Consider the following 459987-nt stretch of genomic DNA (forward strand, 5'->3'; position numbering starts at 1 on the left):
ACGAATTGAATCAGCGACTCATCAGTCGATCAAGGAAGAGTTTTTCAACGGAATAGGCTCGGAGCAGACGTTCACAGAATTTTTACTAATGACCCCTCTGCGGACGAAGCGGCCAATCGTATTGGATGCGGTAAAGAACCCTAAGCAGACCTTGACGGTGCGTTGTCGATGTTGAGGTCCAGCCGGCTGCTGGGGGCGCCATTGCATCGCACATCTTCGCAATTCGACACGCCCAATCCATGCTGTTCTAACACTTGCCAAAATAGTGCCCAGCACTGATCCGGAGCCAACTCGCCTGCGTAGTACCTAGAGATTGAAGCGATGCAGGAGTTTCTAATGTTCGAAGCAGATAAGTTCCGGCTGGACGGCCAAGTGGCCCTTGTGACCGGTGCCGGCGCGGGAATTGGCCGGGGCGTGGCCCGACTATTTGCCGGGGCTGGGGCCTCGGTGGTGGTGAGCGACCTGAAGGCGGAGACCGCGCAGGCGGTGGCCGACGAGATCACGAACGCGGGCGGCAAGGCCGTTGCACTGGCCTGCAACGTGACGGTCGAAGATGATCTGAAAGCGTCGGTGGACTTGGCCGTATCGGAGTTCGGCGGATTATCGATCCTTGTCAATAATGCGGGCGGGGGCGGGCCAAAGCCGTTTGACATGCCGATGGACGATTTCCGCTGGGCCTATGAATTGAACGTCTTCTCGCTGTTTCGCCTCACTCAACTGGCGGCGCCTCACATGGAAGCGGCAGGCGGCGGCGCGGTTCTAAACATATCTTCCATGGCGGGCGAGAACAAAAATCAGCGCATGGCATCTTACGGGTCATCCAAGGCTGCTGTGAATCACCTGACACGCAATGTCGCCTTCGACCTAGGTGCGATGGGTGTGCGGGTGAACGCCATTGCGCCAGGCGCCATCAAGACCGACGCGCTGGCATCGGTGCTGAACGACGACATCGAAAAGGCAATGCTGAAGCACACGCCGCTCGGACGGCTGGGCGAGCCAGACGACATTGCCTATGCCGCGCTGTTCCTCTGCGCGCCAGCGTCCGCGTGGATAAGCGGTCAGGTGCTCACTGTGTCCGGCGGCGGTGTGCAGGAACTCGATTGATATCCCAATACTTCAGACAGGAACAAACTGATGAGCTTTGACGCTTTTGCAGAATTTCGCATGGACGGTCACAACGTTCTGATCACCGGCGGCGCACAGAATATCGGCGCGGGAATTGCCAAGACGCTCTCGGGGGCGGGAGCAAAGGTGATGATTGCCGACCTGAACAGTGACATGGCTGCCGAAACCGCTGCCGCGATCGCCCGGGAAACCGGAAATGACTGTCGTGGCATGGCCTGCGACGTGACCGATCTGGATCAGATCAATGCGGTTGTATCCGCGACTGCCGACGCGTTTGGTGGCATCTCGACCTTGGTGAACAATGTCGGTTGGGGCGGTCGCCAGCCGGACCCTTCGGCAATTCCTGAAGAGGAGTTCATCAATTCTTACAAACTCAACACAATCAGTGCCTACCGTATGAGCATGGCCTGCTTGCCGTATCTGGAGAAGGCGGAGAACGGCTCGATCACCAACTCGGGCTCGTTTTCATCAGCCGTTCCGGCTTACGACATCCTGCCCTATGGCACGGCGAAGGCAGCCCTGAACCAGATGATGGTGTCGCTGGCTCACATGCTGAACAAACGGGTGCGGGTAAACTCCATCCTGATCGGAACGGTCATGACCGCCGGTTACGGCGACGCGGGCATTTCGCCCGAGATGCAGGAAAAACTCGCCCATCCCGACAATCTGACCGGGCGGCCCGGCCGCCCCGAAGATATCGCCAACGCGATGCTGTACCTGTGCTCGCCGGCAGCCGGTTGGGTCAGCGGCCAGACCATCAATGTTCATGGCGGCGGTGGCGTCGTGCGCTTGTTCGGAAGCTGAGGATCGGGCCGTGAAGCTACCCTTCTTGCGCGCCGTGCGCGCGTCAGCAATAGCGACATCGCTTGTGCTAGCTTCCTCCTGGGTTTCGGCGCAGGAGGCGGCACAGCTGGACACAGGCGCCCCTGTAACCAACGATCAGATTTTCATGATGATATTCGCGGACCAAGGCCGTTCGGTCGGGTTTCAGAGCATGATAATGGCTATCCAACTGGAAACGCTTAAGGCGCAGGTGGACCGGGATGCAGCCATCTTGGCCCGAAATCTGGAACTGTTTGACCGCAGCGCCATTTCCGAGCTTGAGTTGGAGATTTCGCAGCTTAAGGATGCTTGGAATCGGCTGCAGATGGTCGTGGCCGAGAAGAACCTGACCACGGTAGCGGCGCAGGTGGCGGCGTTGCAGTTGATTGGGGACCATTTCGCGGGCAAGTCGGTGCCGCTCGACGACCTCTATGCCGCCTATCTCAAAGGCTGGAACGCAGGCTGTGACAAGGGACCGGCAGAGGTGCGCGCGAACGAGGCCTGGATGGCGTATGCGGAAAAGGCGCTAATGCGGGCGCGCGAATTAAACAGCCGCGGAAACCTGTCTGATGCCACAGTGCTCCAGCGCGAGGCTGACCTGCGCATTGCCCGTTCCAACTATGAAAACCGGGACAGCCGCCTCGATCGCTGTCGCGAGATATTTTTCCCAAGCATTGAAGAGGTTGCGCGGCAGGGCCAGTGAGTCTGCCGGGTTTCGAACCTGCACAAACAAAGGAGCGGTGCAAGATGACCATGTCCAGCGAGATGCCGATGACGTCGGATCAAATTATGCGCGGGGCACTCCTGTCCGGGGTGATCAATGCGATAATCAACGGCTTTATTCAGTACTTTTTGCTGCGTGGGACGGCACCAATTCCACTCACGCTGGATTCGATCAGTGGCGGCAGTCATTCGGTTCTGGGCGGCGCGGTGTTGCTGGCAGTATCGATGGCGATGATCCTGACGGCCGTCACTCATTTCACGGTGAAAGGACCGAAGAAGCCATTTGTCCCGACCACCCTGAAGCTGGTGATAAAACATGGGCTTGTAACTTTCGGCACTGTGGTCGCAGTCGCAGTTTTGTGGCAATGGGTCTTCGGGACAGTGGAGGTCGGGCTGGCGTTTGCCGTGATCCTGCTAGGGTTTATCGCGGGTGTGGTCGCAGCGTCTGTGAACTACCTGACGATTGCCGAGATCACGGACAGCGGCTGTTCATGACGTAGTTTTCTAGAGCCCTTGCGGATGGACTGTAGTGCAAGTCGGGTGCCTTGCCGATTGTTCAAATCACGTACTTGACGGAGTTTTCAGGTAGTACCGAGAGCACGTTCAAGACGTGGTTTGGTATCGGCATCTAGCCGTCGCAGCGAAGGTCCGGTTTTCGCCCATCGCTCCAAATGATGCGGCATCAACCAAAGTCGAGCATGGGCTCTTCTGGACCTTCCGCCGCGTGCAGCACGAAGGACGCTTATCGGGAAGAACCGGCAATTCATCGGTTGGTAGTGTTGGTTGGTTGACGTTGTGTCGACGCAGGGAGCGGGAGGGACGGATGGAGGACGATCAATGTCCAATATTCTACTTCCCGCTATCAAACCGAAACGCACACCATGGAACAAAGGGCGCCTGATCGGTCAGAAACGCCCGCTTCTTGCCAAACAGGTCTGGGCCATCCGCGCCCGGCTGGAACTTGCGGGAAATCTCAGGGATCTGGCACTGTTCAATCTTGCAATCGACAGCAAGCTGCGAGGTTGTGACCTCGTTCGGTTGAAAGTCAACGATCTTGTAATTGGTGACCGGGTTCGTGAACGCGTGACAGTGATCCAGAGCAAGACTAGGCGACCCGTCCGGTTCGAGGTGTCGGAGAACTCCCGTGATTCTATCTGGAATTGGGTGTGTCGCCCGGAGATGCTGGGCTGCGGGTTCTTGTTTCCCAGCCGCTTCCACGACAGGCCGCATGTATCGACCCGGCAATATGCACGTCTGGTCCGGGACTGGGTGACCGCGATTGGTCTTGATCCGAGCGGTTATGGCACGCACTCGCTACGGCGCACCAAGGCGGCGCTGATCTACCGAAAGACGGGGAACCTGCGCGCTGTTCAGCTCCTGCTTGGCCATACCAAGGTGGACAGCACGGTGCGATACCTTGGTGTTGAGTTGGAAGACGCACTGAGAATTGCGGAACGGATCGATATATGAGGCTCACGCGGGCGGCAACCGCCGCTCGCCATTCCGTGCCTTCGATTGTCGTTTGTTTGACGATCTTCCACTGGACTTCCGGGCAAGAGTAAGCGTCACTGACGTCGACAAATAAATTTGAGTCTCCCGCCCGGAACGCCGGGCTTTGGTCAGTACGGGGCGCGCGAATGCCCGCAACCAAGAGGAGACCCGGATGACCTTTCAACCCATCGAAAACCTTACCTCCGATCCGGCCAAACACAAAGCGGCGAGACCGATTGCCAAGCCCAAGACTGAGACGCTGCGCAAACTCCCGGCGCGCAGCACCGGAGCAACAGTCGTGCAGATCCAAAAGCAGTTGGACTGGCAGCTGCATACGATACGCGCGGTAATCTCGTGGCTGCGGTCGTCAGGCGTACCTGTCGAAATTGACCGGTCGGGCAGGGTAGCCCGCTACCTTACCGTGCCCGGGGAAGGACGATGACGTTGACCGTGACCGCCCCCGATATCTGCCGACTGGCAGACGCCGACGCCGCAACGCTGCGCCGGCTCTGGCAGGAGACCAAGGGCACCGCGCCGCCCAAAACCTTTACCGCGCGCCTGATGCGGTTGTCGCTGGCATGGGACGCACAAGCTGTTTCGGCGGGAGGCGGGAGCGCCTTTGCACGCCGTGCCTGGAAGCGGGTCATTCAGGCCCGGACTGGCTCGCGTTTCCAAAAGAGCTGCAGGAGCGCCGTACCGGCAAGGGTCAACGACGGCACCCGCATCCTGAAGGCCTGGGGCGGGGACACTCATGAAGTGATGATCACAGCGGACGGTGGTGCGATCTGGAACGGCCAGAATTATTCCTCGCTGTCGGCGGTGGCGCGGGCGATGACCGGGACCAACCGCAACGGACCCAGGTTCTTCGGGTTGCGAGAGGTCGCAAAGCCGTGATCCGCCAACGCTGCGCCATCTACACCCGCAAGTCGACCGAAGAGGGCCTGGAGCAGGACTTCAACTCGCTGGATGCGCAACGTGAGGCCTGTGCCGCCTATATACTCAGCCAGAAGCACGAGGGCTGGGCAGAGCTCTCCGATCTCTATGACGATGGCGGGTTCTCCGGCGGATCTATGGACCGACCCGGATTCACAAAATTGCTCAACGATGTCGAGGCAGGCCGCATCGACGTCATCGTTGTCTACAAGGTTGACCGCCTGACCCGGTCGCTGGCGGACTTTGCTAAGATGGTCGATCTCTTTGACGAGGCAGGGGTGTCGTTCGTGTCGGTCACCCAAGCCTTCAATACAACCTCGTCTATGGGTCGCCTGACCCTTAACGTCCTATTGTCATTCGCCCAGTTCGAGCGTGAGGTGACGGCTGAGCGTATCCGGGACAAGGTTGCAGCTTCCAAACGTAAGGGAATGTGGATGGGGGGTGCGGTGCCAATGGGGTACGACGTCAACGATAAAGCGTTGATTGTTAATCCGGTTGAGGCCGAAGCGATCCGCACCATATTTGCTGAGTATTTGGCGGTTGGATCGGTACGCGAACTATCCGATAGGCTTGGCGCGCTTGGTATCGTAAGCAAACGCCGGACCGACCGGTACGGTCGGACTACTGGAGGTAAGTCCTTCTCTCGTGGCGCGCTCTACAACATCCTGCGCAACCCCGTCTACATCGGCAAGACTCGTCACAAGGATGAGCTCCATGATGGCTTACATGACGCCATCATAGACGATGCCGCCTGGCAGCAGGTGCAGGACCAACTTGCAGACCACGGTGGCAAGAAGATCAGAGCGTCCCGACGGTCGGCGAAGCGCCTGTTGGATGGGCTTCTCTACGATTCAAAAGGCCGCCCGATGCGCACGACCTACGCCATCAAGTCGAAGCGCTCGGGAGGAACAGAACAATCGCAGCGGTACTGGTATTACACATCCAAGCCAACCAGTTCAGACGACCAATGCCGTATTGAACGTTTTCCGGCCGGAGAAGTCGAGCGGCTGGTTCTGAGGGGGCTCAAGACCCGCCTGGACGATCAGTCATGGCTGACCCGGCAGATCAGATCGGCTGTCGATTTGGATCCTTCATCGATCACGGACATCCTTCGGTCAGCGGATGCTCTGAGCAACCAGATTGCCGATGAGAGTGAACACACTGATGCACATCACCTAAGCGGCTTGGTTGATCGTATTGATTTATCAAAGGAACAGTTTTGTGTTCGGTTGGATTTAGGTGCGATACAGCCAACTGAGAAAGCTGAACTAACAATCCATGTGGACTTCGAGATCCCGTTCCAAAAGCGACAGGCCGGACAGGCAAGGCCGATCATAATTGCGCCGCCGGATGCACCGCGGCCAGACCGAGACCTCATCAACCTCGTCGCTGATGCGATACGGTGGTCAGCTGAACTTCTTGACGGCACGTCCGGCACCATCCGCCAGATCGAAAACCGCGAAGGGCTCCGAAGTGGATCGGTCAGTCGCGCCCTGCCACTGGCCTGGCTAGCACCGGATATCTCAACTGCCATTCTCGAAGGCCGTCAGCCAGAACATCTCACAGCAAAGAAATTGCGTAGTCTTCCGGAGCTACCGCTTGACTGGTATGAACAGCGGAGGATTCTGGGCTTTCCGCATCAATAGAGCATCTGGGCTTGCCCCAAGACCTCAAGCGCGAATGCCCCACTGAGACTTCTGTCGAAATCGAGCCAAAATGGACCGGATCAGAGGCAATAAGTGAGGACTCGATCGTCACCGTCCATCGTAACTCACGGAAATATAGACACTATCCGGGAGGCGCGCGTATGCTAAGGTTTTGTGGAGACTAAGTGGTGGGCGACCCTGGAATCGAACCAGGCGTGCGTCTCCGCGAGGGAGTTACAGTCCCCTGCCACACCTTGCGGCCTGTCGCCCACTGTCAGGCGTTGCACCTGACGTGGAGGCGTGATTACAAGCGCGTCTAAGGAGCGTCAACAGGAAAATACGACCTTGGCGCAGAAACGTATTCCACGGCCCGGAGGCCCATGAAATGAAGAAACCCAAGTGGGTTGTCGCAAAGGAACAGGCGCGCAAGGCTGCCGCCTCGGAAACGGTTTGGCTGTTTGGCCTTCATGCGGTCCGTGACGCGCTGATGAACCCAAAACGGCACAAAGTCCGACTGATCGTGACCCTCAACGCAAAAGATAAGTTGGACGAAGCCATTGCGACAGCCGGGATCGAGGCGGAAATCGTTGATCCGCGAAAGTTCAACGCGCCACTTGATCCAAGCTCTGTGCACCAGGGTGCTGCGCTTGAAGTCAAACCTCTGGAATGGGGAGGTCTGGCGGAAAACTGCATTGGTCAGGAAAGACCGCGTGTGTTGATGCTGGACCGCGTCACCGACCCGCATAACGTGGGTGCAATTCTGCGTTCAGCCGAAGTGTTGGGCGCCAGTGCTGTGATAGGCACACGCCACCACTCGGCCCCAGAAACCGGCGCATTGGCAAAGACCGCCAGCGGTGCGTTGGAGCGGCAACCCTATCTCCGCGTTCGAAATCTTGCGGACGCCATTGTCGAGTTACAAAACATGGGCTTTGTGGTTCTTGGACTCGATGGCGAGGCGGAGGAGACAATTGAAACCGCCCTGCAAGGCCGGCTGGACAGACCGGTTGCACTGGTTCTGGGGGCCGAGGGGCCAGGGCTGCGGCAGAAAACCAAAGAAACGGTGGATCAATTGGTGAAAATTGATGCTGCAGGTGGGTTTGGATCGCTCAACGTCTCAAATGCTGCCGCAATTGCCCTATATGCATCACAACAAAGATGACAGGAGGCTAACATTTCAATTCCATCCAAAATTGCCACCTGCTGCTATTGCGGGACGCGCGCCGCATTGGTGCTGAAGGGCAAAGAGCAGCATGAACTCAGCTGTTCCAGTTGTGGCGCGCCCTTGCACAATCTCAAGATGGTGCCGAAAGAAAAGCTGAAGAAAAAACCCGAGAAGTTACAGAAATACGGTGGAAATCCGAACGTGAAGCGCAAGAAAAAGAAGAAAAGCATGTTTTCACGGTTCATCGATGAGGCCTGGGATATCGTCGAGGACGTGTTTGACTGACAGCCGGAAACATTGGTTCACATCCCTGTCAACAGGGTTTCTAATGGTGATATAAACATGCATGTTTAGGCCCTCAAACCGAAACACTGCTGAATCGCCCATGTTGACACGACGTTCATTTCTGACCGGCCTCTCTTGTTCTGTCTTCGTGACAGCTGCGCAAGCACGCACTGCGCCGTTGTATTTCTCCGCAGATGGTGCAGCCCTGACCGGGTATGACGCCGTGTCCTATTTCCAATTGGGCAGGCCGCAAATCGGCCGTGAGGACATTTCACTGAGGTGGAAAGAGGCAACCTGGCGTTTTGCATCGGTTGAAAACCGCGACCGTTTTGAGCGTAACCCACGCGCGTTTGCCCCGGCATTTGGCGGTTACTGCGCCTATGCCATGGTCACCGGTCAGCTAAGCGCCACAGACCCTCTGGCATGGCAGATCGTGGATGGAAGCCTGTATCTGACAAGCAGCCTTGAGATTGAAAAAGTCTGGCGGCAGAACACCAAGGTGAACATTATCAGAGCAGAGCGTTACTGGCCCAAGGTGCTCTACGGATAACCGTCCGATTCCACGTTTTTGTGAGCTGTCATCATAAAAAAGAGCGCCGCCTCTTTTTTTTTGAAAATCCATGCCTAAATGTCACAGTGACCGCGGAACGGAACTGCCGCGGGTCATTTCACTGTCCCTCGTTCCAACAACTGGCGCTCAGGTAAGACCTGGGCGCTTTTTTCTTTTGCAGACTATGACTAGGGTGCTGGCATGACAAACTACACCGACACGTACCTGAAAAGCATCCTGCAGCGGACCAAGACAGTTGCCGTCGTCGGCGTATCAATGAACCCGGTCCGGCCCGGCTATTACGTCGCGCGGTATTTGTCGCTGAAAGGCTATACGGTGATACCGGTCAACCCGGGCCATGCTGGCAAGGATCTGTTTGGCCAGACAGTGCGGGGCGCATTGGACGAGATTTCCGAGCCGGTGGACATGGTCGACATCTTCCGCAGGTCAGAAGCCGTGCCACCGATTGTCGATGCAGCGTTAGCGGCCTTTCCGGATCTGGCCACGATCTGGATGCAAATCGGCGTGGAACATGCCCAAGCTGCGGCCAAAGCCGAAGCCCAAGGTTTAGACGTGGTGATGAACCGCTGTCCCAAGATCGAATATCAACGCTTGTTCGGAGAACTGCGCATGGGCGGTTTTTCAACCGGGATCGTATCTTCTAAGCTTTAGTTGCCTCTAGTCGATAGCCTAGCAGCTTGATCTTGTCGGCGCTCTTCCAGCACGATCTCGCGCGGCACCCAGTCATAGCGCGTGTCGTTTTGCAAAGGGGCCCAAAACAAAACGCCGCCATAGCGCCAGGGATCCAGAACCACACCGTCTTGCATCGGTGCGCCGCGTCGGCTGATGATTGCTGTGCTGTGGTCAATCCTGAACCGGTTATCAGCGTTTGCGATGGCACGGTGCAGGTCCAGAGTTTGGAAGTTTTCCTGTGCCAGTCGACGTTCAATATCTTCAGCCCAGTGCCAGCACAGTCCGCGCGGACGCAGGCCCGCGTTGACCTTGGCGTTGTGGATCAAGGGCGGGTCTGTGATCTGATAGTCCTGCACCAGTTGCGCAGTATAGGAATAGGTAACCTGAGCGGCGCGTTGTGCCTCTTCCGGGTCGATATCGGGGCCGAGGCTTTGGATTTGGGTTGCAAGGCGCTGAACCTCATCGCCTGTCTGCGGTGGTGCCGAGGCGCAGGCGGCCAAAACGCCCAACGCAGCTGCAAACAGCAATGCTCTGATCATGCAGGTGTCCCAAATCCGAAGTCCAATAGCTTTGGAGTATATCGGGCTGGGCGCTTGGGTGGAAGTCAGGCTTACCCTTTGGGTCGCGCGGCCTTTTCCGCGATGCCGCTGGTGCCCTGACGGCGGGCCAACTCGGTCAGCACATCCTCGAGCGCCACATCACGCGCGGCCAGCATGACCAGCAGGTGATAGAGCACATCTGCCGCTTCAGCCGTCAACCTGGGTTTGTCGCCTTTGACAGCTTCGATGATTGCTTCAACAGCCTCTTCGCCAAATTTCTCGGCACATTTTTCGGGGCCTTTTGCCAACAGCTTGGCTGTCCAGCTGCTGTCGGGATCAGCGCTTTTGCGCGCTTCGATCGTTGCGGCGAGGTCTTGCAGAATGTTCATGTCAACCTCATCGGTATGCCGGCAGCGGCCATGTGCTCTTTGGCCTCGCGGATGGTGTATTCGCCGAAATGAAAGATCGAGGCCGCCAGCACGGCGCTGGCAGCGCCCTTGGTCACGCCTTCGACCAGGTGATCCAGATTTCCGACCCCTCCGCTGGCGATCACCGGCACGTCTACCGCGTCGCTGATCGCGCGGGTCAGGGGCAGGTTGAAGCCCGCTTTGGTGCCGTCACGATCCATCGAGGTCAACAGGATCTCACCGACGCCTTTGGCAACGACGGTTTTGGCGAAGTCCACCGCATCAATCCCGGTCGGTTTGCGCCCGCCATGAGTAAAAATCTCCCATTTGCCAGGGCTCACGGTTTTGGCGTCTATGGCACAAACGATGCATTGGCTGCCGAACTGATCTGCTGCGTCGGAGATCACGTCCGGGTTGGCCACTGCGGCAGAGTTGAAACTGACCTTGTCTGCCCCCGCCAACAGCAAGGCGCGCACGTCATCCTTGGTGCGAACACCGCCACCTACGGTCAGGGGGACAAAGCACTGTTCAGCCGTGCGCTGAACCACATCGAACATGGTGCCGCGATTTTCATGGGTGGCGTGAATGTCCAGGAAGCAGATCTCATCCGCCCCTGCTGCATCATAGGCCTTGGCCGATTCCACCGGGTCACCCGCATCTCGCAGGCCAACGAAGTTTACCCCTTTGACCACACGGCCATCAGCGACGTCCAGACAGGGTATGATACGGGTTTTCAGCATAGACTTTCCTTTGTTGCCCGCACCTCTACCGGCAAAGCCCTGCCGATGCCAGACTTGTGATTGTCACGCCTCTCAAACCTGTGAAAACTGGTCTTAAATTCAAAAGGAGATCAATGTTATGCGAAACTTCATTCTCACCACCACATTCCTATTGGCAGGAGCAGGGGCTGCAATGGCAGACGACATCATCAAAGTGGAAACAAACAAATCGGTGGCTGAAGCGTTGGACGCGCTCGAAGCCGCTGTGGGCAATGCGGGCGCGACCGTCTTTGCCCGCGTCGATCACGCCGCAGGGGCCGAGAAGGTTGGAACATCCATCCCGCCCAATCAGGTTTTGATCTTCGGCAACCCCGCTCTGGGTACACCGGCGATGCAGATCGACGCGCGGGCCGGTCTGTTCCTGCCGCTGAAGGTGCAGGCGTATGAGGACGCGAACGGGCAGGTCTGGTTGGCCTATGAAGACCCCAAGGAAACGATGGACGATCTTGACGATGTTGAAAACGCGCCGGTCATCGAAAAAATGCGCGGCGCTTTGGCAAAACTGACCGCCGCGGCTGCGCAATAACTCAACTCAGGGCGCGAATGGCCTCTGCCAGGTCAATCGCGCCGTCATAAAGGGCCCGACCAGAGATGGCGCCGTTCAAGGACACCCCGCAATCGCGCAATGCGATAAGGTCGTCCAGTGAACTGACGCCGCCCGAGGCAATCACCGGGATCGACACAGCACGGGCCAGATCTGCCGTCGCCTCGATATTCGGCCCCTGCATCGCACCATCGCGGTTGATGTCGGTATAGATGATGGCGGCCACACCGGCATCTTCGAAGCTGCGTGCCAGATCGGTGACCTGAACGTCAGTCTCTTCGGCCCAGCCCTTTGTCGCAACCATGCCGTTGCGCGCGTCGATGCCGACGGCGACCTTGCCGGGGAAAGCTTTGGCCGCTTCGCGCACCAGATCCGGGTTTTCGACGGCGACAGTGCCCAGAATCACGCGCGCGAGACCCTTTTCGACCCATGTTTCGATGGTGGCCATGTCTCGGATGCCACCGCCAAGCTGGGCCGGTACCTTGCATTCGCGCAGAATCGCCTCGACCGGGGCGGCATTCACAGGCTCGCCCGCAAAAGCTCCGTTCAAATCGACCAGATGCAACCACGCACAGCCTGCTTCGACAAAAGCACGGGCCTGTGCGGCAGGATCCTCATTGAAAACGGTGGCCTTGTCCATTTCACCGCGCAGCAGGCGAACGGCGTTACCGTCTTTCAGATCAATGGCGGGGTAGAGGATCATGTCGAGAGGCCCTATATCACTGTTACACGCGGGGCGTATGGCACAGGCAGGGCAGGGGATCAACGCGACGCTAAGTCAATCTTGCCGGATGGATCATCACCGGTAAGACTCGGGCACAAATAGGGAGAAAAAGATGAGAAAAGCAATTTTGACGGCAGGTTTTGCGGTGTTTGCAACGTCAGCACTTGCTGAGGATTCGGTTGACGGCCTTTGGAAGACTGAGCCAGGCGAAACCGGCGGATACTTGCACGTTTCGATTTCGGAATGTGGCAGTGCGATTTGTGGGACGATCGACAGCGCCTTCAGCGCCGACGGTAACCAGAATTTGGAATATGCGAACCTCGGCAAGCAAATCATCTGGGATATGGTGCCCGAAGGCGACGGCAGCTACGACAGCGGCAAGATCTGGGATCCGGAAAGTGACAAGACCTATAAGTCGAAAATGTCGCTGGACGGCCAGAATGAGCTGACCGTCAAAGGATGCGTTGCAGGCGGGCTTGTGTGTCGCGGCCAGACCTGGACCCGTATCGAGTAAGCCTCAGGGTGCCCAGGTCAGAAAATTTCCGATCATGCGCAGCCCGACATCCTGACTTTTCTCAGGGTGAAACTGCATCCCAACCATAGTGTCGCGGCCAATCACGGCCGTGACCTCCTGCCCGTAGTCCACATAGGCCAGACGTTGTGCCGGATCGGCCACCCGAAAGTGGTAGGAATGCACGAAATAGGCGTGATCGCCCGCGCTGACCCCGTCAAAGACCGGGTGGTCGCTTTCCAGAACCAGATCGTTCCACCCCATATGCGGCACTTTCAAAGCGCCGTCTGAAGGTTCGATCTTGACAACATCACCCGCAACCCATCCCAAACCTTCCGTGTCGGTGTATTCGTGGCCTGTGGTCGCCATCAGCTGCATCCCCACACAGATACCCAGGAAGGGGCGGCCTTTCTGCTCAACCGCTTCAACCATGGCCTGATAGATGCCCTTATGCCCGCGCAGCTCTGCCGCGCAGGCAGGGAAGGCACCGTCGCCGGGTAATACCAACCTGTCGGCGCGCGCGACAACATCCGCGTCCGAGGTCACAACAACTTCACCCGCATCCACCTCACGCGCCATGCGCTGAAACGCCTTTTCCGCCGAGTGCAGATTGCCCGATTCATAATCAATGATCGCAGTCAGCATAGCGCAGTTCCACTCTTCTTCTTGTTCCAAATACGGCGGGGTGAATTGGCCGAAGGCCAAGAGGGGTAGCGCCCCTCACACCGGTTGCCTATAGCGCGCCTTTGGTGGACGGAATCGCATCCGCCTTACGCGGGTCCGTCTCAACCGCCTGCCGCAGTGCGCGCGCGACCGCCTTAAAGGCGGCCTCGGCAATGTGGTGGCCGTTGAACCCGTGTATCTGATCGATATGCAGCGTGATGCCGCCATGGGTGCTGAACGCCTGAAAGAATTCGCGCACCAACTCGGTATCGAAAGTGCCGATCTTTGGTGTCGGCAGATCCACATTCCAGATCAGAAAGGGGCGGGCTGACAGATCCAGTGCGCAGCGCACCTGTGCGTCATCCATGGGCAGATGACACTCGCCATACCGACGGATGCCTTTCTTGTCGCCCAGAGCCTGCGTCAATGCCTGACCCAGCGCAATGCCGGTATCCTCGACCGTGTGATGGTCGTCGATGTGATAATCGCCCTTCGCCCGAACGGTCATGTCGATCAGCGAATGGCGCGCCAGTTGATCCAGCATATGATCGAAGAACCCGACACCTGTCTGGTTGTCATACTGGCCTGTCCCGTCAAGATTGACCTCAACCGAGATCTCGGTCTCGGCGGTCTGACGGCTGATCTGAGCGCTGCGCATGGGCGACTTCCTTTTGCTACAGGGCGCTTATAGACGCGGTCCCCCGGGTATATCCAGAGGTCTTGGTGCCTTCGACGCAAACTGTTGCAGGGGATTGCACCCCGGCGCGACCCGTGCCAGCGTGCAGGCAATTCAAACCGACGGGGTCAGATCATGTCCACCTGCGTTTTCATCCAGATCCGCTGCAAACCCGGCACCACCTATCAGGTCGCCGAAGATATCGCGCTGCGCGAAATACACTCCGAGCTGTTTTCCACGAGCGGAGAGTATGATTTGCTGCTCAAGCTCTACATTCCGCAAGATCAGGATGTGGGTCACTTCATCAATGAAAACCTGCTGGATATTCCGTATATCGAGCGGTCGCTGACCACCATGACCTTCAAGGCGTTCTAGCCCAGCTCGAACGTTGTCACACCGAAGATACGGCTCAGATCGATGTCCGGCTCATGATCGGAATACATCCGTGCCGTTTCAAACACCTTGTCCAGCCCCAGTTTGTCGGCCAGAGCAAAGGCCGATTCATTCGGCTGCGGCATGTCCACAAAGATCTCATGTGCATTGTGGTCCTCTGGGACCGAGATCAAAAGTGCTGCCAGCAACGCTTCGGCGATGTCGGGCGTATCTGCAAATAGCGGCCCCACCTTATATCCGGTCCGGCAGGGTCGCAGGGTAGCGTATCCTCTTATCTCGCCGTCTTGGACATAGGCTTTGGACACATGGTGCTGCGCGCTCAGCCAACTGTTCAAGAACAGATCACGCGGTGCCGGGAACAGGTCGCGATCATAGTCTTTCAAAGCGTCCGAGGCCTGCGTCAGGTCAACAATGGCGGCGTTTGAACCGGCGTCCAACTTGCCCAGCATTCTACTTTTCGTTCCTGCAAAACGGTAATTATTGTAGGCAAAGGTAAAGCCGGATTTGCGATAGTTGTCCTGCTGTTCAACCACGCCATCCAGCCCCTTATTGCGCCCCTTGCAATGGGCCAGCGCGTGTTGGGCAATCTCAAGCCCATGGCCATGATGCCGGAACTCGGGTTTCACGATGTAAAAGCCCAGAAAGGCGAATCTGTCATCGTAATTCACGGCCGAGACCGAGGCGATCATCTCGCCATCCAGAAACCCGCCCAAAAACCCATCGGGGTCGGTTGGGCGAAAGCACTCTGCATCATGAACACCCGGGTTCCACCCCTCGCGCCCCGCCCAATCCACAGCATGTTGCACTTCATCGGCGGTAAGGGAGCGGATCTCATAATCAGACATTAGGAACGGTCCTGCGTTTTGGAATGCGGCCAGAATGGCGCATCGCTTGCGAAAGGACCAGCATGTTCGAAAGGCTTGGTATCTGGAGCGGGCGAGGCGATTCGAACGCCCGACCCTAACCTTGGCAAGGTTATGCTCTACCCCTGAGCTACGCCCGCATCAGATACATATGTGGTCCAAAGACCTCTCAATGGAGCGGGCGAGGCGATTCGAACGCCCGACCCTAACCTTGGCAAGGTTATGCTCTACCCCTGAGCTACGCCCGCGCCGTTGAGTGAGGAGGGATGTATAAAGTCCCACGCAAGCCTGCAAGCGGAAAAGCACAAAAAAATGCAAAAATCTTTCGACGGAAAGATGCTCTGTGCCCGTTGAAGACAGGATGCAGCAACGTGACAAGACTGTGGAGGGGGACCTTATTGTGCGCATGCAAGACCTGAAACTGATTTTGCTGGCGGCAATGATCTCGTTGGCCGTCGCGGTGGCATGGCTTGAAGAGCGGTCTCAGGCATTGGCGCAGCCGGATCTGCTGTCTGCCCCACACATTTTCCCATCACCTTCGCAAATCCGAGACGTCGAACGGGCTTAAAGATTTTGCCAGATTGTCGCTTAACCGCAGAACAATTCGAAGAAAGCGGGCTGTATTGTCGACCTATTACCCCTTTGTTTACGGGTTTTTTGCCCAAGTTTTGCCCTTTTGACAAGATATCTATGCATTAACCTGAATTCGTCTGCTCAACCTGGTGCCCTCTGCCGCTCCAGTGACAAAAGGAAGACAAAAAATGAAACGTTATTCCCGCATTCTCGCCACATCATTGATGCTTGCCGGCACAGTCGGTTTTGTCGCTGTTCTGGCCGCCCCGGATGTCGCCATCGCCAAAAACGGCAACGGCGGCGGTAATGGCAACGGCGGCGGTAACGGTGGAGGAAACGGCGGCGACGGTGGCAAAGGCGGCGGAAAAGGCAACGGGAATAACGGTGATAAGTCCGGTGGTTCCAAGGCGAGTGGCAACAGCGGTGCCGACAAGAAATCTGCCTCGAAGGGGCGCGGGCTTTTCGGAAATCTGGGGAAAAAGAAAGCCGAGAAAAAGAACACCACCACGACCGTCAATTCAGGCAAGAAGAAGCCTGGCTTGATTGCGTCGCTCGAAAACCTGGTAAACGGTAAGAAGAAATCGAAAAAAGTTGCAGCGACAGCAGTGGTTGCACCCGCAATTGTCGAGGAAGAGCCGGTACATCCCAACAAGCACGGAAAGATCTCGTCCGAGTTGAAAGGGCTGAACGCGGCCCATGCCAACCCGAATGCTTTGAAAAACGCATCTCCGAACAGTATGCCGGGCAAGCTTTACTCGTACCAGCAGAGCATCCTGGATTACTCTGAAGCTTCAATAGATCTGAAAGACAAAGAGCGGGAATTGTCAGATCTCATGGGACTGACGGATGAGGAAATCGAAGACACGTTTGCGCCGACTGAGGAAGAGCTTGCCGAAGACCCGGATCTGACAGCACAAGACAAGTATGATGCTGCGCTGAAAGATGCCGAAGAGGCGGTGACCGAAGCGGAAATGGCGCTGGATGAATCCAACCCCGAAGAAGCGCTGGACACTCTGACCGGTGGGCGTGACCTGTCTGAAGACGCTCTGAACGAACTGCACGATCTTCTGGATTTGCCTGCACCCAAAGATTACGAGGCGTCCATTGATGACAGCGTCGAACCCTTGGACGAAGACGAGACAGAAGAGCTTGCCGAGGATGAAGATGGTACGCCTGTCGAGGAAGAACTGGAGGAGCTTGCCGAAGGGTAAGCCTCATCCAGGGCCCGACACCTCAGATCGCCAGTATCAAATTCGCGATTGCGGCCAGAATTATGGCCGCGAAAGTAAGTAACATACCGATCTGACGCAGTATGACGATTTGGGGTGTGCGACCAAAGCCATAAGCATGTGATAGCCGTCCCGCGAGCAACGCCAATCCCAACAGGTTCACAAGCAGCCCCCCGGCGTCCTGCAGTTCGACCATAGCGATCAACAACAGCCCGAAAGGCGCATATTCGGCGCAGTTCGAATGGGTGCGCATGGCCTTTCGCACCGCTTTGTTGTCGCCATCGCCGACCGAGACTTTCTCAGCCCGTCGACACTTGATCACATTGATGCTGAGCCAGACATAGAGCAATGCAATCAGCGCGGCGTAGATCGGTGTGATGGTAAGCATTTGAACCTCTGGCAAAAAGGAAGGGCCAAATGCTTTCGCACCCGGCCCCTCGAAGTCTAATCAGATTTGGTTGCTATTCCAACTCGACCAGCAGGTCCTTGGCGTCGATCTGCCCGCCCGGTTGCACGTGAACGGCTTTGACAACTGCGTCGCGCTCGGCATGGATGCCGGTTTCCATCTTCATCGCTTCGATGGTCAGAAGCAGATCGCCTTCTTTGACCTCTTGCCCGACTGTAACCGCGACCGTGGCCACAACACCAGGCATCGGCGCTCCGATATGGTTGGGATTGCCCACCTCGGCTTTGGGGCGCTGTGCGGTGGCAGCGGTCACCATGCGGTTCGGAACACGGATCACACGCGGTTGACCGTTGAGTTCGAAGAAGACTTTGACCTCACCCTTTTCGTCGGTCTCACCGATGGCCTGACAGCGGATTTCCAGCGTCTTGCCCGGATCGATCTCGGCGGTGATCTCTTCGCCCGGTTCCATCCCGTAAAAGAACGTGCGTGTCGGCAGGGTGCGGACAGGGCCATAGAGGCGGTGGCGGCCCATGTAATCCAGGAACACCTTGGGATACATCAGATATCCGTTCAGGTCCTCGTCATCGACCTCCATCCCTTCCAGTTGTGCGGACAGTTCGGCACGCGTGGCCTCGAGGTCGACGGCTGGAACGTCCTTGCCCGGACGCTCGGTGTTGGGGGTTTCATCCTTCAACACTTTATGAACGATAGTATCGGGGAACCCGCCCGGAGGCTGGCCCAGATTGCCGCGCATCATGTCGATGACCGAATCCGGGAAGGCGACCTCGGTTGACGGGTTTTCAACATCATCGCGTGTCAGGCCCTGGCTGACCATCATCAGCGCCATATCGCCCACCACTTTGGACGAGGGCGTTACTTTGACGATATCGCCAAACATCTGGTTCACATCCGCATACATCTGCGCCACTTCGTGCCAACGCTCCTCAAGCCCCAGACTGCGTGCCTGTGCCTTGAGGTTGGTGAACTGACCGCCGGGCATTTCATGCAGATAGACCTCGGATGCCGGGGCCTGGAGGCTGGATTCAAAGGCGGCATACTGGCCGCGCACTGCCTCGAAATAGTCGCTGATCTCACGGATGGCCTTGATATCGAGCCCAGTGTCACGCTCGGTATGGCGCAGGGCTTCGACCACGGTGCCCAGCGTCGCTTGCGAGGTGTTGCCCGAGAAGCTGTCCATCGCGCAATCCACGGCGTCGACGCCTGCTTCAGCGGCCGCCAGAATGGTGGCGCTTGCGATACCGGCAGTGTCGTGCGTGTGGAAGTGGATCGGCAGGCCGACCTCTTCTTTCAGTGCGCGGATCAGGATCTTGGCCGAGGCTGGTTTCAACAGGCCCGCCATGTCTTTGAGGCCCAGAATATGCGCACCGGCATCGCGCAGTTCTTTCGCCATGCCGACGTAGTATTTCAGGTCATATTTGGCACGATCCGGGTCAAGGATGTCACCGGTGTAGCAAACCGTGCCTTCACAGATCTTGCCGCTTTCGACCACGGCATCCATCGCAACGCGCATGTTCTCGACCCAGTTGAGCGAGTCGAACACGCGGAACACATCGATATTCTGCGCGGCCTGGCGCACGAATTCCTGCACCACGTTGTCAGGATAGTTGGTATAGCCAACCCCGTTTGCGCCGCGCAGCAGCATTTGGGTCATCAGGTTCGGCATCGCCTCGCGCAGGTCACGCAAACGCTGCCACGGGCATTCCTGCAAGAACCGATAAGCCACGTCAAAAGTGGCGCCGCCCCAGCATTCGACGCTGAAGAGTTGCGGCAGGTTGGCCGCATAGGTGGGTGCCACCTTGATCATGTCGATCGACCGCATCCTTGTGGCCAGCAGCGACTGATGCCCGTCGCGCATGGTGGTGTCGGTGATCAACAGCTGGCGCTGGGCCTTCATCCAGTCGGCAACGGCCTGCGGGCCTTTCTGCTCCAACAAGTTGCGCGTGCCCATTTGCGGCTCGGCCTTCAGCGCGGGCGGGCGGGCTTCTTTCAGATCGGGTCTTGGCGTCGGGCGGTCTTTGGTTTCGGGATGCCCGTTCACAGTGATGTCGGCGATATAGTTCAGAACCTTGGTGCCCCGGTCGCGGCGCTTTTTGAAATGGAACAGATCCGGAGTCTCGTCGATGAACTTGGTGGTGTATTCGTTCGACAGGAAGGTCGGGTGTTTCAGCAGGTTTTCGACAAAGGCAATATTGGTCGAAACACCGCGCACGCGGAATTCGCGCAAGGCCCGATCCATCCGCGCGATCGCCTTTTCCGGTGTGGGCGCCCAGGCCGTGACCTTGGTCAGCAGTGAGTCGTAGTAGCGTGTGATTACGCCGCCCGCATAGGCGGTGCCGCCATCCAGACGAATGCCCATGCCGGTGGCCGAGCGATAGGCGGTGATCCGGCCATAATCGGGGATGAAGTTGTTCAGCGGATCTTCGGTTGTCACGCGGGTTTGCAGCGCATGACCGTTCAAACGGATCTCATCCTGGTTGGCTTTGCCCGTGGCTTCGGCCAGGGTTTTGCCCTCGGCAATCAGGATCTGGGCCTGCACGATGTCGATGCCAGTGACTTCCTCAGTCACCGTATGTTCGACCTGCACCCGCGGGTTCACTTCGATGAAGTAGAACTTGCTGGTGTTCATATCCATCAGGAATTCAACGGTGCCCGCGCATTCATAATTCACATGCGTGCAGATGCGGCGACCCAATTCGCACAGCTCGGCGCGCTGGTCTTCGGTCAGGTAAGGGGCCGGTGCGCGCTCGACCACTTTCTGGTTGCGGCGCTGGACCGAACAATCGCGTTCATAGAGGTGATAGATCTCGCCATGCTTATCGCCCAGAATCTGCACCTCTACATGGCGGGCGCGTGTGATCATCTTTTCAAGATAACCCTCACCATTGCCGAAAGCCGCTTCGGCTTCGCGGCGGCCTTCCAGCACTTTTTCTTCCAGCTCAACTTCGGACAGGATCGGACGCATGCCGCGCCCGCCACCGCCCCAGCTTGCCTTGAGCATGAGCGGGTAACCGATTTCGGCCGCCTCCGCCTTGATCGCGGTCATGTCATCGCCCAGCACTTCGGTTGCAGGGATGACTGGCACATCGGCGGCAATGGCCACCTTTCGTGCGCTGGCCTTGTCGCCCAGGGAGCGCATGGTCTCGGCCTTGGGGCCAATGAAGGTGATACCATTCTGCACGCAGGCATCGACAAAATCCGGGTTCTCGGACAGAAGACCATAGCCGGGGTGGATCGCATCAGCGCCGCATTCTTTGGCCACGCGGATGATTTCGTCGATCGACAAATAGGCCGCAACCGGACCCAAGCCTTCACCTATGCGATAGGCTTCATCGGCCTTGAACCGGTGCAAGCCCAGCTTGTCCTCCTCGGCAAAGACCGCAACGGTGCGCTTGCCCATTTCGTTGGCGGCACGCATGACGCGGATGGCAATCTCGCCGCGATTGGCGATCAGAATTTTCTTGAAGTCGGTCATGTCTGGTCCCGGTCTTTTTTACGTTTGGCCGTTGCTCTAGCGCGTGAATACGCGCTGACATATCCGTTCTTTTGGGTAGAACCGGCATGTTAACGCTCGCAAACGCCAAGTGTTGGTGTCGACCTTTTACCCATGCGGCGGTGCAGCATCAACGTTTTGTAACGTTTTATTCCTATTTTTATGATTATTCCGGGCAATTGCCGATTGAAGCCGTCGAAAACTCGGGACCTTGGCGGTTATTTGACTGCGCAGCACCGTTTTCTTTGGCGTGCCATGCGATGTTGACGGGTGCAAATACTGTTGAACAGCAAAGGCGCCAAGCCCGAGATTGCGTATCAAACCTTTCCCCGGCTCCGGATCATGCCGCAGATGCCGCGGGCGGCGATTTGATCTGTTTTGGGTTCTTGTCCTTTTGAGATGTCTCTTGTGAGCCAGCGACCTGAACCTGATTCCGCCCCTTATCCTTGGCCTGATAGAGCGCGTCATCCGCTGCGCGCATTAGATCTTGCGGCATGGTTCCGTGCGCAGGGTAATGGGAAACACCGACCGAGATCGTGATGCGCGGCAACGCCTTTTCACCATAGCGGACGGTCACCGCCTCGACCGCTTGGCGCAGCTGTTCGGCGCGCGATACTGCATCTTCAGGGCTGTTGTCCGGCAGGATCAGCATGAACTCTTCTCCAACGATCCGGCAGGCGACCTCATCCCGTTCGCAGCCTTGCTCCAAAGCGGCGCCGACGGCCCGCAGAACCATGTCACCGGCATCATGGCCATGGGTGTCGTTGAACTTTTTGAAATGGTCCACATCGACTGCGATCAGGCTGAGATATGCGCCGGTTTGCTGGCTGCGGCTGATCGATTTACGCAGCGTTTCGGTCATGTGGCGGCGGTTGAACAAGCCAGTCAGAGGATCCGGCACCGATTGGTCATGCAATTGGTCGCGCATCCGTACATTGGCGATGGCCATGCTGATCTGTTCGGCGCAAAGTTGCGCCAGTTTGCGGCTGTCACGAAAACCTTCTTTCTGCCCCTCGATGGCACGCAAATGCAGCAGGCCGACCGTTTCGCCATGAGCCAAAATGGGAAAGCAGAAATAAGGTCGCCCGTCATGCGGTTCTGCATGTTCACAGACAAATTCAATCTCTTAGGTACCAAATTGATAAGTGCGTCCGCGGCGCAGGCCCCAGCAGCCTTCGGGGTGAATATGCGCCTTATGTGCCCCACCGTTCCAACTGGCACAGCCATCCAGCACGTCGCGCGAATTGGAATAGACATAAACGCCGCCTTCTGCCTGCGGCAGAATATGGGTCATGAACCGGCCAACCATATCGAACAGTTCATCCAGGCTGCGGCTCGATTGCAGCCATTCGTTCAACTCGCCCAAAAACTGCACTTCTCGCGCTAGCTTAAGCTGATCGTCCAGTAGCTTGCGTTCAGCCCGAGACCGGTTGCGCATCGCGCGCAGTTGTAGCCGGTTTCCGCGATACGACATGAAGAACACGATCGAAACTGCCGAAACCACAAGCGAGCCGATCAGCGCAAGCAGAGGCCGGACCTGCACCATGAAAGCGCGCCTGAGTTCCGTAACATCCGTGAAGAACTCCAAAGCGCCCAAATAGGCACCTCCGTTGGTCACCGCGCTAACCACTTCGGCCACATCGCGCATCTGGTCGGACGCGTTGAGGTTCTCTGTCTCGCGATAGAGCACTTCAAGTGCAGATCTTTGCGACAAGGCATAATACATATCACCCAAAACAGTCGCATTGCGCCGCTCGGGCATAAGTGGGGCGGCGTGACTGTGCGGCCCCGCCGATGACCAGATCATCTTGCCAGTCGCGTCATATATCTGAAGGCGGTAGATTTCGGACGCGCCCAGCACACGGCGTAACAACGCCGCGTCGGGTTGCGCGATTTGGCCTTCGCCGAAAGCTGTTTGAAGGTCAGGAATGAACGTCATGATCTGTTCGCTCCAGGCCTCAGATCGATGCCGGACATCGGCTTCGACCATGCGGTTCACGATCGGGATGGCGCCATACATGGCGATCCAGCCAGCAAGGCCGATGGCACAAATAAGGCTGATGATAATCGCAGTCTGCGCCAGCAGGCCTCCTTTTCGGCCTGCAGTATGCTCGTGCTCCATCTTTGCCTCCTGCACTTCGACAAGGGCAGTTTTCAACTCAGCGACTTGACAGAGGGTTAACGCCCGTGCGGCGTGTTGGAAGAATAAACGTCAAATTTTTTCGGATTGGGCGTGAACAAGCCGTGAACAAACCCTTTACCCTTGGCGCGTATCCAGCGTAGTTTGGGGCCATGAGCAGTTTTGACGATATGGACGCCTTTGAAGGCGCATCTTTGTCTGCACAGGCGATGGCCGTGCGCCCTACACCATACCTGGACGAACTGAACCCGGCGCAACGGGAGGCGGTTGAACGGCTGGACGGCCCGGTGCTGATGCTGGCAGGCGCGGGCACGGGCAAGACCAAGGCGTTGACGGCAAGGATCGCGCATTTGCTGACCACGGGCAGGGCACGCCCAAACGAGATTTTGGCGGTGACCTTTACCAACAAGGCCGCACGCGAAATGAAAGACCGAGTTGGCCGATCATTGGGCCAGCCTGCTGAGGGCATGCCGTGGTTGGGCACGTTCCACGCCATCTGTGTCAAGCTGTTGCGTCGTCATGCGGAACTGGTGGACCTGAAGTCAAACTTCACCATCCTGGACAGCGATGACCAGTTGCGTTTGCTCAAACAATTGGTGCAGGCGGCTAATATCGATGACAAGCGCTGGCCCGCTCGGATGCTGGCCGGAATAATCGACGACTGGAAAAACCGGGCACTGACACCCGACAAAGTGCCTGCCGCTGACGCGGGTGCGTACAATCACAAAGGTATTGAGCTTTACGCGCAATACCAGACCCGTCTGCGCGAGCTGAATGCTGTGGATTTTGGTGACCTGCTGCTGCATATGGTCACGATTTTCCAGACCCAAGCGGACGTGTTGGAGCAATATCAGCGCTGGTTCCGCTACATCCTCGTGGACGAGTATCAAGATACCAACGTCGCCCAGTATCTCTGGCTGCGTCTGCTGGCGGGCGGGCACAAGAATATCTGCTGTGTCGGCGATGACGACCAGTCGATCTATGGCTGGCGCGGAGCCGAAGTGGGAAACATCCTGCGCTTTGAGAAGGATTTCCCCGGTGCTTTTGTGGTGCGGTTGGAGCAGAACTATCGCTCGACCCCGCATATTCTGGCCGCTGCGTCGAATGTGATCCGGAGCAATGAGAACCGATTGGGCAAAGAGCTTTGGACAGACGCCGAAGAGGGGCACAAAGTTCGGCTGATCGGCCATTGGGATGGCGAGGAAGAGGCGCGCTGGATCGGTGAAGAGATCGACGCGATGCAGGGCGGCACGCGCGGCATTCGTCCGATGAACCTGGATGAAATGGCCATCCTTGTGCGCGCATCACACCAGATGCGGGCCTTTGAGGATCGGTTCCTGACCATCGGGTTGCCCTATAAGGTGATCGGTGGCCCTCGGTTCTATGAGCGGATGGAGATTCGCGACGCCATGGCCTATTTCCGGCTGGTGGTCAGCCCCGAGGATGATCTGGCCTTTGAGCGGATCGTGAACACACCCAAACGGGGCCTTGGAGACAAGGCGCAGCAGACGATTCAGGTGGTGGCGCGCGAAAACGGTGTTTCTTTGGTCGAAGGCGCGCGGATTACGGTCGAAAACGGGTTGATCAAGGGCAAGGGCGGCAAGGCCCTGCGCGAGCTGATCGACGGGTTGGCGCGGTGGAATGCGATGACACGCGGGCCTCGGATCGAGGTTGAAGATGATACGGTCATTGACGATGGGCTATCCCCCATCCGCTATGGCGCGCCGGAACATACCCATATCGAGTTGGCGCAGATTGTCCTGGACGAATCCGGCTATACCGCCCATTGGCAAAACGACAAAACCCCCGAAGCGCCCGGACGGCTGGAAAACCTCAAGGAATTGGTCAACCAGTTGGACAATTTCGAGAACCTGCAAGGGTTTCTGGAACATGTCAGCCTGGTCATGGATAACGAACAGGAGGGCGACGGGGCGAAGGTTTCGATCATGACCTTGCACGCGGCCAAGGGGCTGGAGTTTCCGGTGGTCTTTCTACCCGGCTGGGAGGATGGGCTGTTCCCGTCGCAACGCTCGATGGATGAAAGCGGGATCAAGGGGCTCGAGGAAGAGCGGCGTCTGGCTTATGTGGGGATTACGCGGGCCGAGGAGGTCTGCACCATCTCGTTTGCCGGTAATCGGCGGGTGTTCGGGCAGTGGCAGAATTCCATGCCGTCACGGTTCATTGACGAGTTGCCCGAAGAGCATGTGGAGATTCTGACACCTCCGGGGCTTTATGGGGGTGGCCAGCAAAGTGCCGGGATCGAAACCCGCGCGGCAGAAGCCAATGTGTATAACTCTCCGGGCTGGAAACGGATGCAGGCGCGGCAAGGGCAATATGGCATGTCGCAGCCGCGCGAAAGCCGCAATACGGTGATTGATGCAACCGCTGTGGCCAGCTTTACGCTGGGTGAGCGCGTGTTTCACCAGAAATTTGGCTATGGCGGTGTGATTGGGATTGAAGGCGACAAGGTCGAGGTCGATTTTGACAAGGCCGGTGTCAAAAAGGTGGTCTCTCGCTTTCTGACCAATAAGGACGATGTTCCGTTCTGACGCTTACAGTCCTTCGACCAGTACCAGATTGGCAGTCGCTGTTTCCTGCCTGATTTTGGCGAGCTCAACATAGTCTGGATCATCTTTCCACGCCCGGGCCGAGGCGATGTCGGGGAACTCCATCAACACGATGCCGTCTTCAGCCCAGCTGCCTTCTATGACTTCGACTGGTTTTGAAGAAACCGTCAGCAGGCGCCCACCATGCCGGTCGAAGATTGGCATGAAGCCTTCAAGATAACTCTGGTACCCATCGGGGTCGTGAATGGAAATCTGGGCGATGAAATAGGCGGCCATGAGGTACTCCTGAAACGCGTTCACGACCCCAACGTACATCATGCTGTGACAAAACAAAAACGGCGGTTCCCAGGGAGGAGGAAGGGAACCGCCGTTCTTTTCAACTCCGAGGCAGGGAGGAGGAGAGCCCCGAAGTATCCTTTTCCGGGTTTGAGCCCGGTACGTGACAGACGCGGTGACGTCAGGGAGGAGGTAGACGTCACCGCGCACTTTCAACATCGAGACAGGGAGGAGGAGAGTCCCGATGTATCAGTTTCCGACATCTGAGGCCGGTATATGGTGCGACAACGTCAGGGAGGAGGAGAGACGTTGCCGCTTAAGTACAGGCCCAAGGGAGGAGGATGGACCTGATCTCGTAATTCTCTGTGCGCTTACTTCGCGCAGTATTCTTCCGCGGCCTGCAGCGCCAAACGCCGGATCATGCTGCGGTTCAGACCCAGATCCGCCAGTTCGCGGTTCGACAGCGCGGCCAGAGCGTTATATGTCTGGCGGAAAGTCCGGTACCGGTTGAAACGCAGTTTCAGCCCGCCCAGAACAGTGTTCAGCCCGCTCGAAGATGCGCTTTTCAGCGCTGTAGGATGTGTTGCGATTGCCATTTTGGTTACCCGCTTTTTCCGTATGACCGGAACTGTCCGGCCCTTGCTTGAGATTGAAGATAGGCAAATGCTGCGTTTGCACAATAGGGCGCAGGGGCAATGCTGCTATGCAGCAAGTGCATAGATTAAATGAAGATTTCCTGAAACGAAGAAAAGCGCCTTTAAAATATGGGTTTTTCGAGGCCGGGCTTTGCGGTACGATTTTTTAGGCGCTAACATCAGCTGTGAAACTGCCGCCTGATTGATCGGATTTGGCTGAAATTTGTGCGGAAAGAAATCGCGTGACCGCGATTCACCGCGCGAACGCACCTGCATGGGAAACCATGGGCGAGATGCGTTTTCACCCGGATCTGGCGCTGAACTGTGGGTGTTTGATTCGATCCATCCGGGCCAGTTCGGTGAGATTCAGTGCCATTTTTTACATTTAAAGAGAAAAAAATGGGAAATCGTGGGAAGCGCTGCCTTGCTGCGTTGGCACTATATGTAGTGGCATCTTTGCTTTGTGTGTCAATTTGAGGTGTGTTTCGCGCGCGTTCGTCGTTGCTGTCCTGCTGCAAACGGTAGTTGGGGCCATGTCGTGGTGTAATTTCCTATTGATTTCCATGAAATCCCGTGGCATCCCTTATTCATCCGATGAGGACGAGGCACATGGGGCGCTAAACGACCCCGAACCAAGAATACAAAATTAGGTTTCATACAGGCATCTCGCTTTCATCAGTCAACAGATCCGGCGCGCGAGCGAGCAGACATCCCCCCAGGTGGCGCGCGCAGCTGGACATCCCGCACAGCGGGTCAATGCGGCGGGTTGATCAGTGGCAGCAGATCAACCCGCCGTTTTTCTTGAAGGGGGGAGCGTTTTTGAAGTGAGGCGCAAGCGAAAGGGACAGTCGTCTTGGCGCGCAGGTTTAGAGGTGAAAGCCACCATAAGGTGGACACGAAGGGCAGGGTCTCGATCCCGGCCCTGTTTCGCCGTGTGCTTGAGGCCTCTGATCCCAACTGGCAACCTGGCGGCAGCCCCGAGCTTGTGATTGTCTACGGCGGCCCCAACCGCAAATTCCTTGAATGCTACTCGATGGAGGCGATTGACGAGGTCGACGCCAAGATCGATGCATTGCCGCGCGGCTCGACCCAGCGAAAGATGTTGCAACGCATGTTCCATGGTCAGTCTTTCCCGACAACCGTGGATGAAACCGGGCGATTGGTTTTGCCGGCAAAGCTGCGCGACAAGATCGGGCTTGAGAAAGAGGCATTCTTTATCGCGGCAGGCGATACCTTCCAGATTTGGAAGCCTGAAGTCTATGAGGCAGAGGCTGAATCTGATGCGGAAGAGTGGGTCGAAGAATACTCGGAAGACTTCGATCCGATGCAATTCCTGGACGGCCCCGGAGCCTGACGGAATGGCTGCTGCGGAAACTCAAGTCGAAAAACCTCATATCCCCGTTCTGCTGCGCCCCCTGTTGGAGGCAGTCGCACCAGTTACGGGTGTCTGGCTGGATGGCACTTTTGGAGCGGGGGGCTACACACGCGGATTGCTGGAGGCCGGAGCCTGCAAAGTCATCGGCGTGGATCGTGATCCTTTGGCCTTTGAGATGGCCAAAGGCTGGGTCGCGCAATTTGGCGACAGGCTGGTTCTGCAGCAGGGTGTGTTTTCGCGCATGGATGAATATGCCTCGGGTCTGGACGGTGTTGTTCTGGACCTTGGGGTGTCATCGATGCAGCTGGATCAGGCTGAGCGCGGGTTTTCCTTCATGAAGGACGGTCCGTTGGATATGCGGATGAGTCAGGACGGACCAAGTGCTGCGGATCTGGTCAATGAAGCAAGCGAGGCCGAATTGGCAGATATCCTTTTCCACTACGGAGAGGAACGGGCCAGTCGCCGGATCGCGAAGGCTGTCATCAAGGCGCGGGCCGAAGCTCCGATCACAACCACGCTTGCCTTGGCCGAGATCATCGAATCCTGTCTGCCGCGCCCCAAACCGGGCCAGTCCCATCCCGCGACGCGCAGCTTTCAGGCGCTGCGGATTGCCGTGAACGCAGAATATGACGAGCTGTTTCAGGGGCTTATGGCGGCGGAACGTGCCTTGAAGCCCGGTGGTCAATTGGCGGTGGTGACGTTCCATTCGATCGAAGATCGCATGGTCAAAAGGTTCTTTCAGGCGCGGGCAGGCAAGACCGGGCGGGCAAACCGCTATGCGCCCGAACTTGAGCAAGAGCAGCCGCAATTCACGCTTAAGACGCGCAAGGCCGTTGGGCCGGATGCGCAGGAACTGCAGGATAATCCACGCGCGCGATCTGCAAAGCTGCGTGTGGCAATCAGAACTGAGGCTCCGGCGGGCGAAATTGATGCGCGCGCAATCGGCATGCCACAACTGGGGGGACGGGGAAAATGAAGAGCATTCTGTATGTATTGACCGCGTTGTCGGTGTTCGGCCTGGCGCTTTGGGCCTATCAAGAGAACTATCGTACGCAGCAAGTGGTCAAGGAGACCCAGGCGCTGCAGCGGCAGATCGGGATGGCGCAGGCGCGGTTGGCGGTTTTGAACGCGGAATGGGCTTACCTGAACCGCCCCGACCGGCTGCGGGAACTGGCGGACCTGAATTTCGAACGTTTGGGACTGTTGCCTTTACGGGCCGAGCAATTCGGGCGTGCAGACAAGATCGCCTATGGTGAGGACCCTGATTTGCCTGTGGCGACCCCGGAAGAGCTGGAGGCCATCACGCGGACACAGGCGTTAGTCGAGGTGCAAGTGCCATGACACGTACTCCGCTGCGCCCTCTGGCCCGCATTCTGGAAGCCCGTGCCAAGGGCGAAAATCCAAAGGCCATCGAGCGCGAGAATATTCTTCAACGCCACGAAGACATGAAAGACCGCGCTCGCGCTCGGGCCGAGGGGCGTTTGCTGGTATTGGGGCTCTTTTTCTTTTGTGCTTTCAGTGTGGTTGGCGTGCGCATGGGCATGTTGGCCACGTCCGAGGCGCAAGAGCCTTTGGCCAGTGCTCAAGGGGCGTCGATTGCGATGCAGCGGGCCAATATAGTCGACCGGGATGGGCGTATTCTGGCGACCAATCTGGAAACCTATTCGGTTTACGCGCAGCCGCCTTTGATGATTGATCCGGTGGCCGCAGCGGATCAGCTGGTCGCAATCTTCCCGGATCTGGAAAAAGAGCGTCTGGTCAAAGACTTCACCGGTGATCGTAAATTCCTTTGGATCAAAAAGCGGATCTCGCCCGAGCAAAAGCAGGCGGTGCATGACATCGGTGATCCCGGCATTCTGTTTGGCCCGCGCGAAATGCGGCTTTATCCCAACGGGCAATTGGCGGCGCATATTCTAGGCGGGTCCGGGTTTGGACGCGAAGGCGTCAGCGCGGCTGAGCTGATTGGCGTTGCGGGTGTAGAAAAACAGTTCGACGACTATCTGCGCGACCCGGCCAACGGCAACAAGCCGCTTCAGCTGTCGCTGGACCTGACCATTCAGGCTGCGGTCGAGCAGGTGCTCTATGGCGGCATGAAGATCATGAATGCCAAAGGCGCATCGGCCGTCCTGATGAATGCGCATACGGGCGAGGTCGTCTCGGCGGCCTCTTTGCCCTCGTTTGATCCCAACGACCGCCCGCGCCCACCGACCTCGGGCTATGATCCGTCAGACAGCCCTCTGTTCAATCGCTACGTGCAGGGCGTTTATGAGCTGGGATCGGTGTTCAAGATCTTTACCGCCGCTCAGGCGGTTGAACTGGGTCTGGTACATTCCGAAACCATCATCGATACCTCTGGCCCGATGAAGATCGGGCGCTTTCCAATTGGAGAGTTCAACGGCAAAAACTATGGCGAGATCAGCGTTGCGGATGTAATTGTCCACAGCTCGAACCGGGGAACCGGGCGGCTGGCTTTGATGATCGGGGCCAAGCGGCAGCAGAGCTTTCTGGAAACGCTTGGGATGTTTGAGCCGACACCGTTCGAGATTGTCGAAGCCAAGGGTGGAGCACCTTTGAAGCCCAAAAAATGGGGTGAGCTGAGCACCGTAACGATTTCCTATGGCCACGGGCTTTCGACCAGCCCCATGCATCTGGCGGCGGGTTATGCGGCGATTGCCAACGGGGGGCATTACGTCAGCCCGACGATCCTGCGCAAAAACGGCCCGCAATACGGCCCGCGGGTGATGTCGGCCAATGCAGCGCGGCAGTCGCAGAAGATGTTGCGCAAGGTGGTCACCGATGGCACCGCCAGTTTCGGCGATGTGCCGGGCTATGCGGTGGCGGGCAAAACCGGAACAGCGGACAAACCCAAGCCGCGCGGCGGGTACTATGATGACAAGGTGATCGCAACTTTCGCGACCTTCTTCCCGGCATATGATCCGCAATATGTACTGGTCGTCACGTTGGACGAACCGTCGATTGTGGCGCATGGTGAAAAGCGACGCACGGCGGGTTGGACGGCGGTGCCAGTGGCCTCGGAACTGATCGGGCGCATAGCGCCACTTTTGGGGCTGCGTCCCCGGCTTGAGCCTGAGGCGGGCGCTGCTATAACGCTGACCTCAAATTAGGCTGTCTGACACGAGGTGGGCATGGGCAAACAGTCAAAGAAACTCAGCCAACTGGCCCTGACCGCACGCGCAGGGGCGAACCCGCAGATCACCGGTCTGGCCGTTGACAGCCGCGATGTGCAAGACGGCTTTTTGTTTGCGGCATTGCCTGGAACCCGCGTGCATGGCGGGGAGTTCATCCAATACGCCTTGCGCATGGGGGCTGCGGCGATTCTGACCGATGCGGAAGGGGCCGAAATCGCCGCTGCCGAGCTGGCCGGATCGGAGGCTGCGCTTGTTGTTGTCGAGGATCCTCGACAAGCTTTGGCGGGTGCGGCGGCCCTTTGGTTTGGGGCGCAACCGCAAACGATTGTGGCCGTGACCGGCACCAACGGAAAAACATCGGTGGCCAGTTTCGTGCGCCAGATCTGGGCCGAGCTGGACCACAAGGCCGTCAATCTGGGCACCACTGGTGTTGAAGGTGCATGGACCGCACCTTTGGCCCACACGACGCCCGAGCCTATTACGCTGCATCGTTGCCTGGCTGAAGCCGCCCAAAACGGTGTCACCCATGCTGCGATGGAGGCATCTTCGCACGGGTTGGAACAGCGACGGTTGGACGGTGTGCATCTGACAGCCGCAGGGTTTTCGAACTTTACGCAGGATCATTTGGACTATCACGAAACGTTTGAGGCGTATTTCCAGGCCAAGGTGGGCCTGTTTGATCGGGTTCTGCCGCAAGATGGTACCGCTGTGATCAACATGAGCGACCCGAAGGGCGCCCAAGTCCGTCGCATTGCCGAAGCGCGAGGTCAGCAGGTGTTGACGGTCGGGCTGGGTGAAGCGGACCTGTGTCTGCTCAATCAGCGCTTTGATGCAACCGGGCAAGATCTGAGGTTTTCCTGGCAGGGTAAGGTGTTTCAGACCCGTCTGAACCTGATCGGCGGGTTTCAGGCTGAAAACGTGCTGCTGGCCTGTGGACTGGTGATTGCCAGCGGTGATGAGCCTCAGCATGTCTTTGACACGCTCCCGCATCTGAAAACCGTGCGCGGTCGGATGCAGCTTGCCGCCACGCGGGAAAATGGCGCGGCAGTTTTTGTCGATTATGCCCATACGCCTGACGCGGTTGCCACTGCATTGCGCGCCATGCGTCCGCATGTGATGGGCCGGTTGATTGCGATTGTGGGCGCGGGCGGCGACCGCGATGCCACCAAGCGGCCTTTGATGGGGCAGGCGGCTGCGGCGAATGCGGATGTGGTTTTTGTCACCGACGACAACCCACGCAGCGAAGATCCCGCAGCAATCCGCTCAGCAGTGATGTTGGGCGCGCCTGAAGCAACCGAAGTGGGCGACCGGGCCGAGGCGATCCTGCGCGGCGTGGACGCGCTGCAACCCGGTGACGCATTACTTATTGCGGGCAAAGGCCATGAAACCGGGCAGATTGTTGGCGATCAGGTTCTGCCCTTTGATGATGTCGAACAGGCCAGCATCGCCGTTGCGGCGCTGGACGGGAGGGTGGCATGACGCTTTGGACAGCGGCAGAGGCCGCCTCGGCAACCGGTGGGCGCGCTACCGGCAACTGGGTCGCCAACGGCGTGTCGATCGATACGCGCACATTGCAACCCGGAGATATTTTTGTGGCGCTCAAGGCGGCCCGTGACGGGCATGATTTCGTGGCACAAGCGCTTGAGAAGGGCGCGGGTGCGGCCTTGGTTTCATATGTTCCCGACGGTGTTGATGAGACCGCGCCATTGCTGATCGTTGAGGATGTGCAAGCCGGGCTGGAGGCTTTGGGCCAAGCCGCGCGCGCGCGCTGTTCGGCACGCGTGGTCGGCGTGACTGGCAGCGTTGGCAAGACCTCGACCAAGGAGATGCTGGCCACCATTTTGGAAACGCAAGGCGCGACACATGCCAGCGTGGCCAGTTACAACAACCATTGGGGTGTGCCGCTGACACTGGCGCGGATGCCGCGCGAGACCGAATTTGCCGTGATCGAGATCGGCATGAACCACCCCGGGGAAATCGCACCCCTCGCCAAACAGGCGCGCCCGCATGTGGCTTTGGTCACGACGGTGGCGGCGGTTCATCTTGAGGCGTTCGACTCGGTGGCCGGTATTGCCCGCGAAAAGGCTGCCATCTTTGATGGGTTGGTCGCAGGCGGATCGGCCATTGTTAACGCAGATATCGAGCATGCCGGTATCGTGCGCGACCATGCCCTCGGTTGCGGCGTGAAGGTCGTGGAATTTGGGCGTAGTGCGGCTGACTATACGTTGCTGGACGTCGCGCAATCCGACACCGCTGTCGCTGCGCAGGCCAGAGTAGGTGACACAGAGATCACCTTTGAAGTTCAGTCTGCGGGCACGCATTTCGCTATGAACGCCCTAGGCGCGCTGGCCGCCTGTGTCGAACTGGGCGTAGATCTGGAGCAGGCCATAGAAGGTCTGCGGGCATGGGCTCCGGTCAAAGGGCGCGGCGTGCGCGAGGTTGTTTCGCTTTCAAACGGTGGATCCCTTGAGCTGTTGGATGACAGCTACAATGCCAACCCAACGTCGATGGCTGCAGCGTTGGATGTGCTGGCTGCGGCGAAAGGTGCGCGCAGGATTGCTTTCATTGGCGACATGAAAGAGCTCGGGCCGGATGAAATGCAAATGCACGCGGCCTTGGCCGATATTGATGCCATCGCGAGTGTCGATCAGGTGCATTGCATCGGCCCGTTGATGCAGGCGCTGCATCAGGCTTTGCCGGAAGACAAGCGCGGGAAGTGGTCTGAAACCAGCCAGGACATGGCTTGCCACCTTCCCGAACTGATCCGGGACGGCGATGTTGTGCTGGCCAAGGGCTCGCTCAGCATGGCGCTGGCGCATATTGTTGACGGTCTTCGGAAATTGGGGCAAGGGAGCGCGCCTGAGGCGTAGGCGCTTTGTGAGAGAGGTTTTGTAATGCTGTATTGGTTGACCGCCCTGTCGGACGGGGGCGATTTCTGGAACCTCTTTCGCTATATCACCTTCCGCGCTGGCGGAGCATTTCTGACGGCGCTGGTGTTTGGATTTATCTTTGGAAAACCTCTGATCAATGTGCTGCGCCGCAAACAGGGCAAAGGCCAGCCGATCCGGGATGACGGGCCAGAGGGCCATTTCTCCAAGGCTGGTACACCTACCATGGGCGGTTTGCTGATCGTCGGCGCGTTGGTCACGTCCACGCTTGTCTGGGCGCGATGGGATAACCCTTATGTCTGGATGGTTCTTTTCGTAACTCTGGCCTATGCGGGTATCGGTTTTGCCGATGACTATGCCAAAGTGTCGAAGCAAAACACCAAAGGTGTGTCCAGCCGGATGCGCCTGGCGCTGGGGGTCGTAATCGCGGTCTTGGCCTCGCTTTGGGCGACGTTTCATCACCCCGATGCGTTGCAGAACCAGTTGGCTGTGCCTGTGTTCAAGGACACGCTGCTCAATCTGGGGCTGTTCTATATCCCGTTTGCGATTGTTGTCATTGTGGGCGCCGCAAACGCGGTGAATCTAACCGACGGCTTGGATGGGTTGGCCATAATGCCTGCGATGATTGCGGCCTCAACGCTCGGGGTCATCGCCTATGCGGTGGGACGCGTGGACTTTACCGAATACCTGGACGTCCATTATGTGCCGGGAACGGGAGAGATTTTCATCTTTACCTCGGCGCTGTTCGGGGCCGGTTTGGGCTTTTTGTGGTATAACGCCCCACCGGCGGCAGTGTTCATGGGCGATACCGGATCCCTGGCTTTGGGCGGTGCGCTGGGCGCAATCGCTGTGGCCACGAAGCACGAGTTGGTTCTGGCCGTTGTCGGGGGGCTGTTTGTGGTGGAGGCGCTGAGTGTGATCATCCAGGTGCTCTACTTCAAGCGTACGGGCAAGCGCGTGTTCTTGATGGCACCGATCCACCACCATTATGAAAAGAAGGGCTGGGCAGAGCCGACGATCGTCATCCGGTTCTGGATCATTTCGCTGATCCTGGCGATGATCGGGCTGGCCACGCTGAAAGTGCGGTAGCGCTCCCGCCAGGTTCGGCGAACCTTCGGTTCACCTGCCACCTGTTGGGCCCGGCTCGCGCAGATGCGCGAGCCTTTTTGTGCCTCTTGCCATTGGGGAATTCCTGAGTGCAGTGTGGCGCAACATCAAAGAAACGATCGGGGTGAAGCAGAATGATCCCAGTGAAAGGGTATTCCGGACAGAAGGTTGCTGTACTGGGGTTGGGCCGTTCGGGCCTAGCGGCTGCGCGCGCGCTGCGGGCAGGCGGGGCAGAGCCCGTCTGTTGGGATGACAACCCTGCGGCCCGTGAAGCTGCGGAAGAGGATGGGCTGCTTTGTGTTGATCTGCGGCGCGCGGGCGCATTTGACGATGTCTCTGCTTTGATCGTGTCTCCTGGCATTCCGCATCTTTACCCGCAGCCCAATCCAATTGTCGCCGCAGCCCTTGAGGCCGGGGTGCCAGTGGATAATGATATCGGGTTGTTTTTCCGGTCCTTCGCAGGCCCGGAGTGGCATCAGTTCGATACACCCCCTCGGGTGATCGCGGTTACCGGCTCGAACGGGAAATCCACCACGGCGGCATTGATCCACCATATCCTGAACGAGGCTGGGCGTCCGGTCCAGTTGGCCGGCAATATCGGGCGCGGGGTGCTGGATATTGAGCCGGGTGAGGACGGGTCGGTCGTGGTGCTGGAACTGAGCAGTTACCAAACCGAGCTAGCGCGCGCCCTGACCCCGGATGTGGCGGTGTTCACCAACCTGTCGCCGGATCATCTGGATCGCCACGGCGGTATGGGTGGCTATTTCGCGGCCAAGAGGCGTTTGTTCGCCGAAGGTGGGCCGGACCGGGCCATCATAGGCGTCGATGAAAACGAAGGCGCATTTCTAGCCGGTCAACTGGCGGAGGGCCCTTCCGATGATCGGGTTATCCGTCTGTCAGTGACACGAAAGCTGACCGGTCCCGGGTGGCAGGTCTTTGCCCGTAAAGGGTTCTTGTCGGAATACCGCAAGGGGCGGCAGACCGGTGCGATTGACCTGCGCGAAATAAAGAGCCTGCCGGGCAGCCATAACCACCAGAATGCCTGCGCCGCCTATGCGGCCTGCCGCGCGCTTGGATTGGCACCGCGCGTGATCGAAGATGCGCTGCACAGTTATCCCGGCCTGCCGCATCGCAGCCAGATCATCGCCGAAGCTGGCGGTGTTACCTATGTCAACGACTCCAAAGCCACCAATGTGGACAGCGCGGTCAAAGCGTTGAGCGCGTTCAAGAAGATCCGCTGGATTTGCGGTGGGTTGGAGAAAGAAGGTGGGCTTGATGCTCTGCAAGACGCGACGGGCGCGGTCATCAAGGCCTATGTGATCGGCCGTGAAGCCGCAGGATTTGCTATGCAGCTGGGCGTTGAGAGCGCTGTTTGCACGACGATGGAGGCCGCTGTCGCACAAGCCATGGCCGATGCAGAACCGGGTGATGTTGTGCTGTTGGCCCCGGCGGCGGCAAGTTTTGACCAATATGACAACTTTGAGCAGCGCGGCGATGATTTCGTCTCGCGAGTGCAAGAGGGCCTGGAATAACGGGCAGGTTGCATTTGGTCACTGGTTCGGCAAGTCTGTAGACCAGATTGCTTGATGTCGTGCAGGCAGACATTACATACTTTTGGCTGAAGAAAGAGGTTCTGAAAATGCTTACCCGTAAATCTGCTTTGATCCTCCCGGTCTTGCTGACGGCTGCGGCCTGCACAAATGTGGGCGCCAATTATCAGCCGATTGTCGACGGCCCAGTTGGTCCGAACTACAACGCGGATCTCGCTCAATGTCAGGCGCTGGCACGGACGCAGCCCACCGTGGACGGCAATACCGCCGGAGCGGCGGCGATAGGTGCAGCAGGCGCTGCGGGAACCAAGGCCATCATTGACGACAGCGCAAGCGATCTTGGGCGTGCTGCTGTGGCCGGTGCATTGGTGGGTGCCGGAGCCAGCGCTCTGCAAAATACCCAAAACCAGGAAGTCATCGTGCGCAATTGCATGCGCGGTCGCGGTTATAACGTCGTCGGTTGACGGGCAGCAATTGCAGTTCCAGCGGCATAACCCGACGACCAAGCCCACTGGAAGTTGTAGCCTCCGAGCCAACCGGTAACATCCACCGCTTCGCCAATCGCATAGAGGCCAGGGACTTCCTTGGCCTCCATTGTTTTGGACGACAGCCCATCGGTATCGATCCCGCCAAGCGTTACCTCGGCCGTGCGGTAGCCTTCGGTGCCAGAGGGCGTTAGCTGCCAATTCGACAACGTATCAGCAAGCGACCACAGGGCAGCGTCCGATTGATCAGCGAGATTGCCTTGCATATTGATGCTTCGGCTGAGGTGTTCGACCAGACGCGCTGGTAGGTGTTTTGCCAATTCGGTGGTCAGCGCCTTGCGGCCCGAGGCCTGCCTGTCCCGACGTAGAATATCAACCAACGGAAGGTCGGCCAGCAGGTTGACGCATATGGGCTCGCCTTCCCGCCAATAGGACGAAAGCTGCAGCACGGCAGGGCCGCTGAGCCCGCGATGAGTAAAAAGCAATGCTTCGTCAAAGCTGGAGCGTTGATTGGATAAGCGGACGGGCAGGGACACACCAGACAACTCTTTGAACCGACCGTCAGTGAAGGTAAACGGCACCAATGCCGCGCGTGTGTCCGTCACGTTTAAGCCAAACTGGCGCGCAATGTCATAAGCCAAACCGCTGGCGCCCATTTTCGGGATGGATTTGCCCCCGGTCGCCAGCACCAGGTTCCTGCAAATCAGGCTATGGGATTGGCCATCTTTTTCGACGTCGAGCGCAAACCCCGTTTCGAGTTTGCGCAATCCACGCACCGAAGTTTGTAGCCAGAGTAGAGCGCCTGCGCGCTCCATCTCGGCCAAAAGCATCGACATGATCTGTTTCGATGAGCCGTCACAGAACAACTGTCCCAGCGTCTTCTCATGCCATGCGATACCATGCTGATCGACCAGATCGATGAAATCCCATTGCGTATATCGCGCCAGTGCTGATTTGCAGAAATGCGGGTTCTTCGACAGAAAATTCGATGGCCCCGCGTAAAGGTTGGTGAAATTGCACCGCCCGCCTCCAGAAATACGGATCTTTTCACCTGGTGCTTTTGCGTGGTCGATCACCAGCGTGCGTCCACCGCAATGTGCGCTGCACATTAGGCCGGCAGCACCGGCGCCAAGTATGATTGTGTCGAACATCATAAAAAGGCCCATGGCGCGGAATGACGCCGATGACAAGGGGTAGAACCTGCGCAAATACGCTTAGTCAGGATCCGGGCCATCTTGGCGACAGATCGAATACAGGCATCCATACGACAGTCATTGCAAAAATCTGACGCCGTGCTTGACCTCGCACCTGAAGGCCAGCAAGTTGCAGCCCACGCTTGGGTGATATGCGCCAGAGTAAGAGGGTTTTCAGTTATGCCAACGCCTGTCTTCGGAGCTTTTCGCAGCGACACGACATTGTCCAACGCAGGCGCGTCGACAGCTGTGGTCGGGTCGACCTTCGAAATCTCGGCCTACAGCCAGATTGATATCGACACTGGTGTGGACCCGACGATTTTTGCCGGTGACAGCGTTTCGAACGAAACCGCCAACGACCCGACGCAGACTTACCTTGGCGAAACCATTTTCTGGGACTTCACCGTTACCGTGACGGATGGAACCAATACGTACGAGATCGGCTTTTTTGACTACGATATCGACGGGGACGGAAATTCGATCGGCGTAGATGCCGAAGACGCGTTCTTCATGGGTTTCATTGGTGGAACGGTGCCGCCGTTGAACACGACGCTGACGATCACGGCGATTATCGACAATGGCCCGAGCATCGACATCGATACCGTTGTCCCCTGTTTTACGGCGGGCACGCTGATCGAGACGGCAGAGGGTCCCAAACCGGTCGAAACGCTTTGCCCTGGTGACGCAGTCATGACGCTGGACAACGGCCCGCAAGTGATCCGCTGGATCGGGTCGCGGCAGTTGGACAGCATCGACCTGCACGCCAAGCCGAAGCTACGGCCTATTTGCATCGCACAGGGCGCGTTGGGCGGCGGTTTTCCCAAACGGGATCTTCGGGTTTCGCCTCAGCACCGGATGCTGGTGCGTTCACCGATTGCGGTCAGAATGTTTGCGAAATCCGAAGTGCTGATCCCTGCGATCAAACTGGTCGACATCCCCGGCGTCTCGATTGATGAACAGACCTCTGCAGTCAGCTATTTTCACATCCTGTTTGACCACCACGAGATCATCTTTGCCGAAGGTGCCCCTTGCGAAAGCTTGTATCTGGGCAGCGAGGCCCGCAAAGCAGTCGGGGATGCGTCAATCTCGGAAATTGCGGAATTGTTCCCCGAGCTTTTGGCTGAAGATTTTTCACCTGAAACCGCGCGACTGGTCCCTCATAAGGGGCGCGAGATGCGTGCGTTGGTCAACCGTCACGTGAAGAACAGCAAACCTATCCTCTCTTAGGGTCGAGGCCATGCGCTGAACGCGATAGAGCACCGCGTCGACCGGCGGAAATCCCCCCCGATGCCCCTTATTCTACTGGCCTGAACAAGATTTTCGCGATACACTTTCGGTCAGACCCCGAAAACGGGGCGTGAACGAGGCAGAAAGTGGCGGTATCTCATGACTGAGATGGTGTATGGCGCGGTCCAGAACCAGCGCGGCGAACCGATTCTACCAAAATGGTGGCGTACAATTGATCGCTGGACGATGACATGCGTCCTGATCCTGTTTGCCATCGGGCTGCTCTTGGGTCTGGCCTCATCTCCGCCGCTGGCAGGTCGCAACGGGTTTGATCCTTTCCACTATGTCGAGCGGCAGGCCTTCTTTGGCATTCTGGCTTTGATCGCGATGCTGTTGACCTCGATGATGTCGCCCACTTTGGTGCGGCGCCTGGCTGTGCTGGGCTTTCTCGCAGCCTTTGTTGCTTTGGCCTTTTTGCCCATTTTCGGGACGGATTTTGGCAAAGGCGCGGTGCGTTGGTATTCGCTGGGCTTTGCATCGTTGCAACCGTCTGAGTTTCTGAAACCGGGGTTCATTGTTGTTGCGGCGTGGCTTTTGGCTGCCTCGCAGGAAATCAACGGTCCACCGGGACGGTTGTGGTCGTTTGCGCTGTGTATGGCGATTGTCGGGATGCTGGTCATGCAACCGGATTTCGGGCAAGCCTGCCTGATCCTCTTTGGTTGGGGCGTGATGTATTTCGTTGCCGGGGCACCAATGCTGTTGCTGGTGGGCATGGCGGGTATCGTGGTTTTGGCCGGGATGTTCGCCTATTCCAACTCGGAACACTTCGCCCGCCGCATCGACGGCTTTCTGAACCAGGAGGTCGATCCGACCACCCAGCTGGGATATGCCACCAACGCAATTCGTGAGGGCGGGCTGTTCGGTGTGGGTGTGGGCGAGGGGCAGGTGAAATGGTCGCTGCCTGACGCGCATACCGATTTCATCATCGCCGTTGCCGCCGAGGAATACGGTTTGATCCTCGTGCTGATTATCATCGCGCTTTATTCGATCATCGTGGTGCGCTCCTTGCTGCGCCTGATGCGTGAACGCGACATGTTCATCCGTCTGGCCGGGACCGGTCTGGCGTGTATGTTCGGCGTTCAGGCGATGATCAATATGGGGGTTGCCGTGCGCTTGTTGCCGGCCAAGGGTATGACGCTGCCCTTTGTCAGCTATGGCGGGTCCTCGTTGATTGCGGGTGGGATCGCGGTGGGCATGTTGCTGGCGTTTACTCGTATCCGCCCGCAGGGCGAGCTGGGTGACATTTTGCGCGGACGAGGGTGATGGCGGCACCGTACCTTTTGATCGCAGCCGGAGGCACAGGCGGGCATATGTTCCCGGCCCAAGCGCTGGCCGAGGCGATGTTGCAAAAGGGATGGCGCGTGCGCCTGTCAACCGACGAGCGCGGCGCGCGCTATACTGGTGCGTTCCCGCCAGAGACCGAGATCGTCGAGGCATCCTCAGCCACATTCGCCCGTGGCGGAGTGGTGGCCAAGCTGATGGTAGGACCCAAGATCGCCGCCGGGGCCAGTGGGATGGTCGCGCAGATGATGCGGGACAAGCCGGATGTGGTTGTGGGCTTTGGCGGCTATCCGTCCATTCCCGCTCTGGCCGCCGCGACTTTGCTCAAGATCCCGCGCATGATCCACGAACAGAACGGTGTTCTGGGTCGGGTCAATCAACTGTTCGCGTCACGTGTTGCCCAAGTGGCCTGTGGTGTCTGGCCCACCGATCTGCCCGACGGGGCCAAAGGCGTTCACACTGGCAACCCGGTGCGTGGCGCTGTTCTGGAACGCGCCGAGGCGGGCTATATCCCGCCCGGTGACTATCCGATGTCGGTTCTGGTCATGGGCGGTTCGCAAGGCGCGCGCATCCTCAGCGATATTGTGCCCGGCGCGATTGCAGCCCTGCCCGAAGGCTTGCGCAGCCACATTCGTGTTGCCCATCAGGCGCGTGACGAAGACGGTGCCCGGGTGACAGCTTTCTACAACGACCACAACATTCGAGCTGAGGTGAAGCCATTCTTTGACGATGTGCCCCGGCGCATGTCGGACGCGCAGCTTGTGATCTCGCGCGCGGGCGCGTCGAGTGTGGCCGATATCTCTGTCATCGGGCGGCCCTCGATTTTGATTCCGTTTGCCGCTGCCGCAGGCGATCACCAAACCGCGAACGCGCGCGGGTTGGTTCAGGCAGGGGCTGCGATCATGATCCCTGAAAATGCACTTGACGTTCCCGCGTTGACCGCGCAAATCGCGCTGGTTCTGAATAACCCCAAAGCCGCGCAAAAAATGGCCCATGCTGCCCTGTCGGTTGGGGCGCTTGACGCAACCGAGCGTCTGGTCGCTCTTGTCGAACAGCTGGCGCAGAAGGAGAGCACATGAATCCTGCAACCAAACTGCCGCAAGATGTGGGGCCGATCCATTTTGTCGGGATCGGCGGGATCGGGATGTCCGGCATCGCCGAGGTTCTTCTCAACCTGGGCTATCAGGTCAGGGGCTCGGATCTAAAGGCGTCCAAGATTACAGACAGGCTTGCTGGTTTGGGGGCCGAGATATTCGTCGGTCAAACGGCCGAGAATCTGGAAGGCGCAGCCGTCGTTGTCGTGTCGACCGCGATCAAGCCGGGAAACCCGGAATTGGACGAGGCGCGCAGGCAAGGCCTGCCGGTGGTGCGCCGCGCCGATATGCTGGCCGAACTGATGCGTTTGAAATCGAATATCGCGATTGCGGGGACACACGGCAAAACCACCACCACCACCATGATGGCCGAGCTCATGGTCGCCGGAGACTTTGACCCTACTGTCATCAATGGCGGCATCATCCACGCTTATGGCTCGAACGCGCGCATGGGGCAGGGTGAATGGATGGTTGTCGAAGCCGATGAGAGCGACGGCTCGTTCAATCGCCTGCCCGCGACCATCGCCATTGTCACCAATATCGACCCCGAACATATGGAGCATTGGGGCGATTTCGATAGGCTGCGCGACGGGTTTCACGAGTTTGTCTCGAACCTTCCATTCTATGGCCTGGCTGTCTGTTGCACGGATCATGCCGAAGTTCAGACGCTGGTGGGCCGGATCACCGACCGCCGCGTGCGCACCTATGGGTTCAACGCGCAGGCTGATGTGCGTGCCGAAAACCTGACCTATAAGGGGGGCGTCGCGCATTTCGACATCCACCTGCAATACGAAGACAAGGTGATCGAAGGTTGCACCCTGCCGATGCCAGGGGATCACAACGTCTCGAACGCGCTGTCAGCTGTGGCCGTGGCTCGTCATCTGGGGATGAAAACGGCCGAAATCCGCGACGCGCTTGCCAATTTCGGGGGCGTCAACCGACGCTTTACCAAAGTCGGCGAGGTCGAGGGTGTCACCATCATCGACGATTACGGCCACCACCCGGTTGAGATTGCAGCGGTGCTGAAAGCCGCCCGTCAAGCGACCGAGGGTCGTGTGATCGCCGTGCATCAACCTCATCGATATTCGCGCCTGTCCAACCTGTTTGATGATTTCTGCACCTGTTTCAACGACGCCGATGTGGTCGCCATAGCCGAGGTTTTTGCCGCGGGCGAAGACCCAATCGACGGCGCCAGCCGGGACGGTCTGGTTCAGGGTCTAATTCGCCACGGCCACCGCCATGCGCGGGCCTTGCTGGACGAAAACGATCTGGAACGTTTGGTGCGCGAACAAGCACGTCCGGGCGACATGGTCGTGTGTCTGGGTGCTGGTACGATCAGCGCTTGGGCCAACGCTCTGCCTGATCGTTTGCTGCGTAAAGAGGCGGTCTGATCTGACCCGAATGTAGCGCAACTGCTTGAATTGTGTTAGTTTGCCGAAAAAATAACCTCTTAGTGGGGGATCGTATGGAATACTCGGTGGTTTTTGCCGCGCTTTGGGTGATCAGCGCGACGGTAGTGGCCTTGCTGCCGATGCGTATGCAGTTCCCTCCAGGGGTGCTATTGCTGATTTGTGCGCCGGTGCTGATCGTGTGGCTTGGATACGATTATGGTGTGATCGTTGGGCTGCTGGCTTTGGCAGGCTTTTTGTCGATGTTCCGATATCCACTGCGCTATTATTGGCTGAAATGGACAGGGCACGAGGTGTCGGAATGAACACTTCGCTTCTGTTGGCCTGTCTTTGGGGGCTGGCTGCAAATGTGCTGGCGATGATTCCCAGCAAAGACAATCATTGGACCCGAGCCTATTTCCTGATTGCCATAGGGATTCCCATTCTGGGCTATGTCACCTATCAGAACGGCCCGTGGATCGGGCTGATCGTTCTGGCCGCAGGCATGTCGGTTCTGCGTTGGCCTGTGATCTATCTGGGACGTTGGCTGCGCAAGCGGATCTGAGAAAACGCCTTGCCTTGCCGGGCCAAATCTCCGATCTAGCGGGCATGACCAATCTCCCGACTCCTCGTGGCAAGCTCACTGAAAATCGTCCGCTGAACGATCTGACCTGGCTACGCGTGGGCGGCCCGGCCGACTATCTGTTCCAACCTGCCGATCTTGAGGATTTGCGAAGCTTTCTACGCACCCTGACTGCGGATGTTCCAGTCTTCCCGATGGGCGTAGGTTCGAACCTGATTGTTCGGGACGGTGGCTTGCGTGCGGTGGTGATCCGGTTGGGGCGCGGGTTCAACAGCATCGAGATCGACGGCAACACCGTCACCTCGGGGGCCGCTGCGTTGGATGCGCATGTAGCGCGCAGGGCGGCGGATGCGGGTGTTGATCTGACGTTCCTGCGCACGATCCCCGGCTCGGTTGGCGGCGCGGTACGAATGAATGCGGGGTGTTATGGCAGTTACACCGCAGATGTGCTGCGCAAGGCAACCATTGTGACGCGCGCGGGCGAGCTGTTGGACCTGAGCGCGGAAGACCTGAACTTTCGCTATCGCCAGTCTGACCTGCCAGATGGCGCCGTGCTGGTCTCGGCGGTTTTTGAAGGCCCCTTGGGCACGCCAGAAGAGTTACACGCCCGGATGGAGTCGCAACTGAAAAAGCGCGACGAAACTCAACCCACCAAAGACCGCAGCGCCGGGTCGACGTTTCGAAATCCGGCAGGGTTTTCGTCAACGGGGCAGGCGGACGACGTGCATGATCTGAAAGCCTGGAAGGTGATTGATGACGCCGGTATGCGCGGGGCCTCACGGGGCGGGGCGCAGATGAGCCGAAAGCATTCGAATTTCCTGATCAATACCGGCAGCGCCACGGCGGCAGACCTTGAAGGACTGGGCGAAGAAGTTCGAAAAAAGGTTTACGAAACAAGCGGCATCACGCTAGAGTGGGAAATCATGCGGGTCGGCGACCCGGTGACAGAATAAAGCCCCATCCGTCAGACCGTTCTCAGGCAAATTCAGGCGACGGATCAAAGGCATAAACGCAGTACGGGCCACCAGATAAGGTCCGGGGACATTGAGGCGCTAAGTGGGTAGGTCGAGCAGGACAACCCCGAAAGTGGCGGTATTGATGGGCGGCCCCTCGGCGGAACGCGAGGTGTCACTCAGCAGCGGGCGCGAATGCGCAGCCGCCCTCAGGGGAGAAGGCTTTGAAGTGGTCGAACTGGACGCAGGTCCCGACCTTTACGCGCGTCTTCTGGACATCAAACCGGATGTGGTATTCAACGGGCTGCATGGTCGTTGGGGCGAAGACGGTTGCGTGCAGGGCCTGTTGGAATGGATGCGTATTCCCTACACCCATTCCGGCGTGCTGGCCTCGGCGCTTGCGATGGACAAGCAGCGCAGCAAAGAGGTCTATCATGCCGAAGGGCTGCCCATCGTTCCAAGCATCATTGTACCCAAAATCGAAGTTGTCGAAGCGCATGTGATGCAGCCACCCTATGTGGCCAAGCCCAACAATGAGGGCTCCAGCGTTGGTATCTATATCGTGCACGAAAGCGCGAATGGGCCCCCGCAACTGGACGAGACGATGCCCGACCATGTGATGGTCGAGAAATATGTTGCGGGTCGCGAGTTGACTGTGACGGTGATGGGCGACCGCCCGCTGACCGTGACCGAGATCATGACCGATGGCGGTTGGTACGATTATGATGCCAAATACAAACCCGGCGGCTCATGGCATGTGCTGCCGGCGGACATCCCGCAGCACATTTTTGACCGCTGTATGGAATATGCCGTTACGGCGCATAATGCGCTTGGGTGCAGGGGGGTAACGCGTACCGATTACCGCTGGGATGACAGCCAGGGGGCGGACGGGTTGTTCCTGCTCGAAACCAACACGCAGCCTGGCATGACACCGACCTCGCTTGTGCCCGAACAAGCCGTCCATTGCGGCATGACATTCGGTGAACTTTGCGCCTGGATGGTGGAGGACGCGTCATGCGACCGCTGAAAGCCACACGCAGTCTGACGATTCATCGGTCCAAACCTTTGGTGGGCCCCGATGCAGATTTTGCCTCGGGTGACGCCAGTGAAACGGACCGCCAGCCGGTTCTGCATTTGCGCGGGGTCAAGCTGTTTGGTCGCGCAACACAGGGAGGCGATCCGGCCCCATCACGGCTGAGCTATCGCTTGCAACGCTGGCTTTTGACGCGCGGTGTGCGTCGTGGCCTGAAAATTGGGCTGCCCATTGTGATTGTGGCCGCAGGAATTGGTGGTTTCTTTGCCTCTGAAGACAGGCGCGCCGAGGTGGTCAGCTATTTCGCGGATATCAAGACCTCGATCCAGGAGCGACCAGAATTCATGGTCAATCTGATGGCCATCGACGGGGCTGGTACCGGGTTGTCACAAGATATTCGTGAGGTTGTACCGCTGGATTTCCCAATCAGTTCCTGGGATCTGGATGTCGAGCATATCCGCGATACGATTACCGGATTGGACCCGGTTAAATCTGCCACCGTGCGTATTCGGCCCGGGGGAATTCTTCAGGTCGATGTGATCGAACGCCAGCCCGTGATCCTGTGGCGCACGCGGCAGGGGATCGAATTGCTGGACGAAACCGGCGCTCATGTCGAAATGATTGCGACCCGCGCTGATCACCCCGATCTGCCTGTGATCGCGGGCAAAGGCGCGGATCGGCATGTCAGTGAAGCGCTTGAGATTTTGCGTACCGCCAGCAGCCTGGGCAGCCGGGTGCGCGGGCTGGCGCGGGTCGGTGAACGCCGCTGGGATCTGGTTCTGGACCGCGACCAGCGCATCATGCTGCCGACCGAACGCCCGGTTCGTGCTCTGGAACGGGTGCTGGCGGTGAACGAGGTTCAGGATCTGCTCGAGCGCGATGTGGCTGCCGTGGATATGCGTCTGGGGCAGCGCCCGACCATTCGAATGAACCAGGTCGCGAGTGACCTGTGGTGGAATACTAAAGTGGCAGTGAGTGACGAGCAATAACGTGATGATGACCGACCTTTATCAGTCCCAACGGGCAATGCGGCAGATGCGCCGTCAGGCGATGCAGCGCGGTGTGATTGCGATCCTGGATGTCGGAAGCTCGAAGATTTCGTGTCTTGTCTTGCGGTTTGACGGTACCGCGCCGCAAAGCGAGGACAACACAATCGGCTCGATGGCCGGTCAGACCGGGTTTCGCGTCATCGGAGCAGCGACAACGCGGTCGCGCGGCGTGCGCTTTGGTGAAATCACCGAAATGCAAGAAACCGAGCGCGCCATTCGGACCGCCCTGCAAGCGGCGCAGAAGATGGCCGATATCCGGGTGGATCACGTGATTGCCTGTTTCTCGGGGGCAAATCCACGCTCTTACGGTCTGGACGCGCAGGTGGATATCGAAGGCCAATTGGTCACCGAGGCCGAAGTGGGACGGGTTCTGAATGCCTGCGATGTGCCCGATTACGGCGCAGGGCGCGAAGTGCTGCATGCGCAGCCGGTGAACTTTGCGCTCGACAATCGCTCGGGCCTGATTGATCCGCGCGGGCAGTTGGGGCAATCACTTGCGGTGGATATGCACATGCTGACCGTTGATGCAGTCGCAATCCAGAATCTGGTGCGGTGCATCAAACGCTGTGACCTGGAATTGGCGGGCATTGCGAATTCGGCCTATGTCTCGGGCATATCGGCCCTGGTCGAGGACGAGCAGGAACTGGGCGCGGCCTGTATCGACATGGGTGGCGGCACCACCAGCGTTTCGATCTTTATGAAGAAACACATGATCTATGCTGACAGCGTCCGGATGGGCGGCGATCATGTGACCTCCGATATCTCGATGGGCTTGGGTGTGCCCGCCAGCGTGGCCGAGCGGATCAAGACCTTCAACGGTGGCGTTCATGCCACCGGCGCGGATGACCGCGACATGATCGATATCGGAGGCGACACCGGCGATTGGGAGCATGACCGCCGCACCGTCAGTCGGGCCGAACTGATCGGCATCATGCGCCCGCGCGTGGAAGAGATTCTGGAAGAGGTGCGCCTCTGTCTGGATGCCGCAGGCTTTGACCATCTGCCAAGCCAGCAGATCGTGCTCACGGGCGGCGGCAGTCAGATCATGGGTCTGGACGGATTGGCCAGCCGGATCCTTGGCCAGCGTGTGCGTCTCGGTCGACCGCTGCGCGTGCACGGATTGCCGCAATCGGCTACTGGGCCGGGCTTTTCCTCTGCCGTGGGGCTCAGCCTGTTTGCAGCGCATCCGCAAGACGAATGGTGGGATTTCGAAATCCCGGTCGATACCTACTCGGCCCGACCCTTCAAGCGCGCCGTGCGCTGGTTCCGTGACAATTGGTAAGCGCCTTCAAGCGACAGCTTGCACCATCGCGGCCAGCTTGCCTTCGCTGGCCGCAGCGCAAACGATAATCTCTCCCGAGGCGTTTCTGGAGGCCGTTGTTGGTAAGACGATCCAGTTTTACGAGATACGGTCAGGGATTCTTGTCGGCACCGAAGAATTTCTAAACCCTTCGCTGTCCGTCTGGCGGGCGGAGGGCAGAGGCTGTGTTTATGGGCGTATCACCACCCCGAACGGGCAGCTGTGTTTCCTCTACGATGATGATGAAGACGGTTTGCCCGTGTGCTGGTGGCCCTTTCTGCACGAAGATCGTCTGATGGTACGTCTGGTCGAATTTCCACGCAGCGAGATACAAGAAGTGCGCAGCATCACCGAAGACAGTCTGGACTGCCCAGCCACTCCGATAGGTTGAAGAAAGTGGTTGCGGACGGGGGTTTTATCCCCCAAAATATCCACAGGGTCCGACAGAGGCCCAGCGGCAGAGCTTTGAGCAGTGATCCGCACAGATAGGTGAATCAGTTTGCATGGCGCATGGCCCTTACGGCGATGTGCACGTCATGGTTGTTGTGGTGCGCTTGCTATCGACCCCAACATATGATGCATGGCGCGAAATGTCGCCGGTCACTGCCATAATTCCTCCATATTTTGTAGGAATCAGCGATTTTTGGCGTGACCTTTGCGGATTCGAAAGTTAAAATCCATGCAGGATAGGTCAGAAAAACACCGCATTTTGCGGAAAACTTATAGACAGGCGGACAGAGCATGACATTGAATCTTTCGATGCCCGGGCACGACGAATTGAAGCCACGGATTACGGTTTTTGGCGTTGGTGGTGCGGGTGGCAACGCTGTTAACAACATGATTGAGAAGCAGCTGGACGGTGTCGACTTTGTCGTTGCCAATACGGATGCTCAAGCTCTGCAGCAAAGCCAGTCCTCTGCCCGTGTTCAACTGGGTGTCAAAGTGACTGAAGGCCTGGGGGCGGGTGCTCGTCCCGCTGTTGGCGCTGCTGCGGCTGAGGAAAGCATCGAGCAGATCGTCGATCATCTGGCCGGCGCGCATATGTGCTTTATCACCGCGGGCATGGGTGGCGGCACCGGCACTGGGGCCGCGCCGATCATCGCACAGGCCGCGCGTGAGCTGGGTGTTCTGACCGTCGGCGTTGTCACCAAGCCGTTCCAATTCGAAGGCGCCAAACGGATGCGTCAGGCCGAAGACGGTGTCGACTCGCTGCAAAAGGTGGTCGACACGCTGATCATCATCCCCAACCAGAACCTGTTCCGTCTGGCCAATGAAAAAACCACCTTCACCGAAGCATTCTCGATGGCCGATGACGTTCTCTATCAGGGTGTCAAAGGTGTAACTGACCTGATGGTGCGTCCGGGTCTGATCAACCTCGACTTTGCAGATGTCCGCGCCGTGATGGATGAGATGGGCAAGGCCATGATGGGCACCGGCGAAGCGACCGGCGAGGATCGCGCCATTCAGGCGGCTGAAAAAGCCATTGCCAACCCGCTGCTGGACGAAATCAGCCTGCGCGGTGCCAAGGGTGTGCTGATCAACATCACCGGGTCCGACGATCTGACCCTGTTCGAACTGGACGAAGCAGCCAACCGTATTCGCGAGGAAGTGGACCCCGAAGCCAACATCATCGTCGGCTCAACCCTCGACACCGCGATGGAAGGTGGAATGCGGGTATCGGTTGTTGCAACCGGGATCGACGCAGCCGAAGACCAAGGCGAAACTCCGGTCGCGCGGCGTTCCATGTCCGAGCCCTTGACGCGAACGGTCGCTGCCGAAGCTCCGGCGGCCGAGACGCAGGTCGCTGAGCTGGAACAGGCACCTGCTGCGGAAACCACGGTGGCCCCGACGCTCTTTGAATCGATGGAGAATTCCGACGCACAGGACAACTGGCGTGAGGAACCTGCTGCGCGGCAAACAGAGGATGATGGTTTGCCTCCACCGGCCTATCAGCCGCAAGTCGCCGCATTCGAACCGCAGCCGGAAATGGTTGAACCAGAGCCCTATGCCGCACCCGCTGCTGCTGTCCCGGGAACCCCTTCGCCTGAGGCGCTTGAGCGACTGCAGAAAGCCGTACAAAACGTACCGGGCGGACAACGTCGTTTCGCAGCCGAGCGGCCGCAAGCACCGGTCGAGCGGGCCCCGGTCGAAGCCGAAGATCGCCCCCGCTTTGGCTTCAACCGGTTGATTGATCGCATGACCGGTCATGCCGGTGACACTCCGGCCCAAGCACCGCGTCATCAGCCAAGTTTGCGCCAAGCTGACGCTACGGCACCTGTCGCAGAAGAGGCGGATCCAGACCAGGATCGCATCGAAATTCCGGCCTTCCTACGCCGTCAAGCGAACTAAGGCTGGTCACAAAATCCTTGGAAAGAGCCGCCGCCGGGCGGCTCTTTTTATTTTAAAAACAACCTACTAACCTTCGGTAAGCAGGGTTTCGCTTATCTGTCACATTCATGTTTCAATCGGTTGCAAAGAGTGAGTTGAGCCTAGACGCCCTGTTCCTTAGGTGAGGATGCGTTAACTCCGCTTCGGCGGGACACCACTCTCGGGGGCACAATTTGCAACATACGCTCAAATCTCCGGTCACGTTCACTGGTTACGGTTTGCATGGCGGCAAGCCCGCGAAAATGATTCTGAAACCGGCAGCTGTCGGCCACGGTATCTGGTTCAAACGAACCGATATTGAGGTCGGCGATACGATGGTTCCAGCCGCCTATGACATGACCGAGCATGTGCCCTTGTGTACGCGTCTGGTGAATGCCAGCGGTGTTTCGGTTTCGACGGTCGAGCATATCATGGCGGCGCTTGCTGGATGTGGATTGCACAACGTTCTGATCGAAATAGATGGCCCCGAAGTTCCTGTGATGGACGGCTCGTCCGTTGCTTTTGTTCGCACCATCATGGCGGCGGGTTTGCGCCGCCAGGCGGCTCCGGTTTTGGCCTATGAGATTCTAAAGCCAGTCAGCGTAGAGCACAATGGCGGCACAGCCAGCTTGGTCCCCTCTGAGAATTTTGAGATCGAGTTTACAATCGATTTTGAAGACAAGATCATCGGACGCCAAAGCGCTTTTCTGAACATGTCCAACGGAGCTTTCGCGCGCGAGCTGTCTGATAGCCGTACTTTCTGCCGTAAGTCCGATGTCGATATGATGCGCGAGAACGGACTGGCGCAGGGTGGTACGCTTGACAATGCGGTCGTTGTTGACGGCGAAACCGTCCTGACACCGGGTGGTTTGCGGCATGAGGACGAAGCAGTTCGTCACAAGATGCTTGATGCGTTTGGCGATCTCTATCTGGCAGGTGGTCCGATTTTGGGTCGCTATATGGGTGAACGGTCCGGCCATACCGCAACCAACAAATTGTTGCGCAAACTGTTCGAGACCCCGGATGCGGTGCGCCCGGTACTGTGCACGCCTGAACAAGCCGCGCGTTTGCCCGGCCAAGGGCTAGTCGCGAGTGAAATTCCGCAGGTCGCCTGAGAAAGATCAGCTCTGGCAACAATTGCGTCAGAGACCCTATAAGGCGTTTTGCACCGGAATTTTATGTGCTAGACCGTTTCCGATCAGGGGCGTGCCCCGATAAGCAAGACGACAAGGATGGGCGGAATGGTTGGCACCAAAGCGGCAGTCAGGTTCGCGGTTGCGATTCTTCTGACAGCAACTTTGACGGCATGCGGAAGCGGCGGCCTTTTCAAAAGCCGGGGTGCGGACCGCAGCCAGAACCTTGAAGGGTTCACGCCGGAACAAATCTATACCCGAGGCGAGTACGAGCTTTCGCAGAATCGCTCGGATGACGCGGCGTGGTATTTCTCGGAAGTCGAACGCCTCTATCCTTATTCCGATTGGGCCAAACGCGCGCTGATCATGCAGGCGTTTTCGTTCCATTCCGATCAGAACTATGCAGAAAGCCGCGCAGCCGCACAGCGCTATATCGATTTCTATCCTACCGACGAAGATGCTGCCTACGCGCAATACCTGCTTGCGCTCAGTTATTATGACCAAATCGACGAAGTTGGTCGCGATCAGGGGCTGACATTCCAGGCCCTACAATCCTTGCGCACCGTGATCGAGGTTTATCCCGACAGCGAATATGCAACCTCGGCTGTTTTGAAATTTGATCTGGCATTTGACCATCTGGCTGGCAAAGAGATGGAGATCGGTCGCTATTACCTGCGTCAGGATCACTATACCGCTGCGATCAACCGGTTCCGTGTTGTGGTCGAAGATTTCCAGACCACCTCACATACGGCCGAGGCGCTGTATCGTTTGGTTGAAGCTTACCTGTCTCTGGGTCTGGTCGATGAAGCTCAGACCGCTGGCGCGATCCTTGGGTTCAACTACCAGTCGTCCGAATGGTATGATGACGCTTATACCCTGCTGACCTCTCGCGGCCTGGATCTGAAGAGCCGGGGCAACAACTGGCTTGCCACGATCTACCGTCAGACCATCAAGGGTGAGTGGTTGTAATCGCTATGGCTTTTGGCTTGGGAAGCTAAAGACCCGATGCTTCGCGCCTTGGATATTCGCGACATGCTTATCATCGACCGGTTGGAGCTGAGTTTCCAACCGGGCTTGAACGCGTTGACTGGCGAAACGGGTGCGGGGAAATCGATCCTGCTGGATTCGCTTGGCTTTGTTCTGGGCTGGCGCGGGCGTGCGGAATTGGTGCGCCAAGGCGCGGCCCAGGGGGAGGTTGTGGCCGAATTTGATCTACCCGCCAATCACCCTGCTCATTCTATTCTTGAAGAGGCTGGTTTGCCCGACGGAGACGAGTTGATTTTGCGCCGCATCAACACGGCTGAGGGGCGCAAGACTGCTTGGGTCAATGATCGCCGTTGCTCGGGCGAGGTGCTGCGGGCGTTGTCGGAGACGCTGATTGAATTACATGGCCAGCACGATGATCGCGGCCTGCTGAACCCATGGGGCCATCGGGCGATGCTGGATGCCTATGCGGCTGCTGGGGACGAACTGGCGGCTGTCCGCGCGGCGTGGTCCGAAATGTCGCGGGTGCGCAAGGCGCTGGAGCAGACCGAAACGGCGTTGAACGCGATGCGTGCCGAAGAAGAGTTTTTGCGCCATTCGGTTGCCGAGTTGGATCAGCTTGACCCGCGGCCCGGCGAAGATGCCGAGCTGGATGCGCGCCGCCGCATGATGCAGGGGGCCGAGCGGATCCGCGATGACGTGGCCCGCGCGTTCTCATTGTTGGGTGGTGACGGTGCAGAAGCTGCGATAGCCGATGCTGTGCGTTGGCTGGAGGGTGTTTCAGACAGTGCCGGTGGGCAGCTGGAAGAGCCGATCGCCGCACTGGGGCGCGCCCTGATCGAATTGGGAGAGGCGCAAGATGGTGTTAACGCCTGCCTGCAAGCGCTTGATTTCAACCCGGCCGAGCTGGAGCAAACAGAAGAACGTCTTTTTGCCATCCGTGCATTGGCCCGCAAGCATGATGTGGCCCCGGATGATTTGGGCGCGTATGCGGAAACGCTGCGCGACAGGCTGGGGCGGTTGGATGCAGGTGACGCGGATCTTTCGGAAAAACGCGCGGCTGTTGAAGCCGCGCAAGTCGCTTATGACAACGCAGCAGCTGCGCTGAGCACGAAGCGGCAAGAGGCAGCCACCGCCTTGGACGATGCGGTGATGGCGGAACTCACCCCGCTGAAGATGGAGCGCGCGGTTTTCCGGACGGAAATCACCACAAGCGATGCAGGGCCAGAAGGGATCGACGCTGTGGCCTTTACTGTGGCCACTAACCCCGGTGCGCCCTCTGGACCGCTGAACAAGATTGCATCGGGCGGGGAACTCAGCCGATTTCTTCTGGCGCTCAAGGTCTGCCTGACCGGGGACGACAGCGCCCGCACGATGATCTTTGATGAGATCGACCGGGGCGTCGGTGGTGCCACAGCCGACGCGGTGGGGCGCCGCCTGGCCGCTTTGGCGCAGGGTGGTCAGGTGTTGGTGGTGACCCACTCACCCCAAGTCGCCGCCCGCGCAGCGCATCACTGGCGGGTGCAGAAACATGTGACAGGTGATCAGACCCTCTCGACCGTGATCCCGCTGGATGATCCTGACCGGGTGGACGAAATTGCTCGCATGGTCGCAGGCGACACAATCACCGACGAGGCGCGCGCTGCTGCCCGTGCTTTGTTGGACGCATGATGGCCAATTCAGCGCCCTAGCGTCTTCCCACGGTCAGGCACGTCGCCTAGTAAGGGTTAAGGACCACCTTCCGAGGATCAATGACCCAGTCAACCCGCACCGTGCTGCGCAATCAGCTCAATCAGGCGCTTTCCGCGTTGCGAGACGCCTGGCGCGTCCTGCGCCATCGCGGTCCCAGTCAGGTTCAATTCTGGTTCATTGCTTTGGCCATCGGGATCGCCGCTGGCTTTATGGCGCTTGGGTTTCGGATGGCGATCACCTGGCTGCAGGCATTCCTCTACCAAACCGACAACATTCTATTCCTGCACAGCCATGCTGAAAGGCTTTCGTGGCTGTGGATCCTGCTGTTGCCCGTATTCGGTGGGCTGGTTGTTGGGATAATCCTGCACAAGTTCACCGATGACGGACGTGTGCGGTCGGTCGCGGATGTCATCGAAGGGGCGGCGATTACAGATGGTCGTGTCGAGACGAAGGCTGGCATCGCCTCTTTCTTTGCATCGCTGATCACGCTCAGTTCGGGTGGTTCAAGCGGTCGGGAAGGACCAGTGGTTCACATGGCCGGGGTGATTTCCACCTGGGTGAGTGATCGAATTCACGCGGATGGCATCACCGGGCGCGACCTGCTGGGTTGCGCCGTCGCGGCTGCGGTTTCAGCCAGTTTCAACGCGCCCATCGCGGGAGCCCTGTTTGCGTTGGAAGTGGTGCTGCGCCATTTCGCCGTCCATGCGTTCGCACCGATTGTCATTGCCTCGGTCGCGGGCACGGTGATCAACCGGTTGGCCTATGGCGATGTTACGGAATTCACGCTCAATACACCGGGATCTTTGCAGTTCTACGTAGAGCTACCTGCTTTTCTGATCCTGGGACTGATCTGCGGGTTGGTGGCCTTGCTCCTGATGCGGTCGATCTTTTTTGCCGAGGACATTGGCACCCATATCCAGAACCGGCTGTCCCTGCCACGCTGGCTGCGCCCGGCGGTGTCGGGGGCGATGCTGGGTCTGCTGGCGATCTGGTTTCCGCATATCATTGGTGTGGGGTATGAGACCACGATCCGCGCCTTGACCGGGGATCTGGTTCTGACAACAGCCATCCTTTTTGCGGTGATCAAGACAGTGGCTTTGGCGATCACCATGGGCGGTCGTATGGGGGGCGGGGTGTTCTCTCCGGCCTTGATGATTGGCGCGCTGACAGGGCTGGCCTTTGGCCTGATTGCTACCGGTTTGCTGCCGGATGTGTCGGGAACCCATACGCTTTACGCCTTCGCGGGCATGGGGGCGGTGGCGGCGGCTGTTTTAGGCGCGCCAATTTCAACAACATTGATTGTGTTTGAACTGACAGGTGATTGGCAGATCGGCCTGGCCGTTATGGTTTCGGTCTCGATGTCCACAGCCTTGGCCTCGCGCCTGGTGGATCGGTCGTTCTTCCTGACACAGCTGGAACGGCGGAACGTGCATCTGGCGGCAGGCCCGCAGGCTTATTTGCTGGCGATGCTGCGGGCGGGAACGGTGATGCGCCCAATCGGAGATCCGCGCGCGATCTCCGAGGACGAGGCCAAGGCTCTGATCGCGCAAGGGCTGTGTGTCAGCGCCAGCGCTACGCTTGAGGCCGCGATGCCCTATTTCGACCGCGCTGACATACCGTGTATCCCCGTTGTCGTTCAGGATGATACGGGGCAAGAGAACCCGGTCGGGACTCTCTATCATGTGGACGCCCTAAAGGCTTATAACCGCGCGCTTGCGGCCACGGCTGCGGAAGAACATTCCTGATCAGCCGCCATAGACGCTGGCCGCATCGCCAAGGTAATTGTCCCAGGCAAACCAATACGAGATATGGCCCGCTACGCGCGGCAATTCCGTGCCATCGGGGCTGATCAAAGCCTCTTCGGTAACGCGCCAGCGTACGCCCTTGGCATCTTGCAAAGTGCCATCCACAGTCTTGAACCTATGCGACTTGCGTTCATAGGCCCGCACACTGCGTTTCTTGGGATCGCCCATCAGAACAACGGGCCTGTCAGCGATGGCGTCGTTGATAACGGGTTTGCCCTGGAACGCATCCAGTGGCCAGGCCCGCGCAGCCCCGAACTGGCGGATGGCAAACACATAGTCCTTTTGGCGGTGCTGCGATTGATCCACCAGTGCGGGGAACATCAACTCGGGCGATGCAAAATATTCCTGATAGACAACGCCCGACCCATAGTTGCGGCGATGTCCGGTGCTGAGCGAAAGAACCTTGCTGTCGGGATGCGAGGCTTTCCAGCTGTCCCAGCGGGTTATCACGACCGGGCGCTGCTTCAGCTCGATCCCGCTGTCGACCAAAGGTCCAACCACAGGTTTGCCGGTATATTGGTTCCACAGTGAATGGGTGGTGCGGTCGAACATCAGTTTATTGGACCGATAGAGAAAACCGGATGAGCCGAAAACCAGCGGTTTGCGCTGTCCGGGAACCTGCGTTTCAAACAGGATACCCGATCCGCACAAGGTGCAATAGGCCAGAGCGACGGGCACACCTCCGATCACCTCGTTGAACATCTCGTGCCAGCCCATTATGCGCAGCGGATAGGCACGCACATCGCCATTGATTGAAACACCAAAGACCAGATCGTCGTCTTTGAGGTATGAGGCTCCTTTGGCCGAAATCAGCGTTGGATTGTCCAGCGACGGGATACCGTCTTTCTTGACCCCGCCCCAGGTGATTTCTTCAAGGCGGATTTTCATCTTGTCGCGCTGCAAATACTCGGGGCGCAGGAAGACGTCAAAATTCTCGTCGATACCCAGCAGTACTTCACGTTTGAATGGGATCAGCGAGGGGTGGGGTACGATCTGCGGATTACGCTCTTGCCAGAGCATCCATTCGAACCAATCGGTTCCAAGATCCTGCCCGCTTAACTCGGCCATGACGGCGGCGATTTCGTCACGACGTCTGCCGGAATAGCGTAGTCCGGTCAACAGGGCGGCAACAACGTCGGGGTCGCCGCGTTCGCGCAAAAAATCCATCCCATACTGAAATTCCGAGGTGATCCCGAACAAGGTGGACCGCACGGCGTCGAGCACGGGATCTTCCTGGGCCCATCCGATATTGGGCAGCATCGCGCCGGCCCCAAGCAGGCTGGCAAAATGGCGGCGAGTTATCATCATGGCTCTCTCTCCAATCGCATCTGGACAGAGTGTGCCCGCAAACGCGCTCACATTCACGCAACAGGCGCGTGATCGCGCCGCGATTGAAACGAAAGGACCTAGGCCTTGGGGGTTGGATCAGACTCGTCGGCCTTGGGGGGGCTGTCTTCGGCCCTCAAGGTCAAGGGTGGGTCGTTGGTTTCCGCGGCAATCGGGGCAGGGGCTGAAACTTTTGGTTCTGGGTCTGGAACCGATTCTTCGGGCCCCGGAACGGGCACCGCGCGAGGCGTTCCATCGTCTTCGATCGCGGATGCGGGCTCTACCAACGGTTGGGGCACGGCTTCTTCGACGCGCCGGCGAAACACCAGAAGATTGCGCCAGTTGGTGGACGATCCGGTCAGGCCAGACCGGTCCTCACTGGGCAGAAGTTCCGCGCGCTGATATTCCCAACCGTCCCGACCCATCTGGTTCAGGATCTGTTCGACCGAAACGGCAAAGCGCCCTTCCGGGGTCTTCACACCTTTGGCCTTGGTGCCTTTCTGCGGGGCGGGAACAACTTTGTATTCGTAACGCGACATCACTTGGTCCTGATCTTTTACCGGCGCAAATTAACATGCCATCACGCAGGTGAAAGCACTCTCGGCATATTCTGCAATTTCACTTTGAACTGTTGCGCGAACCCTGCGCTGCTTTCTCGACCAGGGTCAGGCAAACCTCAGTCGCCAGCGCCATATCCTGCACTGATATCCATTCAAGCGGGCCATGGATGCACTGCATGCCCGTAAAGATATTCGGTGTGGGCGTGCCGAACTCTGTCAGGCGCGAGCCATCGGTGCCGCCACGGATTGGAACCGAGATCGGTTCGATCCCATGGGCGCGGCAGGCCTCACGGGCCAAATCCACCGGTGTCATATCGTTTTCCAGCCAATAGCGCATGTTGCGGTATTGGTGACTGATGTCGCAGCTGATCTGGGCGCGCGGCTCGGTCGCCTGAACGGCTGCGCAGACCTGACGGACAATGTCGCGCTGTGCTTCCAGCCCTTCCATTTCAAAGTCACGCAGGATCAGTTTGATCTCCATCTCGGATGAGCCGCCATTCATGTCGGTGACATGAATAAAGCCCTCGCGCCCATCGGTGACTTCGGGCGTCATGGTCGCCTGTGGTAGAGTTTGAACGATTTTGGCTGCCAGATGCGCCGCGTTGACCATCTTGTCCTTGGCCAGCCCGGGGTGGATCGACACTCCGGTGATCTTGATCACGGCGCGGTCAGCCGAGAAGCTTTCATATTCGATCTCCCCCACTTCCTGCCCGTCCAGGGTGTAGGCAAAATCCGCTTTCAGATCCTTGGGCAATTGTTCCGTCACCCCGCGCCCGATTTCTTCGTCTGGTGTAAATGCGATGCGGATCGGGCCGTGCGCGATGTCAGGGTTTTCGATCAGATGCCGGGCGATTGTCATCAGGATCGATACGCCCGCCTTGTCATCACCTCCCAGCAGGGTGGTTCCTGACGCGGTGATAAGGTCATGACCGATCTTCGTCGCTAGATAGGGGTGATCGTCGGGGGACAGCACCAGTTCGGCATCATCGGGAAAGGTGATATCACCGCCGTTATACCCTTTGATCACGCGCGGTTTGACGCCGGTTGCGTTGAATTGCGGCGCGGTGTCTACATGGGCCAGAAAACCGACGGTCGGCCCCTCAGCCGTGCCCGGAATCGTCGCCACAACGACGCTGTCACCGGTCATTTCGACATCCTGCGCACCAATCTCTTTCAATTCGTCACGCAGCAGGTTCAGCATATTGAACTGAATGTCGGTGCTGGGGGTCGAGGCCGAGGTCTCGTCGCTTTGGCTGTCGATGGCCGCGTAGCGCACCAGCCGGGTTTCGAGTTCCTGATCAAATCTGCTTTTCATGGCACCTACCTCTCTGGTGCCGAAGAAAGAGCGCAAACGAAAACGGAGTCAAGCAGATGGCCTGACTCCGCTCAGAACTGGATTGGTTGTTTAGGACCCGAGCTTTTTGCCGACCAACTCGTTGACCGCCTTGGGGTTGGCCTTGCCACCGGTGGCCTTCATCACCTGACCAACAAACCAGCCAGCCAGTTTCGGGTTCACCTTGGCCTTTTCGACCTGCGCCGGGTTGGCAGCGATGATCTCATCCAGTGCGGCCTCGATCGCGCCGGTATCCGTCACCTGCTTCATCCCGCGCTCTTCGACGATCAGCGCCGGGTCGCCGCCTTCGGTATAGACGATCTCGAACAGATCCTTGGCGATCTTGCCCGAGATGGCGTCCGAGGCGATCAGGTCGATGATCCCGCCCAGCTGCGCCGGAGACACGGGCGAGTCGGTGATGTCATGGTCTTCTTTCTTCAAGCGACCAAACAGTTCGTTGATGACCCAGTTTGCGGCCAGCTTGCCATTGCGGCCTTGTGCCACCTCTTCGAAATAGGCGGCGGATTCCACCTCGGCTGTCAGCACCGAGGCGTCATAATCGGTGAGGCCAAACGCGCTGATGAACCGCGCCTTCTTGTCGTCAGGCAATTCGGGCAGCTTGTCGGCGATATCGTCCACCCAGGCCTGCTCGATCTCAAGCGGCAGCAGATCGGGGTCGGGGAAATAGCGGTAATCATGCGCTTCTTCCTTCGATCGCATCGAGCGGGTCTCGCCCTTGTCCGGATCGTACAGGCGCGTTTCTTGCTCGACCTCGCCACCGGCCTCGACAATGGCGATCTGACGGCGGGCCTCGACCTCAATCGCTTGCTGGATAAAGCGCATCGAGTTCATGTTCTTGATCTCACATCGCGTGCCCAGATGCGAAAAATCCTGCGTTTCCTGATATTTCTCATAGGCACCGGGCAGGCAGATCGAGACGTTCACGTCGGCCCGCAAGTTGCCGTTTTGCATGTTGCCGTCACAGGTGCCCAGATACCGCATGATCTGGCGCAGCTTGGCGATATAGGCGGCGGCCTCTTCGGGGCCGCGGATATCGGGGCGGCTGACGATCTCCATCAGGCAAACGCCAGTGCGGTTCAGATCAACGAAAGACATGTTAGGGTCCATGTCGTGGATCGATTTGCCCGCGTCCTGCTCCATGTGGATACGCTCGATCCGAACCATGCGCGCGGTGCCATCGCCCAGTTCAACCAGCACTTCGCCTTCACCCACGATGGGGTGGTATAGCTGAGAGATCTGATAGCCTTGCGGCAGGTCCGGGTAGAAATAATTCTTGCGATCAAAGGCCGATTTCAGGTTGATATCCGCTTTCAGGCCCAGCCCGGTCCGCACGGCTTGTTCAACGCAGTACTCATTGATAACCGGCAGCATGCCAGGCATCGCCGCATCCACGAAAGCCACGTTCGAGTTCGGCTCGGCCCCGAATTCGGTCGATGCGCCCGAAAACAGCTTGGCATTGGACGAGACCTGCGCATGCACCTCCATCCCGATCACCAGTTCCCAATCGTGCTTGGCCCCGGCAATGGTCTTGGGTTTGGGCATTTCGTATGTCAGGTCGAGCATGGCGCGCCTCATATCCGCAATCTTCTAGGCCAGCGTATTAGGCCCGGTGCGGCAAAGGAGCAAGGGGGAATGGGGGCAATTCAGCGAAATCACCCCCGCAGGATCAGTTCCCCGAAAACTGAAGGCCCGAAGGCGTGAAAGTCACGCTTTGACCGCTTCGCAGTTCTTCGCGGAACAGGTCCGAAATGGCGCGCAGCGCGTCAGTGTGGCCACGAGCGGCAAAACGTTCGGGCGAATTGATCCGCAGGCTGTTGTTGAACCCGTCTGCGGCGTGGGCCCAGATCATCGGGTGCAGCTCGGTCATGTGATCACGGATCAGCCATTGCGCGGCTTCGCAGATCTGTTCACGCGCTTCATCAGCCTTGGGGTTGGTCCCCGCGCGTTTCTGCAAGGTGATGGCGCAATAAGCGGCCAGCAGGTTGATCATCTGCTGATCCGGGCGACGATGAACGATGTCGCACAACCCTTCCAGGAAGTACTCAACATCCACCTGTGCAAGCGCGTCGTCATCCAGCGCAATCGCGTCAAACTGAACCCAGGTGTAACCACCTGCGCCCCAGACCGAATGGGTCTGAGCTGCAATGCGCAGCGCCTGAACTTCGAGTTCTTGGTGGCTGCCGAACCAGCGCGGCAACAGATGCGTACCCATGGCGCGCATGTGACGTTGGTTCTGCGGATCCAGCGCGATCAGCGCCTCGTATTTCTGTGCAACCCGCGCCTGTGCCTGTGGCTGAGAGGCCAGCAGCGCGCATTCGGCTGCGGCCAAAGCCGGGCTGTCAGCCAATCTGGACTGGCACAAAGGCAGAACCGCTGCCGCTCGGTCGAAATGCGCGGCGCACCGGGCGCTGTGGAGCGGGGGCAACGTCGCGTCGGTCGCCGTTCCGCGCCATGCCCAGGCCATGTCGATGTGGGTCAAGGCAACCACCAGGCCGATCATCGGATCGCCCGAATGTAGGCGGTATTCATTCTCAAGCTCTGAGATCCCGCACAACAGGTCGTATTCCTGAATGGCTTTCCCATCTGACAGCGCGTGTTCGACAGCCAGAACCACGTCGGAACGCGCGCCAAAGGCCAAAAGATCCACCACGGGTTGGCCGCACGGTGTCACTTTTCGCGCCGCGTCGGCGGCGTGCATTTCTTGCGACAGCTCGTCCCAAAGGTCCTGACGCGCTAGGTGTCTTCCGCGTTCGATCAGCTTGTGACCGACTACATCTTCAGGTTGCATCTGGGCAATTGGAATATTCAGTTGTCCCGACGCCAAAAGCTGGGCGGGCACATCAGCAGTAGCCGAGAGCGTTTCGGGATTGGATTGGTCTAAACGACCGGGTTTTCGGGCGAACATTGCCCCAAGAGACCGTAACATAGTGAACTCGTATATAACTGAACATTCGTAACGTATTCAGTTTGACGAGTATTTGTTTTTAATTCAAGAAATCCGCCCGAAAACCTCTGAATCCGAAACCAATATCGTAAGATTCCAGTGAATCGTTTCTAGAAAACGCGGAAATGATGCCGCTCAACGTCGAATCCGGCGCTTTGCAGAACGATCTCGAGTTGTTTGTGGGGTGGCAAAGATTCATCTGGCAAACGTATTCTCTTGTCGGTCTTCAAGATGGCCGAAACCCTGACGGAAAAGTCCCAACGGGTGTCGAACCGGAACTTTTTTACCTCGGCCAAAGCAAGCGACCCCTCTCTTTTTCCACTGTACCAACTCAGCTTGTCGTCGGTTATGGACATTCCGGCACGGGTATCCATGGCGACGTCCCAAAGGGCGGGGAGGGTCGCCAGGGCCAAAAGGCCCATCAACCACCAGGCTGCATCCAGAACGATAATCAGCCCGACCAGAACCGCATAAATGCAGATCAACACCGTAACGGTGCGCTGGTTACGGTTCTGCCGGGTGAATTCGAACACTGGCTTGGTCATGCATTGAGAATCCGCGAGATCATTTCGGTGGTGTCGCGTGACAGATCCGGCGTGTTTGCGATGCGCTGCAACTGCGTCTTGATCAGTGCTTGTCGGTCGGCATCATAGCGTTTCCAGGTCTGGAACGCACTGCACATGCGCGCTGTGGTCTGTGGGTTGACCGGATCAAGCCGGACCAGCCAGTCAGCCAACAGCGCATAGCCCGCTCCACCTGCCGCATGGAACCCCGCGTGATTCATCGCCAAAGCACCCATCACAGCGCGGAACCGGTTGGGGTTCTTCCAGTTGAAATCGGCATGTTCGGTTAGGGTCCGCGCGGTCTGCGCTGCCGCATCAGGCGCCGCCAACGAGACCTGAAGCCCAAACCACTTGTCCATCACCAGCCTGTCATGTCGCCACTGATCGTAGAAGGCCGACAATTCCTCTTTACCTTTGCCCGCGCGCAGCAGGCACGACAGCGCTCCGAGCTGTTGGGTCATGTTGTCGGCCCGTGTATAAGCCTGAGCCGCCATGGCCCCACCATCCAGACGCGTAGTCAGCGCCAGAGCTGCTCCTCCCAGGGCGCGCTTGCCCGATTGCTGAGCATCCGGGGCATAAGGCTCGTCCACCACCGTTTCGCTGTGCAGGCGCGGCAGCAGGTCTTGCACATGTTGGGCGGTTGTTTGTCGCAGAGTCTCAATCGCAGTCCAGATTGCCATCGGATCGGGCGTGTGGCCCTGTTCGTGCAGCGCGGCGGCCAGTTCGGATTGGGTTGGCAAGCCCAACATCAAAGCCCGGTAGGCCGCATCGAGATCCGCATCCAGCAGAACGGCCAACAACCCATCCAGATAATCCGCGCCAGGTGTTGCATCCTGCGTGATCATGCGCAGCAGCGTATCCTGAACCAGCGACCGCCCCGCTTGCCAACGATTGAACGGGTCGGTGTCATGGGCCAGCAAAAAGGCGCGCTCGGCGTCGCTGTGGTCTTGTTCAAGGATCACTGGGGCCGAAAACCCGCGCAGGATCGAGGCCATCGGCTTGGCCGGAAGACCGGAAAAGACAAAGCTCTGCTCCGCCTCTGTCAGCTCAAGAATTTCCGTTTCGCGCAGCTCATCTCCGTTGGGGCCAAGCAAGCCAACGGCGACCGGGATGACTTGGGGTAGCTTCTCATCCTGACCGGGCGTGGGCTCGGTCCGCTGGCGCAGGGTCAGGGTATAGGTGCCGTCGGCCCAGTCTTCGCTGACGCCGAGACGTGGCGTACCCGACTGGCTGTACCAGCGCTTGAACTGGCTCAGATCGCGGCCGGTGGCATCCTCAAAGACCTGCAACCAATCTTCGATTGTGCAGGCCTGACCGTCGTGACGTTCGAAATAAAGATCAAGCGCCTTGGCATAGCTGTCGTCACCCACAAGCGTCTTGAGCATCCCAATGATCTCGGCGCCTTTTTCATAGATGGTTGATGTGTAGAAGTTGTTGATCTCTTGAAAGCTTTCGGGCCGAACCGGATGGGACAAGGGGCCATTGTCTTCGGGGAACTGCCGTGCGCGCAGGTCGATGGCATCGTGAATGCGCTTGACCGGGGCCGAGCGCATGTCGGATGTGAACTGTGCGTCACGAAAGACCGTCAGACCCTCTTTGAGACACAGCTGGAACCAGTCGCGGCAGGTGATGCGGTTGCCGGTCCAATTGTGGAAATACTCATGCGCGATGATCGCCTCGATCCGTTCGAAATTCATATCGGTCGAGGTTTCGGGACTGGCCAGCACGGCGGAGGAGTTAAAGATATTCAACCCCTTGTTCTCCATCGCGCCCATGTTGAAATCATCGACGGCCACGATGTTGAACACATCCAGATCATATTCGCGGCCATAGACGTCCTCGTCCCACTTCATCGACTTTTTGAGCGCCTCCATCCCAAAGGCACACTTGCCTTCATCGCCGGGGCGGACCCAGAGATTCAGGACAACATCGCGACCCGACATCGTGGTGAAGTGGTCAGAGTGTGCGACGAGCTCGCCCGCAACCAGCGCAAACAGATAGGCCGGTTTGGGCCAGGGATCGACCCATTCCGCCCAGCCTTCTCCCTGGTCTGACGGGTTGCCATTGGACAGCAGCACCGGCAGGTCGCCTTTGATGCGCACGGTAAACGTGGACATCACATCAGGTCGGTCGGGATAGAAGGTGATCTTTCGAAACCCTTCTGCCTCACATTGGGTGCAATACATGCCGCTTGACATATAAAGCCCCTCAAGCGCGGTGTTGTTGCCCGGATCAATCTCGACCACGGCCTCCCATATGAAAGGCGCAGTGGGGACATCGGCGGTCAGGCCTTTGTCAGTCACTTCGGGCGAGATAGTCGCGCCGTCGATAGAGGCGCGGATCAGTTTCAGCTCTTCACCATGCAGAAAGAACTGGTGATCACTGGCGTCGGGATTGGGTCTGAACGCGATGCGGGACGTGACCCGCGTGGCATGTGCTGCCAAGTCAAAGGTCAGGTGTACAGAGTCGACCAGAAATCCAAAGGGTGTGTAGTCTTTGAGGTAGATTGTGGTCGGAGCAGCGTCGCGCATCAGGGCCTCGTATCAGTTGGGTCGGCGCAGACGTTAGGGGCATCGCAAGATGGCTGCAAGCCGCCGTGATCTTGCCATTTGAAACTGCTTCTTGATATTTTGGTAAATTATTTTTACCAAAATTTACGCGTTTTTGTTGCCTATCGGAAATTTTCCCCCTAACTGAGGTCGAGAGGAAACTTCGGCACAGTCGGAAAGGGATCGATATGAGTGACAGAGTAAACCGAAACGGGCTGCAAATTGATCCGGTGCTTGTAGATTTTGTCGAGACACAGGCGCTGCCGGGCACGGGTATCGCGGCCTCTGATTTCTGGGCGGGTCTTGCGCGGCTGGTCAATGAACTGGGACCAAAGAACCGCGACCTACTGGCCAAACGGTCCGATATTCAAAGCCGTATTGATGGCTGGCATGCCGCACGCAAGGGGCAGGAGATTGACGCCGCCGAATACCACGGTTTTCTGCGAGAGATTGGGTATCTGGTCGAAGAGGGTGACGCTTTTCAGATCGAAACAGCAAATGTCGATCCCGAAATCGCGAAAACTCCGGGCCCGCAGTTGGTTGTGCCCATCACCAACGCGCGCTTTGCATTGAACGCGGCCAATGCTCGTTGGGGCAGCCTTTACGATGCGCTTTATGGTACCGACGCAATGGGTGATCTGCCCTCAGGCGGCGGATATGACACCGTGCGCGGTGCGCGGGTGATTGCCTGGGCAAAGGCGTTTCTGGATGAGGCCGTACCTTTGGCGTCCGGATCTTGGACAGATGCGTCCGCTCTGAGCGTTGCAGATGGTGCTTTGACCCCCACACTGGCAGATCCGACACAGTTTGTGGGCTTTGGCGGTGGCGCAGAAGCCCCCGAGTTTATTCTGCTCAAGAATAACGGGCTGCACATTCAGATCGTGGTTGATGCCGCCAGCACAATCGGGGCAAGCGACCCGGCTGGCATTTCGGATGTGCGGTTGGAATCGGCGCTCTCCACGATCATGGATTGCGAAGACTCGGTGGCCTGCGTGGACGCGGCCGACAAGGTCGTGGCCTATGGTAATTGGTTGGGCCTGATGAAGGGCGATTTGACTGAGGAAGTCAGCAAGGGTGGCAAAACCTTTACGCGCAAGCTGGCCGATGATGTTGCCTATACGGGCGCCAGCGGCGAAGCGGCCACGTTGAAAGGCAGGTCGCTCATGCTGGTACGTAATGTCGGGCATTTGATGACCAACCCTGCCGTTCTGGATGCCGAAGGGCGCGAGATTGGCGAGGGGTTGTTGGATGCGCTCTGTACCACGTTGATCGCAATGCACGACCTGAGCCGCGATGGCGGCAACTCGGTCGAAGGCTCGGTCTATGTCGTCAAGCCCAAGATGCACGGGCCGGAAGAGGTGGCTTTTGCGGTCGAGATCTTTGACATGGTCGAGGACATCCTTGGCTTGCCGCGCAACACCGTAAAACTGGGCATAATGGATGAGGAACGTCGCACCTCGGCCAACCTTCGGGAATGTATCCGGGCCGCTAAATCGCGTGTCGCCTTTATCAACACCGGTTTCCTGGATCGGACCGGGGATGAGATCCACACATCGATGGAAGCCGGTCCGATGTTGCCCAAGGGTGACATCAAGAACACGCCCTGGATCGCCTCGTATGAGGATCGCAACGTCGATATCGGGTTGGCCTGCGGGCTGAAAGGCAAGGCGCAGATCGGCAAGGGCATGTGGGCGATGCCCGACCGGATGGGCGATATGCTTGAGGCCAAGATCGGTCACCCGATGTCCGGCGCGACCTGCGCCTGGGTGCCGTCGCCGACAGCTGCAACCTTGCATGCCACGCATTATCACAAGGTCGATGTACTGGCCCGACAGGACGAGATCGCGGCAGGTGGCGCGCGCGGCACGCTTGAGGATCTGCTGACCATCCCGTTGTTGGGCGGGCGCAACCTGAGCGATGAAGAGATCACGTGTGAGATCGAAAACAATGCGCAAGGCATTCTGGGCTATGTGGTGCGTTGGGTTGATCAGGGCGTGGGCTGTTCCAAGGTTCCCGACATCAATGATATCGGCTTGATGGAAGACCGCGCGACGTGCCGAATTTCCAGTCAGGCCTTGGCCAATTGGCTGCACAACGAGCTGATCAGCCAAGAGCAGGTTATGGCTGCGATGCAGAAGATGGCCGCTGTGGTGGACCGTCAGAATGCAGGTGATCCGTCTTATCAGCCGATGGCGCCTGGGTTCGACGGGATCGCCTTTCAAGCCGCTTGCGATTTGGTGTTCAAAGGGCGTGTCCAGCCTTCGGGCTATACCGAGCCGGTTTTGCATGCCCGTCGGTTAGAGCTCAAGGCCAGCCTCGGCTAAGAGACAGGTATTGGGAACGAGTAGTCTGTCTGCCTCCTCGTGCTCCTCAGAAGATAGTATTGGTCAAATGAAAGGGATCAGGCATGGCAGTTTCCTTGCGCAAGGCGCGCACGATTATTCGCAAGGCTCTGGAAAAAGGGCGTGAACTAGAGTTAAAGCCGCTGTCGGTTGTGGTTCTGGATTCAGGCGGTCATGTCATCGCGTTCGAGCGCGAAGATGGCGCGGCACCCGGACGGTTCGCGATTGCGCAGGGCAAGGCCTATGGGTCGGTCATGCTGGGCATGGCGGGCACCGCGCAGATGCAGCGGGCCGAGGCGCAGGCCTATTTCATGGCGGCTGTGAACGGCGTTTACGGTGGTCAGGTGGTGCCGGTGCCAGGTGGCGTCTTGCTGCGGGATCGCAAGGGGGCTGTCATCGGCGCGGTTGGCGTGACCGGCGATACCTCGGACAATGACGCAGTGGCGGCGATGGCCGGGATCGAAGCGGCTGGCCTGATCGGCGAGATCTAAGCGTCCCCGTCAGAAACAGCTCGGGGCGGCGCAGTGCGTGTCGAACCACGAAACGCTTGCGTGATTTTAACAGAGATACCGTGGTCGACATCTTGCCTGGGTCAATTGTTGGTCTTCGTGACGAAAATACACGCATTTGAAGCGCATATTTGTCGCTTTGATGCGGTTGTTGAGAAATTCACAGACGAAGCTGCGCCCATGCACTTTGAAACCTGCAACGGATTTGGCATTAAGGCACAAGCCGTCTTGGAGCATGGAGAAAACTGAATGGCGCGTCCGGTTGTCGGAATTATCGGAAACTCGTATCTGCTGAACGATGAGTACCCGACCCATACAGGCGGCACGATGAATTCTGATGCTGTGGCGAATGTTTCGGACTGTATCCCATTGCTGATCCCTTCGGACCCGCGGTTTGTCTCTGTCGCAGAACTGCTTGAGGTCTGTGACGGGTTTTTGCTGACCGGTGGTCGCCCAAATGTGCATCCCGAGGAATATGGCGAGTCTGCAACCGAGGCGCATGGCGAGTTTGACCGCGCGCGGGATGCGATCACGTTGCCTCTGGTCCGGGCTTGCGTTGAGCGTGGTCAGCCTTTTCTGGGCATTTGCCGCGGGTTTCAAGAAGTCAATGTGGCCATGGGCGGCACCCTATATCCCGAGATCCGCGATCTGCCCGGGCGTCAGAACCACCGGATGCCGCCGGATGGGACGCTGGAAGAGAAATTTGCGCTGCGCCATGTGGTGACGCTCAGCGAAGGAGGCGTGTTCCACCGGCTGTTCGGGGCGCAAGAGGTGATGACCAACACGCTGCACGGGCAGGGCATCAAGAGCGTCGGGCAGAATGTCGTCATCGACGGCCACGCGCCGGATGGTACACCCGAAGCGATTTACGTTGATGGCGCGCCCGGCTTTACCCTGTCGGTTCAGTGGCACCCGGAATGGGATGCGGCCAACGATCCGGTGTCGCGGCCTTTGTTTCAGGCCTTTGGAGAGGCCGCTCGGTCTTGGGCCGGATGCAAGCGGTCCACACCGCTGCAACGCATGGCCTAGCGTCGAAGGGGAACCGGCCCCAAGGGCCGGCCCCGCATTTCAGATCAGATCAGCAGATCGAACTGCCGGTTCAGCGGCAGCGTGCGTGCGCGCTCGCCGGTCAGATCAAAAAGCGCATTACCAAGCGCGGGCATTGAGGGCGGTGTGCCGGGCTCTCCGGCGCCACCCATATGTTTGTTGGTCTCAAGGATGCGTACCTCGGTGAGCGGAGTGTTATGCATCCGCAACGCGTCATAGTCGGGGAAGTTGTATTGCTCGACCTCGCCATCGGCAAAGGTGATCTCGCCCTGAACCGCGGCGGAAAGGCCATAGATCATGCCCCCGATCATCTGTGCCTCGACCGTCGCCGGATCCAGTGCCAGACCCATATCGCAGGCAATCCAGGCCTTGCTGATGCGGATGCTGCCGTCTTCGTCGACCACCTCGATCACCTGCGCGACCGGAGTGCCAAAGCTGTAGGTCAGAGCCACGCCGCGCCCTACGCCATCGGGTGTTTGCCCGGTCCAGCCAGACATCTCTTTGACCGCAGCCAGACATCCGGCCGAAGGCGCGTGTTCCGACTTGGCCAGAGCCAGACGGAATTCCAAAGGATCCTGACCTACGGCATGGGCCAATTCGTCCATGAAGGTCTCGTGGAAGAAGCCGTTATGGCTGTTGCCGACAGATCGCCAGAACCCCACAGGAATGTCTAGCGGTGCGATATGGCCGCTCATCCGGTAGTTCGGTATTGCATAAGGCTGGTTGAAGAACCCTTCGACCAGAACCTTGTCGGGGCCGCCGCCGGGAAAACCGGTATAGCGCTCCATCGCTTGCTGTGTGCTGGACTGTGCGGCCACCTTGCCGTCGATCAGCACAGCCTGACCGTCTTTGACAGCGCCGCGCATCCGGGCCATCGCGCCAGGGCGATAGAAATCATGGCGCATGTCTTCTTCGCGGCTCCATGTGGTCTGGACCGGTACGCCCGGCATGGCCATCGCGACCTTGGTGGCGATCTCACCAAAGTCCAACTCACCGCGGCGGCCAAATCCACCACCCAGATAGGTGGTGTGGATCTCGACCGCCTCAGTGTCCAGATTGGCCACATTCGCCACGCGCATCTGGATCAGGGTCGGGGCCTGATTGCCGCACCACAGATCCAGCTTGCTGCCGGTAAACAGCGCGGTGGCGTTCATCGGCTCCATAGTGGCATGGGCCAGATAGGGTACAGTGTATTCTGCCGTGATCTCGGTCGCGCCTTCGGGCAGCACCGACACATCGCCATCATCGCGCATGGTCGAGTTCGGCTCGGCGTCGAGAGCCTTGGCGATTTCGGCGAAAATGCCCTCGGTTTCAGGCGGGTATGGAGCATCGCCCCAATCCACGTCGATAGCCTCGACCGCCTGAATGGCTAGCCAGGTGTTGGATGCAATCACCGCAACTCCGGTCCCCAGATCAACGATCTTTTCCACGCCGGGCATGGCTTCGGCGGCACTGGCGTCAAACCCTTTCATGTCGCCACCCAGTTTTGGGTTCATCCGCACGCTGGCGAATTTCAGACCTTCGGGCCGGACATCGATGCCAAACTCGGCTGTCCCAGTGGACTTGCCTGCCATATCCAGACGCGGCTGCGACTGTCCCAGTAGCCGCCACTTAGACGGGTCGCGCAGAGGGGCTTCAATCGCTTCGATCTGGCCTGCGGCGGCGGCAAGTTCGGTATAAGGGATCTGTGTGCCATCGGGTGCGATGACTGCGCCTTTTGCCGTTTTCAACTGCTCGCGATCCACGCCCAATTGGTCGGCTGCCGCCTGTTTCAGCGTCTCGCGCGCTGACGCTCCGGCCAGACGCATCCGTTCGAAACCGTCTTTCATCGAGGTTGATCCACCGGTGATCTGCAGGCTGAGCGTTCGGCCCAGAACGCCCAGGGCTTCGCCCAGATTGTGCTGGAAGTCGGTGACGTCATAGCCTTTGTTCGGCAGGCCCTCACCCACAAGGGCCGAGTTGTAATAGGCCGCCGCAGCGGGCCCGTGCAGCACGCGAATGTCGTCCAGCTCAACGTCCAGCTCTTCGGCGATCAAAGCGGCCCATGTTGTCATCACACCCTGGCCCATTTCCGCGCGCGGGGCGAACAGGGTGATCCCCTCTTGGTCGATCATCACAAAGGGGCTGAGCGCGGTTTCACCGTCCTGGGGTTTCAGCGGGTTGGCCGCAGGGCGGGTGACGTAATAGGCCCCAAAGGCGACACCACCCACAACAGCGGCAGATCCAATCAGGAAGGTGCGGCGCAGGATTTTTCCGATGCTTGCCATGGATCAGGCCTCCTTCAGCTTAGCGGCGGCATCGTGTATGGCCGCACGGATCCGGGGGTATGTCCCACAGCGACACAGGTTGCCCTGCATCGCGTCGTCAATGTCGGTGTCTGTTGGCACCGGGTTCTCGGCCAGCAAGGCGGCGGCCTGCATGATCTGACCGGACTGGCAATAGCCACATTGCGCCACCTGATTGTCAACCCAGGCTTGCTGGATCGCGGCCATCGCGTCGGGTGTGCCCAAGCCTTCGATCGTGGTCACATCGCCCCAGACATCCGACAGGGCCACCTGACAGGATCGTACGGCCTCGCCGTCGATGTGAACGGTGCAAGCGCCGCATGAGGCCACACCGCAGCCGAATTTGGTGCCGGTCAGGCCGACCTCATCGCGCAGTACCCACAAAAGGGGAACGTCATCAGGCAGATCTACCTGATGGGTCTTTCCGTTGATCTTCAGAGCGGTCGCCATGGCGCACCTCTTTCGGTTGGAATTGGTTTCTGACATAATTGTCGAAAAGTGTCAGGGTGTCAATTGACAAAATAAACAAAAACTGTCAAAGGGTTTGTTATGGAAAAAACGATTGACGATCCGAAGCTTGCGGCAATCCTGAATTCGGCGTTTCAGGCCTTTGCCTCTTACGGGTTTCGAAAAACCTCGATGGATGACATCGCCAAGGGGGCGGGGATGTCGCGCCCAGCGGTCTATCTGCATTTCAAGAACAAAGAGGCGATCGTCCGCCATCTGACCGAGTTCTACTACGGTGAGAAGATCACCGAAGTCGGGCAAGCCTTGGCGCAAGAGGGGACTATTCCTGACGTTTTGGCCGCTGCGATCAATGCGCAATCGGACGGGATGGCGGCGATCCTGGCCTCACCCCACGGGCTTGAGATGTTGGATGCTACCAAGTCCATGGCAACTGATATCGTCGAAACGGGCGAGGCCGAGTTGACCCGTCTTTATGCCAACTGGCTGCAGCGCGAGGCCGCTGCTGGCCGGGTCAATCTGACCACAGAGGCCTATGAGACTGCAAAGACGATGACCGCCGCCTTGAAGGGTATCAAAATGACGGCCTCTGGCGCGGATGAGTTCGAACAGAGGGTCGCCCAGTTGGCGGCGCTGTTTGGTGCAGCGCTTGAGGTCAGGTAACGCGCTGACGAATCTTGTATTCAGGGCGATCCCATAATCTATTGCCAATGATATCTGCCAGAATATCCACAGCGCGTTCGACGTCTGTTTCGTCGATGTAAAGCGGTGTGAAACCAAAGCGCATCACGTCGGGTGCGCGGAAATCTCCGATCACCCCTCGCGCGATCAGCGCCTGCATCGCGGCATAACCTTCGTCAAACCGGAATGAAACCTGACTGCCGCGCAACGCCGGATCACGGGGGCTGGCCAGGGTCAGGCCCGGGCAGGTTGCTTCGACCTGCGTGATAAACAGCTCGGTCAGTTCGATTGACTTCGCCCGAACCTGGGCCATGTCGGCCATATCCCAGATATCCATGGCGGCGGAGAGCGCAGACATCTGGATGATCGGCGGTGTGCCCACGCGCATCCGTTCAATCCCCGCGCCGGGGCGATAGTCGAGATCGAAGGCAAAGGGCGAGGCATGGCCCAGCCAGCCCGACAGGGCGGGGCGCACCTTGTCTGACAGGCGCGGTGCCACATAGATAAAGGCCGGAGCGCCGGGGCCGCCATTGAGATACTTATATGTGCACCCGACGGCAAAATCGGCCTTGCACCCGGCCAGATCCACTTCGATGGCTCCGGCTGAATGCGCCAGATCCCAAACCGTGATCACACCATTTGCATGGGCCAACTCGGTCAGAGCTTTCATGTCGTGCCTGCGTCCTGTGCGGTAATCCACCTCGGTCAACATCAGAACCGCCACGTCCTCGGTAATCTGCGCGGCCACGTCTTCGGGGTCGACAACCCGCAGCTCGTATTCAGGCCCAAGCGAGCGCAGCAATCCTTCGGCCATATAGAGGTCAGACGGGAAATTGCCGTTGTCTGACAGGATCACCCGGCGCTGTGGTACCAGTTCCAGCGCTGACGCGACGGCCTGATAGACTTTGATCGACAAGGTGTCGCCGACAACGACGCTGCCCGGCTCTGCTCCGATCAGCCGGCCAATCCGGTCGCCCAGTGCCAGGGGCAAAGCCATCCACCCGGCTTTGTTCCAACCGGTGATCAGCATCTCACCCCACTCGTCTTCAACCATTTCGGTGACGCGCGCCGAGGCGGCATTGGGCAGGGGGCCAAGGGAATTACCATCGAGATAGATGATGCCTTCCGGTAGGTGGAATTTGGTTTTGGTCGCTGCAAAATCGGTCATCTGAGCCCTTGCGAGTTGGGTGGTGCATTCGGCGTATCTGATAGTGGTGCAACTGTCTATCGTGCTGAAACGCAAGGCTCAGCGGCTGCCTGTTGCCAAATCCCTGATCTGCGTCAACCTGAGCTTTTGCCTTCGGGGACGGAAAGCGGTAGGACAACGGTCAAAAGCGACACTTTACCCTAGGGAATATACTTGCGTCGAATCGACATTCCACCCGTTTGGCTGATCGCGTTTGCAGCGCTGGCATGGCTGCAGGCGCGCAACCTGTCGTTGGGATTGTCGCTTGAGGGTGCGGTGACCGATTTGCTCAGTGGCCTATTGATCGGAGCCGGGATCGTGATTGCCATTTTGGCTGTGGTCGAGTTCCGGCGCCACCGAACAACGGTTTTGCCTCATGAAACACCCAGCGCCATGGTGCAGGCCGGGATCTATAAACGCAGTCGCAATCCGATCTATCTGGGGGATGTGCTGATCCTGACCGGTCTGATCTTGCGCTTTGACGCGGTGCTGTCTCTGGTTCTGGTTCCGATCTTTGTCTGGGTGCTGGAACGCCGTTTCATCTTGCCCGAAGAAGACCGGTTGCGCCGCAAGTTCCGAGCCGATTTTGCCCGGTATGAACGCCAAACCCGACGCTGGATCTAAGCCTGTGATGAATGTGACACAACGGAATGGATGCTGCGCTTGCGAAATAATCTTTCGCGAGTTAGACCAAGCGTTGACGAAGAATACCTGCCAATCGCGCGAACAGTTCGAAAATTAGGGGGAACACCGTTGAAGATAGGAACACCAAAAGAAGTATTTGACGGTGAGAACCGGGTGGCGATGACCCCGGACTCGGCTCGTCAGTTGCAAAAGCTGGGCTATGAATGCCTGATCGAAAAAGGCGCTGGTGCTGCGGCGGGGTTTTCGGACGCAGCCTATAAAGAAGCCGGTGTCGAGGTGATGAAAACCGCGGCCTCGCTGTGGAAAGCGGCCGATATCGTGGCCAAGGTGCGCCAGCCGAATGAGACCGAGCTGAAACGCCTGACCAAAGGCAAGACCCTGATTTCCTTCTTCAATCCTGCCGGGAATGAAGAAGGGATGGAGGCCGCCAAATCCAAAGGCGCCAACGTCATCGCGATGGAAATGGTGCCACGCATCAGTCGTGCGCAGAAGATGGACGCGCTGTCCTCGATGGCCAATATCGCAGGCTACCGAGCGGTGATCGAAGCGGGCAACAATTTTGGCCGGTTCTTCACAGGGCAGGTGACCGCAGCCGGTAAGGTGCCGCCTGCAAAGGTGCTGATCGTGGGTGCCGGTGTCGCCGGTTTGGCGGCCATCGGTACTTCGACCTCGCTGGGCGCGATCACCTATGCCTTCGACGTGCGCCCCGAAGTGGCTGAGCAGGTCGAATCCATGGGGGCCGAGTTTGTCTATCTGGATTTCGAGGAAGAACAGCAGGACGGTGCGGCCACAGGTGGTTATGCCAGCGTGCAGTCGGAAGAATTCCGCGAAGCACAGTTGGCCAAATTCCGTGAGCTTGCCCCGGAAATGGACATCGTCATCACCACCGCGTTGATCCCAAACCGCGAAGCGCCAGAGCTGTGGACCAAGGATATGGTTGAGGCTATGAAGCCGGGCTCGGTCATTGTTGACCTCGCAGCGGAAAAGGGCGGCAACTGCAAGCTGACGGTGGCGGATGAGAAGATCGTGACGGATAATGGCGTGACCATTATCGGCTATACCGATTTCCCAAGCCGGATGGCGGCGCAGTCTTCGTCGCTCTATGCCACTAACATTCGTCATATGATGACCGACCTGACGCCTGAGAAGGACGGTCAGATCAATCATGACATGGAAGATGACGTGATCCGTGGCGCGACCGTGACCTTTGAAGGTGATATCACCTTCCCGCCGCCGCCGCCCAAGGTGCAAGCGATTGCGGCGCAGAAAAAGCCCGAGGTCAAGGAGCTGACCCCGGAAGAGAAAAAGGCGCAAGAGATTGCGGCCTTCAAGGCGCAGACCAAACAGCAATTCACCCTTTTGGGTGTAGGCGGCGCGCTGATGCTGCTGGTGGGGCTGGTTGCTCCGGCCAGCTTCATGCAGCATTTCATCGTCTTTGTGCTGGCGATCTTTGTGGGCTTCCAGGTGATCTGGAATGTGTCGCATTCGCTGCACACACCGCTGATGGCGATCACCAACGCGATCTCGTCGATCATCATCGTTGGGGCCTTGATGCAGATCGGTTCGGGATCGTTCCTGGTCATTCTGCTGGCGGCGCTCTCAGTCTTCATGGCCGGGATCAACATCTTCGGCGGCTTCCTCGTAACCCGGCGCATGCTTGCCATGTTCCAGAAATCTTAAGGAGGCCGGGCACATGGAATTTGGCTTCACCACTGCCGCTTATGTTGTTGCGGCTGTTCTGTTCATCCTTTCCCTCGGCGGTCTGTCGAACCAGGAAAGCGCCAAGCGCGCGGTCTGGTACGGCATCGTCGGTATGGCGCTGGCGGTCTTTGCGACGCTGGTTGGCCCTGGCTCGGGCCTGTGGCTGTTGTCGCTGCTGTTGATCATTGGCGGTGGCCTGATCGGTCAATATGTGGCGCAGCGTGTGCAGATGACCGAGATGCCGCAACTGGTGGCCGCGATGCACTCGCTGGTTGGTCTGGCGGCGGTTTTCGTGGGCTTCAACGCGCATTTTGAGATCGGCAATGTCGCGCAGGTCATGGCGATTGCCGACAGTGCCAGTCAGGCGGACCTGTCCGATCTGGGCGCCTTTGCCAAGCTTATTGCTAAAAAGACGTCGGCGGAACTGGCCATCCTGCATGTGGAACTGTTCCTGGGCATCTTCATCGGGGCGATCACCTTTACCGGTTCGGTCGTGGCCTATGGCAAGCTTGCGGGCAAGGTGACCTCGGCGGCGACCAAGCTGCCCGGTGGTCATGCGCTGAACGCGGCTGCTGCTGGCCTCTCGTTCATCTGTCTGATCTGGTACACCAGTTCGGGTGGATTCTTCCCTCTGTTCCTGATGACGCTGGCGGCGCTTTTCATCGGCTATCACCTGATCATGGGCATCGGCGGTGCTGACATGCCGGTGGTTGTGTCGATGCTGAACAGCTACTCGGGCTGGGCGGCTGCGGCGATCGGCTTCAGCCTCGGGAATGACCTGTTGATCGTGGTCGGCGCGCTTGTGGGCTCGTCGGGTGCGATCCTGTCTTATATCATGTGCAAGGCGATGAACCGCCATTTCGTCAGCGTGATCCTGGGCGGCTTTGGTGGCACCTCGGGTCCGCAGATGGAGGTCGAGGGTGAGCAGATTGCCATCGAAGCGGATGGCGTTGCAGCCGCGCTGAATGACGCGGACAGTGTGATCATCATCCCAGGCTATGGCATGGCGGTGGCGCAGGCGCAGCAATCAGTGTCTGAACTGGTGCGCAAGCTGCGCGCCAAAGGCAAGAACGTCCGCTTTGCGATCCACCCGGTTGCGGGACGCTTGCCGGGCCATATGAACGTTCTGCTGGCCGAGGCAAAGGTACCCTACGATATCGTTCTGGAAATGGACGAGATCAACGAGGACTTCCCCGACACAGATGTGGCCATCGTCATCGGCTCGAATGACATCGTGAACCCTGCGGCGCAGGAGGATCCCAACAGCCCCATCGCCGGGATGCCGGTATTGGAGTGCTGGAAGGCCAAGCAGGTATTTGTTTCGAAACGTGGTCAGGGTACTGGCTATTCGGGCATCGAAAATCCACTGTTCTTCAAGGAAAACACGCGCATGTTCTATGGCGATGCCAAGGCGAGCCTGGACAAGCTGTTGCCCATGATCGACTGAACTTTGGATTGAGCAAATTGCAAAGGGCGCCTGCGGGCGCCCTTTTCTATTTTGGTTTGCAGGAAGCTTTGCCTTCTGACCTTCAAGGTATTTTTGAACAGAAGAAGCTGGGGGCGTGGTATACTGATCAAAAATCGAAGCTGCGGGAGATCTGTCTTGGAGAAAGTGAATGGTATCGGCGGGGTGTTCTTTCGGGCACGTGATCCGCAAGCGCTGAGTGCCTGGTATGAAACACATCTTGGGGTCAATCACTTTGACCCGATGCCCTGGAAACAGAGCGAAGGCTATACAGTGTTTGCACCCTTTGCTGAGGACACCGACTATTTTGGTCGCGCCGAACAGCAATGGATGATCAATTTTCGTGTCGATGATTTGGCGGCTTTGACTGCGCAGCTTGAAGCGGCGGGAATCGTGGTCGAGACCAACCCGGACTGGGACAGTGAGGTCGGAAAATTTGCGCGCATTCATGACCCAGAGGGCAATCCGATCGAGCTCTGGGAGCCAAATCAATGAGATAGTGGGGATGTATACCGTAGTATTCTCGTAACTATATGAAATAAAAAGATAATTGATCAAATCCGCGTCTGGCGTATAGTGCGTGCACCGAAGTGGAGCCCGCAATGACCCCGATAGACGACCACCCTTTGCGCTATGCTGTCGCCAATGAGTTGCACGCGCGGCCATTTCCGGTGGCAAACGCGCCGTGCACGGTGATCTTTCTTGCCATCAAGAACCCAGAAGCCGCGGTTGGGCGAGACAAGGGGCAAGACATCGCCCATCTGACCGATTTGTTGGACCGCCACGGAGCCCCACATCCGCAGCCGGGCGCGACGCATTTCGCGGGTCAAATTGGCCGCCATTGGTTGAAATGGGAGCAACATACGGAGTTTGTCACATATACCGCGATCGCCCAGAATGTCAGCGAGCGGGCCTTTGATCCGGCGGATTTCGAGGTTTTTCCAGAAGATTGGTTGATGTCCAGCACCGGGCAGCGGATCACGTCGATCCTGATGCGTGTCGTTCCGCGACCCGAGAACGAAGATGCGATCAAAGGTGCATTGAACGATTGGTTCGAACCGGAAAGCCTGGCGGCCTCGCGGGTTCTGGATGACTCGGCCATTTGTGGCAGTGACTTCCGGATCGATCCATCGGGGCATATGCGCTTTGCCGTGTTTGTTGGCGAAGGAACGGGCGAGCGCCGCATCGGACGCATTATCCAGCGCATGTGCGAGATCGAAACCTATAAAGCGATGTCGATGCTGGGTTTTGCCCGCGTCAAACAATTGTCCCCCCGTATCGGAGAGTTGGATGGCAAGCTGACCGATTTGATGGTGGAAATGACAGATGATACCGCGCCGCCTGACAAGTTGTTGCCTCAGTTGCTGAGCACCTCGACCGAGCTTGAGACGATAGCGGCCCGGTGTTCCTTCCGGTTCGGCGCGACCGGTGCGTATGAGGCGTTGGTGACCCAGCGGATCGCCGTTCTGCGCGAACAGCGGTTCAATGGCAGACAGACCTTTTCTGATTTCATGATGCGTCGTTATGATCCCGCGATGCGGACGGTGAAATCCACGGAACGGCGACTCAAGGCGCTGTCGGACAGGGCTATTCGCGCCGGTGAATTGCTGCGGACTCGTGTGGATGTGGAACGCAGTGCGCAGAACCAGGCCTTGCTGGAAAGCATGGATCGCCGCGCCGATCTTGCCCTGCGATTGCAGCATACTGTCGAAGGGCTTTCGGTGGTTGCCATCAGCTATTACGCGGTGTCGCTGGTCAGCTATCTTTTGTACCCGCTGACACAGATGGGTCTGAGCAAAGGAGCGCTGACGGCAGCAGTGACGATTCCCGTTGTATTGGCAGTATGGTTCGGCGTAAGGACGGTGCGTAAAAGGCTGGAGTGACCCTTTTTGGCGCTTTGCCGTTTCGGTGTCTGACGTTGCCTTGCTGGTTTCTGACAAGAGGTTTTCCTTGATCAGCGTGTATTCCGCTTGGCGTGCTGTGACGGCAGCCTTTGTCTTGAACGGAGCTTTGTTGGGCATCTGGGCGTCTCGGATTCCGGCGGTACGCGATGCGCTGGATCTGAGCCATGAAGATCTGGGGCTGGGTTTGTTGTTTGTCGCTGTAGGAGCGGTCTGCTCATTTCCGGTCACCGGACGATTGACGGATCGGTTTGGAGCGTTTCGCGTGACGCGTATCATTTCGGTTTTGTATCCGGCCTCGCTTGTTCTGCTGGCGTTGGCGGGGGATTTCGCATCCCTGGCGGCGTTTCTGTTCATTTTTGGTGTTTTTCACGGGTCGATGGATGTGGCGATGAATGCCTGGGCGGCCGAGGTTGAGCAGGTCTATGACAAACCCTTGATGCCCTCGTTTCACGCCATGTGGAGCTTTGGAGCCGGGCTTGGGGCGGCGAGTGGGTTCTTCGCCATCGGCTATGGTGTTTCGGTCTTTGATCACTTTCTCTGGGCGGGTCTTGCGGTTGCGGTTTTGACCCTGGCCATGTCGCATGTCCCTTGGGTGTCGAAACGCTCAGCGTCGTCCGATGCGCCTGCTTTTGCGCTGCCATCGGGCATACTGATCCTGGTTGGTTTGGCTGCTTTGTGCGGCACTTTGGGCGAAGGGGCCATCACGGATTGGAGCGCGATCTATTTGCGCGACGAGCTGGGCGCGGCAGAGAACATCGCGACCTTGGGGTTCACCACCTTCTCGATCACTATGGTTTTGTGCAGGTTGTCGGGCGGCTTTGTCATAGCGCAACTGGGACCTGTGCTGGCGGCACGGCTCAGCGGTGTCTGCGCGGCAATAGGTGTGCTGTGCGTGGTGACCGGTCAGGTTTTGGGGCTTGTCCTGTTTGGATTTGCCATGATGGGTGTGGGCTATGCGCTTCTGGTGCCAATTGCTTTTACGCGCGCAGCGAATGACCCGAAGGTCCCACCGGGACGTGCGATCGCGAGCGTTGCGACATTGGGTTATGGTGGGTTCCTGATCGGTCCGCCTCTGATCGGGTTTCTGGCAGATCTTCTGACGTTGCGGCTGGCCTTTGCGGTGCTGTTGCCGCTGGCGATCTTGTCAATTCTGGTGGCCGGCGCGCTGAAGCGCGCCGACTGATCTTGTTTAGCGACCGCGAATGCGGGGATCCAGCGCGTCACGCAGACCGTCGCCCAGATAGTTCACGCTGAGCACTGTCAGCGAGATGGCCAGGCCCGGCCAGAATACGCGTTCGGGGTATTGCTGAAGGTAGTCCACACCGTCAAACAGCAACCGCCCCCAGGTTGGGAAATCCGGCGGAAAGCCCAGACCCAGGAAAGACAGCGCGCTTTCGGTGATGATCGCTGTTGCAATTCCCAGCGTGGCCGACACCATGATCGGAGACAGCACGTTGGGCAGGATATGCCGTGTGATGATCTGGCTGTTGCTGGTGCCAATGGACCGCGCGGCCAGCACGAACTCGCGTTCCTTGATGGCCAGCACATCGCCGCGTACGATCCGGGCCGTGGGCATCCATGAGGTGATGCCAATGGCGCAGACGATCAGGATGAAGATCCCGCGCTCCAGCCCGAAGGCCGCCGACAATGGCTCGCGGAACAACAGCATCATGACCAGCAGCAATGGCAGCAGGGGCAGGGCCAGAAACAGGTCTGTCAGGCGCATCAGCGGTCCGTCCAGACGTTTGAAGAACCCAGCCAGAACACCGATCAAAGAACCCAGGAACAGCGCCAGAAGCATCGCGGTAATCCCGACCGAGACCGAGGTCTGACCGCCCGACATCATCCGCGCCAGAATATCCCGGCCCAGCTGATCGGTGCCGAACGGATGCGCCCAGCTTGGGCCCTGATTGCGCGAGCGGATGTCGATCTGTGTTGGATCGATGCTCCACAGGTAGGGGCCCAGATAGACACCAGCGACGATGAAAATGAACAGGATCGCCCCGATCATCGCACCTTTGTGTGTCTTGAACTGGTCCCAGACGTCGCGCCACTGGCTACGGGGTGGGGTGGTCAGTTCTTCGGCAACCCCGGCGCCGGGAACGGCGGTTGAAACCGGGGCCAGGCCTTCGTCAGGGATCAGCGTGTCTGATTTGTCGACATCAGTCATAGCGAATCCTCGGGTCCAGAATGCCGTAAAGCACGTCCGCGATCAGGTTGAACAACACGATCAGTACGGCAAAGATGAAGGTCAGAGTTTGCACCATCGGCAGGTCGTTGGCCTGAATGGCCCCGATCAGAAGCTGGCCGATGCCGTTCACCTTGAACACCTGTTCGGTGATGATGGCACCGCCAAAGATAGCGGGAATACCCAGCGCGATCACCGTGACCACCGGGATCATCGAGTTGCGCAGAACATGCACCATGACCACGGTGTATTCGCTCAGGCCCTTGGCGCGCGCGGTGCGGACGTAATCCTGATTGAGGTTGTCCAGCATCGAGGCGCGCATGAACCGGCTGAGCTGTGCGGTGATCTGAAGGGCCAGAACCATGACGGGCATGATCATTTGCTTCAGTTGCACGACAAAGCTGTCCCAGCTGTTCACTACATGGGTGGTGTCATAGATCGATGGGAACCAGCCCAGTTGGACCGAAAAGATCACGATCACCAAGACGCCCGAGAAGAAGGGCGGAACCGAGAAACCGACCATCGACACGAATGTGCCCATCTGGTCGAACCACGAGTACTGGCGGTACGCGGAATAGATACCGATGGGCAAAGCGATCAGGATGGCGACCACATAGGCGGTGCCAACAACCCACAGGGTCTGCGGGATACGCTGAACGACGATGTCCATAACGGGCGAGCGGGTCTGCCACGAAATCACACGCAGGTCACCTTCGGAAAAGGTGGTGCCAAACATGTGGTCGATCAGAACCTGCGGTTCGATCCAGAAAAACTGCACGATCCATTTCCAGAACCGGATATGCATCGGCTGGCCAAGACCCAGCGCTTCGCGCATTTTTTCTTTGACTTCGGGCGGAACAGTAAGCGGAACCTGCGCCATCGGGTCGCCGGGGGCGAGCTCGAGCAGCAGGAAAATGACGAGGCTGATGAAGAGTAGCGTGGGTACCGCCAGCACCAGTCGTCTAACAGTAAAGTTGAGCATTCAAAGGCGCCTTTGTTGATGCGTCTTCTTGTAGGGGTGATGCAAACGACCGCGCCCCGATCAATGTCGGGGCGCGGCTTTGCAAGGTTAACGCTTAGGAACCGGTTTTGCGGTACCAGTCCGCAATGTTCCACAGCTCGCTGTCCCAAACGTTCAGGACAACACCACCCAGTGTGTTTGCGTGGGCCGACAGACGACCACGGTGTACCAGCGGGATCATGCCGCCATTTTCAACCATGATGTCATTCAGCTTTTTCGCGATTTCAGCGCGCGCTTCCAGACCAGCGGTTTCGGCCAGTTGGCCGTGCAGCTTGTCAAACTCTTCGTTACAGAAGCGGCTGATGTTTTCACCCTGCCACTGCGTGTCAGGACGCGGAGCCTTGTCGCACAGGCCGTTGCCCAGGTAGGACTGCGGGTCGGTGCCGTTGAAGGTGTTGGCGTACATTTCAACGTCAGCATAGAACTTCTGGAACGTGTCAGGCGAACCCGGGTCACCGCCAAAGAAGACCGATGCGTTGATGTTGCGCAGTTCGGTTTCGATGCCGATCTGGCTCCACCACTCTTTGATCAGCGCCTGGAAGTCCTGACGGACAGCGTTGGTCGACGTCTGATAAACCACTTTCAGCGGAACACCGTCTTTTTCACGAATGCCGTCGCCATCAGTGTCTACGATGCCAGCGTCATCCAGCAGTTTCTTTGCGCCTTCAATGTCCTGCGTGTCGCAGGTCATCGAGGTTGAGTTGAACGCCGCAGGTGCCGGAACCCAGTTACAGGTCACTTTACCAGCCTGGCCGTATCCGATCTCAACCAGCAGCGGACGGTCGATGGCCAAAGACATGGCTTTGTAAACCGCTGGATCCTGCAGGAACGGATGCGGATGCTTGGCGGTCGAACGCTCACCTTCCGGCAGGTCGGGGGACGGGTTGGTCTGGTTCAGCATGATACGCTCGACCAGCGGGCCAAAGCCTGCAACCGGTGTGCCCTTGCCGCCTTCCTGCATCTGCGCGATCACTTCGGGCGCCAGCTGAAGGTTCCAGGCATAGTCGAACTCGCCGGTTTCCATCACGGCACGGCCAGCAGCTGTCGCGTCACCGCCGCCCTTGAATGTCACGGTCGCAAAGGCAGGCTTTGCCGGATCGCGATAGTTGTCATTGGCTTTGAATGTGATCACGTCATTCGGTTTGAATTCAGTGACAACAAACGGGCCGGTGCCAATGGGGTTAAAGTTCTGTTCGGTGCACTCAGGTGCTTTCGCGCCCAGGCAATCGGCGAACTGAGCGGCCTGGATGATCGGGCTTTCGCCACCGACAAACGGACCGTAAGGGAAGGGGGTCGGGGCGTCGAATGTGACCTTAACGGTCAGATCGTCCAGCGCTTCGACATTTGTCACGCCTTCAAATTTGGTCACCTGCGCACAACCACCTTCTGGGTCCATGCAGTAGTTCGCGGTGAAGACAACATCAGCCGAAGTGAACGGTGTGCCATCTGACCATTTGATTCCCGGTGCAATCTTCCAGGTGATCGAGGTGAGATCTTCGCTGACGCCACCGTTTTCAACCGTCGGGATCTCGGAGGCCAGGAACGGCACCATGTTGCCGTCTTGGTCGTAGCGGGCCAGGGGTTCGATCACCAACGAGGCGGATTCAACGTCCTTTGTACCACCGGACAGGAAAGGGTTCAGAATGGACGGAGCTTGCCAATAAATGATGCTGACGTTTCCGTCCGATCCACGCTCGGCAAAGGCCATTGGGGCCATTGCCGTGCTTGCAATCGCACCGAGCAAAAGGGTTTTGATCTTCATAATTAACTCCCTAGAAGGGCACGTTCGTGCCTCGATTATTTCCGCAATGCCTGCGGACTTGGCGTTGCCGCTTAGGGGTAAGCTTTTGTCAAGAAACGAAAATTCAAGCGAAGTGCCGTTTTTTTGACCGTCTCCCCAGGCGGTTACGAAGGGTATCGAAACAGAACTTGAGAAAAAAGCAAGTGGTGCCGTTGCGAAATCGTGCAATAGGTTTGACTTTTCTACTGACACCGCCTTAGCGTTTGGCATTCAGAAGAAAAATCAACGCCAAGGGGAGCGTACGCGTGCTGGATCAGCCTATTGCCCAGATCAAAAAACTGCGGGTGGAGTTTCAGACCAAGGATGGTCCGGTTGTCGGGGTCGAGGATGTTTCGTTCGAAGTGAATCCCGGCGAAACCGTTTGTATCGTTGGCGAATCCGGGTCGGGTAAATCGGTCTCGTCTTTGTCTTTGATGCGCCTGGTCGAGTTTGGCGGAGGCGAAATTGCAGGCGGTGAATTGCTGTTTGATCGCCGCGACGGCGATGAGATGGATCTGTCGAAGGCCGATCAGGATCTGATGAAACAGATTCGCGGCAATGAGATCGGAATGATCTTTCAAGAGCCGATGACGGCTCTGAATCCTGTGTTCACGGTGGGCCGCCAACTGACCGAAGGTCTGCGCATTCACAAAGACATGTCCAAATCGCAGGCCGAAGCGCGCGCGCTGGAACTGTTGCGGCAAGTGCGGATCCCCGAGCCTGAACGGCGGTTGAAACAGTATCCGCACGAACTGTCCGGCGGGATGCGGCAGCGCGTGGTCATCGCCATGGCCATGGCCTGCGAACCGCGTCTGCTGATTGCCGATGAACCGACCACCGCTTTGGACGTGACAATTCAGGCGGAAATTCTGGCGCTGATGGACCGTCTCAAGCGCGAAACCGGCACGGCGGTGATGTTCATCACGCATGACATGGCGGTTGTTGCTCAGATGGCGGATCGTGTGGTCGTCATGTTCCGGGGCAACAAGGTCGAAGAAGGTACGGTCACCGAAATCTTTGAGAACCCGCAGCACGATTATACCAAAGCGCTGCTGGCAGCCGTGCCGAAGCTTGGCGAGATGCAGGGCAAATCCGCGCCCGAACCGATGAAGCTGCTGGGTGTTGAAGGCCAGAATATCGCTCCTATTCCGGGCACCGAAGAGGTGTTGCTGTCGGTCAAGAATCTGACCACACGTTTTCCGGTCAAGGGCGGGTTGCTGCGCCGGACAATCTCGAATGTGCATGCGGTCGAAGATGTGTCTTTCACGTTGAACAAGGGGCAGACCCTCAGCCTTGTGGGCGAATCGGGCTGCGGAAAATCTTCGGCCGGGCGGTCGATCCTGCGACTGGTCGAGCCCTTGCGGGGTGAGATCAACTTGGACGGCGTTGACATCATGAAGCTGGATCAGAGCGGTCTGCGCAAAGCGCGGCTGGACATGCAGATGATCTTTCAGGACCCGTTCGCCTCGCTCAATCCGCAGATGCAACTGGTGGATCAAGTGGCCGAACCGATGCGCAATTACGGCGTTGCTTCTGGATCGGAATTGCAAGACCGCGTGGCGCAGCTGTTTGACAAGGTGCAACTGCCGCGCAGCTTCATGCGCCGTTTCCCGCACGAGATGTCGGGCGGACAGCGGCAACGGATCGCGATCGCACGTGCGTTGGCCCTGAACCCCAAGCTTATCATCGCGGATGAGGCGGTCTCGGCTTTGGATGTATCCGTGCAGGCGCAAGTGTTGAACCTGATGATGGAACTGCAATCCGAACTTGGATTGTCATATCTGTTTATCAGCCATGACATGGCTGTCGTGGAACGGGTCAGTCACTATGTAGGCGTGATGTATCTGGGCCGGATTGTCGAGCTGGGCCCGCGCGCGCGGGTCTTTGAAAACCCGCAACACCCCTACACGCAGGCGCTGATGAAGGCGGTTCCGATTGCAGATCCGAACAAGCGCAAGTCGGAAAAAGATTTGAATTTCAAGCCGATCCCATCGCCAATTCATCCGATTGACTACCAGCCGGAACCGTCAGAGTACAAAGAAGTTGAACCGGGGCATTTCATTCTGACGACCGACAGCGGGTACTGATCTGCATGGCACAGCGTCTGACGCCGCTTGAGATCATGACCAAGCTGATCTCATTCCCCACCGTTAGTCGAGACACCAACTTGCCGCTGGTGGACTGGGTCGAAGGCTATCTGGAAGACCATGGGATCGTATCGCACCGCTGGCCCGACCCGGAACAGCCGCACAAAGCTGCTCTGTTCGCGCATGTAGGGCCCGACCAAGAAGGCGCTGTCGTCCTGTCCGGGCATACAGACGTCGTACCGGTGGATGGGCAGCCTTGGGATACAGACCCATTCGTTGTCACCGAAAGAGACGGCAAGTTTTTCGGTCGTGGCACCTGCGACATGAAAGGCTTTGACGCGCTTGCGATCTGGGCGCTGGTCGAGGCGCAATACGCGGATATCAAACGTCCGGTGCAATTGGCCCTGAGCTTCGATGAAGAGGTCGGCTGTACCGGAGCGCCACCGATGATCAAGGCGATGCAAAAGGTTCTACCCAAAGGCTCGGCCGTCATTGTTGGCGAACCGTCGATGATGCAGGCGGTGACCGGCCACAAGGGGGGCTTTGGTTTCAGCACGCATGTCGTCGGGTTCGAGGTTCACAGCTCGATCATGCATACGGGTGTGAATGCCATCATGTCCGCCGCACCCCTGATTGATTGGGCCAATGCGCGCAATGCCGAAAACATGGCTGCCCTGCCGAGCGATCTGGCCTCGGTCTTTGATCCGCCCTGGACCACCTGTCATGTCGGCATGATCAACGGGGGGACGGCCCACAACATCACGGCCAAGGATTGCCGGTTCATGATGGATTTTCGTGTTGTTCCGGGCGAGCAGATCAGCAGATGGCGCGATGCCTATCTGGATCAGGTCCGCGCGGTCGAGGCCAAGATGCAAGCCGTGCACCCTGAGGCACGCATAGATGTTACCGAAACTTTCGGGGTTCCGGCGTTGACCCCAGAGACGGATGGTGAGGCCGAAACGCTTGTGCGTGCGTTAACTGGGGATAACGCGTCACATGTGGTAAGCTATGGTACCGAGGCCGGTCAGTTCCAAGAGGCCGGCTATTCCGCTGTGATCTGCGGACCGGGGGATATTGCTCAGGCTCACCAGCCAAATGAATTTATTGATGTAAAACAATTTGATCAGGGCCACCAGTTCATGGAACGACTGGTTCAGCGTTTGTCGCAAGACGCCCGGTAAAGGAGTTTTCTAATGCCTGTCAAAAACCGGTTGGCGGAAATGCAGGACGAAATATCCAAATGGCGCCGCCATCTGCACGCCCATCCCGAACTGATGTATGACGTGCATGAAACCGCGGCCTTTGTCGTCGAGCGGCTCAAAGAGTTCGGCGTGGATGAGATTACGCCGGGTATCGGTAAAACTGGCGTTGTTGCCGTGATCAAGGGGCGCACAGATACCAAAGGTCGGGTGATCGGATTGCGGGCCGATATGGATGCGCTGCCCATCGAAGAGGCAACCGGGCTTGATTATGCCTCGACCGTTCCGGGCAAGATGCATGCGTGCGGGCATGATGGTCATACCTCGATGCTCTTGGGGGCTGCGCAATATCTGGCTGAGACACGGAATTTCGATGGCTCGGTCGTGTTGATCTTTCAACCCGCCGAGGAAGGCGGGGCCGGGGGGCTGGCGATGTGCCAGGACGGGATGATGGACCGCTGGGGCATTCAGGAGGTTTATGGCATGCACAATATGCCGGGCCTGCCGGTGGGCGAGTTTGCGATCAGACCGGGGGCCTTATTGGCGTCGTCTGACGAGTTCGAGATCGTTGTCACCGGCCGTGGCGGCCATGCCGCTGCGCCACATGATGCGGTTGATACAACGCTTGTTGCCTCGCATATCGTGGTGGCTCTGCAATCGGTCGTTGCGCGCACTGTGGATCCGATCAAGCGTGTGGTTCTGACCGTTGGAACCTTTGAGACGGACAGCGTGGCCTCGAACGTCATTGCCCACACGGTACGCTTGCGGGGTACGGTGCGCACGCTGGACTCTGAGTATCGCCAGATTGCAGAGGAGCGCGTGCGGCGCATCGCGGAAGACACAGCCTCAGCCTTTGGGGCATCGGCCACAATGACTTGGACACCTGGCTATCCGGTTACGGTGAATTCCGAAGCAGAGACAGCCTATGCCGCCGAAGCAGCGGCAGCGGTGGCGGGTAAGGTCAATGATGGCACGGATCCGATCATGCCTTCGGAAGATTTTGCCTACATGCTTGAAGAACGGCCCGGAGCCTACATCTTTATCGGAAACGGGGACACGGCCATGTGCCATCACCCGGAATATAATTTCGACGATAACGCCATTCCTGCCGGGTGCAGCTGGTTTGCTGAACTGGTCGAACGGCGATTACCGATCGCGTAACAGATAGCGGAGGACCATATGCCAATCAGAAACCGGCTTGCCGAATTGCACAGGGAAATCACCGATTGGCGTCGGGACATTCACGAAAATCCCGAAATCCTCTATGAAACGCACCGCACCAGCGCATTGGTCGCAGAAAAGCTGAAAGCTTTTGGGTGCGATGAAGTGGCCACAGGCATCGGGCGCACCGGTGTAGTGGGTGTGATCAAGGGCAAAAGCGACACCAAAGGGCGGGTCATCGGGCTGAGGGCTGATATGGACGCGCTGCCGATGCAGGAACAGACCGGTTTGGATTATGCCTCGAAAACCGATGGTGCCATGCACGCTTGTGGCCATGATGGTCATACCGCGATGGTTCTTGGGGCCGCGAAATACCTGACCGAGACGCGCAATTTCGATGGCACCGCTGTGGTGATCTTTCAGCCCGCCGAAGAAGGTGGGAACGGAGCCGAGGCGATGTGCAAAGACGGCTTGATGGACCGGTTCGGCATCCAAGAGGTCTATGCCATGCACAACGTACCCGGTTTGCCCACGGGCCAGTTCGCCATTCGCTCGGGGCCGTTGCTTGCGGCAGCCGACGAGTTCGAAATTCAGATCGAAGGGCATGGTGGTCACGCGGCGAAACCGCAAGAGACGGTAGATACCACAGTGATGCTGTCGCAAATGATCGTCGCGTTGCAGACAGTGGTTTCACGCAATGCGGATCCGATCGCACAAGGCGTGCTTTCTGTCACCTCGGTCGAGACATCCTCCAAAGCGTTCAACGTAATCCCGCAATCTGCGCGCGTGGGCGGTACGGTGCGGACCCATTCCAATCAGATGCGCGGGATGATCGAAAAACGGCTGACCGAGATTGCCGAGGGTGTCTCTGCAACAATGGGTGGCACCGTCAAAGTTACCTATAACCGGGGTGTTCCGGTCACGATCAACGCCGAGGAACAGACGGGCTATGCCGAAGAGGCTGCCATTGCCGTCGGCGGCAGCTGTGCCGAAGCGCCGATGGTGATGGGGGGTGAGGATTTCTCGTTCATGCTGGAAGAACGCCCCGGAGCTTTCATCGTGTTGGGCAATGGCGACAGCGCCGGGTTGCACCACCCCGAGTACAATTTCAACGACGAGATCATCCCGATCGGATGCTCGTGGTTTGCCGAAATGGTCGAGCGCCGGATGCCGGCGGCTTGAGTTAGGAGAGAGAGAAGACATGCCAGTTAAAAACCGATTTGCCGAATTGCAGGATGAAATCACCGCATGGCGACGGGATATTCATGAAAACCCTGAAATTCTGTTCGAAACCCACCGCACCAGTGCCCTTGTGGCCGAGAAGCTGAAAGAGTTCGGCTGTGATGAGGTCGTCACCGGCATTGGCCGCACCGGTGTTGTGGGGGTGATCAAGGGCAAATCCGACAGCAAGGGCAAGGTGATCGGCTTGCGCGCCGACATGGATGCGCTGCCGATTCATGAGGCGACCGGGCTAGATTATGCGTCCAAGACCGATGGGGCGATGCATGCCTGTGGCCATGACGGTCACACCGCGATGTTGCTGGGCGCGGCGAAATACTTGTCAGAGACACGCAATTTCGACGGGACGGTTGTGGTGATTTTCCAGCCCGCCGAAGAGGGCGGCGGCGGCGGTCGCGAGATGTGCGAAGACGGCATGATGGAGCGCTGGAACATCCAGGAAGTCTATGGAATGCACAACTGGCCAGGCAAACCTGTTGGCAGTTTCTCGATCCGTCCGGGATCGTTTTTTGCCGCAACCGATCAGTTCGACATCACGTTCGAAGGGCGCGGCGGCCATGCGGCCAAACCGCAAGAGACCGTGGACACAACTGTCATGACAGCTCAGGCGGTGCTGGCACTGCAGACGATTGCGTCGCGCAATGCGGACCCGATTGATCAGGTCGTGGTGTCTGTGACGTCATTCGAGACCTCGTCAAAAGCGTTCAACGTGATCCCTCAAACCGTCCAGATCAAGGGTACGGTGCGGACCATGAGCAAAGAGATGCGCGATCTGGCCGAAAAGCGGATCAATGAGATCTGCACTGGCGTCGCGGCGACTTTTGGTGGCACCGCTGATGTGACCTATATCCGCGGCTATCCGGTGATGGTGAACAGCGACGAGCAGACCGAATTTGCAGCGGATGTCGCTCGTTTGGTCTCTGGCGCATGTGAAGATGCCCCGTTGGTCATGGGGGGCGAGGATTTTGCCTTTATGCTGGAAGAACGTCCGGGCGCCTATATTCTGGTCGGCAACGGCGACACTGCAGCCGTGCATCACCCGGAATACAACTTCAACGATGAAGCCATACCAGCCGGGTGCAGCTGGTGGGCCGAGATTGTCGAGCAGCGCATGCCCGCGGCGTGACGGCACGGGCGGGGGCTCTGCCCCCGCACCCCCGGGACATTTTCAGCCAGATGAAGAAGGATCCTGTGGGTTCAGGTCCAGATGGGAGCATAGGGTTTCGATGACGTTGTCGAGGGCGTTGGCCTGGATGCTAACGCAGGATTGCGCGGCATTCTGGGCCTGTAGGAGAGCAGCCGGGTCCGACAGCCAGTTTGACACGGCGGCTGCCAGTTCGGTGGATGATGTGACTTCCACAGCGCCGCCGGTTTCGATCAGTGGCGCAAAGGTTTCCGCGAAATTGAACGTGCCCGGGCCGGTGATGACAGCGGCCCCGGATTGGGCTGGTTCAAACGGGTTGTGGCCGCCGATTTCTTTCAGTGAGCCGCCCAGGAACACGATCGGTGACAGCGCGTACCAGGTGCCCAATTCGCCCAGAGTGTCTGCGACATAAACCTGTGTTTGAGCCGTTATGGTCTGGGCCGCGCTGCGCAGGGCGCTCGTCAGGCCGGCCTGTGAGATCAAGGCTTGAACTTCGTCGCGACGTTCAGGGTGACGGGGGATCAGCAGAAGCAGCAGCTCCGGGTCTTGCTGGAGCAGTTGAGCATGTGCGGCCAACACGGTTTCTTCTTCGCCCGCATGGGTAGAGCTTGCAATCCAAAGCCTGCGGGATGTGATCTGGTCACGGATCTCCGCCTTGGCGGCTTGGTCCACAGGAAGAGGGTCGGACATGGCCTTGAGATTTGTGCCGGGGTGTACGTTTTTAGGGTTTGCGCCCATGTCGATCAGGTTTTGAGCCGTACTGTCGTTCTGGGTTAGGAACAGGCGGAACTGGGACAGTATGAAACGGGCCGTGGCAGGTCGCTTTTTCCAGCCTGCGACAGATTTTTGTGATAGCCGCGCATTCAGCAGTGCCAGGGGAATACCTCGTTTCCCGCTTTCGACGATCAAACGGGGCCAAAGCTCACTTTCAACAAAGATCGCCGCATCCGGGCGCCAATGGGTCAGGAACCGGCTCACCGGTCCGGCGCTGTCGATCGGAGGGTATTGGTGGCGGCTGCGCAGGGGCAGGCGTTTGGCGATCAGGGTGGCCGAAGTGGGCGTGCCCGAGGTGATCAGAAACTCGGCATCCGGCAGGCGCTGACCCAAGCGATTGATCAGGCTGAGCACCGAGAGGCTTTCGCCCACACTGGCGGCGTGAAACCAGATTACCCGGCCTTTGGGGCGCGGCAGGCTGGCATGGCCCAGCCGTTCATGCTGTCGCTGCGTTGGCACATCCGCAACGGTCAGCTTTTTGCGCACCACGTGCCAGACCAGCGGTGCTGCAACCATGGTGAGGCCGCAATACAGCCGGTAGAGAAACGTCGGTGTGCCGGGCATATCAGCCGCCGGTATGGCTCATGTGACGGCTCATCTGGCCGTCGACCGCCTGCCGGGAATAGTCGAAATCATGACCCTTGGGTTTGAGGTTGATGGCGGCGCGAATTGCCTCTTCCAACGCATCTTCGCTATCGGGATGATCGCGCAACGGCGCACGCAGATCGGCCATGTCTTCCTGGCCCAAACACATATAGAGCTCACCCGTGCAGGTCAGACGCACGCGATTGCAGCTTTCGCAGAAATTATGCGAGAGCGGCGTGATGAAGCCGATCTTCTGGCCTGTTTCCTCAAGCCGAACGTAACGCGCCGGGCCTCCGGTCCGTTCGGCCAGATCCGTCACCGTATAGTGGTTTTCGTATTCCTTGCGCACGTCTTTCAGCGACCAATATTGGTCCAGCCGGTCTTCGTTGCCGATATCGCCCATGGGCATGACCTCGATCCAGGTCAGGTCCATGTCGCGCTCGGCGCACCATTTCGTGATCTGTGGCAGTTCTGGCTCGTTAAACCCTTTCAGCGCCACCGCATTGATCTTAACGCGCAGCCCCGCCTTTTGCGCCGCATCAATCCCGTTCAGCACCTGTTTCAGGCGGCCCCAGCGGGTGACGCGCGCAAATTTGTCGTCGTCCAGCGTATCGAGTGAGATGTTCACGCGACGCACACCAGCGGCGTAAAGCTGATCGGCAAAGCGATGCAGTTGCGAGCCGTTAGTGGTCAGCGTTAGCTCTTTCAACGCGCCGCTGTCTAGATGCCGGGTCATCCCATTGAAAAACGCCATGATATTGCGGCGCACCAAAGGTTCCCCCCCGGTGATGCGCAGCTTTTCGACGCCCATCTTCACAAAGGTCGAGCACATGCGGTCCAGCTCTTCCAGCGTCAGCAGGTCCTTTTTGGGCAGGAACGTCATGTTCTCGGACATGCAATAAACGCAACGAAAATCGCATCGGTCCGTGACAGACACACGGAGATAAGTGATCGCGCGGGCAAACGGGTCGATAAGCGGAGCAGTCATGCCCCATAGGTAAAGCGGCAAAGGGGGAGCGGCAAGGGGGATGTGGTGTCTCGGTTGATCGGCGCTTTTGCAGGATCGAGAGGTTTGCCCGTCAAAACCTGCTGCGCTAGGCAAATGTGCTGAACACAGCCGTCACTCGGCAAGCAGTTTCAAAACCGCATTTACGTTTTTTCGACCCAACTCAAGCGTTTCCAAGACTTCTTTGACGTTTGCCCAGTCTTTGCGAGAAATGGCTTCGTCAAATGCAGGCATGAGCCCGCTCGCGAAAAGGCGCTCATTGATGGTTAATCCGGCATATTTTCAAGTCATTTCCCGGTTTCGCCTTTCACAACGCCAAAAAACATTTGCTGGCCAAATCGAATGAGGGCTATGCACTCGTATCACGACAGAGGCAGTTGCGGAGAAAGAAATTGGAGAAAGCTCTTATTTTTGACTGCGAATTTCTGACCGCACCGGGCTCACCTTCTCGCTTTTGGTGTGGCCCTTACGATCCCGACCCTGTTGTTGCTCAGATCGGTGTCACCAAACTTGGATTGACGGATCCCTTTCCGATCTTGGATTCAATGCGCATCTATGTGGTTCCCAAAGATCGAAACGGAAACCGAATTCCACTTGATCCTTTCTTTACCAAACTCACCGGCATTACCGAAGATAACCTCGATGCAGACGGTGTTTCCCTGTTGGCGGCCCTCAAGAGCGTCGAGGAATTTGCTGAAGGGGCGAAGCTTTGGTCGTGGGGCAAAGACGAGTTCAATATGGTAGCAATAAGCTGCTATGTAGAAGGGGTGGCCCCTCCGCTTCCTGCATCTCAATTTGGAAACGCCTGCGATCTTCTGCTCAAGGCCGGGATGCGATACGAGGACTTGAAGACAACCCGCAGCAACACACTTAAAGACTACTACCAAATCGATCACCCGGATCTGCGTGGCCATGATGCGTTGGATGATGCCTTGTCCGTTGCTTATGTCTTGCAGCACCTGCTCGGCCAAGAAGCGCTAGTTGGCCAAGATTTTTCGTAAGGTTGGAACGCGGCAGTCGCTGCAGTACCCACTCAATTCGGTGTTCCGAAGATTGAGGTCCTAGCTCTACTTTTCCCTCTCGAAGCGTCGTTAGTTTCCCAGGCTAGAATTGCCTATCGGCAACCGCATCATTCCACTGGCAGCTCGGCGCGCAGGCGACTAAGGTTCGCTTATGAAATACATACCGCTGATTTTCTGCTGCCTGCTCATGGGCTGTGATGCCATTCGGTCGACCTCGGATCGTTTGTTCAATCGGGAAAACCCTGCGCCTGAGCCTGTTGCGACCGCAGAAGAGACGGTGGTTTCGGTCACGCCCGAGGAGGATCTGCCGACGCAGGCGACCGTGAAGACGGGCTGGACAGGGGCCAGGACCGTGGTTGCGGGGTTGGGGGATCCCACAACGCCAGGTCGGTGGCTCCAAACACCATTGGTGGATGTTGAGGTCAACGGGCGGGTTGTGGTGCCCAGCACCGGGGCGCAGGCTTTTGTCACGCTGATCCCGGCCGAAACGGGCGGCAGCCGGTTGTCACTGGATGCGATGCGGGCTTTGGTTTTGCCGTTTGATGCGCTGGTTGAGCTGGACGTTTACACTTACTGAGCACGCAGGTATTTGCCAGCTTCTCGGCGGGCAAAGGGTTTCATATCGGCGCCGTGTGCGTCCAGGAAAGCGGTCACGCGATCCGGGTCGTGTTTCGACAACTCGCGCAGCCACCAGGCGATGGATTTCTGGATGAACCAGTCTCGGTCGGGCACATAACTTGCAGCCCAGCCCAGAATGCGGTCGCGGCGGTCCAGATCGTCGGGCTTGGGGTGGTTCTGCTTGGTCCAGGGCAGGGTTGAAACCAGTGCAGCGCGGCGGGTCCACATGTGGTCTGACCGTGTCCAGCCTTCGACCTGATCCAGCCGGTCGGGCTGTGCCGTCAGGCGTTTCTGCATCGCCATGCAGGCGTGATCGGCGATGGCCCAGGCGTCGAAATCAGGCAGCCAGCTTTGCAGCAGATCCCATACCGCGTCATCCGGGCGGATGCGGGCCTGTGTCAGCAGTTTTGCAGCAGCGACGCGCGCCTCGTGAATATTGCTGGCCCAAAGCGCATCCGCCAAAGCAACCCGCGCCGGCACGTCCAGCGTTTGGCGCCAAGTCTTGGTCAGGTCGTTCAGAACCGGGTTGGCAACGCCTAGATAGGGGCGTTCGACCTTGTGATAAGCGGCCATCTGCACAGCCTTGTCCGGGTCGCTCTGCGCATTGAGTGCGCTTAGGGCGTCGTCCAGCGTCATCGGCCCAGCTTGTGTAGCAAATGCGCCCGCACGGTGGGCCATTCGGGGGCAATGATCGAATAGACGGCGGTGTCGCGCAGCGTGTCGTTGGGCATCACCATATGGGCGCGCAGGATTCCATCCAGCTGGGCCCCTAAACGTTCAATAGCGCGGCGCGACTGCGTGTTCATCCGATGGGTGCGGAATTCGACGGCATTGCAGCCCAGGTCTTCGAAGGCATGGCGTAGCAACAGAAACTTGGCCTCCGAGTTCAACAAAGTACGCTGCACCGCCTTACTGATCCAGGTCGAGCCGATTTCTACCCGGCAATTGACCTCATCGGTGTTCATATAGGTCGTCATGCCAACTGGCGTGCGGTTTGGCGTCATCACCGTGAAAGGCTGCATGTCATGCAGCCCAATACGCCGGGTGATTTCGGCCTCCATGCCCTCGGGCGTGGGGATGGAGGTGTACCAGAGCTGCCCCAGATCCGCAGCGGCGACTTTCAAAGCGTCCGCATGGGACAGGTCCAGCGGTTCAAGCCGAACGTGATCGCCGGACAGGGTGATGGAGGCGGGCCAGGTCATTCGACGGTCACGGATTTTGCCAGATTGCGTGGCTGATCCACATCCGTACCTTTGGCAACCGCTGTGTGATAGGCCAGCAATTGCGCCGGGATCGAGTATAGGATTGGCGCAAGGCTGGTGTGGATATTGGGCATGCGGATTGTTGTCCAGACGCCATCACCAGCCTCGGCAATGCCATCATCGTCCGAGACCAGAATGACTTTGCCTTTGCGTGCCATCACCTCTTGCATGTTGGATACGGTCTTGTCGAACACCGCATCGCGCGGGGCCATAACCACCACCGGCATATGCTTGTCGATCAGGGCAATTGGCCCGTGTTTCAGCTCACCCGATGCATAACCTTCGGCGTGTATATAGCTGATTTCTTTCAGTTTCAGCGCGCCTTCCATTGCCAGCGGATACATCAGCCCACGGCCCAGAAACAGCACGTCCCGCGCCTCGGACAGACGTTGTGCCGATTTACGGATCGCGTTGTCCTGATCCAGCGCGATATTCATGACTGAGGGCAAGCCACGCAGCGCTGCCGCGTGATCTGCGATTTCGTCAGCGCCGAGCGTGCCGCGATCTGCTGCGGCTTTCAGCGCCAACATCAGCAAAACGCTCAGCTGACAGGTGAAGGCTTTGGTCGAGGCAACGCCAATCTCAACACCTGCATGGATCGGCAGCGCAACATCGCTCTCGCGCGCGATCGAGCTTTCGGCCACGTTGACCACAGACACGATCTTGTCCGCCTTGCCTTCGCAATACCGCAAGGCGGCCAGCGTATCCGCAGTTTCACCCGATTGACTGACAAACAGGGCAAGCGTGCGGTCCGAGATCGGCGGTTCGCGATAGCGGAACTCGCTGGCGATATCGACCTCGACGGGCATCTGCGCCAGCTGTTCGAACCAGTATTTGGCGGTCAGACAGGCATAGAACGCGGTGCCGCAAGCGACCATGGTCAGGCGGTCAAGCTTGGTGAAATCCAGATCCGTATCAGGCAGCACGACCTGATCGCCCCCGGTGGGAAGATAGGACCCGATGGCCTGCGCCACGACGACGGGCTGCTCGGCGATTTCCTTGGCCATATAGTGTTTGTGCTCACCCTTATCAGCGCGGGTGTGATCCAGCTTGATCTTGCGCTTTTCACGATTGGCCAGTTCACCGGCCTCGGTACGGATTTCAAGCGATGTGCGCGTCAGAACCGCGCGGTCGCCCTCTTCCAGATAAGTGATCTCGTCGGTCAGCGGCGCCAGGGCAATCGCGTCCGAGCCCACATACATCTCCCCATCGCCATGACCGATGGCCAGGGGCGAGCCCTTGCGCGCTGCAACGATTAGATCATCCTCGCCGTCAAACAGGAAGGCCAGTGCAAAAGCACCCTCTAGCCGGTCAATCGTCTTGAACGCGGCCTCGACCGGGGACAGGCCGGATTGCAGGTAATACTGGGTCATCAAGGCGACGGTTTCGGTATCCGTCTCGGTCTGGAACGAGATACCATTTTCGGCCAGTTCAGCCCGCAAATCGCGATAGTTTTCGACAATCCCGTTATGCACAACTGCCACCGGGCCCGCCTTGTGCGGGTGCGCATTGGTGACGGACGGCGCACCATGCGTGGCCCACCGGGTATGGCCTATGCCGGATTTGCCCGGAAGAGGATCATGTACCAGCAGGTCGCTGAGATTGACCAGCTTGCCCACCGCACGCCGCCGGCCCAAAGCGCCGTCATTAACTGTTGCGATCCCCGCGCTGTCATAGCCGCGATATTCCAAACGCTTTAACGCTTCGACCAGAATAGGGGCGGCCTCATGCTGACCCAGAACACCTACAATACCACACATAATTCAAGACCCTTTGTCGCGGCGAGCTTTCTTCGCCTTTAACATGTCAAATAGTTTTCGCGCATAACCCGGCTTGTTCTCTTGGCGCGGGCGCGCCACAGCCAGCGCATCGGGTTCCACATCGCGGGTCACCACGGTGCCGGTTGCGGTCATCGCGCCATCGCCGACAGTGACGGGGGCAACCAGCATCGTGTTTGAGCCGACAAAGACGTTTTCGCCGATCTTTGTCTTGTGCTTCATCACCCCGTCGTAATTGCAGGTGATCGTGCCCGCGCCGATATTGCTGCCTGTGCCGACAGTTGCGTCACCGATATAGCTGAGGTGATTAACCTTGGCGCCCTCGGCAATCTCGGCATTCTTGATCTCAACAAAATTGCCGACCCGTGTGTTCTCGGCCAACTCAGCACCGGGGCGCAGACGCGCATAGGGGCCGATTGTGGCACCACGGCTGACATGGCAACCCTCCAGATGCGAAAAGGCCCGGATCGTCGCGCCGCTTTCCACGGTGACGCCGGGGCCAAAGACCACATTGGGTTCGATTACTGTGTCACGCCCGATCACCGTATCGGCCGAAAGATAGACCGTCTCGGGTGCCATCAGGGTCACGCCCAGCTGCATCAGTTCGGTGCGGGCGCGGGTTTGGAAAACTCCGTCTGCTGCCGCCAGATCAACGCGCGAGTCCACGCCCAGCGTTTCGGCCTCATCACATTTGATCGCCGTGCAGGACAGGCCGCGCGCATTGGCCAGCGCGGGCAGCTCGGTCAGGTAATACTCGCCCGAGGCGTTTTCGTTGCTGACCTGATCGATCAGCTCGAACATCAGTTTCGCGTCACAGGCCATGAGGCCGCTATTGGTAAAGCGGATTGCACGTTGCTCTTCGGTAGCGTCCTTGTATTCCACGATCTGAACCAGCCGGTCGCCCTCCATGATCAATCGACCATAGCGTGGCTGGATTTCGGCAATATCAAAGCCCAACATGACCAGATCATGGGACTGCCGCGCCTCAATCATCCGCTGCAGGGTTTCAGGATTGATGAAAGGCGTGTCGCCAAACAGAACAATCACGTCGCCCTCAAAGCCCCGCAAAGCGTCGCGCGCCTGAGCCACCGCATGAGCGGTGCCCAACTGTTCGTCCTGAACCACAATCGTCGCTGTTTCGTCTTCCGCACGCGCTGCCTTGGCAACCAGTTCCGCACCGTGGCCGGTTACAATGACCGTGTGCTCTGGGTTCAGGGCACCACCAGCCCGCATAGCATGAACCAGCATCGGTGTCTGGGCGATGGGGTGCAGAACCTTTGGAAGATCTGAATTCATTCTTGTGCCTTTTCCGGCCGCCAGAATGACTAGGGCAATACTCATAAACGCGATTTCTCTTTTGTTTTTTACCGGACCGTTTTATCCGCTGCGAGCAAAGGCGCAAGCCGTTCGGCCATCAAAGAAGATTGCCGATTGCAACACAGGCAGGCGAAAACCTGCCAGAACGGAGGCAGAATGCGAACGGTGATCTTCGATCTTGATGGGACATTGGCCGACACTTCGGGCGATTTACTGGCTGCAGCCAATCATTGTTTCCGTTTGATGGGGCATGGCGATGTGCTGGTTTCAGATCAGGACGCGGGAATCGCCTTGCGTGGCGGGCGGCGGATGCTGACCCATGGGCTGGAACGGGTCGGGGCTTACGATGAGGCAACCGTAGCCGAGTATTATCCGGTTTTGCTTGACGCGTATGAACAAGCTATCGACACCCATACCGCGTTTTACCCCGGTGCGCTGGACGCGGTCGCGGCACTCAAAGGCGCGGGCTATGGCGTTGGCGTCTGCACCAACAAGCCCGAAGGTCTGGCGGATCTGTTGCTGACCCGGTTGGGTGTACGGGATCACTTTGCGTCGCTGGTCGGTGCTGACACACTGCCCGTGCGCAAGCCTGACCCGGAACCGTTGCGTGAGGCTGCACGGCGCGCTGGTGGCCATCCAGACCATTGCGTGCTGATCGGCGACAGCGACACGGATCGAAACACGGCGCGCGCGGCGGGTGTACCCTCGGTGCTGGTGACCTTTGGGCCTTCTGGTGATGATATGGCCGCATTGCAGCCCGAAGCACTGCTGCATCATTTCGACGACCTGCCGGAAATCGTACAGAGCCTTATCGGCGCGGCGGCATGATCCCTTGACCCAAGTGAGCCATAACCTCAAAACAGAAGCCATGACAGAGATATTCACCGGCAATTTCACCCAACAGGAACCCATCCCCGAAGAGGCGATTGAGGCCGCTCTGGCCGTGCTGCGCCACGGGCGCTTGCATCGGTATAACGTCGCCCCGGACGAGCTGGGTGAAACAGCCTTGCTGGAGCAGGAATTTGCCGCGCAGATGGGGGCGAAGTACTGCCTTGCGGTCTCGTCCGGCGGTTATGCTCTGGCCACGGCGCTGCGGGCCGTTGGCGTGCAACCCGGCGATACTGTGCTGACCAACGCCTTCACACTGGCCCCGGTGCCCGGGTCCATCGCCTCTGTTGGAGCGCGGCCTGTGTTTGTTGGCGTGACCGAAAGCCTGACCATCGATCTGGACGATGTGGAGGCCAAGCTGGATCGGGCGAAGGTTCTGATGCTCAGCCATATGCGGGGACATCTGTGTGATATGGACCGCCTGATGGCGCTCTGTGACGCCGCCGGTGTCACCGTGATCGAGGATTGCGCCCACACAATGGGCGCCGTCTGGCGCGGGCAAAAATCCGGGCGGCAGGGGGCGGTGGGCTGCTATTCCTGCCAGACCTACAAACATGTCAATTCCGGTGAAGGCGGGTTGCTGATCACCGATGACGAGGAAATCGCGGCACGGGCCACCATGCTGTCGGGCTCCTACATGCTGTTCGAGCGTCACCTTGCGGCCCCCGGCCCCGAGGTGTTTGAACGGATCAAATACACCACGCCCAATATTTCCGGTCGCATGGACAATCTGCGCGCGGCTATTCTGCGGCCGCAGCTGCGCGAACTGGACAGACAGGTCGAACGCTGGAACGAACGCTATGTTGCGATTGAATCCGGCCTGCGCGACACCCCGGGGCTGACCCTTGTCGAACGGCCAACGGAAGAAACCTATGTTGGCTCCTCGCTACAGTTTCTGCTGCTGGATTGGACTGCGGACCGTATCGCCGAGGTCCTGCGCCGATGCGCTGCGCGCGGGGTAGAGCTCAAGTGGTTTGGTGGGGCCGAACCCACCGGGTTCACGTCCCGCTATGACAGCTGGCGCTATGCCGAGAGCGAGGCGATGCCGGCGAGTGACCGTGTATTGGCGGGGATCATAGACATGCGTGTGCCGTTGACCTTCACTTTGGAAGATTGCGAACTGATTGCGCGGATCATCCGGGCCGAGGTCAGCGCCGTCTTTCAATCCTGATCCAATTGCGTGCGTCTTTGACGCACACAGATAAGCAAAAGCCGCCCATTTCAGGGCGGCTTTTTCTATTGGGTTACGCTGTTGTTGACCGACTCAGCTTTCGTTGATATCTGATTATTGAACACTTGTTCATTAACGCAGGGAAGGGAGCCCCGCATGTTTATGGCCACAATGCAATTCGATCTGGGCGAGGATGTGAATGCGCTGCGCGAAATGGTGCACCGTTGGGCGCAGGAGCGGATCAAACCGATGGCGGCCGAGATCGACGCCAGCAATGCTTTTCCCAACGCGCTTTGGAAAGAGATGGGAGAGCTTGGCCTGCTGGGGGTTACCGTGCCCGAGGAGTATGGCGGGGCAGGGATGTCCTATCTGGCGCATACCATTGCGGTCGAGGAAGTGGCGCGGGCCTCGGCCTCGGTATCGCTTTCTTACGGGGCACATTCGAACCTCTGTGTGAACCAGATCAAACTCAACGGCTCAGAGGCGCAAAAACAGAAATACTTGCCACGGCTGATTTCCGGCGACCATGTGGGCGCGCTTGCAATGTCAGAGCCTTCGGCGGGATCGGATGTGGTGTCGATGAAATTGCGGGCTGAAAAGCGCAACGACCACTATCGCCTGAACGGCAATAAATACTGGATCACCAACGGCCCGGACGCGGATACTTTGGTGGTCTATGCCAAGACCGACCCGGATGCGGGCTCAAAAGGCATAACGGCCTTTCTGATCGAAAAAGAGATGAAAGGGTTCTCGACCTCACCCCATTTCGACAAACTGGGGATGCGGGGGTCGAACACGGCAGAGCTGATCTTTGAAGATGTCGAAGTGCCGTTCGAAAACGTTCTGGGCGAAGAGGGCAAAGGCGTCGCCGTCCTGATGTCGGGCTTGGATTACGAACGCGTTGTACTCGCCGGGATCGGTACGGGCATCATGGCTGCCTGCCTGGATGAGATCATGCCCTATCTGGCCGAGCGCAAGCAGTTCGGTAAGCCGATTGGCAGCTTCCAACTGATGCAGGGCAAGATTGCCGATATGTACACGGCGATGAACTCGGCGCGTGCCTATGTCTATGAGGTCGCCAAGGCCTGCGACAGGGGCGACGTCACGCGACAGGATGCGGCGGCATGCTGCCTCTATGCGTCCGAGGCTGCGATGACCCAGGCGCATCAGGCGGTGCAGGCGATGGGCGGGGCCGGGTTCCTGTCGGACGCGCCGGTCAGCCGCATTTTCCGCGACGCCAAGCTGATGGAGATCGGCGCGGGCACCAGCGAAATTCGCCGGATGCTGATCGGGCGGGAAATGATGAACGAAATGCTCTGATTAAGCAGCCCCGCCACAACGTGGCGAGGCTCTTCGGGAAAGGATCAGAAGCGATGGACGTAGGATATGCCGACCAGCCAAGGGTCGATATCAGCGGTTCCGATGTCGGTACCGTTCAGGGAAACGTCCGTGTCGATATCGAACCAGCGCAGGTTCAGACGCACTGCTCCGTTTTCACTGACCATGTAGTCAAGGCCAGCCTGTACGGCGATACCAACGGAATCGTCCAGCTCCAGATCACCCAAGGCCGAGCTTTCGTCAAAGAAAATGGTGTAGTTGATGCCAGCGCCGACATAGGGTTTCCATACCGAATTGGTCGGGAAGTGGTAGTTCAGCGAAAGGGTGGGCGGCAGGTGTTTGGTGCTGCCAGCATCGATGCTGCCACCCAGTGTCACGTCATGGCTGAACGGTGTTGCAGCCAGCAGCTCGATACCGAGGTTGTCGCGAAGGAAGTATTCAGCGGTAAAGATGACGCTGGTGTCCGAGTCGACTTCCGCGTCGAGCCCGGCCAAAGTTCCATTGTCGGATTTCGGGTCGAGATACCCGGCCCCGATCCCGAAAGCCCATTCGCCCTGGGATTGCGCCGAAACGGGGGCTGCGAGGGCGATGAGTGCGGTGCTCAGGGTCAATGCAGCAAGTGTCTTGGTCATGATTTTGCCTTTGAACAGTGTGATGGCACGATTTTGCACCAAGACCGGGTGCAGGGCCCTGATCTGCATCAAATTCCTGCGTTTCGATGTCAGCGGATTGATGTCTCTAACAGACAGAAAATAAATGGAAAAATCAGTGCTTTCCTCTGAGCGCATACCGGGTTTGCACGCTGATGGCAGCTGGGCGATTCCTGACCGGCTCAACATGGCGCGGCAATGCTTGTCACAGCCTGGGGACCGCGTCGCCATTGTCGATTTGAGCGAGGGGCGCACTGAGGTCACTTACGATCAGTTGGGGCAGATGGTAGACGGAATTGCCCATGCTCTGCGCACGCAAGTGCAGCCGGGGGATCGCGTCGGCGTGCTGCTGAGCCAGTCACCGTGGTGCGCCGCGGCGCATCTGGCGATCTGGAAGCTGGGTGCGATCTCTGTGCCGCTGTTCAAGCTGTTCAAACGTGACGCGCTGGCCTCTCGCGTGGGCGATGCCGGGGCGCGTATCGTGGTGACGGACGCAGAGGGCGCTGAACTGCTGGGCGATCTCGCCCGGCCGCTTCTGGTTGATCAGATCACGCCCTCGGATGACCCACTGCCCTTTGCCGAGACCGGACCCGAAGACCCCGCCGTGCTGATCTATACCTCGGGCACCACCGGCAGCCCCAAGGGCGCGCTGCACGGGCACCGGGTGCTGACCGGCCATCTGCCCGGCGTCTCGATCAGCCACAATCACCTGCGCCACGGGGATTGCCTATGGACCCCCGCCGACTGGGCTTGGATCGGTGGGTTGTTTGACGTGCTGATGCCGGGGCTGGCGCTGGGTATTCCAGTAGTCGCGGCCCGGCTTGAGAAATTCACGCCCGAAGCCTGTGCCGATGTGATCGCACGTGGCGAAGTGCGCAACGTGTTCTTTCCACCGACTGCGTTGCGAATGCTCAAAGCGGCGGATCAGAACATCCCCGGCCTGCGTTCGGTCGCTTCAGGCGGTGAGCCTTTGGGGGCCGAGATGCTGGCCTGGGGGCAGCGTGCCTTTGGCCTAACGATCAACGAATTCTATGGGCAGACCGAATGCAATATGGTGGTTTCGTCCTGCGCGCAGGATTTCCCGGTGCGCCCGGGCTGCATCGGCAAACCGGTGCCCGGGCATGAGGTTGCCGTGATCGACGAGGCGGGCAACCCGACGGATCAAGAGGGTGACGTGGCGGTAAGACGCGGCTCGGCCTCGATGTTGCTGGAATATTGGAACCAGCCCGAAGCGACGGCCCAAAAGTTCCGGGGCGATTGGCTGATCACCGGGGACCGGGGCATCTGGGAGGACGACTATTTGCGCTTTGTGGGCCGGGATGACGACGTGATCACCTCGGCCGGATACCGCATCGGCCCGGCTGAGATCGAGGATTGCCTGCTGACCCACCCGGCGGTGGCGACGGTCGGCGTGGTCGGCAAGCCCGATCCTTTACGCACCGAGATCGTGAAGGCCTATGTGGTGCTGAAACCGGGGGCAGCGGCGACGGGCACGGAGTTGCAAGACTGGGTCAAGGCTCGTCTGGCGCATTACTCGTATCCGCGTGAAGTGGCGTTTTTGGATGCGCTGCCGATGACGGTGACGGGGAAAGTGATCCGCAAGGATTTGAAGGCGCGGGCGGCGGGGAAATTGTCATGAAAATGTTATTGGTTTCAGTTTGCGTATTTACGCCTTTACAGACAATGGCGGATTGGATGCCGGAGCCAGTACCTGAGAGTGAAATTTGGGACTGTGTGACCCGGTCCGGTAGCGATTGGCATGCTGGCGCTCAGTGTATTGGGACTTTCTCAAACGCCTGTATCGAATCCAGTGGTGCTTATGACAGCATAGCGGTTTCACAGTGCAAAGACGCTGAAATGCAAGGCTGGGACGCCATTCTAAACACGGCCTATAACTCGTTGCGAGCCGACTTGTCTGCGCCTGATATTTTGCCCATCGCAGCTGAGGCTTTGAAGGATGCGCAAAGGGCTTGGATCATCTTCCGAGATGCCGAATGCGTTTCGCGCGGGAATCTCACAACTGGAACAGGGCATTTTGAGGATGGGGCAGATTGCCTGTTGCGGGTCACGGCAACAAGGGCGTTGGACCTCATCGGCTATGGAGGCACACAATGAGTAGACTGAATTCCAAAGCCATGCCCACATCCGAGGGCTTCAAAGCAAACCGTACAGTCCATCTCGAAGCACTGGCGCAAATCTCTGCCGCTGCCGAAATCGCCCGCATGGGCGGTGGAGATAAGTCCCGCGCGCGGCACGAATCCCGCGGCAAGATGCTCCCCAGACGCCGGGTGGCGAACCTGTTGGACCCGGGGTCTCCATTCCTCGAAATCGGGGCGACGGCGGCGCATGGGATGTATGAGGGCGCGGCCCCTTGTGCCGGGGTGATCGCGGGGATTGGCCGCGTTCAGGGACATGAGGTCATGGTCGTCTGCAACGACGCAACCGTGAAGGGCGGCACCTATTATCCGATGACGGTCAAGAAACACCTCCGCGCGCAGGAGATTGCCGAGGAAAACCGTCTGCCCTGCATCTATCTGGTCGATAGCGGCGGGGCGAACCTGCCCAATCAGGATGAGGTGTTCCCCGATCGCGACCATTTTGGCCGCATCTTCTATAATCAGGCGCGGATGAGCGCGAAGGGCATCCCGCAGATCGCGGTGGTCATGGGGTCGTGCACGGCGGGCGGGGCCTATGTGCCGGCGATGTCGGATGTCACGATTATCGTCAAGGAGCAGGGCACGATCTTTTTGGCCGGTCCGCCTCTGGTCAAGGCCGCGACCGGAGAGGTGGTCAGCGCCGAAGATCTGGGCGGCGGCGATGTGCATACCCGCCTGTCTGGTGTGGCGGACTATCTGGCCGAGGATGATGCGCACGCGCTGGCACTGGCCCGGCGCGCGGTCGGGTCACTGAACCTGCGCAAACCGCAAAGCGTCGATTGGGCCAGCCCCGAAGACCCGGCCTATGACCCCGACGAAATCCTGGGTGTTGTCCCTGCCGATCTGCGCACGCCCTATGACATCCGCGAGGTGATCGCGCGGCTGGTCGATGGCTCTCGGTTCGATGAGTTCAAGCCCCGGTTTGGCGAGACGCTGGTGACGGGTTTCGCCCATGTCAAAGGCTGCCCGGTTGGGATCATCGCCAATAATGGCGTGCTGTTTTCCGAGGCCGCTCAGAAGGGCGCGCATTTTGTCGAACTGTGCTCGCAACGCCGTATCCCTCTGGTGTTTTTGCAAAATATCACCGGGTTCATGGTCGGGCGCAAATATGAAAACGAAGGCATCGCGCGGCATGGGGCCAAGATGGTGACCGCGGTGGCGACGACCTCGGTGCCAAAGATTACCATGCTGGTGGGCGGTTCGTTCGGGGCCGGGAATTATGGCATGGCCGGGCGGGCCTATCAGCCGCGCTTTCTGTGGACCTGGCCGAATTCGCGGATCTCGGTCATGGGCGGTGAACAGGCCGCAGGCGTGCTGGCCACTGTGAAACGCGACGGCATCGAGCGGCAGGGCGGCTCCTGGTCGGCTGAGGAAGAAGCCACGTTCAAACAACCCACCCTTGAGATGTTCGAGGAACAATCCCACCCGCTCTACGCCTCGGCGCGGCTCTGGGATGACGGCATCATCGACCCCCGCAAATCCCGCGACGTGCTGGCCTTGTCGCTGAGCGCCGCGCTCAACACCCCGATTGAGGAGACACGTTTCGGCGTGTTCCGGATGTGATCATGGATTTTCAGATTGTCAAATCCGACATCACACAATTGCGGGTGGACGCGATTGTGAATGCTGCCAACCGTTCTTTGTTGGGTGGAGGAGGTGTGGATGGCGCCATTCACCGCGTAGCCGGGCCGAAATTGCTTGAAGAGTGCTGTGAACTCCGAGGATGCGAGACTGGCGAGGCTAAGGTAACCGGAGCTTACAATCTTCCGGCACCCATCGTCATCCATACAGCAGGTCCGATTTGGCGCGGCGGAGAATCAGGCGAAATTGATCTGTTGGCTCGCTGCTACGCCAATTGTCTAAGGCTAGCGAGCGCCCATGAGTGTCAGAGTATTGCTTTTCCGGCAATCTCCACAGGTGCATACGGGTTTCCGCATGACAAGGCAGCCGAGACCGCAGTGAACGCGGTCGCTGATAGCCACCTTGAAGTAAACCTTGTTGCGCTCGATGCGCGCACTGAACGACATCTGAATAACGCAATCAAGAATTGGAAAAATAATGTTCAATAAAATCCTGATTGCCAACCGTGGCGAGATTGCGTGTCGGGTTATGGAGACGGCTCAGAAGATGGGCTTGGCTTGCGTGGCCGTTTATTCTGATGCGGATGCGCAAGCCAAACATGTGCAGATGGCTGATGAGGCAGTGCATATCGGAGGGGCGGCTCCGGCTGAGAGTTATCTTAAGGGTGATGTGATCATTCAAGTCGCGCTGCAGTCGGGCGCGCAGGGGATTCATCCGGGCTATGGGTTCCTGTCCGAGAACCCCGATTTCGTTGAGGCTGTTGAGGCCGCAGGGCTGACATTCATTGGACCTTCGGCGCAGACGATCCGGCAGATGGGGCTCAAGGATGCGGCCAAGGCGTTGATGGAAGAGGCGGGTGTGCCGGTGGTGCCCGGCTATCATGGAGATAACCAGGATGCCGCGCATTTGGCGGGTGAGGCCGCGTCGATTGGTTACCCTGTTCTGATCAAGGCGGTTGCGGGCGGTGGCGGCAAGGGGATGCGACTGGTTGAGCGGCCCGAGGATTTTGAGACTGCCCTGGACAGCGCGCGGGGCGAGGCCAAGACGGCCTTCGGCAACGATGCGGTGTTGGTCGAGAAATTCGTCACGAAGCCGCGCCATATCGAGGTGCAGATCTTTGGTGATGGCACCCATGCCGTGCATCTATTCGAGCGCGATTGTTCGTTGCAGCGACGGCACCAGAAGGTGATCGAAGAGGCTCCGGCGCCCGGCATGACCGATGAGATGCGCGCGACCATGGGGCAGGCGGGTGTGCGCGCGGCTGAGGCTATTGGGTATAAGGGTGCAGGCACGGTTGAGTTCATCGTTGATGCCTCGGACGGGCTGCGCCCGGATCGGTTCTGGTTCATGGAGATGAACACGCGATTGCAGGTCGAACATCCGGTGACCGAGGCGATCACCGGCGTCGATTTGGTCGAGTGGCAATTGCGCGTGGCGGCCGGAGAAAGCCTGCCCAAGCAGCAATGCGAACTTGAAATCAACGGTCATGCCTTCGAGGCACGGCTGTATGCCGAGGACGTACCCAAGGGCTTTCTGCCCGCGACTGGAACACTGACCCATTTGCGTTTTCCATCGGAATGCCGCGCCGATAGCGGTGTGCGCTCGGGTGACACGATCAGCCCCTGGTATGATCCGATGATTGCCAAGGTTGTGGTGCATGGTCCGACGCGCGCGGTTGCGTTGGAAAGTCTGCACCGGGCGCTGCGCCGGACAGAAGTTGCCGGAACCGTAACCAACCTTGCCTTTCTGGGGGCGTTGACCCGGCATAACGGGTTTGCCGCGGGCGACGTGGACACGGGCCTGATTGGGCGGGATCTTGATGATCTGGTGCAAGAGGCCCCGGCCAGCAACGCCTCGGCGGTTGCTGCAGCCATGACGGCGCTTGGTTTGACGGAAACCGGCTCTGAGACCGGGTTCACTCTGTGGGGCTCACTGCATCGGGCGGTGCAATTGTCGCGTGAAGGCGAGGTTATCGATCTGGACGTTCAGGTCGAAGGCCCTAATCGGCAGGTTTGGACCATCGGCAGTGACCGGCTTGACGTGCTGCGCCAAGGCGCGGGATGGGTCATAAATGGACAGCTTATGCCTAATGTCGCGGTCGCGGGATCCAGGATCACTGTGTTCGATGACTATGGGCAGGTGTTCGAGATTGTCGACCCTCTGGATCGCGATGCCAGCGCTGCAGGCGATACCAATGTGATCGAAGCGCCGATGCCCGGTCTGGTCAAAGCCGTCTTTGCCACGGCGGGGCAGGCAGTGAAGGAAGGCGACCGTTTGGCCATTCTGGAAGCCATGAAGATGGAGCATTCCCTGCTGGCTGCCCGCGATGGTGTGGTGGCCGAGGTGCTGGCGGACGCGGGTGCTCAGGTCGAGGCAGGTGCGGCGCTGGTTCGGTTGGAGGATGCATAAGCTGTTCGAAACGCGCTTGGCGTGTCACTGTCGCGCCATCCGTATTTGGAACGAGAAGAAGCAGGGAAGGTGAAGCCATGGGTGAACGCGTCGAAATCTTTGAAGTTGGGCCGCGGGATGGGCTTCAAAACGAAAAGCGCGATATTCCGGTTGCCGAGAAGATCGCACTGGTGGATTGCCTGAGCCAAGCGGGGTTCAACCGGATTGAGGTCGCCAGCTTTGTCTCACCGAAATGGGTGCCGCAGATGGCGGGCAGCGCCGAGGTTTTGGCCGGGATCAAACGCGCTGACGGGGTGCGCTATGCTGCGTTGACACCGAATATGCGCGGATACGAAGACGCTTTGGCCGCAGAAGCTGATGAGATTGCGGTGTTTGCTTCGGCCTCCGAGGGGTTTTCGAAAGCCAACATTAACGCAACTATTGCCGAATCCATCAAACGGTTCGTGCCAATCCTTGAGGCCGCGCGGCATATTGATCTGCCGGTTCGCGGCTATGTGTCTTGCGTGACGGATTGCCCCTATGACGGGCCGACCCCACCCGAAAAGGTTGCCGAGGTGGCGGATACCTTATTCGCGCATGGGTGCTATGAGATTTCGCTAGGCGATACTATTGGAAAAGGGACGCCGGATACCATCGCGCATATGTTGCTGGCCGTGCGGGAAAGGGTGCCAGTGACGCGGCTTGCGGGGCATTTCCATGACACGAACGGGCGGGCCATCGACAATATCGATGCCTCTCTGGCGCTGGGCGTGCGTGTGTTTGATGCGGCGGTGGGCGGATTGGGCGGCTGTCCTTACGCGCCCGGCGCGGCAGGGAACGTCGCGACCGAAGCGGTTGCCGCGCATCTGGACCGGTTGGGGTACGAGACCGGGTTGAATGTTTCGGTTCTGGAACAGGCTGCCGAAATGGCGCGGGCGATGCGAGGCGGTTGATGCCTGTTCTGATAAGTTTCACAGGCTTGCCCGGGGTGGGAAAAACCACGATTGCGCGAAGTCTGGCGCAAGAAACCGGGGCGTTGTGGTTGTGGATAGATCAGATCGAAGCAGCCATGAGATCATCGCATATGCAGGCCTCGGATCTTGCTGATGGGGGATATGCGGCGGCACAAGCCATTGCGGCGGGGGCGCTGCAACAGGGCTATGATGTGATTGCTGATCGTGTGAACCCCATTGCGCTGACGCGTAGGGCTTGGCGCGACGTGGCAACGCAGACAGGAGCGCGGTTTTTGGATATTGAATTCACCTGCTCCGACCCGCAGACACATCGGTCACGGTTGGAAGAGCGGCGCGTAGATCTTGAAGGCTGGGTAGGGCCCACATGGTCTGACGTTCTGAAACGCGAATATGACCCCTTGCCAAATGCATCACTCCATATCGACACGGCGAGGTTGTCTGTCGCGCAAACCGTCGCGCTGATCCGTGCGGCGGTCGATCAGGACCTGGAAGCGGAGAAAAGTTTTGGAAACCCTTGAATTGTCCGTCGATACCCGCGGCGTCGCCACATTGACCTTGGCGCGCCCGGAAAAGCACAACGCGCTGTCGGCGCAGATGATCGCGGAATTGACCGAGGCCGCCAATCGGCTGGCCAGCGATGATACCGTGCGCGTTGTGGTTCTGGCCGCGCAGGGCAAGAGCTTTTGCGCAGGTGGTGATCTAAGCTGGATGCAGGCACAGATGGCGGCCGATGCCCGGACCCGGTTTGTCGAAGCCCGCAAGCTGGCCGAGATGCTGAATGCGCTGAATACTCTGCCCAAACCTCTGATCGGAGCGTTGCAGGGCAATGCTTTCGGTGGTGGGGTTGGGATGGCTTCGGTCTGCGACGTGGCGATTGGGGTGGATAGCCTGAGGATGGGATTGACCGAGACGCGCCTGGGCCTGATCCCGGCCACGATTGGCCCCTATGTGATCGCACGTATGGGCGAAGCACGGGCGCGCCGCGTTTTCATGTCGGCCCGTTTGTTTGATGCGGCAGAAGCAGTGGAACTGGGCTTGTTGGCACGCGCCGTACCGGCAGAGGCGTTGGCCGAGGCCATTGAGGCCGAGGTTCAGCCCTATCTGTCCTGCGCACCGGGTGCGGTGGCCTCGGCCAAGGCCTTGGTCCGGTCGCTTGGCCCGACCATTGATGATGCGGTGATTGACCACACCATTCAACAGCTTGTGTCCCGATGGGAAACCGAAGAGGCGCAGGAAGGAATCGCTGCTTTTTTCGACAAAAGAAAACCTGGCTGGACGTAACACCGGTTGATCAAGTCTGAATTTCCAGCGCTGCAAACGGCCTCAGCTTAACATCTGTAACAATCCCGCGTTGCGGGGTTGTGTTGAGTTGACCCTCTGACCCCACAGGGATAGAGAATGTCCTGTCAAATCGCCAATTGACGGCGCGCCCTTTCGGGACAAGCGCAGGAAAGGAGCTATACGTGGAAGACCTGCTGCGGGAGTACCTCCCGATTCTGGTGTTTCTGGCCGTGGCCATTGGTCTTGGAATCGTCCTGATTCTTGCCGCTGTGGTGCTGGCTGTCCGCAATCCCGACCCCGAAAAGGTCAGCGCATACGAATGTGGTTTCAACGCGTTCGACGATGCGCGGATGAAATTCGACGTCCGATTTTATCTGGTGTCGATTCTCTTCATCATCTTTGATCTGGAAATCGCCTTCCTGTTCCCCTGGGCCGTTGGCTTCCGCGACATCAGCGATGTCGGCTTCTGGTCGATGATGGTGTTCCTGGGTGTTTTGACCATTGGCTTTGCCTATGAATGGAAGAAGGGGGCCCTGGAATGGGAGTGATGACAGGTGCAAACACCGCTGGCGTCGACAAGGAAGTCGCCACCCAGGCCCTGAACGCCGAGTTGCAGGACAAAGGGTTTCTGCTGACCTCGACCGAGGACATCATCAATTGGGCCCGCACCGGGTCGCTGCACTGGATGACCTTTGGTCTGGCGTGTTGCGCGGTTGAGATGATGCACACCTCAATGCCTCGTTATGACGCTGAACGATTTGGCATCGCGCCGCGTGCGTCCCCGCGTCAGTCGGACGTGATGATCGTGGCCGGAACGTTGACCAACAAGATGGCGCCTGCGCTGCGTAAGGTCTATGACCAGATGCCCGAGCCGCGCTATGTGATCTCGATGGGGTCCTGCGCCAATGGGGGTGGGTATTACCACTATTCCTACTCGGTCGTGCGTGGCTGCGACCGCGTTGTGCCCGTGGACATCTATGTCCCCGGCTGCCCCCCCACGGCTGAGGCGCTGCTATACGGCCTGATGCAGTTGCAGCGCAAAATCCGCCGCACCGGGACGATTGTCAGATGAGTGCTGCTGTCGTCAGGCGCTGGGAAGCTGTTGTCGCGCGGGACGATGTTCCGGGCTGGGTCGAAACATTTCGTGCCCGAGCTTTGCCCGGCATGCGCGCGTTGGACGGGTTCTTGTCGGTTTCGTTCTTGGTCAGACAGGAGCAGGATCCGTGTCACGTTGTCGTGCTGACAAAATGGCGCGATATGGCGGCTATCGTGGCTTACGCTGGCCAAAACGCCGAAAAGACGGTCATGCCTGACTTCATGGCGAAGTTTTTCAAGTCATACGATGCCGAAGCGACATTTTATGACGAAGTTCTTCAGGAGGGACGCAATGAGTGAAGCACTCAAAGAACTCGGCGCGCAGCTTGAGCTGAAGCGGACCGATTGCGTTCTGTCCTGGGACGTGACCCATGGCGAACTGAACGTGGATGTGGCCCCGTCGAACCTGGTGGAATTCGTCGAATTCCTGAAATCCGATCAGGCTTGCAAATTCTCGACCTTGGTGGACATCACCGGTGTTGATCACCCCGAACGGGCCAAGCGGTTCGATGTGGTTTACCACTTCCTGTCGATGTACCAGAACCAGCGCATCCGCCTGCGGGTTTCGGTGCGCGAAGAGGATATGGTACCCTCGATCGTGGATGTTCACCCCTCGGCCAACTGGTTTGAGCGTGAGGTGTTTGACATGTTCGGCATCCTGTTCTCGGGCCACCCGGACCTGCGTCGGATCCTGACCGATTACGGGTTCCGCGGCTATCCGCTGCGCAAGGATTTCCCGACCACCGGCTATACCGAAGTGCGCTATGACGAGGCGCAAAAGCGCGTGGTCTATGAGCCTGTGTCGCTGGTGCAGGAATACCGTCAGTTTGATTTCATGTCCCCTTGGGAAGGCGCGAATTACATTCTGCCGGGGGATGAGAAACAGGAGGCAGAGTAATGGGCAGTATCTGGTGGCTGATCCTTTCAGCGCTGACCATCATTCCGATGTTGAAGATCCTGCCCTTTTTCGGGATCAACAAATATTGGACTCTGCTCTGCCTTATCCCGTTTGGCACCATCGCGCTGCTGTGGTGGGTTGGTCTGAAACTGCAGGAATTGGAGCGTCGCTGAGATGTTGGGGGAACTGATCATACTGGGCGCATTGGGTGTTCTGCTTGCCGGGGCGGCAGCCAAGGCACAAGACGCTGAAAAGGTCCGGGTTCGGACTGAGGCGAAAAAGAAGAAACGGGGGCGTTGATGGACGGCTCAAGATATGATGACGGCAGCACCGACGCGCTGAGCGGCGAGCAGAAGATCCGCAACTTCAACATCAACTTCGGCCCGCAACACCCTGCGGCGCATGGTGTTCTGCGTTTGGTGCTTGAACTGGACGGTGAGATCGTCGAGCGCTGCGATCCGCATATCGGCTTGCTGCACCGGGGCACCGAAAAGCTGATGGAAAGCCGGACGTACCTGCAAAACCTGCCCTATTTCGACCGGCTGGATTACGTCGCGCCGATGAATCAGGAACATGCCTGGTGTCTGGCCATCGAAAAGCTGACCGGTGTGGAAGTGCCGCGCCGAGGGTCGTTGATCCGTGTGCTCTACTCCGAGATCGGGCGCATCCTGAACCACCTGCTGAACGTGACCACGCAGGCGATGGATGTGGGTGCTTTGACACCGCCTCTTTGGGGATTCGAAGAGCGCGAAAAACTGATGGTGTTCTACGAGCGTGCCTGCGGAGCTCGCCTGCATGCCGCCTATTTCCGCCCCGGTGGTGTCCATCAGGACCTGCCGCCCGAACTGCTGGATGATATCGAGGCCTGGAGCCATGAGTTCCCGTCTGTGCTGGATGATATTGACGGGCTGCTGACCGAAAACCGCATCTTCAAACAGCGCAACGCCGATATCGGCGTGGTGACCGAGGATGACATCCAGAAATTTGGCTTCTCGGGTGTGATGGTCCGTGGCTCGGGTCTGGCCTGGGATCTGCGCCGCGCGCAGCCCTACGAATGCTATGACGAGTTCGAATTCCAGATCCCCGTCGGTAAGAACGGCGATTGCTATGACCGCTATCTGGTGCGCATGGAAGAGATGCGCCAGTCGCTGCTGATCATCCGTCAGGCCATCGCCAAAATTCGCGACTGCCCCGGAGACGTGCTGGCCCGCGGCAAGATCACCCCGCCGAAACGCTCGGACATGAAGACCTCGATGGAGAGCCTGATCCATCACTTCAAGCTCTATACCGAGGGGTTCCACGTGCCCGCAGGCGAGGTCTACGCGGCCGTCGAGGCCCCCAAGGGCGAGTTCGGCGTCTATCTGGTCGCCGACGGCACCAACAAACCCTACCGCGCCAAACTGCGCGCGCCCGGGTTCCTGCATCTGCAAGCCATGGATCATGTCGCCAAGGGCCACCAACTGGCCGATGTCGCTGCAATCATCGGGACAATGGACGTTGTGTTTGGGGAGATTGATCGGTGAGCACGCAGATCCAATGCTCTCAACATGGTCATGCTGGCGCAGCATATGTCTGCTCGCACGCGTTGGAAGCGTTCAGGCATGGGAGCGTGTCTTCATTTTATTGGACAGACGCAGATAAGCCCGAGCCGTGTGGATGGTGTCACGAATGTCACCAGCGTTATCTTTCAGCTGGTGAAGAATGGGCCGGTGAGGCTGAAGAAAAGCTCGAAGCGCAGCTGGTGTGTGAGCACTGTTTTCGCGACATAATCAAATTTAATGGGTATACGTAATGCTCCGCCGTCTTCACCCCGAACAACCCGATACCTTCGCCTTCACCGCTGCCAACCAGCAATGGGCCGAAGCGCAGATTACCAAATATCCCGAAGGCCGTCAGGCCAGCGCGGTGATCCCTCTGCTGTGGCGCGCGCAGGAGCAGGAGGGGTGGTTGACCCGCCCGGCGATTGAATCTGTCGCTGACATGCTGGGCATGGCCTATATCCGCGTGCTTGAGGTGGCCTCTTTCTATTTCATGTTCCAACTGCAACCGGTGGGTTCAGTGGCGCATATACAGGTCTGTGGAACGACCTCCTGCATGATCTGCGGGGCCGAGGACCTGATTGCGGTCTGCAAGGACAAGATCGCCGCCAAGCCGCATGTGCTGTCTGCCGATGGCAAGCTGAGCTGGGAAGAGGTCGAGTGCCTGGGCTCTTGCGCCAACGCACCGATGGCGCAGATCGGTAAGGATTATTACGAAGATTTGACGGCCGAGAGTTTTGGCAAGATCATTGACGCACTGGCCGCCGGTCAGGTGCCGACACCGGGTCCTCAGAACGGGCGCTATGCGGCAGAGCCGAAAAGCGGGCTGACCAGCCTGACCGACCATGATGCGGGCAAACCGCAATACAATGCCAGTGTCGCGCTTGCGACCGATCTGGGTGACACCGTCAAGCGCATTGACGGGACCGAAGTACCGATCCTGACGCGTTGGCTGGGCAAGGATGGCAAGGCAGCCGCGACCAAATCGGCACCGAAACCACCCAAAGCGCCTGCACCTGCAAAACCTGCGGTGAAACAGGCGCAAGAGGCGAAAGAGGCGCAGCCCGAGACATTGACCGCAGCGCGGGATGGCAAGGCAGATGACCTCAAGATGTTGAAAGGCGTCGGGCCAAAGCTTGAACAGACGCTGAACGCTTTGGGCTTTTACCACTTTGACCAGATCGCGGCCTGGACACCGGAACAGGTGGCCTGGGTCGACAGCCGCCTCAAGTTCAAAGGTCGGATCGAGCGTGACGGCTGGATTGACCAGGCGGCGAAACTGGCCGCTGGGGAAGAGACCGAATTTGCCAAACGTGCCAAGAAAGACGGCACTTACGAAGACTAAGACAGGATGCCAATCCGGGGCGTCGGGATGAGATGGATAAGGACAAGGAACAGGCCATAGCCCGCAAGGGCCGCCATATCGGTATCGTCATCGCGGTGACGATGCTGCTTTGGCTTGCCATGTCCTTTATTGGTCCGCAGTTGGGTCTGCCGGGCCGCTATGCACTGCTTTTTGATTTCGCCGCGCTGGCGGGGTTCATTTATGCGGGCGTCAACATTTTTCAACTCTGGCGCATGCGTCAGGACAGCTGAAGGTAACACGCGATGCTGAAGGATCAGGACCGGATCTTTACCAACATCTACGGGATGCACGAGCGTACTCTGCGCGGCGCGCAGGCCCGGGGGCATTGGGACGGCACTGCTGGCCTGATCGAAAAGGGCCGCGACTGGATCATTCAGACGATGAAGGATTCGGGCCTGCGTGGTCGCGGCGGTGCGGGCTTTCCGACTGGGTTGAAATGGTCGTTCATGCCCAAGGAAAGCGATGGGCGTCCATCTTATCTAGTGGTGAATGCCGACGAATCCGAGCCCGGCACCTGCAAAGACCGCGAAATCATGCGCCATGATCCGCATACACTGATCGAAGGCTGTCTGATCGCCTCTTTCGCGATGAATGCGCATACCTGCTATATCTATCTGCGCGGCGAATATATCCGCGAGCGTGAGGCGTTGCAGGCGGCGATTGACGAGGCCTATGACGCAGGGCTTCTGGGCAAGAACGCCGCCGGTTCGGGCTGGGATTTCGACCTGTTCCTGCATCACGGGGCTGGTGCCTATATCTGCGGTGAGGAAACCGCGCTGATCGAAAGCCTTGAGGGCAAAAAGGGCATGCCGCGCATGAAGCCTCCGTTCCCGGCGGGTGCGGGGCTCTATGGGTGTCCGACCACTGTGAACAATGTGGAATCCATCGCCGTTGTGCCCACAATCCTGCGCCGTGGTGCAGATTGGTTTGCAGGCTTTGGTCGTCAGAACAACGCAGGCACCAAGCTCTTTGCGATCTCGGGTCATGTGAACAACCCCTGCGTGGTCGAAGAGGCCATGTCGCTGTCTTTTGAAGAGCTGATCGAGACTCATTGCGGTGGCATTCGCGGCGGCTGGGACAATCTGCTTGCTGTGATTCCGGGGGGATCGTCGGTGCCCTGCGTGCGCGGTGAAAACATGCGCGATGCGATCATGGATTTCGACTATCTGCGGAACGATCTGGGATCAGGTTTGGGGACGGCGGCGGTGATCGTGATGGACAAATCCACCGATATCATCAAGGCGATCTGGCGGCTGTCGAAGTTCTACAAGCACGAAAGCTGCGGCCAGTGTACTCCGTGTCGCGAGGGCACCGGCTGGATGATGCGCGTGATGGACCGACTGGTGCGTGGCGAGGCCGGGTTGGAAGAGATCGACATGCTGTTTGACGTGACCAAGCAGGTCGAAGGCCACACAATCTGTGCCCTGGGCGACGCGGCGGCCTGGCCGATCCAGGGCCTGATCCGCAACTTCCGCGAAGAGATCGAAGACCGGATCAAGGCTCAGAAATCGGGTCGCATGGGCGCAATGGCAGCGGAGTAAAACGATGGATGTCTTTGCAGAATACGGACACGCGATTGCCTCGGTGGTGATCTTCACCCTGATCGTTTTGTTCATGGCGCCCTTCACGGCGCTGGCCAAGCAAAGCAAAGGTCTGGCTCCGGGGGCCACACCCGAACAGGATTATTCAGACAAAGCCTATCGGTTGAACCGGGCCTATCTGAACGGAACCGAAACGCTTCCGGCCTTTGCTGCGGTCACCTTTGCGGCGATCCTGTTGGCGGCAAGCCCGTTTTGGGTGAACCTGCTGGCCTCGGTCGCGCTGGTCGCGCGGCTGGTGATGTTGATCGTGCATATTCGCGGAATTGGCAGTCCGAACAGCGGCTTGCGCTCAGTTCTTTATGTATTGGGCTGGGCGTGTATGTTCGTGATTGGCATCATGTCGCTGGTGGCGGCGTTCTGATGGTGCGATCGGAACGTCATAACTGTTTCGACGGTCACAGCCGGTTTGGACGTGCGGGTGTGATTGCCGCGCTTGTTGCTGTTTCAATGATTGCCGGATGCGGCAACACGATCAAATCATCAGCCGAACGCGTTGCTTTTGATGGTCATGTCTTTCGTGCCAGCGCTAAACAAACAGCCAAACGGACTCAGCCCGCAGCGTTCAGCGTAACGGTCAATGGTGTTTCGAAATCTTTTGATGGTGCGCGAGAGGCGGGCAGACACGAAGGAATCCGGTTCTGCATTCGCAACTTCGGATCATCGCGCATCGACTGGAGCGTCGGGCCGGACACTGAGCAGCTTCAGGTCGAAAACGACAAACTGACCTTCGTGGGGCGTTGCCAACGACCATGAGCGTTTCATTGACATATCCGACCTCTGGCCAGCCGCTGCTATTGCATAGCAGTGCCGAGCAGCCCCGTCTTGGAGGTTCCAAGACGAAGGGATATGTCATGTCTGTATTGAAAATAGTTGCCTTGTCGGCAGCGATGGTCGTTCCTGCCGCAGCTGAGGCGAAACCACCCCTGCGCGACGTGTCGGAAATAGACGACGAGCTGTACTATATCGCGGTCGCAAACGAGATTTCTGAGTACTGTCCCACAATCAGTGGTCGCCGTTTGAAAGCAATCAGTGTGTTGTGGAGTTTGCGCTCGAAAGCCAACCAGCTTGGGTACTCGGACAGCGAGATCCGGTCCTATGTTGAATCGGATGCCGAAAAGGATCGGATGCGCGCCAAGGGCGAAGCCTATCTTGCCGATAACGGCGTTACCTATGAAAAACCGAATTCATTCTGCGCCTTGGGGCAGAAGGAAATCCAAAGAAACAGCGCCATAGGCGTGTATTTGAAGGCGAAGTGAAAGCCATGTCTGACCTCCGCAAGATCAATATCGATGGGCAGGAAATCGAAGTCGATGGTGCGATGACCTTGATCCAGGCCTGCGAAGAGGCCGGGATCGAAGTGCCGCGTTTCTGCTATCATGAACGTCTTTCGATCGCCGGCAACTGCCGGATGTGTCTGGTTGAGGTCGTGGGTGGCCCGCCGAAACCTGCGGCGTCCTGTGCGATGCAAGTCCGTGATTTGCGACCGGGGCCCGAAGGGCAGCCGCCGGTGGTCAAGACGAACTCTCCTATGGTCAAGAAGGCCCGAGAAGGGGTGATGGAGTTCCTACTGATCAACCATCCGCTGGATTGTCCGATTTGCGACCAGGGCGGTGAGTGCGATCTACAAGATCAGGCGATGGCCTATGGCGTCTCGGGGTCGCGCTTCAAAGAAGCCAAGCGCGCGGTGGATGATCTGGATCTGGGGCCACTGGTGGGTACCGCGATGACCCGCTGCATCAGTTGCACCCGCTGTGTGCGTTTCACCACCGAAGTCGCAGGGATCACCCAAATGGGTCAGACCGGGCGCGGTGAAGATGCCGAGATCACCTCGTATCTTGACCAGACGCTGCAATCGAACCTGCAAGGCAACATCATTGATTTGTGCCCGGTGGGTGCGCTGACCTCGAAGCCCTATGCCTTTACCGCTCGCCCGTGGGAGCTGACCAAGACCGAGAGCATCGATGTGATGGATGCATTGGGCTCGAACATCCGGGTCGATACCAAAGGGCGCGAGGTGATGCGCTTTCTGCCGCGCAACCATGATGGTGTGAACGAAGAGTGGATCAGCGACAAGACCCGCTTTGTCTGGGATGGCCTGCGCCGTCAGCGGTTGGACAAGCCATATGTGCGCGAAAACGGCAAGCTGCGCCCGGCGTCGTGGGCTGAGGCCTTGGGCAAAGCCGCCGAGGCGCTGAAAGGGGCCGAAAAGCCGGCAGGTATCGTCGGCGATCTGGCCCCGGTCGAGGCTGCTTTTGCGCTTAAACAGATGATCGAGGGGCAGGGCGGTGTTGTCGAGTGCCGCACCGATGGGGCCAAACTGCCTGCGGGCAACCGTGCGGCCTATGCCGGGACCGCAGCGATTGAGGACATCGACAGCGCCGAGCGTATTCTGCTGATCGGAACCAACCCGCGCGAAGAGGCTCCGGTGCTGAACGCGCGGATCCGAAAGGCGTGGGCGCATGGGGCTGAAGTGGCCTTGGTGGGTCCCGCCGTCGATCTGACCTACGCCTATCACCATATGGGTGACGACCGCGCTGCGCTGCAACAGGTTGTCGATATGGGCGGTGATGACGAGATCAAGGGCAAGCCGTCGCTGGTGATCATCGGCCAAGGCGCATTGCAAGAGGCCGACGGGGCGGCGGTTCTTGCCGCGGCGCAAACCATTGCTGCCACTACGGAAAGCGGTCTGATCGTCCTGCACACTGCCGCTGGTCGTGTTGGCGCCATGGATGTGGATGCCACCAACGCAGAGGGTATGGACGCCGTGAGCGCGGCGGATGTGATCTATAACCTCGGCGCGGATGAGGTCGAGATCGGTGAGGGCGCTTTTGTCATCTATCAGGGCAGCCATGGCGACCGGGGCGCGCATCGCGCAGATGTGATCCTGCCGGGTGCGGCCTATACCGAGGAAAACGGGTTGTTCGTAAACACCGAAGGCCGTCCGCAACTGGCCATGCGCGCCGGGTTTGCACCGGGCGAGGCAAAGGAAAACTGGGCCATCCTGCGGGCTTTGTCCGCCGAGCTGGGCGCGACACTGCCCTATGATTCTCTGGCCCAACTGCGCAACGCGCTGATCGAGGCCGTGCCGCATCTGGCCCGTATCGATGAGGTTATCGAAAACGAAGTTCAAGCGCCTGAGACCGGAACATTCGGCGATGCCAGCTTCCGCTATGCCATCAAGGATTTCTATCTGACCAACCCGATCGCGCGGGCCTCGCAACTGATGGCCGAGCTATCGGCACAGGCGCAAGCGCTGAAATCTCAAAAGATCGCGGCAGAATGATACAAAGCGGTTTCATATCGCATCTGAGCGCGGCGGGTTTCGGGCCCGATGTCGCGCAAAATTTGCGCGTGAAACCAAAGAAAAAGGGTAGCGCACGGGGAACAGATGCTGTTTACACCAACGCGCCGACCCAGCCGCAATATGCGCAGGCACATGGCCTTTGCATCGCGCGCGGAAAACGGAATACCCACGGTGTGAGGACCAATGGCTGAATTCTTTAACACCCCGGGCGGAATAGCCCTCATCATCCTGGCGCAAGTGCTTGCGGTTGTGGCCTTTGTGATGATTTCGCTGTTGTTCCTTGTCTATGGTGACCGCAAGATCTGGGCCGCCGTACAGATGCGCCGGGGTCCGAACGTGGTAGGTGCCTATGGCCTGCTGCAAACCGTGGCTGATGCGCTGAAATATGTGGTCAAAGAGGTGGTGATCCCGGCGGGTGCTGACCGTACCGTGTTCATCCTCGCGCCGCTCACCTCGTTTGTGCTGGCCATGGTCGCCTGGGCGGTGATCCCGCTGAACGATGGCTGGGTGCTGTCGGACATCAACGTCGCGATCCTCTATGTCTTCGCCATCTCCTCACTAGAGGTTTATGGCGTGATTATGGGCGGTTGGGCGTCGAACTCAAAGTACCCTTTCCTGGGTTCGTTGCGCTCGGCGGCGCAGATGATTTCCTATGAAGTCTCCATCGGTCTGATCATCATCGGCGTCATCATCTCGACCGGCTCGATGAATTTCGGCGCGATTGTCGAGGCGCAAGATGGCCGGTTCGGGTTCTTCAGCTGGTACTGGCTGCCGCATTTCCCGATGGTCTTCCTGTTCTTCATCTCGGCGCTGGCTGAAACCAACCGGCCTCCGTTCGACCTGCCCGAAGCGGAATCGGAACTGGTGGCCGGATACCAGGTCGAATATTCGGCCACACCATTCCTGCTGTTCATGGCTGGCGAATACATTGCCATCTTCCTGATGTGTGCCCTCACCACGCTGCTGTTCTTCGGCGGCTGGCTGTCGCCGATCCCGGGCCTGCCCGACGGTGTGCTGTGGATGGTCGCCAAGATGGCGTTCTTCTTCTTCCTTTTCGCGATGGTCAAGGCGATCACGCCCCGCTACCGCTATGACCAGCTGATGCGGTTGGGCTGGAAAGTCTTCCTGCCCTTCTCGCTGGCCTGGGTGGTGTTTGTAGCCTTCGCGGCAAGGTTCGACTGGTTCTGGGGCTCGTTTGCCCGTTGGAGCGTAGGAGGCTGATATGACACAAATCGACTACACCCGCGCTGCCAAGTATTTCCTGCTGCAAGATTTCTGGGTCGGCATGAAACTGGGGCTGAAGTATTTCTTTGCCCCCAAGGCCACCGTGAACTATCCGCATGAAAAGGGCCCGCTGAGCCCTCGGTTCCGCGGAGAACATGCCCTGCGCCGTTATCCGAATGGTGAAGAGCGCTGCATCGCCTGCAAACTCTGTGAGGCGATTTGCCCTGCGCAGGCTATCACCATCGACGCCGAGCCACGCGAGGACGGCTCGCGCCGCACCACGCGTTATGACATCGACATGACCAAATGCATCTATTGCGGCTTCTGCCAAGAGGCGTGCCCGGTCGATGCTATCGTCGAAGGCCCGAATTTCGAATTCGCGACGGAAACCCGGGAAGAGCTGTTCTACGACAAGGAAAAGCTGCTGGATAACGGCGAGCGCTGGGAAGCCGAGATCGCTCGCAACCTGGAACTGGACGCGCCCTACAGATGACTGACGCGCCCTTAAACCCGTTCGAGCTGATGATGCGTCAGGCGCAGGATATGGCCAAGGCGATGAACCCGGCGATGGAGAGCTTCTCGCCCAAAGGGTTCGAGGCGCTGTGGCCGACCATGCCCAAAGAGGTCATGGAGATGATGTTCGGCAACACCGTCAACCCCGACGGTCTGGATGCCAAGACCCGCTTGCTGCTGACGCTGGCCGGGCTGACCTGTCAGGGTGCGCAGGCCGACACCGCCGTGCGCCAGACTGTCCGCCACGCGCTCGAGGCAGGGGCCAAGAAACAAGAGATCGTGGAAACGATCGGTCAGATGTCGGTCTTTGCCGGCATCCCGGCCATGACCCGCGCGCTGGATCTGGCGCAAGAGGTTCTGGGCGATAACGAGGATGAGGATCAATGACCGTCTTTGCCTTCTATCTGTTTGCCATCAGCGCCATTACCGGCGGGCTGTTCACGGTGATCAGCCGTCAGCCGGTGCACTCGGTGCTGTGGCTGATCCTGGCCTTCCTGTCCTCGGCGGGGCTGTTTGTGCTGCTGGGGGCCGAGTTCGTGGCGATGCTGCTGATCATCGTCTATGTCGGCGCGGTCGCGGTTCTGTTCCTGTTCGTTGTGATGATGCTGGACGTGGATTTTGCCGAGCTCAAGGCCGAGATGGCGCGCTATATGCCATTGGCCCTGCTGATCGGCCTGGTCATCCTGATGCAGTTTGTCATGGCCTTCGGAGCCTGGGACAGCGCCCAAGGGGTTGAGGCCAATCTGGCCCAGCCGGTTCCGGTGGACCGCCACAACACCGAGGCGCTGGGCGTCATCCTTTACGATCAATATTTCCTTCTGTTCCAACTGGCGGGCCTGATCCTGCTGGTCGCCATGATCGGCGCCATCGTTCTGACCCTGCGCCACCGTCAGGACATCAAGCGCCAGGACATCGTCGGCCAGATGATGCGCGACCCGGCCAAGGCGATGGAGCTGAAGGACGTGAAACCGGGGCAGGGGTTGTGAGATTTGTGATGGCAATCGGCATTCCGATCACGATTATTGCCAGCGGTCAGGAGCTACGGGCGGCTGAAGAGCCTATCGACAAAAACGCGCGCGCCGAAATATGCGTTTTCGAAGACTGGCACTTTACAGACTTTAGACCCACTGACTTGGGTAATGGAGTGGTTGGCGCATTGAGTACTGGCACTACGGGCGTTGGTATGTTTAGCGTTTGGACTGCGAGTGATTGCGAAACTGGTCAGAACCTGGACGTGACCTTTAATAAAGTGCTCTGGGGCGGGCATCCTGAAGTTCTTGCTATTCCCGATCAAGACGAGTTGCGTGTCGTTCCTGATCGCACTAACGCGCAAGAAGAGTTCCTTTCCAGAGCGGTCTCAATGGAAGAGGCAACTATACAAAAGTTGCATGATCTTGCGAAAGAAAGCGAAATCTCCGCTGATTTTGAAAGAAGCAACGAAGAGACTTGTGGATGCGCTGCGTTCTATCCGGAAATGGTTGGTGACAAGAAACCATCTCGGATGCGCGATGAAATGCCGACATGGGGCAAACAAAAATGATCGGACTTGAACACTATCTTACGGTCGCGACGACGTTGTTCGTCATCGGCATCTTCGGTCTCTTCCTGAACCGCAAGAACGTCATCATCCTGCTGATGAGCATCGAGCTGATGCTGCTGGCGGTGAATATCAACCTTGTGGCGTTTTCCAGCTTCCTGGGCGATCTGGTCGGGCAGGTGTTTACGCTGTTTGTGTTGACCGTTGCGGCGGCCGAGGCGGCGATTGGTCTGGCCATACTGGTCTGCTTCTTCCGCAACCGCGGTACCATCGCGGTTGAAGACGTCAATATGATGAAGGGCTAAGAGCACTATGGAAACCACCATCCTCTTCGCCCCGCTGGTGGGCGCGCTGATCTGCGGGTTTGGCTGGAAGTTCATTGGCGAGAAAGCCGCCATGTGGACGGCCACGGGCCTGTTGTTTCTGGCCTGTCTGCTGTCGTGGATCGTGTTCCTTGGCTTTGACGGCCAGACGCAACAGATCGAGATCCTGCGCTGGATCGAGAGCGGCTCGCTCTCGACAAGCTGGGCCATTCGTCTGGACCGGTTGACCGCGATCATGCTGATCGTGGTGACGACCGTCTCGGCGCTCGTGCACCTTTATTCCTTTGGCTACATGGATCACGACCCGCAATGGCGCGAGGGTGAGAGCTATAAGCCGCGTTTCTTTGCCTATCTGTCCTTCTTCACCTTCGCTATGCTGATGCTGGTGACGGCGGATAATCTGGTGCAGATGTTCTTTGGCTGGGAAGGCGTGGGCGTCGCATCCTACCTGCTGATCGGGTTCTATTATCGCAAACCCAGTGCCAATGCGGCGGCGATGAAAGCGTTCATCGTCAACCGGGTGGGGGACTTTGGCTTTGCGCTGGGGATCTTCGCGATCTTCCTGCTGACCGACAGCATCAACTTCTCGGATATCTTTGCGTCGGCCTCGACCCTGTCGGAGACGCTGTTGCATTTCCTCTGGGGGGAATGGAACGCGGTTGAGGTGATCTGCGTGCTGCTGTTCATCGGTGCGATGGGCAAGTCGGCGCAGCTGATCCTGCACACCTGGCTGCCGGACGCGATGGAGGGCCCGACGCCTGTGTCGGCCCTGATCCACGCCGCGACCATGGTGACGGCAGGTGTTTTCCTGGTCTGCCGCATGTCGCCTCTGATGGAGTTCGCGCCGGGCGCGACCGGGTTCATCACCTTCCTTGGGGCCTCGACTGCCTTCTTTGCCGCGACCGTAGGTCTGGTACAAACCGACATCAAACGCGTCATCGCCTATTCTACTTGCTCTCAGCTGGGCTATATGTTCGTGGCGGCTGGCGTTGGGATGTATTCGGCGGCGATGTTCCACCTGCTGACGCACGCGTTCTTCAAGGCCTTGCTGTTCCTTGGCGCCGGTTCTGTGATCCACGCGATGCATCACGAGCAGGAGATGACCGAGTATGGCGGGCTGCGCAAAAAGATCCCCTATACGTTCTGGGCGATGATGATCGGCACGCTGGCCATCACCGGTGTTGGGATCCCGCTAACCACCTTTGGATTTGCAGGCTTCCTGTCGAAAGACGCCATTATCGAAAGCGCCTTTGCCGGTGGCACCGGCTATGCCTTCTGGATGCTGGTGATAGCGGCGGTGTTCACCTCGTTCTACAGCTGGCGTTTGATCTTCCTGACCTTCTATGGTGAGCCGCGCGGTGACAAGCACACGCATGATCACGCGCATGAAAGCCCAAAGGTCATGCTGATCCCGCTGGGCGTTTTGTCTCTGGGTGCGGTGTTTGCCGGGATGATCTGGTACAACAATTTCTTCGGTCACACCGACAAGGTCGGCAAGTTCTACGGCATCCCGGTGGCGGAAGCGTCAGAGCATGGTGAGGGCCACTCCGCTGATACGCATGCCGCGCATGAGGAAGATGGAACCGCAGACGCCCATCACGGTGATGACGCCCACGCAGATGACAGTCATGCCGATGAGGGACATGGCGCAGAAGGTCATGGTGAGAAAGACGCCCATGGCGACCATCATTATGTGTTTGCCGGAGAACCGGGGGAAGGCGCGCTCTATATGGCGCCGGACAATACCGTGCTGGATGATGCGCACGCGGTTCCGAAATGGGTCAAGGTCTCACCTTTTGTGGCCATGCTGCTGGGCTTTGTCGTCGCCTATTGGTTCTATATCGTGAATACCTCTCTACCCGCACGTTTGGCGGCGAACCAGCGACCGCTTTATCTGTTCCTGCTGAACAAGTGGTATTTTGACGAGATCTATGACGCGATCTTTGTCAAACCCACTGTCGCGATCGGGCGGTTCTTCTGGAAGCGCGGGGATGGCAACACGATCGACGGCTTCCTCAACGGGATTGCGATGGGTGTTGTGCCCTTCTTCACCCGCCTCGCAGGCAAGGCGCAGACCGGCTACATCTTTACTTACGCCTTCTGGATGGTCTTGGGCATCGCGGCCCTGATCACCTGGATGTCTATCGGCGGGGGCGCGAACTAATGGATAATATCCTCTCCATGGTCACTTTCATTCCTGCGATTGCGGCAGGTCTGATGGCGCTGTTCCTGCATGGGAACGACGCGGCGGCCCAGCGAAACGCGAAGTGGATCGCGTTGCTTGCCACCACCGTGACCTTTTTTGTGTCGATTGGCATTTATACCGGCTTTGACCCGTCCAACACCGGGTTTCAGATGGTGGAAGAGGCCGAGTGGCTTTTGGGGCTGAAATACAAGATGGGTGTGGACGGTATCAGCATCCTGTTTGTGCTGCTGACCACCTTCATCATGCCGCTTACCATTCTGGCCAGCTGGCAGGTTACCGACCGTGTCAAGGAATACATGATCGCCTTCCTGTTGCTGGAAACGCTGATGCTGGGCGTGTTCATGGCGCTGGATCTGGTGCTGTTCTATCTGTTCTTCGAGGCTGGCCTGATCCCGATGTTCCTGATCATCGGTATCTGGGGTGGGGCGAACCGGATCTATGCCAGCTTCAAGTTCTTCCTCTATACCTTCCTCGGTTCCGTTCTCATGCTGGTGGCGATGGTTGCGATGTATGCCGATGCGGGCACCACGGATATCGAGGCGCTGATGAGCCATCAGTTCTCGTCTGATGGGTTCAGCGTTCTGGGCGTCTATATCGTGGGCGGCATGCAGACCCTGATGTTCCTGGCTTTCTTCGCGTCCTTCGCGGTGAAAATGCCAATGTGGCCGGTTCACACCTGGCTGCCGGATGCGCACGTGCAAGCCCCCACAGCGGGCTCGGTTGTGCTTGCGGCGATTCTGCTGAAAATGGGCGGCTATGGCTTCTTGCGGTTCAGCCTGCCGATGTTCCCTGTGGGCTCTTCGGTGATGACTGATCTGGTGCTGTGGATGTCGGCCATCGCGGTGGTCTACACCTCGCTGGTCGCATTGGTGCAGGAGGATATGAAAAAGCTGATCGCATATTCCTCGGTCGCGCATATGGGCTTTGTCACCATGGGCATTTTTGCAGCGAACCAGCAGGGCATTGACGGCGCGATCTTCCAGATGATCAGCCACGGGTTCATCTCGGCAGCACTCTTCCTGTGTGTGGGCGTCATCTATGACCGGATGCACACGCGTGACATCGACGCCTATGGCGGCCTGGTTATTCGGATGCCTGCCTACGCGCTGGTCTTCATGCTGTTCACGATGGCAAATGTCGGCCTTCCGGGCACGTCCGGCTTCATCGGCGAATTCCTGACCCTTATGGGCGCGTTCCAGGTGAACACCTGGGTGACAGCGGTGGCCGCGACCGGGGTGATCTTTTCGGCGGGCTATGCTCTGTGGCTTTATCGCCGGGTCGTCTTTGGTGACCTGATCAAGGAAAGCCTCAAGTCCATCACCGACATGAGCGCGCGTGAGCGGTTGATCTTTGCGCCTTTGATCGTGATGACGATCCTGCTGGGGGTTTACCCGTCGCTGGTCACGGATGTGATTGGCAATTCCACGGCAGCCCTGATTTCGAACTATGACACGGCTCTGACTGCGGCAGAGGCCGCGACCCAGACCGCCGCATCGCATTAAGGAGGCTTTGGAGACATGATCCAGGCTGATCTGACCGTAATCCTGCCAGAGATCATTCTGGCCGTGTATGCGATGGCCGCGCTGATCGGGGCTGTTTACACCACCAAAGACAAGCTGGCCCCGGCTCTGGTCTGGGTCACCGCCGGACTGATGGCTGCGCTGTCCTTTTGGATCGCGACCAATGGTGAAGGAACGAATGTGGCCTTCAACGGAATGTTTGTCGATGACGGCTTTGCCCGCTTTGCCAAGGTCGCCATTCTGCTGTCCGCAGCGGCTGTATTGCTGATGAGCCAGGAGTATATGGCGCGCCGGGATCTGTTGCGTTTCGAATACCCTTTGCTGGTCGCCCTGGCCGCGGTTGGCATGATGATGATGGTCAGCGCAGGCGATCTGATGTCGCTCTATATGGGGCTCGAACTGCAGTCGCTGGCGCTTTATGTCGTGGCCGCGCTGCGGCGTGACAGTGCCAAATCGACCGAGGCGGGGTTGAAGTATTTTGTGCTGGGCGCGCTCAGCTCGGGCCTGCTGCTCTATGGTGCGTCGCTGGTCTATGGCTTTACAGGCACCACGCTGTTCTCGGGTATCATCGCGACGGTGCAGGCAGGGGACGTGTCTCTTGGCCTGTTGTTTGGTCTGATCTTCCTGATCTCGGGTCTGGCCTTCAAGGTCTCGGCGGTTCCGTTCCACATGTGGACGCCCGACGTGTACGAAGGCTCACCAACGCCCATCACCGCGTTCTTTGCGACCGCGCCCAAAGTGGCGGCCATGGCGCTGTTTGCGCGGCTGTTGCATGACGCCTTTGGGGGTATCGTGAAAGACTGGCAGCAGGTGATTGTGCTGTTGTCGGTTCTGTCGATGCTGCTGGGTGCGATTGCAGCGATTGGGCAGCGGGACATCAAGCGGCTGATGGCATTTTCGTCGATTGCTCATATGGGTTATGCGCTAATTGGTTTGGCCGCAGGGACCGAGATGGGCATCAAGGCGATGCTGATGTATCTGGCGATCTATGTGACGATGAATATCGGAACCTTCGCCTTCATTCTGATGATGGAACGCGATGGCAAACCTGTCACTGATATCGACGCGCTGCGGCAGTTTTCCAAACGTGATCCGGGCAAGGCGCTGGCTGTGCTGATCCTGATGTTCAGCCTTGCCGGCGTGCCTCCGATGTTGGGCTTCTTCGCTAAGTTCGGCGTGTGGCAAGCCGGTGTCAGCGCAGGCCTGACCGGATTGGTCATCGTGTCGGCCATCGCCTCTGTGATCGGTGCGTTCTATTACCTGCGGATCGTGTTCTACATGTATTTCGGGGATGAAAACGAAGATCCGATCGAAACCCGCTCGACCCCGGTTCTGTGGGGCGCTCTGATGGGCTCGGCAGCGTTGATGCTGATCGGCGTGTTCTATCAGTTCGGCGTCGAAGGCGCGGCGGCAGCAGCGGCGGCAACGCTTGTCAACTGACCCAGGATCACAACAGACATGGGAGGCTCGGTCAGGTGACCGGGCCTTTTTGACATGAGCGATTGGCCACAGGGATACGGGTTGCACATTGTGCAAGAGGTGGACAGCACCTTGAACGAGGCCGCGCGCATTGCCCCAACCGCCACCGGCCCGGTGTGGATCTTGGCACACCACCAAACCGCAGCACGCGGGCGGCGCGGACGCGCATGGACGCACCCCAAGGGCAATCTGGCGGCAACCTTGCTTTTGCGCCCGGATGAGCCGCCGGAGAAAGCGGCCTTGCGCAGCTTTCTGGCCTCCTTGGCGTTGTTCGATGCCTGTGTCTCGGTCACAGGTCGCGCCACTGGGCTGGCGCTGAAATGGCCCAATGACGTGTTGCTGAACGGCGGCAAGCTTGCAGGCATCTTGTTGGAAAGCACCGGGCAGGGTCGGGGTCTGTCACATCTGGCGATTGGCATTGGCGTGAACCTGTCCGAGGCTCCGGGTGCAGATCAGGTTGAACCCGGCGCTGTGCGCCCCGTCTCGTTGCTGTCAGAGACCGGAGCGCATGTCACGCCCGAGGATTTTCTAACCGAGTTGGCCGCAGCCTATGCGCAGTATGAAACACAGTTCGCCACCTATGGCTTCGCGCCCATCCGCACAGCCTGGCTGTCGCGCGCGGCCCGGCTGGGAGAGGTCATCACCGCCCGTACCGCTACGTCGGAAACTGTCGGAACCTTTGAAACGGTGGACGCCGGTGGCAACCTTATCCTAAACACCGCCAAGGGCCGGGTCAGCATTCCGGCGGCCGAGATTTACTTCTGAAAGGGGCAAACGATGCTTCTGGCGATAGATTGCGGAAATACCAACACCGTTTTCTCGATTTGGGATGGCGAGAAGTTCCTGTGTACCCTGCGCACTTCGACCCACCATTCGCGCACAGCGGACGCCTATTTCACCTGGTATTCCACGCTGGTGAAGCATTACGGGATCGAGGCCAACATAACGGATGTCATCATCTCTTCCACGGTGCCCCGGGTCGTGTTCAACCTGCGGGTTTTTGCGGATCGTTTCTTTGGGTGCCGCCCGCTGGTGGTGGGCAAGCCGGAAACCCTTTTGCCCTTCCAGCCCCGTGTCGACGAAGGCACTCAGGTTGGCCCTGACCGTCTGGTCAACACCGCAGGCGCTTTTGATCGGCATGGTGGCGATCTGATCGTGGTGGATTTTGGCACGGCAACCACCTTTGACGTGGTGGCGCATGATGGCGCGTATGTGGGCGGCGTTATCGCCCCGGGTGTGAACCTGAGCCTTGAGGCCCTGCACCTTGCTGCTGCGGCATTGCCGCATGTCGACATTTCCAAGCCGCAGAAGGTAATTGGCACCAACACCGTCGAATGTATGCAATCGGGTGTGTTCTGGGGCTATGTCGGGCTGGTGCGCGAGATCTGCGACAGGATCAAAGGCGAGGCCGGTGTGCCCATGAAAGTGATATCCACCGGTGGCCTCGCGCCGTTGTTCCAACAGGCGGCCGAACTATTTGATGCTTTTGAAGATGATCTGACGATGCACGGTCTGACCGTGATCCATCGCTATAACAAGGAAAATGGCTCCGCATGAGCAATGAACGACTGATCTACCTGCCGCTGGGTGGGGCGGGTGAAATAGGTATGAATGCCTATGTCTATGGCTATGGCGCACCGGGAAAAGAGCGTCTGATCCTGGTGGACCTTGGGGTTGCGTTCCCTGACATGGACAGCTCACCCGGGGTTGATCTGATCTTTGCAGACATCACCTGGCTCAAGGAACGTGCCGATCAGCTTGAGGCCGTCTTTGTCACGCACGCGCATGAGGACCATGTTGGCGCCGTGGCCCATTGCTATGAAGCCTTGGGCGCACCGATCTATGCGCGCGCGTTCACCGCCAATATCGCGCGGCGCAAGATGGAGGAACATGGCAATCCGGTTGAGGCAGTACGCACCGCCTCGGCCTGGCCCGAACAGATTGAGCTTGGGCCGTTCAAGGTGGGCTTTCTGCCTGTCTCGCATTCGATCCCTGAAAGTGCCGGGTTGATTATCGACAGCCCTGCGGGCCGGGTCGTGCATACAGGCGATTTCAAGCTTGATCCCAATCCGATTGTGGGTGAGCCGTTTGACGCAGACCTGTGGGCCGAAGTGGCCAAGCCCGGCGTCAAGGCGCTGGTCTGTGACAGTACCAATGTTTTTTCAAACCACGCAGGCCGCTCTGAATCCGAAGTTGGACCCGAGATCACGCGGCTGGTCAGCGAAGCGTCGGGCATGGTGGTAGCCACAACATTTGCGTCGAACGTGGCGCGGGTGAAGACCTTGGCCGAAGCCGGGCAGCGGGCCGGGCGTTCGGTTGTGTTGCTGGGTCGCGCGATGCGGCGGATGATCGAGGCCGCGACCGAAACGGGTATTCTGGGTGACTTTCCCAAAGTAATCAGTGCCGAACAGGCATCTGAGGTTCCACGCGAAAACCTGATGCTGATCGTCACCGGCAGCCAGGGCGAACGCCGCGCAGCCAGTGCGCAACTGGCGCGTGGCAAATATCTTGGGCTTGAGGTGAAAGAGGGTGATCTGTTCCTGTTTTCCTCCAAGACCATTCCAGGCAACGAACGCGGTGTCATCCGCATCATCAACCAATTCAGCGAAAAAGGCGTGGATGTGGTTGATGACAGCTCGGGGCTGTATCACGTGTCCGGCCACGCCAACCGCCCGGATCTTGAACAGGTGCATAAGTTGATTGACCCGCAAATGGTGATCCCGATGCATGGCGAACACCGTCACCTGCGCGAGCACGTCAAGCTGGCTGAATCAGGCGGGCGCACGGGTGTATTGGCGGTGAACGGCACCATGCTGGACCTGACAGGCAACGCGCCGACGGTTGCGGATTACATTGAAACCGGCAGAACCTATCTGGATGGATCTGTGCAGATTGGTGCGTTGGACGGTGTGGTGCGCGATCGCATCCGCATGGCGCTGAACGGGCACGTTACAGTGACTGTCATTCTGGACGAAGAGGATGAGCCGCTGGGCGAGCCTTGGTGTGACACGATTGGCCTGCCTGAAACCGGATCGTCACGCGCAGCATTGGTCGAGGTGCTGGAAGAAGACCTCAATCAGTTCCTGATGCGGGCAGAGGCCAAGACTTTGCGCGATGACGACCAGTTGGAGGAAGCCTTGCGGCGCATTGTCCGCCAAAGCGCCAAGTCGGAACTGGGTAAAAAGCCGGAAGTGACGGTTGTGATCAGCCGTATGCGCGCCTGAACTTTAGTCAGCCTGCGGCATGGGATAGCCTTTCAGCCGCAGGAACAGGCTGGCCTCTTCGTTGTTGAGGAAAAACGGGACGCTGTTTGGCGGTTCGGCGTCCGCCGCCCGGGCTGCGACTTCCGCCAGCACCACTTCGGTGATGAATGGCAAGTCAAAGTCGCGAGCGTCGCGGATCTTGATCCATTGCAAATGTGACAACTCGTCTGAGGCATGGGCGAAATCATCCAAGTCCCCGGAGATATCATCCGCGTCGACCAGAAAAAACCGTGCATCAAACCGGCGCGGGCGCCCCGGTGGGGTCAACGCGCGGAAGACAAACTGAAGCGATTGCGCGGACGGCAGAAACCCCATCGCGGCAAAGCTTTGCCAATCTGGCGGAACAGGGTCCGACCACTGGCCGGGCTGACCCAGGATAAGGCCTGTCTCTTCCCAAAGCTCTCGGATCGCGGCCACCGCCAGCGCGTTTTCTAAACCCGGCTCGGACCGGTGCGATAACCTCTCATGACATATGGTCGGAAGGGGTGAGGCAAGGCCGATACTTGCATCGTCGACATCGACCGCACCGCCCGGAAAGACAAATTTGTTCGGCATAAAGGCTGCAGACGCGCCCCGTTGCCCCATCAGAATCGACGGATCACCTGTGCGATCTCGCAATACGATGACTGTTGCAGCATTGCGGATTGCAGCCTTGTCTGCACTCATGCGGTTTTGCCAAATCCATGCATGCGTCGTGCCCATTGATAGGCAACCACCACCCCTTTGAGCCGTGGCAGCAAATACAGGGACAGGGCAACACAGCCTATGGAAAAGGCGATGGCCATGACCCAAGGGTCCGGACGCCAGTGTACATAGGACACGTGCAGCGCCGGGGCCAGCAAATGCCCGACGATGAGAATGGTCAGATAGGCGGGGCCGTCATCTGCACGATGGTGAAACAGCTCTTCTCCGCAATGGGCGCAGCTGTCGTTGACCTTCAGATAACTGTGCAGCAGGCTGCCTTCGCCACATTTGGGGCACTTGCACCGAAAACCCTTGAGCAAAGCTGGTTTGGTTGGGCGCTCTTGTTCGACTGTGCCGTTGATCGTCTGGTCTGTCATCCTGATACTCGCGCGATTTGGTGCTCAGTATATAGCGCCGTCGTGACCATGTTGAAACGGGGGTGCGTCGCTTTGTGCAGGTCGGCACCAGCTTAGCAAGCTTGCGAATTTCGGAAAGGGGCAAAAAACTTTGACGAAAAGCGACGGAAACAGGCGGTGGTGTCGTTTGACTTGACATCAACAGCGGCACAGAGCCGCACAGTCAAAGGAAAACGACATGAAAACGGTAGGTTTTATCTCGGCGATTGTTGTAACAGCTATCGCGGTCACGGGGTCATCGGCTCTGGCCAAAGGGGGACGTGACAGGGCGCTTCCGACGTTTCAGGAATTGGACGCGAATGGCGATGGTGTGATTTCTGAGGCAGAGGTCACGGCCTTTGGCCAACAGCGCTTTGGCGCGGCGGATACCGATGGTGACGGCCAGCTGAGTCTGGAGGAATTGCAGGCATCGGCACAGGCACGGGCCTCGGAACGTGCAAGCAAGATGTTTGACAAGCATGACGTCAACCAAGACGGCTTTCTCAGCACAGACGAGTTGCCCAAACCGCGCCGCGGCGCGAAGATGTTCGAACGGATCGATGCGGATGGGAATGGCACGATCTCGGAACAGGAATACGCGGATGCCCAAGACAAGATGGAACGCCGGCACAAGCGCAAGGGTGCGCCGGACGCTGACAGCAACTGATGCGGGATGGAGGATCTGACCTCCCAGACGTCTCTGTCGTGCGGCGAGGATCTCGCTGCGCAAAGGCTCAGCGACGCCCAGTTGCTGAGCCGGTTTGCCGATGGTGATGCCCATGCGGCGCGGGTGTTGACGGATCGGTTGGGGCCGCGCAGTTATTTGGTTGCCATGCGCATTCTGGGCAATCGGGCCGAGGCGGAAGACGTAACGCAAGAGGCGATGATGCGGCTTTGGCAGATTGCACCCGATTGGGTGGCCGGGCAGGCGCAGGTTTCGACATGGCTCTATCGCGTGACACTGAATCTGTGTGTAGATCTCAGGCGTCGAAGGCGGCCCACTGCGTTGGAAGATGCGCCTGAACCCGAAGACGGTGCAGCCAGCGTCGCAGAGCAGATGCAGGACATGGCCCGTAGGGACGCGTTGCAGCAGGCGCTGGACCAGTTGCCCGAGCGACAGCGGCAGGTGGTTGTTCTGCGCCATATCGAGGAATTGTCTAATCCGGAGATTGCCGTGATCATGGATATTTCGGTCGAGGCGGTCGAAAGTTTGACAGCGCGTGGCAAACGGTCTCTGACTGCCATTCTGGCGGGGCGCAAAGATGAATTGGGGTATGAAAATGGCTGACCAAGACGAGTTGGAAATTCTGTTTGCCCAAGCGCGGCAGGACCGACCCGCGTTGCCTGAAGCGCTCGCGGTTCGTATCGAAACCGATGCCGAAGCCGTACGTCTGGCGCGTCAGGCACCTGCACCGAAACCCAATCGGCGCTGGTGGCAGGATCTCGGGGGATGGCGCGGTCTTAGCGGTTTGGCCGCAGCGAGTGTCGCCGGGGTCTGGATCGGTTTTTCGGCCCCGTCCTTTCTGCCGGATCCAGCGGATTACCTGGTGTCGCAGGATGCCAGCTTTTTGGTGGCAGACTTGAATTTGGATTTTGAAGACCTGGAGGACACGGAATGAGTGAAGCTCCCACACGCAAACGCAAATGGATGAAGGTTTGGCTGGTGGCGTCACTGGCGGTGAACCTTTTGGTCGTCGGCGTGGTCGTTGGGACTGCCCTGCGCTTTTCCAAAGGAGATCCGGGCCGCGTCCCTCCTGGCTTTGGCTACGGTCTTTACAAGGCGTTGCCAAAGGATGACCGCAAGGCCCTCCGCGCGCAGCTTGGGGATGCGCGCACTTTGGGCTCTGGGCGCCGACAGCAGGATTTCGATGCATTGAATGCAGCGCTACAAGCCGTACCATTCGAGCCTGAAGACGTTCAGGTGTTGCTGGATCAGCAGGCTAAAGCCTCAGCTGACTTGCGCGAGACGTTGCACCGGCTTTGGCTGGAACAGATCATCGCAATGAACGACGAAGAACGCGCGGCCTATGCCGAGCGCCTAAGCGAAATTGCCCGCCGTGTGCCGAAAGGCAGAAAGGGCAAAGACAAACCCTAAGCTGCTGTTTTCCCGATCTGAACCTGATTTCGACCCGCTTGTTTGGCAGCGTAGAGCGCCTGATCAGCTGACCGGATCAGGTGATCAATCGGGTCCTTTTCCAGTTGCCCGGACAATTGAGGCGGTTCGCAGAGGTTGACGCCCACGCTGATCGTGGCGGTTATCAAACTGTGTTGATCCGGAAGCAGGAACGGCGTGTTGCAGATGCAATTGCACACCACATCCGCCAGCTCCAACGCCTGCATCGAGGTGGTTTCGGGAAGAACGATCATAAATTCTTCACCACCAATCCGTGCAGCAAACCCCTTTTTCCCGATCGCGGATTTCAGACGGCGTGCAGTTTCCGTCAGCACCAGATCCCCACCAGCGTGACCAAAACGGTCATTGATGGTTTTGAAATGGTCCAGGTCGGCCAGCATGACCGCAAAGCCACGCCCGGATTGCAGGGATTGGCGGGTGATCTGAGCCATTGCCCGCATGGCATAGCGGCGATTGTGCAGCCCCGTCAGAGGATCTGTAAGCGCGTCGGCAAGCCCTTCGCGCATGGTTGCGCGTAAGTTGTCGTCCCGGGATTTACGGGCAATCAACGCCTCAAGCCGCAGCGCGATTTCGTCGGCATCAAACCCGCTCATACAGACCGCATCGGCCCCTCGATCCAGTGCCTCGGCGGCGAGGTTTGTGTTTTCATCCTCTAACACGGCAATCAGCACCGTTTGCCGTGTTGCGCGGCGCGACCGGAGGTCAGCCAGGATGCTCAGCCCATCGCCTTCGCGCCGCATCTTTACGATAACCGCGTTTGGAAGTGTCCCGGACAGCAGCCCGCTCAGGTTCATTCGGGTGTGGCAACTGACGGAATAAGTCGTGCGCTCGGCCAGAGCGTTGCGCCACAGCATACTCATCTGCGCGGATTGAGACAGAATGGCGACATGGCTGATGCTGTGGGCCAGCAACAGATCCGCTGCCGGTTCTGCAAAGCCCATTGTTTGCGGGTCGTTCCCGATACGCAGCTCTTGCCGTTCGGCCCGTGCGCGCAGCAAGCTGCGTACACGGGCCAGCAATAGCGTATCTTTAAAAGGATGCTCGATCGCATCGTCCAACCCTGCGGCCAGGGCCTGCATTCGCGCCGATTTATCATTCTGCGGAACGATCGCAACAATCGGTACGTCTTCGAGTTTGGGATCCGAGGCCAGCAGCTTTTTCACATCTTCGGCGGTCCCATCCGGTAGGCTTTGTGCCGTGAGCACCAGGTCAGGTCGCACCCTGCGCAGAAGCGCCGCCAATCCGTCCAGGCATTCGGCTTGCACAACCTGATACCAGGCTGCGGTCAATTGAACCTTCAGCATGATGCGATTGGTCGAAACCCCGTCGAGGACGAGTATGGTGCCTTGTAGGGACATAGCATCTCACCGTTGGATTGCATGCGTGTCCAAAGTGTTTATGAGTCTGGTTAACAAACCCTTTCCAAATGACTTACGAAGGCGAGTTTATGCCGATCTCTGCAAGTAACGCCGAAACTCTTGCCTTGAATGTTTTGGGTTGGCTGGTCGCCAATGACGAGCTTTTGCCCGTGTTTCTTGGCGCGACAGGTGCGTCCGAACAGGACTTGCGCGAGCGGGCAGGCGAGCCAGAGTTTCTGATATCCGTGCTTGAGTTTCTTTTGATGGACGATTCGTGGGTTATGTCGTTTTGTGACGCCAATTCCGTTCCTTACGAGTTGCCTGGCCAGGCGCGTGCGCTATTGGCAGGGGATTCCGAGATGCATTGGACTTAACCCACAGGAGCCTGAATTCATGGCCATCGACGCCCTTCTTTTTGACAAGGACGGTACCCTTTTTGACTTCGCCCAGACCTGGGGAGCATTTGGGCGCATGTCGCTGGATCTGCTGACAGCGGGTGATACCGAACAGGCAAGTCGGCTGGGGAAAGCCATCGGCTTTGACTATGCCCAGGATCGCTATGAACCTGATAGCGTCGTCATCGCAGGGACAGTGGACGAAGTCGCCGAGGCTTTGCATCCGCATTTAAACGGCATATCCGTATCCCAGATCGTTGATACTCTGAACGAAGCTGCGGCAGGAATTCACCAGTACCAGGCCGTACCACTGGCCCCATTCTTGCAATCTTTGCGCGGGTTGGGACTTAAGTTGGGGGTGGCTACTAACGACGCCGAAAGCTCGGCGCTGCAGCATCTGGCATCGGTGGGCGTTCAGGATCACTTCGACTTTGTCGCCGGTTACGACAGCGGGCATGGCTACAAGCCTGAACCGGGACAAATGCTGGCCTTTGCCAGACATGTGAATGTCGATCCATCGCGTGTCGCCATGGTCGGAGATAGCCGTCACGATCTTTTGGCCGGGCGGGCAGCGGGTATGGTAACGATCGGCGTGCTGACGGGCATGGCGCCAGCAGATCAGCTTGAACCGCTGGCGGATGTGGTTCTGCAAGATATCGGCCATATCCCGGCCTGGCTTGCGACCAAGTAAAGCAACCGACGCAAAATTGCCGGACCGGAATGGAAAAGCGACATAGGCTGTCGCAGACAGAACGGCCACAAGGTCTGAGTTCGGGGCTTGCTGAAACAGCAGCAAATCCCGGAGGGCAAGATGGCAAATCCCAGAACATCTCGGCGGCGCAGTGGTGGGCGCGCAGGTGCGGCGGCGCGGCGCGGCAGCGCAGTGATAGATCAGATGCCCTGGGATCCACCGATCAACACGGACGCGCCAACCGAACCTCTTGGCCCGGAAGGAATCGAGGCCATCCATGATGGCGCTATGCGGATTCTTGAAGAGATCGGGATCGAGTTCCTGAACGAAGAGGCTCTGGGTATTCTGCGCGAGGCCGGGTGCACTGTCGAAGGCAGCAATGTGCGGATGGGCCGGGACTTTGTGATGGAAATGGTCGGCAAGGCACCTTCCAGCTTTACCATCACGCCGCGTAACCCTGATCGCAAAATCACGATAGGCGGGCGCAACCTGTTGTTCGGGAATGTGTCCTCGCCACCCAACTATTGGGATATGGAGATCGGCAAGAAAGTGCCTGGCAACCGGCGCATGTGTCAGGATCTGTTGAAGCTGACACAGTATTTCAACTGTATCCACTTTGCTGGCGGTTACCCTGTCGAACCGGTCGACCTCCACGCCAGTATTCGCCATTTGGATGTGCTTTATGACAAGCTGACTCTGACCGACAAAACCATGCACGCCTATTCGCTGGGCAAGGAACGTGTCGAAGACGTGATGGAAATGGTCCGCATCGCTGGTGGTCTGAGCCACGAAGAGTTCGAGGCCACCCCCCGAATGTATACCAACATCAACTCGACCTCGCCTCTGAAACATGACCATCCAATGATTGACGGCTGTTTGCGTTTGGCACGGCGAGGTCAGGCGATCGTGGTCACGCCTTTTACGCTGGCAGGGGCCATGGCTCCGGTTACGATGGCCGGTGCTGTGGCTCAGTCTTTGGCCGAAGCGCTCTGCGCCATCGCTCTCTTCCAGTATGTCCGCCCCGGAACCCCTTGTGTGATCGGGACATTCACGTCGAATGTCGACATGAAAACCGGAGCGCCCGCATTCGGAACGCCGGAATACATGCGCTCGACTCAGATGACGGGCCAGATGGCTCGGTTCTACAATCTGCCTATGCGGTCTTCGGGTGTCTGCGCCGCAAATGTGCCCGACGGCCAGTCGATCTGGGAGACATCGAACTCGCTGTGGGCAGCGGTGCAGTCGGGAACCCACATTGTCTATCACGCGGCGGGTTGGCTTGAGGGCGGTCTGATCGCCAGCCCCGAGAAGTTCATTATGGACTGTGAGATATTGCAGCAGATTCAGCGGTATATGCAGCCCGAACTTGTGGCGACCGGACCTGATGAAATCGCGCTCGACGCGATCCGAGCGGTGGGAAATGATGGCCATTTCTTTGGCATTCAGCACACTCAGGATCGCTATACCACGGCCTTCTATCAACCGTTTCTAAGCGATTGGAAGAACTTTGAAGGGTGGGAGGCTGCTGGCGGTATTTGGACCGCCGAACGTGCGCACCACATGTTCAAAGAGATTGTCGGCAGCTTTGAAGCGCCACCGATGGAGGACGCCATCCGCGATGAGCTGGCTGACTTCGTTGCCCGCAGAAAAGCCGAAGGTGGAGCGCCGACAGACTTCTGATCGACTGAGGTATCAGGCGGATACTGCGCTAAATTCGCTTTATCAAACAGAGAATTTTCGCGGTTTATTAAGTTTTCTGAGCTCAGATTGCATAACGCGTCATTTCAAAGGCACATTATGCATGGTCTGATCATCAAAGCGATTCAGTCGTTTGTTTGCGCTAACTACGGGCGACAAACATGGGTGGATTCGACGACGGCTGCGGGGCTCGAATTTGCCGATTTCGAGGCGATGTTAACCTATGATGTCGAAATCTACCCTAGGGTCCTGGGCGCGCTGTGACGCAAACTTGATCGCCCGCGCTCGGATGTACTTGAGGATCTTGGAACCTACCTCGTTTCCCATCCTAATATGGAAGGTTTGCGCCGGTTGTTGCGCTTTGGCGGTGTGACCTATGTGGAATTCTTGCAATCTCTGGACGATTTGTCCGACAGGGTAAGGCTGGCCGTATCCGATTTGATTTTGCCTCAATTGGAGCTTCAGGAACTTTCACAATCGGATTTCCGCCTTCATTGCCATCCTGGGCTTGAAGGCTATCCCAGTGTGATGACTGGTGTCTTGCGCGCGATGGCCGACGACTATGGTTCGCTGGTTTTCCTGTCTCAGGAAGCTACACAAGGCCCGATTGAGGTGTTGAAGATCACATTGGTGGAAAGCGCGTTTGCGAAAGGACGGAATTTTGAGCTAGGAGCGCACAGTCATGATCGATAGAGCGGCATTGGCCCGTCTTATTGATACGTTGTGCCCGATGTATTTGTTGGTGGATCAGAATGGAAACACTCAAGAGGTCGGCCCGACATTGCAAAAGCTGCGTCCCGACATGCCAATGGTCGGTCGTGCATTTCTGGACCTTTTCAAGCTTGTTCGGCCAAGGGATGTGACCACAGTACCGTCGCTACTAGCCACTCCCGGCGCGCGTTTGCATCTGAAATTCCACGACGATCCGCAGACCGCGCTCAGAGGGCTGATAGCGCCTTTGCCAAACGACGCGGGGGCTGTCATCAATTTGTCTTTCGGGATCTCCATCCTCGACGCGGTGCGAGATTATTCCCTGACCAGCGCAGATTTTTCGGGCACGGATTTGGCGATCGAACTGCTGTATCTGGTCGAAGCCAAATCCGCTGCCATGGAAGCGTCGCGTTCGTTAAACCTGCGTCTGCAGGGCGCTATGCTGGCCGCGGAAGAACAGGCCTATTCGGATGCATTGACCGGCCTGAAAAACCGCCGTGCGATGGATCACATTTTGGGCCATTTGGTTTCGATGAAATCAACATTTGCCTTGATGCATCTGGATCTGGATTTCTTCAAATCGGTCAATGACAGGTTGGGCCACGCGGCGGGGGATTTCGTACTGCAACAGGCCGCGCGGATCATGTTGGAGGAAACGCGGGACGACGATTCTGTTTTCCGAATTGGCGGGGACGAATTTATTCTGGTTTTCAAGGGGTTGCAGGATCGCCGAAAGATTGAAACTATTGCAAATCGATTGATCGAGAGGTTATGTGAACCTCTGCAATTTCAAGGACATAGCTGTAAAATCTCTGCCAGCATCGGTATCGCGCTGTCCACACAGTTCGATGCCCCAGATCCGGCGGGGGTCGTCAATGCTGCCGACCTTGCACTGTACCAGGCCAAGCGTGCAGGGCGTGCCCAGCATATGTTCTATGGAAAACTCGCCGGGGCTCGATAGTAAGCCTGCCTTTTTCGCATCCGGGTGGGCGGCGCTTAGGCGACCAGTGCTTTGCCAAGCTGATCAGCAATGTGTCGCTGAATGACGGGCAACTCACCGACCACTGGCATCACCAGGCCGGAAAACCCGGCCTTTCCAAGCTCTTCGGGGACGTCTTCAAGCACATGGCCGCCTGTACATGCAAAGAACGGCAGGCAAACCGATTGCGAACCAACATCGGATGCAGCTTCGGCGATCGAAGGCGCTTCTTCTACAAACCCCGTGCGAATATCCGCAAACGGGACAAGGGCCGCAAGCTCGGACGCAAAGGCCAGGGTTACTTGGGATGGGTTCCGACTGCGGCCGGATCCATGCGCGGCTACGACCAGATTGGTCTGTCCCGCCTGCCAGAGTTTGTTTTGCAGTTCCGTACGCAACGCTTCGGCCACCAGCATGGGCAATTTCGGATCGACGCCCAGCGGGTCCAGAATACGCACAGAGCGGTCAGCAACGCGTTTGGGAAGGGCGCTTGTAACGAACCACCCCTTGGCCATGAACAGAGGATAGATGACTGTATCGGCGGGCAGGCTGTCCAGACAACGTTCTAGCGCCAGGGGCGCAGCCAGGGTTGCAGAGTGGACCTGCATATCAGGGCAAAGCGCATCGACCTTCGCGGCAAAACGCGCCAGAGCGGTTTCGGCTGGGTCTGGGTCAGACGGTTGACCATGGGCGACGATAACAGCGTGGGGCATTGGTGGCTCCGAGATGATCCTTTCGCTTAGATGTGATAAACTCGAGCGATGTCAAACTCTTTGCTACCCCAGCAGGGTAAGCCACATCCAGACGGTGAGGATCGAGCCCGCAGTTCCGATCAGAACTGACGAGGCCGCTACGCGTTTGGCACGCCCGTACATATTGGCAAAGACATAGGAATTCACGCCAGGCGCCATGGCGGCCGTTATGATGCCCGAGCGGAAGATATCTTGCGGCAGGTCCGATGCACTGCCGAACATCCAGACCAAGCTGGGGTGGATCAGTAGCGAGATGGCACAAACGAACAGGATCGTGCGCAAGTCTCCTTCGGGCCGGTATTTCACCAAGACACCGCCCAGGGCAAAGAGTGCCGCTGGCAGTGCCGCCAGGGTGATCATGCGCAAGGCGTCGTCCAGAACGCTGGGAATCACCATCCCCGAAAGGTTCACGGCAAATCCCAGTGCGATCCCCAGGATCAGTGCATTCTTGAACATGGCAGACAAGACCGACCGCACTGTCTGCATTCCGCCGCGCCCCCGGTTTCGGACGACCTCCATCACCGTGATGCCAAGTCCGTAACAAAAGGGGGAGTGAATGGCGATGATCGCGTAGTTTCCTGTCAGGTTTTCGGGGCCATATGCGCGTTCGGTGATCGGCAGACCCAACAGGACCGAGTTCGAGAAGAGGCAGCAGAACCCGATTGCAACGCTGTCTTCCCAATCGCGGCCAAAGATTATGCGCGCTCCGAAAAGACCTGCAGCAAAGCACAGACCGGCTGCACCATAAAAGCTGCCCAACAGACGCGGATCAAAGCTTGCGCTCAGGTCAAGGTTCGAGATGGCCAGGAACAACAGACAGGGAATCGCGAAGCCTTGGGTGAATTGCATCAACCCATCGACATGAATTTCTTTGAAATATCCAAAGCGCGTGGCGGCGTACCCGGCGCCGATCACGAAGAAGACGGGGAGGATGACGTCGATCAGGCTTTGCAGCATCTTCTCAGCATTCTTGATTTTGCTGCATGTCGCTGACCCTTAGAGATCTTGCAAGATAACCATACCATCATAGGCAGGTGTGATGTGATCCGGTGTTTCCGCAGCCACCGTGTCATAATCCAAATCGATATGCATATTGGTCAGAATCGCACGTTTGGGTGACAAGCGGTCGATCCAGCCGAGGGTTTTGTCCAGATGCGCATGGGTCGGGTGCGGGGTTCGGCGCAGGGCGTCGATGATAAGACAGTCCAACCCTTCAAGATCGGCCCAGGCCGCATCATAGATTTCCGAGACATCTGGCAAATACGCCAGGTTGCCCATGCGAAAGCCCAGCGAATCAATCGATCCGTGCTCAACGCGGAAGGGATGGAACGGGATTGGACCGCCGGGGCCGTCAATCTCGAACGGGCCATCAATTGTTTTCAGGTCAAGGATCGGCGGGTAGGGTGAGCCTTCGGGTTGCACGAACGCATATCCAAACCGGCCCAGCAGCGCGTTTTGTGTGTCACCGTCGGCCCACACCGGCACGCGGGACTTCATGTTGAACACGATCATGCGCAGATCGTCGATCCCGTTGGTGTGATCAGCGTGCGCGTGGGTGAACACTACGCCGTCCAATCGTCCGGTATCGGTATCCAGCAACTGGCTGCGCATATCGGGCGAGGTGTCGATCAGCACCGATGTGGTTCCATCGGGCCCGTCGCGTTCCACCAGCATCGAGCAGCGGCGTCGGGTGTTCTTGGGGTTGCCGGGATCGCATTCACCCCAATGCCCACCCAAACGGGGTACGCCACCCGAGGAACCGCAGCCTAGGATGGTACAGCGCAATCCTGTCATGCAGCGGCCTGAAAGGATGCGGCTTTCGTGAACAAGCGATCAAAATTTGCCTGAGTCTGCGCGGCGAAATCGGCATAGTTCATGCCGAATACCTCTGCCCCCTTGCGCGCGGTATGGGCGGTATAGGCAGGCTCATTACGTTTGCCCCGATGTGGGGGCGGTGCCAGATACGGCGCGTCGGTTTCCACCAGAATACGGTCGATCGGTGCGGCGGCGAAGATATCCCGCAGCTCCTGGCTTTTTGGGAATGCAGCGATGCCCGACATGGACAGGTAGAACCCAAGCTCCAAGGCGGCGCGGGCCAGTTCGGACGAAGATGAAAAGCAGTGCATGACGCAACCATAGGGCGCATTGCGGTACTCTTCGGTCAGAATCCGCGCCATGTCTTCATCTGCGGCACGGGCGTGGATGATCAAAGGCAGCCCGGTGCGTTGTGCGGCCTCGATATGAATGCGCAACGATTGCTTTTGCACATCGGCGCTTTCGGCGGTGTAGTGATAGTCCAGCCCGGTTTCGCCAATGCCTACGAATTTCGGATGCTGGGACATCGCGACCAGTTCTTCGACGGTTGCCATGGGCTCGTCCGCCGCGCTCATCGGGTGCGTGCCGGCGGCGTAGAAGACGGGGGCATACGCTTCGGCGATGGCGCGAATTGCGGGTTCGTTGCGCAATTTGGTGCAGATGGTGACCATGCGGGTCACGCCTGCATCAGCGGCGTTGGTGATAATCTGATCCAACTGCCCATCAAAATCCGGGAAATCCAGATGGCAATGGCTGTCAGTGATTTCCGGTGTGATGCTCATCTGCTTTGACCAGCGGTTTCCTGAATCTTGAACACCGTATCTAGGACCAGAGCGGCAGGGTCAAGGTTCACCGCCTGACCATGTCGCGCGCGGGCTGTGATCGTGGCGGCCACTTCAGCCCAGTGGCGCGCCTGTTGCGGAGTGGCCGAAAGGCGGGTCAGGATTTCCGCCTCGTTTTGGGCGGCTTCTGGCTGAGGTGGCAGGCCGCAGGCGCCAGTGATCGCAAGCCGAGACAGAGCGATGTCGATCAGGGTCAGCAGCAGTTCGAACCGTTCAGCCGCACCGCGCTGGGCAGCGGCTTCGGCCAGGGCCAAGGCGCGCTGGCGGTCCATCCGGGGCAGGGTGCCCAAAATGGTGATCAGCTCGGCATAAATCTCAAGCCCACCCAGATTGACCAGCCGCACCGCATCGCCAACCGAACCTGCAGCCAGGGCGGCCAGGTGATCCGTATTCTGGGGCAGCTCGGCCCCGGTCTGGGCCAGTGCCGCATTCATATCGTCTGGGCCCAGCGGGGACAGGCGCAAGCTGCGGCAGCGCGATCGGATCGTAGGCAGCAGCCGGGAGGGTTGGTGCGAGATCAACAGCAGCGTGGTGCGCGCCGGAGGCTCTTCGAGCATCTTCAGCAGCGCGTTTGCCGCGCTGACATTCATCTCATCGGCTGCATCCACGATCACAACACGCCGCCCGCCATCCGCCGAGGACAAGCCGAAGAATTTGCCCAGCTTGCGGATATCATCCACCACGATTTCGTTGCGCAAACGGCCCTGATCGTTCAGCGAGCGCGTGATTGCGGCCAGTCCCGGTTCCGCGCTGGCCAGAATGCGATGGGCAACGGGATGTTCGGGATCAATCTCAAGCGTCTCAGGCGGGGGCGGTGCCCCAAACAGCCCGCCGTCATCCACGGGGGGCGTGGCCAGCAAAAACCGCGCGATCCGCCAGGCGAGCGTCGCCTTACCCACGCCGCGCGGCCCGGTCAGCAGCCAGCCATGGTGCAGCCGGTCAGAGGTATAGGCCTCAAGAAACGCCCGCTCAGCTGCGTCCTGACCAAACAGGCGCATAGTCTCGCGCGGATGGGGCGCACCGGGCGCCTGATCTGGTGCAGGAGTGTCGTCGCTCATGTTTCGTCTATCGCAGGGATGTCCCAACGATATCTGTCACATCCTGAGCCACAGAGTCCACGTCCCGATTGCCGTCGATGACACGAAAGCGCTTGGGGAACTCTTTGGCCAGATCCAGAAACCCCGCACGCATACGGCGCTGCAGATCGGGGCCAAAGTCTTCAAATCGCTCTTCGACCCCCTGGCGCCCTTTGGCGCGCGACAGGCCGGTATCGGGGTCCATGTCGATCAAAAGTGTCATGTCAGGCTCTCGCCCGATCATCAGCGTGTGCAGTTGGTCAACGGCAGCTCGCAGATTGCCACGTGAAAGCCCCTGATACATCCGGGTGCTGTCGGCAAAGCGGTCGCATATCACGACCTTTCCTTCTGCCAGGGCGGGTTCGATGGTGCGTTCCAGATGATCGCGACGGGCGGCGGTGAACAGCAGCAATTCGGTCTCGGCCGACCAGCGATCAGGATCGCCCTGCAACACCAGGTTGCGGATTTCTTCGGCCCCGGGGGACCCACCAGGCTCGCGGGTCAGAACGACCTCATGGCCTGTATTTCGCAGGTGATCGGCCAACATACGGGCCTGGGTGGATTTACCCGAGCCGTCAATGCCTTCGAATGTCAGAAACAGTCCTTGCTGTGTCAAAGCGACCCCAGCGGGTTGTTCTTGACGACATCTTTCAAAACAATGCCGCCCACGGTCAGCATGCGTACCACAAATCCACCTTCGGCAACAGCATTGGCGGCCACCAATGGCCGGCGTATTTCTGGCAGACCTTCGGGTTTGATCACCAGTTCAGCAAGCTGCTGACCTTTCTGGATGGGTGCATTGACTGGCCCGTCATAGACGACTTCGGCCTGAATATCCTTATCTCCCAGGATTGGGAAAAGTACGGTCAGGTCTTCTTGCGGCACCAGACCCACCGTCTTCTCTGCCCCCATCCAAACCTTGGCTTGTGCTATCGGTCGGTCCGCGTCGGCAACTGTCCTCTCGACAAAATTGCGAAACGACCAGTTAACCACGGCCTCAGCCTCCTCTGCGCGGCGGGCGGTTGTGTCGAGGCCTGTGAGGACAAAGATGACCCGGCGGTCGCCCTGTTTCGCGGACCCGACGAGGCCGTATCCTGCCTCTTGGGTGTGGCCGGTCTTCAGCCCGTCTGCGCCGATACCCAATCTCAGCAGGGGGTTGCGGTTTCGCGAGTTTGAAGGCGCACGACCATCAAACTCGAACTCTTCTTCAGCGAAGAGGGGATAGTATTCCGGGAAATCCGAGATCAAGCGATCCGCAAGCACTGCCAGATCATGCACCGACATGCGATGCCCGGCTGATGGCCATCCGTTCGAGTTGGTGAAGTTGGAGCGTGTCATGCCCATCTGCTCGGCGCGCTGGGTCATGTATCTGGCAAACCCGGCTTCGGTCCCGTCAGGGCTCAGCGCTTCGGCAATGACAACGCAGGCATCATTTCCCGACAACACAATGATCCCGCGCAACAGGTCCTCGACGGTAACCCGATCCTGGGTGTTCAGGAACATGGTCGAGCCGCCATAACTCATGGCATGTTCGGACACTGGCAATGTCTCGTCCAAGGTCAGGCGGCCATCCCGAAGGGCTTCGAACGCGACGTAAAGCGTCATAAGCTTGGACATCGACGCAGGTGGCAAAGGCTCGTCGGCGTCTTTCGACAGAAGTACCGTCCCTGTTTTCTGGTCCATCACATAAGCTGCGCGCGCCTGTGTGTCGAAGGCGTGAGACGGCAGCGCCATCAGCGCCAGCCCCACCGCCAGGGATGTCGATCGCAGTACAGAAAGCATCATAGTCCTCCTGAATGTCAGTTTTTGGCCGTGAACGCGTCGGTAAAGCCCAGATCCTTAACGTCTGAAAGGATGGCTCTGCGCTCGGCCCGCGTTTTTGCCGGGCCAACCAAGACGCGCCAGATTGTGTTTTCGTCCGTCTTCAACTCCCGCACTTCGGCGGACATGCCGTTGCGGCGGATCTTTTCGGCGGCACTGTTGGCGTTGGACTGAACCGAGAAGGTGCCGACCTGCACATAAGGTTGCGACAAGTTCGAAACAGCAGCCGAGGTGCCAGCCGCTGCTGCCGCGGCTTCGGTCGCTGTGGGCTCGGCCGCGTCAATGGCTGCGGCAGCGCCAGCGATAGGATCCAGCGGTGTTTCGGTGATCTCCTGAGGATCTTTCTTCTGCCACCACTTGCGTTTTTTCGGAGCCTCGTCCGGCGCGGTGACAACCGGATCCGTCAAAGCGGCTGTTTCAACGGCCACGTCAGCTCCGGCTTCTGCTGCATCCGATGCCGCCGATGCACCTGCCTCGGCTGCTACGGCCGCTCCTGTTGCCGCTCCGGCAACAACTGCGCCGGTCGCGGTGTCTTCGGCAGGTTTTTTCTGCCACCACTTGCGTTTCTTCGGCTTTTCCTCGGCATCCTGCGCGGCGCTTTCAGTGTTTTCGGTATCCGAAGACTCCGTAGCTTCCGGCAGGCTTTCATCCTCTGAGTCCGAAGCGATTGCTGCCCCAGCGGCGGCCCCGGCAACAGCGGCTCCAGCCACCGCTCCACTCGCGTCGTCGGCAGGTTTCTTTTGCCACCATTTCCGTTTTGCGGGAGTTTCTGCGCCGTCGTCGGCAGAGGTATCGTCAACCGCTGTGTCGGTCTCGGCGCTTGCAAGTTCGGTCGTGTCCGCCTCGGGTTCCGCCGGGGGTGGCGTCGGCGTGATCGCTTCGCGTTTCAGCGCCACAACCTCGACCCGTGTTGGGGCACCTGCCAAAAGGCCCAGCTCTTCCGCTGCCGCAGACGAGACCTGCAGGGCCGGTCCGGGCAGGTTCCGCTCGCGCCGGAAAAGAGCCCCGGTGACCGATTTGTTGTTGGTGGTGTTCACAATCCTGACGCGTTCGGGTTGCGCCACATCCGGGTGCGCGACCCAGATACCGCCCAGCGACGGACGACCGTCCCAAAGCCCGGCTTCGGTTATCTGGAATACCTCTGGTGCTTCAACGTCGCGCTGTTCGCCATTGGCAGCTTGCGGAAACAGCTCGACCGCGTCGTCATTTTCAACCGTTTCGCTTTCCGCTTCTTCTGGTGTTGCGATCGCAGGAATAAAACCTTCTTCGCATCCAGCCAGAACCAAAACTGCGGCCAATGCCAACAGCTGATGCGACCCAAAGCGTGTGCCAATCGCTCGCTTCATTGCATTTTCCCTTGCCTGACAAGGCCTTATGGCCGCGCCTCTCCGCGATTAAGCTGGTTCTTTTGCCAGTCTCTAGCGGTCCTCTGCTCGAATCATAACCTGCCCTTGGTCTTATGGAAAGACGCAGCTTGGACTTCGGCAAGATTTCCCGATTTATGTCTTGCCTCTGCCGCGCAGGGGCCTTAGACCCGAGCCCCAAGCGGGGAGGTGGCAGAGTGGTCGAATGCGGCGGTCTTGAAAACCGTTGAACGTGAGAGCGTTCCCAGGGTTCGAATCCCTGTCTCCCCGCCACCCACCCCTATCTCTGTCAGCAAATTCCTAATTTCCCTGTTTTGTCTCGTTTTTTCGGGCGCTTGAGCTATGCCATCTGCCAGAGAGACGACCGTAATACCGTGAGCTGGCCCGATTTAGGCGCAGTGTCTCTGGAGGCACCATCACGCGCTTCGGTTAGGGCCAAATTTCCCTGCTAACAGGGAATTAACATGGAAAATCTTCGGATTTGGGGCATTTTGGTGATTTTGCGCCCTGAATCTATTCTTATTATCAATGGGTTGCGGAAGATTTCCCTACGCAAAATAACAGGGAACATTTTTGCAGGTATCAGGGAAATTTTCCACGGGGAAAAGGGAACGACACGTCCAGATGAGGGATGTCACTGACCGCCTTCGAAGCCGTACAACCTGGCCTGGGCACCCCAGTCCAATGGCACTGGTTTTCGGATGATCCGTTCGAGGGTCAGGTTCGTCGGCTGGCGCCCCTCGAGGATTGCGCTCTGGATCGCGGGCGACAGGAACGCCAGCTGCGAACGGTTGCGAATGTCGGATTCTGCATGCCCCGTCGCCGCGGCGATCTCACCAAGGGGCCTGCCGTTGCGCATGTCGGCTGTCCAATCATTCGCAGAGGACAGAGCGCGAAGGAGCGTACGATCTGGTTGAGGCTCGCAGTCGCCGATGACGATCTTTCCTTCGACACCGCGCCGGCGTAGTTCGAAGGGAGCCTCGATCGTCCGAACCGCGCGGTCCATCTTATTGGGTTGCATTTCCAACGCCTCAGCTAGACCATCCGCATTCAGCCGCAAGACAATGCGTTTCTTTGTGATCTGCCCATCGTCCAAGATCTTCCGCAGATGCTCTGGCGCGCCCTCTGAGAGCCGGCTGGCGAGTCGTCGTGCTTTTGCTTTGATGGTATCGTTGCGCTGCAGATCGGGTTTTGCGCAAATCCGATGGTCATGGGCCATCTTGGCGATGTGCCCTGCAGTAGCGTCTGCAACAGCCTGCTCCAGTGCCGTCGCTGGCAATCGCCAGCCTCGCGGGTCCGTTCCGCCAGAGACCAGCCGGTTCGAGACGTAGTATCGGATCTGCCGTCCATGACGACGGGTGTGCGTCGGGGTTAGTCGATCTCCGTTTTCATCACGGAGTTTCCCTATGAGCGGTGCGATAGGCCTGGCACCGAGTTGCCGGGCAGCAGTCTTTCGACCCCGCGGCCGTGCACTGGCAGCCTCCAGCTTTTCTTGGACCCGCTCCCAAACGGCCTCGCTTACGATCGGCTCATGCTGCCCCTCCCAGACCTGCGCCTTATGACGGATCTTTCCGATGTAGATCGGGTTACGAAGAACCGCATAGATCTGGCCGCGTGAGAATAGATTGCCGCCCTGGATACGCCCGGATTTGAATCGGTGCCGCTTCGAGCGTAGGCCGATCTCACGTGCACGACGCATGACAGCACTCAGGCAGCCGAGCTCATCGTAGAGCGCGAAGATCGTGCGCACCGTTTTGTTCATAGATCTGAATTAGATGTAACCAGCCTCAAGGGTAGCTTCGCCAGCGGACTGTGAGCTCACCCAACCCAAGACATTGCTCTTGCAGCGGACGGCTGCAATTCGATCTGCGACCGCAGAATAAAGACCGACCATTGGATGTAAGAAGAGAGCTGTTCGCCAAACTTTGCAAAGCCCGCTTTCTGCGCATTGATGTCATTCGGGCATTGCGCAGCATCGGTCAAAGTGGGCTCTCACCGGCCCAATGCTTACGCGGCGATGCCGTTGCGGCAGGCTGACCGAGACCAGTCATCTGTGATTTTCGCCAACCACATGAATTTTCTATGACAAAACAGAGTATCGGACCTTAGACAGCATTGAGCCGACCTTTGTGTGGCTGGCGGCTAATCTTGAAGGTGATCCCAAAGCGGAACTGGAAGTTTTCAGTGTCAACTTGAAAGGAGTGTACTTAGATAGGCATCTCGAAGTTTAGTACTTCGGCGTCCAACAATTGAATTGGCGATACCCGAGCAACTTAAAGTCCAGACTCCGAAACCGGCGTATCGCTGATGAGCTCCAAGAAACTTGAGGCCAAGGTCCTCGCACAATTGAGTTCCAAGACCGTTCACTGAGATTGCCCCAATCTCACGGACAAAGATCTCCCTCTCGAGAAGCTCTTCCAACTCCGTAACAAAACCGGCAAGGAGCAAGCGGGTTGCATTCTCGTGACCACGCGCAACGTAAATCGCTGGACAATACGCGAAGTAACCCCTTGGTAGCAAAGGGCGCTTCAGAAGATCCGGCGTAAGCTCCGCTTCATCAAACAGAAGTTCATAAAAACTCTTTTCGGGATTGGATTTTGGAAAAATCAAACCAACGTGTCCAACGATTTTCGAACCGAGCATTACATAGGGCCCTGACAAAAGGCCCGATTTTTGTATGTCACGCCACACAGTATCAGCGGCCGAGAAGCCACCGGGTAAGCCATCTCCATCGTCCACCTCCATGCATGCCACAGCTTGTGTTACCGCCGATGAGGAGCCGCCGAATTCGTTGATCACTTCCTGGTTGTTTAACAAACGATAGGCAGAACCTGAATGTTGTGCTCGCCCGGCCTCCCAATCCTCTCGGCAAGCAATCACATCCTCCAAGCTCCAACCGAGCTTTTCTTGCAGCTGGTACTCAAGGTCACCACGGATATACGACAGCGAGCGCTCATATTTGCTAACGGCGTCGACACTTACGTTGAGCATCAAAGCCAATTCTTCTTGAGTCATACGGCCATGGCGACCGCTGCCGAGTCGATGGGAGCGTAGTTTCTGAGAAAATAGAGACGTACAATTTTTCATTTTGGTCTTTGGAACTGCTGGGTTCAACGACGCTAGCATGCCAAAATTCCACGCTTTACCCAAACTTCTTACGGGTTTCTTACAGGTCTTTACGATTGTGGTCCGTGGGTTTCAGCCGCGGGTTCGGGCAGCTTGTAAGTTGTCGAACTTTGATTTGGAGAAATACTATGCCCTACTGGACGATGCCCTTTGCGTCGCTTTTTGAAATGCTATGCTTTGCGGGACCGCGTGGTCGAAGAGGTCATGGACGACGAGCAAATGCGGCAAGAAAATAGAGTTCTGTGGAGGCCTATGATGGGATCGGGGCTCAGCAAAGCTGTTCAACTTGCAATGCCCCTAATAACCGCTTTGTCCGCGTCTTCGAGTTTATGACCCTTGCAGCGAACGTGCGGTTTCGGTTCAGGCCAATTCGACACCCGCGAACGACCGGTCTTAAGACATCGAAAGAAGTGGAGCGAAATACATGCCGCACCTGCGAGCACATGCTGCGTCAGCGAAGGTCAAGAATCCAAATTCGGCTTTGTCCGCGAGACAGCCCTTCGCAATCATTCCACTGAATGCCCACTACTCAACCAGAGATCGCTTCACATAACGCCCATTCAGTGATGTTCTCGGTTCGTTAAGATGTCGACAATCATCCAATGATTGCAAAACTTGCGATCAAACACGAATGCGAACCTTCGCGACAATGCGGAACTAGCCGCAATTGGTTGGGTGCAATGTAGGGATTTTTTCCGTTGGAAGCGCGGGCTGCCAGACAAGGTCGGTCGAGAGACACCAATCTGCCTCAAGTCAGCTTCGAAAGCTTATTGGAAAGTTTGATGTATATTTTTGGATGTCTCGATAAGCGCTTGTTGGATGGTTGCTCTTTGCCGTGCAAATCGCGTCGTTGGCACTGGAATTGATATCGCGTGCAGGTCTCCGACCCAGTCGACGAAAGAAAACCCGATTGCCGATACGCCGGCAGAATGCTCGTCCAAATCATAGGCAAGGCCCTGTTCGCGGACTGTATCAAGTTCGGAAAGGAACTCATCCAAGTTTCTTTGGATACCATTCCGTTCCCATTCGTTATTAATGAGCTTTGTTGCGTCTCCTTCATCGAGCTGAGCGAGACAAGCTTTCCCGTTTGCAGTGGTGGTCAGTGGAAAAACCTCGCCTACTTGCGAGACCGTAGTCAAACGGTAAACGCCCGGAACTTGATCCAGAAAAACCATACCAATCCCGCGCATCACAGCGAGGTCTGTGGTTTCCCCGGTTTTTTGGGTTAATTCCGTCAAAAGCAGCCGGCAGTGTTCGACGATGCTGTACTGCGCCGCGCCTGCGAGAGCGCTTAGTTCGGGGCCGAGCCTTAAGCCGCCCCCATTTGCATCTGCTATGACAAGTTTTTCTTCAGCAAGTGCGCTAGTGATTCTCTGTACCGTAGAGCGAGGCAGGTCAACACGCTCGGCGATCTTCCCCAAGCTCATTCCGGATTGGTTTTCTTTTAGAACACGCAAAATCGAGGCCGCTCTGGAAATGACCTGAATGCCACCTTTATCTGCTTTTTCAGACATTTATCTACCCCATTCTGTCTTGGCATCGTAGCTGCGGATGCCTGGCATTTTTACAGTGTTGTACCACAATGCGGTGCAAGTCAACCGTATAGTGAGTTTTAGGTTGACCACAATGCGGTGCGTGTGCATCATCATGCGGGACAGGTGGGGAGGCCACCCAGACAATTGAAAAGCGAACACCGCCGCGTTGCCGGCGAACAGAGGAGATATGCCCTATGGTCGAAATCCGCGGCATTGAGTTTCAGGCAAACACCGACAATGACATGGGGCTTGAGTTTTACAATCTGAGCCACAGATACGGGTTTCAGTGCCCCAACTGGCCGTATTTCAAGGACGTCCAGATCGACCGAAAGCACTATATGGCTAAGTCAGGCGTGTTGTCTCAGACGATTACCACGACGATGCACGTGACCACTCATATTGATGCACCGGCGCATGTCGTTCAGGGAACGCCGTTCATCGATGAGGTGCCGTTACCCCATTTCTTTGGCTCGGGTTTGGTGGTTTCTGTACCTAAAAAGAAATGGGAGCAAATTACCGGCGATGATCTGGAAAAGGCCTGTGGTCACGCAATCCGCAAAGGCGATGTGCTGATCATCAACACCGGCTGGCACAAGCAGTATGAAGATGGCGACTACTTTGCTTATTGCCCGGGTCTCGTTCCTTCCGCCGCTGCGTGGATGATCGAGAAAGGTGTGAAAGTCGTCGGCCACGATACCCAGGCGAACGATCACCCGCTGGCAACCGCCATTGGCCCGCAGCGCAACGGTCCGATCATGCCGCATCTTGAGGAGGAATACCTTGAGTGGTCAGGTGGAACGCCCTGGGACGTTGACTTCCCAGAATGGGAGCCTGTGCACAACATGTTGTTCTCCAAGGGTATTCTCGGTATCGAAAATGTTGGCGGCGATCTCGATGCAGTAACCGGCAAGCGCTGTACCTTCGCGTTCTTCCCTTGGAACTGGGACCGGGGCGATGGCTGCATTATCCGACTGGTGGCGATGATCGACAAGAACCAGTCCTACCGCATCGAGGCTGGTGAAGATTTCTGAACACTCACGGACCGGTCGCCGGTTCGCCGGTGGCCGCCAATAACCTTGAGCGGAGACGGACATGCATCTGAAGCGTTTTCAAGACGCACAACCCTACGAAGCACCAAACCATTTTGGGTGTCATGGGCTGCGCTTACAAGGGTTTGAGGAAGGCGGGCCGACAAATCAGTGGATTGGCTTCAGCCAGTTTTTACCAGGCGGTGGTGCCGGGCCGGACTCCACGCCCTTCGAGAAAGTCTACGTCGTTCTGGAGGGCGAGATGACCATCATCGTTGACGGCACAGAAACCAATCTTGGACCCATGGATAGCTGCACGATCGCACCGGGCGAAGTGCGCAAAATAGAGAACCGCGCCAACCACACCTGCAAAATGCTGGTGGTCATTCCGTATCCGCCAGAAAGCTAAGGACGAAAAGAATGTCTGATCCACTCAAGATGTTTGACGTAAAAGACAACGTCGCACTGATCACCGGAGCATCCGGCGCGTTTGGCATGGTTGCTGCGCGCGTTCTGGCTGGTGCCGGGTGCAATCTGGTTCTGGCTGCGGGCAATCAAGAAGCGCTCGACGAGATTGCCAAAGAGTGTGAGGCGCTTGGTGCGACCGTAGTTGCAATAAATTTGCGCCCGACTGATGAAGCGTCCTGTGGCGCATTGGTCGACGAAGCCGTTAACAACTTTGGTAAGCTTGACATTCTCGTTGTCGCGTCCGGCATGAACAAAGTTGCACCGATCAACGACATGGCGCCGGAAACCTTTGACGCAGTGATGGACGCCAATGTGAACCAGAGTTGGCTTTTGGCGCGCGCGGCGGCGGCACACATGAAGCAAAGCGAATATGGCAAGATAATTTTCGTCAGTTCTGCGCGCAGCATCCTTGGACACCCTGCCGGTTACACGGCGTATTGCGCATCAAAGGCTGCCGTGAACGGGATAACCAAAGCCTTGGGATGTGAGCTGGGTCCAACAGGGATTACCGTCAACGCGATCGCGCCGACGGTATTCCGCTCGCCTTTGACGGCTTGGATGTTCGAGGAAACCGACGAAGCTAAAGCAGTGCGCGATGGCTTCCTAACCCGTGTTCCCAAAGGACGACTGGGTGAGCCTGAAGACCTTGCCGGTCCGCTCCTGTTTCTCGCGTCGCGGGCATCTGATTTTTACACCGGGCATATCCTTCATGCCGACGGTGGTTACACGGCGGGTTAAGTGATGGTGCGCAAGAAGCAGCAAATAGCGGTAATTGGCGCGGGTCTGATGGGGCACGGTATCGCCCTAACCTTTGCAAAAGCAGGTCAATGCGTCGCCATCACAGATCCAGTTGAAGAGGCGCGAGCCAGCGTGCCTGCCCGCGTCCGCGCCAGCATGGCCGCGATGGGGGACGACGAGGTCACAATCACAGATACCCTCAAGATGATTGAAATCTTTGCGACGACAGAAAGTGCGGTTCAACATGCCGATGCTGTTTTTGAAGCGGCGCCGGAAAAGTTGGAGCTCAAGCAAGCGATCTTTGCTGAGATCGAGGCGCATGCACCAGAAACTTGCATACTCGCATCCAATACCTCGGTCATGCCGATCACTCAGATCATGTCCGGTTTGCGACGGAAAAACCGAGCTTTGGGAACCCATTGGTGGAATCCCCCGCACATGATCCCGTTGGTCGAAGTCATCAAGACGGAATGGACAGACCCTGAGATTGCGCAAACCATGTTCGATCTGCTGAAGGACGCAGGAAAAACTCCGGTGATGGTCGAGAAGGACGTGCCCGGTTTTATCGGCAATCGCCTTCAGCATGCGCTGTGGCGCGAAGCGGTCAGTCTGGTGGAAAACGGTATTTGCAATGCGGAAGCCGTTGATACCGTGATCAAGTCCAGCTTTGGGCGGCGATTGGCGGTCCTTGGCCCGTTGGAAAACGCAGATCTGGTTGGTACTGACCTGACACTCGATATCCACGAAAACGTACTACACGATCTTGAGGCGCATAAAGGCCCTTCATCCTACCTCAAGTCGCTTGTCGATGCGGGTAAGCTGGGGATGAAATCAGGCGAAGGTTTCAGGAAATGGGCCGAGGGCGAAGCAGATCAGGTTCGCCAACGTGTCGCGAAACATCTGAAAAATCTCGAGAAGACTTTGTAAGATCAATCAAACACTGGCGGGAGGCCGGTGAAGGGAGGACGCAATGACAAAGACTTTTAAGACGGCCACAAGGCGCGGTTTTATTGCCGGGGCTACGGCGGCAATCTCTGCTCCGGCCATCCTCCGGGCAACGCGTGCTTATGCGGCAAACCCGACGCTAAGGATTGGCAATGTCAGCCCGCGTACCGGTCCACTGGCTGGTTTCGCCGAGGCCGATGAATATGTGCTTCAAGCCATTCAGCAGGTCTTTTCGGCCGGGTTGGACAATAACGGAAAGACTTGGAACGTCGATATCATCTCGAAAGACAGCCAGTCCAACCCCAACCGCGCAGCCGAGGTTGCCGCTGACCTGATCTTGGGTGATGAGGTCGATATCATCGTGGCCGCTTCAACGCCGGACACGGTGAACCCTGTTGCTGATCAGGCAGAGATCAACGAAGTTCCCTGCATCACGACCGACTGCCCTTGGCAGCCTTATTTCTTTGGCCGCAATGGTGTTCCAGGTGAGGGTTTTGAAACGACCTATCACTTCTTCTGGGGTTTGGAGGATGTGATCGCGGCGTTCCTAGATATGTGGGACAAAACGGGCGTGACCAAGACAGTGGGCGGTCTTTTCCCCAACGATGCCGACGGAAATGCATGGGGTGATGCGGAATTGGGCCTGCCCAAACCGCTGGCCACAGCTGGCTACACGCTGACTGACCCCGGTCGCTATCAGCCTCTCTCCGACGACTTCTCAAACCAGATCGCAGCGTTCAAAGCTGCGGGTTGCGAAATCGTCACTGGCAACATGATTCCACCCGATTTCGCTACGTTCTGGAGCCAAGCCGCCCAGCAAGGGTTCAACCCAAAGGTCGTGACCATTGGCAAGGCACTTCTGTTCCCATCGGTCATTGAATCGCTGGGAGACCGTGGTGACGGGTTGTCGACCGAGGTCTGGTGGTCCCCGCATCATCCGTTCTCGTCCTCACTCACCGGCATTTCCTCGAAAGACCTTGCCGAAGGTTATACAACAGAGTCGGGTCGACCTTGGACGCAACCGCTCGGCTTTAAGCACGCGCTGTTCGAGGTCGTTGCGGATGTCATCAAACGAGCGGATGATCTGGAAGACCCGTCTGCGATCATTTCGGCAATCACGTCCACCAACCTGAACACAATTGTCGGGCCGGTGAACTGGGGTGATGGGCCAATGAACAACGTCACCAAAACTCCGCTGGTCGGTGGCCAATGGCAGAAGTCTGGAGACGCATACGAGTTGCAGATTGTTGCAAACAGCACCGCGCCCGAAGTTCCGGTGACGGCAGATATGAAATTGCTGGGCTAACCAGACATTCGGCGCCGATCTTGGCGCCGAACCCTCCATCCGAGAGAAGCATGACGACAATCTTGAGACTCCAAGAACTGAGCAAGGCATTTGGCGCATTAACTGTCGCCGATGCCATGAGCTATGAGGTTCAGCAAGGCGAGGCACTCGGGGTAATAGGCCCCAACGGCGCTGGCAAAACCTCGATGTTCAACTTGATCACGGGGACGCTCAAATCCAATTCCGGGGTGATAGAATTCAGTGGGCAGAACGTCACCAAATGGAGCGCGGCAAAGCGCAGCCATGCAGGTATCGCGCGTTCTTTTCAGGTCCCGCAGCCGTTTTCGGGCATGACTGTTTTCGAAAACGCGATGATCGCCGCCACGCAATCAGCTGGCATGCATGGACACAAGGCCGAAAACTTTTGTCTGGAGATTCTGGACCAAACAGAACTGCTGCCCAAGGCAAACGTTCTTGCTGGTAGCCTGACTTTGCTGGAGCGTAAACGCCTGGAACTAACACGTGCGCTTTGCGCCAAACCCAAACTGCTGTTGCTGGATGAGATTGCCGGTGGTTTGACCGAAGCCGAGTGCAAGTCACTGGTCCAGACTATCAAAGACATCCACGCCTCTGGCGTCACCATCATCTGGATCGAACATGTTGTGCACGCCCTGCTGGCCGTCGTGGATCGTCTGATCGTCATCGACTTTGGCAAAAAAATCGCCGAAGGCGAGCCACAGGCAATTATGGAAAGCGCTGAAGTAAAGGAAATTTATCTGGGGATCGAAGCCGATGCCTGACTCAATTCTTCAGACACGCGATTTGAACTCCTACTACGGCGATTTCCAAGCGCTCTATGATGTCGAATTGGACGTCGGCGAGGGAGAAGTTCTCGCAATCATTGGTGCAAACGGCGCAGGCAAGACGACCCTGATGCGGTCAATCACCGGGTTGCTGACGAACGGAGTGGATCAGATTCACTACCGAGGTCAGGATATTAGCCGGCTTCGCGCAGACGAGGTTGCAGAACTTGGCCTCGCCATGGTTCCAGAAGGTCGCCAGTTATTCCCATCTTTGTCAGTCAAAGAAAACCTGATGATCGGAGCCCAAGTTGGTCGCTCGGGTCCTTGGGATCTGAAAGCTGTCTATGATCTGTTCCCGATCCTCGAAGAGCGCAAAAATCAGGCATCAACATCGCTTTCAGGCGGTCAACAGCAGATGGTAGCCATCGGGCGCGCATTGATGGCCAATCCTGATCTGATCCTGTTCGACGAAATTAGCCTGGGACTGGCACCGATCATCATCAAAGACATCTATGAGGCGCTGCCCGGCATCATCGGCGAGGGCATGAGCGCGATCATCGTCGAGCAGGACATCACCAAGGCACTTTCGGTCTCAAGCCGGGTCTATTGCCTGCAGGAGGGGCGCGTTTCGTTGGAAAGCGCGTCTGACACCGTTTCGCGCGAAGAGATTTCGCGCGCGTATTTCGGGATCGAATAATATGGAATGGCTGAATCCTATCGTGCAGGGAACTTTGCTTGGTGGACTCTACGCCCTGTTTGCCGCAGGTCTGTCGTTGATTTTTGGGGTCATGCGGCTCGTCAATATTGCCCATGGCGATCTGATTGTGTTGGCCGCATACCTCGGACTGACCGTGACGACCGCGACCGGGATGCACCCAATGGCCGCGTTGGTGATTGTCGTTCCCGCTATGGCGCTGATTGGGTATGCCCTTCAACGCGGCCTACTGAACCAAACTCTGGGCGACGATATTCTTCCACCGCTGCTTGTGACCTTCGGGCTGAGTGTAATTATCCAGAACGGATTGCTGGAGGTCTACACGGCCGACCCCCAAACACTGAATGCCGGTGCGCTGGAAACAGCCAGCGTTGCAGTAGGCGGTGTGACCCTTGGGATCTTACCGTTGCTGACCTTCGGGATCGCCATCGCTGTGATCTGGGGGCTGCAATGGACCTTTTATCACACCTCACTTGGTCGAGCATTTCGGGCTGTTTCCGACAATCAAGACATCGCCCAGCTTATGGGCCTCAATCGCCGACACATCTTCGGGCTGGCCATGGCGCTGGCTCTCGGAGTGACAGCTGTCGCCGGTATCCTGCTTGGCATTCGGACAAGCTTTGACCCTTCCATCGGTGGAGGTCGCCTGATCTTTGGCTTTGAGGCCGTTATCATCGGCGGGCTAGGCAACCTTTGGGGTACTTTGATTGGCGGCGTTATCCTTGGCGTTGCGCAAACCATCGGAGCCAAGATTGATCCGGGTTGGCAAGTGCTAGCCGGCCATGTTGCTTTCCTTGTCATTCTTGCCGTTCGTCCGAACGGCCTCTTCCCGAGGGTCTCCGGATGAACTTACAAGACTGTTCCGTTTCCCGATCGTCAAAAGCAGCGAGGGTTGCTGCAATCCTGGCCGCAGTCGGTCTGGTCGTATTGATTGCAGCGCCGTGGTGGGCAGGCCGCGCCGACATGCGCTTGATGGGAGAGCTGTTTCTCTATCTTTCCCTCGCCACCCTTTGGAACCTCATGGCGGGTTACGCCGGTCTCGTCTCTGTTGGGCAGCAAGCCTATGTGGGCTTCGGCGGCTATATGCTCTTCGCACTTACGATGCTGGGTGGGCTGAACCCCTTGGTTGCTATTGCAGCAGCGGGAGCGCTGGGGGCTTTGATCTCGATCCCAGTTGCTGTTCTGATCTTCAGGCTTCGGGGCGCATATTTTGCCATTGGCACCTGGGTCATCGCAGAGGTCTTTCGACTGAGCTTCGCGCAAATCTCAGCGCTTGGTGGAGGGTCAGGATCTTCGCTGCCCGTTGCTATTGTGAAATCACTAGCTTCCGGGCGCGCGATGCGTGAGGCGCTGAGCTATTGGCTGGCACTCGGGGCCGCCGTGCTGGTTGTAACCGCCGTGTATTTCTTCCTGCGTTCGCGCCAAGGTTTGGCGTTGACGGCAATTCGGGACAACGAACTGGCCGCCGGTAGCCTTGGCATCGATATCTGGCGAACGAAGTTCATAGTGTACGTTGTCACATCGGCATTCACGGCGATGATCGGCGCGCTGATCTTCTTGCAAAAGCTGCGCATATCGCCGGATGCGGCGTTCAGCGTCAATGATTGGACTGCCTTCGTCATCTTCATCGTAGTGATCGGCGGCATCGGTACCATCGAAGGACCGATCATCGGCACACTCGTCTTCTTTGCGCTGCGCGAAACGCTGGCCGACCTAGGAACAACTTACCTGATCGTTCTCGGCGTGGTCGCAATTGTCGTCATGCTCAAGGCGCCAAAAGGCATTTGGGGCGTGATCCGTAGTCGCTATGATCTGCAACTTTTCCCGCTGGGCTATCGCGTAATGCACACCGGACAATCCAAGGAAAACTGAACCTATGGCCCGTCAGAAAAAGACCATCATTACATGTGCTGTAACAGGAGCGATCCACACACCAACCATGTCGGATGCGCTCCCGTACACTTACGACGACATCGCACGGCAGGCGATCGAGGCCGCCGAGGCTGGAGCGTCGATCCTACACCTGCATGCGCGAAATCCCCAGGACGGGTCGCCATCCGTCGACCCAAATGACTTTGCGCCATTTCTGCCCCGCATAAAACAGGCGACCAATGCCGTTGTGAACCTATCGACTGGAGGATCGCTGACACTATCTATTCAAGACCGGATCAACCCGGCCAAGACTTTCAGCCCCGAAATGTGCTCGATGAATATGGGTTCGATGAACTTCTCGTTTCACCCATTGGCCAACCGGTATGGCGATGATGATTGGAAATTTGATTGGGAGAAAGAGTATGTCGCGAACTCCGATCAGAACATCTTTCGCAATACGTTCCGGGACATTCGCGAAGCGGCAGAAACGCTCGCGCCGCATGACATTAAATTCGAACATGAATGCTACGATGTCGGCCACTTGTATAACTTAAAATTCTGCATGGATATCGGGTTGTTCAAAGCACCTGTTTTCATTCAGTTCATCTTTGGAATCCTCGGTGGTATCGGGCCTGAGGTCGACAACCTGATCTTCATGAAACGCACAGCAGATCGCCTGTTTGGTGATGACTACCGCTGGTCCGTTCTCGGAGCCGGCGGTGCGCAGATGTCGCTTGCTACCACTGCAAGTCAGATGGGCGGCAATCTTCGCGTCGGTCTAGAAGACAGCTTGTTCATCTCACGTGGAAAGCTGGCCGAAAGCAACGCTCGGCAAGTCGCCAAAATTCGACGCATCGTAGAAGATCTAGGCAGTCAGGTGGCGACGCCTGATGAAGCCAGGGAAATTCTGGATTTGAAGGGTGGTGATCGCGTAGCCTTCTGACGATTGGACGCTTGGCCTAACCTCTCGTCGAGTGACTTATTTATGTAGTTTCGAAAACCCTTAGGAGGTCGAACCATGCGATTGGTATATTTGGCAATCAGCGCGCTTTTCGTGGGTTTATTTACCGTTCAGGCTAATGCGCAAAACGAAGCCCAGGACATCACCAACCTTTTGCTCAGCAACCGATCTGGAGACTGCGCGGATTATGCAGGAGTGTATTCCGCTTCAGTGGAGGATGTAACGCGCCAGCACCGTTTTAACTCCGAAATCGAAATCTCGGCAAATAGCCAGCACTGCACCCTCAAGACCAACGGTATCCCCAATCATGATTTCAACGGGCCTACAGCCAACTTCGCTAATAATGTGCGAGAATTGCCTGGCACTTTTCGGATTCCCAGAAATCCGGAAAAGGCCCGCAACCAAACCACGCTGTCGCAACGGAGTTATGATGCGATTTTGTTGAATGGCGTGCCGGTCGATTTGCTTTCGGCTGGGTGTTATCGCCCGAGCGGTCCGCGAGCAGACAAGAACGGCAATGTATTGGCGGGGTGTCGAGACACTGATCCATGGCTGCTCGATCCGCCGTCTTACGATCAGTATTTTGGTGTAGATCTGCACAATGCCCATGCCCAGCCCGATGGCAGGTATCATTACCATTCCAATCCAAATGCTCTGTTTTTGGATAACGACCTTGATAAGCCGTCACCAGCTATTGGCTTCGCCGCTGACGGCTTTCCGATCTACGGGACGATATTCAAAGACAGGGATGGTACGATAAGACCTGCGATTTCCGGCTACCAACTCAAAACTACGCCTCGGCCTGCGCCGCCTAACGGGCCGGGTGGTACTCCGGACGGGACATATATCGACGACTACGAATTCACTGGGGCTGGCGATCTAGATAAGTGCAATGGCATGACTGTGGATGGCCAGTACGGATACTATGTCACGACAAGCTACCCGTGGGTGCTCAACTGCTTGGTCGGAGCACCTGACAGGTCATTCGACAAAAGGTGATCTCTAGCCCCAATTTCGGAGATCCAGTTTTGACCTATCCTGGATTGACCCAGACACTTTGCGTTTTCTCCGCGATGCTAACGGTATCGCGAAATCGCTCGCAATTCTAATCTGATTGGGATTGCCATCTGTTTAAAGCGGTCAAAGTGATTCATTGAATTTGAGACTGCTGCCTTGGGGCTCAAATCAAATGTTCTTTGCACCCAAGCCTTTTAGTCAAGCGTTCCTGTCGATCTATCGGATCATGAGAAATAGAATACTGGGGCTTCAAATGACTTGGCCCCGGTAAACTGTGGGTTGCGACGAAGCGACGAAAACACAATGCTCGCTTCGCCGTACACTGTAGTTACTTTAGGTAGGTGTTGAACCAATCAATAGTGCGGTCCCAGGCTAGGCTTGCCATTTCCTCGTCATAACGAGGCGTACTGTCGTTATGGAAACCGTGATTGGCATTTTCGTAGATGTAGGCTTCGTATACCTTTCCGTTGGATTGCAGAGCGGCTTCAAAATCCGGCCAACCTGCGTTGATGCGCTCATCAAGCTCTCCCATCTGAATCAGCAACGGTGCCTGAATTTTGGCTACATCCTCAACTGCTGGCTGGCGACCATAGAATGGCACGCCCGCGGCCAATTCGGGGTAGGCCACGGCAATTGCGCTGACCACACCGCCGCCGTAGCAGAAACCCACAGCACCGACCTTTCCAGTACAATCATCTCGGTCCAATAGGTATTCAAATCCATTGAAGAAATCGTTCATCAATGCGACCCGGTCCACTGTCTTTTGAAGCTCGCGCCCATCCGCGTCGTTGCCTGGGTAACCTCCCACTGACGTCAGACCGTCGGGGGCCAGTGCCATAAACCCGGCTTTTGCCAACCTGCGCGCCACATCCTCGATGTAAGGATTCAGGCCGCGGTTTTCGTGGATCACTAGCACCCCGGGCAGGGGCTCTTCAACGCCGGCAGGTCGGACAAGGTATCCGCGAACATCACCGGTTCCATTCGGTGAAGGATAGGTGATGTAGTCTGCGTGGATATCGGGATCGTTGAACGAAACTTGCTGAGCCATCGCGTAGTTCGGGCTGAGCATGTTCAGCAGCGCTACCGCTGTCATGCCGCCGACCGCGAACTTACCTGCGCGGTCCAGGAATTGGCGCTTGGTGATCTTGCCGTGCGCGTAAAAGTCATACAGGTCCAGAAGTTCCTGGTCGAAGTCTTTTGCCGTCATGCGAGTCATTGTGGATCTCCTGATGAGTTTGGCTGTCTGAAGGTTGGGTAGTATCCGATCTGAAGGTCTTGATTTGATTGAGCGTCTGGATGGGCTTCCTAAGATACCGCCGGTGACAGTTCCTTGTTCGCGAACCGTTCGCGCAGCACGTTCTTTTGAACTTTTCCCATAGTGTTCCGCGGCAACTCTTGGACGAGTTCGTAGCGGCGAGGATGTTTGAATCGCGACAGCTTGTTTCTGATGATCGACTCGATCTGTTCCACCTGAAGCTGTGCTCCAGGCTCGGCAACCAGAGTGGCAATGATCGCTTCGCCGAAGTCTCTGTCGGGGATTCCGAAAACCGCCGATTCCTGAACGCCATCGACATCGGTCAAAACGTCTTCAATTTCTTTAGGGTAGACGTTGTATCCACCAGTGATGATCAGGTCTTTTGACCGACCTACAATCGACAGGTAGCCATCCTCGCTGTATTGGCCCAGATCTCCGGTGATGAAAAATCCATTTTCTCGAAGCTCTTCAGTCGTTTTTTCGGGCATTTGCCAATAGCCCTGAAAAACATTGGGGCCACGTACTTCGATCATTCCGATCTCGCCCTGGGGCAGCGGTTCTCCAGTTTCAGGGTTGGTTACGATCACCTCAGTGCCGGGTATGGCCATACCAACAGTTCCCGCGCGACGCTCACCGCCATAAGGGTTAGAGGTGTTCATGTTCGTTTCGGTCATACCGTAGCGCTCAAGGATACGGTGGCCCGTGCGCGTTTCGAACGCCACATGGGTCTCTGCCAGCAACGGGGCTGAGCCGGAAACAAACAGACGCATGTTCTCTGTGATCTCATCGGTGAAACCTTCGTCGGCCAGCAATCGGGTATAAAACGTGGGGACTCCCATTAGAAGGGTCGAGTGGGGCAATTCCTCCAAGATCATTCCAGTGTCGAATTTTTTCATCAGCCGCACTTTGGAACCGGCGAGTAGTGTGGTGTTCATCGCCACGAAAAGCCCGTGCGTGTGAAAGATGGGCAACGCGTGAATCAAGCGATCAGCGTCGGTGATACCCCACAAATCCACAAGGGCTTGGGCATTGGACAGCAGGTTTCGGTGGCTGAGCATCGCGCCCTTGGACCGGCCCGTGGTACCTGATGTGTAAAGAAGCGCCGCGAGGTCGTCCGGCGCGCGATCCACAGTTTCGAATACACAAGGCTGTGCGTCCGCTTCGCGGCTCAAGCTTGGATTTTCGCCGCCCAAGGTCAGCAGCTTTGCACCAGACCGGGTCGCCAATTGTTCGAATTCAACTTTGTCGTGGCTGTCGCAAACGATTAACGCAGGTTGCGCATCAGAGATGAAATAGTCCAACTCTGCCATGGTATAGGTAGTGTTTAGGGGCAGGTAGACAGCACCTGCCTGAACCGAAGCGGCATAGAGCGCAATCGTGTCGGCCTGCTTGGGCACTTGCACAACGATGCGACTGCCAGGGGAAACTCCGCTGTTCCGCAAGACATGCGCGATTTGCGCGGTGCGCTGCAGAAACGCATCATAAGTGACCACCTGGCCATTATCGAGTTGCAGGAATGGAGCCGTGTTGCCCTCGTGGCGGGCAAACAAACTGTCGTAAAGTGTATTAGTCACGCTGTATTTTCCCTGGGCTTTACCGCAAGCGTCGCAGTTGAAGCCGCGCGAATTGAACGCGAGGCTTGGATCGTGGCACTTGTCGCGAATTCTTCGTGGTAACGTTCTGTTTTGTTCAAATCGTAAAGGTAATTGACCATCGCACCTCCGGACTGGGCGCGTCCGTTTGGCGACTGATCTGCCTGGGCATGCAGGTCATGAAGCTCGGCACCATTTCCCAAGTGAAAGCGCGCTACAGGGTCAAGCGGCATGCCATCTTCGCGCTTGGCGAACATCAAGTACCGGGCGGCCATCGCGCGCAGGTCCTGCGGTGTTGCTGTTTCTGCAAGCACGGCCTCGGCGGCATGCCCGTGTTCCGGGTTGCCTGTTTCACCAGCCAGCCACCGGTTTAGCCCCGGTATCGGCGACAATGTCACAAAGGTATCAAGCCCGCGAAGCTCCCGCGAAAGCTCGGTCACAACCTGCTTGATCAATAGATTCCCAAAGCTGATGCCCGCCAAACCCTTTTGGCAGTTTGAAATGGAATAGAACGCCGCGACCTTTGCCTCCTCGGCTTCGATCGGTTCTGGTGCTTCGGATAGAAGCGTATCTATTGCATCCGGGATTTCGGCGGTCAGAGCGACCTCAACAAAAATCAGTGGCTCATCTGGCATCGAAGGATGGAAGAACGCGAAACAACGACGGTCTGGCGGGTAGAGCCTTCGCCGCAAATCGTCCAGATCGTTGATTTGGTGCACCGCTTCATAGGCGACGATCTTATCCAGAACGCGGGCAGGGGTGTCCCAGCTGATTTGCTTGAGGACAAGAAAGCCCCGGTTGAACCAGCTGCGCAATAAATGGACGAAATCGATATCTGTTCGCTTGAGTTCCGGTTTGGATTTGAGAAAGCGCAGCAGATCAACGCGCATGGCTACAAGTTCCTGCGTCGCACCAGACGGCTGGTTCAGCCGTCGCAATAACTCTTGCCGCCGTGGCTCTGAAACTTCGCTAAGTCTTTCATAAAGGTTGACACTTTGGTCACTGGCGTAGAGGCGGGCTGCTTCAGAAAGCTGATTTGCGTCCAACTCTAGCTTGTCATTCAAATAGACAAAAAAGTCTAGTTTCTCCGCATCATTCAGGGTGTGGTAGCGCTCAAGGATCGTAGACGCGAGCGTGAATCCGGAAACTTCACCTTCCGCAGATAAAAGCGCCTCACATAGTTCGGCAATGGACCGTTTGTCATCCTTGCCACGCCTTTTGTCGGGACGGTCCAGCAATTGGTTTAGTAGATCACCCAGAAACCAATTCCGCTGCATTTCAGGGCTCCATCTGGCTGCTAAGGTACTCACCTGTTCGGCGGTAGTGATCGATTAGGTGCCGAGTTGCGCTGTCTGCGTCGTGATTTAATGCGGCGTCTAGGATTTGCTGATGTTCGGCGGCGATGTCTCGCTTTTTGTAGCTCGACCCGCCGGCCGCACGATAGCGGTAGCGAATGTTCAGGTCGTAAAGCTGCGAGCAATACCGCAGCAGCAACGGCAGTTTCGAATTGTCCAACAAGGTCATATGAAACGCCTTGTGAGCGTTCTCAAAGTCTCGTGCCCCGTTCTGGCTGGCCTTTTTCATATGATGGTGACGCAAGACAAGCCGATCTTCCCAGGCCGCATCCGCATTGGTGATGGAAGCGCGCAACGCGGTTTCTTCAAGGTTGCATCGAAGCAGAAGGATTTCCTCAAAGTTACACTTGCTGACTGGCGCTGCCCGAAATCCGCGCTGATCAATCCGCTCGACCAACATGTCCGAAGTCAAAAGGCTGAGCGCTTCGCGAACCGGACTAGCGCCAGTGTCCAAAAGCCCGCGAAGCTGTTCGATCTTGAGTTTTTGGCCCGGAGGTAATACTCCGGTCAGGATCATTTCGCGCAGCCTTCGATACGCTCCATGAGTGGCTGATGTCTCTTTGCCCTCAGTATCAAGCATGGCGCCCATATCCGACTGTTCCTATTTCGCGGCAAATACTCTTGAGCGCTCTTAACTGAGGGCACTCGTTCCAGTCGATAGACCAACTGAAATGTTCAGCGAGCCTTCGTTGATCAACCAGCGCCGAAGTACAAAGCTACGTGCCCCACTTTTGTGCATGGGATCGTCTTCGGCCAGCTTCCGGGCGGACTCAAGGCTGTCGGCGCGATAGATGATCAGCCCCATCCCCTGCATATGCTCGCCGGTTTCATCCGACATGGGGCCTGCAAAAGCCAGCTGCCCCGAACTTTCCAGCTGCGCCTGATACGCCAAGTGATCTGGCAGCGACGCCTTTACATCTTCGGGCGCTTTGGCTGGTGTGCTCAGCGCGACGTAAAGCTCCAAAGCAAGCGCGCCGCGGCCTTTTGCTCCTGATTTGTAGTCTGCCCAAGCAACCATTTGCCGCCTCCAAAAATATCGATATTATTTGACATATGGCAAAATAGTCGGCAAAAATCAAGCGAACTGACATGGATGGTGAAAATGAAATACCTGGTGGGAGAGACTTCGGAAGGCACAGCGGTTTTTGCTGTAAACGGCGAAAACGCATTGAATCTAACGGCTTTGGAACCTGCTGTCGGTTCGGATTTGATGAGTTTGATAGCCAAGCCTGAACTGGCCGACTCACTTGCCAGCAAAATTGACACGGCAGACAGTGTGCCCGTGTCTTCCATCACTCCGGCATTGCCCGTTAGCGCTCCAGGAACGATCATTTGCATGGGGTTGAACTACACGGACCACATCAAGGAAGGCGGGTATGATATTCCAGAGTATCCGACGCTGTTCATGCGCGGGAAGAACTCGATCATGGCGGCGGGGCAACCCATGGTGCGGCCTGCCTGTTCCGAGAAGCTCGACTACGAAGCCGAACTTATGCTGATCGTTGGAAAGCGCGGACGCCATATCTCGGAGCGGGACGCACTGGATTATGTCTTTGGCTACACTGTATTCAACGATGGTTCGCTGCGGGACTATCAGCGCAAAACCGTTCAGTGGACGCCCGGCAAAAACTTTGATGACACGGGCGCGATCGGTCCTTTCACCGTGACTCCGGATGAGTTGCCCGAAGGGGCATCAGGTCTGAAGATCGAAAGCCGTGTGGGTGATGAAATCCTTCAAAGATCGAATACCGCCAACATGATTTGGGGGGTTCGTCAGGTCATCGCGACGATTTCGGAATATACTACTTTGGAGCCGGGGGATCTGATTGCGCTAGGTACGCCTCCTGGTGTCGGGCACGCCAAAAAGCCCAATCCCCGTTGGTTGAAGCCCGGTGAAACCGTTGAGGTCGAGATTGAAGGCATTGGAATTTGCGCCAGCCCAGTCATTGACGAAAAAGACGCCAAGTCCAAGGTGGCCGCAGCATGACCGCAGCAACCGGGGCAGAGCTGGAAGCACTTCGCGCCAAGGCGCAGCAAGATCATCGTGATCTGCGCGAGCGCATTCCACGCTTGTCGGATGACGCGATCGCCTTGATCCTGCGCGAATCCAGATCGCACTACGCGTGGACCAACAAGCCTGTTTCTGACGACATACTTGAAGAGATCTACGACATCACGATCAACGGCGCGACCAGCATGAATACGTTGCCCGCGCGCTTCGTTTTCGTGAAAAGTCCCGAAGGGAAAGAGCGGCTTGCAAAGTCTTTAAAGTCGAAGAATGTGCCAAAGATGATGGATGCTCCGGTCACGGCGATCATTGCCTATGACATGGACTTCTGGAAGGAACTGCCCTTTCTTTTCCCGCACGAAGACCGTCGGCCATTGTTCGAAAACAAGCCTGACTACGTGGCAGACACGGCCTTTCGAAATGGCACGCTTCAGGGCGCTTACTTCATGATTGCGGCCCGGGCTGTCGGGTTGGACGTCGGCGCCATGTCAGGTTTTTCGAACAAGATCGTCGATGAGGAGTTCTTCGCGGGCACGACGCTCAAGTCCAATTTTCTTTGCAATCTGGGCTATGCGGACGAAACCGGATTGTTCCAGAAGCTACCACGTTTTTCATTCGAAAAGGTTTGCTCGTATGCATGAGGAGGTGACGCTATGGCTATGAAAGTGAAACCCGTCGTGACTTACCGTACGACAGCTCAATGCCCGACTCATGCGCGGACTGAGATACCGATTCGCGGTCTTGATGTTGTTGTTGATGAACCCGTAGAACGCGGCGGGACAAATCTTGGTCCGTCTCCGACCGAAACCGCAATGGCAGCCCTGATCGCTTGTACGAATGTCATCGGGCACAAGAACGCACATCGGTTGGGAGTTTACCTCGGCAATGTGACAATCGACGCGAAATGCAGGTTGGACCGGCGTGGTGTGCTGATGGAGGAGGAGATCGATGTTCCGTTTCCGGAAATTGAACTCACCGTGAATTGTGAGACGCCCGCCAGTCAGGAGGAACTGACGCGCGTGGGCGAGGAGACAGCCAAGTATTGCGCCATCGCAAAACTGTTTGAAGCGGCAGGCACGGACCTGACCGTAAACTGGGTCAAAGCAAAAAAATAAAAATGACCCGACTTTCTGGGAGGAGAGAAATGAAAAACTGGACCAAACGCAGCCTAGTGGGCGCTGCTCTGGCAGGTGTCATGGCGATGCCCCTCGCGGCAGAAGAGACCATTTCAGCTGTTGTGATTGATGGGTACCCAGATCGGGCCTTATGGGTGAAGGAATTCACCAACTTCTTTATTCCTGAAGTGAATAAGCGGTTGGCCGAGTCCGGCAATTACAAGATGAACTGGCAGGAGAACTATGGCGGTTCTATTGTAAAACCCAAAGGTGTTCTGGAAGGCATACAGTTGGGTTTGGGCGACATTGGCATCGTCACAACCATCTTCCATTCGTCCAAGCTGCCCAGCCAGGGAATCTCGGGCTCGACACCATTCGTCGCGTCGGATGCTCGTGCAGTGGCCAAGGCAGTTGACGAGATCGCGCGAGAATACCCGGCTATGCAGAATGAGTTTGCTGCGCAAAATCAGGTTTATCTGGCGACAGGCGTTGTGCTCGACACATATCAGATGTTCTGCTCAGAGCCGGTCGAGAAAGTTGCAGATCTTGAAGGACGCAAGATCGCGGGTGCCGGCCTGAACTTGCGCTATCTCGAGGGTATCAAGGACGCGGCAGGCGTACGCGGAGGCCTCACTGATTTCTACAACATGGTTCAAACCGGCCTTGTCGATTGCGTAATGATTTGGCCGGAAGCTTCCAAGACGTTCAAAATCGTCGAAGTGGCCCCTTACATGTTGAAGGCAGACCTTGGTGCGGTGAATACAAAAACAGTCACCGTCAATGCCGACTACTGGGCGAGTCTGCCCGATGAGGTCAAAGAAGTACTACAGGCCGTGGCTATCGACTACCGTGACCACGTGGCAGGTATTGCAATGGATCGAGCCGCTGCATCGCGAGATGCATTTGTAGAAGCTGGCGGATCGATCATTGAAATCTCGGACGAAGACCGCGCTGCGTGGGCAAATGCGATGCCCAATGTTGCGCAGGAATGGGCTGCAACGCTGAATGAGAACGGCGAGCAGGGCACAGATATGCTGGCCGCTTATCTCGGCAAGCTGCAGGACGCCGGTTTTACCGGAGTACGCGACTGGACGGCCGAATAACTGGCTGGCGATCCACGAAAGGGGCCTTTCATGCTGAAGACCGCAGTTGCTGGCTTGTCGCGGGTCGCCAATTCGCTTGCTATCGTCGCCAATGCATTGGGTACGCTTGTCGTCCTAGCGTTGGTGGTCGTTCTGAATGTTGACGTCATTGCGCGGGGCCTGTTTTCGGCCCCACTGCGCGGCACCTACGAGATGGTGCAATTCTCGGTCGTGATGATCGTGTTCCTGCAGCTGGCCGACGTTGTCAGAGTGGATCGATTGACGCGCTCAGATGGGTTTCTGAACCTGCTACACCATCGTCGCCCCGTTCTGACAGCCAACCTGAGGCGCATCATCAACGCCATTTCGGCAATCTTCATGGCCTTGATCGCCTATGTAACCTTCCCAGAATTTCTTCACATGTGGGAGACACAGGACTACTTCGGAGTGCCCGGTCTTTTCACATTGCCTTGGTGGCCGGTCAAACTGGTCATCGCGTGTGGTACTGCGCTTGCCTGCGTGATCTTCCTGCTCAAGGTCGTCACGGCGCAGGACCGCCCGCAACTTATTCGCACCCCAGAGCATGACGAGGTCGCAGAATGACGCCGATTGAGATTGGCCTGATCTCGGTCGTTGCCATAGTCTTTCTGATTTACGCGGGCGTCTACATTCCGATTGCTTTGGGTGTGGTCTCCTTCGTGTCGATCTGGCTGATGCGGGACAACTTCACGCTTGCGCTCAACCTGCTGAAGGTTGCGGTGGGCGACAGCGCGATGGAATACAGTTTCGCGACAATCCCTCTGTTTACCTTTATGGGGCTCATCGTTTCAAAAGCGGGACTAGGCGGGGATATTTACGAGGTCATGACCATGCGATTTCGCAAGGTCAAAGGCGGTATCGGAATGGCGACCGTCGGAGCAAATGCCGTGTTTGCGGCCGTTACTGGGTCGTCAATTGCGTCCGCATCAGTGTTCACCAAGGTCTCTGTCCCGCAGATGATGGCGCAGGCATATAATCCACGTTTTGCGGTTGGGGTTGTGGCCGGGTCGTCGGTTTTGGGGATGATTATTCCACCCTCGGCGATGCTGATCATCTATTCCTTTGTCGCCGAACAGTCCGTAGGGGACATGTTTCTGGCGGGAGTAATACCCGGTATCATGCTGGCAATAGCTTATGTGGTCGCGATCTGGTTGATGGGCCGTTTTAAACCTGCATTTGTGGGCGGCCGGGTCGTCGAAGACACCGAATGGATGTCCGGGCGCGAGATCGCATCCAAGACCCTGCCCACATTGTTCATTATCACGGTAGTGCTCGGTGGTATTTACACAGGATGGCTAACCGCTGTCGAGGCGGGTGCCGCTGGGGCACTGGTTGCGCTCGTGATCGCAGTCGTACGCAAATCCATGACACCAAGAGCGTTCTGGGACGCGTTGCTGGAAACCGGTCACATTACAGCGGCGATCTTGTTCCTGATTACGGCGGCTTCGATCTATAGTCGCATGCTGGGGCTGGCCGGGCTGCCCAATCAGTTGCAGGATTTGCTCGCGGGAAATTCCGCGTCCTTTTGGTCGATCATGCTGCTCTACGTTCTCTTGATGCTTTTTCTGGGAACTTTGCTCGATACGGCGTCCATCATTCTGATCGTCGTCCCGCTGTTCCTGCCCATGGCCGAAGCCCTGGACATGTCGTTGGTCTGGTTTGGTATTATCACTGTGGTCGGCGCCGAAATCGGGCTTTTGACCCCGCCTTTGGGCATATCTTGCTTCGTCATCAAATCGACGATCAACGATGACCGAATATCGCTCAAGGATGTGTTTATGGGCGCACTTCCCTTTGCGTTCGTGATGCTGATCGTTCTGTTTATTCTGATCGAGTTCCCGATCCTCAGCCTTGCCCTGATTTAAGGAGGCCCAAATGCGCTCTGTCACCAAAGACAATATCACCGACGTGTTCATGGGATACCTGTCCAAGGACACCGATCCGCGGATGAGAGAAATCATGGGGTCTCTGGTCAAGCACCTCCACGACTTCGCGCGAGAAACCAACTTGACACATGACGAATGGCGCGCCGGGATTGCGTTTCTGGAGGGATGCGCTGCAGTGGAATCAGAGGACAGGCATGAGTTCGTGCTCGCCTCGGATGTGCTGGGCCTGTCGTCATTGGTGGACATGTTGCATTCAAGTTCTGATGCAACAAGTTCGTCCGTACTTGGCCCTTTCCATGTCTCTGGCGCGCCGCCTCTGCCATTCGGCGGGGATATGAAGCGCCACTACGGTGGACCTGTGCTGCTTGCTGAAGGCGCGATCCGGGACACCGATGGTAATCCGATTTCCGGTGCAGCGCTGGATATCTGGCAAACCGCGCCGAATGGAATGTATGCAAGCCAGGACGAAGAACAGGACACCTATTCTTTTCACGGCCTGATGACTACCGGTGACGACGGTAAGTATGCATTCACGACCGTCAAGCCAGTTGAATACACGGTACCGTCAGATGGGCCAGTCGGGGATATCCTGCGCGCCTGCGGCCGCCATCCCTGGCGACCTTCGCACCTGCACTATATCGTCAAAGCTCCTGGCTACCGTTCTTTGGTCACTGAGATTTTCCCCGACGACGATCCTTATCTAGATCAGGATACAGTGTTTGGTGTTCGGGATGATCTGGTGATGACCTATGTTGAAAGGCCAGTTTCAGAATTTCCTGATGGCATGGAGCTTTCTGGTAAGATCACTGAACCATTCTTGCACGTGAAGTTCGATGTGAAGCTTGCCAAAGTCTGAACGATATTGAGGAGGCTTGTGGTGCTGAAACAAATCTTCATATTAGGTGCCGCGCTGATTTGCAGTAGTGCTATCGCAGAAGAACGCCCGATCTTTGACGCGCATATTCATTACAGCCACGATGCCGTCAAACTGGTTCCTCCCGAACAGGTGGCTAATATCCTTCGGGATGCGGGCGTGCGTAAAGCCCTGGTTTCCAGCTCGGATGACAATGGCACTCAGCTGTTGTTGGCCGCGGCACCGGACATCGTCGTTCCAGCGTTGCGCCCGTACCGTCGTCGCGGTGAAATCAACACCTGGATGCACGATGAAACTGTAATTGGCTATCTGGAAGAAAACCTGGCCAAAAACGACTACGAAGCCATCGGCGAGTTTCACGCTTACGGAGACGACATTAAGACGCCGGTTATCCAGAGCATGATTGCACTGGCGAAAGAGCGGAACCTCATTCTACACCACCACGGTGATCGAGAGGCAGTTGACCTGATCTTCAAAACCTGGCCTGAAGCTCGGGTACTGTGGGCCCACTCTGGCTTTGATGATCCGGCGAGTGTTGTTGACGCGCTGGACACCTATCCCAGGCTTTGGGCCGATTTGGCATTTCGTTCAGACATGGTCTCACGAGGTAGTATCGACCCGAATTGGAAGGCTGCGTTCGAAGCCCATCCCGATCGGTTTATGGTCGGTACGGATACATTTGCGCCGGAACGCTGGTACTATGTCGGCCCCCACGCAGATTTTTCGCGTGAATGGCTGGATTTGCTGCCGGATCAGATTGCGGACAACATCGCCTATGCCAACGCAGAACGTTTGCTGGCATCAGAATGATCCGCAGCGCTTTCTGGTTTATGATTTGGTCCAGCACGGCTTTTGCTTGTGACGTAACTGGGCAACGTATGAATTCGGAAGTTCAAAACGCACCCGAGGTTTATCTGTCCGTCGATGAAATCCCGTTGGCTCGACCGTTTTTCGTTCTGGTTTCTATTTGTAGTGAAACTGCCGTGGGCCAAATGCGTGTGGATGCAACCATGCCCGCTCATCGACACGGTATGAACTATACCCCCAAAGTTACCGCCTTGGGCGGCGGAGCGTTCCGCGTTGATGATATGCTGTTTCACATGCCGGGTTTGTGGGAGCTGCAGGTCTATGTCGACATCAATGGCCAATCAATTTTCTACTCGTCAGAAATTACGCTGAAATGACACTGTGGTTTACAGCTGCGCTAATAGCCCTGACAGGTGCAGTGCGTGCAGAGGTCTTGTTGTCTGCAGACGAAATTGAACAAGCGCTTTCCTTTGGGCCTTGGCCACCATCCTTCCATACGGACCCAAGCAATAGAGTTTCGAACAATGCCAGAGCGATCGCGCTTGGAGAGGCCTTATTCAACGATCCGGTGTTGTCCGTCGACGGTGCATTTTCTTGCGCAAGTTGTCATGATCCGGAACAAGCATTTACAACTCCAGAGGCGCGGGCGCTCGGCCGTGTACTGTTAGATCGAAACACTCCATCGCTGCGGAACCTGGCCGGACTCCGCTGGTATGGGTGGGGTGGCAAAAGCGATAACCTTTGGGCAGCCAGCCTGCATCCGATCATCGAAGAACAAGAGATGGCGCACAGCCCTGAAAGCCTAAAAACAGCAATGTCTGAAAGTGCCTACACTAATGACTTTGAAGCTATTTTTGGCGTCATCCAAAATCAGGGCCCAGAGCTTGTTCTGGTGAATGCCGCGAAAGCTCTTTCGGCTTACTTGGGGACTTTGGTTACAGACCGGACGCAGTTTGACGATTTTCGCGATGCCTTAGAGCGTCGAGATTTTCCAGCGGCTGCCTACTACCCCGAGGCAGCCCAGCGAGGTCTTCAGCTGTTTTTAGGGCGCGGGAATTGCGTGTTTTGCCACAACGGCCCGAGGTTTTCCAACAATGAGTTCCACGATGCTGGTGTACCATATTTTTTGAATGAAACCGAGGTCGACGAAGGTCGGTTTAGTGGGTTGAACTTTTTGCTCTCAAGCCCCTACACACTGGAGGGCGACTGGAATGACGATCCGGATAGGCAAGGTGCTTGGGCGGTTCGTAATGTACGCCGGAGCCACGCTGATTTTGGAACCTTCCGCACGCCCAGCCTGCGCGGAGTGGCTGAAACCGCACCGTACATGCATGACGGCAGCCTAAAGGATCTGAACGCTGTGGTCCGACATTACAGCAAAATCAATACGGAAAGGCTGCACGCCGACGGTGAAGCCATTCTCTCGCAATTGAATTTGTCTGAGCAAGAGATTGCAGACTTAGTTGCGTTTTTGATGACGCTGTCCAAGGCGCCTTACTAAAGCGTTTTTGTTCTAAGCCCGGGAATGGGTTATTTGGTAAGCTGGTTCGGCGACTATCGTTAGCAGTGCCGATGAGGGGGTGCTGCTCGCTCTGGGTCAGAATTGCTTGACGTTTGGGTCAGAAATGGATGACGTGATCGGCCGATTTGTTGAGGTTTTGAAGTCGATTGAGTCAAATATCAGTGACGTTCCACATAACTCCCGAAAAACAGTGTTTTCGTCAGTATGGCCCATGTGGTGAATCCGAGGCGTTTTGTCTCAAGACATCTTCGAGGCAACCGCGCTGGGTTTAATGGGGTGTTTCACCCCATTTCATATGGTCCGCCTTCCTGTAGTTCGCCGAATGCCGCCCAAACCTCGTGGCAGGCACCTTCGAACGCCACATCATCTTTTGGGATGCTGGCCTTGAAATTGGGGTAAGACATTTGGTTGCCCAAGTACATCAGCACGGTCACGAGGTGGTTGCGCGGTATGAATGCCCGGTAACGGCAATCGCCGCCCAGTGTTTCGATCACCTGACCGTCCATGCCATAGTCGCGCAGCAATTCAGCGTCCTGTGCGCGGCGAAACCGGAGGCAGACGCGGGATCCCATGTGCGGCCCGCTGGTGTTGCCGTCCTCATCCTTGGCAACGGCTGAGAAAAAGCCCGAACCCTCGGGCGTCGAGAATGCTACCCACATCTGCAGGTCCTCCTATTTTTTGGGAAAGGGCGCGCTGTCTATCAGAAAAAAATACAGGGTCGTCAAATCGAGGGGCTTGCGCGCTCGGTTGCTTGGCCTGGATGCGCAAACCGAGATCTCAAAATCCGGCGGCGGATACGTGATGGTTGGCGGCTTCGTCCCGCGTAGCAGCCGTCGACACCGAGGGCAGCGAACGTCTGCTTTGAGCCCATAGTTCCGGATTCCGTGCTGGCGACAAACGTCCGCTTCAGCGTTCTTAAACCAAAAAGAATCGTGTTTTGTGCTATTGAGTTGACGGTTTAGAATGCTCAGTAGAATGATCCGCTAGTAATGTTTCTCGGATGCCGACTATTATTGAAGGATTGGTATTTGCAGGAGTTGACCCCTCTTAGATCCGAGGAGCTGGCATCTCAACGGGCAGCCGCTATTGGGCGTTCGATAGCTCTGTTTTTCATAGCAGTTCTTGTGACCTTTTTGTCGCCTTGGCCTGCACCCATCTTCACGGTTGCATTGTTGTTGATCTTTGCGCTTCTGGGTTGGGCCCCTTGGTTGGTTGCAAGTTCGTCGTGGGGAAAACCATGGCATCAATACGCGTTTGTTTTTGCAGATTTCTCATTACTTACGTTCACGTTGTTGTTCCCAAACCCTCTGGTTCCGTTTGATTATCCACCGCAGTTTGCATTTCGCTTTGGCCCCTTCATTTACTTTTTCGTTTTACTCTCGGGACTGGCCTACGTTTATCAGCCGCGATTGGTTTTGTGGGGTGGTGTTTGCGGATCGCTCACTTGGGCAATCGGCGTCGGATTTCTTTTCAACCTTCCCGACACCGTTTCGCCGGAGATCAACAACGCTAATTTGGAAGACGCTTTATCTATGGCAGCCCAGCCGACATTCATAGACATTGATGTTCGAATACAGGAAATTGTGGTTTTCCTCATAGCATCGGGTCTGCTTGCTTTGGCAGTCAAAAGATCGAGAAATATCGCGGTCAGGCAGGCGAGTCTTGCGAGGGAGAAAGAGAATCTCGGGCGATACTTCCCGAAGAAGACAGCGCAGTTTCTCGCGGAACGCTCAGATCCATTTTGGCGCCCGAAGGAGCACAGCGCGGCAGTTCTTTTTGCAGATTTGGTTGCATTTACAACCTGGTCGGAAGAACGCGAACCTGTAGAAACGATTGGCATATTGCGCGAAGTGCACGGAATACTCGCAAACATCGTGTTCCGCCACAACGGAACATTGGACAAGTTCATTGGAGACGGTCTAATGGCTACGTTCGGGACACCCGAGCCAACGGACAGTGATGCGTCAAACGCATTGCAGGCAATGATTGAGATGGTTAACGAATTTGAGCGTTGGAAAAAGACCAAGAGCAAGCTTGAGGGGGGCGATCTCAAGCTCGCAATCGGCGCGCACTATGGTCCGGTCGTAATCGGAAACATTGGAACAAGGCAACGCCTTGAGTTTGCTGTTCTGGGCGACACCGTGAATGTTGCTAGTCGGCTGGAAAGCGCGACGCGAAACGTCGGCTGCTGTGGTTTGGCAAGTAGTGAGCTCGTTGAAGTCGCACGAAAAGAAACCAAAGGAGAAGAATCCGGTTTCATTGACAATTTGATTGAACAAGGTCGGATCAAACTGCGCGGACGGAAAGAGGAAATCGATGTCTTTGGCCTATAGGCCGTTGTCGGTTCGTCCGTCTGAATTCAAACCACGTACCGCTCATTCCGCACTTGCTGTACGGCGGATGGCAACAAATTGGTCAGCCGATTCAGCATTTGAAGAGCAGACATTGGGTGGATTTCACTGAGTGTCCGCTCTGCACAGGAGGCGGACTGTGCAAAGTCTGGGTGCAGATCGTAACGAACTCTATTCTCTCAGTATTCCGGCCTTACCGTCTTCAACCCAACCGTTTCTTGAATCTTAGAGTCGCCACTAGCAACCCGAATGCTGCGAATCCGATCATCCAGAGAATTCCCCAACGTAACTCGTATAGCGACGCGTCGCGCAGGACCACGCCGCGGATCATGTCCATGAAATGGGTTGCCGGCAGGACCTGAGCAATCATCTGGACGGGTTGTGGCATACCGTCGAAGGGGAACATGAAGCCCGACATCAAGATCGAGGGCAACAGGACAAAGATAGTCATCTGCATCGACTGCAATTGGCTCTGCGCAAGCGTGGAAATCACCAGCCCAAGCGAAAGGCTTGCGATGATGAACAACAAGGTCACCACAAGCAAAGTGCCCAACCCGCCGTTTATCGGTACATCGAAAAGAACATGCCCTAGGCCGAGGATTATTACGACCTGTATCAAGCCCAGAAAGATGTAGGGGATGATCTTGCCGATCATCAGTTCGATCGACTGAATTGGCGTGTTGATCAGCATCTCCATATTGCCCCGCTCGCGTTCGCGAACAATGGCGGCTGAAGTGAACAGGATCATCGTCATGGTCAGGATCACACCGACAAGGCCCGGCACGATATTGACCGCGGACCGCTGCTCCGGGTTGAAGTAAAGCGTCACTTCGAAGGTGGGCACCTGCCGGTTTGGTGGTTGTTTCAGCAGTTCTGTCAAAGGCATCGTGCGCAAGGATTTGATTGCGCTGGCGACCATCGTGTCTGAGCCATCGACGATCCAGTGGGCAACCGGTCGGCTGCTGGTCTGGTTGGTTGCGTTTGGTAGGCCCAGCCCAACAGACGAGCTGCGAACAAGGCGTTGGCTGACATCCGGAGGTATGATCAGTGCGGCACGCACGCGGGACTCAGTGATTGCGCGCTCCGCCTCTTGAGGGGTGGTCAGCTCTTCAGTGATTGTCACGACCTGTGTGGCCTGAACGATCTGCGCCAGCGTGCGCGACAGCTCGGTTCTGGATTCATCTACCAGAGCGACGGGGACGTGGCGTAAGTTGGTGTTGATGGCATAACCAAATAAGAGCAGCTGGATCAGAGGTATCATGATCACCATAGCAAATGTCATCCGGTCCCGCCGCAGTTGCAGCAGCTCTTTTTTCAGCACAGCAACGGTGCGGCGTGGCGAGATCATTGTTCTGGCCCCCGTGTGGCGCTGACAAAGACGTCCTCGAGGTTCGGTCGTTGCGGTGTCAGGGACAGGTCGGGATATGCACTTAGCTTTGTGCGCAGCATATCCGCTGGCTGTGGCTCGGATTTATCAACAAGCACACGCAGCCGTGACCCGACTTGCGCGGTTGATAGGATTTTAGGCTGGCCGTCCAATAGGTGTTTCACCTTTCTCAGGTCAGGTCCTTCAACCTCTACAACATTGGCTTGCAAATCATCCATCAACTGACGCGGAGATCCATCTGCCTTTTTCACCCCGTGTTGCAGGATGGCCAGCCGGTGACAGCGCTCGGCTTCGTCCATGAAATGGGTCGACACGATCATTGTCGCCCCCTGATCCACAAGATCAAACAGCTGTTCCCAGAACGTGCGACGGGTTTCAGGGTCAACGGCCGAGGTCGGTTCATCTAGAAATAACAGTTTTGGTCGGTGTATGACGGTGGCTGCAAGCGCCAGCTTCTGTCGTTGCCCGCCGCTCATGCTGCCGCTGAGCTGATCAGTGTTTGTTGTCAGGTCATAGGTGTGCAGTAGCTCTTCAATCCGGTCCTTGGCCGACTTCACTGGAATGCCATATATTTCCGCCGCGAACCGAAGGTTCTCCAGTACTGTCAAGTCGCGGTAATACGAAAAGATCTGCGTCATATACCCGATCTCGTTCTTCAGCGGCTCAGCTGCTTCGGGCATCGATTGACCCAAAACCGAGATCGCCCCGCTACTGGGTCTCAGCAGCCCAGTCAGCATGCGCATGGTCGTGGTCTTGCCGCAGCCATTGGGACCAAGAAACCCGTAAATCTGGCCTGTTTGGATTTCGAGATCCAGGTTGTTAACGGCAGTATTGTCTCCGAACTGCCGGGTCAGACCTTTCGTCGAGACGACAATATCATTCATGGCATGGGGACCTGCACGGGCACTCCGGCGGGCAGGTCAGGGGATGCGGTGGGTAGGTCTATCTCGGCCAAATAGACAAGCCGGGTTCGGTCATCCTGGTTCAAACCGTAATAGGGGGTGAAGGACGCGTTGTCGCTGATCCAGCGGATCACGCCGTCCAACGGATCGGCCAGCCCGTCTACGCGCACTTCCAGCGTTTCGCCGGGTCTCAGATTGACGCGATGTGGCTCGGGAACGTAGACACGCGCATAGGGAGCTTGGCCCGTGACGATCACGGCCACCGGGCTGCCGAAGGTTACTCGTTCACCCAAATTCCACGGCAGGGAATCCAGCACGCCATCTCGGGTGGCGATAACCGTCAAGTTGTCCAGAACAGTTCGCTGCGCGGAAACCGACGCTTCGGCGGCCCGTACGTTGGCTTCGGCAACTGCCAGGTCTTCGGGCCTGGTGCCGTTCTGCAGCTCTTTCAGCGATTCCCGAGCGCTGGCCAGTTCAGCCCGCGCGGAATCGCGTACGGCCAGATCATTTTCCACCTGAGCCTCAGTCACGACCGACTTCTTGACCAGTCTGGCGTTTCGGTCATAGATGGCCTCGGCATCGGCAAGACGTGCAACAGCGCCTGCGACTTTGGCTTTGGCAATTGCAATCTCTTCCTCGCGTGGCCCCACCTGCAACTTCAGAAACGTGGCCCGCGCCTTTTCCAGTTCAGCCTGCGCCAGTGCCAGCTTTGCGCTTTGCAGTGTGGGGTCGAGCTGAACCAGCGTGTCGCCAACCTTGACCACAGCGCCTTCGGCAATTGGTAGATCAACGACGATTTCGCTGGCGGTCGCGGTCAAGGCCACCCGGTCGCGCGCCAATACGCCCAAAGCGACGCTGGTATCGGAACCAGAGCACCGGTCTAGAAAAGCGGGCAGTGCAGCCGCCAGAATAAAAGGTGTGGAGATAGTCAGATTCAACAGGGCTTCCCTCCGGTGATTGGTCTTCGAGCGCGTTGGATAACAGTCAAAGTATACAATCAGGAAATCTGATTTATGTATACGGTTCAGCAACTACAGATAGCAGGAGAGGTAAAAGGGGGCAGGCGCGTCAGCCACTCCTTCAGTATTTCTCCGATCAGATGGATATTATCTCCCTGCAGGAAATAAGTATCTTTCCCGCTATCAACCACTTCGAAATTGCGAATGGTCCGGCGGTACCATGTCACCTTTTTGCCCCAATGGCTCCTCCGGAGCGACGCGTAAAATATCAGCATCGGGGCCCCGCGCTGCGAAGGCCACTATCTTCTCCGGTATTGTTGTATAGTTGGATAGATATTTACAGGGCATCAGGACTTTTTGCCACGCGATACCCGGTCGATATTTTCAAAATTGTTCGTTTCTACTTCCATCTCGTTCAGGAGGAAGTCTCAAATCAGATTTTCGAATGGAAGATGCACTGCACCAAACGATATGGGTTAGCGGCAGAAAAGTCCGCACGCTCCACGTTCGCCCGCGTATCGATTTTGCATCCGCAGCGAACGGCGGCTCTGACAGGCCGCACCGTAGCGATGGTTTTCAAGGATGAACGGCAGCAATGGGCCGAGCAACGCCAAAACAAACCATTGATCCCAAAAAAGGCATATCGCCACGTGCCAAGGGGCCGTCAGATGCTCTTAAAAATCTGCCCTCTCTTTGCTACCTTTAGCCATGCTTATCCCTAAGCGATATGCGTTTCGCAAGATGACGTCGGCTGATCTTGCTATGATCTCGGAATGGCAATCGCACCCGCATGTTCGCGAATGGTGGGACTCCAATGAGCCAAGCACGAATAAAGAACTGGAAGACGCACGAGTCCGACGATGGATCGTTTCGCTTGCAGAACGCCCGTTTGCATATATCCAGGATTACACTGTTCACGGTTGGGAGGATCACCCTTTCTATTCCCTTCCGCCGGGATCTCGGGGCATCGACCAGTTCATTGGTGAGCCAGATATGATCGGGCGCGGGCACGGCCCGGCCTTTATCTATGAGCATCTTAAACGGGTGTTTTCCGCAGGAGCCCCGGTTGTCGCAACAGATCCGCACCCGGACAATGCGCGTGCGATCGCGGCCTATCATAAGGCGGGATTCTCTGTCTTTGGTGAAGCGCGGCAAACGCCCTGGGGGCCGATCCTGCCGATGAAGGTCAGCCTTTAGACAATCTTGCTGCGCCAGCCTGTACATCTGGCGCAAACATTTCTCGCCTTAAACGACTCCATGTTCCGTGACTTGCAAGGGATGCGCTTCCACCCAATCAGCCAGAAAGGAGGACATCTCGGGAACGGTTGCGAATTGTGAGGCGTTTCGAGGAAGCGCTACGCCGTTCTCCAGCGCCAGACGCGCACAATCGATGTGATGGCGATGTGCCCTTTGCGGGCAATTTTCGGACCCGTGAACGATCGTTGAGAGCAAGGTCCCTCCGTAGGCGTTTGTGTGGTTCAGGTCCGGGTTCTGGCCCAGAAAATATGACATGACGTTGGGCATTCCTTCCCAACCAGCAAGGTGCAGGGGCGGCATACCCATCTCATCCGGCAGATTTGGCTCAAAGCCAATTTCGACTAGACGTTGCATGTGAGGCAGGGTTCCTTCGCGCCAGACGAGGCGGCAAAGAAGAAACTTCATCTCTTGCGACAGGGCATTCATGTCAATCTGGTCATCCTCCTTTGATATTCCGTCCGCTGCCCGCGCCAGTTGCTCTTCAATCAACGTCAACTGCGTGGATGCACGTGCATGTTCCAGAACCGCCGCGACACCCCTGTTTCCGAAAATACGGGCAAAAGCATAGGGAGAGTGGCCGCGGCTAACAGCATTTGGGTTTGCGCCATGATCCAACAAGAGCCGAGCGATTTCGCCCGAAGCCAAACGTCGGGCCGCTTGATGCAAGGCGGGGATCACCAAGGAAGGTTCACCCGACGGATGAGGGTTGATGCCTTCATTGGGATCAGCACCGTGTTTCAGCAACAGCCGAACAGCATCGGTGCTGTTGAAGTCAATCGCCCTCGGCAATGCATTTGTTCCCTTCGGATTTGCCCCGTGCGCCAGCAACATACGAAGACCGTCGGTATGGGCCAGTTCCGTGGAATGGTAGAGGGATTCATCGTCGTCGGGATTTGCCCCATGCTCCAACAGCCACCTGGCCAAAGGCATGTTGTCTGCATGGCCGATCGCACCGTAAAGCGCGGACAAGCGGTGATCTGCTTCGGGGTCGAAGGCGAAACTGTCATTCACATCTGCCCCGTGTTCGACAAGCAATTCCGCCATAGCAAGCATCTCGGGTTCTTTCTCAGGTTTCATCCCCAGATATCTTGAAAACGCCAGATGGCACATAGGTCTCCGCGGCGGGTATTCGCGTGTCGCAGCACCGGGATCCTGCGCAAGGATCTTGCGCATCGCAGTCACGTCATAAAGAGCAACGAGCAAAGGCACCTGACCCTCGGCAAGGTCCGGCTCATCCGCAAGCAGATGCTGGATCGTCTCTATTGAGCCGTTGTAGAGCGCCCAACGCAGCCGTCCCTGTTTCTGTGCGCGATCCATACCTTGTGTTTCAACGGCAAGTTTCAATGCTGGCCAAGAAGCGTATCCCGTCTCGCGCGCGATGACATGCAGACAATCCGCGTGTTTGTAGGCACCGTTTGCGGGGGGCGCTACTATGCCATGGACGCGAAGCATGGCACCTTTGTCGCCTTCTGTCAGAGCTTTGCCTAAAGCCTTGGCATCACGGCGCAGTTGATCGAGTGATTTGGTCATCGGTCTTCCCTCCAATGCCCGACGGTCCGCTAATCCGGGCTGAGAAACCGATGTGGTTTTCACACATTCTGTTCGAGGTGCCGATGACAGCTTTCCGCGGACCAGGGGGTCGCCTCGGAACGACCTCAGTTCAGCGTAGCGCTTGCGGGAATTTCCCGCAAGTCAGTAGCGGATCAGAGGGCAGTTTGGGCAATTAATGTTCGCATTAGATGGCTGCCGATTGGGCAGCGATCGCGGCTTTTCTGTTGGCGACTTGCCACCGACTATTGGGCCAGTCAATTCATCGATTTTGAGTGGCAATCAATGTATACTATCGGCTCTAGCTGCCAATCCAACTGTGCGCGGGAGGATCGAATGAACGATAGGAGCAGCCCAACTGAGGGAATGATTGACATGGAGGAAATTCCCTCCCGCAGAAGCACTCTATTCAATCTCGCGCGGACGATGTTCGGGAGATGGCCGATAAGGTTCTGGCCGCATCAGATGAAATACACATTGCTGACTATGGCTGTGGCACCGGATCAAACGCGATTTTGTCAATCAAGCCTGCCGTAAAGTCTTTTGCTGACCGCTACCCTGGTCGCGCTATCTATGTTCACCACGTCGATCAGGCGGAAAACGATTGGAATACCCTATTCGAATGCGCTGCTGGCCAGGACGGTTACATCACTCTCTCTTCCAATGTTCGCCCAGTTGCAAGTATGGGTAGTTTTTTCTCAATGGCTGCACCGGCGTCGTCCATTGACGTTGGAACTTCGTTCGGTGCGAGCCATTGGCTCAGCTTACAGCCCAGCATTTCTTCAAAAGGTGCGCTCTGGTTCGCAGACCTTCAGGGAGAAGCTCGCCTGGAGCTCAAAAAACAAGCGCAACGAGATTGGGAAACCTTCCTAACCATGCGACTTCGAGAGTTGCGTCGTGGTGGCAGGCTTATGGTCTCGACGCTGGGGGCTATTCCAGATGCGGGCGAGGTCAATGGAATTTGCAGCTCTGGCAGACATACCTATCGCGCGATGTACCACGTCGCCGAAACGATGGTGAACGACGGGTTGATATCTGAGCATGCGCTTCGTGACTTCCTTATGCCAATCTGGTTTATGTCCAGGGAAGAGACGCTCGAGCCATTTCAACGCAACAAGGACTTGGCAGATGGCTTTTCGATCGAAAGAGCGGAGGTTGTCCCGGCTCAGCACAACCCGAAAGATATCTTTGCAGATCAGATCAATGCGCCCCAAGAGTACGCTGCAAGCTATAAGGGCTTTGTTCGCTCCTTCACCGAGTCCACGTTCAGGCATTCTTTGTTGCGCGGTGAAACTGACCAAACGACCAAAGCTAATCTCAACGAGTTCTACGACCGCTTTGAAACGCTTATCAAAAACGGGGCAGGCAAATACGCGTTTGAAATCTGGTTGTTGACGATTGAGCTTAGAAAACAATGAGCGGACAGCGAGGCGAATGTGTTTCAAGCTTGCCTTTTTGCAGCACCTGTCTAGCAATCTCGCTCAGCCTTTTTTCCAGGGGGAGCCAAAATGCGTTTTGTTGTCTTCATTCTTCTTCTTGCCCAAGTCCTTCCGGCGTTTGCGGATAGCGTTCCGGAATGCGGCAAATTTACTGTTTATTTGGAAGACCTTAAAATTACGTCAGGTGGTAACAGTATCGGAGATGTTGCGGTTGGGCATGTCACAGTTTTCAGTGAAAACGACCAGATGATCGGCATGCAGAACGTCACAACGCTGATTGCACCTGGTTCGGGCGAGGGTGAAACTCAGCTCATAGTAAACGCTCACCTAACCATCGACGGCAACCAACTGATCTATTCTGGTTCCTACCCCAGCCCGACTAACCCCGACACCGCACCCCATTTCGAAACCCAATTGGCAGTTGTCGGTGGCACCGGCGTTTTCAAAGGTGCAAGCGGTCAGGTGAGCTTTTTCGAGAAAGACGCCAAACGCGCTGCAGCGTTTGATATCGAGTGTTTGGGCTAGCCAAAGTCTTCAAGGGGCGCGGGCGGTCAGAAGAAAAGTCAGCTGCTGGCTATTGATGCACAGATAAAACAGGCAGCAACCTGTCCGCGTTTTTTTTGCATTCCGCCACAGGTGGCATCTTGCCGAGTGGCACGAATTGGGCGCGGGACAAAGGACAGTTTCACTTGCCTATTAGAATCGAGTTCGAATTCGCACGAAAGCACCCTGGCGTAGGCTGCTAAGTCGATACTGTCGCCTCCAATTGCGTACCAAACTGTTCCATTGGTGCTGACGTATAAATTACGTTCATTTTAAAGAAATCTTCTGGGCGGTTCACGATGTTGCTGACCGCGCGGCGTGTGCTGAGCACGACGCTGGTAAAGACTACACGGAGATATCGGCCCATCGGACGGACAAGAAAATCGTGGATAGGTTCGCAATGGGCACAAAGCCGCATCGTTGACGTAATAGTGGGTAGAAGAATTGCAAATCATAAAAAACGTCTCATGTCGAACGTGTTTTTATTGATTTGGCGTTTGAAAACAGATGTATCCCAATGCGGACGCAGGCGAAGCCGAGCTGAAACACGACGCCAAAGGCAAATACGCCGATCATAAAAACCAACATCTGATCACCAAGGGTTGAGTATCTTTCAGCCTCGCGCAGAACGACTGCGATACCTTCATTAACGCCTATTGCCACGCCAACGCTGGAGGACATCACCAGAACGACGAAGGCGCGTATCAAATTAGGTATGAGCAGTAGCGCTGCTTCACGCGAGCCTTTGCGCAGTTCGATTATGGCGGTCTTGCCGTTATCAACCACATAGGCCGCAACATACGGTACCAGTGACAATGCGACGATCAGCTCGGGTGAAAGCGAGACGTTGGTTCCCAAGACCTGAAATTGCCGTGGAACAGTGTTTAATAGAAAGAACATGACGACAAACGTTGGGGCTGCGCGCATCAAACCGACGAGCGGATTGATCGCATGCGTCCAAAAGCGCCCCGTGAGCAAGATCAGCACGCACGGAACACCTAATGCCAGCCCAAACGCCAGGGCGATCAGCGCGATCTGGAAGTTGACCACCATGCCAGTAAGCAATTCGCTTGGATAATCCGAATTGAGCAGATTAATCAGCTCGGTCATGATCCGGCCTCCTGCCAACGCACATCAAGTCTTTTGCGCATGACTTCACATACCCAGACGACGCAAATCACAACGGTAATATAGAACAGTAAGACCAGCGTGTAGGTGGTAGCGCGGCCAGCCGCGAAAGATGTTATGTCGGTGAGGGCACTCAGAAGCTCGGGTGCCCCAGTGAAACTGGCAATGGGTGTGCCTTTGGCTGCGTTCACCAAAAATGAAAGAATCTGCGTCAGAGACCGCCGTACAGCCTCGCGATAGAGCGATAGGCTAAAACGCCCAACATGACGTCCGTCTCGGCGCAGACTGTATGCGGCTTCGCCAATCGCTTGACCCGCGTTACAGCCATTCATCAGGCCAAGTGCGATGATCGCCGACCCCAGAGCCACTGCGGGAGAATAGGTGAAGGTTGCGTTCGCTACGGCGGCGACTACCACCAGCGTCAGGATGACCGGCGAAGCCTGGATCACCGAGATCACGCTCCAGGCCAGAAAGCGCGCCAGACGATTTGGAAATGCGGCCAAAAGACCGACGATCAAGGCAAAGCCCAGCGTTGCGGTCAACGACCCAATGACAAGGACAAAAGAATTGACGACGCCAGCGGTAAAGATTTCAAAAGCCGGTTGGCTTGTCAGCATTGGCAATGTCGGGGAAAACCCAAGCTTGTCTTCCATCCAACTGCTTGCCGATTTGACTGTATCAGCAAACGCGGTTGGGGGTGGAGTTGCGTCGAGGGCAGGCAGAACACATGAGGGGTCTTGTAACGCAGCAATCGTTGCGCATCCCGATGACTGCCAGAGACCCCGTTGTTCTTCCAGGAATTGTGTGAAAATTCCGTTCTCGCGCGCGAGTTCGAGGAATTCACCGTCGCGATGCATTATTTGACTTATGAGTTCCAATGCCCGAGCCAGATCGTCGCTGTCGGATTGAGCAACTGCTATTCCCCAGGGCACAGGGTCAAAACCGAATTTGGGCTCGAACCGATCACCAAAGGAGGGTTCCGCAAGGTATGACGCCAGGAAACTGTCATCATGTGCGACCAACCGACAAACTTGTTCCGTCAGCGCCTCTGGCAGGCGGCTGGCATCTTCGAACAGCATTAAGCGAACGCCTTCTGTGACCAGATGAGCATTCGCGTAGTTACCAATTGTGGTGCAGACACGCTGGCCAGAGATATCGGACCAAGCCGAAACATCTGTTTCGAGCGGGCCTAGTATGATTGTTTCTGATTGATAATAGTGGGGGCGGATGAACTTTGCCTGACTGTCCCGGCGCGTATTGTGCCCCATGGTCGCAATCACAACGTCGGCGCCGTCTTCAGCAAGGGTTGATATCCGTGTTGCCGCGCGAACATGTACCCACTCAGGCTCTACGCCGAGCCGGGCAGCTATTGCTCGGGCCACATCTGTGTCGTAGCCGATCCTGTCGGATCGATCTGCATTGCGTGTAGCAAAAAGCGGATAATGCCCTCTTATCCCCGTGCGCATACGGCCAGAACAAAGTATCCGGACAAGACGATCAGCCGTCGGATCGTCGCAGGCTGTGGGCAACTTGGCTCGCGCCTCGGTCAGTAGTATTTCGAGGGCTTCATCTGGAGTTTGGGCGCTAACAGGTGCAACTACCAAGGCCGAGGTCAGTATAAAGACGGCCAAAACAATTGCTGTTGCAACCTTCATAAAAGTTCCTCTCCAGCGCCAGATCGAGCGAGCGACAACACAGCCACTTCGCCGAAAGTGTGGTCCCCGAACCGAAAGATCGAATTCCCGGTTTCCCGCTTCAGAATAACTCGATTCATAACATCCAACTTGGTTTGGGGTAGGGGAACCAGAAAGGAGTTGAGTAGGCGAACTGTGAACCCCAGCGCAGCAGCTTTGTCTCGGGTCTCTCCAAGGCCGATGAATGCATTGTGCACGATCAGCGCGCGGCCACGTGGCGCAAGATGCGGGAGCAAGCCTTCAAGGAATTGATCTAGCAGTCTTCGGCCGCTAAGGCCGCCAGCGCTCCAAGTCGCTAAGCGTCCTGCAACAGTGGCTTGATCCATTGGAAAGTGAGGAAGGTTAGCCAGCACCAGTTCGAACTTCCGATTACCCAAAGGGTCAAAGAGCTGACCTTGGTGAATGTCGTATACCGCCGCAGTCCCCTGGCTTTCTAGCAATGCGATGGTCGACGCGACCGCGTCGGGCTCAATATCAACACCTGTTAGTTGTGCCGCACCCTTTGCGCCTGCTGCAGCGAGTAAAACTCCGCTTCCGCAGCCCACATCAAGTACACGAGCCCCGACCAAACTATTGTTTTCATCTTGAAGACATCGCACCAACGCGGCTGAGTAATCGCTGGGACGAAACGGATCAGTCGTCGACGCACCGTATGCGCTACACATCGTTGATTTCTCGTACCCAAGCGCGTGAGGGCGGGTCGATTTCACCCGCCTCCAACCGCTTCACATGCAAGCTGGCCACCGGATCATCGGGTCGCCTTTCTAGGACTTCGCGATAGGCTTTGAGAGCAGTGTTGTGATCTTTTGCGACCAAAGCATCAAACGCGCGCCGACTAAGCCGAGCTATCTCCAGGGTGCTCTCTGATGGCTCAAACTGGTCACCCGCACCATGTGCTCCTAAAAGCTCGTAAATTGTGACAAGAGAGCGTCGTCCTTTTACCTGCAACTCGTCGATCGGACGAACGCACAAACGATCACCGGCTTCGCGAAACGTGTCATGGCTGATGCATATTTGTGTACCATAAATTTTGTTACAGTCTTCAAGCCGAGCCGCGATGTTTACCCCATCGCCCAACACAGTGTAGCTCATCCTTTCTCGTGAGCCGACGTTACCGACCAAAACCACGTCGGAATGAATGCCGACCCTAAGCCGCATTTCGGGCTCGTCGGATTTGCGCCAATCCTGGTTCAGACGCTCCAGATCATTTTGAACAGCCAATGCGGCAACGCAGGCATGAAAAGCATGTTCATCCAGAGGTGACGGCGCGCCCCAAAAGGCCATGACACCATCGCCGACAAACTTATCGATTGTGCCCTTTTCCTCAAGAACGCGACGGTTGAACATCCCCAATAGCGAAGAAACGCGACTAAGAAGATCCCGCGCTGCAATTCGCTCGGCTAAGGTCGAAAACGCCTCTACGTCGCAGAACAAGATCGACAGGAACCGACTCTGCCCGCCCAGTTCAAGCTTTTGATCTGACTTTAGCAACTGCCGAACCAACTCAACTGGAACAAAGCGAGCAAAAGCCTGGACAGCCGTATCTAAGGTCTCAATTGCAGATGAGAGAATCGCAATTTCTCTCACGCGTGAGCGAACTATCGAGATGTCCGAAGCGCTATCTAGCGATTGTATCCGCTCGACCTTGCGCGCGAGCCGTTGGAGAGGGGAGGCGACGAGGCCTGCAATAATCGTGATTACAGTTAGTTGGATCGCTACGGCGGCCAGCCCAATGATCAGCATCTTGCGGTTGCTCGCGTGAAATTCAGCCGTAAAATCGTCAAGTGGTGTAACCACCATTAATCGCCAGGGCTTGCCCAAGTTTTCGTGGAACGAGGATAGCGAGACGATGAAATCCTGTCCGTCATAAGAAAAGTCGTATACTTCTGCCCCCTCGGATTCGTGGCTCTGGCTATATGCCGTGGCGGCAATTCGATTCTCGGCATCTGCGACATGAGTCAAAGCCACTTGGTTGTTGCCACCGCCGAATTGGGTCATGCCGTCTGAAGCCGCCAGAACCAGCCCTTTGTCGTCCAGCATATAGCTTACGCTATTGTCGCTGACAGGGTTCTCAGCCAGGTACTGCGAAAAGCGATCCAGTGTCACATCTGCGGCGACGACGCCCAGTAAACTACCGTCGACAGAGTAAGGTTCGGCGACAGTAAATCCTACAAGTCCAAATGCCCAGAAGAGCTCTGGATCTGTGATAATAGCGTCGCCTGCCTCTTCTGCCTGTAAATACCAAGATCGACTGCGAGGATCATAACCGCTGTCTATCCCGACGTCGCCAAGGACAGACTGTTCATTATCAAGAAAGATATACCTGTCGAGAATTGGCGGCCCCATGTCCGGTTCGATCAAGCGATAGGCATAGACCGCGTCTTCGGGAGGCTTGGCTCCGTGGAAGGATGCGTCATGATCATGAATGCGTCGCGCTTGACGAAATCCGCCGTCGTTTGTTCCGACATAGATGTTCAACAACGTTTCACTGTAGCCCAACATCTCGAAAAGATAGACTAGCGCTCTGCTGTCGGTGAATAGATCTGGGGCTTGCCGACCAAGCTCTGCCGCCGTCGCGACGAGAGATTTCAATGCTTGGAACTCCGAGTTTATCTGTCGGATTGTTTCGTTGCGGAACCTTTCGACAATGTCCGCAGCGTGATTCCTGAGTACACGCTCACTCGATTGGTAGTTGATCTGAATTGTCGCTAACAGAACCGGAACTGTTGTTAAAAAGAACACCACAATAATTGTAGCTTTGAGCGGAACCGAAAAGCGTCGCCTGGCTACATTCGACCCGTTTAGGGGCGCGACGTCTGTCTGGCTTTCCTTTGTGTTTTGCATAAAGCCAAACCCCGGTAATACTTCAACTGATCATAACACACCTATTTTCCAAAGGTTCCAACTTAAATGTTAGGTAGTAGGCAGTCGCTCAGTTACCAATCGCACAAAGATTAAGCGCCTGTGATGAGCTAACACATGCTCCTTTTTGTCAGATCATTCTTGTCTTATTTCACGCGTGTCTCGTATCCCAGCTATGTTTCGGGCCCAGTTTTTTCCAAACAAACCCCGTTCCAGTGAATCCTGTCTTAGGAGAGGCAACCGACAGTAATGCTTGCTTGAACGCGGGCTAGAGTCGATCCGTTTAGGTTTCGCTTACCACACTAACCGATATCCGCCCTATCGGTTGCTCTTGAGTGGTTGATTGCTTGATCCTTTGAGACGGCTCTGTCGAGGTTTTGGAATTTGTTCGGGACATGATCCGACGCTGTTGCCCGAACAACGCCATTTTGCGTGAGAACCGCCGCCTGCGAACCAGGTTCTGTCGGACCAAAGAATTCAACATCTTTGTTGCTTAGGTAGAATTTTGCCTGTCCAACTTAAGCGCTCAAAAACTGTTGTATGGGCGTTGCAACGCAGTTTTGATGTTTTCATGACTAGCACCTCACTTTCCTGGCCCGAAGCGTTGGCCGCGATGAACGCTTGTATCTGTGCATACCAAATCCGCCGCGTGACCACTGTGCACAGCGAACAAGCACCAATCTTGCGCAGCGAAACGCGTGGCAATGGTGATGAAGCCTTCGTTTATGATGTGATGCCCGTTTTTCAGGATGCCGTTGGTTTCCGGGCGCTTAGCGAAACTTATACGCCTGATTTCGAAGCCTGTGGTACCGATGACATAGACGCCGCACTCGTCGGAGCACTATCACGAGATCGCGCCGTCCTTGCATTGCGTGGAACACTATCACCCAATTTGGTTCGAAACGATTGTGCCGGGTGGATCAGAGATTGGCTACAGGATGCCGAAGCCAAACCTGAACCTTGGTCTGTCGGCGATCAAGGGACTGATGAAGCCGAAACCGGATTTGCGACCGCCGTTATGCGTCTCTGGCCTTGGATCGAACGTAAGCTCGCACCGCGTGTCGCTTCACTCTCGGGTGGGTTGGTGATTACTGGACATAGCAAAGGAGGTGCAATGACCTTTCTTGTCGCGTCGCTCGTCAGGGAAAAATGGCCCGACCTTCCAATTGTGGTCTACGCCTTCGCGCCGCCTGTGGCTGGCAACAGTGCGTTTGCGCGTGCCTACGCGGCTAGCGGATTAACTGATGTAACGCACAGAATCCAAGTTATCCGCGATGCCGTGCCGTATCTGCCCCGGTGGGATCGCGCAGACATTTGGGCAGCGCTCAAACCATCTGGGGTTTTGGAACGCGTTGGTTGGGACGTTCTTGCTCGGCTTGCGCATGATCTGACGGGTAAAGGTTATACCGCTGTGGGTGACGTCGTCGTGATTACGGACTCACAGGGGTCTGTTTCATACGGGATCGAAGCCGTCCGAGCTTCACTAACCGCAATTGCAACGGCCCTTGAGGCTAAGGAATACGAGGCAGTCGCATCCGCACATTCCAGCGTCTCGAGTTACCTTCGAATGATAAAAACTGCGGCGCGTAAGGCCGGGAATGACGGCTGAGTGCGCCTGATCTTACGCATCGCAACCTGCAAATTTTGGCTGCTTTAAGTGAGAGCGCGTTAGACTTCGAAATGGGGGAATCACTAGGACTACGATTACTCCAACTACCTCATCATACTGAGTTTTTCCCAGTGCGTTTCGCCAATGTCAAACTATGACTGACCAATCGATAACGGTGCTGTTTTCTCAGTGTTTGTGCGTCGTGATAGAGTGTATGTGATTAGAGGTAAGCATAGTTTCGTCGCAGACTATTCAGCAATAGATGGTAGGTCGAAACCTGCGGGAGACTTTCCCATTCGCACAGGATCGAGGAACCATTTTCATACGAGTCCGCTTTGACCGCCGCTGCTCTTCGCTTGCTTGGTTGGGGCTAGACGGAACGCATAAAACATCGCGATCAGATTGAGCGCCGCCAGCACGAAGATTGGTGTGATTGGATCCTGAAGATGCGCCACCGCGCCCAGGATTGCGGCAAATGCAATACCCACAAGACCGGCGATGACGTCACCGAGCGCCACGAGATAAGGGCGCTCTTTCTCGTTTGTCATTTCGATTACATACAAGTATCGGCCGTAGATCACGCCGTTGCCGCCCAGAGAAAGCAGTAGGATGACCAATGCGTACAGCCAAACATTCTGTGCGTAGCCCATCATTGTAAACCCAAGTGCCAACAATGCTGACAGGGTCGAGATTAAGCATCCAAGCCACATCACCGGTTTAACTGAGACTCGACCGCTGAGCCAACCCCACGCAATGGACCCAATCACCACACCAGCGCTTGCCGCAATAACAAAGTAGCTGAGCGAGTGTTTCGTACCGACGTGGTAAGTAGCGGCATGGATCGTGTAGAAAGGCATGGCCAGCTCGACTGATACAAAGATAAGCCGCGCGGTTAGGAATTTCCTGTACCAGGGGTAAGCCATGCCAGTCTTAAACCCGGTTTTCAACTCGGCCATCGGTTTTGGCTTCTTGGCGGGCTGCGGTGCTACGGTTCGTTCTTCGAAAATCTTGACGCCGGCGAAGCTGATCCCTGCAGCAAACATGGCAATCACACCGCACCACATTACCACGATATGGCGCTGCATCGGCTGGTCCGAGACCAAAAGGTCCTTGGTGACCCAGACAACTATGATCGCGAGAATCCCGGAAATGGTAGCCTGGGCAAAAACCATCCGGTTGCGCTTGGCATCTGGGACGGAAATTCCGTAGATCTGACTGGTGCCAAGGCTGGTGATACCCTGACATAGCCCCATGACGATAGCAGTTACTAGGAACAGCAAGATCACCATGAGTTCCGGCAGCGTCGTCGCAAACAACGCAAGTATCGCCAGAACCGTTCCTGTTAGGATGTTCGGTATATAGACTGCCAGTTTTGCGCGGGTCACACGGTTTATGAAGGGTGAGACGAAGATTTCAGCGATCAGGCGCGCACCGGTGACGAATGGCAGCAAGAGACCTGCTATGAAAGTGGGAGCCCCAAGCGCGAGATACAAGAACGGCAAAACCAGCCGCGGGTTGACCAACTGGTTGCCGATGGTCGACAGCGCTCCGGACCAGAAAATCAACTGATAATTGCGACCGTCAACCGATTTGGGTTGGGGTGGTAATTTCGATTTGCTCATTGATATTCACACACTGCCCTGCGGTTCCGAGTTTTAACAACGTTCACGCAGATACTCAATTTGTTCAACGGCTTGGTGAGGTTGCAAAGCAGTTGGAGCTGAAAGCGCCTCCAAAACGCGCGGATTCTGGCTGAAACGGACGTTAACTGAACGCCTACGATGGTTTTTGAGAGGAGGTCTGCAGAGATTCGTGCGATGCGGCTATGCGGCTTGGCGCGTAAGCCTTGAAAGCGGGCTGTGACCGCAGAACTTAATAAGGTTGTTTTAGGGGCCGGTATAGGTGTTTCGTCGAAGCTTTACGGTCATTGGGGTATCGCGCAGTCTCAGTAAATTTGTCGGAAAAACAAGCTGTTGACATCTTCTGTTCGCGTGACCGTTTCGTGTGCTATACAACCGCTGTCGACGATAAGTCCGGGCGGTTTCCGTCCAACAGCATCCAACGCAAGGACATGGTGCCGAGACAGCAATATCCGACGTTTGGAATTGCTCGAAACCGAGCATCGCGCCGTACGATCGCAAGTCGGCTTCGAGCCCTTTGCAGCCCGACCCATGTTGTGCAAGAGGCTCATCTCAGCCCCTGGGGTGCAACGGCCCAAGGGCCGCGCTGAGACGGCCGATCATGGGCGTTGCATAGGTATTTCGGTTAACGCGTCCCAGGCGTCTTCTTGCGTTTGCGCGGCCTGCAAACTGTCCCAGACCTCTGCCACAAAGGGGTCAGCCGCAGCCATCTCGGAGACAAGCACGTCCCAGGCTTCCCGGAGGCTGTCTAGGGTCTCAGGGGTGTAAAGGCGGACTTCCACGCCCTGTTCTTCCATTTGCGCGACGGCGGCGGCTTGTGAGTATTCCATCTGCAGGACTGAACGCAACGCGTTTGATCTGGCCGCCATGTCGATGATCTTGCGCTGGCTGTCTGTCAGTCCGTCCCAAACGTCGCGGTTGATGACCAACTCAATCATCGTCGAGGGTTGGTGCCAGCCGGGGAAATAGTAGAAAGAAGCCACTTGTGGAAAATCCAGCGCAAGATCCACCTGGGGAAAGCTGAACTCGGTCCCATCGATGGCACCACTTTCAAGCGATGAAAAGATCTCTGCGCCTGCGATCAGCACGGTATCCGCACCCAAGCTTGCCAGCACTTCCGAGGCCAAACCCGTCCAGCGCAGCTTGAGCCCGGCAAAATCGTCAGTCCCTTCGATCGCTGTATTGAACCAGCCGCCCGATTCCATGCCGGTGAAGGTTACTGGCATTGTCACGAGGTCAAAGCCTGCATCGACATACATGCGCTGATTGAGTTCGAGCCCACCGCCTTCGTAGAACCAGGCCATATAATCGAGCGCTGGCGGCCCGAACGGCATCGACGTGAAAAACGACGCAACGGGCAAGGACCCATGAAGGTAGGCCGCAGCGGTATAGCCCGCTTCGATCTTGCCGTCAGAAACCGCCTGTTGAATGTCGAAGGGTGGGACAATCGCGCCAGGTTCCGCCAGCTCGATCTGGATCGTCCCGCCGGAGGCTGCCTCGACATCTGCTTCGAACTGCCGGATCGTGTTGACGACCGGAAGGCTGGTCGGAAAAGCCGATTGCAGGGTGATCGTGACATCCTGAGCCAGGCTTGGCCCGCTCATGGCCACAAAGGGTAAGGTAGCTAGGGCCAGTTTGGTCATCTTTGTCATGTTGTCCTCCGGGTCTAATGGGTTAGCGTTTTAGGGTGCGCGATTGTCGATGCGATGCATTGGATCATGCTATTTCGAAAAGCTGGTCGATGAGCTGGATCTTGCCGCGGATGCCAGGATTTCTGTCTTAGGTGTGACCGCGTTTGATTGTCTTTGCCGTCTCGATCCAGCTCAGTGCCGCTTTGGGTGATAAAAATGCTTTGAATGCACTCACAATACCCAAGCAGCCGCTTCATAGTTGCATGATCACTCTTGATCAGATTGTTCCGCGACTTTTTGTCGATGTGCAGATTGCTTTCGAAATGTGGATCAAAGATGGCTCCATTGCCCGCGAACTTACATGTATACGGTCAATACGAAAACGCTGCTTTGTCCACATGTCGCAAGTTTGCACAGGGCTGCTTTCCCAAGCTCCGCGAATGACCCAAAAAGTGGGCTGTAAGCACCACATTTTGACCAATCAGTTATCGGCAGATTTGACCATTTACGAGGGTCTGCAAACATCCGCGACATCTATCGCATCCGCAAAACTATTCGGGGTTTGGGGTGAGAGCTGACACAAGCTTTTTTACTAACTCATCCACTCGCTCGGGAGAATAAGTGTTGGTCGCCGCGGCAATCACTAATTCGTCTTCTGGCACCATGTATAGAACTGCATACCACATTGTGTTTGATCCATTGTGCCAAACAGCTGTGGGCTTAGATTCGGTCGTTTGGATAACCCATCCGAGGCCGTAGCCTGTCGATACCGGCGTTCGCATGGTCTGACAACTTGTAAGCTCTAAAAAGTCGTTCCGATGACCGGCACATGCTTGAAGGTGCAACTGTCCCCACTTCATAAGGTCCCTCAAGTTCAAATGCAGTGTTCCCGCCGGCCCCATCCAACGTGGATTGTCTGACAACGGATTTTGAGGTGGGACGGGCATTGGAATCCCCAAAATTGATTTGTGCCCTGTCGCGGCGTCTTGCGGTACTGGCGCACCGAAACCCAATGATCTTAGGCCGAAAGGCATACCAATTTCGGTCTGAATGAGCTCCTCCCAAGTGCTTTTGGTAACCTCTTCGACCACAAAACCCGTAAGAACATACCCGACGTTTGAGTAGGAAAACTCGCCGCTCCGCTTCAGTGGTTCACTCCACATAGCCGATAGGGCCGCGTATCGACCAGCGGAAGGTTTGTTGTTGAATGTCTTTCGCATAACCTTGTTTGGTGGGTTTGCGGGCAGACCTGCAGTGTGACTGAGAAGCTGCCGAAGATTCAACGACCTCCAATCTGGGTGCATGCTATCTTTGTGGGACGGCAGGTATTGGTCGATCGGGTTATCGAGGTCCACCATACCCTTGTCAACCAATCGCATCACCAACGTGGATGTAAAGGATTTGCCAATGGACCCAATATGCCAGGCGGCGTCATCAGCGACAGCCGTTGAACCGCGAAAGGTGGTGGGTCCCGAGGTCTTAACCTGTGGCTCATTTTGCCCGACGACATATGCAACCCCGAGCGCGAACTGCGGATTTGCCTGAGCCGCATTTTCGAATAGTTCGCTTGGATCGCGTTTCTGAGCGCTTACTCCCGCGGGTAGAATTGTACTAACAACGGCGAAAAGCAGAACCTTGGACTTCCAAATCTTGAACATCTGGTAACGCTGCACTTGGAAAACGCCGATTTCAATCAGCTTGAGACGAACATTTTGATAGCGTGGACAGCTGTATTGCTGCGACCGATCCCAAGTGGCGCGAATGGACAGTGAACACAATACACCCTGGTGTCAGACACGCGGGCGCAACTTGTGCCAATGGGTAAGCTCTTGAAACTTTTGAGCAAGCTCCAGTAGAGACGTCTCCTCGTAATGGTGACCCACCATCTGCAGCCCAATCGGCAGGCCATTTTGGGTCTGGCCGCAAGGCAGGCTTAACGCAGGGTTGCCGGTGAGATTAAATCCGCATGTAAAGGGTACCAGACTCGCAAGTTCTTGCGTTGGGTCAAAATCCGCCAGAGGCATTGCGGGGCGCGGTGTCGTTGGTGTCAGCAAGGCCTGCACATTTGCTTTCCGGAGTGTGATGGCTAGTTCCCGTCGCAATTGAGACCGAATTTGTACCGCGTTTCGCAATTGGTCTTTAGGAATTCCAAGCCCGTTATCGATCATCTCCGCGACGGCTGGCGCAAAGTCGTCTCGTCGTTCGTTTAAGGTGCGAGCATTGGCGCAGGCCAACTCTGCGGAAAAGAACGTGACGATTGCATCGACAGCCAATCGAAGTGTGGGAATGTCAATTTCGATCAGCTCGATGCCAATTTGGTTGAAAACAGCAACGGCGTCAGAAAATGCGGCTTTGACTTCTGGGTCGAGGTCGCAAATTTTGGCAACCGCCTCAAATGTAGCCTCTCCCAGAACGGCGATCTTGGATGTGGTAGGGGACCTATCGCGATGCGCCGGTTGGTGCTGCAAAGTTGCTTTGTCCCAGGGATCTGGACCTGCAAGAATTGGCAGAATCTGGCTTAGATCTGCAGCGGATCTGGCGATGATACCAACATGATCGATCGACGGCGCAGATGCCTGACGCATCACCCCATGCGAGCTGATCAGGCCCCAAGTTGGCTTCAACCCCGTTGTTCCCGTCATGGCCGCCGGAATGCGAACGGATCCTGCAGCATCGGTCCCGAGTGCAAAGCGGGCGGATCCGACAGCAACCGAAACACCGGCGCCTGCGCTCGATCCGCCTGGGTAGAAAGAAAGATTCCATGGATTGCGTGTTGGTGGCTGATCCAGTCCGCAAGTCAATTCGTGCGCGATTTGCGTTCCGACCAATACCCCGCCCGCTGCGCGAAGCCGTTCGATGGCTGTTGCGTCTTTTGAAGGCACACGATCTTTGTACGCTTTCGAGCCCCCAGATGTCACAACACCCGCCACATCAAAAACCTCTTTGACAGCAAAGGGCCATCCCTCGATCTGGGGCTTCTGCGTGTTTACATGGGCACCGGCCTCGCCGGCCTGAGCGCCAGAAACCATCAGATGTCTGAATGCGTGTACTTTATCCTCACTGCGCGCTAGGGCATCCAGGGCGTTGTCAAGCTGATTGCTGGTGGAGGCGGACATGGGTTTTCTCAGATCATTGATGATATTCTATGCAGCCAAATGGCAAATGCTTCTTGGTCCAGATGCTTATCGCTCGCTTATGAATCGGTCGTGTTTTCAAGCTCATCCAACAGCTTGTAATCTGTCGGCGGGTCGTCGCAAATTCCCGGCCCACATTCTAACAGCGCTGAACCGGCGTTGACGATCGCCAAGCCTAAGATCAGAAAAAACGCGGTCTTGGCCAACGGGCTCCCGCCAAATCTCTCCGTCGCTCTGACGTCGGATGCAAGATCGTACTGCTTCTCAAAGACGAGCATAATTGCGGTCCCAAGGATCACCAAACCAAAGGCGATCCCGGCCCAAGTATAGAAATGCAGGCCGAATACGGGCGAGCCGTAGTGACCCGTCCCAGGAACGATATGCAACAGAATCTGCCGTATCGAAACGCTGATGCCAAAGATCGCAGCCACCAGGACTATTCCATAGTTTCTTGCCCGGGTCCCCCATAACAGGTTCAAACCCAGACCAAATCCGACCGCCACAAAGCCTACGCGTTGAAGCAGACACAGCGGGCAGGGCAGTTCGTACAATACGAGTTGAAAATAAAAGGCCAGAATCAACACAAGGCAAACCGCGAGGACACCAAGCGCATTCAGATTTCGAGCGAATTCAGGTGACATCGGCAACTCTCACAGCTGGATGGAAAGGGTGGTCGTGGCATGAAATTTCAGCCAATATGCGCTCATCAATAGTGTGAGCATAAAAACGGCGTATGAGAACCTTACGAGTTTGAAATACGCAAGCGTCATTGAGCTGGCAAAAAGTGCAAATAGCAATGCAATCATGGGATGCTCCTTACGGATCGAATATATCCGTGGTGACCAATCCTCCAAGCTGAACCGGTTCAGGTTTATTAATCAAGCCCCTAGCGATCATTTCATGGGCAGAGCTTTTTCGGCTGCTGACGACGCGTTCATCGTATAATCGCAGCGACTGTCGGCGATACGGCCCACGCCAGCGGCGTTAGAATTGAGTAGTAAATGTCTCCGATGTGCTGGTCTTTTCAGTGCCAAATTTTGGTTTTAGGCACATCGCTTCGAGCTATTCATAGCGAAGCATGTGGAAGATTTGGGCTCGGAGCGGACGTTAATCCTGTTCCGCAGAATGATTGCTTTTCGGTTATGGCTGTATTTCGTATTGTTTTGGCGGCGAGCTAGCTTGCGATAAATCGATAACAAACGCGGCTCAATTTAGTTTCTTCACGCAAAGCTGTTGGGTACCCTCTCTATTACAGAAGTTTTCGAGAACGTTGGCGATGTACGGTAAATGTGGTGAGATCATATGACGGGCATTTTGCGAGTAACAGTGCGAGCCGCTTTGTTCCTCGTTCTCATTCTCTTGCTTCTCTGGTCAGCTTTAGCTCTGCCCGTTTTCTCTGGGCTTCGAACTCCGTTTTTGGAGAGGATGCTCTCGGAACAGATCGGACAGACGGTTTTGATTGCAGGTGAAGTCAGCATCACACTTGGGGCAACCAGCCACATCCATGCAACCAAAGTGGAGGTGCCCAGCGAGACCATAGAAAATTTGAACCTGGCCGCTCTAAACGTTCTGGAGCTAGAATTAAACCTGCCTGCGCTGATTTCAGGCCAAATCGATATCGACAACCTGATCATCGATGGCCTCAATGTTCGATTGCTGACCGACACAGATGGGAAGCAAAGTTGGGTTGCGGACAATCGGCCTGAGGTCAGTGCCACAGCGTTAGATATTAAAGACAACACGGATGGCATCCTGGATTTTCTGAGCGACAAGACCGTGACGTTCACATCCGTTGCCCTGACGGTGAACAATGAGAGAACTGGATTCGAATTCGATTTCGAACTGGCAAACCTGTACTTGGACCAGTTGGGCGATGATGCAGGTGCGACAGTCACAAGCCAGGGCACTGTGAACGGGCAGAGCTTTCAGATCGAAGGTGACTATCCTCGCGGCCAAGCATTCACCACACATGCGAATTTTGGTGAGATGACCCTTGATTTCAATGGAACTCCCATCACCACACAGAACGGTGGCGGCTTCGAAGGCAAGCTGACTTTGGACACTGGCGAAATTGGCGATCTACTCGAGCTTCTTCGTCTCGACCGTGATATGGAAGGTCAGGCAAATCTGATGGCCGACATTAAAAGCCAGCACCCGAAGCTGAAAATCTCGGATATCAGCACGGCTTTGAACCTTGCAGGTGGTCAGTTGTTAACAGCGAAAGGCTCGGTCGAAAATCTGATCGGTTTCGAGGGTGTCGATCTTGCAATTGATGGACGCTTCTATCCGCAGGGCACTCCACCTGAAACGGCCACGGATATAAAGGATCTAAAGCTCACAAACCTTTCAACTCTGATCGTCGGTACGGAAAACGCGCTGGAGTTTCAGGATCTGACACTGACGACAAATGCGTTTGACAATGAGCTCAAACAGATCGGTCCGGTTCGCTTTGGCCGCGTGTTTCGCGCTGACAATGGGAACCTGATGCTGGAAGACATCACATTGCAGGCGGGGCCGCAGGATCGACCATACCTGACCGCCAAAGGCAATATCAAAGACCTGTTGCGCCTGAAAGAGATCGACTTTAGCGGGACGATGTCGATACCGGCATCACTGTTCTTTCAAGAGCAGAGCATGATAGACACAAAATCGCTTGGCAGCGTCGAAGGCAGCTTTTCTGCGGATGACCTGCAGGGGTTTCTCAGTCTCAACCAATTCGATGCGCAGACGGTCGATACCAAAATATGGCAGCTGAAAACCCAGGCCAAGCTTGGGAACGTAAATGACTTTGAAGACCTGTCCTTTGATCTCGACCTGGAGATCGATGACAGCGCCCGGTTTCTTGCCGCTATCGGCCAGAAAACAGTCAAAGCCGGGCCCTTAAAGGTCAACCTGTCCGCGCAGGGTAAGCAAGAGGATTTTTCGAGTACAATCGCGGTGACACCCGGCAATTCGAAGCTGAGCGCCAATTTGGAAACATCCACCGCTGGCGCGCGTCCGGTGACGAAAGGAAAGGTCTCCAGCGAAAGTATCGCTTTGCAGGATATCAAAGACGCGGTTGTTGTTGCTTCACGGATTGAAGCAAGCTTTCGTCAACCCGGGACAACGGGGCAAAAGCACAGCGGTTCGAAGGGGAAGGTGACTGACTTGATCGAAGCCGAAGATTTTCTGCTCGATCAGGATGTCGATCTGTCCATCGAGATCAAGAAAATCGCGGGCGAACAGATGATAACCAGTTTGTCCAGTCAATTGAGCGCAAGCAATGGCCTCGCCCAGTTGGGCCCTGTCGATGTCGCCTATGATGGCGGCCGTTTCTCGGCCACAGCAAAAATGAATATGGCGAAGAGCCCGCAGTTGCTTTCACTTCAAGGCACAATAAAAGACTGGAATCTGGAAACCCTCTTCAGCGAACTCAACACCAAATACTCTGCAGAAGGGCGCCTTCATGGCAGTTTCGCGTTTACCGGAAACAGGCGCTCGATCGAGGCCTATGTCAACTCAATGAAAGGGTCTACTTTGATCCTGATGTCCAATGGAGGAATATCAACCAGCCTTCTCGAGTTGTCCGGGCTTGGCATTTTTCCATGGCTGATTTCCGAAGAGCTCAGAAAAGGCTATAGTAAGATCACATGCCTGGCCGCCCCTATCAAAATCACTGCTGGCGACGTGTCTTTCAGTTCGTTTGTTGCGGAAACCAAAAAGGTACAGCTTGTCGCCCATGGCGATCTGGATTGGATAAAGAACACGATTTCAATTCAGGCCGAGGCCCGAAAGCTCGGCAAGCCCTTGTCGCGGAGTGCCTGGCCATTCGAAGTCGTGGGTTCGCTGACGCATCCCAAAATAAAGCTGCTTCATCATAACATATTCCAACAACGCAAGGATGGAGCTACGGAGTTACCCGAAAACCGAAAGTCCTGCGTCCCGGATATTAGTCAACTAAGATAGTAGATTGAGTTTTCCGTATCGAATTCGCTTCGATCCAGGCGTTCTCTCAGGAAAATTCGTGTCTCGGCAAAACGCTCTTGTGAGTGCACATATTCATTGAAATCTGAGCCGCCTCTACGCTCAAATAAGCTTGTTTCATTTTCCGGAAAGGGGCCAGCATGTTGACCAGAAATGCTTCATTCGTTTTCGTGGCATGGGTATGGCTGTGTTTTACCGTTTCGTCTTCTAGAGCCGACGTATTGCATCAATGGGTCCAACTCGGACCTGACGAAAAAATCATTGTGAGAGCGATATCTGCCTTGCCTAACTGCCCTTTGTTGCAGATCGATGGCCTGGCTGTTGCGATGAAGAAGCGCGCGATGCCACAGGACCAGTTTCCTCATCTGGTGTGCGAATACCACGCGCCAAAACTGGCTCAGAAAATAAAGCTCGAAGGAAACCTGCTGCCAACGCTGAAGCCAAACGTACGACGAATTGCCGTGATCGGGGATACTGGGTGCCGAATTCGCGGCACCAGAGTACAAAACTGCAAGGATCCAACTGCTTGGCCTCTGAAATCCATACTGGAAGAAATTGCAACCAGATCGCCGGATCTGGTTATCCATGTCGGTGACTACGTCTATCGAGCATCGGAATGTACGGACGTAGAAAAATGCGGCGGATCTCCATTTGGTGATACCTTCAAATCCTGGTCCGTAGATTGGCTGAACCCGGCGGACATTTTGTACAGGAGCGCCCCGTTTGTCCTCCTGAGGGGCAATCACGAAAACTGTGGACGCGGCGACAAGGGGTGGTTTCGGTATTTTGATGTAGGGCCCGTTCCTACGGATTGTCCCGCTGTAACCCTGCCTTGGATTGCAACCTTGAATGGTCTCGATCTAATTTCGTTTGACTCCTCGGCTGGCCCGGCACCGCAAAGCAGCACAGACCTGTTAGACATCTACCGACTCATGGCCAAAGACCTGTTTGAAAAAATCCGTAGCGAAGCATGGTTTCTCACGCATAGACCACTTTGGGTAAACATGCATGCGTTCGGGGAACTAATTGATGGTGACGACACTCAGCGGGCAGCGTTTGGCAAAGTCATCCCTGAGACGGTCAACCTTGTTTTGTCAGGCCACATCCATGCGTTTCAGGCTATCGATTTACTGGACGGTCCAGTGCAGGGGATAAGCGGTAACGGAGGAACGCAGCTCGATCCTATGCCCACCGATATTGCTACCAATGTTGAAGTTGCTGGCAGCCTGGCAAGTGTGGTGGTCAGCAATAACGATTTCGGTTTCTTAATGTTAATCTTGGAAGCAGAGGGTAGCTGGTCGATGGAGTCGATTGATGCGAAAGGAAGAACCCAGAATCGATGTCGACTTGTGGGCCGAATGCTTTCTTGCGAATGATGGAAAGCCGAATGTGACTAGAATGGCTCCATTTATCGATGCGTTGGGGACTTATGGGACGGCGAGATTAGGTTCGCGGTTTCCGCGGCAAACTGAGACTGGTTCGAATTCGTCTGACAGCACCGCCAAGAAAAAACAAACATTCGGATGTTATGATGTTATGGTGTTATAAGTTGCCAACACATCAAAGTTTAAGCACCGAAGCTCAGCTTCAACCTCGGGGGAGAAGGAATGAAACTACAATGGCTTTTGTTTTTGTGTGCAAGCCTGGTGGCACCATCGTTGCAGGCACAAGACGACCCAATTCAACACGATGCAGAGTATTACATATTGCAAGCACAACGCGCAGAACAATGGGCGCAGGATGATACCGCTGTTGATGAAGCTTTGGCCGCCTTTCGTGACGGTAACAATGGGCAGCCCCCAAACATAGTCAGCGTGCTGATAGATGATATGGGCTTTGGCGACATGGGCATACCCGAGCTTAACGCGGTCCGTGGGTACGACACTCCGAATATCAATGACTTTTCGGACGAAGCGCTGCGTATGGTTCGGATGTATACCGAACCGTCCTGCACACCAACGCGTGTGGCGCAAATGACCGGCCGCTTGCCTGTGCGTATGGGAATGGGTGACACAACGGTAGATATCGCTGGCTTTGGATTGCCGGGTAGTGAAGTGACACTGGCCGAAGTCTTGAAACAGGCAGGTTATGCAACCAGCCACGTTGGTAAGTGGCACATGGGCGACATTTCCGAAAGTTGGGCGATGAATCAGGGTTTTGATTACGCTCAGCACGCCATTCATCAGCAGGGCCAGCTGACCATTTTTAACGATGATGCGATCAAGGAACAGGTCTCGGTCGCGATTCGTGATTATGACGACAAATACACGCTGGATGGCTGGTTCCGACCGGATGCCTCGGCGATGATGACCGTCATCGAGGGTGAAACCGGTGGGCCGATCCGCGAAATCCGCATGGAATCCGGAGAGCGCTGGAACGCTGCCAAATACGATGAGATGAATCAGGCCTTTCAGGACAAAACGCTGAATGAGCTGGAGCGGCTTGCGAGTAGTGACGCGCCATTCTTTTTACAATACTGGCCTATGATCCCGCTGGACAATACCCGCGCCGGCCGTGAAGGGCCGGAAAGTGCCAATGGTGGTCTGTATGTCGACAAGATGCAGCTTTTGGATCAGTGGCTGGGCGATCTGTTCACGCGAATGGATGATCTAGGGCTCAGCGATAACACCATCGTTGTGGTCATGGGCGACAATGGGCATTTCACTAAATACGCGCCGCAATCCGGGTTTACCCCACTGATTTACGCGGGCGGTAAAGGCGACACGACCGAGGGCGGAGTACGCGTCGATGCCTTCATCCGCTGGCCGGGCATGATTGAAGCCGACGGGTTGCTAAACAGCATCATTCACGTCTCAGACCTCTACACCACGCTCTCGCGATTTGCAGGGGCGGATGAATTCATTCCCAGGGACCGTCTGGTCGATGGTGTCGATCAGGCAGCGGCATTACTATTTGCGGACGAGTCGAAAGCCCGCCGCGATCACGTCATCATCTACTCAGTCACGAAACCTGAGGCGATCGTTAAAGACCAATTGAAACTGAAACTGCCGGGACCCGGAGAAAATGCGATCGTCGCCAAATTCTTCGACCTCTACCGCGACACGCGAGAGGAATATTCGGTGTCTACCGAAGTCGGTGCGTGGGGCGGACAGGAATTCGTGCGTATACTGGGCCGTCACATGGCCCGAAAAGAGAAGTACCCTGATACAACTCCTGCTTTCGGCGTGCCTTATGAAGGGATTGAGAACATTCGTCCTGAGACACAGCAAGCCGTTGAAGCTTTCATGATCAAGCGCGCGTCGCCACAGAAGTAAGCCTGATCCTTCGCAATGAACCTGTGAAGGACTGTGTTAACCAAAGTCGAGGGTAACAGCATGATTGGTAGCATAATATTCGCACTTGGATTGATTGTGTCTCTCGGCATTGGGTTTGTCTATTTTCGCGATCTGGGCGACGTCTCTCAAATGCTGCTTAAAGTAAAGCGCGAGAATATGGTGCGCTTTATCCGCAACGAATACCGCCTGCTCGGCATCGGACTTGGCGCTTTTGCAGCAGCAACACTCGCGCACTTCCTTGTGGGGGGCAGCCCTTTCTGGCTTTGGCTTGTAGCGGCGGTGCTTATCCTTTTTCTTTATGGGTTTCCCTACGTTTGGGTGCATTTGGGGCTAAGGAACCAGCTTAATGACGCCCGGTATTTTCCCATTGAGGAGGCCCGGAAACATGTCGGACCAACTGCGCCGGTCATCGTCATCGAACACAATGGTCATGCGCGCGCACACCCGGATGCGCAGATCATGCGCCCTCACCTGGCGGGCGATGCAGATGGGCTGGGAGGTGAGGATGTGGTCATGACCTATTGCGCAATGGCCAATCTGGGACAGGGCTACACGCCGCAAATAGACGGGCAACGGCTGAACCTCGAGGTTTTGGCCCAGCACGGTAACAACCTGATCCTGCGCGACAACGACACGGGCGAGCCGATCCAGCATATCTACGGATTCCGCGAGGCGGACCGCGATCCCAACCCTGACGGTCCTGATTGCCCTCTTCGGCCCGAAGCGAAAATGAAGCCTTGGCCCACCTTTCGAATGACGTTCCGCGGGTTTCAGAAAGCCTATCCCGCAGGTGAGGTGTTTCTGAACAAGCCATCCCCGAACCCCTTGCTGCGCCTACTGGACATGATGACCGAGATCACTTTTGGCTGGGGCATCGGGCGCCAACATCAGGAAGACGCGCCCGTGATGGACAACATGGATCGCTCAGACCACCGGTTGCCGAACAAAACCTACGTCTGGGGAGTGACGATCGGAAAAGATGCGGCCTGCTGGACCGATGATTTTATCGTCGAGAACAAGTGGATCGTAAATGCCAATGTCGGAGGACAGGATGTCGTGATTAGCCTGGATCCGAAATATGAAAGCCTGGGCGTTTGGTATAACGACTCCGGTCAACCTGTGACCCATTGCGATTTCTGGGGCCATTCAGATCAGGGTCAGCTTAAACGTGTCGAAACCCTGCGCGCAGGCGTGTTCTGGCACGTCTGGTCCGAGTTCTTCCCGACCACAGATATTAATCGTGTCGGCAACGCTTCGACGGCAACCGAGAGCGCTGCAGAATGAGAATTATGACCAATCAGCCACAATATTTCTAACAATTGTACAAACTTGTATGTTCGACGGGAGGAGCAGAATGATTTCACCAAAATGGGTGAAAAACTGCGCTTGCGGAGCAGCTTTATCCACATCTGTGGCCACCACGGCTTCGGCACAGCAAACCGATTGGTCCTATGAGGCCACAATCTACCTATTCATGCCTGAAACGGAAACATCGCTGAGCACACCATCGGGCACTCTGGACGGTACACTCAGCTTTTCTGATGCATTGGAGAACCTCGATTTCGCCTTTATGGGAGCGTTCTCGGCCACCAGCGGACGTTGGCTGATACTGGCTGATTAAACTACACAGATCTGTCATTCAGCAACAATTCCCCTGGCCCTGTCAGTTCGGGTCTGGAGACATCATTTACCACACAATACCTGAGTGGTTATCTCGGCTACCGAGCCTATTAAGCGCCAACCATCACCGTGGACATTGCCGGAGGCTTCCGGTGGTTCAGCACCGAAACGGAGTTCACCCTTCTACCCGGCTCGTTACCGGGGCGCACGACAACGGCTGACGACAGTTGGACCTACCCTGTCATCGGTGCCAGAGCACGCGTTCAGTTCTCGGATAAATGGTCGGGCTCCGGTTTTGTCGACTACGGAGGCTTCCGCAGTGGCAGTGAAACCTGGCAGGTTCTGCTGACGGCAGATTACGTAATCAAGGACAGGTGGTTAATCCGCGGCGGTTATCGCTATATCTCATTTGACCATGAGATCGACGGTAACGATTTTACATTTGTCCAGTCGGGGCCTGTGCTAGGCGCGACTTATCGGTTCTAGAATTCTTTGCTGGCAAACCCGAGACAAGGTTGTGATGTTACGAACGTCGTTTCGTTGGCGCGTTTCTACCGTAAAACGGTTTAGAGAAACGAATTCGCATGTATCCTCGAATTTGTTTTCGTGTCTGGAACCAGATCTTGCCTCCCGGCTTCGATAGCTGTTTGGAGTTTGTTGTAGCATTAGAAGTATAGCAATGAATTATGACAAGTCTAAGGTATCGATGCCACTTTCGACCGCGGATTAAGAATTCACCTAGGCTAGCTTTCGCAACTACAGCGAATGTCGACAACGCGGGCTGCTACCGCGGTATTCAAAGGGCGGGTGGATGTTGGTTATGGGCCGTGAGCGGGGGACTGATGATCGCCTCACACTCAGTATCCTGCACCGCCTCCGGTCTCTGGTTCGAGCCCATAGCGACCGATGCTGCGGTCGCCACCAACGCCGGCCATGCGGACGAATCTGCCCTTAGGCACAGATATAACTTATCCGCGTCCGCTCACGCTTGCCTGATAGGTCTCCAACGAGCCTGAAAGGGCCAGGCCGTAAGGCGCGTCGTGCCTTTCGCAGAACTCCTGCCAGACCATTCCATAAGGCAGGTCTTTGAGCTCTTCGGTGAAAATGAGACGCTTTGTAAAATTCAGCGTTGCTTCCGCGTCTTTGAGCTCAGCCTGCGGCATGAGCAGTGAACGGAGCAAGGCTTTCTGCATGTTCCGTGTCCCGATCACCCAAGCGGCCGTTCGGCTAATCGTGGCGTCAAAAAAGTCGAGCCCGATGCGTGTCCGCTCGAGTAGGTTGGCAAACACAAGTTCGTTCGCCATCGCTTGAATGTCATCATTCAGCAGGATCACATGATCGCTGTCCCAACGCATGGGGCGCGAGACGTGAAGGAGGATTTCATCAAGCGAGAGGGCGACCGCACTGAGTTTGTCCGCAATGTTCTCGGTGGGATGGAAATGCCCCATGTCGAGGCAGAGAAGCGTGCCTTTGCGGATCGCGTAACCCATGTAGAATTCGTGGCTGCCGACTGTACAGGCCTCGACCCCGATCCCGAAGAGCTTGCTTTCGACCGCGTCGACCATCTTTGCGGGCTCTTGTTTCTCATCGCACATGGCGTCGAGCGATGACTCGAGGCGCGCGCGCGCTGCCATACGGTCTACAGGGATGTCTTTGTAGCCGTCGGGTACCCAGATGTTGTTGACCGCCGACGAGCCAAGCTCTTCACCCATTTTCGCCGCGATGTTGCGCGTGCGACGGCCGTGCTCGATCCAGAAGTCGCGGATGCCTTTGTCAGGGTGGCTTAGGGTGAGATTGTCGTCTGCTTTCTCATGCGCGAAGAAAGTCGGATTAAAATCGAGACCAATGCCCTGATCCTTGGCCCAATCGACCCAAGATGCGAAGTGGTGGTATTCGATTTCGTCGCGGTCGGGCGTTTCGTCCGTGTCGAGGTAAATGGAGTGCAGGTTGAGCCTGTGTGTGCCAGGGATTTGACCGTAAGCAAATTCGAGGTCAGCGCGGAGTTCATCCGGTGTTCGGGCGCGGCCCGGGTGGTTGCCTGTCGCCTGGATGCCACCTCCAGAGGTGCCGCTACGGGTTTCGAACCCCACCACGTCGTCACCTTGCCAGCAATGCATTGAGATCGGGATCGTTGCAAGCCGGTCAAGCGCTGCTTCAGTATCGACGCCCCAATCGGCAAAAACGGCCTTCGCGCTTTCGTAGGTCATAAGATTCTTCTCCTAGCGCGTAAAGGCCTGAACGTTGCCGGAGTCGACATTAACGATATTGCCAGTTGATTTCGCGGACTTGTCCGAGGCAAAGAAATAGGCCGCTTCGGCGATGTCCTCAGGCAGGACCGAGCGTTTTAGCATTGAACGCTGCCGATACATCTCTTCCAGACCGACCTTGTCGGTGCCGTAGGTCGACGCGCGTTGGTCGAGCCACTCCCCCTCCCAGATGCGCGACCCGCGAAGGACGGCGTCAGGGTTGACGACGTTGACACGGATGCTGGCCTCAGCGCCTTCAAGCGCAAGACAGCGTGCCAGATGGATTTCGGAAGCCTTAGCGGTGCAATAGGCTGACGCATTCGGGCTGGCAGCGAGCCCGTTCTTCGAAGCGATGAAGACGATCGAGCCGCCAATGCCCTGAGTCCGCAGAACCTTGAACGCCTCGCGACTGACAAGGAAATAGCCCGTGGACAGTATTTCCATGTTCTTGTTCCAAAGCGCGAGCGAAGTATCTTCGACCGGGGCAGACGAAGCGATACCAGCGTTCGAGACGAGGATATCGATGCCGCCAAACTCGACGGCTGCCTCGGCGAAGGCCGCGAAAACGGCGTTCTCATCGGTAACGTCCATCCGGACGCTGCGAACGACATCATCGGAGTAGCGGGATTTCAGGTTCTCTTCGACAGACCCGAGGGCGTCCGCGTCGATATCGGCCAGGACGACACAGGCCCCCTCGGACAGGTAGCGTTCTGCAGTAGCCGCACCAATGCCGCCGGCTCCGCCGGTGACGAGCGCAATGCGTCCGGCAAGCGATTTCGGTTTGGGCATACGCTGTAGCTTGGCTTCTTCGAGCAGCCAGTACTCGATATCGAAGGCTTCCTGTTCGGGCAGGCCGACGTATTCACTGACCGAAGACGCGCCGCGCATCACGTTGATGGCATTGACATAAAACTCCCCCGAAATGCGCGCAGTGGCCTTGTCTTTGGCAAAGGTGATCATGCCGACGCCGGGAACGAGGTAGACGACCGCATTCGGATCTCGGATCGCAGGGCTGTCGTCGTGTTTGCAGCGTTCGTAGTAGGCGGCGTAGTCGTCTCGATATGCGGCGACCTGAGATGGCAGGCCTTCAAGAACGGTGTCCACATTGTTCTCTGCCGGGTTAAAGTCCACGACAAGCGGACGAATTTTAGTCCGAAGGAAGTGGTCGGGGCACGACGTGCCGAGCGCAGCATGCGGTCGCATATTCTTGGCGTTCACGAATTCGAGGACGGTTTCGCTGTCATCGAAATGGCCAACCATGTGCTGTTTGCCTGAAACCATTCCGCGGATCGCGGGCATCAGGCGCGCGGCTACGGCTCGGCGGTCTGCTGGCACAAGGCTTTCGTGAACCGCTCCGCCGAAAGCTGCGACACCATCTGTTTGGGCCTCGAACCAATCCATGGCTTTCTGAATGATCGCGAGAGAAAGCTCGTAACACGCCTTGGCGTCATCCGCCCAAGTGAAAAGTCCATGCGATTCAAGCACCACGCCCTTGGCATCTGGGTTCTTCTTGCAAAAGTCTTCCAGCCAGAGCCCGAGTTCATAGCCCGGTTTTTTCCATGGTAGCCAGCCGATCTCGTCGCCAAATATCTCTTGCGTCAGTTCTTTTGAGTTCTTCGAAGCGGCGATGGCAATGATCGCATCCGGGTGCAGGTGGTCGACGTGCTTCTGCGGGACATAAGCGTGGAGCGGTGTATCGATTGAGGCTGCGCGCGGGTTGAGCCTGAACGTGCAGTGCGGGAGGTATCCGACCATCTCGTCTTCAAACTCGACGCCGCGGTAGAGACCTTTCAACGCGACCAGCTTATCCATGTAAAGTGTCGCGAACCCGTCCATCTTGATGGAACCAATGTCACCGCCCGAGCCTTTGACCCAAAGGACTTCGACATCATCACCAGACAACGGGTCCTGCTCCATCACCTTAGCCGACGTGTTGCCGCCGCCGTAGTTGGTGATACGCTTGTCCGAGCCCAAGAGATTGGAGCGATAGAGAAGCTTTTCCGACTCGCTCATCGTTGCTGCTGCACGGTCGTCCCAGAGGTTCTCAAGTGGTTGTTTCTCTAAGGTCTTCAACATCTGGCCCTCCCGGCTGCGTCCAAACTTCGGATGTGCGTTGTCGATGAGGGTGAGCGAGATGCGTTGTTTTGTCAATCATAAACGATCACAAACGATCATGCTGCAATGCAGAATGATTGAATATGATTGAAAATGATTGACAGATGATGCGAATCTGGACATCGTGGAGTACCAAGGGAGGCGAAAATTGCACGAAACTGAGCGTCATACTGTTATTTTGTCGGCGGTTCAGGATCGCCCATTCGCCAGCGTTGTCGATCTTTGCGGGCTAACCGGCGCGTCCGAGGCCACCATTCGTCGCGACATTGCTACGCTTCATATGCAGAAAAAGCTGCGCCGTGTTCGCGGGGGTGCCGAAGCAATTGCACCACCACAATTCGTCGGTCTCGCGGGGCGGACGTTTGCCGTGAACGAAACAATACGCATAGACGAAAAGCAGGCGATCGCACGGGCTGCGGCAGAACTCTGCGAAGATGGCGACCCGATCATCATCAACGGGGGCACCACGACTTTCCAGATGGTGCACCCGCTGGCCAACAGGCGGATGCAGGTCTTCACCAACTCGTTTCCGATTGCCGAGCACCTGCTCAAGCACTCGAAGAACACAGTCATGCTGCCAGGTGGTGCGATTTACCGCGAGCAAAACATCATTCTTTCCCCGTTTGAAAATGACGTCACACGCAACTTCTATGCGCGTCGCATGTTCATGGGTGCTCAGGGCATTGGCCCAATGGGTCTGATGGAGGGCGATCCGTTGCTCATCCAGGCCGAGGAAAAATTGATGGGGCAAGCGGACGAACTGATCGTTCTGGTCGACAGTAGCAAGTTCGACGCTCGCTCCAGCCTCGTGCTCTGTCCGCTGGATCGAATTGACACTGTCATCACCGATGCGGGGATCTCGGATCGTGCTGCTGCGATGCTGGAAGCCGCTGAAATCAAACTGATCGTGGCGGAAGGGAATGCCGCTGCCGAAACCGGTTCGACTTAAGCGAACCATTCACTATCGCTCGACGGGGAGGATTATCCATGAGCATTACCAGAAGACTGTTTGGCGGCACCGCGATAGCGGCCGCAATGCTGGCCGGAAGTGCTGTGCACGCACAAGACGACATGCGTATCGCGCTCGTGGTTAAAGCACTGGGTATTGGCTTTTTTGAAGCAGCCGCTGAAGGTGCTGAGGAAGCGGCGGCTGAGCTCGGCAACGTCGAGATCATCTATACCGGGCCGACCGACACCACCGCTGAAGGCCAGATTGAGGTCATCAACTCGCTGATCGCCCAAGGTGTCGACGCCATCGCGATCTCCGCCAATGATCCAGATGCTGTCTCCCCCGCGCTCCAGCGGGCTATGCAGCGCGGCATCACGGTTATCTCGTGGGACTCGGGCGTCAACGAAGAAGGTCGGATGATGCACCTGAACCCGTCTTCGACCCCGCTGATCGGAAACACAATCATCAAGCTTGCCGCCGACCACATGCCCGATGGTGGCCAGGTGGCTATCCTGTCGGCATCGGCAACCGCGACAAACCAGAACGCCTGGATTGCAGCTGCGGAAGAGGTGCTCCCGAACTACGAGGGGATCGAGCTGGTCGCCACGGTTTACGGCGATGACCTGTCGGACAAGTCCTATCGTGAAGCACAGGGCCTTATGGCATCCTATCCGGATCTCAAAGCTATCATCGCGCCAACCACGGTCGGTATTCTTGCGTCGTGCCAGGCCGTATCTGACGCCGGCAAGATCGGAGAGATCAACGTCACCGGACTTGGCTTGCCGTCCGAGATGGCGGGCTGCGTCGAGTCTGGTGCGACGGAGAGCTTCGCCATCTGGAACCCGATCGACCTCGGCTATTCGGCAACGATGATCGCGCACGCACTTGCCGCGGGTGCCGCGACGGCCGAACCGGGCGCGGAAATCCCGACAGGTCGTATGGGTTCTGTCACGCTCGATGACACGAACGCCGCCGCGATGTCGGATCCGTTCACCTACGACGCGTCCAATATCGATCAGTTCAAAGACATTTTCTGATCGTCGAAGTTGATCGGCGCAGCATGACCGCTGCGCCGACATTCATCCGAAATGGCAGCTGACCCTGATGTTGATGAAAGCAGAGAAAAAGTCCGAGCCCGCCAGCGCTGAAAACGATATGCCGGTACTTGCGCTGAACGGAGTGACAAAGACGTTTCCGGGCGTCACTGCTTTGTCTGAGGTTTCGCTCGAACTGTTCCCGGGTAAGGTCACGGCATTAGTTGGAGAGAATGGCGCCGGAAAGTCCACCGTCGTCAAGATCCTGACCGGCATCTATCAGCCGAACGGCGGCCAAATCGAAATCGATGGATCGCCCATTCGGTTTCCGACGGCACAGGACGCTGGCGACGCTGGTGTCACCGCAATCCATCAGGAAACGGTCCTCTTCGACGAATTGTCGGTGGCGGAGAACGTGTTTCTCGGCCACGCACCGCGAGGGCGCTTCGGCTTAATCGATACCTCTGTGATGATGGACAGGGCCCGCGAAATTCTTGAAGGCATCGGCGCCAACATCGATCCCAGAACGAAACTCAAAGACCTTGGCATCGCGAACAAGCACCTTGTGGCAATTGCCCGTGCGCTATCGATCGACGCACGTGTGGTGATCATGGACGAGCCGACTGCCGCGCTTAGCCAGAAAGAAATCGAAGAGCTTTATGAGCTGGTCGAAGAACTGAAAACTCAGGGCAAAGCCATTCTCTTTATCAGCCACAAGTTCGATGAAATATTCCGTATCGCCGACATTTACACGGTTTTCCGGGACGGTGCGCTCGTCGGGAACGGCGCGATCGCCGATGTGACCGAGGCCGAGCTCGTCAAGATGATGGTGGGCCGGGACGTCAGCCAGATTTTTCCCAACCGGGAGCACAATACCGGTGACGAGATTCTCGTGGTCGAAGGCTATGAACACCCCACCGAGTTTGCGGACATCAGTTTCACTCTGCGCCGCGGAGAGATTTTGGGCTTTTATGGTCTTGTGGGCGCGGGGCGTTCAGAGTTCATGCAATCGCTCTTTGGCATAACCCGTTCCTCGGCCGGTGAAGTAACCATCGACGGCGAGCGCGAAATCATCCGCTCCCCTGCCGACGCGGTTGGTAAAGGCATTGTCTATGTGCCAGAAGATCGGGGACGACAGGGTGCCATTGCAGCGCTTCCGATTTTTCAGAACGTCACGCTCCCATCGCTTAGCCGTACTTCCAAGAATGGTTTTCTGAAGTTGGCGGAAGAGTTCAAGCTTGCGCGGGAATACACTGAACGGCTCGACCTGCGTGCAGCCTCGCTGGACACCGACGTGGGTAATCTGTCCGGTGGCAACCAGCAAAAGGTTGTCATTGCCAAATGGCTCGCGACCCAGCCCAAGGTCATCATCTTGGATGAACCAACCAAGGGCATCGACATCGGGTCCAAGGCCGCGGTGCACGAGTTCATGGCGGAACTGGCCGCTCAAGGGTTGGCGGTTATCATGGTCAGCTCTGAAATTCCCGAGGTTCTAGGCATGTCTGATCGCGTCATCGTCATGCGCGAGGGCCGGATTGCGGCGGAACTTTCGGGCGACGACATGGCCCCGGAAACACTCGTGCGGCACGCGGCCGGAATCTAAAGGTGCGAACGATGCCGAAGCAAATCCTCATGTCCCGCGAAGTGCTGCTGACCGGCGCAATCGCGCTTCTTCTCGCGATCATCGCCACGCGCTTCCCCGCGTTCATTACGCCATCGAACCTGGCCAATGTTTTCAACGATACCGCGCCGCTGATCCTGTTGGCCATCGGCCAGATGATCGTGATCCTGACGCGATGTATCGACCTGAGCGTCGCGGCAAACCTCGCCCTGACGGGGATGGTCGTTTCAATGATCAACGTCGCCATGCCGGGGCTGCCTGTGCCGATAATCATCTTCGTCGCGGTTGGGTTCGGCGCACTGCTTGGAATGGTAAATGGTGTCCTCGTCTGGAAGCTCGAGATTCCCCCGATCGTTGTCACCCTTGGGACGATGACAATCTTTCGTGGCACGATCTTCCTCTTGTCCGAGGGCAAGTGGATCAACGCGCACGAGTTTAGCGATCCGTTCAAGGCTTTCCCCCGGGCAGAACTTCTTGGTCTGCCGCTGATGAGCTGGATCGCCATCGCAGCAGTTATTTTCTTCTCCATCGTAATGTCCCGTACCACCCTTGGCCGGGCGTTCTATGCTGCCGGGGGCAACCCGCACGCGGCGACTTACGCCGGGATAGATGTCGGTCGTACCCAGTTCTGGGCCTTCACCATTTCGGGCGCGCTGGCGGGTTTGACCGGATACCTCTGGGTGTCTCGCTTCGCGGTCGCATTTGTCGATCTCGCTGGAGGTTTCGAACTCAGCGTCGTTGCGGCCTGTGTCATTGGCGGAGTCGCCATAATGGGAGGTATCGGTACGGTTGTCGGAGCAATGCTCGGTGCGTTGTTCATCGGTATCATCAGCAACGCGTTGCCGGTCGTGAACATCTCTCCTTTCTGGCAACTCGCAATTTCCGGAGGCGCGATCATCATCGCCGTCGCCCTGAATGCACAGGCGAACCGTGAGAAGGGCCGGATCATCCTCAAGCGCGCGGAGCATGCGACATGATCAACACCGCCCGTTTCATACCGGATCGCCTGGAGTCGCCTTTGGAACGGCGCTTGAAAAGCTGGGAGACACTTCTGCTGGCCGTGGCAGTGGGCATTTTCATCGTCAACAGCTTTACATCGCCTTACTTCCTGAACGCGTGGAACCTGAGCGATATGACGTTCAACTTCACGGAAAAAGCGATGATCGCTTTCGCGATGGCGCTTTTGATCATTGCCGGCGAGATCGACCTTTCCGTGGCCTCGATAATTGCGCTGGCGTCGACGGCCATGGGCGCTGCGGTGCAGGTTGGCGTGGGCACGCCGGGGTTGGTACTGATCGGTCTCGGTGTCGGGCTGATCTGCGGGGCTTTCAACGGCTTTCTTGTCACAAAGATGGGACTGCCATCCATCGTGGTGACCATTGGCACGATGAGCCTCTTCCGAGGGATCAGTTACATCGTTCTCGGTGATCAGGCCTATCGAGGTTACCCGTCGGATTTCTCGTTCTTCGGACAGGGCTACGTGTTCTGGGTGATCTCGTTTGAGTTCGTTCTCTTCGCCATCATCGCCCTCCTATACTTTGTCATTCTTCACAAAACGAACTTCGGTCGGGCGGTCTATGCCATAGGAAACAACGCGATCGGCGCAGAGTTCTCAGGCATTCGCGTCGCCCGTGTGAAATTCATCCTGTTCCTGTTGACCGGGCTCATGTCCGGTATTGCTGCCATCTGTCTGACCTCGCGACTGGCCTCGACCCGCCCATCCATTGCGTTCGGTTGGGAACTAGAGATCGTGACGATGGTGGTACTGGGTGGGGTCAGCATCCTTGGCGGATCCGGATCGATCCCGGGTGTCGTGATCGCGGCTTTCGTAATGGGGCTGGTCACCTTCGGCCTTGGCCTGCTCAACGTGCCAGGCATCGTGATGTCTATTGTGATTGGACTCCTCCTGATCGGGGTCATCGCATTGCCGCGCCTTTGGGAAAAGTGGAGAGCGTGATGGAGAAATATGCGTTCAAGATGCACCTCAATCCAGGGATGAAGGCCGAGTACAAGAAGCGCCATGACGAGATATGGCCAGAGCTTGTGACCCTTCTGAAAGAGGCGGGGGTCTCGGACTATTCCATTCACCTCGACGAAGCGACGAATATCCTTTTTGGCGTTCTCTGGCGCGCAGGCGATCACGGAATGGACGAACTTCCGTCCCAAGACATCATGAAGAAGTGGTGGGCGCACATGGCCGATATCATGGAAACACATGATGACAATGAGCCGGTCACTGTTCCGCTCTCAAACGTCTTTCACATGTCATGACCGGCGGACACGTCGCGGTTATCGATATCGGCAAGACGAATGCCAAACTGGCGCTCGTGCGGCGTTCAGACCTGTCCGAAGTTGCCGTCGTCACCAGGCCAAATGCCGTCCTACCGGGCCGGCCATATCCTCACTTCGACGTCGAAGGCCATTGGCAATTCCTCTTGGATGGACTCGCGTCCTTCCATGCGGATTTAGGGATCGAAGCCATCACGATCACGACACACGGCGCAGCGGGCGCTTTGATCGCTGCAGATGGATCGCTTGCGGCTCCAATTCTCGACTACGAGCATACAGGTCCGGACGAATGCGCGAGGGCTTATGACGCGATAAGGCCGCCTTTTTCAGAAACAGGGTCACCCCGTCTAACAAAGGGTCTGAATCTGGGGGCGCAGCTTCATTGGCAGTTTGCACGCGATCCACTGCTAAAGGAGCGCGTCTCTCACGTCGTGACCTATCCTCAGTTCTGGGCGCACAGACTAACCGGCGTCTTCGCTACTGATGTCACGTCGCTGGGCTGCCATACGGACCTGTGGAATCCCTACAAAGGGCAGTTCTCATCTCTACCAGCCAGACTAGGTATCGAAAACAAGATCGCGCCGCCACGCAAACCCAGCGATGTCCTCGGCAGTGTTACTGCGGAGGTCGCGAAACTTACCGGTCTCCCGGCGGACACAGCTGTCTATTGCGGCATCCATGACTCGAACGCCTCTCTTCTTTCGCATCTCGTCGCTCAAGAGCCCCCATTCAGCGTTGTCTCGACCGGCACTTGGGTGATTGCCATGGCAGTCGGCGCGAGACCGGTGTCTTTGGACCCGGCCCTCGACACGCTGGTCAACGTAAACGCTTTCGGTGATGCCGTGCCTTCCGCCCGCTTCATGGGGGGGCGAGAACACGACATTGCTCTCGGCGGCGCTACCGCTCAAGCTACCGAAGCTGATATGCTTCAAGTGTTGAGCTGCGGGAGCATGCTTTTGCCAGCTGTGGTGTCTGAGACAGGTCCGTTCGCAGGGGCTCAATCAGAATGGGTAGGTGACGAGCCACAACTGGGGTCGGGGCAGCGAAGTGCTGCCGTCGGCTTTTATCTTGCCATGGTCACGTCGTATTGCCTCGAACTCATTGGTCATGAAGGACCCGTGATCGTTGAAGGACCGTTCGCACGGAATTCAGCATACCTCTTGATGCTAGGAACGGTCTCGCATTCGCCAATCATTCCTACAGCAAGCGCAACGGGGACAAGCCAAGGGGCAGCCCTTCTCGCGGCGCTGGATAATCCTCTACGACACCAAATGCCCGCAGTTCCAGTTCCTGACAAGCAGATGAGCGAGGCCCTTTTGAGTTACGCGGCCGCGTGGACCCGCGGCCTTGCCAAAGCCTGACTGAGCGGCGCCCGCTTCGGGCTCGAAGCGGTCATCCGCGTGTTTTTGCCCGATGACCGCTCTGCGTTCAATGCAGACCTTAAGGCGAAAATTCTCGAGATGACCACCAACAATGATCACTATCCGTTCCCAAGCCGTCATCTGACTAATTGAATCAGATGACTGCCTTGAGCCCATTTCAGCCATTAGAAGGGCCGATTCAAAAGGGTAAATTCAAGTGCCTGAGTTTGGCCCGTTTTCGCGAATCTTGAATATGTGGCATTCTCAGTTCTGGACGAAATCAGAAAAAACTTGATTTAGATCTGTCGTCCGCGGCCTAGGAGGAGCCAGCTATGAATCTAAGACCTGACCCGACTTTTCACGCAACTCCAAAACTTGCTATGGAGGCACCTGCGGAAACGCTCGCTTTTACATTGATGCTCAGTCCCGACGGCTCACAGCCGGATGGCCTGGCCGTTGTAGATGTTGACCCGAAATCGAAGACTTACGGCCAGATCGTTCATCAGCTCATCATGCCCAACAAGGGTGATGAGTTTCATCACTTTGGCTGGAACGCGTGCTCTTCTGCACTTTCGCCCCTGACAGGGCATGCCTTTCTGGAACGCAGATATCTGATCGTACCGGGTATCCGGTCCTCGCGCATCTACGTGATCGACGTGAAGGAACCGTTGAAGGCAAAAATTCACAAGATTATCGAACCCGAAGAGGTGTTCGCCAAAACGGGCTATTCCCGTCCGCATACCATCCACTGCGGTCCTGAAGGAATTTATGTTTCGACACTCGGCGGCGGCGGTGCCGACGGCACAGATGGCCCTCCGGGTATCTTCATCATGGATTGCGAGACCTTTGATATCCTTGGCCGCTACGAGATGGACCGCGGTGAACAGGACAAGCACTATGATTTCTGGTGGAACCTGCCGCGCGACTACATGGTAAGTTCTGAATGGGGGCTGCCGCCGCAGTTTGAAAATGGCATCGTGGCCGAGGATCTGCTGTCCAACAAATACGGTCACAAGATCCATTTCTGGAACCTGCGCGAACGCCGCAACGTCCAAACCATAGATCTGGGTGAAAACCATCAGATGGCTTTGGAAATAAGACCTGCGCATGATCCGGCAAAGGATTATGGTTTTTGCGGCGTTGTCGTGGACACAACAAACCTCCAGGGCGCAATTTTCACGTGGTGGCAGAAGGATGACGGAACTTTCGAGGCGAAAAAGACGATCACAATTGATCCGCGACCCGAGAAGGCCGAGAATCTTCCGCCTCTGTTGCAGGGTTTTGAAGCCGTACCCCCATTGGTCACCGATATTGACCTGAGTCTGGACGACAAGTACCTCTACGTCGCCTGTTGGGGTCAGGGTGAAATGCACCAGTATGATGTGTCCGACCCGATGAATCCCAAGCTGACCGGCAAGGTTGAGCTTGGCGGGATTGCGCGCGGGGCGAAACATCCAAACGGCAAGGATTTTGTCTACGGCCCCCAGATGGTTGAGATCAGCCGGGACGGCAAGCGGGTCTACTGGACCAACTCGCTGTATTCGACGTGGGATGATCAGTTCTATCCTGATGACGAGGGCGGACAAATGGTCATGGCCAATGTCGGGGAAAACGGTGGTCTGGAACTGGACAAGGATTTCTATGTCGAGTTCCCCAAAGGCTATCGTAGCCACCAGATCCGCTTGGAAGGCGGAGACTGCTCAACCGATAGCTTTTGCTACCCGTCTGTCTGACGCGTGGAAGGTTTAAACACGGCGACAGCCCTGTGGTGGGCTGTTGTCGCCTCGGGCATTTATCACGGGGTCAATCCCGGTATGGGTTGGCCCTTGGCCGTGTCCGCGGCGCTGATGGACAAGCAGCGCAACAGCCTGTTCAAGGCGTTGATCGCTTTGGCGGTCGGGCATCTGGTGGCGATGGGTGCCATTCTGTTTCCCTTTACCGCCCTGTTGTTTCTGGCCGAATGGCAGCGTGAGATTCAAATCTTCGCGGCCTGCCTCGTAATCGGACTAGGTGTCTATCTGTTGTTCAACCGGCGTCACCCGCGGATCCTTGCTCGGGTACCACCGTCGCGACTTGCGCTATGGTCGTTTTTGGCAGCGATGGCGCACGGAGCAGGGCTGATGTTGGTTCCTATCTATCTGGGCATCTGTCGTACAATAGCCACTGACGCTGGCCATGCAGCGGCCGCTGATCTGATGACCGGAAACGTCAAAATCGCTGTTGGTGTCGCTTTAGCCCACACCTTGGCCATGACAGCCTCAGGCGGTATTCTTGCGTTCGGTGTTTATCATTGGCTGGGTCTGAGATTTCTCTCAAAAGGGTGGTTCAACCTGGACGTCGTTTGGGCGCTGAGTTTGATCCTTGTGGGATCAATTTCGCTTCTATTTGTTCATTCTGCCGGCTAACACTAATGCCGGGCCGGATAAACCGCAGAACCGCAGTTTGCTTCGTATCGCAGAGAACGGCAGCTTCGTCCGCTGACTGTGAGTTCGCAAAAGCCCCGAGTTTGCAGTAGCGGCGAATGACAGCTTTGGCGGGCCGCAATGCAGCGATGAAGGTTCTTGGCCGATGGCGGCAAAGGGCCGTGTGCGACGGTGAAACGGATCGCTGACGGGTGTTTGCTGAGCGGCATCCGAAGGCGGCAGCGAGCCCGCAGCAGACAGTCCCAACCAAGTGTGCTAGTATGAACTTCCGAGGCATGCATACATCCAAGAACCGGACCTTTGGGAGGATTGTGTATGATTATGCGTATCTTTCAGGTGACAACAAGTCCCGGACAAGAGGCTGAGTTTGGCCGCTTTTTTCATGAAACTGCTATTCCCCTAATGAATAGTACTCCGGGGATCGTGCGCGTTCTTCCGGGGGGGCCGAGAGAGGAGTCCTCACGAGAATTCAGTTTCGTCATGGTATGGGAGAGCTTGGAGGCCCTTAGGGCCTTCGTGGGAGAAGACTACCAAAGCCCGCACATTGATCCAGCAGAAGCGGAGCTCGTCGAGTCTCGATCCATCAAGCATTACGATCTGGTTGATAGTTGATCACCCAAAAGGATGATCGACATGTCAAAGGGTCAGAGAAAATCGCAACCGGACGTCGTGCCCGATCCGCCCAACAAAACAGCTGACGCGTTAGAGGCTTTGGAAATCCAGCTGAAGGAAGCGCTGGATCGACAAGTGGCGACGGCCAAAATTCTGGACGTGGTAAACAGCTCGATTAGAGATCCCCAACCGGTTTTCAACTCCATTGTTGAAGCGGGTCAAATGCTGTTTCCAAAATCCACAGTCAGTATCGGATTGCGGGAAGGTGACACACTGGTATTGGGCGCAATTTCTGGACCAGAGCCTACTGGTGTTGAGGCTTGGCGGGGTCGCTTTCCGGCTCCGCTTCACCCGGAAACCATTCATGGCCACGTCATATTGGCTGGTGAGGCGATTGATTTACCGGATGTCGCAACAGCCCAAGATCAGTTTCGCATGGGTGCCGGAAACTTCCTCGCCTCAGGGTTTCGGGCAGTCACAATGGTGCCAATTTCACAAGGAGGACAAACCGTCGGAGCTCTCGCCGTGTTAAGGCATTCAATCGGTAAACTGCAAAAGGAGCAGTTCGATATTCTAAAGACGTTTGCGGCACAGGCAAACATCGCGCTGGATAATCTGCATTTGCTGAACCAAATGCGAGAAGCGAATGAGACCTTGGAAAACGTCTCCGAACAGCTTGCCAAGTACATGCCGCCGCAACTTTATAAGTCAATAATAGCTGGCAACCAGCAAGCTGCCATCGAGAGCCGACGTCGCAAGCTCACGATCTTCTTTTCCGACATCGCGGATTTTTCCGAAATTACAGATCAGCTCGAAGCAGAGGAACTGACCTCTTTGTTAAATGAGTATCTTTCGGCAATGTCCAAGATCGCGATGAAGCACGGCGCATACTTCGATAAGTTTATTGGCGACGCGATGATGCTGTTCTTTGGTGAACCCGAAAGCCTCGGGGCCAAGGAAGATGCTTCCGCTTGCGTTCAGATGGCGATCGACATGCAAGTTCGCCTGAATGATTTGCAAACGGGGTGGCAACGCAAAGGCTTGATCGATCGACCATTTCTCGCTCGCATAGGCATCAACACCGGTTACTGCACAATTGGCAATTTCGGTTCAGATGATCGAATGGATTACACGGCGATTGGTCGAGAAGTGAATCTTGCTGCACGGCTTGAGGGTGAGTGCGATCCGGGAGGTATCTTGCTCGCAGCGGAAACCTATTCATTGGTGAAAGATTGGCTCGCCGTAGAAGAGCGCGAGCCAGTTCACGTGAAAGGATTTAAGAATCCCGTCCGCACTTACGCGGCGACAGCGATCTACGCTGCTGATCCGCGTGAGAGCCGCATAATTCACGAAGAGGACGAGGGCTACTCACTTACTGTGGACCAAGACCGCATAAGCTCCCAAGCAATCCGTCGGCTAAGGTCCATTATTTCCGATTTGGGCGACTAAACGACAAAACGGTTGGCGTTCAGAAACCTTGGAGCAGACGACAAAAGCAAAGAACGGGCGCTAGTCTAAACTGGAAGGCGCGCGTGGATTTCAATTGGGGCAATTAATCCACGTTCGATATTTCTGACCATATGTTGAACCTTGAGCGAAGTGTTTTCGCCCATGATGAGATGAAGGCCTAACGGTGGAGGGCCATCTGAACGGCTTTGCGCAGACGCCAGATCGGCAAAGAACTGCTTCGCGAATGCTGTACGGTCGATCCGTTCGCTCACCTCGAAACCAACGGAATTCAAAGCCGTCTCATATGTCTCCGGTGGAGCAAGTGCGCTTTGATCTGAGGACGACGCCCATGGCGCCGGATAGTCCATCTGCCCCTCGCCGACTTGCATCACATCGTAAATCGCGAAAATCCCCCCTGGTTTCAGCACTCTCTTTGCCTCGCGGGCGATACCAACTTTGTCCGCGATGTTCATACCCACGTGGATCATGTAAGCCGCGTCCATTGACTTTGCTTCTAGCGGCAAGTCGAGCACGCTGCCTTCGATGAGGTGAACCCGGTCTGACAAGCCTGTCCATTCAGTGAGTGCGCGTCCGGTCTCCACAAACTCAGCGGTAAGATCGATGCCCGTTACATGCGCCCCGGTGGCTGCCGCGACATAGCGTGCCGGCCCTCCGAGACCGCATCCAAAATCAACAACCCGGCTTTCTGCTGAAAGGTCAAGAGACTTCACAAACGGTTCGGTCGCGAGACGCCCGCCAATGTGAAACTCGTCAACTGGAGCCAAATCGTCGTGGGAAATCGGAGGGGTCAAGTCCAGCCTTGAACAACCATCGGATATCCTCTTGAGCAAATGTCCAGAATGGTAGTGGTGTGCGACTTCATTGGGATTGGTCATTTGGCTGCCTCCCTAATCGATCGCCATAGAGTACAGGTATTGATCCCGATTGTCAGCTTCGTCCGCAAAGAAGACACCCATCGGACGCTCAATAGGCCAGCAGCTAGGCCTGACGCCGCGCGTTCATTGCGGCCACCTCGGTCTGCCATTCCTTCAATGATCTTCCTCCCTCTAATGCCGCCGCCATCATTTCGGCTTGGCTGAGTGGGATTAGACCATCCACCGGAGGATCGCGATCAAGGTTTGTTGGAAAGGCATAGCCCTCGGCGGAGGCTGCGATCACATTGGCAACCATCCGCCCCGACATGCTCTGCAACACCGGGTAGAGCGCCAGGGACATGGCTGAGCGATCCACGCTTTCGATCGACCGCCCAAATGCTGAACCGACCTGCAATAGGTTCGCCATCCGCTGAATATCGGTTGACCGGTTCGTCCCCGCGCCGTGCATCACGGCTGGGTTGAAAAATACGACGTCGCCTTTCTCAAGCGGCACCTGCACATGATGCTCCGCGAAATAAGCCTGAAACTCAGGTCGATGAAACGCCACATAACCCGCCTGATAACGCTGCGAATAGGGGAGCAACATCGTTGGCCCGCTTTCCAGTGGCATATCGCAATGGGCAATTGCCCCCTGCAGCGTCAAACAGGGTGACATCCTGTGGGCCTGCACCGGATAAGTCGCCAATTGCTCGGGGTTCATGAAGCCCAGATGATAATCACGATGCGCTGTCTGCGCCGCTCCACCCGGGTTCACCCGATTGACTTGCGCCGTCAGCTGATACCCGCGCCCCAACCATGCACGCGAAGCCAAAGCAATTGCGTCACTCGAATAGTAGGCGGCAAAATTCTCGGGCGCCGCCCGGCAATGCTTTTCCGCCGCATTCCATACTCGATCATTTGCGCCCGGCTTGGCAAAGTGATCCCCACCGCCCGAGCCTGTGGCGCTTTCTGTTTCGATGATCTGTTCGAAAATCGCTGTTGCTGCGTCCACGACGGACAGGTCTTCCATCCCGCCCTTGATCACGATTATGCCCGGACCCTGATCGAAGACAGCGTTCCATTCCGCCATCAAGTTCAGCGGCGCCTCTGCCTCGGTGCGCACCTTGGCCCCGTCATAGACCGGAATGTTCGACATGACGTCCACGGCGAAGGGCCAATCTGCACGTTGCGTCTCGACCTCAATTTCGGCCCGAAACGCGGCCAAATCGCCTACGCTCTCATCCAGCCAAACCGCAAGCCGTCGCGCAGCTTTCATGTTTTTGACGTCCATCCCGATCCTCCCAAATCGCTCGGAAGAGGAACGATGACACGTGATGCTAAGAGGCTCAACCATTTATCCGGATATGCCCGCCAAGCTCGCGTAGCTGTTGTGGCGCAGTAAGCGAGCAATGATCAGGAGGAACGAAGGGCAGCAAAGTCCGCTTTGGTGAGTTCGGCATGTCGTCGACTTTGCCGGCGCGGCGAATGTCCGTTAAGCGGGCTGCGACTGCGAAACACCAAAATGCGACGAACGGCAGGTATGGGCCGCGGCTTTTTGGGGCGCCTCTAAGTTGTGCCGCCGACATGGTCGAGCAACAGCCGGGTGAGAGAGACGCGGCGGCTGGTGTCAAGCCAGACGGCGTAGGTGCCGAGGTCCGGGATCGACCAGTCTGGGATGAGTTCAACGAGCGTGCTTTCACAATCAAACAAAAGAAACGTGCGTTAGAACGGCTGTGCTTTGCCGGAATGACTGTGGTAACCTTTAAGGGACGTGCGGGTTTCAGACGTCAGATGTGCGCCTCCGGCGGTTAGTTAGAGCTCTCTGAATTGTTGAAGTTCTTCGCGCATTGTCGGCCATTCGAAAAATTGACGCGCTGGAGTTTTCTGCCATTGCCATAGCCGGAGGAAACCGCTTGGAAGGACTTTTGTGACTCGCAGATGACACAAAAACGCTTACCCGGAATGCCGTTACTTGCAGTACTGGGGCGGGTTGCGTCCTTGGCAAGGTAGCAAGGGTTCCTGACTTCGCCTCGGCGTAGTTTCTTGATGTAAATCGCTCGTGCCCTTTCCAATACGATTGGTGCGATTTGCCCCTCAGCCGTACCGACGTACTTTTGTAGCCACGCTGGAACTTCTTGCGTTATCGCATTGGCGCGGTCTGGTAGGGCGCCCACTGACATGGCGATTGTTATGACCGAGAATGCGAGACGGAGTGAATTCGTTGGCAACTGGAGATTCTCTGCCAGAATGCCCTCGGGGTCAGTCTAACATAATTCGCAATCGCAAGGATGCTGGTCAATTGTACCAACGAAGCCTCCTATTGCCTCAAATCCCATTTTTCGGTTGCGGAGGCTTTCTGACATCTTGGACAATAAATCTTGGGATGTTGATTAAGTGTCTGGACAATCCGAGATTTGCTTCCAAATGAAGGCCATGATCACACGTCGAAAGCTCCTGTTGGTTACCGCAGCCACAATTTGTGCTCCGTATGTAGCGCGGGGACGAACGGTGGCGCTGAATGATGCAATCAGCGGTCTTCCGCAGTTGCATTCACTCCAAATTCAACGCGGCGACGATGTCATTTTCGCGCAGGCCCAACAGGGTGCAGGCCTGGATAGGCTGGCCAATATTAAGTCTTGTTCGAAAAGCATCGTGGCTTTGTTGTTGGGTACAGCGATTGACCGGCAGGAAATCCCATCTGTAGAATCCACCTTGCAGGAGGTCGCTCCACGGCTTTTGCCCGCTAATGCGACACCCGGTTCCGAAAGCATTACGATGGAGGATCTGGTGACGCTGCGCGCAGGGCTCGAAAGAACTTCGGGCAGCAACTATGGAGAATGGATCAACTCTCCCAACTGGATCGCAGACGCGTTGACACGACCGATGGTTGCTAAGCCCGGACAGCGGATGCTCTATTCTACTGGATCGACCCATGTGCTTGGCGCAGCATTGACCGTAGCAACCGGACAAAGCCTATTGAGACTGACGCGTGAAAGGCTAGGTGCACCGCTTGGTATCGAGATACCTGCTTGGACAAGGGATCGACAGGGCTACTACTTGGGTGGGAACGAGATGGCGATTACGCCGAGGTCGATGTTGAAGATCGCGGTGTTGCTTCGGGACCGCGGGGCTTTTGCCAACACGCAAATCGTTCCTGAGCGTTGGGTCGTGGCTTCGACCAAGCCACACGGCCGTTCGCCTTTCTCTGGATTAGACTACGGCTATGGCTGGTTTCTGACCCCTTCAGGCTATGCTTTGGCGCGTGGGTACGGAGGCCAAATCATAGCGGCCCATCCTGAGCGAAACCTTGCTGTCGCAATTACTTCTGATCCTACGCGTCCCGCGCGTTCTGGAGGCTATTTTGGAGAATTGGTCAGATTGTTAGATGGTCCGATTTTGAATGCTACCTAGACGATTCATAAACACTGCTTAGGGTTGGTCATGCTTGGCCTGGACGGCGCTGAAACTTCAAAAAGCCTCCGTCTTCCGTGGGGCGGTGGAGCAACTGGAGCGCCGATTAAATATCTCTTTTGAAAGGTGAAAGAGGCGGTGGCCAGCTTTGCTATGTTTCCAAAGTCTTGCTTTTCCGGTCAAGTCATGTCGGTCAAAGATCCCGTTCAGATTTGGCTTGCTTGAGTGGCGCGATCCGTGCGCGGCATTGGGGACATTCCCAATTGGCGCAACTGAGACCGCTTCGAATTTGTCTTTAGAACAACACTCATTCGTTTCAAACGAGTTGGTAGGCGTTTCAAACGAGTTCGTAGACAGCCTAGTTTGGCGGCATTAGCGCTCAATTCAGAGCTCATGAAACTTGGTATTGAAGGTGTGTCTCGAATCGCGAGCTGCCACCGGCACGAGTTGCCTAAAACAACGACGTTGAGCCAACAGACGCTTGATGAATACTACTCTGTTTTCCTGTATTGTTCGGTTGCCAAATTTGGCCAAACGGCTCTTGGTTTTCTCGATCAGTTTCGAAAATGAAGCGAAGAAATACCTCAAGAGTTCGGCTTAGCTAACTGATTAAATAAGGATACAGGCCCGTGACCAGTCTGAAAGCAATCCACCATGCTGCAGTCATTTGTTCGGACTATGAACGGTCCAAGGCGTTTTATTCAGAGACACTTGGTTTGAGGATTGTTGCTGAGAATTTCAGGGGTGAGCGGCAATCTTGGAAGCTGGATTTGGCGTTGCCAGACGGTTCTCAGATTGAACTGTTTTCCTTTCCCAACCCGCCCAAACGCACGTCTCGCCCCGAAGCACGAGGTCTGCGGCATCTTGCATTTGTTGTGGATGATATCGATGCGCTGAAAGACAGTCTGGAACAGAAAGGTGTCCTAGTCGAAGACATCCGTGTCGATGAATATACCGGCCATCGGTTCACTTTCTTCCGCGACCCGGACGATCTTCCTTTGGAGTTGTATGAAGCAAAGGCGATTGCTTTGAAGTGATATGTCTCGTCTTTTAGGCTGAGCGAAGCAGGGAGGAAGGCGCATGGAAGTAAAACCTCTTACCGGTGGTTTGGGTGCGGAAATCTTCGGGGTAGACATCCGGCGTGAAGATCAATTCGACGCAATGAAGTCAGCCTTCGCAGAGTATTCCGTTATCGCACTGAGGGGTCAAAGTGTTAGCCCGCAAGAGCATCTGACCTTTGCGAGAAGGTTCGGCCCAATCAACGTGAACCGATTTTTTAAAGCGGTGGACGGCCACCCAGAGATTGCCATAGTGTTGAAAGAGAAGGTTCAGCAAGAAGCTGTGGGAGAGGGGTGGCATACTGACCACTCTTATGATCAGGAGCCTGCTATGGGCTCGATCCTGCACGCCCTAGAGGTTCCGCCCCAGGGTGGCGACACGTTGTTTGTGTCGATGGCTGCTGCCTACGAAGCTTTGTCGCCCACGATGCGTTGTTTCTTAGATGGTTTGTGGGCGGTGCATTCCTCTCGCCATGTCTTTGGCGCCAGCATCATGGACACAGAAGCCGCAAAAAGCGGCCGTTTGGGTAACGCCGAAGCTGCCACGCAAGACGCTTTGCACCCCGTTGTCATCACGCATCCTCTCAGCGGTAGGCGAGGGTTGTTCGTCAATCCCGTGTTCACGACCGAAATCAAAGGCTTGAGCGCGGATGAGTCTGCTGCGGTGCTGGGTATGATTTACGATCACTGCAAGCAGCCTGAATTCCAATGTCGTCTGCGTTGGCAGGAAGGGGATATCGCCATTTGGGACAACAGAGCGACGTGGCACAAGGCGATCAACGACTACCATGGGTTTCGACGTCTTATGCACAGGGTGACCGTGGAAGGGGTGGCTCTGACGCATTGATGTAAATGGCGCGCGGCGAATTTCCGCGACTCAGTCATAGTGCAGTCACGCTGTGAATCTCTTCGATTCCCTGTGATAGTATTGAATGAGGCATCGAACGTCGCGCTTTTTAGCCATGTTTTCTTGTCTTTAAGGAGCGCTTAGAGTTTTTTCTTGCCAAAATTGGAACGTTCCACTACACATTTTGGAACGTTCCAAATTTGAGGAATTCAGATGAACTGGGCATTTGTCGGAGCGAGCACGATAGCTTCGCAATATATGTTGGACGCGGTGCGTCAGCAGGCAGGCAACGACGTGACCTGGGTCGTCAGCAATTCCCCTGACCGGGTGCAAACATGGGCTGATGAGCACGGAATTCCCAATGCAACCACAGACCTGAACGCGGCGCTGTCTGACGATGGCGTGAAAGCGGTCTACATTTCCTCAACCAATGAGAAACACCACGGTCAGGCAATGGCAGCCATTTCGGCTGGTAAGCATGTACTGTGTGAAAAGCCACTTGGGATGACGCAAGCGGAAGCTATCGAAATGGTGCGTGCGGCTGACACGGCTGGTGTGACATTTGGAACCAATCATCACCTGCGTTGCTCTGGCAGCCATCGCGCAATTCGTGATCTAATTGCCGCCGGGCGCGTCGGAAACGTTCTCTCGCTACGAATCCATCACGCGGTGCATTTGCCCGAGAACTTACAGGGGTGGCGTATCAACTCAGCCGATGCTGGCGGTGGCGTGATCCCTGACATCGTTGTTCATGACGCGGATGTGACGCGTTTCCTGCTGAATGAGGACCCGGTTACTGTTGTCGCGCAAATGGCCAGCTCTGGGATGGGGCAGGGGGTCGAAGACTCCTGCATGTCTGTCTGGACGATGCCCTCGGGCGCAATGGTCATCACACATGAAAGTTTTACGCACCCGTTTGCCGGGTCGGACCTTCAAGTTCACGGAACCAAGGGTTCGATTTTTGCAGATGGCGTCATGACGCAGCGCCCGGTTGGGTCGATCAAACTGGTGACTGAAGCCGGAAGCGAAGAGATCCCGTATTCGGATCATTCGCTCTACGTTCAGGGCGTATCAGAATTTGTCGCCGCGACCACCGGCGAAGGTCGCCCGGCGGCTGACGGGCCCGATGGCGTGAAATCGTTGTCCGTGGCGCTTTGTGTGCGAGAAGCCGCAGCCTCGGGTCGGCGTATCAATGTAGATTATGGTGGTTTCTGATGACCAAACTGGTTTCTGTTTCCGAGGCCGTTTCTCGCATCCCGGACAATGCGGTCGTCTCTGTGTCATCGTCTTCGGCTCTGGGTTGCCCTGATCTTGTTCTAAAGGCGCTTGGAGAGCGGTTTCGCACTGAAGGGCATCCGCGAAACATTACAACGCTGCACCCTATTGCTGCAGGGGATATGTATGGCGTGAAGGGCATGGATTATCTGGCGCAGGATGGACTGCTAAGCCGCGTTCTCGCCGGATCATACCCTTCGGGCCCCTCTAGCCTCGAGATGCCGGAAATCTGGAAGATGATCGTCGAAGATCGAGTGGCCGCTTACAACGTGCCGTCTGGAATTCTGTTCGATATGCATCGCGAAGCCGCAGCGCATCGACCCGGTGTTCTGACGCAGGTTGGGCTTGAGACTTTCGTGGATCCTGTTCGTGAAGGATGCGCGATGAACGCGCGTGGTGCGGCGGCTCCAATTGTTAACCGAAAGGAATTCGACGGTCAGACCTGGTTGCACTTCCCAAACATCAATCCGAACGTGTGCGTTTTGCGCGCAACCACGGCGGATGAGTTTGGCAACCTGACCTATGAACATGAAGGTGCCTATCTGGGCGGATTGGAGCAAGCGATTTGCACACGCAACCACGGTGGACTCGTGATCGCTCAGGTTCAACGTGTGACTGCCGCCGGAAGCTTGCGCCCCCATGACGTGCGCGTGCCGGGGCATCTGGTCGACCTAATCGTTGAAGACCCAGAGCAGATGCAAACGACAGAGACGCCCTATGACCCTGCAATCTCAGGCCAGATTATGCGCCGTTGGGACAGTTTTTCGCTGGCCGAACATGGTGTCGAGAAGGTCATCGCGCGACGGGCTGCCCAAGAACTGCGCAGCGGCATGAGCGCCAATTTGGGCTTTGGCATCAGCGCAATGGTCCCGCGTGTTTTGTTGGAAGAGGGCCATCCTCAGGCGGTGACGTGGGCGATTGAACAGGGGGCTGTCGGTGGTGTCCCGCTAACCGGCTTTGCCTTTGGTTGTGCATCCAACGCGCATGCCTATGTGCCGTCACCGCAGCAATTCATCTATTTCCAGGGCGGCGGGTTCGATATATCGTTCCTCTCGTTCCTCGAGGTAGATGTCGAAGGCAATGTGAACGTCTCCAAACTTGGTAAGAAGCCCTATCTAACTGCAGGATGCGGCGGTTTTGTCGATATCACCGCGCGGGCCAAAAAGATCGTGTTCTCGGGTTGGTTCGAAGCTGGCGCCAAGATTGATCTGGTGGATGATGGCATCCGTGTGAATGCCCCCGGAAAATTCACCAAGATGGTGGACCAGGTCGAACATGTCACATTCTCGGGCCGCCGTGCCCGGGAAACCGGTCAGGATGTGCTCTATGTAACCGAGCGTTGCGTTATTCGCCTGACGGATCAGGGGCTGGTGGCGACGGAAATCACGCCCGGCATTGAGGCGCAGCGCGACATTGTCGAAGCTTCAGGCGGTCGCGTCAAAGTCGCGGCAAATGCGGTTCAGATGCCCAACTCGCTATTCGCAGTTGGCCCGATGGGGATGACACTTTGAGCAATCTGCGCATTCAAATCGAGGGTGCAACCGCCGTCCTGACTTTGGACAACGAGGCCAAGCTCAATGCGCTAACTGTAGATATGCTGCACGCGCTGGAAGCTGGCCTGACAGAAGTCGAGCGTGACGTGTCTATTCGTGCGCTTGTTCTGACCGGCGCAGGTGAAAAAGCGTTCTGTTGTGGGGCCGATATTGGCGCTTGGGGTGATCTGAGCCCCGCCGAATTCGCGCGCCATTGGGTCCGTGATGGACATCGCATCTTTGACCGCCTGGCGCGGATCGGCAAGCCAACAATTGCTGCGATCAACGGTCATGCGTTCGGCGGCGGGCTAGAGCTGGCCAGTTGCTGCGATCTGCGCCTGATGACCCCGCGGTCCACGCTGGCTTTGCCTGAAGCTCGGGTCGGGATTGTACCCGGCTGGTCCGGGACACAGCGGTTGACCCGGCTGATCCCCGAAGCTGCGGTGAAAGAGATGGCACTCTTTGGGCGCCGTATTGGTGCTGACCGCGCAGTCGCCTTGGGCTATGCGACCGAGGTGACCGACGACGTTCTGGCGTGCGCGCTTGAGATCACCACCGAACTTAGCGACCTTTCGCCTCGCGCCACCGAAGTCTCAAAAAACATGATCCATGCAGCGGTCGGTGAAGACACTCATGCCGTGGTCGAAGCCCTTGGTAGCGCAGCGATTGCCGCCTCAGCGGACCGCGAAGAAGGCGTTGCCGCGTTCATGGAAAAACGTAACCCCACATTTTCGGGCCTTTGACAATATGAAAGATATCACCATCAACCCTGCTATCGCGTTCGAGTTTCCGCCGTTGTTCGAAGGTCGGCATCTCATCGATGGTAGGTGGCAGAATAGCGCGTCGGGTGAGACGTTCGAACGGCGCTCGCCCTCGCACGGGCACATCGTCAGCCGTTCGGCCTTGGGTGGCGAGGCTGAAGCCGAGGCCGCGATCCAAGCGGCGCGCAAGATGTTCGACAGCGGTGATTGGAGCCGGGCATCAGGCAAAGAACGGGCCACCGTTTTGCTGAAGGTTGCCGACCTGATTGAGCAGAATGTCGACCGGATCGCACTGATCGAAACGCTGGAAAGCGGTAAGCCGATCAGCCAATCCAAGGGCGAGGTCGGCGGTGCAGCAGACCTTTGGCGTTGTGCGGCCTCATTGGCACGCAGCACACACGGCGATAGCCACAACACTCTTGGCGCAGACATGATGGGTGTCGTGCTGAAGGAACCCATCGGTGTCGTGTCCATCATTACGCCGTGGAACTTCCCCTTCTGGATTCTTAGTCAGAAGCTGCCCTTCGCGCTGGCGGCTGGTTGCACCGTTGTTGTGAAGCCGTCTGAGATGACACCGTCGACGACCCTGATGCTGGGCGAGCTGCTCATTGAGGCCGGATTGCCAGCAGGTGTCTGTAACATGGTGTTGGGCTATGGCGTTCCAGTTGGCAGTTTGATGTCCAGCCACGACAGTGTGGATATGGTCAGCTTTACCGGCTCTACCGCAGTGGGCAAGACGATCAGCGCTGTTGCGTCGGACACGCTCAAGAAAGTTGCGCTGGAGCTCGGGGGCAAGAACCCACAAGTCATTTTCCCGGACGCAGATTTGGACGCAGCCGCCGATGCTGTTGTGTTCGGCGTCTATTTCAACGTCGGCCAGTGCTGCAACTCCTGCAGTCGCATCATTGTACACGAAGACATTGCCGATGAATTCCGCGAACGTGTCATTGCCCTCTCGCGTAAGGTCAAGTTCGGCGATCCTCTGGATCCAACGACGCAAGTTGGCGCGATTGTCACCCCCGAGCATAACTCGAAAATCGACGCATACGTCAAACAGGCGCAGGCGTCGGGTGCCACCATCGCCTTGGGTGGTGCGCCGCTGCAGGTCGAAGGGCTGGGCGATCAGTTCTATCAGCCTACCATTGTTACGAACGTTCAGCCTGAGATGCCGATTGCGCGGGACGAAGTGTTTGGTCCCGTCCTGTCCGTTCTGACGTTCAATACACTGGACGAAGCCGTCGCGCTGACCAATGATAGCGCTTACGGTCTGTCGGCAGGGGTCTGGAGCGAAAACGTTCACACCTGCCTAGAGTTTGCCCGCCGAGCAGAAGCGGGGACGGTCTGGACCAATACCTGGATGGACGGGTTCCCCGAGGTCGCTTTCGGTGGGGTCAAACAATCCGGGCAGGGGCGGGAAATCGGACGATATGGGTTCGAGGAATTCTTCGAAGTGAAATCAGTGGTCATGCGCGTCGGCAACAGCCGGGCGCCATGGGTTCCGCAAGACTAAGACCGGGAACCAGATTGGTCCCGAATGAGAATAACGCATTAAGGGAGGAAACAAGAATGCGTAAATTTTTGAAGACAAAATCGCTGTTTGTGGCAGGTCTACTGTGCACGACCAGCCTTGCGCACGCTGAAGACGTGGAAGTTCTGCACTGGTGGACTTCTGGCGGTGAGGCTGCAGCATTGAACGTTCTCAAGGACGACCTGTCCGGACAAGGCATCGGTTGGACCGACATGCCTGTTGCAGGTGGCGGTGGCGAGCAGGCGATGACCGTTCTGCGCGCACGCGTCACCGCAGGCAACGCACCAACAGCCGTTCAGGCTCTGGGCTTTGACATTCTGGACTGGGCCGATCAGGGCGCGCTGGCCGACCTGAACGAAGTGGCAGCGCAGGAAGGTTGGGATGACGTCGTCCCAGATGCGCTGAAAGCCTTCGCCAAGCATGACGGCAAATGGGTCTCGGCCCCTGTGAACGTGCATTCGACCAACTGGGTCTGGGCTAACAAGGCTGTGCTGGACGACAACGGCATTGCACAGCCCACCAACTGGGACGAATTCGTCGCCGCAGTTGAGGCGTTGAAAGCTGCTGGTGTCACTCCGATCGCGCATGGTGGTCAGGCATGGCAGGACGCGACCGTGTTCGATGCTGTCGCGATGTCGACGCTTGGGCCTGACGGCTACAAAGCGGCCTTCATCGACTTGGACGAGGAAACGCTGGGTGGCGACGCGATGAAAGAAGCGTTCGACCGCATGGCCTTTATCCGTGACAATGTGGATGAGAACTTCTCGGGTCGTGACTGGAACCTGGCGACAGCGATGGTCATCAACGGCGAAGCCGGTTTCCAGATGATGGGTGATTGGGCCAAAGGCGAATTCCTGAACGCGGGCAAAGTGCCGGGCGAAGACTTTTTGTGCTTCCGCTTCCCGGGCACTCAGGATCAGGTCACCTTCAACGCTGACCAGTTCATGATGTTTGATCAGGGCGGTACGGTATCGGCCGAGCAAGCCGCACTTGCCAGTGCGATCCTTTCGCCATCCTTCCAGATTGCCTTTAACAAGGTGAAGGGCTCTGTCCCGGCTCGTACTGATGTGGATGGCAGCGATCTGGATGCGTGTGGTCAGCAGGGCATGAAAGATTTGGCCGCCGCGGCTTCGTCAGGCAACCTTTTCGGCTCGATGGCACACGGACATGCCGCGCCCGCGTCAGTCAAGAACGCAGTCTATGACGTGGTGACCGCCCACTTTAACGGCGAGTACGGCAGCGAAGATGCCGTGACCGAACTGGTTGACGCCGTTTCGATCGCCAAGTGATCCACAAGTGATCCTCCCGATGGGGCGGCGGTCTGGCCGCCCTGTCACCAAACGGGCGCAAAAGCTCCGATCTAACACGACTCGAACGAGGAGGGCGCGCCATGGCTGCTTCAGTCGACGCGGATTTTAAGACACGCCTTCAGAACTGGATACCCAAGCTGGTCCTGTCACCGTCGCTGGCGATGATGCTGGTCTTTGTCTACGGGTTCATTCTGTTTTCGGTCTACCTGTCATTCACCGATAGTCGCATCCTGCCGTCCTTTGGATGGGTCGGATGGGAAAACTATGACAAACTGTGGCGGCTGAGCCATTGGGAAACCTCGTTGATCAACATGGGGATTTTCGCGAGCCTATACATCGTGATCTGCACCTGTATCGGCCTGGGTCTGGCGATCTTCCTTGATCAGAAAATCCGGGGAGAAGGGCTGCTGCGTCCCATCTACCTCTATCCGATGGCTCTGAGCTTCATCGTCACCGGTACAGCCTGGAAGTGGTTCCTTGACCCTGGCATCGGGTTGGAAAACGTGATGCACACATGGGGCTGGACCAGCTTCGAGTTCGATTGGATAAAGAACCGTGATTACGCCATCTACACAGTTGTTCTAGCAGCCGTCTGGCAGACGAGCGGCTTTGTGATGGCAATGTTTCTGGCTGGCCTGCGTGGGATCGACAATGAAATTCTGCGGGCTGCGCAGATGGACGGCGCGTCGAACTGGAACCTCTATCGCCGGATCATTATCCCGCAACTCCGACCAGCCTTCTTGTCGGCCTTCGTGATCCTCAGCCACTTAGCGATCAAGACCTTTGACCTTGTCATCGCCCTGACCGGGGGTGGCCCCGGTCGCGCCACAGAACTACCCGCGACCTTCATGTATTCTTACACGTTCACGCGAAACCAGATGGGGATCGGTGCGGCGTCGGCCACGATCATGCTGATGACCATTGCCGCGATCATGATCCCGTATCTTTACGCCGAATTGCGGGAGAAACGCTGATGTCTCAAGCTACTCAGGATACCGCAATCCGAACGGGCCGCGTTACGCGCACGTTGATCTATCTGGTGCTGCTTCTGTTCGGTCTGTTCTACCTGCTGCCGCTCTATGTCATGCTGGTGAACTCGGTGAAGCCGTTGGAAGAAATCACCGGCGGCGGCATGATGAACCTGCCGCAGGTGTTCACGATTGAGCCTTGGCTGAAGGCGTGGTCTTCGGCGCAGATCGGCGTCGATCCGACAGGGTTGAAGCCCTACTTCTGGAACTCGATCAAGATGGTGGTTCCGGCGGTGATCGTCTCGACCATTCTTGGGGCGTTGAACGGCTATGTGCTGACCAAATGGCGCTTCAAGTACGACACCATCTTATTCGGACTGATGCTGTTCGCCTGCTTCATCCCGTTCCAGATTGTTCTTATCCCGATGGCACGGATGTTGGGCATAATCGGGCTGGCAGGCACCACCTGGGGTCTTGCACTTGTCCACGTTGTCTACGGGATTGGCTTTACCACGCTGTACTTCCGCAACTACTACGCTGTGTTCCCGACCGAGCTGATCCGCGCGGCGCAGATTGATGGCGCAGGTTTCTTCCAGATTTTCTGGCGCATTCTTTTGCCCAGTTCCGGGCCGATCGCGGTGGTTTCGATCATCTGGCAGTTCACCAACATCTGGAATGACTTTCTGTTCGGCGCGTCCTTTGCCGATGCCAACAGCCAACCGATGACGGTGGCACTGAACAATCTGGTGCAGTCATCAACCGGTGTGAAGGAATACAACGTTCATTTTGCAGGCGCCATTCTGGCGGCCATGCCAACTCTGCTCGTCTACATCGTGGCCGGTCGATACTTCGTCCGCGGCCTGATGGCGGGTTCGGTGAAAGGATAAGACCTCATGGGTTTTCTAGACATAGACAACGCGACCAAATCCTACGGGGCGGTCGAGGTTCTGCACAAGGTCGACATCTCGGTGCAGGAAGGAGAGTTCCTGGTTCTGGTCGGCCCCTCGGGCTGTGGCAAATCCACTCTGCTGAACATGATCGCGGGGCTGGAAGAGATCACCAGCGGCGAAATCCGCATCAAGGATCAGGTGATGAACGGGGTGCACCCGTCCAACCGCAACATTGCCATGGTTTTCCAAAGCTATGCTTTGTATCCCAATATGACAGTCGGGCAGAACATCACTTTCGGTCTTGAGATGCATGGTGTGCCCAAGCCTGAACGCGAAAAAGCGATGCAAGAAGTTGCCAAGCTCTTGCAGATCGAGCAGCTGCTGGATCGTAAGCCCGGTCAGTTGTCGGGCGGTCAGCGCCAGCGGGTTGCAATGGGTCGCGCGTTGGTACGGAACCCTGATGTCTTTCTGTTCGATGAACCGCTCTCGAATCTCGATGCCAAGCTTCGCGTCGACATGCGAACCGAGATCAAGAAGCTGCATCAAAATCTCGGGACCACCATCGTCTATGTGACGCATGACCAGATCGAGGCGATGACGCTTTCAAGCCGGATCGCCGTGATGAACGGCGGTTACGTCCAACAGCTGGGTACGCCGCAGGAAATCTATGACACGCCTGCGAATATTTTCGTTGCAACATTCATGGGCTCTCCTGCGATGAACGTGGTACCGGCCAAGGTTACGGTTTTGAATGGCCGCCCTCATGCAGAGGTCGCCGTTCACGACGGATCTATGGCGCAACTTCCGTTCAGCCAAGACAACTTGGCCGCATGGGACGGACGCGAGATCTTGTTGGGAATCCGCCCTGAGACTATCACCGATATGGATGGTGCGGATCGAAAGTCGTCGAACATCGCGCAGATGGCCAACCGTATCGTGGTGACGGAGCCCGCTGGATCTGACACGTTCGTCTCGATGCAATTGGGCGGACGAGATGTGATCGCGCGTATGCGTTCGGATGCCGAAGTGGCACCGGGTCAGGATTTCAACTTTGCAGTGAACATGGAAAAGGCTGTGGCTTTTGATCCCGAAAGCGAGAAGCGGATCCTTCCATGAATCGAGCTGACGTCATAATCATTGGGTCGGGTATCGGGGGGGCAACGCTGGCTGCGGCGTTGGCTCCGTCCGGTCGTCGCATCTTGATCCTTGAACGAGGAAAGCGGTTGCAGCTCTCACCTCAGGATCGAGACCCAAAAGCGATCTTTGCCAAAGGGCACTTTCGCCCCGATGAAACATGGCTGGACGGAGCGGGCAAACCTTTCAACCCCGGAAACTACTACTGCGTTGGTGGAAATTCCAAGTTCTACGGTGCAGCTTTGATACGCTATCGGAAAGAGGATTTTGAGCCGCGTCAGCATATGGGTGGCTACTCGCACGGCTGGCCCATGCCCTATGAACAGCTGGAGGCGGATTACACCACCGCGGAACAGCTTTACGACGCACGTGGGACCACCAAAGAGGACCCCACCGAACCGCCGCACAGTAGGGGTTACCCGCACCCACCTGTGCCGGATGAGGTTGATATTGCAGACCTGAGAAACCGGCTAAGCCACGCAGGCCTGACGCCATCCTCAGTGCCTTTGGGCGTGGATATCGAAACCTGGTTGCGGGCTGGGCAAACAACTTGGGATGCGTTTCCCAATACATGCGGCGGCAAAATGGACGCCGAAACCTGTGCCCTCGCCGAGGCATTGAAGCATGGGAATGTCGAGCTGTTAACTGACGCGCGTGTCCGAAAATTGAAGGCTGATGCCCTTGGTTGTGTCACAAGTGTCGAAGTTGATGGCCACGGTACCCTGCGTGCGCCGCTCATCGTGCTTGCAGCAGGTGCGGTACAGTCCTCGGTACTGTTGCTGCAGTCCGCGAACGACAATTGTCCAACCGGTCTTGCCAATCGGTCCGATCAGGTCGGACGGAACTTCATGAACCACAATTGTTCGGCAGTGCTGGCCCTTCATCCGCTGCGCCGAAACAGGGCGGTCTATCAAAAGACATTGATGTTCAACGACTATTACAACAGCGACGGACACGGTGGCTTACCTTTGGGCAACATTCAGATGTTGGGAAAGATCACTGGGCCGATCCTTGCGTCGCAAACCCATCTACCTGGTCCAATTGCAGCACTGATCGCAAATCGCAGTTTTGATTTCTACGCTATGTCCGAGGATCTGCCGAACCCAGAAAGCCGGGTTACGGTCGAAGGTGACCAGATCAAGCTGGATTGGAAACGCTCGAATTGGGCTGCGCACGAGGCCCTGGTTGCGCGGCTAAAAGCGCATCTGAAGCAGGCCGGGTTTCCTATTGTATTGTCGCGACCATTTGATCGGCGCACTCCGTCGCATCAATGCGGCACAGCGCGGATGGGCAATGACCCGGCAAGCAGTGTCGTCGACACGTTCTGCCGCAGCCACGACCACAAGAACCTGTTCATCGTCGACGCGTCAGTTCTTCCGACATCCGCGGCAGTGAATCCGGCTCTCACTATAGCCGCACTCGCACTCCGGGCAGGTCGTCACATTATTGAAACGGAGTTCGCCGCATGACCGGAACAGCATTGGTGACCGGAGGACAACAGGGCATTGGACTCGGGGTGGCGCGCGCCTTGATCGCCGCGGGGTACAAGGTCGCAATAGCCTCTCGCTCGGCGCCCTACAAACCGGTCGTTGAGGCGGCTTTGGCAGAGCTTGGCCCAAGCGCAATTTATGTGCAGCACGACGTATCCGACATTGATCACGTTCCGGAGCTACTGGATCAGATCGAAGCCAATTTGGGCCCGATCACGGCGTTTATAAACAACGCAGGCGTAGGAGCGCCAGTGCGTGGTGACATGCTGGACCTGAAGCCCGAGAATTGGGATTTCGTGCAGAACATCAACCTGCGTGGCGCGTTTTTTCTGGCGCAAGAGGTGGCCCGGCGCATGTTGGAGCAGCCGCAAGATACCTATCGTTCGATCACCTTTGTCACCTCTGTTAGCGCGACAATGGTATCGATCGAACGCGCCGAGTACTGCGTGTCCAAGGCTGCCGCAGCGATGATGGCTCAGTTGTTCGCAGTACGCTTGGCCGCCGAAGGCATCGGTGTCTTTGAGCTGCGACCGGGCATCATCGCGACCGAGATGACGGCGGGCGTGCGCGACAAGTATACCGACCGTATCGAGGGCGGTCTTGTTCCCGCGGCACGCTGGGGTGAGCCCGAGGATATTGGGTCCGTTGTTGTCCCACTGGTTCAGGGGCACATGCACTTTGCGAACGGCGCCGCCATCCCGGTGGATGGCGGCTTGTCGATTTCACGTCTGTAGGTCAGGGCACACAAGAATGTCTGAAGGATATGATTTCATTGTCATTGGTGGCGGTTCGGCAGGCTCGGTGATCGCTGCGCGTCTTTCCGAAGAACCGTCGGCGCGTGTGCTGTTGCTAGAGGCTGGCTCCACCGACCGTAACCCGCTCTTTCACCTGCCAGCTGGGTTTGCGAAGATGACCAAGGGTATCGGCAGCTGGGGCTGGTCCACGGTTCCGCAAAAGCACATGCAGAACAAGGTGTTCAACTACACCCAGGCCAAAGTGATCGGCGGAGGGTCTGCAATTAACGCGCAAATCTATACGCGGGGTGCAGCTCAGGATTACGATGACTGGAGACAGATGGGGTGCGAGGGGTGGAGTTATGCCGAAGTGCTGCCCTATTTCAAAAAGTCTGAAGACAACGACACCTACGACGACGAATTTCACGGCAAGGGCGGACCGCTGGGCGTGTCCATGCCCGCAGCCCCTTTGCCAATCTGCGATGCCTACATAAAGGCCGCTGGGGAAGTGGGGATTCCTGAAACACGCGATGTGAATGGGGCCAATCAAGATGGAGCGGGGTACTATCAGCTGACCCAGCGCAATGCGCGACGATCCTCTGCTGCGATGGCGTTTATCGCGCCGAACCGCAGCCGACCGAACCTGACCGTGCGCACTGGCGCTCAGGTGCGCCGCATTATGGTGGACAAGGGTAGGGCGACTGGTGTCGAGATGATGAACGGGGACAAGATCTCAGCCGCGAAAGAGGTCATTCTGTCCTCAGGTGCCATCGGTTCGCCGCGCTTGTTGCAACTGTCGGGAATTGGCCCGGCGGATCATTTGGACAGCCTTGGCATCGACGCGGTTTTTCATCAGCCGCAGGTAGGCGCGAATTTGCAAGACCATCTGGATTTGTATTCCATCTGCGAAGTGACCGGCCCGCACACCTACGACCGTTTCGCTAAGCTGCACCTTTCAGCTTTTGCCGGCCTGCAGTACTTTTTCACTCGCAAGGGACCGGTCGCGTCCAGCCTGTTCGAAACTGGTGGGTTCTGGTACGCAGACCCGGATGCGCGTTCGCCGGATCTTCAGATGCATCTGGGGCTTGGTACCGGCATTGAGGCAGGGGTCGAGGCGATGCCCAACGGTGGGGTTACACTGAACGCCTGTTTTCTGCGACCCAGATCACGCGGAACCGTCCGGTTGCAAAGCTCGGACCCCGCGATGATGCCGCTTATAGATCCCAACTATCTGGCGGATCCCTACGACCGCGAGATGTCCATTCGGGGCCTGAAGCTGGTGCAGAACATCCTCGCTCAGGATGCGCTGAAACCGTACATCTTGGCAGAACGTTTGCCGGGCCCGGACGTGCGGACCGAGCAGCAGTATTTCGATTTTATCTGTGTACACTCCAAAACATCACACCACTGCGCTGGTACCTGTCGTATGGGCAGCGATGCCGAAGCCGTTCTGGACCCGCGCCTGCGGTTCAATGGGATCGAAGGGCTTCGCGTCGCGGATGCGTCGATTATGCCGACGGTCAATTCATCGAACACCAACGCACCTACTATCATGATCGGGGAAAAAGCTTCCGACATGATCAAACAAGATCAGGGTTTCTAAAAATGATCCGCCATATCGTACTGACCAAATTCCGCGCCGGCGTGACCGAGGAGACAATCGGAGCCATCTACAAAGGTCTTGAGGACGTGTCCAAGGCCCTTCCCGGGACCAGCGGGTTTACCGGTGGCCGCAGTGAGAGCCCCGAGCAGATCGAACGCGGATACATGCATGGTTTCGTGATCGACTTCGACGATTGGGCCGCGCTGGAGACCTATCAGAACAACGAAACGCACAAGGCGCTGGGCGCGCAACTGGTCGAGAACGCCGTGGGTGGCATCGACGGCATTCTGGTTCTGGATTTGGAGGTTTGAGACAGTGAAATTGATTTTGCCGAATCCTGAGGGGCAGCCGGAACCCTATGCGCTGACCGGAACGCCGTTAGTACCGCGCAAGCCGCAGGTGCCTCTGACGCGCACGGCCTTTGCGGCAGCTCATGTGGTTTCAGACCCGCTGGCGGAACGTAATCCCTGGGATGGGCGTCCCGCAGTTGATTGGGAAGCGACCCTGCGATTTCGTCAGGGACTCTGGGATCAGGGGCTGGGTCTGGCCGAAGCCATGGATACCGCACAACGGGGTATGGGCGTCGATTGGGAGACCGCGCTGGAGCTGATCCAGCGCACAATGAAGGCTGCGCAGGCACATCCGTTGTCGCCTCGGGTGGCTTGTGGGGCAGGGACTGATCACCTGCCTCTAAGCGCGTTGAACACCGCAGGTGAAATCCTGTCAGCCTATGAGCAACAGGCCGAGGCGATCGAAGCCGCCGGAGGGCAATTGATCCTCATGGCGTCACGCGCCTTCCCATCGATCAAGGCAGGTCCGGACACCTACCATGATGTATACCGCGCGCTGATCGATGGGGCTGCGGAGCCCGTTATCCTGCACTGGCTGGGCGATATGTTCGATCCTGCATTGACGGGCTATTGGGGTAGCACGGATATCGACGCGGCCAGCGACTTTGTACTGTCCCTGATTAACGAAAATCCCGCCAAGGTTGATGGGATAAAAATATCCTTGCTGGATCAGGCACACGAAGAATACTTCCGCGCGCGGTTGCCGGACGGCGTGCGCCTCTACACTGGTGACGATTTCAACTACGCTGATCTTATTGCCGGGGATGGAAAGCAATTTTCCCACGCTCTGCTCGGCATTTTCGCTGCTATCGCCCCCGCCGCCAGCCAAGCGCTTGAGGCGTTGGCTATGGGCGACATGGATCGCTACAACGCGCTGTTCGCACCGACTATTCCCCTCAGTCGAGAGATTTTTAAGGCTCCGACGCGGTTCTACAAAGCCGGGATTGCCTATCTGGCATGGCTTAACGGAGCCCAGTCCCATTTCATCATGCCAGGTGGGTTCCAATCCAGCCGTGACATCTGCCACTACGCGCAAGTGTTCAGATTGGCGGATCAGGCCGGTTTACTCTCAGACCCTGAACTGGCTAAAGCACGGATGACCACTCTTCTCAGCTTGCATGGAGTTGAACAATAGCCTGAATGCGAAAACCCACGATCATAGATGTCGCCAACTCGGCGGGCGTTTCCAAGTCGACGGTAAGCCTTGTGTTGCGGGGCAGTACGCAGGTAAAGCCGGAGACACGCAAGCTCGTCCAATCCGCTATGAAAGAGATCGGGTATGTCTATAACCGATCGGCGGCAAATCTGCGATCCACGGGGACGTCGCTAATAGGTTTGGTGATAAACGATCTGACCAACCCGTTTTTCACCGAGTTTGCAACTTCGTTGCAGATGGCGCTGGCGTCCAGAGGCTATGCGGTCGTATTGGCGAACACAAACGAAGACCCCGAACTTCAGGATCAGGTGGTGAGCGCGATGCTTGAGCACGGTGTTTCTGCTTTGATCCTATCGCCTGCTTATGGCGATGTAACAAACACCCTCTCCGCGGTAGAGCGAGCTGACATTCCGTTGATGCAAGTCTTGCGACAGGTTGAAAGCGAAACAGGCAGATTTCCCTTTATCGCACCGGATTACGCAGAGGGTGGGCGCGCGGCAACGCAGTATCTGATCGAAACGGGCGCGCGGAACATAGCCTTCATCGGTGGTCTGGATGGTGCTGAAGTCACTCAGGAAAGACTGTCCGGCTATATTAGTGCAATGAAAGACAACCACTTGCAGCCTATTGTCAAAACGGGGGAGTCCAGCCGATCATTCGGACATAAGGCAACAGTCAGCCTCTTCAAGGAGCAACCGGCGTGTGATGCCGCGGTTTGTTTCAATGATCTTGTTGCTTTTGGGATGATTAATGCCTGCCATGAAGCTCAGGTTAAGATTGGCACAGAGTTTCAGATAGTCGGTTTCGACGACATCAAGGAAGCATCAGAATGCTGGCCAGCTTTGTCTACCGTACACTGCGGCGTCTCTGAATTTGGCGAACAAGTTGCGGACACTGTTTTGCTGTGGTTGCAGGATGGTGCCACGCCAGCACAACACACGCGGACTTCAACGCGCTTGGTATTGAGGGAAACTACGAAAGACACGGTGTAGCAAAAGACTATACCAGCCTTTGTCGGGAGGTCTTGTCAGAATGGTCTTGAGAAGAACTTTGCTTATGCGGGGCAGGGCAGTTGCATAGCATTTACAAATAACCAAACCTGCCTCTTTCAAGTATTTCAAAACCAGCCCCGAGATCATTCGCCTTGCGGTGATGCTGTACATCCGTTTCCCGCTCTCGCTTCGGAATGTCGAAGATCTGTTGCATGCGCGAGGCATCGACGTGAGCCACGAAACTGTCCGATATTGGTGGAACAGGTTTGGCCCGATTTTTGCTGCTGAGATTAGAAGAAAGCGTGTTCAACAGCTGCGCACGTTCTCCAAATGGAAGTGGCACTTGGACGAGGTTTTTGTGAAGGTGAATGGCAAGAGACACTACCTCTGGCGGGCCGTCGATCATGAGGACTAGGTGTTGGAAGCCGTTGTCAGCAAACGCCGAAACAAAGCTGCAGCACTGAAATTCCGAAAGAAATTGATGAAGCGGCACGGTTGTGCCGAAGCGATCGTCAGAGATCGCTTCGCTTCCTACAAGGCTGCGCTCAGAGAAATGGGCGCGCTTGAAAAACAGCAGACGGGCAGGTGGCTCAATAACCGCGTTGAGAACCCGCACCTCCGGTTCCGGCGACGAGAACGCGCGATGCAGTGTTTTAGACGCATGCGAAGTCTACAGAAATTCGCATCCGTCCATTCCTCGGTCTATAACCACTGCAACCAGGAAAAATCGCTAGCCAGTCGAGACACCTTCAAGCTAACCCGCGCCGTTGCTCTTAGCGAGTGGCGTCAGCTTTGTTCCGGATAGGTTCACGGTTTCCGCGGCAAGCTGAGACTGGCTCGAATTTGTCTGACAGCACCCCGACGAGCATTCATTCCTTTCTGTGCCGCAAATCCAACCCTCCGTTTATCGCTGAATTAGCACAGAACACGGCGCACGACGCGCTACACGTGAGGCGGTGGACCCCATGAAGTAGTTGACCGCCGAGGGGTGATGAGCCCCAACGATAATGAGATCAGCGCCGATCTCGGCCGCAATTTCCGCGATGCGCATCCCGGGTTTTCCAGTCGTCACCTTGCACTCGATGTTATCTTCACCGACGGCAAGGTTTTTGAGTTTATTCATTATCTTCGTTGTCAGGTGGTTTTCGGTCTTAACTGTGACGAATTCTGCAGCAAAACCAGGAATTTGTTCGAGCACGGTGAGCAACGTGATCGTCCCCCCTTCCTCGAGCATACTTTGCGCAGTGGCGATCTTGGAGCTTACCATCGCTTCGTGATCAATGGCGACGGGTATGAGAATTGATTTCGGCATAGCTGTTTCTCTCAAAGTCAGGGCTGGACATAGGTCACATTGGTCAAATTATCTGTCACACGGCAGACGCGCCAGCTAGGGCAGTGCGTGGCCTGATCGCTCGGTCGGTTGCAGCAAACATCGGGGCGACTTTGCTATCGGTTAGGACTAAGTTTTCCGATGGGCTTGCGAGCATTTCGACGTCAGCGCGCCCAAAGAGGATGCGCTTGGCCGCGCATTCAAGCTCTTTGGTATAGCCGCCGCCTTCAACTACATAGAGGGTCCTCTGGACGATTTCGTTGACGTAGGTTGCGACACTATGAGCGAACAGTATGGTCCTACTGAGAAAGTCGCGCGTCACCTAGCTGTTGTCCTATTGGTAGACGTCGGGAAGCAGTGAAGTCGAGAACGCGGGGATGTATGCGATCATCAGCGTAACGATTAGCATGAAGAAGACAAACGGGATGGCGCGATAGGCGATCTTTAGGATCGACTCGCCGGTTATACCGGATACCACGAAGAGGTTTAGCCCAAGCGGAGGTGTGATAAACCCAACACCAAGCGCTGTGATCATCATAATGCAAAACTGGATATCGTTCATCTCGATCTCTTGCGCTAGCGGGAAGAGGATCGGTGCGAGGATCACGATATTCGGCGTCGTCTCCATCACGCAGCCGGCGGCTACGAGGATCAGAACCATGATGCCGATGAGTAAGTACTCATTAGAGGTCATAGACGTCAGAGCGCCAACAAAACCTTGCGGTACTCCGATAATAGCAAGAGCTTCAGCCAGTGGGATCGAGAACGCGATGATCGGCAAGATCACACCGTTGACCTTGGCGGAACTGACAAGCATCGCGGGAAAGTCCGAGAACTTGAGCGTTCCAATAATGAAGCCAATCACAATTGTGGTGACCACCGCGACAGCGCCCGCTTCCGTAGGGGTTAGGCGACCCGAGAATATACCGAAAAAGATGATGCCGGGAACGAGAAAGGCGTACCAGCCTGATTTCACGGTCTTCCACAGATTTGCGCGCCATTCAGCGGCCGTCATAATGCCCCCGCCTTCCCACAAATTGAGACGATTCATCACGATGTTTGTCACGAGAATCGATAGAAGGATCAGTAGGCCTGGGATGACCGCCGCCAAGAAGAGCGTCGAAACTGCGATACCGAGGACGAGGCCAATAATAATATATGCAATCGAAGGCGGGATCAGAATGCCAGTACATGCCCCGGCCGCGACGAGTGCGCAAGCATAAGCGCGCGGATAGCCAGATTCCACCAGCCGATCGATTGTCATCCTGCCTACGGCCGCAGCACCTGCGGCGTCAGAGCCCGAAATCGCGGCAAACATGCCACAAACGAGCACCGTGGCAGAGCCAAAGCCACCCTTGGCCCAGCATGTTAGAGCCTCTGCCACATCGAGAAACTTTCGACTGAGCCCAGTGCGAACAAGTACGTCACCTGTAAGGATAAATAGTGGCACAGCGGTCAGCGCAAACGCATCTATGCCCGAGAAAAGCTTTTCGCCCATCAAACTTAGTGGCAACGCACCTGACCAAACGAGCATCAAGATCGTTGCAGCGCCAATAGCAGCCCAGACCGGCACGGCCATTGCTACCAGGAAGATAAATAGGAGGACCGGGCCGTAGAAGTCCCATCCAAGGATCAGTTCAACTTGTTGGGGTGTTCCAAATAGCATCGCTTTGTCTCACTCAATCAAACAGCTTGTCGCCTTCGTAAACGGGACGCCCGTTTCGAAGGTCTGAAACATCGCGTAGGAAGCTTTGCACCAACCGTAAGATCACCAACGCAAAACCAAAGGGCACAGCCATGAGGAACCACACCTGGGAAATCCGCAAGCCATGTGTCACCGAGCCAAACTTCCAAGAAACGTGAACGGTTTCAAAGGACCAGTAGATGGCCACCAAAGCCACGATGAACATGACGATGTCACCAAAAATGTAGAGCAGCGTTTTCATTGTGCCGGGAACGTAGTGCATCAGGACGTCTATACGGATGTGTCCGCGTTCTTTGACCGCCGCAGCCGCCCCAATCCATGCAAGGTAGATGAATGAATAGCGAACCATCTCTTCACCCCAGATTGAGGAATAGGAAAACACCTCACGCCGGACAACTTCGATGAACATGGTTCCCACGAGCATCACGTAGAATACCAATAGCATCCATCGTTCGCCGTTCTTGTCTATAGCTTTGTAGATGTCTGACATGCGACTCTCCTACCTCGACGCGCGCTTGCGTGATGTCTGGAAACACCGCGGTCGGTCTGTTTGGAAAAAGCGGGATAGGACCTGCGCCAGGGCGACGCAGGTCCCGTGGTTGTACTAGGCGTCGTGAACGTAGAAGCGGCCTCGGGTGCCCGCAGCCTCTTCTAGCTTGGCGAAGGTATCCATCGAGCCCGCGAGATCGGTCTTAAACCCGTCCCATTCGCTGCGCTGATAGCCACCTGCTTCTTGCCATTCGGCTAGTTGATCTTCGGACAGCGAGTGGAACTCGACGCCATTCTTGATCAGCTCGGCCATCGCGTAAGAGCGTGAGCCTGGCACGGTGGCGAGGTTCTGGTGCTGGGTCACTTCACCCGCAAACTCGATGCCTTCTTGGACGTCAGTTGGTAGACCGTTGAACCATTCGAGGTTGATAGAGTAGACTTGGCTGTCCGGCACAGCTTGCGTGAATGTCACGTGGCTGAGGATTTCGGCGAAGCCGAAAACATTGAGCGCCCCGACTGAGGGATCAAGCGCATCAGCCACACCTTGTCGGATTGCAGAAGGTGTTTCGCCCCAAGCAACCGGAGTGGGGTTTGCGCCTACAAGGCCGTAGTATTGCTGCAGCATCGCTGAGCCTGGCACACGGAACTTGACTCCAGCCATGTCGCCCGGGGTTATGATCGCGCTACCGCCTTTACGTACAGCAACAACACGCGGGTCGATCACAATGTAAAAGAGCGCTTTGAATCCGGAAGCCGCGATCTTCGGGTCGACTTCTGCTTTCCACGCATCTGACGAGGTCAGGTTAGTGAACCGCTGGTTTGAGCCGCAAAAATAGGGCAGGTTAATCAGGTCAGTAACCGGCGCAAACGGTGCGAAATTAGACACCGAGTGCTGCGCAGCTTGAATCGTGCCACCCTGAACCGCTTGAGCCAGGGCACCACCTGCACCCAGCTGGCCGCCGGGCGCCAGCCGCACATAGACCTTTCCATTGGTCATGTTCTGGATGTTTTCTTTCAAGTTCAACTGCATGATCGGGTACGAACGCGAGGCCCCGATGACGTATGCCGTTGCCAAAGTCATCACGTGTTCCGCTGCCCGCTCTCGGTCTCTCTCTTCGGCAGCGGTTTGTGCTGCCGCTTGGTCTGACCAAAGCACACCTGCTGCACCCGCCACCAACGCGGCTGTAAACCCGCCGGATCCCGCCAGCTTCAAGAAATTTCGGCGCTCAGCTGACACCAACTCCTTATCTTCGCTATCCAAAATACATCCTCCCTTTAGATAGGTTCAGTCTGTTGTTGATTGATTTGACTTTGCCCGCGCTTCGCTACGCAGGATGCCAACGGAAAACGAAATCGCTGCCGCGAAAAGGATCACCATCTCGGTCACCGTGCCTACGATGGGCGCGTCTCCTATCGCGCCTATCACGACATTAACGGTGAACAGCGTCACCAGAGCCAGTGCGATCAAATACGGCATTTGTTCTCCCCGTCGCCTCGTTCAGGCGATTCTTAGCAATGTAAGCGCTTACACCGCGCCATGCAAGCGCTTACATTCTGCTGGCGGCATATGGAGAGGGCGACACAGGTAACGTGTGCAGACCGAAGGCAGTAAAGCTGATCTTTATGGAACTGTGTCAAATGTCAGGAACGACCGCGTGCAGACAATAGAAACTTCTTTAACGATGCGGTTGAAGCGAATGTCATCTGAGGATGCCCGAACTGTTATGCTCAACAGGTGCGCCCGACGACCGCAGGCGCGGGATCGCCGCGCGTATCGTATGCTGCTGCCAGCCAACTTCTTTTGGATCTGCAAACCTGTTGCTCAGGTGCGGCGCGCCATGAGTTTTCGCAGCGTCTCAGTTATAGGCTCCGGAGCTGGTCTCGCCGATCTGTGCTTAGCGGGGTCGGAATGAAGGTTTTCTGTGGGTTTATCGATCATCCAGATCTCCTTTTGGTCGCGGGACGATCTCGTGCAGCAGATTGCTCAAACTAGGCATTCCCACCAATAGCAGCGTATACGGCTATGAGCAGGAAGCAGACTTTACGGTTGCGCTCGAACAACTTGGGTCCTGATTATGCTTCTTCTGTATCGTTTGATTGATCTTCCTTGATTGGTAGGGTGGGTAAACCTTCACAACTAATCTGGGGTTAAAAATGTACAGGTATGTGCTGACAACATTGGCCTTGTTTTTTGCAAGCTTACTTCATGCCGCCGGTATGGAACGGTGGGGTGAATCCGGGGACTGGACAATCCTGATAGATCCCGAAAAGGGAAACGGCTGTCTCGCGTGGAAGCTTTTTGAAAATGGCATGACCGTTGAAATTGGCGCAGCACCCAATCAGTCCGGCGGTTTTTTTGCTGCTTTTAATCCGGCCTGGGTTCAAATCGAGGACGGGGCGACCGGGATCGTACAGTTCGATTTTGGTGATGCGCAATTCGAAGGCGAGGCGGTTGGTGTCTTCAAGAATGGCGTACCCGGTGGCTACGCCTTTTTCGACAACCCGGCGTTTGTAACCGAGTTTGGAAAACGCCAGAGTGTTAAGGTTATTGGTGAAAGTGGGGCCGATGTTGAACTCGACCTCAGCGGGTCTGCCAAAGCCATTAAGGCCGTTCTGACGTGTCAGGCCGAACAACCGGAACCACTAAAGAACTAGGTAGCGTCCAATTATTGCAATTGATTGACGTCCGGCACACAAGGTTGCCTGTCGACAGGCATGGCATCAGCGCCTTCCGGGGCCTTGTTTCTCGAGCCGCCCACATCCAGCTTGAACTTTGGTGACGTAAGCTGGCCCGTAACATCAAAGGGCCAAGCGCTTCGGGACAGGGGTTTGCCAACGCGCCGCGGCTCCGCTCTTATTGTTATCGTATCGTTCAGCCAATCCACTTGGCCCTTTGCAACCAACTGAACCGATCCCGTTTCAATGACGATGGAGTTCGAGCTCACCCGACCAGCTTGAATTTCAACCGGAGCGACCACGCAAGTGATGTCGGTGTAACCTTGTCGGAACTCTTCTGAAAACAGCCACGGGAGGATACCCAGCCCCGCCAGTTCCAATAGGCTGGTACTGATGTAGCCCTGCGACATCGACAAAGACGCTTTGCCGCCCATCGAGTTGATGAAGTCCTTGCCCGAGGCGGTACTGCCAGAAACGTTGAATTCACCGCTCAAACGTCCATAGGCATCGATACCAATTCCCAATTCATCAAGGATCTCACCGAACTCCCATCCTGAGGTCGATCCCGACAACGAAAGCCAATCAGGTGAATCAACCAGGTCCATGACCGCCCGAAGGCTGAAGTTTCCGCCACCGTAAGCCATCTGAAGGGGGCCGAAATCCACGGTTCCGTCTTTTGCGGACAATTGGCTTGATGCGGATGTTACGCCTTGCTGGCCCACAATCTCATTGAATTCGATCTGTACCTCGATGTCAGCTTCACGTAGCACGCGCTGCACATCCAGAAGATCGGCAGGTTTCCCTTTCTCCTTTGGCAACACCAAGGGCTGGAAGTCTGTCTCCTTCGGCAGAACCAAAGGCTGAACTTCTGCTTCAGGTTCTCGCGAGGTCTCGCCTACCAGGCTTTTCAATTGGTCCAGTACGGAGGTGAGGTTCTTCAGGTCGTTGAGATCGAGCCTGTTGCTCGTAATGTTGCCACGGACGACGGATGCTCCTTCGGGAAACCGCGCATCCAAAGCTGCAAGAAGATGCGAAGATCCTGCTTCGAACTTGATTGCGGCATCAAAGTCTTCGCCCTGCCTAGAGGTTTCAGCATCGATAGCCAGTGCGCCAATTCCGACAGGTTGCAATTTGAGCGCGTTCAGAAACTGGGCACTGTCGTCGACATCCAGTTCCACGTCGAAATCGAGACCGGCCAGACCTTTTAGCTCGTTGACAGATAGTGCGAGATCGAGCGCCCAGAGATCGGTGTCGTAAGTAGTCGCGTTAAACCTGTTGAGTGAAACCGGCCCGCCCGCATTGGATATGTTGAAATCGGCCTTGATGCCCCCGAACTGGTCAACATAGTCTTCATCAAGGTTGGGCAAAACCAACTTGGCGGGCCCGTTCAGCACGCCATCGAATGTTACGTCCCGAAGCTGAAGCAGATCGAGGATTTCACCTTCGGCTTTCAGGACAGGCTCTTCAATTGGCCCGGCTTGCAACGCGATGCCCAGCATGGCGAGCCGGCCGTCTGGCATGCGGCGAATGCTTTCGATAGAGGCTGGACCGATTACGTCTAACCCCTGGTCAAACGCATTAGTCTGGAACAGCAACTTCTCGAATTCGAAGGAAGCCAGGGATCCGACCATGTGCATTTCAAAGCCGGTAAATTTCAGTTCCTGGATACTTTTCGCTGCTGGCGGCGGCCGTCCTTCGGGATGAAGCCGCACATTAAAAAGCAGATCGACGCCCTGAGCGTTGTAGAGGTCATCTATTGAACCTTCAGCTTCGAGTTTTTGCCCATCCTCCAGGCTTACAGCTGTTGTAAACGCCTCAATCTTCAGAGCGTCCCGAGACACGAGTTCTGCTTGCAGCTGACCATTGCCTTCCAGAACACGTTCCAGCCCAACGACGTCCAGAAAATCACCGAATTCACCGGTGTCCATCTCCAAGACTGCGCGATAACCGCCCCCTTCGTCTGCTGAGAAGGGCTCGCCATCGTAGCTTACGGTCATTTCGCCAAAACTGGCGCGTGTCGTAAATGGTGCGTCACGGGGGTAGTCGCCTTCGATTTCGAAAACCTGACCGTTGACGGAGCCGGAACCAGAGACCTGTGTTCTTTGTCCATTATCTACTTGTTCGAGCACGAGGGACTGAAGGTCAAACACAAATGAGAAGCCCGAGACCTTGTCGTCGATGTTTAGCCCGATTGACTTGAAACTGACGTTCTTGTCGCTCAAGAAGTTCAGGATTCCACTGCTTTCTGTGTCGGTCTCATCGGAACCATCAGCGCTCGCAACCTCTTTTTGATCATCCGCTGATACTGTTTCCTCTGAAGTTGGCTTGGGTGTTGGCTCGCCTTTTCGCCAGCTTGTGGTGCCGTCTTCGGTCGTCAGAAGATTTGCTTGGAGGCCTTCCACGGCGAGATTGTCAAAATGCAGGCGCCTGTTGGCCAAAGCGGCAATATCCAGCTCCAGTTCCAGCAGGTTCAATTCCACAAGAGCTGACTCCGGCATTGTCAGGCTCGGGATGACCACACCACCGACGTAGATGTAACTCGTGCGGCCAAGCGCGACGCTTACATCATCGTTGACAAGAAGTGGTCGACCAATTTGTTCCGAAAGAATTCTTTCTAAAAGATCGCGCCGCATGTCCGAGAACATTGGAGCAGCAAGCAACAACCAAACAAAGGCGATTACCGCGAACGCGAGAAGTGCAACAAGCCCAACTATTTTTGCGAGCCAAACCCTCATGTGCTCTCCTATTGCTGCTCACACTGCTTCGAATTTCCGCCAATAAGAAGTCACCAATCCTACTAGCAATTTAGCACGCTTGGAATTACGCATCTCTTTTAGGATGACGCGTTCATCGGTCCAAAGCTGCAAGTATTCGAGCGTCTCGTTCGTATGGGTCCTCACGGAAATGAACGGCCCCATCTTCGACCCATGCAGTCCAATAGGTCAAAAGGACCGGCATGGGCTCGGGTAGGTCAACTCGCGTTGTCTTCCCGCTATCCAGAATAGATTGCATTTTTTGCCGACTCCAGTCCGGATCTCCCTCCATCAAAAGGCTGGCAAATTCGAACGGATACTCAAGTCGAACGCAGCCGGAACTGAGGTTCCGCTCATTTCGGTCGAAAAGGCTGCGGTCGTTGGTATCATGCAAGTACACTGCGTATTTATTTGGAAACATGAACTTGACTAAACCTAGCGCATTGTCTGGTCCTGGCTGCTGAACCAAAGTGACGCCGGGGTTCTTTGCTCCCCAGTTCACAGCGTTGGCAGGAATCGTCTGCCCGTCTTTGTTCCGAACTACGTAATTGTTGCGCGCCAGATAGTCTGGATCCTTGCGGATGCGCGAAAGCTTATCCTTCCGAAAAATCGAGGCGGGAACAGTCCAAGTCGGATTGAATTCCATGTATTCAATTTCATCTCGGAACACTGGGGTTTTTCTGTAGGCTGATCCTGTGATCGACCGAGTAGTCCAAAGCGTCCCATCGGACGCGACCAAGTAAGTACGGGCGCCCGCAATGTTTACCAGCACGAACTCTTCGTCGATTTCGCGCATGAGCCAGCGGCCTCGCTCCAGGCTGAGCCGCAATTTATCTATGCGATCTTCGACAGGTTTGTTGAGAGACGCGAAGGTCTTACCGCCAACGACGCCATCTGCCTCCAAGCCGTGACGATTTTGAAAGGTTTTTACCTGTTGCACCAAGTAATCGTCATAAACCCAAGCTGGATTTATTCCGTTTTGGCTGATTTCTGGAAATTCATTTGTTCCATCGTAGCCTTCTGTCGCTAGCCTTTTGCGCAGTTCGGCGACGGCAGGATCCACCATTTCCGGCTTCAGAACCGTTTCTTCGGGGACTGTGTTCCAGCCTCCCTTTGATGCGATAGCTCTGTATTTGCGCAATGCATCAACGAGCATCGTGTATTGCCCGTTGTCGATATCGATGCGTTCAATTAAAGCGCTGAAGCCTTCACCTTGAAGATATTGGCTCAATACAACGGAAGGGTCTTGTTGAATTACTGGTTTTGAGAAATTCCAATCGTCGTCTAGCGCATTTGGATCGACTTTTCCAAACACCAAATGGTGTACGAGTTTTACGGCCGCGTCAGTCGCCAGAATATCGAATGAAGCTCGACTGGCGGCATCGCCACCCTGTGAGGCTTTGAATGCGGATAGAAGCTCTTCTAGTTTGAAGTCCCTCGGCGTAAAGCCCTGATCAATGGCTCCATCCAACTCCTCAAAAAGCTCGTCAACCAATTCAGAACTGGTCCAGGCTGGCGTAAATTCTCTGTCCGCATAGAAACGAGGTAGGAGGATTTCTGCGTCCAAACTCTTGTTGTTTGAAAGTGTATTACTCGCATTCGTATTTGACCGTAGCAGCGCTTCTATCTGCTCCGAGACTTGGTCTGCTGCGCCCAAATTAGGGCATGTTATCAGCGTTGCAATCATTGCTGTTGCAACCGCCGATCTAAGAACTTTCACCATCCCCTCCTAAACAGCCAATCTATATGTGGTTACTTCAACAAAGGATACTTCAGCATTTTGTATAATCAAATCGTAATTTATTGTTCTCAGAGTTTTGCTCGCAAATGTCTCCTTCGCTTGTGTGCGGTCCTCCGGTGAAAGCGGGCCAATGGCTGTTCTGTCCGCACAGCAGAAATTCGCCCAAACTCTGCGAGCGGCCGCTTCGAGCCCGAAGCAGACACGCATAACTACGTTCTTGCGCGTTCAATGGAGCAGTCGCTGCTCTAAGATGTCTGATTTATGTCAATGCGCTCCTTAGTTCCTGACATAATAGTGGTTTCCGGGAGTAGGAAGTCAGATGCTACGCTGTTTGCTCATATTTATCTTGTGTGGAACGCTAGCGGCTTGTGTTGCAGATCAAAAAAGCGACTTCTACTGGTTTAATGTGAAGATGGACACTGGCGAGGATGCAACTTTGGTGTGCGTGCAGGATCCGACTAAAGCATTCGGAACCGAACCCAACCTTGTTGGAGATTATCAACTTATGGCAGATGGGAAGAGCTATCTGGTACCACCTGAAAGCCCGGAAAGCATCCATCGGATTTATAGTCCAGTCGATGCGGAGCCCTGCAAGTCTCTGATAGAAAGACAAGCTGTTAATACAGAAAGACAAGCTGATAATATAGAAAGAGATGCTAATATATCGGCAGGTGAGGCGGGTGAGGCCGCAGCAGCGATTACTGCCGGAATATTGCTGGGCATTCTTATTTGCGTCCCGACATTGGGAGTACTCTGCTAACTGTAGATTTCTCGCGAAGATTGTTTTGAGACCTAAAATGGCGGTTTTGTCCGCACACGAGACATCGACAAATTTTCAACGAATGACAACTGTGCGGACGAAGCAGCCATTGGAAATTCAGATGGCAACGACCGCATTAGCCCAAAACGGGCATTCAAAATCTAACTTTGAATTAGGTAGGCCTTGAAACAAAACACGCGAATGCTCGTGGCGTTTCTGAATTAGAACAACGCCTGAATGGAGCCGGCATGCACCAAAACAATAGTTTGCGAATATTGATCAGGATTGACTTGGTACGATTTCGTATTAAATAGTACGACATCGCACTAATGGAGATTCAAAATGCTAAACCGAAGACGTTTTCTGAAAATTCTAGGCGGAGGCACAATAGTGGCGATAACCGGCGCGGCTGGATTTCTTGCGACACGCACGCCCCATAGTGCTCTGGCTCCATGGATGCCAAAACCCTATCACGATCCCCGCAAAGCAGCATTGTCTTACGCAATACTCGCCCCCAATCCGCACAATCTGCAACCTTGGCTTGTCGAGTTGGTGGGGCAAGACAAAGTGCGCATCCACCGCGATACAGATCGCGAGCTTCCAGAAACCGATCCTTATCATCGTCAACTCTATATTGGCCTCGGTGCATTTGTTGAGACGATGGTTCTAGCAGCAGGGGCTCTCGGGTTTGATGCCCAGGTCAAGTTACTTCCAGATGGGGATGACGGACCCATCGCAGAAGCAGTGTTCGTACCAGGCGGGGCATCCGATCCACTCTCAGCTCAAATCCTCAACCGGCATTCAAACAAAGAACCATACACGGAACAGCGGCTCTCCGAGGAGGAAGTGTCGGTCCTTGAAAACTACGCCACTCTAATTTCCGATGAGGATCTGGTGGCCCGTATTCGAGGCCTCACGAAACGTGCTTTTGAAATCGAAATGCGGACCCCACCGGCCCTGAAAGAATCCGTCGACTTGATGCGGATCGGTAAAGCAGAAATCAACGCCAACCCAGACGGGATTGAGTTGCGCGATCCCATGCTGGAAATGCTGCGACTAACGGGTCTGTTGGACAACGAGACCCTTATGAATGTTGACCACCCAGGCACTCAGTCACATATGCGAGGCTACTTCGCCATGCTAGACTCGACACAGCAATACGCAGTCATCACAACAGCCACAAATACGCGAAGCGATCAACTCGATGCCGGACGTCGATTGATGCGTTTCTATCTAAAGACTACCGAAATGGGTCTGGGCGTTCATCCCGTCAGTCAGGCACTTCAGGAGTATCCTGAGATGGCAGATGAGTATGCTTTGGCGCATGAGCTTCTTGCACCGTCGGGCTACACAGTGCAAATGTTGTTGCGCTTGGGACATGGGCCCGAGCCAATTGCCACACCCCGCTGGCCGCTGGAGACCCGAATTCTGAATGAAGCCTGAAGATGAGACCAGCGAAGTTTACCGGTTTTTCACCGAAGTCGGGATCATTAATCAGTTGATCTCGACCAAGCTGGAAGCATTCCTGCCCGGTAGAATGACAGCGACACAGTTTGGAATATTGGGCCATCTGGTTCGGCGCCCAGAAGGGGAAACTCCTCTGCAACTTTCTAACGCGTTTCAAGTGCCCAAGACTTCGATGACGCATATGCTCTCAAGTCTTGAAAACCATGCTCTGATTACCCTTGAAGTCAACTCTAGTGACAAGCGTTCGAAAATCGCCCGGTCTACGCCACAAGGCGCGGAGTTTTTGAAAGCGTGTAACGAGCGGATGTCGGAAGCTCTGGCTCCAGTTTTGTCCGAACTCGGGTCGGGCCCATTTAGAAATTCCCTGCCAAATCTGACGCTCATACGCGAAGCTTTGGACAACGAACGGGATTAGGAAAAACCAGAGCCAACCAGAAAGCTTAGCCAAATTATTAAAACATCATGCAATCTCCGCCCGGGGGAGGCGGCGGGAATCCTTCAGGCAAGGTGGGAGTGTAATCAAATGTCACAATCTTTGCGCCGCCGTCGAATGCCACGAACAATTGGTTAGATCCCGGTCTGATGGCGATGCCTTCCGGGTCGGTACCGAATTCCAACAGACTTTGCTGGGCGAGCAATTTGCCATCCGCTGTGAACTCATACAGGCCGTTTGACCCTTCCCAGTCATCAACAATCAACATGTGACCGGTGCGTGCGTCAATCGCGATGCCCTGTGCCTCACTTAAGGGGGGAGAGAGCTTCATGGTATCCAACCTCGCCGTCAAAGCACCCTCTGAAGTGAACCAGGACAACCGTTCGGGGTCATCCTCAACGGTCACGATCTGCCCCTTGGCATTGATCGCGATCCCCTCCGTATCTGCGAAACCGCCGTCCAGTTTGAAAGGTGCTCCGAGCGGCATTCCTTCCTTTGTAACACGTTGAAGACTTCCGAGACCATCGCCCAGCAACAAATGATCCCCTTCAATAGCAATTGCTTTGATGCGGAAGAGATCACTGGATATGCGGCGCAACTCATCACCCTGCAATGTAACGAGAATGGCCTCGGGGCCCTCGTTCGCAATCCACAAGCCACAAAACGTCGGATCGTAGTCAAGACTTGCGGGTTGATCGAGCTCATAGCGCCCTGTTTCGCGAAGCTGCAATGCCGTGGCCGGGGTCGACACAGCAAAAATCAATAAAGCGGTGGTCCTCACAAACACTTAGGATGCTCCTAACTAAGTTAGAAAAGTGGGGCAGTGTCGTGACGCGTCAATACAAAGAACGATATATCTCCTCACAACAGAGGTCATCACACTTCCGGTAAAAAGAGACGCAGAACGTCAGAAAACAGCGCCAGGTCACGTGAGTTCTAATTCTCCAGCAATGCAATCCAAGGTGAAGAACTGGAGCAGTTTCTTGCATCGCAGCGAAACCCGGGGCACCGCCTCGAGCAACAACTATTGAAGAGTTTGTCGCGTCATGATTGCCGGCGTCGAGTGTTCCTCTGCGTTGGTGTTACCAAATTCGAAGCTTGATGTAAGTTATGCGTATGAACCAATTCGACCTTGTGAGACAGCCTTCATCAGTCCTTCGTTGTCACGTTGACAAGTGCTTCGGATGAGAAAGTCGCAGTACTGGTTTCATCCGCATCAGAATATGATACTGTGGCGCCTTCGATCTCCGATCCTGTTACAGTGATTTCGCGTTGCCCGATTGTGTCATCTACATCGATGGTACAAGCTAGCCTGTCCCCGGCGGTGAGGGACGCAATCTCCAGCTCAATTGTACTCTGCGCGTCCACAACCGATGGAAAATGAAGCAGAGCTTCAGCACCCTCTACGAATTCGAGCGGTTGAAAGACCTCCACACCCACGCCTTTTTCGGTAACGTCGAAGATCAGGCGTCCGGCAGATAGCGACAAGTCAATTTTGAGGGTCGATGCTGCTAATTCGCACGTTCCGACTTTTGTCAAAACAAATCGGTCCTTGGTCGCGCCTGCCAAAAAACGAATTTGAACGCCGGCTTTAAGCGAGGTGGTTGCAAAAGTCCGAGGGTCGCCACGAGAATACACTTCGGGAGCATACGTTTCTCCTAGATACAAGGTTCTTGATAGATATGGTTCGGCGGGTTTCTTGGATCAGACTTGTGCCCTTTCATCATCGTGGCTCAGCCGATGAGAGATTTCAAAGTTCCTTTCGTTGTCGTCAGAACGGTTAGGTTAAAACATGCCATTGTCATTCGCGTGTTTTGCCGGAACTTCCTGAAGAATATCAAAGTGTTCGACAACCTTACTTTCAGCATCCAGGCGAAAAAATCGATCCCTGAATACTCGAGACCATCGGGCCAGATTGGTGACAATTGTCTGCCATCAGCATCCATGGGACAGAATAGGTTGATTGCGTAATGGAAGGTTTCAGGCGCATGCGAAGTTTGCAGAAATTCGCCACCGTTCATTCGTCCGCCTACAACCACTTCAACCGGGAAAGATCGCTCACTAGCCGAAACTCCTTCAAGCTGACCCTGGCCGCCGCCTTCGCCGAGTGGCGTCAGCTTTGTTCTGGACCGGTTCGCGGTTTCTACGGCGAACTGAGACTGGTTCGAATTCGTCTGACAGCACCCGTCACAGACCTATGTAACGTCCGCCTCTGCAGTGGTTTCGGATGCACATCGACCCACGCGGCAAAACAAACTGGAATGTTAGGTATCCAACTTGATTGCGTTTCTCTAGGAGAGAGCAACACCTAAGATCGCACAGTCCGCCCAGGGACGAGGTGAAAACCCACGTCGATGCAAGGCTTCACCGCTTCTCCGTTCAGCCGAGCAACCAGCGCTTGTGCGGCGGCCTGGCCGATCCGAAGGTGTGGGACGTGGATGGACGTCAGTCTGGCTTTCAGCACAGATGAAATCGGCATGTCACCCCAGCCGGCAATGCCAATATCCTGGGGGACAGACAGGCCAATTCGATCACAATACTGCATGCCGCCAAACGCCATCGAGTCATTTTGATAGAAGACGCATTCGACAATGGCCCCGGTGGCGATCAACTGTTCGGTACCGTAGTACCCTGGGTAGAAGCTGGCCGTGTCATGCAGACAGAATTTCCGGGTGAGAGTTCCGCCCCCGTCGGTTATCGCTTTGCTGAACCCGTCCAGACGCCTGGACGCCGCATTCGCTGTATCGTGCGACGTACCGACATATCCAAAGTTTCGGTATCCCAGCCCGATCAAGTGGCGCCCCATTTCGAAGCCGCTGTCGAAATGCGCAAGCCCGACGCTGATGTCTAGGGGACTAGAATTCAGGTCCCATATTTCAACGATCGGAATTCCTGCATTGCGCAACATCTCGGTAGCGCGGGGCAAATGAGACCGGCCTGTCAGAATAAGCCCGGCGGGTTGCCAGGACAGGACCGTTTCGATCCATTTCTCTTCTTCAGCCAGCGTATGTTGTGTTAGCCCCAAGACAGTTTGATAGCCGTGTGACCCCAGTTTCTGGTCGATGCCTTCAAGCACCTGAGCAAAGACCTCGTTGCCCAGATCCGGTATCGAGACGCCTACAAAAGTCGAGGAACGATCCCCGGCGAAAACGGTCGCAAGCCGATTCGGCAAGTAGCCCAGAGCGTCCACCTGGGCCATCACTTTGTCGCGGGTTTTTTCCGAATAGCCCCCTTCGCCCCGTATGACTCGGCTGGCGGTCATTTTTGAAACGCCCGCCGCCTCGGCCACTTTGGCTAGGCTTACCTTGTTGGTTTTGCTTGGTTTTTCTGTCATTTTCGCAAATTACGTTACCGGTAACTTTTTTCTTGACTGCGCGGAATTTTCCTCGAACACTAGCGGAACGTTACGGGTAACGCTGTCGAAAAGCAAATGCCGTGTCGTGGGGAGGACAAATGAACAAGCAGCGTCATAGTGGTCTGTTGTTTGACAGCATCGATAAGCATTTCGGTGGGACATATGCGCTGCGCGACGTGTCGCTGGCCGTCGAGCGCGGAGAGATTGTTGCGCTTCTGGGCGAGAACGGGGCGGGCAAGTCGACGCTAATCAAGGTTCTGGGTGGTATCCACAAACCGGACTCGGGCCGTGTTCTGATTGACGGCCAACCCTATGATCATCGGCCTGCCGGATTTGGTGAACGTCAGAAGGTGGCTTTCATCCATCAGGATCTGGGGTTGATCGAATGGATGACAGTTGCCGAGAACATTGCGCTGGCGCTTGGCTTCAAGAAACAGTCGGGCCTGATCCAGTGGAAGGATGTTGAGCGGTTCGCGCGAAATGCGCTGGCGCGGGTAGATTGTGATTTTGATCCCACGACCCGGGTTGAGGATCTGTCGCGGACCGAAAAGTCGCTGGTGGCGATTGCGCGGGCATTGGCCGTGGACAGCGAGTTTCTGGTTCTGGATGAACCGACCGCGTCGTTGCCGGCGGACGAGGTCGAGCGGCTTTTCGCGGCTATCCGGCCCTTGCGGGAGAAAGGCGTGGGGATGATCTATGTCAGCCATCGCCTGGACGAGATTTTCAAGATCGCCGACCGTGTGGCCGTTTTGCGTGACGGCGAAATGGTTGGGATCCGAAGTATTGAACACACGACACCGGAAGAGCTGGTGCTGAAGATCGTGGGTCGCAAAACGCGGACCACTGTTAAGTCCGAGACCCCGCCGGGCGATGTCATCCTGTCGCTGACGGATTTCTCGGCCGGTGATGTCACCGCGCTGAACTTCGAGCTGCGGCAAGGCGAGATCGTTGGCCTTGTCGGTTTGCGCGGGGCCGGGCACGAGGCGGTTTCACGCGCACTGTTCGGGGTCGAGCCGCATGACGGGCAGGTTCTGCTGGCCGGTGAGGTACCGGATCTTACATCGCCGCAAACGGCCATGCAGGCCGGAATAGGTCTGGTGGCCAAGGACCGAACCGAAGAATCCGTGGCGATGAGCCTGAGTATCCGGGAAAACACATTTCTGAACCCTGACGGGTTGGGGCGCCGATTGCTGAGTTTCATGACCCCGGCGCGCGAGGCTGAACAGGCTGAAGCCATTGGTGCTGAACTGGGCCTGTCGCCCAATGATCCGACGCTGGCCATCGAAGCCTTGTCGGGCGGAAACCAGCAAAAGGTGGTGATCGGGCGCTGGCTGGCCACCCAACGCAAGCTGTTGATCTGCGAAGACCCGACTGCTGGAGTTGATGTGGGGGCCAAGGCGGAAATCTATGCGCTTTTGAACAAGGCGTTAGGGCAGGGGGTGGGCATTCTGGTTGTCTCGACCGATTTCGAAGAGATCGCCACGATCTGCCACCGCGCCATTGTGTTCAGCCAGGGCAAGATTGTCGAAGAGCTGAGCGGCACGCGCCTATCGACGGAAAACCTCATTCAATCCGCATCGGCGAGCAACGCCGGGCAAGGAAAGGATATCTCGCATGCAGTCGCTTGAAAGCAGCGCTTTGGAACCCACAAAGGCCGAACTGAAAGGTTTGAGTTTTGGCAAACGGGTGATGCGGTTTCTACCGGTTTACGGTCTGGTCATATTGACGGTCTTCCTGATTGGCCTCTTTTCGGTGCTTTTGCCGAACACGTTTCCGACGATGCTGAACCTGCGGGCGATTATTTCGGACAAAGCGATCATCGCTTTGCTGTCGCTGGGGGCGATGATCCCGATGGCGGCGGGGCGCATCGATTTGACTGTGGGCTACGGCATCGTTTTGTGGCACATCCTGGCCATCAGCTTGCAGACCATGCTTGGTCTGCCCTGGCCAATCGCGGTTGCGATTGTTCTGGTTCTGGGGGCCTTTACCGGGTTTCTGAACGGCATGCTGGTCGAAGTTGCCAAGATCGACAGTTTCATTGCCACGCTGGGCACCGGCACCGTTCTTTATGCGCTGGCGCTTTGGCATACCGGCGGGCGGCAGATGGTCGGCGCATTGCCCGAAGGGTTCTATGATCTGTCGACAACCTTTGTCTTCGGGCTTCCGATCACCGGGTTTTATCTGCTGGCCATCACATTGGTGCTGTGGATCGTGCTCGAATACACGCCGGTGGGCCGCTATCTCTATGCCATTGGTGCAAACCAGCGTGCAGCGCAGCTGAACGGCATTCCGACCCGCAAATATGTTATCGGCGCGTTCATGGCGTCGGGCACGATGACGGCGCTGGCCGGTGTGATCCTGGCGTCAAAACTGCGGATCGGTCAGGCCTCGGTCGGGTTGGAGTTTCTATTGCCCGCTCTTGTCGGTGCCTTCCTGGGCTCGACCACGATCAAACCCGGTCGGGTAAATGTTTGGGGCACGGTTGTCGGGGTCGCCATTCTGGCCGTGGGCATTTCCGGTATTCAACAATTTGGCGGCTCTTTCTGGGTCGAGCCGCTTTTCAACGGGGTTACCCTGCTGATCGCCATCGGCATCGCAGGATACGCACAGCGCAGAAAGGGTGCAGCCAAGCGCTGAAGCAAACCGCCGCACCTTGGGGTGTGGGCGACATCTATGCAAAGGGAGGAAATCTGATGCAAAAAAGAACATTCATGGCGGGTCTGTTGGCCAGCACGATGTTGGCGGGGACCAGCCTTGCCGAAGTTCCCTGGGATGGTCCGACAACCGGCCCTGCGGCGGCTGATGGCAAATCGATCGTGGTGCTTGCGGGTGATCTGAAAAACGGTGGTATCCTTGGGGTCACCAGCGGTGTTGAAGAAGCCGCAGCCGCCATTGGCTGGGAGGTTCGTGTTCTGGATGGAGCGGGCTCTATCCAGGGGCGGACGGCGGCAATCGGTCAGGCGTTGGCACTGCAACCCGACGGGATCATCATCAACGGTTTTGACGCTGTCGAGCAGCAGGCCGCGCTGGAAGGTGTGACCGGTGCCAACATTCCGATGGTCGCCTGGCATTCTGGACCCGTGATCGGCTGCGACGCGCCCGGCGGGATCTTTGCCAACGTGTCGACCGACGCGATGACGGTGTCCGAAGTGGCCGCCGAATGGGCGCTTGAGGATGGCGGGACCGATATCGGTGTGGTGATCTTTACCGACTCGACCTATCAGATTGCCATCGACAAGGCGGACCGGTTGCAAGAGGTGATCGAAGCTGGCGGTGGCAAGGTGCTGGAATATGTGGACACGCCCATTGCTGATACTTCATCTCGGATGGGGCCGCTGACCACATCGCTGTTGCAGAAATACGGCGACAGCTGGACCCATGCGCTGGCGATCAACGATCTCTATTTTGACTTCATGGGCCCGGCGCTGGCATCGGCGGGGATCGACAGCGCGAGCGGGCCGCAAGCGGGGTCTGCGGGGGACGGATCTGAGGCCTCGTTCCAGCGGATCCGGTCGGACAATTACCAGACGATCACTGTGGCCGAGCCGCTGAACCTGCAGGGGTGGCAACTGGTGGATGAGCTGAACCGCGCGATCCAGGGCGAGGCGTGTTCAGGTTATGTCACCTCGCCTGCGCTGGTGACCAAGGCCGGATTGGACAAGATCGAGGGCAATGCGTTTGATCCCGATACGCCCTATCGCGAAGCCTACAAGGCAATCTGGGGCAAATAGCTTCTCCCCCCCGGTCTCGGTCCACGGATCGGGGCCGGTTTGAACCAATACACAAAGAAACACGGTCAGCCAGCGCGAACGCGGCTTCTGGCCAAGTGAAACCGGTGGTAGCCGACAGATGGCGACCGCCTTCAGAAGGGGTATCTTTCTTATGGCTGAGCCACTTATAAAGATGCGCGGAATAACCAAGCGATTTGGCGGCGTGACAGCGCTGAGCAATGTTGATCTGGACGCCTATGCCGGGGAAGTGCTTGCCATCGTCGGGGACAACGGTGCCGGCAAATCAACGCTAATCAAGGTTCTGACCGGTGTTTATCAACCCACCGAGGGAGATATCTTTCTTGATGATAAGCCGGTACGGTTTTCCAGCCATGCCGAGGCCACTGCGATGGGGATCGATGCGGTCTATCAAACGTTGGCATTGGCCGATCACCTTGATCCTGCTGCAAACATGTTCCTGGGCAATGAGCTGACCCGCAAAGTCGCAGGGATCACGTTTCTGGACAACAAGCGCATGCGCTCGGAAACCGAGAGGGTGTTAATGGAGCGGTTGGGCGTGCGGCTCAAATCCATGGATGCGCCCACCGAAAGCCTTTCGGGTGGTCAGCGTCAGGCGGTGGCGATTGCGCGCGCGGTCTATCATGAAGACCTGCGTGTGCTTGTGATGGATGAGCCGACTGCGGCTCTGGGCCCGCAGGAAACGGCCCGAACTTTGAAACTGATCGAAACGGTCAAAGCCCAAGGCATCGCCGTTATCCTTATTAGCCACTCGCTGGATGACGTGTTTCAGGTTTCCGATCGAGTCCATGTTCAGCGGCGCGGGCGGCGGGTTGGCGTCGTAAAAACCAGTGAAAGCAACACACAGGAAGTGCTGGGCATGATCGTCGGCGCTGAGGAGGCAGCCTGATGGCTCAGACAGATACACATATGTCAGACTCTCGACCGTTCACCGAGCGGCTAGAGCCCTATATTGCCATCATCGGCCCGATGGTGATGATTTTGGCAATCCTTATGTTCATGGGTATTGCCGAACCTGCGCGGTATTTCCGGGCAACGAACCTGAACCTCATACTGCTCGATGCAGCCCTATATATGCCCATGGCAATGGCGATGACCTTTGTCATCACGCAGCGCGGCATTGATCTGTCCATCGGCTCGATCGCTGCCTTGTCCAGCATCCTTATGGCCTTTCTGATCAAGCAATACGGGTTCAGCGTCTATATCGCGGTTCCGATTGCGATTGCTTTGGGTGCGATCATGGGCTTGATCAACGGCTTGATCATCACCCGTTTCAATGTGCCCGACTTGATCGGGACACTGGCGATGGATCTGGTCTATCGCGGATTTGCTCTGGTGATTGCCAAGGGGCTGGTGCTTGCCCGGTTCCCCGATTTCCTGACCGAGATCGGGCGTGGCCAGATCCCCGGTTTTATCCCGATCCCGGTTGTTCTGGGAATTGCGACCATGATCGGCGGCTATATTTTGCTCAAACGAACCTATTTCGGGCGTTACACCATCGCAATCGGGTCGAACCCCGAAGCGGCGGAACTGACGGGCATTTCGGTCAACCGGCACAAGGTTTACGCCTATGTTCTGTGCGGGGCTTGTGCTGCATTGGCGGGTGTCATGTTGACAGGCAAGCTGAACGCCATTCAGGCGACATCTGCGCCCTATTTCAACCTGCATGTGATTGCGGCTGTGGTTGTCGGTGGCACATCACTGTTCGGGGGTCGTGCCTCAATGCTTGGCTCATTTGCGGGTGTTCTACTGCTCAGCATGATGATCAACGCATTGGTCACACTGCGGATCGAGTTCTTTTGGCAATCTGTGGCCTCGGGCGTTGTGATCGTCAGCTCAGTGGCGCTGTATGCCTGGATGCAGAAGAAAGATCGGGATGGGGCAGGGGGCTGGCTGGCCGGTCTTCAAACCCCTGAAGGTCAGAAAATGCTGCGTTTTTCTGCAGCTCTTATCAGTATTCTGATCGCTCTGTTGGCGATTGGGGCGCTGTTTTCCGGATCGGCTGCACCAAGCGGCTAACCGGCATCATGCGGGGTTGCCGGGTCGGGGGTGCAGCCCCGAGCCCGGCTTAGGCTCCGCTCTCATGCAAAGGGAGGAACCATCATGAGACTTTTAACCACTGTATCCTTGATGACAAGCGTAGCATGGTCTGCCGCGGCAATCGCGGACGGCCATGGTAAGCTGCCGCTGAAAGAGCTGCCAGATATCGCCGAGCGCAACTATTGGGTGCCGGATGAGGTGAATGCGGACGGCAAGCTGGAAGCCTTGCAAGCGGTTGTCGGTTCCGAGGCGGTGCCGTTCAGCGGTACGCTGGAAAACCCAATTCAAATCGCGCTGATCTATCCCTCGGCGGATACGTCGGACTTTTGGGCGCGCAACTATCTGGCGCTGACCAAACGTCTGGATCAGTTGGGCATCGCCTATGAGACCACCGAATTCGCGTCGCGCCAGATCGAACACTCGCTGCAATCGACCTACGCAAACCAGGTCGAACAGGATGCGGACCTGTATGACTATGTGATCTTCGGGCCCTCCGAGCTTGAAATTCAGGCGGACAATATCGACAAGTTGGCTGGCAATGATGGTTTCAGCACCTTTGTCTGGGCATTCCACACACCGCTGAAGGATCTGGCGAACCAGCCCGATGTGTGGTTCGACTTCTCGTCGGCTGCGGGCGCACTGACCATGTGCGATTACATGATTGACCGCTTGGGAGAAGGTGTAACCATGGCCATGAACCGTGGCATTCCGGGCATTACTGACAATCAACGCTCGGGTGACTTCAAAGCCTGCGTGGAAGACAAAGCCGGTTGGACCACCGTTTACGAGCATTATGGCGAGTATCAGCGTGAAGGCGGATTCGAAGGCACATCACTTATCATGCAGGCCTATCCCGAGGCCACTATCATCCACAACGCCAACACAGCGATGGCAATGGGCAGCGTAGAGGCGCAACTCTCGCAAGGGAAAGAGAAAGACATCTTCTCGACCGGTTGGGGTGGAACGGGGCTTGAGCTGGATGCGATCCGACGCGGAGAGCTAGACGCCACACCGATGCGCATGGGCGATGATGTCGGCGCTGCGACAGCCGAGGCGATCAAAGCTGATCTTGAGGATCGCGCAAGCGAGTTGCCGCTTGTCTTCCTCGGGCGGATTACGGTCGCTCATGACCAGATGTCGGCAGAGGAACTTGACGCGCTGCAACAAGAAGCGTTCCGCTTTTCAGGAATTGGAGCGTTGGAACGCTGAGTTCGTGTAACAGGAGCACCCCTCCCTTCAGGTTAAGTCTGATGGCGTGACCTGAGCGGGATGGGTGCAGTAAATTGTCCGCTCGCAACCGGACTGGAAGCAATGAAGAAGCCACGATGACAGAACGAAGATTGTCTGCCGCAGATCCTGGTCAGTGTCTTCGTGCCGGGTCGATCATCGCCGGTATCCTGTCGCAACCTTGCCGCTGGGCCAAGAAGACAAATCAGGCCATTTGGAAGCCTGGCCCGAACAGCCCGGGAAATCATCTAAATCAATCAGTTGGGGCGAGCCTAGCTACGGCAACACCTTAATGGACGAGAAGGAAGACTGAATGTTTGGTGTTATCGAAGGAACCGGGTTCGAAGTGATCGATCCGGCGTTTGAGGCCTGCTTTGTCGGTCACGTCCGGGTCGAGCGCCTATGGACCGGTGCGCGCTGGTCAGAAGGGCCGGTATGGCATGCGGCGGGTCGTTATCTTTTGTGGTCCGATATTCCCAACAATCGCATTTTGCGTTGGGATGAAACGGATGGGTCGGTTTCGGTGTTCCGGCAACCTTCAAACAATTCGAACGGCCAGACCGTCGACAGGCAGGGGCGCCTTGTCACCTGCGAGCATCTGACCCGCCGCGTCACGCGCACCGAACATGACGGGTCGATCACCGTGATTGCCGACCGGTTTGAGGGGCGGCGTCTGAACTCACCCAATGATGTTGTGGTGAAATCCGATGGCTCGGTCTGGTTCACCGATCCCTCTTACGGGATCCTGATGGATTACGAGGGCGACCGCGCAGAGCCTGAACAGGACGGGTGCCATGTTTATCGCGTCTCGCCCGAAGGGGATATCGCGCGTGTTGCTGACGACTATCTCAAACCTAATGGGCTTGCTTTTTCGCCGGACGAAAGCAGCCTCTATATTGCAGACACAGGTGTGACCCATGAAGAAGGTGGCCCTAGGCACATTCGTCGCCACTCGGTGACCGCGGATGGCACGCTGTCAGGCGGTGAGGTATTTGCCGAATGCACCGAAGGCCTGTTCGATGGGTTCCGTGTGGACACTGACGGCCGGATTTGGAGTTCGGCCGCTGACGGGGTGCACTGCCTAAGCCCCGATGGTCAGCTGATCGGCAAGGTCAAGATCCCCGAAATGGTCGGGAATGTCTGTTTTGGTGGCGCAAAGCTGAACCGGCTGTTCATTGGCGGAACCACATCGCTTTATTCGGTTTACCTGAACGTGAATGGTGTTTCGCCAGTTTGATGAGGCGCCAAGCACCTCATTTCAGGTGTTGATTCAACCAAGGCCCATGGAAATCCGTTCCCTCTTGATCGGTTCGCTGAAACCCGTGTGCGCCGAAAAAGTCGCGCTGACCCTGGATCATGTTGGCCGTGCCGCGTGACTGGGTGATCGTGTCGAAATAGGTGAGCGCAGCCGCCATTGCAGGCACCGGAATGGCCGCCCCGGCGGCGGTCACCACCACCTTGCGCAGCGCGGGCAGGGTGCGACTGACAAGATCGGCAAAATAGGGCGCAAAGATCAGGTTGGCGGGCTTTGCTTCAAGTGCGGTTGCCATGTCGTTCAGCATGGATGACCGAATTATGCAGCCTTCGCGCCAGGTTTTGGCGATGTCGGGCATTGGCAGGTTCCAACTACGGTCATCGCTTGCCTTTTCAAGCAGATCAAAGCCTTGCGCATAGCATAGAATCTTCCCTGCAATCAGCGCATCACGCAGATCATCCGTATTCAGCGTGGTGTCTGTCGGCAAGCTGCGCTCGGCGGGGGTAAACAGGCGTTCTCCTTCTTGGCGCAGGGATTTCCCTGCCGACAGATTACGGGCGGCAACCGCAGCTTCGATCACCGTGACCGGAGCACCCAACATCTGGGCCTCGATCGCGGTCCAGCGACCGGTGCCTTTTTGCCCTGCGCTGTCTAGGATCACATCCAGCATCGGTTGCCCGGTGGCGGGATCGACAGAGTTTGCAACCTTGCCAGAGATTTCGATCAGATAGCTTTGCAGCGCACCTTCGTTCCATGCGGTGAAAATCTCGGCACAGGCGCTGGAGGACAGGTCTAGCCCATCGCGCATGATCCCATAGGTTTCGGCGATCAGCTGCATATCGGCATACTCGATCCCGTTATGGACGGTCTTCACGAAATGTCCTGCGCCGTCCTGGCCCATCCAGGTGGCACAGGGCTGTCCCTCATATTGCGCTGCAATGGCCGACAGCATGGGCGCGACCCGGTCCCAGGCCGCCTTGAGGCCACCGCCCATGATTGCCGGGCCAAAACGCGCGCCCTCAGCCCCACCGGATACACCGATGCCGAGGAACGGCAGCCCGTCTTGTTCCGCCTTGTTGGCACGGCGCACGGTGTCGTGGAAATTTGCGTTGCCCGCGTCAATGATAAGGTCATTCGAGTCCAGCAGGGGCCGCAGCGCTTCAATCGGGTCATCCACGGGCGCGCCAGCCGGCACCATCAGGATGATGTTGCGCGGCGGTTTGAGGGCGGCGACAAAAGCCTCAAGTGTGTCACAGGGCACAAACCTGCTGGCCAGTTCTCCGGCCTCGTCCATGAAGGTTGCGATGCGCGAGGTGGTGCGATTGTGGACCGCGACGCGGAACCCGTTATCGGCCATGTTAAGCGACAGCATCGCCCCCATTGTTCCTAACCCAATCAGTCCGAAATCGGCATGCGCTGTCATCTGTGTTCTTTCCTTGGTTGCGTGAGATGTGATACCGGTACCATTGTCGATAGAAAAGGAAAAGCGGTATGGATGCTCTGACGGTTGAAACTCTGAAACTAAGCCATTTCGCGGTGATGAAAATGCTGGGCGCGGCTATCGCACGGGCCGAGGAGATCGGGCAACCGCAATGTATAATCGTCGTCGATGCCAGCGGTGAGACGCTGGGTGAGATTCGCATGACCGATGCCAAATATCTCAGCCGCCTGAGCGCGCGCGCCAAGGCCCGGACGGCGGCGTCCATCGGATTGCCTTCGGATGCGATCCCCGAAGCGGTCCGGCCACATATCGCGGCGGCGACTCAGGGCGCTGTGACCGGTCTAGGCGGAGGGCTTCCGATCCGCATGGGCGGCGTCTTGGTAGGTGGCATCGGTGTTGGGTCGGGCAGCCCGGATCAGGACAACGATGTTGCCTGTGCCGCGCTGCGCGCTGTGGGTGCGGATATCTGAACTGGGGCAGGTCAATCAGGAAACGAAGGCGATTTGCGCCTTGATGGCTTTTGTTCGGTCCGAGGCGAGATCGAACGCGGCGATGGCCTCGTCCAAGGGCAGGGTCTGAGTGATCAGCGGGGTCACATCCAGCCGTTTGTTTTTCATCATCTGAACGGCGGTGAAAAACTCGGCGTGAAACCGGAAGGATCCGCGCAACTCAAGCTCTTTGGCGGTCATGGCCTGCACAGGCAAAGACATATCGCCACCCAGCCCAAGCTGCATGATTACCCCGCCCGGTCGCATGACCGGAACCGCGCCAGCAAGCGCTGCGGCGACGCCTGAGCATTCAAACAGCAGGTCAAAATAGCCTTTGTCAGCGGCATAGGCCTCGAGCGCGTTTGGGTCGGTTGCGATGTTGTGCACGATGTCGGCGCCCACCGCCTTGGCCATGTCCAGCGTGAATCCGGTCATGTCGGTGGCCACGATCCGAGCGGCCCCGCCGGCGCGGGCCACAAGAACCGCAAGCTGGCCGATTGGCCCGCATCCTGTGATCAGAACCTTTTTGCCCATAAGGTCACCAGCGCGTCTGGCCGCGTGCAGCACCACGGAAAGCGGTTCAGCCATCGCCGCTTCACCCGCTGTCAGGCCGGTGGCGACGGCGCATTGACGGGCATCGGCAACGATATATTCGCAAAATGCGCCCTGAATATGCGGGAAGGGCATGGCCGAGCCGTAAAATCGCATGTTCAAGCAGTGGTTATGAGCCCCGTCCAGGCAATATGTGCAGTTATAGCATGGGCGCGACGGCGATACGGCGACCAGATCTCCAGCGGCGAGCCCTGTAACATCGGGGCCCAAAGCCTGCACCGTGCCCGAAACCTCATGGCCCAGGATCATCGGCTCTTTCAGGCGGACCGTGCCAAAACCTCCGTGATTGTAATAGTGCAGGTCCGACCCGCAAATGCCGCCGCGCGCCATTCGGATCAGAACCTCGCCCGGGCCGGGCTTTGGGATTTCGCGCGTTTCGATGCGCAGATCTTTGGCCCCATGGGCAACGATGGCTTTCATCATGTCAGGCATTTTTCGACCTCAGATAACCGGGGTGGGAAGGGGTTGGCCCGCGAAATGAGCCGTCAGGTTGTCGCGCAAGAGTTGCCCCATGGCCTTGCGTGTCTCGATAGTGCCGCTGGCGTGGTGGGGTTGCAACAACACATTGGGCAGATCAAGAAAACGGGGATCAAGCGCGGGCTCGCTTTCGAACACGTCCAAAGCGGCAGAGCCGAGACGGCCCTCTGACAGAGCGGTGATCAGAGCATCCTCATCAATATTCGAGGCGCGGCTGATATTGATGATCATGCCGTCGGGCCCCACGGCGTCGATCACATCTGCGCCGACGATATGGCGTGTTTGGGCAGAGGCGGCCAGGGTGACAAAGAGGAAGTCGCTGTGCCGCGCCAGTTCAACCGGGTCGGGCACAAATGTCCAATCGGGGGCATAGTCCTTGGCCGCGATGTCGCTGTAAGCGATGTCCATGTCGAAACCAGCCAGCCGTTTGCCCACTTCGAACCCGATTCGCCCCAGCCCAAGGATACCGGCTTTGCGCCCGAAGACCCGACGTTTGAGCGGGTAGAGCCCTTGTTTGGCCCAATCCCCGTCGCGCACCCAGGCCTCGGCCCCGATCATCCCGCGTGACTGGCACAGCATCATCGCCACGCCCAGATCGGCCACATCCTGAGTCAACACATCCGGCGTATTTGTCACGCGGATATTCCGGGCTTTGGCCGCGTCCAGATCAACGGCATCATAGCCCACGCCATAGACGCTGATCAGCTCAAGCTGCGGGCAGGCCGCAATCATGTCGGCATCCGCGCCCAACTCGCCCCGGGTCGCGATGGCGCGCACATTCGGGCCATGCTGGGCCAGGAACGCGGCCTTGTCTGGCGCTTCGAACAGGCGTTTTGCGTCAAAGACAGTATCGATTGGGTTTTGATCCCAATCCGGGTAGGGTCCGACTTGCAGAATTACGGGTTTGGCCATTTGAGAATCCTGTATTGACAAACTATGGTACCGGTATCATGGTATCGGTAACAACATGATCTGACAAGGCGCATTCCACATGCGCAAGGAAGGAGAGGTCAGGGTGCCTGATACAAACTTATTTTCACTCGCGGGAAAGCGCGCGCTGATCACCGGATCGTCGCAGGGGATCGGCTTTGCCCTGGCGCAGGGATTGGCGCGCGCGGGCGCGCAGATCGTCCTGAACGGGCGTGATCTGTCCAAGCTGAGCGCTGCGGCTGAGCAGATCGAAGGGGCTGCCACGCTTGCCTTTGACGCCACCGATCATGATGCGGTGCGCGCGGCCATTGACGGGTTCGAGTCCGATCAGGGCGCCATCGACATCCTCATCAACAATGCCGGTATGCAGCACCGCACCCCGCTGGAGGACTTTCCGGCGGACGCGTTTGACCGGTTGTTGCAGACCAATGTGGCCAGCGTGTTTCACGTTGGGCAGGCCTGTGCGCGGCATATGATTGGGCGCAACGCGGGCAAGATCATCAATATCGCCAGCGTCCAGACGGCCTTGGCCCGCCCGGGCATCGCACCCTATACAGCCACCAAAGGCGCGGTTGCGAACCTGACCAAGGGGATGGCCACCGACTGGGCAAAACACGGGTTGCAATGCAACGCCATTGCGCCGGGCTATTTTGACACCCCGCTCAACGCGGCATTGGTAAGCGACCCCGAGTTCAGCGCCTGGTTGGAAAACCGCACACCTGCCGGACGGTGGGGCAAGGTCGAGGAACTTGTGGGCGCGGCGGTCTTTCTGGCGTCGGAGGCGTCGAGCTTTGTCAATGGCCATACGCTGTTTGTGGATGGCGGCATTACGGCGTCGCTGTGATGCGTTGTTATGTTCTGATGGGGGTCTCTGGATGCGGAAAATCATCCATTGGCCGTGCGTTGTCGATCACCTGTGATATGACGTTTGTCGACGGTGACGACCTGCATCCACAGGCCAATATCGACAAAATGGCAAGTGGCCAGGCGTTGGACGATGCCGATCGCGCGCCCTGGCTGGAACAGGTCGGGGATGTGCTTGCACAGACACCGGGCCCGGTTGTTGTCGGGTGCTCTGCGCTCAAACGATCCTATCGCGACATTATCCGCGCAAGCGTGGCCGAACCGGTCCGGTTTCTGCACCTGGATGCGGCCGAACGGGTGATGCTGGCGCGGGTCAGTGCGCGGGCGGGGCATTTCATGCCGCCGTCTTTGCTACAAAGCCAGTTTGACGCTCTGGAAGGGCTGGCCGCAGGTGAGCTTGGTACGCGGATTAGTATTGCCCGCCCGTTCCCAGCGGTGGTGGGGCAATCAGAATCCTACATTAGGGAGACATTGATATGACACGGAAACTGGCCCTGGTTGGTGCCGGAGCCATGGGGGGGGCCATCGGCACTCGGCTTTTGGAGACGGGCAATCAGCTTGCGGTTTTTGACCTCGACCCGGATAAGGTCGCCGCATTGGTCGAGAAAGGCGCAACGGCTGCGGCAAGCGCTGCCGAGGCCGCCAGCGGTGCGGCTGCCACGATCACCAGCCTGAATGCCTCAAAGATCGTGGGTCTGGCGGCCTTTGGCAAAGACGGGATCGCGGAAGGCGCGGATACCGGCGCTTTGATCATAGACATGTCGTCCATCGACCCAGAAGCGACGCGCAAATTTGCCAATATGGCCGATGAACAAGGGTTGGGATGGGTGGACAGCCCTCTGTCCGGCGGCGCCCCAAAGGCATTGATCGGAGAGCTGACCTTGATGCTGGGCGGTGCGTCCGATCATGTGGACCGCGCGATGGCAATCCTGTCGGATGTTGCCGCCAATATGACCCATATGGGCGGTCCTGGGGCGGGGCAGACCACCAAGATGATCAACCAGGTGCTTTGTGGGCTGGGATTTCTTGCCGTTGCCGAGGCGACGCAGCTTGCACTGGACGCGGGCGTTGACGCAACCAAGATCCCCGTGGCCCTCAAGGGCGGGCGTGCGGACAGTGCTCTGTTGCAGGAGTATATGCCACGCTTTGCCACCAAAGATTACCGTCGCACGGGGCGGATCGACAACATGGTCAAAGACCTGAACATGGTTAACGATCTTGTGCGGCATACGGGTACATCGATGCCAATGACGGCGCTCTGCACCGAAATCCACCGGATGCTGACCGCTGCCGGTCTGGGAGGAGAGGATCAGGCCGCGGTGATGGAATTTTTCAGCGGTGCAAAACAGGAGATATCGGAATGATCACGCGCTTTGCTCTTTTTGAGGGGGCCGTGAAGGACGGCCAGACCGCAGCCTTTCGGCAAGCGGTGCAGGACCGGCTTGTTCCGCTTTGGACACAGTTCACTGGCAATCTGGGCGTGCGCGTGATGTTCGGCGAAGATCGCGACGCGGGCGCGCCCGAGTTTCCTTTGATCCTTGCAATATCCTATCCTGATCAGAAAACGATGGAAGAAGCCCTTGAATCTCCAGCCCGTTATCAGTCAAAGGATGTTACCGGTGACATCGTGTCCGAATTCTTTATGGGGAAAATCCACCATCATGTCACCGAACTGAACGCTTATAACGAGTGAGGTTTCATTGAGCGTGCGCGTTACAATGCGGGATATCGCAAAAGAGGCGGGCGTTTCTCCGATGACGGTCTCGCGTGCGCTCAAATCCGATGGCTCGGTCAATGCCAAGACCCGCCAAATGGTTCAGGATGTGGCCGACAAGCTTGGTTATGTCTATGATACTACGGCGCAGGCGTTTCGGGCGCAGCGCAGCGGGTTTCTGGCGCTGACACTGCCGTCGATCAACAACGCGAATTTCGCGACGACCCACAAGGCGCTTACGGACTCTCTGGCCGAAACGGATCTGCAACTTCTGCTGGGTATCACCAATTACGATGTGGCCCGGGAAGAACAGATGGTGCGTCAACTGCTGGCGCGTCGGCCTGATGCGATGATCCTGACCGGTGGCACCCATACCGATACCACGCGAAGGCTTTTGGAATCAGCCTCGATCCCGGTCTTTGAAATCTGGGACATCCCCGAGGCGCCGATTGGACATGTGATCGGGTTTTCCAACTCGGACGCGATGGGGTTGATTGTTGACCATCTGGCGCAGAGCGGGCGTCAGCGATTGGGTTTTGTTGGCGCGTCAGCGGACACCGACGCACGGGGCCACGAGCGCCGTCTGGGCACGATCAAAGCTGCCCGTGAGCGTGGTTTGGCCGAAGTGCTCGACCTCCAGATCGGACCCGCGCCTGCGACCATGTCTTCTGGCTTGGAACTGGTCATGCGCGAAATCGACCGAATTCGAGGGCTTGATGCGCTTGTCTGTGTTTCGGACCCGGTTGCCTTTGGCGCCATGATGGCGCTCGAATGCCTCGGCCTGACAATCCCGGGGGATATCGCGGTGACCGGGTTTGGCAATTTCGAGATTTCGCGCATCAGCCAACCAAGTATCACAACGCTGGATGTGGGCGCGCAAGAGATCGGAACACTGACAGGCAAATGTGCAAGCGAGATCCTGTCGGGAATAAGCGCGCAAGACGCGGTAATCGAAACGCTGACTCCGCGTCTGTTGGTGCGCGAAACGACTGGTTAGGTGCAAGCGGTAAACCGAGCGCAGCGGATGCCGCCCCAGTGTCTGCAACATCCGTCGAAAGCTTGCTAAGCTCAGTAGGGGGGCGGAGCTATAAGATGCTGACGGTTCTGAAGAGTTCAGGCGGCAGGCGTTGGCGGTAACCGTCCTGACAAAGATTGAAGCATAAGATGTCCTAGAAGCGATCTATCCGCTGCTCCTGAGGCCCAGTTTTCCGGCATACATTCGGTCAGACATAAGACCGGGCTTCGCTGCCGAAGCAATGCAGGAATGGGACTTGTCAGACTAACTTTATTTGAGCAGGGCAGGGGTGTTGCGTAGCGACTGGGAATGACCAAACCTGCCGCCTTCGAGTATTTCAAAACCAGTCCCGAGATCATCCGTCTCGCCATGATGCTGTATATCCGTTTTCCGCTTTCGCTTCGAAATGTGGAAGGCTTATTGCACGAACGGTGGATTGAGGTGAGCCACATTCCGTCCGATATTTGTGGAACCGTTTCGACCCGATGTTTGCCTCGGAGATCAAAAAAAAGGGTGTCGAGCAATTGCCTGCACTCTCAAAATGGAAGTGGCATTTTGACGAAGTCATTGTGAAGGTGAACGGTAAGCGGCACTATCTTTGTCATGCCGGAGATCATAAAAGCGAGGTGGTGGAAGCCGTTGTTGCCAAACGCCGAAACAAAGCTGTAGCACTGAAATTTCTTAAGAAATTGACAAAACGGCACGGTAAAGCGAAAACCGTCGTCTCAGATCGCTTCGCATCGTGTCGGGCGGTTCTTTGAGAGCTTAGAACTCCCGAAAAACAGCAGACGGGCAGGTGGCTCAATAACCGCGTTGAAAACCCGCACCTCCCGTTCCGGCGACGCGAACGCGCGATGTAGCGTTTCAGGCGCTTGCGAAGTCTACAGAAATTCGCATCCGTCCATTCCTCCGTCTACAACCACTTCAACCGGGAAAGATCGCTGGCCAAACGAGACATCATCAAGCTGACCCGCAGCGCCGCTCTCGCCGAGTGGCGCGAACTCGGTGCGGCATAAAGGGCAGCGCTACCGGCCTGGCTGAGACTCGTTCGAAATTGTCTGACAGCACCTTCTCTGAGCCCTTTAAATGCTTCAGAACGAAGGTACTCATCTATCTTGTCGCGAAACAACTATGTACCCTTGATTGCCAAATCTAGATGCAACGTGTCTTTGACGACGGGCAAGTAGCGCAATTGGCTTGCATAGTGGTGAGTTGCCAATGAAAGGACTCCCGGTGTTCCGACAGAACGATCAGGAGTCCGGGAAGGCTCAGCCGTGTTGCGTTTCCAGATCACTCGAACGCAAGGGCTTCAGGCGCGGGATCAGCATGGGAACCATCGCCTGGTACGCGCGATACGTATCGCCAAACTCGCGTTCCAGAGACCTTTCTTCGAACCATAGGCCGATCATCACGTAAACCGACATCAGCCCGGCAAAGAGCGCGTGACCAACGGTCATGTGTGGAGTGCCGAACAAGACTAGAATGACACCAAACTGCATCGGGTGACGCACGAAACGATAAAGCCCGGGCGTTCTGAAATGTGGTTTGGGCATAGGTTGCGATCTGTTCGCGGTCCAAATCTGCCGCAAGCCAAACAACTCGAAATGATCGATCAAAAAGGTCGAAAGCAAAACCAGAAAGACACCAAGTGCACAGATGCCATAGGTCAGCCAAGCCAAAGCGCCATCAACGATCCAGATCGTTTCGGGCAGCGGGCGCCACTGCCACATGGTCAGGATCAGAAACAGGGCCGATTGCAACACATAGGTGCTGCGTTCTGCATCGGCAGGAATGATCCGCGTCCACCAGGATTTGAACGCCTGTCGCGCCATGAGGCTGTGAAAAAAGCCGAAGAGGAAGATCAACCCGAAATTGATGACGACGGCGACGGGCCAAGCGGATGTGGTCCCATCGTTGATCGCCTTCGGAACAGGCAGTTGCAGGAGAAAGCCGATCATGTACAGAAAGGCCACATTGAAAAGAACATAGGCAACAGCGCCATATAAGATCAGGCCAGGGCGGTTCATAAGTCACGCTCCAATTCATTTTGTTTCAGATGATCCCTGTTTGCCCGAGCCGGATGATGCGATGCTTGATCCTTTCATGGAGGTTTTCTGGTTATTTTCTGAAGACTTGACGATCATGCGGACCATCCGCTGCCAAGGCGCATTGCTTGGGTGCGAAATCAGCGCCATATGGGTGCCGCGATTTGCGTTCACGCTTTACGAAAAAACTGAATTCGCGCAGAATTACCCGGTGAAATATGTATTTGATCAGTACGTTCTGGACGCAAGTCGCCTGCAATTGACGCGGGAAGACGTTCCAATTGCTACCGAGCCGCAAGTGTTTGCGCTGCTTCGACATCTCATTGAAAACCGTGATCGTGTTGTGTCGAAGGATGAGATTTTTTCGGTAATCTGGAAAGGCAGGATCGTTTCAGATGCAGCTCTCAGCAGCCGCGTCAAAGCGGTCAGAGCGGCGATTGGAGATGACGGCGCGCGGCAGGCCTTGGTCCGAACTGTGCACGGGCACGGGTTCCAATTTGTTGGCACGGTCGAGGAAAGGCATGACAAGACCAGCTCTGCAGCGGTTTTATCGCAGCCCTCCATTGCCATCATGGCAACCACAATGGTGCATCCAACAGATGCTCAACGGGCTTTTGGCGAAGGGTTGGAGGACGATATAAGCGCAGCCATTGGCCGGGTGGGAACGATTTATGTCGCGCGTTACTCTGGCCAGAGTGACGCAAAGCAAGCGGCGGCAGAATTGGGCGTTCGGTACGTGCTTGGCCTCAAGCTGAGATTTGCGGGGAATGCGTTTCGCCTAAATGCTTCTTTGTTGCATGCCGGACGGCAGGCAGAGGTTTGGGCCGATCGTTTTGAAGGGCAGCTTGAAAACCCTTTTGAGGCGCAAGACCTGGTGGTTGCGGCCATTCTGGGCCGCCTCGTCCCGAATATCATGATGGTTGAAGTGCAACGCGCCTTAGCCGAGGCTGACTTGACGGATGCCTATCATGAACTCCTGCGAGCGACACCGCTTTGCATGCGGATGGACGCGGATGACAATCGGCAGGCCGTGGTCCATTTGCGACGTGCATTGGTATCAGATCCCGAACACGCCTTGTCACATGCCATGCTTGCGTGGTGCCTGGGACAACAGGCGATGTCCGACTGGGCCCCTGACGGACCGGCTGCACTTGCAGAGGCGATGGAACATGGCAAAAGCGCACTTGACCTTGCGCCACGCGATGCACTGGTTCTGACTTTCGTAGCCACGGCCGAGGTGGCTGCAGGGCAACATACTGCAGCGCGCCATCACCTTGAGTCGGCCCTTGCGCTGGACCCAAGTCTGGCTTGGGCCTGGGCGATGTTGGGAGCCGTGGAAACCTTTGCTGGGAACATGAACGAAGCAGTCGCAAACTATGAAAGAGCTTTGCGTCTTAGCCCGCATGATCCGATGAGGTTTAGCTATTACTTTGGCATTGGCGCCGCCCGATACGGATTGGGCGAATATGAAGATGCCTTATCTCTGCTGGAACAAGGTTACATTGAAGCGCCCGGCTCGACATGGGCGCCGCGATTGATCTTAGCCTGTGCCGCCGAACTTAACCTGACCGACAGGATGCTTACCATGGCCGCAAAAGTTCGTAGCGTGAGGCCGGATGCCACTGCCGAGAAACTTGTAGAAGCAAGTGTCGTGAAAGATCAGGCATACCGAGATCGCATGCTCAACTCGTTTCGCAAGGCAGGTTTTTGAAACTCAGATCCCGCGCCTACGGCTCAAGCGACCTTTCTGTTTGGTTGGTAGTGTTTCATGCGCGCAATTCGCGTATCGCCAAATCCACGCAAGGAGACTGTCTCGGCCTCACAGAGCTTGAAATCGTCGATCAGTTCGTCGCGCATCGTGTCGCATACCGTGATCTCCATTGGCTTGGACTGAGCCTGCAAACGCGCGGCCATATTCACCGCAGGGCCAAAGACATCATAGACGTATTTCTGAACACCGACCACTGAGCCGACGACGGAGCCGCTGGCGATGCCGATACGAGCGCGCCATGTGTGCGGGTGCGTTTGATTGCGTCTCTCCAGAAAACGCATCATTTTGGCTGCAACGCGCGCGGCTGAAAGCGCGTGATCTGGCGTGGAATGCGGTAGCCCGGTCACCGCCATATAGCAGTCTCCGATGGTTTTGATCCTCTCGCAGCCGTGATGCTCACCAATCTGATCGAATGCTGTGAAAATTGAGTTCAGTTCGGAAACCGTTACGTTCGGATCGCCAGCTGCGGCCATCTTGGTAAACCCGACAAAATCCAGCATGATGACGGTCACAGGCTCGAACAACCGCGGCGTCACACATCCAAATGTCATGAATTCCTCAAAGACCGATTTTGGCATCATGTTCAAAATCAGTTTTTCAACCCGCCGGTTTTCTCGCTCCAACTCGCGAGTGCGCTTATCAACCATGGACGCATAGCTGTCGATCATGGCTTCGGTCTCGCGCAGGCGCGAAATGTTTTGACCTTCGATGACAATCAGCGTGTTGCCCTCGTATTCTGCTTCATGGGCACTGAGTTCAACGACCAGAGTTCGATGTTTGACCTTTGTGCGAAGCTCCACCGGTTCCCTGTCTGGCAGGTCTTTCAATGTGAACGATGTACCCAGATTCAAAACTTGACCCTGTGCCGCGTCGCTGAACCATGTCTCAAACGTTTGGTTCAGCGAAACGATGACGCCGGTGTCAGCGTCGACGATGCAGATTCCAACATTGATGGAGCCAAGCAGGCTTGCACTAATTTCTTGGATTTGCATGGAACTACCTAACTATCAGCGAACGGCGCGCTTCAACGGCGCATAGCGTTTTGGAAAGATTGTCTGGAGCAAAGCCCGCTTCGGTAAGCGTCTCACTCAAAAGCGCGATAACTTCATCGAATTGCGCGTTTGTTAGGGCCATGTGACGATGTGCACTCACCAGTCGTTGATCTGTGTGCTTTGCGGGTCCCCCCAATATCGACGCGAAGAATTTCATCTGGTGATCAATCAATTTGGCTATATCAACGTTGTCGAAGAAAGGACCCACAATATCGCTGTCCAGCACGCGATCATAGAAATTGATGATCACCGAATGCAAAGCCCGCATGCCGCCATATTTGTCAAAAAGCGGGAGTGATCTTTGGTATTCGGTCTGCCCTAGCATGGAATATCTCCTGGGAATGGCTTGCCCGGCGAATTGCCGCCGGGCTGATGGCTTTTCATGCTCTGTGAATGATGATCTCGGCGTATTCTGCTGGAACAATCATGGCCTGAGTATCGGTCGAGTGATTTCGTGCAACGGCGATCAGGTCTGCTGCGAGTTGCGGTGTGCGCTCGCCGACGGCGTCGAAGGCTTTGTGCATTGGCCCGTAAATCTCGCGCCACCTTTCCACCCAATGTTGAGGCGAACGTTCACGGAAGGTGAATTGGCGTTTTGTGATTTCGATCTTTCGAGCTTTTGCCCCAAAGAGCTCTTGCAAACGCGCCTCGGTACCCCACTCCAACGGAGAACGAACGCCCGAAACCGGTGGCACATGCCGCCCTATGGTTCGAAAAACTTCGCCAATGAAGCTTTCTGGTGTCCAATTGGCAAGACCGATGGTGCCTCCGCTGCGACAGACGCGCAGCATTTCATCGGCCGCCGCCCGTTGATTGGCCGTAAACATGACGCCAAACGTAGATGTGACGTGATCAAAAGTCGCCGGTTCAAAGGGCAGGTCTTCTGCGTCGGCTTCTTGAAATGCAACGGTTAACTGCTCGGCTTTGGCGCGGGCGGCACCCGCGCGCAACAGACTGGTAACATAGTCTGTGGAAACGACGTTGCAGTGTCTCCGCGCTGCAGCCAGGGTGGCGTTGCCGTTTCCGGCGGCAACATCCAGAACGCGGGCGTCGGGTCTCAAATCCATCGCCTCTGCAAGGGTTTCACCAACGATTTGCAAGGTCGTGCCTACGGCGGCGTAGTCACCTGAAGACCATGTAGCGTGTTGTTTTGACTTCACCGCGGCCAGATCTGGTGCGGCGGCAAGTGAGGTGGCTGTATTCATTATCTGTCTCCATTGATTTTGCTTTCAATGAAACAACTCTTGCCAAAAGTCGGGATTTGAAACTTGCAGAAGACCTGTAGAATGTCTGATGTTTTCTGCAAGTTTGTCGGATTCTGGTTGTTTCGATTGAGATCGGTGGATCTCCTCGTCCTAAGTGATGCCCTGTCAAATTGAGTTCCACGGTTGCCGCTGACAAACGACTTCTATGCGCGAGCGGCTGCGACATCTGGATTTAGTGTTCAATGACTGTTTCGGGCCGGTCTCGTATCGCTCGACTATGTTGGTTTGTAACGAGTATTAGGTTTTTGACCTCAGGCTTGCGGACAACGCCTAGATTCGTAAGTTAAGCGCCGACATCTGAGAGGGTATGGAATGAGCTGGTCCGAATATCTCGACACACACCAGTCACGCTTTATCGAAGAATTGTGCGAATTCATTCGTATTCCATCGGTTTCAGCCAAACCCGAGAACGCGGGCGATGTTCGGAAGGCCGGGCAGTGGGTCGTTGATCGTTTGGTCGCGGCGGGAATGGAAAACGTCCAGATGATGGAGACGGCAGGCCATCCGGTGGTCTGTGCCGATTGGCTGCATGCCGGGTCCGATGTGCCCACAATCCTGATCTATGGTCATTTTGACGTGCAACCAGCTGAACCGTTCGAGCTCTGGTCCTCGCCTCCGTTCGAGCCGACGATCCGCAGGGATCGGATCTACGGGCGTGGGGCGACTGACGACAAAGGTGCGATGTTTATTCCGATCCTTGCGGTCGAGGCTTTGTTGGCTGAGACCGGAAGATTGCCAGTCAATGTGCGGTTTTTCTTTGAAGGCCAGGAAGAGATCGGCTCTCCCGACCTGCCACCCTTTATCGAGGCCAATCTCGATCGGCTTCAGGCTGATATGATCTTTTCCGCCGATGGTAGCCAGTGGGATACCGAGACACCGCAACTGGTTCTGGGTCTTAAAGGGCTCACCTCGCTTGAGATTTCGGTTCAGGGCGCAAAGTCGGATTTGCATTCAGGGATGCATGGCGGTGGGGTTGCAAATCCGGCAATGGCGCTGGCCCAATTGCTGGCCAGCATGAAATCCCCTGACGGTCGGATCACTGTCGATGGTTTCTACGATGATGTTGTTGAGTTGACGGATGAAGACCGCGTGGCAATTGCACGGGTGCCATGGGACGAAGCAGCCTATCTGGCCCAGACAGGCGCTCCGGCGACGCTGGGTGAGCCAGGATACACGACGCGCGAAAATCTCTGGGCGCGTCCAACGCTTGAAGTCAATGGTTTGACCAGCGGTTGGCAGGGCGAAGGTACAAAGACAGTCTTGCCAGCTTTGGCTTCGGCCAAGATAACTTGTCGACTGGTCGCCAATCAGAATCCCGAAAAGATATTTGACCTGATCGCTGCCCATGTCGAAGCTCACTGCCCGCCTGGCGTGACCGCTCAGGTATCGCGCAACCCCGGGCGCGCGGACCCGTTTCTTGTGCCGGTAGGTCACAACGCAACCGCGATCGCGGGACAGGTTCTCGAAGAGGTATACGGCAAACCCGCGTACAAAACCCGTGTCGGTGGTTCGATCCCTGTGATGTCGACCCTGTTGGACGAGCTGGGTTTGCATGCCGTCATGTTTGCTTTCGGACATGAGGATGAAAACCAACACGCCCCGGACGAGTTCTTCCGTCTGCCGACATTCCGACGCGGCCAAACAGCCTACGCACGGTTAATGGAACGGTTGGGTGAATAGGTAGCTGCGGCCTCGTTTTACCCGGTTTCACAGGCTTCCGACATCACTGCGTAGGTGCGGTCAATGACATGCCGCACCTCTGCAAGAAACCGGTCTTCATGATGCGTGACCAGCCACTGATCATGTTCCAGATCATCAATTAAAGGTGACACTGGTTTAAGGCGCGGCTGCGTGTTTCCGATAAAGGTGGGCAGAACCGCCTTGGCCAGTCCTGCATTTGCAAGCTCGAGCGCGTTGTGCGGTGCGGTCACTTCGATGGCGTCGTCTTTTTGCGAATGCGCCTTCAACCATCTGGCCGAAGGTGTGTTGGACATGACCCGTGCCCAGGTCGAAACGCTTTCATCCGTGGCATAGACTGCAAACCGAACCCGCCCGATCTTGCGACCCGCCAGGCCGATCTCCTCTGGCCGGTGGTTTCGAATGCCGATCGCGGCCTCCCGGTGTCCGATCTTCAACACCTCTTCCGACGAGATGAACCGCAACCGAACCGGCATCGACCCGGTAAGCCTTCCGACCGCGCCGATCAAAACCCTTGTCACCCAGGTCCCGGCCGAGATTTTGACCAAAGGCGGCGCGCTGGCGAGGCTGCTTTCGGTGACGGGTATGACACGTGCTTCGATGCTTTCGACCTTTTTCAACAACGCTAACCCATCTTCGGTCAGGTCATACCCTCGCGGTTTGCGGTGAAACAGCTCAGTTCCCAGGTTACGCTCAAGTTCGATCATGCGCCGGCCTAAGGTGGGTGCGCTCTTGCCGGTCAGTTCGGCCGCTGGCCCAAGCCCGCCTGTTCTGGCAACCGCAAGGAAAAGACGCAGGTTATCCCAGTCAAAGTTTCTTTCATCCATGAAATAAAGATTACATTCTGTGTTGTTGATGAAAAGACGTTGATGGCGTTTTTTCTGAAGGATCAGTCACGAGGTCCAAAGATGAACTTTCTCGAAACCGAAATCTCACCCCTTGGCATGGGATGCTGGCCGATCGGCGGCAAGATGTATTGGGGCGAACAGTCGCTTGGATACACACGATCAGATGACGGAACTTCAATTCGCACGATCCACGCCGCATTGGATGGTGGGATCACATTGTTTGACACCGCCGCTGCCTATGGTGCCGGACATTCGGAACGTTTGTTGGGCAAGGCGCTAAAGCATCGGCCCGACGCCCTGATTGTAACAAAGATCGGGGTTGGGATCGATGAGGCAAGCAAGCAGATATCGTTTGACCCTTTCACTGCGGATCAGGTTGGCCCTGCCGTCGATGGGTGTCTGTCGAGGCTAGAACGTGATCGGATCGATCTTTTGCTGTTGCATATAAACGATATGCCAGTTGCCCAGGCCGAAGCTGTGTTTGACAGGCTGGAGCAATTGAAAGAAGTCGGGAAACTACGTGCCTACGGTTGGAGTACAGATTATTCCCAAAGCGCACTGGCCGTCTCATCCAGGGAGAATTTCAGGGCGGTCGAATACGTGATGAACGTCTTTTTCGACGCACCTCGCATGCAACAGGTTGTCAAAAAGGAGGGGCTTTTGTCCCTTATCCGCTCGCCTCTTGCGATGGGGTTGCTCACCGGCAAGTATGATCGAAAGAGCGTTATGTCGCGAAATGACGTGCGCGCATCCGGCGAAAACTGGATGGAGTACTATACCGATGGAAGGGTAAACCCTGATTTCATGCGAAAACTCGAAGCGGTTCGGGATCTACTGACAACAGATGGTCGGACGCTCGTGCAGGGCGCTCTCGGGTGGATATGGGGCCAATCAGAGACATACATACCGATTCCAGGCGCGCGGACGGAAGAACAAATTGAGGGCATTTCAGGCGCACTGACTTTTGGTGCCTTGCCGGTTGAAGCGATGAACGAGATTGAAAACTTGATTACGCGCAACCCCAACGAGCCAGACCGCCCTAGGTAACTTGAAGAACCGCATCAAAGCTTTGCACCCGCAGCGAATGCTGGCAACAAGGGTTGCGAACGCGGCTTTCCCTTTTTCCGATCAAGAACTGCAAAGGGCTGTGAGAGATTTGGCAGGGCAGAGCGCCGCATCACGAAAACGTAGACCGGCGATCGACGGTATAGAGCCCAATGCGGAAGTTTTGGCAAACCAGATTGTTCCTCCAAATTTGCTGGCAAGAAACTCAATTTCTCGGACGCAATGTCTGTATATATGTTGGATCAACCTTTTCGAACTGCAGGGCGCTAGTCTGAGATGAACCCAGTAGAAACCAAGTACGCCAAAAGCGGGGACACTTACATAGCTTACCAGGTGGTCGGTAACGGCGATTTAGATGTAGTCTATGTGCCCGGTTGGGTTTCTCATGTAGAGCTTTGCTGGGAAGAGCCGACGCTTAACCGTTTCCTGTCCCGAATTGCGTCTTTTGCGAGATTGATCATTTTTGACAAGCGGGGAACTGGTCTGTCAGACCGGGTTTCGAACGATCAACTGCCTACGCTTGAAGAACGCGCTGACGATCTGCTTGCGGTTATGGATGCAGCTAATTCTTCGCGCGCCGCGCTGATCGGGTTTTCAGAAGGTGGCAACCTGGCGGCTTTCTTGGCCGCATCACACCCTGAACGCACGGCCGGGCTGATTATGTTTGGCGCATTCGGCAAGCGCATCTGGAGCCCGGACTATCCCTGGGCACCCACTCCGGAAGAACGTCAAAAAGACTACGAGTTCGTCGAACGAGAGTGGGGTAACCTGATGGACCTGGAGCATTATGCGCCCAGCAAGGCCAATGATGAGGCTTTTATGCGACGAACGTGCGCCTACCTAAGGCGAAGCGCCAGTCCCGGTGCGGCTGTAACGCTGCTCAAGATGAATACCGAGATAGACTTGACCAATGTGCTCCCCGCCATCCACGTGCCAACTCTCGTGTTGCACCGCAGTGGTGATCGAGATGCGAATGTAGAAGAAGGGCGTTGGATTGCAGATCGGATTTCAGGCGCCCAGTTCAGGGAGCTGCCCGGTGACGATCATTTTCCGTGGGTTGGAGACTCTGACGCGATCCTTGACGAAATTCAGGCTTTTGTCACCGGTGAGAAACCCAGCCCTCCGAGTGAACGCGTTTTGGCGACGATTTTGTTTACCGATATTGTTGGTTCTACGGATCTAGCCCATCGATTGGGTGATGCCGCGTGGAAAGACCTGCTCAACCAACATGACCAATTGTGTACTCGGGCCATCACTGAGCATAATGGTCGGCTAGTAAAGGGAACCGGCGACGGACTGCTGGCAACCTTTGACGGTCCTGGAAGGGGTATATCATGCGGAAAGAAAATCGTTACCATAGCTCGTGGTTTGGGGCTTTCTGTCCGCTGTGGCTTGCATACAGGAGAGTGTGAACTGCGTGGCGACGAAATAGCAGGTGTGGCTGTCCATCTGGCCGCCCGCGTTTCAGCACTGGCAGGAGCGGATCAATTGCTTGTCTCCCGAACCGTGCGGGACCTTGTTGCCGGTTCAGGCCATACTCTAAGGGATGAGGGAGAACATAGGCTCAAGGGGTTTTCAGAGAAGTGGTCGATCTATTCCGTTCATCTCTAGACACTCGTGTTTTGTAAATTTTCGAAGAAGCCAGCGTCGTAGCGAGCGGCGACGTTGTCGTTTGTTCCTACCCTTCGCAATCCCTAAAACATTTCGGTCGCGGCGAATGTCGGCTATGCGGGTCGCCTCAGGCCCATGCGAAGTTTACAGAAATTCGCCACCGTCCATTCCTCGGTCTACAATCACTGCAATCAGGAAGGTTCGCTCACCAGCAGCGACATCTTCAGGCAGAAAAGCAGCGCCGCTCTTGCCGAGTGGCTTGAACTTGGCGCGGGATAAAGGGCAGTATCACTTGCCCACCAGAGACATGTTCGAATTCGTCTGGCAGCACCTTAGAAACGAACTATGGCGCAATGGGAAGCTCAAGCGTAACACTAGCGCCGTTTTCGACTAGGTTGATTGAGACCATTCCCCCGTGGCGCTTCGCTACAGCTAAGACAATCGACAACCCTAAACCGCTACCTTCGGAATACTCCAGCTGCGAAAATCGACCGAACACGGCTTCGCTTTGGTCGGGTGAAAGGCCGGTTCCGTCATCGGATACAGTTAGTTTGACCCACCCTTCGTCGTAGCGCAGCACTACAGAAATTCGGCTGAGTTCGGCGCCGCCGTGCTTAACTGCGTTGTCCAGAAGGTTTTTAATAGCCTCTGCCAAAAAAACCCGATCTCCGGACACCCAGACTGTTGGTTCTGGCATTGTGACTTCAAATTCGATCCCTTTTGCGAGGATATGAACGCCCATGTCAGCGCAGGCCTCTTCCACAACCGCACGGAAATCAATCTTGTCCATCTGATCCTGATGCGTGGGCTGCCGTAACCGCTCCAAAGACAAAAGCTGCTCGGCTACCGTGGCGGAGTTTTTCGCTGCCGCCACAAGCTCGATAATCCGTTTGTCCTTGTCTTCATCCGTTTTTGCGTCTCGCAACGCCTCGGCCATGGATTGAACCGCTGCCGCCGGATTTCGCAGTTGATGCGCGGCTTCTGAGATAAACACTTGATGGGCGTTGATGCTTTGCTCGACCTGTCCAAACAGCCGGTTCAAGGTCTGAACAATGCCAAAAACCTCGACTGGAACCGGGCGTTTGATCTCGCTGAGGTCGTCGGGAGAGCGTAGGTCGATCGCATCCTGCAAATCCAGCAAGGGCCGCAGACCACGTGCGACCCCGAACCACACGACTACAGAAAGTGTGGCCAGCAGGATGCCCATCAGGATCGCGGCGCGGATCGACAGTTCGTTGGCAAAAGCGTTGCGGTCTGCAACGCGCTGCCAAGCTGTTACCGTCGCATCGCCCACGAGGTTATCGAGTGTGACCCGCTCGGTCATTTTCAGGACACGCACCGACTCATCCCGATAAACTGCTTCGAAAAACTGCGGCTGGTACGCGTCTTGCTCAGTCGGGTTTGCAGCGGCCGGAGGATATGCATACCCAGTGACGTAAATTCCACCGGGTCCGGTCACGTGATAAAAAATCTCTCCGCCCGATGCATCGCGGATCAGGCTGCGTGTAGTCGGCGAAAGAGCATCGCCCTCTGACACCGCTACATCGCGCGAAATGGCCAGGCCTGCAGACAACAGGCTGTCGTCAAAAAGCTCCTGTGCCGTTTGTTGAGCGACCGTGTAGCGCCAGTATCCAAGCAGGATTGCGAGTAACACCAGTGGCGTCAGGATTAGAATGAAGAGCCGAAGCCTGAGCGAACCGTGCCGGATCACTTTTCCACCTCAAGCAGATATCCGAGGCCACGGGCCGTCTTGATCCGGAGGCCAAAATTCTGAAGGCGCTTCCGCAGTCTCGAGACATGTGGTTCGACAGCTGAATCGTCGACATCGGCTCCGACGCCGTAGACATAGTCGGTCAACTGACCTTTGGGGACGATCCTGCCGCGTCGTTCCAACAGACATTCAAGCACAGCCATCTCCCGTCGCGGCACATCGAGCACTTGACCCTTCGCGCTAACCTGCCGGGCGGTGCGGTCGAACTCGAGGTCTCCGATGGTTTCTCGCGTGCCGTAGTTCAGTTGTTTGCGGCGGGATAGCGCGCGGATACGGGCCTCAAGTTCATCCATCTCGAAGGGTTTCACCAAGTAATCGTCGGCACCCATATCAAGACCCGAAACGCGGTCGCTCGTCTCGGTGCGTGCGGTCAGCAAGATGACGGGTGCGCTGTCACCCCGGTTGCGCAAAGACCGCAGGATCTCAAGCCCTGAACGACCCGGCAGGTTGATGTCCAGAACGATCAGGTCTGCGCCTTCTTGCTCCAAATACAAATCGGCCGCGCCACCATCTGTCAGCACGTCAGCGGCATGCCCCCGGTCGCGTAGGCGATAGGCAATGGCGTTCGCAAGGGTCTCATTATCCTCGACGATGACGATCCGCATTCGGGCTCCTGCAAGTTTCGCGCAAGGTTGGCGCTCCATGATTGCCAGATGGGAGGGGGAATCAACCCCGCAGTTCTAATTGCAATCACGGTGGCGCGGAGGGCGCTGACGTGGTTGTCTGGTCAACAGGGAGGAACCAATGGCCATTTCCAACTTCACTCGTCGCGCCGTCGTGGGGCTGATCGCCGCTGCCGGACTCGCTGCACCTGCCGCTGCCGAGGTCGATTTCTCGGGCAAGACCATCGAATGGGTCATTCCGTTCTCGGAAACGGGCGGGTCGGCTAAATGGGCCAATTTCTTCGCGCCACTGCTATCCGAGGCATTGCCCGGTCAGCCGACTGTGGTAGTCAAGTTCATGCCGGGCGCTGGATCAACCAAAGGCGCGAACTGGTTTCAGGAACAAAGCCATGATGACGGTACCCTGTTGTTTGGCACGTCCGGGTCTACTCAGTTCCCGTATCTGCTGAGCGATCCCCGCGTACGCTATGAATACAACGATTGGATTCCGGTCATGGCATCCGGAACGGGTGGTGTTGCGTATCTGAACGCCGAGGACGGAGCCAAGTTCGACGGCTCTGCAAATGCGTTGAAGGACACCAATTTCATCTACGGCTCGCAAGGTGCAACCCGTTTGGACCTTGTACCTCTGCTGGCCTGGCAGATGTTGGGTATGAATGTGGAACCGGTATTTGGGATCAAAGGCCGCGGGGATGGTCGGCTGATGTTTGAACGTGGCGAAGCCAATATCGATTACCAGACGTCCTCGGGCTATCTGGGTGGTTCGGTCCCGCTGGTCGAAGCCGGTCAGGCCGTTCCCATGATGACTTGGGGCGCATTGGATGCTGATGGCAATATCGTTCGTGACCCGACCTTTCCGGACATTCCGACCTTTAAAGAGGTCTGCGAGGCCACCGATGGATGCGAAACAAGCGGTGAAGCTTGGGATGCATGGAAAGCCTTCTTCGTGGCGGGTTTCCCGGTTCAGAAACTGGCATTCCTGCCCGGAGACACACCACAAGAGGTGGTCGACGCATACACCGCAGCGTTCCAAACCGTAACTGAGCGTGGAGACTTTGCGGACATTTCGTCCAAACGCGTAGGCAAGTATCCGGTATTCGTCGGCGACGGCTCGAAAGCTGCACTGCAAACAGCGACCAACGTGGACGATGATGCCAAGCAATATGTCCTGAATTGGCTGAAAGAGGCCTACGGTGTCGAGCTAAACTAAGCCGACACCTAGTCGCGCGCCCAATGAAGGGCGCGCACTTTTCTACTTCCAAGACAATTTATGAAAGGCGGCCGCTATGGAGGTTTTCGCCACAGCTCTACCTGCGCTTGGTGATGCGTGGGGTTTGATCCTTCAACCTATCGTTCTGGGCTATCTCGTTCTTGGCGTCGTTATGGGGCTGGCAGTGGGCGTTTTCCCGGGTCTCGGAGGCATTGCCGGCCTGTCGCTGTTGCTCCCTTTCATGTTCGGTATGGATCCGATCCTGGGTCTGGCCCTGATGATCGGGATGGTTGCGGTGGTTCCGACCTCTGACACTTTCGCATCAGTTCTGATGGGCATTCCCGGTAGTTCTGCGTCGCAGGCAACCGTGCTGGACGGCTTCCCCATGGCGAAAAAGGGTGAGGCTGCGCGGGCCCTGTCGGCAGCCTTCTCCTCGTCCCTGTTCGGTGGGCTGGTCGGCGCAACCTTCCTTACCATGTTCATCCTGATCGCGCGGCCTATCGTTTTGGCCTTCGGCTTGCCCGAGATGCTGATGATCACAATCCTCGGTTTGTCTATGGTCGCCATTCTGGCGGGACGCATCCCGCTGAAGGGCGTCGCAGCTGCCGGTTTGGGCCTGATGGTCGGGACGATTGGCGAGGCCGACGCTGGCGGCTCGCTGCGCATGGCGACGTATGACATTCCGTATCTGACAGATGGTTTGAAACTGGTCATCGTCGGACTGGGTATCTTCGCCGTTCCCGAGATTGTCTCACTGCTGCGGCAAGATCGTTCGATCGCAAAAGGGGCATCTCTGGGGGCCGGTTGGCTGGACGGGGTCAAAGACTGGTTCGCCAACATCTGGCTTTCGGTGCGTTGTTCTATCATCGGCGTGGTTGTCGGTGTCATTCCGGGCCTCGGGGGGTCAGTGGTCGACTGGATCGCTTACGGTCATTCGGTTCAATCAACAAAAGACAAAAGCAATTTCGGAAAAGGTGAAGTGCGCGGGGTCATCGGCCCGGAAAGCTCAAACAACGCCAAAGAAGGTGGTGGACTAGTTCCGACCCTGCTGTTTGGTATTCCCGGCTCGGGCTCGATGGCGATCTTCATCGGCGCGGTGGCGCTGCTAGGGTCGGGTGATATCGAGGTCGGTCCGAGCATGCTTAAGGACAATCTCGACATCACCTATTCGATCGTCTGGCTGCTCGCGCTTGCCAATGTCGTAGGCACCATCCTGTGCATCGCAGCCTCGGGCGGCATCGCCAAGCTGACCACGATCCGCTTTACCTATCTGGCCCCGTTCCTATTCATGCTGATCAGCTTCGCCGCCTTCCAGTCCGGCCAGAACTTCGAAGACCTGCTGGCCCTGTTCGTGATTGGCCTGATCGGCATCTTCCTGCGCCGTTTCGACTGGTCGCGCCCGGCCTTTCTGATTGGCTTCGTATTGTCGAACCCGGTCGAGAAATTCACAAACCAAGCGTTCCAGATCGCCTCGTTCCGGTTCCGCAAGAGCTTTGGTGAAGGCATGGAATACGTCTTCAGCCCCATCGTCATTGTCCTGATCGTGGTCACAGTCGTCTCGGTTATTCTGGGCATCCGACAGGCCAAGATGATCATGGCTGAAGGTGACGTTCAGGCGGGTACAAAGCGCGCGCCTCTGATCTTCCTGCTGGTGATCATGGCCTATCTGATTGTTGCTTTGGTCAACGCCAACATGATCCCCGACTACAATATGACCGACAAGATCATCCCGCTGGTGATCGGCAGCGTCTCGCTGTTTTGCTGTGTGATCCTGCTAATCCAGATGATGCGGCGGCCCGAGGGCGACGCGATCTTTGCCGACAAGGAAATCGCTGGTGAGGACGCAACTGCACCTCACGGACTTTGGTCCACACTGGCGTGGTTCGCCAGCCTGATTGCGGCAACCTGGGTGGTGGGTTTCATCCTTGCGCTGCTGGGTTTCCTGATCGCGTTTTTCCGCATCCGTGCCGGGGCAAGCTGGCAGATGACGCTGATCCTGACGGCCTGCGGCATCGGCTTCATGTGCCTGATGGCGGGTGCTCTCAACCGCGATTTCCCACCGGGTCTATTGCAGGACATGGTCAGCCTGCCCTGGCCGTTGAAGTGAGGAGTTCAAAATGACCCAAACCGCAATTCCTTACATTTTCATGCGCGGCGGCACCTCGAAGGGCCCGTACTTCCGCCGCTCGGATTTACCCGAGGATTTGGAGACGCTGGCCGAGGTGCTGATCGCCGCCCTTGGTTCCGGGCAGTCGCTAAATATCGATGGCATCGGTGGAGGCGCCGCGGTGACGACCAAGGTCGCGATGCTGTCAGTCAGTGAGGATGATTGGGCCGATATCGACTATTTCTTCGCGCAGGTCTCGGTCGAGGACAAGCTGGTCGATTTCAAACCCACTTGCGGCAACATCCTGTCTGGTGTTGCTCCTGCTGCAATCGAAATGGGTTTGTTCCAGCCGCAGGGCGATGAAACCGAAATTCGCATCCGGGCTGTTAACACCGGAGCTCGTGTTGTCGCCAAAGTGAATACGCCCGGGGGCGAATTGACCTACGAGGGCGATGCAGAGATCGCGGGCGTGCCCGGCCATTCTGCTCCGGTACAGCTGAGTTTTATGGGTGTGGTGGGCTCGGCTACTGGAGCGTTCCTACCCACGGGTAACCTGCGCGATACAGTTCAGGGCATCGAACTCACCTGCATGGATGTCGCCATGCCGATGGCTATTGCCCGCGCCGCCGACTTCGGGTTGACGGGCTATGAAGGCGCCGAGGAGTTGGACGCAAACCGCGTGTTCTTTGACCAGATGGAGACCGTTCGGATCGAAGCAGGGCAGCGGATAGGTATGGGGGATGTGTCCAAATCGGTCACCCCCAAATTCGGCCTCGTCGCGCCGGCCAGAGAGGGTGGAACGCTTGCAGTGCGGTATTTCATGCCGTGGAAAACCCACCCGACCATGGCGGTCACTGGCGCGCAATGCATGGCATCTTGCGCTTTGACACCCGGCACAGTTGCAGATGGATTGCTGGATCGACCCACGACAAGCCCGGCTGAGGTCGTGTTGGAACACGCCTCGGGCAAAATCGACGTGCTGGTGGATTTCTCCTGCGATGACGGGTTCACCGTCAATGCAGCAGGTTTGGTGCGAACCGCGCGCAAGTTGGCCGATGGACATGTTTATGTACCGGAATCTGTGTGGAGCGGCAGTTGAAGTGGTGATGATCATATTGTATACTGTGGTATACATTATGGAGATGCCACGATGAATAACTATTCCGAATGCCTAGATATCGCGCGTCAGGAACTTAGGTTGGCGCAGTCGGCCCTGCGGCGCGACATCGCGGACTACCCGACACCGATTGCTGGCTGCGATGAGCAGTTCAACCATCTGCTGGATCAAAGCGAACGGGTCCGAAATGCGCTTGCCGCTCTCGACACACGTCATTTTGTCCCGACCCCAAGAAAACTGACCACCGAGCAGGGAATAGAAAGCCGATGAAGGTCCACATTCTTGATGACTGGTTTGATACACTGCAGGGCTTGCCCTGTTTTGGAAAGCTATCCGGCCATGACGTGAAGGTCTGGACAGATCATGTCAAGGATACCGACCAATTGGCCGCGCGCTTGCAGAGAGCTGAGGCGCTTGTGCTGTTTCGCGAACGCACCAACATCACCCGTGACTTGATTGAAAAACTCCCAAACCTGAAATTGATCAGTCAACGTAGCGTATACCCGCATGTTGATGTGCAAGCATGCTCGGACAACGGAGTGCTGCTGTGTTCGAATATGCATGGCGGGACGCCGTCGTATGCCGCAGCAGAACTGACTTGTGCGTTGGTCATGGTTGGGATGCGCGACTTGCCCGCACAAATGGCCTCGGTCAAAGCGGGGCACTGGCAAGCAGGCGTGGGCAAGACGCTACGGGGCCGTCAACTGGGGCTCTATGGCTATGGCCGGATTGCTCGCGCGGTTGCGGGCTATGCCGAGGCGTTCGGGATGAATGTTGTTTGGTGGTCGTCTGAGGAAGGCCGGGCACGTGCGCAGGCGGATGGAGTGCAGGTCGCGCACAGCCGAGAAGCGTTCTTTGGTGAAAGCGATGTCGTTTCAGTCCATGTGCGCCTGAAACCGAACACGCGCGGGATTATTACCGCATCGGATTTCGCACAGATGCAGCCGGGGGCGTTGTTTGTGAACACCTCGCGGGCCGGGCTGATCGTGCCGGGTGCTTTGCTGGCGGCGCTGAACGACGGTCGCCCGGGCAAAGCGGCGATTGATGTTTTCGATACCGAGCCTTTGACCGATTCGACCGATCCTTTGTTGTCGCATCCCAATCTGATCGCGACACCGCATATCGGCTTCGTCACCGAGGATGAGTTCGACCTTCAATTCGCGGATATTTTCGATCAGGTGAACGCCTTTACCAAAGGTGCTCCGATCCACATGATCAACCCCGAGGCTTGGACCATCGCAGGATAGAAATTTGGCACGGGCTCACCGATGATCACCAACACGATCCTTGTCAGATGATGGGTGATTGCAAAGCTCAAATCTGCGCTCGAGACGATAGCCAGAACCGTCATCTCTCCGCCCGCCGGGCGCGAAGGCCGCAAAAAGGCAGACGCCCATCGTGCCGAACAAGAAATGCAACGGCAGGTTCAGTACCCAAAAGACTCCAGTGCCCAGCACCGCAAGGCTGAAGGCTGCAACCCGCTTTTTCCAAAGTGGCGATGCGATCAACTTAGTGGGCAAGGGGTGGTTCCGATGCGGTTGACTCGAAATGTATCCAAATGTATACAAATGGACGCAATGAAAGAGACGCGAGCACGATGACCTTTCAGAACGACCTGCAACACCCCGGCCCACAAGGCAATTCTGCGTATCAGCGCCTGCTGGACGAGATTCGCGAAGGCACTCTTCTGCCCGGCGACCGGCTGCGTGAAATTGAGCTTTCGGAACGGTTGGGCGTCAGCCGTACCCCGGTGCGCGAAGCGATCCGGCAATTGGAGGCCGACGGGTTGGTCACGCATGTCCCGCGGCAAGGCGCGACTGTGCGAAGTCTGGATTACGCCGAGGTTATGGAACTTTATGAGATGCGCGCTGTGCTTGAAGGGACGGCGGCCCGTCTGGCAGCCCGCGCGGCGTCGGATGTCGAGCTGGATGAGCTCGAGGTTCTGAATGACCGGCTGGCAGAGGCAGGTACGGGTGCGGATGCGGCGCAAATCAACAGGGTCTTTCACGCAACGCTTCTGGACGCGGCTAAGAACAGGTTTCTCGCGAAATCCATGCTGTCCTTGCAAAAGGCGCTGTTGATCCTCGGACCGTCTCAGTTGCTGGATGGCGACCGGGCTCAGGCAGCGGTGGCGGAACATCGGCGCATCATGGCCGCTTTGAAGACCCGCGACGGCGCAGCGGCCGAAACAGAGATGCGGGCGCATATTCAGGCTGCGCAGCGGATGCGAATCCGCGCATTGCAGGACCGCGACCGTTCAATCGAAGAAAGCCAGTAGGTAAACAGGATATGGCCACCCCAAAGGAAGCTTACGATATCGCTGTGATTGGGGGCGGGAACGCGGCCCTTTGCGCCGCGATGACCGCTGCCGAGTCAGGCGCCCGCGTTCTGATACTTGAAACGGCGCCAAAACCTTATCGCGGTGGAAACTCGCGCCACACGCGTAATTTTCGCTGCATGCACAAATCTCCCCTGGGTCCTCTGATCGAGGAGTATGGCGAAGACGAATATCTCTCGGATCTGCTGAAAGTCACTGGTGGTAAAACCGACGAGTATCTTGCCCGCCTTGCAATCCGCACCTCGGAGGAATGCTTGCCCTGGATGGAAGAGCGTGGGGTTCGGTTTCAGCCGTCTTTGTCGGGAACTTTGTCATTGGCGCGGACCAATGCGTTCTTTATGGGGGGCGGTAAGTCTCTGGTAAACGCGTATTATCGGACGGCGGCTGGGCTGGGCGCTGATGTGCTGTATGAAGCCGCGGTCACACATTTGGAGCTGAATGGTGATCGGATCGATTGGGTCGATTACACCTACGAAGGTCAGTCCCATCGCATTAGACCCAAGGCGGTGATCGTTGCCTCCGGCGGGTTTCAGGCGGATACGGATTGGCTCACGCGGGCCTGGGGTGAACCAGCCAAAAACTTCCTGATACGCGGCACACCTTACAACAGGGGCGTCGTGCTGGCCGATCTGTTGGGCCAAGGCGCCGATAGCGTCGGTGACCCGACCCAATGCCACGCTGTTGCTATTGACGGGCGTGCGCCTAAATACGACGGCGGCATCGTCACCCGTCTGGACTGCGTGCCGTTTTCCATCGTCGTGAACAAGGATGCCCAGCGGTTCTATGACGAAGGCGAGGATGTCTGGCCTAAACGCTACGCGATCTGGGGGCGACTGGTCGCGGCGCAGCCGGATCAGGTAGGTTATGTGATCATCGACGCCAAGTCGCTGAATCTGTTCATGCCGTCCGTATTCCCCCCGCTAAAGGCGGACACGTTGGAGGAATTGGCCGGGTTGATGGACCTGCCTGCAAACAAATTGAAAGCGACGATCAGCGAATTCAACGCCGCTTGCGGTGACACCAGCGGGTTTCATCCGACCGAGCTGGACGGGGTCGCGACCTCGGGCCTGACACCTCCCAAGACCAACTGGGCGCGCCCAATTACCGAACCACCGTTCTATGGCTATTCACTGCGCACCGGTGTGACCTTTACCTATCTTGGGTTGAAGGTCGACGCGCAGGCCCAGTGCTCGACCCAAAATGGAAAGATCAAAAACCTGTGGGCCGCAGGCGAGACCATGGCCGGTTCGATCCTTGGGCAGGGTTATCTGGCCGGTTTCGGAATGACCATCGGAACCGTGTTTGGACGCATCGCAGGACGCGAGGCCGCCGCTTATGCAAACTGATCTAATTCAGGAAGCCCGCCGTCAGGCCGAGATCTGCAACGCCTGCCGTTATTGCGAGGGATATTGTTCGGTCTTTCCGTCGCTTCATTCGAAACGGGCGTTCTCGGACGGAGACATCACGCAATTGGCCAACCTATGCCACAACTGCAGGGGATGTTATTACGCCTGTCAGTACACCGCCCCACATGAGTTCGATCTGAATCTGCCCAAGGCGCTGGCCGAAGTGCGGCGCGATAGCTGGGAAAGCTTTGCGTGGCCGCAGCCGATAGCGCGCCGGTTCCACACCCATGGCGGCGCGATCGCGTTGGCACTTGTGATCGGATTTGCCCTATTGTTCTGGGCCATCCGAGCCATCGGTTCCAGTGGAGGCGAGGGGTTCTACGCCGTCCTGTCGCACAACGCGATGGTTGCGATCTTCGCACCCGCGTTCTTGCTGCCTCTGTTCAGCATTGCCATCAGCCTTCGGCGCTACTGGGCCGAGGTGGAGGGCAAGCCCATCCAGATGTCTGATCTGACGGCTGCGCTCAAACGCGCGGGCAAGATTCAGGATTTGGCCGCAGGCCATGGCGAAGGCTGCAACTTTGAGGACGAAGACCGGTTCAGTCAGGGCCGACGCCACATCCACCACGCCATCATGTATGGGTTCCTGTTGTGCTTTGCGTCGACCTCGGTGGCGACCGTCCTGCACTATGTCTTCGGATTGCACGCGCCGTATGGGTTCTGGTCGCTGCCGAAACTATTCGGAATCTCTGGAGGTATTTTGCTGACGGTAGGGTGCGGTGCGATGGCGCTGCTCAAGCTAAAGTCAGACCGAGACCTCGGCGATCCGTCGGCATGGGGTGGGGATATCGGCTTTATCCTGTTGCTCGGGTTTGTTGGGTTCAGCGGGCTGGTTCTTTATGCCCTCGGAGCAACGCCGCTGATGCCTGCGCTATTGGCCCTTCACCTCGGATCGGTTCTGACCTTTTTCCTGCTGACGCCTTACACAAAAATGGCTCATGGGTTCTATCGGCTAGCTGCACTTGTTAGGGATGCGCAGCGAAAAAGATATGCGTCCGCAGTCCTTTAACAGCCCGTTGCGCCTGTGCGAGCAGAAAGAAGATGCAATGGGACGAACGATGGTTTTGAAGAACTCTGCGTCAAAGCACCTCGAGTGGCCGTCAATGTCCGGAGTGGGCCGTTGTGCGCGCTCTTCATGCATTGAGGGGGTGCAAAATCTCAGCGATCCGTTCTCTCAACCATTGGTGTGGCGCGCTGTCTGAAACCCGCCGGTGCCAGACCAGGCTCAAACGGGCGGGGTCTACCGAGATCGGCGGGGCAAACACGTTCAGACCGGCGGATTCGGCAACGCGATGCGCCAAAGCCGATGGAAGCAAGGCGATGAGGTCGGACCCGGCGACCGCGCGGTAAACACCAGAAAATACGGGAAGTGTCATCACCACATTGCGCCGACGTCCGACGCGCGCAAGCGCCTCATCCCCAAGACCATCCGGAGTGCCCGTTGTCGAAAACAGAACGTGCCCTAGCTCGCAAAAAAGATCGAGCGGCAGGGTATCGCCATGTACAAGCCCTCTTTCAACTGCCTTTGGGTGATCCTTACGCGCAATGACGGAGAACGAAGAAGCGAACATCTCTTGCGCTTCCGCCCAGTCAGGCAACGGCGTTTCGGGGAGCAACGCGAAATCCACCTCAATGTCTGCAAAGGCGTTGACACGATTATCTGGCACAAGATCGACAAGATGAACGCTGATCCTAGGTGCATGCACCGTCAAATATTCGGCGAGCGCCGGCATGAGCATCTCTGCGAAGAAATCGCTTCCTGATATCCGGAACCTGTGCGCCGCAGTTGCAGGATCAAAGGCGTCTTTCGCGGATATGAGTGTTTCAACGCGGCTCAGGATCTCTTGCAGAGGCTCTCTTAACGATAGGGCGTGCGCGGTTGGTTCAAGTTTCTGCCCGTTCCGAAAAAACAGCTCATCGCCAAGAGACAGCCGCAGCCGTTTCAGCGCGCCGGATACCGCCGGTTGTGAGAGGCCCAAACGCTCACCTGCCTTGACGGTCGACATCTCGATTAGCAGCGCATTTAGAACGCGCAGAAGGTTCAGGTCAAAACTAGATAAATTGGCCATGTGAATTTATATCATATAATTAATCGATTTCACAGATTGATAAGCTGCGCCTACCCTTTGATCAGTTCTAACGATCTGCCGCAGGAGGAGCACTAAATGCTGGATCGTCCGCGCACTTACAACGTTCTGAACATACTTATGAAATTTCATGCGTTCCCGTCGGAAACGATGGACAAGTTTTGCCTCGTTGAATGCCTTGTTCCGGTCGGTGCAGGGGCGCCGCCGAACCACCACGCCGGTGAGACCGAGTCTTTCTTCGTCCTTGACGGTCAGATTGGCTTCTCAGTCGATGGCAAGGACATCCTCGCGGGCCCAGGCGACCACATCGCAATCCCCGATGGAGCTGTGCACGCATTCCAGGGCGTCGGCGACAAACCGGCCCGCCTGTTGATAATCAACGCGCCGGGTCACATGCACGACCGGTTCTTCACCGGTGTGGGTCAGCCGCTGCCGGAAGGCCAGACCGAGTTGCCCGAACCTGGCGAGCCGGACCTGACCTCGGTTCTGTCCATCGCAAGCGAGGTGGGCATGACGTTCGTGGCACCCGCTGGAGAACCGGCATAGCGCCAAAACCCAAACGTTGGAACAGAGTTGGCGGGATGCGAACAGATCCCGCCTACTTGATCCAAAGGCATGCGTGAGTTGGCTTGGTCCTTGAGTGTCTTTTTATCACTCTATCAAATCTACGCGCCGAAGGATTGTCCGTTTTGTGGGCCGCTTTTGCAGCATCCGGGTGGCTGGTGAACGGCGGTTGCGGGCTGTCGGTACAGCGTCATGAGGGATGGCTTTGAACCTATGCTGCGCTCCCCGAGGGCCATTAGCGCAACGCATTGCACCTTTTGCCATTGAACTCACAGATCGCGATCCGCGCGGGCCCTGGCTGGGGCTGCGCGAAGGGCCGGTCTGATGAGGGTGAAACCAGACTTCTCGAAAAAGCGACCCGTCCAAAACGGTCGATCGTAGCGAAAAACTCTTTGAGGTTCAGGATTGAGGCTGTAAGTGGCCTTCACGGCAAAATCAAATGATAGCGGGTATCATGGCCAATCGCATCAAACCCGATGACCGCGCCTCCTTTCGAGGTCATTTCTAAGCGTCGCAAGTCCTTCCCATCGGAGACACGCGTCAAAACTGGCGTTCAAACGGTGCGCGGGCGATGTAGAACTCCAAGAGAAACTCGGACGTAACGATCCTTGCCCTTGCTGCTCGGGGAGGCGCTACAAACGCTGCTGTCTGAAGTGCGGCAGGTTCGACGGCAGTCGCCGGGATTATTACTTTCAGAGAGCGCCGGTAATCCGGCGCTCGACAATTGCGCAACAACAAAGGCCCTGATCCTCAGCGAGCGGCTGAGGCGGCTTTGTTCTTATTTTCTTGCAAAATCTACACCTGTCATCCGCGTGTATGACAGGTGATTGCGCTCAACCCCCATACACTTCTGCTCAGCCACTAAAGAGAGTTCGGAGCCCAGCATGGATTTGCAATCAATTGGAATAGTCGCGCTCAGTCAAAAACATCAGACGAGTTATGACTCTGGGGATGAAGACGCTTACTATACCCATATGGCCAGATTGGAATTTATCAGTAGGCTGCAAGAGAAAGCACGATTGATGATTAAATGGGTATTTAAACGCCACCGCTCCATCAGCATTGCCCAACATCCACAACGAGCAAAGTTTACCACCAGATCATGACGCAAGGAACGAATGAAGATCGTGACGCCGTCCTCGCTGTCATAGAAGCCGAGACCGAAGCTTATCTCCAACGTGACTATGACGCCTGGCAATCCTATTGGCTTGATGGTCCACAGACACGTCGCGTCCAAACCCATGTCGCTACAGGCGTAACTTTGGTGAAAGGGGACGAGATCAAAGAGCAAATGAGACGCATTTTTTTGGAACCTGTTAAATGGAGTCCCCCGAAAGCGTTCGAACGCGAAAACCTGAATATGGTGATCAGCCGAGAGATGGCCTGGGTCAGCTATGACCAGAACAGCGATATGTCCAGCATCGCTGATGGAACCTTGCGCCGATATCATGAGCTCAAGATTCTGCAAAAGGTCGATGGGGTTTGGAAAATCAGTTGCTTGGTAAGCACCCAAATAAGAGCGAATTATGAAAATGCGCCTCTGATTGAGGTCGATAGGTCTGGCGACATGATCTGGATGAACGAAAGTGCAAAAAAGCGACTGCCGCTCCATCCGATGCTCATGAAGAAAGGGCGGAAACTCTGTGCAATCGACGACGAGGCGCGAATGCTACTTCTGGGGGCGCTGAATTGGCTTTATGAGATCAGAAGTCATCTCACACCCGGTTTGCGCGAGGAAGCTGTAAGCCGCATTGTTCCACTCGGACAAGACGATGCCGGTGTTGCACATGTCTGCTGGGCTCTGCTGCGTGATGGCAGATTTTTCATTGCATTTGACGATGAAGAGCGGCTGAATAGCCAAGTTGCGGCCGCTGCTGAAGCCTATGGCTTATCGGATACACAGGAAAAACTGGCCCTAAAGCTTATAGCAGGTGCTGATATCTCAACGGCTGCGGAAATTCTGGGAATAAGTCCAAATACCGCGAAAACGCACCTGCAAAGAATATATGACAAAATTGGTGTCCGATCGCAGTCCGCATTGGTGAGAATGCTGCTTACCGCCGTACATCGCGAAGTATAGAGCTTTGCCGATCTGGTTTTCTAAGCAGCTATTGGCACGAGCAATTGGTTTTCCGGTAACCGCAAACCTTGCAATGCAACCGTTGCGTGGTGTTCATCGCGATTGCCGAGACAGCGCGTTTCCGCCTGGGATCATGAGGTGATCTCGCTTAAGTTGATCTTTTGTCAGCATTTTTTGTGGAATTCCTGACGACAATATATGCATCGAGTCTTTCTGGTTCTGGCGGCTGTTGTTCCGTGATCCAATGTGCCAGCGCGTCTGCGACGCGTTCTCCCATTTGAGAAACCGGTAAATGTACGCTGGTAAGGGGTGGAACTGACACAGACGACGTCGGAAGATCGTCAACACCCACCATGGAAATCTGATCCGGTACAGCGATTTCTTGGGCTTGAAAGCCAAGCAAAATACCCAGCGCAACAACGTCGGACAGGCACAAAATAGCGTCCGGCTTCGTGTCAAGATTGCTCAGCTGATGTGCTACGTCAGCACCGCCTTGGTGACTGATCTCGGTTTCGAAGGTTGTAAGCTCTCCGGTGAACGGAAAGTCTTTGAGACCGGCAAGACGGGCACGCGTGCGGTCATTGTTATGAACGGGGCCATGTACGACCGCTATGTTACGATGACCCAGATCGTTAAGATGCTGTAATGCAAGTTGTGCCGCCGCCGCGTTGTCGTATCCGATCGTCGGCAGCGGGTTTTCAGGATCAAAGAATGACGTAATGATCGTTGGCATCATGGTGCGTTCGATCAGATCGTGAAATGCAGGGCTGTGCGTGACTCCTGTGACGATCAAGCCTTCTGCGCCGATATCCACTAGGCTTTTGGCTTTTTCGGCTTCGATGTCCAGATCTGCTTCGGTGGTCGCCACGATCAGAGATAATTGGTGGTCTGACAGTTTGCGCTCTAACGCGGCGAGAAACCGGGCAAAGATTGCATTGTCCAGAGTGGGAACCAATGCTCCGACAAACCGGGTACGGCCTGAATTGATCGCACGAGCGGCGGCACTTGGTACAAATTTCAGATCCGCAATGGCGGTCTGAACTTTTTCCAAAGTGTCTTTCTTTACGACAGCCGGTTCGTTCAAAACCCGCGAGACTGTGGCGACAGATACGCCAGCAGCTTTAGCCACATCTCTGAGATTTGCGCGTTTTTTGGGCTCTGGGTTTTTTTTCATCGAGAGGATTCATGTCCGTTTGGCGGGCTTCTGAGGAAAGAGTTGACATATGTAACTAGTTTCAGCAACCTCTGTAACTAGTTACATTTTGGGAATCCGATACGGATATGCTGGGGTCATCTGTCTTACATACGTTCACAAACTCGGGGTTTGATGGCCCTGGCCGCCATTTCCCCGGATTCCAAAAAGCGTCTGACACCCGCACCTACATCCTTGCCCCGCGAGAGACTGTCCGACTGGTTTTGCAGTCAGGAGATTTGCTGTCGATAGAAGGGTTTGGCCCGGAGCAGGCACTGGAAGTTGTGGCCTTTACCCAAGATGGGCGACCGGGATTGACTGCGTTGAATTTGTCGAAAACCGGGGTGGTCAAATGGGGCGATTTTGACGGTACACGGCTTCTGGCTTGGATTGAGGCGCAGGGTGGAGATCGGCAGGTTCCTTGTCACAGGCTGGACCGTGGGACCGAGCCGTTGATTCTCCGAACTGGCGACGCGGTTACGGTCTGGGTGATCCGTCCCACCGGGGTTGACGGGTTTATTGACGGCAGAGCGACTGGGAACATCACGGTCCTGCACAAGTCGGCGACGACCAAAGAGCCGCATCTGCCACCCTTGCTCGGTGATACGCGCGACGAATTTACGGTACAGCGCGGCAGCGCGCAGGCCTATGAGTTGAAGGCCGGCGAATTTGTTCAAATCATCGATGTTGAGGGTCAGCAATGTTCCGACTTTATGGCTCTGCGAGCCATGGGGTTAGATCAGGGACAAGAGTGGATGATCGACTCGACCGCGACCCGGTCGATGGTTCGGCGCTCTTATCCCATCCCCGGCTTATTAGACAAGTTCTTTGATCGCGAGATGCGCCCGTTGCTGAACGTGGTGCAAGACACATGTGGGCGGCATGACACATTTGGTTTGGCCTGCACCGCGCGCGGTTATGAAGAACGCGGGTTTCCCGGGCATCTGAATTGCTCCGATAACATGTCGAACGCTCTGGCCCCTTACGGTGTGGCGCGCCGAGCCGCGTGGCCCGCAATCAATTTCTTCTGGAGCACTTGGATCGATCCCAAGACCCATCACATTTTGACCGAAGAATCCCATTCGCGCGCCGGAGACTACGTCGCTTTGCGCGCTCTGGAGGACCTGGTTTGCGTTTCGACCGCCTGTCCTGACGATATCGATCCCATTAACGGCTGGAATCCGACCGATGTGCATGTGCGCATCTACCGACCCGAAACGCCCATCCGCAGAGCGGTTGCCTATCGCGAAAAGGAAGACGCGCCCATGTCGATCAGTCAGGAGTCTGCCTTTCACGACCGTTTGTCACCTCTCACCCAGCATTTTGCCCCGGCGCGCGATCTGTGGGCACCGGTCAGCTATCCGGCCTATGGCACATTGGGTGAATATTGGGCTTGCCGTCAGGCGGTAACTATTCAGGACATGAGTGGCTTACGCAAATTTGACGTTGTCGGCCCCGATGCCGAGGCTTTGATGCAGTTGGCGACAACGCGCAACGTAGCAAAACTGCCGGTTTGGCGCGGGTCGTACACGCTGATGTGCGACGAAAGCGGTTCGGTCATCGATGATGGTACACTGTTCCGCCTTGCACCCGAGATTTTCCGCTGGTGCTGCGGGTCCGAGGAAAGTGGCCGGGCTTTGCAAAAACTGGCCGATGCGCGCGATCTGCAAGTGAGGGTGCATGCGCTGCGTGGGGCGATGCCGAACCTCTCGATTCAAGGACCGAAGTCGCGCGACCTTCTGCGCAAGGTTGCCTTTACTCAGCCACATGTCCCCAGTTTGGATCATCTGAAATGGTTCGGTGTCACCGTCGCTCGTTTGAACGACCGTGAGGGCGCGCCTTTTATGCTGTCGCGCTCGGGGTATACCGGTGAATTGGGGTACGAAATTTTCTGTTCCAAATCCGATGCCGTTGCCATCTGGGACGCAGTTGTGGCTGCCGGGGAGGAGTTCGGGATCACCCCAATGGGTTCGGCCGCCCTCGACATCATTCGGATCGAAGCAGGGCTGGCCGCAGCCAACGCGGAATTCGCGCCGGGCGTCGATGCGTTTGAGGCCGGTTTGGGTTTTGCGGTCGATCTGACCAAGTCCGAATTCACCGGGAAAGAGGCACTGGAACGCAATGCGCGCGATGCGCGCCGGGTGCTCAAAGGACTGCTGATTGGATGTGACGACGTGCCCGCCCATGGGGCCCCTGTCTATGCAGGTGAACGGCAAGTGGGCCTGGTCACTTCGGCTACGCGCTCTCCGATGCTGGAACACGCAATCGCCATGGCGCGGCTTTCGGTCGAACACGCGGAGAACAGCACTCAACTGGAGGTCGGTCAACTCGACGGGCGAATGAAACGCCTGCGGGCCACCGTCACGGACATTCCATTCATCGACCCGCAACGCAAGCGGGCGCGCGCCTGATGGCGCAAATAACTCTACGCAACGGGAGAAACGATATGAAAACACTAAAGCTTACAGCAATCTTGGCTCTGGCCATGGGCGCGACAACGGCAATGGCACAGGACAAGGTCATGGTGGGCGAACCCAGCTGGCCCGGCGCCAAGATCATGAGCCGCGTGATCGGGCAGGTCATCGAAACTCGTCTTGGTGGTGAAGTCGGCTATGCTCCCGGCGCGAACGCAGTGATCTTTGCTGCCATGGATGGCGGGCGTGGTGACATCGACGTGCATCCGGATGTCTGGTTGCCGAACCAGTCGTCCTTTACCGATGAATATGTCGACCAAAAAGGTACCGTGGGTCTGTCTGCTGGCAGCTACGAAGGCCGTGCCGGGATCTGCGTGCCGAACTACATGGTCGAAGATCACAACATCCGCTCGATCTACGATCTGGCGACACCGGTCGCACAAGAGCTATTCGACTCGGATGGTGACGGCATGGGCGAAGTCTGGGTTGGTGCCTCGGGCTGGGCTTCGACCAACACCTTCAAGGTGCGTGTGCGGGACTACGGTATTGAGACCTTTCTAACACCGACCACCGAGGACGAAACCGTGTTCTATTCGCGTCTGAAAGATCAGATCGACCAGAAGAAAGGTGCGGCCTTCTATTGTTATGCGCCACACTACGTACACGCCTTGTATGACGTGACTATTCTGGAAGAACCCGAGCATGATGCGGCCACTTACAAGATGGTGCAGCCCGATCAGGATGCGGATTGGTACAACAAGTCTCATGTCAGCACAGGTGAGCCGGTCAAGACCGTGACCGTTGCACATTCCAAATCCCTGGATCAGCGCAACCCGGCAGCAGCGTCTTTCCTGGCCAATATCGACATGGATGCGGGTGAACTCAGCGGCTTGACTTATGAGGTCGTGGTCAAAGGCCGCGACACGGATGAGGTCGTCGCTGAATGGATCGCCGCCAATGGCGATACCGTCGACAGCTGGTTGGGTCTGACCACCAACTAAAACCTGCGCGCCCCTGGGTGCCGGGGGCGCGATCCAACTCAATTCCGATGGGGCCAAAATGACAGCGCAAATTGCAATCGACGCAAAAGGCGTGTGGAAAGTGTTCGGCGAGCGCTCGCAAGAAGCTTTGAACGCCATCCATAGTGAGGGGCTGAGTAAGGCCGAGGTCTTGGAGCGCTTCAACTGTGTTGTAGGTGTGGCTGATGCCAGTTTCGAGATCGAACGAGGTGAGCTGTTCTGCGTCATGGGCCTGTCGGGGTCGGGAAAATCAACCCTTGTGCGCCATGTAAACCGACTGCTGGAGCCTACAGACGGCCATATCTATCTGGATGGTGAGGATGTGATGGGCCTGAATGATGAAGGCCTGCGAGATCTGCGCAACCGTCGCGTCGCCATGGTGTTTCAGAACTTTGGCCTGATGCCGCACCGGACAGTGCGCGACAACGTAGCGATGCCGCTAGAAATCCGCGGCACCGGCAAGGCCCGCCGTTGGGAAGAGGCGGATCGCGTGCTGGAACTGGTTGAGCTGAACGGCTGGGAAGACAAATACGCACATGAGCTGTCGGGCGGGATGCAGCAGCGCGTCGGCCTCGCTCGCGCGATCGCCGCCGATCCAGAGATTTTGCTGATGGACGAACCGTTTTCGGCTCTTGACCCTCTGATCCGCAAACAGTTGCAGGATCAGTTCATGGATCTGAGCCACAAGTTGAACAAGACCACGATGTTCATCACTCATGACCTGGATGAAGCGATCCGTATTGGCCACCGGATCGCGATAATGAAGGATGGGCGTATTGTTCAAATCGGAACACCCGAAGAGATCATCCTCAATCCTGCCGATGACTATGTTGCCGACTTCGTAGCCGGGATTTCCAAGCTCAATATGATCTTCGCCCATGCCGTTATGAAACCCGTCGACGAGTTCGAAGCACATCACGGAGAGGTGCCTCAGGACGCAAAAGAAGCCCATCCGGATATGGATTTGTCTGATCTAATGAACCTCTGCGTGGATGGTCACGGCGTAGTGGCGGTGACACAGGACGGCAAGACCGTAGGCGTGATCAACCGTGCGGGCCTAATCCGTGCGATCCAGGACAGCCAGGCATAAGGGGACCGTTATGAAACATGTTGATGTCCAACAGATCCAGCCGGAAACCGCCGACCGCCTAAATGGGCTGATCGGAGATTTCGTGGGGCAGGAACAGTCATATTACCAAAAGACCTTCTCCTACATGATGCAGGCGCCAGGCTATCGCTTTACGCTGAACAAGGCAGCGGCGATCCTCGGACCGATCTGGTTCGGCGCACGGGGGCTATGGTCATGGTTCTTGGGATTTCTGGTGCTGGAAACACTAGCCTATATCCAGATCGGGCTGGGCTTGTTCGGAGATCTCGGGCGCGAGTTTCGCGAGCGCGCGGAACAAATCGAGCAAACGTTGGAGCTTCGACGCCAACAGATCACCGCAGCAGAGCAATCTGGAGCTGCGTCGCTGGATTCGCTGAAACGTGCAGCTGAATCCTTGGAAGGGGCCTTGGCCGGCGCACAAGAGGCTGCACGCACAGCAGACTCAACTGGCTTAACCTATCTGACCGTCGGCATTGTTTTGTTGTTGGCCGTCAAGTTTCTTGCCGCTTCTCTGGCCAATTGGACGCTTGAAGGGCAATTTGCGCGGTGGCGCTCTGACCCGAGCGTGGCGCACGGGTGGTCGGTCACCCGACTAGCCGTGGCTACAGCGCTGACCTTCGTGGTGGTGATCTTGTCGATGATCAAATTCGCGCAGCCTGATGCTTTGGCTGTGCTCAAAACCTTCCCCACCAACCGCGACTGGCGTTTGAATGTCGGAGACGGTGTGCAGGCCGTGTTTGAATGGACCAAAACCGCCGGGCGAGGCTTCTTTGACGGGCTGACCTTAGGGATGCGTACTCTGCTGGACTGGATCGAAGTTGTGCTGGTTGATACCCCCTGGCCGGTAGTGGCTATGGTGATTATCATGCTGGCCTACCTTTCGGCTGGCGCCCGCGTGGCGATTTTTACCGGCGCAGCGCTGGCTTATCTCGGGCTTCTGGATTTCTGGGAAAAAGCGATGACGACCATCGCGCTGCTTGGCGCCGCCGCGCTGATTTCGATTACCTTGGGTATCCCTCTAGGTATCTACTGCGCGCGTCGTCCGCGTGCGTTTGCCATCGTGAGGCCGATTTTGGATTTCATGCAGTCAATGCCTTCCTTCGTCTACCTGATTCCGGTTGTGGCCTTTATCGGCTCTGGCAAGCCTGCTGGCGTGGTCGCGACCATGATATTTGGTAGCCCACCAGTGATCCGTTTCACAGTGCTTGGCTTGCAGCAGGTCCCTGAAACCGTGCGCGAAGCCGCCTTGGCCTTTGGCGCAACACCGCGCTATTTGCTCTGGCGTGTTGACTTGCCCTTGGCGCATAAAACAATCATGGCCGGTGTAAACCAAACCATACTGATGTCGCTGGCCATGGTGGTTGTCGCCTCGCTGATCGGCGCAAAAGGATTGGGTGAGGACGTGCTGGAAGCTCTGCAATATGCAGCGGCGGGGCAGGGGATACTTGCCGGTCTTGCGATCCTGTTCTGCGCACTCATCCTGGACCGGATTGTTGCGGGTAAGAGATAACGAGAAATAGTCAGCAGACGTCGATGCGGCTTTAAACTGAACCAGCGAATCCGATTGCCAGTTTGAGCTGTCGCCTCAGGCTACATGATGCGGTATCCAAGCCATCTTGGCGAGCAGTCGCGCCGTTCGCCATTCCAAAGTGGCTTCCAGTCCACGACACAGCGTTGTTCGGTGCTGAGCCCACTTTGACCAAGTCAGTTTTCGGGCCATTTGCAGACGGTAGTGATACCGCCTCTGACGAGTTCGGTATCTGTTTTTTTTACGCGGCTCTCTCGAGCTGCTTAACTAGTTTTTCGTACTTCCTGATCCTAGAATCGAGGTCTTTCTGAGTTTTCAGTTGTATTCTTGTGATACGGGAGTCGCTCTCCTTTTGGATCTTCTTGGCGTAGGCCGCCCAAGAAACCGGATCCCATTTGAATTTTCTGTTTTCCACGATGTCGACATAAGCCGCCGCCCAAAACGAAGGTTTGTTCATATCAGACCATGCCTTCAGTGTGGCTTTCGCGAAGAGGACAAGGTTCCCGTCCGCCTTTACGTCGTCGGACACTGCGCCACCGACCAATTGGGCGTATTGGTCCGCTTTACTACCGACAAAACCCTTTAGCGTTTCTTTGTTCAGCTTTGCGAGTTCGGCGCCGGTTACTTTAGTAGATTTTTGTGCGGCAACAGCCAGATTGCTAAGGCCCACAGCCATGGTGGCCAGCATCGCAATCAAATCCTTCTGATCCGTAGCTTTCTTGCACTTTTGCAAGTCGCGCGCGTTTTCTTTGCGAAGTCTTTCAAAGTCACTGTTCATCTCCGCACGAAGCTTCTTGAGTTTGCCCAGAACTTGCTTGTAACGCGTGAGAGTTTTCTTTTTGTCTGACATTTTACCTATTCCTATTTTTACTTGTTAATCAGGATACTTACTTCGTACGGCACGCAGGTTTCCGCGAAAGCCGAGCTGGTTTAGTGGTCAAGTTCATTCCGAAGACCTCCTGCCTATTTCAAGCGCTTGAGCTCTACGTTCTTGATAAATTGCTGATCAAACCGACCAGGCTCGAACCTCGCGGACTGTCCTTTTTGAAGCGACACCAGTTTTCTTGAAAAAGTAACTTGTCGAATTGTGGCATTGCCAAAATGAGAACTTAGAGATGCTCGAAACTTGAAGTTACCATTCTCGTCCAGGGTTGCTTTGGCTTTGGGCAACCCAGCTGAATTGCCGGTAAAGTCGCGATGGTAGGTCAAAGATAATTCGTCGCTTCCGTTTCGACTGAAACGGTACACCGAAAGCACTTCCTGACGTCCGGGTTTGTAATACGGATCGTAGTGGTATTTGGCATATTCATCGTCCCAACGGCGGCGAACAACAACCTCATAGCTCCCATCCAAAGCGGCGAGATTTGTAGTCGTCGCAGATGAATTGGGCTCAACGCTTCGGTTGTCTATTTTTGGCACTCGGGCGAGCAGCATCTCATATGTATTTTCATTGAGATATCCAGTCTGAGACAAACCGTTTGCGGCCTCGAAACGACGGAGAGCTGTTCTCGAGCGAGGTCCGAACAATCCATCCGCAGCGCCTGGGGAAAATCCTGAACTGTCGAGTGCTCTTTGGATGCTGCGGTATTCCGCGCGTCCGATTCCCAATGCGTTTTCTGCGACAACCAATGGATCAGGGGCCGTATTCGTTTCAGGGACCTCTCTGGATGGTTGGAGAACAGCTAGATCTGTTTCGCCTTGTTCTTGAGTGCTTTGGGGCGCGGGGTCTGAATTCTGTCGAGGCTTGTTGGCAGCGCTCGCCGTCACCTGTTCCGACAATTGCCTGGCAATGTTGGCCGCTGACGTTTCCGGAAACGTATCCACGATCTTTTGCATGGCTTGGAGACGCGCTTTTTGGTCGGGGATGCCAACCGCCAGGTTCAATTGTTGTGTGGCCAGGTTTTCGTCGCTCAATTTTTCTTTTGGAGTTTCAACCGTCCCAACCGAGATCCTGAAATAGAATTCGCGCGACATCTGGCTAACAACCTCGGGGCGCTGTCTGCCATCAGTTTCTTCCAGAACATCTGCAGACACGCGCTTGAGCATTGTAGAAACTTCAATACCTGGAGTTTTGATGTGACTGAGAAGCGCTTTGGTAAACGGAGAATTCGGTCCAGTTCCATCATAAGCTATTTTTCCGGGGGTCGTGGCAAAAGCGACGAGGCTGTCACTATATGCACCTCCCACCACAGCAAGCCCTCGACCCAGCCCAAGTGAGCGCGCCTGGTCCGGCACCCGATCCCTCAATGCGTTTGCAAGCGGGTTGTCTCGGCAGGCATCGATAAAAGCAATTGAGGTCGCGGCTCGGCTTTCCATCAGGTACAATACCTTGGACAGCCGTACAGCTTCGGAGTCGATAAGATGTTGGTTCTGAACTTTTGCGTCAACTGAAAGCAGGTAGTTTTCCCCCCGCAATTGCATTCCATGTCCGGCATAGAAAAAAAGCGCATGAGTTGCGCCATCAAGCCTTTGTTCAAAACGCAAAAGGGCTTCGCCAAAGTCTCTTTGAGACGCATTTTTGACTTCGATGACTTCGAATCCAAGTTGTTTCAAAACTTTGGAGATTTCGAAGGCATCGTTTACAGGATTTGTTAAGCGTTCGGTGTTTTCATAGTCACTATTGCCAACAACAAGCGCCACTCGCGAGGCAAGTGACGGCGCTGCAAAGCCGAGGAAAACGACACAGAAAAATAGAAAAAACCTGAGCAACTTGGTGACCCCCCACAAACTCTTCAAGCCAGTATTCGATTTCCTTCTCGATGTTGGGCACACATAATACGCGGCTTTCAAACTTCCGCTGTGTGCTATTTCACATTCATAACAGAAACCAATTGAATCGATAAATCCTCAGGAACCTCTACCCGTTACGAGCGATGTTTGCTTCGTCGTTTCACTCTTGAGAACGCATCGTAACGCGGGTTTTTGCTGAATTGGGCAGAGCTTATGGCGTTCGCATTCGTTGCCGTTATAGGGACAGTACCATCAGGCGAATGCGCTCAGATCGGTGAGGCCTAATCGCCCTGAGATTGAAGTTTGCGCCCTTCGGGAGTCTTTGCCTTTCTGAACGTGATGTACCTGACGTTTACCAGCGCCCAGCATCGCCCTCGCGTTTGAGTTCGGCCTTTCGGCTTTCGAATGCATCCAACGCAAAATCCCTTAAGAGGTGTAACTTGCTTCCTTTGATATTATGCGCTGTGCCTGCTCAAAGGACGAGGCATTAACCCACCTCTCAATCCACCCTCGATAAATAGTAGATTCTGGGGAAGAGTGGAATGCAGTAGAATAGTTAAGTCACTGAAGATGCTACGCTAAACAAAACCATGACACCTGGTGAAACAGGAATTAGGTGTCTCTCTTAGACACCTAATCCCCGAACCCAAGAACTTACGTTTTTTGATTTCGAATACTGCGCCATCGTGTGACAGCGCAGCAGGGTATTCTGCACCGACCCCTATTCCCCGTCAGCCAACAGCCTGTTCCGACACGATCTCACCAAACTTTGTAAAGAACTTGCCCGACAGCTTTTTGGCCGTTCCCGCAATCAAGCGGCTGCCGAGTTGAGCGATCTTTCCGCCGACATCGACCTTCGCGGTGTAGGCGAGGATGGTTTCGTCACCATCTTCGGTCAGGGTAACGTCTGCACCGCCTTTGGCGAACCCAGCCGCACCACCTTTGCCCTCGCCCATCAAAGAAAACCCGTCCGGCGCGTTGGTTGTGTCCAGCGTGACCTCACCGGCGAATTTCGCTTTGACTGGGCCGATTTTCAGAACAACCTTGGCTTCCAGATGATTGGGCTCGGATTGTGTGAGTTCCTCACAACCTGGGATACACTCGCGCAATATCTCTGGGTTGTTCAGCGCTTCATAGACAACGTCACGCGGGGCGGTGATCCGAATTTCGTCACTCAGTTCCATTCGACTTTCCTTTGTTCAACAGCATCTTGGATAGACACGAAGTGCCTCTTGCGTGGCGTCTTCTGCAGATTGTTCCGGGCGTTCTGGCCACAGTTTGCGCACCCATTCAAGCAAGTTTTTCATCATCTGACACCTCACTTTCGCTATCCGTGTTCCGCCAACGGATGATCTCGGCGAGGATCGACAAGGCGATTTCGTGTGGATCGACCGCGCGAATGTCCAACCCGGCAGGCGCCTTCAGTTGCGAAACCCGCTGTGCGGCCATACCCTTTGCGATCAACCTATCGCCCAGAACCTTTGCCTTGCGGTGGCTTGCCACCATCGAAACCCGACGCGCCGAAGATTCCAAGGCGGTTTGCAATGCCGCAGCGTCTGCATGGCCTTGTGACGCGACGACCACGAAGTCGCGCGCTTCGATTCCCAGGGAGGCCATGTCCTCTGCGTCAAACGCGAGGTAATCCGAGGACCATTCGGTGCCTTGCGCGACACAGACCCTGAATCCGGCAAGCGCCGCATGAGCCGCCAGCGCCTTGGCGATCGGCGTGTCCCCAAACAAGACCAGCCGATGCGCGTGCTGATAAGGCTCGACCAGCAGATCGACCGTACCGCCAGACGGACAGCCACTGTTGAACATATGCACATCATCCGGGTCTGCCATGGTCACCACCTTGCTTGACGGTTTCACCCGGATCATCCGGGGTGCGCCTTCTGCCAGCGCCTGTTGGGCCGAAACCCGCACCGCCCGTTGCACGCAAGCGCCACCCAGATGCCCCAGTATCTGGCCATCCCGCGTGATCGCAGCTTTGGCCCCCGCTTTGGCCGAAGTCGCATCGGCCGTCCGCAACACCGTAGCCACGCAGAAAGCCTGACCCTTTTCCCGCAGCGTGTCGATGGTATCGAAAATGTCAAAACCGGGCATAGGCTAGTTCCTTCACAGTTTCCGAAATTCAGGCTCAAGCGCGGCCAATGCGTCCAGAGTATTTGCCGGTAGATGGGCATCCAGATGAGGCAGCGCTGCCTGCATGGCCGCAGCTATGGGTTCGTAGTTCTGCCATCCTTTCAGCGGGTTGAGCCAGACGACTCGTCGCGCTTTGCGCTGAAGGCGCGCCAGAACCGCGCCCAGCGCTTCGGGGTCTGAACTGCAATAGCCATCCGACAGGATCAGAACGATGGTGCGCCCGTTCAGAGCGCGCGCGCCATAGCCGTTTAGAAAACTGTCCAGACTGCCCGAGATATCGGTGCCACCACCAAACCCCTCGGCCATCAGCGACAACCGCCCGGCGGCGCGCAGCGTGTCATGGTCGCGCAAAGCATCCGTAACCCGCATCAACCGTGTGTGGAAAAGATAGGCATCCGCCTCGGCTCCACTACCGATCAACCCCTTGAGGAAAGCAAGAAACACCCGCGCATAAACGGTCATCGACCCGCTGACATCGCTCAGCGCCACAATCCGCATGGGACGGGGCGGCCGCGCACGGCGATAAAGGTCCAACGGCTCTCCTCCACGCGCCAGACTGGCCCGCTGTATCCGCCGCATATCCAGAGCGGGACCCCGCAGCGCCTGTTTGCGCCGACGCGAACGGCGGTCGCGCATCGCCCGCGCAAGCGCCATAGCCGCCTGTTCCGCCTGTTTCAGAGACTGTTCATCCATCAACTCGCGCAGATCCCGGCGCGACAGGTTGGCTGTTTGGGTCGCCATCAACCGCCCATCCGTTCCTTCACCTTCTCCATCACCCGGATCGGGAATGGTGGCCGCCTGATCAGAGCCCGTCTGGGAATTGTCCGTGTCTTGGTTCAATCCTTGCCAAATCATCGGCTTTGCGGATTGCACCCGCACATGAGACGACTGAGCCGTGCCCTGCCGTTGCTTGCCCGCATTGAACCAATAGGCATCGAACAGTTCATCAAACCGCCGCCAGTCCTCGGCACCCCCGGCCAACAAAACGCACAAGGCTTGCCGCGCCTGCACCGCATCGGTTGCCTCGGTCGCGGCAAGCGCCGCCAGCGCATCCCCGGTTTCCGCCGGGCCCACACGCATCCCGTTCATCCGCAGATGGGCGATAAACCCCGCCATCCGGTCGGCCAGACCCGCCGCGCGAGCCGGAAAGCGCGTCACTTGCATCACGCCACCTTCCCGATCAGCCGGTCCATCACCTCGGGCGGGGCGGCGTCATAGTCCGCCGCCGTCTTGAGCAGACAGACCAGAGTAGCCTGCACTGCCTCGCGCGATTGCGTCATATCGTTGACGCCCAACCCGGATAGAGCCGCCGCCCAATCCAGCATCTCGGCAATGCCCGGCGTTTTCTCCAAATCCTCACTGCGCAGGGCCTGCACAACGCCGACGATCTGCCGTGCCAACAGCCCCTCGACCTCGGGCATCCGCGCCCGCAGGATCGCCAATTCAGTCTCGCGCGATGGGTAATCCAGAAAGCTGTACAAACACCTACGCCGCAATGCGTCCGACAGATCCCGCGTGCCGTTTGCGGTCAGGATCACCACCGGCCGCGATCGCGCCTTGATCGTCCCCAGCTCAGGGATCGTGATCTGATACTCAGAGAGGATTTCCAGCAGATAAGCTTCAAACTCCTCATCCGCCCGATCAATCTCATCAATCAGCAAAACCGGAGATGTGTCTTGTGATATAGCCTCTAACAAAGGGCGTTTCAGCAGGTATTCATCAGAAAACAACTGCGCTTCCCCAACACCACCATCCGCCTCGCGCGCTCGGATCGCCAGCAACTGCCGCTGATAATTCCACTCATAGATGGCGTGGCTGGCATCCAGCCCTTCGTAGCATTGCAACCGGATCAGCTGTGTTTCAGACCACGCCGCCATCGCCTTGGCCACCTCGGTCTTGCCGACGCCGGCAGGCCCCTCAAGCAACAAAGGCCGCCCCAAGGCCCGCGCCAGATGCAGCGCCATCGCCAGGCGGTCGTCAGCGACATAGCCCTGCTCGGCCAATCCGTTTTGCACTTCCATCAAAGTCACAACCAGGATCCCATCTTCATCTGGCCAAAAATATCCCGGGGGAGGTTCGGAGGGGGTAGAACCCCCTCCGTCCGGTCGGACCGGCGCCAGCCGGTCCGAACCCAATCACCCATGCAGCCCCAACCCGTTGGCGATCTTCCAGACCCGCCAATGATCATGCGGCATATGGCTTTGCACCAACCCAAACGGCCGGAACGCGTCATGCACAGCATTCGAGAACGCGGGCACACCGCCCACATTCGGGCTCTCTCCCACGCCCTTGGCTCCAATCGGGTGATGCGGCGACGGCGTTACCGTGTGATCGGTGGTGTAGTTTGGTGTCTCCCAGGCTGTTGGGAGGAAAAAGTCCATCAACGTGCCGGTTTTGACATTGCCCATCTCGTCATAGGCAATCTCTTGCCCCATCGCGATAGCCAACGCTTCGGTCACACCGCCATGCACCTGCCCTTCGATGATCATCGGATTGATCCGCGTGCCGCAATCATCCAGTGCATAGAACTGCCGCACTTCCCACTCGCCGGTATCCACGTCAATCTCCATGACACAGATATAGGCCCCGAACGGATAAGTCATATTCGGCGGGTCGTAATAGCTGACAGCCTCCAACCCTGGTTCCAGCCCCGGGATGGCCTGGTTATAGGCTGCAAAGGCGATCTCTTTCATGGTCTTGAACCGCTCGGGCGCGCCTTTGACGGCAAAACGATCCACATCCCATTCGACATCGTCGTCATGAACCTCAAGCAGATAGGCCGCGATCATCTGCGCCTTGGCGCGGATCTTGCGCGCGGCCATCGCCGTTGCCGCCCCCGCCACTGGTGTGGACCGGGACCCATAGGTCCCAAGACCGTATGGCGCGGTATCCGTGTCGCCCTCTTCCAGCGTGATGTCATCAGCGGGCAGGCCAATCTCGCTGGCGATGATCTGGGCGAAGGTCGTGGCATGGCCCTGACCTTGGCTGATCGTCCCCAACCGCGCGATTGCAGAGCCGGTTGGGTGGATACGGATTTCGCAGCTGTCGAACATGCCCAGCCCAAGGATATCGCAGTTCTTAACTGGCCCGGCCCCGACGATTTCGGTGAAATGCGTCAGGCCAATCCCCAGCAGCTTACGGCTCTTACCGGCTTTGAACTCCTCGATCCGCTGCGCCTGTTCTGCGCGCAGACCGTCATAGTCCACAGCTTTCAGCGCTTTGTCCCAGGCCGTGTGGTAATCGCCCGAGTCATATTCCCAGCCCAGCGCAGATTGGTACGGGAACTGATCGGCCTTGATGAAGTTGATCCGGCGCAGCTCTGCCGCGTCCATGTTCAACTTGATGGCCAGCACCTCGATCATGCGTTCGATGAAATAGGCTGCCTCGGTCACCCGGAAGGAACAGCGATAGGCTACCCCGCCCGGTGCCTTGTTGGTATAGACACCGTCAACGGCCAGATAAGCGGTCGGGATGTCGTAGGACCCGGTGCAGATATTCATGAACCCCGCCGGGAATTTGGTCGGGTCGGCACAGGCGTCAAAGCCGCCATGATCCGCCGTGGTATGGCACCACAAACCGGTGATCTTGCCATCCTTCGTGGCCGCAATCTTGCCCTGCATCCAGTAGTCGCGGGCAAAGGCGGTAGACATCAGGTTTTCCATCCGGTCCTCGACCCACTTTACAGGCTTGCCGGTGACGATCGAAGCCACAACCGAGCAGACATAACCCGCATAGGCCCCGACCTTATTGCCGAATCCGCCGCCAATATCGGGGCTAATCACACGGATATTGTGTTCAGCCACGCCCGAGATCAGCGAGACAACGGTGCGGATCGCGTGCGGCGCCTGAAACGTGCCGTACAGCGTCAATTTACCCGTCACCTTGTCCATGCTGGCCACACAGCCGCAGGTTTCCAGCGGGCAGGGATGGGTCCGGTGGTAATAGACCATCTCTTCGGCGACCACGTCGGCCTCGGCCAGAACTGCTTCGGTCGCGTCCTTGTCGCCCTGTTCCCATGTGAAAATGTGGTTGTGATGCTTACGGGGGCCATGCGCGCCTTCGGTCTGGCCTTCCAGGTCTTCGCGCAGGACCACATCGGATTTCAGTGCCTCGAAAGGGTCGGTCAGAACCGGCAGTTCCTCGTACTCGACTTCGACGAGTTCCACCGCATCCGCAGCGATATAACGGTCTTCGGCCACGACATAGGCGACCTCCTGACCCTGAAACAGCACTTTTCCATCGGCCAGCACCATCTGTTTGTCACCAGCCAGCGTCGGCATCCAGTGCAGGCCCAGCGGCGATAGGTCTTCGGCGGTCAGTACTGCAATCACACCGGGCAGCGCCAGCGCCGCCTCCTTGTTTACGCTCACCACGCGGGCATGGGCATAGGGAGAGCGGACAAAGTCGCCAAACAGCATCCCGTCCAACTTGATGTCATCGACATAATTGCCCTTGCCCTGGGTAAACCGCACATCTTCAACGCGTTTGCGCGAGCTGCCCATGCCTTTGAGGTTGGCGGCGCGTTCTTCGGGGGTCATGGTCTGGTCGTTCATTCCGCGGCCTCCTTCTGAGCATTCAACATATCCGCCGAGGCCGAGATCGCCTTGACGATGTTCTGATAGCCGGTACAGCGGCAAAGGTTCCCTGCCATGCCAAAACGGATGTCTTCTTCGGTCGGGTTCGGGTTTTCCTGCAGCAGGCGATGCGCGCGGGTGATCATGCCCGGCGTGCAAAAGCCACATTGCAACCCGTGATGTTCGCGGAACATCTCCTGAATGACACCCAGGCTCCCGTCCTCGTTGGTCAGGCCTTCGACGGTGGTGACATCGGCTCCGTTCACCTGTGCCACAAAAGTGGTGCAGGATTTGACCGACTTGCCGTCGATATCCACGGTGCAAGCCCCGCAATGGCTGGTTTCGCAGCCGATATGAGGCCCGGTGATTTTCAGATCTTCCCGCAGGAAATGGATCAACAGCGTGCGCGGCTCGGCCAGACCTTCGACCTGCTTGCCGTTCACGGTGAGTTTGACGTGCATTTTCGACATTTGTTGTTCCTCCCCTCAACCCGCGCGGCTTTGTGCGCGGTCGATGGCGCGGCGCAACATCACGGCGGCCACGTGTTTCTTGAATTCGACGGGGCCACGATTGTCGGCCACCGGGTCAATCGCGTCGAGCATTGCGGCAACGCAGCCCTCGACATCGCCACTTGCGAGCGCCGCGCTGGCACCCTCGGACCAGACCGGCGTATCGGCCAGATTGGTCATCGCGACCGAGGCCGTGCCATTGCCGACCATCACCGCAGCCGCGGCAGTGGCATAATCTCCGATCTTGCGCTTTTGCTTTTCATAGGCCTGCCCGACAGCTGCACCAGGCACGGGGATATGAATGCGGGTTAGGATCTCTTCATCCTCACGCGCGGTGAAATATGCAGCCTCATAGAAGTCGCGCGCCGCGACGCTGCGATTGCCATCGGGGCCGGACAGATCAAACGTGGCGTTCAGGCATTGCATAAGCCCCGGCATGTCGTTGCCCGGATCACCATTGGCCACATTGCCCCCTACAGTGCCGACATAGCGGACCTGCGGATCGGCGATCTGCAACGCGGCCTCGCGGATCAGCGGGATCGCCGAGGCCAGCCCGTCATGGGTGATCAACTCATGCTGCGTAACCATCGCACCCAATGACACCGTGTCGGCTCCGACCTCGATGCCCTTCAGTTCTTCAATGGCTTGCAAATCGACCAGATGGCCCATCTCAGCCATGCGCAGCTTCATCATCGGGATCAGGCTGTGCCCACCCGCAAGCACGCGCGCCTCATCTCCGTGTTCCTGTAGAATGCCGATGGCCGAGGCGATGTCGCCTGGCCGGTGATACTCAAAACCGGCTGGTATCATGTTTTCCTCCCTGGGTCCGAGCGGTATGCCTTGGGGGACCTGGAACAAGGAAAGGATGACGCGCGTAGGCGATCCAGCAGGCAGAAACCGGGCGCGCAGCTTGTTTCACGAAATGCGAATAAGCTGCACGAGCTGCGATCAGAGGCCCAGCGCTTCGCGAATATCCGTCAGGCGTGATCGGCTGACCGGCACCTTGGCCAACGCATCAACCCCGTCGAAATAGCAGGTGCCATTGTCCTTATGCCGCTCAAAGCTAGAGACGTGTTTGGGATTGACCAGATAACTGCGATGCGCGCGCAGGAACCCGTCCGGTTTCAAACGGGTCGCCGCCTCGGTGATCGACCAGGGACAGAATAATTTCTCAGATCCCATGTAGAGAACGGTGTAATGCCCCTCGGCCCGGATGGCGGCAATACTGGCAGGTTCGGTGAAAAAGGTCTGTCCTTCCCGCTCAAACGGTACACCCGCGCGCAAGGTCGCCGGCTTCGGCACGGATTCTAGGCTAGGCTGCTCTTTGGGTTCGATGAACGAAATACCGGTCAACAGAAAGGCACCGCAGATCAAAAAAACCGAAACCGTAACACCCATTGCCAGAATCTGATTGTCCAGCGCTGGACCCGCCCCACCCGCGCTGCCGGTGGCGACAAAATCGGTCAGTCCCGTTGCCACGAAATGCATCGAGAACACGGCCAACCCGAAACAGATCGTCCCCAGCAAGATATTGCGCTGAGTTCGATTGCCATAAGCCACCCAGATCGCCGCCACAGACAGGATCACCGAGGCCAGTGTCGACAAAGCTACATCAAGCAGGTTGTAGACAGGGCGGCAGAGCTGCATTCCGGCCATGCCGATATAGTGCATCACCACAATGCCCAACCCGACAATGATCCCCGATCCAATAATCGTCTGCGACGTGCGCGGCCGGAAATGCAGAACGAGCAATGCCAACCCAACCATCAGGATCGCAACCAAGGCCGATATCAGCGTGATCAGCGCGTCATAGTAGAACAGGATCGGCAATTGCAGGCCCAGCATGGCCACAAAATGCATCGACCAGATGCCACCACCCAGAATGACCGCTGCCAATGCGACCACAAGCTTGCGCCGTTGCGGCTCTAACTTGGAGGCGCCATGGGTCAGGTAGAGGCCGGTAAATCCTGCCATCAGCGCCACCGCCAACGAGGCCGCCACAAGCCAGCCGTTATGCGAATAATCCAGCATCGCGTTTGCGCTTCCTCCCTGACGCAAGCGTGACGTTAGCAAACGGAAACGAGCGCGACAATCTGAGAGCCAAAGACAAAGGCACGCAACTATTGAATGACGGCGTTTTCCCAGGCTGAGATGAACTTTTTCCTCTTCAGGCTATCCAGAAACGTCAACAGGGCAGGGTTCAGACCAATGGTTTCCTGTTCGCTCACAGTGTCCTCCGCAACCAGCAAAGGAAGGGGCGATTGAGTGGTGGAATCATTTGGTCTGTCCGAAACAAGATACCGCAAGAACTGCTGAGCGGCCTGAACTGATTGGGTCTCGTTGGAAACCATCACCGTCCGCATCATGGTTGTTTGAAAATCTGACGGCAGAATGACTTCCAGGGCATCCTGCCCTTCGGCCTGCGCGCTCGCATAGCTGCCAAGCACATTATACGCGACGTGAATCTTGCCATCGACAAGATCAGAAATCATGTCTCCCGAGCAGCAATAAAGCTTAACTCGTAGCCCCCCCATGATCTCCATCAAGCGCCAGTAGGTTTCCGAGACACGAGAATCCTGTGTAGCAAATAGATAACCCAAACCCGATTCTCGAACATCATATGTTCCGATTTTGCCGCGAAACATGTCAGGCCGTTCGCGCATCGCTTCGATCAAGTCCTGACGGGTTTCAGGTAACGCGCGTCCTTCGAAAGCAGAACGATTGATAACAATCGTAGCGGGTTCAGAGGTAAAGGCGAAAAGGCTATGGTGCCATTGTGTCCATGGTGGAACCTCCACATCTTCCAGCCGAAGCGCAAAACCGTCATTTGCAAGCTTTAGCTGCAAGTCCATTGCGCTTGAGATAATCACATCGAATGCACTGGGATTTGCCCGCACCCGCCGGTCGATATCCGCCGAGCCGGTCACCAGGTATTCGACACTGATCAGGGGGTTTTCTGCGACAAATCCTTCGATAAAAGGAGCAAAAAGCAAGGTGTCGGTGCTGGAAATAACGCGCAATTGCGGCCCCTCGGCACCCTCATTGAACACAAAACGCTCTTCCCAATCATCGGCTGACGCACAAAGGGGCAAGAGAAGCAGGATTACAGCGATAAGATAACGCATGCGCCGCCCTCTGGCTTGTTTGACAACTCCAATGTGCCGCCATGTGCGGTGGCCACGTCTTGCGCGATGGTCAAACCCAATCCAGAACCAATTGTTCCGGTCGCATTCTGCCCGCGTTCAAATCGTCTTGTCAGCATGTCGATTTCTTCTGACGGAAACCCAGGGCCAGCATCGCTGACCTTAATCTGAACATTTGGGTCTGCCCTGACGTCTATGACGACCGTGCTGTCCACAGGGGCGTATTTCAACGCATTATCGATCATATTCCGCACCGCGTTTTGCAACAGGATCGGATCACCGGAATAGGGTACCGCCCGCGCTCCGGTCAGAGATAACGTGAGCTCTCTCATCTCCGCTATGGGTGTCAGCCGCTGGACAAGATCTTTGGTCAATACAACAAGGTCGATGTCTTCACGCTCCAGATGATCGGCACGAAACGTAATCATGGCGTGGTCCAGCAATTGCCCAGCCGCACGAGAGCTTTCGTCAATTGCGCGCACCATGGCCCGCAAAGCTTCGCGATTCTCTTTGCGTTCGACACGATGAAGCGTCGCTTCGGCATAAGACCTGACAGTCGCCAATGGCGTACGCACGCGATGGGCTGCTTCGGCGATGAAGTCTTCAGACTGACCAAGCGACTGATCCAACCGCCCCATCAAAGAATTCAACGAGGTCACCAACGGTGCCATTTCACGCGGGACAGGCTTGCGAAACGGGCTGAGGTCCTGCGGCCCACGGCGGGTGACCGAGGTCGTCAATTTATTCAGCTGACCAATGGTCGTTGACGCGACCCAAAAGGACAGGCAGGCAGCCAACAGAAAGAACCCAATTCCCAGAAACGCGGCATTGCGTGAAATCTGATCCATGGTTTGGGACAACGCGTCCTGGGTTTGGCCAAGCGCCACTTCGATCTGAGTCTGTTTTCCAAGCCCGACCAAAGTTCGCCCCGCATTCACCTGGCGAATGCTTTCACCCTGCATTTCCGTCGATTGGAACGTCCAATTTGCCTGTGCGACTGGTTCGTCAACTTGCAACTCATCATATCCGGAAATGAACGCGCCATCCTGATAGATGGCATAGAACACGCGATCGTCCGACGGTGTTGTCAGCATTGAAAACGCCGCATACGGGATGTCGATTTCAAGTTGCCCATCCCGGATCGCAGCCGCATCGAGGATCGAAGCTACAGAGGCGCTCAGAATATTATCCTGACCTTGCTGGGCTACGCGCGCTGCATAGCTGCGCACTGCAAGAAATAGCAGGATGGCCAATATCGCCGCACCACCGATCAGTGTCAAAACAAGGCGGTTTCTTAGCGACCCAGAGACAGTGGGGCTATCCGTCATGATCCAACCTGTAGCCCAACCCGCGCAGGGTGGTTATCTTCAAGTCCGAAGCTTCGAGGTGTTTTCGCAACCGCCCGACGTAAACTTCGATCGCGTTGTCAGAAACATTGTCATCATAGGTGAATAGCCTATCGGCCAGTTTCTGCTTGGAAAAAACCTGACCCGGAGCATTTATGAACAGCTCCATCAGCCTTAACTCGCGGTTTCGTAGCGAGATGTCGCGACCGCCGACCGAAAAGTGACCGGCAACCGGGTCGAAAACGATCCCTCCAACTTCGATCCTGGATTTCGCATTACCCGATTTCCGCCGCAACACCGCACGACAGCGCGCCTCAAGCTCGGCATGATCGAAGGGTTTTGTGACGTAGTCATCTGCCCCCATATCGAGCGACCCGATTCGATCTGAAACCTGACTTCGCGCGGTCAAAACGATGACCGGTGTGTCTAGATCACTGGCGCGGTGGCGTGCCAGGAACTCTCTTCCGTCACCATCAGGCAGCATGATGTCCAGCAGGATCAGATCATATTCCTCGACTTCTGCATAAGCCGTGGCATCGTCTAATTTCGCTGCATGATCAACGACATGACCATCCAATCGCATGCGTGACGTGATGGCGTTCGCCAGGTCCAGGTTATCTTCTACAAGAAGAAATTTCATAAGCCTCAGGAAATCTTCGCGACCGTGACAGGTTGATGTCAGGTTCATATGTTTAGGATCGCAACAGTCTGAGCCGTCAAACGGCCGATTGTCAAATGGGAGGACATCATGACAACATTGAAACTGGGCCGTCGGGCCCTAATCGCAGCTGTGGCCGCATTCGGCCTAAGTGGCCCCGCTCTGGCGGATGGGCACGAGGTCGTGGATAGCATCCACTTTCTCATCCCAGGTGGCGCCGGTGGCGGCTGGGACGGCACCGCACGCGGTACCGGTGAGGCGTTGACCAATGCAGGCCTTGTTGGCACCGCATCTTATGAAAACATGTCGGGTGGCGGCGGCGGTAAAGCTATCGGCTTTTTGATTGAAAACGCAGAAAGCAACCACGGTACCTTGATGGTGAATTCAACACCAATTGTGATCCGCTCACTGACCGGTGTTTTCCCTCACAACTTCCGGGACCTGACGCTGGTGTCGGGCACGATCGGTGATTACGCTGCCATCGTTGTCGGAAAAGACAGCCCGATCAACTCGATGGCGGATTTGCTGGCAGCCTATGATGCCGATCCCGGCGCAACAGCCATCGGTGGCGGTTCTGTGCCCGGCGGTATGGACCACTTGGTTGCTGCCATGGTGATGGAAGCGGCTGGAAAAGATGCGTTGGGTGTCAAATACATCCCTTACGACGCAGGCGGTAAGGCAATGGCCGCCCTGCTATCGGGTGAAATCGCCGCTCTGTCGACCGGTTTCTCCGAAGCCGTGGATCTGGCCAACCAAGGTGAAGTCAAAATCATCGGCGTAACATCGGACGAGCGTGTCGATGCGGCACCAGATGCACAGACCATGAAGGAACAGGGTATCGATACCACCTTCGTCAACTGGCGTGGCTTCTTTGCTGCTCCGGGCCTGCCCGAAGAAAAACTGGTTGCCTACCAAGAGGCCATTACCAAGATGTACGATACGCCCGAATGGGAAGAAGTACGTTCGCGCAATGGCTGGGTAAACATCCACAACTCTGGCGCTGACTTCGAGGCGTTTCTTGAGGATCAGGAAAAGCAAATCAGCGACCTGATGAAGAAGCTGGGCTTCCTCTAAGACAACAAACAGGCAGAGCGGATCTCCGCTCTGCCGCAAGAATTTCGGGGAGGGGACACCATGGCGCTGGATCGCTGGATCGCGCTCATTCTACTGGGCATATGTTTGACATATGGGTACGCGGCTTGGTTTACCATGGACGGTGCTCTGCCTCCCTTCATGCAGCGAAATCCGATTTGGCCCAGCACCTTCCCCAAAGTGCTGTCGGTTCTCGGTATCATTGCATCAACGATCATCCTTCTGGGCTTTGAAAAAAGCGAGTTGAAAGCGGCCGAAATCGACTATCGCCGGTTGGGTGACTACCACCTGGGTCAGGCTGTCACGCTGCTTGTTCTTATGGTCGTTTACGCGCTTTGCTTGCGTCCGGTCGGCTTCCTGATCTCGACATCAGCCTTTCTGATACTCGGTTCGTTCATTCTGGGTGAGCGAAAGTGGCATGTCATGTTGCCTGTCGCGCTGATTGCAACCGGTGCTGTCTGGTATTTGGTCCAAGAGGTTCTTGGCATCTATATGCGCCCCTTGCCGGGCATTTTCGGAGGTTGACATGCTTGAAGGACTTCTGATCGGCCTGCAGACGGCTTTTTCCATTCAGAACCTGCTTATGGTTATTGCCGGGTGTCTCATCGGCACGTTCATCGGAATGCTGCCCGGTCTGGGCCCGATGTCGATCATCGCGATCATGATCCCTGTGGCGATTTCGATGGGCGACCCTTCGGCGGCTCTGATCTTGCTGGCAGGGGTGTACTACGGCGCCATCTTTGGCGGGTCCACGTCGTCCATCCTGCTGAACGCACCGGGGGTTGCCGGTACCGTCGCTTCCAGTTTTGACGGATATCCCATGGCCCGTCAGGGTAAGGCGGGCAAAGCCCTGACCGTCGCTGCGATCGCTAGTTTCGCAGGCGGGACGTTGGGGGCTGTTCTCTTGATGGTCTTCGCACCTGCCTTGTCTTCGGTCGCCCTGTTGTTTCACTCGGCCGAATATTTCGCGCTGATGGTTGTCGGATTATCTGCGATTGCCGCTTTTGCTGGGTCGGGCCAAGTGGCCAAAGCAATAATCATGACGATTCTGGGTCTGATCATGGCCACCGTTGGCGAAGGCGCCTTGTTCAATCTGCCCCGCTTTACGATGGGTATCATGGACTTGCAGTCAGGCTTTGGATTCATCACCCTGGCGATGGCCATGTTCGCCTTGCCAGAGGCGCTGTTTCTTGTCCTCAAACCCAAAGATCTGAAAGGGGATGAGGGAGAGATCAAAGATCTTAGGATCACCAAGGACGAGGCAAAAGCCATTGCGCCTGTTGTCGGACGCCAGTCGGTGCAGGGTTTCTTTATCGGGGTTCTACCCGGAGCGGGCGCAACAATCGCCAGCTTCCTTGGCTATGCTGTCGAACGCAACATTGCACCGAAGGAAGAGCAAGAAGAATTCGGCAAGGGCTCGATCAAAGGTCTGGCAGCTCCCGAAACAGCCAACAACGCCGCTTGCACGGGCTCATTTGTTCCTTTGCTGACTTTGGGAATTCCGGGCTCGGGAACAACCGCCATTCTTTTGGGAGCATTGATTGCCCTGAACGTCACACCGGGCCCACGCCTGATGATCGACGAACCGCAGATTTTCTGGGCGGTCATCATGTCGATGTTCATTGGCAACCTGGTTTTGCTGATCCTGAATCTTCCGCTAATCCCTTATATCGCCAAGGTTCTTGCGATTCCGCGTAACTATCTGATCCCGTTCATTTTGTTTTTCACGCTGATGGGTGCCTATATCGGTCAGAACAATGCGACCGAGCTGTTGATCCTTGTCGGTTTCGGGATCTGCGCCACCGCATTGAAGTTTGCCGATTACCCGCTGGCACCATTGCTTATCGGCTTCATCCTTGGTGGGATGATGGAGGACAATTTTGCAAGATCCATGCAGTTGTATGATGGCATCGCGTTTATCTGGGAACGCCCCATGACATTGGGCCTGCTTGTGGTTGCTGTACTCTTGGTGCTTCTGCCCAGCTACCGCGCACGAAGAGCTCGTGCGCGCGCCGCTGGTGTGGCTGATGGCGACTGATCCGCTAACTGGTGTTCGGGTTCTTGACCTGACCAATGTGCTGGCAGGCCCCTATTGTTGTTACCAACTGGCCTTGATGGGGGCCGAGGTCATCAAGGTAGAACGGCCCGGAGCAGGAGACTTGGCGCGTGTATTGGGGGCCGATCCAGCGCGCAACAAATCCGGTATGGGCATCAGCTTTCTGGCCCAGAACGCCAACAAGAAATCCGTCACCCTGGATCTAAAGGCCCAGAAAGGCAAAGCGCTGCTCAAGCGGCTAGTTCAAACAGCCGATGTGCTGGTCGAGAACTTCAGGCCCGGCGTTATGGACCGGCTGGAATTGGGCTATGACGTCCTGCGCAGAGAAAATCCCAGCCTGATCTATTGCGCCATCAGCGGCTTTGGTCAGGACGGTCCGCGCCGAGATGATCCGGCCTATGATCAGATCGTTCAGGGGATCAGCGGTGTCATGTCGATCACTGGCGCGCCGGATACTGCGCCCTACCGTGTGGGCTATCCTCTGGCCGATACGGTGGGTGGGCTGACCGCTGCTTTTGCGATCAGCTCTGCCCTGAATGCCAATCCGCGCGGAACTTTTCTGGACGTGGCCATGTCCGAGGCAGTGATCTCGACGATGGGATGGGTCGTGTCGAACTATCTTGTCGGAGGTGTGCGCCCGGCTGCGCATGGCAATGAAAACACAACATCGGCCCCCTCCGGCACGTTTGCGACCGCTGACAAGCCGATCAACATTGCTGCTAATCGCGATGAACAATGGCAAGCACTGGCGACACATCTGGGTCGCGATGATCTGCTGACCCATCCCGATTTCGCAACCCGTGAAGACCGCAAGGCGAACCGGGTTGCACTGCGTGACGTGTTGGAGGCTATGCTGCGTACCCGGCCATCTGAAGCTTGGGTGGCTGAGCTGAACGCGCTGGGCGTACCCGCGGGCCAGGTCCTGTCGGTGCCTGATGCGCTGGATGACGATCAACTTGCCGGGCGAGGGATGATCGGCACAGTCTCGGTTCACGGTGAAAAGATGCGTCTTGCCGGCAGTCCGGTGGTTATGGACGGGCAGCGCAACATGCCTGAAACTGCACCGCCGGATCTGGGTGCCGACAATACGACGATCTGGTCTGAATTGGGCCTAACACAGGCCGAAATCGACGATTTGAAACAAAAGGGGATCCTATGAGCGACGTCTCGGACTGGTGGCAAACCTCCATCATCGACATGGAACCCGGACGCATCGCACTGCGCGGAAAGCCGATTCAGGATCTGATCGGCCATATCAGCTTTGCCCAAATGATCTGGTTCTTGGTGCGCGGTGACAAACCGACACAAGCACAGGCCCATCTGTTCGAGGCGGCTTTGGTTGCGGCTGTGGATCACGGGCCGCAAGCGCCGTCCATTGCCACTGCGCGTATGGCTGTCACTTGCGGCCTGCCGTTGAACAATGCGATGGCCAGCGCGGTGAATATGCTTGGCGATGTTCACGGTGGCGCCGGAGAGCAGGCCGTCACGCTCTATCACTTCGTCGAGACGCGGTCTGGTGATTTGGGCAACGCGCTGGACGAATGGATCTCGACCCAAGGGAAAATCCTACCAGGTTTCGGGCATCGGTTTCACACCCCGACCGACCCGCGCGCGCCTCGGTTGATGGCACTGGTCCAAGACGCCGTGGACGACGGGGCCTGCGATGGTCGGTTCATGAAGATCGCGACGGATATCGAGGCCGAGCTGATGCGTCGAAAGGGCAAACCCGTGCCCATGAACATCGACGGCGCCACGGCTGTCATCTATGCTGAACTTGGCTTTGCCCCGCCGCTTGCCCGGGGTCTTTTCTGCCTGTCACGCTCGGTCGGGATTCTGGCCCATGCCTGGGAGCAATCGCAGCAAGGGGGCCGGAACAAAGGACCGACCCCACCAAGCTACAGATGGACTTACACAGGTGCGCGGAACGAGTGATCAGGCCCGAAAACGAGTCTGTTCAAGTCTGTTTTTCGACCGCAGGCTCAGTGCTGTCTTCGATGGCACCTTCAACCGTTTCTTCCACCGGGTCAGCCTCAACCTCGATCGCGTCGTCAACCTCTTCCGTTTCCTCGGCTTCGGTCTTGTCCTCCAGCGCGCCAACGATCAGCGGCAGCATGTGAACACCGGTCGCGCTGGCGATCTCGGGGGTTTGCGGTGTTTGCCAGCTGAGCGTATCGAAACTGCCGCAATTCGGGCAAACGGGTGCCCATTCGGCCTGAATGTCATGGCAATTGTCGCAAACCCATTGCGGACCGCGCGGCGCGTTCAGGGCGCGGGCCAGCCAGCCCTGCACAACGGCATCCGATGCGCCCTCACCCCGCTCAATAGCGGCCATCAGGGTGAACGCGCGGGCATCTCCCTTGTTTTCCACCACATCTCCCAGCGCGCGACGCGCCTCGGGGAAGTCTTCGGCGACGATGTTCAGCTCGGCCAGGATTAGTCGGGTTTCCATGTTCTCTGGATGCAAGCGTGTCAAAGCGGTGAAGCGCTTTATCCTCTGACGCGGAGTTTCGTCGGGTTCGATCTCGGCAAAGGCATGGGCCAGCTCTGGATGCGGCTGAACCTCCCAGGCTTTTTTCAGAATCTTGGTCGCCGCGCGGGCCTTGCCCTTTTTGATATGCGCGCGCGCAGCCATCGCAGCCGCTGGCACCAGATCCGGCGACAGGCGATTGGCCTCAATCGCGCGTTCCTGCTGCTCGATGGTAGCATCTTCGTCCAACAGGTCTTTGGCCTCGGACAAGGCCAGAACCGCATCGCGCCGCTTGAACACATCGCGCGGCAAATAGCCTGCTTTCAGCTTTGCGGTTAGGGTCGAGCGCGCACCCGCCCAATCCTGCGCCTTGGTCTGCAGGTTCAACAGAACGTCCTGCGTTTCCTCGTGGCGCGGTTTCAAGGCCAAAGCCTTCTCGGCCAGTTTGCGGGCGGTATCGTCGTCGCCTTCGGCCAGCTTCTGTTTCATGATGCCGCGCACACCAACAAAACGCGTCGCGTTATTGGTCACCAGTTTCTTATAGGTGTCAGACGCCTTTTTAGTGTCACCGGTCATTTCCGCTGCTTGTGCCACCAGAAGGTTGGTCAGTTCCGGTTTGTTCAGCAGTTTTTCGGCGCGGTTCGCTTTGGCCATGGCCGCACGCCCTTCGCCCGAGGCTAATGCCATCAGCCCATCGGCCAGCGCCTGATAGCCCTTTTGCTCGCGGTTGCGATCGAAATAGCGCGACAAAGCGGTTTCATCACCGTTGAGGAATTTCAATGTGGCGATCAACAGGCTGAGCAGTTTGAAGAACAGCCAGACCAGAACCACCAACACGCCCAGCGCAATGACCGATTGCAACGGGCTGAGCGTATATTCAGTACCCGCAACGGTGATCTGAACGCCACCGCTGGTTTCCATAAGGAACCCAGCGCCAACAGCCAGGAGGCCGATAATCGCAACAAAAACAAGGATCTTCAACAATGACCACAGCATGGCAGGTCCTTCAATTCGAGTTTACGCTGGCGCCAAGCGCCTGCGCGGCATCCAGCGCCGACACCCGTGTCTGGGCGCTCTGCTCCCAATCTGCAAGCGCAGCCTTTGCCGCCTCGGGCAAGGCCTTGAGCTCGGTCAGAGCGGTTTCGATATCGCCGCCCGCCAAAGCGGCCTGAGCACGAGACAGGATCGCATCCGGGTCATCACCGTCCTGCGGTGTGACAGATCGAGCCCCCGTCTGGCGCTGCAGAAACGCGACGAGCCCGGTGCCCTTGTCCGCGTCGCGCGCATTCGCCAGAGCAGTACGTGCAGCGGGTTCGAACGATGTCCGCAACGCGGCCAACGTGACTAAGCCGCTTTGGGCAGATGTGGTCAGTGCATCCGGAACAGTCAGACCACCGGCCTGCAACTCAGTCACAAGATCTTCGTAGCTTTGGCCTGAGTCCAACCGCCCCTGCAGTCGGGTCAGAATGGCCGTGTTTGTGGCCGCGCGCGCTTCGGCAGCAGCCTTTGCCTCAAGCGCTTGCGCGTCCGAGACCATTTTCTCAACCTCAGCGCGTTGGGTAGCCAGCGAATCCTGAAGCTTCTTCAGCTCTGCTTCATAAGCCGCCACAGCTTCGGCAGAGGCCCCTTCCGTGATCGGGCGCTTTTCCAGTTCGGCCAGGCGGTCGGCAAGCGGGTCGATCTGACCACTCAGCGCTTCGAGGCTGGACTTTACCGAACCCACATCGGTTTCAATCGGTGCAAGCTTGTCGCTCAACGCTGTAATCTGGCCGGTCAAAGCGGATGTATCCGGTCCGTCAGCCAGGGCTTTGGTCAAATTCTCGATCTGCGTCGCTTGATCCGTCAGCTTGGCTTCCAACGCCGTCAATGCTTCAGAGTTGTCCGCTCCGTTTGATGAGATCAACCCGCTGCTGCCGGCCCAAAGCCCAACCGCTGCAGCCACCGCACCACCAAGGAGCGCCGGAACAAACCCACCCCGCTTTTCAACCGTGCGTTCGACGATCTTTTCTTCGACCGGAGCTGCTTCGGTCACTTCAGCCGCCGTTTCGGCTTCGGCTTCGGCTTCGGCTTCGGCTTCGGCTTCGGCTTCGGCTTCGGCTTCGGGAGTCGCTTCTTCTATTGGCTGGTCTGCGTCAAGGCTTTCAGCGTCCGATGTCGACTCTGCATCAGCCTCGGAGGACTCGATCTCAACCTTGGGGTCTTCTACAGGGTCCTGATCGGATTTCTTTTTCCTGGCCACCGTCAAATTCCCCTTATCGATTCCCAAAACACCAGAACTACAGACAGAAACAAGTTAGACTGCCCCCGGCGCACCCTCAACCCGCATCGCATGTTTCACAAGCTTTTTAACGGCTTTCTGCATTTTCTTGGGCGTCGGCTGTTTTGCGATTTTCAAACGTGCATAGTCCAATGAATAAAGCGGCTCGGCGGCCGCTTCGCTGATGGCTGCCAGCCATAGCGGGGCCGTCCCCGTCCAGACATCGGCAAATTGTCGCGCCGTGCGGGGTGAGAATATCGGGGCGATGATCGGCATCTGACCCCGTGACGCCGCAATGGCCTCAACCGTTAGAGGCAGCAGGCGCTGTTGATAAATTGGTACCTCGCGCGTGGTTAGACCTAGCTCGGTCAAACGCTCGGCGATGTTTCCACGCGTATGCTCGCCCCGCAGATGCAAAAGCGGGCTGTCGGGGCGGTCTTGCAGCAAGCTTGCCACCAGTTCCTCGGCTGTAGACCCGGCCATTACTGCGTTCCAGCCTGCACCTTGGGCCGTCGCCGTGGTTGAAGGCCCGACGCAATAGGCCGGAAACTGACGCGGAATACCAAGGGACACCGCTGCGTTGACCGCATTGGCCGAGGAAAAGATCAGCCCTTGCGTGCCAGAAATATCCACCGAAACATTCAAGGGTCGGATTTCCAACAAAGGCGAATGAATGACCGTAACGCGGGACCGGGTGCGTGTCGAAAGCTGCGCGATAAACCTGGTTGAGGCGGCGCGAGGGCGGGTCATCAACAAATACAACGTCTGGCGCCTTGGCCTTGAGGATTGTTTGCGTCCACGCAGGGTGATACCCCGCTGTGCAATCATGATGCAACGGATTGGACCGATGGTGCAAACACTTACCGTTTTGGGATTGGAGAGCAGCTGCGATGACACCGCTGCCGCCGTGGTGCGCCAATCTGATGGTGAACCGGTGCAGATCCTGTCTTCGATAGTCTATGGGCAGACCGAACTACACAGCGCCTTTGGCGGTGTTGTCCCCGAAATTGCGGCCCGGGCCCATGCCGAAAAGCTGGACACTTGCGTGATACAGGCCTTGGAGACCGCGGGCCTGTCCTTGCAGGATATGGACGCCATTGCCGTCACCGCAGGTCCCGGCCTGATTGGCGGCGTGATGTCGGGCGTTATGTGCGCCAAGGGGATCAGCGCAGCCACCGGCCTGCCCTTGGTCGGAGTGAACCATTTGGCAGGCCACGCCCTGACACCGCGTCTGACCGACGGGATCGCGTTTCCTTACCTGACGTTACTGGTCTCGGGCGGGCACTGCCAATATCTGGTTGCGCATGGACCCGAGGATTTTACCCGACTGGGCGGCACCATCGACGACGCGCCCGGAGAGGCCTTTGACAAAACCGCGCGCCTGTTGGGCCTGTCACAACCCGGCGGGCCTTCGGTCGAGGCCGAGGCACGGTCAGGCGATCCCAAGAGGTTTCGCTTTCCCCGTCCGCTGCTGGACAGGCCCGGTTGTGATCTGTCTTTCTCGGGCCTGAAGACGGCGTTGTTGCGGATGCGTGATCAGATCGTTGCGGAAAAGGGCGGCCTGACCCGTCAGGACCGCGCCGATCTTTGTGCCGGGTTTCAGCAAGCGGTCGTGGACACTCTGGCCGAGAAAACGAGGCGCGCGATTGATCTGTATCTGAAGTATGACCCAGCTGAACCAGTGATTGCGGTCGCGGGCGGTGTGGCGGCCAATTCGGCCATTCGCGAGGCGTTAGAGACTGTTTGCAGTGAAAAAGGCACTCGATTTACGGCACCTCCACTGGCGCTGTGTACTGATAACGCTGCCATGATCGCCTATGCGGGGCTTGAACGGTTTCGCAATGGCGCACGCGACGGTCTGGATCTGACCGCGCGGCCGCGTTGGCCTTTGGATCAGACCAGCCCGGCGATGCTTGGCAGCGGCAAAAAGGGGGCCAAAGCATGAGCGTGTCGGTTCTGGGCGCAGGTGCGTTTGGTACAGCTCTGGCGATTTCACTGGCCCGGAATGGGCCGGTGACCTTGTGGGCGCGCGACCCCGAACACGCCCTGTTGATGCAGGACGGGCGCAAGAACGCTGCGCGGCTTCCGGATGTCACATTGCCGGACGGGATCACCGTGACATCTGACATCGCCTTTGCGGCTGAAAGCGATACGCTGCTTGTCTCGGTCCCCATGCAGAAGTTACGCGCCGCTTTGCAGGATCATGCCCAGGTTTTGGCCGAAAAAACTCTAGTCGCCTGCTGTAAGGGGATAGAACTATCGACCGGGCTTGGACCGATAGCGGTGATTTCCGACGTAATCCCGACGGCGCGTCCTGCGCTTTTGACCGGCCCCAGCTTTGCCGATGACATTGCCCGCGGATTGCCCACTGCGCTGACACTCGCCTGCGCCGATAACGCTCTGTGCACAGCGCTGCAATCCGAACTGACCACCGCTAACCTGCGCCTTTATCGCACAACAGACACTGTAGGTGCCGAACTGGGCGGAGCGCTCAAGAACGTTATGGCCATCGGGTGCGGCGCTTGTATCGGCGACGGAATGGGTGAAAGCGCACGCGCGGCCCTGATGACCCGTGGTTTTGCCGAGATGCAGCGCTTTGCGCTTTTACGCGGTGCGCGGGCCGAGACCCTGATGGGTCTGTCGGGGTTGGGAGACATGGTTCTGACCTGCTCTTCCGAGCTGTCGCGGAACTACCGCTTTGGTCTGGCGCTGGGTCGTGGCGAAGCGTTTGACATCAACACAACAGTCGAAGGTGTGGCCACCGCCAAGGCCGTGGCCGAGATCGCCAAAGCCGAAGGTCTGGACATGCCGATCACGACAACGGTGGCGGAACTCAGCAGTGGCGCATACAGTGTCGCTGAAGCCATCCAATGGCTGCTCAATCGACCCCTGAAGGAGGAATAACATGCTGATCGCCCTGATCGCGCGCGACAAAGATGGCGCGCTGCAAACCCGGCTGGACAATCGTGCGGCGCACCTGGCCTATATCGAGGAAACGGGTGTTGTCTCGCAGGCCGGGCCGTTGCTGGACGGCGACGCCATGATCGGCTCTTTGATCATTCTCGACGTCACTGATCTGGCCGCCGCGCAGACTTGGGCCGACAATGACCCCTATGCCAAAGCCGGATTGTTCCAATCGGTCGAGTTGATCCCCTGGAAGAAGGTCGTTGGCTGATGGCCTATTGGTTGTTCAAATCCGAGCCATCAACCTGGAGCTGGGATCAGCAGGTTGCCAAGGATGAGACCGGCGAAGAATGGGACGGTGTGCGCAACTATCAGGCCCGCAACTTCATGCGGCAGATGGCGGTCGGTGATCGCGGGTTCTTTTATCACTCTCAGACGGAAAAAGCGGTGGTTGGCATCGTTGAGGTCTGTGCCGAGGCGCATCCCGACAGCACCACAGATGATGACCGCTGGGAATGCGTCGATATCAAGGCCGTGCGCGCCTTTGAGAAGCCAGTGACCCTGGATCAGATCAAGGCAGATGAACGCCTGGCCGAGATGGTGCTGGTCAAGAACTCTCGGCTGTCTGTGCAACCGGTGACTGATCAGGAATGGCAGGTGGTTTGCGCGCTGGGTGACACCAAATCAGACTGACTTAAGCCTGCCCGACCCGGGCATTTCTTCTCAAAAGCTCTTAAAAATGCTATGTTTCCATCAGCTACGCCTGGTGGGGGTTTGTGGGCTTTTGTTTGCGTGACCGCGAATCTTTCTGTGGTGTTCGAGTGCGTGTTGGTCATTTCGAAAGCGTAAACCTGTGTCTGACGATCAAGACAGCGTTGAAGCAACGGAAGAGATTGTTGCCGAACTGACCTCCAAAAGCTGGGAGGCGCGGTTAGAGATCGCGCGCCAACAACGCGCCGAAGCCTTGGCACAGGCAGATGTATCGCAAACCTCTGAAAATAAAACTGAATTCCTGAGCGAGCCGCTTGAAGAGCAGTCTGCGCCCGCTCGCGGAAGCTCGCGGCTTGAACGTGTTGTCTACAAATATGCCCATGCTGATCAGGTCGCTACAAAAGCGAAAACTTGGGCGATCAACCGTATGTCATTGATCGTCTTGGGTGCGGTTTTGTGCGGTGCGTTCCTGCAATGGTCCGCAACGAAACTCATCGCGGGATGGGCCGAATCCCAGGAGCTTAGCGCGGTCGATTCCCGAGAATCGGTAGTGGAATCACCGATTGCAATCGCCCACGTTTCCGCAATTCAGACTTCGGTTTTGGAACCGAAGAATCCTTCCGTTACAGGTGCCGATCCGCTGGGTGATGATACTCCAGAGATCGCGCTTTCTGTCGAAAAGTCTGACGCGACTTTGCCGGCCCCAAACTTGGAACTGGACCAGCCACCTAAAGACATCCCGCAACTTGCAACACCGGTTATTCCGGAACCCGAAATGCAAGCCGCGATAGAGGCCTTGGTCATGTCCATTGATGAACCGGCCTATTCGTCAACCGAGGATCCCCAGCAAGGTCCGGATTTGTCTGTTCCCGAGCCACCAAAGCCCGTCATTGACGTCGCGGTTTCCGTGTTTGTACCTGCTGGAGTGTCATCGGACATAAGCGCAGACGCGTTGGACGCGCTCAAAGGTGGACAAGCCGAAATCGTCGCGTCCGCACTGGTCGGATATTCCGTGAAACAGACACAGGTGCGGTTCTATCATCAAGCTGACGCCGAACGGGCCGGGCTTGCTGCAGAAGCGTTGGGGGGGATCGCGCGCGACTTCACCAATGCAGCGTCAAAGACGCAGCCGGGGCATATCGAAGTCTATCTGGAAGGTCAGGGCGGAGGACGCACACGCAACCCGTCCCGCAGCATCGAACAATTCGTCACCCGGCTGGTGAACGAGTTTCGGTAAATGAAAGGGAAGGCCTTGACAGATCAGAACCTTCCCTACCCCCGCGTGCTCCCTACTCACCACACGCGTATGGAAATATCTGGTTCTGACCGTACTGGTCACGAACTGAACCTAGCCCATTTGAGCGCAGAATTTCAAAGGCTAAGTCTTTAAATTACAAATCAAATGCAAAGCGCCCGCCGAATTACGACGGGCGTCCAGTACCGAGCAGAAAATCAGCTGTAGACGGATTCTTTGCCGAAATGCTTGGTTAGCATGTAGTAGACAACGGCGCGGTATTTATTGCGCTCGGACATGCCGTAGGTTTCCATTGCCTTGTTGATGCCTTCCATCAACTCGGGGCCATCTGCCAATCCAAGTTTCTTGATCAGAAAGTTGTTCTTGACCGTTTCCAACTCGGAGTCCTGGCTGGCGGCAACTGTGGCCGCATCCGCGTCATAGATCGCCGGACCGCAACCGATTGTAACCTTGGTCAGCAGGTCCATATCGGGGTCCATCCCACATTTGTCTTTCAGATCTTCTGCGTATTTTGCGATCAGTTCGTCGCGCTTGCCCATGTCCCAGTCTCCTTAATCCCAATTAGGCGGATGTCTTCGCCGATGGCGCGAAGCCTATCCGTGATCGTGAAATTCCCAAAAGGAAAAAAATCCGCGAATCCTCCCCCTTGGACAGACTCAAGCAAAATCCTGCTGGATAGGCTATCTGCAATATCCCCAACCCGGACCCTGCAGGTGGAAGTGATCAGCATGCAACCGGTTGAAATCAGGGCCAAGAACAACGCGAAACCAGCTGCAGCCCCCTTTCCAAATGCGCCTTAGAAATGCGGATTCCGGTGTGTCGCCGGGCCAGTCTTGCAACAGCGTCAGGCTGCGCCCATCGGCGGTGTCCACACCAATGATATCGATCGCATCAGCTCGGGCATGGCTGCTCCATCCGCTGTTTTCACCCTGGGCGGTACGCATGCGACGACAATTATAGCTGCCCAAATGTCTCAGCCGCGTGATTTCAGTGTCCAAAATCTCGCGCGCCGCAGGTTGCACCACATGGTGCTCCCACATGGTAAGGCGCAGGGTGGTGGTACAGCTGGTTTCTACCGGAGCAATGCGTGAGGTCATCAGATTTGACAGCACCCCTCGACCTGAGATGCCGCAGTTTTCATCAACAACCAGGTCTTCCATCGCGTCAAACACAACGCCTGCGTCCAACAGCGAGGCTCGGCATTGCGCCTCATCCGCCAGCGCGCGGTTCAACTGGTACTTTGTGATCGGCGTGACGGGCGCGGTCACCGACAAAGGGCGCAGCGGATTCCAATGGGCTGGCACCGGCGTTTCCGGATGCGCCAACAACCACCATCCACCGCCGCCCAACAGGATGGCAACAACCGCCAGTCGGAAAACAAAAGACGCCGCCAAAATCAGAATTCGGCGGCGTCTTGGGCGTTCATTCATGCTGGAACAGGCTTAATAGCGGTAGTGTTCCGGCTTGTACGGACCTTCCGGCTTCACACCGATGTAAGCCGCCTGATCGCTGTCCATCTGGGTCAGTTTCACACCAATGCGGTCCAGATGCAGGCGGGCAACCTTTTCATCCAGATGTTTGGGCAGGATATAGACCTTGTTTTCGTACTGATCGCCTTTCGTGAACAGTTCGATCTGCGCCAGAACCTGGTTGGTAAACGAGGCCGACATCACAAAAGACGGGTGACCTGTGGCGTTGCCCAGGTTCAGCAGGCGACCTTCGGACAGCAGGATGATACGGTTGCCCGAAGGCATCTCGATCATGTCCACCTGTTCCTTGATGTTGGTCCATTTGTGGTTCTTCAGGCTAGCCACCTGAATTTCGTTGTCGAAATGACCAATGTTGCCGACGATGGCCATGTCCTTCATCGCGCGCATATGCTCGATGCGGATCACGTCCTTGTTGCCTGTGGTGGTGATAAAGATATCGGCGCTGTCAACCTCATCTTCCAGCAGCGTGACCTCGAACCCGTCCATCGCAGCTTGCAGCGCGCAGATCGGGTCCACTTCGGTCACTTTCACACGGGCACCGGCACCGCGCAGCGACGCGGCAGAGCCTTTGCCTACGTCTCCATAGCCGCAGACCACAGCAACTTTACCGGCCATCATCGTGTCGGTGGCGCGGCGGATACCGTCGACCAGCGATTCCTTACAGCCGTATTTGTTGTCGAACTTCGACTTGGTCACCGAGTCATTCACGTTGATCGCCGGGAACGGCAGATGGCCGTCTTTCACCAGCTGATACAGGCGGTTCACGCCGGTGGTAGTTTCTTCGGACACGCCCTGGATTTGGTCGCGCATTTTGGTGAACCAACCCGGGCTGGCGGCCATACGCTTGGCGATCTGCTTCTTGATCACCTCTTCCTCTTCTGAGCCCGGAACCGGGATGATGTCCTCACCCGCCTCGCCCCGTGCGCCCAGCAAGATATAGAGCGTGGCGTCGCCGCCATCGTCCAGGATCATGTTAGGGCCGTCGTCGAACAGGAAGGATTTGTCCAGATAATCCCAGTGCTCTTCCAGCGTCTGACCCTTGATGGCAAAGACCGGGATACCTGCGGCTGCAATCGCAGCCGCTGCGTGATCCTGGGTTGAGAAGATGTTACAGGACGCCCAGCGCACATCCGCGCCCAGCGCGACCAATGTTTCAATCAGAACAGCGGTCTGGATGGTCATGTGCAGGGATCCAACGATCCGCGCGCCTGACAAAGGCTTGCTTTCACCGTACTCTGCGCGCAACGCCATCAGGCCCGGCATTTCGGTTTCAGCGATATCAAGTTCTTTACGGCCGAACTCGGCCAGTGAAATGTCTTTGACGATATAGTCCCCGGCCATCAGGTACTCCATTCCGGTAAAGGTTAATCCGGTTTGCCCCTAGCATCCCTTTTGGGACGTGGCAACGCAGATGGCCGGAAACGGGAACTTATGTTGCCAATATCAGCTTGGTGTGCCTTCTACCTTGATTTTGGGTATGGCTTCGAAAAAATCGGTGCCAACCGAAACAATGCAGCTGATCCCATTCGCGTGGGTCACCAAAACGGTATAACTTCCCGTTTCCTCAGAGGTCCAAACCTCCATCACCGATTGCGCCCCGCGCGATTTCTGCAATCCGCCAAAGGCCAGCTGTTCCGAGTAACTGTCCTGCAACTTGGCGATCACCTGATCTCGCTGTGCGCAATTCTGCTGTGCAAAGGCAGGCGGGGCTGTGGCAGCCATTCCAAAGGCCAGGGCAATTCCAAACAAACGCTTAAACATAACATGCTCCTTTCGATACGCGTTTATGGTTCGAGAGGGGCACACCACGAAGGGCTTGGCGCCCCCCTTGATGTCTATGTCGGGACCACCTTGGATCGATTCAAAGCACGAAAGCTCAAGAAATCGTTGGCAGCGGGTGATCCGAATAGGTAAATCTTAGCACAAAATTCCGCGATCCGCGCGGGGGCACTTGAAGGGCATGGTATAATGGCAACACAACCCAGGGCGTGGCAACGAATGTTATCGGGCCGCCGGCTGGATCTGCTGGACCCAACCCCGGTGGATATCGAGATCGAAGATATCGCGCATGGCCTGGCCTTTGTGGCCCGTTGGAACGGGCAAACGGGCGGAGATTTTGCCTATTCCGTGGCCGAACACTCCTTATTGGTTGAAGAACTGTTTGGCCGTATCGCACCAAACGCGCCGATTAAATGGCGGCTGGCGGCCTTGTTACACGACGCCCCCGAATATGTGATCGGCGATATGATCTCACCGGTCAAATCCGCCGTCGGCCCCGACTATGGCGCGCTGGACGACCGCCTGGCCGCCGCCATCCACATCCGTTTTGGCCTGCCCGCCGAGGTACCAAAGTCAGTGAAACGTCAGATCAAGAAAGCTGACAAGATCAGCGCCTGGATGGAAGCCACCCAGATCGCCGGGTTCTCCGAGGCCGAGGCGACCAAGTTTTTCGGCCGCCCAGACAAAGCGGTGATGGAGGGGTTGAGGATTACGCTACGGCCACCGGTCGAGGTGAGGAAAGCTTATGTGGCACGGCATCACGTATTGATAAGTTCTCTCTAGATGACCTGATTTCCACGAATAACGGCTCTGAGCTCCGAAAAACGTTTCTTGACCATTCCATCTGGTAGGTCCGTGATGTGTTCAATCTACGATACAAAACGAGTTCTGCGTCGGCGACAAATCTGCTCGCTCTTTCAATGAAATCAGAAACGATCATTCGCCTCGTTGTGTAGCCTGCACCAGTATCACCTGCGGGCTAACGATACCATCGGATACATCGCCAATATCGTTTTCGTAGTAGCGATCCGTTGTAACGTCAGGCCTCCGGCCAATCTGTTTCATCAGATTGACAGGAAAAAACGTCACTTCCACATCCGTAAAACCAGGAATCTGCCGTAGTATTGAAGATGTCGATCGCGCGCAGAACGCCCCTAATACAGAGCCGTTGTTGGTTACCAACTCCAGCGCGAGTTCTGCCTGAGCGGGGGAAACAACAATCTCCTGGCTTACGATATGATGAGTGCTGCGCGCATGGGCGCTTTTATATGCAGCCACCCAAGCGGGGGTCATGCCGTAGAGCACGTCACCGCGCTCTACTATATCAAAATGCTTGAACGAGCCTGCGGGGTCAAAGATGACCTGCTGCGATCCGCTCACCATGAGTGCCGTGTGACCGCCGCTTTCACTATTGTTGCTGATCACTGTGAATAGCGTCAACTTGGGTGGTCCCTCGGGAACATAGGCAGAAGAGGCTGCAAATTGCTCACGAGACGCTTCTAAGGGTCTTGAGACAGCGCAGGCAGCCAACAGAACAAGCATACTAACGGTTAAGACGATCCTCCGCATACATCCCTCTCGGGCAATTCGAATGGTGGTCAAGAACAACCTCAAGTAAATGAGAACAAAAATTCTCATCCTCCGACGCTAGAAAGACCGCCTTAAGCCATCAAACTTTATCTGGACGCTGGTTCCATTTCGTTAAGGTTTGGTGTGATTCCGACACATAAGCTCGATAATCGCGCATTACCCGTTTTCGGCTAATTAATTGTGGCGGCTTTGTCCGCGTACCGGACGAACCGCCCGGCTGACCCGTTCTGCGCATGTGAGACGACGTCAATCGTCCGCTTTGAGCCCTTGGTTACCGATGCTGCACGATGCACGAATGCCGAAAACGCGCAGAAACCAGACTTTGCAAAATTCAGCGTGCGGCCCCTACCAGAAATGGGCTTTGCTTCGAACAAAGACGGCTTTGAAACATGCCAACTCGTAAGGCGAAGTAATCTCAATCCTCATTCTGCCACAAGCGCGACAATTGCTTCTTGAGGCTGGGAAGGTTGGTTGTTTGCCTCGAGCGGTTTGTCGAGCTTACCACGATACACCAACGCAAACATTGGCGGGGTGAAATAAAACGATACGACAGTCGACAACAGTACACCCCCGGCAATTGCAACGGCAAATGGTGGCCAAAATGCTCCACCGCCTATGATTAAGGGTAGGAACCCGCCAAAGGTTGTGACCGTTGTTGAGATGATGTGCCGACTTGAACCAGTCACAACGCGTGCTATGGCCGTTCGGTCGCCTTGGCTTGCGTCAACGTTTTGTTGCAAACCGGTTAGAATTATGATCGCCGCGTTGATCGAAACACCGATCGAGCCGATGACTCCGATGATCGCCGTAATTCCGAAAGGGAATTGCATAACGGCCAGCGACAGCATGGAAAGGCCTGCAGACAATACGCACACGACCAAGGTCACGAGGGTCAGCCGGAACGAATTGAACGTCAGAACGATGGTCGCGATGGAGAGTGTGACAATCAAACCGACAGAGGCAAGCAGATTGCCCACAGTGTTGGATCGGGCATCACTGTCGCCGCCTAAGGACATCGAATAGCCTTGCGGCAACACAAACCCAGATGCATCAAGCGCTTCGAGTATGTCCTGCAAAGCCTCTTCGGGTAAAACACCGGGGACGATAAACGCCTGTATGGTGTTTTCACGCACGCCATCCGTTCGGGTTATAACGCTTTCCGCAGGTTCGATCACCGGTCTGGCTAGTTCCGACAAAGGTACCGCGGGGAAAACTCCGATCGCGGATATGGCGGCGGCATTGGGCAGCAGGATCGGCATACTGACAATGGCGCTTAGGTCTGATCGCACCTCGTCGCCGAGACGAACACGCACCGGTAACTGTTCAGTCCCTTCGATCAGTGATCCACCGGTGATGCCAACAAGCGCTGTGTCCAGCTGACCAGCTATATCGGCTACGTCCAGTCCCAGCAGACGCGCTTTGACCTCATCAATCTCGAACCGGATTTGAGGGTTGCCGCCGTTCACGCTGGCGCGCGCCTGGGTTACCAGATCGAGATTGGCCATGACTGAACGCACCTCGTCGCCCAGATCACGTGAAACCGTGACGTCCTGCCCCTGAATTTTGACTTCAACCGGTGCGGCGACCGGAGGGCCCTGAACAAGACTGCGAACGATGATCTGCGCGTCAGGAAAGTCGGTATCCAGACGACTCTGCAACGTTCCAACAAGGCGGGCGGCGTCGTCGGCCGTGTCGGTCGTGATCATAGCTTGTGCAAACCCAGGCTCGCGTGAACGGTTTCCAACGATGTTGTAGTAGAATGCCGGGCCGGACTCTCCGACGGTCCAGTAGACACTTTTGACTCCGTCGTCAGCCAGTAGCATTTCATCGATCTGGCGGGCGGTTGCTTCGGTGGTGGCAATTGACGTTCCACCCGGCATGTCGACTTCGATATAGAATTGGTTGCGGTCGACGCCCGGGAAGAATTGCGCGGTCAGCGTTGGAAAGGCCGCAAAGCCAAGCACCGGCAAGATCAATGCCAACGCGATAGATCGCACCGGATTGGCGACTGACAATCTAATTGAGGCCTCGAACATACGGGCAAGTGGCGGGATGCTGATACCGCGGCTCAGCATTCCTGCGTCTGGGCGATCGGACAGTAGCCAGCCCGCAATCGCCGGAGTCACAGTCAAAGCCACAACCAGGGACCAGACAAGCATAAGAACCACGGCTATAGCGATGGCGCCGACAAAATCGCCTGCAGGTCCCGGCAGCAAGATCATCGGCGTGAAGGCAAGCGCCGTTGTCACGGTTGATGCCAGCAGTGGCGCGGCCAACCTGCGAACAGCATCTCGCACGGCTGCAAGTCGCTCCATGCCATCCTGCAGACGACGTCGGATTTCATCGGTCATCACGATGGCTGCGTCAACGAGCAGTCCGAGGGCAACAATCAGTCCGGTCACAGACATCTGATGGATTGGCAATCCAATCATGTTCATCGTCGCCAGGGTCGCCAATGAGACAACCGGCAAAACCAAAGCCACAATCGCGGCTGCCCGAACCCCTAACGTAACAAACAAAACTGCCACGACCAGAGCCACGCCAATGGCCATGTTGACCCCAACCTCTGACAAACGATCCGTCGTGTACTGGCTTTGATCAAACAGCAGTATTTCCTGCATGCCCAAAGGTACCGACGCGGCGCCGGCATCAAGCTCATCCCGAAGGAAGCCTGTCCAACGGTCGATCTGTACGCCGTCCTGCGCCAGAATCCCGACCAAAACGGAGGGCTTTCCGTTGGCAAACGCGATTGAGGACTGCGGTTCGCGTGCGCCACGGTCTACGCTGGAAATATCTCCGAGCTTCACCACGGTACCGGCTGCGTTTTCACGCAGGACGATGCTCCGAATGCGATCCAAACTCTCAATTTCTCCGCTGACGCCGATGGTCAGGTCGACATCAGATTGCAACCGCCCAGACTGAACCTTTCCGTCTGCTTCGGCGATCCGCTGGGAAATCTCGGCAGCGCCAAGCCCAAGCGCAGCGGCCTTGTCCAGATCCACACTTACGAGCACCTCTTCTTCCGGCTGACCGAAATAGTCCACTGCTCGCGTGTTAGGTATCGCACGCAATCTGTCGCCCAGTGCTTCGGCATGACGTGACAGCAAAGTTAACGGAAAGCCCGGATCCTCGGCTGCAACTGCAATGACCGCAGAATAGGCAGAAATGCCCTCGGCATCGAATTCCGGTGGCAATACTCCTGTGGGAAAAATCTGGCTCGCATCTTCAACGGCGTCCCGAGCCTCGGCCCAAACCTGCTCAATGGTGGCTTCATCGAGCGTTTCAAGCAACTCTACCGAAACAACCGACACGCCCGAGCGGGATACAGAACTGATCTCATCCACCTCGGCGATTTTCCGCAGTTCTTCTTCGATTTCTGCAGTCACCAGCGCTTCAACCCGTTCTGGATCTGCACCCGGGAACTGTGTCGTTACAGTTGCGAAGAGGTTGGTGATCGTAGGATCTTCCTGCCGCCCAAGCGATAGGAACGAAGACAGACCTGCAGATACGAGCACTAAAATAATCAGGGCGACCAGTCGGGGATGGCGAAAGGTAAGAGTTTCCATCAAATCGCTCCGTTACTCGCTACTGTTGAAGACAACGCGCTGACCAACGCTGACTCGCTGCGGCCCCTGATCAATCAAGACGGTGCCTTCCGGAAACGCGCCACGCACAAAGACGCGGTCATCTTCGGCATGTAGCACTTCTACAGTCGCCAGGCGTACAGCCTTTTGCGCGTCGGCAACGAGCAATGTCCATTGCCCGCGAGTTCCTTCCTTTAGAGATGTTGTAGGCACCCAGGTTCCCGTACTTTGGACGGGATCGAGTACATGCACACGTGCGGTTTGTCCGAAAGCAACGTTCGGCGCGTTCTTCAAACCGAACAGCGCGGTGCGGGTTCGGGTCACCGGGTCAATATCGGGCCTTAAAGTTTCAAGCTCAGCCTGATAGCCATGACCTGCAATTTCGATTTCAACGTCTGTCAGCAGCGCCGGATCAACATCGAGAGGGATACCTATCCGAACCTGCGGCGACACGACCTCGATCATACCCAGAACCAACTCACCCGAGCGCAAAGTTTCACCGCCATCCACGTGTCGCGCGGTTATTTGACCGGCAAACGGAGCCTCGATACTGGATTTCTCGATTCGAACGGTCACATCACGCAAGGCAGCATCTAACTCGCCAATCCTGGATAGCAATTCATCCTGCTGAGAAACGGCTTCGTCTAAACGGGCTTGACTGGTAAAGCCTTCCACAATGAGTTTCGCGTTTCGCTCGACTGTTTTCTTTGCAAATGAAAGTTGGGCTGCAATGGCGTCACGTGATGCTGTCAGACGGTCGCGTTCGACCTCCAGCAGTGCGATGTCCAGTGTCGCAAGAAGTTGACCCTTGGCAACCTCATCACCTTCATCCACCAGAATTTGATCCAGCGTCCCGTTCAGTTCGAAAGAGATATCTGCCGAACGCTGAGGTTCGACCTGCCCGATGAATACACGGTCGACTGTGTAAGCGCTCTCGGACGTGATCTGTGTCACGGACACGGGTGTCACAGCGGCGGCATCCGGTGCGGGTACAGCGTCCGCTCTACGGGTGAGCTCGGATGTGCCAAAGTAAACGGCAGCCGCTGCAACAGCTATAAAACTGAAGGTCACTCCCAGGCGCACAGTGCCGCGCAACACACGTGCAAGTAGGCTCGGTTTGGTCGCTTCAGTAGATGAATTTGCAGGATTCGGCATTTGGGGACCTCATCAAGTTAGTGCCACTAACATATGTTAGAAGTTCTCACTTTGACAAGAGATACGAGGTCTGGCACATGTTGGATCATGAGCAGCACCGAAAAAAATCATCCGACAAGCAGACCAGCGGCTCGTCTTTCCGTCAGCAAGAAAGCCTATCATCACGGCGATCTTCGCGCTGCACTGATCGAAGCAACCCGACAGTTGGTTGAAGAAAAAGGTCCGGACAGTTTTTCTGTATCCGAGGCGTGCAGACGCGCGGGCGTATCAACCGCGGCACCTTACAAGCACTTCAAAGACAAGACAGAAATGCTGGTCGCCACTGTCCTTGAAGGAATGGATCGGCACCGAGACAAAATGCTGGCTGCGCTGGAAGGTGTTCCTGAAGGATCTCCCGAACGCATTACTGCCATAGGAATGGAGTATATTGCCTTCGCGTTAAATGAGCCCGGGATCTTCAGACTGAAATTTGGCGGCTTCACAGACCGCATTGCGGACCCCGGGCTGGACGAAGGCGGTCAGCAAAGTTTCGGGATTCTTTTAACTGAAGTAGCAAAGTGTCTCGGTGAACCGGGAATCACAGACGAAGTTCGCCGCCGTGGTTTTTTGTTGTGGAGTTTCGTGCACGGGCTGTCTTTCATTCTGCATGACAAAGGGCTTGCGGAGAAAGGCGAAGAATTCGATCTTCATACCCTTCTTGAGGATGTTTCGGAAAGAATGCTGAGTTGAGCGTTCTCTAGCCAAAACGAACTCAACCAAGCACTGAGAGCAGACCATCTAAGCCGCTATCCCGCCTACGCTTAAACGATTACTCTGGTTCACATAGAAGACATTTTGGGAAAGCTCCGCGAATGTCCGATATCCTGTATCGCAAGGTCTCGTCGTGAATGTCGGCGTCGGGTTGAGCCAGTATTGCAAGGTAGGGTGTACGGCAGAAGCTTTATACCAAATCCTCCGTTTCGCAACCCGGAGTTATGCACGTGCGTTCGTTAGCTGGGAACGTCCGCAGGCGCCAGGATTGTCATTCCTACTCGACCTGCCACCGCCATGATCGTCGGAATGTCTGGTGGTCCATCTGGCGCAGGAATATCAGTCGTACCGTCAGGCATTGCCTCACCAGCCTCGGTGAAGAACGTGTCGTGCATCGCGCCAGGGGCGGTTATGCAAAGTAACCGGCCAGGCCGTTCCCCGGTACAAGTAAAGGCGTGAACTGCGCCGTCCGGATTCTTAACGAAGTCACCACATTTGACGTTGACTGTCTCGCCATTCAAAAAGAACTCGAATTCACCATCGAGCAAATAGAAGCTCTCATCTTCGCCAGCATGATGATTGGGCGGTGCACTGGCACCCGGTGCCGTCTTTATCTCAACAATTGTGCAACGATGTCCTGTCTCTCTGGGAAAGGCGTGGAACGTCAAAAGGTTCCCAAGAAGATGAAAAATTCGCGAGCGAGGTTCAGTCATTGCTGCGACTCCCTACACTTGAAACACACTGTAGTTATGGTACACATATCTACTTATGAGACAAGTGTATCACAAAGGGATCGAGATTGGCGCCTCCTACAAATCAAGTCAACCGAACGCGAGAAGCACTTCTTTCGGCTGCACGTGACCTGATGTCAGAAGGCAAGGAAGTCACGCTGGCAAAAGTCGCTGAACGTGCCAGAACCAGCCGTGCGACGGTCTATCGTTACCTTTCTGACCCAAGTGTCTTGGCTTTGGACGCGACGCTCGATCTTGAAGTTACTCCAACGTCAGAACTTCTCGAGGGGCTGAATAACGTCAGGAGCCGTGTACATGTCGTTGCGCGTTACTATCTGGATTTTTCTCGGGTTCATGAGGCGCACTTCCGGCAGTTTTTAGCTGAATCACTCAAAGCATCTCTTGAGGATGGAACTGTCAAAATGCGTGGCGCCAGAAGAGTGGCGGCTTTTTCAGAAGCACTTGCGCCAGTTCACCCATTGATGGAGCCGAAGGAAATTGACGACCTGGCGAAGCGATTGTCCATGACGACGGGCCTGGAACAACTTGTCATTCTTGAAGACATTTTGCGTGCGGACGAAGCAACTGGTTACCAACTTCAAGAAGGGTTGGTCGACGCTCTGTTGGATCGGTACTTGCGAAAAAACTTAGGCAGAATGCAGATGCCTACTTTATCTTAAAACTACCGGCAAATAGACACCAGTTTAACGTTCGCTTTGGGCTGACTGCGGTCCTTTGAATTATGAATGCGGATGGCTGCAATGTCCGCATAGCAGACCCAGAGAGTATCCTCTGCTTCAGATTAAACCCAGTTCGCCAACCATCACCGCGGGCTGCGCTTCGCCAGAATTCTCTGTAACGTCCGACGGTGCATATTCAGGCGACGTGCCGTCTCGGATACGTTGCGATCGCACAGCTCATATACGCGCTGAATGTGTTCCCAGCGCACGCGGTCGGCGCTCATGGGGTTTTCGGGGGGTGGCGGCAGTTCGTCGCCCTTGGCCAGAAGCGCGTTGGTGATGTCGGTGGCGTCGGCGGGTTTTGACAGGTAGTCGGTCGCACCGATCTTGACGGCAGCCACGGCGGTGGCAATCGCGCCATAACCGGTCAGAACGACAACCCGGCTGTCAGGGCGTTTTTCGCGCAGCACTTCGACCACATCCAGCCCGTTGCCATCCTCAAGCCTCAAATCCACAACCGCATAGGCCGGTGGGCGGGCTGTGGAAATCGCACGGCCTGCCGCGACCGAGGATGCGGTTTCTACCTCGAACCCGCGTTTTTCCATCGCCTTGGCCAGACGCCGCAGAAACGGCTCATCATCATCAACCAAAAGCAGGGATTTGTCGGGGCCGATTTCAAGTTGCGCGCTGTCCGCCATGTGTATTCTTTCCGCTATTTCACGCCTTTGGCTTAGCTAAAAGTAATAGCAGCGCCATGACAAAGGTCAAACCGCGTTACAGCTTGTCGATGAAACATGCGACCTGATCCGCCATCTGCTCGGCCGAGGCGTTGCGGTCAAAGAATTCGACAAAGCCTTCTTGTGGCGTCACCAGGTAGGTGAAGGTTGAATGATCGACCAGATAGTACTCATCGCTTTTGTCATGCGCTTTGTAGTAAGTCTTATAGGCCTTGCTGGCTGCATCAACCTGTTCTGGTGTCCCTGTCAACGCCACAGTCTTGCCACCCAGATTGAACGCATAGTCGCCCACCACTTCGGGCGTGTCCCGGTCAGGATCAATTGAGATGAACAAAGGCGTCACCGACTGGCCGCGCTCATTCAGCAGAGTGGCCGCATCCACGTTGCGCGACATGTCGAAGGGGCAGACATCGGGGCAGAAAGTGTAACCGAAATAGACAAGGGTTGGCTCGGTGATCACATCGGTGTCGGTGACAGTCTCGCCCTTGGCATTCAACAGCTCGAACGGGCCACCAATGGCTGCGGTACCCCCGGCGATCTGGCTGGTGCGGCATTGCGCGAATTTGTCGTCGGACCCTGTGCCACTGGTCAGCAGCCACATTGCGCCGATGCCAATGGCCAGAACAACGGTTGCGAGAATGGCGTAGAGGCGGATCATGAGCGGTACCAGGGTCAAGGGGTTGTTGATCGTTTCGGCTGAGACACCTATCAAGTTACCCAGCCGCTGCAACAGGACATAATCGACGCATGGCAAATTCCAATACCAGCCTCTGGCGCGGACAGGAACGCAGCAGCTGGATCCGGCTGCGCACGCTGATTTTGCTGCGCTGGGTCGCGATCATTGGCCAGATCACTGCCATCACCGTGGCGCAGCAAACCTATCACGTAAAGCTGGAGCTGGGCCTGTGCTACTTTGCGGTCGGCGTGTCGGTGCTGGGCAATCTGACCGCGATCATGCTGTTTCCCGAGAACAAGCGGCTTTCAGAGTTCGAAAACTTCCTGATGGTCTTGTTCGATCTGCTGCAGCTGTCCTTTTTGTTGTATCTGACCGGCGGTTTGAACAACCCGTTTGCTCTGTTGCTTGTTGGTCCGGTGACCATCTCGGCCAGCGTCATGAGCACACGCTCGACCCTGATTGTGGGCGCGGTGGCGGTGGTGCTCAGCACGTTACTGGCACAGTTTCACCTGCCTTTGCGGACCGAGCTAGGGTTGGTGCTTGAGATGCCAGAGATCCTGTTGTTTGGAAACTGGTCTGCAATTGTCATAGCGATTGTGTTTCTGGGTGCTTATTCGCACCGCGTCAGCACCGAGGTTCAATCCATGTCCGAGGCGCTGTCCGCCACCCATATGGCCCTTGCCCGCGAACAGAAGCTGACCGATCTGGGCGGTGTGGTTGCAGCAGCTGCCCATGAGCTGGGAACACCATTGGCAACGATCAAACTGGCCAGTTCCGAATTGATCGAAGAATTGGATGACAAACCCGACTTAAAGGAAGACGCCGCCCTGATCCGTGAACAAGCCGATCGGTGCCGTGACATTCTGCGCGATATGGGGCGCGCCGGTAAGGACGATCTGCACCTGAGGCAGGCACCGCTGTCGACCGTGATTCACGAGGCCGCCGAACCGCATCTGAATCGTGGTAAACAGATCGAGTTTGACGAAGGGCCCGGCCAGAACGGAGATGTGCAGCAACCGTCGATCCTGCGAAAGCCCGAGATCATCCATGGGCTGCGCAACCTGATCCAGAACGCCGTGGATTTTGCCAGCACAACCGTGTGGGTTGAGGCGGAATGGACCCCGAACTGGATCTCGGTGAACATCATGGATGACGGGCGGGGATATCCGTCGCATATGATGGGCCGAATTGGCGATCCTTTTGTGCGCAGGCGCCGCTCGGACTCGGACCGCAAGGAGCGACCGGAATACGAGGGCATGGGGCTGGGGCTGTTTATCGCCAAGACCTTGCTTGAGCGCAGCGGCGCCGAGTTGAAATTCGCAAATGGTGCGGATCCCTATCAGAATTTGACTGACAAGAAGGACCGGAGGGGTGCGATTGTCAAAGTCGTATGGCCGCGTCGGCTGATCGATGCACAGCAGGGAGACTCGCCGATTCCCTCCGGTGAGAACCAACGGTTCCAGATCTGAATTAAGCTGTCGTTAACCATTTCGCGCGCACAGTGCCGGCAAGAATTTGAGATGGAAATGTTATGGCCAACTGGATCCTTCTGGCTGCTATCAGTGTCCTTGCCGTCTGTTTTGCGTTGCAGTGGCTCGGGCCCCGTCGCCCGGCAAAGTTCAACGATTTTGGCCTGGTTTCCTCGGATTCCCTGTTCGACCCCGTGTTTCTGTTTGAAGGCAGCCGATTGATCGGCCACTCTGATATTGCGCTTGCCGGGTATGAAACTGTCAGTAATTGGGACGATCTTCGACGCTTGCTGCGGCGTGATTTTCCAGCTTTCCCCGAAGTTCCTGAAATCGTGCGCAGCCGCGGAAACCTGGTCGTGTCCGCCATTGACTGCACCATCGACCGCGAGGTTTTTTGCGAATGGATTGATGGGGTTATTCGTGTGCGGCTGCGCGATCTTCCCGGTGCACCGGGGCCTATGCGCCGCGATGTGAATGACCCGATCCGGTTGGCTATGGATATGGCGCCCTATCCGGTCTGGCTGCTGGACCACCAGGAACAGGTCAGTTGGTGCAATGCCGCCTATGTTCGCCTTGCGCGAAAGATCAACGGGCAAGACACCGATCTGACCAAACCGCTGTTTGCCCAAGAAGGGGTCGACCTCAAGCCAGGGCGAAAAACGCGGGTTAGCGTTGAAACTCCCGATCATAACGCAAAGCTTTGGCTCGATCTGACCAGCGTGGCGCATGAACAGGGTCATCTGTTTTATGCGGTCGACATAAACGCCATTGTCGAGGCCGAGACGACGCAGCGGAAATTCGTTCAGACAATGACCAAAACATTTGCCCAGCTGTCCATCGGGTTGGCGATCTTTGATCGCAACCGACAGTTGGCTCTGTTCAATCCGGCCCTGATCGATCTGACCACCCTGCCCCCGGATTTCCTGAGCTGCCGCCCCAGCTTATCCAGCTTTTTCGACCGTCTGCGCGATCAGCACATGATGCCAGAGCCAAAGAATTATCGCAGTTGGCGGCGGCAGATGAATGACCTGCTTGAGGCCGCGCAGGACGGCAATTATCAGGAAACCTGGACACTGCCCTCGGGCTCGGTCTACTCGGTCAGCGGTCGGCCCCACCCTGATGGGGCGGTGGCTTTTCTGTTCGAAGACATCACCGCCGAGATTACTCTGACCCGGAGGTTCCGGTCCGAAATGGACCTGATGCAATCCATTCTGGACAAGCTTGCCGATGGGGTCGCGGTATTTGCTGATGATGGAACGCTGGCCTTCACCAACTATGCCTATCACCAGCTTTGGGGCGAATTGGACGAAACGGGGTTCGAGGTGACGACAATCCTGGATGTCACGCGCAGTTGGCAAGAAAAATGTGCCGCAACCCCCATCTTGGGCGAGATCCGCGAATTCATAGAAACGCGCGAAAACCGGGCCGAGTGGAATGCCAATTTCCAAATGCGGACAGGCGAAGAGGTCAACTGCACCATCAGTCCGATGCAGAACGGGGCCACGATCATTTGTTTTGCGCGCACCAATGCGCGGATCCGACAGGGCGATCTTGAAAAAATCAGCGCCTGAACCGGGTTGCAGCCGGTCTGGCACGGGTTCATTGTGGCGCCATGACCGCGCCCAAGACCATCCTGCTGAAATCACCCGAAGACACGAGCGATCTGGCGCTTCAGATCGGTCAGTTTCTGAAACCCGGTGACACCCTGCTGCTGGAAGGCCCCATTGGCAGCGGCAAAACCCATTTTGCCCGCGCGTTGATCCAATCGTTGATGGTTTCCCCCGAAGATGTGCCATCCCCAACCTTTACGCTGGTGCAGGTCTATGACACGCCTTTGGGTGAGGTTTGGCACTCGGACCTCTATCGCCTCAGTTCACCCGAAGAAATTGAAGAGCTTGGCCTGATCAACGCGTTTGAAACATCAATCTGCCTGATCGAATGGCCCGAGAAACTAGGTGATTCAACCCCGAATTCGGCGCTGACGCTCAGCTTTCGGTCAGATACAAAGGCCGAAGATATCCGGCATCTGAACCTAAAATGGACCGACCCGAAATGGGCCAGCAAACTCGAGTTCATCCCATGACCAACCGAACCATTCTGGCAGAAGCGCTGATTGCACAAACCCCATGGGCCAATGCAAAGCGCGAACCCCTTGCCGGAGACGCCTCGAACCGCCGTTATGAGCGCCTGACAGACCCTAACACTGGCAAAACAGCCGTACTTATGGACGCGCCACCCGAAAAGGGCGAGGATGTGATCCCATTTGTGAAGGTGGATGAATACCTCCGATCGGTGGGACTCAGCGCGCCGGAAATCTATGCGGAAGACAGCCAATACGGGTTCCTTCTGCTTGAAGACCTGGGCGATGATCTGTTTGCCCGCGTGCTTGAGAAAGACCTGGCATTGGAAGCGCCCCTTTATGAGGCCGCAACAGATGTGTTGGTGCATCTGCACAAACAGCCGGTCATGTCCCTGGACAGCTACGACCCTGCCTTAATGACAGAATTAGCGGCGTTGAGCTTTACCAAATATGCGCAAGGCATTTCGGGCGGTTTTGAAGCTGACGCCAAGGCACGGTTTGAACATCGCTTTGCCGACATCTTGCACCGCGAAACCGGCGGAAAACGGGTCGTGGTACAGCGCGACTACCATGCCGAGAACCTCATCTGGCTGCCCGAGCGCGACGGCGTGGCGCGGGTGGGGTTACTGGATTTCCAGAACGCGATGCTGGGCCATCCGGCCTATGATCTGATGTCTCTGTTGCAGGATGTCCGCCGAACCGTCTCGACCGCGATCGAGATGCGCATGATCGACCGCTATATCTCGGCATCAGGCATGGACGGCCATGATTTCCGCACCGCCTATGCGGTTCTGGGCGTACAGCGCAACCTGCGGATTTTGGGCGTTTTTGCCCGTCTGGCGACCGAATATGGAAAGCCGCATTATGTGGATCTGATCCCGATTACCTGGTCGCATTTGATGCGCAATCTGGAACATCCCACACTGATCCCAGTCGCCGACATCCTGCGCGAGGCCCTGCCGCACCCCACTGCGCAAAACCTGGCCAAACTGAAACCACTATGAGCGCCGATCCGGAAGCCATCATGCTCTTTGCCGCTGGATTCGGCACACGAATGGGTGCTTTGACCGCGGATCGGCCCAAACCGCTGATCCCGGTTGCAGGGCGTCCGCTCATTGATCACGCCCTGAACTTGGTCGATGGGGTTCAGCCGATCCGCACAGTCGCGAACCTGCATTACCAAGCGGATCAGCTTGCCGCCCATCTGGAACCAAAGGGGGTTTTGCTGTCGCGGGAAGAACCCATGATCCTGGAAACCGGTGGTGGACTGCGGGCCGCCCTGCCCTTTCTGGGTTGCGATCCTGTATACACGCTCAACACCGATGCGATCTGGGCCGGACCAAACCCGCTACACCTGCTGAGGGATGCGTGGGACCCTGATCAGATGGACGCGCTGTTGATGTGCATCCCCATCGCACAAACCCTTGGCCATGGCGGCACCGGCGATTTCACCCTGGATCCCGACGGTCGGATTACCCGTGGGCCGGGTGTTGTCTATGGCGGTGCTCAAATCCTAAAGACCGATGGGCTTGAGGAGTTTGACGAGCCCGCATTCTCGCTGAACCGCCTATGGGACAGGATGCACCAGCGCGACCGGTTGCGCGCAGTCAAATATCCCGGTCGGTGGTGCGATGTGGGTCGCCCCGAAGGGATCGCTCTGGCCGAAAGCCTGATCGCAGATGTTTAGCCCATCCGACAAAGCGCGCGTGTTTGCGGTGCCTCCGGGCGTCGATTTCCCGCGCGCATTGGTCGAAGGGCTGCGTGCACGCACGGCCAAGCTGCCGCCAGAAGATTTGGCCTGGGCGCAGGTGATCGTAAACACAAGACGTATGGCGCGACGCGTGCGCGAGCTGTTTGATCAGGGGCCACCGGCGCTGCTGCCGCGCCTGTCGCTGGTCACCGATCTGGGGAAAAACGTCGATCTTGCGCAATTGCCCCCGGCCATTCCAGCGCTACGCCGCCGGTTGGAGCTGACCCAACTGATCTCGAAACTGCTTGACCAGCAACCCGATCTGGCCGCGCGATCCTCGCTCTTTGATCTGTCCGACAGCCTCGCCGCGCTGATTGATGAGATGCAGGGCGAAGGCGTATCGGCGGATGCCATCCGGCAGTTGGACGTCAGTGACATGTCGGGCCATTGGGCACGCGCGCAGGCCTTTATCGGGATCGCGGATCATTTCTTGACCACCGATGACAGCGCTTTGGATGCGCAAGCGCGGCAACGTCGGGTTGTCGAGAGCTTGATTGAACGGTGGCAAGAGGTTCCGCCACAGCACCCGGTGATCCTGGCCGGGTCAACCGGGTCTCGGGGCACAACCTTGATGTTGATGCAGGCCGTGGCGCAACTGCCGCAAGGGGCTTTGATCCTGCCGGGCTTCGATTTCGAGCAGCCCGCATCGGTCTGGGATCAATTGGATGAGTCGCTGACCGGCGAAGATCATCCGCAATACCGGTTCCGCAAGATCATGCAGGCGCTGGATCTGACCTCAGATCAGATCGCGCGCTGGACCGAGGATGCGCCCCCATCTGTTGCGCGCAACCGTTTGGTTTCATTGGCGCTTCGCCCCGCCCCGATCACCGATGCCTGGATGTCCGAAGGGCCAAAGCTGCAAGATCTGGACACCGCAACATCCGCCATGACCCTGGTCGAGGCACAATCGCCGCGCGCCGAGGCCCAGGCCATTGCCCTGCGCCTGCGTCAAGCCGCCGAAGATGGTCAAACCGCTGCGCTGATCACGCCAGACCGAATGTTGACCCGTCAGGTCAGCGCCGCGTTGGACCGGTGGGATATCCTGCCCGATGACAGCGCGGGCCTGCCTTTGCAGCTATCGCCCCCGGGTCGGTTTCTGCGCCATGTGGCGGGCTTGTTTGCCCGCCGTCTGGATGCCGAGGCGCTGTTGACCTTGCTCAAACACCCGCTCTGTCATGACGGTGACGCGCGCGGGGCACATCTGTTGCACACCCGCGACCTCGAACTGGACCTGCGCCGCAACGGTCCGCCCTTCCCAGATCGCGAAAGCCTGCTGACCTTTGCCGCGCGGCAGGAACAGGCGGGCGACTGGGTGCAATGGGTGGCGGATCAGTTTTGCGACCAGCATATCTCGGGCACGCTCCTGCTGGCAGAATGGGTCACGCGCCTGCGCATTTTGGCCGAGGCGATCTCGGCCGGGCCTTCAGCGGAAACTGGTACATTGTGGGACAAGAACGCGGGTCAAAAGGCGCTTAAGGTTCTGACCAGCTTGTCAGATGAGGCGCAGCATGGTGGCGCGATGACTGCCCATGACTTTGCCGACCTTCTGGGTGCTTTGCTGGCGGCAGAAGAAGTTCGCGACCGCGACGCCCCGCATCCACATATCATGATCTGGGGCACGCTCGAAGCGCGTGTCCACGGCGCAGAACTGCTGATTCTGGGCGGGCTGAACGAGGGCAGCTGGCCAGAAGCCCCTGCGCCCGACCCATGGTTGAACCGGCAGATGCGCGATAAGGCCGGGCTGTTGCTGCCCGAACGCCGGATTGGCCTCTCGGCCCATGATTTCCAGCAAGCCATCGGCGCGCCCGAGGTTTGGCTTACGCGCGCCGCGCGGTCAGACGACGCCGAAACTGTTCCCTCGCGCTGGTTGAACCGCCTGACAAACCTGCTCAGCGGGCTGCCCGCGCAAAACGGTGACAAGGCGCTGGAAGACATGCGTGCGCGCGGGCGAACATGGCTGCGGTGGTCCGAAATCTTGGAAGAAGCGCCAGAGATCGACCCCGTACCGCGTCCCTCACCCCGCCCCCCGGTCGCAGCCCGCCCCAGACAGCTGAGCGTGACCGAAATCAAACGCCTGATCCGCGACCCTTACGCGATCTACGCCAAACATGTCCTACGGCTACGGCCTTTGGATCCTTTGGTGCAGGCACCCGATGCCCTGCTGCGCGGCATCGTCATTCACGAAATCCTGGAACATTTCATCAAGGACAGTGTTTTTGATGCGGCGCTACTGAGCCGTGAGAACTTCTTGAAACGTGCCTCAGACCTGTTGGATACGCATGTCGCCTGGCCCACGGCGCGGAAATTGTGGCTGGCCCGTCTTGAACGGATAGCCGAGGATTTCCTGCGCGCCGAAACCGCCCGGCGGGGCGATGGCGGCCCGGTCGCGTTTGAGGCACGGATGAATCTGAAGCTCAATCCTTTGGGCTTCACGCTGGTTGGGCGCGCCGACCGGATCGACATCAACAGCCGTGGCGCGATGCGGATCATCGATTACAAAACCGGCGCACCACCGACTGAAAGCCAACAGTCGAAATTTGACAAACAGCTGTTGATTGAGGCCGCCGTGGCCGAGCAAGGCGGTTTGGATGGGTTCGATCCAATAGCCGTGGCTCAAGCCGTCTTTATCGGCATGGGCGGAACCTACAAAGAGGTTCCGGCACCTTTGGACAAAGAACCTGCCGATAAGGTTTTGGCTGAGCTAAAACAACTGATTTCCGCCTATTTAGAGCCTGATCAAGGCTTTTCATCCCGCCGCATGCTGCATAAGGACAGCGATTTTGGCGACTATGACCATCTTGCGCGGTTCGGTGAATGGGATCGAACCTCGGACACCTATCCCGAGGATCTGACATGAGCGCCCGCAACGACGCCACCGAACGGCAGGTTCAGGCGGCGCGGCCCGACGCCTCGACCTGGTTGGCGGCCAATGCGGGCTCGGGCAAGACCCGCGTGCTGACCGACCGCGTGGCGCGCCTGTTGTTGGACGGGGTGCAGCCGCAGCACATTCTGTGCCTGACCTACACCAAAGCCGCCGCCAGCGAGATGCAGAACCGTCTGTTCAAGCGGTTGGGCGAATGGGCGATGCTGGACGACGGGGCGCTGTCGTCGCAACTGACCGAACTGGGTGTAACCGGTGCGATCGATCCCCAGCGACTTGCACAGGCAAGAACCCTGTTTGCGCGCGCGATTGAGACGCCGGGTGGGCTGAAAATCCAAACCATCCACTCTTTCTGCGCCGCGCTGCTGCGGCGTTTCCCGCTTGAGGCCGGTGTCAGCCCGCAGTTTTCCGAGATGGAGGACCGCGCGGCCGCGTTGTTGCGCGAAGAGATCATCGAGGATTTTGCCGAAGGCCTCCACGCAGCCCTGATCGAAGATGTCGCACGGTTTGTCACCGATACCGGGTTTGACGGGTTGACCGCTGCGATGACCCAGAAACGCAACCTGTTCTCCCATGAACTGGATTGGCCCGCCATTCTGGCGCTGTTCGATCTGCCCAACGGGTTCGACGATCAGGCGTTGCTGGATCAGGTCTTTCTGGGCGGCGAAGTGGAGTTGATCCAGTCGCTTATCCCACCGCTGCTGGACAGCGGTGGCAACAACGCCAAGGCCGCAGACAAGCTGAAAAGGTTCACGCAGGCACGGCTGGATCAATTACCCCTGCTGGAAAGCGTGTTTCTGACCGGTAAGGCGGCAAAAGAGCCGTTTTCGGCAAAAATCGGCAGTTTTCCCACAAAAGCGCTGCGCGAAGGTGTGCTTTCGGGTCAGATGCCACAACTGGAAAACCTGATGCGGCGCGTCGAAGCGGCGCGGGAACAGCGGCTGGTACTGAACGCTGCGCGCAAGACCTATGTTCTGCACCGCTTTGCAGCGGCGTTCCTGCCGGAATACGAGCGGCGCAAGCAACTGCGCGGTTGGCTGGACTTCGACGATCTGATCCTGCGCGCGCGACAGGTGCTGAACGATCCCGCGGTTGCGGAATGGATTCTGTACCGTCTGGACGGTGGCATCGACCATATTCTGGTAGACGAGGCGCAAGACACCAGCCCCGACCAATGGGACGTGATCGAGAAACTGGCGCAGGAATTCACCAGCGGGGAAGGGGCCAGGTCTGGCGTTGAGCGCACGATTTTTGTGGTTGGGGACAAAAAGCAATCGATCTATTCCTTCCAAGGTGCCGATCCGCAGGCCTTTGACCGGATGCAGCAGGAATTCGGGCGAAAACTGGCTGAATCCGGCTCTAAACTTTGGGATTCGACGCTGGAATACTCCTTCCGCTCCTCCAGCGCGATCCTGTCTTTGGTCGATATCCTGTTTGAAAATCAGACCGAGGCGGGGTTTCACAAGGATGCGTTGCATCGGGCGTTCAAGGCAGATTTGCCGGGTCGTGTTGACCTGTGGCCCGTTATCGAAAAGGTCGAAGACCAAGAGGATAGCGACTGGACCGACCCCGTCGACCGTCCAAGTGCGCGCCACCATACGGTTCTTTTGGCGGAAAAGGTCGCGTGCTCGATCAAAACGATGATCGACCAGAAAGAAACGATCCCCGATGATGGCGACGCCCCCGGCACATTCGTACGGCGCGCGGTGCAGCCGGGGGATTTCTTGATCCTTGTGCAGCGCCGGTCGGACCTGTTTGCCGAGATCATTCGGGCCTGCAAAACCATCGGTTTGCCGATTGCCGGGGCCGACCGCCTGAAAGTGGGTGCAGAACTGGCAGTCAAGGATTTGGCCGCGCTGCTGAATTTTCTGGCCACGCCCGAGGACAGCCTGTCACTGGCGACAGTGCTGAAATCCCCGTTGTTTGGCTGGTCCGAGCAGCAATTGTTCGATCTGGCCCATCGACGAGAGGAAACCTTCCTTTGGGCCGCGCTGCGCCGGCGGGGGGATGAATACCCCGAAACCATGGCTATTTTGAACGATCTGCGCGGTCAAATCGACTTTTTGCGCCCCTATGACCTGATTGAACGCATCCTCACCCGCCATGACGGGCGGCGCAAATTGTTGGGGCGGTTGGGGGCCGAGGCCGAAGACGGGATCAACGCGCTGCTGTCGCAGGCTTTGGCCTATGAACGCACGGATATTCCCAGCCTGACCGGTTTTCTGGTCTGGATGCAGACCGATGATCTTGAAATCAAACGCCAGATGAGCGGTGTCGGGAACATGATCCGGGTGATGACCGTTCATGGCTCTAAGGGTCTTGAGGCCCCGATTGTGATCCTGCCGGATACCGGAAAACGACAAGCGCCGCGCGATGCCGAGATCATGGTATCGGGCGATGTGCCGTTTTGGAAAGTTCCTGCAGACCAATCACCGACGCGGATCGCTGCGGCACGGGCTGAGGCACGGGCGCGCGAGGAAAACGAACGCCTGCGATTGCTCTATGTGGCTCTAACACGGGCCAAAAAGTGGCTAATTGTGGCCGCAGCAGGCGATGTCGGGAAAGATGGCACAAGCTGGTATCAACAAGTAGAGGCAGCAATGGCGCGCGCCGGCGCAACGCAAGTTCCCGGATTGGACATCCAGCGCTTGTCGCATGGAGATTGGGATGGTCCCCCGCTGAAGACCGTGGAAACGACTACGGAAACACCCGAAACGTTGCCCGATCTATTCCTGCGCCCTGCGGTCAAAGCCATCGCACCGCTAGAAACACTCAGCCCCTCGGACCTGGGTGGTGCAAAAGCTTTGCCCGGAGATGCTGGCCAAGATGAAGAAGCGGCCAAACTGCGCGGAACGAGGGTGCATCTGTTGCTTGAGCACTTGCCCACAGCAGAGCAGGCCGATTGGCCTCAGATCTGCGCGCAGCTTTTGCCGGACCTTCCGCAGACCGAGCGGCAAGAGCTGTTGTCCGAGGTTTCAAACGTGTTGACCGCGCCTGATCTGAAACCTGTCTTTGCCGGGAATGCATTGGCCGAAGTCCCGGTGACGGCTGAAATCAACGGTCGCCGCATCCACGGGATCATCGACCGCCTGATCGTGACCGGGTCAGAGGTTCAGGTGATCGACTTCAAATCAAACGCCACAGTCCCGGATCGCCATGAATCCTGCCCTGAAGGTCTTTTGCGGCAAATGGGGGCCTATGCCGCGACGCTGTCGCAGATCTATCCCGATCACACAATCCGAACTGCAATCCTATGGACTCGAACCGCACAGCTTATGTGGTTGCCACACGAGACTGTGAGCGATGCGCTGGCCAGGTCGGTGATGCCTTGACCTTGGAAAACCGCGCACCTACGTTCTGTCCCCAACCCAATCCCATTCAGGAGACATGAGATGTCGACCGTAGCCGTAACCGATGACACCTTCGACGCCGAGGTTAAAAACGCGACCGTACCTGTGGTCGTCGATTTCTGGGCCGAATGGTGCGGACCCTGTAAACAAATCGGCCCCGCTCTGGAAGAGCTGGCAGCCGAGTATGGCGACAAGGTGAAAATCGCCAAGGTCGACGTGGACAGCAACCCAAACTCTGCCGCTGCAATGGGTGTACGCGGCATTCCGGCGCTGTTCATTTTCAAAGACGGTCAGGTCGTATCGAACCGCGCGGGCGCTGCTCCGAAAGCTGCGCTGCAAAGCTGGATCGAAGAATCCATCTGAACTGGCGGTAACAGTTGATCCAAAAGGCGCCTCATATCGGGGCGCCTTTTTTAGTGCGGAGATAAAGCAACCAATGGCAAAAACGCGGGTTCTTGTGGAATTTGGGATGGGCACGTCGTTGCGGCGCATGGACTATACCGAAGCAGCAGTGCGGGCGATCAAAGACGCGCTGTGGCACAACTCGGTCAATATGGCTGAACTGTTTGGTTTTCCCAAAGAGGCGATGATCATCGACGCCGAAATTGGCGTGCAGCAGCCCGATCAGGTGGACACAGGTGCGTTGACCGCCATCTTCCCCTATGGCCAGCCCAATATCACCGTCACCAAAGGCGGTCTGGACATCGAAAAACCCGGGCGCGATGGACATACGGTCATCGCAAATGCAGCCCTGGTCGTTTCCTTCGACATGGAGCCTGCGGCATGAGTGAACAGCGCATCATTCTGGAAATGGGCACAGGCAATGAACTGTATGGGCAAGACTATACCAAAGCGGCGCGGCGCGCGGTTCAGGATGCTTTGCACCATTCCTCGATCACATTGTTTTCGAAACTGGGCATCGACCATTCCGAGATGCGCGTTTGCGTGACCATCGGTGTTCAAAACCCGGACCTGGTCGATTGTGCGCAAGTGGCCGCCGATTTGCCGCGGGGCAGGGCCGAAGTGACCGCCGTGTTAGGTGGCTTGGATGTCGCGGATGAGGCTACAGGAGCCAAACATGTGATTGCCACGGCCGCGATCGAGGCGTTTGTGCCCAGCCTGGTCGGGAAATACAAACAAAGCTGAAAAAGAAAAAAGCCGCCCATAGGAGCGGCTGATCTCTATCGTCTGTCTGAAAAAGCTCAGAACTTGGCGACGTCCTCACGGGACAAGCCGATGTCGTCCAGCTGAGCGTCGGTCAAAGCCGACAGCGCTTTGCGTGTGTTGCGTTCATCATTCCAACGCAGGATGTTGGTCAGAACTTGGGTGAAAAAGCCAGCTCCGTGCAGGTTGTTGACTGCTCCGAGCGGCGCATGGGTTTTTGCGATAGTGGCCATTTGCGCGTTCCTATTCTGTTGAAACAGCCGACCCTGTGTCGGTTGTGAGCCTCATGTAGGACCCCGTGCCGAGTCTTACAATTGCTACTCCAACAGGCCCGTATTGCACTGCGTGCATATCTTTTGGGCGGTTTAAGAACAGTTGCACCAAACACTTACCCGGCCCATATAGGGGCGCAGACAGTACGGAGGCTTTTATGGCAGAGAACGACTTTCCCGGTTGGCACGGCACCACGATCATCGGTGTCAAAAAAGACGGCCAAGTGGTCATCGCCGGTGACGGGCAGGTCAGCCTGGGTCAGACCGTGATCAAGGGCACGGCGCGCAAGGTCCGCCGCCTGTCGCCGGGCGGGTTTGAAGTGGTTGCCGGGTTTGCCGGGTCGACAGCTGATGCGTTCACCCTGCTGGAACGTCTGGAGGCCAAGCTTGAGGCGACACCCGGCCAACTGGCCCGCGCCTCGGTCGAGCTGGCCAAGGACTGGCGCACCGACAAGTACCTGCAAAAGCTTGAGGCGATGCTGATCGTCACGGACGGCTCTGACCTGCTGGTGATTACCGGGGCAGGGGATGTTCTTGAGCCAGAGCACAATGTAGCGGCCATCGGTTCGGGTGGTAACTTTGCCCTCGCTGCGGCCCGCGCGATGATGGATAGCGACAAGTCAGCCGAACAGGTGGCACGTGAGGCCATGGCAATTGCCGCAGATATCTGCGTTTACACCAACGGCAATCTGACGGTTGAGACGATATCAGGCTAACAGCGCCTTGATCTCTTTCCCTTTCCAGCGGCGGTGCATCCCGATCAGGCCAAAGATCGCGGCGAGCACCACGATGTAATAGGGCACGCGGATATCGATGCTCATCAACCCGCCACCGATCAATGACATGACGCCACCTGCCAGACAGAAGACGGCAGTGGTCACGCCCATGACCCAGCCCTGATCTGCCTCGCTGACGCTCGAGGAGAACAGGCCCAGCATCGTTGGATAGGCGACACCGAACAGGAAATAGAAGAAAAAGACCGGCACATAGCTGATCAAGCCACTGGGGCTGAATGCAAAGGCCAGACCGCAGACGATCATCACGATCAGTGCGGTATGAATGATCGCGTGTTTGCTGAACCGCTCTTGCGCGGGTTTGACGAGGAACGTGCTCGAGAACGCCAGCGCAAACCCGATCACCACCATCGCCATGCTGCCTCCGATCACGCCATATCCAAAAGCGCTGGTCAGGAAGTTGTCGACAAAGACATAGAAGGTGACATTGGCGATCATGAAGAACGAATAAACCGGCAGGATTTTCAGAACCATGGGATGGCCGCGCACGGCGATTAGGCTGTCGGTGATATCGCGCGGACGGAAGACAAAAGGTTCGCGCTGGGTCCGCGTGTCCTTGAAGAATGTCATCACCAGGAAGATTGCGATCAATACCAGCACAAAGGCGCCATAGAACGGGGTTTTCAAGGTCGCAAAACTGCCGAACAGGGCGGCATCGGACAAAACCGCTCCGATGATCGGGCCGCCGACCAGGCCAAAGCTGACACCGGTCACGATATAGCCCATGTTGCGATCCCGGTCGGCTGCGTCCGTGCTGCCGTCGATCATTGCGGCCTGTGCGATGGGTTGGTTTCCTGCGGTAAAGCCGGTGATCGACCGCCCGATGATCAGCAGCAGCAGGCTGTTCATGAACAGCGCGAGAATGGTGATGGCGTATCCGGCAAGGGCACCGCCCAGACAGACCAACAATGCGTTTTTGCGTCCGATGGAATCCGAGACTTTCGAGACATAGACAACGCCCAGAAACCACGACAGGAAAAAGCAGCCGATCACCAGGCCGTAATAGAAATGGCGTTGGCCCTGAGGAGTGTTTTCAGGCAAGAACCCTGATTTGGTTTCCATGATCAGCGAGTTGATGATCGGAAAGACCAGCCCTTGCCCAATCAGATCGACAAAAACCACGAACAACAATGTGATCTTGGCAATTTTCGTCATAAATTCGCCCCCGGTTCCAATACCTTGTGCAAAGTCTAACAGACGAACACAAAGGTGGCTAACACTGTGTCGGTGGCTCTATCGGATCGACCCGTTGCTCAAATTCAGGCGACCGAGCCTGCTGTTGTTTTTGCGAATGCGGTTTCGGTCAACAAAGTTTGGTCGCTCGAAGCTCTGCAGCTTTGGTGAAAACCTGCTCTCATTCAGTGACCGGCTTGTGTTTTCCGGGGCGATGATTAGGTTCCGCTGCGAAACAAACGGATAGATTAGTATGACCGACCTGACCCCGCGCGAGATCGTCTCGGAACTGGACCGCTTTATCATCGGACAGAAAGACGCCAAGCGCGCCGTGGCCGTGGCGCTGCGCAACCGTTGGCGGCGCAAGCAGCTGGCTGATGACATCCGCGACGAGGTCTATCCCAAGAACATCCTGATGATCGGCCCCACCGGCGTTGGCAAGACCGAGATCAGCCGCCGTCTGGCCAAATTGGCGCGTGCACCATTCATCAAGGTCGAAGCGACCAAGTTCACCGAAGTCGGCTATGTCGGACGTGATGTGGAACAGATTGTCCGCGATCTTGCCGACGCGGCGATTCTACAAACCCGGGAATACATGCGCGAGGACGTCAAAACACGGGCGCATCAGGCTGCCGAAGATCGGGTGATCGCTGCCATTGCCGGTGAAGATGCTCGCGAAGGCACGCGCGAGATGTTCCGCAAAAAGCTAAAAGCCGGAGAGCTGGACGATACCGAGATCGAGCTGGAGCTTTCAGATACCTCAAGCCCAATGCCTATGTTCGATATTCCAGGCCAGCCCGGGGGGCAGATGGGCATGATGAATCTGGGCGACATTTTTGGCAAAGCCTTTGCGGGTCGCACCGTAAAGAAACGCATGACCGTCGCCGAAAGCTATGACGCGCTGATCGGAGAAGAGGCCGACAAGCTGCTGGATGACGAAACGGTTAATCGCGTGGCTCTGGAATCGGTCGAGCAGAACGGCATTGTCTTCCTGGATGAGATCGACAAAGTCTGCGCCCGTTCAGATGCGCGGGGTGGCGATGTCAGCCGCGAAGGCGTGCAGCGGGATCTGCTGCCCTTGATCGAAGGCACCACGGTTTCGACGAAACATGGCCCGGTCAAGACCGACCATATCCTGTTTATTGCCTCGGGCGCGTTCCACATTGCAAAACCGTCGGATCTGTTGCCGGAACTGCAAGGCCGTTTGCCGATCCGCGTGGAATTGCGGGCGCTGACCGAAGAGGATTTCGTGCGGATCCTGACCGAGACCGATAACGCTCTGACCCGCCAATACACCGCTCTGATGGGAACCGAACAAGTCACCGTCAGCTTTACCGATGACGGCATCGCCGCATTGGCGCGCATCGCTGCGGATGTGAATCAGAGCGTTGAGAACATCGGCGCGCGGCGGCTTTACACGGTAATGGAGCGTGTTTTTGAAGAACTGTCCTTCACAGCCCCTGATCAGGCCGGGGCAGAGGTTACTGTGAACGCACAGTTTGTTGACGACAATCTGGGCGAATTGACCAAATCAACCGATCTCAGCCGTTACGTTCTGTAATATTATCAAGCTGGTTTTTGCCGGCCAACGGTCGACATTGACTGGACGTCGCATCTGAATCCGATAGCGTGAGCGCAAGTTTGCTTTTGGGGTGACCCGTGTTCCGTTCTTTGCTCGCACTATTGACCTGTGCAACGCTGACCGCCTGCGTTGACCGTTCGGTTACTGAGACTTTACCCGAAGCTCTCAGGTTCGGCACTCCGGCCACGGTGTTTGCCTCAACAACGCGTGCGCGCGAACCGGATGGCTCTTACGGGTTCCGGCGCGCCGAGGCGCTTCGCTATCTCGAGATGACGATTTCGATACCGCCAAACCATACGGCTGGAACGCTGGACTTCTCGTATGCCGACCCTAACCCGAAGAAAGAGTTTGTTCTCGCCGATGTGACCGAGTTCTCGGGGCCTCAGGGCCTTCGCTCTCGTTTGAAAGGTGTCGATGATGTGGTGCTGTTTGTTCACGGCTATAACGCAACACAAACAGAGACCGCGTTTCGCGCCGCTCAGCTGACCCATGATGTAGGCGTGCCCGGAACCACATTTATCTACTCCTGGCCCAGTCAGGCCCGAGGCACCGGTTACGCCTATGATCTGGACAGCATGTTGTTTGCGCGCGATGGGTTGGAAAACACCATTCGCAGCCTCAAGGCCATGGGTGTGAAACGTGTTATCGTCATGGCGCATTCCATGGGTGGAGCTCTGACGATGGAGATGATGCGCCAGGCAGAGCTGCGCGAACCGGGCTGGTCGAAACGCAACATAGAAGGTGTCGTTTTGATTTCCCCCGATCTGGACGTCGATCTGTTCCGGTCGCAGATGCAAAGCATCAAATCGCTGCCGGACCCGTTTGTTGTCATGGTCTCTAAGAAAGACAAGGTTCTGGGCCTGTCGGCGCGTCTACGCGGCACGTCTGACGGCCAGCGGCTGGGGAATATCACCGATGCGGAAACGCTGACCGAGTTCCCGATCAAGATCATCGATACGACGGCCTTCAGCAACGATGCGGAATCGTCCCATTTTGTTGCGGCCACGTCTCCGGCTTTGCTGACACTGCTCAGCTCGGCGCGACGCGTCAGCTCGACTTTCGGGCCTGACCGGCCTGCGATTGACGTGCTCGCGCCACCAAGTCTGACAAATCCCTCGGGCGCAACGGAAATCGTGCTTACCGAATCCGGCGCAACCCAGGTCACCTCTCCTTGAGTGCGTTCGACTTCCGTCAATACCTTGTCCAAAACCGCACTTGGCTGGGCGCCGGAGTCCTGCTGACATTTCTATCGTGTTTTGGGCAGACCTTTTTCATCTCGATTTTCGCAGGTGAAATACGCGCAACCTTTGGCTTAAGCCACGGGGCCTGGGGCGGCATCTATTCGCTGGGCACGATGGCCTCGGCGCTGGTGATGATCTGGGCAGGGGCTTTGACCGATATCTTTCGCGTCCGCGTTCTGGGGCCATGGGTTCTGATTGGTCTGGTGCTGGCTGCGTTGGCGATGGCGCTGAACCAACGGGTGTTGCTTCTGCCTTTGGTGATCTTTCTATTACGTCTGTTCGGGCAGGGGATGAGCACCCATATCGCCATGGTCGCAATGGCGCGGTGGTTCACCGCAACGCGCGGCCGGGCCTTGTCGATCGCCACGCTTGGCTTTGCCGCCGGAGAGATCATCCTGCCGGTCAGTTTCGTCGCCGCCATGACGGTGCTGGACTGGCGTGTGCTTTGGGTCATCGCGGCTGGCACAACCGTTTTGGGCATCCCGTTGCTCTACACCCTGTTGCAACACGAAAGAACGCCACAGAGCCTGGCTGAGGCGTATTCCTCGACCGGGATGGAAGGCCGCCATTGGACGCGCAAACAAGCTTTGACGCATCCGTTGTTCTGGCTGATGGCACCTGCTTTGCTGGGCCCGTCGGCCTTTGTCACAGCGTTTTTCTTCCACCAGGTGCATTTGGCGGAAGTCAAAGGCTGGACCCATCTTCAACTGGTATCCCTGTTTCCGGCCTATACCGGCGTTTCGATGCTGGCCATGTTTGCGTCGGGCTGGGCGTTGGACAGATGGGGCACGGCGCGGATGATGCCCGGGTTTCAGCTGCCCATGGCGCTGGGCTTTGTTCTTTTGGGCAGCGTCGGATCCATCACTGGGGCCTTGGTGGGCCTTGTCATTCTGTCGCTCACCGTTGGGGCCAACAGCACGTTGCCCGCAGCGTTCTGGGCCGAGTTCTACGGCACCAAACACATCGGCGCGATCAAAGCTTTGGCGACAGCGCTGATGGTTCTGGGCTCGGCCATCGGGCCGGGCCTGACCGGAGTTCTGATCGACATCGGTATCCCACTTGAAACGCAGTTCATCTGGATCGGCGGCTATTTCGTGCTGTCCTGCCTGTCTGTCTGGGTCGGTGTGCGAAAAGCAGCGCCCGCGCTTTAGCGGCTACGGCGCAGATACACATAATAAGCCCCGTCACCGCCGTGGCTGATATGAGCCGGTGTCACTTGAAGCACTGCCTGCGCCAGTGGCGGCAGCGACAGCCATTGCGGAACCTGATTGCGCAACACGCCGCGCGGGGTTGGAATCGGGCCCGGCTCGTCCCGATCTTTGCCCTTCCCGGTGACCACCAGAACCAGCCGTTTGCCTTGTGCTTGCGCGGAAAGGACGAACCGAACCAGCACCGGATGGGCCGTGTCCATGCGCAACCCATGCAGGTCGAGCTTGCCTTCGGGCTTCAGCTTACCACGCTTCATGCGACCAAACGCCTTTGTGTCCATGAGCACCGGACCATTGCGCAGGGTTTCGGTAATCGATGGTTTCAACACAGGCTTGGTGGGTTTGGCGGGTGCCTTTTGGCCAAGCTCAAAAGCCTCGATCCGGCTTTTGGGGGCTTTGGTCGGTTTCGGCTTGGGTAAAGGGGTGGGATGTACCGATTGCGGCAGTTCGGGATGCAGGCGGTCGGCCTGTTTGGCGACCTTGCGCCACAGCTCGATCTCGTCTTCGGTGAGCTTGCGCCGGGTCATCAGAATTCATCCGGTAACAGGGCATAGGCCCGCTGGATCGGCAGCAGAACCACCATGCGCCCGGGGTCTTTCAAACGCCCGGCGGCTTTACCTGCTTCGTCGCCGGTACCAAAAAAGATATCGGCACGTTGCGCCCCTTTGATGGCAGACCCGGTATCCTGCGCGATCATCAATCGCCGGATCGGATCTTTACCGTCCTTTTCGACCCAGACCGGCGCACCCAAGGGCGTATAGGCCGGATCAGCAGCGATACTGCGCATCGTTGTCACAGATCGGTTCATGGCGCCCAAAGGCCCTAGCTCGGGTGCTACCCGGTTCACCTCGCGAAAGAACACGTAAGACGGGTTGTGAAACAGCAATTCGGCCCCGGCTTCGGGGTTCTTGCGCACCCAGGCCCGGATCATCTGTGCGCTGACCTCATGCGCGCCCAGCGCGCCGCGGCGGATCAACTCGGCCCCGATCGAGCGGTAGGGGTGGCCATTCGCGCCGCCATAGCCCACGCGCAAGGCGCCACCATCTGGCAGTTTGATCCGGCCCGAGCCCTGGATTTGCAAAAAGAACAGCTCGACCGGGTCATCGACCCAGGCAATTTCCAATCCACGGCCACGCATCACATCAGTGGTCAGCAATTGGCGGCGGCTCAGCCATTTATCGACGCCGCGCGCCTCGGGCGGCATTTTATATAAAGGATAGCGATAGGTGGCAGTCGGGACTTTCGATCCGTCCAGCTCGGGCTCGAAATACCCGGTGAACAACGCGTCGTTTCCGTCTTCGACCAGAACTGGGCGGAAAAACAGCTCAAAGAAAGACCGCGCCGCCTCGGGCCCATAGGTTTGGGCCGCGCCGCACAGCGCCTGCCAATCCGGGTCATCCAGATCACGGCATGTGTTCAGAAATACCGACAGGGCCGCGCCGTGATCATCCTCGGCCCAGCCCTCTAGCTGGTCAAAAGACAGGATGGATCGCGTCGCCTCTGCTCCGGCAGCGCTGGCGGCTGTCATCGCAGCCACCAAAACAAGCGACCGGAGCCAGGCAATCATGCGTCCGTGGCAACAAGCAGCCAGTTTGGATCGTCCGAGCCCATTACGCGGGCAAAGGTCCAGCTGTCCTTTTGGCGTTTCACGGTGTTGGGGTTGCCTTCGATGATGTCACCACCGCGATCGCGCACAACCGAGGTCAGCTCACCCACAAAGCGCATGGTGATCTCGGCCTGATTGGTTTCCTTGTCGAAGGTCACATCAGCAACCGAGGTTTCGCGCACCCCAATAAATTCAGCCTCGATAGTCAGACCCTGATCTTCGCGCGACGCCACAACCGATACGAAGGTGTCGAACACCTCTTCCGACAGGAAAGGCTGGATTTCGTCCAGATTGCCCTTTTCGAACCCCATCACGATCATCTCATAGGCGCCGCGTGCGCCCTGAACGAATTCGCTGACAGAAAACGAAGGCTCGATCCGCTTCATCGCGGCAAAGGTCTGCGCCTGTTCGCTGTCCTCATCAACGTGATCCGTAATGTCATGATCCGGGCCGCCTTCGATCACTTCAAAGTCACGGCGCGCAGTATTTGCATCAGGCTGCTGTTGAACGGGTGGTTTCTCAAAACCTTCTCGCGTCCCCAATACGCTTTTGAGGCGCAGGATCAGGAAAACGGCAATTCCGGCCAGGACCAGCAACTGGATCATCGGTTCGTTCATTTCATCCTCTTTTCAGACAGCGACTTTGTATACGCAGCCTCTTGCCACTATGTAGGTGACAGATGCTGGCAAGTCCACTGCCCGGCCTGATCTAAAGGATAACGTATATGTATCTGTTCTTGGCATTTTTGTTGGTTCCGATCATCGAGATCGCCCTGTTCATTCAGGTCGGCGGTCTGATTGGGCTGTGGCCGACACTGGCCATCGTTGTTCTAACAGCGGTTTTGGGAACGATTCTTGTACGTACACAAGGCCGAACGGCCATCGCCAACCTTCAGCGATCCTTTGCCGAATTGGATGACCCGACCGAACCGCTGGCCCATGGGGCCATGATCTTGCTGTCGGGTGTCTTGCTGTTGACGCCCGGGTTTTTCACCGATGCTGTTGGGTTTGCCCTGCTGGTCCCGGGGATTCGTGTGGCCGTGTTTAAATATCTGAAATCAAAGGTCACGATCACACAATTCCAGATGGGAACCGGTGCTGGGTTCCACCAACGTCGTGATCCTTTTGATCAGGGCGACGTCATTGACGGTGAGTTTTCCGAAGTTCAGCCCAGAAAGAAACCGGCAAAACCTTCGAAATGGGTTGAAGGCCCGCACCAGCATTGAGGTGCTGCGCCCAACTTGCTAAGCAGTGGCGAATTTCAAATTTGGAGTAGTTCCATGGCCGAAGAAGGCGCAAAAGAAAACACTGCGGCCCAGCAAGCCGCACCTCAGGTCCAGATGCGTGTTCTGGGCCAATTTGTCCGCGACATGTCGTTCGAAAACGTGATGGCGCAAAAAGGTGTGTCGGGCGAAGTTCAGCCCGAAATGTCGGTTCAGGTGAACCTGGACGCCAAAAAACGCCCTCAGGACCATCAGTTCGAAGTTTCGATCAAGCTGAACCTGACCTCAAAAGCCAAAGGTCTGGACGATGTTCTGTTTGTTCTGGAGCTGGATTATTGCGGCCTGTTCCACGTGGAAGGTGTGCAAGACGATCAACTGCACCCGTTCCTGATGATCGAATGCCCGCGTATGCTGTTCCCGTTCCTGCGCCGCATTGTGAGCGACGTGACACGCGACGGTGGCTTCCCGCCGGTGAACTTGGACAATATCGATTTTGTTGCGCTCTACCGCAACGAGTTGATGCGCCGTCAGGCCGCACAAGGCCAAACAGCCGACGCCTGATCCTTTAACCCGCGTCTGACCAGGCTCAGGCGCGGGCCCACAGGGCGTTTTCGCCCAAATCTTCCACAAATTTCTGATGTGCGGCTTGTTCTTCCTCGGTGATCCGAGACGGCAGAACCGTTGCGCGCGGAGCAGGGCGCCAGGCGTCTTCGCCGGCACCCGCAGCAGATGCGGCAGTGGACAACCCGAAATCCGGCTGCCGGCCCCCGATTAATTCCAGATAAACCTCGGCCAGAATCTCGGAATCGAGCAACGCGCCGTGCAGCACGCGGTTGGAATTGTCGATATTGAACCGGCGACACAGCGCGTCCAGCGACGCGGGTGAGCCGGGGAAGCGCTTGCGCGCAATGGCCAGCGTATCCAGCGCCTGATCCATCGGAATCGGGGGCAGACCCATCCATTTCAGCTCGGCGTTCAGAAACTTCATGTCGAAGGACGCGTTGTGGATCACCAGCCGTGCATCCCCAACAAAATCGCGAAAGGCTTGCCCAACTTTGGCAAAGACCGGTTTATCCTTCAGCGTCACCTCACCTTTCTCTGGTGGGCGTGGAGTTTCCAGCAGGTCAGGGCCTATACCGTGAATGCCAAAAGCCTCGTCCGGCATACCGCGTTCGGGATTGATATAGACGTGATAGGTTTCACCGGTGGCCACATGGTTCCACAGCTCAACCGCGCCGATCTCAACAATCCGGTCCCCGCTTTCGGGATCAAACCCGGTGGTCTCGGTATCCAGTACAATCTCACGCATTGTTCAGCCCCGCCCGTATCTGCCTGACCACATCCTGCACCTGTGCGCGGGCATGGTCCAGCGTATCTGTCACGATCACGAAATCTGACCGCGCGGCTTTTTCGTCATTGGGCATCTGCTTGGCCCTGATCTGTTCAAACTGCGCTTCGGTCATCGTGCCCCGCGTCAGAACCCGGCGCTTCTGTTCTTCGGGTGAGACCGAGACACAGACCACCGCATCCATCAAAGCGTCACCACCTGTTTCAAACAGAAGGGGAATGTCGAACACCAGGATATCGGCTGTCGCGGCCTTGCGAAACGCAGCCCGATCAGAGGCGACCAAGGGGTGCACGATGGCCTCAATCTGTTTCAGCGCGCTGGGATCCTCGGCGATGATTTGCTTCAGCACTTCCCGGTCCACAATGCCGTCTTTGACAGCGGTTGGGAAGGCGTTGCGCATCGGCTCAACTGCCGCGCCGCCCTTTGAATAGAGCCTATGTACGGCCGCATCTGCATCCCATAGCGCACAGCCTTCCTCGACAAAGATCTGGGCGGTCGTGCTTTTGCCCATGCCGATCGAGCCAGTAAGACCAAGGGCAAAACTCATGCCAAAACCGCAGCTCGCAATTCGTCGTCCACCAGTGGCCGGACGCCGAACCAGCGCTCAAATCCCGGAACGGCCTGATGTAACAACATACCCAAGCCATCCACGGTTGTGCAGCCAGCGGCGTCTGCGGCTTTCAAAAGCTCCGTCTGCAAGGGCGCATAGACCAAATCCGTCACGACAGTTCCGGGCTGCAAGCCCTCCAGGGAAACGCGCAGCTCGGGCTGGCCTTGCATCCCCAACGAAGTTGTATTGACCACCAGCGTTGCGTTTTCCAATACCGTGTCTGCCTGTACCCAATCCACCACACGAATGCGCTGACCAAATTCTTCTTTCAGATGATCTGCCCGGGCACGGGTTCGGTTGGTCAACAGAATCTCGGGCACTCCGGCCTCAGACAACGCATGCAGCACGGCACGCGACGCGCCGCCTGCACCAAAGACAACCACCGGGCCATCCTTTGCGTTCCAATCCGGCGCGCCCTCACGCAGGTTTGCCATGAACCCATAGCCGTCGGTGTTATCCGCATGGATTGACCCATCCTCGCGAAAGACCAGCGTATTTGTGGCTCCAATCACCGAAGCGCGATCTGACACGTGATCGGCCAGACGCATCGCAGCCTCTTTATGCGGCACGGTCACGTTAGCCCCAACAAACCCGGCCTTAGGCAACGTGCGCAGCACCTGTTCCAGATCCGCGGGCGCGACATCCATCGGGATGTAATACCCAGACAGATCGAACCTGTGCAGCCAATGACCATGTAGCGCGGGCGAGCGGGAATGCGCAACAGGGTGCCCGATGACCCCGGCCAATGGAATTCGATGGTCTGTCATTGATCAATTACACCTTTCACAGCCAGATAGTTCAGCAGTTCCAGCAAGGGCAGCCCCAGAACATTAAAGTAATCGCCTTCGATGGCAGCAAAAAGGCGAACGCCTTCTTCTTCCAGCTTATAAGCACCAACGGCATCGCGAATACTGTCCCAGTTCCGCGCGACATAATTCCTCAGATACGCATCCGAGCTGGCACGCATCCGCAGCCGAACTTGACCCACATGCCGCCAGATGGGTTCGCCATTCTGATAGATCACCGCAGCGGATAACAGCATGTGCCGCTTGCCCCGCATCATTTTAAGCTGTGCTAACGCATCATCCGATGTTTCGGGCTTCGAAAGAAGAGCGCCTTCGAAATCCAAAACCTGATCGCACCCAAGAACCATGGCACCGGGTGCTTTTTCACTTACCTTTCTGGCTTTCATCTCGGCCAGCGTATCGGCGATGTCACGCGGTGGCGCGCCTTCGGCCAGCAAAGCCTGCTTGGCCGTCTCTTCATCGACACGGGCGACCTGCACCGTGAAATCAACACCAGCGTTGCGCAGCATTTGCGCCCGGATCGTTGAGCCCGAAGCCAAGACAATGGGGACAGACATGTGGAAAACCCCGTTTACAAGTCGATAAGTGTTCAAGGACGCTTTGTATGGTTTTCCGGTTGACACGCAAGTCTTGCAGTTTGGCAAAAAACATCTGCGAGTCGTTCAAATTCTGTACCTTCGGGACAAGGATAAGTTTGCGCAGCAGGATAACCTGTTTTGCTTGCCTTATCCGAAGACTTATCCCCAAGGAGCGTCGTTCTATTAAGACTTAACACCATGTTTTAAAAATATATTTTCTTATTTTCACAGAATCACACGACCCGCGAAAATATCTATCCACTTGGGGAAAAACCCTGAGTAAAAAAGTAATCCACGGAAATTCATCTCCCTACAAAACCATCATCCTTTTTCTTTTCTTATTTTTTTATTAGGGAGGATTTGATCACGAACCGAGGGGCATCATGTCTGACCTTCTTTTTACCATATACCCTTGGGTGAAGTCTCTGCACATCATGGCCGTGATCTCTTGGATGGCTGGATTGTTCTATCTACCCAGACTGTTTGTCTATCACGTAGAAAAGGCACAATCGGTTGACGGGGCAGAACCGATTTTCTTTGAGATGGAAGAAAAGCTGCTGCGTGTGATCATGCGACCGGCAAGTATCGTGGCCTGGATATGTGGCCTGATCATGGTGTTCACACCGGGCATTGTCGGCTGGGATTTTGCCTGGCCCTGGGTCAAGGGTGTGGCGGTGATCGCAATGACCTGGTTTCATCATTGGCTGATGGCTAGACGCAGGGACTTTGTTGCGGGGCGAAATACGCTCACTGGGCGGCAGTATCGCATGATGAACGAGATCCCGACCGTTTTGATGGTTTTGATCGTTCTGGCGGTCGTTCTGAAGTTCTGAGGGGCGAATTGACTCTGCTCTTCGACGCGCTTATGTAATTGCCAACTCGCCCGTCCGGGCGGCGTATCTTCCGTACTGAAATTCCACTTTGTACCGCGCAGTTCGCGGTGAAGGTATATATTATGACAACTGACGCCCTGAATCTGGCCGACCTCAAGGCCAAAAGTCCCAAAGACCTTCTGGCCATGGCCGAAGAGCTGGAGATCGAAAACGCCTCGACCATGCGGAAAGGCGAGATGATGTTCCAGATCCTGCGCGAACGCGCGGATGAGGGGTGGACCGTTGGTGGCGATGGCGTTTTGGAGGTTCTGCAAGACGGGTTCGGCTTTTTGCGCTCGCCCGAGGCGAATTATCTGCCCGGTCCCGACGATATCTATGTCTCACCCGACATGATCCGCCAACATTCGCTGCGCACCGGTGACACGGTCGAAGGTGAGATTAAGGCGCCGGATGAGAACGAACGCTATTTTGCGCTGACCAAGGTGACAAAGATCAACTTTGAAGACCCGGAAAAAGCCAAGCACAAGATCCTGTTCGATAACCTGACGCCCTTGTACCCCGAGGAGCGTCTGAAGATGGAGATCGAAGATCCCACCATCAAGGACAAATCCGCCCGTGTGATCGACCTGGTTGCCCCGATCGGGAAGGGTCAGCGGTCACTGATCGTGGCGCCTCCGCGGACAGGTAAAACGGTAATCCTGCAGAACATCGCGCATTCGATCGAACAGAACCACCCGGAGTGTTACCTGATCGTCCTGCTGATCGACGAACGCCCAGAAGAGGTGACCGATATGCAGCGCTCGGTGAAGGGTGAGGTTGTGTCCTCGACCTTCGACGAACCGGCGACGCGCCACGTTGCCGTATCGGAAATGGTGATCGAAAAAGCCAAACGTTTGGTCGAACATAAACGAGATGTTGTTATCCTTCTCGATTCGATCACAAGACTTGGTAGGGCATTTAACACAGTTGTGCCGTCGTCAGGTAAAGTTCTGACCGGTGGTGTGGACGCCAACGCGTTGCAACGGCCCAAGCGGTTCTTTGGTGCTGCGCGGAATATCGAAGAGGGCGGATCGCTGACCATCATCGCCACTGCGCTGATCGATACCGGCAGCCGGATGGACGAAGTGATCTTCGAAGAATTCAAAGGCACTGGTAACTCGGAGATCGTGCTGGATCGTAAGATTGCCGACAAGCGTGTGTTCCCGGCCATCGACATCCTCAAATCCGGTACCCGGAAAGAGGATCTGTTGGTCGACAAGGGTGATCTGGCCAAGACCTTTGTTCTGCGCCGTATCCTCAACCCGATGGGGACAACCGACGCAATCGAGTTCCTGTTGTCGAAGTTGAAACAGACCAAGACAAACTCGGAATTCTTCGACTCGATGAATACCTGACACAGGTCTTAACCCTCGCGAGGCCTTCGAATGGATACGATATTCGCCTTGGCCAGCGCGCAAGGCAAAGCTGGGGTGGCGGTCATCCGCCTCTCTGGCCCTTTGGCCCATTCTGCTGCGAAAACGCTGGTTGGTGGTGATCTGCCTCAACGCGGAATGCGCGTGCGGACCTTGCGCGCGCCAGATGGAACGCGTTTGGACGATGGACTTGTGTTGACCTTTCAGGCTCCGTCCAGTTTCACCGGCGAAGATGTGGCCGAGCTTCAAATCCATGGCAGTACAGCAACGGTGAACGCGGTTCTGCGCTGTCTGTCTGACATGGATGATCTGCGCATGGCAGATCCCGGGGAATTCACGCGCCGCGCGTTGGAAAACGGGCGCATGGATCTGACCCAAGTAGAAGGCCTGGCCGATCTGATCGATGCCGATACCGAAGCACAACGCAAGCAGGCCCAGACCATATTGGCCGGTGCGCTTGGCGATCTGGTCGAGCGTTGGCGACGGGATCTGATCCGGGCTGCGTCTTTACTGGAAGCCGTGATTGACTTTGCTGACGAAGAGGTGCCGACCGACGTTTCACCTGAGGTGCGGGATCTGATCCAGGGTGTAGTGCAGGACCTGGACAAAGAAGCCAAAGGCGTCCAAATCGCGGAACGTGTGCGAACCGGGTTCGAGGTGGCGATTGTTGGCCTGCCAAACGCGGGAAAGTCGACCTTGCTGAACGCATTGGCAGGTCGCGAGGCTGCGATAACATCGGAATATGCCGGAACGACTCGGGATGTCATCGAAGTTCGCATGGATCTGGCAGGTTTGCCTGTCACTTTGCTCGATACTGCAGGTTTGCGGGAAACAGATGATCATGTCGAAGGTCTGGGAATAGACCTTGCGCGACGGCGGGCAAATTCCGCTGATCTGCGCGTTTTTCTGGCTGATGATGTTGAAGCACTGGGAATACCCGTTCAACCTGAAGATGTGATTGTCCGTCCGAAAGCAGACCTCGGTCCTGAAAGGGCTGCTGGTGTATCAGGGAAAACAGGGCAGGGGATCGATCAGCTGGTTTCCGATATATCGTATAGGCTTGCGGAGCGAACCACTAGTCATGGTATTGCGACCCGTGAAAGACATCGCGTCGCGATGATCCAGGCATCCAATGCGTTGACGCAGGCAGAGCGGGTACTGGAATCAGGTCCCGACATGTATGATATTGCAGCTGAAGAATTGCGCACCGCGATACGTGCCTTGGAAAACCTGGTCGGACGCATAGATGTCGAAACACTGCTGGATGAGATCTTTTCCAGCTTCTGTCTTGGAAAGTAAGGAGTGTTTCACGTGAAACATTCACAGTTTGATATCGTTGTGATCGGAGCCGGTCACGCTGGAAGTGAAGCTGCCCATGCGGCTGCTCGGATGAATGCGCGAACTGCATTGGTGACTCTGTCCGAGAAAGACATCGGTGTTATGTCATGTAATCCGGCGATCGGAGGATTGGGCAAGGGCCACCTTGTCCGTGAAATCGACGCGATGGATGGGGTTATGGGCCGCGTCGCTGACCGGGCTGGGATTCAGTTCCGGCTGCTAAACCGGCGAAAAGGGCCGGCGGTTCAGGGACCGCGCGCGCAGGCAGACCGAGCTTTGTATCGTGCGGCAATGCAAGACGAAACGCGTCGTCAGCAAAACCTGACTGTCATTGAAGGCGAAGTTGTAGATCTGATCATGGCAGGGGATCGCGTTTCTGGTGTTGTTCTGAGTGACGGATCAGAGATCCCAGCAAAAGCTGTAATTTTGACCTCTGGAACGTTTCTTCGCGGCGTGATCCATATCGGCGACGTTTCCAAGCCTGGTGGCCGTATGGGGGATCGTCCCTCTGTCAAATTGGCGGAACGGTTGGACGGGTTTGACCTTCACATGGCGCGTTTGAAAACGGGTACGCCACCGCGGCTGGATGGTCGGACAATCAATTGGGATGTGCTTGAGCGTCAGGATGGGGACGAGGACCCTATTCTGTTTTCATTTATGTCAAAATCTGTCGTGGCACCGCAAATCGCATGTGGAATCACACATACCAACGCGCGAACGCATCAGATTATCGAAGATAACCTCTCACGTTCTGCAATGTATGGGGGTCATATCGACGGGGTGGGTCCACGGTATTGCCCGTCTATCGAAGACAAGATCGTTCGATTTGCGGACAAGGAATCGCACCAGATCTTTTTAGAGCCGGAAGGCATCGGAGATCATACGATTTACCCGAATGGTATTTCAACGTCGCTGCCGGAGGACGTGCAACACGCATATGTTCGGTCAATCGTAGGCCTGGAGAGTGCGGAAATCCTGCAGCCAGGCTATGCGATCGAATATGACTATGTTGACCCTCGGGTGCTGACAGCTGAATTGGCTTTGCCTGAGGTGCCCGGCCTATATCTAGCGGGTCAGATCAACGGAACTACAGGATATGAGGAAGCAGCAGCGCAAGGGTTGGTTGCCGGATTGAATGCTGCGTTGGCCGTTCAAGGCAAGGATCCGATCCATTTCACTCGATCCGACAGCTATATCGGCGTTATGATTGATGATCTCACAACGCGAGGCGTTGCGGAACCCTATCGGATGTTCACCTCGCGTGCGGAGTTTCGTCTTTCTTTACGTGCGGACAACGCCGACCAACGGTTGACACCGCTTGGGTGTGACATCGGATGTGTCGGGCAAGCGCGTCGGGCGTTGTTCGAGCGAAAAATGGAAAAGCTGGTTCAGGCAAAGACGGCCTTGACTGAGCGGACATTCACGCCAAAGGAGGTTCGCAGCGCAGGTATTGACGTCAATCAAGATGGAAACCGACGGGACGGGATGGCTATCCTTGCTTTTCCGAAGGTGAATTTTGAAGATGTTCTGCCACTTGTTCCCGAGCTTGCAGGCACTGATGCCGAAACGCGGAGACAGATCGAACGCGATGCGCTCTATGCGAATTACATTGCACGACAGCAAAGAGATGTCGAAGCTATGAAGCGAGATGAAACCCATGTTATCCCTCGTAACTTCGATTATTTCGCTCTGGACGGCCTATCGTCGGAGATGAAGCAGAAGCTTTCGAATGCAAAACCAGCAAATATCGCGCAGGCTGGTCGGGTCGAAGGCGTCACCCCGGCTGCGATCACATTGGTTCTGGCGAAGCTGCGTCGGGATCTGAGAGCTCGAAAAGCATGATCCAGCTTTCTTCGGAGACAGTTGATGCTCTGAATGTTTCACGTGAAACACTCGACCACCTGAAAACCTACGTAAATCTCGTGGAGCAATGGAACCCGAGAATAAATCTGGTGTCTCGCGCAAGCCTTGCGCAGATTTGGGACCGGCATATCCTGGATTCCGTGCAAGTATTCCGCTGTGCACCGCAAGGTAAAACTTGGGTAGATTTGGGAAGTGGGGGTGGTTTTCCGGGGATTGTGTGTGCAATCCTGGCAAAGGAAACCGCACCCGACACCGAATTCACCATGGTCGAGAGCGATCAACGAAAAAGCGCTTTCCTTCGCGCAGTCATTCGCGAGATTGGTGTAAATTGTCGCGTGATGTCGAAGCGCATAGAAGTAGTTGAGCCGCTAAGCGCCGATATTCTGTCGGCGCGGGCCTTGGCTGATCTGACCACTCTTCTGTCCTTTTGTAACCGGCACTTGCATGCATCGGGCACCGCATTGTTGCCGAAAGGCGCGAGCTGGAAAAAAGAGCTGTCAAAAGCTCAGGAAGAATGGAAATTCACTGCTGACCCGATTAAAAGTATAACTGAGCCCCAGGCCGTTATCCTTAAAATCACAGGAGTCTCACGTGGTTGATTTGTCTCGTCCGAACGGACCTCGGATCATCGCGGTCGCAAATCAAAAAGGCGGGGTGGGAAAGACAACAACAGCAATCAACTTGGCCGCCGGTTTGGCCGAGGCTGGCTGTCGAGTTCTTGTGGTGGATCTTGACCCCCAGGGCAACGCGTCCACCGGGCTGGGCGTAGAAGATCGGGACTGGACGACCTATGATCTGCTTTTGGACGATGCGCCACTCGAAGCGGTTGTACAGGACACGGAAATTGACAACCTTCTGGTTGTTCCGGCCACGGTGGATCTTAGTTCAGCAGATATTGAACTGATCTCGAACGAGAAGCGTAGCTATCTTTTACATGACGCACTGAGGCAAACTGCGGTGGACGCGTTTTCCTTGGATTTTATCCTGATCGACTGCCCGCCTTCGCTGAATTTGTTGACTGTTAACGCCATGGTGGCTGCGCATTCTGTTCTGGTTCCGCTGCAAAGCGAGTTCTTTGCGCTGGAAGGATTATCACAGTTGATGCTGACAATACGAGAGGTTCGGCAGACCGCGAATCCAGACCTCAGAATCGAAGGTGTTGTGTTGACCATGTATGACAACCGCAACAACTTGTCCCGCCAGGTGGAAAAAGACGCGCGTGACAATCTGGGTGAGATGGTATTTAAAACCAAAATACCCCGAAATGTTCGGGTCAGTGAGGCACCGTCTTATGCGATGCCGGTTTTGCAGTACGATTCGGGTTCTCTGGGCGCGATGGCCTATCGGCACTTGGCCCGGGAGGTCATGCACAAGAATAACAAGTCAGCGGCCTGACCGGTCGACAGGAGGGCAAAATGAGCGCCAAGAAAAGCAAGCCCCGGGGATTGGGTCGCGGATTGTCCGCTCTGATGGCGGACGTCACGCCCGAAGGAGAAGGGCGCGTATCTGCCACGCCGCGCCGTCCTGATCTGAATGTACCTATCGAAAAGCTGAAAGCGAATCCCAATCAGCCGCGCCGGACGTTCTCACAAGATCAATTGGATGATCTGGCGGCTTCGATCAAAGAAAAGGGCATCATCCAACCTTTGATCGTGCGTGCGATTAACGACAGCGAGTATGAAATCGTAGCGGGTGAGCGCCGCTGGCGCGCGGCACAAATGTCTCAGCTGCATGAAATTCCAGTCATCGTGCGCGAGTTCGACGATACTGAGGTGCTGGAAGTCGCCATTATCGAAAATATCCAGCGCGCCGATCTGAATGCGGTGGAAGAGGCCGCGGGTTATCGGCAGTTGATGGACAAGTTTGGCCATACGCAAGAGAAGCTGTCCGAAGCTTTGGGCAAAAGCCGCAGCCACATTGCAAACCTGATGCGTTTGCTGTCTTTGCCTATGGATGTGCAGGCACTGGTGGTCGAAGGGAAGCTGTCTGCCGGTCATGCAAGAGCGCTTGTTACGGCTGAAAACGCGTCCGAACTTGCCAAACAGATCGTTAAAGACGGATTATCTGTTCGGGCGACTGAAAATCTGGTGAAAAAGCAGAACCAACCGAATGATCCGAAGGTAACCCCTCGCACACGAAACCTGAATGCAGGAAAAGATGCGGATACGCGCGCGCTTGAGAAAGATCTTTCGGCCATATTGGCAATGAAGGTTTCGATCAACCATAAGGCTGGTGGAGAAAGCGGGCAGGTGGTTCTGACCTATGAAAACCTGGATCAGTTGGATGATCTGTGCGCCAAGCTTAGCCGCTAGGCCTGGTCCAGATAAAGATCATAACTCCGGCTAACGTAATCGCCTGAATGACCAGGACAAGTGTCGGTACAGATAGCAAAACCGAAAAACCGAAAACGGCGGCAACAGACAGGGTCGCCGCCTTTTTTGCGGCTGGGCGAATGGCGCCGGATTGCTGCCAGTCCGCTATCATCGGGCCAAAAGTTTTGTGGGTGATGAGCCAATTGTGTAGCCGCGTCGAAGATCGGGCAAAAAAGAACGCGGCCAATAGCAGAAACGGTACGGTTGGCAGCAGCGGTAGAACAACCCCGATCATCGCCAGTGCAACGCAGAGAAGTCCGAGTGCGGCCCAAAGATACTGCATCTGTTAACCCAGCAGCTCTCGGATTACCGCGTTCAATACCGCTCGCCCATCCGGCGTGGCCATCAAGCGCCCATCTTGACACTGAACCATGCCGATCTGGGTAAGGTGGTCCAGCTTGTCTTGGGGCAGAGAACATCCGGACAGTGCGCAGTATCTCTCTATATCTAGTCCTTCTACAATGCGTAGACCCATCATAAGGTATTCTTGAGCCTGTTCTTGACGTGTCACCTCGGTGCGAACTGTCTCGCCATTGCCATTGGCTGCGGCACCCAACCAGCGTTGAGGGGCAAGATGCGTTTCGGTTGCGAATTTCTGACCATTTAAGGTGATCCGCCCATGCGCACCGGGACCGATGCCGACATAGTCGCCATAGCGCCAATAGATCAGATTGTGCTGCGACTCGGCACCGGGCCTTGCGTGGTTGGACACCTCATAGGCGGGCAGCCCGTGAGTTTCGCAGATCTCTTGCGTGGCCAGATACATATCGGCGGCGCTGTCATCTTCGGGCAATCCGTGCAGTTTGCCCAACGCATAGCGATCTCCAAAGGCAGTGCCTTGTTCGATCGTTAACTGATAGAGCGACAGGTGATCGACGGCCATCGACAGCGCTTCGGTCAATTCCGCGCGCCAGGCGTCAAGAGTTTGGTGTTGGCGCGCATAGATCAGGTCGAAACTGACACGGTCAAAACAAGATCGGGCTATGTCGAACGCGGCACGCGCCTCGCTGACCGTATGAATGCGGCCCAACCGGCGCAGGTCGTCGTCGTTCAGCGCCTGAACGCCCATGGAGATGCGGTTCACACCTGCATCGCGATAGGCGGCGAACCTGCCTGCCTCAACCGAGCCGGGATTCGCTTCCAGCGTGATTTCCATGTTGTTGGCGGGGCGCCACAGCGCACGCGCCGTATCAATGACGGCAGCGACGGTCTCGGGGGCCATCAGCGATGGTGTGCCGCCACCGAAAAAGATCGTGTTCAAAACCCTGTCGGGTGTTTCACCGGCAGAGCGGCGCAATTCACTTAGGTAGCAGTCAAGCCATTGTTTTTGATTAATATTTCTTGAAACATGGCTGTTGAAATCGCAATAGGGGCATTTGGCCTCGCAAAAAGGCCAATGCACATACAGGCCAAAGCCCCCGTTGCGCCAATCATCCGCCAAAGCAGCCTTTCACGAACATCTCCACCGCGCGGCCCCGGTGGCTGATCTTGTTCTTTTCCCAGCGATCCATTTCCGCAAAGGTAATTGTGTGGCCTTCGGGGACAAACATTGGATCATAGCCAAACCCGCCTTCGCCGCGCACGGGCCAGACAAGATGGCCGGGTGCAACGCCTTCGAACACTTCGTCATGCCCGTCAGGCCAGGCCAGGACCAAAGTGCTGCGGAACTGAGCGGTGCGTGGGTGAGGGGCGTTTTTTGCCTCCAGCTCGTTGTGGGCACGAGTCATGGCCATCATGAAGTCGCGGCCGTTACCGGTTTCGGCCCAATCAGCGGTATAGACGCCGGGCGCACCGTCCAACGCGTCGATGGTGATCCCGGAATCGTCCGAAAGCGCGGGCAGGCCGGTGGCCTTCGCTGCGGCATGAGCCTTGATCCGGGCGTTGCCGACAAAGGTATCCTCGGTCTCTTCCGGTTCGGGCAGGCTCATGTCAGCCGCGCCAACCACGGTCACGCCGAAGGGTTCCAGCAGGTGCGCGACCTCTTCAAGCTTGCCTTTGTTGTGTGTGGCAACCAACAGGCGGCCGCCCTCGAACTTACGGGTCATGCGGTCGCGGCTTTCTGGGCCGCGGCCAGCTCGCCGACGCCTTTTTCCGCCAGATCCATCAGCTGATCCATCTGCGCGCGGCTAAAGACAGAGCCTTCAGCGCTCATCTGTACTTCGATCAGCTTGCCGGAGCCGGTCATGATGAAATTGCCGTCCACGCCAGCCTCGCTGTCTTCGGGATAGTCCAGATCCAGTACCGGCTGGCCCGCATAGATGCCACAGGACACAGCGGCCACCGGATCAACCAGCGGGTCCGAGATCACGTCGCCCGTTTTCATCAGCTTGTTCACGGCCAGACGCAGTGCAACCCATCCCCCGGTAATCGAGGCGCAGCGGGTGCCGCCATCGGCCTGGATTACGTCGCAGTCCACGGTGATCTGACGCTCGCCCAGGGCCACGCGGTCGACACCAGCGCGCAACGCACGGCCAATCAAGCGCTGGATTTCTACGGTACGGCCGCCTTGCTTGCCGCTGGCCGCCTCGCGCCGCATCCGGGTGTTGGTTGCGCGGGGCAGCATACCGTATTCAGCGGTAACCCAACCCAGACCCGAGCCCTTGATGAAGGGCGGTACGCGTTCCTCGATCGTGGCGGTGCACAGCACATGGGTGTCGCCCATCTTGATCAGGCAAGACCCTTCGGCATGTTTGGTAAAACCCGTTTCGATTGAAACGGCGCGCATTTCGTTTAGATCACGTCCTGAGGGTCGCATGGGAATTCCTTTGTTTGCTGGGTTGGGGATACCGCCCTGCAGCGTTACGATGCAACCCCGATTGACCTTTCCATGGCCTGCTATTTAATGACCACCCAGCAGGAGATTGCCGATGAGCGACGCGAGCAAAATTCTGGATGAGATGAACGACCGGTCCCGTGAGGTGTTCCGGTTGATAGTCGAAAGCTATCTGGACAGTGGTGAGCCGGTGGGCAGCCGCACGTTGACGCGCACTTTGTCGGAAAAAGTCAGCGCGGCGACCGTGCGCAATGTGATGCAGGATCTGGAATTTCTGGGCCTGCTCGACAGCCCGCATGTCAGTGCAGGCCGCATTCCGACCCAGCAGGGGTTGCGTATGTTTGTAGACGGGCTGCTTGAGGTGGGTGATCTGGGGCCTGATGACAGGCAGAAACTTGATGAGACATTAGGCTCTAACGCTGGGGACGTTGGTGGCATGCTGGACCGTGTAGGTGCGGCTTTGTCAAACGTGACACAGGGCGCATCACTGGTTTTGACGCCCAAGCATGAGGCCGAGATCAAACATATCGAGTTCGTCTCATTGGGTCATGACCGCGCCTTGGTGGTTCTGGTCTTTTCTGATGGTCACGTTGAAAATCGCCTGTTCACACCACCGCCCGGGCAAACGCCAAGTTCGATGCGGGAAGCCGCGAATTTCCTGAACGCGTTGATCGAAGGGCGCACACTTGGCGATGTGCGGCGTCAAATGCAAAGCCAGATCGACGCGCGCAAGCAGGAAATTGATGTTTTGGCGCGGGAAATGGTCGAGAGCGGCATGGCCGCCTGGGAAGGGGATGGCACCGACTCGGCCCGGTTGATTGTTCGCGGGCGGGCGAATCTTCTGGGTGAATCGGGTGAGGCCGAAGAACTGGACCGCATTCGCACCCTGTTTGATGATCTGGAACGCAAGCGCGACATCGCGGAATTCCTTGAATTGACCGAGGATGGCGAAGGTGTGCGCATTTTTATCGGCTCTGAGAACAAACTTTTCTCACTTTCGGGTTCCTCTTTGGTGGTGTCTCCATATATGAACGCTGATCGTAAGATAATTGGTGCGGTTGGGGTCATCGGGCCCACTCGTCTGAACTATGGGCGGATCGTACCAATCGTGGATTATACGGCGCAACTGGTCGGCAAGCTGATATCCGACCGGAGCTAGAGGGTAAGAGATGGCAGAACCCAAGAACGAAGATTTTCTGGATGACATCATGTCGGCCGAGGCGGAAGAGCTGGCGGATGAGATGGCCGAGATCAGCGATGAAGCGCTGGAGCTGGATGAGCTGCGCGCCGAGCGGGATGACTACAAAGACAAGTTCATGCGTGCCTTGGCGGATGCGGAGAACGCGCGCAAACGCGGAGACAAGGCGCGCCGCGATGCGGAACAATATGGCGGGTCAAAGCTGGCGCGCGATATGCTGCCGGTTTACGACAATATGAAGCGCGCTCTGGAGGCCGCGACAGATGAGCAGAAAGAAGTCGCTGCGGGTCTGATCGAAGGGGTCGAACTGACCATGCGGGCCTTGAAGGATGTGTTCCAGAAACACGGGATCGAGGTGATCACGCCGGAAGTCGGTGACCGGTTTGATCCCAACGTGCATGAGGCGATGTTTGAGGCTCCGGTGCCGGGGACTAAGGCTGGCGACATCATTCAAGTATCTGCCGAAGGGTTCATGCTGCACGACCGTTTGCTGCGCCCGGCGCAGGTTGGGGTGTCTTCAACACCTGCGAGCTGATTGACCTCTGCGAGGCCAAGCCTCCGGCGGAGGTATTTTTGAACAGAAGAAGGGGCGGTCAGGATTTGGCCGCCTCTTTCAGTTTGTAGATCAGGTCAAGCGCTTCGCGGGGGCTGAGCTCATCCGGCAGGATGTCGTTGAGCATGTCTGTGACCGGTGACGTTTTTTTGGGCGCAGGTGGCGGCGGCGGAGCGGCCGAAAAGAGCGGGAGGTCATCGATCAACGCTTTTTGTTTGCCGCCTTCACGTTCGGTTTTTTCCAGTTGCTCAAGGACAACGCGGGCGCGGTCGACGACAGAGGCGGGCAGGCCGGCCAGCTGTGCGACCTGAACGCCATAAGACCGGTCGGCGGCGCCTTTGTGGACCTCGTGCAGGAAGATGACCTCACCTTCCCATTCCTTGACCGCGACGGTGGCGTTGTCGACACCTTCGAGATTACCGGCGAGAGCGGTGAGTTCGTGATAATGCGTGGCAAACAGGGCGCGGCATGTATTCGCGGCGTGCAGATGTTCCAACGTAGCCCAAGCAATGGACAGCCCATCATAGGTGGCGGTGCCGCGCCCGATTTCATCCAGGATGACCAAGGCGTGCGCATCTGCCTGGTTCAGGATGGCTGCGGTTTCGACCATTTCGACCATGAAGGTCGAGCGACCGCGGGCCAGATCGTCGGAGGCGCCGACACGGCTGAAAAGCTGGCTAACCAAACCAATATGCGCGCGTTCAGCGGGAACATAGCTGCCCATCTGGGCCATTAGAGCAATCAGGGCGTTCTGGCGCAGAAACGTGGATTTACCAGCCATGTTGGGGCCGGTCAGAAGCCAGATCGCAGCGCCGTCTTCCGCGCTGAGGTCGCAGTCATTCGCGATGAACGTGTCGCCGCTTTGGTGACGCAGGGCGTGTTCGACAACCGGGTGACGACCACCCTGAATGTCGAAGGCGCGCGATGCGTCGACCTGTGGGCGGCACCAGTTTTCGCCACGCGCCAGATCGGCAAGCGCTGTGGTCAGGTCCAGCTCGGCTAACCCTCGGGCGGCTTGGTTGAGGCGGGCGGCGAGACTCAAAATCTCATCAGAAAGCCTTTGATAGAGCCGTTTTTCGATCTCCAGCGCCAGATTACCAGCGTTCAGGATGCGGGTTTCGATCTCGGACAGTTCAACCGTGGTAAAACGCACCTGATTGGCGGTGGTTTGGCGGTGGATATAGGTTTCGCTGAACGGGGGGCTCAGCATCTTTTCGGCATGGGTGGCTGTGGTTTCGATGAAATAACCCAGCACATTGTTGTGCTTGATCTTCAGTGAGGCGATACCGGTCTGTTCGGCATATTTCTGCTGGAATCCGGCGATGACCGAGCGGCCTTCGTCGCGCAGGGTACGGGCTTCGTCCAGTTCTTCATCAAAGCCAGTAGCGATGAACCCACCATCTCGGGCCAGCAGTGGGGGTTCGGCAACCAATGCGTCATCTAAAAGCTGCAGAAGGTCGTTAAACCCGACAAGGTTTTGCACCGCTGATCTCAACAAATCCGGCAGGTCTTGGGAAGCGCAAAGATCGGCAAGTGTCGCGGCCTGATTCAACCCATTGCGGATTGCCGCCAGATCGCGCGGCCCACCGCGATCCAGCGACAGGCGGGACAGGGCGCGGTCAAGATCCGGGGTTTTGCGCAGGGCTTCGCGCAGATCTGAGGTGATCAAGCTGTCTTCGACGGCAAAACTCACCGCATCCAGCCGGGCGTGGATCACATCAAGGCTGCGCGAGGGGCTTGAGAGCCGTTGTTCCAGCAGTCGCGCACCGCCGGGTGTCACTGTGCGGTCAACAACGGACAACAGCGATCCGGCGCGACCACCAGACAGGGAGCGGGTGAGTTCAAGGTTGCGCCGGGTTGCGGTGTCGATCTGAACCACGCGGTCTGCAGATTCCTTTGTCGGAGGTTGCAGAAGGGGCAGTTTGCCCTTTTGCGTGATCTCAAGATAGTCGATCAGGGCCCCCATGGCCGAGACCTCGGCACGGGTAAAGCTTCCAAACGCGTCCAGTGCTCCAACTTTGAACAGCGCACAGATGCGTTTTTCGGCGGCGGTGCTGTCGAAACTGGCGCGGCCGATCGGGGTCAGCGAGATGCCCAGGTCGCGGGCGGGTTCCTGCAAGGCCTGCTCGGATCCATCAGCAATGATCAACTCGGACGGTGCCAGCCGGGCGAGTTCGGGGCTGAGCCGCACTGAGGTCAGCGGCATGACATGAAACGCACCGGTCGAGATATCGGCCCAGGCCAGCGCGGCCTCATCCCGAACCTCGGAATAGGTGGCGAGAAAGTTGTGTCGGCGCGCCTCAAGCAATGCGTCTTCGGTCAGTGTGCCGGGGGTCACCAATCGCACAACATCGCGCATTACTACTGATTTAGAGCCTCTTTTCTTTGCCTCAGCCGGACTTTCCATCTGTTCGCAGACTGCCACGCGAAAGCCTTTGCGAATGAGTGTCAGCAAATAGCCTTCGGCTGAATGCACCGGCACACCGCACATCGGAATGTCGGTGCCGTTGTGTTTACCGCGCTTGGTCAGCGCGATGTCCAGCGCCTCGGCTGCGTTGACCGCATCGTCAAAGAACATCTCATAGAAGTCGCCCATGCGATAAAACAGCAGAGCGTCGGAATGGGCCTCTTTGATCTCAAGGTATTGCGCCATCATCGGCGTGACTGTGGACAAGGCGGCCCCCTTCTGGCGTGTTCCGGGCGTGACCTTACAAATCCCCCTCGTGCGACGAAAGGCGAAAACGCAATGTCGTTGAGGCGCAGCCCTGCCTGCGTTATGACGCGTAAGCCCTGAACTCATGGAAACGACCTGAAAAGATGCCCAAAGCGAAGATCACCAAAGAAGAGGCGCTGGCCTTTCACCTGGACCCGACCCCCGGCAAATGGGAGGTGCAGGCCACCGTTCCCATGACCACGCAGCGCGATCTGTCTTTGGCATACAGCCCCGGCGTGGCGGTTCCGTGTGAGGCCATCGCCGAAGCGCCCGAGACGGCGTATGACTATACCAACAAGGGCAATCTGGTCGCCGTGATCTCGAATGGGACGGCGGTTTTGGGTCTTGGCAACCTTGGTGCGCTGGGCTCGAAGCCGGTGATGGAAGGGAAATCGGTTCTGTTCAAGCGGTTTGCTGACGTGAATTCGATTGATATCGAGCTGGACACCGAAGACCCGGATGAGTTCTGCCGCGCGGTGCGTCTGATGGGGCCGACCTTTGGCGGGATCAACCTGGAAGACATCAAGGCGCCCGAATGTTTCATCATCGAACAGCGCCTGAAGGAAGAGATGGATATCCCTGTCTTCCATGATGATCAGCACGGCACAGCGGTAATCTGTGCCGCGGGCCTGATCAATGCGCTGCATATTTCGGGCAAGAAGATCGAGGACGTGAAAATCGTCCTGAACGGAGCTGGCGCTGCGGGGATTGCCTGTATCGAACTGCTCAAGGCGATGGGTGCGCGGCACGAGAATTGCATCGTCTGTGACACCAAGGGTGTGATCTATCAGGGTCGGACGGAGGGTATGAACCAGTGGAAGTCAGCCCATGCGATTTCCACGGATCTGCGCACGCTAGAAGACGCGATGAAGGATGCCGACGTGTTCCTGGGCGTCTCGGTCAAAGGGGCCGTGACGCAGGACATGGTTGCTTCGATGGCGGACAATCCGGTGATCTTCGCCATGGCCAACCCGGATCCCGAGATTACGCCGGAAGAGGCCCATGAGGTGCGCGTGGATGCAATCGTCGCCACCGGGCGCAGCGACTATCCCAACCAGGTGAACAACGTTCTGGGTTTCCCCTACCTGTTCCGTGGGGCGCTGGATATCCATGCCCGCGCCATCAATGACGAGATGAAGATTGCCTGCGCGCATGCGCTGGCCCGTCTGGCGCGCGAGGATGTGCCGGATGAGGTTGCCATGGCCTATGGCAAGTCGCTGACCTTTGGCCGCGATTACATCATTCCCACCCCGTTCGACCCGCGCTTGATCCACCGGATCCCGCCCGCTGTCGCCAAGGCCGGGATGGACACGGGTGCAGCCCGACGCCCGATTATCGATATGGACGCCTATGAGCTGAGCTTGAAATCCCGGATGGATCCAACCGCCAGCATCCTGCGCGGTCTAAACGCGCGGGCGCGTCAGGCCCAAAGCCGGATGATCTTTGCCGAAGGTGACGATCCCCGCGTATTGCGTGCGGCTGTGATGTATCAGCGCTCGGGTTTTGGCAAAGCTCTGGTGGTCGGTCGACAGGATGACGTGAAGGAGAAGCTGGAAGAGGCCGGTCTGGGCGATGCTGTGCGCGAGCTTGAGGTGTTGAACGCGGCCAATACCCTGCATCTCGATGCCTACAAAGACTTTCTGTACCAGCGACTGCAACGCAAAGGTTTCGACCACAAAGACATTCACCGCCTGGCGGCCCGCGACCGGCATGTGTTCTCATCCCTGATGCTGGCGCATGGCCATGGTGATGGGCTGGTAACAGGGGCCACTCGCAAGTCGGCGCATGTTTTGGACCGCATCAATCACGTGTTTGACGCCGACGCCGCGCATGGGGCTGCGGGGGTAACGGCCTTGTTGCATAAGGGTCGGATTGTCCTGATCGGTGACACGCTTGTGCATGAATGGCCGGATGAGAATGATCTGGCCAATATCGCCGAACGCTCTGCCGCCGTCGCCCGCCATATGGGGCTTGAGCCGCGAGTGGCCTTTGTCAGTTTCTCGACCTTCGGCTATCCGGTGTCCGAGCGTGCGGAAAAGATGCATCGTGCGCCAACAGTTCTGGACCAGCGGGGCGTGGATTTCGAATATGAAGGCGAAATGACCGTGGATGTGGCGCTAAACGTTGAACAGCAGGCCAGCTATCCGTTCTCGCGCCTGAACGGTCCAGCCAATATCTTGATCGTGCCCGCGCGCCATTCGGCCAGCATTTCGACAAAGCTGATGCAGGAAATGGGTGGCGCAACCGTGATCGGCCCGATCCTGTCGGGTGTCGACAAGCCCATTCAGATCTGTTCGACCGTCTCGACCGCTAATGACATCCTGAACATGGCCATTCTGGCCTCCTGCGATATTGGGTAAGACATGGCGATCTGGAACCTCGGCTCGATCAACGCAGACATGGTCTATGACGTACCGCATCTTCCCGGTGCGGGTGAAACGCTTGCCGCCGATGGGCTAAGCCGGTTTCTGGGCGGCAAAGGGGCCAATATGTCGGTGGCCGCCGCACGGGCCGGAGCGCGGGTGGCGCATATCGGGGCGGTTGGGCCTGATGGGCGCTGGGCTTTGGACAGGCTGACTGAATACGGAATTGATACGCTTTTCATTGCCGAGGTTGAGGTGCCGACCGGTCATGCCATTATCGCCGTGGACAAGGCGGGGGAGAACAACATCATCCTGTTTCAAGGGGCCAACCACGCCATTTCCAACGCGCAGCTGGGTCAGGCCCTTTCGGTGGCCGAGGCCGGAGACGTTCTGGTCATGCAGAATGAAACCAATGCACAGCTTGAGGCGGCGAAAATGGGCCGCGATCTGGGTCTGACTGTATGTTACGCAGCCGCACCCTTTGATGCAGATGCGGTCCAAGCGGTGTTGCCGATGCTGGATTTTCTGATTCTGAATCAGGTTGAGGCGGATCAGCTGCAAGCGGCAACTGGACTTACCGTTTCAGATCTGCCGGTCGAACATGTGGTTGTGACCTTGGGCTCTAAGGGCGCTAGGTATGTCCAGAAAGACCATGAGCCGGTCGATTTCGCGGCCCATAAGGTTCAGGCCGTCGATACAACAGGGGCCGGGGATACGTTTACGGGCTATGTGCTGGCGGGGATGGATCGCGGAATGCCCATGGAACAGGCAATCCAACAAGCAAATCGTGCCGCGGCCCTGATGGTCACGCGGCACGGGACTGCTGATGTCATTCCCGACCTGAAAGAAGTTCGGGAAGCGCGGTTCGATTAAGACCCGACGAAAGGTGCGTCGCTGCCCCACAATTGTTGAACACGGGCGTCACGACCGCACGCTTTGCGATAGGCTTTGTAGGCGTTGGCCTGACGTTTGGGGCCAAAGCGGGTGATCACCAGCTTTTTGCCTTTGTAATAGTCCTGATGGTAGGCCTCGGCAGGATAGAATGTGCCTTCGTTCAGGATCGGTGTAACAACCGTCTGACCAAGCGCAGCTTGTGCATTGGCTTTGGCTTGTTGCGCAAGTGCTTTTTCGCCTGCATCAGAGACGAATATTGCGGTACGATAGCTGTCGCCACGATCACAGAACTGACCGCCTGCATCGGTGGGGTCGACCGAGCGGAAGAACATGTTCAGCAGGGTTTCACGTGACACACGGGCCGGATCAAAGGTGATCTGCACCGCCTCGTAATGACCTGTTCCGCCTTTGCTGACCTGGTCATATGTCGGATTGGCTGCGGATCCGCCAGTAAACCCCGAAACGGCTTCGATCACACCGGGGACAGATTCAAAATCTGATTCAACGCACCAGAAACATCCGCCAGCAACCGTTAGGGTTTCGGTTCCGGCCGCCGGTGCAGGAGCCGCACGCAGAAGCGCGGCCAGCGTCAGCAGGGTAAACAAGAGGGCAGGTTTGACGTAGTCGAGGTAAGCAATCCGGGTCATGTCAGGTCTCCTTCTGAGATCAGGGTGACCCGAGATTGAGCCGCGTGCAATCACCTGAAATCGATTGTCACGGGGTGGTGAGACGAGTTTATCAGCGGTTCAACGGAACGACCCGAAAGCAGAACGACAGCAAAGGCACAGGCAAAGATGCCGGTACCTTTACGTTGCGCTTATTTCGACAGGCGTTTGTCGCGCGCCGCCAGCAGTTTCAGGCGCAGCGCGTTCAGCTGAATGAAGCCTGCCGCGTCTTTCTGGTCATAGGCCCCGGCGTCTTCTTCAAAGGTCACATGCGCCTCGGAATAGAGCGAGTGATCCGACCAGCGGCCCACGGTTGAGGCGAGGCCTTTGTACAGTTTCACGCGAACGGTGCCGGTGACATGTTCCTGGCTCTTGTCGATGGCGGCCTGCAGCATCTCGCGCTCGGGCGAGTACCAGAAGCCGTTATAGATCAGCTCGGCATATTGCGGCATCAGCTGGTCTTTCAGGTGCATCGCGCCGCGATCCATGGTGATCGATTCAATGCCGCGGTGCGCTTCCAGCAGGATGGTGCCGCCCGGGGTTTCGTAAATACCGCGCGATTTCATGCCCACGAACCGGCCTTCGACCAGATCGAGACGGCCAATGCCGTGTTTGCCGCCATATTTATTCAGCTTGGTCAGGATCGTCGCCGGGCTCATCGCCTCGCCATTGATGCTGACCGCGTCGCCTTTTTCAAAGCCGATCTCGATGAACTCGGGCTCGTTCGGGGAGTCCTCGGGGTGGACGGTACGCTGATAAACATAATCGGGCGCCATATCCGCGGGGTCTTCCAGAACCTTGCCCTCGGACGAGGTGTGCAGCAGGTTGGCATCGACCGAGAACGGGGCCTCACCGCGTTTGTCCTTGGCAATCGGAATCTGGTTGGCTTCGGCAAATTCCAGCAGCCTGGTCCGGCTGGACAGGTCCCACTCACGCCACGGCGCAATGACCTTGATGTCGGGGTTCAGCGCATAGGCTGCCAGTTCGAACCGCACCTGATCATTGCCCTTGCCGGTCGCCCCATGGGCCACCGCATCGGCGCCGGTTTCGGCGGCAATCTCGACCAGTCGTTTTGAGATCAGGGGACGCGCGATGGACGTACCCAACAGGTACAGCCCCTCGTACTGCGCATTGGCGCGGAACATCGGGAACACGAAATCACGGACGAATTCCTCGCGGATGTCCTCAATATAGATGTTTTCTGGCTTGATCCCCAGCAGCTCGGCCTTTTTGCGCGCGGGCTCAAGCTCTTCTCCCTGACCCAGATCGGCGGTGAAGGTCACAACTTCACAGCCATACTCGGTCTGCAACCATTTCAGAATGATCGAGGTATCAAGGCCACCGGAATAGGCCAGAACAACTTTCTTGGGCGCGGACATCTGACTTCCCTTTATGCGTAGATCGACTGGCCCCTAACGGGTTTTGCACGCAGGGGCAAGCTGTGTGCGTTGACGTATGGAAGGATTTGGGGTGAAACGGTGGGATAGCGAACAAGGATTGGTTGAGAGGGCGAATTTTAGGATGCTGGGATTGGAGATTTTCGTACATTCAGTGCGGATGGTTTTGAGGAACCTAAAGCAGGCGCTGCAAATTTCTGTTCTGCCCGCGCTGATTGGTGGTGTGCTGGCAGTCGGTTTGTTTTTCCTGTTCGACATCCCGTTTGAGGAATTCGACAGTGAAACCGATGGGTTCCCTCCCGGGGTGACGGCTGGATCCTTCGCCGGATTTCTCCTGAGCCTGATAGCTGTTGTTTTCAGTATCATGCTTTGGATAGTCGTCTCGTGGCACCGTTTTGTTCTTCTTGAGGAATATCCGACCGGGTTGGTTCCACCCTTCAGATTTGACCGCGTACTTGCCTATTTTGGCCGTCTTTTCATGTTGGGCTTGTTGGCTATGGTCATTATTATCCCGGGAGGGATAGTGATGAGCTTTATGGCGCAGGCCTCGGTGGCCTTGGGCATACTGTTCTGGATCGCGCTGATCATTTTTCTTTCCATCGGGTTCTATCGAGTTTCTCCGATTCTGCCGGCTGCAGCCATCGGGAAACCAATAAAACTGTCCGAGGCTTGGCAGGCGACGTCAGGTGCTAACGGCGCAATACTGCTGTTGTTGATTTTGACGGTGCTTTTTCAATTGGTGCTTCAGCTGTCGGCGTCAGTGCTGCTTTTTGTTCCGATGATCGGTGTCCTGATTGTTCTGTTCGCCTCGATGCTGATCGTCCCCCTGATCAATGTCAGCATCCTAACCACCATGTACGGCGTCTTTATTGAAAAACGCGAGCTCTCCTGAGCTGCGTACACATATGTATTCCTTGCCCTTTCAGCGGTGATCGGGCAGGGAAACCGGCATGACTGATTTCATGACCCGTGCCCGTGCCGCCGAACAGGCGATGCGCTCTGTGTTCCCGGCAACGCCCTTGCAGCGCAATGCGCATTTGTCTGATCGATTTGGTGCCGATATCTGGCTGAAACGCGAAGACCTCAGCCCGGTGCGGTCCTACAAGATCCGGGGCGCGTTCAATGCGATGCGTAAGCAGCAGGGGCAAGAGCTGTTCGTTTGCGCCAGCGCAGGCAATCACGCGCAGGGTGTGGCTTTCATGTGCAAGCATCTGGATGTGCGGGGCGTGATTTTCATGCCTGTGACCACACCGCAGCAGAAAATCCAGAAAACGCGCATCTTTGGCGGCGACAATATCGAGATCCACCTGACCGGTGACTATTTCGACGACACTCTGGCCGCGGCGCAAGCGTGGTGCACCCAGCAGGGCGGGCATTTCCTGTCGCCGTTCGACGATGCGGATGTGATTGAAGGTCAGGCCTCTTTGGCGGTTGAGATTGAAGAGCAATTGGGCCAGGCGCCTGACCATCTGTTGCTGCCTGTGGGCGGCGGCGGCATGTCGGCGGGCGTGGCCACATGGTTCGGAGACCGCGCGCATTGCTTGTTCGTGGAACCTGCCGGCGGAGCCTGCTTGCGCGCGGCTCTGGCCACCGGGCATCCCGTGTCGCTGGATCATGTTGACAATTTCGTCGATGGTGCAGCGGTTGGCCGGATCGGCGCGCAACCGTTTGAGCTGCTCAAATCGCGGCATCTGTCGGATGTGCTGGTTCTGTCCGAAGATCGTATTTGTGCCACGATGATCGAAATGCTGAATGTCGAGGGGATTGTTCTGGAACCAGCCGGAGCTTTGGCCATTGAAGCGCTGGGCGATATCCAAAGCTTTATCCGGGGCAAAACCATAGTCTGCGTCACCTCGGGCGGGAATTTCGATTTTGAACGTCTGCCCGAGGTCAAGGAACGTGCACAGCGGTATTCGGGGGTGAAGAAGTATTTCATTCTGCGCCTGCCGCAGCGTCCGGGCGCGTTGAAAGAGTTTTTGAACATTCTGGGCCCCGAAGACGACATCGCCCGGTTCGAATATATGAAGAAATCAGCCCGCAACTTTGGCTCGGTCCTGATCGGGATCGAAACCAGAAGGCCCGAGAATTTTGCCCGGCTGTTTGCCCATCTCGACGACGCCGGGTTTACCTATACCGATATCACCGATGACGAGACCCTGGCGCAATTCGTGATCTAGTGCAGGTGCTCAGCCACGCCGGACTGGAAGATCGATTTGGACTGATCATAGGTCTTTAAGATCTCAGCCAGATCAATCTGTCCGGCTTCCCCGGCTGCCGCACGCCGCTCGCCATCCTGACACAGTTTGGAGAACTGATTGAACCCAAGGCTGAGTGCGCTGCCTTTCAGGAAATGCAGGTTCTGCTCGATCTGGGTACGGTTTTTATCCTTGTTCAGCCGTTCAATCGCTTCTTGCACCTCGTCCAAGAAAATCTCGACAACTTCGGCGAATTCTTCTGCGCCAACCTCATCCCGCAATTGTTTGACCCTGGGCCAGTGAATCATGCTGCACCTCCGCCTTACTGCGGGTGATAACCGTTTGTGGGTAAACACCGCGTTAAGTTGTGCGTTTCACAAGATATTAAGGCTCGTTCGCCTAGTTTGACGTCGTTTGTGTTGATCAAGGATTCTCAGGTGCTTCCAGCCAGTCAAACCGAAGCCGGTGTTTCGCCGGACTTTGGTGCGATTCAAAAGGTCATGATTGTGGACGATAGCCGTCTGCAGCGCCGTATTCTGGCGGCCTCCCTCAAGAAGTGGGGGTTTGTTGTTCTGGAAGCGGACAGCGGTGAAAGCGCTTTGACACTGTGTCAAAGCGATCTGCCGGATCTGGTTCTGAGCGATTGGGTGATGCCTGGCATGAGCGGGTTGGAGTTTTGCGAGAAGTTCCGCGCTCTGGACAGTCATCAATACAGCTATTTCATATTGCTGACCTCAAAAAGCGAAAAGCAGGAGGTTGCGCGCGGATTGGATGCAGGGGCTGACGATTTTCTGATCAAACCGCTTGAGGCGGATGAGCTGCGGGCGCGTATTTCGGCGGGTGCGCGCATTCTGGGCATGCAGCGTGAATTGTCGCAAAAAAATGCTATGATCGAAGCTGCCTTGGACGAGCTGAAGGTCGCGCATGATGCGATTGACAAGGATCTGATGCAGGCGCGCAAAATTCAGGAGTCGCTGGTGCCCGAGCTGTCGCGGCGATTTGGAAAGTCGCAACTGAGCTTGCTGCTGAAACCCTGCGGACATATTGGAGGCGATTTGGTGGGGATGTTTTCCCCAAGCGCCAATCGCATCGGCTTTTACAGCATCGACGTGTCGGGCCATGGCATCACATCCGCGATGATGACAGCGCGGCTGGGGGGCTACCTATCCAGCAAGTATTTCGATCAGAACATCGCGATGGTCAAACATTACGACAAGTTCTACGCTCTGCTACCTCCCGAAGAGGTTGCCGCGAATTTGAATGCCCGGCTGCTGGCAGATACCGGCATCGAAGAGTATTTTACGATGGTCTATGCCGTTGTCGATTTGCGCAATGGTCACTTGAAGATGGTCCAGGCCGGTCACCCCCATCCTTTGATGTTGCGACAGGATGGCAGAGCCGAGTTTTTGGGCGAAGGCGGCCTGCCGATCGGCTTGTTGCCAAATGCGCAATTTGAGCAGATCGAAACCTACATGCGTCCCGGAGATCGGTTGCTGCTCTATTCGGATGGTTTTACCGAATGTCGTCTGACCGACGGAAGCTTGCTGGATGAAGACGGGTTGGAATCCCTTGCGCTGGATTGTGCCCAAGGACGCGGCGGCGCTGAGTTCCTCGATGATATGTTCTGGCGCCTGACCCAAAAGATGCATCCAAGTGATGGCATGGATGACGATGTCTCGGCTGTATTCTTTGAATATGAGGGGCCTTAGCTGACCCTCAGAATTTGTGCTGCAAAGAAGCGGTCACCGGCGTTACCCAATTGTTCCAGCGCATCGGGAATGTCCATCCAGCGGGCTTCGTGGAACTCTTCGGTTGGTGGGCCTTTGGGCCTGATGGGACGAGCGGTGTAAATCGTACAGAGCTTTTCGGCCCAAAGGTCGTATTCGGGCATATAGGTAAAGCGGCGAAAAGCGCCAACGCGCCGGGGGGCCGCGATCAGCCAGCCGGTTTCTTCGTAAACCTCGCGATGCAGGGCCGTGATCGGTGATTCCCCTGGATCAACCCCACCTCCGGGCAATTGTAATTCCGGTCTTTCGCCATCGTCATACCAGGTCACCAACACCGACCGGCCGCGCGGTAGCAAAGCATAGACACCAGGGCGGCGCGTGTATTTCCGCTGGGGATCAGGGCTTTCACCGAACCGTCTGATCATGTATGGCCCCTTTCAACCGACTGTCTTCGACCTATATGGTGGCGGTATGCCAACCTGTGGCGTGTAAGGAAACCCCATGTCTCTTGGAACAAAAATCGCGTGGGACGACACCGTCCTGCCCTTTCAACTTGATCTTTCCGACATGCGCGGCCGCGTAGCGCGGCTGGATGGTGTGTTGGACGGTATCCTGAAACAGCACGACTATCCCGATGTGGTCGAGGCGCTGGTGGCCGAGATGGCCCTGCTGACCGCATTGATCGGCCAGACCGTTTCGCTGCGTTGGAAGCTGTCGCTGCAAGTACAGTCCAAAGGGGCTGTGCGCATGATTGCGACCGACTATTACGCGCCGCAGGAGGAAGGCGAGCCCGCGAGAATCCGCGCATATGCCAGTTTCGACCGTGATCGCCTGACCAACAGCGCCCCATTTGATCAGGTGGGCGAGGGCTATTTCGCGATCATGATCGATCAGGGCGAAGGCACGCAGCCTTATCAGGGGATCACTCCGCTGGCCGGCGGTTCGCTCAGCGCCTGCGCCGAGGCGTATTTCGCGCAGTCCGAACAATTGCCTACGCGGTTTTCGTTGAGCTTTGGCAAATCTACCGAACCGGGTGTTGGTGAACATTGGCGGGCTGGGGGTGTTATGCTTCAGCATATGCCCAAAGCCTCACCCTTTGCAGCGTCGGCAGAAGGTAGTGGTGATATCCTTACCGCGGCGGATCTGGTTGATGGAGAAGAGGGCGAGAATTGGGGCCGGGTCAATATCCTGCTGGATACGGTCGAAGATCTGGAACTAATCGGCCCTTCGGTTGCGCCAACAGACTTGCTGGTGCGTTTGTTCCACGAGGAACAGCCGCGCGTCTATGATGCGCAGCAGGTGCAATTCGGCTGTACCTGCTCCGAAGACCGCGTGCGCCAAAGCCTGTCGATCTACTCGGCGCGGGATATCGAGAAGATGACCACCGAAGATGGCAAGGTCACTGCAGAATGTCAGTTCTGTGGCGCTCATTACGTGCTGGATCCCAGTACAGTTGGGTTTGAGGCTGAAGATTCGGACCGTGGCTGACACGATTGCCCTTTTGCAGGCAGCGCTGGGCCGAACCGGCACGGGGTCCAGTGACTTTGATCTGAACCCCGATGTCGTTCTGCCCGCCGGGCGCAAAATGCGTCCTGCGGGCGTGTTAGTGCCTGTTTCCATCGCAAACGGGGCGGCACAACTGATCCTGACCAAACGGTCTTCGGCCTTGAAACACCATCCCGGGCAAATTGCGTTTCCGGGTGGCAAGAAGGACGAAGGGGACATCGATGTTACGGCTACAGCCCTGCGCGAGGCGCGGGAAGAGATCGGACTGCCCTTAGACCTGCCAAAGGTTCTGGGCCATTTGCCAACACATGAGACAGTGACCTCCTTCACCGTGACACCCGTTGTGGCCGTGCTGGAGAGTGACTTCAAACCTGTACCAGAGCCCGGCGAAGTGGACGAAGTCTTTTCAGTGCCTCTTGCACATATTCTGAACCCGGCGAATTATGTGATCGAGTCGCGCCGTTGGCGGGGGCAGAGACGGTATTATTTCGCCGTCCCCTATGGTCCCTATTATATTTGGGGCGCGACAGCGCGTATTTTGCGTGGATTGGCAGCACGGGTACATGAATGAAGCGGATCACCGAAGACTGGATCACGGCTGAGGCCACGCAAAAGGTCTGTGCCGCGCTCACCGATGATGGGGCACAGGCGCTTTTTGTTGGCGGCTGCGTGCGCAATGCACTGCTGGGGGTTCCAGTCTCGGATATCGACATATCCACCGACGCACGCCCTGAACGGGTGATGACCCTGGCCGAACAGGCCGGGCTAAAGGCGATCCCAACGGGGATCGAGCATGGGACGATCACGGTGGTCAGCCACGGCCTTCCGCACGAAATCACCACGTTTCGCCGTGACGTCGAAACCGATGGCCGCCGCGCGGTTGTGGCCTTTTCAGACAAGGTGGAAGAAGACGCGGCGCGACGGGATTTCACCATGAACGCGCTTTATGCGCAGCCAGACGGTACGATCCTTGATCCATTGAACGGGTTGCCCGACCTTCAGGCCCGCCATGTTCGCTTTATCGGCGACGCGCAGGCGCGTATCCGCGAGGATTATCTGCGGTCGTTGCGGTTTTTCCGGTTTCACGCGTGGTATGGCGATGCCGAAGCCGGGTTCGACCCGGATGCGCTCGCGGCTATTTCCTCGAATTTGGATGGGCTTGCCGGGTTGTCCCGTGAGCGGGTCGGTGCTGAGCTGCTGAAACTGCTTGGCGCACCCGATCCGGGGCCGTCCGTTGCGACCATGCGTCAGACCGGTGTTTTGACGCATCTGCTGCCCGGTGCCGAAGACCGAGCTTTACCGATTCTGATCAAACTCGAACAAGATGCCGGGGCCACACCGGATCCGATCCGTCGGTTGGCGGCCATCGCTTCGACGGACGTGGCCCAGACCCTTCGGTTAAGCAAGGCGCAGCTTCAACGGCAAGCCCGGATGCGAGAGGAATCTACTGGAACGGCGGGAATTGCCGAGCTTGGGTTTCGCTATGGTGCAGAAGGTGGCTTGCATGAAACCCTGCTGCGATGCGCCTTTCTGGAGCAGCCCTGGGACGAGCAGTTCAAGGCCCAGCTGCAAGCAGGTGCAAAAGCGATTTTTCCTATAAAAGCCAAAGACTTGATTACCGATTTTTCAGGACCCGCGCTGGGCAAGAAATTGGCCGAGCTGGAGGCACGCTGGATTGCTTCGGGCTTTACGCTTTCACGCCAGGAATTGCTGGCGAGTTAGATAAAGTCTCAAAAGGGGATGACAAATCAGATCTTTTGTGTCTAGTGTGCGCCTGTCTCAATCTTGGAGGGAGGAATGCGAATGTATTACGGGATCTCGTTCGGCTAAGGCCCTGAACACTTGACCCGTAGGGTGGTGTTCTTGCGCCATCTTTTTCGCATGTCTGTCTATTTGCTCAATTGGAGCACTCTCCATGTTTCGCTATTTCGAAAACCTTGTTGACCCTTTTGTCGCCTATGAAGAAACGGATACGCCGCCCACGCGGTTGTGGCCTTTCATGGTGGATTACACTCGGCCTTTCTTCCGCGTCTTTTTCTGGGCGGGGTTGATCTCGGTTGTTGTGGCTGCGGTCGAGGTTGGCCTGATCTATTACATGGGTCGCGTCGTTGACCTGCTGTCGGGGCCACCTGCCGAAGTCTGGCAGGCCCACGGGACCGAACTGCTGTTGATGGCGGTGTTTGTCCTGTTGCTGCGGCCTTTGTTGCACATCGTGGATGTGTTGCTGCTGAACAATGCAATTCTGCCGAATATCGGCACGATCTTCCGTTGGCGCGCCCATAAACATGTTTTGCGTCAGTCTGTTGGCTGGTTCGAAAACGATTTTGCGGGCCGTATCGCCAACCGGATCATGCAGACACCGCCCGCGGCGGGCGAGGCTGTGTTTCAGGTCTTTGACGCGATCTCATTCTCGCTGGCCTATCTGGTGGGGGCGGCGATCCTGTTGATGGCGGCGGACCCAAGGCTGCTGTTGCCCCTTGTGATCTGGCTTGGTCTTTACGCCGTTTTGGTGCGGTGGACGGTCCAGCGGGTTGGGCCTGCGTCAAAGGCAGCCTCGGACGCGCGGTCGGCTGTGACCGGGCGCGTTGTGGACAGCTATACCAACATTCATTCGGTCAAGATGTTTGCCCATGCGGATCAAGAGCTGGATTATGCACGCGAAGCCATCGAGGAAACGCGGCGCACCTTTCAGGTTGAGATGCGTATCTTCACCATCATGGATGCGGCTTTGGTCACGTTGAACGGGGTGCTGATCGTGGGTGTTGTCGGCTGGGCGATTGCGCTGTGGATGCAGGGCAGTGCTTCTGTGGGCGTTGTTGCGGCGGCCACGGCGCTGACTTTGCGGCTGAACGCGATGACCGGTTGGATCATGTGGGCGCTGACCAGTTTCTTCCGACAGCTTGGCGTTGTGGCCGAGGGGATGGAGACGATTGCGCAGCCTATCAAACTGCTGGACTCCCCTGCGGCCAAACCTTTGCAGCTGACCGAAGGGCGGATCGAAATCCGTGACCTTTCGCATCACTATGGGCGCAAGACCGGTGGTCTGGATCATGTGAATATTGCGATTCAGCCCGGTGAAAAGATTGGACTGATCGGGCGTTCAGGGGCCGGGAAATCGACCCTGGTAAAGCTGCTTTTGCGCTTTTACGACGTTGAGAGCGGGGCGATCCTGATAGACGGCCAGGATATCGCAACGGTCACGCAAGACAGTTTGCGCAGCCGGATCGGCATGGTTCAGCAAGACAGCGCCTTGCTGCACCGTTCGGTGCGGGACAACATCCTTTATGGACGACCCGAGGCCACCGAAGACCAGATGATCCAGGCTGCGAAACAGGCCGAAGCGCATGAGTTCATTCTGGATCTGCAAGATCCGCAGGGACGCACCGGCTATGATGCGCATGTGGGCGAACGCGGTGTGAAACTCAGCGGAGGTCAGCGGCAGCGCGTGACGCTGGCGCGGGTGATCCTGAAGGACGCGCCGATCCTGTTGTTGGACGAGGCGACATCTGCCCTAGATTCCGAGGTCGAAGCCTCGATTCAGGAGACGCTCTACGGCATGATGCAAGGCAAGACAGTGATCGCGATTGCCCACCGGCTGAGCACGATCGCGCAGATGGATCGGATTTTGGTCATGGATGGCGGACGGATTGTGGAAGAGGGCGCCCATGCAGACCTGTTGGCGCATGGCGGGCTCTATGCGCAGTTCTGGGCGCGGCAATCCGGTGGCTTTATGAACCCTGAGGCCGCTGAATGAGGTTTTCGGATTTCATAGACCCGTTCAAAAAGACAGAAACGCCCCCGCCGCAAACGCTGGGGGCGTTTATCCGCTGGTGCCTGAGCGGTGCCTGGCCAATGATCTTTATCGCGGCGTTCTTTTCGGCAGCGGCTGGTGCTTTGGAGGCCGGCACAGCCTGGATGCTGGGACTTGTGATCGATCTCGCCGTTTCCGGTGGTCGTGAGGGCTTTCTGACCGCAAGCAATATCTGGATGATCGTCGGGGTGGCCGCGTTTTTCATGCTGCTGCGCCCGATCCTGTTTGGTATTTCGGCTTTTACCAATGGCTACATGCTGATGCCCAATATCCCCACATTGGTTCTGGCCCGCTTGAACCGCTGGACCTTGGGCCAATCGGTGACCTTTTTCGACGATGATTTCGCGGGACGCATTGCGCAAAAGCAAATGCAGACCTCAAACGCCTTGGCGTCGGTCGTGTCGGAAACTATCAGCGCGATTGTGTTTGCCTTGGCGTCGCTTGTGGGTTCTTTGCTTTTGTTAGGGTCGATTCATCTTCTTGTTGTCCTGCCTTTCATGGCCTGGCTAGTGGTCTATGCGCTGTTGATCCGTTGGTATCTGCCAAGGATCCGGCAACGGTCCGCTGCGCGCGCGGGTGCCCGGGCGATGGTATCGGGGCAGGTGGTGGATACGATCACCAATATCAAAACCGTCAAACTGTTTGCCCATGGGTCGTTCGAGGAAAGCGCCGCCCAGAATTCCCTGGTCGATTTTCGTGAGAAGATGCTGGCCTTCGGTAAGCTGTCGGCCAGTTTCCGGTTCTTTCTGATGGCTCTGGCCGGTGTTTTGCCGGTGCTGTTGTTGGGTGCAACATTGTGGTTGTGGCAAGCAGGCAATGCCACGGCGGGTGACATCGTGGCTGCCGGGGCTGTGTCTATCCGGATCGCGCAGATGACGGGCTGGGTCAGTTTCGTGCTGATGGGGCTCTATTCCAATGTCGGTGAAATCGAAAACGGCATGATCACCCTGACAAAGCGCGACCGAGTCGTGGATAAACCCGGTGCGCAAGACCTGAGCGTTCCTGCCGGCGGCATTAGTTTCGACGATGTCACCTTTGCCTATGGGCGCGATATCGGAGGTGTCAGCGCCTTGAACCTGAAGGTCGCACCCGGTGAAAAGCTGGGTATTGTTGGTGCGTCGGGGGCGGGAAAGTCAACGCTCGTGTCGCTGCTTCTGAGGCTCTATGACAGGGAAAAAGGCGCGATTCTGATCGATGATCAGGATATCGGTCATGTCACACAAGACAGTCTGCGCAGCCAGATCGGTATGGTCACCCAAGAAACGGCGATGTTCAATCGTTCGGCACGTGACAATATCCTCTACGGCAATCCCAATGCATCAGAAGAACAGCTAATCTCTGCTGCACAAAAGGCCGAAGCGCATGAGTTCATCGAAAGCCTCAAGGATGGTCAGGGCCGTACCGGCTATGACGCGCATCTGGGCGAGCGGGGTGTCAAGTTGAGCGGAGGTCAGCGTCAGCGGATCGCGCTTGCGCGTGCCATCCTGAAGGACGCGCCCATTCTGGTTCTGGACGAGGCGACTTCGGCGCTGGATTCCGAGGTTGAGGCCTCGATCCAATCAGCCTTGCAGCGGGTGATGGAAGGTAAAACCGTTCTGGCGATTGCGCACCGTCTGTCGACGCTCAGCGAGATGGACAGGATCATCGTGTTGGATCAGGGCAGGATCGTGGAAAGCGGGCCGCATGATGTGTTGCTGGCACAAGGCGGGCTCTATGCGCGGTTCTGGCATCGTCAATCTGGTGGATTTATTCAGACCGAAGCTGCAGAATAAGGGTTTTTTTACCCGGGCAAGCCGATTATCAGGCCAGCCATGACGCAGGAATTCACCATTCTCCGCCTTGGTCGTCAGGGTGACGGCATCGCCGGCGGGCCGATCTATGCCCCGCGCACCCTTCCGGGTGAGGTGGTCACAGGTGTTCCGTCCGGGACCACGCTGGAAGATATCCGGGTTCTTACCCCGTCTGATGACCGTGTGAAAGCGCCATGCCGTCACTACAAAGCGTGCGGCGGCTGTCAGTTGCAGCACGCCTCGGATGATTTTGTGGCGGATTGGAAGGTCGACATTGTGCGCAACGCGCTTGCCGCGCAGGGGATTTCGACCAATATGCGCGCAATCCATACCTCGCCCCCAAAGTCGCGCCGCCGTGCGACGATTGCGGTGCGGCGGACAAAAAAGGGCGCCTTGGCCGGGTTTTATGGGCGTGCGTCGGGCACGATAACCGAGATAACCGACTGTCAGTTGCTTGATCCAGACCTAACAGCTGCGATCCCGGTAGCTGATGCTTTGGCGATGATTGGTGGCAGCCGCAAAGGTGTTTTGGCGGTGACGATGACACTGTCCGAGGGTGGTCTCGATATATCGGTCACAGGTGGCAAACCTTTGGATGGCCCATTGGAACTGGCGCTGGCCCAAGCAACTGAAAAGCACGGATTGGCGCGGCTCAGCTGGGATGGCGAAGGGATTGCCATGCGTCACGCGCCGTCTCAGCGCTTTGGTGCGGCCAGTGTCGTGCCGCCTCCGGGCGCGTTTCTGCAAGCCACAAAAGATGGAGAACAGGCTCTGTTACAGGCGGTTATGCAGGCAACCGACGGGGCCAAACGCATAATCGACCTGTTTGCTGGAAGCGGAACATTTTCTTTGCCCTTGGCCCAACATGCCGAAGTGCACGCGGTTGAGGGCGAAGCAGCGATGGTGCAAGCGCTGGACCAGGGATGGCGCAAAGCACAGGGCTTGAAACGCGTAACGACCGAGGCGCGTGACCTGTTCCGCCGACCGCTGATGCCGGATGAGTTGAAACCTTTTGATGCGGTGGTCCTCGATCCGCCACGCGCCGGTGCCGAAGCGCAGATTGCCGAATTGGCACAGGCCGCGCGTCCAATTATCGCTTATGTGTCCTGCAACCCTGTGACATTCGCTCGCGATGCGAAAACATTGGTTGAGGCCGGTTACACCCTTGAATGGGTGCAAGTGGTGGACCAATTTCGATGGTCGTCACATACCGAACTTGCCGCGCGCTTTACCTTGAACCCAAAACCCTGACTGGAGATCCTCAATGGCGTCCGAACGCCTGCTAAGCTTGATCGAATCCCCGAATTTTGGGCGCTTTATCACCGCAGTCATCATCTTCAACGCAGTTCTGCTTGGAATGGAAACGTCGCCGACCCTGATGGAGTTGGCAGGGCCCCTGATTGTGACACTGGACAAGATCTGCCTTGCGATCTTTGTTGCCGAGATTGCCATGAAACTGATTGCAACCGGGCGCAGGTTTTTTACCAGCGGATGGAACATTTTCGATTTCATAATCGTCGGCATCGCCTTGGTCCCAAGCGCGGGTGGCCTTTCGGTTCTGCGCGCGCTGCGAATCCTGCGGGTTTTGCGCGTCATCTCGGTGGCACCCCGATTGCGGCGCGTGGTCGAGGGGTTCATCTCAGCGTTACCCGGGATGGCCAGCGTCTTTTTGTTGATGGCGATCTTGTTCTATATCGGTGCCGTCATCTCAACAAAGCTGTTCTCGGAAACCTTTCCCGATTGGTTCGGAGATCTTGGGCTTTCGGCCTATACGCTGTTCCAGATCATGACACTGGAAAGCTGGTCCATGGGAATCGTGCGGCCGGTTATGGCTGTTTACCCCTATGCATGGCTGTTCTTTGTGCCGTTCATCATGGTGACAACCTTTGCCGTGGTGAACCTGCTGGTGGGTCTGATCGTGAATTCGATGCAAGACGCCCACCATGCCGAGGATGAGGTAAAGACGGATGCGTATCGCGACGAAGTATTGGAACGGCTGGAAAATATCGAACAGCGCCTGAAGACCCAGGCGGACATCAAAAAGTGATTTCGAATTTGGCGTTTTCTGGCATAATACTGAAAAAAAATCGAGTAGTAGGCAGTGATCATGGATCGTCGAGCATTTGGATTGGGTGCAATGGCAACGCTGAGTTTGTCAGCCTGTGCCTCTGCCAGCCCAAAATTTTTGTCATATAACGGGCCCGAAGTGACATCGCTTGTGGTGAACAAGGGTGCGCGCAAGCTGTATCTGTTGCACAACCAACAGATTCTTCGTGAATATGATGTGGACCTGGGATTCGCGCCCAGTGGTACCAAAACCAAAAAGGGTGACGGTCGGACACCGGAAGGTACCTATTTGATCGACCGCCGAAATCCGCGAAGCCGGTATCATCTTTCGGTGGGGATTTCGTACCCCAATTCCGAGGATATCGCACAGGCCAAGGCCGCGGGTGTTGATCCCGGCGGTGATATCTTCATCCACGGTCAGCCAAACCTGCGGTCCGAGCTTAGGCGTGCGAAAAAGACGCCGGATTGGACCGCCGGATGCATCGCCGTTACCAATGAAGAGATCGAAGAGATCTATGCCATGGTGACCGAGGGAACGATCATCACGCTGCGCCCCTAAAGCGGTTTCCAGTCTGAAAACCCAAACATCTGATAGTCGCGCTGGTAGGCTTCGACCGCCAGCGTTTCTAGCTGCGCGTCATATATCTGCGACAATGCGAACGGGCTGTCGGCTGGCGCGTGTTCGGGTTCAGGTGGTGTAGCATGACCCAATTGCCTGGCAAGGTCGGGCAGGACGGTTTTCATCTTATCCTCGCGCAGGATCATGTCAGGCAACGTAAACGCGGCCATGCCCTGCAGCGTCTGCGCCTGGCTGCACCATAACCCGTCGACCCGAATTGGTGTTTGTCCTGCCAACACGTTGCGCATGATGCGCAAGAACGCCGAAAACGCCTCGCGGTGCTGTTCAACCGAGTAGTTTTCCGGAGTAACAGTGCCGGGAAGAGGCAGCTTGTAGCGATTGCGCAGCATATTGCGGATCGCGACATAGGCGTCCGGCCCGGTATTCACAATCTGGTTGCAAAACACCGCATGGGCACGGGCCAACGGATGACGCAGTACAGTGAACTTGCGATGGCCCGGATGGGTTTTCATCCAAGTCCGCACCTGTTTCTGACCCCGATCTGTCAGAAGCGCACCTGTTTCGGTACCGTCCAAATTGGCCAGCCAATTCGCAACCTCGGCCTCTGGCCCGCCGCGCACGGGTAAATACATCAACGCGGACTTGGGTGCTGCCACGTATCGAGGGACGGATGGACCACGGCGCGGTTCGAAATTTGGAACCTGGTACAGGTTTAAGCGATCCAGCTTGGCGACGGCCTGTTCCATGGCGTCTGGGTTGGTCACTTTGTCCAAAGCAGATGTCGGATTTTGCCGTTTTAGATGCTGCTGCGTAGCGTCGAGCCGCGCGGATACCCCGAGCCACTTTGCCAGCCCGTTAAGAACCTCAACATCGTTGAGATCGTCATACCCGATGTAAAAGGGCGTTTGCCCGGTTCGTTGCAAATGGTTCAGCACGGTTAGTTGAAAGCTTTGCCGCTGCTCCATCTGCTCAAAGAACTCATCGGCGTTAAATTCAATCTGGGCCTCCCGACGCTGTTTGATGTTCACCAGCTTCCACTGTTTGGTCGCTAAGGCGATTTTCCACGACACGTAACTGTCCAACGGGTTGCGTGTCAGAACGATCTTTGCGCAGCGCGGATCATCCAGGGCCGGTGTCAGCACGCGGGTGTCATGTGTGCTGAAAAAGCGAAACCCGTTGAGCGCTCCGGGGGTCGATTTGATCGTTTCCAGAAAAGCCAGCGGATCACGATCGCGGTCCTCAAGGGTAAAGCCCAAAAGCTGATCCAGTTTGGGCAGCCCAGTGAAATAGGGGTTGAACGCCTCACCATGACAGGTGACACCGTCCAACGCGTTCAGGTTGGATTCCAGCTGGTTCGATCCGGTGCGCATGTCCGCCAATACGATGAAATAGTCGAAAGCGTCCGTCATACCGGGCTACTGTACAAGATAGGGTTTTGTGTAGGTTTTGGATCTGGATCCAAAGATGTCGTCTTCGGGGAAATCGCCAACCAGATACGGGTGCATGCCCTGATTTTTCAAATTTTTCATGAACTTACCAAACCCTGTCAGGTCGACCATTTTTGGCGCTTCGGCAAGGTGGTTCGGTTGGGTTATTCCGATATCCTCTACCACGACCTGCAAGTACTCCATCGGAGATTCAACGAACTCCGCCAGCGACCAGATCCGGATCCTTGAACCGCTGCGCGCTGTTGCCAAAGCCTGTAGCTGTTTGCTTTCGATCTGCTGTAATCGCGCAGATCGAGCGCGGATATCCGCAAAATTCAAGTTTGATCGGAAAAGTGGCAATGCCCATGCACCGGAAATTACCGATATCTGAGCGTTTTTGTCCCGTGCCAGAAAACTGCAGATATTTTGCGTATCAAATGGGCCAAACTGAAAACACTGTCGTTCGCCGCGCGTGTTCCAGATGAGGTTCGATAAGAACGCCTCGGGGTTGTAGTCACGTAGCTTAGCACAGGAGCTGAGCCCTCCTGTTGTCGTTGCTTCGTTACTTGCAAACTTGGCGCCGGTTGGATCGAACAGATGCCCGTGGACGCAGGCGCTTGTGGTATTTGCCAACCAAGGTTCGAAATCTTCAAACAATTCTGCATAGCCCTGAAAGACCGAATATGGAAATGCGGTCAGCGCGCTGCCTTTTCGATGGCGCGGGAAACGACCCTGCATATAAAGCCCCTCGCGGCCTTTGGTGCGCCTGTCGACCGCCTTGGCAAATAGCCGATCAATTTTGCCGGGGTTGGGCTCGGCCGGTTTGATGGCGCTGGCCTGATCGGTCAGAAAGGCCTGATACAGTCGCTCGGCCCGAGGCCAGATCTTACGGGCCACAAAACAATCAGATCGTCGCAGCAATTGCAGGTGATCGTCATAAAACACATGCGGACGCCCCTGATAGTCAAACTTCGAAAGCGTCAGGGATCGGCTTTCGATATGTGTTGAATAGAGCCGTGTCAGGGTCTGAAAATAGCTTTCATCCGGGATCCAAACGCGGCGGAAATAGTTGTCATAGCTTTTGCGCTTTGGGTCTTGCAGGATCGCAGACAGGGTTTGCCGGGTCAGGCACCACCATTGGCTACCCATATGCGGCACCAACCCTTCGGGGATCTTGCGCCGCACACCCAATGAGCGTTGTACCCTGACATAAAAATCGAAGAGTTTGCGCTGCTTGCGCCAGGAAAACGGGAAGCGCAGCGTAAACCGTTCCAGATCCAGCCCGCCAACTGTCCAGGTCACGTCAGCGGTGGTCGCACTTTCGATGAAATCGACGCGGGGGCGTTCGGCCAGATAGTCGATCAGCTCGGGGATCGGACGTAGGGGCAGGCAGGCGCCCGATGACAGGAATACATGCCGCACATCCGGGAAACCATCCAGCAATTGAGCCGCCGCACTTTGCGAGGCCGCAACGATGCCCCAGCCGCCCCATTCGCAGACATGGCGCTTGGAAAACCGGATCAGAGGATCGTTGGCACAGGCGGTAGCAAAGGCTGAATAGACATCGTTTTGAACTTTGCGGTCCACATGGATCACCACAGGGCAGCCCGAGGCGGTCCAATGCCGCGCGATCTGTTCTGCGCGATCCAGATCCGCATGCACAAGCATGACGACGCCAAGGCTGCTCATGCCCAGTTTCCTTTCGACATCAGCCCCAAAATCTCAAGCTGACGCCAGTTCAGATATTTCTCGGACCAGTCATTCCAGAATACCGGCTGCGCGTCGAGCTGATCAGCATAGGCCTGATATTCACCGGACCCGCGATAATGTTCGCCGCGTGCAACCTCTTCCTTTGCTTTGGCACCCAACGTGTCAATCAGCTTGGCGTGCAACAAAACCCCACAGGTTTTTTCACCACCCGCCTCTTCGTAGACCTGGTTCAACCCGCGAGGCAAAAGCGAGTGGGTTGAACTGACATAGGCATAGCGTCGGTTCCATTTGACCAGCGGGATCTTGTTCAGCGCCGGCGCTTTCTTTGGGGTGTCCTGAAAAAACACACGCGCCCGCGCCCCGCCCTGAATCCAGAGATTGCCGTAAGTGGGGTTCCGCGTGATCATGTGGTTGCCAGAATCGAACCACTGGGCGATCTCAAACGGATCTTGCCCCTCGCGATAGGGTACATCCTCGATCCGGCCTTTTGGGTACATGTCGATCAGCATCGTCCCAAAACTGCGCACACCAGTGCCCTGCAGCCAATCTGTCAGGGCGCGGATCGGGCGGCTGTCGCAGAAGGGATAGACAAAGAACTCATCCGGGTCGACCGTCAGAACCCAATGGCCATGCGCATATTTCCGCAGCAGATAGTTCGACCAATCGATCCCATAGGTGGATTTGCGATAGCTGGCGGTTGTGCTCCAGGTTGAAACGTCAGATTGACTGGTCAGAAACTCGGCGGTTCCGTCTGTGCTGTCATTGTCGACAAACAGAAAGTGATCGACACCCAACCGCCGGTAATAGTCCAGAAAATACGGCAGCCGGATTTTTTCGTTCCGCACCACACAGACCAGGAGGATGTCATCGGGGCGGATCGACTTGGCCGCATTGCGGAGGGGTTTGAGTTCACGCCGCTTGCGCACACACCGGATCAAACGGCGCTTGCGCCGCAATCTCATGCGATAGGAGTCCAAAAGGCTCACGCGACTGCCCCACCTTTTCTGAAACGCGAGCATGCCCAATGTTGGATACGGCCTGAAAGTACCCGGGCAATTGCCGTGTTATGCCATTTTTCAAGCCTATGAGGCAACGGGTTTAAAACCGGTTTACGTCCCCGCGGGCAGTGACCAGTCGATTTCGGACATCAAGCCAAGGTTTTGCAGCTGCGCGCCGCCTTCAAACCGCGTCGACTGACCGGTCCAAAGATCGGGCGCGTCGCTGATCCCGTCATAGTAGGGGGCAAATTGATCGGGGTCGTGGAAATGCTGCCGTCGCGCCTTTTCGATGCTGGATTTTGCAACGACTTCGGGCAGAAACTTGGTGTGCAGCAACACACCAGAAGCAGCTTTGCCGGCAGGCCCATCATAGGCAAAGTTCAAATCGCGCGGCAGGGCGGAATGTGTCGAATTTACATAAGCATAATGACGGTGCCACCGGATCAGAGGGATCTTGTTCAGGGTCGGCGATCGTTCTGGCTTGTCGGTAAAGAAGGCCCGTTCCCGCACACCGCCTTGAACCCACAGATTGCCCAATGGTTCTTGCCTTTGCGCGCGGTACGGGCCTGCGTCAAACCAGTTCAGAACTTCTGTCGGATCGGTGCCGGGAACATATCTCTGCTGCGCCAGCGGCCCTTTGGGGTAAAGATCCAACATCAATGCGCCAAAGGCGTTCTGGCCCCGGGATTGCAAAAGCTTTGTCAGATCGGTCAGCGGATGCTTATCGGATCCGGCATAGGTCAGCAACTCGTCCGTATCCACAGTCAGGGCCCAATGGTCCTGCGCAAAACGCATCTGGAGCCAGGTCAGCCAATCGACACCAAACCGCGCCGCGCGATAGCTTGCCGAGGTTTGCCATAAGGATACGTCAGGCTGTTCTATCAGGAATTCTGCGGTGCCATCGTCGCTTTGGTTGTCGACCATCAGGAAATGATCGACCCCCAAGCGTCGGTAGTGGTGCAGAAACCAGGGCAGACGGGTGATTTCGTTGCGCAGGGTGGTAAAGGCCAAAATGGCATCCGGAGCGATCAGACGGGTGCGGTTGGACAGTTTCGTCAGCGCGTGACGACTGCGAAAGGACCGCCAGAGCAAGCGTTTGCGCCGCAGGCGCAGCCGATAAAGCTGCATCCAGCTCGCCGCCGTCACCCGCCCCTCATTTTTCGTAGGATCCGTTTTGATGCCAGCGCCAGGCATCTGCGATCATCGTCTCTAACGTTGACCTTTTGGCGTTCCATCCCAGCTCATCCCTTGCCCGGTCAGAGCCGGATACAAGCCGGGTGCAATCGCCTGCGCGGCGGTTTCCAATAGAATGGGGCACGGCGCGGTTGGTCACCGCCTGCGATTTCTCGATCACCTCCATCACCGAAAACCCCGAACCCGTGCCAAGGTTGAACACGCGAGAGCCCTTGCCGGATTTCAGCCATTCCAGCCCCAACACATGGGCGTCCACCAGATCGCAGACATGCACATAATCCCGGATGCACGTGCCATCCGGCGTGTCATAATCGGTGCCAAACACGGTCAACGCGTCGCGTTTGCCATCAATCGCATCCAACATCAGCGGGATCAGGTGCGTCTCGGGGCGGTGAAACTCGCCCACCTCGCCGTCGGGGTCGGCGCCGGCCACGTTGAAATAGCGAAAGATCACATGGTTCAGCCCGTGCGAGGCGCCGAAATCGCGCAAAATATCCTCAATCGCGCGCTTCGAGGCACCATAGGCGTTCAACGGATATTGCGCGCTGTTTTCGTCCAGAACCACATTATCCTGATCGCCATAGGTGGCGCAGGTCGATGAAAACACGAAGTTCAGGCAATCGGCGGCCACAGCGGCTTCGATCAGGGTCAACGAGCCCATGACGTTGTTGGCCCAGTAGCGCCCGGGCTCGGACATCGCTTCGCCCACCTGGCTGAGGGCGGCGAAATGCATCACGGCCTGGGGATGATATTTGGCAAACACCTCATCCAACCGCGCCCTGTCGCGCAGGTCGCCCTGTTCAAAGGGCCCGAATTTGACCGCATCTTGCCAGCCGGTGCTGAGGTTGTCATAGGTGACGGGCACATAGCCCGCCTGCGCCAGCGCCTTGCATGCGTGCGAGCCGATATAGCCTGCACCACCGGTCACAAGGATATGCGTCATTCCAACCCCATCGTGGCCATCATCTCTTCGATCTTGGCCACGTCTTGCGGGTTGTTCAATTCCCAGAACTGGCGGCCTTTGGCCTCAACCTCGACACACAAGACCTTGCGCCCGTTTTCCATGAATCGCAGCTGTTCCAGCCCTTCCAGGGTTTCCAACGGGCCGGTGGGCCAGCCGGGATAGGCGGCCAATGCATCGGGGCGGTATGCATAGACTCCAACATGGTGGAATACGGGTGTTTCGTCGGTACCCGCATAGGTGTCTGAGGTGAACGGGATCACCTCTTTCGAGAAATAAAGCGCACTGTGATCGGTGCCGAATACTGCGGTGGTGCCGCCGACGCGCCCGTGCTTGCGGTCATTCAACAGCCCGTTCAACGCGTCTCCGTCACAGCGCAGGACCGGGGTGGCGATTTCCGCCTCGGGCGCGGCATTCAAACCTTTGACCAGATCTTCGATGAACCAATGGGGCGTCAGCGGCGCGTCGCCTTGCAGGTTGACGACAATATCGTACCCGCCACCCAAGGCCACATGGGTCTCGGCGCAGCGTTCGGTGCCGTTGGCGCAGGTGTCAGAGGTCATCACAACCTCGGCCCCGAATGCTTCCGAGACCTCGCGAATGCGGTCATCGTCGGTGGCCACTACCACCCGGTCCACGCCCGATACCGAACAGGCGGCGCGCCACGAGCGTTCGATCAGCGTCATCGACACGCCGCTTGCACCGGTCAGTGGCACCAAAGGTTTGCCCGGATACCGGGTCGAGGCATAGCGGGCAGGGATGGCAATCAGGACAGACATCAAGCCTCTTTCAGGTCAACACCCGGAGCGTAGGCAATAAAGAACGGGTTTGCATAGCCGTCCTTGCCATATTTCAGCGGCGTATGGTCGTCAAAGCGCACAACTTGGCCCCCGGCGCCTGCCAAAACGGCATGACCGGCAGCCGTGTCCCACTCCATCGTGCGACCGACGCGGGGATAAAGATCAGCCTCACCTGTCGCCACCAGACAGAATTTCAGGGACGAGCCCGCGCTTTTGCTGTCTTTGACCTGATATTTGTTGATGTAGTCTTCGGTCGCCTGATCACGATGCGATTTGGATGCGACGATCATCAGGGAAGAATTGTCCGGTTTAGACACTGATATCGCGGTGACTGGGCCAGGAGCATCTTTGTCCAGAGAACCGGTCTCTTCGACCGCCTGACCATCGGGCTGCGTATAGAACATTCGACCTTTCGCAGGCGCATAAACCACGCCGCGCGTCGGTACACCGTTTTCGACCAGCGCGATATTAACGGTAAAATCACCGCGTCGGTTGATGAACTCTTTGGTGCCGTCCAGGGGATCGACGATCAGGAATGTGTCGCCCTTTTCGGAATGCGAGGCAGCCTGTTCTTCGGTGACCAGTAGAATATCAGGGAAGGCAGCGCGTAAGCCGGCCGAGATCAGGGCATCGGCAGCCTCATCCGCCTCGGTCACGGGGCTGGCATCGGATTTGACTTTGACGTCGAAATCATCCGCATCATAAATCTTCATAATTGTGTCGCCAGCTTCCAAAGCCAGACGTCTGATGACAGGAATTAGCGCGTCGTAAGTCACAAATTGCTCCGTTCACGGGGTTTGTTGATCCAAAATCCTGACGGACTTATGATGCGCTGGAAACGGAACAGCAAGAATTTCGTGCCAGATTGTTGGCCAAACAGCAGGATGACCAAAACCAGTGTTCAAGTTTGAGCGAAACCAATCGCTTCTGGGCGGCGCCTTCACCACGATGGAATTGGTGTTTCATGCGATCGTACGAAACATACGGTCGCAGCATTCCAATGCCGTGCTGGCTGTGTTGATGAACATTGTCCAGATATTGGTGATCGTCACCGTTTTTTATCTGATCATGTCGCTGCTGGGTACGCGGATCGCAAAAATCCGCGGCGATTTCATTCTTTTTCTGCTCTCGGGCGTCTTTTTGTTCATGACCCATATCAAGGCCGTGGGCTCGGTCGCCGGGCTTGGCACGGCCAACAATCCGCTGACACTGCATTCACCAATGAACTTTTCGGTTGTCCTTATGGCGGCTGCGTTCGGTCAGCTTTACACGCAGGTTGTGTCAATTTTGGTAATTTTGCTTGTTTACGTCGTTCTTATAGGGCCGGTGGATATCCAGAACCCAGGCGGCGCGTTCGCAATGCTGATGTTGGCGTGGTTCACCGGATGTGCGGTTGGTGTGGTGTTCTTGGCGCTCTCACCTTGGTTTCCAAGGACAGTCAGTATTCTCACCCAAGTTTATCGCCGTATGAACATGCTGTTCTCGGGCAAGATGTTTGTTGGCAACGCGCTGGGCGGTTTCATGCTGAGCCTGTTCACTTGGAACCCGCTGTTTCATGCCATCGACCAGTGCCGGGGCTTTGTGTTCCGAAACTACTATCCGCGAAATTCCAGCTGGGAATATGCGCTTTGGGTTGGAATTGTGTTGCTGATGATTGGTCTTCTGGCCGAGTTCTATACCCGCCAGCATGTATCCAAAAGCTGGGACGCAAGGCGTTAGGTCGCCACGCGTAGCGTCAGGTTGATGCGCCCGCCCTTGGGCAGCAACCGGGATGAGCCAAAACGGATCCGGTCAATCCCGTGATAGGTCAGCCGCGCAGGCCCTCCCATCACAACGACATCACCAGAACTCAGCCAGATCGACTCGGTCTTTCCGCCGCGCGACGTGTTGCCAATCCGAAATAGTGCATCGTCACCCAGCGAGATCGACAGGACCGGCCAGGAAAAATCGGCCTCGTCCTTGTCCTGATGCATACCCATGCGCGTGTTCTCACCATAGTAGTTGATCAGGCAGCAATCCGGTGCGCGTTCGGCCTTGGTGATATCGTACCAAATGTTCAGGATAGCGTCCGGAATAGACGGCCACGTCATGCCCTTGGGGTGATGATCCTGATATCTGTACCCGCTCTTGTCAGACACCCATCCCAATGCGCCTGCCGAGGTCATGCGAACCGACATGTGTTTGCCGGAAGGCGTTGTGGGATGGAACAAAGGCGCGGCCTTAAGAATCGGGCGCAGCCTCTCGACCAGCGCTGTCTGAGCGTGCGCATCCAGATAGCCCTTTCGGATGTCAAAACCCCGCAACAGCAGCTGAGTCATATTCGGTTTTCCCGATCCTTACCAAAACCTTGACAAAAAAGGGCTCAGAATCCTGAAAACCAGCGATTTACAACGCTTGCAGCCCCCTGTTTGCGCCCTTATATACGCCGAGACGCGCGATGGTGTAGTGCTGTCGCGCACTTCAGATCGGGGACAGGATGCCATAATGGGTCCGGCCCTCGGGACATCGCCTTGAAGAGAAAGGGATTGAAAGAATGGGAAAAGTAATCGGGATTGACCTCGGAACCACCAACTCCTGCGTTGCGATCATGGACGGCTCGCAGCCGAAGGTCATCGAAAACGCCGAAGGGGCGCGGACCACGCCCTCGATTGTCGCCTTCACCGAAGATGAGCGACTGGTCGGTCAGCCTGCAAAACGTCAGGCGGTCACCAACCCCGACAACACGATCTTTGGTGTTAAACGTCTGATCGGTCGTCGTGTGGATGATGCCGAAGTCGAAAAAGACAAGAAGATGGTGCCGTATTCCATCGTTGATGGCGGCAATGGCGACGCATGGGTAGAAGCCCGCGGCGAAAAGTACTCCCCAAGCCAGATCTCGGCCTTCACTCTGGGCAAGATGAAGGAAACCGCCGAGAGCTATTTGGGTGAGGAAGTCACGCAGGCGGTCATCACCGTTCCGGCCTATTTCAACGACGCACAGCGTCAGGCCACCAAAGACGCCGGTAAAATCGCCGGTCTGGAAGTGCTGCGGATCATCAACGAACCGACAGCGGCTGCTCTGGCCTATGGTCTGGACAAGGAAGAAACCCAAACCATCGCTGTCTATGACCTTGGTGGCGGTACTTTCGATGTGACCATCCTGGAAATCGACGACGGCCTGTTCGAAGTTAAGTCGACCAATGGTGACACCTTCCTGGGCGGTGAAGACTTTGACATGCGCATCGTCAACTATCTGGCGGATGAGTTCAAAAAGGAACACGGCGTTGACCTGAGCCAGGACAAGATGGCCCTGCAGCGTCTGAAAGAAGCCGCTGAAAAAGCCAAGATCGAGCTCAGCTCGACCTCGCAGACCGAAATCAACCAGCCGTTCATCTCGATGGGTTCGAACGGTCAGCCGCTGCACATGGTCATGAAACTGACCCGTGCCAAACTGGAATCGCTGGTCTCGGATCTGATCAAGAAGTCGATGAAACCCTGCCAGGCTGCTCTGAAAGATGCGGGCCTGTCGGCTGGCGACGTGGATGAGGTTGTTCTGGTCGGTGGTATGACCCGGATGCCGAAAGTGATCGAAGAGGTCACCAAATTCTTCGGCAAAGAGCCGCACAAGGGTGTGAACCCGGATGAGGTTGTTGCCATGGGCGCCGCCATTCAGGCCGGTGTTCTGCAAGGTGACGTCAAAGACGTGGTTCTGCTGGACGTGACCCCGCTGTCTCTGGGCATCGAGACACTGGGTGGCGTGTTCACCCGTTTGATCGACCGCAACACCACGATCCCGACTAAAAAGTCTCAGGTCTTCTCGACCGCCGAAGACAACCAGAACGCCGTAACCATTCGCGTGTTCCAGGGTGAGCGGGAAATGGCTGCGGACAACAAGATCCTGGGTCAATTCAACCTGGAAGAAATCCCGCCCGCACCGCGCGGCATGCCTCAGATCGAGGTGACTTTTGACATCGACGCCAACGGCATTGTCTCGGTTTCGGCCAAAGACAAAGGCACCGGCAAAGAGCAGAAGATCACGATCCAGGCCTCTGGTGGTCTGTCGGATGACGACATCGAAAAGATGGTCAAGGACGCCGAGGAAAATGCCGAGGCAGATAAGGCCCGCAAAGAGCTGGTCGAAGCCAAGAACCAGGCCGAAAGCCTTGTCCACGCGACCGAGAAATCGATCGAGGATCATGGCGACAAGGTTGATCCGTCGACCGTCGAAGCAATCGAACTGGCTGTTGCCGCGCTCAAGGATGAGCTGGAAACAGACAATGCCGATAAGATCAAAGCCGGCATCCAGAACGTGACCGAAGCGGCGATGAAACTGGGTGAAGCGATCTATAAGGCGCAGTCGGAAGAGGCCGAAGACGAACCTGCGGCAGCGGATGCGGCACCGGGCGATGACGATATCGTCGATGCCGAGTTCGAAGATCTGGACGACGACAAGCGTAACTAACGGGTCACCGGGCCAATCGGGGCCGGTCCGGGTATCGGGCCGGCCCATCTACGTTGAGGCAGAAGGAAATACTGATGTCAAAACGCGACTATTACGACGTGCTCGGCGTGTCCAAGGGCGCTTCGGCGGATGAGATCAAGAAAGGCTTTCGCAAGAAGGCCAAGGAATTGCATCCCGACCGCAACAAAGACAATCCCGACGCCGAGGCGCAGTTCAAAGAGGCCAATGAGGCCTATGACGTTCTGCGTGATGCCGAGAAAAAGGCGGCTTATGACCGCTTTGGTCACGCCGCGTTTGAAAACGGTATGGGCGGTAGCGGTCGCCCGGGTGGCGGTTTCGGCCAGGGTGACTTCTCGAGCGCGTTTTCCGATGTGTTTGACGACCTGTTCGGCGACTTCATGGGCGGACAGCGTGGCGGCGGCGGTGGACGTCGCGCGGCGCGCGGCTCGGACCTGCGCTATAACCTGCGCGTGACGCTGGAAGAGGCTTTTGCTGGCCTGCAGAAAACCATCAATGTTCCGACCGCTGTTGCGTGTTCGGCCTGTGAGGGCACGGGTGCTGAAGGCGGTGCCGAGCCAACCACCTGCCCGACCTGTTCGGGCATGGGCAAAGTCCGTGCGCAACAGGGCTTTTTCACGGTTGAACGCACCTGTCCGACCTGTTCCGGTCTGGGCCAGATCATCAAGAACCCCTGCAAATCTTGCCAGGGTGCGGGTCGGGTCGAAAAAGACCGGGCTTTGTCGGTGAATATTCCGGCAGGTGTCGAAACAGGAACGCGCATTCGTCTGGCTGGCGAGGGCGAGGCTGGTATGCGCGGTGGCCCTCCGGGCGATCTTTATATCTTCCTCGAAGTGACGGAACATAAGCTCTTCGAACGTGACAGTGTGAACCTTTATTGTCGGGTGCCGGTCAGCATGGCCAAAGCCGCGCTGGGCGGATCGATTGAAGTGCCGACAATTGATGGCGGGCGCGGTCGTATCCAGATCCCGGCCGGCAGCCAATCCGGTCGCCAAATGCGTCTGCGCGGCAAAGGTATGCCCGCCCTGCGCGGTGGCGGCACGGGTGAAATGTTCATCGAGTTGGCGGTCGAAACGCCGGTGAACCTGACCAGCCGTCAAAAAGAACTGCTGCGAGAGTTCGATGATCTGGGTGAAGACAACCACCCGGAATCCAAAAGCTTTTTCTCGTCTGTCAAATCCTTCTGGGATGGCATGAAAGGCTGAACGGCCTTCAGGTGGGGGCGCTGCCCCCGCCGCCCTTCGGGCGACTTCCCCGAGGTATTTGCAAACAGAAGAAGACTGGATCCGTTCTTCATCTGGCTGAAAATATCCCTGAGCGCGAGGCAGAGCCTCGCAAAAACCTCTTGATTCTTTTTGCCTTGCCTGAGATGTTCCGCGCCAACCGTTGGGGTGCCCTGGTCAAGGGGCTGAGAGGTGCTGGCGCATCAACCCATCGAACCTGATCCGGGCAATACCGGCGGAGGGAACGGTCTTAACACTACAGACGTTTTCCAAGCCCGTTGCCCCAGAATTGATGGAGCATTCGGATGGCGCCTATTGCGCTGACAATCGCAGGGTCGGACAGCGGCGGTGGTGCCGGCATTCAAGCGGATCTGAAAGCCATGTCTGCGTTGGGTGTTTACGGAGCCAGCGTGATCACCGCAGTGACCGCGCAGAACACCAAAGCAGTGACCGCAGTGCATGGCATCCCGCTCGATGTAGTCTCAGCCCAGATTGCTGCGGTTCTGGATGATCTTGACGTGCGCGCGATCAAGATCGGTATGTTGGCGACGCCTGGTATCATTCACACAGTGGCCAAGGCGATTTCGGGCTTTGAGGGGCCAATCGTACTGGATCCGGTAATGGTCGCCAAATCGGGGGATGCCCTTCTGGCGAGCGAGGCCGTTCAGACTCTGCGTGACGCCCTGCTACCGCGCGCCACTGTTCTGACCCCCAATTTGCCAGAAGCGGCACGCTTGCTGGATCAGCCAGAGGCGCAAACGTTGGAAGACATGACTTCGCAGGGCCGCGCGCTCTGTGCCCTTGGTGCGAAGGCAGTTCTCATGAAGGGCGGTCACGGGTCAGGAGACATGTGCAACGATCTGCTGATCGACGGGTCAGGCACGCTGAGTGCATTCAAAGCACCGCGTCAGGCAACCAAGAACACTCATGGCACCGGATGCACGCTGTCATCGGCGATTGCAGCGGGCCTGGCGAAAGGCCTTTCACTTGAGGTCGCAGTTGCTGAGGCGCATGCATATCTACAAGGGGCGATACGGGCGGCGGATGATCTGAAGATTGGGCAGGGCCATGGACCCGTGCATCACTTTCACAAGGTTTGGTCTGCGTGACAGTTTGGTCGGTCATAGGGGCAGGCGTTGCCGGATTGGCGGTGGCCAGTGAGCTGGCAGCGCGCGGCGCGACTGTGCAGGTTTTTGACCCCGGTGGCCCTCCGGGGCCGCATGGGTGTTCCTGGTGGGCCGGGGGCATGTTGGCGCCGTGGTGTGAGTTCGAAAACGCGGAAGAGCCGGTCTTGCGCTTGGGCCAAGAGGCGCTGGGGTGGTGGGCTGCACGCACCAAGGTGGATCGCTTGGGCACGCTGGTCGTAGCCAATGCTCGGGATCTGCCGGACTTGCGCCGTTTCGCGCGCCGCACGCATGGGTTCCAAGAGGTTGTAACCGACGATATCGCCCAATTAGAGCCTGATCTTCATGGTTTTGGCAAAGGCCTGTTCTTTGTGGATGAGGCGCATCTTGATCCGCGCCGCGCCTTGAATGACCTCTATCACACCCTGAAGAAACAGGGGGTCGTATTTCACAAGGTTCCCGCGCCCGAGGCGTTGGACAATGTTATCGATTGCCGCGGGTTGCATGCACGAGAGAGTTTGACAGACCTGCGGGGCGTAAAGGGCGAGATGCTGGTGATCCGCTGCCCGGAGGTTACGCTCACCCGTCCTGTCCGCCTGCTGCATCCGCGCATGCCGCTTTATATCGTGCCGCGCGGGGACGGGGTTTATATGCTGGGCGCGACGATGATCGAGTCCGAGGATAGCGACAGGATCACCGCGCGGTCGATGCTGGAATTGCTCAGCGCGGCATATGCGTTGAATCCCGGTTTTGGTGAGGCGGAGGTGCTGGAAATCGGTGTCGATCTGCGTCCCGCCTTCCCTGACAACCTACCGCGCATCCGCCGCCGGGGCGGTCGGATCTATGCCAACGGGCTATATCGACACGGATACCTTCTGGCACCTGCCCTGGCGCAGGGTGTGGCGGACTTGGCGCTTGAGAACAAACATTCGGAGATGGTCGATGAAGATCGTGCTTAACGGCGAAGCGCGCGAGGTGCAGGCTGAAACTCTGTCGGACCTTTTGGACGAGTGCGGATATTCGGGCCGTGTCGCCACGGCGGTGAATGAAGACTTCGTGCCCTCCAGCCTTCGCATCGCGCTCAAGCTTGTTGATGGCGACAGGGTTGAAGTTGTTGCACCGATGCAGGGGGGCTGAGGATGAAGAGGTTTTACGGCACGGAACTGCCGAACCCATTGATGCTGGGCACGGCGCAATATCCCAGCCCTGCGATTTTGGAACAGGCTTTTCGCGAAAGCGGCGCTGGGGTGGCGACGGTTTCATTGCGGCGCGAATCTGGGGCTGGGCAGACGTTTTGGAAGATGATTCAAGAGCTTGGGGTCCTGATTCTGCCCAACACGGCCGGGTGTCATACCGTGAAAGAGGCGGTGACCACCGCGCAGATGGCGCGCGAGGTGTTTGATACCAAATGGATCAAGCTGGAGCTGATCGGGCACACTGACAGTCTTCAACCGGATGTGTTCCAACTGGTTGAGGCCGCGCGCATCCTGACAGGCGAAGGGTTTCAGGTCTTTCCCTATACAACCGATGATTTGATCGTGGGCGAACGTCTATTGGCCGCTGGGTGCGAAGTGTTGATGCCCTGGGGCGCGCCCATTGGGTCCGGGCGTGGTCTAAACAACGCATACGCCCTGCGTGCGATGCGGGCCGAGTTTCCCGACGTGCCGCTGGTGATCGATGCGGGCATCGGCCTGCCCAGCCACGCGGCGCAGGCTATGGAGTTGGGCTATGACGCCGTATTGCTTAACACGGCCGTAGCGCGCGCGGGCGATCCGGTTTTGATGGCCAAAGCCATGATGCAGGCCATCCAGGCCGGTCAACTGGCCCATCAGGCCGACCCGATCGAGGTGCGCGATATGGCCGAAGCCTCGACCCCTGTTATCGGAAAGGCGTTCCTGTCATGACGCTGGATCGTTTCTATCCGATCTTCGACCACTCGGACTGGCTACGGCGGATGCTGCCGCTTGGCGTCAAGCTGGTGCAGCTTCGGGTCAAGGATCAACAGCATGATATGGTGCGCGAACAGATTGCCCTTTCGCGTGATCTTTGCCGTCAGCACGGCGCTATCCTTGTCGTGAATGACTATTGGCAGATGGCGATTGACCTCGGCTGTGACTGGATCCATCTGGGGCAGGAAGACCTGGATGATGCAGATCTGGAAGCCATCCGGAAAGCGGGTCTAAAACTGGGTGTTTCCACGCATGACGATGATGAGCTGGAGCGCGTGCTGGCGATGGATCCCGACTATGTGGCGCTGGGGCCTGTTTACCCGACCATCCTGAAAAAGATGAAATGGCATCAGCAGGGGCTGCCGCGTGTGACCGAATGGAAGGCCCGAGTGGGTGAGATTCCTTTGGTGGGTATCGGTGGGATGAGCGTCGAGCGTGCCGCGGGTGTTTTGCAGGCCGGGGCCGATACCGTCTCAGTTGTCACGGACATCACCTTGAACGCCGACCCCGAGGCTCGGGTGCGTCAATGGATCGAGGCAACCAGATGAGCCGCTATGCCCGCCAGCTCTTGTTGTCCGAGGTTGGCCCAGACGGGCAGGCCCGCCTTGCGTCGGCCCATGTTCTGGTCGTTGGGGCGGGGGGATTGGCCGCTCCGGCTTTGCCTTTGCTGGCGGGGGCCGGGGTCGGGCGGATCACCATTGTCGATGGTGACACAGTTGATCTGTCGAACCTGCATCGCCAGACCTTGTTTTCTGAGGCCGATCAGGGGCGTTCCAAAGCCGAAGCAGCTGCCGCGCGTTGTCGTGCCTTGAACGGTGACATTGAGGTCGCAGATCTTGCGCAGGTATTGACCGCTGAAAACGCGCAGGCGTTGGTGGCGCAGGCGGATGTGGTGCTGGATTGCGCAGACAGTTATGCCGCCAGCTATATCCTCTCGGATACGTGTCTGGCGTTGCACAAACCTCTGATCTCGGCATCGGTTCTGGGGCTTTCCGGTTATGTGGGCGGGTTTTGCGGCGGGGCGCCGTCACTCCGTGCGCTATTCCCGGACGCGCCGGACAGCAGCGCCAGCTGCGCGACAGCGGGCGTTTTGGGGCCGGTCGTGGCTAGTATTGGTGCGATGCAGGCGCAGATGGCGTTGAACCTGATCCTGCAGATTGATCCATCGCCCCTGGGACAGATGGTTCAGTTTGATGGTCGGACCCTGAGCAGCACGTCATTCAGATTTGACACCGCACCTGAGCCAGACAGCTGCTTCCGCTTTCTCTCAGCCGGGCAGTTGACCGCTCAGGATCACATCGTTGATCTCCGCAGCATCGAAGAAGCGCCGATACCCGCGCATCCCGACGCAATGCGCGTACTGCCCGAAAACCTTCATGAAATAGAGCCTAACACGGACAAAAGGCTGGTACTCTGTTGCGCCACCGGGCTGCGCGCCTGGCGTGCTGCTGAACAAATTCAACCGGATTGGCCGGGCGAGATTGTGCTCGTTGCGGCCGCAACCTCGTGAATGAAAAGGAACCGCAAGATATGAAGAAACTGATTGCAGCGATTGCCCTGCTCACCGCCGCGCCAGCCTGGGCCGAGGATAAGATGACCGTTTTGCTGGACTGGTTCGTGAACCCCGACCATGGCCCCATCATCGTGGCGCAGGAAAACGGCTATTTCGCGGATGAAGGGCTTGAGGTTGAGATTGTGCCGCCCGCCGACCCGTCGGCTCCGCCGCGTCTGGTGGCCGCCGGGCAGGCCGATCTGGCGGTATCCTATCAGCCGCAATTGCACTTGCAGATCCATGAAGGTCTGCCGCTGAAACGCGTGGGCACTCTGGTCGCGACACCGCTGAACTGTCTGCTGGTTCTGGAAGACGGGCCGATCAAATCGCTGGCGGATCTGCGCGGCAAAAAGATCGGGTTTTCGGTTGCAGGCGTGGAAGAGGCGATCCTGACCACTTTGCTAAGCCAGCATGATATCGGGTTGGATGAGATCGAGTTGATCAACGTCAACTTTTCGCTGTCCCCGTCCCTGATGGCCAATCAGGTGGATGCAGTAATCGGTGCGTTTCGGAACTTTGAGCTGAACCAGATGGATATCGAAGGTGTCGCGGGCCGGTGTTTCTATATCGAAGAAGAAGGCATCCCGTCTTATGACGAACTGATCTATGTGGCCAATCCCGACACGATGGATGCAGACATGATCGCGCGTTTCCTGGCCGCGACCGAGAAAGCGACGCAATACATCGTCAACAACCCCGAAAAAAGCTGGGAGATCTTTGCAGCAACCTCGCCCGAATTGCAGGATGAACTGAACGCACGCGCTTGGGTGGATACTCTGCCCCGGTTTGCTTTGCGTCCGGCAGGGTTCGACGCTGGTCGCTATGCCCGGTTCGAGCAGTTTCTGAAAGACAGCGGCATGATCGACAGCCTGAACCCGGTCAGCGAAATCGCCATCGACGTGACCGCGCAATGAGCGGATATGGTAAGGCCTTTGCCTTGATGCGCGACGCCGTACCGGGGCCGTGGCGGGACTATACCCATCACGCTTTTGTCGAAGGTCTGAAAGATGGAACGCTGCCGCACGCGGCGTTCCTGCACTATTTGCGTCAGGATTATGTGTTCCTGATCCATTTCTCGCGCGCCTGGGCGCTGGCGGTGGTCAAGTCGGAAACGCATTCCGAGATGTTGGCGGCTGTGGGCACAGTGAACGCTCTGATCACCGAAGAGATGCAGCTACATATTGGTGTTTGCGAGGCTGCGGGTATATCGCAGAAGGAGCTGTTCTCGTCCGCTGAGCGCGCTGAGAATCTGGCCTATACCCGTTTTGTGCTTGAGGCCGGATATAGCGGCGATCTGCTCGACTTGCTGGCGGCGCTTGCACCTTGCGTGATGGGCTATGGTGAGATCGGCGCGCGGCTGAAGGCCGAGGCCACATCTGATACTTATGCCGATTGGATCAACGCCTATGCCGGTAACGAGTATCAAGGCGCGTGTCAGGCGGTTGGAGAGTTGCTGGATCAGGCTCTAACACGGCGTCTTGGCGCGGATTTCCACGCCTCACCCCGATGGGACCGCTTGTGCCAGACCTTCCGCACCGCGACCGAACTGGAGGTGAACTTCTGGCAGATGGGCCTGAACCCGTGACACAAGCGCCCGATCTGACCATCAACGGCACAGCCACCATTGACGGCGCGACGCTGTTCGCGCCGCTGACCCTGACGCTTGCGTCTGGGGCATGGACCTGTTTGCTGGGCGGATCGGGTGTTGGCAAAACCACTGTTCTGCGCTTGATCGCCGGGCTTGAAACCGGGGCAGCATTCCAAGGCCAGATCACTGCAAGTGATGGGAAACCGGTGGCCGATCGGGTGGCCTATATGGCGCAGGACGACCTGTTGCTGCCTTGGGCGACAGTGGCGCAGAACGTGTCTTTGGGCGCGCGACTGCGGGGCGAAAAGGTCGACCTGGATCGCCGCGATCGGTTGATCGAGCGGATGCGGTTGCAGGATCATATGGCCAAGAAACCGGCGGAACTGTCCGGCGGGCAACGGCAACGTGTGGCGCTGGCCCGGACTTTGATGGAAGACCGCCCCTTTGTTTTGCTGGATGAGCCTTTTTCAGCGCTGGATGCCCGGACCCGTGCGGATATGCAGGATCTGGCAGCCGAGGCGTTGCAAGGCCGGACGGTTTTGCTGGTCACGCATGACCCGGCCGAGGCTGCGCGTTTGGGTCAGTCGATCACCGTAATGACGCGGGATGGCCTGACACCTTGCGCGCCGCCTAAAGCGCCCGCGCCGCGCCATGTGGACGATCTTGAGACGCTCGAGACGCAAGGCGCTCTTTTGCGCCTGCTGCGGGAGGGGGTGGCGTGAAGTACCTGTCTGCCCTTGCCGCGACCGTCTTTGCGCTTGCCTTGTGGCAAGGCATTGTCTGGGTGACCGGGTTGCCAAAGTTCATCCTGCCCGGGCCCCGCGTGGTTGCCGAAACCTGGTGGCAGAACCGGTGGCTGATTGCGGAACATACCTGGATCACGGGTATCGAAGTGATCATCGGTTTAGCCTGTGGCACGCTTTTGGGTGTGATCACGGCCTTGCAACTGGCAATTTCCCGTGCCGCACGTGTGCTGGTGCAACCGATGTTGGTCTTTACTCAGGCGCTGCCCGTTTTTGCACTGGCGCCGTTGCTGACACTGTGGCTGGGCTATGGCCTGTGGTCCAAGGTCGCCATGGCGGTTTTGATCATCTATTTCCCGATCACTTCGTCCTTTTTTGACGGTCTGATGCGGACGCCTCCGGGGTATCTGGATCTGGCGCGCACGATGCAGGCCAGCAAACGCTCGGTGCTATGGCATATCCGTATTCCGGCGGCCTTGCCGTCGCTGGCTTCGGGTTTGCGTCTGGCCGCTGTTTATGCGCCGATTGGTGCGGTGATTGGTGAATGGGTCGGGTCCTCGAAAGGGTTGGGGTATCTGATGTTACTGGCCAATGGTCGGGCCAAGACGGATCTGATGTTTGCAGCCATGCTGACACTGGGCGTGTTTTCCATCCTTCTGCATATGGTTATCCGACGCGCCACGGCGCGGATGGCGGGTGAGACGCGTTAACGTTTCGGAAACCGATTCTGGGCCAGTGTCGGGGCATGACACAGGATGCATTCGCCGAAGCCCCCATGTTGTTTGACACAGACGAAGCGCCGGCGCAGCCGCTGCCCGGTGGTCGGTTACCCTCCTACATCAAAGATCACCGCAAGCGGCTGCGCGAACGGTTCATGGCGGGTGGCTCGGCTGCGATCCCGGATTATGAGTTGCTGGAATTGGTGCTATTCCGCGCGATCCCTCGGCAGGATGTGAAGCCTTTGGCGCGGGCTTTGTTGGATGCGTTTGGGGATTTCAACCGCGTGCTGACCGCGCCCGAGGAGCGACTACGCCAGATCAAGGGTGTCGGGGATTCCGTGATCACCGATCTGAAAATCCTTGAGGCCTGCGCGCATCGCATGGCCCGCGCGCGCGTGATGCAGCGGCATGTGATCTCGGGCTGGGATGCGCTTCTGGATTATTGCCACACCACAATGGCCCATCGCGAGACCGAGCAGTTCCGGGTGTTTTATCTGGACCGCAAAAACGTTCTGATCGCGGATGAGGAACAGGCCAAGGGCACGGTGGATCACGTGCCGGTTTACCCGCGCGAGGTGGCGAAACGCGCGCTTGAACTGAACGCCTCGGCCCTGATCCTGGTGCATAATCATCCCTCTGGCGATCCGACGCCGTCGCAATCGGATATCGACATGACCAACCGGATTCAGGATGCCTGTCTGGCGCTGAGGCTGACGTTGCATGATCATCTGATCATTGGGAAATCGACAGAACTCAGCTTTCGGGCGCAGGGGTATCTTTAGGGGGCTTTGCCCCCTCTTGGCCCAAGGGCCAATTCACCCCCACCGTATTTTTGACAAGAAGAAGCTCGGGATTATTGCACCCAGATCTCGACCCGTCGGTTGACCTTGCGGCCCCATTCGCTGTCGTCGCAGGCCATGGGCATGGCTTCTCCGAACCCATCGACAAGCAGTTCGACCGTTTCGGGGATTTCGGTTTCAACGGCGGCAAGCACTGCGTTGCGGACGGTGCGCGCGCGCAGTTGCGCGATCCGGGCGTTGGCCGACGCGGCGCCGCTGCCATCGCTGAACCCGACAAAGGTCAGCTGACGGCCTTCAAATGTTCCGGCCTCCAGCGCTTGGGCCAGTTGCAGGATATTGGCCCGCGATTGCGCGTCAGGGCGCGAAGACCCAGGCTCGAACCGGAAGGACAGAGACAGGCGGTCGGATGGGCGCATAACGGCGATCATGCGTTGTAACTCTTCCAGTCCAACCTCGGCCCCGCCCGAGGCGATGGCATTGGCCAGGCGATCCCCCTGTGCGCTAACCCCAAGCATCTCGGGTGCCTGATCCACATAACCCGCTTGCCGGATCACGTCCTGGGCGGCGGGGCTTTGCGAGAAGGCCAGAAACTGTCGCGCGATGCGGGGCAGGCGGCGTGCGGGCAGGTACAGGAACATGGGCGAGGTCAGAGGATAGTCCTCGGTCTTGATCGATTGCCGGGTGGCGGCCAGCGCATGACCGCACCCACCTGCAAGGGGCAGCGCGCGTGTCTCGCCCGTTCCGGCCTGGCTGGTGATACCGATGGCAAACGGATCACGGGCCACGGCACGGATCAGGTCAGCATTTTGATCATGGGGTATGGTTGCTTCGGTCAATTGCAGCTTTGCCGGGCTCAGAAGCTGGTCTTCGATCACCTGGCGCAACCCCGTACCGGCACCCGGCACGTGCAGCGCAATTGGCGCATCCGGTCCGCCCAGATCGAGCCAGTTCTGTACTTCGCCCGACAGGATGCGGGCCAGGTCAACCAATGAGATCTGGCGGAAAGGGTTTTCGTCGGCAACAACCGGCACCATCGCGTCCAGTGCAACGATGCGAGAGCGGCGCGTTTGGGTCAGATCACCCAGTCTAGCCGCGCGCGCGGCTTCGTTTTCGGCGTCGCGCACGGCGCGCAGGGCCAGCACCACATCGGTCTCGTCCGCGATTAGATCGGCGAAGCCATCATCAGTTGTGCCAGTGCGAAAGCTGAACCGTGCCATCGGGGCGTTACGATCTGGCTTTGACATCTCGAACTGAATTGTTGAGTCATCCAGCTGGGTGCGGGTCGCGGTCATCCCTTCTTGATCTGCGAACCCCTTTATCAGGGCGGGCAACACGGTTTCCGCCATGACTGACGAGCCGGAAAACCGAACTTCGGCCACAAAGTCGATCAGGTTGGGGCAGGCCAGCCCCTCACATGTCACGCCCGAGCCGTCTACAGTCAGCTCTCCGAACTGGGTGGCGACCCGGTAGAATTCGCCGTCATAGGACAGCAGGTTGCCGGTGACTTCGACCTTGCCATCATGGGATGTCAGGGTGATGTCCTGAGCCTGCACGATCACCGAATTGGACAGCCAGATCAGCGCGGCCGCCGCCATACGGAAAAAGGTCATGAAAGTTTGATACCCGCCTGCGATTTATTTTGCGGCGATTGTCAGATCTTGCAGCAGATTATTCAACACTAGAAACTGTCCGGCCTGCGAACAGTCCGGAAGTGTCAGCGACAGGTCACGGGTGGTCAGCAGCGCATCACGCAATTCCAGCGACTGCACGGCCAGTTCGCTGTCACAGTTCGACGCGGTCACCTCGGCCTCGATGCTCAGTTCTATGGTGCCGCTAGAGGTAGAGCTTTTCGGGAAGGAATAGACCTCGACATTTCGTGATTCAGACAATCCGCGCAGCCCCAAACCGACCATCGAGCCTGCACCGCTTGCTTCTGGATTGGCCCACACATGGCCGGGTTGGCCATAGCTGGCGCCGAACTCCAAAGCGTGAAGCTGCAAAGCGGTATCGCCCGTCCATTGCAGCGCGACGCGATCGAAATTTCGAACCTCGGGAACATGGGTGGTTGCGACGGTTCCACCATCCTCACCCATCGAGATCAGAAAAATCGCGTATTCAGCCATCACCGGCACGGTCAGGCGTGCTGCCCCTTCTTCGTTGGTTACGGTATTGAAGATCAGACCATTGTGGTGAATTTCGAGGGTCGCGTTTTCGTGGCATGGAGCTTTGATGGAAAGCGTTGCGGTGGCGTCAGGAGCTGGTTTGGCCCGGGCACTCAGGGCGCATTTCTGAGCGACCCTGGGTTGAAAACGGCTGGTGTTTTCAGTGGTGCCAGATTCAGAAAAGCTGGTGTTTGCTGCTGAGGTCGAGGCCGTCAACACAACGCGCTTGATACCGGTCAGATCGACAGCCGCATTCGAGGCGACAATCACCTCATCCTGGCCTGACATCGCATTTTTTTGCGCGGCCGGACCGTATTGCATCAAATAGCCAATGGCCAAGGCGCACGCGACGGTCCCGCCCATGGTCACATAGTTTCTTACGACAAACAAAACACCCTCCCCAGTTGAAGGAGCGAGTCGTACTCTGTTAAGCAATCAGGGCGGAACTGTGACCACCTAACGGAGTCATTGTGTCCATGTGATAAACTGTCGTTACGTCAACCGACCGTGGCAATGTTTGAACTTTTTGCCCGATCCGCAGGGGCACAGGTCATTACGCGAGGGGTTCCCCCAGGTTGACGGGTCGTTTCCGTCAAACCCGGGCAGGGCATCGCCAGAAGCTGCCGCTTCGGCCTTGGCCTCGGCCTGATCGGTTGCCTGATCCACCGTTTTCTGAACCTGCGCCTGTTGCGCGGCCATTTGCGCGAGCATCTGCGCCTGTTCTTCCTCGGTCAGAGGGCGCACGCGCGACAATTGTTGCGTGACCGTCTCGCGCAGGCTGTCCAACATGCCTTCGAACAGTTGGAAGCTTTCATTCTTGTATTCGTTCAACGGATCGCGCTGGGCATAGCCACGAAACGCCACAACCGAACGCAGATGTTCCAAAGTCAGCAGATGTTCGCGCCATTTGCTGTCGATGGTCTGCAGCAGGACCTGCTTTTCGATGTTGCGCATGTTTTCGGGCCCGAATGCGGATGCCTTCTGCGCCATCATCTCATTCGCGGCCTTGACCAGACGTTCGCGGATCTGTTCGTCGTCCACGCCCTCCTCGGCGGCCCACTCTTGAACCGGGGCATCAATGGTCAGTTTGTCCTTGATGGCCCCGTGCAGCCCGTCGACATCCCACTGATCGGCATAGGATTTCGGAGGCATGTATTCATCGATCAGGTCGTCAATAACCTGTTCGCGCATATCAGACGCGATATCCGATAGATCGTCAGACGACATGATCTCGCGCCGTTGGCTGAAGATCACCTTACGCTGATCGTTCATCACATCGTCAAACTTCAGGACGTTTTTGCGCATGTCGAAGTTACGACCTTCGACCTTGGATTGCGCGCGCTCCAGCGATTTGTTCACCCAGGGGTGGATGATCGCTTCGCCCTCTTGCATCCCCAGGGTGGTCAGCACCTTGTCCAACCGTTCCGAACCAAAGATGCGCATCAGGTCGTCTTCGAGGCTGAGGTAGAACACCGTCTTGCCCGGATCGCCCTGACGGCCCGAGCGACCGCGCAGCTGATTGTCGATCCGGCGGCTTTCATGCCGTTCCGAGGCCATCACGTAAAGACCACCGGCATCCAGAACCTTTTGCTTTTCTTCGGCGTGTTTGGCCTCCTCCGCGGCGCGCAGCTCGTTGGGGTCTGCTTCGGGGTTCTCGGCCAGTGCTTGCAGCACCTTCATCTCGACATTGCCGCCCAACTGAATATCGGTGCCGCGCCCGGCCATGTTGGTGGCGATGGTCACCGCGCCCAGACGACCCGCGTCAGCGACGATCTGTGCTTCTTGCTCGTGCTGGCGTGCGTTCAGAACGTTATGCTCGATGCCTTCTTTGGACAGCATCTGGCTGAGCAGTTCTGATTTCTCAATCGACGTGGTGCCCAACAAAACCGGCTGGCCTTTTTCGGTGGCCTTTTTGGTCTGCTCGATCATCGCGTTGTATTTTTCCGCAGCCGTGCGATAGACCTGATCGTCCCGGTCGTCACGGGCAATCGGCTTGTTGGTTGGCACTTCGACCACGCCCAGCCCATAGATCTCCTGGAATTCCTCAGCCTCGGTCAGGGCTGTCCCTGTCATGCCGCTCAGCTTGTCATAGAGACGGAAATAGTTCTGGAACGTCACGCTGGCCATGGTCACGTTTTCGGGCTGGATCTGCACGTTTTCCTTGGCCTCAAGCGCTTGGTGCAGGCCTTCGGACAATCGGCGGCCCGGCATCATGCGGCCAGTGAATTCGTCGATCAGAACGACATTGCCATCCCGGACGATATAGTCCTTCTCGCGCTGGAACAGTTTGTGCGCGCGCAGGCCCTGATTGACATGGTGCACCACTGTGGTGCTTTCGGGATCATAGAGCGAGTGGTCTTCCGGCAGCAGGCCGGCGGCGTGCAGTTGCTGCTCCAGAAACTCGTTGCCTTCGTCAGTGAAGGTCACGTTCCGCGTCTTTTCGTCCAGCGTAAAATGATCGTCCTGCAAGGATGGGATCACAGCGTCAATCTTGGTATAAAGTTCCGACCGGTCCTCGGACGGTCCCGAGATGATCAGCGGAGTCCGCGCCTCATCGATCAGGATCGAGTCTACCTCATCCACGATCGCGAAATTGTGGTGCAGCTGATAGACGTCATCCAGATTGGCCTTCATGTTATCGCGCAGATAGTCAAAGCCCAGCTCATTATTGGTGGCATAGGTGATATCGCAGGAATAAGCGGCCTTCTTCTCGGCATCGGGTTGGCCCGACCAGATCACTCCGGTGGTCATGCCCACAGCGGCGAACACCTTGCCCATCCATTCCGAGTCGCGCTTGGCCAGGTATTCGTTCACCGTGACCACATGCACACCCTTGCCGGTCAGCGCGTTCAGATAAGCGGGGAAGGTTGCGACAAGGGTTTTGCCCTCACCGGTTTTCATTTCCGAGATATTGCCCTGATGCAGGAAGGTGCCGCCCATCAACTGCACATCAAAGGCGCGCAGACCCAGCGCCCGTTTCGCGCCTTCACGCACATTGGCAAAGGCCTCGGGCAGCAGGTCATCCAGGCTTTCGCCATCCAGCGCGCGTTTGCGCAGCTCTTCGGTCTTTTCCTTCAGGCCATCGTCGGACAGTTTCTCGAACTCGGGCTCCAGCGCGTTGATCTTTTCGATCAGCGGGCGGGTCGCCTTGATCTTGCGGTCGTTCGGTGTTCCGAACACCTTTTTGGCGAGCGTTCCGAGTCCCAGCATGTTCACTCCAGCGGATCTGTTCTTGTCTTGGTTTCGACAGGCTTGCCCCCCTTGCGCGCAACCCATAGATACGGGGGGTGAAAGGCGGCCCTGTCCAAGGCTTCAAAGCGATGTAAGCGGCAGGTTCTAAAGTGTCAACGCCGCGCCCTGTCGTGGCAAAGAAATAGGATGATTCCATGCCCAAAGGCCTCACTTTTCTCTCGTCGATGGCACTGGCCGCTGTGTTCGCCCTGCCGCTGGCGGCGCAGACCACCCCGGATGCCGACACGGTTGTGGCAAATGTGAACGGAGACGAGATCACACTGGGTCACGTTATTGCCAGCGTCGCGGTGTTGCCGCCGCAGTATCAGCAACTGGAAGACGCGGTGCTGTTCGACTTCATCATCGAACAATTGGTGCAGCAACAACTGCTCAGTCAGGAACAAGAAGGCCTGACCACCCGCAACAAGCTGGCGTTGGAAAACGAAGCCCGTTCGCTGCAAGCGGTGCAAACGGTCGAGGCAATCTCGACCGCAGAGGTCACGGATGAGGCGATCCAGGCCGCTTATGACGCTCAATTCGCCAATTTCGAGGGTGAAGACGAATATGATGCCAGCCATATTCTGGTTGAGACCGAAGAAAAGGCCCAAGAGGTAAAGGCGCTGCTGGATGATGGCGCCGATTTTGCCGAGATGGCGCGCGAGCATTCGACCGGCCCTTCGGGCCCGAATGGGGGTGCGCTGGGCTGGTTCGGTAAAGGCCGCATGGTGCCCGAGTTCGAAGCGGCCGTGATCGAGTTGGAAAAGGGTCAGGTCTCGGAACCGGTGCAAACCCAGTTCGGCTGGCACCTGGTGATCCTGAATGACAAGCGCAAATCCGAAGCGCCTGCGCTGGACGCGGTGCGCAATGAACTGGCCCAAACTCTGCAGCAAGAGGCCATTCAGGCCAAAATCGCAGAGCTGACAGAACAAGCGCAGATCGAGCGCTCTGAACTTGAAGGGGTCGGCCCCGAGATCATCCGTCAGACGACCCTGATTCAGGAGTAATCCGCGTGGCCAATATCACCAAGGTCTCTCCGCTGGCACCGGCGGGGTTTCCCGATCTGCCCGCGATTGATGGCGTGCGGTTTGCCACAGTCGGGGCGGGTGTGCGGTATCAGGGTCGCACTGATGTCATGTTGGCGGTGTTGGATCCGGGCACTTCGGTTGCGGGTGTCTTTACTCGCTCGGCCACCCGCGCAGCCCCCGTGCTGGATTGCCAGGACAAGATCGGCGGAACCAGCGATGGACCGGCGGCTATTCTGGTGAACTCGGGCAATGCCAATGCCTTTACTGGCCACTATGGCCAGACGTCGGTGGTCGAACTGACGCAAGCGGTCGCGACGGCCACCGGTGTTCCGGTGGAACGGGTTTTTACGTCGTCGACGGGCGTGATCGGCGAGCCGCTGCCTCATGACAAGATCGTCGCGCAGCTTGAGGCGTTGAAATCCGGCCTCAGCCGTCACGCCATCGAAGACGCGGCGCGGGCGATCATGACCACCGACACCTTTCCCAAAGGTGCCTCGGCGCAGGTTGAGATTGGTGGAAAAACAGTCTCTATCGCGGGGATTGCCAAGGGGTCCGGCATGATTGCGCCTGATATGGCGACGATGCTGGTTTATATCTTTACTGACGCAATGGTCGAACAATCAGCGCTGCAAGAGATGTTGGGCGCGCAGACGGATCGGACGTTCAATTGCATCACGGTGGACAGCGATACCTCGACCTCGGATAGCCTGCTGCTCTGTGCAACGGGGGCCTCGGGCGTCGATGCGACGGGGGACCCGGCTTTCGCGCGGGCATTAGAGTCGGTGATGCTGGATCTCGCACAGCAGGTGGTGCGCGACGGCGAAGGGGCGACCAAGTTTGTGGAAATCCGCGTGACCGGAGCCGCCTCGGATTCGGACGCCAAGGTGCACGGGCTGGCGATCGCCAACTCGCCTTTGGTCAAGACCGCCATCGCGGGTGAAGACCCGAACTGGGGCCGTGTGGTTATGGCCATCGGCAAATCGGGGGCCGCCGCGGATCGGGATCTGCTGAGCATCTCGTTTGGCGACATTCTGGTCGCCGAAAAAGGCTGGGTCAGCCCCGACTATCGCGAGGAAGACGCCGCGGCCTATATGAAAGGTCAGGATCTGGTGATTGCGGTCGATTTGGGGATCGGTGACGGAGCATCCACTGTTTGGACCTGCGACCTGACACATGGTTATATCGAGATCAACGCGGACTACCGGTCATGAAAACCGTTTTGGTATCCGCCGTGGCTTTGATCGACATCGAGGGCCGCGTCCTGCTGGCGCAACGGCCCGAGGACAAATCCATGGCGGGGCTCTGGGAATTCCCCGGTGGCAAAATCGAACCCGGTGAAACTCCCGAAGCCGCGCTGATCCGAGAGCTTGAGGAAGAGCTGGGCATCAACACCTGGACCTCTTGTCTCGCGCCTCTGACCTTCGCCAGCCACAGCTATGACGATTTTCACCTGCTGATGCCGCTCTTTGCCTGCCGCAAATGGGAGGGCATTCCGCAGTCGAAAGAGGGTCAGACCCTGAAATGGGTCCGGGCAAATGATCTGCGGAACTATCCGATGCCCGCAGCGGATGTGCCACTGATACCGATTTTACGGGATTGGCTATAGTGCTGAGACAGATGCGCGCGATCTAGCAGAGCTATGGCGTTGCTATTCGGAAATAAAAAGGCGCCAGAAAGCTGGACATAAGCCCGCACTTTCTGGCGCCCTATTGAACCTCATCATCCCCCCAGAGGGCGACAGCAGGCCCAGCTTGTGTTCGAACGTTACCATTCGACACCGGAGCATCGATCCGAAGACCAAATTCTCCTCGCTCAACCCTGCCTTCTGTCTCGTCCGTCACGGCGCTGATGCACCCACACGGTAAGAAACCTTCCGGCTTACACAAACCCATTCGCCACGAGGCTTTCACCCCCACGCGATCCGATCCGCATCCAGCTACCCGTTACACTCAAAGCTAAATCAATGATCCGTCCATGAGTGCCCGAAAGCAACCGGGGTCTTTGCGTCCGCATCCTCTGATCGAGATCTTCGGCTGCGGTATAGAAACGCTATGAATTTGCTGTGAGTCGATCAAGAAAAAATGTCGCAGTTTCGCAAATTTCTTGTGGATAAGCTATTGAAAAAGGTAGGTTTTTCTTGTGGATGAATTGTGGGTTAATCGAATTTCTTCTTAGTTTCAGCGTGTTTGCAGTGGGAAAAGTTTGTAGCCGAGGCAGGCGTTGAAAGGGGTGTTCGCGAGTGACCTGAACAACTAATCTATGCCTGAAGCGGATGTTCCGCTGGTTCCCATATTCGGGGATTGGATCAGAGCTTCCAAAGCTACGATGTCCATGCGTTCGACTTTGTCTTTGTTGTCTGGATCATTGGCCAAACGCAAAAGCTCATCTCTTAGCTGTTCGAATACTTCTGGCGTGGTATGTGCGATCACGAGAACAATAATCCAATATTTCCAAACTGCGTCATAACCGGACAGTATATTCCTAATATGTGGAACTATTTCTGGCCCAGCTTGTCGCAATATGGATGCGATTGGTTTCGCGACGGGCCAATTTGCGTCTTGGACCCAAGTAAGGAGTTCAGGGAGGGCCTCATTGAGTGACGGAAATCCTATTTCTTTCGCTCGTTCAACGGCAGATAAATCATGTTTGTCTTCGGGAATGCAAAGAAGAATGCTCATGTTTCAAAGGTAATTCCAACTTGCAAGCACCACAATGGGCTCGATCTTCCCGAATTCGATAGTTCAAGTGTCTCGGGAGCTTATCTCTTACCCCTGTTACAATTCGTAAGAATTGAGAAAACATCAGGCAAAACTTGACGCTGATCTTTCCGGTGCTTCTTAATCGGAGCACTGGCGACCGGGCGAACATCCGGCCCGCCATTTCCGGCCCGGGGAGGGGTCGGATGGGGAGGAGAGAAAGATTGGCTCAGACGCAGTCGGGCGCGGAAGGGATGCAATCCCTGCCGGCGCTGCTTCATCGCAATGCGACCCAGTTCGGGGATGCCCCGGCATACCGGGAAAAGGAATTCGGGATCTGGCAATGCTGGACCTGGGCAGAAGCGTCCGAGGAAATCCGCGCCATCGCGCTGGGATTTCTGGAACTGGGCGTTGCGGAAGGCGATCATATCGCTGTCATAGGCCGCAACCGTCCGGCGCATTACTGGTCGATGGTCGCGGCTCAGATGGTGGGTGCGGTGCCGGTGCCTCTGTATCAGGACTCGGTCGCGGAAGAGATGGCCTATGTTCTGGAGCATTGCGGCGCGAAATACGTGGTTTGCGGCGATCAGGAGCAGGTCGACAAAGTTATCGAGATCCAGGAGACCCTGCATCAGGTCAAGCATATCCTCTATACCGACAAGCGCGGGATGCGGAAATACGACCATTCCCAGATGAACGCGCTGGACGACATCATGGCCGAAGGCCGCGCCGGTCACGCGCGGTTTGACGCGGAACTGGATCAACGCATTGCGGCGATCACCTATGACGATACCTGCGTGATGCTCTATACCTCGGGCACCACAGGCAAGCCCAAGGGCGTAGTACTGTCAAACCGGAACGTGATTGAGAGCGCGAAAAACTCGGCTGAGTTCGATCATCTGACGCGCGATGAGGACATCCTGTCTTACCTGCCGATGGCCTGGGTGGGGGATTTCATCTTTTCCATCGGGCAGGCCTATTGGTGCGGCTTCTGTGTGAACTGCCCCGAAAGCGCCGACACGATGATGACTGATCTGCGCGAGATCGGACCGACCTATTTCTTTGCGCCGCCGCGCGTGTTTGAGACGCAGCTGACCAATGTGATGATCCGCATGGAAGACGCGGGCAAACTGAAGCAGCGCATGTTCCGTCACTTCATGACACATGCAAAGAAAGTGGGCGGGTTGCTGTTGGATGGCAAACCAGTGGGTTTTGGTGACCGCCTGAAATACGCGCTGGGCAATCTGCTGGTCTACGGCCCGCTCAAGGATACGCTGGGCTATGGCCGCTTTCGCGTAGGCTATACGGCGGGTGAGGCGATTGGGCCCGAGATTTTTGATTTCTACCGCTCGCTGGGGATCAATCTGAAGCAACTGTATGGGCAGACCGAAGCGACGGTGTTCATCACGCAGCAACCTGATGGCGAAGTGCGCGCTGATACGGTCGGCGTGCCCGCCCCCGCGGTTGAACTGAAGATCGATGAGAGTGGTGAGATCCATTACCGGTCACCAGGGGTTTTTGTGGAATATTACAACAACCCGGAATCGACCGCCTCGACCAAAGATGCCGAAGGCTGGGTGGCCACGGGGGACGCAGGGTTTATCGAGGAAAGCTCGGGCCATTTGCGGATCATCGACCGCGCCAAGGATGTCGGTAAGATGGCCGACGGGTCGATGTTTGCGCCGAAATATGTCGAGAACAAATTGAAGTTCTATCCCGATATTCTTGAGGTTGTTCTGTTCGGCAACGGCAAGGATCGCTGCGTGGCCTTTATCAATATCGACCTGACAGCGGTGGGCAACTGGGCGGAGCGCAACAATGTAGCCTATGCGTCCTATCAGGAACTGACGGCACATCCGCGTGTGTTAGAGACGATCAAGGGGCATGTTGAAGAGGTCAACAGGTCCATCGCGGCGGATGAGATGCTGTCGGGCTGTCAGGTGCATCGCTTTGTCGTGTTGCACAAGGAATTGGACGCCGATGACGGCGAGATGACGCGGACGCGCAAGGTGCGCCGTCGGTTTGTGGAAGAGAAGTTCCAAGACATCATTGACGCGCTTTATGACGGGTCCGAGAGCGTGTCGACGACAACCGAGGTGACCTATGAGGATGGGCGCAAGGGGTCGATTTCGGCAACCTTGCAGATCATCGACGCGCCGGTTGTGGCCGTGACACAGCATAAGGTTGCGGCGGAATGATGGGCCGTCGCGCGCCGCTCGACCTGCGGTCATCGCCCCGCCCACCGTCCCGTTTTTTACGTATCGCCGGGAGGGGCTGATGCTGGATCAATCTGAAGGATATGTCACCGAAGACGGTCGCAAGATCGGCGGTGTGGTGATGGAGATGAAGAACATCACCTTGCGCTTTGGCGGTGTGGTGGCGATCAAGGATATCTCGTTCGACATTCGCGAAGGCGAGATCCGCGCCATCATCGGGCCGAACGGGGCAGGCAAATCCTCGATGCTGAACGTGATCTCGGGCTTTTATGTCCCGCAGGAGGGTGAGGTTTGGTTCCATGGTGCAAAGCGCCCGCAGATGCGGCCGTTTGAGGTGGCGCAACAGGGTATTGCGCGGACCTTCCAGAACATCGCCTTGTTCGAAGGCATGAGTGTTCTGGACAATGTCATGACCGGGCGGCTGAGCTTTATGAAGACCAACATTCTGCAACAGGCCTGGTGGAAGGGAAAAGCCGAGGCCGAAGAGACGGAAAACCGCGAGGCGGTCGAGAAGATCATCGATTTCCTTGAGATCCAGCATATCCGCAAAACGCCTGTGTCGCGGCTGCCCTACGGGTTGAAGAAACGGGTCGAGCTGGCGCGTGCGCTGGCGGCGGAACCCAAGCTCTTGCTGCTGGATGAGCCGATGGCCGGCATGAATGTTGAGGAAAAAGAGGACATGAGCCGCTTTATCCTGGATGTGAATGATGAGTTCGGCACGACCATTGCGCTGATCGAACATGACATGGGCGTGGTGATGGATCTGAGCGACCGCGTGGTCGTCATGGATTACGGGCGCAAGATCGGGGACGGCACGCCAGATGAGGTGCGCAACAACCAAGAGGTGATCGACGCCTATCTGGGGGTCAGCCATGACTGAGGTGCGGGCAGAAATTGGGGGAGGCGCTGATGCCTGAACAACTGATTTTCGCGATGGAGGTGATCCTTAACGGTCTGATGGCCGGGGTGCTTTATGCTCTGGTCGCGCTGGGCTTTGTGCTGATTTACAAAGCGTCGGGGATTTTCAATTATGCTCAAGGGGTTATGGCCCTGTTTGCTGCGATGACGCTGGTTGGGATCATGAATGGGCAGGTGCCGTTTGCGCATCTGATCAATGCGATTTTCGGCACTCATGTGCATTATTTCGGCTGGAACGTGCCGGCATTGCTAGCGATCCTCCTGACCATGGCGGTGATGGTGTTGATGGCTTGGGCGGTGCAGCGCTTTGTCATGCGGCATCTGGTGGGGCAGGAGCCGATCATTCTGTTCATGGCGACCATCGGGCTTGCGTTTTTCCTTGAGGGCGTGGCCGACCTGATGTGGGGGTCCGAGATCAAGACGCTGGATGTGGGGCTGCCGCAGGGGATCAACCTGTGGATCGACGAGACGACATTCCAGATCTTTGACTACGGGTTCTTCATCGACAATCTGGATATTGTGGCGACGATCATTGCGGCGCTGCTGGTGGCCGCGCTGGTGGCCTTTAGCCAATACACCAAGCAGGGTCGGGCGATGCGTGCGGTTGCCGACGACCATCAGGCGGCGCTGTCGGTGGGTATCTCGCTGAACTTCATCTGGATCATGGTTTGGTCTGTGGCGGGTTTCGTGGCCCTGGTCGCGGGGATCATGTGGGGAACCAAATCAGGCGTTCAGTTCTCGCTGAGCCTGATCGCGCTCAAGGCGCTGCCGGTTCTGATGCTGGGCGGGTTCACCTCGATCCCCGGAGCCATCGTAGGCGGTTTGATCATCGGTGTGGGTGAGAAACTGTTCGAATTCGCGCTTGGGCCTGCGCTGGGTGGCGCGACGGAGAATTGGTTCGCCTATGTGCTGGCGTTGATCTTCCTGGTGTTCCGACCGCAGGGTCTGTTCGGCGAGAAGATCATCGAGAGAGTGTAGGCATGACCAAACTCATCGCCATCATCAACGTCGTCGCTTGGGCCGGGTTCTGGGCTTTTGGGTACATCGCGCTGACATCCGATGATCTGACCCAGGGCCAGTTGGTAATTGCGTCGATTTTGGCTTTCGCCGGGCTGATCATGGGTGTTCTGGCGTACATGAAACTGGTGCGCGCCTCGGAGGCGAGCGGATATGCCAAAGGATCCAATCAACTGGACGCTGCTGCCCGCAACCGGGCGCAACAGGAATGGGGAAAGTAATACATGTTCTATCGTGAGGCTGGGGATTTCAAAACATCCTACATCGCCGACAGCCAGACTTTCCCGATCAAGTTTGACCGGTATCGGTACTATGTGGTGTTGGCGGTCGCGTTCGGGATCGTTCCGTTTCTGATCAACGACTATTGGGCAAACGCCCTGCTGCTGCCGTTTCTGATCTATGCTATCGCCGCGATCGGGTTGAATATTCTGGTGGGGTATTGTGGGCAGGTCAGTCTTGGCACCGGCGGCTTCATGGCTGTGGGCGCTTATGCCTGTTACAAGCTGATGACCGCCTTTCCCGATGTCAGCATGTTCATCCATGTCATACTTGCGGGCGGGATCACGGCGTTGGTGGGCGTGTTGTTCGGCCTTCCCAGCCTGCGGATCAAAGGGTTCTATCTGGCGGTTGCCACCTTGGCGGCGCAGTTCTTTCTTGTTTGGCTCTTCAACCGGGTGCCGTGGTTCTACAACTACTCCGCCTCGGGTCAGATCAATGCGCCCGAGCGGGATGTGTTTGGCATCATCATCACCGGCCCAAATGCGCCGGCCTGGGCGACCTATCTGTTCTGCCTGGTTTTCCTGACCATCTGTGCCATCATTGCGCGCAATCTGACGCGGGGCACCATCGGCCGGACCTGGATGGCAATCCGCGATATGGATATTGCAGCTGAAATCATCGGAGTGAACCCGCTTAAGGCCAAACTGACTGCCTTTGCCGTTAGCTCGTTCTTTGTGGGCATCTCGGGCGCGTTGTTCTTTGCGGTCTATCTGGGGGCGGTCGAAGTGGGCGAAGTTTTCGGCATCCAGAAATCATTTCTGGTGCTGTTCATGATCATCATCGGCGGGCTGGGTTCGATCTTTGGATCCTTCGCCGGGGCGGCGTTCTTGGTGCTGTTGCCGGTGCTTCTGAAACTGATCGGGGTCGATCTGCTTGGATGGCCGACGGATATCGTGGCGCATCTGAACCTGGTGATCGTGGGCGCCATGATCATCATGTTCCTGATCCTCGAACCGCACGGGCTGGCACAGCTGTGGCGTGTCGCGAAAGAGAAACTCAGACTCTGGCCGTTCCCCCATTGACGGGGCCGGCCCAAAGACAAGACGGGCGGCATAAGCCCGTGTTCACCATCGGATCAATCAAGGGAGGAGACACCCGATGAAAAAGAAAATGGCAACCCTGGCGCTGGGCGCGCTGATGGCCGCAGGTCCGGCAATGGCCGACCTTGTGTTCCCCTCGCTCAGCTACCGCACCGGTCCTTACGCGGCGGGCGGTATTCCGTTTGCGGATGGCTATGCCGATTATTTCACTCTGCTGAACGAACGTGACGGTGGTATCGGCGGTGTTCCGGCCCGCGTGATCGAGTGCGAAACCGGTTATAACACCGAAAAAGGTGTGGAATGTTATGAGTCCACCAAAGGTGAGGGCGCGCTGGTCTATCAGCCGCTGTCGACCGGGATCACGTATCAGCTCATCCCCAAAGTGACCGCAGATGGCATTCCGCTGCACACCATGGGGTATGGCCGAACTTCGGCGGCGAATGGCGACGTGTTCAGCCACGTGTTCAACTATCCGGCCAACTATTGGAACGGTGCATCGGGCGCGATCAACTATCTGCTGGACGAAAACGGTGGAGATCTGAGCGGCAAGACAATTGCGCTGGTCTATCATAACTCGGCATATGGCAAAGAACCGATCCGCACGTTGGAAACTCTGGCCGAAAAGCATGGCTATGACCTGACGCTGCTGCCTGTTGACCACCCAGGTCAGGAACAGAAATCGCAGTGGCTGCAAATCCGCCGTGAAAAGCCTGACTATGTGATCATGTGGGGCTGGGGCGTAATGAACCAGGTCGCGGTTCAGGAAGCCGCCAATATCCGCTTCCCGATGGAGAACTTCATCGGTGTCTGGTGGTCGGGTGCCGAATTCGACGTTGAACCGGCAGGTGACAAGGCCACCGGCTATAAGGCGCTGACCTTTACCGGTCTGGGCAAGGACTATCCGGTTTATGAAGATCTTCAGAAATACGTCGTTGATGCCGGTAAGGCTGCGGGTGCTGGAGATCAGCTGGGCTCGGTGCAGTACAACCGTGGTCTTTATGCTGCAATGCTGGCCGCCGAAGCTGTGAAAACCGCGCAGGAGATGCATGGCACGGCCGAGATCGACCCGTCCATGATGCGTGATGGGATGGAAGCGCTTGAGATGACCAATGCCAAAATGGAAGCTTTGGGCATGGCAGGTTTCGGCCCCGAGTTCTCGGTGTCCTGTGAAAACCACGGTGGCCCCGGTCTCGTTGGTGTTGTCCAGTGGGATGCGGCAGCTGGAACCTGGAACTCGATCCAGGATTTCAAGGCAACCGATGCCGAAGTCATCAACGCGTTGATCGCAGAGGACTCGGCAGCTTATGCGGCTGAGAACAACATCGAAACACGCTGCAACTGATGAAACCCCAGGGGCGGCGGGCAGCTGCCGCCCCTATCAATCGGCCCGAACAGGGCAGGCTTAAGGACACGCGCTGATGCTTGATGTGGCACAAACCACCGACGTGCAGGCGGAAACCCTGCTTGAGGTCAACAATATCGAGGTGATCTATAACCACGTGATCCTCGTGTTGAAAGGCGTCAGCCTGACCGTTCCCAAAGGCGGTATCACGGCGCTCTTGGGCGGCAATGGTGCGGGTAAGACAACGACCTTGAAAGCCGTATCAAACCTTTTGCATTCCGAACGCGGTGAAGTCACCAAAGGCTCGATCAAGTATCGCGGCGAGAGCGTTCATGAAAGCGATCCGGCTGTTCTGGTAGAAAAAGGTGTAATTCAGGTGATGGAAGGCCGCCACTGCTTCGAGCATCTGACGGTGGAAGAGAACCTGCTGACCGGCGCTTATACGCGTAAAGACGGGGCCACCGCGATCCAGAAGGATCTGGAACTGGTCTATAGCTATTTCCCCCGCCTTGCAGAACGGCGCAAAAGCCAGGCGGGCTATACCTCGGGCGGGGAACAGCAGATGGTGGCCATGGGCCGCGCCCTGATGTCGCGACCCGAAACCATTCTGCTGGACGAACCTTCGATGGGTTTGGCGCCGCAATTGGTTGAAGAGATTTTCGGCATCGTGAAGGATCTGAACGAAAAGGAAGGCGTGTCTTTCCTGCTGGCGGAACAGAACACCAACGTGGCGCTGCGGTTTGCGCACTACGGATACATCCTGGAATCGGGTCGCGTTGTGATGGATGGGCCAGCTGCTGAATTGCGTGAAAACCCGGACGTTAAAGAATTTTACCTTGGCATGTCGGATGAAGGCCGCAAAAGCTTTCGCGACGTGCGCTCGTACCGCCGCCGCAAGAGATGGCTGTAAGCGGATGGAGGATATGGCAATGACCTATTTCGACGCATTGGAAACCCGCTCTGCCGATGAACGCGCGGCAGATCAGCTTACGCGCGTCAAAGACCAGATCGAACGGGCCAGTTCCGTTCCGGGCGCTTGCCGGATCACGGACCACACAGTCGAAACGCTGGATGATCTGGCCAAGCTGCCTGTGCTGCGCAAGTCGGAACTGGCGGCGTGGCAGTCGGAAAACCCTCCGTTTGGCGGGGTGTTCACCTCCAATGTCGCGCATATCTTTCAAAGCCCGGGCCCGATTTATGAACCCGGTGGCATCAGCCATGACTGGTGGCGCATGGGGCGGTTTCTGCACGCGGCAGGCATAGGGTCTGGGGACATCGTCCAGAACTGCTTTGGCTATCATCTGACACCGGCGGGTATGATCTTTGAAAGCGGTGCGCGCGCGGTCGGGGCCACCGTGCTGCCTGCGGGCACAGGTCAGACGGAGTTGCAGGTCACCGCCGCCCGTGACATCGGCTGTACCGCCTATGCCGGGACACCGGATTATCTGAAAGTGATTTTGGACAAGGCGGATGCGATGGGCGTCGGGCTCAACTTCTCAAAAGCCGTCGTGGGCGGTGGCGCGCTGTTCCCGTCTCTGCGTCAGGAATATGCGGATCGTGGGATCTCATGCCTGCAATGCTATGCCACCGCTGATCTGGGCAACGTGGCCTATGAAAGCCCTGCGATGGAGGGCATGATCATCGATGAGCATGTCATTGTCGAGATCGTGACCCCCGGCACGGGCACCCCGGTCGCCCCGGGTGAGGTGGGTGAGGTGATCGTCACCTCGCTGAACCCCGACTATCCGCTCATCCGTTTTGCAACCGGCGATCTGTCTGCCGTGATGCCGGGGCAGTCGCCCTGCGGGCGCACCAACCTGCGCATCAAGGGCTGGATGGGGCGCGCGGATCAGACAACCAAGATCAAAGGCATGTTCGTGCGGCCCGAGCAGGTGGCTGCGCTGGTCGACAAACATGACGAGATCGTCAAAGCCCGTGTTATCGCGTCGCGTCAGGGCGAAATGGACACTATGACCGTTCAGATTGAAAGCCCGGGTGGCGATGACATGGCCTATGCCAAGTCGGTCACCGAAGTGCTGAAACTGAAAGGTGCGATCGAGGTTGTGGCCCCGGGATCCTTGCCCAAGGACGGTTTGGTGATCGAAGATCAGCGCGTTTACGAATAGCGCACGGGTGACGGTGCCATAGAATTGTTGGCGCCCCCACTGGTGTTTCCGACCGTTTTCGTCGAATAAAGGCAGCAACCTGAATTGGGGCTGCCTAAGACGCATGGCCGAAGTCGAATACTCAGAAAACGGGACCCGCAATCGCGGGGCGCTGGGCACCCGAGTGCTTGGCTTTGTGGCCTATGCGGTGGCTGCAGCCTGTCTTCTGCCGATGGTCGCTGTTGCCCTTGCTGCGGTCACTGGCGGAACAGATACCGTCTCACACCTGATCAGCACGGTGCTGCCGGGCTATACGCTGACCACGGCGGTGCTGGTTGTTCTGGTGTCGATCGGCACGTTTTCAATCGGCGTTGGCGCAGCGTGGCTTGTGACGATGACACGGTTTCCCGGTGTACGTTTCTTTGAAATCGCTCTGGTCCTGCCCTTGGCCTTTCCCGCCTATGTGCTGGCCTATGCCTATACGTTCATTCTGGATCACCCGGGCATCGTTCAATCCACATTGCGGCAGGTCACCGGCTGGGGGCCGCGCGACTATTGGTTTCCTGAAATTCGCTCGACCGAGGGCGCAGCCGCGATGCTGGTTCTGGTGCTTTACCCCTATGTGTACCTGCTGGCGCGAGCCGCGTTCTTGCAGCAAAGTGACCGGGCGTTTCTGGCCGCGCGGGCCTTGGGCAACAGCCCGTGGGCGGCGTTCTGGCGGGTGTCTTTGCCGATGGCGCGACCGGCCATTGCCGGAGGCGTCCTGCTGGCGGTGATGGAGACCATCGCCGATTTTGGCACCGTCTCGTATTTCGGCGTTCAGACCTTTGCTACCGGGATTTATTCCAGCTGGTTTTCGCTGGCAGACCGCGCGGCAGCAGCGCAACTGGCGCTGTGTTTACTGGCTTTTGCGCTGATCATGGCGGTGACAGAACGCCAGCAACGCGGCAAGGCGAAATACTACCAACAAGGCAAACGCCACGTGGCGGGCGCGGCCTCTCACCTAAAGGGGTGGGGTGCAGCGTTTGCGTTTCTTCTCTGCGCGATACCTGTGTTCCTGGGGTTCGTGCTGCCGGTGATCATTCTGGTGCAAATGGGGCTGGAGTCCGAGCAGAACTTGCTGTCTCGGCGCTACATCGGGTTCATCCAGAACTCTTTGATGCTGGCTGGTATTGCAGCCGTGGTCACGGTTGGGGCGGCCATTTCCATCGGGTTCTTTCAACGCCTCAGACCGGGTAAAGGATCCTCTGCCGCCGCCTATCTTGCCCGTCTGGGCTATGCGGTACCGGGCGGGGTGATTGCGGTGGGGTTGATCGTGCCCTTTGCCGGGTTTGACAACGCGCTGGACGCCTGGATGCGCAAGACCTTTGATGTGTCGACGGGTTTGTTGGTGACCGGATCCATCTGGCTGCTGATCGGAGCCTATATGGTGCGGTTTCTGGCCGCAGCACTCAGCGCGTATGAAGGTGGTCAAAGCACGGTTCATGCCAATATGGACGCTGCTGCCCGATCCCTTGGACAATCGCCGATTGGCACGCTGCGGCGTGTTCACCTGCCGATCCTGACCCCATCGCTGCTGACGGCGTTGCTGATCGTGTTTGTCGATGTGATGAAAGAGCTGCCAGCCACGCTGATCATGCGACCTTTCAATTTCGACACGCTGGCGGTGCAGGCCTATCGTCTCGCCTCGGACGAACGGCTTGAGGGCGCGGCGGTGCCGTCATTGGTCATTCTGGCTGTCGGTTTGCTGCCCGTGATCCTGATTTGCCGTCAGGTCGGGCGCAGATGACACCTGCACCCAAATTGTTACCGCCGGGCTTGATTCATTTGTGAATTCCGGCAAGGCTTGTGTCATGAACATGCAGCCTCCCAGCCGGTTTCCCTCACGCCCGGCCCAGATGCCCGTCGCTTTCGACCGGCGAGAGATGTCTCAGATCCTTTCCGTATATGGCCGAATGGTCGCCGCCGGGGAATGGCGGGATTACGGGATATCCAACCTCAAAGATGTGGCGATATTCTCGATCTTTCGGCGCACGGCAGAGCATCCGATCTATCGGGTCGAGAAACACCCCCGCCTGCGCATGCGCCAGGGGATGTATTCGGTGGTGGGGATGGACGGTCGTATCCTGAAGCGCGGCCAGGACCTGACCGCCGTTTTACGGGTGCTTGAGCGCAAGCTGATCCGCTCAGTGGACCTGGATTAGAGCCTAAACCGCAGGGTGTCGGCCAAAACCGATCACTGCCCCGAACTCTTTCTGACCGATGCGCTGAATGGCTTGGTCCAGAGGCTCGTTGGCGACGGCCATGTGATATGCATTGGCGTGCAACAGCGTGCCCGGATCCAGAATCATGCCCACATGGCCTTTCCAGAACACCAGATCGCCCCGGCGCAGATCGGTTTTTTGGATAGGTTCGAAGAAGGCTAATTGCATATCGCTGTCGCGCGGGCAGGAAAGGCCACAGGCGTTGAAGGCGGTTTGCATCAGGCCCGAGCAATCAATCCCCAGCGCCGTGTCGCCTCCATAGATATATGGCGTGGTCAGAAAGCTTTCGGCCACCGCTGCCGGGTCAGACGCGCGCCAGTTGATCTTAGCCAGTTGCGTGTCGCGCAGATAAAGCGGTGTTGCGATGTGGCTAGGGTGTTTGATGGGCATCCAGCCTGAGGCGCTTGGCATCGCATCATGCTCAGGCCAGTGTTCCACGCCACAGCCAAAGGGCAGGACCTGTTCATTGGCGTTTTTCGTGACATCTGGATGCTGCAAAGCGACCGCGCGCGGCACGCAGACGCGATGTGTCGGATGGAACTTTGCAAGTCCCATATCGGTGTCCACCCACCCGACATATCCATCTTTTTCGCGGTAGCCGAACAGGTGTTTCTGCGTTTTGTCCAGAACAACAAAGGCCTCGCCGCTCAGCAACTGGCATTGCCGTGTGCCTTCGGGATCGTCCAGAATGTCGGTCACAACCCGTTGAAAATACGTCACTTCGCCTTCGGTGAAATGCTCGGCCTCAACCTGACCCTTCAGCGAGCTATGCGCGACCCGGCCATTTGAACGCAGAAGCCGCCTGTCCATCACAGGTCCAGGATTTCCGGCAGAGCGGCCAGTATCGCGCGGGGGCCCTGACCCAATCCGCCTTTGCTGCGCCCGGGTTCTTTGCTGCGTTGCCAGGAATAGATGTCGAAATGCATATAGCGACAGTCGCCCACAAAGCGGCGCAGGAACAGCGCCGCCGTTATCGAACCTGCAAACCCGCCAGAGGGCGCATTGTCCAGATCGGCAATCCCGGGCTCGATCAAGGATTCATAGGGTGTATGAAATGGCATCCGCCAAACCGGGTCAGCGGCCTTGGCTGCCGCGTCGCTGAGCGCTTGGGCCGCAGCATCGTCGTCGGTGTAGAACGGGGCCAGATCCGCGCCGACCGCGACGCGCGCCGCGCCCGTCAGCGTCGCCATTGAGATCACCAGATCCGGGTCACCCTCGGACGCCAGGGTCAGCGCGTCGGCCAGTACCAGACGGCCCTCGGCGTCTGTATTGTTGATCTCAACCGTCAGCCCGTTGCGCGCGGTCAGGATATCACCGGGGCGAAAGGCATCGCCGGCCACCGCGTTTTCAACCGCTGGGATCAGCACCCGAAGCTGCACAGGCAGGTTCAGCGACATGATCATACGCGCCAGCCCCAAAACATTGGCCGCCCCGCCCATGTCTTTCTTCATCAGCCCCATGGCTGCTGCCGGTTTCAGATCCAGCCCGCCGGTATCGAAACAGACGCCCTTGCCCACCAAGGT

At 56.9% G+C, this 459987-nt stretch carries 434 protein-coding genes, 4 tRNA genes, 6 pseudogenes and 1 riboswitch (1 of these 445 only partly in view); of the genes and pseudogenes, 289 read left to right on the forward strand and 155 right to left on the reverse strand.

Annotation, left to right across the window (positions count from 1 at the left end; genetic code table 11):
* Positions 1-336: 336 nt before the first annotated feature.
* From hdhA to GOX45_RS00040, 8 genes are all read left to right on the forward strand, one after another.
* Positions 337-1104, forward strand: a complete 768-nt coding sequence (hdhA, locus tag GOX45_RS00005; protein ID WP_170437657.1) for a 7-alpha-hydroxysteroid dehydrogenase — start codon at positions 337-339, stop codon at positions 1102-1104.
* Positions 1105-1134: 30 nt separating this feature from the next.
* Positions 1135-1929: an SDR family oxidoreductase gene (locus tag GOX45_RS00010; RefSeq protein ID WP_170437659.1), complete on the forward strand. Its 795-nt coding sequence runs from the start codon at positions 1135-1137 to the stop codon at positions 1927-1929.
* Between the two features lie 10 nt (positions 1930-1939).
* Entirely contained in the window at positions 1940-2650 is a 711-nt protein-coding gene (locus GOX45_RS00015) for a hypothetical protein (protein ID WP_171096798.1), read from the forward strand.
* A gap of 44 nt (positions 2651-2694) precedes the next feature.
* A complete protein-coding gene (locus tag GOX45_RS00020) occupies positions 2695-3165 on the forward strand; it encodes a hypothetical protein (protein WP_216600299.1) in 471 nt (156 codons plus the stop codon).
* Positions 3166-3507: 342 nt separating this feature from the next.
* On the forward strand, positions 3508-4140 hold the full coding sequence (locus GOX45_RS00025) for a tyrosine-type recombinase/integrase (protein ID WP_171096799.1): 633 nt from the start codon (positions 3508-3510) through the stop codon (positions 4138-4140).
* Between the two features lie 193 nt (positions 4141-4333).
* The gene (locus GOX45_RS00030) at positions 4334-4603 is read left to right on the forward strand and encodes a DUF3489 domain-containing protein (RefSeq protein WP_171096800.1); all 270 of its coding nucleotides are present in this window, start codon (positions 4334-4336) and stop codon (positions 4601-4603) included.
* Complete coding sequence (locus GOX45_RS00035) at positions 4600-5055, forward strand: DUF2924 domain-containing protein (RefSeq protein ID WP_171096801.1); 456 nt, start codon at positions 4600-4602, stop codon at positions 5053-5055. The genes GOX45_RS00030 and GOX45_RS00035 overlap by 4 nt, the downstream gene beginning before the upstream one ends.
* A complete protein-coding gene (locus GOX45_RS00040) occupies positions 5052-6740 on the forward strand; it encodes a recombinase family protein (protein WP_171096802.1) in 1689 nt (562 codons plus the stop codon). The genes GOX45_RS00035 and GOX45_RS00040 overlap by 4 nt, the downstream gene beginning before the upstream one ends.
* 186 nt (positions 6741-6926) lie before the next feature.
* Here the strand turns inward: GOX45_RS00040 and GOX45_RS00045 are convergent.
* A tRNA-Tyr gene (locus GOX45_RS00045) sits at positions 6927-7010 on the reverse strand.
* 115 nt (positions 7011-7125) lie between these two features.
* Here GOX45_RS00045 and rlmB point away from each other — a divergent pair.
* The 4 genes from rlmB to GOX45_RS00065 all read left to right on the forward strand — a co-directional run bounded on the left by rlmB (position 7126) and on the right by GOX45_RS00065 (position 9409).
* The gene (rlmB, locus tag GOX45_RS00050; RefSeq protein ID WP_171096803.1) at positions 7126-7899 is read left to right on the forward strand and encodes a 23S rRNA (guanosine(2251)-2'-O)-methyltransferase RlmB; all 774 of its coding nucleotides are present in this window, start codon (positions 7126-7128) and stop codon (positions 7897-7899) included.
* 12 nt (positions 7900-7911) lie between these two features.
* On the forward strand, positions 7912-8187 hold the full coding sequence (locus GOX45_RS00055) for a hypothetical protein (RefSeq protein ID WP_371731816.1): 276 nt from the start codon (positions 7912-7914) through the stop codon (positions 8185-8187).
* Positions 8188-8335: 148 nt separating this feature from the next.
* Entirely contained in the window at positions 8336-8737 is a 402-nt protein-coding gene (locus tag GOX45_RS00060) for a YHS domain-containing (seleno)protein (protein ID WP_371808926.1), read from the forward strand.
* Positions 8738-8938: 201 nt separating this feature from the next.
* Complete coding sequence (locus GOX45_RS00065; RefSeq protein WP_171096805.1) at positions 8939-9409, forward strand: CoA-binding protein; 471 nt, start codon at positions 8939-8941, stop codon at positions 9407-9409.
* On the opposite strand, the gene GOX45_RS00070 is transcribed toward GOX45_RS00065, so the two are convergent.
* The 3 genes from GOX45_RS00070 to hisF form a co-directional block, all read right to left on the reverse strand.
* Positions 9406-9969 carry a hypothetical protein gene (locus GOX45_RS00070; RefSeq protein ID WP_171096806.1) on the reverse strand — a complete coding sequence of 188 codons (564 nt, stop codon included), beginning with the start codon at positions 9967-9969 and terminating at the stop codon, positions 9406-9408. The genes GOX45_RS00065 and GOX45_RS00070 overlap by 4 nt on opposite strands.
* A gap of 71 nt (positions 9970-10040) precedes the next feature.
* Positions 10041-10358, reverse strand: a complete 318-nt coding sequence (locus tag GOX45_RS00075) for a phosphoribosyl-ATP diphosphatase (RefSeq protein ID WP_171096807.1) — start codon at positions 10356-10358, stop codon at positions 10041-10043.
* Entirely contained in the window at positions 10355-11116 is a 762-nt protein-coding gene (hisF, locus tag GOX45_RS00080; RefSeq protein WP_171096808.1) for an imidazole glycerol phosphate synthase subunit HisF, read from the reverse strand. The genes GOX45_RS00075 and hisF overlap by 4 nt, the downstream gene beginning before the upstream one ends.
* Positions 11117-11234: 118 nt before the next feature.
* Between hisF and GOX45_RS00085 the strand changes: the two genes are divergently transcribed.
* Positions 11235-11681 carry a DUF302 domain-containing protein gene (locus tag GOX45_RS00085; RefSeq protein WP_371808927.1) on the forward strand — a complete coding sequence of 149 codons (447 nt, stop codon included), beginning with the start codon at positions 11235-11237 and terminating at the stop codon, positions 11679-11681.
* A 1-nt stretch (position 11682) separates the two neighbouring features.
* On the opposite strand, the gene hisA is transcribed toward GOX45_RS00085, so the two are convergent.
* Positions 11683-12402 (reverse strand): 1-(5-phosphoribosyl)-5-[(5-phosphoribosylamino)methylideneamino]imidazole-4-carboxamide isomerase, encoded by a 720-nt coding sequence (hisA, locus tag GOX45_RS00090; RefSeq protein WP_171096809.1) that lies wholly within the window; start codon positions 12400-12402, stop codon positions 11683-11685.
* 133 nt (positions 12403-12535) lie between these two features.
* Here hisA and GOX45_RS00095 point away from each other — a divergent pair, with 133 nt between their 5' ends.
* Positions 12536-12937, forward strand: a complete 402-nt coding sequence (locus GOX45_RS00095) for a DUF2147 domain-containing protein (protein ID WP_171096810.1) — start codon at positions 12536-12538, stop codon at positions 12935-12937.
* A gap of 3 nt (positions 12938-12940) precedes the next feature.
* Here the strand turns inward: GOX45_RS00095 and hisH are convergent, their stop codons facing one another.
* Together hisH and hisB are read right to left on the reverse strand one after the other, a co-directional pair.
* Positions 12941-13579, reverse strand: a complete 639-nt coding sequence (gene hisH / locus GOX45_RS00100) for an imidazole glycerol phosphate synthase subunit HisH (protein ID WP_171096811.1) — start codon at positions 13577-13579, stop codon at positions 12941-12943.
* An 88-nt stretch (positions 13580-13667) separates the two neighbouring features.
* Positions 13668-14255, reverse strand: a complete 588-nt coding sequence (hisB, locus tag GOX45_RS00105) for an imidazoleglycerol-phosphate dehydratase HisB (RefSeq protein WP_171096812.1) — start codon at positions 14253-14255, stop codon at positions 13668-13670.
* A gap of 153 nt (positions 14256-14408) precedes the next feature.
* Here hisB and GOX45_RS00110 point away from each other — a divergent pair, with 153 nt between their 5' ends.
* Positions 14409-14648: an Lrp/AsnC ligand binding domain-containing protein gene (locus GOX45_RS00110; RefSeq protein ID WP_171096813.1), complete on the forward strand. Its 240-nt coding sequence runs from the start codon at positions 14409-14411 to the stop codon at positions 14646-14648.
* Here the strand turns inward: GOX45_RS00110 and GOX45_RS00115 are convergent.
* The 3 genes from GOX45_RS00115 to GOX45_RS00125 all read right to left on the reverse strand — a co-directional run bounded on the left by GOX45_RS00115 (position 14645) and on the right by GOX45_RS00125 (position 15777).
* Positions 14645-15511 carry a GNAT family N-acetyltransferase gene (locus tag GOX45_RS00115; RefSeq protein ID WP_171096814.1) on the reverse strand — a complete coding sequence of 289 codons (867 nt, stop codon included), beginning with the start codon at positions 15509-15511 and terminating at the stop codon, positions 14645-14647. The genes GOX45_RS00110 and GOX45_RS00115 overlap by 4 nt on opposite strands.
* 83 nt (positions 15512-15594) lie before the next feature.
* Positions 15595-15669 (reverse strand) — tRNA-Gly (locus GOX45_RS00120).
* A gap of 33 nt (positions 15670-15702) precedes the next feature.
* Positions 15703-15777: transfer RNA gene (locus GOX45_RS00125), tRNA-Gly, on the reverse strand.
* 113 nt (positions 15778-15890) lie between these two features.
* On the opposite strand from GOX45_RS00125, the gene GOX45_RS00130 reads away from it, so the two are divergent.
* Together GOX45_RS00130 and GOX45_RS00135 are read left to right on the forward strand one after the other, a co-directional pair.
* Positions 15891-16097, forward strand: a complete 207-nt coding sequence (locus GOX45_RS00130; protein WP_171128021.1) for a hypothetical protein — start codon at positions 15891-15893, stop codon at positions 16095-16097.
* 193 nt (positions 16098-16290) lie between these two features.
* Complete coding sequence (locus GOX45_RS00135) at positions 16291-17313, forward strand: hypothetical protein (RefSeq protein WP_171096816.1); 1023 nt, start codon at positions 16291-16293, stop codon at positions 17311-17313.
* 22 nt (positions 17314-17335) lie between these two features.
* Here GOX45_RS00135 and GOX45_RS00140 read toward each other — a convergent pair whose 3' ends face one another.
* From GOX45_RS00140 to GOX45_RS22005, 4 genes are all read right to left on the reverse strand, one after another.
* Entirely contained in the window at positions 17336-17719 is a 384-nt protein-coding gene (locus tag GOX45_RS00140; RefSeq protein ID WP_171096817.1) for an MAPEG family protein, read from the reverse strand.
* A gap of 73 nt (positions 17720-17792) precedes the next feature.
* Positions 17793-21230 (reverse strand): pyruvate carboxylase, encoded by a 3438-nt coding sequence (locus tag GOX45_RS00145; protein ID WP_171096818.1) that lies wholly within the window; start codon positions 21228-21230, stop codon positions 17793-17795.
* 358 nt (positions 21231-21588) lie between these two features.
* Entirely contained in the window at positions 21589-22308 is a 720-nt protein-coding gene (locus GOX45_RS22000; protein WP_254445888.1) for a GGDEF domain-containing protein, read from the reverse strand.
* Between the two features lie 66 nt (positions 22309-22374).
* Positions 22375-23370, reverse strand: coding sequence for a hypothetical protein (locus GOX45_RS22005; protein WP_254445889.1), 996 nt, complete (start codon positions 23368-23370; stop codon positions 22375-22377).
* A 170-nt stretch (positions 23371-23540) separates the two neighbouring features.
* Between GOX45_RS22005 and GOX45_RS00155 the strand changes: the two genes are divergently transcribed.
* Positions 23541-25937 (forward strand): ATP-dependent helicase, encoded by a 2397-nt coding sequence (locus GOX45_RS00155; protein ID WP_171096819.1) that lies wholly within the window; start codon positions 23541-23543, stop codon positions 25935-25937.
* Positions 25938-25940: 3 nt separating this feature from the next.
* On the opposite strand, the gene GOX45_RS00160 is transcribed toward GOX45_RS00155, so the two are convergent.
* Positions 25941-26231 carry a DUF1330 domain-containing protein gene (locus tag GOX45_RS00160; protein ID WP_171096820.1) on the reverse strand — a complete coding sequence of 97 codons (291 nt, stop codon included), beginning with the start codon at positions 26229-26231 and terminating at the stop codon, positions 25941-25943.
* 371 nt (positions 26232-26602) lie between these two features.
* Entirely contained in the window at positions 26603-26827 is a 225-nt protein-coding gene (locus GOX45_RS00165; RefSeq protein WP_171096821.1) for a DUF1127 domain-containing protein, read from the reverse strand.
* Between the two features lie 928 nt (positions 26828-27755).
* Between GOX45_RS00165 and mraZ the strand changes: the two genes are divergently transcribed.
* From mraZ to GOX45_RS00210, 9 genes are all read left to right on the forward strand, one after another.
* Entirely contained in the window at positions 27756-28220 is a 465-nt protein-coding gene (gene mraZ, locus GOX45_RS00170; protein WP_371731809.1) for a division/cell wall cluster transcriptional repressor MraZ, read from the forward strand.
* Between the two features lie 4 nt (positions 28221-28224).
* On the forward strand, positions 28225-29217 hold the full coding sequence (gene rsmH / locus GOX45_RS00175; protein ID WP_171096823.1) for a 16S rRNA (cytosine(1402)-N(4))-methyltransferase RsmH: 993 nt from the start codon (positions 28225-28227) through the stop codon (positions 29215-29217).
* On the forward strand, positions 29214-29582 hold the full coding sequence (locus GOX45_RS00180) for a cell division protein FtsL (protein ID WP_171096824.1): 369 nt from the start codon (positions 29214-29216) through the stop codon (positions 29580-29582). The genes rsmH and GOX45_RS00180 overlap by 4 nt, the downstream gene beginning before the upstream one ends.
* Entirely contained in the window at positions 29579-31366 is a 1788-nt protein-coding gene (locus GOX45_RS00185) for a penicillin-binding protein 2 (protein ID WP_171096825.1), read from the forward strand. The genes GOX45_RS00180 and GOX45_RS00185 overlap by 4 nt, the downstream gene beginning before the upstream one ends.
* A 21-nt stretch (positions 31367-31387) precedes the next feature.
* Positions 31388-32869 (forward strand): UDP-N-acetylmuramoyl-L-alanyl-D-glutamate--2,6-diaminopimelate ligase, encoded by a 1482-nt coding sequence (locus tag GOX45_RS00190; RefSeq protein WP_171096826.1) that lies wholly within the window; start codon positions 31388-31390, stop codon positions 32867-32869.
* A complete protein-coding gene (gene murF, locus GOX45_RS00195; protein ID WP_171096827.1) occupies positions 32866-34260 on the forward strand; it encodes a UDP-N-acetylmuramoyl-tripeptide--D-alanyl-D-alanine ligase in 1395 nt (464 codons plus the stop codon). The genes GOX45_RS00190 and murF overlap by 4 nt, the downstream gene beginning before the upstream one ends.
* A gap of 24 nt (positions 34261-34284) precedes the next feature.
* The gene (gene mraY / locus GOX45_RS00200; RefSeq protein ID WP_171096828.1) at positions 34285-35367 is read left to right on the forward strand and encodes a phospho-N-acetylmuramoyl-pentapeptide-transferase; all 1083 of its coding nucleotides are present in this window, start codon (positions 34285-34287) and stop codon (positions 35365-35367) included.
* Positions 35368-35519: 152 nt separating this feature from the next.
* A complete protein-coding gene (murD, locus tag GOX45_RS00205) occupies positions 35520-36917 on the forward strand; it encodes a UDP-N-acetylmuramoyl-L-alanine--D-glutamate ligase (RefSeq protein ID WP_171096829.1) in 1398 nt (465 codons plus the stop codon).
* 107 nt (positions 36918-37024) lie between these two features.
* A complete protein-coding gene (locus GOX45_RS00210) occupies positions 37025-37399 on the forward strand; it encodes a glycine zipper family protein (protein ID WP_254445890.1) in 375 nt (124 codons plus the stop codon).
* On the opposite strand, the gene GOX45_RS00215 is transcribed toward GOX45_RS00210, so the two are convergent.
* On the reverse strand, positions 37381-38574 hold the full coding sequence (locus GOX45_RS00215; protein ID WP_171098078.1) for an NAD(P)/FAD-dependent oxidoreductase: 1194 nt from the start codon (positions 38572-38574) through the stop codon (positions 37381-37383). The genes GOX45_RS00210 and GOX45_RS00215 overlap by 19 nt on opposite strands.
* Before the next feature lie 219 nt (positions 38575-38793).
* On the opposite strand from GOX45_RS00215, the gene GOX45_RS00220 reads away from it, so the two are divergent.
* The 16 genes from GOX45_RS00220 to GOX45_RS00295 all read left to right on the forward strand — a co-directional run bounded on the left by GOX45_RS00220 (position 38794) and on the right by GOX45_RS00295 (position 56502).
* Positions 38794-39840, forward strand: coding sequence for a Hint domain-containing protein (locus GOX45_RS00220; protein WP_171096830.1), 1047 nt, complete (start codon positions 38794-38796; stop codon positions 39838-39840).
* A gap of 159 nt (positions 39841-39999) precedes the next feature.
* The gene (gene ftsW / locus GOX45_RS00225; RefSeq protein ID WP_171096831.1) at positions 40000-41163 is read left to right on the forward strand and encodes a putative lipid II flippase FtsW; all 1164 of its coding nucleotides are present in this window, start codon (positions 40000-40002) and stop codon (positions 41161-41163) included.
* A complete protein-coding gene (locus tag GOX45_RS00230) occupies positions 41163-42260 on the forward strand; it encodes a UDP-N-acetylglucosamine--N-acetylmuramyl-(pentapeptide) pyrophosphoryl-undecaprenol N-acetylglucosamine transferase (protein ID WP_171096832.1) in 1098 nt (365 codons plus the stop codon). The genes ftsW and GOX45_RS00230 overlap by 1 nt, the downstream gene beginning before the upstream one ends.
* Positions 42257-43666 (forward strand): UDP-N-acetylmuramate--L-alanine ligase, encoded by a 1410-nt coding sequence (murC, locus tag GOX45_RS00235; RefSeq protein ID WP_171096833.1) that lies wholly within the window; start codon positions 42257-42259, stop codon positions 43664-43666. Before GOX45_RS00230 ends, murC begins: the two co-directional genes overlap by 4 nt.
* 74 nt (positions 43667-43740) lie before the next feature.
* Positions 43741-43989: a DUF2484 family protein gene (locus GOX45_RS00240; RefSeq protein ID WP_171096834.1), complete on the forward strand. Its 249-nt coding sequence runs from the start codon at positions 43741-43743 to the stop codon at positions 43987-43989.
* The gene (locus GOX45_RS00245; RefSeq protein ID WP_171096835.1) at positions 43986-44228 is read left to right on the forward strand and encodes a DUF2484 family protein; all 243 of its coding nucleotides are present in this window, start codon (positions 43986-43988) and stop codon (positions 44226-44228) included. The genes GOX45_RS00240 and GOX45_RS00245 overlap by 4 nt, the downstream gene beginning before the upstream one ends.
* Before the next feature lie 44 nt (positions 44229-44272).
* A complete protein-coding gene (gene murB, locus GOX45_RS00250; protein WP_171096836.1) occupies positions 44273-45199 on the forward strand; it encodes a UDP-N-acetylmuramate dehydrogenase in 927 nt (308 codons plus the stop codon).
* A gap of 103 nt (positions 45200-45302) precedes the next feature.
* Complete coding sequence (locus tag GOX45_RS00255) at positions 45303-46226, forward strand: D-alanine--D-alanine ligase (protein WP_171096838.1); 924 nt, start codon at positions 45303-45305, stop codon at positions 46224-46226.
* The gene (locus GOX45_RS00260) at positions 46214-47221 is read left to right on the forward strand and encodes a cell division protein FtsQ/DivIB (RefSeq protein WP_171096840.1); all 1008 of its coding nucleotides are present in this window, start codon (positions 46214-46216) and stop codon (positions 47219-47221) included. The genes GOX45_RS00255 and GOX45_RS00260 overlap by 13 nt, the downstream gene beginning before the upstream one ends.
* A gap of 7 nt (positions 47222-47228) precedes the next feature.
* Positions 47229-48563, forward strand: a complete 1335-nt coding sequence (ftsA, locus tag GOX45_RS00265) for a cell division protein FtsA (RefSeq protein WP_171096842.1) — start codon at positions 47229-47231, stop codon at positions 48561-48563.
* Entirely contained in the window at positions 48550-48972 is a 423-nt protein-coding gene (locus tag GOX45_RS00270) for a hypothetical protein (protein WP_171096844.1), read from the forward strand. Before ftsA ends, GOX45_RS00270 begins: the two co-directional genes overlap by 14 nt.
* Before the next feature lie 350 nt (positions 48973-49322).
* Entirely contained in the window at positions 49323-50930 is a 1608-nt protein-coding gene (ftsZ, locus tag GOX45_RS00275; RefSeq protein WP_171096846.1) for a cell division protein FtsZ, read from the forward strand.
* Positions 50931-51142: 212 nt separating this feature from the next.
* Positions 51143-52063, forward strand: a complete 921-nt coding sequence (gene lpxC / locus GOX45_RS00280; RefSeq protein ID WP_171096848.1) for a UDP-3-O-acyl-N-acetylglucosamine deacetylase — start codon at positions 51143-51145, stop codon at positions 52061-52063.
* A gap of 126 nt (positions 52064-52189) precedes the next feature.
* Positions 52190-53050 (forward strand): outer membrane protein assembly factor BamD, encoded by an 861-nt coding sequence (locus GOX45_RS00285; RefSeq protein ID WP_171096850.1) that lies wholly within the window; start codon positions 52190-52192, stop codon positions 53048-53050.
* Between the two features lie 36 nt (positions 53051-53086).
* A complete protein-coding gene (gene recN / locus GOX45_RS00290; protein ID WP_171096852.1) occupies positions 53087-54736 on the forward strand; it encodes a DNA repair protein RecN in 1650 nt (549 codons plus the stop codon).
* 80 nt (positions 54737-54816) lie between these two features.
* Entirely contained in the window at positions 54817-56502 is a 1686-nt protein-coding gene (locus GOX45_RS00295) for a chloride channel protein (RefSeq protein ID WP_171096854.1), read from the forward strand.
* Here the strand turns inward: GOX45_RS00295 and GOX45_RS00300 are convergent, their stop codons facing one another.
* From GOX45_RS00300 to pepN, 7 genes are all read right to left on the reverse strand, one after another.
* Positions 56503-57870, reverse strand: coding sequence for a DUF3179 domain-containing protein (locus tag GOX45_RS00300; RefSeq protein WP_171096855.1), 1368 nt, complete (start codon positions 57868-57870; stop codon positions 56503-56505). It abuts the gene before it with no gap.
* A 98-nt stretch (positions 57871-57968) separates the two neighbouring features.
* A complete protein-coding gene (locus GOX45_RS00305; protein WP_171096857.1) occupies positions 57969-58427 on the reverse strand; it encodes a DUF4177 domain-containing protein in 459 nt (152 codons plus the stop codon).
* Between the two features lie 79 nt (positions 58428-58506).
* The gene (pepT, locus tag GOX45_RS00310; protein ID WP_171096859.1) at positions 58507-59763 is read right to left on the reverse strand and encodes a peptidase T; all 1257 of its coding nucleotides are present in this window, start codon (positions 59761-59763) and stop codon (positions 58507-58509) included.
* 90 nt (positions 59764-59853) lie between these two features.
* Entirely contained in the window at positions 59854-61365 is a 1512-nt protein-coding gene (gene gatB, locus GOX45_RS00315; RefSeq protein ID WP_171096861.1) for an Asp-tRNA(Asn)/Glu-tRNA(Gln) amidotransferase subunit GatB, read from the reverse strand.
* Positions 61366-61468: 103 nt separating this feature from the next.
* Positions 61469-62590 (reverse strand): hypothetical protein, encoded by a 1122-nt coding sequence (locus GOX45_RS00320; RefSeq protein ID WP_254445891.1) that lies wholly within the window; start codon positions 62588-62590, stop codon positions 61469-61471.
* Positions 62591-62856: 266 nt separating this feature from the next.
* On the reverse strand, positions 62857-63291 hold the full coding sequence (locus GOX45_RS00325; protein WP_171096863.1) for a hypothetical protein: 435 nt from the start codon (positions 63289-63291) through the stop codon (positions 62857-62859).
* A complete protein-coding gene (pepN, locus tag GOX45_RS00330; RefSeq protein WP_171096865.1) occupies positions 63288-65840 on the reverse strand; it encodes an aminopeptidase N in 2553 nt (850 codons plus the stop codon). The genes GOX45_RS00325 and pepN overlap by 4 nt, the downstream gene beginning before the upstream one ends.
* 206 nt (positions 65841-66046) lie before the next feature.
* On the opposite strand from pepN, the gene GOX45_RS00335 reads away from it, so the two are divergent.
* From GOX45_RS00335 to GOX45_RS00345, 3 genes are all read left to right on the forward strand, one after another.
* Positions 66047-68182 (forward strand): malate synthase G, encoded by a 2136-nt coding sequence (locus tag GOX45_RS00335; RefSeq protein ID WP_171096867.1) that lies wholly within the window; start codon positions 66047-66049, stop codon positions 68180-68182.
* Positions 68183-68265: 83 nt separating this feature from the next.
* Positions 68266-68691 (forward strand): heme-binding protein, encoded by a 426-nt coding sequence (locus tag GOX45_RS00340; protein ID WP_171096869.1) that lies wholly within the window; start codon positions 68266-68268, stop codon positions 68689-68691.
* A 267-nt stretch (positions 68692-68958) separates the two neighbouring features.
* On the forward strand, positions 68959-69738 hold the full coding sequence (locus GOX45_RS00345; RefSeq protein WP_171096871.1) for a gamma-glutamyl-gamma-aminobutyrate hydrolase family protein: 780 nt from the start codon (positions 68959-68961) through the stop codon (positions 69736-69738).
* Between the two features lie 44 nt (positions 69739-69782).
* On the opposite strand, the gene GOX45_RS00350 is transcribed toward GOX45_RS00345, so the two are convergent.
* Together GOX45_RS00350 and GOX45_RS00355 are read right to left on the reverse strand one after the other, a co-directional pair.
* A complete protein-coding gene (locus tag GOX45_RS00350; protein WP_171096874.1) occupies positions 69783-72023 on the reverse strand; it encodes a xanthine dehydrogenase family protein molybdopterin-binding subunit in 2241 nt (746 codons plus the stop codon).
* Positions 72024-72026: 3 nt separating this feature from the next.
* Positions 72027-72491: a (2Fe-2S)-binding protein gene (locus GOX45_RS00355; protein WP_171096882.1), complete on the reverse strand. Its 465-nt coding sequence runs from the start codon at positions 72489-72491 to the stop codon at positions 72027-72029.
* Between the two features lie 99 nt (positions 72492-72590).
* On the opposite strand from GOX45_RS00355, the gene GOX45_RS00360 reads away from it, so the two are divergent.
* Positions 72591-73169 carry a TetR/AcrR family transcriptional regulator gene (locus tag GOX45_RS00360; RefSeq protein WP_171096884.1) on the forward strand — a complete coding sequence of 193 codons (579 nt, stop codon included), beginning with the start codon at positions 72591-72593 and terminating at the stop codon, positions 73167-73169.
* Here the strand turns inward: GOX45_RS00360 and kynU are convergent.
* Entirely contained in the window at positions 73162-74355 is a 1194-nt protein-coding gene (gene kynU, locus GOX45_RS00365) for a kynureninase (protein ID WP_171096886.1), read from the reverse strand. The two genes, GOX45_RS00360 and kynU, sit on opposite strands and share 8 nt — an antisense overlap.
* A gap of 192 nt (positions 74356-74547) precedes the next feature.
* Here kynU and GOX45_RS00370 point away from each other — a divergent pair, with 192 nt between their 5' ends.
* The 6 genes from GOX45_RS00370 to GOX45_RS00395 all read left to right on the forward strand — a co-directional run bounded on the left by GOX45_RS00370 (position 74548) and on the right by GOX45_RS00395 (position 81271).
* Entirely contained in the window at positions 74548-74997 is a 450-nt protein-coding gene (locus GOX45_RS00370; protein ID WP_171096887.1) for an isoprenylcysteine carboxylmethyltransferase family protein, read from the forward strand.
* 129 nt (positions 74998-75126) lie between these two features.
* Positions 75127-76698 carry a Re/Si-specific NAD(P)(+) transhydrogenase subunit alpha gene (locus GOX45_RS00375; RefSeq protein WP_171096889.1) on the forward strand — a complete coding sequence of 524 codons (1572 nt, stop codon included), beginning with the start codon at positions 75127-75129 and terminating at the stop codon, positions 76696-76698.
* Between the two features lie 13 nt (positions 76699-76711).
* Positions 76712-78166 carry an NAD(P)(+) transhydrogenase (Re/Si-specific) subunit beta gene (locus tag GOX45_RS00380; protein WP_171096891.1) on the forward strand — a complete coding sequence of 485 codons (1455 nt, stop codon included), beginning with the start codon at positions 76712-76714 and terminating at the stop codon, positions 78164-78166.
* 156 nt (positions 78167-78322) lie between these two features.
* The gene (locus GOX45_RS00385) at positions 78323-78679 is read left to right on the forward strand and encodes a VOC family protein (protein WP_171096893.1); all 357 of its coding nucleotides are present in this window, start codon (positions 78323-78325) and stop codon (positions 78677-78679) included.
* A 107-nt stretch (positions 78680-78786) separates the two neighbouring features.
* Positions 78787-80067, forward strand: coding sequence for a DUF3422 family protein (locus tag GOX45_RS00390; RefSeq protein ID WP_171096895.1), 1281 nt, complete (start codon positions 78787-78789; stop codon positions 80065-80067).
* Between the two features lie 25 nt (positions 80068-80092).
* The gene (locus tag GOX45_RS00395) at positions 80093-81271 is read left to right on the forward strand and encodes an MFS transporter (RefSeq protein WP_371808928.1); all 1179 of its coding nucleotides are present in this window, start codon (positions 80093-80095) and stop codon (positions 81269-81271) included.
* A 6-nt stretch (positions 81272-81277) separates the two neighbouring features.
* Here GOX45_RS00395 and GOX45_RS00400 read toward each other — a convergent pair whose 3' ends face one another.
* From GOX45_RS00400 to GOX45_RS00410, 3 genes are all read right to left on the reverse strand, one after another.
* A complete protein-coding gene (locus tag GOX45_RS00400) occupies positions 81278-82258 on the reverse strand; it encodes an ABC transporter permease (RefSeq protein ID WP_171096897.1) in 981 nt (326 codons plus the stop codon).
* Positions 82251-83258, reverse strand: a complete 1008-nt coding sequence (locus GOX45_RS00405) for an ABC transporter permease (RefSeq protein ID WP_171096899.1) — start codon at positions 83256-83258, stop codon at positions 82251-82253. Before GOX45_RS00405 ends, GOX45_RS00400 begins: the two co-directional genes overlap by 8 nt.
* Positions 83259-83352: 94 nt before the next feature.
* Positions 83353-85059 carry a peptide ABC transporter substrate-binding protein gene (locus GOX45_RS00410; RefSeq protein ID WP_171096901.1) on the reverse strand — a complete coding sequence of 569 codons (1707 nt, stop codon included), beginning with the start codon at positions 85057-85059 and terminating at the stop codon, positions 83353-83355.
* Between the two features lie 284 nt (positions 85060-85343).
* On the opposite strand from GOX45_RS00410, the gene GOX45_RS00415 reads away from it, so the two are divergent.
* From GOX45_RS00415 to GOX45_RS00435, 5 genes are read left to right on the forward strand one after another with little or no spacing between them, the layout of a single operon-like run.
* Positions 85344-87164, forward strand: coding sequence for an ABC transporter ATP-binding protein (locus GOX45_RS00415; RefSeq protein WP_171096903.1), 1821 nt, complete (start codon positions 85344-85346; stop codon positions 87162-87164).
* A gap of 5 nt (positions 87165-87169) precedes the next feature.
* Entirely contained in the window at positions 87170-88345 is a 1176-nt protein-coding gene (gene argE, locus GOX45_RS00420) for an acetylornithine deacetylase (protein WP_171096905.1), read from the forward strand.
* Positions 88346-88357: 12 nt separating this feature from the next.
* Positions 88358-89524 carry a M20 aminoacylase family protein gene (locus tag GOX45_RS00425; RefSeq protein WP_171096907.1) on the forward strand — a complete coding sequence of 389 codons (1167 nt, stop codon included), beginning with the start codon at positions 88358-88360 and terminating at the stop codon, positions 89522-89524.
* Positions 89525-89542: 18 nt separating this feature from the next.
* Entirely contained in the window at positions 89543-90706 is a 1164-nt protein-coding gene (locus GOX45_RS00430; protein WP_171096909.1) for a M20 aminoacylase family protein, read from the forward strand.
* Between the two features lie 19 nt (positions 90707-90725).
* A complete protein-coding gene (locus GOX45_RS00435; protein WP_171096911.1) occupies positions 90726-91889 on the forward strand; it encodes a M20 aminoacylase family protein in 1164 nt (387 codons plus the stop codon).
* A gap of 42 nt (positions 91890-91931) precedes the next feature.
* On the opposite strand, the gene GOX45_RS00440 is transcribed toward GOX45_RS00435, so the two are convergent.
* Together GOX45_RS00440 and moaA are read right to left on the reverse strand one after the other, a co-directional pair.
* Complete coding sequence (locus GOX45_RS00440; protein ID WP_171096912.1) at positions 91932-93245, reverse strand: 3-deoxy-D-manno-octulosonic acid transferase; 1314 nt, start codon at positions 93243-93245, stop codon at positions 91932-91934.
* Between the two features lies 1 nt (position 93246).
* Positions 93247-94254: a GTP 3',8-cyclase MoaA gene (moaA, locus tag GOX45_RS00445; RefSeq protein ID WP_171096914.1), complete on the reverse strand. Its 1008-nt coding sequence runs from the start codon at positions 94252-94254 to the stop codon at positions 93247-93249.
* Between the two features lie 410 nt (positions 94255-94664).
* On the opposite strand from moaA, the gene GOX45_RS00450 reads away from it, so the two are divergent.
* Positions 94665-95273 (forward strand): exonuclease, encoded by a 609-nt coding sequence (locus GOX45_RS00450; RefSeq protein ID WP_171096915.1) that lies wholly within the window; start codon positions 94665-94667, stop codon positions 95271-95273.
* Between the two features lie 172 nt (positions 95274-95445).
* On the forward strand, positions 95446-95871 hold the full coding sequence (locus tag GOX45_RS00455) for a hypothetical protein (RefSeq protein WP_171096917.1): 426 nt from the start codon (positions 95446-95448) through the stop codon (positions 95869-95871).
* Here GOX45_RS00455 and GOX45_RS00460 read toward each other — a convergent pair.
* Genes GOX45_RS00460 through glmU form a run of 4 tightly spaced genes read right to left on the reverse strand, consistent with a single transcriptional unit; the run spans position 95865 to position 100293 of the window.
* A complete protein-coding gene (locus GOX45_RS00460; RefSeq protein WP_171096919.1) occupies positions 95865-96548 on the reverse strand; it encodes a DNA alkylation repair protein in 684 nt (227 codons plus the stop codon). The two genes, GOX45_RS00455 and GOX45_RS00460, sit on opposite strands and share 7 nt — an antisense overlap.
* Positions 96545-97114, reverse strand: a complete 570-nt coding sequence (locus GOX45_RS00465; protein WP_171096921.1) for a GNAT family N-acetyltransferase — start codon at positions 97112-97114, stop codon at positions 96545-96547. The genes GOX45_RS00460 and GOX45_RS00465 overlap by 4 nt, the downstream gene beginning before the upstream one ends.
* A complete protein-coding gene (gene glmS, locus GOX45_RS00470; protein ID WP_171096923.1) occupies positions 97111-98934 on the reverse strand; it encodes a glutamine--fructose-6-phosphate transaminase (isomerizing) in 1824 nt (607 codons plus the stop codon). Before glmS ends, GOX45_RS00465 begins: the two co-directional genes overlap by 4 nt.
* Positions 98935-98937: 3 nt before the next feature.
* Positions 98938-100293, reverse strand: a complete 1356-nt coding sequence (gene glmU, locus GOX45_RS00475) for a bifunctional UDP-N-acetylglucosamine diphosphorylase/glucosamine-1-phosphate N-acetyltransferase GlmU (RefSeq protein WP_171096925.1) — start codon at positions 100291-100293, stop codon at positions 98938-98940.
* Between the two features lie 132 nt (positions 100294-100425).
* Between glmU and GOX45_RS00480 the strand changes: the two genes are divergently transcribed.
* From GOX45_RS00480 to GOX45_RS00490, 3 genes are all read left to right on the forward strand, one after another.
* A complete protein-coding gene (locus GOX45_RS00480; RefSeq protein WP_171096927.1) occupies positions 100426-101097 on the forward strand; it encodes an HAD-IA family hydrolase in 672 nt (223 codons plus the stop codon).
* A 40-nt stretch (positions 101098-101137) separates the two neighbouring features.
* Positions 101138-102328 (forward strand): DegT/DnrJ/EryC1/StrS aminotransferase family protein, encoded by a 1191-nt coding sequence (locus GOX45_RS00485; RefSeq protein WP_171096928.1) that lies wholly within the window; start codon positions 101138-101140, stop codon positions 102326-102328.
* 156 nt (positions 102329-102484) lie between these two features.
* Complete coding sequence (locus GOX45_RS00490) at positions 102485-103648, forward strand: isovaleryl-CoA dehydrogenase (protein ID WP_171096930.1); 1164 nt, start codon at positions 102485-102487, stop codon at positions 103646-103648.
* A gap of 44 nt (positions 103649-103692) precedes the next feature.
* Here GOX45_RS00490 and GOX45_RS00495 read toward each other — a convergent pair whose 3' ends face one another.
* Positions 103693-104298, reverse strand: coding sequence for an OmpW family protein (locus GOX45_RS00495; protein WP_171096932.1), 606 nt, complete (start codon positions 104296-104298; stop codon positions 103693-103695).
* Positions 104299-104422: 124 nt separating this feature from the next.
* On the opposite strand from GOX45_RS00495, the gene GOX45_RS00500 reads away from it, so the two are divergent.
* The 34 genes from GOX45_RS00500 (at position 104423) to GOX45_RS00660 (ending at position 134524) form a co-directional block, all read left to right on the forward strand.
* Positions 104423-105955, forward strand: a complete 1533-nt coding sequence (locus GOX45_RS00500) for an AMP-binding protein (RefSeq protein ID WP_171096934.1) — start codon at positions 104423-104425, stop codon at positions 105953-105955.
* Entirely contained in the window at positions 105952-106431 is a 480-nt protein-coding gene (locus GOX45_RS00505; RefSeq protein WP_171096936.1) for a lysozyme inhibitor LprI family protein, read from the forward strand. The genes GOX45_RS00500 and GOX45_RS00505 overlap by 4 nt, the downstream gene beginning before the upstream one ends.
* Positions 106428-108035: a carboxyl transferase domain-containing protein gene (locus GOX45_RS00510; RefSeq protein ID WP_171096938.1), complete on the forward strand. Its 1608-nt coding sequence runs from the start codon at positions 106428-106430 to the stop codon at positions 108033-108035. The genes GOX45_RS00505 and GOX45_RS00510 overlap by 4 nt, the downstream gene beginning before the upstream one ends.
* 2 nt (positions 108036-108037) lie before the next feature.
* On the forward strand, positions 108038-108541 hold the full coding sequence (locus GOX45_RS00515) for an O-acetyl-ADP-ribose deacetylase (RefSeq protein WP_171096940.1): 504 nt from the start codon (positions 108038-108040) through the stop codon (positions 108539-108541).
* On the forward strand, positions 108531-110462 hold the full coding sequence (locus tag GOX45_RS00520; protein ID WP_171096941.1) for an acetyl/propionyl/methylcrotonyl-CoA carboxylase subunit alpha: 1932 nt from the start codon (positions 108531-108533) through the stop codon (positions 110460-110462). Before GOX45_RS00515 ends, GOX45_RS00520 begins: the two co-directional genes overlap by 11 nt.
* A gap of 77 nt (positions 110463-110539) precedes the next feature.
* Positions 110540-111394 (forward strand): hydroxymethylglutaryl-CoA lyase, encoded by an 855-nt coding sequence (locus GOX45_RS00525; protein ID WP_171096943.1) that lies wholly within the window; start codon positions 110540-110542, stop codon positions 111392-111394.
* On the forward strand, positions 111394-111933 hold the full coding sequence (locus GOX45_RS00530) for an AAA family ATPase (RefSeq protein ID WP_171096945.1): 540 nt from the start codon (positions 111394-111396) through the stop codon (positions 111931-111933). Before GOX45_RS00525 ends, GOX45_RS00530 begins: the two co-directional genes overlap by 1 nt.
* Complete coding sequence (locus GOX45_RS00535) at positions 111920-112696, forward strand: crotonase/enoyl-CoA hydratase family protein (RefSeq protein WP_217350236.1); 777 nt, start codon at positions 111920-111922, stop codon at positions 112694-112696. Before GOX45_RS00530 ends, GOX45_RS00535 begins: the two co-directional genes overlap by 14 nt.
* A 182-nt stretch (positions 112697-112878) precedes the next feature.
* On the forward strand, positions 112879-113244 hold the full coding sequence (locus GOX45_RS00540) for an NADH-quinone oxidoreductase subunit A (RefSeq protein WP_170768082.1): 366 nt from the start codon (positions 112879-112881) through the stop codon (positions 113242-113244).
* Positions 113235-113768, forward strand: coding sequence for an NADH-quinone oxidoreductase subunit B family protein (locus tag GOX45_RS00545; protein ID WP_010442777.1), 534 nt, complete (start codon positions 113235-113237; stop codon positions 113766-113768). The genes GOX45_RS00540 and GOX45_RS00545 overlap by 10 nt, the downstream gene beginning before the upstream one ends.
* The gene (locus GOX45_RS00550) at positions 113765-114091 is read left to right on the forward strand and encodes an antibiotic biosynthesis monooxygenase (RefSeq protein WP_171096947.1); all 327 of its coding nucleotides are present in this window, start codon (positions 113765-113767) and stop codon (positions 114089-114091) included. Before GOX45_RS00545 ends, GOX45_RS00550 begins: the two co-directional genes overlap by 4 nt.
* Positions 114084-114689, forward strand: a complete 606-nt coding sequence (locus tag GOX45_RS00555) for an NADH-quinone oxidoreductase subunit C (protein WP_171096949.1) — start codon at positions 114084-114086, stop codon at positions 114687-114689. The genes GOX45_RS00550 and GOX45_RS00555 overlap by 8 nt, the downstream gene beginning before the upstream one ends.
* Positions 114689-114862 (forward strand): hypothetical protein, encoded by a 174-nt coding sequence (locus tag GOX45_RS00560; protein ID WP_171096951.1) that lies wholly within the window; start codon positions 114689-114691, stop codon positions 114860-114862. The genes GOX45_RS00555 and GOX45_RS00560 overlap by 1 nt, the downstream gene beginning before the upstream one ends.
* 1 nt (position 114863) lies before the next feature.
* On the forward strand, positions 114864-114989 hold the full coding sequence (locus GOX45_RS22190; RefSeq protein ID WP_256368659.1) for a hypothetical protein: 126 nt from the start codon (positions 114864-114866) through the stop codon (positions 114987-114989).
* The gene (locus tag GOX45_RS00565; RefSeq protein WP_171096953.1) at positions 114989-116212 is read left to right on the forward strand and encodes an NADH-quinone oxidoreductase subunit D; all 1224 of its coding nucleotides are present in this window, start codon (positions 114989-114991) and stop codon (positions 116210-116212) included. Before GOX45_RS22190 ends, GOX45_RS00565 begins: the two co-directional genes overlap by 1 nt.
* Before the next feature lie 268 nt (positions 116213-116480).
* A complete protein-coding gene (gene nuoE, locus GOX45_RS00570) occupies positions 116481-117572 on the forward strand; it encodes an NADH-quinone oxidoreductase subunit NuoE (RefSeq protein WP_171096955.1) in 1092 nt (363 codons plus the stop codon).
* A 32-nt stretch (positions 117573-117604) separates the two neighbouring features.
* The gene (locus tag GOX45_RS00575; protein ID WP_171096957.1) at positions 117605-117823 is read left to right on the forward strand and encodes a DUF5337 domain-containing protein; all 219 of its coding nucleotides are present in this window, start codon (positions 117605-117607) and stop codon (positions 117821-117823) included.
* 12 nt (positions 117824-117835) lie between these two features.
* On the forward strand, positions 117836-119134 hold the full coding sequence (gene nuoF / locus GOX45_RS00580; protein ID WP_171096958.1) for an NADH-quinone oxidoreductase subunit NuoF: 1299 nt from the start codon (positions 117836-117838) through the stop codon (positions 119132-119134).
* 4 nt (positions 119135-119138) lie between these two features.
* On the forward strand, positions 119139-119555 hold the full coding sequence (locus GOX45_RS00585) for an MAPEG family protein (RefSeq protein ID WP_171096960.1): 417 nt from the start codon (positions 119139-119141) through the stop codon (positions 119553-119555).
* Positions 119556-119614: 59 nt separating this feature from the next.
* A complete protein-coding gene (locus tag GOX45_RS00590) occupies positions 119615-119947 on the forward strand; it encodes a hypothetical protein (protein ID WP_371808929.1) in 333 nt (110 codons plus the stop codon).
* Positions 119944-120450, forward strand: a complete 507-nt coding sequence (locus GOX45_RS00595; RefSeq protein ID WP_371808930.1) for a DUF5333 domain-containing protein — start codon at positions 119944-119946, stop codon at positions 120448-120450. The genes GOX45_RS00590 and GOX45_RS00595 overlap by 4 nt, the downstream gene beginning before the upstream one ends.
* A 5-nt stretch (positions 120451-120455) precedes the next feature.
* Positions 120456-122477, forward strand: coding sequence for an NADH-quinone oxidoreductase subunit NuoG (gene nuoG / locus GOX45_RS00600; RefSeq protein WP_171096962.1), 2022 nt, complete (start codon positions 120456-120458; stop codon positions 122475-122477).
* Between the two features lie 204 nt (positions 122478-122681).
* On the forward strand, positions 122682-123719 hold the full coding sequence (gene nuoH, locus GOX45_RS00605) for an NADH-quinone oxidoreductase subunit NuoH (RefSeq protein ID WP_171096964.1): 1038 nt from the start codon (positions 122682-122684) through the stop codon (positions 123717-123719).
* A 1-nt stretch (position 123720) separates the two neighbouring features.
* Positions 123721-124215, forward strand: coding sequence for an NADH-quinone oxidoreductase subunit NuoI (gene nuoI / locus GOX45_RS00610; protein WP_170570317.1), 495 nt, complete (start codon positions 123721-123723; stop codon positions 124213-124215).
* On the forward strand, positions 124212-124622 hold the full coding sequence (locus tag GOX45_RS00615) for a carboxymuconolactone decarboxylase family protein (RefSeq protein ID WP_171096966.1): 411 nt from the start codon (positions 124212-124214) through the stop codon (positions 124620-124622). The genes nuoI and GOX45_RS00615 overlap by 4 nt, the downstream gene beginning before the upstream one ends.
* Positions 124619-125221, forward strand: coding sequence for an NADH-quinone oxidoreductase subunit J (locus GOX45_RS00620; protein WP_171096968.1), 603 nt, complete (start codon positions 124619-124621; stop codon positions 125219-125221). The genes GOX45_RS00615 and GOX45_RS00620 overlap by 4 nt, the downstream gene beginning before the upstream one ends.
* An 8-nt stretch (positions 125222-125229) precedes the next feature.
* On the forward strand, positions 125230-125775 hold the full coding sequence (locus GOX45_RS00625; RefSeq protein ID WP_171096969.1) for a hypothetical protein: 546 nt from the start codon (positions 125230-125232) through the stop codon (positions 125773-125775).
* Positions 125772-126077, forward strand: a complete 306-nt coding sequence (gene nuoK / locus GOX45_RS00630; protein ID WP_171096971.1) for an NADH-quinone oxidoreductase subunit NuoK — start codon at positions 125772-125774, stop codon at positions 126075-126077. The genes GOX45_RS00625 and nuoK overlap by 4 nt, the downstream gene beginning before the upstream one ends.
* A 7-nt stretch (positions 126078-126084) precedes the next feature.
* Positions 126085-128259: an NADH-quinone oxidoreductase subunit L gene (nuoL, locus tag GOX45_RS00635; RefSeq protein ID WP_171096973.1), complete on the forward strand. Its 2175-nt coding sequence runs from the start codon at positions 126085-126087 to the stop codon at positions 128257-128259.
* Entirely contained in the window at positions 128259-129803 is a 1545-nt protein-coding gene (locus GOX45_RS00640; RefSeq protein ID WP_171096975.1) for an NADH-quinone oxidoreductase subunit M, read from the forward strand. The genes nuoL and GOX45_RS00640 overlap by 1 nt, the downstream gene beginning before the upstream one ends.
* A 15-nt stretch (positions 129804-129818) precedes the next feature.
* Positions 129819-131261 (forward strand): NADH-quinone oxidoreductase subunit NuoN, encoded by a 1443-nt coding sequence (gene nuoN / locus GOX45_RS00645; protein WP_171096977.1) that lies wholly within the window; start codon positions 129819-129821, stop codon positions 131259-131261.
* A gap of 54 nt (positions 131262-131315) precedes the next feature.
* On the forward strand, positions 131316-132065 hold the full coding sequence (locus GOX45_RS00650; RefSeq protein WP_171096979.1) for a biotin--[acetyl-CoA-carboxylase] ligase: 750 nt from the start codon (positions 131316-131318) through the stop codon (positions 132063-132065).
* A gap of 12 nt (positions 132066-132077) precedes the next feature.
* Entirely contained in the window at positions 132078-132857 is a 780-nt protein-coding gene (locus GOX45_RS00655) for a type III pantothenate kinase (RefSeq protein WP_171096981.1), read from the forward strand.
* Complete coding sequence (locus GOX45_RS00660; protein WP_171096983.1) at positions 132854-134524, forward strand: ribonuclease J; 1671 nt, start codon at positions 132854-132856, stop codon at positions 134522-134524. Before GOX45_RS00655 ends, GOX45_RS00660 begins: the two co-directional genes overlap by 4 nt.
* Positions 134525-134527: 3 nt before the next feature.
* Here GOX45_RS00660 and GOX45_RS00665 read toward each other — a convergent pair whose 3' ends face one another.
* Both GOX45_RS00665 and GOX45_RS00670 read right to left on the reverse strand, forming a co-directional pair.
* Complete coding sequence (locus GOX45_RS00665; RefSeq protein ID WP_171096985.1) at positions 134528-135229, reverse strand: NUDIX hydrolase; 702 nt, start codon at positions 135227-135229, stop codon at positions 134528-134530.
* The gene (locus GOX45_RS00670) at positions 135226-135624 is read right to left on the reverse strand and encodes a DUF983 domain-containing protein (RefSeq protein WP_171096987.1); all 399 of its coding nucleotides are present in this window, start codon (positions 135622-135624) and stop codon (positions 135226-135228) included. The genes GOX45_RS00665 and GOX45_RS00670 overlap by 4 nt, the downstream gene beginning before the upstream one ends.
* A 217-nt stretch (positions 135625-135841) precedes the next feature.
* Here GOX45_RS00670 and GOX45_RS00675 point away from each other — a divergent pair, with 217 nt between their 5' ends.
* The 4 genes from GOX45_RS00675 to GOX45_RS00690 are packed head-to-tail and all read left to right on the forward strand — an operon-like array spanning position 135842 to position 137737.
* Entirely contained in the window at positions 135842-136309 is a 468-nt protein-coding gene (locus GOX45_RS00675) for an EF-hand domain-containing protein (protein WP_171096989.1), read from the forward strand.
* A gap of 6 nt (positions 136310-136315) precedes the next feature.
* Positions 136316-136930, forward strand: a complete 615-nt coding sequence (locus GOX45_RS00680; protein ID WP_171096991.1) for an RNA polymerase sigma factor — start codon at positions 136316-136318, stop codon at positions 136928-136930.
* Positions 136923-137261, forward strand: a complete 339-nt coding sequence (locus GOX45_RS00685) for a hypothetical protein (protein WP_171096994.1) — start codon at positions 136923-136925, stop codon at positions 137259-137261. The genes GOX45_RS00680 and GOX45_RS00685 overlap by 8 nt, the downstream gene beginning before the upstream one ends.
* Complete coding sequence (locus GOX45_RS00690; RefSeq protein ID WP_171096996.1) at positions 137258-137737, forward strand: periplasmic heavy metal sensor; 480 nt, start codon at positions 137258-137260, stop codon at positions 137735-137737. Before GOX45_RS00685 ends, GOX45_RS00690 begins: the two co-directional genes overlap by 4 nt.
* Here the strand turns inward: GOX45_RS00690 and GOX45_RS00695 are convergent.
* Positions 137734-139134, reverse strand: coding sequence for a diguanylate cyclase (locus GOX45_RS00695; RefSeq protein WP_171096998.1), 1401 nt, complete (start codon positions 139132-139134; stop codon positions 137734-137736). The two genes, GOX45_RS00690 and GOX45_RS00695, sit on opposite strands and share 4 nt — an antisense overlap.
* A gap of 89 nt (positions 139135-139223) precedes the next feature.
* Between GOX45_RS00695 and GOX45_RS00700 the strand changes: the two genes are divergently transcribed.
* From GOX45_RS00700 to GOX45_RS00720, 5 genes and pseudogenes are all read left to right on the forward strand, one after another.
* On the forward strand, positions 139224-139508 hold the full coding sequence (locus GOX45_RS00700) for a DUF3572 domain-containing protein (protein WP_171097000.1): 285 nt from the start codon (positions 139224-139226) through the stop codon (positions 139506-139508).
* Between the two features lie 19 nt (positions 139509-139527).
* Positions 139528-140220 carry an HAD family hydrolase gene (locus tag GOX45_RS00705; protein ID WP_171097002.1) on the forward strand — a complete coding sequence of 231 codons (693 nt, stop codon included), beginning with the start codon at positions 139528-139530 and terminating at the stop codon, positions 140218-140220.
* 120 nt (positions 140221-140340) lie between these two features.
* Complete coding sequence (locus GOX45_RS00710; protein WP_171097003.1) at positions 140341-141900, forward strand: trimethylamine methyltransferase family protein; 1560 nt, start codon at positions 140341-140343, stop codon at positions 141898-141900.
* Positions 141901-142017: 117 nt separating this feature from the next.
* A pseudogene (locus tag GOX45_RS00715) lies at positions 142018-142611 on the forward strand (heme NO-binding domain-containing protein).
* Entirely contained in the window at positions 142601-143590 is a 990-nt protein-coding gene (locus GOX45_RS00720; RefSeq protein WP_171097005.1) for a GGDEF domain-containing protein, read from the forward strand. The pseudogene GOX45_RS00715 and the gene GOX45_RS00720 overlap by 11 nt, the downstream one beginning before the upstream one ends.
* A gap of 35 nt (positions 143591-143625) precedes the next feature.
* Here GOX45_RS00720 and GOX45_RS00725 read toward each other — a convergent pair whose 3' ends face one another.
* The 8 genes from GOX45_RS00725 to GOX45_RS00760 form a co-directional block, all read right to left on the reverse strand.
* Entirely contained in the window at positions 143626-144321 is a 696-nt protein-coding gene (locus GOX45_RS00725; protein ID WP_171097006.1) for a CbiX/SirB N-terminal domain-containing protein, read from the reverse strand.
* 63 nt (positions 144322-144384) lie between these two features.
* Positions 144385-145317: an AEC family transporter gene (locus tag GOX45_RS00730; RefSeq protein WP_171097008.1), complete on the reverse strand. Its 933-nt coding sequence runs from the start codon at positions 145315-145317 to the stop codon at positions 144385-144387.
* A 39-nt stretch (positions 145318-145356) separates the two neighbouring features.
* Entirely contained in the window at positions 145357-146154 is a 798-nt protein-coding gene (locus GOX45_RS00735) for an MBL fold metallo-hydrolase (protein ID WP_171097011.1), read from the reverse strand.
* Complete coding sequence (locus GOX45_RS00740; RefSeq protein ID WP_171097013.1) at positions 146151-146957, reverse strand: TatD family hydrolase; 807 nt, start codon at positions 146955-146957, stop codon at positions 146151-146153. The genes GOX45_RS00735 and GOX45_RS00740 overlap by 4 nt, the downstream gene beginning before the upstream one ends.
* A complete protein-coding gene (locus GOX45_RS00745) occupies positions 146954-148075 on the reverse strand; it encodes a DNA polymerase III subunit delta' (protein ID WP_171097015.1) in 1122 nt (373 codons plus the stop codon). The genes GOX45_RS00740 and GOX45_RS00745 overlap by 4 nt, the downstream gene beginning before the upstream one ends.
* Positions 148076-148082: 7 nt before the next feature.
* Complete coding sequence (tmk, locus tag GOX45_RS00750) at positions 148083-148709, reverse strand: dTMP kinase (RefSeq protein WP_171097017.1); 627 nt, start codon at positions 148707-148709, stop codon at positions 148083-148085.
* Complete coding sequence (locus GOX45_RS00755) at positions 148706-149875, reverse strand: D-alanyl-D-alanine carboxypeptidase family protein (RefSeq protein WP_171097019.1); 1170 nt, start codon at positions 149873-149875, stop codon at positions 148706-148708. The genes tmk and GOX45_RS00755 overlap by 4 nt, the downstream gene beginning before the upstream one ends.
* 17 nt (positions 149876-149892) lie before the next feature.
* On the reverse strand, positions 149893-151260 hold the full coding sequence (locus tag GOX45_RS00760; RefSeq protein WP_254445892.1) for an SPOR domain-containing protein: 1368 nt from the start codon (positions 151258-151260) through the stop codon (positions 149893-149895).
* A gap of 201 nt (positions 151261-151461) precedes the next feature.
* Here GOX45_RS00760 and GOX45_RS00765 point away from each other — a divergent pair.
* A tRNA-Ser gene (locus tag GOX45_RS00765) sits at positions 151462-151551 on the forward strand.
* Positions 151552-151912: 361 nt separating this feature from the next.
* Here GOX45_RS00765 and GOX45_RS00770 read toward each other — a convergent pair.
* From GOX45_RS00770 to GOX45_RS00780, 3 genes are all read right to left on the reverse strand, one after another.
* The gene (locus GOX45_RS00770) at positions 151913-153040 is read right to left on the reverse strand and encodes a recombinase family protein (RefSeq protein WP_171097022.1); all 1128 of its coding nucleotides are present in this window, start codon (positions 153038-153040) and stop codon (positions 151913-151915) included.
* Between the two features lie 425 nt (positions 153041-153465).
* Positions 153466-154293 carry a helix-turn-helix transcriptional regulator gene (locus GOX45_RS00775; protein ID WP_171097024.1) on the reverse strand — a complete coding sequence of 276 codons (828 nt, stop codon included), beginning with the start codon at positions 154291-154293 and terminating at the stop codon, positions 153466-153468.
* An 878-nt stretch (positions 154294-155171) separates the two neighbouring features.
* Positions 155172-155918 carry an IclR family transcriptional regulator gene (locus GOX45_RS00780; RefSeq protein WP_171097026.1) on the reverse strand — a complete coding sequence of 249 codons (747 nt, stop codon included), beginning with the start codon at positions 155916-155918 and terminating at the stop codon, positions 155172-155174.
* A 215-nt stretch (positions 155919-156133) separates the two neighbouring features.
* On the opposite strand from GOX45_RS00780, the gene GOX45_RS00785 reads away from it, so the two are divergent.
* The 11 genes from GOX45_RS00785 to GOX45_RS00835 all read left to right on the forward strand — a co-directional run bounded on the left by GOX45_RS00785 (position 156134) and on the right by GOX45_RS00835 (position 165753).
* On the forward strand, positions 156134-156970 hold the full coding sequence (locus GOX45_RS00785; protein ID WP_171097027.1) for a cyclase family protein: 837 nt from the start codon (positions 156134-156136) through the stop codon (positions 156968-156970).
* 61 nt (positions 156971-157031) lie between these two features.
* On the forward strand, positions 157032-157376 hold the full coding sequence (locus GOX45_RS00790) for a cupin domain-containing protein (protein WP_171097029.1): 345 nt from the start codon (positions 157032-157034) through the stop codon (positions 157374-157376).
* A gap of 11 nt (positions 157377-157387) precedes the next feature.
* The gene (locus tag GOX45_RS00795; RefSeq protein ID WP_171097031.1) at positions 157388-158173 is read left to right on the forward strand and encodes an SDR family NAD(P)-dependent oxidoreductase; all 786 of its coding nucleotides are present in this window, start codon (positions 157388-157390) and stop codon (positions 158171-158173) included.
* A 6-nt stretch (positions 158174-158179) separates the two neighbouring features.
* Positions 158180-159100 (forward strand): 3-hydroxyacyl-CoA dehydrogenase family protein, encoded by a 921-nt coding sequence (locus tag GOX45_RS00800; RefSeq protein WP_217350237.1) that lies wholly within the window; start codon positions 158180-158182, stop codon positions 159098-159100.
* Positions 159101-159143: 43 nt separating this feature from the next.
* Positions 159144-160424, forward strand: coding sequence for an ABC transporter substrate-binding protein (locus tag GOX45_RS00805; RefSeq protein WP_171097034.1), 1281 nt, complete (start codon positions 159144-159146; stop codon positions 160422-160424).
* A 50-nt stretch (positions 160425-160474) separates the two neighbouring features.
* A complete protein-coding gene (locus GOX45_RS00810; RefSeq protein ID WP_171097036.1) occupies positions 160475-161203 on the forward strand; it encodes an ABC transporter ATP-binding protein in 729 nt (242 codons plus the stop codon).
* The gene (locus GOX45_RS00815) at positions 161196-161903 is read left to right on the forward strand and encodes an ABC transporter ATP-binding protein (RefSeq protein WP_171097038.1); all 708 of its coding nucleotides are present in this window, start codon (positions 161196-161198) and stop codon (positions 161901-161903) included. Before GOX45_RS00810 ends, GOX45_RS00815 begins: the two co-directional genes overlap by 8 nt.
* A 1-nt stretch (position 161904) precedes the next feature.
* Positions 161905-162768 (forward strand): branched-chain amino acid ABC transporter permease, encoded by an 864-nt coding sequence (locus tag GOX45_RS00820; RefSeq protein ID WP_171097040.1) that lies wholly within the window; start codon positions 161905-161907, stop codon positions 162766-162768.
* The gene (locus GOX45_RS00825) at positions 162765-163793 is read left to right on the forward strand and encodes a branched-chain amino acid ABC transporter permease (protein ID WP_171097042.1); all 1029 of its coding nucleotides are present in this window, start codon (positions 162765-162767) and stop codon (positions 163791-163793) included. The genes GOX45_RS00820 and GOX45_RS00825 overlap by 4 nt, the downstream gene beginning before the upstream one ends.
* 4 nt (positions 163794-163797) lie before the next feature.
* Entirely contained in the window at positions 163798-164736 is a 939-nt protein-coding gene (locus GOX45_RS00830) for a 3-keto-5-aminohexanoate cleavage protein (protein WP_171097044.1), read from the forward strand.
* Between the two features lie 75 nt (positions 164737-164811).
* Positions 164812-165753, forward strand: a complete 942-nt coding sequence (locus GOX45_RS00835; RefSeq protein WP_171097046.1) for a YHYH protein — start codon at positions 164812-164814, stop codon at positions 165751-165753.
* A gap of 346 nt (positions 165754-166099) precedes the next feature.
* Here GOX45_RS00835 and yghX read toward each other — a convergent pair whose 3' ends face one another.
* The 5 genes from yghX to GOX45_RS00860 form a co-directional block, all read right to left on the reverse strand.
* A complete protein-coding gene (yghX, locus tag GOX45_RS00840) occupies positions 166100-166987 on the reverse strand; it encodes a YghX family hydrolase (RefSeq protein WP_171097048.1) in 888 nt (295 codons plus the stop codon).
* 89 nt (positions 166988-167076) lie between these two features.
* Entirely contained in the window at positions 167077-168600 is a 1524-nt protein-coding gene (locus GOX45_RS00845) for a malonyl-CoA synthase (protein ID WP_171097050.1), read from the reverse strand.
* Entirely contained in the window at positions 168597-169895 is a 1299-nt protein-coding gene (locus GOX45_RS00850) for a malonyl-CoA decarboxylase domain-containing protein (protein ID WP_171097052.1), read from the reverse strand. The genes GOX45_RS00845 and GOX45_RS00850 overlap by 4 nt, the downstream gene beginning before the upstream one ends.
* Before the next feature lies 1 nt (position 169896).
* Entirely contained in the window at positions 169897-170553 is a 657-nt protein-coding gene (locus GOX45_RS00855) for a GntR family transcriptional regulator (protein ID WP_254445893.1), read from the reverse strand.
* A gap of 51 nt (positions 170554-170604) precedes the next feature.
* A complete protein-coding gene (locus tag GOX45_RS00860) occupies positions 170605-170991 on the reverse strand; it encodes a YciI family protein (RefSeq protein ID WP_171097056.1) in 387 nt (128 codons plus the stop codon).
* A gap of 84 nt (positions 170992-171075) precedes the next feature.
* Here GOX45_RS00860 and GOX45_RS00865 point away from each other — a divergent pair, with 84 nt between their 5' ends.
* From GOX45_RS00865 to GOX45_RS00910, 10 genes are read left to right on the forward strand one after another with little or no spacing between them, the layout of a single operon-like run.
* Positions 171076-171960 (forward strand): fumarylacetoacetate hydrolase family protein, encoded by an 885-nt coding sequence (locus tag GOX45_RS00865; RefSeq protein ID WP_171097058.1) that lies wholly within the window; start codon positions 171076-171078, stop codon positions 171958-171960.
* Positions 171957-172622: a malonic semialdehyde reductase gene (locus GOX45_RS00870; protein WP_171097060.1), complete on the forward strand. Its 666-nt coding sequence runs from the start codon at positions 171957-171959 to the stop codon at positions 172620-172622. The genes GOX45_RS00865 and GOX45_RS00870 overlap by 4 nt, the downstream gene beginning before the upstream one ends.
* A 12-nt stretch (positions 172623-172634) precedes the next feature.
* Positions 172635-173096 carry an OsmC family protein gene (locus GOX45_RS00875; RefSeq protein WP_254445894.1) on the forward strand — a complete coding sequence of 154 codons (462 nt, stop codon included), beginning with the start codon at positions 172635-172637 and terminating at the stop codon, positions 173094-173096.
* 29 nt (positions 173097-173125) lie between these two features.
* Positions 173126-174199 (forward strand): C4-dicarboxylate TRAP transporter substrate-binding protein, encoded by a 1074-nt coding sequence (locus tag GOX45_RS00880; protein WP_171097062.1) that lies wholly within the window; start codon positions 173126-173128, stop codon positions 174197-174199.
* Between the two features lie 30 nt (positions 174200-174229).
* On the forward strand, positions 174230-174781 hold the full coding sequence (locus GOX45_RS00885; protein ID WP_171097064.1) for a TRAP transporter small permease: 552 nt from the start codon (positions 174230-174232) through the stop codon (positions 174779-174781).
* A complete protein-coding gene (locus tag GOX45_RS00890) occupies positions 174778-176082 on the forward strand; it encodes a TRAP transporter large permease (protein ID WP_171097066.1) in 1305 nt (434 codons plus the stop codon). The genes GOX45_RS00885 and GOX45_RS00890 overlap by 4 nt, the downstream gene beginning before the upstream one ends.
* A gap of 10 nt (positions 176083-176092) precedes the next feature.
* Positions 176093-176959 (forward strand): dioxygenase, encoded by an 867-nt coding sequence (locus tag GOX45_RS00895; RefSeq protein ID WP_171097068.1) that lies wholly within the window; start codon positions 176093-176095, stop codon positions 176957-176959.
* A gap of 21 nt (positions 176960-176980) precedes the next feature.
* Entirely contained in the window at positions 176981-177787 is an 807-nt protein-coding gene (locus GOX45_RS00900) for an amidohydrolase family protein (protein ID WP_171097070.1), read from the forward strand.
* Positions 177784-178161 carry a hypothetical protein gene (locus GOX45_RS00905; RefSeq protein WP_171097072.1) on the forward strand — a complete coding sequence of 126 codons (378 nt, stop codon included), beginning with the start codon at positions 177784-177786 and terminating at the stop codon, positions 178159-178161. The genes GOX45_RS00900 and GOX45_RS00905 overlap by 4 nt, the downstream gene beginning before the upstream one ends.
* Positions 178158-179285, forward strand: a complete 1128-nt coding sequence (locus GOX45_RS00910) for a cytochrome-c peroxidase (RefSeq protein ID WP_171097075.1) — start codon at positions 178158-178160, stop codon at positions 179283-179285. Before GOX45_RS00905 ends, GOX45_RS00910 begins: the two co-directional genes overlap by 4 nt.
* 302 nt (positions 179286-179587) lie before the next feature.
* Here GOX45_RS00910 and GOX45_RS00915 read toward each other — a convergent pair whose 3' ends face one another.
* Positions 179588-179965: a hypothetical protein gene (locus GOX45_RS00915; RefSeq protein ID WP_171097077.1), complete on the reverse strand. Its 378-nt coding sequence runs from the start codon at positions 179963-179965 to the stop codon at positions 179588-179590.
* Positions 179966-180334: 369 nt separating this feature from the next.
* Here GOX45_RS00915 and GOX45_RS00920 point away from each other — a divergent pair, with 369 nt between their 5' ends.
* Complete coding sequence (locus tag GOX45_RS00920; protein WP_171097079.1) at positions 180335-181639, forward strand: adenylate/guanylate cyclase domain-containing protein; 1305 nt, start codon at positions 180335-180337, stop codon at positions 181637-181639.
* A 220-nt stretch (positions 181640-181859) separates the two neighbouring features.
* Here GOX45_RS00920 and GOX45_RS00925 read toward each other — a convergent pair whose 3' ends face one another.
* Genes GOX45_RS00925 through GOX45_RS00935 form a run of 3 tightly spaced genes read right to left on the reverse strand, consistent with a single transcriptional unit; the run spans position 181860 to position 184884 of the window.
* A complete protein-coding gene (locus GOX45_RS00925) occupies positions 181860-183005 on the reverse strand; it encodes an ABC transporter permease (RefSeq protein WP_171097081.1) in 1146 nt (381 codons plus the stop codon).
* Positions 183002-183928, reverse strand: a complete 927-nt coding sequence (locus GOX45_RS00930) for an ABC transporter ATP-binding protein (protein ID WP_171097083.1) — start codon at positions 183926-183928, stop codon at positions 183002-183004. Before GOX45_RS00930 ends, GOX45_RS00925 begins: the two co-directional genes overlap by 4 nt.
* Positions 183925-184884 (reverse strand): HlyD family secretion protein, encoded by a 960-nt coding sequence (locus tag GOX45_RS00935; RefSeq protein ID WP_254444253.1) that lies wholly within the window; start codon positions 184882-184884, stop codon positions 183925-183927. The genes GOX45_RS00930 and GOX45_RS00935 overlap by 4 nt, the downstream gene beginning before the upstream one ends.
* Before the next feature lie 161 nt (positions 184885-185045).
* On the opposite strand from GOX45_RS00935, the gene GOX45_RS00940 reads away from it, so the two are divergent.
* On the forward strand, positions 185046-185627 hold the full coding sequence (locus tag GOX45_RS00940; RefSeq protein WP_171097084.1) for a hypothetical protein: 582 nt from the start codon (positions 185046-185048) through the stop codon (positions 185625-185627).
* Entirely contained in the window at positions 185614-186102 is a 489-nt protein-coding gene (locus GOX45_RS00945) for a GNAT family N-acetyltransferase (protein WP_171097086.1), read from the forward strand. Before GOX45_RS00940 ends, GOX45_RS00945 begins: the two co-directional genes overlap by 14 nt.
* A 48-nt stretch (positions 186103-186150) precedes the next feature.
* Here GOX45_RS00945 and GOX45_RS00950 read toward each other — a convergent pair whose 3' ends face one another.
* The gene (locus GOX45_RS00950) at positions 186151-187692 is read right to left on the reverse strand and encodes an ankyrin repeat domain-containing protein (protein WP_171097088.1); all 1542 of its coding nucleotides are present in this window, start codon (positions 187690-187692) and stop codon (positions 186151-186153) included.
* Positions 187693-188147: 455 nt separating this feature from the next.
* Here GOX45_RS00950 and GOX45_RS00955 point away from each other — a divergent pair, with 455 nt between their 5' ends.
* A complete protein-coding gene (locus GOX45_RS00955; protein WP_171097090.1) occupies positions 188148-189128 on the forward strand; it encodes a hypothetical protein in 981 nt (326 codons plus the stop codon).
* Positions 189129-189218: 90 nt separating this feature from the next.
* Complete coding sequence (locus GOX45_RS00960) at positions 189219-189674, forward strand: hypothetical protein (protein WP_171097092.1); 456 nt, start codon at positions 189219-189221, stop codon at positions 189672-189674.
* A 483-nt stretch (positions 189675-190157) separates the two neighbouring features.
* On the opposite strand, the gene GOX45_RS00965 is transcribed toward GOX45_RS00960, so the two are convergent.
* From GOX45_RS00965 to GOX45_RS00980, 4 genes are read right to left on the reverse strand one after another with little or no spacing between them, the layout of a single operon-like run.
* The gene (locus tag GOX45_RS00965; RefSeq protein WP_171097094.1) at positions 190158-190802 is read right to left on the reverse strand and encodes a hypothetical protein; all 645 of its coding nucleotides are present in this window, start codon (positions 190800-190802) and stop codon (positions 190158-190160) included.
* A complete protein-coding gene (locus tag GOX45_RS00970) occupies positions 190799-192475 on the reverse strand; it encodes a transporter substrate-binding domain-containing protein (protein WP_171097096.1) in 1677 nt (558 codons plus the stop codon). The genes GOX45_RS00965 and GOX45_RS00970 overlap by 4 nt, the downstream gene beginning before the upstream one ends.
* On the reverse strand, positions 192472-193179 hold the full coding sequence (locus tag GOX45_RS00975; RefSeq protein WP_171097098.1) for a methyltransferase: 708 nt from the start codon (positions 193177-193179) through the stop codon (positions 192472-192474). The genes GOX45_RS00970 and GOX45_RS00975 overlap by 4 nt, the downstream gene beginning before the upstream one ends.
* Positions 193172-195358, reverse strand: a complete 2187-nt coding sequence (locus GOX45_RS00980; protein WP_171097100.1) for an adenylate/guanylate cyclase domain-containing protein — start codon at positions 195356-195358, stop codon at positions 193172-193174. Before GOX45_RS00980 ends, GOX45_RS00975 begins: the two co-directional genes overlap by 8 nt.
* Positions 195359-195947: 589 nt before the next feature.
* Between GOX45_RS00980 and GOX45_RS00985 the strand changes: the two genes are divergently transcribed.
* Complete coding sequence (locus GOX45_RS00985; RefSeq protein WP_171097103.1) at positions 195948-196985, forward strand: lipase family protein; 1038 nt, start codon at positions 195948-195950, stop codon at positions 196983-196985.
* Positions 196986-197305: 320 nt separating this feature from the next.
* Here GOX45_RS00985 and GOX45_RS00990 read toward each other — a convergent pair whose 3' ends face one another.
* The 6 genes from GOX45_RS00990 to GOX45_RS22010 form a co-directional block, all read right to left on the reverse strand.
* Positions 197306-198607 carry an MFS transporter gene (locus GOX45_RS00990; protein WP_171097105.1) on the reverse strand — a complete coding sequence of 434 codons (1302 nt, stop codon included), beginning with the start codon at positions 198605-198607 and terminating at the stop codon, positions 197306-197308.
* 617 nt (positions 198608-199224) lie between these two features.
* The gene (locus GOX45_RS00995) at positions 199225-200277 is read right to left on the reverse strand and encodes a TRAP transporter substrate-binding protein (protein ID WP_171097107.1); all 1053 of its coding nucleotides are present in this window, start codon (positions 200275-200277) and stop codon (positions 199225-199227) included.
* Positions 200278-200807: 530 nt separating this feature from the next.
* Positions 200808-201914, reverse strand: coding sequence for a serine hydrolase (locus tag GOX45_RS01000; protein WP_171097108.1), 1107 nt, complete (start codon positions 201912-201914; stop codon positions 200808-200810).
* A 132-nt stretch (positions 201915-202046) separates the two neighbouring features.
* Entirely contained in the window at positions 202047-203372 is a 1326-nt protein-coding gene (locus GOX45_RS01005; RefSeq protein WP_171097110.1) for an amidase, read from the reverse strand.
* Between the two features lie 77 nt (positions 203373-203449).
* Positions 203450-204031 carry a disulfide bond formation protein B gene (locus GOX45_RS01010; RefSeq protein WP_171097112.1) on the reverse strand — a complete coding sequence of 194 codons (582 nt, stop codon included), beginning with the start codon at positions 204029-204031 and terminating at the stop codon, positions 203450-203452.
* A 9-nt stretch (positions 204032-204040) separates the two neighbouring features.
* A complete protein-coding gene (locus GOX45_RS22010) occupies positions 204041-204196 on the reverse strand; it encodes a DUF5993 family protein (protein ID WP_256415672.1) in 156 nt (51 codons plus the stop codon).
* Positions 204197-204692: 496 nt separating this feature from the next.
* Between GOX45_RS22010 and GOX45_RS22275 the strand changes: the two are divergent.
* The 7 genes and pseudogenes from GOX45_RS22275 to GOX45_RS22020 all read left to right on the forward strand — a co-directional run.
* Positions 204693-205073, forward strand: a pseudogene (locus GOX45_RS22275) (AsmA family protein); the annotation flags it as partial.
* A gap of 303 nt (positions 205074-205376) precedes the next feature.
* Positions 205377-207335: an AsmA family protein gene (locus GOX45_RS01015; protein WP_254445895.1), complete on the forward strand. Its 1959-nt coding sequence runs from the start codon at positions 205377-205379 to the stop codon at positions 207333-207335.
* Positions 207336-207493: 158 nt separating this feature from the next.
* Entirely contained in the window at positions 207494-208729 is a 1236-nt protein-coding gene (locus tag GOX45_RS01020) for a metallophosphoesterase (RefSeq protein WP_171097115.1), read from the forward strand.
* Positions 208730-208960: 231 nt separating this feature from the next.
* Positions 208961-210628 (forward strand): sulfatase-like hydrolase/transferase, encoded by a 1668-nt coding sequence (locus GOX45_RS01025; RefSeq protein ID WP_171097117.1) that lies wholly within the window; start codon positions 208961-208963, stop codon positions 210626-210628.
* 60 nt (positions 210629-210688) lie between these two features.
* Complete coding sequence (locus tag GOX45_RS01030) at positions 210689-211933, forward strand: DUF3179 domain-containing (seleno)protein (RefSeq protein ID WP_171097119.1); 1245 nt, start codon at positions 210689-210691, stop codon at positions 211931-211933.
* A 70-nt stretch (positions 211934-212003) separates the two neighbouring features.
* A complete protein-coding gene (locus GOX45_RS22015) occupies positions 212004-212270 on the forward strand; it encodes a hypothetical protein (RefSeq protein ID WP_254445896.1) in 267 nt (88 codons plus the stop codon).
* Positions 212271-212398: 128 nt separating this feature from the next.
* Entirely contained in the window at positions 212399-212755 is a 357-nt protein-coding gene (locus tag GOX45_RS22020; RefSeq protein WP_254445897.1) for a hypothetical protein, read from the forward strand.
* A gap of 482 nt (positions 212756-213237) precedes the next feature.
* On the opposite strand, the gene GOX45_RS01040 is transcribed toward GOX45_RS22020, so the two are convergent.
* Both GOX45_RS01040 and GOX45_RS01045 read right to left on the reverse strand, forming a co-directional pair.
* Positions 213238-214476 (reverse strand): L-rhamnose isomerase, encoded by a 1239-nt coding sequence (locus tag GOX45_RS01040; protein ID WP_171097121.1) that lies wholly within the window; start codon positions 214474-214476, stop codon positions 213238-213240.
* Positions 214477-214488: 12 nt separating this feature from the next.
* Positions 214489-216591: a bifunctional rhamnulose-1-phosphate aldolase/short-chain dehydrogenase gene (locus GOX45_RS01045; RefSeq protein ID WP_171098097.1), complete on the reverse strand. Its 2103-nt coding sequence runs from the start codon at positions 216589-216591 to the stop codon at positions 214489-214491.
* 187 nt (positions 216592-216778) lie between these two features.
* Between GOX45_RS01045 and GOX45_RS01050 the strand changes: the two genes are divergently transcribed.
* From GOX45_RS01050 to GOX45_RS01100, 11 genes are all read left to right on the forward strand, one after another.
* On the forward strand, positions 216779-217579 hold the full coding sequence (locus GOX45_RS01050) for a DeoR/GlpR family DNA-binding transcription regulator (RefSeq protein WP_171097124.1): 801 nt from the start codon (positions 216779-216781) through the stop codon (positions 217577-217579).
* 38 nt (positions 217580-217617) lie between these two features.
* Positions 217618-218616, forward strand: coding sequence for a rhamnose ABC transporter substrate-binding protein (rhaS, locus tag GOX45_RS01055; RefSeq protein ID WP_171097125.1), 999 nt, complete (start codon positions 217618-217620; stop codon positions 218614-218616).
* Positions 218617-218683: 67 nt separating this feature from the next.
* Positions 218684-220216, forward strand: a complete 1533-nt coding sequence (locus GOX45_RS01060; protein WP_171097127.1) for a sugar ABC transporter ATP-binding protein — start codon at positions 218684-218686, stop codon at positions 220214-220216.
* Between the two features lie 11 nt (positions 220217-220227).
* Complete coding sequence (locus tag GOX45_RS01065) at positions 220228-221211, forward strand: ABC transporter permease (RefSeq protein WP_171097129.1); 984 nt, start codon at positions 220228-220230, stop codon at positions 221209-221211.
* Positions 221208-222191, forward strand: coding sequence for an ABC transporter permease (locus tag GOX45_RS01070; RefSeq protein ID WP_171097130.1), 984 nt, complete (start codon positions 221208-221210; stop codon positions 222189-222191). The genes GOX45_RS01065 and GOX45_RS01070 overlap by 4 nt, the downstream gene beginning before the upstream one ends.
* Positions 222191-222505, forward strand: coding sequence for an L-rhamnose mutarotase (gene rhaM, locus GOX45_RS01075; RefSeq protein ID WP_171097132.1), 315 nt, complete (start codon positions 222191-222193; stop codon positions 222503-222505). The genes GOX45_RS01070 and rhaM overlap by 1 nt, the downstream gene beginning before the upstream one ends.
* Positions 222502-223884, forward strand: coding sequence for an FGGY-family carbohydrate kinase (locus GOX45_RS01080; protein ID WP_171097134.1), 1383 nt, complete (start codon positions 222502-222504; stop codon positions 223882-223884). The genes rhaM and GOX45_RS01080 overlap by 4 nt, the downstream gene beginning before the upstream one ends.
* A gap of 332 nt (positions 223885-224216) precedes the next feature.
* A complete protein-coding gene (locus GOX45_RS01085; RefSeq protein ID WP_171097136.1) occupies positions 224217-225617 on the forward strand; it encodes a selenium-binding protein SBP56-related protein in 1401 nt (466 codons plus the stop codon).
* A 3-nt stretch (positions 225618-225620) separates the two neighbouring features.
* On the forward strand, positions 225621-226289 hold the full coding sequence (locus GOX45_RS01090) for a hypothetical protein (protein ID WP_171097138.1): 669 nt from the start codon (positions 225621-225623) through the stop codon (positions 226287-226289).
* 333 nt (positions 226290-226622) lie between these two features.
* Positions 226623-226919 (forward strand): antibiotic biosynthesis monooxygenase, encoded by a 297-nt coding sequence (locus GOX45_RS01095; protein ID WP_171097140.1) that lies wholly within the window; start codon positions 226623-226625, stop codon positions 226917-226919.
* 21 nt (positions 226920-226940) lie between these two features.
* On the forward strand, positions 226941-228368 hold the full coding sequence (locus GOX45_RS01100; protein ID WP_171097142.1) for an adenylate/guanylate cyclase domain-containing protein: 1428 nt from the start codon (positions 226941-226943) through the stop codon (positions 228366-228368).
* Between the two features lie 65 nt (positions 228369-228433).
* On the opposite strand, the gene GOX45_RS01105 is transcribed toward GOX45_RS01100, so the two are convergent.
* Positions 228434-229264: a class I SAM-dependent methyltransferase gene (locus GOX45_RS01105; protein ID WP_171097144.1), complete on the reverse strand. Its 831-nt coding sequence runs from the start codon at positions 229262-229264 to the stop codon at positions 228434-228436.
* 103 nt (positions 229265-229367) lie between these two features.
* A complete protein-coding gene (locus tag GOX45_RS01110) occupies positions 229368-230534 on the reverse strand; it encodes a phytanoyl-CoA dioxygenase family protein (RefSeq protein WP_171097146.1) in 1167 nt (388 codons plus the stop codon).
* Positions 230535-230827: 293 nt separating this feature from the next.
* On the opposite strand from GOX45_RS01110, the gene GOX45_RS01115 reads away from it, so the two are divergent.
* The 20 genes and pseudogenes from GOX45_RS01115 to GOX45_RS01210 all read left to right on the forward strand — a co-directional run bounded on the left by GOX45_RS01115 (position 230828) and on the right by GOX45_RS01210 (position 251087).
* Positions 230828-231055: a hypothetical protein gene (locus GOX45_RS01115; RefSeq protein ID WP_171097148.1), complete on the forward strand. Its 228-nt coding sequence runs from the start codon at positions 230828-230830 to the stop codon at positions 231053-231055.
* A 621-nt stretch (positions 231056-231676) separates the two neighbouring features.
* Entirely contained in the window at positions 231677-232654 is a 978-nt protein-coding gene (locus GOX45_RS01120; RefSeq protein ID WP_171097149.1) for a serine hydrolase, read from the forward strand.
* Between the two features lie 393 nt (positions 232655-233047).
* Positions 233048-233224: a hypothetical protein gene (locus GOX45_RS01125; RefSeq protein ID WP_171097151.1), complete on the forward strand. Its 177-nt coding sequence runs from the start codon at positions 233048-233050 to the stop codon at positions 233222-233224.
* Positions 233225-233283: 59 nt separating this feature from the next.
* Positions 233284-233691: a VOC family protein gene (locus GOX45_RS01130; protein ID WP_371808931.1), complete on the forward strand. Its 408-nt coding sequence runs from the start codon at positions 233284-233286 to the stop codon at positions 233689-233691.
* Positions 233692-233734: 43 nt separating this feature from the next.
* Positions 233735-234559 carry a TauD/TfdA family dioxygenase gene (locus tag GOX45_RS01135; RefSeq protein WP_171097153.1) on the forward strand — a complete coding sequence of 275 codons (825 nt, stop codon included), beginning with the start codon at positions 233735-233737 and terminating at the stop codon, positions 234557-234559.
* Between the two features lie 213 nt (positions 234560-234772).
* Complete coding sequence (locus GOX45_RS01140) at positions 234773-235774, forward strand: Gfo/Idh/MocA family protein (protein ID WP_171097155.1); 1002 nt, start codon at positions 234773-234775, stop codon at positions 235772-235774.
* The gene (locus GOX45_RS01145) at positions 235774-237345 is read left to right on the forward strand and encodes an acyl CoA:acetate/3-ketoacid CoA transferase (protein ID WP_171097157.1); all 1572 of its coding nucleotides are present in this window, start codon (positions 235774-235776) and stop codon (positions 237343-237345) included. The genes GOX45_RS01140 and GOX45_RS01145 overlap by 1 nt, the downstream gene beginning before the upstream one ends.
* Positions 237342-238109, forward strand: a complete 768-nt coding sequence (locus GOX45_RS01150) for an enoyl-CoA hydratase/isomerase family protein (RefSeq protein WP_171097159.1) — start codon at positions 237342-237344, stop codon at positions 238107-238109. Before GOX45_RS01145 ends, GOX45_RS01150 begins: the two co-directional genes overlap by 4 nt.
* Positions 238110-238113: 4 nt before the next feature.
* A complete protein-coding gene (locus tag GOX45_RS01155; protein ID WP_171097161.1) occupies positions 238114-239637 on the forward strand; it encodes an aldehyde dehydrogenase family protein in 1524 nt (507 codons plus the stop codon).
* Between the two features lie 56 nt (positions 239638-239693).
* A complete protein-coding gene (locus tag GOX45_RS01160) occupies positions 239694-240944 on the forward strand; it encodes an ABC transporter substrate-binding protein (RefSeq protein ID WP_171097164.1) in 1251 nt (416 codons plus the stop codon).
* Between the two features lie 101 nt (positions 240945-241045).
* Positions 241046-241939: a carbohydrate ABC transporter permease gene (locus GOX45_RS01165; protein ID WP_171097166.1), complete on the forward strand. Its 894-nt coding sequence runs from the start codon at positions 241046-241048 to the stop codon at positions 241937-241939.
* Positions 241939-242820, forward strand: a complete 882-nt coding sequence (locus tag GOX45_RS01170; protein ID WP_068340098.1) for a carbohydrate ABC transporter permease — start codon at positions 241939-241941, stop codon at positions 242818-242820. Before GOX45_RS01165 ends, GOX45_RS01170 begins: the two co-directional genes overlap by 1 nt.
* A 6-nt stretch (positions 242821-242826) precedes the next feature.
* The gene (locus GOX45_RS01175) at positions 242827-243939 is read left to right on the forward strand and encodes an ABC transporter ATP-binding protein (RefSeq protein WP_171097168.1); all 1113 of its coding nucleotides are present in this window, start codon (positions 242827-242829) and stop codon (positions 243937-243939) included.
* On the forward strand, positions 243936-245426 hold the full coding sequence (locus tag GOX45_RS01180) for a GMC oxidoreductase (protein ID WP_171097170.1): 1491 nt from the start codon (positions 243936-243938) through the stop codon (positions 245424-245426). The genes GOX45_RS01175 and GOX45_RS01180 overlap by 4 nt, the downstream gene beginning before the upstream one ends.
* Positions 245423-246181, forward strand: a complete 759-nt coding sequence (locus GOX45_RS01185) for a 3-ketoacyl-ACP reductase (RefSeq protein WP_171097171.1) — start codon at positions 245423-245425, stop codon at positions 246179-246181. The genes GOX45_RS01180 and GOX45_RS01185 overlap by 4 nt, the downstream gene beginning before the upstream one ends.
* A 16-nt stretch (positions 246182-246197) precedes the next feature.
* The gene (locus GOX45_RS01190; protein WP_171097173.1) at positions 246198-247784 is read left to right on the forward strand and encodes a GMC family oxidoreductase; all 1587 of its coding nucleotides are present in this window, start codon (positions 246198-246200) and stop codon (positions 247782-247784) included.
* A gap of 2 nt (positions 247785-247786) precedes the next feature.
* Complete coding sequence (locus GOX45_RS01195) at positions 247787-248095, forward strand: Dabb family protein (protein ID WP_171097175.1); 309 nt, start codon at positions 247787-247789, stop codon at positions 248093-248095.
* Between the two features lie 4 nt (positions 248096-248099).
* Positions 248100-249269, forward strand: a complete 1170-nt coding sequence (locus GOX45_RS01200; protein WP_371808932.1) for a dihydrodipicolinate synthase family protein — start codon at positions 248100-248102, stop codon at positions 249267-249269.
* Between the two features lie 5 nt (positions 249270-249274).
* Positions 249275-250282 (forward strand): LacI family DNA-binding transcriptional regulator, encoded by a 1008-nt coding sequence (locus GOX45_RS01205; protein ID WP_171097177.1) that lies wholly within the window; start codon positions 249275-249277, stop codon positions 250280-250282.
* Positions 250283-250379: 97 nt separating this feature from the next.
* Positions 250380-251087 (forward strand): annotated as a pseudogene (locus GOX45_RS01210) (IS6 family transposase).
* Positions 251088-251186: 99 nt separating this feature from the next.
* Here the strand turns inward: GOX45_RS01210 and GOX45_RS01215 are convergent.
* From GOX45_RS01215 to GOX45_RS01240, 5 genes are all read right to left on the reverse strand, one after another.
* Positions 251187-251594: a universal stress protein gene (locus GOX45_RS01215; RefSeq protein WP_171097179.1), complete on the reverse strand. Its 408-nt coding sequence runs from the start codon at positions 251592-251594 to the stop codon at positions 251187-251189.
* Positions 251595-251946: 352 nt separating this feature from the next.
* Positions 251947-253278, reverse strand: a complete 1332-nt coding sequence (locus tag GOX45_RS01225) for a TRAP transporter large permease (protein ID WP_171097184.1) — start codon at positions 253276-253278, stop codon at positions 251947-251949.
* Between the two features lie 13 nt (positions 253279-253291).
* The gene (locus tag GOX45_RS01230) at positions 253292-253807 is read right to left on the reverse strand and encodes a TRAP transporter small permease (RefSeq protein ID WP_171097186.1); all 516 of its coding nucleotides are present in this window, start codon (positions 253805-253807) and stop codon (positions 253292-253294) included.
* A gap of 114 nt (positions 253808-253921) precedes the next feature.
* The gene (locus GOX45_RS01235) at positions 253922-255067 is read right to left on the reverse strand and encodes a TRAP transporter substrate-binding protein (protein WP_171097188.1); all 1146 of its coding nucleotides are present in this window, start codon (positions 255065-255067) and stop codon (positions 253922-253924) included.
* Between the two features lie 24 nt (positions 255068-255091).
* Entirely contained in the window at positions 255092-255283 is a 192-nt protein-coding gene (locus tag GOX45_RS01240; RefSeq protein ID WP_171097190.1) for a hypothetical protein, read from the reverse strand.
* Positions 255284-256116: 833 nt separating this feature from the next.
* Between GOX45_RS01240 and GOX45_RS01245 the strand changes: the two genes are divergently transcribed.
* Positions 256117-256461 carry a hypothetical protein gene (locus GOX45_RS01245; RefSeq protein ID WP_254445898.1) on the forward strand — a complete coding sequence of 115 codons (345 nt, stop codon included), beginning with the start codon at positions 256117-256119 and terminating at the stop codon, positions 256459-256461.
* A gap of 11 nt (positions 256462-256472) precedes the next feature.
* Here the strand turns inward: GOX45_RS01245 and GOX45_RS01250 are convergent, their stop codons facing one another.
* The gene (locus tag GOX45_RS01250; protein ID WP_171097195.1) at positions 256473-259217 is read right to left on the reverse strand and encodes an AsmA family protein; all 2745 of its coding nucleotides are present in this window, start codon (positions 259215-259217) and stop codon (positions 256473-256475) included.
* 112 nt (positions 259218-259329) lie between these two features.
* Positions 259330-260955: a murein L,D-transpeptidase gene (locus GOX45_RS01255; protein ID WP_371808933.1), complete on the reverse strand. Its 1626-nt coding sequence runs from the start codon at positions 260953-260955 to the stop codon at positions 259330-259332.
* Between the two features lie 340 nt (positions 260956-261295).
* On the opposite strand from GOX45_RS01255, the gene GOX45_RS01260 reads away from it, so the two are divergent.
* The 3 genes from GOX45_RS01260 (at position 261296) to GOX45_RS01270 (ending at position 263618) form a co-directional block, all read left to right on the forward strand.
* Positions 261296-261736 carry a hypothetical protein gene (locus tag GOX45_RS01260; RefSeq protein ID WP_171097197.1) on the forward strand — a complete coding sequence of 147 codons (441 nt, stop codon included), beginning with the start codon at positions 261296-261298 and terminating at the stop codon, positions 261734-261736.
* Between the two features lie 456 nt (positions 261737-262192).
* The gene (locus GOX45_RS01265; RefSeq protein ID WP_254444239.1) at positions 262193-263179 is read left to right on the forward strand and encodes a twin-arginine translocation pathway signal protein; all 987 of its coding nucleotides are present in this window, start codon (positions 262193-262195) and stop codon (positions 263177-263179) included.
* Positions 263169-263618 (forward strand): MarR family winged helix-turn-helix transcriptional regulator, encoded by a 450-nt coding sequence (locus GOX45_RS01270; RefSeq protein WP_171097201.1) that lies wholly within the window; start codon positions 263169-263171, stop codon positions 263616-263618. Before GOX45_RS01265 ends, GOX45_RS01270 begins: the two co-directional genes overlap by 11 nt.
* Positions 263619-263655: 37 nt before the next feature.
* On the opposite strand, the gene GOX45_RS01275 is transcribed toward GOX45_RS01270, so the two are convergent.
* Together GOX45_RS01275 and GOX45_RS01280 are read right to left on the reverse strand one after the other, a co-directional pair.
* A complete protein-coding gene (locus GOX45_RS01275) occupies positions 263656-264423 on the reverse strand; it encodes a hypothetical protein (protein WP_371808934.1) in 768 nt (255 codons plus the stop codon).
* A gap of 362 nt (positions 264424-264785) precedes the next feature.
* Positions 264786-265304 carry an aggregation factor core gene (locus GOX45_RS01280; protein WP_217350239.1) on the reverse strand — a complete coding sequence of 173 codons (519 nt, stop codon included), beginning with the start codon at positions 265302-265304 and terminating at the stop codon, positions 264786-264788.
* A 302-nt stretch (positions 265305-265606) separates the two neighbouring features.
* Here GOX45_RS01280 and GOX45_RS22025 point away from each other — a divergent pair.
* Positions 265607-265756, forward strand: a pseudogene (locus GOX45_RS22025) (IS6 family transposase); the annotation flags it as partial.
* Positions 265757-265944: 188 nt separating this feature from the next.
* On the opposite strand, the gene GOX45_RS01285 reads toward GOX45_RS22025, so the two are convergent.
* Positions 265945-266970, reverse strand: a complete 1026-nt coding sequence (locus GOX45_RS01285) for a LacI family DNA-binding transcriptional regulator (protein ID WP_171097205.1) — start codon at positions 266968-266970, stop codon at positions 265945-265947.
* Positions 266971-267089: 119 nt separating this feature from the next.
* On the opposite strand from GOX45_RS01285, the gene GOX45_RS01290 reads away from it, so the two are divergent.
* From GOX45_RS01290 to GOX45_RS01320, 7 genes are all read left to right on the forward strand, one after another.
* Positions 267090-268619, forward strand: coding sequence for a sugar ABC transporter ATP-binding protein (locus GOX45_RS01290; protein ID WP_171097207.1), 1530 nt, complete (start codon positions 267090-267092; stop codon positions 268617-268619).
* A complete protein-coding gene (locus GOX45_RS01295) occupies positions 268606-269628 on the forward strand; it encodes an ABC transporter permease (protein ID WP_171097208.1) in 1023 nt (340 codons plus the stop codon). Before GOX45_RS01290 ends, GOX45_RS01295 begins: the two co-directional genes overlap by 14 nt.
* Before the next feature lie 56 nt (positions 269629-269684).
* Complete coding sequence (locus tag GOX45_RS01300) at positions 269685-270722, forward strand: substrate-binding domain-containing protein (RefSeq protein WP_171097209.1); 1038 nt, start codon at positions 269685-269687, stop codon at positions 270720-270722.
* 151 nt (positions 270723-270873) lie between these two features.
* Positions 270874-271629: an ATP-binding cassette domain-containing protein gene (locus tag GOX45_RS01305; protein WP_171097211.1), complete on the forward strand. Its 756-nt coding sequence runs from the start codon at positions 270874-270876 to the stop codon at positions 271627-271629.
* Positions 271629-272759 carry an ABC transporter permease gene (locus tag GOX45_RS01310; RefSeq protein WP_254445900.1) on the forward strand — a complete coding sequence of 377 codons (1131 nt, stop codon included), beginning with the start codon at positions 271629-271631 and terminating at the stop codon, positions 272757-272759. The genes GOX45_RS01305 and GOX45_RS01310 overlap by 1 nt, the downstream gene beginning before the upstream one ends.
* An 84-nt stretch (positions 272760-272843) precedes the next feature.
* The gene (locus GOX45_RS01315) at positions 272844-273989 is read left to right on the forward strand and encodes a substrate-binding domain-containing protein (protein ID WP_171097213.1); all 1146 of its coding nucleotides are present in this window, start codon (positions 272844-272846) and stop codon (positions 273987-273989) included.
* A 331-nt stretch (positions 273990-274320) separates the two neighbouring features.
* Positions 274321-275244 carry an SMP-30/gluconolactonase/LRE family protein gene (locus GOX45_RS01320; protein ID WP_171097215.1) on the forward strand — a complete coding sequence of 308 codons (924 nt, stop codon included), beginning with the start codon at positions 274321-274323 and terminating at the stop codon, positions 275242-275244.
* 16 nt (positions 275245-275260) lie between these two features.
* On the opposite strand, the gene gndA is transcribed toward GOX45_RS01320, so the two are convergent.
* Positions 275261-276685 (reverse strand): NADP-dependent phosphogluconate dehydrogenase, encoded by a 1425-nt coding sequence (gndA, locus tag GOX45_RS01325; protein WP_171097217.1) that lies wholly within the window; start codon positions 276683-276685, stop codon positions 275261-275263.
* 68 nt (positions 276686-276753) lie between these two features.
* Between gndA and GOX45_RS01330 the strand changes: the two genes are divergently transcribed.
* The gene (locus GOX45_RS01330; RefSeq protein WP_171097219.1) at positions 276754-277173 is read left to right on the forward strand and encodes a heme-binding protein; all 420 of its coding nucleotides are present in this window, start codon (positions 276754-276756) and stop codon (positions 277171-277173) included.
* A 15-nt stretch (positions 277174-277188) separates the two neighbouring features.
* On the opposite strand, the gene GOX45_RS01335 is transcribed toward GOX45_RS01330, so the two are convergent.
* Both GOX45_RS01335 and GOX45_RS01340 read right to left on the reverse strand, forming a co-directional pair.
* Entirely contained in the window at positions 277189-278223 is a 1035-nt protein-coding gene (locus GOX45_RS01335) for an L-idonate 5-dehydrogenase (protein ID WP_171098109.1), read from the reverse strand.
* A gap of 21 nt (positions 278224-278244) precedes the next feature.
* Positions 278245-279192: a 2-hydroxyacid dehydrogenase gene (locus GOX45_RS01340; protein ID WP_171097221.1), complete on the reverse strand. Its 948-nt coding sequence runs from the start codon at positions 279190-279192 to the stop codon at positions 278245-278247.
* Positions 279193-279271: 79 nt separating this feature from the next.
* Between GOX45_RS01340 and GOX45_RS01345 the strand changes: the two genes are divergently transcribed.
* The 6 genes and pseudogenes from GOX45_RS01345 to GOX45_RS01370 all read left to right on the forward strand — a co-directional run bounded on the left by GOX45_RS01345 (position 279272) and on the right by GOX45_RS01370 (position 283819).
* Positions 279272-280054: an SDR family oxidoreductase gene (locus tag GOX45_RS01345; RefSeq protein ID WP_171097223.1), complete on the forward strand. Its 783-nt coding sequence runs from the start codon at positions 279272-279274 to the stop codon at positions 280052-280054.
* 17 nt (positions 280055-280071) lie between these two features.
* Complete coding sequence (locus tag GOX45_RS01350; protein ID WP_254445901.1) at positions 280072-280554, forward strand: gluconokinase; 483 nt, start codon at positions 280072-280074, stop codon at positions 280552-280554.
* Complete coding sequence (locus GOX45_RS01355; protein WP_171097226.1) at positions 280551-281438, forward strand: NAD(P)-dependent oxidoreductase; 888 nt, start codon at positions 280551-280553, stop codon at positions 281436-281438. The genes GOX45_RS01350 and GOX45_RS01355 overlap by 4 nt, the downstream gene beginning before the upstream one ends.
* A complete protein-coding gene (locus GOX45_RS01360) occupies positions 281435-281767 on the forward strand; it encodes a hypothetical protein (RefSeq protein ID WP_171097228.1) in 333 nt (110 codons plus the stop codon). Before GOX45_RS01355 ends, GOX45_RS01360 begins: the two co-directional genes overlap by 4 nt.
* Before the next feature lie 25 nt (positions 281768-281792).
* Positions 281793-282785 carry a substrate-binding domain-containing protein gene (locus GOX45_RS01365; protein WP_171097230.1) on the forward strand — a complete coding sequence of 331 codons (993 nt, stop codon included), beginning with the start codon at positions 281793-281795 and terminating at the stop codon, positions 282783-282785.
* 327 nt (positions 282786-283112) lie between these two features.
* Positions 283113-283819: pseudogene (locus tag GOX45_RS01370) on the forward strand (IS6 family transposase).
* Between the two features lie 252 nt (positions 283820-284071).
* Here GOX45_RS01370 and mddA read toward each other — a convergent pair.
* Positions 284072-284830 carry a methanethiol S-methyltransferase gene (gene mddA, locus GOX45_RS01375; protein WP_171097232.1) on the reverse strand — a complete coding sequence of 253 codons (759 nt, stop codon included), beginning with the start codon at positions 284828-284830 and terminating at the stop codon, positions 284072-284074.
* 61 nt (positions 284831-284891) lie between these two features.
* On the opposite strand from mddA, the gene GOX45_RS01380 reads away from it, so the two are divergent.
* Positions 284892-286559 carry a winged helix-turn-helix domain-containing tetratricopeptide repeat protein gene (locus GOX45_RS01380; protein ID WP_171097234.1) on the forward strand — a complete coding sequence of 556 codons (1668 nt, stop codon included), beginning with the start codon at positions 284892-284894 and terminating at the stop codon, positions 286557-286559.
* Between the two features lie 23 nt (positions 286560-286582).
* On the opposite strand, the gene GOX45_RS01385 is transcribed toward GOX45_RS01380, so the two are convergent.
* From GOX45_RS01385 to GOX45_RS01395, 3 genes are read right to left on the reverse strand one after another with little or no spacing between them, the layout of a single operon-like run.
* Positions 286583-287611 carry an adenylate/guanylate cyclase domain-containing protein gene (locus GOX45_RS01385; protein WP_171097236.1) on the reverse strand — a complete coding sequence of 343 codons (1029 nt, stop codon included), beginning with the start codon at positions 287609-287611 and terminating at the stop codon, positions 286583-286585.
* Positions 287612-287615: 4 nt separating this feature from the next.
* Positions 287616-287996 (reverse strand): group 1 truncated hemoglobin, encoded by a 381-nt coding sequence (locus GOX45_RS01390; protein WP_171097238.1) that lies wholly within the window; start codon positions 287994-287996, stop codon positions 287616-287618.
* A gap of 55 nt (positions 287997-288051) precedes the next feature.
* On the reverse strand, positions 288052-288876 hold the full coding sequence (locus tag GOX45_RS01395) for a class I SAM-dependent methyltransferase (RefSeq protein ID WP_171097240.1): 825 nt from the start codon (positions 288874-288876) through the stop codon (positions 288052-288054).
* A 372-nt stretch (positions 288877-289248) separates the two neighbouring features.
* Here GOX45_RS01395 and GOX45_RS01400 point away from each other — a divergent pair, with 372 nt between their 5' ends.
* Positions 289249-290616, forward strand: coding sequence for a dipeptidase (locus GOX45_RS01400; RefSeq protein WP_171097242.1), 1368 nt, complete (start codon positions 289249-289251; stop codon positions 290614-290616).
* A 17-nt stretch (positions 290617-290633) separates the two neighbouring features.
* Here GOX45_RS01400 and GOX45_RS01405 read toward each other — a convergent pair whose 3' ends face one another.
* Complete coding sequence (locus GOX45_RS01405; protein ID WP_171097244.1) at positions 290634-291461, reverse strand: LysR family transcriptional regulator; 828 nt, start codon at positions 291459-291461, stop codon at positions 290634-290636.
* Between the two features lie 81 nt (positions 291462-291542).
* Here GOX45_RS01405 and GOX45_RS01410 point away from each other — a divergent pair, with 81 nt between their 5' ends.
* The 3 genes and pseudogenes from GOX45_RS01410 to GOX45_RS22030 all read left to right on the forward strand — a co-directional run.
* Positions 291543-292529, forward strand: a complete 987-nt coding sequence (locus GOX45_RS01410) for an aldo/keto reductase (RefSeq protein WP_171097246.1) — start codon at positions 291543-291545, stop codon at positions 292527-292529.
* A 294-nt stretch (positions 292530-292823) separates the two neighbouring features.
* Positions 292824-294158: an adenylate/guanylate cyclase domain-containing protein gene (locus tag GOX45_RS01415; protein ID WP_171097247.1), complete on the forward strand. Its 1335-nt coding sequence runs from the start codon at positions 292824-292826 to the stop codon at positions 294156-294158.
* Positions 294159-294281: 123 nt separating this feature from the next.
* Positions 294282-294437, forward strand: a pseudogene (locus GOX45_RS22030) (IS6 family transposase); the annotation flags it as partial.
* Positions 294438-294501: 64 nt separating this feature from the next.
* Here GOX45_RS22030 and GOX45_RS01420 read toward each other — a convergent pair.
* The gene (locus GOX45_RS01420; protein WP_371808935.1) at positions 294502-295869 is read right to left on the reverse strand and encodes a sensor histidine kinase; all 1368 of its coding nucleotides are present in this window, start codon (positions 295867-295869) and stop codon (positions 294502-294504) included.
* On the reverse strand, positions 295866-296534 hold the full coding sequence (locus GOX45_RS01425; RefSeq protein WP_171097249.1) for a response regulator transcription factor: 669 nt from the start codon (positions 296532-296534) through the stop codon (positions 295866-295868). The genes GOX45_RS01420 and GOX45_RS01425 overlap by 4 nt, the downstream gene beginning before the upstream one ends.
* A 139-nt stretch (positions 296535-296673) precedes the next feature.
* On the opposite strand from GOX45_RS01425, the gene GOX45_RS01430 reads away from it, so the two are divergent.
* The 8 genes from GOX45_RS01430 (at position 296674) to tcuB (ending at position 305739) form a co-directional block, all read left to right on the forward strand.
* A complete protein-coding gene (locus GOX45_RS01430; protein ID WP_171097251.1) occupies positions 296674-297762 on the forward strand; it encodes a tricarboxylate transporter in 1089 nt (362 codons plus the stop codon).
* Between the two features lie 76 nt (positions 297763-297838).
* On the forward strand, positions 297839-299869 hold the full coding sequence (locus tag GOX45_RS01435) for a tripartite tricarboxylate transporter permease (RefSeq protein ID WP_171097254.1): 2031 nt from the start codon (positions 297839-297841) through the stop codon (positions 299867-299869).
* A 10-nt stretch (positions 299870-299879) separates the two neighbouring features.
* Positions 299880-300968, forward strand: a complete 1089-nt coding sequence (locus GOX45_RS01440; protein ID WP_171097256.1) for a 4-oxalomesaconate tautomerase — start codon at positions 299880-299882, stop codon at positions 300966-300968.
* Positions 300969-301019: 51 nt separating this feature from the next.
* The gene (locus tag GOX45_RS01445) at positions 301020-301256 is read left to right on the forward strand and encodes a hypothetical protein (RefSeq protein ID WP_171096797.1); all 237 of its coding nucleotides are present in this window, start codon (positions 301020-301022) and stop codon (positions 301254-301256) included.
* Positions 301253-302233 carry a D-2-hydroxyacid dehydrogenase family protein gene (locus GOX45_RS01450; RefSeq protein ID WP_171097258.1) on the forward strand — a complete coding sequence of 327 codons (981 nt, stop codon included), beginning with the start codon at positions 301253-301255 and terminating at the stop codon, positions 302231-302233. The genes GOX45_RS01445 and GOX45_RS01450 overlap by 4 nt, the downstream gene beginning before the upstream one ends.
* Positions 302234-302583: 350 nt before the next feature.
* Positions 302584-303264, forward strand: a complete 681-nt coding sequence (locus GOX45_RS01455; RefSeq protein WP_171097260.1) for a GntR family transcriptional regulator — start codon at positions 302584-302586, stop codon at positions 303262-303264.
* Between the two features lie 11 nt (positions 303265-303275).
* Positions 303276-304670 (forward strand): FAD-dependent tricarballylate dehydrogenase TcuA, encoded by a 1395-nt coding sequence (gene tcuA / locus GOX45_RS01460; RefSeq protein WP_171097262.1) that lies wholly within the window; start codon positions 303276-303278, stop codon positions 304668-304670.
* Positions 304660-305739, forward strand: a complete 1080-nt coding sequence (gene tcuB, locus GOX45_RS01465; RefSeq protein WP_171097264.1) for a tricarballylate utilization 4Fe-4S protein TcuB — start codon at positions 304660-304662, stop codon at positions 305737-305739. The genes tcuA and tcuB overlap by 11 nt, the downstream gene beginning before the upstream one ends.
* Positions 305740-305863: 124 nt before the next feature.
* Here the strand turns inward: tcuB and GOX45_RS01470 are convergent, their stop codons facing one another.
* Positions 305864-306799, reverse strand: a complete 936-nt coding sequence (locus GOX45_RS01470) for a LysR family transcriptional regulator (RefSeq protein WP_171097266.1) — start codon at positions 306797-306799, stop codon at positions 305864-305866.
* A gap of 96 nt (positions 306800-306895) precedes the next feature.
* Between GOX45_RS01470 and GOX45_RS01475 the strand changes: the two genes are divergently transcribed.
* The 3 genes from GOX45_RS01475 to GOX45_RS01485 all read left to right on the forward strand — a co-directional run bounded on the left by GOX45_RS01475 (position 306896) and on the right by GOX45_RS01485 (position 309461).
* Positions 306896-307363 (forward strand): cupin domain-containing protein, encoded by a 468-nt coding sequence (locus GOX45_RS01475; RefSeq protein ID WP_171097268.1) that lies wholly within the window; start codon positions 306896-306898, stop codon positions 307361-307363.
* A 564-nt stretch (positions 307364-307927) separates the two neighbouring features.
* A complete protein-coding gene (locus GOX45_RS22280) occupies positions 307928-308128 on the forward strand; it encodes an SEC-C metal-binding domain-containing protein (RefSeq protein WP_217350261.1) in 201 nt (66 codons plus the stop codon).
* 355 nt (positions 308129-308483) lie between these two features.
* Positions 308484-309461 (forward strand): LuxR C-terminal-related transcriptional regulator, encoded by a 978-nt coding sequence (locus tag GOX45_RS01485; protein WP_171097271.1) that lies wholly within the window; start codon positions 308484-308486, stop codon positions 309459-309461.
* A 148-nt stretch (positions 309462-309609) separates the two neighbouring features.
* On the opposite strand, the gene GOX45_RS01490 is transcribed toward GOX45_RS01485, so the two are convergent.
* Positions 309610-310635 (reverse strand): LacI family DNA-binding transcriptional regulator, encoded by a 1026-nt coding sequence (locus GOX45_RS01490; RefSeq protein ID WP_171097272.1) that lies wholly within the window; start codon positions 310633-310635, stop codon positions 309610-309612.
* Between the two features lie 107 nt (positions 310636-310742).
* Between GOX45_RS01490 and GOX45_RS01495 the strand changes: the two genes are divergently transcribed.
* Genes GOX45_RS01495 through GOX45_RS01510 form a run of 4 tightly spaced genes read left to right on the forward strand, consistent with a single transcriptional unit; the run spans position 310743 to position 316704 of the window.
* Positions 310743-313064, forward strand: a complete 2322-nt coding sequence (locus GOX45_RS01495) for a DUF1989 domain-containing protein (RefSeq protein WP_171097273.1) — start codon at positions 310743-310745, stop codon at positions 313062-313064.
* 35 nt (positions 313065-313099) lie between these two features.
* Complete coding sequence (locus GOX45_RS01500) at positions 313100-314068, forward strand: glycine betaine ABC transporter substrate-binding protein (RefSeq protein WP_171097275.1); 969 nt, start codon at positions 313100-313102, stop codon at positions 314066-314068.
* A 58-nt stretch (positions 314069-314126) separates the two neighbouring features.
* The gene (locus GOX45_RS01505) at positions 314127-315176 is read left to right on the forward strand and encodes a glycine betaine/L-proline ABC transporter ATP-binding protein (protein ID WP_171097276.1); all 1050 of its coding nucleotides are present in this window, start codon (positions 314127-314129) and stop codon (positions 315174-315176) included.
* A 10-nt stretch (positions 315177-315186) separates the two neighbouring features.
* Entirely contained in the window at positions 315187-316704 is a 1518-nt protein-coding gene (locus GOX45_RS01510; protein ID WP_171097278.1) for a proline/glycine betaine ABC transporter permease, read from the forward strand.
* A gap of 259 nt (positions 316705-316963) precedes the next feature.
* On the opposite strand, the gene GOX45_RS01515 is transcribed toward GOX45_RS01510, so the two are convergent.
* From GOX45_RS01515 to GOX45_RS01580, 13 genes are all read right to left on the reverse strand, one after another.
* Complete coding sequence (locus GOX45_RS01515; RefSeq protein WP_171097281.1) at positions 316964-317572, reverse strand: hypothetical protein; 609 nt, start codon at positions 317570-317572, stop codon at positions 316964-316966.
* 113 nt (positions 317573-317685) lie between these two features.
* Positions 317686-319362: a caspase family protein gene (locus GOX45_RS01520; RefSeq protein WP_171097283.1), complete on the reverse strand. Its 1677-nt coding sequence runs from the start codon at positions 319360-319362 to the stop codon at positions 317686-317688.
* An 821-nt stretch (positions 319363-320183) separates the two neighbouring features.
* Positions 320184-320636, reverse strand: coding sequence for a carbon monoxide dehydrogenase subunit G (locus GOX45_RS01530; RefSeq protein ID WP_171097285.1), 453 nt, complete (start codon positions 320634-320636; stop codon positions 320184-320186).
* A 106-nt stretch (positions 320637-320742) separates the two neighbouring features.
* On the reverse strand, positions 320743-321555 hold the full coding sequence (locus GOX45_RS01535) for an XdhC family protein (protein ID WP_171097286.1): 813 nt from the start codon (positions 321553-321555) through the stop codon (positions 320743-320745).
* 12 nt (positions 321556-321567) lie between these two features.
* Positions 321568-322758 (reverse strand): VWA domain-containing protein, encoded by a 1191-nt coding sequence (locus GOX45_RS01540; RefSeq protein ID WP_171097288.1) that lies wholly within the window; start codon positions 322756-322758, stop codon positions 321568-321570.
* Positions 322758-323615 carry a MoxR family ATPase gene (locus GOX45_RS01545; protein ID WP_171097290.1) on the reverse strand — a complete coding sequence of 286 codons (858 nt, stop codon included), beginning with the start codon at positions 323613-323615 and terminating at the stop codon, positions 322758-322760. Before GOX45_RS01545 ends, GOX45_RS01540 begins: the two co-directional genes overlap by 1 nt.
* 114 nt (positions 323616-323729) lie before the next feature.
* Positions 323730-326147: an aerobic carbon-monoxide dehydrogenase large subunit gene (locus GOX45_RS01550; RefSeq protein WP_171097292.1), complete on the reverse strand. Its 2418-nt coding sequence runs from the start codon at positions 326145-326147 to the stop codon at positions 323730-323732.
* The gene (locus GOX45_RS01555; protein WP_171097294.1) at positions 326144-326638 is read right to left on the reverse strand and encodes a (2Fe-2S)-binding protein; all 495 of its coding nucleotides are present in this window, start codon (positions 326636-326638) and stop codon (positions 326144-326146) included. Before GOX45_RS01555 ends, GOX45_RS01550 begins: the two co-directional genes overlap by 4 nt.
* Before the next feature lie 15 nt (positions 326639-326653).
* Positions 326654-327487 (reverse strand): xanthine dehydrogenase family protein subunit M, encoded by an 834-nt coding sequence (locus GOX45_RS01560; protein WP_171097296.1) that lies wholly within the window; start codon positions 327485-327487, stop codon positions 326654-326656.
* Positions 327488-327625: 138 nt separating this feature from the next.
* Complete coding sequence (locus GOX45_RS01565) at positions 327626-328708, reverse strand: MHYT domain-containing protein (protein WP_171097298.1); 1083 nt, start codon at positions 328706-328708, stop codon at positions 327626-327628.
* Positions 328709-328797: 89 nt separating this feature from the next.
* Positions 328798-329697 carry an ABC transporter substrate-binding protein gene (locus GOX45_RS01570; protein WP_371808936.1) on the reverse strand — a complete coding sequence of 300 codons (900 nt, stop codon included), beginning with the start codon at positions 329695-329697 and terminating at the stop codon, positions 328798-328800.
* 83 nt (positions 329698-329780) lie between these two features.
* Complete coding sequence (locus GOX45_RS01575) at positions 329781-331148, reverse strand: sensor histidine kinase (protein WP_171097301.1); 1368 nt, start codon at positions 331146-331148, stop codon at positions 329781-329783.
* Positions 331138-331806, reverse strand: a complete 669-nt coding sequence (locus GOX45_RS01580) for a response regulator transcription factor (RefSeq protein ID WP_171098112.1) — start codon at positions 331804-331806, stop codon at positions 331138-331140. Before GOX45_RS01580 ends, GOX45_RS01575 begins: the two co-directional genes overlap by 11 nt.
* 108 nt (positions 331807-331914) lie before the next feature.
* On the opposite strand from GOX45_RS01580, the gene GOX45_RS01585 reads away from it, so the two are divergent.
* The 5 genes from GOX45_RS01585 to GOX45_RS01605 are packed head-to-tail and all read left to right on the forward strand — an operon-like array spanning position 331915 to position 336904.
* Positions 331915-332898 carry a tripartite tricarboxylate transporter substrate binding protein gene (locus GOX45_RS01585; RefSeq protein WP_171097304.1) on the forward strand — a complete coding sequence of 328 codons (984 nt, stop codon included), beginning with the start codon at positions 331915-331917 and terminating at the stop codon, positions 332896-332898.
* 60 nt (positions 332899-332958) lie between these two features.
* Positions 332959-333441, forward strand: a complete 483-nt coding sequence (locus tag GOX45_RS01590) for a tripartite tricarboxylate transporter TctB family protein (protein ID WP_171097305.1) — start codon at positions 332959-332961, stop codon at positions 333439-333441.
* A gap of 1 nt (position 333442) precedes the next feature.
* Positions 333443-334954, forward strand: coding sequence for a tripartite tricarboxylate transporter permease (locus GOX45_RS01595; RefSeq protein ID WP_171097307.1), 1512 nt, complete (start codon positions 333443-333445; stop codon positions 334952-334954).
* The gene (locus tag GOX45_RS01600; RefSeq protein ID WP_171097309.1) at positions 334944-336131 is read left to right on the forward strand and encodes a CaiB/BaiF CoA-transferase family protein; all 1188 of its coding nucleotides are present in this window, start codon (positions 334944-334946) and stop codon (positions 336129-336131) included. Before GOX45_RS01595 ends, GOX45_RS01600 begins: the two co-directional genes overlap by 11 nt.
* On the forward strand, positions 336128-336904 hold the full coding sequence (locus tag GOX45_RS01605) for a citryl-CoA lyase (RefSeq protein ID WP_171097311.1): 777 nt from the start codon (positions 336128-336130) through the stop codon (positions 336902-336904). Before GOX45_RS01600 ends, GOX45_RS01605 begins: the two co-directional genes overlap by 4 nt.
* A 22-nt stretch (positions 336905-336926) precedes the next feature.
* Here GOX45_RS01605 and GOX45_RS01610 read toward each other — a convergent pair whose 3' ends face one another.
* From GOX45_RS01610 to GOX45_RS01620, 3 genes are read right to left on the reverse strand one after another with little or no spacing between them, the layout of a single operon-like run.
* Positions 336927-338435 (reverse strand): heme biosynthesis protein HemY, encoded by a 1509-nt coding sequence (locus GOX45_RS01610; RefSeq protein ID WP_171097312.1) that lies wholly within the window; start codon positions 338433-338435, stop codon positions 336927-336929.
* Between the two features lie 10 nt (positions 338436-338445).
* On the reverse strand, positions 338446-339678 hold the full coding sequence (locus GOX45_RS01615; protein ID WP_171097314.1) for a COG4223 family protein: 1233 nt from the start codon (positions 339676-339678) through the stop codon (positions 338446-338448).
* Between the two features lie 54 nt (positions 339679-339732).
* On the reverse strand, positions 339733-340329 hold the full coding sequence (locus GOX45_RS01620) for a uroporphyrinogen-III synthase (protein WP_371808937.1): 597 nt from the start codon (positions 340327-340329) through the stop codon (positions 339733-339735).
* 214 nt (positions 340330-340543) lie between these two features.
* Here GOX45_RS01620 and tsaD point away from each other — a divergent pair, with 214 nt between their 5' ends.
* The 5 genes from tsaD (at position 340544) to GOX45_RS01645 (ending at position 344548) form a co-directional block, all read left to right on the forward strand.
* On the forward strand, positions 340544-341641 hold the full coding sequence (tsaD, locus tag GOX45_RS01625) for a tRNA (adenosine(37)-N6)-threonylcarbamoyltransferase complex transferase subunit TsaD (protein WP_171098114.1): 1098 nt from the start codon (positions 340544-340546) through the stop codon (positions 341639-341641).
* On the forward strand, positions 341638-342600 hold the full coding sequence (locus GOX45_RS01630) for an NAD(P)H-dependent glycerol-3-phosphate dehydrogenase (protein WP_171097318.1): 963 nt from the start codon (positions 341638-341640) through the stop codon (positions 342598-342600). Before tsaD ends, GOX45_RS01630 begins: the two co-directional genes overlap by 4 nt.
* A 1-nt stretch (position 342601) precedes the next feature.
* Positions 342602-342871 carry a YciI family protein gene (locus GOX45_RS01635; protein ID WP_171097320.1) on the forward strand — a complete coding sequence of 90 codons (270 nt, stop codon included), beginning with the start codon at positions 342602-342604 and terminating at the stop codon, positions 342869-342871.
* On the forward strand, positions 342871-343293 hold the full coding sequence (locus GOX45_RS01640) for an EVE domain-containing protein (RefSeq protein WP_171097322.1): 423 nt from the start codon (positions 342871-342873) through the stop codon (positions 343291-343293). The genes GOX45_RS01635 and GOX45_RS01640 overlap by 1 nt, the downstream gene beginning before the upstream one ends.
* A gap of 160 nt (positions 343294-343453) precedes the next feature.
* Positions 343454-344548, forward strand: a complete 1095-nt coding sequence (locus GOX45_RS01645; RefSeq protein ID WP_171097324.1) for a hypothetical protein — start codon at positions 343454-343456, stop codon at positions 344546-344548.
* A gap of 215 nt (positions 344549-344763) precedes the next feature.
* On the opposite strand, the gene GOX45_RS01650 is transcribed toward GOX45_RS01645, so the two are convergent.
* The 4 genes from GOX45_RS01650 to GOX45_RS01665 form a co-directional block, all read right to left on the reverse strand.
* Positions 344764-345105 carry a DUF2853 family protein gene (locus tag GOX45_RS01650; RefSeq protein WP_171097326.1) on the reverse strand — a complete coding sequence of 114 codons (342 nt, stop codon included), beginning with the start codon at positions 345103-345105 and terminating at the stop codon, positions 344764-344766.
* A gap of 141 nt (positions 345106-345246) precedes the next feature.
* Entirely contained in the window at positions 345247-345996 is a 750-nt protein-coding gene (locus tag GOX45_RS01655) for an extensin family protein (protein WP_171097327.1), read from the reverse strand.
* A gap of 12 nt (positions 345997-346008) precedes the next feature.
* The gene (ahcY, locus tag GOX45_RS01660) at positions 346009-347397 is read right to left on the reverse strand and encodes an adenosylhomocysteinase (RefSeq protein ID WP_171097329.1); all 1389 of its coding nucleotides are present in this window, start codon (positions 347395-347397) and stop codon (positions 346009-346011) included.
* A gap of 102 nt (positions 347398-347499) precedes the next feature.
* Positions 347500-347817: a hypothetical protein gene (locus tag GOX45_RS01665; protein WP_171097331.1), complete on the reverse strand. Its 318-nt coding sequence runs from the start codon at positions 347815-347817 to the stop codon at positions 347500-347502.
* Positions 347818-348024: 207 nt separating this feature from the next.
* Between GOX45_RS01665 and GOX45_RS01670 the strand changes: the two genes are divergently transcribed.
* The gene (locus tag GOX45_RS01670; protein ID WP_171097334.1) at positions 348025-348618 is read left to right on the forward strand and encodes an HD domain-containing protein; all 594 of its coding nucleotides are present in this window, start codon (positions 348025-348027) and stop codon (positions 348616-348618) included.
* Between the two features lie 153 nt (positions 348619-348771).
* On the opposite strand, the gene GOX45_RS01675 is transcribed toward GOX45_RS01670, so the two are convergent.
* From GOX45_RS01675 to GOX45_RS01685, 3 genes are all read right to left on the reverse strand, one after another.
* Positions 348772-349377, reverse strand: a complete 606-nt coding sequence (locus GOX45_RS01675) for a hypothetical protein (protein ID WP_254445903.1) — start codon at positions 349375-349377, stop codon at positions 348772-348774.
* A 470-nt stretch (positions 349378-349847) separates the two neighbouring features.
* Positions 349848-352991 carry an efflux RND transporter permease subunit gene (locus GOX45_RS01680; RefSeq protein WP_171097336.1) on the reverse strand — a complete coding sequence of 1048 codons (3144 nt, stop codon included), beginning with the start codon at positions 352989-352991 and terminating at the stop codon, positions 349848-349850.
* A gap of 12 nt (positions 352992-353003) precedes the next feature.
* Complete coding sequence (locus tag GOX45_RS01685; protein ID WP_171097338.1) at positions 353004-354080, reverse strand: efflux RND transporter periplasmic adaptor subunit; 1077 nt, start codon at positions 354078-354080, stop codon at positions 353004-353006.
* A 171-nt stretch (positions 354081-354251) separates the two neighbouring features.
* Between GOX45_RS01685 and GOX45_RS01690 the strand changes: the two genes are divergently transcribed.
* Positions 354252-354893 carry a TetR/AcrR family transcriptional regulator gene (locus tag GOX45_RS01690; protein WP_254445905.1) on the forward strand — a complete coding sequence of 214 codons (642 nt, stop codon included), beginning with the start codon at positions 354252-354254 and terminating at the stop codon, positions 354891-354893.
* Positions 354894-355153: 260 nt separating this feature from the next.
* Here the strand turns inward: GOX45_RS01690 and GOX45_RS01695 are convergent, their stop codons facing one another.
* Positions 355154-355627: a cupin domain-containing protein gene (locus GOX45_RS01695; RefSeq protein WP_171097343.1), complete on the reverse strand. Its 474-nt coding sequence runs from the start codon at positions 355625-355627 to the stop codon at positions 355154-355156.
* A 152-nt stretch (positions 355628-355779) separates the two neighbouring features.
* Here GOX45_RS01695 and GOX45_RS01700 point away from each other — a divergent pair, with 152 nt between their 5' ends.
* A complete protein-coding gene (locus GOX45_RS01700) occupies positions 355780-356325 on the forward strand; it encodes a hypothetical protein (protein ID WP_171097345.1) in 546 nt (181 codons plus the stop codon).
* A gap of 143 nt (positions 356326-356468) precedes the next feature.
* On the opposite strand, the gene GOX45_RS01705 is transcribed toward GOX45_RS01700, so the two are convergent.
* Entirely contained in the window at positions 356469-357023 is a 555-nt protein-coding gene (locus GOX45_RS01705; RefSeq protein ID WP_171097347.1) for an ActR/PrrA/RegA family redox response regulator transcription factor, read from the reverse strand.
* A gap of 76 nt (positions 357024-357099) precedes the next feature.
* Positions 357100-357720 carry an SCO family protein gene (locus GOX45_RS01710; RefSeq protein ID WP_171097349.1) on the reverse strand — a complete coding sequence of 207 codons (621 nt, stop codon included), beginning with the start codon at positions 357718-357720 and terminating at the stop codon, positions 357100-357102.
* A gap of 89 nt (positions 357721-357809) precedes the next feature.
* Between GOX45_RS01710 and regB the strand changes: the two genes are divergently transcribed.
* From regB to GOX45_RS01760, 10 genes are all read left to right on the forward strand, one after another.
* Positions 357810-359207 carry a sensor histidine kinase RegB gene (regB, locus tag GOX45_RS01715; protein WP_171097351.1) on the forward strand — a complete coding sequence of 466 codons (1398 nt, stop codon included), beginning with the start codon at positions 357810-357812 and terminating at the stop codon, positions 359205-359207.
* 62 nt (positions 359208-359269) lie between these two features.
* Positions 359270-360778, forward strand: a complete 1509-nt coding sequence (locus GOX45_RS01720) for a PAS-domain containing protein (RefSeq protein WP_171097353.1) — start codon at positions 359270-359272, stop codon at positions 360776-360778.
* 41 nt (positions 360779-360819) lie between these two features.
* Positions 360820-361290, forward strand: coding sequence for a tRNA (adenosine(37)-N6)-threonylcarbamoyltransferase complex ATPase subunit type 1 TsaE (gene tsaE, locus GOX45_RS01725; RefSeq protein ID WP_171097354.1), 471 nt, complete (start codon positions 360820-360822; stop codon positions 361288-361290).
* Positions 361287-362291, forward strand: coding sequence for an aminoglycoside phosphotransferase family protein (locus GOX45_RS01730; protein ID WP_171097356.1), 1005 nt, complete (start codon positions 361287-361289; stop codon positions 362289-362291). The genes tsaE and GOX45_RS01730 overlap by 4 nt, the downstream gene beginning before the upstream one ends.
* Entirely contained in the window at positions 362288-362974 is a 687-nt protein-coding gene (locus GOX45_RS01735; RefSeq protein WP_171097358.1) for a nucleotidyltransferase family protein, read from the forward strand. Before GOX45_RS01730 ends, GOX45_RS01735 begins: the two co-directional genes overlap by 4 nt.
* The gene (gene addB / locus GOX45_RS01740; RefSeq protein WP_171097360.1) at positions 362967-365894 is read left to right on the forward strand and encodes a double-strand break repair protein AddB; all 2928 of its coding nucleotides are present in this window, start codon (positions 362967-362969) and stop codon (positions 365892-365894) included. The genes GOX45_RS01735 and addB overlap by 8 nt, the downstream gene beginning before the upstream one ends.
* Positions 365891-369250, forward strand: coding sequence for a double-strand break repair helicase AddA (gene addA, locus GOX45_RS01745; protein WP_171097362.1), 3360 nt, complete (start codon positions 365891-365893; stop codon positions 369248-369250). Before addB ends, addA begins: the two co-directional genes overlap by 4 nt.
* A gap of 60 nt (positions 369251-369310) precedes the next feature.
* Positions 369311-369631, forward strand: a complete 321-nt coding sequence (trxA, locus tag GOX45_RS01750) for a thioredoxin (RefSeq protein WP_171097364.1) — start codon at positions 369311-369313, stop codon at positions 369629-369631.
* 73 nt (positions 369632-369704) lie between these two features.
* Positions 369705-370055: a Lin0512 family protein gene (locus GOX45_RS01755; protein WP_171097365.1), complete on the forward strand. Its 351-nt coding sequence runs from the start codon at positions 369705-369707 to the stop codon at positions 370053-370055.
* Entirely contained in the window at positions 370052-370414 is a 363-nt protein-coding gene (locus GOX45_RS01760; RefSeq protein WP_171097369.1) for a Lin0512 family protein, read from the forward strand. The genes GOX45_RS01755 and GOX45_RS01760 overlap by 4 nt, the downstream gene beginning before the upstream one ends.
* A 56-nt stretch (positions 370415-370470) precedes the next feature.
* Here GOX45_RS01760 and GOX45_RS01765 read toward each other — a convergent pair whose 3' ends face one another.
* Positions 370471-370665, reverse strand: a complete 195-nt coding sequence (locus tag GOX45_RS01765; RefSeq protein ID WP_171097370.1) for a DUF1127 domain-containing protein — start codon at positions 370663-370665, stop codon at positions 370471-370473.
* Positions 370666-370862: 197 nt separating this feature from the next.
* Between GOX45_RS01765 and hslV the strand changes: the two genes are divergently transcribed.
* Entirely contained in the window at positions 370863-371420 is a 558-nt protein-coding gene (gene hslV / locus GOX45_RS01770; RefSeq protein WP_171097373.1) for an ATP-dependent protease subunit HslV, read from the forward strand.
* On the opposite strand, the gene GOX45_RS01775 is transcribed toward hslV, so the two are convergent.
* Positions 371412-372653, reverse strand: a complete 1242-nt coding sequence (locus GOX45_RS01775; RefSeq protein WP_171097374.1) for an MFS transporter — start codon at positions 372651-372653, stop codon at positions 371412-371414. The genes hslV and GOX45_RS01775 overlap by 9 nt on opposite strands.
* Positions 372654-372924: 271 nt before the next feature.
* Between GOX45_RS01775 and hslU the strand changes: the two genes are divergently transcribed.
* From hslU to GOX45_RS01790, 3 genes are all read left to right on the forward strand, one after another.
* On the forward strand, positions 372925-374232 hold the full coding sequence (gene hslU, locus GOX45_RS01780) for an ATP-dependent protease ATPase subunit HslU (RefSeq protein ID WP_171097376.1): 1308 nt from the start codon (positions 372925-372927) through the stop codon (positions 374230-374232).
* Between the two features lie 98 nt (positions 374233-374330).
* A complete protein-coding gene (locus tag GOX45_RS01785; RefSeq protein ID WP_171097378.1) occupies positions 374331-375428 on the forward strand; it encodes an alpha/beta fold hydrolase in 1098 nt (365 codons plus the stop codon).
* Positions 375425-376645, forward strand: a complete 1221-nt coding sequence (locus GOX45_RS01790; protein WP_171097379.1) for an MFS transporter — start codon at positions 375425-375427, stop codon at positions 376643-376645. Before GOX45_RS01785 ends, GOX45_RS01790 begins: the two co-directional genes overlap by 4 nt.
* On the opposite strand, the gene GOX45_RS01795 is transcribed toward GOX45_RS01790, so the two are convergent.
* Genes GOX45_RS01795 through GOX45_RS01805 form a run of 3 tightly spaced genes read right to left on the reverse strand, consistent with a single transcriptional unit; the run spans position 376642 to position 378925 of the window.
* Positions 376642-377229: a Smr/MutS family protein gene (locus GOX45_RS01795; RefSeq protein ID WP_171097381.1), complete on the reverse strand. Its 588-nt coding sequence runs from the start codon at positions 377227-377229 to the stop codon at positions 376642-376644. The two genes, GOX45_RS01790 and GOX45_RS01795, sit on opposite strands and share 4 nt — an antisense overlap.
* Positions 377229-378269 carry a murein transglycosylase A gene (locus tag GOX45_RS01800; RefSeq protein ID WP_171097383.1) on the reverse strand — a complete coding sequence of 347 codons (1041 nt, stop codon included), beginning with the start codon at positions 378267-378269 and terminating at the stop codon, positions 377229-377231. Before GOX45_RS01800 ends, GOX45_RS01795 begins: the two co-directional genes overlap by 1 nt.
* A complete protein-coding gene (locus GOX45_RS01805) occupies positions 378266-378925 on the reverse strand; it encodes a Tim44/TimA family putative adaptor protein (protein ID WP_171097384.1) in 660 nt (219 codons plus the stop codon). The genes GOX45_RS01800 and GOX45_RS01805 overlap by 4 nt, the downstream gene beginning before the upstream one ends.
* A 107-nt stretch (positions 378926-379032) precedes the next feature.
* Here GOX45_RS01805 and GOX45_RS01810 point away from each other — a divergent pair, with 107 nt between their 5' ends.
* Both GOX45_RS01810 and secB read left to right on the forward strand, forming a co-directional pair.
* Positions 379033-379533, forward strand: coding sequence for an FxsA family protein (locus GOX45_RS01810; protein ID WP_171097386.1), 501 nt, complete (start codon positions 379033-379035; stop codon positions 379531-379533).
* Between the two features lie 54 nt (positions 379534-379587).
* Positions 379588-380091 (forward strand): protein-export chaperone SecB, encoded by a 504-nt coding sequence (secB, locus tag GOX45_RS01815; protein ID WP_171097388.1) that lies wholly within the window; start codon positions 379588-379590, stop codon positions 380089-380091.
* 25 nt (positions 380092-380116) lie between these two features.
* Here secB and dnaQ read toward each other — a convergent pair whose 3' ends face one another.
* The 4 genes from dnaQ to GOX45_RS01835 are packed head-to-tail and all read right to left on the reverse strand — an operon-like array spanning position 380117 to position 382851.
* Positions 380117-380839: a DNA polymerase III subunit epsilon gene (gene dnaQ / locus GOX45_RS01820; RefSeq protein WP_171097395.1), complete on the reverse strand. Its 723-nt coding sequence runs from the start codon at positions 380837-380839 to the stop codon at positions 380117-380119.
* Complete coding sequence (gene coaE, locus GOX45_RS01825) at positions 380832-381425, reverse strand: dephospho-CoA kinase (protein WP_171097397.1); 594 nt, start codon at positions 381423-381425, stop codon at positions 380832-380834. Before coaE ends, dnaQ begins: the two co-directional genes overlap by 8 nt.
* Positions 381422-382255 carry a shikimate dehydrogenase gene (locus GOX45_RS01830; protein WP_171097399.1) on the reverse strand — a complete coding sequence of 278 codons (834 nt, stop codon included), beginning with the start codon at positions 382253-382255 and terminating at the stop codon, positions 381422-381424. The genes coaE and GOX45_RS01830 overlap by 4 nt, the downstream gene beginning before the upstream one ends.
* Positions 382252-382851: a nucleoside triphosphate pyrophosphatase gene (locus GOX45_RS01835; RefSeq protein ID WP_171097400.1), complete on the reverse strand. Its 600-nt coding sequence runs from the start codon at positions 382849-382851 to the stop codon at positions 382252-382254. The genes GOX45_RS01830 and GOX45_RS01835 overlap by 4 nt, the downstream gene beginning before the upstream one ends.
* A 404-nt stretch (positions 382852-383255) precedes the next feature.
* On the opposite strand from GOX45_RS01835, the gene GOX45_RS01840 reads away from it, so the two are divergent.
* The 7 genes from GOX45_RS01840 (at position 383256) to GOX45_RS01870 (ending at position 390630) form a co-directional block, all read left to right on the forward strand.
* The gene (locus tag GOX45_RS01840) at positions 383256-383705 is read left to right on the forward strand and encodes a CopD family protein (RefSeq protein ID WP_171097402.1); all 450 of its coding nucleotides are present in this window, start codon (positions 383256-383258) and stop codon (positions 383703-383705) included.
* 122 nt (positions 383706-383827) lie between these two features.
* On the forward strand, positions 383828-385099 hold the full coding sequence (gene rho, locus GOX45_RS01845) for a transcription termination factor Rho (protein WP_171097404.1): 1272 nt from the start codon (positions 383828-383830) through the stop codon (positions 385097-385099).
* A gap of 30 nt (positions 385100-385129) precedes the next feature.
* Entirely contained in the window at positions 385130-386416 is a 1287-nt protein-coding gene (gene mnmE / locus GOX45_RS01850; RefSeq protein ID WP_171097405.1) for a tRNA uridine-5-carboxymethylaminomethyl(34) synthesis GTPase MnmE, read from the forward strand.
* A 12-nt stretch (positions 386417-386428) separates the two neighbouring features.
* The gene (mnmG, locus tag GOX45_RS01855; protein WP_171097407.1) at positions 386429-388297 is read left to right on the forward strand and encodes a tRNA uridine-5-carboxymethylaminomethyl(34) synthesis enzyme MnmG; all 1869 of its coding nucleotides are present in this window, start codon (positions 386429-386431) and stop codon (positions 388295-388297) included.
* Entirely contained in the window at positions 388294-388917 is a 624-nt protein-coding gene (rsmG, locus tag GOX45_RS01860) for a 16S rRNA (guanine(527)-N(7))-methyltransferase RsmG (RefSeq protein WP_171097409.1), read from the forward strand. The genes mnmG and rsmG overlap by 4 nt, the downstream gene beginning before the upstream one ends.
* Complete coding sequence (locus tag GOX45_RS01865) at positions 388910-389713, forward strand: AAA family ATPase (RefSeq protein WP_171097411.1); 804 nt, start codon at positions 388910-388912, stop codon at positions 389711-389713. The genes rsmG and GOX45_RS01865 overlap by 8 nt, the downstream gene beginning before the upstream one ends.
* A gap of 20 nt (positions 389714-389733) precedes the next feature.
* The gene (locus GOX45_RS01870; protein ID WP_171097413.1) at positions 389734-390630 is read left to right on the forward strand and encodes a ParB/RepB/Spo0J family partition protein; all 897 of its coding nucleotides are present in this window, start codon (positions 389734-389736) and stop codon (positions 390628-390630) included.
* On the opposite strand, the gene GOX45_RS01875 is transcribed toward GOX45_RS01870, so the two are convergent.
* The 4 genes from GOX45_RS01875 to rph are packed head-to-tail and all read right to left on the reverse strand — an operon-like array spanning position 390620 to position 393445.
* Positions 390620-390973 carry a YbaN family protein gene (locus tag GOX45_RS01875; protein ID WP_171097415.1) on the reverse strand — a complete coding sequence of 118 codons (354 nt, stop codon included), beginning with the start codon at positions 390971-390973 and terminating at the stop codon, positions 390620-390622. The genes GOX45_RS01870 and GOX45_RS01875 overlap by 11 nt on opposite strands.
* 3 nt (positions 390974-390976) lie before the next feature.
* Entirely contained in the window at positions 390977-392131 is a 1155-nt protein-coding gene (hemW, locus tag GOX45_RS01880) for a radical SAM family heme chaperone HemW (protein WP_171097416.1), read from the reverse strand.
* Positions 392121-392735: an RdgB/HAM1 family non-canonical purine NTP pyrophosphatase gene (gene rdgB / locus GOX45_RS01885; RefSeq protein WP_171097419.1), complete on the reverse strand. Its 615-nt coding sequence runs from the start codon at positions 392733-392735 to the stop codon at positions 392121-392123. Before rdgB ends, hemW begins: the two co-directional genes overlap by 11 nt.
* Positions 392732-393445: a ribonuclease PH gene (rph, locus tag GOX45_RS01890; RefSeq protein WP_171097421.1), complete on the reverse strand. Its 714-nt coding sequence runs from the start codon at positions 393443-393445 to the stop codon at positions 392732-392734. Before rph ends, rdgB begins: the two co-directional genes overlap by 4 nt.
* A gap of 112 nt (positions 393446-393557) precedes the next feature.
* On the opposite strand from rph, the gene hrcA reads away from it, so the two are divergent.
* The gene (hrcA, locus tag GOX45_RS01895) at positions 393558-394622 is read left to right on the forward strand and encodes a heat-inducible transcriptional repressor HrcA (protein WP_171097422.1); all 1065 of its coding nucleotides are present in this window, start codon (positions 393558-393560) and stop codon (positions 394620-394622) included.
* A 10-nt stretch (positions 394623-394632) separates the two neighbouring features.
* Positions 394633-395196 (forward strand): nucleotide exchange factor GrpE, encoded by a 564-nt coding sequence (locus tag GOX45_RS01900; RefSeq protein WP_171097424.1) that lies wholly within the window; start codon positions 394633-394635, stop codon positions 395194-395196.
* A gap of 58 nt (positions 395197-395254) precedes the next feature.
* On the opposite strand, the gene mutS is transcribed toward GOX45_RS01900, so the two are convergent.
* Positions 395255-397870, reverse strand: coding sequence for a DNA mismatch repair protein MutS (gene mutS, locus GOX45_RS01905; RefSeq protein WP_171098119.1), 2616 nt, complete (start codon positions 397868-397870; stop codon positions 395255-395257).
* A 161-nt stretch (positions 397871-398031) separates the two neighbouring features.
* Here mutS and GOX45_RS01910 point away from each other — a divergent pair, with 161 nt between their 5' ends.
* Positions 398032-400287: an NADP-dependent malic enzyme gene (locus tag GOX45_RS01910; RefSeq protein ID WP_171097426.1), complete on the forward strand. Its 2256-nt coding sequence runs from the start codon at positions 398032-398034 to the stop codon at positions 400285-400287.
* Between the two features lie 3 nt (positions 400288-400290).
* Positions 400291-401163 (forward strand): ribokinase, encoded by an 873-nt coding sequence (locus GOX45_RS01915; protein ID WP_171097428.1) that lies wholly within the window; start codon positions 400291-400293, stop codon positions 401161-401163.
* On the opposite strand, the gene msrA is transcribed toward GOX45_RS01915, so the two are convergent.
* Positions 401160-401831, reverse strand: coding sequence for a peptide-methionine (S)-S-oxide reductase MsrA (gene msrA, locus GOX45_RS01920; protein ID WP_171097430.1), 672 nt, complete (start codon positions 401829-401831; stop codon positions 401160-401162). The genes GOX45_RS01915 and msrA overlap by 4 nt on opposite strands.
* A 170-nt stretch (positions 401832-402001) precedes the next feature.
* Positions 402002-403228 (reverse strand): argininosuccinate synthase, encoded by a 1227-nt coding sequence (locus GOX45_RS01925; RefSeq protein WP_171097433.1) that lies wholly within the window; start codon positions 403226-403228, stop codon positions 402002-402004.
* 76 nt (positions 403229-403304) lie between these two features.
* Here GOX45_RS01925 and GOX45_RS01930 point away from each other — a divergent pair, with 76 nt between their 5' ends.
* Both GOX45_RS01930 and ilvA read left to right on the forward strand, forming a co-directional pair.
* Positions 403305-404138, forward strand: coding sequence for a hypothetical protein (locus tag GOX45_RS01930; protein WP_254445906.1), 834 nt, complete (start codon positions 403305-403307; stop codon positions 404136-404138).
* Positions 404139-404196: 58 nt separating this feature from the next.
* Entirely contained in the window at positions 404197-405423 is a 1227-nt protein-coding gene (gene ilvA, locus GOX45_RS01935; RefSeq protein ID WP_171097434.1) for a threonine ammonia-lyase IlvA, read from the forward strand.
* Here the strand turns inward: ilvA and GOX45_RS01940 are convergent.
* A complete protein-coding gene (locus GOX45_RS01940; protein ID WP_171097436.1) occupies positions 405420-405749 on the reverse strand; it encodes an Hpt domain-containing protein in 330 nt (109 codons plus the stop codon). The genes ilvA and GOX45_RS01940 overlap by 4 nt on opposite strands.
* A gap of 129 nt (positions 405750-405878) precedes the next feature.
* Between GOX45_RS01940 and GOX45_RS01945 the strand changes: the two genes are divergently transcribed.
* Positions 405879-407150: a PP2C family protein-serine/threonine phosphatase gene (locus GOX45_RS01945; RefSeq protein WP_371808948.1), complete on the forward strand. Its 1272-nt coding sequence runs from the start codon at positions 405879-405881 to the stop codon at positions 407148-407150.
* On the opposite strand, the gene GOX45_RS01950 is transcribed toward GOX45_RS01945, so the two are convergent.
* Positions 407147-407593, reverse strand: a complete 447-nt coding sequence (locus GOX45_RS01950) for an NUDIX hydrolase (RefSeq protein WP_171097438.1) — start codon at positions 407591-407593, stop codon at positions 407147-407149. The genes GOX45_RS01945 and GOX45_RS01950 overlap by 4 nt on opposite strands.
* Positions 407594-407669: 76 nt before the next feature.
* On the opposite strand from GOX45_RS01950, the gene GOX45_RS01955 reads away from it, so the two are divergent.
* The 8 genes from GOX45_RS01955 (at position 407670) to GOX45_RS01990 (ending at position 416901) form a co-directional block, all read left to right on the forward strand.
* A complete protein-coding gene (locus GOX45_RS01955) occupies positions 407670-408656 on the forward strand; it encodes an Hsp33 family molecular chaperone HslO (RefSeq protein WP_171097440.1) in 987 nt (328 codons plus the stop codon).
* A complete protein-coding gene (locus GOX45_RS01960) occupies positions 408649-409245 on the forward strand; it encodes a CoA pyrophosphatase (RefSeq protein WP_371808938.1) in 597 nt (198 codons plus the stop codon). Before GOX45_RS01955 ends, GOX45_RS01960 begins: the two co-directional genes overlap by 8 nt.
* The gene (locus tag GOX45_RS01965; protein ID WP_171097445.1) at positions 409242-410396 is read left to right on the forward strand and encodes a CCA tRNA nucleotidyltransferase; all 1155 of its coding nucleotides are present in this window, start codon (positions 409242-409244) and stop codon (positions 410394-410396) included. Before GOX45_RS01960 ends, GOX45_RS01965 begins: the two co-directional genes overlap by 4 nt.
* A gap of 193 nt (positions 410397-410589) precedes the next feature.
* Entirely contained in the window at positions 410590-412428 is a 1839-nt protein-coding gene (locus tag GOX45_RS01970; RefSeq protein ID WP_171097447.1) for an ABC transporter ATP-binding protein, read from the forward strand.
* Complete coding sequence (locus tag GOX45_RS01975; RefSeq protein WP_171097449.1) at positions 412425-414257, forward strand: ABC transporter ATP-binding protein; 1833 nt, start codon at positions 412425-412427, stop codon at positions 414255-414257. The genes GOX45_RS01970 and GOX45_RS01975 overlap by 4 nt, the downstream gene beginning before the upstream one ends.
* A gap of 39 nt (positions 414258-414296) precedes the next feature.
* Positions 414297-415526, forward strand: a complete 1230-nt coding sequence (locus GOX45_RS01980; protein ID WP_171097452.1) for a class I SAM-dependent RNA methyltransferase — start codon at positions 414297-414299, stop codon at positions 415524-415526.
* A 13-nt stretch (positions 415527-415539) separates the two neighbouring features.
* Positions 415540-416322 (forward strand): ion transporter, encoded by a 783-nt coding sequence (locus GOX45_RS01985; RefSeq protein ID WP_171097454.1) that lies wholly within the window; start codon positions 415540-415542, stop codon positions 416320-416322.
* A gap of 60 nt (positions 416323-416382) precedes the next feature.
* Positions 416383-416901: a murein L,D-transpeptidase family protein gene (locus GOX45_RS01990; protein ID WP_171097457.1), complete on the forward strand. Its 519-nt coding sequence runs from the start codon at positions 416383-416385 to the stop codon at positions 416899-416901.
* On the opposite strand, the gene GOX45_RS01995 is transcribed toward GOX45_RS01990, so the two are convergent.
* The 7 genes from GOX45_RS01995 to cysQ all read right to left on the reverse strand — a co-directional run bounded on the left by GOX45_RS01995 (position 416898) and on the right by cysQ (position 424788).
* Positions 416898-418331 (reverse strand): sulfotransferase domain-containing protein, encoded by a 1434-nt coding sequence (locus GOX45_RS01995; RefSeq protein ID WP_171097459.1) that lies wholly within the window; start codon positions 418329-418331, stop codon positions 416898-416900. The two genes, GOX45_RS01990 and GOX45_RS01995, sit on opposite strands and share 4 nt — an antisense overlap.
* A 6-nt stretch (positions 418332-418337) precedes the next feature.
* A complete protein-coding gene (locus GOX45_RS02000; RefSeq protein ID WP_171097461.1) occupies positions 418338-420038 on the reverse strand; it encodes a beta-1,6-N-acetylglucosaminyltransferase in 1701 nt (566 codons plus the stop codon).
* Complete coding sequence (locus GOX45_RS02005) at positions 420035-421021, reverse strand: glycosyltransferase family 2 protein (RefSeq protein WP_171098124.1); 987 nt, start codon at positions 421019-421021, stop codon at positions 420035-420037. Before GOX45_RS02005 ends, GOX45_RS02000 begins: the two co-directional genes overlap by 4 nt.
* Positions 421022-421168: 147 nt before the next feature.
* Complete coding sequence (locus tag GOX45_RS02010) at positions 421169-422185, reverse strand: glycosyltransferase family 2 protein (protein WP_171098126.1); 1017 nt, start codon at positions 422183-422185, stop codon at positions 421169-421171.
* A gap of 25 nt (positions 422186-422210) precedes the next feature.
* Entirely contained in the window at positions 422211-423194 is a 984-nt protein-coding gene (galE, locus tag GOX45_RS02015; protein WP_171097463.1) for a UDP-glucose 4-epimerase GalE, read from the reverse strand.
* Complete coding sequence (locus tag GOX45_RS02020; protein ID WP_171097465.1) at positions 423191-423991, reverse strand: manno-octulosonate cytidylyltransferase; 801 nt, start codon at positions 423989-423991, stop codon at positions 423191-423193. Before GOX45_RS02020 ends, galE begins: the two co-directional genes overlap by 4 nt.
* Entirely contained in the window at positions 423991-424788 is a 798-nt protein-coding gene (gene cysQ / locus GOX45_RS02025) for a 3'(2'),5'-bisphosphate nucleotidase CysQ (RefSeq protein WP_171097467.1), read from the reverse strand. The genes GOX45_RS02020 and cysQ overlap by 1 nt, the downstream gene beginning before the upstream one ends.
* A gap of 121 nt (positions 424789-424909) precedes the next feature.
* On the opposite strand from cysQ, the gene GOX45_RS02030 reads away from it, so the two are divergent.
* The gene (locus GOX45_RS02030) at positions 424910-425731 is read left to right on the forward strand and encodes an ABC transporter permease (RefSeq protein WP_171097468.1); all 822 of its coding nucleotides are present in this window, start codon (positions 424910-424912) and stop codon (positions 425729-425731) included.
* On the opposite strand, the gene GOX45_RS02035 is transcribed toward GOX45_RS02030, so the two are convergent.
* Positions 425728-426330, reverse strand: a complete 603-nt coding sequence (locus GOX45_RS02035; protein WP_171097470.1) for an alpha-ketoglutarate-dependent dioxygenase AlkB — start codon at positions 426328-426330, stop codon at positions 425728-425730. The two genes, GOX45_RS02030 and GOX45_RS02035, sit on opposite strands and share 4 nt — an antisense overlap.
* 215 nt (positions 426331-426545) lie before the next feature.
* Here GOX45_RS02035 and dnaK point away from each other — a divergent pair, with 215 nt between their 5' ends.
* The 13 genes from dnaK (at position 426546) to radC (ending at position 438151) form a co-directional block, all read left to right on the forward strand.
* Positions 426546-428453: a molecular chaperone DnaK gene (gene dnaK / locus GOX45_RS02040; RefSeq protein WP_171097471.1), complete on the forward strand. Its 1908-nt coding sequence runs from the start codon at positions 426546-426548 to the stop codon at positions 428451-428453.
* Positions 428454-428527: 74 nt separating this feature from the next.
* Complete coding sequence (dnaJ, locus tag GOX45_RS02045) at positions 428528-429676, forward strand: molecular chaperone DnaJ (RefSeq protein ID WP_171097473.1); 1149 nt, start codon at positions 428528-428530, stop codon at positions 429674-429676.
* 172 nt (positions 429677-429848) lie between these two features.
* Positions 429849-429955: riboswitch (TPP riboswitch) on the forward strand.
* Positions 429956-429999: 44 nt separating this feature from the next.
* Positions 430000-430803: a bifunctional hydroxymethylpyrimidine kinase/phosphomethylpyrimidine kinase gene (gene thiD, locus GOX45_RS02050; protein WP_171097474.1), complete on the forward strand. Its 804-nt coding sequence runs from the start codon at positions 430000-430002 to the stop codon at positions 430801-430803.
* Positions 430800-431777 carry an FAD-dependent oxidoreductase gene (locus tag GOX45_RS02055; protein WP_171097476.1) on the forward strand — a complete coding sequence of 326 codons (978 nt, stop codon included), beginning with the start codon at positions 430800-430802 and terminating at the stop codon, positions 431775-431777. Before thiD ends, GOX45_RS02055 begins: the two co-directional genes overlap by 4 nt.
* Complete coding sequence (gene thiS, locus GOX45_RS02060; protein ID WP_171097477.1) at positions 431761-431955, forward strand: sulfur carrier protein ThiS; 195 nt, start codon at positions 431761-431763, stop codon at positions 431953-431955. The genes GOX45_RS02055 and thiS overlap by 17 nt, the downstream gene beginning before the upstream one ends.
* A gap of 2 nt (positions 431956-431957) precedes the next feature.
* Positions 431958-432722, forward strand: a complete 765-nt coding sequence (locus GOX45_RS02065) for a thiazole synthase (RefSeq protein ID WP_171097479.1) — start codon at positions 431958-431960, stop codon at positions 432720-432722.
* Positions 432719-433315, forward strand: a complete 597-nt coding sequence (locus GOX45_RS02070) for a thiamine phosphate synthase (protein ID WP_171097481.1) — start codon at positions 432719-432721, stop codon at positions 433313-433315. Before GOX45_RS02065 ends, GOX45_RS02070 begins: the two co-directional genes overlap by 4 nt.
* Positions 433312-434277, forward strand: a complete 966-nt coding sequence (locus GOX45_RS02075; RefSeq protein WP_171098127.1) for a ThiF family adenylyltransferase — start codon at positions 433312-433314, stop codon at positions 434275-434277. Before GOX45_RS02070 ends, GOX45_RS02075 begins: the two co-directional genes overlap by 4 nt.
* Before the next feature lie 20 nt (positions 434278-434297).
* A complete protein-coding gene (locus GOX45_RS02080) occupies positions 434298-435233 on the forward strand; it encodes an ABC transporter substrate-binding protein (RefSeq protein ID WP_171097483.1) in 936 nt (311 codons plus the stop codon).
* On the forward strand, positions 435230-435904 hold the full coding sequence (gene tenA, locus GOX45_RS02085) for a thiaminase II (RefSeq protein ID WP_171097486.1): 675 nt from the start codon (positions 435230-435232) through the stop codon (positions 435902-435904). Before GOX45_RS02080 ends, tenA begins: the two co-directional genes overlap by 4 nt.
* The gene (locus GOX45_RS02090) at positions 435901-436629 is read left to right on the forward strand and encodes an ATP-binding cassette domain-containing protein (RefSeq protein WP_171097489.1); all 729 of its coding nucleotides are present in this window, start codon (positions 435901-435903) and stop codon (positions 436627-436629) included. The genes tenA and GOX45_RS02090 overlap by 4 nt, the downstream gene beginning before the upstream one ends.
* Entirely contained in the window at positions 436626-437360 is a 735-nt protein-coding gene (locus GOX45_RS02095; RefSeq protein ID WP_171097491.1) for an ABC transporter permease, read from the forward strand. The genes GOX45_RS02090 and GOX45_RS02095 overlap by 4 nt, the downstream gene beginning before the upstream one ends.
* A 35-nt stretch (positions 437361-437395) precedes the next feature.
* Positions 437396-438151: a DNA repair protein RadC gene (gene radC, locus GOX45_RS02100; protein ID WP_171097493.1), complete on the forward strand. Its 756-nt coding sequence runs from the start codon at positions 437396-437398 to the stop codon at positions 438149-438151.
* Positions 438152-438222: 71 nt separating this feature from the next.
* Here the strand turns inward: radC and GOX45_RS02105 are convergent, their stop codons facing one another.
* The 3 genes from GOX45_RS02105 to secA all read right to left on the reverse strand — a co-directional run bounded on the left by GOX45_RS02105 (position 438223) and on the right by secA (position 443541).
* A complete protein-coding gene (locus GOX45_RS02105) occupies positions 438223-439779 on the reverse strand; it encodes a phosphate ABC transporter substrate-binding/OmpA family protein (protein ID WP_171097496.1) in 1557 nt (518 codons plus the stop codon).
* Between the two features lie 24 nt (positions 439780-439803).
* Entirely contained in the window at positions 439804-440721 is a 918-nt protein-coding gene (locus GOX45_RS02110) for a hypothetical protein (protein WP_171097498.1), read from the reverse strand.
* Positions 440722-440823: 102 nt separating this feature from the next.
* Complete coding sequence (gene secA, locus GOX45_RS02115; protein WP_171097500.1) at positions 440824-443541, reverse strand: preprotein translocase subunit SecA; 2718 nt, start codon at positions 443539-443541, stop codon at positions 440824-440826.
* A gap of 176 nt (positions 443542-443717) precedes the next feature.
* Here secA and GOX45_RS02120 point away from each other — a divergent pair, with 176 nt between their 5' ends.
* Genes GOX45_RS02120 through mutT form a run of 3 tightly spaced genes read left to right on the forward strand, consistent with a single transcriptional unit; the run spans position 443718 to position 446193 of the window.
* Positions 443718-444566 (forward strand): peptidylprolyl isomerase, encoded by an 849-nt coding sequence (locus GOX45_RS02120; RefSeq protein WP_171097502.1) that lies wholly within the window; start codon positions 443718-443720, stop codon positions 444564-444566.
* A 5-nt stretch (positions 444567-444571) separates the two neighbouring features.
* The gene (argJ, locus tag GOX45_RS02125) at positions 444572-445798 is read left to right on the forward strand and encodes a bifunctional glutamate N-acetyltransferase/amino-acid acetyltransferase ArgJ (protein ID WP_171097504.1); all 1227 of its coding nucleotides are present in this window, start codon (positions 444572-444574) and stop codon (positions 445796-445798) included.
* The gene (gene mutT, locus GOX45_RS02130; protein WP_171097506.1) at positions 445795-446193 is read left to right on the forward strand and encodes an 8-oxo-dGTP diphosphatase MutT; all 399 of its coding nucleotides are present in this window, start codon (positions 445795-445797) and stop codon (positions 446191-446193) included. The genes argJ and mutT overlap by 4 nt, the downstream gene beginning before the upstream one ends.
* A gap of 646 nt (positions 446194-446839) precedes the next feature.
* On the opposite strand, the gene GOX45_RS02135 is transcribed toward mutT, so the two are convergent.
* Positions 446840-447265 (reverse strand): DUF5071 domain-containing protein, encoded by a 426-nt coding sequence (locus GOX45_RS02135; protein ID WP_171097508.1) that lies wholly within the window; start codon positions 447263-447265, stop codon positions 446840-446842.
* Positions 447266-447537: 272 nt separating this feature from the next.
* On the opposite strand from GOX45_RS02135, the gene GOX45_RS02140 reads away from it, so the two are divergent.
* The 10 genes from GOX45_RS02140 to GOX45_RS02185 all read left to right on the forward strand — a co-directional run bounded on the left by GOX45_RS02140 (position 447538) and on the right by GOX45_RS02185 (position 458404).
* Positions 447538-449481, forward strand: a complete 1944-nt coding sequence (locus GOX45_RS02140) for an AMP-binding protein (RefSeq protein ID WP_171098130.1) — start codon at positions 447538-447540, stop codon at positions 449479-449481.
* A gap of 79 nt (positions 449482-449560) precedes the next feature.
* Entirely contained in the window at positions 449561-450379 is an 819-nt protein-coding gene (locus tag GOX45_RS02145; protein WP_171097510.1) for an ABC transporter ATP-binding protein, read from the forward strand.
* 29 nt (positions 450380-450408) lie between these two features.
* Positions 450409-451395 (forward strand): branched-chain amino acid ABC transporter permease, encoded by a 987-nt coding sequence (locus tag GOX45_RS02150; protein ID WP_171097513.1) that lies wholly within the window; start codon positions 450409-450411, stop codon positions 451393-451395.
* A 2-nt stretch (positions 451396-451397) separates the two neighbouring features.
* Positions 451398-451655: a hypothetical protein gene (locus GOX45_RS02155; RefSeq protein ID WP_171097514.1), complete on the forward strand. Its 258-nt coding sequence runs from the start codon at positions 451398-451400 to the stop codon at positions 451653-451655.
* A gap of 3 nt (positions 451656-451658) precedes the next feature.
* Positions 451659-452735 (forward strand): branched-chain amino acid ABC transporter permease, encoded by a 1077-nt coding sequence (locus GOX45_RS02160; RefSeq protein ID WP_171097516.1) that lies wholly within the window; start codon positions 451659-451661, stop codon positions 452733-452735.
* Positions 452736-452811: 76 nt separating this feature from the next.
* Positions 452812-454095 carry an ABC transporter substrate-binding protein gene (locus GOX45_RS02165; protein ID WP_171097518.1) on the forward strand — a complete coding sequence of 428 codons (1284 nt, stop codon included), beginning with the start codon at positions 452812-452814 and terminating at the stop codon, positions 454093-454095.
* Between the two features lie 76 nt (positions 454096-454171).
* On the forward strand, positions 454172-455005 hold the full coding sequence (locus GOX45_RS02170; RefSeq protein ID WP_171097520.1) for an ABC transporter ATP-binding protein: 834 nt from the start codon (positions 454172-454174) through the stop codon (positions 455003-455005).
* A 19-nt stretch (positions 455006-455024) separates the two neighbouring features.
* Positions 455025-456221, forward strand: coding sequence for a phenylacetate--CoA ligase family protein (locus GOX45_RS02175; protein WP_171097521.1), 1197 nt, complete (start codon positions 455025-455027; stop codon positions 456219-456221).
* A gap of 103 nt (positions 456222-456324) precedes the next feature.
* Positions 456325-457989, forward strand: a complete 1665-nt coding sequence (locus GOX45_RS02180; RefSeq protein ID WP_171097523.1) for an iron ABC transporter permease — start codon at positions 456325-456327, stop codon at positions 457987-457989.
* Between the two features lie 64 nt (positions 457990-458053).
* Positions 458054-458404 carry a DUF2794 domain-containing protein gene (locus tag GOX45_RS02185; RefSeq protein ID WP_171097525.1) on the forward strand — a complete coding sequence of 117 codons (351 nt, stop codon included), beginning with the start codon at positions 458054-458056 and terminating at the stop codon, positions 458402-458404.
* Between the two features lie 3 nt (positions 458405-458407).
* Here GOX45_RS02185 and GOX45_RS02190 read toward each other — a convergent pair whose 3' ends face one another.
* Together GOX45_RS02190 and GOX45_RS02195 are read right to left on the reverse strand one after the other, a co-directional pair.
* Positions 458408-459274: a C40 family peptidase gene (locus GOX45_RS02190; protein WP_171097527.1), complete on the reverse strand. Its 867-nt coding sequence runs from the start codon at positions 459272-459274 to the stop codon at positions 458408-458410.
* On the reverse strand, positions 459274-459987 hold the 3' portion of the coding sequence (locus GOX45_RS02195; RefSeq protein WP_171097529.1) for a M17 family metallopeptidase. Its footprint extends 669 nt past the window's final position; the window shows 714 of its 1383 coding nt (coding positions 670-1383); the start codon falls outside the window, past its right edge; it ends in the stop codon at positions 459274-459276. Before GOX45_RS02195 ends, GOX45_RS02190 begins: the two co-directional genes overlap by 1 nt.

The sequence above is a fragment of the Ruegeria sp. HKCCD7255 genome, from assembly GCF_013031565.1.
In the GTDB taxonomy this organism is placed as follows: domain Bacteria; phylum Pseudomonadota; class Alphaproteobacteria; order Rhodobacterales; family Rhodobacteraceae; genus Ruegeria.

Bases quoted from the DNA above. Each gene is read 5' to 3' on its own strand.
- hdhA (WP_170437657.1), top strand. From the start codon at position 337: ATGTTCGAAGCAGATAAGTTCCGGCTGGACGGCCAAGTGGCCCTTGTG.
- GOX45_RS00010 (WP_170437659.1), top strand. From the start codon at position 1,135: ATGAGCTTTGACGCTTTTGCAGAATTTCGCATGGACGGTCACAACGTT.
- GOX45_RS00020 (WP_216600299.1), top strand. From the start codon at position 2,695: ATGACCATGTCCAGCGAGATGCCGATGACGTCGGATCAAATTATGCGC.
- GOX45_RS00025 (WP_171096799.1), top strand. From the start codon at position 3,508: ATGTCCAATATTCTACTTCCCGCTATCAAACCGAAACGCACACCATGG.
- GOX45_RS00030 (WP_171096800.1), top strand. From the start codon at position 4,334: ATGACCTTTCAACCCATCGAAAACCTTACCTCCGATCCGGCCAAACAC.
- GOX45_RS00035 (WP_171096801.1), top strand. From the start codon at position 4,600: ATGACGTTGACCGTGACCGCCCCCGATATCTGCCGACTGGCAGACGCC.
- rlmB (WP_171096803.1), top strand. From the start codon at position 7,126: ATGAAGAAACCCAAGTGGGTTGTCGCAAAGGAACAGGCGCGCAAGGCT.
- GOX45_RS00065 (WP_171096805.1), top strand. From the start codon at position 8,939: ATGACAAACTACACCGACACGTACCTGAAAAGCATCCTGCAGCGGACC.
- GOX45_RS00070 (WP_171096806.1), bottom strand. From the start codon at position 9,969: ATGATCAGAGCATTGCTGTTTGCAGCTGCGTTGGGCGTTTTGGCCGCC.
- GOX45_RS00075 (WP_171096807.1), bottom strand. From the start codon at position 10,358: ATGAACATTCTGCAAGACCTCGCCGCAACGATCGAAGCGCGCAAAAGC.
- hisF (WP_171096808.1), bottom strand. From the start codon at position 11,116: ATGCTGAAAACCCGTATCATACCCTGTCTGGACGTCGCTGATGGCCGT.
- GOX45_RS00085 (WP_371808927.1), top strand. From the start codon at position 11,235: ATGCGAAACTTCATTCTCACCACCACATTCCTATTGGCAGGAGCAGGG.
- hisA (WP_171096809.1), bottom strand. From the start codon at position 12,402: ATGATCCTCTACCCCGCCATTGATCTGAAAGACGGTAACGCCGTTCGC.
- GOX45_RS00095 (WP_171096810.1), top strand. From the start codon at position 12,536: ATGAGAAAAGCAATTTTGACGGCAGGTTTTGCGGTGTTTGCAACGTCA.
- hisH (WP_171096811.1), bottom strand. From the start codon at position 13,579: ATGCTGACTGCGATCATTGATTATGAATCGGGCAATCTGCACTCGGCG.
- hisB (WP_171096812.1), bottom strand. From the start codon at position 14,255: ATGCGCAGCGCTCAGATCAGCCGTCAGACCGCCGAGACCGAGATCTCG.
- GOX45_RS00110 (WP_171096813.1), top strand. From the start codon at position 14,409: ATGTCCACCTGCGTTTTCATCCAGATCCGCTGCAAACCCGGCACCACC.
- GOX45_RS00115 (WP_171096814.1), bottom strand. From the start codon at position 15,511: ATGTCTGATTATGAGATCCGCTCCCTTACCGCCGATGAAGTGCAACAT.
- GOX45_RS00130 (WP_171128021.1), top strand. From the start codon at position 15,891: ATGCAGCAACGTGACAAGACTGTGGAGGGGGACCTTATTGTGCGCATG.
- GOX45_RS00135 (WP_171096816.1), top strand. From the start codon at position 16,291: ATGAAACGTTATTCCCGCATTCTCGCCACATCATTGATGCTTGCCGGC.
- GOX45_RS00140 (WP_171096817.1), bottom strand. From the start codon at position 17,719: ATGCTTACCATCACACCGATCTACGCCGCGCTGATTGCATTGCTCTAT.
- GOX45_RS00145 (WP_171096818.1), bottom strand. From the start codon at position 21,230: ATGACCGACTTCAAGAAAATTCTGATCGCCAATCGCGGCGAGATTGCC.
- GOX45_RS22005 (WP_254445889.1), bottom strand. From the start codon at position 23,370: ATGGAGCACGAGCATACTGCAGGCCGAAAAGGAGGCCTGCTGGCGCAG.
- GOX45_RS00155 (WP_171096819.1), top strand. From the start codon at position 23,541: ATGAGCAGTTTTGACGATATGGACGCCTTTGAAGGCGCATCTTTGTCT.
- GOX45_RS00160 (WP_171096820.1), bottom strand. From the start codon at position 26,231: ATGGCCGCCTATTTCATCGCCCAGATTTCCATTCACGACCCCGATGGG.
- GOX45_RS00165 (WP_171096821.1), bottom strand. From the start codon at position 26,827: ATGGCAATCGCAACACATCCTACAGCGCTGAAAAGCGCATCTTCGAGC.
- rsmH (WP_171096823.1), top strand. From the start codon at position 28,225: ATGGCTGCTGCGGAAACTCAAGTCGAAAAACCTCATATCCCCGTTCTG.
- GOX45_RS00180 (WP_171096824.1), top strand. From the start codon at position 29,214: ATGAAGAGCATTCTGTATGTATTGACCGCGTTGTCGGTGTTCGGCCTG.
- GOX45_RS00185 (WP_171096825.1), top strand. From the start codon at position 29,579: ATGACACGTACTCCGCTGCGCCCTCTGGCCCGCATTCTGGAAGCCCGT.
- GOX45_RS00190 (WP_171096826.1), top strand. From the start codon at position 31,388: ATGGGCAAACAGTCAAAGAAACTCAGCCAACTGGCCCTGACCGCACGC.
- murF (WP_171096827.1), top strand. From the start codon at position 32,866: ATGACGCTTTGGACAGCGGCAGAGGCCGCCTCGGCAACCGGTGGGCGC.
- mraY (WP_171096828.1), top strand. From the start codon at position 34,285: ATGCTGTATTGGTTGACCGCCCTGTCGGACGGGGGCGATTTCTGGAAC.
- murD (WP_171096829.1), top strand. From the start codon at position 35,520: ATGATCCCAGTGAAAGGGTATTCCGGACAGAAGGTTGCTGTACTGGGG.
- GOX45_RS00210 (WP_254445890.1), top strand. From the start codon at position 37,025: ATGCTTACCCGTAAATCTGCTTTGATCCTCCCGGTCTTGCTGACGGCT.
- GOX45_RS00215 (WP_171098078.1), bottom strand. From the start codon at position 38,574: ATGATGTTCGACACAATCATACTTGGCGCCGGTGCTGCCGGCCTAATG.
- GOX45_RS00220 (WP_171096830.1), top strand. From the start codon at position 38,794: ATGCCAACGCCTGTCTTCGGAGCTTTTCGCAGCGACACGACATTGTCC.
- ftsW (WP_171096831.1), top strand. From the start codon at position 40,000: ATGACTGAGATGGTGTATGGCGCGGTCCAGAACCAGCGCGGCGAACCG.
- GOX45_RS00230 (WP_171096832.1), top strand. From the start codon at position 41,163: ATGGCGGCACCGTACCTTTTGATCGCAGCCGGAGGCACAGGCGGGCAT.
- murC (WP_171096833.1), top strand. From the start codon at position 42,257: ATGAATCCTGCAACCAAACTGCCGCAAGATGTGGGGCCGATCCATTTT.
- GOX45_RS00240 (WP_171096834.1), top strand. From the start codon at position 43,741: ATGGAATACTCGGTGGTTTTTGCCGCGCTTTGGGTGATCAGCGCGACG.
- GOX45_RS00245 (WP_171096835.1), top strand. From the start codon at position 43,986: ATGAACACTTCGCTTCTGTTGGCCTGTCTTTGGGGGCTGGCTGCAAAT.
- murB (WP_171096836.1), top strand. From the start codon at position 44,273: ATGACCAATCTCCCGACTCCTCGTGGCAAGCTCACTGAAAATCGTCCG.
- GOX45_RS00260 (WP_171096840.1), top strand. From the start codon at position 46,214: ATGCGACCGCTGAAAGCCACACGCAGTCTGACGATTCATCGGTCCAAA.
- ftsA (WP_171096842.1), top strand. From the start codon at position 47,229: ATGACCGACCTTTATCAGTCCCAACGGGCAATGCGGCAGATGCGCCGT.
- ftsZ (WP_171096846.1), top strand. From the start codon at position 49,323: ATGACATTGAATCTTTCGATGCCCGGGCACGACGAATTGAAGCCACGG.
- GOX45_RS00285 (WP_171096850.1), top strand. From the start codon at position 52,190: ATGGTTGGCACCAAAGCGGCAGTCAGGTTCGCGGTTGCGATTCTTCTG.
- recN (WP_171096852.1), top strand. From the start codon at position 53,087: ATGCTTCGCGCCTTGGATATTCGCGACATGCTTATCATCGACCGGTTG.
- GOX45_RS00295 (WP_171096854.1), top strand. From the start codon at position 54,817: ATGACCCAGTCAACCCGCACCGTGCTGCGCAATCAGCTCAATCAGGCG.
- GOX45_RS00300 (WP_171096855.1), bottom strand. From the start codon at position 57,870: ATGATGATAACTCGCCGCCATTTTGCCAGCCTGCTTGGGGCCGGCGCG.
- GOX45_RS00305 (WP_171096857.1), bottom strand. From the start codon at position 58,427: ATGTCGCGTTACGAATACAAAGTTGTTCCCGCCCCGCAGAAAGGCACC.
- pepT (WP_171096859.1), bottom strand. From the start codon at position 59,763: ATGAAAAGCAGATTTGATCAGGAACTCGAAACCCGGCTGGTGCGCTAC.
- gatB (WP_171096861.1), bottom strand. From the start codon at position 61,365: ATGCTCGACCTGACATACGAAATGCCCAAACCCAAGACCATTGCCGGG.
- GOX45_RS00320 (WP_254445891.1), bottom strand. From the start codon at position 62,590: ATGCAACCTGAAGATGTAGTCGGTCACAAGCTGATCGAACGCGGAAGA.
- GOX45_RS00325 (WP_171096863.1), bottom strand. From the start codon at position 63,291: ATGACCAAGCCAGTGTTCGAATTCACCCGGCAGAACCGTAACCAGCGC.
- pepN (WP_171096865.1), bottom strand. From the start codon at position 65,840: ATGCGCGACGCTGCTCCGACCACAATCTACCTCAAAGACTACACACCC.
- GOX45_RS00335 (WP_171096867.1), top strand. From the start codon at position 66,047: ATGAGTGACAGAGTAAACCGAAACGGGCTGCAAATTGATCCGGTGCTT.
- GOX45_RS00340 (WP_171096869.1), top strand. From the start codon at position 68,266: ATGGCAGTTTCCTTGCGCAAGGCGCGCACGATTATTCGCAAGGCTCTG.
- GOX45_RS00345 (WP_171096871.1), top strand. From the start codon at position 68,959: ATGGCGCGTCCGGTTGTCGGAATTATCGGAAACTCGTATCTGCTGAAC.
- GOX45_RS00350 (WP_171096874.1), bottom strand. From the start codon at position 72,023: ATGGCAAGCATCGGAAAAATCCTGCGCCGCACCTTCCTGATTGGATCT.
- GOX45_RS00355 (WP_171096882.1), bottom strand. From the start codon at position 72,491: ATGGCGACCGCTCTGAAGATCAACGGAAAGACCCATCAGGTAGATCTG.
- GOX45_RS00360 (WP_171096884.1), top strand. From the start codon at position 72,591: ATGGAAAAAACGATTGACGATCCGAAGCTTGCGGCAATCCTGAATTCG.
- kynU (WP_171096886.1), bottom strand. From the start codon at position 74,355: ATGACCGATTTTGCAGCGACCAAAACCAAATTCCACCTACCGGAAGGC.
- GOX45_RS00380 (WP_171096891.1), top strand. From the start codon at position 76,712: ATGGAATTTGGCTTCACCACTGCCGCTTATGTTGTTGCGGCTGTTCTG.
- GOX45_RS00390 (WP_171096895.1), top strand. From the start codon at position 78,787: ATGACCCCGATAGACGACCACCCTTTGCGCTATGCTGTCGCCAATGAG.
- GOX45_RS00400 (WP_171096897.1), bottom strand. From the start codon at position 82,258: ATGACTGATGTCGACAAATCAGACACGCTGATCCCTGACGAAGGCCTG.
- GOX45_RS00405 (WP_171096899.1), bottom strand. From the start codon at position 83,258: ATGCTCAACTTTACTGTTAGACGACTGGTGCTGGCGGTACCCACGCTA.
- GOX45_RS00410 (WP_171096901.1), bottom strand. From the start codon at position 85,059: ATGAAGATCAAAACCCTTTTGCTCGGTGCGATTGCAAGCACGGCAATG.
- argE (WP_171096905.1), top strand. From the start codon at position 87,170: ATGGCACAGCGTCTGACGCCGCTTGAGATCATGACCAAGCTGATCTCA.
- GOX45_RS00425 (WP_171096907.1), top strand. From the start codon at position 88,358: ATGCCTGTCAAAAACCGGTTGGCGGAAATGCAGGACGAAATATCCAAA.
- GOX45_RS00430 (WP_171096909.1), top strand. From the start codon at position 89,543: ATGCCAATCAGAAACCGGCTTGCCGAATTGCACAGGGAAATCACCGAT.
- GOX45_RS00435 (WP_171096911.1), top strand. From the start codon at position 90,726: ATGCCAGTTAAAAACCGATTTGCCGAATTGCAGGATGAAATCACCGCA.
- GOX45_RS00440 (WP_171096912.1), bottom strand. From the start codon at position 93,245: ATGCCCGGCACACCGACGTTTCTCTACCGGCTGTATTGCGGCCTCACC.
- moaA (WP_171096914.1), bottom strand. From the start codon at position 94,254: ATGACTGCTCCGCTTATCGACCCGTTTGCCCGCGCGATCACTTATCTC.
- GOX45_RS00455 (WP_171096917.1), top strand. From the start codon at position 95,446: ATGAAATACATACCGCTGATTTTCTGCTGCCTGCTCATGGGCTGTGAT.
- GOX45_RS00460 (WP_171096919.1), bottom strand. From the start codon at position 96,548: ATGACGCTGGACGACGCCCTAAGCGCACTCAATGCGCAGAGCGACCCG.
- GOX45_RS00465 (WP_171096921.1), bottom strand. From the start codon at position 97,114: ATGACCTGGCCCGCCTCCATCACCCTGTCCGGCGATCACGTTCGGCTT.
- glmS (WP_171096923.1), bottom strand. From the start codon at position 98,934: ATGTGTGGTATTGTAGGTGTTCTGGGTCAGCATGAGGCCGCCCCTATT.
- glmU (WP_171096925.1), bottom strand. From the start codon at position 100,293: ATGAGTATTGCCCTAGTCATTCTGGCGGCCGGAAAAGGCACAAGAATG.
- GOX45_RS00480 (WP_171096927.1), top strand. From the start codon at position 100,426: ATGCGAACGGTGATCTTCGATCTTGATGGGACATTGGCCGACACTTCG.
- GOX45_RS00485 (WP_171096928.1), top strand. From the start codon at position 101,138: ATGACAGAGATATTCACCGGCAATTTCACCCAACAGGAACCCATCCCC.
- GOX45_RS00490 (WP_171096930.1), top strand. From the start codon at position 102,485: ATGTTTATGGCCACAATGCAATTCGATCTGGGCGAGGATGTGAATGCG.
- GOX45_RS00495 (WP_171096932.1), bottom strand. From the start codon at position 104,298: ATGACCAAGACACTTGCTGCATTGACCCTGAGCACCGCACTCATCGCC.
- GOX45_RS00500 (WP_171096934.1), top strand. From the start codon at position 104,423: ATGGAAAAATCAGTGCTTTCCTCTGAGCGCATACCGGGTTTGCACGCT.
- GOX45_RS00505 (WP_171096936.1), top strand. From the start codon at position 105,952: ATGAAAATGTTATTGGTTTCAGTTTGCGTATTTACGCCTTTACAGACA.
- GOX45_RS00510 (WP_171096938.1), top strand. From the start codon at position 106,428: ATGAGTAGACTGAATTCCAAAGCCATGCCCACATCCGAGGGCTTCAAA.
- GOX45_RS00515 (WP_171096940.1), top strand. From the start codon at position 108,038: ATGGATTTTCAGATTGTCAAATCCGACATCACACAATTGCGGGTGGAC.
- GOX45_RS00520 (WP_171096941.1), top strand. From the start codon at position 108,531: ATGTTCAATAAAATCCTGATTGCCAACCGTGGCGAGATTGCGTGTCGG.
- GOX45_RS00525 (WP_171096943.1), top strand. From the start codon at position 110,540: ATGGGTGAACGCGTCGAAATCTTTGAAGTTGGGCCGCGGGATGGGCTT.
- GOX45_RS00530 (WP_171096945.1), top strand. From the start codon at position 111,394: ATGCCTGTTCTGATAAGTTTCACAGGCTTGCCCGGGGTGGGAAAAACC.
- GOX45_RS00545 (WP_010442777.1), top strand. From the start codon at position 113,235: ATGGGAGTGATGACAGGTGCAAACACCGCTGGCGTCGACAAGGAAGTC.
- GOX45_RS00550 (WP_171096947.1), top strand. From the start codon at position 113,765: ATGAGTGCTGCTGTCGTCAGGCGCTGGGAAGCTGTTGTCGCGCGGGAC.
- GOX45_RS00555 (WP_171096949.1), top strand. From the start codon at position 114,084: ATGAGTGAAGCACTCAAAGAACTCGGCGCGCAGCTTGAGCTGAAGCGG.
- GOX45_RS00560 (WP_171096951.1), top strand. From the start codon at position 114,689: ATGGGCAGTATCTGGTGGCTGATCCTTTCAGCGCTGACCATCATTCCG.
- GOX45_RS22190 (WP_256368659.1), top strand. From the start codon at position 114,864: ATGTTGGGGGAACTGATCATACTGGGCGCATTGGGTGTTCTGCTTGCC.
- GOX45_RS00565 (WP_171096953.1), top strand. From the start codon at position 114,989: ATGGACGGCTCAAGATATGATGACGGCAGCACCGACGCGCTGAGCGGC.
- nuoE (WP_171096955.1), top strand. From the start codon at position 116,481: ATGCTCCGCCGTCTTCACCCCGAACAACCCGATACCTTCGCCTTCACC.
- GOX45_RS00575 (WP_171096957.1), top strand. From the start codon at position 117,605: ATGGATAAGGACAAGGAACAGGCCATAGCCCGCAAGGGCCGCCATATC.
- nuoF (WP_171096958.1), top strand. From the start codon at position 117,836: ATGCTGAAGGATCAGGACCGGATCTTTACCAACATCTACGGGATGCAC.
- GOX45_RS00585 (WP_171096960.1), top strand. From the start codon at position 119,139: ATGGATGTCTTTGCAGAATACGGACACGCGATTGCCTCGGTGGTGATC.
- GOX45_RS00595 (WP_371808930.1), top strand. From the start codon at position 119,944: ATGAGCGTTTCATTGACATATCCGACCTCTGGCCAGCCGCTGCTATTG.
- nuoG (WP_171096962.1), top strand. From the start codon at position 120,456: ATGTCTGACCTCCGCAAGATCAATATCGATGGGCAGGAAATCGAAGTC.
- nuoH (WP_171096964.1), top strand. From the start codon at position 122,682: ATGGCTGAATTCTTTAACACCCCGGGCGGAATAGCCCTCATCATCCTG.
- nuoI (WP_170570317.1), top strand. From the start codon at position 123,721: ATGACACAAATCGACTACACCCGCGCTGCCAAGTATTTCCTGCTGCAA.
- GOX45_RS00615 (WP_171096966.1), top strand. From the start codon at position 124,212: ATGACTGACGCGCCCTTAAACCCGTTCGAGCTGATGATGCGTCAGGCG.
- GOX45_RS00620 (WP_171096968.1), top strand. From the start codon at position 124,619: ATGACCGTCTTTGCCTTCTATCTGTTTGCCATCAGCGCCATTACCGGC.
- GOX45_RS00625 (WP_171096969.1), top strand. From the start codon at position 125,230: ATGGCAATCGGCATTCCGATCACGATTATTGCCAGCGGTCAGGAGCTA.
- nuoK (WP_171096971.1), top strand. From the start codon at position 125,772: ATGATCGGACTTGAACACTATCTTACGGTCGCGACGACGTTGTTCGTC.
- nuoL (WP_171096973.1), top strand. From the start codon at position 126,085: ATGGAAACCACCATCCTCTTCGCCCCGCTGGTGGGCGCGCTGATCTGC.
- GOX45_RS00640 (WP_171096975.1), top strand. From the start codon at position 128,259: ATGGATAATATCCTCTCCATGGTCACTTTCATTCCTGCGATTGCGGCA.
- nuoN (WP_171096977.1), top strand. From the start codon at position 129,819: ATGATCCAGGCTGATCTGACCGTAATCCTGCCAGAGATCATTCTGGCC.
- GOX45_RS00650 (WP_171096979.1), top strand. From the start codon at position 131,316: ATGAGCGATTGGCCACAGGGATACGGGTTGCACATTGTGCAAGAGGTG.
- GOX45_RS00655 (WP_171096981.1), top strand. From the start codon at position 132,078: ATGCTTCTGGCGATAGATTGCGGAAATACCAACACCGTTTTCTCGATT.
- GOX45_RS00660 (WP_171096983.1), top strand. From the start codon at position 132,854: ATGAGCAATGAACGACTGATCTACCTGCCGCTGGGTGGGGCGGGTGAA.
- GOX45_RS00665 (WP_171096985.1), bottom strand. From the start codon at position 135,229: ATGAGTGCAGACAAGGCTGCAATCCGCAATGCTGCAACAGTCATCGTA.
- GOX45_RS00670 (WP_171096987.1), bottom strand. From the start codon at position 135,624: ATGACAGACCAGACGATCAACGGCACAGTCGAACAAGAGCGCCCAACC.
- GOX45_RS00675 (WP_171096989.1), top strand. From the start codon at position 135,842: ATGAAAACGGTAGGTTTTATCTCGGCGATTGTTGTAACAGCTATCGCG.
- GOX45_RS00680 (WP_171096991.1), top strand. From the start codon at position 136,316: ATGGAGGATCTGACCTCCCAGACGTCTCTGTCGTGCGGCGAGGATCTC.
- GOX45_RS00685 (WP_171096994.1), top strand. From the start codon at position 136,923: ATGGCTGACCAAGACGAGTTGGAAATTCTGTTTGCCCAAGCGCGGCAG.
- GOX45_RS00690 (WP_171096996.1), top strand. From the start codon at position 137,258: ATGAGTGAAGCTCCCACACGCAAACGCAAATGGATGAAGGTTTGGCTG.
- GOX45_RS00695 (WP_171096998.1), bottom strand. From the start codon at position 139,134: ATGTCCCTACAAGGCACCATACTCGTCCTCGACGGGGTTTCGACCAAT.
- GOX45_RS00700 (WP_171097000.1), top strand. From the start codon at position 139,224: ATGCCGATCTCTGCAAGTAACGCCGAAACTCTTGCCTTGAATGTTTTG.
- GOX45_RS00705 (WP_171097002.1), top strand. From the start codon at position 139,528: ATGGCCATCGACGCCCTTCTTTTTGACAAGGACGGTACCCTTTTTGAC.
- GOX45_RS00710 (WP_171097003.1), top strand. From the start codon at position 140,341: ATGGCAAATCCCAGAACATCTCGGCGGCGCAGTGGTGGGCGCGCAGGT.
- GOX45_RS00720 (WP_171097005.1), top strand. From the start codon at position 142,601: ATGATCGATAGAGCGGCATTGGCCCGTCTTATTGATACGTTGTGCCCG.
- GOX45_RS00725 (WP_171097006.1), bottom strand. From the start codon at position 144,321: ATGCCCCACGCTGTTATCGTCGCCCATGGTCAACCGTCTGACCCAGAC.
- GOX45_RS00730 (WP_171097008.1), bottom strand. From the start codon at position 145,317: ATGCTGCAAAGCCTGATCGACGTCATCCTCCCCGTCTTCTTCGTGATC.
- GOX45_RS00735 (WP_171097011.1), bottom strand. From the start codon at position 146,154: ATGACAGGATTGCGCTGTACCATCCTAGGCTGCGGTTCCTCGGGTGGC.
- GOX45_RS00740 (WP_171097013.1), bottom strand. From the start codon at position 146,957: ATGAGCATCACACCGGAAATCACTGACAGCCATTGCCATCTGGATTTC.
- GOX45_RS00745 (WP_171097015.1), bottom strand. From the start codon at position 148,075: ATGAGCGACGACACTCCTGCACCAGATCAGGCGCCCGGTGCGCCCCAT.
- GOX45_RS00755 (WP_171097019.1), bottom strand. From the start codon at position 149,875: ATGCTTTCTGTACTGCGATCGACATCCCTGGCGGTGGGGCTGGCGCTG.
- GOX45_RS00760 (WP_254445892.1), bottom strand. From the start codon at position 151,260: ATGAAGCGAGCGATTGGCACACGCTTTGGGTCGCATCAGCTGTTGGCA.
- GOX45_RS00770 (WP_171097022.1), bottom strand. From the start codon at position 153,040: ATGAACAAAACGGTGCGCACGATCTTCGCGCTCTACGATGAGCTCGGC.
- GOX45_RS00775 (WP_171097024.1), bottom strand. From the start codon at position 154,293: ATGACTCAAGAAGAATTGGCTTTGATGCTCAACGTAAGTGTCGACGCC.
- GOX45_RS00780 (WP_171097026.1), bottom strand. From the start codon at position 155,918: ATGTCTGAAAAAGCAGATAAAGGTGGCATTCAGGTCATTTCCAGAGCG.
- GOX45_RS00785 (WP_171097027.1), top strand. From the start codon at position 156,134: ATGGTCGAAATCCGCGGCATTGAGTTTCAGGCAAACACCGACAATGAC.
- GOX45_RS00790 (WP_171097029.1), top strand. From the start codon at position 157,032: ATGCATCTGAAGCGTTTTCAAGACGCACAACCCTACGAAGCACCAAAC.
- GOX45_RS00795 (WP_171097031.1), top strand. From the start codon at position 157,388: ATGTCTGATCCACTCAAGATGTTTGACGTAAAAGACAACGTCGCACTG.
- GOX45_RS00805 (WP_171097034.1), top strand. From the start codon at position 159,144: ATGACAAAGACTTTTAAGACGGCCACAAGGCGCGGTTTTATTGCCGGG.
- GOX45_RS00810 (WP_171097036.1), top strand. From the start codon at position 160,475: ATGACGACAATCTTGAGACTCCAAGAACTGAGCAAGGCATTTGGCGCA.
- GOX45_RS00815 (WP_171097038.1), top strand. From the start codon at position 161,196: ATGCCTGACTCAATTCTTCAGACACGCGATTTGAACTCCTACTACGGC.
- GOX45_RS00820 (WP_171097040.1), top strand. From the start codon at position 161,905: ATGGAATGGCTGAATCCTATCGTGCAGGGAACTTTGCTTGGTGGACTC.
- GOX45_RS00825 (WP_171097042.1), top strand. From the start codon at position 162,765: ATGAACTTACAAGACTGTTCCGTTTCCCGATCGTCAAAAGCAGCGAGG.
- GOX45_RS00830 (WP_171097044.1), top strand. From the start codon at position 163,798: ATGGCCCGTCAGAAAAAGACCATCATTACATGTGCTGTAACAGGAGCG.
- GOX45_RS00835 (WP_171097046.1), top strand. From the start codon at position 164,812: ATGCGATTGGTATATTTGGCAATCAGCGCGCTTTTCGTGGGTTTATTT.
- yghX (WP_171097048.1), bottom strand. From the start codon at position 166,987: ATGACTCGCATGACGGCAAAAGACTTCGACCAGGAACTTCTGGACCTG.
- GOX45_RS00850 (WP_171097052.1), bottom strand. From the start codon at position 169,895: ATGCAGCGGAATTGGTTTCTGGGTGATCTACTAAACCAATTGCTGGAC.
- GOX45_RS00855 (WP_254445893.1), bottom strand. From the start codon at position 170,553: ATGCTTGATACTGAGGGCAAAGAGACATCAGCCACTCATGGAGCGTAT.
- GOX45_RS00860 (WP_171097056.1), bottom strand. From the start codon at position 170,991: ATGGTTGCTTGGGCAGACTACAAATCAGGAGCAAAAGGCCGCGGCGCG.
- GOX45_RS00865 (WP_171097058.1), top strand. From the start codon at position 171,076: ATGAAATACCTGGTGGGAGAGACTTCGGAAGGCACAGCGGTTTTTGCT.
- GOX45_RS00870 (WP_171097060.1), top strand. From the start codon at position 171,957: ATGACCGCAGCAACCGGGGCAGAGCTGGAAGCACTTCGCGCCAAGGCG.
- GOX45_RS00875 (WP_254445894.1), top strand. From the start codon at position 172,635: ATGGCTATGAAAGTGAAACCCGTCGTGACTTACCGTACGACAGCTCAA.
- GOX45_RS00880 (WP_171097062.1), top strand. From the start codon at position 173,126: ATGAAAAACTGGACCAAACGCAGCCTAGTGGGCGCTGCTCTGGCAGGT.
- GOX45_RS00885 (WP_171097064.1), top strand. From the start codon at position 174,230: ATGCTGAAGACCGCAGTTGCTGGCTTGTCGCGGGTCGCCAATTCGCTT.
- GOX45_RS00890 (WP_171097066.1), top strand. From the start codon at position 174,778: ATGACGCCGATTGAGATTGGCCTGATCTCGGTCGTTGCCATAGTCTTT.
- GOX45_RS00895 (WP_171097068.1), top strand. From the start codon at position 176,093: ATGCGCTCTGTCACCAAAGACAATATCACCGACGTGTTCATGGGATAC.
- GOX45_RS00905 (WP_171097072.1), top strand. From the start codon at position 177,784: ATGATCCGCAGCGCTTTCTGGTTTATGATTTGGTCCAGCACGGCTTTT.
- GOX45_RS00910 (WP_171097075.1), top strand. From the start codon at position 178,158: ATGACACTGTGGTTTACAGCTGCGCTAATAGCCCTGACAGGTGCAGTG.
- GOX45_RS00915 (WP_171097077.1), bottom strand. From the start codon at position 179,965: ATGTGGGTAGCATTCTCGACGCCCGAGGGTTCGGGCTTTTTCTCAGCC.
- GOX45_RS00925 (WP_171097081.1), bottom strand. From the start codon at position 183,005: ATGATCTCGCCACGCCGCACCGTTGCTGTGCTGAAAAAAGAGCTGCTG.
- GOX45_RS00930 (WP_171097083.1), bottom strand. From the start codon at position 183,928: ATGAATGATATTGTCGTCTCGACGAAAGGTCTGACCCGGCAGTTCGGA.
- GOX45_RS00940 (WP_171097084.1), top strand. From the start codon at position 185,046: ATGGATATTATCTCCCTGCAGGAAATAAGTATCTTTCCCGCTATCAAC.
- GOX45_RS00945 (WP_171097086.1), top strand. From the start codon at position 185,614: ATGCTTATCCCTAAGCGATATGCGTTTCGCAAGATGACGTCGGCTGAT.
- GOX45_RS00950 (WP_171097088.1), bottom strand. From the start codon at position 187,692: ATGACCAAATCACTCGATCAACTGCGCCGTGATGCCAAGGCTTTAGGC.
- GOX45_RS00955 (WP_171097090.1), top strand. From the start codon at position 188,148: ATGGCCGATAAGGTTCTGGCCGCATCAGATGAAATACACATTGCTGAC.
- GOX45_RS00960 (WP_171097092.1), top strand. From the start codon at position 189,219: ATGCGTTTTGTTGTCTTCATTCTTCTTCTTGCCCAAGTCCTTCCGGCG.
- GOX45_RS00965 (WP_171097094.1), bottom strand. From the start codon at position 190,802: ATGACCGAGCTGATTAATCTGCTCAATTCGGATTATCCAAGCGAATTG.
- GOX45_RS00970 (WP_171097096.1), bottom strand. From the start codon at position 192,475: ATGAAGGTTGCAACAGCAATTGTTTTGGCCGTCTTTATACTGACCTCG.
- GOX45_RS00975 (WP_171097098.1), bottom strand. From the start codon at position 193,179: ATGTGTAGCGCATACGGTGCGTCGACGACTGATCCGTTTCGTCCCAGC.
- GOX45_RS00980 (WP_171097100.1), bottom strand. From the start codon at position 195,358: ATGCAAAACACAAAGGAAAGCCAGACAGACGTCGCGCCCCTAAACGGG.
- GOX45_RS00985 (WP_171097103.1), top strand. From the start codon at position 195,948: ATGACTAGCACCTCACTTTCCTGGCCCGAAGCGTTGGCCGCGATGAAC.
- GOX45_RS00990 (WP_171097105.1), bottom strand. From the start codon at position 198,607: ATGAGCAAATCGAAATTACCACCCCAACCCAAATCGGTTGACGGTCGC.
- GOX45_RS00995 (WP_171097107.1), bottom strand. From the start codon at position 200,277: ATGACAAAGATGACCAAACTGGCCCTAGCTACCTTACCCTTTGTGGCC.
- GOX45_RS01000 (WP_171097108.1), bottom strand. From the start codon at position 201,914: ATGTTCAAGATTTGGAAGTCCAAGGTTCTGCTTTTCGCCGTTGTTAGT.
- GOX45_RS01005 (WP_171097110.1), bottom strand. From the start codon at position 203,372: ATGTCCGCCTCCACCAGCAATCAGCTTGACAACGCCCTGGATGCCCTA.
- GOX45_RS01010 (WP_171097112.1), bottom strand. From the start codon at position 204,031: ATGTCACCTGAATTCGCTCGAAATCTGAATGCGCTTGGTGTCCTCGCG.
- GOX45_RS22010 (WP_256415672.1), bottom strand. From the start codon at position 204,196: ATGATTGCATTGCTATTTGCACTTTTTGCCAGCTCAATGACGCTTGCG.
- GOX45_RS01015 (WP_254445895.1), top strand. From the start codon at position 205,377: ATGACCCTTGATTTCAATGGAACTCCCATCACCACACAGAACGGTGGC.
- GOX45_RS01020 (WP_171097115.1), top strand. From the start codon at position 207,494: ATGTTGACCAGAAATGCTTCATTCGTTTTCGTGGCATGGGTATGGCTG.
- GOX45_RS01025 (WP_171097117.1), top strand. From the start codon at position 208,961: ATGAAACTACAATGGCTTTTGTTTTTGTGTGCAAGCCTGGTGGCACCA.
- GOX45_RS01030 (WP_171097119.1), top strand. From the start codon at position 210,689: ATGATTGGTAGCATAATATTCGCACTTGGATTGATTGTGTCTCTCGGC.
- GOX45_RS22015 (WP_254445896.1), top strand. From the start codon at position 212,004: ATGATTTCACCAAAATGGGTGAAAAACTGCGCTTGCGGAGCAGCTTTA.
- GOX45_RS01040 (WP_171097121.1), bottom strand. From the start codon at position 214,476: ATGACCTACGAAAGCGCGAAGGCCGTTTTTGCCGATTGGGGCGTCGAT.
- GOX45_RS01045 (WP_171098097.1), bottom strand. From the start codon at position 216,591: ATGTTGAAGACCTTAGAGAAACAACCACTTGAGAACCTCTGGGACGAC.
- rhaS (WP_171097125.1), top strand. From the start codon at position 217,618: ATGAGCATTACCAGAAGACTGTTTGGCGGCACCGCGATAGCGGCCGCA.
- GOX45_RS01060 (WP_171097127.1), top strand. From the start codon at position 218,684: ATGTTGATGAAAGCAGAGAAAAAGTCCGAGCCCGCCAGCGCTGAAAAC.
- GOX45_RS01065 (WP_171097129.1), top strand. From the start codon at position 220,228: ATGCCGAAGCAAATCCTCATGTCCCGCGAAGTGCTGCTGACCGGCGCA.
- GOX45_RS01070 (WP_171097130.1), top strand. From the start codon at position 221,208: ATGATCAACACCGCCCGTTTCATACCGGATCGCCTGGAGTCGCCTTTG.
- rhaM (WP_171097132.1), top strand. From the start codon at position 222,191: ATGGAGAAATATGCGTTCAAGATGCACCTCAATCCAGGGATGAAGGCC.
- GOX45_RS01080 (WP_171097134.1), top strand. From the start codon at position 222,502: ATGACCGGCGGACACGTCGCGGTTATCGATATCGGCAAGACGAATGCC.
- GOX45_RS01085 (WP_171097136.1), top strand. From the start codon at position 224,217: ATGAATCTAAGACCTGACCCGACTTTTCACGCAACTCCAAAACTTGCT.
- GOX45_RS01095 (WP_171097140.1), top strand. From the start codon at position 226,623: ATGATTATGCGTATCTTTCAGGTGACAACAAGTCCCGGACAAGAGGCT.
- GOX45_RS01100 (WP_171097142.1), top strand. From the start codon at position 226,941: ATGTCAAAGGGTCAGAGAAAATCGCAACCGGACGTCGTGCCCGATCCG.
- GOX45_RS01105 (WP_171097144.1), bottom strand. From the start codon at position 229,264: ATGACCAATCCCAATGAAGTCGCACACCACTACCATTCTGGACATTTG.
- GOX45_RS01110 (WP_171097146.1), bottom strand. From the start codon at position 230,534: ATGGACGTCAAAAACATGAAAGCTGCGCGACGGCTTGCGGTTTGGCTG.
- GOX45_RS01115 (WP_171097148.1), top strand. From the start codon at position 230,828: ATGGTCGAGCAACAGCCGGGTGAGAGAGACGCGGCGGCTGGTGTCAAG.
- GOX45_RS01120 (WP_171097149.1), top strand. From the start codon at position 231,677: ATGATCACACGTCGAAAGCTCCTGTTGGTTACCGCAGCCACAATTTGT.
- GOX45_RS01125 (WP_171097151.1), top strand. From the start codon at position 233,048: ATGAAACTTGGTATTGAAGGTGTGTCTCGAATCGCGAGCTGCCACCGG.
- GOX45_RS01135 (WP_171097153.1), top strand. From the start codon at position 233,735: ATGGAAGTAAAACCTCTTACCGGTGGTTTGGGTGCGGAAATCTTCGGG.
- GOX45_RS01140 (WP_171097155.1), top strand. From the start codon at position 234,773: ATGAACTGGGCATTTGTCGGAGCGAGCACGATAGCTTCGCAATATATG.
- GOX45_RS01145 (WP_171097157.1), top strand. From the start codon at position 235,774: ATGACCAAACTGGTTTCTGTTTCCGAGGCCGTTTCTCGCATCCCGGAC.
- GOX45_RS01155 (WP_171097161.1), top strand. From the start codon at position 238,114: ATGAAAGATATCACCATCAACCCTGCTATCGCGTTCGAGTTTCCGCCG.
- GOX45_RS01160 (WP_171097164.1), top strand. From the start codon at position 239,694: ATGCGTAAATTTTTGAAGACAAAATCGCTGTTTGTGGCAGGTCTACTG.
- GOX45_RS01165 (WP_171097166.1), top strand. From the start codon at position 241,046: ATGGCTGCTTCAGTCGACGCGGATTTTAAGACACGCCTTCAGAACTGG.
- GOX45_RS01170 (WP_068340098.1), top strand. From the start codon at position 241,939: ATGTCTCAAGCTACTCAGGATACCGCAATCCGAACGGGCCGCGTTACG.
- GOX45_RS01175 (WP_171097168.1), top strand. From the start codon at position 242,827: ATGGGTTTTCTAGACATAGACAACGCGACCAAATCCTACGGGGCGGTC.
- GOX45_RS01180 (WP_171097170.1), top strand. From the start codon at position 243,936: ATGAATCGAGCTGACGTCATAATCATTGGGTCGGGTATCGGGGGGGCA.
- GOX45_RS01185 (WP_171097171.1), top strand. From the start codon at position 245,423: ATGACCGGAACAGCATTGGTGACCGGAGGACAACAGGGCATTGGACTC.
- GOX45_RS01190 (WP_171097173.1), top strand. From the start codon at position 246,198: ATGTCTGAAGGATATGATTTCATTGTCATTGGTGGCGGTTCGGCAGGC.
- GOX45_RS01195 (WP_171097175.1), top strand. From the start codon at position 247,787: ATGATCCGCCATATCGTACTGACCAAATTCCGCGCCGGCGTGACCGAG.
- GOX45_RS01205 (WP_171097177.1), top strand. From the start codon at position 249,275: ATGCGAAAACCCACGATCATAGATGTCGCCAACTCGGCGGGCGTTTCC.
- GOX45_RS01215 (WP_171097179.1), bottom strand. From the start codon at position 251,594: ATGCCGAAATCAATTCTCATACCCGTCGCCATTGATCACGAAGCGATG.
- GOX45_RS01225 (WP_171097184.1), bottom strand. From the start codon at position 253,278: ATGCTATTTGGAACACCCCAACAAGTTGAACTGATCCTTGGATGGGAC.
- GOX45_RS01230 (WP_171097186.1), bottom strand. From the start codon at position 253,807: ATGTCAGACATCTACAAAGCTATAGACAAGAACGGCGAACGATGGATG.
- GOX45_RS01240 (WP_171097190.1), bottom strand. From the start codon at position 255,283: ATGCCGTATTTGATCGCACTGGCTCTGGTGACGCTGTTCACCGTTAAT.
- GOX45_RS01245 (WP_254445898.1), top strand. From the start codon at position 256,117: ATGACCGTTGAAATTGGCGCAGCACCCAATCAGTCCGGCGGTTTTTTT.
- GOX45_RS01250 (WP_171097195.1), bottom strand. From the start codon at position 259,217: ATGAGGGTTTGGCTCGCAAAAATAGTTGGGCTTGTTGCACTTCTCGCG.
- GOX45_RS01260 (WP_171097197.1), top strand. From the start codon at position 261,296: ATGCTACGCTGTTTGCTCATATTTATCTTGTGTGGAACGCTAGCGGCT.
- GOX45_RS01265 (WP_254444239.1), top strand. From the start codon at position 262,193: ATGCCAAAACCCTATCACGATCCCCGCAAAGCAGCATTGTCTTACGCA.
- GOX45_RS01270 (WP_171097201.1), top strand. From the start codon at position 263,169: ATGAAGCCTGAAGATGAGACCAGCGAAGTTTACCGGTTTTTCACCGAA.
- GOX45_RS01285 (WP_171097205.1), bottom strand. From the start codon at position 266,970: ATGACAGAAAAACCAAGCAAAACCAACAAGGTAAGCCTAGCCAAAGTG.
- GOX45_RS01290 (WP_171097207.1), top strand. From the start codon at position 267,090: ATGAACAAGCAGCGTCATAGTGGTCTGTTGTTTGACAGCATCGATAAG.
- GOX45_RS01295 (WP_171097208.1), top strand. From the start codon at position 268,606: ATGCAGTCGCTTGAAAGCAGCGCTTTGGAACCCACAAAGGCCGAACTG.
- GOX45_RS01300 (WP_171097209.1), top strand. From the start codon at position 269,685: ATGCAAAAAAGAACATTCATGGCGGGTCTGTTGGCCAGCACGATGTTG.
- GOX45_RS01305 (WP_171097211.1), top strand. From the start codon at position 270,874: ATGGCTGAGCCACTTATAAAGATGCGCGGAATAACCAAGCGATTTGGC.
- GOX45_RS01310 (WP_254445900.1), top strand. From the start codon at position 271,629: ATGGCTCAGACAGATACACATATGTCAGACTCTCGACCGTTCACCGAG.
- GOX45_RS01315 (WP_171097213.1), top strand. From the start codon at position 272,844: ATGAGACTTTTAACCACTGTATCCTTGATGACAAGCGTAGCATGGTCT.
- GOX45_RS01320 (WP_171097215.1), top strand. From the start codon at position 274,321: ATGTTTGGTGTTATCGAAGGAACCGGGTTCGAAGTGATCGATCCGGCG.
- gndA (WP_171097217.1), bottom strand. From the start codon at position 276,685: ATGACAGCGCATGCCGATTTCGGACTGATTGGGTTAGGAACAATGGGG.
- GOX45_RS01330 (WP_171097219.1), top strand. From the start codon at position 276,754: ATGGATGCTCTGACGGTTGAAACTCTGAAACTAAGCCATTTCGCGGTG.
- GOX45_RS01335 (WP_171098109.1), bottom strand. From the start codon at position 278,223: ATGAAAGCCATCGTTGCCCATGGGGCCAAAGATCTGCGCATCGAAACG.
- GOX45_RS01340 (WP_171097221.1), bottom strand. From the start codon at position 279,192: ATGGCCAAACCCGTAATTCTGCAAGTCGGACCCTACCCGGATTGGGAT.
- GOX45_RS01345 (WP_171097223.1), top strand. From the start codon at position 279,272: ATGCGCAAGGAAGGAGAGGTCAGGGTGCCTGATACAAACTTATTTTCA.
- GOX45_RS01350 (WP_254445901.1), top strand. From the start codon at position 280,072: ATGGGGGTCTCTGGATGCGGAAAATCATCCATTGGCCGTGCGTTGTCG.
- GOX45_RS01355 (WP_171097226.1), top strand. From the start codon at position 280,551: ATGACACGGAAACTGGCCCTGGTTGGTGCCGGAGCCATGGGGGGGGCC.
- GOX45_RS01360 (WP_171097228.1), top strand. From the start codon at position 281,435: ATGATCACGCGCTTTGCTCTTTTTGAGGGGGCCGTGAAGGACGGCCAG.
- GOX45_RS01365 (WP_171097230.1), top strand. From the start codon at position 281,793: ATGCGGGATATCGCAAAAGAGGCGGGCGTTTCTCCGATGACGGTCTCG.
- mddA (WP_171097232.1), bottom strand. From the start codon at position 284,830: ATGAACCGCCCTGGCCTGATCTTATATGGCGCTGTTGCCTATGTTCTT.
- GOX45_RS01380 (WP_171097234.1), top strand. From the start codon at position 284,892: ATGCTTGATCCTTTCATGGAGGTTTTCTGGTTATTTTCTGAAGACTTG.
- GOX45_RS01385 (WP_171097236.1), bottom strand. From the start codon at position 287,611: ATGCAAATCCAAGAAATTAGTGCAAGCCTGCTTGGCTCCATCAATGTT.
- GOX45_RS01390 (WP_171097238.1), bottom strand. From the start codon at position 287,996: ATGCTAGGGCAGACCGAATACCAAAGATCACTCCCGCTTTTTGACAAA.
- GOX45_RS01395 (WP_171097240.1), bottom strand. From the start codon at position 288,876: ATGAATACAGCCACCTCACTTGCCGCCGCACCAGATCTGGCCGCGGTG.
- GOX45_RS01400 (WP_171097242.1), top strand. From the start codon at position 289,249: ATGAGCTGGTCCGAATATCTCGACACACACCAGTCACGCTTTATCGAA.
- GOX45_RS01405 (WP_171097244.1), bottom strand. From the start codon at position 291,461: ATGGATGAAAGAAACTTTGACTGGGATAACCTGCGTCTTTTCCTTGCG.
- GOX45_RS01410 (WP_171097246.1), top strand. From the start codon at position 291,543: ATGAACTTTCTCGAAACCGAAATCTCACCCCTTGGCATGGGATGCTGG.
- GOX45_RS01415 (WP_171097247.1), top strand. From the start codon at position 292,824: ATGAACCCAGTAGAAACCAAGTACGCCAAAAGCGGGGACACTTACATA.
- GOX45_RS01425 (WP_171097249.1), bottom strand. From the start codon at position 296,534: ATGCGGATCGTCATCGTCGAGGATAATGAGACCCTTGCGAACGCCATT.
- GOX45_RS01430 (WP_171097251.1), top strand. From the start codon at position 296,674: ATGGCCATTTCCAACTTCACTCGTCGCGCCGTCGTGGGGCTGATCGCC.
- GOX45_RS01435 (WP_171097254.1), top strand. From the start codon at position 297,839: ATGGAGGTTTTCGCCACAGCTCTACCTGCGCTTGGTGATGCGTGGGGT.
- GOX45_RS01440 (WP_171097256.1), top strand. From the start codon at position 299,880: ATGACCCAAACCGCAATTCCTTACATTTTCATGCGCGGCGGCACCTCG.
- GOX45_RS01445 (WP_171096797.1), top strand. From the start codon at position 301,020: ATGAATAACTATTCCGAATGCCTAGATATCGCGCGTCAGGAACTTAGG.
- GOX45_RS01450 (WP_171097258.1), top strand. From the start codon at position 301,253: ATGAAGGTCCACATTCTTGATGACTGGTTTGATACACTGCAGGGCTTG.
- GOX45_RS01455 (WP_171097260.1), top strand. From the start codon at position 302,584: ATGACCTTTCAGAACGACCTGCAACACCCCGGCCCACAAGGCAATTCT.
- tcuA (WP_171097262.1), top strand. From the start codon at position 303,276: ATGGCCACCCCAAAGGAAGCTTACGATATCGCTGTGATTGGGGGCGGG.
- tcuB (WP_171097264.1), top strand. From the start codon at position 304,660: ATGCAAACTGATCTAATTCAGGAAGCCCGCCGTCAGGCCGAGATCTGC.
- GOX45_RS01470 (WP_171097266.1), bottom strand. From the start codon at position 306,799: ATGGCCAATTTATCTAGTTTTGACCTGAACCTTCTGCGCGTTCTAAAT.
- GOX45_RS01475 (WP_171097268.1), top strand. From the start codon at position 306,896: ATGCTGGATCGTCCGCGCACTTACAACGTTCTGAACATACTTATGAAA.
- GOX45_RS01485 (WP_171097271.1), top strand. From the start codon at position 308,484: ATGACGCAAGGAACGAATGAAGATCGTGACGCCGTCCTCGCTGTCATA.
- GOX45_RS01490 (WP_171097272.1), bottom strand. From the start codon at position 310,635: ATGAAAAAAAACCCAGAGCCCAAAAAACGCGCAAATCTCAGAGATGTG.
- GOX45_RS01495 (WP_171097273.1), top strand. From the start codon at position 310,743: ATGCTGGGGTCATCTGTCTTACATACGTTCACAAACTCGGGGTTTGAT.
- GOX45_RS01500 (WP_171097275.1), top strand. From the start codon at position 313,100: ATGAAAACACTAAAGCTTACAGCAATCTTGGCTCTGGCCATGGGCGCG.
- GOX45_RS01505 (WP_171097276.1), top strand. From the start codon at position 314,127: ATGACAGCGCAAATTGCAATCGACGCAAAAGGCGTGTGGAAAGTGTTC.
- GOX45_RS01510 (WP_171097278.1), top strand. From the start codon at position 315,187: ATGAAACATGTTGATGTCCAACAGATCCAGCCGGAAACCGCCGACCGC.
- GOX45_RS01515 (WP_171097281.1), bottom strand. From the start codon at position 317,572: ATGTCAGACAAAAAGAAAACTCTCACGCGTTACAAGCAAGTTCTGGGC.
- GOX45_RS01530 (WP_171097285.1), bottom strand. From the start codon at position 320,636: ATGGAACTGAGTGACGAAATTCGGATCACCGCCCCGCGTGACGTTGTC.
- GOX45_RS01535 (WP_171097286.1), bottom strand. From the start codon at position 321,555: ATGCCCGGTTTTGACATTTTCGATACCATCGACACGCTGCGGGAAAAG.
- GOX45_RS01540 (WP_171097288.1), bottom strand. From the start codon at position 322,758: ATGCAAGTGACGCGCTTTCCGGCTCGCGCGGCGGGTCTGGCCGACCGG.
- GOX45_RS01545 (WP_171097290.1), bottom strand. From the start codon at position 323,615: ATGGAAGTGCAAAACGGATTGGCCGAGCAGGGCTATGTCGCTGACGAC.
- GOX45_RS01550 (WP_171097292.1), bottom strand. From the start codon at position 326,147: ATGAACGACCAGACCATGACCCCCGAAGAACGCGCCGCCAACCTCAAA.
- GOX45_RS01555 (WP_171097294.1), bottom strand. From the start codon at position 326,638: ATGTCGAAAATGCACGTCAAACTCACCGTGAACGGCAAGCAGGTCGAA.
- GOX45_RS01560 (WP_171097296.1), bottom strand. From the start codon at position 327,487: ATGATACCAGCCGGTTTTGAGTATCACCGGCCAGGCGACATCGCCTCG.
- GOX45_RS01565 (WP_171097298.1), bottom strand. From the start codon at position 328,708: ATGCTGGATTATTCGCATAACGGCTGGCTTGTGGCGGCCTCGTTGGCG.
- GOX45_RS01575 (WP_171097301.1), bottom strand. From the start codon at position 331,148: ATGACGGATAGCCCCACTGTCTCTGGGTCGCTAAGAAACCGCCTTGTT.
- GOX45_RS01580 (WP_171098112.1), bottom strand. From the start codon at position 331,806: ATGAAATTTCTTCTTGTAGAAGATAACCTGGACCTGGCGAACGCCATC.
- GOX45_RS01585 (WP_171097304.1), top strand. From the start codon at position 331,915: ATGACAACATTGAAACTGGGCCGTCGGGCCCTAATCGCAGCTGTGGCC.
- GOX45_RS01590 (WP_171097305.1), top strand. From the start codon at position 332,959: ATGGCGCTGGATCGCTGGATCGCGCTCATTCTACTGGGCATATGTTTG.
- GOX45_RS01595 (WP_171097307.1), top strand. From the start codon at position 333,443: ATGCTTGAAGGACTTCTGATCGGCCTGCAGACGGCTTTTTCCATTCAG.
- GOX45_RS01600 (WP_171097309.1), top strand. From the start codon at position 334,944: ATGGCGACTGATCCGCTAACTGGTGTTCGGGTTCTTGACCTGACCAAT.
- GOX45_RS01605 (WP_171097311.1), top strand. From the start codon at position 336,128: ATGAGCGACGTCTCGGACTGGTGGCAAACCTCCATCATCGACATGGAA.
- GOX45_RS01610 (WP_171097312.1), bottom strand. From the start codon at position 338,435: ATGCTGTGGTCATTGTTGAAGATCCTTGTTTTTGTTGCGATTATCGGC.
- tsaD (WP_171098114.1), top strand. From the start codon at position 340,544: ATGGTGCAAACACTTACCGTTTTGGGATTGGAGAGCAGCTGCGATGAC.
- GOX45_RS01630 (WP_171097318.1), top strand. From the start codon at position 341,638: ATGAGCGTGTCGGTTCTGGGCGCAGGTGCGTTTGGTACAGCTCTGGCG.
- GOX45_RS01635 (WP_171097320.1), top strand. From the start codon at position 342,602: ATGCTGATCGCCCTGATCGCGCGCGACAAAGATGGCGCGCTGCAAACC.
- GOX45_RS01640 (WP_171097322.1), top strand. From the start codon at position 342,871: ATGGCCTATTGGTTGTTCAAATCCGAGCCATCAACCTGGAGCTGGGAT.
- GOX45_RS01650 (WP_171097326.1), bottom strand. From the start codon at position 345,105: ATGGGCAAGCGCGACGAACTGATCGCAAAATACGCAGAAGATCTGAAA.
- GOX45_RS01655 (WP_171097327.1), bottom strand. From the start codon at position 345,996: ATGAATGAACGCCCAAGACGCCGCCGAATTCTGATTTTGGCGGCGTCT.
- ahcY (WP_171097329.1), bottom strand. From the start codon at position 347,397: ATGGCCGGGGACTATATCGTCAAAGACATTTCACTGGCCGAGTTCGGC.
- GOX45_RS01665 (WP_171097331.1), bottom strand. From the start codon at position 347,817: ATGTTTAAGCGTTTGTTTGGAATTGCCCTGGCCTTTGGAATGGCTGCC.
- GOX45_RS01670 (WP_171097334.1), top strand. From the start codon at position 348,025: ATGGCAACACAACCCAGGGCGTGGCAACGAATGTTATCGGGCCGCCGG.
- GOX45_RS01675 (WP_254445903.1), bottom strand. From the start codon at position 349,377: ATGCTTGTTCTGTTGGCTGCCTGCGCTGTCTCAAGACCCTTAGAAGCG.
- GOX45_RS01680 (WP_171097336.1), bottom strand. From the start codon at position 352,991: ATGGAAACTCTTACCTTTCGCCATCCCCGACTGGTCGCCCTGATTATT.
- GOX45_RS01690 (WP_254445905.1), top strand. From the start codon at position 354,252: ATGAGCAGCACCGAAAAAAATCATCCGACAAGCAGACCAGCGGCTCGT.
- GOX45_RS01695 (WP_171097343.1), bottom strand. From the start codon at position 355,627: ATGACTGAACCTCGCTCGCGAATTTTTCATCTTCTTGGGAACCTTTTG.
- GOX45_RS01700 (WP_171097345.1), top strand. From the start codon at position 355,780: ATGTCAGAAGGCAAGGAAGTCACGCTGGCAAAAGTCGCTGAACGTGCC.
- GOX45_RS01705 (WP_171097347.1), bottom strand. From the start codon at position 357,023: ATGGCGGACAGCGCGCAACTTGAAATCGGCCCCGACAAATCCCTGCTT.
- GOX45_RS01710 (WP_171097349.1), bottom strand. From the start codon at position 357,720: ATGATCCGCCTCTACGCCATTCTCGCAACCGTTGTTCTGGCCATTGGC.
- regB (WP_171097351.1), top strand. From the start codon at position 357,810: ATGGCAAATTCCAATACCAGCCTCTGGCGCGGACAGGAACGCAGCAGC.
- GOX45_RS01720 (WP_171097353.1), top strand. From the start codon at position 359,270: ATGGCCAACTGGATCCTTCTGGCTGCTATCAGTGTCCTTGCCGTCTGT.
- tsaE (WP_171097354.1), top strand. From the start codon at position 360,820: ATGACCGCGCCCAAGACCATCCTGCTGAAATCACCCGAAGACACGAGC.
- GOX45_RS01730 (WP_171097356.1), top strand. From the start codon at position 361,287: ATGACCAACCGAACCATTCTGGCAGAAGCGCTGATTGCACAAACCCCA.
- GOX45_RS01735 (WP_171097358.1), top strand. From the start codon at position 362,288: ATGAGCGCCGATCCGGAAGCCATCATGCTCTTTGCCGCTGGATTCGGC.
- addB (WP_171097360.1), top strand. From the start codon at position 362,967: ATGTTTAGCCCATCCGACAAAGCGCGCGTGTTTGCGGTGCCTCCGGGC.
- addA (WP_171097362.1), top strand. From the start codon at position 365,891: ATGAGCGCCCGCAACGACGCCACCGAACGGCAGGTTCAGGCGGCGCGG.
- trxA (WP_171097364.1), top strand. From the start codon at position 369,311: ATGTCGACCGTAGCCGTAACCGATGACACCTTCGACGCCGAGGTTAAA.
- GOX45_RS01755 (WP_171097365.1), top strand. From the start codon at position 369,705: ATGGCAAAAACGCGGGTTCTTGTGGAATTTGGGATGGGCACGTCGTTG.
- GOX45_RS01760 (WP_171097369.1), top strand. From the start codon at position 370,052: ATGAGTGAACAGCGCATCATTCTGGAAATGGGCACAGGCAATGAACTG.
- GOX45_RS01765 (WP_171097370.1), bottom strand. From the start codon at position 370,665: ATGGCCACTATCGCAAAAACCCATGCGCCGCTCGGAGCAGTCAACAAC.
- hslV (WP_171097373.1), top strand. From the start codon at position 370,863: ATGGCAGAGAACGACTTTCCCGGTTGGCACGGCACCACGATCATCGGT.
- GOX45_RS01775 (WP_171097374.1), bottom strand. From the start codon at position 372,653: ATGACGAAAATTGCCAAGATCACATTGTTGTTCGTGGTTTTTGTCGAT.
- hslU (WP_171097376.1), top strand. From the start codon at position 372,925: ATGACCGACCTGACCCCGCGCGAGATCGTCTCGGAACTGGACCGCTTT.
- GOX45_RS01795 (WP_171097381.1), bottom strand. From the start codon at position 377,229: ATGACCCGGCGCAAGCTCACCGAAGACGAGATCGAGCTGTGGCGCAAG.
- GOX45_RS01800 (WP_171097383.1), bottom strand. From the start codon at position 378,269: ATGATTGCCTGGCTCCGGTCGCTTGTTTTGGTGGCTGCGATGACAGCC.
- GOX45_RS01805 (WP_171097384.1), bottom strand. From the start codon at position 378,925: ATGAACGAACCGATGATCCAGTTGCTGGTCCTGGCCGGAATTGCCGTT.
- GOX45_RS01810 (WP_171097386.1), top strand. From the start codon at position 379,033: ATGTATCTGTTCTTGGCATTTTTGTTGGTTCCGATCATCGAGATCGCC.
- secB (WP_171097388.1), top strand. From the start codon at position 379,588: ATGGCCGAAGAAGGCGCAAAAGAAAACACTGCGGCCCAGCAAGCCGCA.
- dnaQ (WP_171097395.1), bottom strand. From the start codon at position 380,839: ATGCGTGAGATTGTACTGGATACCGAGACCACCGGGTTTGATCCCGAA.
- coaE (WP_171097397.1), bottom strand. From the start codon at position 381,425: ATGAGTTTTGCCCTTGGTCTTACTGGCTCGATCGGCATGGGCAAAAGC.
- GOX45_RS01830 (WP_171097399.1), bottom strand. From the start codon at position 382,255: ATGACAGACCATCGAATTCCATTGGCCGGGGTCATCGGGCACCCTGTT.
- GOX45_RS01835 (WP_171097400.1), bottom strand. From the start codon at position 382,851: ATGTCTGTCCCCATTGTCTTGGCTTCGGGCTCAACGATCCGGGCGCAA.
- GOX45_RS01840 (WP_171097402.1), top strand. From the start codon at position 383,256: ATGTCTGACCTTCTTTTTACCATATACCCTTGGGTGAAGTCTCTGCAC.
- rho (WP_171097404.1), top strand. From the start codon at position 383,828: ATGACAACTGACGCCCTGAATCTGGCCGACCTCAAGGCCAAAAGTCCC.
- mnmE (WP_171097405.1), top strand. From the start codon at position 385,130: ATGGATACGATATTCGCCTTGGCCAGCGCGCAAGGCAAAGCTGGGGTG.
- rsmG (WP_171097409.1), top strand. From the start codon at position 388,294: ATGATCCAGCTTTCTTCGGAGACAGTTGATGCTCTGAATGTTTCACGT.
- GOX45_RS01870 (WP_171097413.1), top strand. From the start codon at position 389,734: ATGAGCGCCAAGAAAAGCAAGCCCCGGGGATTGGGTCGCGGATTGTCC.
- GOX45_RS01875 (WP_171097415.1), bottom strand. From the start codon at position 390,973: ATGCAGTATCTTTGGGCCGCACTCGGACTTCTCTGCGTTGCACTGGCG.
- rdgB (WP_171097419.1), bottom strand. From the start codon at position 392,735: ATGACCCGTAAGTTCGAGGGCGGCCGCCTGTTGGTTGCCACACACAAC.
- rph (WP_171097421.1), bottom strand. From the start codon at position 393,445: ATGCGACCCTCAGGACGTGATCTAAACGAAATGCGCGCCGTTTCAATC.
- hrcA (WP_171097422.1), top strand. From the start codon at position 393,558: ATGAGCGACGCGAGCAAAATTCTGGATGAGATGAACGACCGGTCCCGT.
- GOX45_RS01900 (WP_171097424.1), top strand. From the start codon at position 394,633: ATGGCAGAACCCAAGAACGAAGATTTTCTGGATGACATCATGTCGGCC.
- mutS (WP_171098119.1), bottom strand. From the start codon at position 397,870: ATGATGGCGCAATACCTTGAGATCAAAGAGGCCCATTCCGACGCTCTG.
- GOX45_RS01910 (WP_171097426.1), top strand. From the start codon at position 398,032: ATGCCCAAAGCGAAGATCACCAAAGAAGAGGCGCTGGCCTTTCACCTG.
- GOX45_RS01915 (WP_171097428.1), top strand. From the start codon at position 400,291: ATGGCGATCTGGAACCTCGGCTCGATCAACGCAGACATGGTCTATGAC.
- msrA (WP_171097430.1), bottom strand. From the start codon at position 401,831: ATGACCCGGATTGCTTACCTCGACTACGTCAAACCTGCCCTCTTGTTT.
- GOX45_RS01925 (WP_171097433.1), bottom strand. From the start codon at position 403,228: ATGTCCGCGCCCAAGAAAGTTGTTCTGGCCTATTCCGGTGGCCTTGAT.
- GOX45_RS01930 (WP_254445906.1), top strand. From the start codon at position 403,305: ATGGAAGGATTTGGGGTGAAACGGTGGGATAGCGAACAAGGATTGGTT.
- ilvA (WP_171097434.1), top strand. From the start codon at position 404,197: ATGACTGATTTCATGACCCGTGCCCGTGCCGCCGAACAGGCGATGCGC.
- GOX45_RS01940 (WP_171097436.1), bottom strand. From the start codon at position 405,749: ATGATTCACTGGCCCAGGGTCAAACAATTGCGGGATGAGGTTGGCGCA.
- GOX45_RS01950 (WP_171097438.1), bottom strand. From the start codon at position 407,593: ATGATCAGACGGTTCGGTGAAAGCCCTGATCCCCAGCGGAAATACACG.
- GOX45_RS01955 (WP_171097440.1), top strand. From the start codon at position 407,670: ATGTCTCTTGGAACAAAAATCGCGTGGGACGACACCGTCCTGCCCTTT.
- GOX45_RS01965 (WP_171097445.1), top strand. From the start codon at position 409,242: ATGAAGCGGATCACCGAAGACTGGATCACGGCTGAGGCCACGCAAAAG.
- GOX45_RS01970 (WP_171097447.1), top strand. From the start codon at position 410,590: ATGTTTCGCTATTTCGAAAACCTTGTTGACCCTTTTGTCGCCTATGAA.
- GOX45_RS01975 (WP_171097449.1), top strand. From the start codon at position 412,425: ATGAGGTTTTCGGATTTCATAGACCCGTTCAAAAAGACAGAAACGCCC.
- GOX45_RS01980 (WP_171097452.1), top strand. From the start codon at position 414,297: ATGACGCAGGAATTCACCATTCTCCGCCTTGGTCGTCAGGGTGACGGC.
- GOX45_RS01985 (WP_171097454.1), top strand. From the start codon at position 415,540: ATGGCGTCCGAACGCCTGCTAAGCTTGATCGAATCCCCGAATTTTGGG.
- GOX45_RS01990 (WP_171097457.1), top strand. From the start codon at position 416,383: ATGGATCGTCGAGCATTTGGATTGGGTGCAATGGCAACGCTGAGTTTG.
- GOX45_RS01995 (WP_171097459.1), bottom strand. From the start codon at position 418,331: ATGACGGACGCTTTCGACTATTTCATCGTATTGGCGGACATGCGCACC.
- GOX45_RS02000 (WP_171097461.1), bottom strand. From the start codon at position 420,038: ATGAGCAGCCTTGGCGTCGTCATGCTTGTGCATGCGGATCTGGATCGC.
- GOX45_RS02005 (WP_171098124.1), bottom strand. From the start codon at position 421,021: ATGAGATTGCGGCGCAAGCGCCGTTTGATCCGGTGTGTGCGCAAGCGG.
- GOX45_RS02010 (WP_171098126.1), bottom strand. From the start codon at position 422,185: ATGCAGCTTTATCGGCTGCGCCTGCGGCGCAAACGCTTGCTCTGGCGG.
- galE (WP_171097463.1), bottom strand. From the start codon at position 423,194: ATGACGCATATCCTTGTGACCGGTGGTGCAGGCTATATCGGCTCGCAC.
- GOX45_RS02020 (WP_171097465.1), bottom strand. From the start codon at position 423,991: ATGTCTGTCCTGATTGCCATCCCTGCCCGCTATGCCTCGACCCGGTAT.
- GOX45_RS02035 (WP_171097470.1), bottom strand. From the start codon at position 426,330: ATGACTCAGCTGCTGTTGCGGGGTTTTGACATCCGAAAGGGCTATCTG.
- dnaK (WP_171097471.1), top strand. From the start codon at position 426,546: ATGGGAAAAGTAATCGGGATTGACCTCGGAACCACCAACTCCTGCGTT.
- dnaJ (WP_171097473.1), top strand. From the start codon at position 428,528: ATGTCAAAACGCGACTATTACGACGTGCTCGGCGTGTCCAAGGGCGCT.
- thiD (WP_171097474.1), top strand. From the start codon at position 430,000: ATGGCGCCTATTGCGCTGACAATCGCAGGGTCGGACAGCGGCGGTGGT.
- thiS (WP_171097477.1), top strand. From the start codon at position 431,761: ATGAAGATCGTGCTTAACGGCGAAGCGCGCGAGGTGCAGGCTGAAACT.
- GOX45_RS02065 (WP_171097479.1), top strand. From the start codon at position 431,958: ATGAAGAGGTTTTACGGCACGGAACTGCCGAACCCATTGATGCTGGGC.
- GOX45_RS02070 (WP_171097481.1), top strand. From the start codon at position 432,719: ATGACGCTGGATCGTTTCTATCCGATCTTCGACCACTCGGACTGGCTA.
- GOX45_RS02075 (WP_171098127.1), top strand. From the start codon at position 433,312: ATGAGCCGCTATGCCCGCCAGCTCTTGTTGTCCGAGGTTGGCCCAGAC.
- GOX45_RS02080 (WP_171097483.1), top strand. From the start codon at position 434,298: ATGAAGAAACTGATTGCAGCGATTGCCCTGCTCACCGCCGCGCCAGCC.
- tenA (WP_171097486.1), top strand. From the start codon at position 435,230: ATGAGCGGATATGGTAAGGCCTTTGCCTTGATGCGCGACGCCGTACCG.
- radC (WP_171097493.1), top strand. From the start codon at position 437,396: ATGACACAGGATGCATTCGCCGAAGCCCCCATGTTGTTTGACACAGAC.
- GOX45_RS02105 (WP_171097496.1), bottom strand. From the start codon at position 439,779: ATGACCTTTTTCCGTATGGCGGCGGCCGCGCTGATCTGGCTGTCCAAT.
- secA (WP_171097500.1), bottom strand. From the start codon at position 443,541: ATGCTGGGACTCGGAACGCTCGCCAAAAAGGTGTTCGGAACACCGAAC.
- GOX45_RS02120 (WP_171097502.1), top strand. From the start codon at position 443,718: ATGCCCAAAGGCCTCACTTTTCTCTCGTCGATGGCACTGGCCGCTGTG.
- mutT (WP_171097506.1), top strand. From the start codon at position 445,795: ATGAAAACCGTTTTGGTATCCGCCGTGGCTTTGATCGACATCGAGGGC.
- GOX45_RS02135 (WP_171097508.1), bottom strand. From the start codon at position 447,265: ATGAGCATTCTTCTTTGCATTCCCGAAGACAAACATGATTTATCTGCC.
- GOX45_RS02140 (WP_171098130.1), top strand. From the start codon at position 447,538: ATGCAATCCCTGCCGGCGCTGCTTCATCGCAATGCGACCCAGTTCGGG.
- GOX45_RS02145 (WP_171097510.1), top strand. From the start codon at position 449,561: ATGCTGGATCAATCTGAAGGATATGTCACCGAAGACGGTCGCAAGATC.
- GOX45_RS02150 (WP_171097513.1), top strand. From the start codon at position 450,409: ATGCCTGAACAACTGATTTTCGCGATGGAGGTGATCCTTAACGGTCTG.
- GOX45_RS02155 (WP_171097514.1), top strand. From the start codon at position 451,398: ATGACCAAACTCATCGCCATCATCAACGTCGTCGCTTGGGCCGGGTTC.
- GOX45_RS02160 (WP_171097516.1), top strand. From the start codon at position 451,659: ATGTTCTATCGTGAGGCTGGGGATTTCAAAACATCCTACATCGCCGAC.
- GOX45_RS02165 (WP_171097518.1), top strand. From the start codon at position 452,812: ATGAAAAAGAAAATGGCAACCCTGGCGCTGGGCGCGCTGATGGCCGCA.
- GOX45_RS02170 (WP_171097520.1), top strand. From the start codon at position 454,172: ATGCTTGATGTGGCACAAACCACCGACGTGCAGGCGGAAACCCTGCTT.
- GOX45_RS02175 (WP_171097521.1), top strand. From the start codon at position 455,025: ATGACCTATTTCGACGCATTGGAAACCCGCTCTGCCGATGAACGCGCG.
- GOX45_RS02180 (WP_171097523.1), top strand. From the start codon at position 456,325: ATGGCCGAAGTCGAATACTCAGAAAACGGGACCCGCAATCGCGGGGCG.
- GOX45_RS02185 (WP_171097525.1), top strand. From the start codon at position 458,054: ATGAACATGCAGCCTCCCAGCCGGTTTCCCTCACGCCCGGCCCAGATG.
- GOX45_RS02190 (WP_171097527.1), bottom strand. From the start codon at position 459,274: ATGGACAGGCGGCTTCTGCGTTCAAATGGCCGGGTCGCGCATAGCTCG.